This window comes from Micromonospora peucetia, assembly GCF_900091625.1.
Taxonomy (GTDB): Bacteria; Actinomycetota; Actinomycetes; order Mycobacteriales; family Micromonosporaceae; genus Micromonospora; species Micromonospora peucetia.
Genome location: NZ_FMIC01000002.1, coordinates 4,158,970 through 4,620,342 on the forward strand (window position 1 = coordinate 4,158,970; position 461,373 = coordinate 4,620,342).

Consider the following 461,373-nt stretch of genomic DNA (forward strand, 5'->3'; position numbering starts at 1 on the left):
AGCAGCGGCTTCTACCAGCTGGCCGACTTCTGGGGGATGTCGTGACGGCCGCCCCGGTCGTCGTCCCGGACCTCGGTGGCGCCGGGCTGGCCGTCGCCGGCCGTGAGCTGGTGGCGGCGATGCTGGACAACCCCGCCGGCACGGTCTCGCCCTCGGTCTACGAGACCGGTCGGCTGGTCAGCGACGCGCCCTGGCTGCCCGGGCACGCCGAGCGGCTGTGCCACCTGCTGGCCACCCAGCGCGCCGACGGCGGGTGGGGGGCGCCGGGCGGGTACGGCCTGGTGCCGACCCTGAGCGCGGTGGAGGCGCTGCTGAGCGCGCTACGCACCCCGGGACGCGCCGGCCCGCCGCAGGCGCACCGGGTGTCGGCGGCCGTGGACCGGGGCGTCGCGACGCTGCGGGACCGGCTGCTGGTCGCCGCCGAGCCCGTGCCGGACATGCCGGGCGTCGACCTGATCGTGCCCGCCCTGATCGACCGGATCGACGCGCTCCTCGTCGAGGGTGCTCCGTCGCCGGAATGGCACGGGCCCGCGTTGCCGATGCCGCCCGGCATGACCCGGCACCGGGCCGAGGCGGTCGGGCGGCTCCTCGCCTCGGGCGGGCCCGTACCGGAGAAACTATGGCACGCCTTCGAGGTGCTGGACCGGCGGGCAAGGACGCACCCGCGGGCCCGGCCGGTGTCCGGCGCCGTCGGCGCCTCGCCCGCCGCCACCGCGGCCTGGCTGGGCGATCCCGCCCGCCCGGGCGTGGACCGGGCGGTGCTGGGCTACCTGACAGAAGCCGTCGCGTCCGGCGGCGGGCCTGTGCCGTGCACGACGCCCATCGCCGTGTTCGAGCGGGCCTGGGTGCTCGGCAGCCTGGCCCGGGTCGGCGTGGCGGCGGGCGTACCCGTCGAGCTGACCGCCGGCCTGGCCGCCGCGCTCGGACCGACCGGCGCGGCCACCTCGCCCGGCCTCCCGACGGACGCCGACACCACCGCCGTAACCCTCTTCGCGCTGGCGCGGCTCGGCCGGCCGGTCGCCCCCGACAGCCTCCTGGCGTACGACACGGGCACGCACTTCTGCACCTGGCAGGGCGAGGACGGCGCATCGGTCACCACGAACGCCCACGTGCTGGAGGCGCTCGGCTGGCATGCCCGGCGCTCCCCGGGTCGCCCGCACGCCGACGTGGCGCGGCGGGTGGCCGGCTGGCTGGTCGACGGCCAGCTCGCCGACGGCAGCTGGACGGATCGCTGGCACGCCTCGCCGTACTACGCGACGGCCAGCGTAACGGCGAGCCTGGCCGAGTACGCACCGGGCGGCACCGGTGGGCGGCTCGACCGGGCCGTCGACTGGGTGCGGGACACCCAGCGTGCCGACGGCTCGTGGGGACTGTGGGCGGGCACGCCGGAGGAGACCGCGTACGCCCTGCAGGTGCTGCTCGGCACCGGCCGCCCGCCCCGGCCGGGCCTCGACGGCGTCGTGCGCCGGGCGCTCGCCTACCTCGACGAGCACCGCGACGAGGGGACCGGCGACGGTGTTCCACTGTGGCATGACAAGGATCTCTACCATCCGGTGCTCATCGTGCGGGCCGCCGTGCTCGCGGCACGGCACCTGACCCAGCTGAGCGGCCACCCAGGACGGTGAACGCTCGACTGTGTGCTCGTCCACCACGACCGGTCATGATCAGCACTGCTTGAGTGATCGTCGTGACACTGCTACCGTGCGCCGGGTCGGTCGAAGCGCCAAGCGGAAACCGCCGATCGGATGATTCAGACTCCCCGTCAGGGATGGTTTCAATGGGTTCCCGCAGTTCCAATCTGCGCCGAAAAGTCGTGGCTCTGCTCGCCTCACTAGTCGCGCTGTGGGCGTTCGCCGCGTGGGTGACCCTGCGGGAGGGCGTCAGTCTCCTCTGGGTGCAGGTGCTCGACACCCAGGTCGCCCAGCCGGGCGAGCAGCTGTTGCTGGAGTTGCAGGCGGAACGCCGGGCGACCGCGGCGTACCTGGGCGGTTCGGGCGCCGCCGAGCGGGAGCAGCTCGACGCGCAGTGGCGGCGGACCGAGGGCGTCGCCGACAACTTCCGTAATTCCGTCAGCAGTTGGCGGGTGGACCTGGCGGCCGAGGAGAGCCAGCGGCGGGTCGACACGGTCGTCGCCGGGTTGGACCGGCTCGCCGGAGTACGCGAGTCGATCCGCGACCGCCAGGTGGACCGCGCCGCCGCCACCCAGACGTACACCGAACTCATCGACTCGGTGCTGCGGATGTACGGGTCACTGGGCAACCTGGACGACGAGCGGTTCACGCAGGAGACCGCCGCGTTGATCCAGCTCGTCCGGATCCGCGAACTCATGTCCCAGGAGGACGCCCTCGTCACCGGAGCCCTGGCCGCGGGCCGGATGACGCCCGAGGAGACCGCGACCTTCGCCCGTGCCGCCGGTGCCCAGCGTTACCTGGACAGCCAGGTCCGCACCGACCTGTTCAGCGCCGACCGGGTCCGCTACGAGGCGCTGCTCGGCGGCGAGGCGTACACCGGGTTCCGGGCCCTGGAGGACCGCGTCGTCCTACAGGGACGTACGGGCGACGCGCCACCCGTGTCGGCGGCCGACTGGCGCGCGTCGGCCGACGTGGTGCTCGAGGAGCAGCAGAGCTTCATCATCGAGGCCGGTGACGCGCTCGTGGAGCGGGCCGTGCCGATCGCCGTCGGCGTCGTCCTGCGGCTGGTGCTGGCCGCCGGCCTGGGCCTGCTCGCCGTCATCGCCTCGATCGTCGTGTCGATCACCACCGCGCGGGCCCTGGTGCAGCAGTTGGAGCGGCTGCGCGAGGCCGCCATCCGGCTGGCCAACGAGCGACTGCCCGGCGTGGTCGAGCGGCTCGGCCACGGCGAGGAGGTCGACGTCGCCAAGGAGGCGCCTCCGCTGGAGTTCGGTGACGACGAGATCGGCCAGGTGGGCAAGGCGTTCAACGCCGTGCAGGAGACCGCGATCCGCACCGCCGTCGAGCAGGCCGACCTACGCCGCAACGTGCGCGAGGTCTTCCTCAGCCTGGCCCGGCGCACCCAGGCGCTGGTGCACCGCCAGCTCACCCTGCTCGACGCGATGGAGCGTCGCGAGCACGACGCCGAGGAGCTGGAGGACCTGTTCCGGGTCGACCACCTGGCCACCCGGATGCGGCGCAACGCGGAGAACCTGATCGTGCTCTCCGGCTCCACCCCGGGCCGCGCCTGGCGGCGCAACGTGCCGATGGTCGACGTCGTCCGGGGCGCGGTCGCCGAGGTCGAGGACTACACCCGGGTCAACGTGCTGCCCCTCGGCGCGGTTTCGCTCACCGGCCGCGCGGTCGGCGACGTCATCCACCTGCTCGCCGAGCTGATCGAGAACGGGCTGTCGTTCTCCCCGCCGCACACCTCGGTCGAGGTGCGCGGGCAGTTGGTGGCCAACGGCTTCGCCATCGAGATCGAGGACCGTGGCCTGGGCATGAGCGAGGAGGACCTGGCCGCCGCGAACCACCGGATCGTCGACCAGTCCGAGCTGAACCTGGCCAACGCGTCCCGACTCGGGCTCTACGTGGTGAGCCGGCTGACCGAGCGGCACGGCGTACGGGTGCAGCTCAAGGAGTCCGCGTACGGCGGCACCACGGCCGTCGTGCTGATCCCGGCCGAGCTGGTCACCGCCGAAGACGAGGACCCGAGCACCTCCGGCGGGTTCCCGGCCGGCCTGCCCGCCGGCCTCCCGGTGGCCGGCGCGTCCGGCCAGACGCCGCCCGCCGCCGAGCCGCCGCTCGCCACGGTGGCGTTGGCCGAGCCGCTGCCCGCGCCTCGCCTGCCGTCAGCTCCGGACTCCGTCGCCCCCGCCGAGGAGGACGCCCTGCCGACCCGGTCTCGCGGCCGGAGCCTGCCGACGCCCGCCCCCGCCCTCGACACGCGGCTGCCCACCCGACCCCGTGGCGGGTCCGAGCAGTACGCCCTGGACGGCCCGACCTTCCCGACCGGCCTGCCGGTGACCTCCCCCCGGTCCCTGCCGGCGGAGGCACCCGACGCGACGGACCTGTCCGCCGCGACGGGCGGGCAGATTGCCCGCCCCGACGAGGCGGACACGCCTGCCGGGGCGCCCGCCCCGCCGCAGACGGGCCCCGGGCCCACGGCGACCGGCGGTCCGGCGCCGACGGCCCGCGAGGTGACGGCGCGTACCGGCGCGGGTCTGCCGGTCCGGGTCCGGCAGGCCAGCATCGTGCCGGAGCTTCGCGACGACCCGGCGACCGCCGACGACAGCGACGGCGACGAGGACGTGGCGCGCCCGCCGGAGCAGGTGCGCCGGATGATGAGCTCCTACCAGACCGGCACCCGGCGCGGCCGTACGGACGCCGCCCGACTGCTCGGCGCAACGGGCGACAGCCGAACCGAGACCGGCGAGGGAACCGACGCCGGCGACGACCTGCAAGCGACCTGACCGGCACCGCCGCGGTGCGGGGATCCGCGCGGCGTGGCGGTCAGCAGAGACGAGCACGGCGACAACAGCCGGGGGAGAAGAGGACGACGAGTGGCGCAGAAGACGGCTTCGAGTGCCGACCTGACGTGGTTGCTGGATGATCTGGTCGGCCGGGTGAAGCAGGCCGACCACGCGGTCGCGCTCTCGACGGACGGCCTGTTGATGGCCGCCTCGCGAGGGCTCGGCCGGGACGACGCCGAGCACCTGGCTGCGATGGCGGCCGGCATCCAGAGCCTGGCCCGGGGTGCGGGCAAGCGCTTCGGCGGCGGGCAGGTGCAGCAGACCATCATCGAGATGCAGTCGTCGTTCCTGTTCGTCACGGCGGCCGGACGCAACGCCTGTCTCGCCGTCCTCGCCAGCGAGGATGCCGACGTCGGCCTGATCGCCTACGAGATGGCCATGCTGGTAACCCGCGTCGGCAAGTACGTCGCGTCGCCGTCCCGGACCGGCGAGCAGCAGACCGGCGAGAAGTAGGCGCGATGACGGTGCAGGGGGAGTCCTCGGAGCACCAGTGGGTCGACGACCATGCCGGCCCGGTCGTGCGTCCGTACGCGATGACGCGCGGCCGGGCCCGGCCGGTCACCGGCACGTTCGACCTGATCTCCCTGGTGACGGCGACCCGCGCGGAGGTGACCCCGGAGGTCGGGCTGGGCCCGGAGCACCTGGCGATCGTCGGGCTCTGCCAGCGGATCCAGTCCGTCGCCGAGATTGCCGCCCACCTGGACCTGCCGGTGGGCACCATCCGGGTCCTGCTCGGTGACCTGGCGGCCCGCAGCCTGGTACAGGTACGCGAGCCGTACACCACGGCCGGCCTTCCCGACAACAGCGTTTTCGAGGCGGTAATCAATGGACTACGGGCACTCTGAGCGGCCGGCGGGAGCAACGCCACTGCCCACCGCGATAAAGATCCTCGTCGCGGGCGGCTTCGGCGTGGGCAAGACCACCATGGTCGGTGCCGTCAGCGAGACGCGCCCGTTGCGCACCGAGGAGGTGTTGACCGAGTCCGGCGTCGGCATCGACGACCTGTCCGGGGTGGAGAGCAAGAAGACCACCACGGTGGCGATGGACTTCGGCCGCATCACCATCAGCGACGACCTGGTGCTCTATCTCTTCGGCACCCCGGGCCAGGACCGGTTCTGGTTCGTCTGGGACGAGCTGGCGCTCGGCGCGCTCGGCGCGGTGGTGCTGGCCGACACCAGGCGGCTGGCCGACTGCTTCCCCTCGATCGACTACTTCGAGGGCCGTGGCACGCCGTTCGTGGTGGCGGTCAACTGCTTCGAGGGGGCCCGGCAGTACCGGCTCGACGAGGTGCAGGCGGCGCTCAACCTCGACCCGGGGGTGCCGGTGCTGCTCTGCGACGCCCGGCAGCGGGAGTCGAGCAAGGAGGTGCTCATCACGCTGATGGAGCACGCCATGAAGACCCGGGAAGCCCGCCGCCGCGCCGCCGCCGCCGAGTAACCGGGGCCGGGCCACCGCGCCCCTGCCCTGAGCGAAGTGAAAGGAAGGGCTCCCGGTTAACGCTATGCGTTAACCGGGAGCCCTTCCATTCAGGGCGTCAGTTGGCGATCATGCGGCGCAGGACGTACTGCAGGATGCCGCCGTGCCGGTAGTAGTCCGCCTCGCCCGGGGTGTCGATCCGGACCACCGCGTCGAACTCGACGCCGGTGTCGGTGCTGACCTTGACCGTACGCGGGGTCTCGCCGTCGTTGAGCGCGGTCACCCCCGCGACGGAGAACGTCTCCGTGCCGGTGAGGCCGAGCGACTCGGCGGTCTCGCCGGCCGGGAACTGCAACGGGAGCACACCCATGCCGATCAGGTTCGAGCGGTGGATCCGCTCGTACGACTCGGCGATGACCGCCTTGACGCCGAGCAGCATGGTGCCCTTGGCCGCCCAGTCGCGCGACGAGCCGGAGCCGTACTCCTTGCCGGCCAGGACGACCAGCGGGACGCCCGCCTCCTGGTATGCCACCGAGGCGTCGTAGATCGAGGTCTGCTCGCCGGTCAGGTGGTTGAGCGTGAAGCCGCCCTCGACCCCCGGGACCAGCTGGTTGCGCAGCCGGATGTTGGCGAAGGTGCCCCGGATCATCACCTCGTGGTTGCCCCGGCGGGAGCCGTACGAGTTGAACTCGTGGCGCGGCACGCCGTGCTCGGCGAGGTACTTTCCGGCGGGCGAGTCGGCCTTGATGGAGCCGGCCGGCGAGATGTGGTCGGTGGTCACCGAGTCGCCCAGCTTGGCCAGCACCCGCGCCGGACCGATGTCGACGACCGCCTTCGGCTCCCGCTGCATGCCCTCGAAGTACGGGGGCTTGCGTACGTAGGTGGACTCGCCCGCCCAGGCGAAAGTGTCGCCGGTCGGGGTGGGCAGCGACTGCCAGCGCTGGTCACCGGCGAAGACGTCCGCGTACGCGGCGCTGAAGCCGGAGGCACCGAGCGCCGAGGCGATGACGTCCTGGATCTCGGCGGTGTTCGGCCAGATGTCCCGCAGGAAGACCGGGTTGCCCTCGCCGTCCTCACCGATCGGCTCGTTGGCCAGGTCGATGTCCATCGTGCCGGCCAGTGCGTACGCGACCACCAGCGGCGGGGACGCCAGGTAGTTCATCTTGACGTCCGGGTTGATCCGGCCCTCGAAGTTCCGGTTGCCGGAGAGCACGGAGACGACGGCGAGGTCGGCTTCGTTGACCGCGGCCGAGACCTCTTCCGGCAGCGGGCCGGAGTTGCCGATGCAGGTGGTGCAGCCGTAGCCCACCAGGTGGAAGCCGAGCTTCTCCAGGTAGGGCGTGAGGCCGGCCCGCTCGTAGTAGTCCATGACGACCTTGGAGCCCGGGGCCAGGGTGGTCTTCACCCACGGCTTGCGGGTCAGGCCCTTGTCGACGGCGTTGCGGGCCAGCAGGCCCGCGCCGATCATCACCTGCGGGTTGGAGGTGTTGGTGCAGGAGGTGATCGCCGCGATCACCACGGCGCCGTGGTCCAGCTCGTACTCGACGCCGTCGGCGCCGGTGACCCGGATCGGGTTGCTGGCCCGGCCTCCGGAGCCGACCGCAGCGGTCTCCAGGTCGCGCGGGGCGTCGGCCGGGTCGCTGACCCCGTTGGCCGGGGAGTCGCTGGCGGGGAAGGACTCGGCGCTGGCCTCGTCGGCGGGGCCCTGTACGCCGAACGGCGGGTTGGTGCGGACCCCGCCACGGGGGTCGGCGTCGCTGCCGGTCTCGTCGGCGGCCACGTAGTCGGTCAGCGCCGAGCGGAACAGCGTCTTGGCGTTGCCCAGCGGCACCCGGTCCTGCGGGCGCTTCGGGCCGGCCAGGGACGGCTCGATGGTGCCCAGGTCCAGCTCCAGGCGCTCCGAGTACTCCGGCTCCGCGGCCGGGTCGTGCCAGAGGCCCTGCTCCTTGGCGTACGCCTCGACGAGCGCGACCTGCGCGGCGTCCCGGCCGGTCAGCTCCAGGTAGCGGACGGTCTCGGCGTCGATCGGGAAGATCGCGACGGTGGAGCCGTACTCCGGGGACATGTTGCCGATGGTGGCCCGGTTGGCCAGCGGCACGGCGCTCACGCCCGGGCCGTAGAACTCGACGAACTTGCCGACCACGCCGTGCTTGCGCAGCATCTCGGTGATGGTGAGCACCAGGTCGGTGGCGGTGGTGCCGGCCGGCATCTCGCCGGAGAGCTTGAAGCCCACCACGCGCGGGATGAGCATGCTGACCGGCTGGCCCAGCATGGCGGCCTCGGCCTCGATGCCGCCGACGCCCCAGCCGAGCACGCCCAGGCCGTTGACCATCGTGGTGTGCGAGTCGGTGCCGACCACCGTGTCCGGGTACGCCTGGCCGTTGCGCTCCATGATCGTACGGGCCAGGTACTCGATGTTGACCTGGTGCACGATGCCGGTGCCCGGCGGGACGACCTTGAACTCGTTGAACGCGCTCTGGCCCCAGCGCAGGAACTGGTAGCGCTCCTTGTTGCGCTCGTACTCCAGCTCGACGTTGCGCTCGAAGGCGTCCTCGCGACCGAACAGGTCGGCGATGACGGAGTGGTCGATGACCAGCTCGGCCGGGGCGAGCGGGTTGACCTTGGTGGCGTCGCCGCCGAGGTCACGGACGGCCTCGCGCATGGTGGCCAGGTCGACCACGCAGGGCACGCCGGTGAAGTCCTGCATGAGCACCCGCGCCGGGGTGAACTGGATTTCCACGCTCGGGTCGGCGTCGGAATCCCAGCCGCCGAGCTGCCGGATGTGGTCGGCGGTGATGTTCGCGCCGTCCTCGGTCCGGAGCAGGTTCTCCAGGAGGATCTTCAGGCTGTAGGGGAGCCGTTCGTGGCCCTCCACCTTGCTGATCTTGAAAATCTCGTAGCTCGCGTCTCCGACGCGTAGCTGGGTCTTCGCACCGAAGGTGTCGAGGCTCGCCACGTCGTACTCCTTCACACCAGCGACCGTGAGTAGTCCTGAGCAGTCTTTCGCACCGGTCGGGGTGCCGCCGTGGTTAGGGGACACTTACCGCCGATTCTCGTCGTCAACAAAACCGTACGTCCGTCTTGCTAACTTCGCAACCTCGTGCCATCGTTCGGGACGAGGAGGTGCCACCATGATCCATCACGTCCAGCTCGCCTGCCCACGCGGCTCCGAGGAGGCGTCCCGGGCCTTCTACGTCGGGGTGCTCGGGATGACCGAGAAGCCCAAACCGCCCGTGCTCGCGGCCCGTGGTGGCTGCTGGTTCACCGGCCACGGCGCCGAGCTGCACCTGGGCGTGGAGGACGACTTCCGCCCCGCCCGCAAGGCCCACCCGGGACTGCTCCGGCCGGACCTGGACGCGCTCGCCACCCGGTTGGCCGCCATCGGATACCCGGTCACCTGGGGCGACGACGAACTGCCCGGGATGCGCCGCTTCCACTCGCAGGACGCACACGGCAACCGGCTGGAGTTCCTCGCCCCGATCGACTGACCCCCGCGACGCGGCACCAGCGGTATGGCTGTCCTCACGTGAGACTGCCGGAGACGACGAAAGGGCCGACCCCTTGTGGGGGTCGGCCCTCGTCGTCTGGTGGTTCGTCGGGGTCAGGAGGTGTAGCCGCGGGTGGCGATCCAGTCGGCGAGGTTGTCGACGTTCATCCGGTAGGAGGCCTGGTTGGGGTCGGCCGAGTCGGAGATCGTCACGGTGTTGCCGTTGTCGCGGTAGCCGACGACGCTGACGTAGTGGCCGCCTTCGAAGGAGTGGGTGGTGCCGTCGGTGTCGGTGGCGGTGCCGGCGATGTTGGCGACCACGGCGTGGCCCTCGTCGACGGCCTTGACGATGTCGGTGCGTAGGGTGTCGGTCTGCTTGTCGTCGGCCTTGGGCTCGCGGATCTCCACGGAGCGGTAGGCGTCCTTGCCGGTTTCCTTGTTCAGGACGGGGGTGATGTCGTTGATGGAGTTGGTGCCGGCTTCGGTGGTGCCCATGCGCTTGGCCATGGCGTCGACGTCGATGTTCTTGCCCTGCACGCTCAGGGCGTTGCGGGCGGCGGCGGGGCCGCAGTAGAAGAAGTTCGGCTGGGCCTCGTAGCGGACGTCGAGTTCCCGCTCGCTGTTCTTGCGGTCCTGGCTGACCGTCACGGGCTTGCCCTCGGTGGGGGTGGGGGCGGCGTGGGCGGCGGTGATGGGGCCGGCGATGGCGCCGCCGGTGAAGGCGAGCCCGGCGGCGGTCAGGGCGGTCTTGCGGAAGATGTCGGTACGCATGATGACAGCACCTTTCGATCGGGGGTACGGCACACGTTGGGGAGCGGTGTGTCGCGAAAGGGGGGGTGTCAGAAGGGATCGCTCCGGCGGCGGGGCCTGCTCGGGGCGTCGGGGTGTCTCAACGACCGGGCTCGGCAATCCATTCCGCCGGCCGGTCGGGCCACCGTGGCGCGGGGGTGACCTCGGCTGAGGGGCGCGTCCGGGGAGATGTAACGACGCGAACCCGGCCGGCATTCCGCCAGCACCCCGGCCACGCGAGCGGGCCGGGCCGAGGGGGTCACGCGCTCACGATGGCTACAACGCCCCGCGCCCCGGACCCATGCCCACCGCCGCGGTGACCCCCGCCACCGCAAATCCCCCCAAACCGAACACCCCCCTCACCCTCACCCTCGCCCTCACCCTCACCCCCGCGATCTTGCACTTCCCGCCCGGACAAAGCCGGCATATGCCGCAAATGGTGGGCACAAAGTGCAAGATCGCAGGGGCGAGGGGCGAGGGGCGAGGGGCGAGGGGCGAGGGGCGAGGGGCGAGGGGCGAGGGGCGAGGGGCGAGGGGCGAGGGGCGAGGGGCGAGGGGCGAGGGGCGAGGGGGGAGAGGCGAGGGGGGAGAGGGGGCGGCTGCGGGTGGGTGGAGGAGCGGTGCGGCTGCGAGCATGACGGGCATGGAGATCTGGAACAACCCGTCCTGCTCGAAGTGCGCCGCAGCCCGCTCCGCGCTCGACGAGGCCGGGGTGGGGTACGCGGTGCGGCCGTACCTGGACCGGCCGCCGAGCGCGGCCGAGTTGACCGAGGTGCTGCGCCGGCTCGACGCACGCCCCTGGGACGTCTGCCGGACGCAGGAGCCCGCTGCGGTAGCCCTGGGCATGGCCGGGTGGCCGAGGGATGAGGCGGCTGAGTCGCGCTGGGTCGAGGCGATGGTGACCGCCCCGGAGTTGATCCAGCGGCCCCTGCTGCTGCTCGACGACGGGGGCGCGCTCGTGGGGCGTACCGCCGGGGCGCTGGCGGAGGCGGTGCGCCGCAACGGCCCGACCTCCGGCACCGACGTGGAGGCCGGCACTGACGTGGAGGCCGGCGCGACGCCGGCCGGGTAGCGCGTTTCCGGACGGGTAAGGCGGGAATGCCCGGCTCGCAGGCGAACGGACCGTACGCCGGAGAGGAAGGGTCGGATGCCGCACCAGGACCTGTCCACCGCCACCCCGAAGCGGCTCACCCCCGTCGCCGGGGCACCCCTGTGGTGCGACGCGCGGGAGTTCGGACTGCGCGGGGACGGCGTGACGAACGACCAACCGGCGCTGGCGGCCCTGGTCGACCGCCTCGGCGAGGGCTACGCCGCCGACGGGCGGGCCCGGGTCATCCACTGCCCGCCGGGGATTTATTCGATCCGGGACGCCGGCACCGTCTGGCGCAGCGGCGTGTCGTTGATCGGCGCGGGACCGGGGGCGACCCGGTTCCTGCTCAGCAACGAGGGAAACCGGGCGGACCCGACGCCGCTGGCCTTCTGGACCACGGTGCAGCACGGCGCGAGCCGCGACCGGTACATCGCCGACTGCACCTTCGCGGACTTCGAGATCGACGGCTCCGGGGTGGCGATGGTCGAGTACAACTACCTCGCGAAGGGGCTCGGCCTCCAGTACGTCGTGCGCGGCGTGTTCCGCAACCTCTACATCCACCACACCGGGGCGACCGGCCTCGGCTGCGACTTCCTCCAGGACAGCCTGATCGACGGCGTGGTCGTGGTCGGGTGCGGCCGGCTGGACAACGGCGAGGAGATGGGCGGCGCCGGCATCGGCGTCGGCATCGGCGGATGGGGCGACGTGGAACGCCTCACCATCGCCAACTGCACGACGGTCGGCAACGGCACCAACGGGATCTTCCTCGAACTCCAGAAGGACTACTGGACGCCGCCGCGTGGCTACCGCATCATCGGCTGCCACAGCCAGGCGAACCGCTTCGGCATCTCCGACTGGGGCGCCGACGGCCTGATCGTCTCCGCCTGCACCCTGACCGGCAACCTGGATGCGGGCTTCGACGTCTCCGGCAACGGCACGGCGGGGGTGGCCGGCCGGGGCGGCATCATCAGCGACTGTGTCATCGACCGTAACGTCCGCGACGGGATCAGCATGGGCAACACGCCCGGCCCGTACACGGTCCGGGGGAACCGGATCAGCGCCAACGGGGCGCACGGCTACCACGAGCACGACCTGGGGCACGGCCACCGGGGCGCGGCGGCGGACGTGGTCATCGACGGCAACGAGTTCTGGGACAACGGTCTGGACGCGATCCGGATCGACCGGCCGATGACCGACGCGGTGGTGGTGAACAACCGGATCCGTAACAACGGCCGGCGGTGCGCCCCGGCCGCCACCGGCGGAGGCGAGTCGGTGCGCTACCACCACCGGTCCGTCACCGACCGGACGGCGCACTGGCCGCACGACGGACACCGGGGCAAGGTGGTGTGGGTCGGCTCACGGATGGCGGTGGTGGTGTCCAACACCGACACCGACCTGAGTCTCGCCGAGGTGCGGGCGGATTCCCCCACCGGCTGGAACGAGGACACGCCGCCGCCCGGTGCGTCGTACGAACTGCCCGCGGCTCCGCAGATCCGGGCCGGCATCACCGTCAACGCGCCGTTCGACTCGGCCACCGTGCGCGGCAACCGGATCTGGGACCACCGCGACGAGCAGACCCAGACCTACGGGCTCTGGATCACCCGGGCCGGCAGTTGCGTGTCCTGCCGGATCGAGGACAACGACCTCGCCGGCAACGCCGTCGGGGCGGTGCGGCTCGACACCCCGCCGGTCGGCGGGCGCTGGGACCGCAACCACCAGGACGTGGACTGACCCCGGCGGCGGTCAGCGTGCGTCGTCGGCGGGCGCCGTCGCCTCCGCGTGCCGGTCGCGCAGCCGGGCCCGGATCTCCTCCGGGGTGTACGCGCGGCGCCGCCGTTCCGCCCGGGCGATGACCACGCCCGACGCCGCGACGCCAGCGAGGCCGGCCAGCCCGAGCACCTTCCACCACCGCATCCGTTGCCGCATCGGCCTAGGGTAGACCCCCATGAGCATCAGCCTGGACGAGGCCGTGAACCTGACCCGTACCGGCGACGTGTGGGTGTTCCGAGGCCGTAGCGTGCCGGACCGGGCCATCCAGTTGACCACCAACAGCCCGGTCAACCACGTCGGCATGGCGGTCGTGCTGGACGACATGCCGCCCCTGATGTGGCACGCCGAGCTGGGCAGGTCGCTGCCCGACATGTGGACGGGCACCCACCAGCGCGGCGTGCAACTGCACGACCTGCGGGACGCCGTCTGCGTGTGGGCCAACCGGTACGGCCAGCGGGCCTGGCTGCGCCAGCTCGACCCGCCGGCCGACGCGGAGATGGAGAAGGCGGTGCTGCGTACCGTCGCCCGCCTCGACGGCACGCCGTTCCCGTCCACCGCGCAGCTCGCCTGGCGTTGGCTGCGGGGTCGGGTCCCGGCGGTGCGGGTGCCGACCCTGCGCGGCCGGGACCCGGAGCGCCCCGACACGCCCGCGCCGGACCACCCCGGGGCGCCCGCGTCCGATCGCGCCGGGGCGCGTGATCGTGCACTGGAGACGGCGTACTGCGCGGAGGTGGTCGCGGTGACCTACGAGGCGATGGGACTGCTTCCGGCCGGGCGGCGTCCCAACTGGTACGACCCGGGCCGGTTCTGGAGCGGCGACGACCTCGGCCTCGCGGGCGGCGCCCGGCTCGGGTCCGAGATCGAGGTGCACACCCCACCGCGCTGAGGTTTGGCCCGCCGCCCGCCCGGCAATTGCTGTCCCCGTGAGAGCCTCCACCGATCTCGACACGCTTACCGACTTCTTCGACCGGTACGGCGTGGCGCTGACCGCCGGCGACGTGCCCGCCATCGCCAGTTGTTACGCCCTGCCGGGGCTGGTGGTCGCCGACACGTACAGCTTCTCGTTCACCTCGCCGGCGGCGGTGGCGCTGTCCTTCGTGGGCGCGGCCCCCGACTACCAGGAGCGCGAGCTGGTCGCCGCGCACGCGGCCATCGAGGACGTGCAGCCGATGTCGGCGCTGCTGACCATGGTGGCCGTGCAGTGGGAGTTCCTGGACAGCCGGGGCCGGGCGGTCCCCGGCGAGCGCTACCGCTACCTGCTGCGGGCCACCGACGACGGCCCCGCCATCTGCACCGTCCTACGGACCGCCTGACCGGCCGGCAGGTCGCGACGTCCTCCGGCGGCGTCCGTTTGCCGTGATCCGCCGTTTCCGCCCACGTGAAGCGGCCCTACGGATGGTCGCGTCAGGTCGCCACCGACCGTTACGCTGCCCCCGACGACGGCGGGAGGAGGGGCATGCCCGGCACGCGCCGAACATCGATCAGGTCCTACGGCACGACCGCCATCGCGTCCTCACCGTGGATCGTGGTGTCCGTCGGCGTCGTCGTGATGGTGGTCCTGCTGGCCATCGCGCTCGGCACCTACCGGGGGCGCGGCCCCGCGTTCGACGCACAGCCCGGCCCGCCTCCGCCGACCGCCGCCCTGGCCGATCCGGCACCGTCGGCGACCAGCTCAGCCACGCGGTCGCCGCGGGCGATGCCCACGCCGTCCGGCCGCGCCACCGGCCGGCCCACCCCGCAGCGGCCGACGCCGGGCCGCAGCAGCCGCCCGCCGTCTCCGACCCCGAGCGGAAGCGGCGACGCACTGCTCGTCGAGCCGCCGCCGCCCTCGGCCGCGCCGTCCGTGAGCGGCCGGTACCGGGTGGTGGCGTCGTACGCCACCGGGTTCGTCGGGGAGGTGCTGGTCAGCAACGCGTCGTCGACCGGTCGGGGCTGGACGGCGCGGCTGACCTTCCCGGGCGGCCGGCTGGACAGCGCGTGGGTCGAGGGTGCGGCACAGGGGACGGCGCGGCGGATCGACGACGGCTTCACCTACCACAGCGGCCCCGACCTGCCCGGGGGCGCGTCGGCCGCGCTGCGGTTCTACGTCCAGGGCGCACAGAGCCGCCCGGCGTCCTGCACGGTCGACAACGGCGCCTGCCGCCTCTGAGTAGCTGCCATGGCGCTCACACTCCGTCCGCTCGCGCTCGACGACATTGACGCCGTGCACGACTGGGCGCGTCTGCCGGAGTCGTGCCGCTACCAGGCGTGGGGACCCAACACCTACGAGCAGACGCAGGCGTACGTGGGGGCCGCCGTGGTGGCGCCCCCGGATCGGCTGGTGTTCGGGATGCTCGTCGACGGCGACGTCGTGGGCAGCGCCGAGCTGAAGCTGCACGGCTGGAGCACCGCCGAGATCGCGTACGCGGTCCATCCACGGTGGTGGGGGCAGGGCGTAGCCACGGCTGCCTCGCGGGAGCTGTTGCGGCTGGGCTTCGGCGAGCACGGGCGCCATCGCATCTTCGCCACGTGTGACCCGCGCAACCTCGCCTCGGCGGCGGTGCTTCGCAAGATCGGTATGCGGTACGAGGGCCGGATGCGTGGCACCGCCTACATTCGCGACGGCTGGCGCGACTCGGATCTGTACGCCGTCCTCGCCGACGACTGAGCCCCGGGCACCTGTCCGAGGCGCACCACGAGCCCGGCAGTGTTCACCTTGTGCTGACACGGCGATTCCGGCGGTCGGAGGCGGACCGCTCGCTCCGGGCAGGGCGTCGCCTCGGAGGACCATCCTTGCAAGCCTGTTGTCGTGTTACGACTTTGTTTGCAAGGTATTGCAGAACGTTTCGGCAAGGGCTAGCGTGCGGGCCAGTCAGCGACCAGAGGAGGCCGTCGATGAATCCCCCGCCGATACCGCGCAAGGCCCTGCTCGCGCTCGTCTCCCTGCTCACCCTCACCCTCGTCGGCACCCCGATCGCCGTGCGCCAACTCGGCGCCGACACCCCAGACGACACCGGCCCGCTGGCCGCCACCGGCGCCGCCCAGTGGCGCACCGAGCCCTCGGTGCAGGCGCTGCTCGAAGCCGGAAGCCACCAGACCCGCGCCGAGCAGTTCTACTTCGTCCTGCCGGACCGGTTCGCCAACGGCGACCGGCGCAACGACACCGGCGGCCTCACCGGCGACCGGCTCTCCACCGGCCTCGACCCGACGGACAAGGGCTTCTACCACGGCGGGGACCTCAAGGGCGTCATGGACCGGCTCGACTACATCGAAGGGCTCGGCACCACGGCCATCTGGCTCGCCCCCATCTTCAAGAACCGTCCGGTGCAGGGCACCGGGGCCGACGTCTCGGCCGGCTACCACGGCTACTGGATCACCGACTTCACCCAGGTCGACCCGCACTTCGGCACCAACGAGGACCTGAAGCGGCTGGTCACGCTCGCCCACCGGCGCGGGATCAAGATCTACCTCGACGTCATCGTCAACCACACCGCCGACGTCATCAAGTACGCCGAGGACAAGTACACCTACGTGGACAAGACGACCGCGCCGTACACCGACGCGCAGGGGCGGCCCTTCGAGGACCGCAACCACGCCGACGGCACCCGGGACTTCCCGAAGGTGGACAACACGTCGTTCCCGTACACCCCGACGTTCGCGACCCCGGCCGACGCGAAGGTCAAGGTCCCGGCCTGGCTGAACGATCCGACCATGTACCACAACCGGGGCGACTCCACCTTCGCCGGGGAGAACAGCGAGTACGGCGACTTCTTCGGTCTCGACGACCTGTGGACCGAGCGTCCCGAGGTGGTGCGCGGCCTGACGAAGGTCTACTCCGACTGGGTGGCGTCCACCGGTGTCGACGGCTTCCGGCTGGACACCGTCAAGCACACCAACCTCGACTTCTGGCCGCAGTTCAGTCAGGGCATCGAACGCGCCGCCGAACGCGCCGGCAAGAAGGACTTCTTCATGTTCGGCGAGGTCTACAGCGCCGACCCGGAGATCACCTCGACCTACCTGCGGCGCGGCGGCCTGCCGGCCACCCTCGACTTCGCCTTCCAGGAGGCGGCCCGCGGCTACACCGCCGGAGACGGCTCCGCCAAGGCCCTCGCCGACGTGTACGCCCGCGACGACCTCTACCGCACCCGGGACACCGACGCCGGCCGGCTGCCCACCTTCCTCGGCAACCACGACATGGGCCGGATCGGCTCGTTCATCGCCGGCGGCGGCACCGACCCGGCCACCCACCTGCGCCGTGACCGGCTCGCCCACGAGCTGATGTTCCTCACCCGCGGCCAGCCGGTGGTCTATTCCGGCGACGAGCAGGGCTTCACCGGCCCGGGCGGCGACAAGGACGCCCGACAGGACATGTTCGCCTCCCGCACGCCGGACTACCTCGACGACGACCTGCTCGGCACCGACCGCACCCACGCCAGCGACCAGTTCGACCGCGCCCACCCGCTCTACCGGGCCATCGCCGAGCTGGGCGAGTTGCGCCAGGCACACCCGGCGCTGCGTGACGGCGTGCAGGTCAGCCGGTACGCCGCAGACGGTCCCGGCGTCTTCGCGTTCTCCCGGGTCGACCCGAAGCAGCGCACCGAGTACGTCGTCGCGGTGAACAACGCCGCGACCGCGCAGACTGTCACCGTGGACACCTGGTCGGCCGGTGCCACCTTCACCGGCGTGTACGGCGGATCGGCCGCCCCGGTCGCCGGCGTGGACGGCCGGCTCACCCTGACCGTGCCGCCGCTGTCGGCCGTGGTGCACCGCGCCGGCACGCCGATCGCGTCGCCCGACGCCGCGCCGCGGATCACGATCACCGCCCCGGCACCCGGCGAGCCCGTCGCCACGAAGGCCGCGGTCACCGCCCAGGTCACCGGCGATCCGTTGGCCACCGTCACCGTCGCCGCCCGGGTCGCCGGCGGCAGGTGGACGCTGCTCGGCAGCGCCGACCGGGCCCCGTACACGGTGCACCACGACCTGACCGGGCTGGCCGGCGGCACGAGGGTCGAGTACAAGGCCGTCGTCCGCGACGGAAAGGGCCGCACCGCGAGCACCCGGTCCACCGCGACCGTGGGCACCCCGGCGCAGTCCGCCTCCCGCGACTGGGCGGTGGTGCACTACCAGCGCCCGGCCGGCGGCTACGACGACTGGGGCCTCTACGCCTGGGGTGACATCGACCCCGCGTACGCCACCGAGTGGCCCGAGGGGCAGCCGTTCGCGGGCGAGGACTCCTACGGCCGGTTCGCCTGGGTGAAGCTCAAGCCGGGCGCGAAGTCGGTCGGCTTCCTGGTGGTCGACTCGAACGGGAACAAGGACGTCGGACAGGACCGGACGATCGACGTGACGAAGACCGGGGAGGTCTGGGTGAAGCAGGGCGACCCGGCGACCTACCCGAGCAGGCAGGCCGCCACCGGCGAACCCGACCCGCCGGTCGCCGACGACACCGTCGTCATCCACTACCGCCGGGCCGACGGCAACTACGACGGCTGGGGCCTGCACCTGTGGGACGGCGCCGCCAACCCGACGGACTGGGCCACCCCGCTCACCCCGGAGCGCGTCGACGCCTTCGGCGCGGTCTTCCGGGTGCCGCTCGCCGCCGGGGCCACCGGGCTGAGCTACATCATCCACGCAGGCGACGAGAAGGACCTGCCGACCGACCAGCGGCTCGACTTCGCCAGCGCCGGCCGTGAGGTGTGGCTGCTCGCCGGCACACCCGGACGGCTGCTGCCGTCCACCGCCTCCGGCGCCGCCCGGGATGTCGACATCACGAAGCAGAAGGCGCACTGGATCGACCGCTCCACCGTCGCCTGGCAGACCGGGCCCACCGACGGCAGGACGTACGCCCTCGTCGCCGCCCCGGCCGGAGGGGTCACCGTCGTCGACGGCGAGCTGGCCGGGACGTACAGCACGCTGCCGTTGGCCGCGCGACGCAACGGGCTCACCGAGGCCCAGCGCGCGGCCTTCCCGCACCTGTGGGCGCACCGCGGCTTCACGCTCGACCGGCGGGACCTGGCGAAGGTTCCCGCGGCCCTGCGCGGGCAGCTCCTGGTGACCGAGCGGGACGCCGAGGGCACCCTGCTCGCCGCGACCGGCGTGCAGATCCCCGGTGTGCTCGACGACGTCTACGCCCGGGCCACCGACGCGAGGCTCGGGCCGACCTTTGCAGGCCAGGTGCCGACGCTCGCGGTCTGGGCGCCGACGGCGCGGCAGGTGTCGCTCCAGCTCTTCGACTCGCCGACCGCGACGCCGAGGGCGGTGGCGATGCGCCGCGACGACCGCACCGGCGTCTGGTCGGTGCGCGGCGCCCGCGACTGGACCGGCAGGTACTACCGCTACCAGGTGCAGGCGTGGCAGCCGGCGACGCAGCAGGTGGTCACCGCCTCGGTGACCGACCCGTACTCGCTGGCCCTCGCGCCGGACTCCACGCACAGCCAGATCGTGGACCTGTCCGATCCGGCGCTCGCCCCGGCCGGGTGGACCAAGCTGCGCAAGCCGGCAGCGGTGCCGTCGACGAAGGTGCAGATCTCCGAGCTGTCCGTGCGGGACTTCTCGATCGCCGACACCACCGTGCCGGCCGAGCGGCGAGGCAGCTACCTCGCCTTCACCGACCCGGGCACCGCCGGCATGAGGCACCTGAAGGCGCTCGGCGACGCCGGGGTGACCCACCTGCACCTGCTGCCCGCGTTCGACTTCGCCACGATCCCCGAGCGCCGCGCCGACCAGCGGCAGCCCGCCTGCGACCTGGCCGCGCTGCCGCCGGACTCCGAGCAGCAGCAGAAGTGTGTCGCGGCCGTGGCCGACACCGACGGCTACAACTGGGGGTACGACCCGCTGCACTACACCGTGCCGGAGGGCGGCTACGCGGTCGACCCGGCCGGGGCGCGGCGCACCACCGAGTTTCGGCAGATGGTGGCCGGGGTCAACGGCGCCGGGCTGCGCGTGGTGATGGACGTCGTCTACAACCACACCTCGGCGGCGGGCGCCGATGAGAAGTCGGTGCTCGACCAGGTGGTGCCGGGCTACTACCACCGGTTGCTGGACGACGGTGCCGTCGCCAACTCGACCTGCTGCGCCAACACCGCCCCCGAGCACGCCATGATGGGCAAGCTGGTGGTGGACTCGCTGGTCACCTGGGCCCGCGCGTACAAGGTGGACGGCTTCCGGTTCGACCTGATGGGCCACCACCCGAAGGCGAACATCCTGGCCGTACGCGAGGCGCTCGACGAGCTGACCGTCGCCCGTGACGGCGTGGACGGGAAGAAGATCCTGCTCTACGGCGAGGGCTGGAACTTCGGCGAGGTCGCCGACGACGCCCGGTTCGTGCAGGCCACCCAGGCCAACATGGCCGGCACCGGGATCGGCACCTTCAACGACCGGCTGCGCGACGCGGTACGCGGTGGCGGTCCGTTCGACGCCAACCCCCGGGTGCAGGGCTTCGCCTCCGGTCTCTTCACCGACCCCAACGGTGATTCCGTGAACGGTTCCGCGGCCGAGCAGCGGGCCCGGCTGCTGCACCAGCACGACCTGATCAAGGTGGGGCTGACCGGCAACCTGCGCGGCTACCGGTTCACCGACTCGGCGGGCCGGCAGGTGACCGGCGCGCAGGTCGACTACAACGGCTCGCCCGCCGGCTACACCGCCGCGCCCGGGGAGGCGGTCACCTACGTCGACGCGCACGACAACGAGATCCTGTACGACGCGTTGGCGTACAAGCTGCCGCAGGACACCCCGGTGGCGGACCGGGCCCGGATGCAGGTGCTGGCGCTGGGCACGGTGATGATGGGGCAGGGCCCCGGATTCGTCACCACCGGCACCGAGCGGCTGAGGTCGAAGTCGCTGGACCGCAACTCGTACAACTCCGGCGACTGGTTCAACCAGATCCGCTGGGACTGCGCCCAGGGCAACGGCTTCGGCGCCGGCCTGCCGCCCGAGCAGGACAACCGGGACAAGTGGCCGTACGCCAAGCCGCTGCTGGCCGACCCGGCACTGGTCCCGGACTGCGCCGCGATCACCATGACGGACGCCCGGTACGCCGAGCTGCTGAAGATCCGGGCCTCCTCGCCGGTCTTCGGGTTGACCTCGGCAGAGCAGGTGCAGAGGCGGGTCGCCTTCCCGCTCTCCGGCACGGCGGAGACCCCCGGCGTGCTCACCATGACGCTGGACGGCCGAGGCCTCGACGGGCGGTGGAAGTCGGTGACGGTCGTCTTCAACGCCACTCCGGAGACGGCGCAGCAACGGCTGACCGGGCTGCGCGGGGCGGACGTGGCGCTGCACCCGGTGCTGCGGACCTCGGCCGACGAGACACTGCGGACGGCCTCCTTCAACCGGGCCAGCGGCACGTTCACCGTGCCGGCCCGCAGCGTGGCGGTCTTCGTGCAGCGGTAGCCCGCGACGTTCCTCACGGAGACCACGACGCGCCGATCGACGTGGACCGGCCCCCTTCCGCGATGTGCGGAAGGGGGCCGGTTCGGCGTTCGGCTCCGGTGCGGCCGGACGGGCCGCGCGTCACCCGAGGGTGATCAGCCGAAGCAGTTGGGCACCGGTGACGGGCTGCCCTTGCAGTTGGTCGGCTTGTTGCCCTTGATCGCGGACTTGTCGTCCACGTTGACCTTGCCGCCGTAGTTGAACACCCCGCCCGGCTTGAGGGTGGAGAAGTTGTTGGCGACCTTCGTGTCGTGCAGGTTGACCTTGCCGAACACGTTGAAGATGCCGCCGCCGATGCCGATCGGCCCGACGGCCCGGTTCCCGACGATCTCGCTGTCGCGGAATGTGACCGTGCTGAACAGGTTGAACACGCCGCCACCGAAGAAGCCGGCGACGTTCTCCTTGACCTCGGTCTTCTCCGCGGTGGTGGTGGCGCCGAAGGCCAGTGCCATACCGCCGCCGACGCCGACGGTGGTGTTCTTGGCGATCGTGACCTTGTACAGGTAGAGCTGGCTGTGCTTCGCCGCGGCGATGCCGCCGCCAGCGATCACCGCGTCGTTGTCGGTGATCTTGGAGTGCTTGATGGTGGTGTTGCCCTCGATGTCGAGCAGACCACCGCCGAAGCCGATCGTGTCGTTGCCGCTGATCTCGCTCTTCTCGATCCACATCGTGCCGCCGTCGACGTCACGGTGGTGGATGCCCGGGGCACCGTTGGAGATGCCGCCGCCGCCGATCCCGGCGTTGTTGTGCTTGATGTGGGACTCCTCGACCTTGAGCACCCCGGCGTTCAGGATGCCGCCGCCGAAGAAGAAGGCGGTGTTGTCGGCGACCGTGGTGTGGCGCAGGCTGGTCTTGCCGAAGTTGGCGATGCCGCCACCGTTGCCACCGGCCTGGTTCTCCACGATGTGGCTCTTCTCGATGTCGGCGGAGCCACCCGGCTGCACCAGGATGCCGGCGCCGTCGTTGGGCTTCGGCTCATCCAGGGCCCCGGCGTCGGTCTTGGCCGCCGCGGCCTCCGCCGCCGCCGCACCCTTCGGTTCGGCCTGGAGCAGCGGCAGGTACGGCTTGCCGGCCGTGGCCGCCGCAGTGGCCTCGACCGAGTTCGAGTAGCGCGACCACACCGCCTCGGCCGAGACGGTCTCCGTCATCTTCCGGTGGAGGGTCTGACCGTTCTTGATGGTCAGGCCCTTGAGGGTGAGATGGCCGCCGCCGGCGACGTTGAGGATCCGGAAGTGTTCGGCGGTGGCGTCCCGCACGATCTTGGTGTCGTGACCCTTGAGCGTGATCCGCTCCTTGATCACCGGCAGGCCGTTGCCGTAGTTGTCGGACCGGGTCAGCTTGTAGGTGCAGTCCTTGGCCAGATTCAGCTCGGCGCCGTGGTTGTTGTTGGCGAAGACGATTGCCTGGATCAGTTTGTCGGAGTCGCAGGGCACCTCCTTCCCGCGATCCTTGTGGTCCCGATTCTTGTCGTTCCGGTCCTTGTCGTTCCGGTCCCGGCCTTCTCTGTCCTCGCGGCCCTGTTCGCCCTCGCGGCCCTTGTCCTCGCGGTCCGCGCCCTGGTCGCCGTCCATGCTGACCTGGGCGGTGGCCCACTTCAGGCCGTCCGCGCCGACCGCGCCGGCGCCGGTGGCGACACCCACGGCGGCGAGGCTGACAACGCCGGTCAACCCAGCCACACCGCTGGCGAGCCAGAGCTTGCGGCGGCGCTTCGGCGCCGCCGGCCGCTCGGAGTCGTTGTTCGTTAGGTAGTTGGACATCGGAGCTCTCTGCCCTCTCCTCGTACCAGACAGGGTCGCAGCGCCACAGGCGAGCGTCCCCCGCTACAAATCGGTTGTAGCTCCCGAACCAGACAATATGAGAATCTTCCTCGCCTCGCGGCCATATGCGAAAGAACCCCGCATTCGGCGCGGGGCCCTCGTGCCCGGTGCGGACAGCCCGGCGCGGCCCATCCGCCGCACCGGTGGCGGTAGGTGAGTCGGCCGACTGCCGGGTGTAGTCGGCACAGATCGTGTGGATCGGCGAGGGAACGGCCATGAGGGCGGAGGGAGGTGAGAGGGCTCCTCCGTGGCCGGCGGTGCGGCCTGCGGAGGAGCCCTCTCTCTATGTGGTGTCGCTTTCGGGTGTTCAGCCGAAGCAGCGGTCGGGGATGACCGGACTGCCCTTACAGTTCGTCGGCCGGTTGTCGGTGACGGCGGACTTCCGGTCGATCAGAACGCCGTCGTTGTTGGTGAAGATGCCGCCCGGCGGCTGGGTGGCGACGTTGTGGGCCACCTTCGTGCTGATCAGCTTCGTCCGGCCGAAGTCGTTCACGATGCCGCCGCCCACCCCGGACTCGCCGACCGCCTGGTTCGCCAGGACCTCGCTGTCCCGCAGGGTGACGGTGCCCTCGTCGTTGAACAGTCCGCCGCCACCGGCACCTCCGGCGACGTTCTCCTTGATCACGCTGTGCTCGATCACGGCGTTGCTGCCCCCGCCGACGCCGATGCCGCCAGCCTCGTCGTCGGCGTAGTTCTTGGCGACCACGACCTTCTCCAGGGACAGCCTGCTGTCGCTGAAGGCGACCAGCCCGCCCGCGTCCGTGCCGGCGGTGTTGCCCGTGATCTCGCTCTGTGTGATCGTGGTGTCGCCCTGGTTGTCGAAGACGCCGCCGCCGATGAACGAGGTCCGGTTGTGGCTGATGGCGCTCTTCCACACCCATACGGTGCCACCGCCCACCGTCGTGCCGTTCGGAGTCGTGCCGTTGGCGATGCCGCCGCCGCCCAGCCGGGCGCTGTTCTTCGACACCTTGGATTCCTCGACCCGCAGCACTCCGACGTTGAAGATGCCACCGCCGAAGCCGTTGGCGCTGTTCTCCTCGACCGCGGTGTGGCGGATGTTGGTGGTGCCGAAGTTGGCGATGCCGCCGCCGTCCCGGCCGGCGTGGTTCTGCACGATCCTGCTGTGCTCGATGTCGGCGCGGCCGCCCTGCTGGACCAGGATGCCCGCCCCGTCGGCGCTGTCGGGCACGGCCGTCACGGTGCCGCCGGGCACGGCCGTCATGGTGCCGCCGGGCACGGCCGTCATGGTGCCGCCGGGCACGGCCGTCATGGTGCCGCCGGGCACGGCCGTCACGGTGGCACCGGACTGGGCCGTCGCGACGGCGCCGGAACGAGCCGACGGAGTGACCGACGTCCCGGACGTGGCGGCGGCTGGCGGCTTGGGCGCGGCCATGGCCGGCTTGCGGGCCGGTTCCGCCGTGGCCTCGGTCGGCTCGGGAAGCTCGAACGAGCGGACCGGTGCCGGGACCATCTTCAGGGCGACGGTCTGCCCACCCTTGACGGTCACGTCCTTCAGGGTCAGGTGACCGCTGCTGCCGACGTTCAGGATCCGGAAGCGCTCGGCCTCGGCCGCCCTGACGATCCTGGTGTCCTCGCCCTTGAGGACGATCGACTCCTTGATCACGGGCAGGCCGTTGCCGTGCTCGCTGCGCGTCAGCTCGTAGGTGCAGTGCTTGGCGAGCTTCAGCGTCGCGCCGTTGGTCTTGTTGGCGTCCGTGATCGCCTGGATGAGCTTGTCGGTGTCGCAGGGCACCTCCTTCACCCGGCTGTCGTGTTTCCGGTCGTCCTTGCCGCCGCCCCAGTCGCCACCGCTCCGGTCACCACCGGACCAGTCGTCGCCGGACCAGTCGTCCTCGCCCTTGCCGGCCTGGTCGCCGCCGGCCTCGTCGGCCTTGCCGGCGTCGCTGACGTTCTGCTTCGGGGCCGACGCCTGGGCGTCGGAGAGCCGGTCGGCAGCGCCGGACTTGTCGTCACGGGCGGCCAGGCCGCCCAGCGCCGCCAGTCCGACGACGCCGGTCAGCCCGGCCACGCCGGCGGCCACCCAGAGTTTGCGCCGCCCTCGCATCGGTGTGCCCTCGGGCGGGCCACCGTCAGGTCTCGTTACGTCATCGGACATCAGAGCCTTCCGCCCTTTCCTGCTCTCAAGGTGAACGCACCAGACAAGACGGTGCGACCAGCCACAAATCGGTTTGCAGCCTCTGTTGACCACCGTATGAGAAGGATCCTCGCGATGAGGACGTATCCGAGAAAGCTCCATATTTGCCTCACATCGGTCGTCCGTCCGCAGCCGGTCCACGCTGGGGATGAAGCCCACCTGAACAGCACAAATCCCGTCGGCTGCCGGGGAGGTCGACGGGGGTCCCGGCCCGGGGGCACCTTCAGGCGAGGCCCACCCCGCTCTGGCTGTCGGCGTCAGTGCCGTCGGATGGCAGGCCGTACGCGCGGAGCGGCGCCGCCGGGAAGGGCCGCGACCACGGCCCTTCCCGGCGACGCCGGAACTCGTTGCTGATCGCCGGCCAGTGCCGGCTGCTGCCTCGGATCAGCCGAAGCAGTTCGGGGCCGGGCGACCCTCGCAGTTGGTGGGCTTGTTTTCGATGATCACCGTCTCGTTGTCCACCGTGACCCGGTTGTTGTCGGAGGAGACCCCACCCGGGCCCAGAAGCGAGGAGTTCTGGGTGATCCGGGACTTGATCAGGGAAATCGTTCCGCCCTGGTTGTAGATCCCGCCAGCGACCCGCTGGTCCGCGGCAACCCGGTTCCGGTCGACCTCGCTGTTGAAGACGACCACCTGGCCGCTGTCGTTGGAGATACCACCGCCGTTGCCCCGGGCAACGTTGTCGTTGACCTTGCTGTTCGAGACCGACAGTCCGCTGAAGGTAGCGGCGAGGTTGGCGATGCCACCGCCGTCGCTGTTGGCAGTGTTGTCGCGGACCGTGCTGTCCTGCACGTACATCGTGCCCACGTTGCGGATGCCGCCGCCGCTTTCACCACTGCTGTTGTCGAACACCTCGCTTTGCTTGATGGTCATGACGACGTTGGGGTTGCCGCCACTCTGGACGCCGCCGCCCGAACCCTCGGCGTCGTTGTGCGCGATCCAGGTGTTGGTGACGACGGCGGAGCCGGCGTTCTCCAGCCCACCACCGGTGTCGCCGCTCTGGTTGTGGCTCACCCGGGAGTCCTCGACGGCGAGTTGGCCGATGTTGTAGATCCCTCCGCCGCTGCTCACGGCGGTGTTGTAGGTGACCTCACCCTCCCGGGCATCCTCGCTCTCGCCGTTTCCGCCCTTGTCCTGGCCGGGCTTGCTGGCGTCCTGGGCGACCGGCCCTCCGCTGCCGGCGGCCCCTGCCGTACCCCCGTCGGGAACGGTGGGCGCCGCGGTGTCGGCGGGGACCTGGGTGTCGGTGTCCGGGGCGGTGGGTGCCGCGGTGCCGATGGGAGCCTGGGTGTCGGTGTCCGGGGCGGTGGGTGCCGCGGTGCCGATCGGGGCCTGGGTGTCGGTGTCCGGGGCGGTGGGTGCGGCGGTGCCGGCATCGGTGCCGGGGTGGGTCTCGACGGCGCCGTCCGGGGCGGCGCCGTCGATACCGTCCGCGTCATCGGGGCCCCCGGCGGCCCGGTCGTCGTCCGCCAGGCCGAGCGGGCCCTTGTTCTGGCCGTCGTTCTCCGCGCTGGTGCCGGCTGTGGTGAGAATCCTGGTGGCGCCGAAGTTCGTGATGCCACCGCCGACGCTGCTGCTCTGGTTCCCGGTGATGCGGCTGTCATGGATCGTCGCCCGGCCGCCGGCCTGCACGAGAAGGCCGCCGCCGCCGAGATTGGTCTGGGCGAACCCACCCTTGACGGTGAGGTCGTGCAGCGTCAGGTCGCCGCCGGCGCCGACGCTGAAGATCCGGAAGGCAGCGGCGTTCGTGGCGCGGAGAATGGTGGCGCCCTCGCCCTGGATGGTGATCGGCCGCACGATCTCCGGCAGGCCGTTCCCGTTCCGGTTCAGCGTGAGCAGGTAGGTGCAGCCCTGGGCGAGCTTGAGCGTGCCCCCGTGGTCGGCATTCACCCGGTTGAGCGCGACGATCAGCTTGTCGGTGGCGCAGGGCACGTCCGTGACGTCCTGCTTCTTGTCGTCCAGCCCCTTTTTGTCTCCTTTTCCGTCCGCACCGGGGTCCGGGCCGCCCACGTTCGTGCCGGCCCCGGCCACGGCGCCGACCTGGTCGTCGGCGCCCAACGGCGTCTTCGCCTGGGCGGCCGCCTCGGTCAGGTGTCGGTCGGACAGGCGATCGAGGCTGCCCGCTGCGGATACGCCCGGCAGCGTCACCACGCCGCTGGCCGCCAGACCGACCGCCCCGGTCAGGCCGGCGACCCCGGTGGCGACCCACAGGACGGGCCGCTTCCGGCGACGGGCAGCCGGACGCTCCGTACCGGATTCTTCGAACTGTTTGGTGGACATATGCCCTCACCCACATCTCTCATGTCTGGCGGGCGCGTATCGCCACAGGAGGCGCATAGAGCCCTAAATCGGGTAGACAGGTTCGGTGCCAACCGTAAGTGAGCTGTCTTCGCGATGTTGATGAAAGTGAAAGATATGCGTTTTCGGGCGACATTCAGGGCGAAGCGCCACCTCGGCTCGGCTTGGCGATGACGTCGCCGGCCGGGCCTGGACGGCGAACAGCCCGGCCGGGACGTGGGTCGCGGCCGGGCTGCGGCGGGGTGCGGGGCGAGGTCAGCCGGGCAGACGCGGGCCCGCCTCGCGCTGCTCGGCCAGCCAGGTCTCCACCTCGTCGGCGGCACGCGGCAGCCCGGCGGAGAGGTTCACCGCGCCGGTCGCGGTGACCAGGATGTCGTCCTCGATGCGGATGCCGATGCCGCGCAGCTCCTCGGGGACCAGTTCGTCCTCGGGCTGGAAGTAGAGCCCGGGCTCGACGGTGAGCACGTGGCCCTCGCCCAGCGTGCCGTCCCGGTAGTTCTCCTTGCGGGCGTTCGCGCAGTCGTGCACGTCGAGGCCGAGCATGTGGCTGGTGCCGTGCAGCGTCCAGCGCCGGTAGACCGTCGACTGCCCGTCCATCGCCTCGTCGACGCTCACCGGCAGCAGACCCAGGTCGGACAGTGCCTGGGCGAGCACGCGCATCGAGCTCAGGTGGACCTCCCGGAACGCCACGCCGGGCCGGATGGCGTCGATGCCGGCCTGCTGTGCGGCGTACACCGCCTCGTAGACCTGGCGCTGAAGCGGGGTGAACCGGCCGTCGACCGGCAGCACCCGGGTGACATCGGCGGTGTACAGGTTGCGGTTCTCCACACCCATGTCCATCAGCAGCAGCTCGCCCGGACGGGTGGTGCCGTGGTTGTGCACCCAGTGCAGGATCGTGGCGTGCTCGCCCGCGCCGACGATCGAGCCGTAGCCGACGTCGTTTCCGTCGTGCCGGGCGCGCAACGCGAAGATCCCCTCCAGCAGGCGTTCCGAGACGCCGCGGTCCGCCGGCAGCGCCCGGGCCACGTCCTCGAACCCGCGGACGGTCGCGTCGACCGCGTCCTGGAGCTGGGCGATCTCCCACTCGTCCTTGACCAGCTTCAGCTCCGAGACGGCGATCGCCAGCTCCCGGTCGCGCGCCGGCCGGCCCTCGGCGCGGTCACCGTCGTACGGGCGCACGGCCGTGTCCACCCGCGCGTCGAAGCCGCGCAGCACCCGGGTACGCCCCGGCGCCAGGCCGGCGAGCGCCGCGTCCAGCTCGCTCAGGTCCGCCGTGGGCAGCTCCAGTTCGGTCGACTTCTCGGCCAACGTGTGCCGCCGGCCGACCCACAGCTCGCCGTTGCGGCTGCGGAAGAACTCGTCGGTCAGCCGGGACGACCGGGGCCGCATGTACAGCGTGGCGTCGTGACCCGACCCGTTCGGGCGCAGTACGAGCACGCTGTCCGGGTCGTGGTCGCCGGTCAGGTAGACGAAGTCGCTGCCCGGCCGGAAGGGGTGGTCGGTGTCGTTGGCGCGTACCTTCTCGCCGCCGGTCGGGACCACCAGGGTCTCGCCCGGGAAGGCCGCCGAGAGCGCGGCCCGCCGCTTGGCGTAGTTCGGCGCCTCCGGCCGCGGACCGACCGGCAGGGTGGTGTCCCGCCAACCCTGCCGCATGAACGCCAGGAACGCCTCGGGGAAGTCCGGGTCGTGCGACTCGGTGCCGTCCGCCGGCCTGCTCTCGGTGCGTCCCTCGGTCATGCCCTGCTCCCTCCGTGTCATTGCAGGTCAGACCGTACCGCGTGGGATCGGGGACCGGCCCGGCCGGGACCTCGGAGGGCGAGCCCAGCGGTGCCGCGACGCCCGGTCGGGCCGCGTGGAAAGATGGCAATCATGTGCGGACTCCTGGCCTTCTTCAGCGCGCGCGGTGACGCCGCCGCCCACCGCGACAACATCGCCGGGGCGTTGGAATGCCTGCACCACCGCGGACCGGACGAGACCGGTGTCGAGGTGGTCGGCGACGTCTCCGGCCGGTACGCGGACGGGGTGTTCGCGCACAAGCGGCTCGCGATCATCGACGTGGCCTCCAGCCAGGAGCCGTTGCCCTACGCGAACGGGCGCTACCTGCTCACCTTCAACGGGGAGATCTACAACTACATCGAGCTGCGCGAGGAGCTGACCCGGGACTTCGGCGCGCAGTTCGCCACGGCCGGTGACGGCGAGGTGATCGTCGCTGGCTACCACTACTGGGGCGAGCAGGTGCTCACCCGGCTGCGGGGCATGTTCGCCTTCGTCATCTGGGACCGGCAGGAGCGCCGCGCGTTCGGCGGCCGGGACTACTTCGGCATCAAGCCGCTGCACTACCTGGAGACCGCCGACGGCCTCTACCTCGCCTCGGAGAAGAAGGCACTGCTGCCCTTCGCGCACTCCAACTACCAGGGCGACGCCGGCATCGACACGGCCAACCTCAGCCACTACCTGACCCTGCAGTACGTGCCCGAGCCCGGCACCCTGCACAAGGGGATCAGCCGGATCGGCTCCGGGGAATATCTCACCTGGACCCCGGGCGGGCGGATCGACGTGCGCCGGTGGTACCGGCCGGTGTTCCGGCCCGCCCCGGTCGACGACGAGCAGCGGCTCTACCACGAGATCCGGGAGACGCTGCGGGAGAGCGTCCGGATGCACATGCGCTCCGACGTGCCGGTCGGCTCGTTCCTATCCAGCGGCATCGACTCGACCGCGGTGGTCGCCCTGGCCCGCGAGTTCAACCCGAACATCCTCACCTTCACCGTCGGCTACGACGTCCCCGGCTACTCCGAGATCGACGTCGCCCAGGACTCGGCCCGGCACCTCGACGTGACCATCATCCCGACCAAGATCGGGCCGTACGACATGATCGAGGCGCTGCCGAAGATCGTCTGGCACCTGGACGACCCGGTGGCCGACCCGGCCCTGGTGCCCCTCTACTTCGTGGCCAAGAAGGCCGCCGAGCACGTCACCGTGGTGCTCTCCGGTGAGGGCGCCGACGAGTTCTTCGGCGGCTACACCATCTACCGCGAGCCGCTGTCGTTGAGTTCCGTCAACGGGCTGCCGGGGGGCATGCAGAAGGGCCTGCGGGCGGTCTCCAAGGCGATCCCGCAGGGGGTCAAGGGCAAGAGCTTCCTGGAGCGCGGCACCACCCCGATCGAGCAGCGCTACTACGGCAACGCCCGGATGTTCACCGAGGAGGAGAAGCAGCACCTGCTGCGCCGCTACGACCCCTCGGTCCGCTACACCGACGTCACCGCGCCCATCTACGCCGAGTGCACCGAGCTCGACGACGTGACCAAGATGCAGTACGTCGACCTCTACACCTGGCTGCGTGGCGACATCCTGGTCAAGGCCGACCGGATCTCGATGGCCCACTCGCTGGAGGTGCGGGTGCCCTTCCTGGACCGGGCGGTCTTCGACGTGGCGTCGAGGATTCCGGTCGATTTGAAGCTCCCGCCCCGCTCCGAGGCCACCAAGTACGCGATGCGCCAGGCCCTCCAGGGCGTGGTGCCGCCGGCCATCGTCAACCGCAAGAAGCTCGGCTTCCCGACCCCCACCCGGGTCTGGCTGCGCGGCGAGATGTACGAGTGGGCCCGGCACGTGCTGTCCACCTCCGGCGCCGGTGACCTGCTCGACCTGTCGTACGCGATGCGGCTGCTGGAGGAGCACAAGCGGGAGGAGGCCGACCACTCCCGCAAGGTGTGGACGGTGCTGATCTTCTGCATCTGGCACGCCATCTTCGTCGCCAAGACCCTCGACCCGGGCATCCAGCGCAACCCGTCCGCCCTGCTCACCAAGCCGGTGGTCGGCTCCATGGTCCGCTGACCCCCACCCCGGCCGGGTCCCGGCCACCCGTGTCGATCAAGAGGTTTGCGCCACCGGAATCGCTCCCGGAGGACGCAAACCTCTTGATCGTTTCAGCGGGTCGGGGCCAGGCACGGGCCGGGTGGGCGGAGGGTGGGGGAGTGGTCAGCGGCCGGAGCAGGTGACCGTGGGCAGGGTGTTGGTGCCGTTGGTGGTGGCGACGAAGCCGAAGGTCGTGGTCCCCTCCGGGGCGAGTGTGCCGTTGTAGGCCGCGTTGGTCACGGTGACCGAGGAACCGGACCCGCCCAGCGTGCCGTTCCACAGGTTGTTGATGCTCTGCCCGCTGGGCCACGTCCAGTTGGCTGTCCAGCCCGACCACGTCGACGCGGTGTGATTCATGATCATGACCTCGCCCTGGAAGCCGCCGTTCCAGGCGCCGACCACCTTGTAGACCGCCATGCAGTCACCGCTGTGCGGTGGCGGGGTGGTCGGGTTCGGTGGCGGCGTGGTCGGGTTCGGCGGGGGAGTGGTCGGGTTCGGCGGCGGGGTCGTCGGGTTGGGCGTGGGCGGCGGCGTGCCACCCGGGCCGACCCCCGTCACCTCGCCGTTGCCGCCGTCGAAGGTGACGTCCGAGCAGCCGAAGAAGTTCTCCTGGCTGTCGGAGCGGACCCACCGCGAGTAGATGACGTGTCGGCCACTCTTGTTGGTGGGCAGGTTGCCGCTGAAGTAGTAGTGCCCGTCGTTGGTGCCGACCCCGCCGCGCTGCGGCGGGTTGGTCACCGTCAGGAACGGCTCCTCCAGGTCGCTCCAGGCCAGCGGCCGGTTCGGGCTCCAACTGTCCTTCGTGACATAGAAGTAGAAGGTGCCCGGGTGGTGGGCCCAGTTGCTGTAGCGGAACTCCATTCCGGCCCCGGCCGTCAGGTGGGTCAGCGGCCAGTCGGTGCGGGCCAGGTCGTAGCCGGCGTAGCCGGGATTGCCGCCGCTGCACAGCTTGCCGTCCGGGATGAACCCGACGGTCCGGCCGCCGGCGTCCGAGCGCAGCACGCTGAACCAGTTGTAGAGCGAGTTGGCTCCGCTCTGGGCCACGGCGGCGGAGCAGGCGGGGTTGTTCGGTTTGATCTCGCCGGTGCTGCTGAGGCCGTCCTTCCAACAGAGGAAGGTCCGGCTGCCGGGGGTCATCGCGGCGCCGTGCGCGGCGGCGGGGTCGGGCCCCGCCGTCAGGGCGACGGCACCCACGAGAAGGGTGGCGGCCGCGGTGAGCAACGCGGCCGTACGCGATCGGTGGGACACGGGTTCTCCTCACTCGCGGGACGTGGGCGCCCCGCGGGCAACGCGCGGGGCGGCAGCGCCGCCCGCCCCGCTGAGACGCGGAAACGACGGTCGTGGCGGACGTGCCCCGGCGTGGAAGGCCGGCGTACGTGCGCCGTCGGCGGTCCGACTCGCGGACCGGTGCCCCTCGCGTGGATGTGAACCCGGCGCCGGCGGCACGGCAGCCCCCGCGCCGCCCGGCAGTCGCCATCCCACCACGGGACGCCGACAGCGCGCAATAGCCGTTGCTCGATGTGTCAGTAGCGCTCGACGAGGTGCTCGCGGCCGGGCGGCGGCTCGTAGGGCTCCGGCCAGAACTCGGTGACCTCGCGGACGAGGCCGGCCTCGTCGAGGTCGAAGAAGCTGGTGGCCGAGAGCTGTGCGCCCTCGTAGGCGCAGGTTATCCAGGTGGCGGCGTGCCGGCCCGAGCCCACCGCCCGGGTCACCGTGAGGTGCCAGCCGTCGGGGTACTCCTGGTTGAACCGCAGCACCGCGGCGCGGCCGGTGATCCGCTCCCGGGTCTGGGGGAGGTGGTAGACCACGTTGTCGGCGAGCAGCCCGCCGAAGGCCTCCCAGTCCCTCGCCTCGCACGCCTGCCAGTAGGCCAATACGGTGGCTTCAGCGCTCGTCATGGCGCGTACTGTGCCAGCCTGGTACGACAAGATCGTTCGGCGCACGGTGTGGACGGAGGGGCCGGAGATGGGTTACGCGGTGGTGCTCGGCGAGGCACTGGTCGACCTGCTCGACACCGAGTGTGCCGGCGAGCCGGCCTACCGGCAGGCCGTCGGCGGCGGGCCGCTGAACGTGGCGGTCGCCGTCGCCCGGCTCGGCGGTGCGGTGCAGTTCGTCGGCTCACTCGGCGACGACGTCCTGGCCGGGCGGATCCGCGACTTCCTGACCGGGGCGGGCGTCGGCCTGGCCGGGGCGGTGACCGTCGCCGCCCCGACCGCGCTGGCGGTGGCCACCTTCGCCGGTCCCGAGCCCGACTTCCGGTTCTACGGCGAGCCGCCCTCCTACGGCCTGCTCGGTCCCGACGACCTGGACGTCGACCTGGTCGCGGGCGCCGGCGTCGTCTACTGCGGGTCGATCGTGCTGCTCCACCCGCCGGTGCTGGCCGCCGCGCGCCGGGCCTGGAGGCTCGCCCCCGGGCTGCGGGTCTTCGACCCGAACGTGCGCCCCCGGCTGCTCGACGGGCCAGCCGCGCTGGTCGGGCTGCGCGAGGTGGTGGCCGAGTTCGCCGCCGGCGCCCACCTCGTCAAGCTGAGTGCCGCCGACGCGAAGCTGCTCTATCCCGGCGAACCCGAGGAGGGCGTGGCCGCGTACCTGCGGGAACTCGGCGCCGGCACCGTGGTGGTCACCCTGGGCGCCGCCGGCGCGGTGGTCGCCGCCGCCGGTGCCGATCCGGTACGCGTACCCGCGCCGAAGGTCGACGCGGTGGACGCCACCGGCGCCGGTGACTCGGTGATGGGCGCGCTCATCGCGGACCTGCTGGTCGACGGTGAACCCGCCGCACCCGCCGGCTGGCACGAGCGGGTGGCGTTCGCGCTGCGGGTCGCCGGCCTGGTCTGCGAGTCGCCCGGCGGCGCGACCGCCATGCCCACCCGCGCCGAGGTCCTCGCCCGCTTCACCCCCTGACCCCTGCCTCCTTCCCCCTGACCCCCGCCCCTCCCTCCCGCCTCCCCCTTCGCCGCGATCTTGCACCTTGTGCCCACGACCTGGGGCATATGACGCTTTTGTGGGGGCGGAAACTGCAAGATCGGCGCGGCGGGGCGGGGCGCGGCGGGGCGCGGCGGGGCGCGGCGCGGCGGGTTTGGGGTGGGGTTGGTGGGGGCGGGAGGGTGCGGAAGGTGAGGGGGTGCCGTCAGGCGGTGTTGTCGAGCTCGGCGTAGCCGCGGCGGGCGGCGTGCAGGGCGGGGCGGGCGCCGAAGGGCGCCTCGGCGGCGACGCGCTCGGGCGGGGCGCCGCCGGTGTGCCCGGCGCGGATGAGCCAGGCCAGCTCGACGAGCTGGGCGTGCTGGGCGCGGACGAACGCGGCGTCCACCGGCTCGCCGTGCCCCGGCACGACCACGGTGCTCGGGGTGGTCATCCGGAGCAGCTCGGCCACCGTGTCGGGCCACTGCAACGGGTACGACTCCTCGAAGGCGGGCGGGCCGCTCTGCTCCACCAGGTCACCGGCGACCAGCACGTCGACGTCCGGTACGTGCACCACCAGGTCGCCGGCCGTGTGCCCGCGACCGGGGTGGCGCAGCACCACCCGCCGGCCGCCCACGTCGAGCGTGGTCTCGCCGTGCACGGTGTGCGTCGGTGCCAGCAGCACGGTCTCGGCCACCTCCCCGGCCAGCCCGGGATGCGTGTCGCGTATCTCCGCGTACGCCTCCCGGCGCAGCCGGTCCGGCTCGCGCATCGCCTCGGCGGTGACCTCGTGCGCGTACACCGGGCGGGGCGGGTCGGCGGCGAGGGTCGCGTTGCCGAAGCAGTGGTCGAAGTGGTGATGGGTGTTGACCACCGTCCAGGGGGCGGTGGTGACCGCCCGGGCGGCGGCGGCCAGCTCGGCGGCCTGCCCGGCGGTGGAGAGCGTGTCGACCAGCAGCGCGGCCCCGTCGCCGACGACGAGGGTGACGTTGACGTGCAGCAGCGGCTCGCGCAGCACGTGCACCCCGTCGGCGACCTGCACGAAGCGGGCGGTCACGACGACCGCGTGGCGCGTTCCACGAAGCGCTGCCGGTCGACCACTACCCGCTCCACCCGGCCGTCGGCGACCGTCTCGTCGCCGTCGCTGACGCTCACCTCGAAGTGCAGCCGCCGCCCCTCGACCGCGGTCAGCCGTGCCTGCGCCACCACCGTCCGCCCCACCGGGGTGGCTGCGCGATGGTCGAGCTCGACCCGGGTGCCGACGGTCGTCGACCCGCCGGGCAGCCGGGGAGCGGTGGCCGCCACCGTGGCCGCCTCGGCGAGGGCGAGCACCCGGGGCGTGCCGAGCACGGGCACGTCCCCGGAGCCCATTGCCTGAGCGGTGTCGGTGTCGGTGACGGTCAGCTCCACCCGGGCGCTCAGCCCCGGCGTCAGCGCGGACTCCGGCTGCTCCTGCATGAGGCAGAGCCTAGACGAGCCGGGCCGGAGCCGTCGGCCGTCGGCGCCGCCCGGGCGGGCGTCGCTCGCTCAGTCCGTGACGACGCAGAACTGGTTGCCGTCCGGGTCGGCCAGCACCACCCAGCCGCCGTCGTCGAACCGGCGTACCTGCGTGGCGCCGAGCGACCGGAGTCGGGCGATCTCGCCGGCCGGGTCGTCGGTGACCAGGTCCAGGTGCAGGCGGTTCTTGCCGGACGGGCGTTCGGGGACCAGTTGCACCGACAGGCCGACGCCGGCCTTGGTCGGGTCCTCGAGGTAGGTGCCGCTCTCGTCGGAGGAGGCGACCTGGTAGCCGGTCGCCGCCTGCCAGAAGGCGGTGGCGCGGGCGAGGTCGTTCGTGTCGATGCCGATGTTGCCGATGCGGATGCTCATGTGTCGATCCTTTCTCTAACCAACGTAGGCCGAACGCTAGTTAGATAACCGGCCATGGTCAATAGCCGGTCATAAGATGGGGCCATGGCATCCGATGCCGCCCGGCCGGACGACGACGCGGCGCCCGCGCCGCTCGACCGGATCGAGGCGTTCGTCAACACCCGCCGCGACGACGGCGACGACCTCGGCACACCCGCGCAGCTCGCCGGCTGGCTGCGTACCCGTGCTCTGGTCGCGGCCGGCACCACGGCCACCGCGGGGCAGCTGGAACGGGCCCGTGTCGTCCGTGAGGGGATCCGGGCGCTGATCGCGGAGAACAACGCCGAACCGGTGTCCAGCCCGAGGCCGGACGGCCTCGATCCGGCCGCCCGCCGCGTCCTGGCCGAGCTGAGCCGCGAGCTTCCGTTGGTGCTCGACGTCACGATCGATCCGCCCCGCCTCGTCCCCGCGACCCGGACGCCGGTCGACGCCGCGCTCGCCGGGCTGCTCGCCGTGGTCGCCGAGGCGGTGGCGGCGGGCACCTGGCACCGGCTCAAGGCGTGCCGCGAGCCGAGCTGCCGCTGGGCCTACTACGACCACTCCCGCAACCGCCGCCGCACCTGGTGTTCCATGGAGCTGTGCGGCAACCGGGCCAAGGCGCGTGCCGCCCATCACCGACGGACGGCGTCGCGCTCCTGAGGACACGGCGGGTGGTCGGCGTCGGTCGATGCCGTCCGCGCCGTTAACCTTGACCGCGATGTCTGTCGCGACCGACCCCCAGCCCCCCGCCCGGACCGAGCCGCCCGCCTCGCCCGACGGCGGGCGTCGTCGCGTGGTCGCCATGACGGTGTGGGGGGTCGCCTTCGTCGTCGGTTGGTTCGGCATCGGCCTGCCGACCGACCCGGCGTACGCGTTCCTCTGGATCTGGGCGGGGACGATCGCCTGGAACAGCAGCCGGCCGTGGCGCAGCCACCTGCGCTTCGCGCGGGACTGGGTGCCGGTGGTGCTGCTGCTCGCCGTCTACAACCTGTCCCGGGGCTTCGCCGACAACGGCGCCACCCCGCACGCGTACGAGCTGATCGTTGCCGACCGGGTGATGTTCGGCTGGTTGACGGGCGGGCAGGTGCCGACGACCTGGCTCCAGGAGCACCTCTACCGGCCCGAGGTGCACTGGTGGGACGTCGCGGTCAGCTGGGTCTACTTCTCGCACTTCGTGGTGGCGTTGGCCGCCGCGGCGGTGCTCTGGCTGCGGGACCGGGGGCGGTGGGCGGCCTTCATGCGCCGCTGGGGCTTCCTGTGCGCCAGTGGTCTGGTCACCTACTTCCTCTACCCGGCGGCCCCGCCCTGGTGGGCGGCGCAGAACGGGCTGCTGGAGGAGGTCGCCCGGATCTCCACGCGCGGGTGGAAGGCGTTCGGCATGCACGGCGCCGGCAACCTGCTCAACGCCGGGCAGATCGCCTCCAACCCGGTGGCCGCGATGCCCTCGCTGCACACCGCGTTCGCGCTGTTCGTGGTGCTGTTCTTCCTGCGGCAGACCCGCCGCCGCTGGTGGCCGCTGCTGCTGGCGTACCCGCTGGCGATGACGTTCACCCTGGTCTACTCGGGCGAGCACTACGTCATCGACGTGCTGGTCGGCTGGGCGTACGTCGGAATGGCCTTCCTGGTGGTCGGCCTGGCGGAACGCTGGTGGGCGGCCCGGAAGGCCCGCCGGGCCCCGTCGCGGCCCGACTCCGAACCGGTCGACCCCGAGCCGACCGACTCTGAGTCGACCGATCCGCCAGCCTCCGCCGAGCCGCCGTCGGTGCCGGCGGCCCGCTGACCGGTCCGGGCGGGGGTCAGCCCGCGCGGCGGGCGGCGTGCGCGCGGGCCGTCAGTTCCGCCGCCAGGGCCCACGCCTCGGCGAGGTCCCGGTCCCGGGCCGCCGCACCGGCGCCGCCGGCGGTGTCGGCGTGCACCGAGGCCAGCCGCAGCCGCCGCTGCGCCGGCCCCTGCACGACCCGCACGCTCTGGATCCGGGCGTACGGTACGAGCGTCAACTGCCGGGTGAGCAGGCCGGACCGGACGGCGAAGACCCGGACGTCGAGCCCGGCGCCGAGCACACCCCGGCTCAGCGGGTTGAGCCAACGGGCCCGCGTCGGCGGCGGGCTGAGCGGCAGCGCATCCAGCCGCACCCCGGGCAGCACCTCGGCGACGACGGCCTCACCGGTCGCCTGGTCGCCGACAGGGAGCAGACGATCCGGCCGGTTGCGTTCGTCGGCCTCGCCGCCGGAGTAGCCCGCCACCTCCAGCCGCAGCCGCAGCCAGCCCTTTACCCGCCACAGCAGCGGCCAGGTCACGCCGACGGTCTGCACCCGGTCCAGCGGCACGGTCTGCGCGCGGGTCTCCAGCAGCCCGTTGCGGATCCGCAACGTGCCCTCGTCCCGGGCGAGCCGGAAGTTCCAGTCGTCGAGCACCCGCCGCACCGGTTGCAGCAGCACGCCCGCCATGGCGGTGAGGGTGCTCGCCACCGCGATGAACGACCAGGAATCCTCGGAGAGGAACTGGGTCACCATGAACGCGACACCGAACGGGATCATGAACGCCTGCGGGGTCAACAGTTGACTCACCAGCAGGTCGTTGTTTCTGACGGTGTGCAGTGGCCGGCCGGGCGGCGGTGCCGGCAGACCCTCCGGGCCGGCGGGCATCCCGGCCGGTGCCGGCATGCCCGGGTCGGCCGCGACCCGCCCGGCGAGGGCGAGCAGCCGCCCGCGCAGCACGGTGGCCTCGGCGACGCTCAGGTACGCCAGCGGCGCCTCCGTCTTGCCCCCGCCCACCACCTCCAGTCGAAGCTCGGCCAGGCCGGTGAGCTGGGCGAGCAGCGGGCGGACCACCTCGACGGCCTGGAGTCGCTCCAGCGGGATCGCCCGGGTGCGCCGCCAGATGAGCCCCTCGTACACCCGCAGCTCGCGGCCCACCACGTGGTAACCGGTGTAGTACCAGCTCACCACGGCCAGCACGGTGGTGCCCAGGGCCAGCACCACCGCCATCAGGGCGAACCAGCCGAAGCCGACCCGCGACAGCGTCGACCAGGACAGGCCGGCGATCACCACGACCAGGGACTTGGCGCCGTGCAGGGCGGGGCTGAGCGGGTGCAGCCGCTGCCGCGGCTCGACGCCCTCCGACGACCCGGGAGACGCGGGCTCCGCCGGAGCCGGCCCGGGATGGTCCGTGCCCCGGGCGGCCGGGTCGCTCACAGGCCCTCCGCCCGGTCCTCGCCCAGCGCGGTGAGCCGGTCACGCAGCCGGGACGCCTCCGCCGGGCGCAGCCCCGGCACCCGGGCGTCGCTCGCCGCCGCGGCCGTGTGCAACTGCACGGTGGCCAGCTTGAACGCGCGCTCCAGCGGCCCCGCGCTGACGTCCACGAACTGCATCCGCGAGTACGGCACGATGGAGAGCCGCCGCACCAGCAGCCCGTGCCGGACCAGCAGGTCGTCCGCCCGCTCGGCGTAGCCCCAGGCCCGTACGGCGCGGACGATCGTGATGCCCCGCAGGACGCCCAGCAGCAGCACCACTCCGAGCGCTGCGCCGAGGAACCCGTTGCCGCTGAGCGCCCAGCCGACGCCCAGCCCGAGGGTGAAAACGACCAGCACCATCGCCAGGCGGATCAGCTCCACCCAGATCAGGTCGGACGAGATCGACTGCCAGCGGACGGTGTCCGGCCACGGCTCCAGGGGGCCCGCCGGCGGGAGGGGCGGCGCCGGCGGCGGGCCGGCGGACCCGTCACCGCTCACCGGGGGAATCCGTTGTGCGTGCTCACCCTTCGAGCGTAGGCGATCCGGCTGCCGGTACGACCTCCCGGAGGAAGCCGCGGGCGTCGAGGAAGTCCCCGAGGGTCGAGCGGTGCTCGGCGCACGCGAGCCAGGTCTTGCGCCGCTCGGCGTCGTGCAGCCGGGGATTGTTCCACCTCAGCGCCCAGCGGGCGGAGGCGCGACAGCCGCGCGACGAGCAGACCAGTGGATCGTCGGCGGGGAGGGGATTGCTCATCCGGGCCAGTCTAGGGCGGCGGCACCTGGAAGTTTGCGCGCCGGGCGGCCACGGGGGGAGCCGCCCGGCGACGGGGTGAATGGTACACGCGCCGGGTCGGCCCGTGTCCACCCGTGATCGGCGATTCCGCACCCGGGACGGCGTGGCGGGCCCCCCGATCCGGCTCCCGGGGACGGTGCGGCGAAAATCGGCTTCTCCCCACCTCGGCACTCAGCCGGGCATGCGAGTCTTGACACGCACCACGCCGCGCGACACCGACAACCGATCATGCTGTGGAGGACCGGTGGCCCAGCCGACCACGCCCGACGCCCCGACGCCGAACGGGACGGGCCCGGAGACACCCGAGCCGGTGACCACGCCGGCCGAGGACGCGACCCTGCTGGAGCGGGCGCTGTTCGAGATCAAACGGGTGATCGTCGGGCAGGACCGGATGGTGGAGCGGATGTTCGTAGCGCTGCTCGCCCGGGGGCACTGTCTGTTGGAGGGCGTGCCCGGGGTGGCGAAGACCCTCGCGGTGGAGACGCTCGCGAAGGTGGTCGGTGGCTCCTTCGCCCGGGTGCAGTTCACCCCCGATCTGGTGCCGGCCGACATCATGGGCACCCGCATCTACCGGCAGTCGAGCGAGAAGTTCGACGTCGAGCTGGGCCCGGTGTTCGTCAACTTCCTGCTCGCCGACGAGATCAACCGGGCCCCGGCCAAGGTGCAGTCGGCGTTGCTGGAGGTGATGAGCGAGCGGCAGGTCTCCATCGGCGGCGAGTCCCACCCGGTGCCCGACCCGTTCCTGGTGATGGCGACGCAGAACCCGATCGAGCAGGAGGGCGTCTATCCGCTGCCCGAGGCGCAGCGGGACCGTTTCCTGATGAAGATCGTCGTCGGCTACCCGACTGACGCCGAGGAGCGGGAGATCGTCTACCGGATGGGCGTCACCCCGCCGCGCCCGGCGCCGGTCTTCACCACCCCCGACCTGATCGCCCTGCAACGCAAGGCCGACCAGGTCTTCGTGCACAACGCCCTGGTCGACTACGCGGTCCGGCTGGTGCTGGCCACCCGCGCCCCCGCGGAGCACGGGATGCCGGACGTCGCCCAGCTCATCCAGTACGGCGCCAGCCCGCGCGCCTCGCTCGGCCTGGTCCGGGCCACCCGCGCGCTGGCGTTGCTGCGCGGTCGGGACTACGCCCTGCCGCAGGACGTGCAGGACATCGCGCCGGACATCCTGCGCCACCGGCTGGTGCTCAGCTACGACGCGCTCGCCGACGACGTGCCCGCCGACCACGTGGTGCACCGGGTGATGTCGACCATCCCGCTGCCCTCGGTCGCGCCCCGGCAGCAGGCCACCCCCACGCCGACCGCCGCGCCGCCGGGTGCCGGTTGGCCCGGGCAGCGCCCGTGACCCCATCCGCCCGTCGGCCCGCCGACGTCCCCTCCGACCGCACCGAAGCCGTCCTGTCGCGGCTGCAACTGATGGTCACCCGCAAACTCGACGGCCTGCTCCAGGGCGACTACGCCGGCCTGCTGCCGGGGCCCGGCAGCGAGGCGGGGGAGTCCCGGGAGTACCGCCCCGGCGACGACGTACGCCGGATGGACTGGCCGGTCACCGCCCGCACGACGATGCCGCACGTCCGGCGTACGGTGGCCGACCGGGAGCTGGAGACGTGGCTGGCGGTGGACCTCTCGGCGAGCCTCGACTTCGGCACCGGCCGCTGGCTGAAGCGCGACGTGGTGGTGGCCGCCGCGGCGGCGCTGGCCCACCTGACCGTCCGGGGCGGCAACCGGATCGGCGCGGTGATCGGCAGCGGCGGCGGCGTGAGCGCGCCGGCCCGCCGGTGGCGCACCGCGCCGCCGGTCGCCGGACCGGACGTCTACACCCGGCTGCCCGCGCGCTCCGGCCGTAAGGAGGCCCACGCGCTGTTGCGGGCGATCGCCGGCACCGAGATCCGCCCCGGGCGCAGCGACCTGGGCGCGCTGGTCGACATGCTCAACCGGCCGCCCCGGCGGCGCGGCGTGGCGGTGGTCATCTCCGACTTCCTCGCCCCGCCGGCCGGCTGGGCCCGGCCGCTGCGTAAGCTGCGCGTCCGGCACGACGTGGTGGCGATCGAGGTGGTCGATCCCCGGGAGCTGGAACTGCCCGACGTCGGGGTACTGCCGGTGGTCGACCCGGAGACCGGCGAGCTGCACGAGGTGCAGACCGCCGACCCGCGGCTGCGCCACCGCTATGCCGAGGCGGCGGCCGTCCAGCGGGCGGAGATCTCTGCGGCGCTGCGCGGCGCGGGCGCGGCCCACCTGCGGCTGCGTACGGACCGAGACTGGCTGCTCGACATGGTGCGTTTCGTGGCCGCGCAACGGCACGCCCGCACCAGGGGGACGACACGATGATCCGCTTTCTGCAACCGTGGTGGCTGCTGGCAGTGCTGCCGGTGCTGGCCCTCGCCGCGCTATACGTCTGGCGGCAGTTGCATCGCCGGGCGTACGCGATGCGGTTCACCAATGTGGACCTGCTGCGCAGTCTGGCGCCGAAGGGGCTGGGCTGGCGGCGGCACGTGCCGGCGACGGCGTTCCTGCTCTGCCTGCTGGTGCTGGCGACCGCGCTGGCCCGGCCGTCGGTCGACACCCGGGAGCCGCTGGAGCGGGCCACGGTGATGCTCGCCATCGACGTGTCGCTGTCCATGCAGGCCGACGACGTGGCGCCGAACCGGCTGGAGGCGGCGCAGGAGGCGGCGAAGCAGTTCGTCGGCGAGCTGCCGGAGAGCTACAACCTGGGGCTGGTCTCGTTCGCCAAGTCGGCGAACGTGCTGGTGCCGCCGGGCAAGGACCGCGACGCGGTGACCAGCGCGATCGACGGGCTGGTGCTGGCCGAGGCGACGGCGACCGGGGAGGCGGTCCTGACCTGCCTGGAGGCGATCCGGACGGTGCCGGCCGACGGCGCGGCGGGGATTCCGCCGGCCCGCATCGTGCTGCTCTCCGACGGGTACCGCACCTCGGGCCGGTCGGTGGAGGAGGCGGCCACGGCCGCGCAGGCGGCGAACGTGCCGGTCTCCACGATCGCCTTCGGCACCGACAACGGGCAGGTGGACATCGGCGGTCAACTGCAACGGGTGCCGGTGGACCGGCTGGCGCTGGCCGACCTGGCCGAAGCCACCGAGGGCTACTTCTACGAGGCGGCCTCGGTGTCCGAGTTGAAGCAGGTCTACCAGGACATGGGCAGCTCCATCGGGTTCCGCACGGAACCCCGCGAGATCACCCAGTGGTACGCGGGGGTGGCCCTGTTGCTGGCGCTCTGCGCCGGTGCCCTCAACCTGCTGTGGTCCTCGCGGATGCTCTGACGCGCGGGGACCGACCGCCGGCGGTCACTGCGGCGCCGGCGGTCACTGCGCGGCGCCGGCGGTCACTGCGCGCCCCGGCGGTCAGTGCGCGGCGCCGCCGGCGAGGACGAAGACGACGGCCACCCAGACGGCGGCGAGGGTGAAGCCCAGCGGGGCGACGTAGCGGCTCATGGACGGCTCCGGGTGGCGACTGGACGGTCCGCGGGTGCGGGGGCGGACCGCAGGGGGTGGATCAGGACGCGCACACGAAGTCGTGACCGGGCGGCTCCCGGCGCGGCGCGGTCACCTGGCGTGGGGCCGGTGACCGGGCGGAGGCGGGGAGCGGAGCTGGGTCAGCTCACCTGCTGAGTCGTGGCTCAGCGGGGCTGACGTTCGGCCCGGCCACGACTAGGAGGATCGCTATCTCGCACAGCGATCACCTCCTGCGGTCGGCGGGGCCCGGAGCGCGGACCGTACGGCCCGCAAACGCGGATCATCGTACACCTGGATGATCGCCGGGCGGCACTCGGCCGACCGGTCGGGTGAGCCGCTCCGGAGGGCCCACCGCCGGGCGGCTTACCAGGGGGATGACCCGGGCGGCGTTAGCGCTTACCTGCCGGTAACGCCTAGGCTCCGACCGACCGGGAGATCATCGAACTACAGGGGGAACCGTGGCCCGTACCGTCCTGGTGACCGGCGGCAACCGGGGGATCGGCCTGGCCATCGCGCAGGCCTTCGCCAAGCAGGGCGACCGGGTGGCGGTGACGCACCGCAGCGGCGAGCCTCCGGAGGGGCTGTTCGGGGTCCGCTGCGACGTGACCGACTCCGCGTCGGTCGACGCGGCGTTCACCGCGATCGAGGCCGAGCTGGGGCCGGTGGAGGTGCTCGTCGCCAACGCCGGGATCACCGACGACACGCTGCTGCTGCGGATGTCCGAGGAGCAGTTCACCAGCGTGCTGGACACCAACCTGACCGGCGCGTTCCGGTGCGCCAAGCGCGCCTCGGGGAAGATGCTGCGCGCGAAGTGGGGCCGCATGATCTTCATCTCCTCGGTGGTCGGCCTCTACGGCGGCCCCGGCCAGGTCAACTACGCGGCGAGCAAGGCCGGCCTGGTGGGCGTGGCCCGCTCGATCACCCGCGAGCTGGGCAGCCGCAACATCACGGCCAACGTGGTCGCGCCCGGCTACGTGGAGACCGACATGACCGCCGGCCTGCCCGAGGACCGCAGGATTGAATACCGCAAGGCCATCCCCGCCAACCGGTTCGCCCAGCCGGACGAGATCGCGGGCGTGGTCACCTGGCTGGCCGGTGACGCCGCCGGCTACGTCTCCGGCGCCGTCATCCCGGTCGACGGCGGCCTCGGCATGGGTCACTGACAACTCGACAGTTCACTGACAAGCGGTCACTGAGAACTACGGAGGAATCCTGCATGTCCGGACTGCTCGCCGGTAAGCGGCTGCTGGTCACCGGCGTCATCACCGACGCCTCGATCGCCTTCTCGGTGGCGAAGCTCGCCCAGGAGAACGGGGCGCAGGTCGTGCTCACCGGCTACGGCCGGCTCTCCCTGGTGGAACGGATCGCCCGGCGGCTGCCCGAGCCCGCCCCGGTCATCGAGCTGGACGTGACCGACGCCGACCACCTCGCCGGGCTCGCCGACCGGGTGCGCGAGCACGTCGACGGCCTGGACGGGGTGGTGCACTCGATCGGCTTCGCCCCGCAGAGCTGCCTCGGCGGCGGTTTTCTCGACGCCCCCTGGGAGGACGTGGCGACCGCGCTGCACGTCTCCACGTACTCCTACAAGTCTCTCGCGATGGCGGCGCTGCCGCTGATGTCCGCCGGCGGCGCGGTGGTCGGCCTGACCTTCGACGCCACGAAGGCCTGGCCCGTCTACGACTGGATGGGCGTGGCCAAGGCCGGGCTGGAGTCTGCCTCCCGCTACCTGGCGCTGCACCTCGGCAAGCAGGGCATCCGCAGCAACCTGGTCGCCGCCGGACCGCTGCGCACCATCGCCGCCAAGTCGATCCCGGGCTTCGACCAGTTCGAGCAGGCCTGGGCCGAGCGCGCGCCGCTGGGCTGGAGCCTGACCGACCAGGAGCCGGCCGCCCGGGCCTGCCTGGCGCTGCTGTCCGACTGGTTCCCGGCCACCACCGGTGAGATCGTCCACGTCGACGGCGGCTACCACGCCATCGGCGCCTGATAGGACGTCTGATTCACGCATTTTGCGTGTGATGTGGTTTTAGAGGTGGTGCATGAGCCAGCCGAGGGTGTGTTCGACGACCCATCGGCGTTTGACCGGCTTTCGTGTTCGAGGCCACCCCGTCCCTGGTCGGCGACGGGGAGTCAGGGCGTAGGCATGAGGCCGAAGGCGGCCAGCAGAGTTGGGATAGCCAGCAGGATCACGCCCAGCACCACGGGTGCCCCGAGCACGCCGAGGACGGCGACGCCTTTCCGAAGCCCGAAGCGCCGCGAGTAAGAGATCGCCAGGGCGCCGTAACCAATTGCAAGCACCAGGAAGAAGAGCACGTAACCGATTCCGGCGATGTCGATCTGGTCGGCGGTACCCGCCAGGCCCGAGACCATGCCGACCGCTTGCGCCACGCTGCCGACGGCGTACACGCCCAGCATCGCAAACGCTCCCCACAACAACACGCCCAGAAGCGCCGGAGAAAGAACCCTCGGGCGTTCGACGACCGACAACAGTGCCAAAGCCGCTCCCACCGTCTTCAGCCCGACGACAAGCCAGTTCATCACGGCGATCGCGGAAGCGTACTCGGTATAGGGGCCGTCGGCGAAGCGGTCGGTCATCTCGAAGACGACGTTGACGACCGCGAACCCGATGCAGCAAAGGGCCATCAGACGAGCTATCACGACGACACCGGTGCCGGGCTGTGCAGGGGCTAGGGGACGATCGCTGGCGAAAGCCGTGGAAGTCATGCCGCCACTCAACACGAATCCTGCAATCGACTCCTCCCTCCCGCGAGGGAGATCGACATCGCGGGTTAGCGCTGGAGGGGGAGTCTCGCGAACACGGCGGCTTCGAAAGCCCCTGATCGGACCAACCTCGCCAAGCGAGATCAGATGCCCTCTGCGGTGTGAGGAAGGGCCCCTGTCAACGCCTGCGGTATGGCAGGGGACCCCTTTCTGACCCCCGGGACCAGGGGGCCTTGCCCGGCAGGAAGGCGCGACCGGGAAGAATGGGGCCATGGCGTACGACGCGGTGGTCCTGGTGTCCTTCGGCGGGCCGGAGCGGCCCGAGGACGTGATGCCGTTCCTGCAGAACGTGACCCGGGGGCGGGGCGTGCCGCCGGAGCGGCTGGCGGAGGTCGTCGAGCACTACCAGCACTTCGGCGGCGTCTCCCCGATCAACCGGCAGTGCCGGGAGTTGCTCGCGGCGGTCCGGGACGACTTCGCCGCCAACGGCGTGGACCTGCCGGTCTACTGGGGTAACCGGAACTGGGACCCGATGCTCGCCGACACCGTGGCGCAGATGCGCGACGACGGGGTCACCCACGCTCTGGCATTCGTGACCAGTGCCTTCGGCGGCTACTCCTCCTGCCGGCAGTACCAGGAGGACATCGCCGCCGCCCGCGCGGCGGTCGGCCCGGACGCCCCGCTGATCGACAAGCTGCGCCAGTTCTGGGACCATCCCGGCTTCGTCGAGCCGCACGCCGACGCGGTGCGGACAGCGCTGCGCCGGCTCGACCCGGCGAAGCGGGACAGCACCCGGCTGGTGTTCACCGCGCACTCGGTGCCGAACTCGATGGCGGCCAGTGCCGGCCCGCACGGCGGCCGGTACGAGGCACAACTCGCCGAGGTCGCCCGGCTCGTCCACGCGGCTGCCGCCCCGGACCTGCCGTGGGACCTGGTCTGGCAGAGCCGCTCCGGCCCGCCGCAGGTGCCGTGGCTGGAGCCGGACGTCAACGACCACCTGCGTACGCTGGCCGAGGCCGGCACCACCGGCGTGCTGGTCAGCCCGATCGGGTTCGTCTCCGACCACCTCGAGGTGGTGTGGGACCTGGACACCGAGGCGCGCCAGACGGCCGGGCAGCTCGGCCTGGACTTCGTCCGGGCCGCCACCCCCGGCACCGATCCCCGGTTCGTGGCGATGGTCCGCGAGCTGGTCCGGGAGCGGACCGACCCGGACGGGGTCGACCTGCGCCGCCGCCTCGGCGAGCTGCCGATGTGGGACACCTGCCCCAGGGTGTGCTGCGTGCCGGCCCGCCGCCCCGAGCACCGGTGACCCGGCCTGACCGCCGCGCCGGTCACCAGGAGCCCGGCCTCCTGACCGCCGCGCCGGCCTCGCCGGCGACCCCGACACCCCTGGAACGAGTGACAATGCAGGATCGCAGGCCGGTGGAGAGCTGGCTGACCGACATGGACGGCGTGCTGGTGCACGAGGGCCAGCCCGTGCCTGGCGCGCCGGAGTTCGTCTCCCGGCTGCGCCTCTCCGGCAAGCCGTTCCTGGTGCTCACCAACAACTCGATCTACACGCCCCGCGACCTCACGGCACGGCTGAGCCGGATGGGCCTCGACGTGCCGGAGCAGGCGATCTGGTCGTCCGCGCTGGCCACCGCACAGTTCCTGGCCGACCAGCGGCCGGGCGGCACCGCGTACGTGATCGGGGAGGCCGGGCTGACCACGGCGCTGCACGCGGTCGGCTACGTGCTGACCGACTTCGCCCCGGACTACGTGGTGCTGGGGGAGACCCGCACCTACAGCTTCGAGGCGATCACCAAGGCGGTCCGGCTGATCAACGACGGCGCCCGGTTCATCTGCACGAACCCCGACGTGACCGGCCCGTCGGTGGAGGGCGCGCTGCCGGCCGCCGGCTCGGTCGCCGCGATGATCTCCAAGGCGACGGGCGTCGAGCCGTACTTCGTCGGCAAGCCCAACCCGATGATGATGCGTTCGGCGCTGAACACGATCAACGCGCACTCCGAGACGACCGCGATGATCGGCGACCGGATGGACACCGACATCCTGTGCGGGCTGGAGGCCGGTCTGGAGACGATCCTGGTGCTGACCGGGATCAGCAGCCGCACCGAGGCGGAGCGCTACCCGTACCGCCCGTCGCGGATCGTCAACTCGGTCGCCGACCTGGTCGACGAGATCTGATCCCGGGCCGCCCCGCGCTGACGTGGCAACGCCCGCCGATCGAGCCGTACCCGACGATCAGCACCCGGGCGTCAGCCAGCTCGGTCGACCAGCCCGGGGCCCAGCGGCCCTCGTCCCCCGCCCGGACGAAGTCCGGCAGCCGGCGCGCGGCGATGGCCCCGCGGCCTCATCCCTGGATCTCGTTCCTGTCGAAGCCGGTGAATGCCGCCATCGCTGTCGACGTTCGCCGACGGGCATACCCCGGCTATCGTTCCGGACGTGACGGAGGAGCGGCGTACCCTGGCGGCCGGTCGATACGTCCTGCGGACCGAGCCGGTCGGTAGCGGCGGCATGGGGGTCGTGTGGCGGGCTGAGGACACCCTGCTGGACCGCGAGGTTGCCGTGAAGGAGTTGCGACTGCCCGAAGGACTGAGCGAATCCGAACGCATGGCGCTGCGGGAACGCGCGATCATCGAGGCGCGGGCGGCCGGGCGGCTGAACCACCCCGGCATCGTGACCATCCACGATGTCCTGCTCGAGGATGGCCGCCCCTGGATCGTGATGGGCCTGGTCGACGGCGCATCACTGCACACCGTGGTGTGCGAGGACGGGCCACTGAGTCCACGGCGGACCGCGGAGATCGGCGAAGGGCTGCTCGCGGCCCTGAAGGTCGCTCATGACGCCGGCATCCTGCATCGTGACATCAAGCCGCAGAACGTCCTGTTGGACCGGGCTGGTCGCGCCGTACTCACGGACTTCGGAATCGCCGCGGTCGTCGGTGCCACCCGGGGGCTCACCGGGACCGGCTCGGTGATGGGCACGCTGGGCTATGTGCCGCCTGAGCGGCTGACCGGGCGGGGTGCCGAGCCGGCGTCCGATCTGTGGTCGCTTGGCGCGACGCTGTACTTCGCTGTCGAGGGCCGGTCCGCGTACGACACGGACGATCCGGCGGAACTGATCGCTGCCGTGCTGAGCCGTGACCCCGCACCGGCTGAACATGCCGGTCCGCTCAACCCGACGTTGCTCGGCCTGATGGCGCGACGCCCGGAGGAACGTCCGTCTGCCGAGGTGGCTGCGGAGCGCCTGCGGGAGGTCGCCGCCGGCGTCACGGCTGACGACCGGCCGACGGCTCGCCTCACCCCGCTGACCGCGAAGCTGAGCGAGTCGTTGCTGGCGGGAAAGAGCGATCCGCGTGCCCGGCGTGTTTCGCGGGCGCGGATTGTCGGCCTGAGCGGCATCGCCGTGGTCCTGTCGGCCGGCTTGTTGGCGACTGGCTACCTGCTCGCGCCGGACCGGACGCGCAACGGGGAGGCAGCCCTGGACGGGGGCCAAATGTCCGGCAGCCCGTCGGCCACGATGCCCGTATCCTCTTCCGGATCGCCGGCGGCCAAACGGTTCACGACATCGCCGAACGTGTGCCTGTATCTGACCGAGCACCCCGGGGCCATGGCGCCGTTGGTGCCCAAGGCCAAGCTGTGGGCGCTACACAAGTCCACGAGCAGCTGTTCGTGGGAACCCAGCCGAGATCCCGAGGGTGAGATCACCCGGCTCAGCGTGGAGGGTCCCATCCTCCCCGCGAATCTGGGGGGTTGCCCCACAGTGGGCGAGCGGCTTTCCGGCCTCGGCGACGAAGCCTATGTCTCTGAGGAGATAGACCTTGACGAGCACGGCTGGCACGAGCGCGAGGTGCGGGTCTACTTTCGCGTCAGCAATCTCGGGGTATGCGTGAAATACCGGAGAGCCTCCCGGACGTCGATGCCGTCCTCAGGCAAGGCCGAGATGACCGAATTCGCGCGCACACTGGATCAGTGGGCGCAGCAAACCCTCAGCGAACGCGGTGCCTGAGCGACCACAGACGATGGCGCGGATCCGGCGTCAGGGGCGTAGTGGGGCGTTGCAGGCGGCCACCAGGGCCTGCCGGCAGGCGGTGGTCAGCGGGCGCAACGCGGCGTCGCGCTGCTGGGCTTCGTAGTTGTTGATCGCGCCGCCCGGCGTGGCGTGCCCGGCCAGCGCGAGCACCCGGTCGAGCACGGCGGCCCGGGCGAAGAGCCGTCGGGCCCGTGGGTCGAACCCGGGCGGCAGGTCGGTGGCGCCGTCCGGTCGGCGCAGCGCCTCCAACGCGCCGGCCAGCTCCGGCCGCCACTGGGCGACGTCCAGCCTGGTCAGCGCGGCGGTGGTGTCGGCCAGGGCAGCCGCCAGCTCCGCCTCGGCCTCGGCCGCGCCGGGCAACGTGAGGGAGGCGGCCGGGGCGTCGGCCGGCAGCGGGTAGACCCGCCACAGCACCGTCTCGAAGGTGTCGCCGGAGCCGGACGTGTGGGTGCGCACCTGCGGGATCAGCCCGAGGCCCCCGGCGACGACCGCCTCACCGGCGACCAGCGCCGCGCCGGCGAAGTCGCCGCCCGGCCCGGGCAGCCCGCGCGGGTCACCGGGCGCGGGGAGCACCAGCCGGATCTCGTCGGGTGAGAGTTTCGCGAGGGTGGGCAGCGCCTGGGGCAGAGGGACGTCGGTCCAGGTGCCGGGCGCGTCGGCGACCAGGTGCTCCTCGTGGCCGGCGACGGCGTCGGCGACCTCGTCGAAGGGCACCAGCCCGGCGCGCCATGCGCGCACCCAGGCCACGAACCGGCTGGACCGACGCGGTGTGAGAGTGGCCGCGCCCGCTGCGGGGGTGGACATGCCGAAAGGGTACGTGGTCACCGCCGCCCCTGTCTCGACTGCCGCTCCGCCCGTCCGCCTCCCCGTCGATCATGCAATTGTGATGGGTGGATCGTCGATCTCTGCCCCTTTTGTGGGGCGGCACAACCCGCGCGGCGGCGTGGGGGCGAGGTCGGCGTGTCGGGTGCGGGGGCGGTGGTGGGGGGTTAGCTTGATCGGCATGGGGCGGCGGTATGCGGACGATGTGCTGGCGGGGGACTGGCGGCGGCGGAAGGTCACGCCCGAGGTGGACGCCGAGGCGGACCTCGTGGTCGAGGACGCCGACTCCGGCTTCTGCGGGGCGGTGGTCGGCTTCGAGGCCGGCGCGGTGGTGCTGGAGGACCGGCACGGACGCCGACGCAACTTCCCACTGCTGCCGGCGGCGTTCCTGCTCGACGGGCAGCCGGTGACGCTGCGCCGGCCGGCCCGCGCCCCGGTGCCGGCCGCCCGCCGGCGCACCGCATCCGGTTCGATCGCCGTCGACGGCGTACCCGCCCAGGTCGCCAAGGCCAGCCGGATCTGGGTGGAGGGCATCCACGACGCCGCCCTCGTCGAGCGGATCTGGGGCGACGACCTGCGCGTCGAGGGTGTGGTGGTGGAGCCGCTGGACGGCATCGACGCGCTCGACGCCGAGGTACGTGACTTCGCCCCCGGCCCCGGCCGCCGCCTCGGCGTGCTCGTCGACCACCTGGTCGCCGGCTCCAAGGAGAGCCGGATCGTCGCGAAGGTGACCTCCCCGCACGTGCTGGTCACCGGGCACCCGTACGTCGACGTGTGGCAGGCGGTGAAGCCGGCGGCGCTGGGCATCGCGGCGTGGCCGGTGGTGCCGCCGGGGCGGCCGTGGAAGGAGGGCGTCTGCGCCGCGCTCGGGGTCGCCGAGCCGGCGGACATGTGGCGGCACATCCTGTCCCGGGTCGACAGCTTCGCCGATGTGGAGACGCCGCTGATCAACGCGATGGAACGCCTGATCGACTTCGTCACCGAACCGGCCTGAGCGTCGTCGCGGTCCGTCGGATGGCCCCGCACGTCCGCCCTGCGTCCGGATCGCGGACGCAGGGGCCGGACGTGCGCGGTCAGGGCTCCTGGTCGGGGGTGCGGCTGAAGACGAAGGTGGCGATGTCGAGCGCCACCGCCCGCCCTGACCTGTCGCGCAGCACCGACAGGATTTCGCCGTTCTCCGGGCCGGAGCGACCACGCCAGCGGTCGGGGCCCTCCGGGGCGAACCGGCTCACCCGCTCGCCGCGTACGTGGGCGACCAACTCACCCGTGACCGCGTCCCAGGTGAGGTCGAGCGGCGCCCCCATCCACCACCAACGGCCGCCCACCTCGTCGACCTCGGTGGGCGGGGCGGTGGCGGCCGGCCGCCAGGGCCGCGGGAGGGCCGGCTCGGCGTCCAGCACGGTGGTGAGGGTCCGCAGCGCGAGCCCGCCGAGCCCGCCGGTCCGGAAGCCGTACGAGTTGGCGAACCCGATCACGCCGGTGCGGGAGGGGCGGTGCACCGCCAGGGCGGCCACGTAACCGGGCATCGAGCCGCCGTGCCCGACGTACACCCGCTCGCCCTGTCGGTAGAGTTCCAGCCCCAGGCCGTGCCCACCGGTCCACGAGTCGGGGTCGCTGATCGACACCGGGACGCACATCTCGGTCAGTGTGCCCGCCGCCAGCACCTCCGGCACTGGGTCGGCCAGGAAGGCGGCCCACCGGGCCAGGTCCTCGGCGGTCGACCAGAGCTGCCCGGCGGGGGCCATCGCCCCGGTGTCGGTACGCGGCTCCTCCCGCAGCGTGTCGTGCCAGGGGTGCACCACGTAGCCGCGGGCGAACGGCTCGGTCGCCGCGTACGTGGTGCGGCGCATCCCGAGCGGCTCCAGCACGCGTTGGCGCAGCAGGTCCGCCCAGGGCGTGCCGGTGATCCGCTCCAGCACCCCGCCGAGTAGCCCGTACGCCAGGTTGGAGTAGTGGTAGGCGCGGTGCGCCGGATAGGCGATCTTCTCGGCGCTGACCCCGGCCAGCAGGGTGGCCAGGTCGGCGCCCTCGGCGCGTTCCCACCACTGCCCGTCCGGCTCGCGCCGCAGGCCGCTCGCGTGGCCGAGCAGCTGCCGCAGGGTGAGCGTGCCCACGCCGGTGCCGGGCAGGTGCTTCTCCAGCGGGTCGTCCAGGGCCAGCCGCCCGGCGTCGCGTTCCTGCATGACCAGGGTGGCGGTCATCGTCTTGCTGATCGACCCGAGGCGGTACTGGAGGTCGGCGTCGGGGCGCGGGTGCTCGCCGGCGGTGGCGAGGTGCGTCAGCACGCCGTCCCGCACCACCCCGACCAGCAGCGACGGCGTACGGCCGGCGGACTGCGCCCCGGCGACGAGGGCATCGACCTGGCGGACGGTGTCGGGCAGCAGTGACACGGGCTCTCCTCGGGGGGATTCCGGCGCCGTAGAAGCGGGCGGACGGCGTGCCGCCGAGCTTACTGATCTTCGGGAGTGGGCTCCACGTGCTTTGACGTGTCACGATCGGGTGGTGGACGCCGTGCTGTGGATCGTGTTGGGTGTCGTTCTGACGGTCGCCGAGATCTTCACGACGACGCTGTTTCTGATCATGTTCGCGGTCGGGGCCCTGGCCGCCGCGGGAGCGGCGGCGCTCGGCGCCCCGGTCGAGGTGCAGGCGATCGTCTTCGCCGGGGTGTCGGCGTTGACGGTGCTGGGCGTACGCCCGACGCTGCGCAGACACCGCCGCTCCGCGCTCGAGAGCGGCGAGCAGCCCTTCGGTGTGGAGGCGATCGAGGGCAGCACGGCGCTGGTGCTGGAGCACATCGACGCCGGGCAGGGCATGGTGAAGATCGACGGTGAGTTGTGGCAGGCCCGCTCCTACGACGCGAGCCAGAGTTTCGCCCCCGGCGAACGGGTACAGGTGATCCAGGTGCGGGGCGCCACCGCCCTGGTGTGGCGGGACGACGTTTCCCCTTCCGGCGAGCTACCCGAAGCGAAAAGGTGAGTACATGGAACTTGTGATCCCGGTCCTGTTGATTGCCATCGCGCTGATCGGGGTGATCACCCTGGCCAAGGCGGTGCGGATCGTGCCGCAGCAGCGCCAGGACGTGATGGAGCGGCTCGGCAAGTACAAGCGCACCCTCAACCCGGGGCTGAACCTCCTGGTCCCGTTCGTCGACGCGGTGCGCACCAAGGTCGACATGCGTGAGCAGGTGGTCAGCTTCCCGCCGCAGCCGGTGATCACCTCCGACAACCTGGTCGTGTCGATCGACACGGTGCTCTACTTCAAGGTGGTCGACGCGGTCCGGGCCACGTACGAGATCTCGAACTTCCTCCAGGCCATCGAGCAGCTCACCGTCACCACGTTGCGTAACGTGATCGGTTCGCTCGACCTGGAGCGGGCGCTGACCAGCCGCGAGGAGATCAACCGGCACCTGTCGGGCGTGCTGGACGAGACCACCGGCCGCTGGGGCATCAAGGTGACCCGGGTGGAGATCAAGGCGATCGAGCCGCCGGCGAGCATCCGGGACTCGATGGAGAAGCAGATGCGCGCCGAGCGGGACCGCCGCGCGGCGATCCTCACCGCCGAGGGGCACAAGCAGTCGCAGATCCTCACCGCCGAGGGTGACAAGCAGTCCGCGGTGCTGCGCGCCGACGGTGACCGGCAGGCCCGGATCCTTGAGGCGGAGGGGCAGGCCAAGGCGATCCGGACGGTGTTCGACGCGATCCACCAGGCGAACCCGAGCCAGAAGGTGCTCGCCTACCAATACCTCCAGGCGCTGCCGCAGATCGCCAGCGGCTCGGCCAACAAGGTCTGGATCGTGCCGGCCGAGCTGACCAAGGCGCTGGAGGGCATGGGCGGCGCGCTCGGCGGGCTGAGCCGGATGGTCGGCGACGAGCCGGCGCCGGAGGCGGCCCGCAGCGCGATCGAGGTGGAGCGCGAGGCGGCCGAGGCCGCGCAGGCAGCGGCAGCCGCCGCCCAGCAGATCCACGACGAGGTACGCGTCGCCGAGGCGCAGGTCACCGGCGGCAAGCCGCAGGGCCTGCCGGCGCCGGAGCCGGTCTCCCCGGCGAGCCTGCTGAACGACCCGGCCGGCCAGCGCGAACGAGGCTGACCGGGCCCCGGGCGCCGATCCGCCCGGAAATGCGAGAAAGACTCATGGGGCGCTCCGGTGCCTGCCACCATCGGTCCTAGGACGGGCGGTGAGCAGGCATCGGGGCGCCCCGGCGCGTCCCGCACCGCTCTTCGACGAGCGAGGTGACGCATGAAGGATCCGGCGAAGCGGGTACGGTCCTCGGCCCCGGTGCCCGGCGCGCACGACCCCACCGGGCCACTGGGCAGCCGGCGTACCGGCGGGGGGTTCGGCGTACTGCCGTTCGTCGAGCCGACGCCGATAGTGCCGGCCACGAACGCCACCTGGGCCTGGTCGCTGCGGCGGCTCGCCCGGGGCGCGGTGTGGCTGCTCCCCACGTACGCCATCCTCTACGCCGTCGTGGCGATGGGCAGCGACGGCGGGGTGGGCAACGACCCGTACCCGGCCGACGGCCGGCCGCTCTACCTGGTGGGCTGGGTGGCGGCGGTGTGGCTCGGCCTGCTCGCCCTGCTGGCGCTGACCGGGCTGCTGGCGGCGACCCGCAGCCGCCGGGCGGCCGTCGCCGGCCTGCTCGTCTCCATCGCCGGCACGGTGCTCATGCTGCCCTTCGCGGGGCTGGCGGAGCAGACCCCGGTCTTCGGCACCACCGCCCGGACACTCGTGCTCGTCGGCGCCACCTGCTACAGCCTGGGCTGGCTGCTGACCGGCTGGTCGGTGGCCCGGTCCGGGGCGTTCAGCATCGGCGACGGGGCCATGCTGATGATCGCCGCTCCGCTGCTGGGCGTCGGCGGCGCGCTGATCGGCTCGTTGCAGACCTTCGGCGCGATCTTCGTGCTGATCGCCGGCATCGGCATCGGCTACCGCTCCGGACGCCTGGTGCCCCGCGACATCGCCCGCGACGCGGCGAGCGCGAGCCTCGCCGCCGCCCCGGCCGCTCCCGGCCCGAACGGCCCTCTGCCCACCTGACCCGCCGCGCCGCCGACCCGTCGCGCGGGGCGCGTCGGGTGCTGCCGGGACTGGTGGTGGCCGCGGGGCCGGTGGGATGGGAAGTAGCTGGTCACGGGCGGTGAAATTGCTGACAACAGGGCTGCGGGGGTGGTCGGTTGGCCCCTTACGTGGCAATCCTGGTGACCATGGCCCCACCCCGCCCGCCGCTGTCGCGGCTGTTCACCGTGCTGCTCGCCGGCGTGCTTGCCGGCCTCGTCCTGGCGGTCGCCGCGCTGCCGGGAAACCTGCTGCTCGGGTTCGCCGCCAAGACGGCGGTCGGGTCGTACGCCGCGCTGCCCGAGGCGCTGCGCACCCCGGTCACGCCGCAACGCTCCTACCTCTACGCCAACGACGGCAAAACGCTGATCACCACGTTCTACGACGTCAACCGCACCGACGTGCCGCTCGACGAGATCGCCCCGGTGATGCGGCAGGCGATCGTGGCGGCCGAGGACCGGCGCTTCTACGACCACGGTGGCGCCGACCTGCGCGGTCTGCTGCGGGCCGTGGTGTCGAACGCTTCCGGCGGGCAGCAGGGCGGCTCCACGCTGACCATGCAGTACGTCCGCAACGTGCTCAAGACCGACCCCGGCAGCACCGCCGAGGAGCGCGCCGCGGCCACCGAGCAGACCGTCGGGCGCAAAATCCAGGAGATCCGGTACGCCACGGCGCTGGAGCAGAGCCTGAGCAAGGACGAGATCCTCAACGGCTACCTGAACATCGCGTACTTCGGCTCCGGGGCGTACGGCATCGGGGCGGCCAGCCAGCGCTACTTCGCCAGGTCACCGGCGGAGCTGACCCTCGGCGAGGCGGCCCTGCTCGCCGGCCTGGTGCAGTCGCCGGAGGCGTACAGCCCGATCGACGGCGACGTGGACGCCGCCCTGGAGCGCCGTGGCTACGTGCTCGACTCGATGGTCGAGACCGGCGCGATCAGCGCCGAGGAGGCCGCGCGGGCCAGGGCCGAGAAGCTGACGCTGCGCCCCACCGCCCAGCCCAACGGCTGCACCGCCGTCGCCCAGGGGCACGACGACTGGGGTTTCTTCTGCGACTACCTGCGGCAGTGGTGGCTCGCGCAGCCGGAGTTCGGCGCCAGCGTCGACGAGCGTGAGCAGGCGCTGCGCCGTGGCGGCTACACCGTGGTGACCTCGCTGGACCCGCAGATCCAGGCCACCGCGCAGAAGCAGGCCACCAGCGTCTACTCCTACGGCAACAAGCGCGCCCTGCCGATCGCCGCCGTCGAGCCGGGCACCGGCCGGGTGCTGGCGATGGCGGTCAACCGGCACTACAGCCTCGACGCCAACCCGGACGGGCAGGCCAACCACCCCAACACCGTCAACCCGCTCATCTCCGGCGGCGGCAGCGTGGCCGGCTACCAGGCCGGCTCGACGTTCAAGCTCTTCACCATGCTCGCCGCGCTGGAGGCCGGCAAGCCGCTGTCCACCGGTTTCGACGCGCCCAGCCGGCTGCCCACCCGGTACGCCGCCGAGGGTGAGGGCAGCTGTGACGGCCGGTGGTGCCCGGCCAACGCCAACCCGGAGTGGATGGACGGCTACCGGATGATGTGGGACGGCTTCGGCCGCTCGGTGAACACCTACTTCGTCTGGCTGGCCGAGCAGGTCGGGCAGGAGAAGGTGGTCGAGATGGCCAAGCGCCTCGGCATCGCCTTCCGGGCCGACGCCGACGCCACCTTCGCCGAGAACGACGCCGCCAACTGGGGCTCGTTCACCCTGGGCGTGACCGCCACCACCCCGCTCGACCTGGCCAACGCGTACGCCACCGTGGCCGCCGAGGGGACGTACTGTGCGCCGCTGCCGGTGGTCTCGGTGACCGCGGCCGACGGCCAGCGGGTGCCGGTCGGCGATCCGTCCTGCCGGCGGGTGCTCGACGCCGACGTGGCCCGGGCCGCCACCGATGCGGCCCGCTGCCCGGTCGGCCAGCAGTCCACGCTCGCGCAGTGCAACGGGGGCACGGCCACCTCGGTGAACCGGATCCTCGACGGCCGGCCGGTGGCCGGCAAGACCGGTAGCTCGGAGAAGAACGCCACCGAGACCTTCGTCGGCTTCACCCCGCAGGTGGCGGTCGCCGGCATCGCCGCCAACCCGGACGACCCGACCGACTCGGTGGGCGCGGCGGTGCAGGCAAAGGTGATCGACGCGGTCGCCCGGGTCATCGGCACCGCCGTCGACGGTGAGCCGGAGAAGGCCTTCGCCGCCCCGAGCCGCGAGCTGGTCGGCGATCCGCGCCGCCCGGTGGAGCGCCCGCAGGTCGAACAGCGCCGCCCCTCCGAGGAACGGCGGCCCTCAGCCGAGCAGCGCTCGTCCGACCTGCGACGCTGGCTCGACCGTCGCGGCTGACGGCCGCGTCGCCCCCGCCCGGCGACCTCGCCGGCCGGGGGCGGCTCGTCGTCCTGCCGGGTCCCGGCCAGCGCGTCGCCGTCGTCAGGTCCGCTGTGCCGCCGCGTCCTGCGTTGCGTGCGGGTTCGCGGCGGCGGTGGCCAGGAGAGCCACGAAGTCCGCGCACCATGCCGCGACCGTCGCCTCGTCGAACAGGTCGGTGGAGTACTCCACGACTCCGCGCAGCCCGTCACCCACCGGTGTGATCACTGTCGTGTAGTCCCGGCGGGCACAGGCCAGCCCCTGGTCGGCGACCTCCGCGGTGACATCGGGGAGTCGCAGCGACGGAATGCGGGGGTTCCAGGCGAACAGGGTGCTGGCGACCGGGGGCGTCATCCCGGGACGCCAGCCCGGGTCGACGGCGGCGTACACCGCGGGCAGTGGCGCGGGCTGGTGCCGGATGGCGTCGAGGAACGCCGTGTGCGTGCGGTTCACCAGGTCGGCGAAGCAGGGCGCGTCGAGGGACGGCCGCAGCAGCATCGGGCTGGTGAACAGGCCGACGACGTTCTCGGTGTCCCGGCTGTCGCGGTGCGCGTACGGGCAGGCCAGGACGATGTCACGGACCCCGGTGAGGCGTGCCGCGAGGAGAGCGTACCCGCTGGCCAGGATCGGGAAGAGGCCCGTGCCGAGCTCGTCGGCGAGGCGGTGGAGCCGCCCGGTCACCGCGGCGGGAACGTCGAAGGCGTACTCGGCTCCCCGGCCGGAGATCGTCGCCGGCCGGGGGCGGTCCGTCGGGAGCGGCACCGACCGGGGTGCCCCGGCGAGGTGGTCGCGCCAGTACCGCAGGACCGCCTCCGGTACCTTCGTGCCCCGCTGGCGGCGGGCGTGGTCGGCGTACCGGATGGCCGCCACCTCCAGTACGGGCGTCCGCCCGGCCAGGGCGGCGCGGTAGCCCTCCTCGATCTCGCGCAGGAGTTGGGCCATCGACCAGCCGTCCCCGCAGAGGTGGTGGACGATCATGATGAGCACCCAGCGGTCGCCGGCCAGCGGCGCCAATCGGGCATGCAGCCAGGGACCGTCGGCAGGGAACGGTTCCCGGCCGGTTGCCACGCACCACGCCTCGACCTCGGCGGCGTCGACGTCGGCCGCGTCCAGGAGGTCCACCGGCAGGGGGAGCGTCCGGTGCGCGAGCACCTCCTGGACGACCGCGCCGTCGCGCTCCACCACCCGGGTCCGCAGGGCCTCGTGCCGGGCGACCACACCGTCGAGCGCGGCCCGCAGGGCGGGGACGTCGAGCCGGCCGGTCAGGGCGACGCGTACGGACATGTGCACGGCCGCCGGGTTGGGCGCCACCCGTTGGCGGTGCCACATCGTCTCCTGCTGGTACGTCGCCGGCGCGCGGTCCTCGACCGCCGGGCCGTCGCCGTCTGCTGGCTCTTCCGGCTGGTGTGGCACCTCGTCGGGCAGGCCCAGGTCCGCTGCGAGGCTCGCCGCCATCGCCCGGATTCCGGGTGCCCGCAGGATCCGGTGGACGCCGACCTCGCTGCCCAGCAGGTCGGTGAGCCGGTTCGCCAGCCGCACCGCGGCCAGCGAGTGGCCGCCCGAGGCGAAGAAGGGGACGTCCAGCGGCAGCCGGGGCACCCCCAGCTCGGCGCACCAGGCGTCGTGGAGCAACCGCTCGTTCTCGGTGCGGGCCTGCGGCCCGGTGGTGTCGACGGCCGGTGCCGGCAGGCGGGCTGTGTCGATCTTGCCGGTGTCGGTGGTCGGCAGCGCGTCCAGGGTGACCCATGCCCGGGGCACCAGGTATGCCGGCAGCAGCTCGACCAGGGCGCCGGTGAGGCGGGTGGCCCGGTCGGCGGGGGACTCCGTGTCGGTCTCCGGCACGACGTAGGCGGCCAGATACGGGTCGTCACCCCGGTCGTGTCGGGCGACCACCGTGGCCTGCCGTACCCCGGGCAGCAGTGCGAGGACGGTTCCGGCCTCACCCGGCTCCACCCGGTGCCCGGCGATCTTCACCTGGTCGTCGAGCCGGCCGAGGAACTCCAGCGTGCCGTCGCCGCGCAGCCGGACGCGGTCCCCGGTCCGGTACATCACCGCCCCCGGCGTCGGCGAGTACGGGTCGGGCACGAAGACCGCCGAGGTGTCCGCCGGTCGACCGAGGTAGCCGCGGGCGAGGCCGCCGCCGCCGACGTGCAGCTCGCCGGCCGCACCCGGCGGAACCGGCCGGCCCCGGGGATCCAGCAGGTAGACCCGCCGGTTGTCGACCGGCTCGCCGATGTCGATCGGTCCGGTGCCGTCGGGGGTGACCGGGCCGGCGGTGGTGACGATGGTGTTCTCGGTCGGGCCGTAGGCGTTCAGCACCCGCGCCGGGAATCCGGCCGGCGGCCGGCGGCGCAGCTGGCTGCCGCCCACCACCAGGGCCCGCAGCGTGCCGGCGGGCGGCGTGGGGAGGGCGAACACCAGCTCGGCGAGGGGCGTCGGCAGGAACGCGACGGTGATCCCCGACCGGGCCCACCAGTCGCGTAGTCGGGCCGGATCCGACCAGGCCTGCGACGGGACGAGGTGGATGGTCGCGCCGGCGGCGAGCGCCGGGTAGATCTCGGCGAGGTTCGCGTCGAAGCCCAGGCCGAGCCCGTGCGCGACGGCGTCGGCGCCGGTCAGCGCGAGGGCGCGGGCGTGCCAGGTCACCGTGTCGACGGCGGCTCGGTGCGGCACCGCGACGGCCTTGGGGGCGCCGGTCGATCCGGAGGTGTGGACGCACCAGGCCAGGTGCTCCGGGGCGGGTGCCGCCGCCGGGGCCGGCAGATGCGCCGGGGTCGGCTCCTCGACCAGCAGGCGTGGCACGCCCGTCGGGTGGTCGACGCCCGCCGTGGCGACCAACAGCCGGGCCCCGCTGTCGGCCAGCAGCGCGGCCACCCGGGCGGGCGGTAGCTCCGGGTCGAGCGGCAGGAACGCCGCGCCGGCCATCAGGACCCCGAGTTGCGCGGCGATCAGCTCCGGCCGGCGCGGTAGGCAGACCGCCACGATGTCGTCCGCTCCGATCCCGGCCGCGCGGATGCGGCGGGCGGTGGCGTCGGCCCGATCGTGCAGGTCGCGGTACGTCCAGCGGGTCTCGCCGGCCACCACCGCGACGGCCTGCGGCGTGCGGGCCGACTGCCGGGTGAACAGCTCGTGCAACCGGTCGTTCGACGGCGGGACCGACGCACCGCACCGCACGGTGGGTTCGTCGACCAGCCGCGACAGCGGTACGTGCGGGTCCCGGGTTACCTCGTCGAGCACCCGGTGCAGGCGATCGAGGATCCGGCGTACCGTCACCGGGTCGAAGACCTCGGTGCGGTACTCGACGTGGCAGGTGACGGTGTCGCCGTGCGTCAGGTGGACCATGAGGTCGACCGGCGCCTTGTCCAGGCCCACCCGCAGTGGCTCGGCGGTGACGCCGGGCAGGTCGAAGGCGAACGCCCCGCCGGTCTCGTACTCGATGGCGACGTCGAAGAGCGGGTGGCGTCCCGCCTCCCGGTCCGGTGCGAGCGCCCGGACGAGGGCGTCGAACGGCACGTCGGCGTGGTCGTAACCGTCCGCCGCGATGGACTGCACCCGGGCGAGCAGTTCGCCGAAGGTCGGGTCGCCGCTGAGGTCCAGGCGCAGCGGCAGGGTGTCGACGAAGAACCCGATCAGGTCCTGGGTCGCCTCGTCCCGCCCCGTCGACCCGGTGCCGACGATGAGGTCAGGTTGGCCGCTGTACTGGAACAGCACCACGCCGAACGCGCTCAGCAGGGTGGTGAACGGGGTGACCCGCCGGGCCCGGCTCAGCTGCTGGAGCCGGGCGGTCAGGTCGGCCGGGATCTCGTCGAAGACGCTGCGGCCGGTGGCCGCCGGCAGCGCCGGCCGGGTCAGGTCGGAGGGGAGCGACAGGGTGGGCGGCGGCGGGTCGAGCCGGGTCAGCCAGTAGCGCAGCGCCTTCTCCCCGGCGTCCTGGTGCTGCTCGTGCCGGGCCCGGGACAGCTCGGGGTAGGTGGTCGGCAGCGGGGGCAGGTGCGCCGGCGTGCCGGCGAGGCGGGCCCGGTAGCAGGCCGACACCTCCCGGGTGAGCACGGTGTACGACCCGCCGTCGGTCGACAGGTGGTGGAACGTCATGACCAGGACGTGGTGCGTGGCGGAGAAGCGCAGCAGCGTGAAGGCGAACACCGGCCCCGCGCCGAGGTCGAAGACCCGTCGGCTCTCCGCGGCCAGCACCTCCCGGACCATGTCGTCCTCGTCCTGGCCGGCGTGGTCGCGGACGGGCAGGCGCACCGGCGTCCGGGCCCGGACCACCTGGCACGGCTCGCCGTCGACCTCCCGGTAGACCGTGCGCAGGGGGGCGTGCCGGTCGACCACGTCGTGCAGCGCGCCCCGCAACGCGGGGACGTCCAGTGCTCCGCGTAGTCGGACCGCCACCGCGTCGGTGTAGGCGGGCGTGCCGGGGTGCAGTTGTTCGATCAGCCACAGCCGACGCTGGCCGGGCGACAGCGGCGCGATCTCGTCGGGCGTCGGCTGCTCGGCGGCCCCGGTGGCTGCCGGCGGCACCACCCGGGACGCCGGTTCCGTCGCCGGCCCAGCGGCCGGTGCGGTGGCGGCACGCAGCAGGGCCAACTGCTGCCCCATCAGGTCGAGCTGCCGGTGGATGATCTCGGCAAGCTCGCGTGGCACCGTGTCCGGGCGGACCGCCGGCTCGGCCGCCAGCGACCTTGCGACCGGCTGCTGCGGTGCTGCCGGCTCGGCCGGCCACGGTGAGCGGGCGGCCGCCGGCTCTGCCCGGCCCGGCGAGGCGGGCGCGGGCGCGTCGACGGACGGTGCGGACGTGCTCACCGCCTCGGCGAGCCGGCGCGGGGTGTCCAGGGCGGCGAAGAGCTCGCGGACGGGTACCCGGACCCCGAACGCCTTCTCGATCTCCCGGGACACGGTGATCAGGAGCAACGAGTCGGCGCCCAGGCCGAAGAATGTCTCGTCGGGGTCGACCTCGGCGACGGTCAGCCCGAGCTTGCTGGCGGCCAGGGCGCGGATCCGGTCGAGGACGTGAGTCGCCCCTGTGCCGGTGGTGGCGGGAACCGGGCGGACGCCGCCCGCGGGGCCCGCCCCGGTGCCGACGGGTGGGTCGATCCAGTAGGTCCGGTGCTGGAACGGATAGGTCGGCAGCGGCACCCGGTGCGCCCCGTCGCCGGCGACGGCCGCCCAGTCGACCGGTACGCCCGCGCAGTGCAGCTCCGCCAGCGCCCGCCACAGCCCGTCCGCCGGGCCGAGGTCGCGGCGCTGGGACGGCACCCAGGTCGCGCCCGGCTCGGCGTTGAGGAATGCCTCGTGGGCGGCACCGACCGGCGCGATCCGCTCGGCGGCGGTGCCGGCGATGCCGGTCAGCACGCCGTCCGCTCCCGCCTCGACGATCGTCCGGCAGCCCCGGGTGGCGAGGGTCCGCACAGCGGCGTGGTGGTCGACCGTCGCGCGGGCCTGGCGGCAGAGGTAGTCGGCGTCCGGCCGCCACCCGGGTTCGCGGACGCGCCCGTCGAGCGTGCTGACGAACGGCACCCGGATGGCCCGGAGGTCGACCTCGCCGACCAGCGCGCGGAACTCGGCCAGCATCGGCTCCACCGCCGCCGAGTGGAAGGCACGGCTGACGGGGAGCCGGCGGATCGGCACGCGGTGTCGCCCGGCTCTGGTGATGAGGGCGTCGATTTCGTCCGCCGGCCCGGCCACCACATGCTGGCCGGGGCCGTTCACCGCCGCGAGTTCCAGCCCCGACCCGGCGATCAGGTCGTCGACCACCGGCCGCCCGGCCAGCACCGCCACCATCGCGCCCGGCGCGACGCGGTCGCGCATGAGCCGGCCACGGTGCGCGGTCAGCCGTACCGCGTCGTCCAGCGACAGGGCGCCGGCGGTGATCAGCGCGGCGTACTCGCCGACGCTGTGTCCGAGCACGTAGTCCGGGGTCACCCCCCACGATCGCCAGAGTTCGGCCAGCGCCACGCCGGTCACGACGAGCGCCGGTTGCGCGACGTCGGTGGGCGCCGCGCTGGCGTCCGGCCGGTCCCGCAGCCGGGCGAGCAGGTCGTCGTCGAAGGCCAGGCGGTAAGCGGCCCCGGCCCGGTCGAGCACGTCGCGGACGACCGGGAACCGGTCCGCCAGGTCGAACACCACGGTACGCAGGTCACCCTGCCCCGGGAACGCCAGCGCGATCGGACCTGGGCCGGCCGTTGCGGCGTCCCCGACGAGCACGTCGGCTGCCGGGAGGCCGGCGGCGTACCGGTCGAGGGCCGAGGCCAGGGCGGTGCTGGAGCCGCCCAGCGCGACGAGGCGGTGGCGCAGTTGGCGCCGTCCCCGCCCGGTGGTGAGCACCAGGTCGGGCAGGCGCAGGTCCGGGTGGCGACGCAGGTGGTCGCGGTAGCGGACGGCGAGGTCGGCCAGCGCGGCGGGATCGGCCGCCGAGAGCGGCAGCAGGGCCGGCTTTCCGCCTTCGGGTCCCGCCCCGGCCGCCGGGACGGCACGGGCGGGCGGCTGTTCGACGATCAGGTGGGTGTTGGTGCCGCCGACGCCGAGCGCGCTGACCGCCGCCCGTCGCGGGGTAGCCCCCGGCCAGTCCACGGCGCTGGTGGTGATCGTGAACGGGCTGCCGTCGAGGTCCGCCGCCGGCCGGGTGAAGTTGATCTGTGGCGGGATCCGGCCGGTGCGTACGCTCAGCACCGCCCTGATCAGGCCAGCCATCCCCGCGCAGCTGTCCAGGTGGCCGATGTTCGCCTTCACCGAGCCGAGCAGGGGGCGCGCGGTGGCGTACGCCTCGGCGAGGGCGTGGTGCTCCACCGGGTCGCCGAGCGCGGTGCCCGTCCCGTGTGCCTCGACGAATCCGATGGACGCGGCCGGTACGGCGGCGTTACGCAGCGCCCGCCGGACCACGTCGACCTGGCCGGCGACGCCCGGGGCGGTGAAGCCGACCTTGCCGGCCCCGTCGTTGTTCACCGCCGAGCCGAGGATGACCGCGTGCACCGGGTCGCCGTCGGCGAGGGCACGGGCCAGCGGTTTGAGGACGACCGCCGCGACCCCGTTTCCGCCGACTGTGCCGTCGGCGTCGGCGTCGAACGGCCGGCAGCGGCCGTTCGCGGAGAGGATCGAGCCGGGGGTGTGGCGGTAGCCGGTGACCTGCGGTACGTGCACCGCGGCCGCGCCGGCGATCGCCACGTCGGCGTCACCGTCGAGTAGCGCGCGGACGGCCAGGTGGACGGCGACGAGCGAGGTGGAGCAGGCCGTCTGCACGTTGATCGCCGGACCGGTCAGCCCGAGCCGGTACGCGACCCGGGTGGCGAGGAAGTCGGGCTGGTTGCCCAGCGCCGACCCCATGACGGCGGCCGGGTCGGCCGACCCGGCGGCGTCGGTGAGGTTGTTGCGCAGGTAGGTGTGGTGGGAGTACAGGTTCATTCCGCTGCCGGCGAAGAGGCCGACCTGCTCCCCGTCGTGCTCCCCGGCGTATCCGGCGTCCTCCAGGGCGTGCTGGCAGACCTCCAGGAACAGCCGGTGCTGCGGGTCGAGCAGTTCGGCCTCGCGGGGGCTGATGCCGAAGAAGCCGGCGTCGAAGCCGGCGATGTCGTCGAGCACCCCGCTGGCCGCCACGAACTCCGGTGCCTCGACGGTCTCCCGGGGCACCCCGGCGGCGACCAGTTCGTCGCGGTCGAAGAACCGGATGCTCTCCACCCCGGCGAGCAGGTTCGCCCAGTACGCGTCGACGGTCACCGCGCCGGGGAACCGGGCGGCCATGCCGATCACCGCGATCCGGCGGTCCCGGTCGGCGCTGGGCCCGGTCGGCCGGTCGGTCGGGTCGGCCGTCGACCCGGTGAGGTGCCGGGTGAGCGCCTCCACGGTCGGGTGCGCGAAGAGGGCCGGCTGCGGAATTGGCCGGCCGAGGAACTGCTCCAGACGGGCCCGGATCTGGATGAGCCCGATGGATCCGACGCCGAGTTCGTGGAACGGCCGGGTGGGGTCGACCGGGCCGTCGAGGTGTTCGGCGACGGCGTCGAGCACGGCCGTCCGTACCGCTGGCCGGCCCGTCGGCGCGCGGTCCGTCGGCGTGCGGGCGGCCGACGGGTCGAGTTCGCCGGCCACGAACCGGTCCCGGAGCACCCTCCGCTGGATCTTCCCGCCCGAGGTACGGGGAAACTGGTCGGCCGGCACGGCCACCACGTGCGTCGGGGCGACCTGCCACCGCCGGCTGACCGCCGTGGTGACGGCCCGGGCGACCCGGTGCGGTGGCTGGTCGGGCTCCGGGGCGGGCACGTAGAAGACGACGAGGCACTCGCTGCCGGTGCGGGGGTCCGGTACGCCGCAGGCGGCGACGAGCCCGGCGGCCACCCCGTCCACCGCACCGGCGACCTGCTCGATGTCGTGGCAGGGCTGGTTGTGTCCGTTGAGGACGATGATGTCCTTCTCCCGGCCGGTGATGGCGATCCGTCCCTCCCACATGAAGGCCAGGTCGCCGGTGTCCAGCCAGCCGCCGTCGCCGAAGACGGCCCGGTCGGCCTCCGGGCCGCCGAGGTAGCCGGGGGTGATCCGGGCCGAACGGACCTGCAACCGCCCGATCCGACCCTCGGGCAGCAACCCGTCGTCGCCGTCGACGATGCGCAGGGTGGCTCCGGGGGCGGGCCGGCCGACCGAGATGAACTCCACACACCCGTCCGGGTCGCTGTCGTCGACGAACTCCAGGTCACCGGTGAGACTCGCGGTGCGGACACGGTGCAGGCAGGCGGGCAGGCCGCCGGGGGCGAACGTGATGGCGGTGGTGGTCTCCGCCATGCCCCAGGCGGGTGTCATCGCGCTCGCCGGGATTCCGGTGGCGTCGACGAACGCCTGGAAGGTCTCCGGCAGGCACTGTTCACCGCCGCTGAGCACGCACCGTACGGCAGCGAGGTCCCATCGACGCTCCGGCTCCCGGGCGACCGCGTCGGCGACCAGGCGCAGGCCGAAGTTCGGGGCCCACGTGTGGGTCACCCGGTGGTGTCGTACGAGCTCCAGCCAGCGCAGCGGGTCGGCGAGCACCCGTTCGGGGGCGACGTGCACGGAGCTCACCCCGAGGAAGACCCCGCCGACGTGGTAGAGCAGCAGGCCGGCGGAGTGGTCCAGCGGGAGCCAGTTGAGCAGGACGTCGCCCGTCCGGATGTCGAGCATCTCCCGGGCGCCGACGGCGTACTCGCAGAGCCCTCGGTGGGTCAACGGGATGATCTTCGGAGTGCCGGTGCTGCCGGACGAGAGTTGCAGCAGTGCCACGGTCTCCGGCGCGAGGCCCGCCAGTTCGTCGGGTGCGCCACCGTCGGCATGCCGACCCGGCCTGCTGCCCCCGTCGCCCGGTTCGACCCCGTCGGCCGGCTTGCCCCCGTCTCCTGGCCCGCCTTCGGCATCCGGTTCGGCCAGGTCGTTCACCGCGACGACCTGCCCGCCGAGCGGCAGGTGGCGCAGCCCGTCGACGTCGTCGGTCCCGGCGACGACGAGCGGGGCGTCGAGCGCCCGCCAGGCGTGCAGGAGGGCGGCCAGGGCGGGATCGTCCAGCTCGTACGACCTCGGAGCGGCGGTGGTCAGTGGCACGACACCGGCGAGGGCGCAGCCCCAGAACGCGGGCCAGAACTCCGCCCCCGAGCTGATCCGCAGGATGGCGTACGAGCCGTGTGCGAGGCCGCGGGCGGCCAACCCGGCGCGGACCGTCCGGGCCCGGGCGAGCAGCGCCGGGTAGTCGAGGAACTGGGTGCGCCCGTCGGCCGCCACGACGTGGATGCCGGCGTGCGGGAAGCGCACCGCCGCGCGCCGCAACGCCTCGCCCAGGGACCACGGATGGTCGGGGTCGGCGGGCAGGTCGCGGCCGTGGCTGATGGCGGGGCGACGGCCGGCCGGGTACGGAGGGGTCACTGGGTCACCTCGACTGGTCGAGCGGTGGGTCGGGGTTGTGGTGCGGCATACAGATGCCGGCGCGCCACCAGGAAGGCCAGCGCGGTGAGCAGGGCCAGCCCGTGGGCCGCGGCGACGACGGGGAACGGGTCGATCCGGTCCAGCAGCACCGCGCAGCCGACCATGCCGAGGCCGAAGCCGCCGTTCTGGGCCGCGCTGGCGAAGCCGAACAGGTGGGCCCGGCGGGACTCGTCGACGGCCTGGAGGCGGGTGGTGTAGCTGATCTCGGCGTAGCCGTCGGCGGCTCCCGCCACCAGGGTCACGACGATCAGCGCCCAGATGGGGGGCGCGGTGAACGCGAGGATGAAGCCGACCGACATCAGGCAGGTGGCGATGCCGAAGGCTCGCTCCGATCCGGTCGGGGCGCCCCGCTTCGCCCGGTGGGCGAACCAGCGGCCGGCGAGCAGGCTGCCCGCCGCCCAGGCGGTGGTGAAGGACGCCGCGAAGACCGCTGGCGAGTCGGGCCGGGCCAGGGTCGCGTACACCGGCAGACCGACGTTGTGTGAGGCGGAGCCGAGGGCGTCGGCGGAGCGTACGGCGATCATCGCCAGGACGACCGGGGTGACGCCGCGCAGCACGCCGAGGCGACGTGTGTTCGGCCCCGCGGCCGCGGTGTCGGTCGTGCTCCGCGGCTTGCCGCGCGGGGCCGGGGCCGGTACGGCGAGCAGCAGCAGGGCGGAGACGGTGAACGAGGCGGCGTCGATGAGGAACGCGGCGTGGTAGCCCACCTGGGCGACGAGCACCCCCGCGGAGGCGAAGCCGAGCAGCATCGCCACCGACCGGGCCGTGACGATCTGGGCGTTGGCCCGGGCCCGCCGGTCGGGGCCGACCAGTGCGGGCAGGCTCGACCGCAGCGCCACACCCCACAGCGTCTGCCCGGCCCCGAGCACCACCGCCAGCACGTAGAGCATCCGGGGCTGGGCCCCGGTCGGCAGGACGACCAGCAGGGCGAGGGCACCGGCCGACAGCAGGTCGCAGCCGATCATCAGCGGTCTGGCCGGGTACCGGGTGGCGAGGTGACCGGCGAGCGGTCCCATGACGAACCCGGCGGTCAGCCGGACGGCCATGAACAGGCCGGTCTGCAGGGCCGAACCGGTGAGGTGCAGGGCGAACAGTCCCAGGGCCACCAGATTGAGGAAGCTGCCGTACGTCGAGACGGCGTGGGCGGTGGCGATGAGACGCAGCGGGGCGGGGCGCCGACCTCCCGTCGGCAGCGACTTTGTCACGTTGGCTTTCCCCACTGTTCATGTTCGTGAATCACGAGCATGTCGGTCGCCATGACGAATCTCAATGCCTGATTTCGACCGGCGATCGGCGCCGTCCGATGCCGGGCAGCCCAGCCGGTCGGGGATCGGAGGTCAGCGGGCGAGGGCGGCCCGGACCACCCGGTCGAGTGCGGCGCCGACCTCGGAGGGTTCGCCGTCCACGTCGATGACGGTGAAAGTGCCGAACTCCGGCAGCCCTCGACAGCCGGCGTCCAGGGCTCGCAGGTGGGCCAGCTCCTCGGTGTCGATGCCCCGGGCCAGCACCCGCTGCCGCGCCCGTTCGGGCGAGACCGTCAGGAAGCAGACCAGACTCGGCTGCGGGAACCAGGACCAGCGGTCCATGACCGCCGTCCGGCCGGTCAGCCGGGTACACCCGTTGCGGAGGGCTGGCCCGCGCCGGTCAGCGCCGGCCGCGCCCCGACCGGAGGGTGGCGACCGCCGCGGGCAGGCCCCGTCGGACGATGCCCGCCCAGTCGGTGTCGCCGCGCAGCACCGCCGCGGCGGTCTTGCGGGCCTGCTCGGCGGTGAAGTGCGGCGGCAGCATCAGCTCGGCCGGGTCGACCAACGCGTTGACGACCACCGGCCGGTCCGCGTTCAGCGCCCGCTCCCAGACGCCCGGCACCTGGTCCGGCGCGTCGACCAGTTCGCCGTGCAGGCCCAGCACCTCCGCCCACCGGTGGTAGCCGATGTCGGGCAGTTGCTGGCTGTCCGGGAACATCGGCGTCCCCTCGCTGGAGCGCTGCTCCCAGCTGACGAAGGCGAGGTCCCGGTTGTTGAGCACGAGCACCACGAACCGGGGATCGGACCAGCTCCGCCAGTACTTGGCCACCGTGATCAGCTCGTTGACCCCGTTCATCTGCATCGCGCCGTCGCCGATCAGGGCTACCAGTGGACGATCCGGGTGGGCGAACTTGGCCGCCAGCGCGTACGGCATCGCGCCGCCCATCGAGAGCAGGGTGCCGGAGAGGCTGGCCAGCATGCCGGGGCGGACCTGGACATGCCGGGCGTACCAGGCGGTCGTGGTGCCGCAGTCGACCGCGAGCATCACGTCGTCGGGCAACCGGTCGCTGAGAGTGGCGAAGAGCAGTTGCGGGTTGACCGGGTCGGCTGCCTGGCCGGCCAGCTCCCGCTGCGTTCGGCGCCACGCGGTGGTGGCCTCGGCGATGGTCGCCCGCCACCGTGTCGGTCCCGGCCCCGGTCCCAGCTCGCGCAGCAGGGCCCGCAGGGTGGGGCCCGCGTCCCCGGTCAGGTTCACCTCGGTCGGGTACCGCAACCCCAACTGTGTGCCGTCCCGGTCGATCTGCACCGCCCGGGCCTGTCCCTCGGACGGATAGAACTCCGAGTACGGCATGTTGCTGCCCACGATCAGCAGCCGGTCGCACCCGTTCATCAGCTCCCAGCTGGGCCGGGTGCCGAGCAGGCCGATCGCGCCGGTCACCCACGGCTCACGGTGGTCGACGGCGGCGAACCCGAGCAGCGCGGTCGCCACTCCTGCGCCGAGCCGGTGGGCGATCTCGCGGACCTCGTCCTGCGCGCCGAGCGCGCCCTGCCCGACGAGCATGGCCACCCGCTCGCCGCCGGCCAGCACCTCGGCGGCCCGGCGCAGCTCCGCCTCCGGGGGCACCGTCGGGTCGCTGCTGGGCACGTCGCTGGTCTGGTAGTAGCCGTGCGCGTGCGGCGGTTCCGGCACGGCCGGCGCGTCCTGGATGTCGGAGGGCAGCACCAGCGCGGTGACGGTACGCCGGGCCAGCGCCGTGCGGCACGCCCGGTCGACCAGGTGGCGGACCTGGCTGGGATGGTCGAGCTGGGCCAGGAAGGCGGCGGCGACGTCCTTGTAGAGGGCGAGCAGGTCCACCTCCTGGTAGTAGCCGCCGCCCTCGGCGGTGAGCGCGGTGTGGCCGACCAGGGCGACCACCGGCTGGTGGTCCAGCTTGGCATCGTACAGGCCGTTGAGCAGGTGGATCGCGCCCGGACCGCTGGTCACCAGCGCGCAGCCGAGCGGCCCGCCGCCGTACTTGACGTGTGCCGAGGCGGCGAATCCGGCGGTCTCCTCGTGCCGGACCTGGACGAACTGCGCCCGTTCCCGGGTGCGTTGCAGCGCCGACGTCAGCCCGTTGATGCCGTCGCCGGGATAGCCGAAGTAGCGGCGGACGCCCCAACCGGCCAGCCGGTGCACGATGTGGTCCGCGACGGTGGCGTCGCGGGGCAGGGCGCCCAGGTCGACGCGTCGCCCGTCCGGGTGGTCGATCCTGGCCGACCCCGGCCTGCCCTCGGGGTGTGCGTTCACCTGGCTGTCCTTCCGTCGGTCGGCCACTCCGGCCACCATTCCCCTTCTTACTCGGACAAAACGCCGCGAGTCGTCCCGGCCGCTGCCGGCCCGGAGGCTGCTGTGGCACGTCCGGCAGAATCGGCGGGTGCCCATCCACCAGATCACCGACCCTGACGACGACCGGATCGCCGACTACCGCGCGCTGACCGACGTCGAGCTGCGTACCCGTTGGGAACCGCCGCACGGCCTGTTCATCGCCGAGGGGGAGCTGGTGCTGCGCCGGGCGCTGCGGGCCGGCTACCCGGCCCGGTCGTACCTGGTGGACGCCAAGCGGGTCGACCAGCTCGCCGACCTGGACACCGGCGACGCCCCCGTCTACGCCGCCAGCCAGGACGTGCTGCAACGGGCCACCGGATTCCACGTGCACCGGGGCGTGCTGGCGTCGTTCCGGCGCAAGCCGCTGCCGTCCGCCGCCGAGGTGCTGGCGGCTGCCCGGCGGGTGGTGATCATCGAGGACGTGAACAACCACACGAACCTGGGAGCCATCTTCCGGGCGGTGGCCGCGCTCGGCGTGGACGCCGTGCTGCTCTCACCGACCTGCGCCGACCCGCTCTACCGGCGCAGCGTACGGGTCAGCATGGGCGAGGTCTTCGCGATCCCGTACGCGAAGCTGGAGCCCTGGCCGGACGCGCTCGGCGACGTCCGCGCGGCCGGCTTCACGGTGCTGGCGATGACCCCGGCGCCGGACGCGGTGCCGATCCAGCGCCTGGCAGCCGGACAGCGGGCCCGCGCGGCCCTGCTCATGGGGGCCGAGGGTGCCGGCCTGACCCGGGTGGCGATGGACGCCAGCGACGTGCGGGTGGTGATCCCGATGCGCCGTGGCGTGGACTCGCTCAACGTCGCCGCCGCCACCGCCGTGGCCTGCTGGGAGCTGGGCCGTGACGACCCGGTCTAGGGCCTCGTCTTTGAACGTTGACCGGGTGACCCACGTAGCCCTGTGTGACCTTGTAGGGGAGGAGGATCGATGACCCCCGACGACGAGAGATTTCTCCGCCGCGCCGTGGAACTCGCCAGCCAGGCCGGGGCGTCCGGCGAACGGCCCTTCGGCTCGTTGCTGGTCGGTGCGGACGGCACCGTCCTGATCGAGGACCACAACACCGTGGTCTCCGACTTGGACATCACCGCCCATCCGGAACTGAAGCTGGCCCGCTGGGCCGCGCGGGAACTCACCCCCGACGTGGCCGCCGGAACCGCCATGTTCACCAGCTGCCAGCCCTGCCCGATGTGCGCGACCGCGATCAACCAGTCCGGCCTCGGCCGGGTGGTGTACGCCCTGTCCAGCGTGCAGTTCGAGGAGGTCAAGCCGGCCACCCCGCCGCTGCCCCCGGTGCGGTACGAGGGGCCGGCGCTGTTCGACGAGGCGCGCCAGCCGATCGACGACTACTACTAGTTCTCACGAGGGCTGAGGCGACGAGAGCGACAGTTTGATCATTGTCCTGGGCCAACTGCTGCAAGATGCCCTGCGCGATGGTCGCCGGCATCTCGGCGAGTGCCTGGGTCAGGCGTATCCGCGCCGCGGGGTCCGCAGTGTGTGCGGCGAGTTCGTCGACCAGTGCACTCATGATCCGGTCCGCGCACCCCGGGTCCAGTGACAACGCCCCCAGGACCTCCGCCGCCTCGACGTCGTTCGCGCCCTCGACCACCATGCCGACGAGTGTCGGCGCGGCTGCGGTCGCGCCTCGGGTGCCTAGTGCCAGAGCAGCGTGCCTGCGCACCGTCGTGTCCGAGTCCCCGAGTGCGTCCGCGAGCACTGCGGTCGCCTCGTCACCTGACATCTCGGCGATCGCCAGGACCGCGCGCCGCCGGATGTCGACGTTCTCCGAATACACGCCGGACGCCACGCTCGCCACACCGTCACCGCCCGCCCGCGCGAGGGCCCACCGCAGGGCGCCGGCGACGTTCGGATCGGATTCGGCAAGGATCGCCCCAGCCAGCAGTTCGGTGGGAACCGGCACGCCCTCGGCCGGGGCCAGGACGGTCTGCTGCCGGTCCGCGGCACTGGGCGAATTGAGCCCGTGCAGAAGCTCAACGATGCGCAGGACGTCCTCCCAGCCGGAGGGCGCCGAGGCATCGACCGTACGGAGTCGCTCAAGTAGCTCCTGCTCCCGCTTGAGTCGGTCTTCGGTCCGTCGAATGAGGTCCCCAACCAGTGCGGACGGCGCGAAGGCAGGATCCTCCAGAGCACGTCTGGCTTGGCGCAGCGACAATCCCAGGGACCGCAGGATTTCCACGTGGAAGATCCGGCGAATGTCATCGGCGGAGTACTCACGGTAGCCGCCCGTGGTGCGGCCTGTTGGTCGCACCAGCCCGAGGGAGTCGTAGTGCCTCAGCATTCGAGTACTCACCCCCGAGCGGCGTGCCACCTCACCGATCAGCACTCGATTCCCTCGACCCGTTCCGGGCCGAGCGCGACGATCCGCTTCGCCTCGTCGACGGCTGCGTCGAAACCGACATCCGGGTCCCGCAAGAGCAGCTCCGTGGCGCGAGCATGTGCACTCACCGTCGGGTTCGAACTCGCCATCCCCGCCTGCAGGGCCGGCCTGATCACATCTCCGAGTGCGACGAGTGCTCGGCTGAGACTCAGTTGCACACTTCGGTCACCGCGGCCGAGTTGTGAAGCCAGCTCCGCAGCCAGCCCGTCCTGTTCCCCGTCGGGCACGAGCACGACGGCAGCACGCCACGCGCTTCGCGCAACCTCGTCGTCGGCGTCGCGCAGCAACGACCGCGTGATCGCGGGATACGCACTCCTGTCGCCGATCTTGGACAGCGTATGCAACGCCTGGCTTCGGGCCTGAGCGCGCTCGGAAAGGAGCTCCGCGCGGACTCTGGGCACCGTGATCTCCGACGGGAGACGGGTCAACGCCCAGGTGAGCATGTCGCGGACGAAGAAGTCCGGCTCGATCGCACATCGCTCCATGAGCGCATCGACGAGGCCCGGATGGGCCTGCGTGCCAACCGCCAGGGCCGCCTGGAGCCGCGTCGACGGGGTTCCGGCGCTCAACGCGTCGAGCAGGCGCGTGTCCGGTGAATTCCTGTCTGTCGAGTTGACGGGGACCACCTCCTGCACCCAGTAGGCACCTTGTCACAGTGTCAATGTCAAGTGGGCATGATGCCTTCCGTGGTGCGGGATGCTCCGCGGATCCCGGTGTTGCTGATCATGTCTCGCACCCCCTACGTTTGCATGGCCATGCGGCCTGGTGCATAATCTTTCCCGTGTCCAAGGTTCTCACCTCCCTGCCCATCGGTGAACGTGTCGGCATCGCCTTCTCCGGCGGCCTCGACACCTCGGTCGCGGTCGCGTGGATGCGCGACAGGGGCGCCGTTCCCTGCGCCTACACCGCCGACATCGGCCAGTACGACGAGCCCGACATCGACTCGGTGCCCGGTCGCGCGCTCAGCTACGGTGCCGAGGTCGCCCGACTGGTCGACTGCCGCGCCGCCCTGGTCGAGGAGGGCCTGGCGGCGTTGACCTGCGGGGCGTTCCACATTCGCTCCGGCGGGCGGGCGTACTTCAACACCACCCCGCTGGGCCGGGCCGTGACCGGGACCCTGCTGGTGCGGGCGATGATCTCCGACGACGTCCAGATCTGGGGCGACGGCTCGACGTTCAAGGGCAACGACATCGAGCGGTTCTACCGGTACGGCCTGCTGGCCAACCCGCAGCTGCGGATCTACAAGCCGTGGCTCGACACCGACTTCGTCACCGAACTGGGTGGGCGTAAGGAGATGTCGGAGTGGCTGCTCGAACGCGGCCTGCCGTACCGGGACAGCACCGAGAAGGCATACTCCACCGACGCCAACATCTGGGGCGCCACGCACGAGGCGAAGACCCTCGAACACCTCGACACCGGCATCGAGACGGTCAACCCGATCATGGGAGTCCGGTTCTGGGACCCGTCGGTGGAGATCCCGACCGAGGACGTCACGATCGGCTTCGACCAGGGTCGCCCGGTGACGATCAACGGTAAGGAGTTCGGCAGCCCCGTCGACCTGGTGCTGGAGGCCAACGCCATCGGCGGCCGGCACGGCCTGGGCATGTCGGACCAGATCGAGAACCGGATCATCGAGGCCAAGAGCCGGGGCATCTACGAGGCCCCCGGCATGGCGCTGCTGCACACCGCGTACGAGCGGCTGGTCAACGCCATCCACAACGAGGACACCCTGGCGAACTACCACAGCGAGGGCCGCCGCCTCGGTCGGCTGATGTACGAGGGGCGCTGGCTGGACCCGCAGGCGCTGATGCTGCGCGAGTCGTTGCAACGCTGGGTCGGCACGGCGGTCACCGGCGAGGTGACGTTGCGGCTGCGCCGGGGCGAGGACTACTCGATCCTGGACACCACCGGTCCGGCGTTCAGCTACCACCCTGACAAGCTGTCGATGGAGCGTACCGAGGACTCGGCGTTCGGTCCGTCGGACCGGATCGGCCAGCTCACCATGCGTAACCTGGACATCGCCGACTCGCGGGCGAAGCTGGAGCAGTACGCCACCCTCGGCATGGTCGGCGGCGCGGCCCCGCAGCGGATGGTCGGCGCCGCGCAGGCCGCCTCGACCGGGCTGATCGGCGCGATGCCGCAGGGCGGCGCGGAAGCCATCGCCTCCCGGGGTGTCTCCTCCGTCGACGACGAGGCGCTCGACCGCGCCGCGATGGAGTTCGGCGTCGACTGAGCGCCGCCCGGCACGTGAGCGTCACATGGCCCGAGGACCCTTCGGCACGAAGGGCCCTCGGGCCACGTCGCTCAGGGATCCCCGGGCCGTTTGTCGCGTCCTATCCGACCTTGAGGGCCAGCTTCCCGACATAGTGATCATTCAGGGCGCGATGGGCATCCCCGACTCGCTCCAACGGGAAAGTCCGGGCGACGTGGACCTCGAAGGAGCTCGCCTCGATGATCGCGTTCAGCCGATCGGTGGCGGTGCGGCTTCGGTCCCCGTCATAGTGGGACACCGTCGCGCCCGGCGACGTTACCGGCGCGGGTAGAACACCGTTCGGCCAGGCGATCCGTCCCGACTTCTTTATCGCGCGCAGAGATCGTTCGGCAATCTCGCCTCCTACGGTGACCAGAGCCGCATCGAGCCCGCCCGGTGCGAACTCGAACGCCGCAGCCAACACGTCGTCTCTGCGACCGTCGACGGCATCGTCAGCGCCCAGCCGCCGGACCAGGGCGCCACCGTCGTCACCAGAGGCCACAGCCAACACCCGGATGCCGCTGTGCCGCGCCAACTGCACGGCCATGTGCCCGATACCCCCGCTGGCCCCGAAGACCATGAGCGTCTCGTCCGGCCGCAGGCCGAGCAGATCGAGACCACTCAGTGCGGTCAGGGCATCCCACGCCATCGCGCCGGCCTGTTCGGTCGGCACCCGGTCGGGCACGCGAGCCACGAACTCCGCCTCGACGACGCCGTATTCGGCGTAGAAGCCGCCACGCGGCACCGGCATCGTCGCAGCGTAGACCCGCTCGCCCACGTCGAACCGCGTGACGTTGCGTCCGACTTCGGCTACCGTGCCCGCCGCGTCCCAGCCGAGGACATAGGGGAAGGTCGAGGCGACACCGAAGACGCCGTCGTATCCCCCCTCCCGCTCGCCCGCGTCCCAGGACCCGACCCCTGCGAACTCCACCCGGATGAGGACGTCGTCGTCGCCGACCTGCGGGAGCGGTATCCGGCGCGACGAGAGTTCGTCGACTCCGCCGAACCGGTCAAGGACGACTGCGTTCATCTGCGGCACGATCGCGCCGCCCACTGTGCGCTCGACTCTGCTCTCCATCGGCCCCCCTCGTTTACTTGAGTGCATCAAGGATCAGTGGACCACAGTTATTTGAGCGAATCAACTAACTCCTCTAGGCTGGGGGACATGGCGCTGCCGAACGGACCCGTGACTCCCTCGTCCGAGGCCGAGGCCGCCTTGTTCGACCTGGTCGACGTGTACGACCGCGCCTACGAGGCGGCGGCAGCCGAGCTGTCGCTCAGCCCGGCGCAGGCATGTGTGCTCGGGCGACTCGATGAGCGACGGGGCATGGGCGCCTTGGCCGAGGAACTCGGCTGCGATGCCTCCAACATCACCCAGATCGTCGTGCGTCTCGAAGCACTCGGCCTCGTGACCCGAGAACCGAATCCCCGGGACCGCCGCGCACGACTCGTCGCGAGAACCTCCTATGGAGACGAGATCAACCACCGGTTCGCAGTAGCCTTCACCTTCGCCCGCACGGCGGTCGGACGACTCTCATCCGACGAACAGGACCAGTTGACGGCGCTGCTGCGCAAGGCGCTGGGCTGACACGTGCCTGCAGACGCAGTGCGTGTCACCTGACAGGAAATCCTCGAGGAGCGTCGGCATGGCGTCACGCTACTTCGACGCACGAGACGGCGATCAGCGTCGGCGACCTTCTTCAGGGTGAAGCCGGCCGTGGCCGACGTGATCACCCGCGCAGGCCACCCTCAGACGTTTTCAGGAGCGCTCGGCGGGAGGGGCCTCGGGCCGCGTCGGTCAGGCGCGCCTGGCGAGGTCGAGGAACGCCGTCCAGGCGGCCGGGGCGAAGGTGAGCGCGGGGCCCGCCGGGTCCTTGCTGTCGCGGACGGCGACGACGCCGGGCAGGTTGTCGGCGACCTCGACGCATTCGCCGCCGCTCGACCCGCTGCGGGTTGACTTGCGCCACGTGGCGTCACTGAGGTTCATGGTGGGCCTGCACTTCCTTCATCAGGTCGATGGACTGCCGGCGGGGAAGGGCCTCGGTGCGGACATTCTCCCACCTCGCCAGGAGGGCAGCCACCCCGTCCTCGTCGTCGACCACGGCCCCGCCGAGCTGGTGCTCCAGGTGCCCGACCCACCCGCCGTCGGCGGAGCGGGCCAGGGCGAACGGGCCCGACGACCCGATGTGCAGCCCGGTGGCCCTGGGGACGAGGTGGAGGTGGACGTGCGGCAGCTCGGCCAGCTCGATCAGCCGGCCGATCTGCGCCACCATGATCCCGCTCAAACCCTCAGCCGTCCGGCTCAGCACCGACTCGTCCAGGACCACGACGAGCTGCGGCGGGTTCTCCCTGCCCAGGACCTCCTGCCGGGCCAGCCGGGCGGCGAGTTTCCGCTCGACCTCGGCCTCGGAGAAGGTGTCGTTGAAGCGCAGCACGGCGCGGGCGTAGTTCTCCGTCTGCAACAGGCCGGGAATCAGGGCTGGGTTGAAGTACCGGAGTTGCCTGGCGGCGCGTTCGGCCTCCAGCCACGGCTTGAACCACGAGGGCTCCCGATCCCGCTCGGCGATCCGCAGCAGCGCCACGAGCAGGTCGCCGGACTTCAGCACCTCGTCCGCCCGGGTCAGGAACACCCGGTCGAGCGGGCGGGCACCGGTCTCCACGGCGGACACCATCGACGCCGAGTAGTGCACCATCCGACCGAACTCTTCCTGACTGAGGTTGGCGTTCATCCGCATCCGCCGGAGCTGGGTGCGAATCAGGTCAGCGGTCGGCTCCTCCACAGTTCCTCCACACAGGTCACCTGAGCTCCACTCGGGACTCCGGCTCGGCGTACCGCCAGCGAAGCGTGGCCACGACCGGCCCGGATGCCTTCCGACGGTAGTCGCGTGCTCACCACACTGTCACGCAGGCGGACCCGCCCGTCGCCGGAGAAGGTTCGGGCGGGTCCTGCCCCCGGGCCGCCCACCCCCGTGCGGCCCGTCCCTGCCGACGGAGGTCGACGTGCGCGTTCCCTGGTGCCAGTGCCCGACCACGCTGCTGCCGCTCCCGCCCAGACCCGCGCCGGCCACCCGCCGACTACAGCGGTTGCGTCAGGCCCCCGGTCACCTGGCCGGCTCGCCCGACTGGCGGTGCCGGAGGTGCGCGGAGCCCTGGCCCTGCCCGTCGCTGCGGGCGATGCCGAACCCCGCGTCGCAGGACCTGCTGCCGGTGATCTCGGCCCTCATCACCACCGCGATCCGCGATCTTCGGGGCCGCCCGGGCGGCCCCGACCCGCTCGACGTGGTACGCCGGTTCCTGTGGTGGCTGCCGTTGAGCCACGACGAGGCCCGCGCCATCGCCCTGCGGATGCGTTGATGGCATACCGGATGATTCCGCACCTGCCGATGCGCCCGCTCTGGCGGTGCCGCAACTGCGGGGCGGAGTGGCCCTGCCCGCCGGCCCGGCTCGGCCTGCTGGTGGAGTACCGGGACGACCGCACCGGCCTGCTGTTCTACCTGGGCGGGCTGATGGCCGAGGCCCGCGCCCAGCTCACCCAGCTCAACCCCGAGCGCTCCCTTGACCTGCATGAACGCTTTCTCAACTGGGCGCGGGCCCGAGACTGAGCGGCGCAGGCCCGAGACTGAGCGGCGGTCCGTGCGGAATTGACGTCACGGACGGTAGCGTGTCGCCCGTGTTCCCTACCGTCCGTGAGGTCCTCGCGCTGGACCCGGTCCGCCACGGTGCTCCGCGACTGGTTGCTGGGGACGCCGGCCTCGACCGTCCGGTGCGGTGGGTGCACGTGAGCGAGGTGCCCGACATCGCCCCCCTGCTCGGCGGTGGAGAACTGGTGCTCCTCACCGGCATCGGACTGCCCGCCGACGACGGCGGGCTGCGCGCGTTCATCGGTGACCTGGCGGACGTGGGGGTCTCCGGCCTGGTCGTCGAGCTGGGCCGCCGGTACGTCAGCGGGGTGCCCAGGGTGATGGCCGCCGCCGCCGAACGGCGCGGACTGCCCCTGGTCGAGCTGCGGCGGGCCACCCCGTTCGTCCGGATCACCGAGGCGGTGCACGCGCTGATCGTCGACGCCCAGCTGACCGAGTTGCGGGCGACGGAGGAGATTCACCAGCGCTTCACCGAGCTGTCGGTGGAAGGTGCCGGCCCCGGCGAGGTGGTCCGGCAGGCCGCCGAGCTTTCCGGCTGCCCGGTGGTGCTGGAGAACCTCTCCCGGCAGGTGCTCGCGTACGACCCGGCGGGGGAGAGTGCCGAGTTGCTGCTGGACTGCTGGGAGCAGCACTCCCGGCGGATCCGGCCGGCGGGGCGGACCGCGTACGACGGCGACAACGGTTGGCTGGTCACCACGGTCGGCGCCCGGGGACAGGACTGGGGCCGGTTGCTGCTGCGCTGGCCGGGCGGGGGTGGCCTGGCGGCCGGTCGACACGTGTTCGACCCGACCGAGGAGGGCGGTGTGCCGGTCGTGATCGCCGCGCCGCCCATGGCCCCGCCCAGCCGGCTGACCATCCTGGTCGAGCGGGCCGCCTCGACGCTGGCCCTGGGCCGGCTGATCCGGCGCGACGCCGAGGGCCTGGAGCGGCAGATCCACCGTACGCTGCTCACCGCCCTGCTCGACCACTCGCTGCCGGTGGACGAGGTCGCCCTACGGGCCCGGGCGCTCGGCGTGGTGCTGGACCGGCGGCACCTGGTCGGGGTGGTGGTCCGGCACCGCGCCGACGACCCGGCGGGGGAGGGCGGCCCGGCCACGGAGACGCCGCACCCGGCCGACCCGGGCGCGGGCGGTCCTCATACCGGCCCGGCACGGCTGCGTGATCTCGCCGAGGCGGTCGGGCAGGCGTTGCACGAGGCGAAGCTGACCGGCCTGTCCAGCCCCGTCGACGACCACGCCGTCGGCGTGCTGCTCGCCTTGCCGGAGCCGGCGGCCGAGGAGCGGGCGCTGGCCGCGTTCGCCACCGCGCTGCGTCGCACCCGCTTGGACACCCCTGTCCGCCCGGACGGCCATGCTCGCCCGGGTAGCCATGCTCGCCTGGACGGCTCCGTCCGCCCGGACGGCCATGCTCGCCCGGACAGCCCGGCCCGCCTGGGCGGCTCCGTTCGCCCGGACAGCCAGGACCGCCTGGGCGGCCCCGTCCGTGACGACGGACCGGCCCGGTCCAACGGGCGGACGAACGGCGTGGCCCGGCCGGCGGGCGGCGGACTACTCATCGCGGCCGGTTCGGGCGTGCCCGGCCTGCGGGAGGCACGCCGGTCGCTGATCGAGGCCCGGCAGATCGCCAACGCCGCCCGGCGGGACCGGCGGGACCTGCCGGTCTTCCGGTTACCGGACGTCGGGCTGGCGGGGCTGCTGCATCTGCTGCGCGACGAACCCCGGTTGCAGACCTTCGTCGAGCGGGAACTCGGCGCGCTGCTGACCTACGACGCGCAGCATCCCCGGGAGCAGTTGCTCGGCACCCTGCGGGCATATCTGGAACAGGGCCGGAACAAGTCAGCGGCGGCCGGAGCGGCGCACCTGTCCCGACCGGCGTTCTATGAGCGGCTGGCCCGGATCCGCCGCGTCCTGGACGTGGACCTCGACTCGGTGGAAGCCTGCCTCTCCCTTCACGTAGCCCTGCTAGCCCTCGACGCCATCCGAACCCCCTGAACCCCCGCCCACCACCCCGCCCCGGCTGCCCTGCCCTGTTGACCAAGAAGTTTGTGCGACGCCACCCCGGCGTGTCGTGACAAAACCTCTTGATCAACCGTGGCGGAGGGCGGGGGCGGGAGGGCGGGGGAGGGGGAGGGTCAGGTGGGGGTGGGCAGGGTTTTGGTGTAGGGCGGGGGGATGTGGTTGGGGCCGGCGGGGGTGAAGACGTCGGAGGTGGCGGCGGTTGACCAGGCCGTGTCGGGTACGGCGTCGACGAGGGTGCGGACGACCGGGGCGTCGCGCCACTGGTCCTGCTCGGCGAGCAGGCTCAACGCCACCACCGACTCCTCCACCTCGCCGACGCACTCGAACGGCTTGTGTCCGTCCACGCCCAGCAGCTCCCGGTAGCCGGGGATCTGCGACTCGTCGGCCAGCAGGTCGCCGCCGAAGATGCCCACCACCCGCTCACGCGGCATGAACGGCGCCATGGCCAGGAAGACGAACCGGCACTTCGGGCAGTTACGGCACCAACGCTCGCTGGCGTCGCGCAGCTTGAACGCGGCGTTGCAGCTCGTCACCACGTCGTCGTAGCGGTCGATCTCGGTGAAGAGGCGGGCGATGTGCAGCTCCGACAGCGAGCGCAACAGCGAGAAGTACGGCTCGGTGAGCCCGGCGTGCTCGGCCAGCGCCGCCCGCAGCAGCCCCTCCGCCTCCACGCCCTTGGACCACTGGTGGTTGATCTCGTGACCGTTCCAGAGCAGGTTCGGGTCCGACGCCGACCGCTCGTTGGACATCACCACCGGGCCTAGGCCGTGCAGCACCGCCGTCGCGACGGCGATCAGCGAGTTGATCGCGGTGACCGGGATGTGGCCGTTGAGCGCCCCGGCGGCGTTCAGCTCGAACAGCACCGGGTCGATCCGCCGCCGGGCGGCGAGCGGGGTCAGCCCGGACGCCTCGTTCACCGAGACGATCACGTGGTTCGGGTTGACCGAGAACGGCACCGGGTCGAAGCCCGCCCGGCGCAGCGCTTCCAGACTGACGATGGAGTCCTTGCCGCCGCCCACCGCCGAGAGCGGACGCCGGTCGGAGTTGTCGTACTCCCGGGGCGGGGAGACCTCGCCGGCCGGCACCTCGGGGCGCAGCTGGAGCACGTGCGGCAGCTGGTTGCGGTACGCGTACTCCGCGAGGCCCTTCGTGTAGACGGCGGTGACCAGTTCGGCGGCGGCCGTGCCCAGCGGTGCCGGCAGCACCAGGCGCGGCGGCGCGGCGGTCTTGTAGTAGCTGACCCCGGCGACCACGTGCAGCAGCTCCAGCACCCGGCCGAGGGTCGCCACGGTCTCGTCCGACGGCGGCGCGTCCGGCAGCGGGAGGGTGATCACCTCGGTGAATCGCTGCTCGCCGTCGGGACCGGTGAGGGCATAGTCGAACAGCACCTCCCCGGTGGAGAGGTCGATCGAGTAGGACGGGAAGGTGAAGGCGTCCATCCGCCGCAGCTGCTCATTGGGCACACGCCATACTAGGCCCTGGTTCGTCCGGCCGTGTCCGGCTGTGTCGGACGTGCCCTGCCCCGCCGTCGACATCCCTGAGGAGAGCCAGTGCGCCTGTCTGACCTGCGCGGACGTACCGTCGCCGTCTGGGGGGCCGGCCGGGAGGGCAGGGCCGCGGTGACCGCGATCGCCGCGCACGGCCCGGCCGACCTGGTCGCCGTCGACGACAGCGCCAACTTCCTCAGCCTGCCCTGGGAGGGGCCGCTGGCCGAGGCGGCGCCGCTGGTCACCGGCGAGGAGGGCTTCGCCCGGCTGGCCGCTGCCGACGTGGTGGTCCGCTCGCCCGGCGTGCCGCAGACCCACCCGTGGCTGGTGGAGCTGCGTCGGCGTGGCGTGACCGTCACCCAGGGCACCGCCCTTTGGATGGCCGACCACGCCGCCCGCACCGTCGGCGTCACCGGCAGCAAGGGCAAGAGCACCACCTCCAGCCTGATCAGCCACCTGCTCGCCGCCGTCGACCGGCCGAACGTCTTCGGCGGCAACATCGGCGTGCCGACGCTGGACCTGCCGGAGGCGGAGCTGTACGTGCTGGAGCTCTCCAGCTACCAGTGCAGCGACCTGACCGAGTCGCCCCGGGTCGCGGTGGTCACCGCGCTCTTCCCCGAGCACCTCGACGCGCACGGCGGCGAGCGGGAGTACTACCGGGACAAGCTCAACCTGCTGGCGCACGGGCCGCGCACCGTCGTGGTCAACGGCGCCGACCCGAGGCTCGCCCTCGAACTGGGCGACCGCGCTGCGGTACGCGCCGGCCTGCCGGACACCGCCCACGTGGCCGGCGGCGCAGATGGCACGCCCTGGTTCCACCTCGGTGACCGGCCGCTGTTCCCGCGCGCGGTGCTGCCGCTGGTGGGCCGGCACAACGAGGGCAACCTCTGCGTCGCCCTCGCGGTGCTCGACGCGCTCGGCGTCGACGTGGTGGCCCGCAGGGACACCCTGGCCGTGGCGGTCGCCGAGTTCCAGGGGCTGGCCCACCGGCTCACCGAGATCGCCGACCCGTCCGGCCTGACCTTCGTCGACGACACCCTGGCCACCAGCCCGTACGCGGCCATGCACGCCATCGACGCGTACGAGGGGCGGCCGTTGACGGTGATCGTCGGCGGCACCGACCGGGGCCTGGACTACGCGCCGCTGCGCGAGCACCTCGCGGAACGCGAGCTGACCGTGCTCGGCATCCCCGACAGCGGCCCCCGGATCGTCGAGGCGCTCGCCGGGCTGCCCAAGGTGCGTACCGAGGTCGTCGACGACCTGGTCGACGCCGTCCGGGTGGCCCGCGAGGTGACCCCGGCCGGCGGGGTGGTGCTGCTCTCCCCGGCCGCGCCCAGCTACGGGCGGTTCCGCAACTTCGAGCACCGCTCCGAGGTCTTCGCCCAGGCCGTCCGCGACACCGCAACCGGCTGACACCGGCTCAGCGACACCGCCGGCTGACGCCGGCTCAGCGGCGGGGCGGTCAGCCCAGCACCGCGTGCAGGGCGCGTATCGAGCGGATCGCGGAGCGGATCTCCTGGAGGTAGCGGCCCGGGGTGAGCGTCGGCTCGGGCAGCCCGGCCAGGTCGGGCAGGGCCGGGTCGACGCCGAGGGTCTCGATCGCGCAGCCGTACGGCACGGCGAGGGTGCGCAGCGCGTCGCAGTGCTGGAACGGCACGTAGATCGGCGCGGTCACCACCAGCACCGGATCGCCCGCGCGCAGCCGGACGTGTTCGGCCCAGAACCGTTGGGTGTCGGCGGTGTGCGCGCGGCGCCGCGCGGGGTCGCCGGACGGGGCGGCGAGCACCCGGACCGCCGGGCCGCCCACGGGCCGGTACGTGCGCGACGACCAGGAGTGGTGCGGGTGGTCGGCGTCGTGGCCGTCGTCCTCGGTCGGGGCGGCCACCCCGAACTCGCGCCGTACCGCCGCGTCCAGCGCCGCCACCTCGGTGTCGCAGGGCGGGACGCCGGCCGCGTCCAGGGCCCGGCCCTCCGCTTCGGACAGCGGGCGGAAGCTGCCCAGCACCGCCACCTCGCCGGTGATCCGGGTGCCGGAGCGCAGCAGGTGCGCGGCGTACGCGACCCGGCGTTGACAGGCGTGCGCCAATCCGCCGAGCACGACCAGATGGGCGTATCCGGGCTGGGCGGGCTCCGCCGGGCGGACCATGCCGAGCGCGGCGGCGGTGGCGAGCACCAGCGTCGCGGTGGCCGGGTCAAGGGCCGGTTCCCGGGCGTCGGGGCGTTCCCGGCCGCCCCGGAAGTCCCAGTGCCGGGCCGAGAAGTCGTCGAGCGCCGCCAGCACCGCGGCGAGGTCGCCGTCCGGCCAGTCGCCGCCGAAGCGACCGACCAGGGCACGCAGCGGCGCCGAGCCCACCCAGTCCCGTACGCCGGCCGTGATCTGCTCGGGGTCCGTGCCCACCGCGCCGGTCGGCAGCGCCACCTCACCGATCCGCACCGCCGGATCGTACCGGCGGCCGGCTGCCCGACGCGGCGGACCGGCCCGGCTCGTCCCGGAAACCGTGGCGACCGGGATTGACGCGCTGTCAGGCGGTCCCGGTCGCCGCGCTACACAGTGACCCTTGTCCCCGCCGCCGGGTGGTGGCAGCGTGCGGGTACCGCGAACGCCGCTGAGAGGGTGCGACGATGACCACCGACGATCTGCTGGCCCGGCACCGGGCCGTGCTTCCGTCCTGGATGCCGCTCTACTACGACGAGCCGATCGAGCTGGTCTCCGGTTCCGGTCGCCGGGTCACCGACGCCCGGGGGCGCACCTACCTCGACTTCTTCGGCGGGGTGCTGACCAACATGATCGGCTACGACGTTCCGGAGATCCGGGAGGCGGTCGAGCGGCAGCTGCGTACCGGCATCGTGCACAGCTCCACCCTCTACCTGATCCGGCAGCAGGTCGAGCTGGCCGAGAAGGTCGCCCGGCTCTCCGGCATCCCGGACGCGCGGGTCTTCTTCACCAACTCCGGCACGGAGGCGAACGAGGCGGCGCTGCTGGTCGCCACCAACCACCGCCGCTCGCACCAGATCCTCGCCGTGCGCAACAGCTACCACGGCCGGTCGTACGCGGCGATGGGCGTGACCGGCAACCGGAACTGGTCGGCCAGCGCGCTCAACCCGCTCCAGGTGGCCTGGCTGCACTCCGGCGAGCGGCTGCGCGGCCTGCTGGCCCGGCTGGGCGAGGCGGAGCGGGTCGAGGCGGCCGTGGAGGACCTGCGCGAGGTGCTCGCCACCCAGACCGCTGGCGACGTGGCCTGCCTGGTCGCCGAGCCGATCCAGGGGGTGGGCGGCTTCGTGCACCCGCCGGACGGGCTCTTCGCCGCCTGGAAGAAGGTCCTCGACGAGCACGGCATCCTGTTCGTCGCCGACGAGGTGCAGACCGGCTGGGGACGCACCGGCGAGCACTTCTGGGGTTACCAGGCGCACGGCGTCACCCCGGATCTGCTCACCTTCGCCAAGGGCATCGGCAACGGCTTCGCCCTGGCCGGTGTGGTCGGTCGCGCGGACGTGCTGGAGTCGGTGCCGGCGATCAGCTTCTCCACCTTCGGCGGCAACCCGGTCTCGACGGCCGCCGGCAACGCGGTGCTCGACTACCTGCTCGACCATGACCTCCAGGCCAACGCGGCCCGCACCGGCGCGATCCTCGCCGACGGGCTGCGCGCCGCCGTGGGCGGCCTCGACGCCGTAGCGGAGGTACGCGGCAAGGGCCTGATGCTCGGCGTCGAGTTCGTCCGCCCCGGCACCGTCGAGCCGGATCCGGCGCTGACCGCCCGGGTCTTCGAGGCGTGCCGGTCAGGCGGGCTGCTGACCGGCAAGGGCGGCCTGTACGGCAACGTGCTGCGGATGGGCCCGCCACTGACGTTGACCGAGGACGAGGCCCGCGAAGGGCTGGCCATCCTCGTCGAGGCCATCCGCTCCTGCGTGGCGGCCCAGGTGGCGGCGTGAGCGCGGGGGAGCAGGGCGTGGACGTGATCGGCCACTTCGTCGACGGCAAGCCGTTCAGCGGCTCGTCCGGGCGGCACGGGGACGTCTTCGACCCGGCGACCGGTCGGCGTACCGCCCGGGTGGAGCTGGCCTCGGCGGCGGACGTCGCGGTCGCGGTGGAGGCCGCCGGGCGCGCGGCCCGGCTCTGGCGGGACGCGTCGCTGGCCAGGCGGACGGCGGTGCTGTTCGCCTTCCGGGAGCTGGTGCACGCGCGGCGGGACCGGCTCGCCGCGGTGATCACCGCCGAGCACGGCAAGGTGCTCGCCGACGCCGCCGGTGAGGTGCAGCGTGGCCTGGAAGTCATCGAGTACGCCTGCGGCATCCCCTCGGCGCTGCGTGGCGGGTTCAGCGAGAACGTCTCGACCGAGGTCGACTCGTACAGCCTGCGGCAGCCGGTCGGCGTCGTCGCGGTGATCTCCCCGTTCAACTTCCCGGTGATGGTGCCGCTGTGGTTCCTTCCGATCGCGGTGGCCTGCGGCAACGCGGTGGTGCTCAAGCCGAGCGAGAAGGACCCGGGCGCGGCGCTGCTGCTGGCGCGGTGGTTCGCCGAGGCGGGCCTGCCCGACGGGGTGCTCAACGTGGTCAACGGCGACGCCGAGGCCGTCAACGCGCTGTTGGACCATCCGGGCGTGAAGGCGGTGTCGTTCGTCGGCTCCACCCCGGTCGCCCGCCACGTCCACCAGCGCGGCACCGCCGCCGGCAAACGGGTGCAGGCGTTGGGTGGGGCGAAGAACCACATGGTGGTGCTCCCCGACGCGGACCTGGACCTGGCCGCCGACGCGGCGGTCAACGCGGGGTTCGGCTCGGCGGGGGAGCGGTGCATGGCGATCTCGGCGCTGGTCGCGGTGGAGCCGGTCGCCGACGCCCTGGTCGCCCGGATCGCCGAGCGGCTGGGCCGGCTGCGCACCGGCGACGGCCGGCGCGGCTGCGACATGGGCCCACTGGTCACCGCCGGGCACGCCGCCCGGGTGCGGTCGTACGTCGAGGCGGGGGTGGCCGCCGGCGCGGTGCCGGTGGTGGACGGGCGCGACGTCGAGCCGGACGGCGACGCCGGCGGGTTCTGGCTGGGCCCGACGCTGTTCGACCACGTCACTCCGGACATGTCGATCTACACCGACGAGATATTCGGCCCGGTGCTCGGCGTCGTGCGGGTCGGCTCGTACGACGAGGCGGTGGAGTTGGTCAACGCCAACCCGTACGGCAACGGCACGGCGATCTTCACCAACGACGGCGGCGCGGCCCGGCGCTACCAGCACGAGGTGGAGGTCGGCATGGTCGGCGTCAACGTGCCGATCCCGGTGCCGATGGCGTACTACTCCTTCGGTGGCTGGAAGTCCTCGCTCTTCGGCGACCTGCACGCGCACGGCGAGGACGGGGTGCGCTTCTTCACCCGGGGCAAGGTGGTCACCAGCCGCTGGCTGGACCCCCGGCACGGCGGGGTCAACCTCGGCTTCCCCACCCAGACCTGAGCAGCCGCAGGGTGCCGGCCCCGGCCAGGTACGCCACCAGCGCCGACGCCGGTATTCCCAGCGGCTCGGGCGCCGACTTCGGCGTCTCGGCGTTCACCACCAGCGCGTACACCACGGCGGCGAAGCCGGCGGCGGTGAGCGCGGTACGCACGGTGGCCCGCCACCCGGGGCCGGCCGGCGCGCGGCCCGACGCCGCCGCGCCGGTGGGCGCCCCGGCGGTCCGTCGGGTGCTCCCGGCGGACCCGGTGCGGGCGGTGCGGGCCTCGACGGGGCCGAAGACGGCGACCAGGGCGGCCAGCACCACGGTCAGCATCAGCACCCACGGCACCCGCCAGGCCAGCCAGGCGGCCGACCCCACCGGCGGGGTCGGCAGCTTCCCGGCCGCGTCCAGTGCGCCCACCAGTAGGATCGCGGCGGTCAGGTGCCAGAGGAAGACGGTGAGCACGACCATGTTCACCGCGATCACCGCCTGCCAGGGGCGGGGGCGGCGCAGCCAGCACTCCGCCGGGCCGCGCAGCAGCAGGATCAGGCCGAACTGGGCGGTGGTCAGGGTCAGCAGGGCCAAACTGGGCGGGGCGGCGTTGTCCAGGCGTTCACCCGGCACGTTGAGCATGGCCACCGGATACGGTCCGACGGTGGTCAGCAGCACCGTCGCGGCCAGCCCGCCCAGCAGCGCCACCGCACCCGCGCGGCGGGACTGCGGCAGCCGGCGGGCCGGCGGCCCGCCGCGCGTGGCTGCGGGGCGGGGTGCGGGTGCGGCCGGCGGACCGGGGTGGGCGTCGTGACGCCCGGCGTCGGCGTCGCGCCAGGCGATGCCGAGCTGGTGCACGGCCAGCCAGCCGAAGACGTAGTTCGGCAGCGCCAGTTCGGCCGGGCCCAGCGCCCGTCCCACGTCGCCGGCGACGACCAGCGCGGCGAGAGCCAACGGGACGAGCAGGCCGAAGCGCCGGTGCAGGGCGTACATCACCGGGGTCAGCGGCACCACGATCAGGTAGGCGGCGAGGAACCAGAGCGGGATCGTGGCGAACCAGGCGACGGTACGCACCAGCGTCGCCTCGACGCCGGCCAGCGACCCGAGCGCGGCGCCGCCGGCGATCACCAGCAGCAGCGCGGTGGTGGGTCGCAGCAGCCGGGCGCCCCGGTCCAGCAGCCAGGCGGTGGCGTCGACGCCGGCGGCCCGGCGGGCGGTCAGCGAGGCGGCGTTGGCATACCCGCCGACCAGGAAGAAGACCGGCATGACCTGGGCCAGCCAGGTGAGCGGGTAGGCCCAGGGCAGGTCGGGCAGCGCCGAGCGTCCCGTGGGCCGGCCGGTGGCGTCCTCGCCGATCGCGGCGACCGCCCAGTGGCCGAGAACGACCATGCCGATGGCGAGCGCCCGGAGCAGATCGACGTAGCGTTGCCGACCAGCCGGGGTGCGCGCGGCGAGTTGCCGCAGGCGGCGCATGGCCCGAGGGTACGGCAGGCGTGGACTGGCCGGTGCTGATAACGGTTCGGTCCCCGGGGGTTGAAGTCCGCGCCCTCCTGCCGTAGAAATTCTTCAGCAACATGTTGCGAACTGAAGACAAATTCCCCCGCGCCTCGTGCGGCGGCCGCCACCCCCATCCGGCGCGACCGCCCGGACCGATCCGAGGAGAGACCATGAACAGGCGTGACATCCTGCGGCGCACCGCCGCCGCCGGCCTCCTGGCCACCCCTGCCGCCGGCCTGCTGGCCGGCTGCGCCACCGGTGGTGGCGACGACAAGGGCGACGCCGAGACCTACAAGGGCACCAAGAGCGAGCAGAACCCGCTCGGGGTCAAGGAGGACGCGCCCCTCGAGGTGGTGATCTTCAACGGCGGCTTCGGCGAGGAGTACGCGAAGGCCCACGAGGCCATGTACACCGAGAAGTACCCGAAGGCGAAGATCAACCACTCGGCGACGCAGGAGATCAGCAAGACCCTCCAGCCGCGCTTCGTCGACGGCACCCCGCCGGACGTGGTCAACAACTCCGGCGCCGGCCAGATCGACTTCAACGGCCTGGTGTCCCAGAACGCCCTCGCCGACCTGGGCGAGCTCCTCGCCGCCCCGAGCCTCGACATCCCGGGCAAGACCGTCAAGGACACCCTGCTGCCGGGCGCCGTCGAGGTCGGCTCGTACGACGGCAAGTTCCTGGTGATGAACTACACCTACACCGTCTACGGCATCTGGCACTCCACCAAGCTCTTCACCGAGCGCAAGTGGGAGTACGCCAAGACCTGGGACGAGCACATCGCGCTGTGCAAGCAGATCAAGGCCGCCGGCATCGCCCCCTGGACGTACGCGGGCGCGCACCCCCGCTACATGAGCTGGCCGGTGATCTCCACCGCGATCAAGTTCGGCGGCCCGTCGGTCGCCGCCGCGATCGACAACCTGGAGCCCAACGCCTGGAAGTCCGACGCGATGAAGACCGCGGCCGACGCCTGGCACCAGATCGTCAAGGACAAGTACATCCTCGAGGGCTCGCCCGGCCTCGACCACAAGCAGTCGCAGACCGCGTGGTGCCAGGGCAAGGCGGCCTTCATCTCCTGCGGTTCCTGGCTGGAGAGCGAGCAGAAGGACGTCACCCCGGCCGGGTTCAACATGACCATCCAGCCGACCCCGGGCCTGGGCAGCGGCGACAAGCTGCCGTTCGAGGCCGTCCGGGGCACCGCCGGCGAGCCGTTCATGGTCCCGGCCAAGGCCAAGAACGCCGCCGGTGGCCTGGAGTACTTCCGGCACATGCTCTCCAAGAAGGGCGCGCAGGACTTCACCAAGAAGGTCTCCAGCCTGACCGTGGTGGCCGGCGCCAGCGAGGGCGTCGAGCTGCCCTTCGGGCTTTCCACGGTGACGAAGGCGCTGGAGGCCTCCGGCAGCAACGGCTTCAACTGGGTTTACCCCAACTACTACCGCAAGCTGGAGCGCAACCTGATCGACGCCGCGTGCGGCGAGTTCTTCAGCGGGCGGATCAGCCCGGCGGAGTTCCTCGACCAGTGCCAGAAGGGCGCGGACTCGATCGCCCAGGACAGCTCGATCAAGAAGTACAAGCGGGCCGTCTGACATCCCGGCCGGTGGGGGCGGGGCAACCCGCTCCCACCGGGCCGCCGCGCAAGAGGTAGGACCTGATCGTGAGACATGGCAAGTACCCGCTGATCGTCACCTTCCTGGTGCCGCCGGTGCTGCTCTACGTCATCTTCGTCGTGTCGCCGTACCTGCAGGCGTTCCAGATCTCCACGACCGACTGGCTCGGCTACTCCGCCGACGCCAACTCCGTCGGGCTGGCGAACTTCAAGACGCTGTGGAAGGACGACTACGTCTGGAACGCGTTGAAGAACAACGCGATCCTGCTGGTGTTCGTGCCGGTGCTGACGATCGTGCTCGGCCTCTTCTTCGCCGCCATGCTCAACATGGGCGGTCGCAAGGGGCGGGCGGGGGTCAGCGGGGTGCGCGGCTCGTCGTTCTACCGCACGGTCTACTTCTTCCCGCAGGTGCTCTCCGTCGTGATCATCGCGCTGCTGTGGAAGGAGGTCTACCACCCGAACAAGGGGCTGCTCACCAGCGCCCTGAACAGCGTCGGCCTCGCCGCGCCCACCTGGCTCGGCGACCCGAAGACCGCCTTCTGGTGCGTCCTCGCCGTGATGATCTGGAGCAACGTCGGCTTCTACGTGGTGCTCTTCGGCGCGGCCATGTCGGCCATCCCGAAGGAGATCTACGAGGCCGTCATGCTCGACGGCGCCTCCCGGCTGGCCACGTTGTGGAAGGTGACCATCCCGCTGCTCTGGGACACCGTCCAGGTCGCCTGGGTCTACCTGGCCATCTTCGCGCTGGACGGGTTCATCCTGGTGCAGTTGATGACCAACGGCGGACCCAACTTCTCCACGGACGTCATCGGCGTGCGGATGTACGACACGGCGTTCGGCAGCGAGACCAAGTTCGGCTACGCCTCGGCGATCGGCGTGGTGATGTTCTTCCTGACCCTCACGGTGGCGGTGCTGGCGCTGCGGGCCAGCAAGCGAGACAGGATCGAGTACTCGTGACGACTCTGGACAAGCCCGCCCCCCGGGCGCTGCCCGCCGAGGCTCCCGGCCCCGCCGACCGCCCGGTACGCCGCGAACTCGGTGTCGCCAACGTGCTGTCGCACGGCTTCCTGCTGTTCTGGGGCGCGCTGACCGTACTGCCGCTGCTCTGGATGTTCATCAGCTCGTTCAAGAGCAACGCGGAGATCCTCTCCGACCCGTGGAGCCTGCCCAGCGCGCTGCGCTTCGACAACTGGTCGCGGGCCTGGAGCGGGGCGCACATCGGCCAGTACTTCCTCAACAGCCTGGTGGTGGTGGCCGGCTCGGTCACCCTGACGATGCTGATGGGCGCCACCGCCGCGTACGTCTTCGCCCGCTACGAGTTCCGCGGCAAGCAGTTCGTCTACTACCTGTTCGTCGGCGGGCTGATGTTCCCCGTCTTCCTCGCCCTGGTGCCGCTGTTCTTCGTGGTGCGCAACGCCGGCCTGTTCGGCACCTGGACCGGGCTGATCCTGGTCTACGCGGCCTACTCGCTGCCGTTCACGGTGTTCTTCCTGACCGCCTTCTTCCGCACCCTGCCCACCGCCGTGGCAGAGGCGGCCCTGGTTGACGGCTGCGGTCACTTCCGGCTCTTCTTCCAGGTGATGCTGCCGATGGCGCGTCCGGGACTGATCAGCGTCGCCATCTTCAACTTCCTCAGCCACTGGAACCAGTTCCTGCTGCCCCAGGTGCTCATGCAGGGCGACGAGTCCAAGTGGGTGCTCGCCCAGGGGCTCGCCGCGCTCTCGGTCAACCAGGGCTACGCCGGCGACTACGCACAACTCTTCGCCGGCCTCACCATCGCGGTTATCCCGGTGCTGCTGGTCTACATCCTCTTCCAGCGCCAGGTCCAGTCCGGCCTGACCGCCGGCCAGCTCAAGTAGTTCCGCCTGGTCCCGAGCGCCCGCCACCCCGTTCCGGTCACCGAGCCAGCTGATCGCTCCCGATCAGCTCGCTGCGCGAAGCCAGTGACGGCTCGTGTTGGCTCGTGTTGGCTCCTGCCAACTCATCTGCTGGCCGATCCCGATCAGCCCGTAGACCGATCCTGATCACTGCTTCCTCGGGCTTGGCGGCCCGGGGAAGCGGTGGGTGCCACTGGTGTACGTCGGACGCTGTCGAGCTGCCCCGTCTGTGGGACCGCGCCGCCGGGCCCGCCGTCTGCCCCGTGTTCGTGCGGCGTATGCCTCGTGTCTCATGCGGACGTCTGCGTCCGTCTGCCCCCGTGTTCGTGCGGACGTCTGCTTCCCGTCTGCCCCCGTGTTTCGTGCGGACGTCTGCTTCCCGTCTGTCGCCCGGGTGTTCCATTCCGGCGTGCGACCCGGAGTGGGTCCTGCCCACCTGGCGTTTGGCCCGACGGGTGGTCCCACGGACGGGGCAGCTCGACAGGGGCCGAGACCCGTTGCCGGGCCCGTCCTGAGGCTGGTGGCGTCCCGCGCGGTGCTTCGTAGGCTGGCGTCGGGGCAGCGCGAGCGTCATCGGGCAACGTGGCGTCATCGGGCAACGCGGCGTCGTCGGGCAGCGCGAGCGCGGTGCCACCGCCCAGGCCTTCGGCAGGCCGGCTTCGTCGCGCCTCGGCTCGCTGGGCCTTCGAGCGATCCGACAGGGGCCGGTCACCGGGCGCGGTCCGGCTGTCTGGCTGTCCGACTCGCCGGCCTTCGTCTGCCCGTACTCCCGGGGCGCCGCCGGACCCCGGCCCCGGATCCGGTTAGGGGGGTGGGGGGACCAGCAGGGTGTGCAGGGCCCGGGGATCCGCCACCTCGGGCAGCTCGCGGGCGGCGATCCAGGCCGCCGCGGCGGCGCCGTCGCCGGCCGAGTGGAGCGGCGCGTCCGGCCAGCGCCGGGCGACCTCGGCCCGAACCGCCGCGGCGAGCGGGGTGTCGCCGGTCAGCAGGCCGCCGCCGAGGACGATCGGGGAGGCGTCGCCGGCGGGGCGGATCCGTGCCGTGCTCTCCGCCAGATGTGCGGCGGCCTCGGCGATCAGCCCGCGGGCGACCGGCTCCCCGCCGACGGCGGCGGCGACCACCAGGGGCGCGAGCCGGGCCAACTCCACGGGGGGCCGCCGGGTCACCGCCTGGACCAGCGCGTCGACGGTGTCCCGGGGGCGGGCCGCCACCTCGGAGGAGCCGAGCAGTTCGGTGAGCACCCTGGTCGCCAGCGGGCCCGGCGTGTGGTCCCGGTCCAGGTCGGCCAGCAGCCGGCGGACCGCCTCGCGGCCCAGCCAGAAGCCCGAGCCCGCGTCGCCGAGCAGCCAGCCGTGACCGTCGGCGACCCGGTCCAGCCGTAGCTCGCGGACGCCGGCGGCGACCGCCCCGGTGCCGGCGATGAGAACCGTGCCCTCGGGGCTCGCGGTGCCCGAGGCGTACGCGACAAGTGCGTCGCCGTGCACCGTGTACGGGCAGCGCAGGCCGGCGTCGCGCCAGGCCCGGTCGAAGGCGTCCCGACCGGCCGGGTCGGCGAGCAGCCGGGGCGCCCCGGCCAGCCCGATGGTGCCAGCACGGACCCAGGCGGGATCGACGCCGGTGAGCGCCTCTCGCAGGGCGGCCAGGAGTTCGCCGGCGGCCCGCTCGGCTCCGTGGCTGGTGGGGTTGCCGCCGCCCGCCCGGCCGTCGCCCAACCGCCGCCCGTCCAGTGTCAGGGCGGTCGCCCGGGTGGACGTACCCCCGACGTCGAGACCGACCACGACGGTGTCGGACATCCGCACCCACCCCTTCGATCGACGCCGCGTTCATGCTGGTCGGCCCGGCGGCGGCGGGCAAGAGGCGGGCAGCTTCCGGGGCTGTGCGCCAGGTAACAGTTTGAAAACTTCGCCCACGGCCTTGACACGGAGGGGCCTTTAGTAAGAACTTTTACCACTAACAGTTAACACTCTTTTCGGAAAGGTGCCCCATGGTTGATCACGAGGTGGACACCTCCGCGGGGACCGCGGTGGTCGACGCCGGCGCGGTCGACCGACGGGGGGCGCTCGGAGTCGCCTCCGACGGTGTGCTGGCGCGGGTCCGGGCCGGCGCGGGCGAGCTGACGGGGGCGCTGCGCCGGGTCGCCGAGCACGTGCTCAGCGATCCTGAGGCCGCCGCACGGGCGACGATCGTGGAGCTGGCCGAGCGCAGCGGCACCTCTCCGGCGACGATCACCCGGTTCTGCCGGGCTATGGGTTTCGACGGCTACGCCGACCTGCGCCTGGGCATCGCCGCGGAGACCGGCCGGGCCCGCTCGGCGGGCTGGACCGTCGACATCGGCCGCGAGATCCAGCCGGGCGACCCCCTCTCCCGGGTGCTCGACCAGATCATGGCCGCCGACACCCGGGCCATGCACGACACCGCCGCACTGCTCGACCTCTCCGAGGTGGAACGGGCCGCCGTCGCCATCGCCGGGGCGTCCCGGGTGAACATCTTCGGCGCCAGTGGCAGCGCGCTGGTCGGCGAGGAGATGCAGTTCAGCCTGCACCGCATCGGGGTGGCGGCCTGGGCCTGGAACGACGTGCACGAGGGCCTCGCCAGCGCGGCCCTGCTGCGTCAGGGCGACGTGGCGCTCGGCATCTCGCACACCGGCCAGACCCGGGAGACCATCGAGATGCTCGCCGAGGCGGGCAGCCGGGGCGCGACCACCGTGGCGCTGACCGGGTTCCCGCGCTCGCCGCTGGCCGAGCTGGCCGACATCGTGCTGCTCACCGCCAGCCAGGCCACCACCTTCCGCCCCGACGCGCTGTCCGCCCGGCACCCACAGCTGGTCGTGCTCGACCTGCTCTACATCGCCGTCGCCCAGCGCACCCACGACCGCGCCCACGCGGCCTTCCGGCGTACCGCCCAGGCCGTCGACGGGCACAAGGCCGCGAAGGGGGCCGGCGCATGATCAGCGCCCAGGGGTACGCCGACGCCGTCCGTCCGGTGCTCGACCGGCTCGTTGACACCAGCGCCGACGGAATCGGCGCCGCCGCCGACCTGATCGCCGCCAGCCTGCGCGCCGGCGGGGTGCTCCAGGCGTTCGGCGCCGGCCACTCCGAGGCGTTCGCCGCGGAACTGGTCGCCCGGGCCGGCGGGCTGGTGCCCACCAACCGGCTCTCCCTGCACGACCTGGTGCTGCACGGCGACGCCCCGCGCGACGTGCTCGCCGACCCGAAGCTGGAACGCGACCCCGCCGTCGCCCACCAGCTCTACGCGCTGGCGGCCCCGCAGCCGTCGGACGTGTTCGTGGTGGCGTCCCAGTCCGGCATCAACGGCTCGGTGGTCGAGCTGGCGACGCTGGTCACCGGGCGCGGCCATCCGCTGATCGCGGTCACCTCGGTCGCGCACACCGCACGGGTCGCCCCTCGGCACCCGTCCGGCCGGCGCCTCGCAGACCTCGCCGACGTCGTGCTGGACAACGGCGCGCCGTACGGCGACGCACTGCTGCCGCTCGAGGGCGGCGGCGCGGTCTGTGCGGTCTCCTCGGTCACGGCGGCGCTGCTGGCGCAGCTGCTGACCGCCGAGGTCGTACGACGGTTCCACCAGGCCGGAGAGGTACCCCCTGTCTACCTCTCCGCCAACGTCCCCGGCGGGGACGAGCACAACCACGCCCTCGAGTCGCGGTACGCCGGGCGCCTCCGGCGGACCGCCTGACCCGAACACCACAAGGAGAGACGACGATGTCGAATACCCCCGACAACCCGGCCGACCTGAGCCGCCGGACCGTGCTGCGCCGGGCCGCCGCGGTGGGCCTGCTCGCCACTCCGGCCGTCGGCCTGCTGGGCGCCTGCGCGACCAGCGGCGGTGACAAGGAGAACGAGCAGGTCGCCGGCGGCACCAAGAGCGCCACCAACCCGCTCGGTGTCGCCGAGGACGCCCCGATCGAGGTGATCATCTTCAACGGTGGCTATGGCGAGAAGTACGCCACCGACGTGCACCAGCCGCTGTACAAGAAGGCGTTCCCGAAGGCCGAGGTCAAGCACCAGGCGACCCAGGCCGTGTCCACGGTGCTCCAGCCGCGGTTCGCCGCCGGCAACCCGCCGGAGTTCGTGAACAACTCCGGCGAGAAGCTGATGGACTTCGGTGCCCTGGTCGCCGACGGTCAGCTCCAGGATCTCACCGAGCTGTGGGACGCCCCGTCGGTCGACGACCCCGCCAAGAAGGTCCGCGACACCGTGGTGCCGGGCACCGTCGACACCGGGTCGTTCAACGGCAAGCCGTACGTCCTGTACTACGTCTCCACCGTCTTCGGCATCTGGTACTCCGGCAAGCTGTTCAAGGACAACGGCTGGGCGCCGGCGAAGAACTGGGGCGAGTTCACCGCCCTGCTCGACCAGATCAAGGCCAAGGGCATCACCCCGTACGGCTACGCCGGCGCGAACGCGGCCTACTACCAGTGGAACGTGATCCTCACCCAGGCCGCGAAGATCGGCGGCATGGACGTGCTGAAGAACATCGACAACCTGGAGGACGGCGCCTGGCAGCAGGACGCGGTCAAGCAGGCCGCCGAGGCGTGGGCCGAGATCGGCGCCAAGTACGTCGACAAGAGCTTCGAGGGGCTCAAGCACACCGACGTGCAGCTGCGGCAGAACCAGTACAAGCTGGCGTTCTACCCCAGTGGCGACTGGCTGGAGGGCGAGCAGAAGAAGGACACGCCGTCCGGCTTCGAATACCAGCTGATGCCGGTGCCGAGCCTGTCCGCCTCGGACAAGCTGCCGGGGACGGCGCTGCGGGCCACCGCCGGTGAGGGCTACTTCGTCTCGGCCAAGAGCAAGAACCCCAAGGGCGGCCTGGAGTACATGCGCCAGATGCTCTCGGTGGCCGGTGCGAAGGGCTTCACCGAGGTCGTGAAGGCCCCGACGGTGGTCACCGCCGGCTCGGAGGGCTTCGCCTTCCCGCCCGGTGTGGCCAGCTCGCAGAGCGCGCTCAAGGCCGCCGGCCAGGACGTGTTCAACCTGTACTTCGACGGCTGGTACAAGGAGCTCGACACGGAGGCCCGCACGGCCACCAACGAGCTGATGTTCGGCCGGATCAAGGCGGACGCCTTCGTGGAGCGCATCCAGAAGCGCGCTGACGCGATCAAGAAGGACAGCTCCATCACCAAGTTCAAGCGCTGATCGATCGGAGCGTAGGGGTCATGCGGCACGGCAAGTATCCGTTCGTGATCGGGTTCCTCTTCGTCCCGGTCACCCTGTACGTGGTCTTCGTCATCGCGCCGTACGCGCAGGCGTTCCAGATCTCGATGACCAACTGGCGGGGGCTCTCCGCCCCGCAGTGGGTGGGCTTCGACAACTTCCGGAGGTTGCTCGACGACGACAACTTCTGGAAGGCGGTCCAGCACCACGGCGTACTGCTGCTTGCCCTGCCGCTGATCACGATCGCCATCGCACTGCTCTTCTCGTTCCTGCTCAACGTGGGCGGCAAGAGCAGCGGCGGGCAGCGCCAGGGGGTCTGGGGGTCGAAGTTCTACCGGGTGGTGTTCTTCTTCCCCCAGGTCCTGGCGGTGGCCATCATCGCGGTGCTGTTCCAGACGGTCTACCGGCCCAACGAGTCCGGCCTGATCAACGGCGTGCTGATGAAGCTCGGCTTCGACCCGGTGCTCTTCCTGGTCCGGCCGAACCTGGCGCTCTGGTCGATCCTCGCGGTGCTGGTCTGGCAGGCGGTCGGCTTCTACGTGGTGCTCTTCTCGGCGGGCATGGCCTCCATTCCCGGTGAGATCTACGAGGCCGCCGAGATGGACGGTGCGACCCGGGTGACGCTCTTCTTCCGGGTCACGCTGCCGCTGCTCTGGGACACCCTCCAGGTCGCCTGGGTCTATCTGGGCATCGCCGCGTTCGACGCGTTCGCCATCGTCTCGGTGCTCTCGGTGGACGGCGGCGGCCCGGACGGGGCCACCACCGTGCTGGCCATGGAGATCTACCGGAACGCCTTCGTCTACTCGAAGTACGGCTACGCCTCGGCGATGGGCGTGGCGTTGTTCTTCCTCACCCTGACGTTCGCGGCGTTGACGCTGCGGCTGACCAAGCGGGAAAGCGTGGAGTACTGATGAACCCGCAGACGACGCAGCCGCCGACAGCGGCGGCGCTACCGCCGAAGACCGTGAAGCCGGGCGCCGCGGGTCGGCGTGGGGACGGGGGCCGACGTTCCGAGGTACGGCTGCTCGCCCGCCTCGGGCACGTGGCGCTCGCGGTCTGGGCGGTGATCGTGATCGTGCCGATCCTCTGGACCTTCCTCGCCTCGTTCAAGAACACCACGGAGATCTTCAGCAGCCCGTGGACGCTCCCGGCGGAACTGCGGTTCGAGAACTACGCCCGGGCGTGGAACAAGGCGAACGTCGGCCGCTACTTCCTCAACAGCGTGATCGTGGTGACGTGCAGCACGTTCGGCACCATGCTGTTCGGTTCGATGGCCGCGTACGTGCTGGCACGCTACAAGTTCTGGGGCAACCGGGCGGTCTACTACCTGTTCGTCTCGGGGCTGGCCTTCCCGGTCTTCCTCGCCCTGGTGCCGCTCTTCTTCGTGGTGAAGAACCTGGGGCTGCTGGACACCCACACCGGGCTGGTGCTGGTCTACATGGCCTACTCGCTGCCGTTCACGGTCTTCTTCCTGACCGCGTTCTTCAAGACGCTGCCGATGTCGGTCGCCGAGGCGGGGATGATCGACGGCTGCTCGCACACCCGGCTGTTCTTCCAGGTGATGCTGCCGATGGCCAAGCCGGGCCTGATCAGCGTCGGGATCTTCAACATCATCGGCCAGTGGGCGCAGTACCAGTTGCCGCTCGTACTGCTCTCCAACGCCAAGGACAAGTGGGTGCTCACCCAGGGCATCGCGGACATCTCGGTGAACGCCGGCTACGAGGCGGACTGGTCCGGCCTGTTCGCCGCCCTGACCATCGCCATCCTCCCGATGATCGTCGTGTACGCGATCTTCCAGCGCCAGATCCAGTCCGGCCTCACCTCCGGCGCGGTGAAGTGACCCGGTCGGGTCAGGGGTGCCAGGAGCGCCACAGGGCGGCGTACGGGCCGTCGGTCCGGAGGAGGTCGTCGTGACTGCCGAGCTCGGTGATCCGGCCCCCCTCCAGCACCGCCACCCGGTCGGCGTCGTGGGCGGTGTTGAGGCGGTGCGCGATCGCGATGACGGTCCGCCCGGTGAGCAGGGCGGCCAGGGCCCGCTCGGTGCGTCGGGCGGTGGTCGGATCGAGAGCGGCGGTGGCTTCGTCGAGGATCAGCGTGTGCGGGTCGGCGAGCACCAGCCGGGCCAGCGCGAGCTGCTGGGCCTCGGCGGCGCCGAGCTGGTGCGCCCCGTCACCGAGGAGGGTGTCGAGGCCGTCGGGCAGGCGGGCGTGCCAGTCGGCGCCGACCGTGGCCAGCGCCGCGCGCATCCGGTCGTCGGAGGCGTCCGGGGCGGCGAACGCGAGGTTGTCGTGTAGCGAGCCGATGAAGACGTGGTGCTCCTGGGTGACCAGGGCGATGCGCCGCCGGCGCTCGGCCGGGTCCAGGTCGGTCACCGGGCAGCCGCCGACGCTGACGACACCCTCCCGGGGCACGTCGATCCCGGCGAGCAGCCGGGCCAGGGTGGACTTCCCGGCCCCCGACGGCCCGACGAGCGCCAACCGCTCGCCGGGCCGCACCTGGAGGTCGATGCCGTGCAGCACGTCGGGTCCGCCGGCGTACGCGAACCGGGCTCCCTGGACGACCAGCCGCTCGTCCACCGGAGTGGCGGCCCGGCCGGGCGGCTCCGGCGGCACCTGGCCGACGCCGAGCACCCGGGCGAACGAGGCCAGGCCGCGCTGTGCCTGCTCCATCCACAGGAGAATCCGGTCCAGCGGGTCGATCGCCTGTTGCAGGTAGAGCGCGGCGGCGACCACCGCGCCGAGGGACACCTCACCCCGAGCGAGCAGGAGGCCGCCGACCAGCAGCAGCGCGGCGACGGGCAGCGGGTAGCTGGCTTCCACGACGCTGAAGAACACCGTGCGCAGCGCCAGGGTCCTCCGCCGGGCCGCCCAGACCCGGGCGATGCGCGCGGTGCCGTGCCCGATCCGTTCGTCGGCGAGCCGGAACGCCTCGACCGTACGGGCGCCCTCGGCGGTGCTCGTCAGCGCCTCGGTCAGCTCGGCGGCCTCCGCCCCCTCGGCGAGGTACGCCGGGCCGGCGCGCCGCAGGTACCACCGGGTCACCAGGGCGATCGTCGGCAGCCCGGCCAGCGCGGCGAGCCCGAGCAGCGGGTGCAGCAGGAAGACCGCCCCGAACAGCAGCGTCAGCTGCACCGAGGCGATGACGACGGTGGGCACCACGTCCCGGACGGTGGTGCCGACCGTCGACACGTCGACCGAGCTGCGGGTCGCCAGGTCTCCGGAGCCGGCCCGCTCGACGACGCCGACGGGCAGGTTCAGCGTCCGCTCGATGAACTCCTCGCGCAGCCGGGCCACGGCCCGCTCGCCGAAGCGGTGGCCGGCGTACTGCGCGTACCGCGACAGCAGCGTCTGGACCAGTACGGCCCCGCCGATCGCCAGGGCGAGCCGGTCGACGGTGGCGACGCCGGTCCCCGCGGACACCCGGTCGACGATGGTGCCGAGTAGCCACGGCGGGGCGAGCCCGGCGACCGTGGCGGTCGCGTGCAGCGCCAGCACGACTCCGACGGCACGCCGGTCCCGGGCGATCAGCCCGCGCGTCGCCCGACGTACGGCGGCCCGGTCGGCGATCGGCAGCCCGCTCACCGCAGCGCCTGCTCGGCGTCGGCGTCGGCGTCGCCCCGGGCCACGAGTCGCCGGTAACCGGGGTCCCGGTCGAGCAGGTCGGCGTGCGCGCCGGTAGCGGTGACCTGCCCCGCGACCAGGTACGCGACCCGGTCGGCCCGGCCCAGCAGCAGCGGCGAGGTGGTGAGCACGACGGTGGTCCGTCCGGCCCGCGCACGGCGCAGCCGCTCGGCGATCCGCGCCTCGGTGTGCGCGTCCACCGCCGAGGTCGGATCGAGGAGGATCAGCACCTCCGGCTCGGCGAGCAACGCCCGGGCGAGCCGGACCCGTTGCCGCTGGCCGCCGGAGAGGGAGCGGGCCCGGTTGTCCAGCGGGGTGTCGAGCCCGCGCGGCAGGGCGTCGACGACGTCCTCGGCTGACGCGGCGTGCAGGGCGGCGGCGATCCGCTCGTGGTCACCACCGTCGGGCCGGGCCCCGTGCAGCATTTCCCGTAGCGTCCCGGCGAACAGGTGGGCGTCGTGGTCGGCGACCAGGATGCGGGCCCGCACCTGTTCGAGTCCGACGCCGGTCAGCGGCACGCCGCCCCAGGTGGCGTCGCTGACGGTGTACCGGCCGAGCCGGTCGGCCAGCGCGAGGGCGTCAGCCGGGTCGGCGGCGGCCACCGCGGTGAGGCGGCCGGCCCGGACGGTCAGCCCGCTCGACGGGTCGTGCAGGTCGACGGGGCCGCCGGGGGCCGCGACGGGGGCGGCGGAACCCGCCGGCTGCCGGCTGCCGGGAACCGTCGCCGCGTCGGCGCGGGCCGGCGTTGCGCGCGGTCCGCCGACGTCGTCCGGCGTGACGGCGAGCAGGGCGACGATCCGGCGGGCCGCGACCCGGCCCCGGATCAGCTGGTGCCCGCCCTCCAGCAGGAACCAGACCGGCACGACGAGTGTCGCGACGTAGCCGTAGACGGCGACCAGCTCCCCGACGCTGATGTCGCCGGCGACCGCCATCCGGGCTGACAGCCACACCACCACCGCGAGGAACAGCCCGGGGACGGCCACCGTCGCCGCGTCGATCCAACTGTTCACGGATCCCACCCGGTATCCCTCGACGAGCAGGTCGCGGGAGCGGGCCGCGTACCGGCGGGCGAACAGGCCCCGGCCGCCCACCCCGGCGAGCACCCGCAACCCGGCCACGATGTCGCCCGACCGGGCGGTCAGCTCACCCTGCTGCTGCCGGTAGACCGACTCCGCCCGCTCCAGCCGGCCCAGCAGGGGAGCGACGGCCAGACCGACCGAGGGCACGCCCACCAGCGCGCAGAGCGCGAGCAGGGGCGAGATCGACCAGAGCACGACGGTGATCACGACGTACGCGACAACCGCGCCGACGCCGGGTCCGGTCACCGTCAGCACCTGCGCCGCCCGGTCGATGTCGGTGCCACCGACGGTGGCCACCTCGCCCGCGGCGGTCCGGCGGGGCAGTGCGGCGCCGACCCGGGACAGCTGGCGGAGCACCACGGCGGCCGAGCGGGCCTTCGCATCCTCCCGGATGAAGGTCATCGTGCGGTGCCGCATGATGCCCAGATAGGACAGCCCCATGCCGGCGACGACGATTGCCGCCACCCACAGGGCCAGGGCCCGGGTGTCGCCGGTACGCAGGCCGTCGTCCACGGCGCGGGAGATCAGGTACGGCCGGACCGACAGGCTGGTCATCCAGGCCGTGCCGAGCAGGCTTCCGCGCAGCACCCGCCACGGCTGGCAGCGGACCAGCCACCACAGATACCGCAACGGCCCCCGGATGTCCGGGGTCCCCGGCTCGGGATGGGGGATCCGTGGTGGCACCGGCTCACGCTACCGATCCGGGCACCGCGGCACCGCCCCGGCCTGCCGCCCGCCCGCCGACGGGTCGTCCCCGGCGGTCGCGGCCGACCGGTCCGACGAGGCACCAGGGCGGTTGGTGGGTGGAGTGTCGCAGGGACGAGGCAGAATCGCGTTCGTGCTGGTGGCGGTGGTGTCCGATGAGCGGGGCGGGGGAGTGCTGCAATCCCTCGACGCCGCCGGGCGTCCCGTCGGCCCGGCGCAGCCGGCCGCCGACCTGGCCGCCGCCGTCGCCGCGCGCGAGGCGGCGGACCGGCCGCGCTGGGTGTGGGCCTCCGGCACGTCGGTCTACCCCGCGCTGCTGCGCGCCGGGGCGCGGGTCGAGCGCTGCCACGACGTGGAGCTGACCGAGGCGCTGCTGCTCGGTCACGCCGGCCGCTGGGGCGAGCCCCGCTCGCTCGCCGCGGCCTGGGCCCGGCTCACCGGCGCCCCGGTGCCGGCCGACCCGCCGCCGCGTCCGGCCGCGCCGCCCGGCCACGGCCAGGGCGCGCTCTTCGACGCACTGCCCGGTCCGCCGGGCCCCGGCGTCGAGGCACTGACCCGGGTGTACGCCGACCAGCTCGCCCGGATCGCCGCGACCGGGCATCCCGGCCGGTTCCGGCTGCTGGTCGCCGCCGAGTCGGCCGGCGTGCTGATCGCGGTGGAGATGGGTGCGGCGGGGCTGCCCTGGCGGGCCGACGTGCACGACGAGGTCCTCGCCGAGCTGCTCGGCGAGCCGTCGCCGGTGGGTGGTCCGCCCCGCCGGCTGGCCGAGCTGGCCGCGCGGATCGCCGACGCGTTCGGCGTACGTCAGTTGCACGCCGACTCCCCGGCGGAGCTGTTGCGGGCGTTCGCCCGGGCCGGCGTTGAGCTGCCCAACACCCGGGCCTGGGTGCTGCGCGGGGTGGACCATCCGGCGGTGCCCCTGGTCCTGGAATACAAGGAGCTCTACCGGATCTGGACGGCGCACGGCTGGACCTGGCGCGACGCCTGGGTGCGGGACGGCCGGTTCCAGCCGGAGTACGTGCCGGGCGGGGTCGTCTCCGGTCGCTGGGCCACCCGGGGCGGCGGCGCGTTGCAGATCCCCAAGGTGATCCGGCGGGCGGTGGTGGCCGATCCGGGCTGGCGGTTGGTGGTCGCCGACGCCGGCCAGTTGGAGCCGAGAGTGCTCGCGGCGGTTTCCGGCGACGCCCGGCTCGCCGCCGCCGGTGGTGCCGGTGACCTCTACGCCGCCCTCGCCAAGGACGCCTTCGGTGGCGACCGGCCCCGGGCGAAGCTGGCACTGCTCGGTGCGATGTACGGCCAGACCGGTGGGATGGCGGTGCCGGCGCTGGCGGTGCTGCGGCGCAACTACCCGACGGCCTTCGGCTATGTGGAGGCGGCGGCCCGCACGGGCGAGGCCGGCGGGCTGGTGCGCTCCTGGCTGGGGCGCACCTGCCCGCCCGGCACGGCCGGGTTCGGCGACGCCGACGCCGATGTCCCCGACGGCGGCGGCGATCCGCAGTCGCCGCGCGCCCGGGCGGCCCGGTCCCGGGGGCGGTTCACCCGCAACTTCGTCATCCAGGCCACCGCCGCCGAGTGGGCCTCGACCCTGCTGGCGACGCTGCGCGGCCAGCTCGCCGGCACCGGTGCCGAGCTGGTCTTCTTCCAGCACGACGAGGTGATCGTGCACTGCCCGGCGGAGCGGGCCGGCGCGGTCTCCGACGTGGTCGCCCGGTGCGGCGAGCAGGCCGCCGCCCTGCTCTTCGGCGGCACCCCGGTGCGCTTCCCGCTGGACCTGTCCGTCGTCGACTGTTACGCCGACGCGACGTGACGGCGCCCCTCCGTCGGCCACCCGCCGCAACCGGGGCTCATGAATCAGGTCAGGAGATGCCGGATCCCGGGTTGGCGGCGTCCCACGTGTGCCGCGACTCGGCGATCACGTCCTTGTGCGCCAGCGACCAGTCGGCCAGCTGCCGGACCAGGTGGGTCAGGCTCCTGCCGCGCTCGGTCAGCTCGTAGGTCACGGTCACCGGGACGGTCGGGTACGCCGTGCGCAGCACCAGGCCGTCGCGTTCCAGGCGGCGCAGGGTCAGGGTGAGCATCCGCTGTGAGATGCCGTGGATGGCCCGTTGCAGTTCCCGGAACCGCCGGACGCCGGAGGAGAGTTCGACGATCGCGAGCACCGACCACTTGTCGCCGATGCGGTCGAGCACGTCGCGGATTCCGCAGTCCGGGTGCTCCGGCAGGCCGCAGGGTGCCAGCGCCTCGGTTACCGCCGTGTGCCCTGCTGACATCGAAGTGCCTCCTTGTGCCCGGTTCCGTGGTTCCCGACCATGAGGTTAGTTCCGATTCGGTACCACCGAAAGGCTAACCTCATGCTGCTGGTCACCGGTGCCTCCGGGCACCTGGGCTCCCTCATCCACGCCGGGCTGGCCGAGCGGGGCCTTGCCCCGCTCGCCGGCACCCGTACCCCCGGTCGCTTCGCCGACGCCGGGCGGACCATGGACTTCGACGACCCGGCGGGGCCGGATCTGACGGGCGTACGCGTGCTGGTGCTGGTCTCCGCCGGGTACGGCGAGGACGACGTGGTCCTGGCCCGCCACGACCGGGTCGTCTCGGCGGCGGAGCGGCACGGGGTGCAGCACGTGGTCTACACGAGCCTGGTCGGTGCCGGCGATCATCTGGCCTTCGCGCTCGCGCACCGGTGGACGGAGCGTCGGCTGCGGGAGAGCCGGCTGAGCTGGACGATCCTGCGCAACGGGCTCTACGCCGAGCTGTTCGGTCAACTGGCCGCCCCGGTCGGCGGCGCGGTCACGGCCCCGTTCGGCACGGGAGCGGTCGCTGCGGTGGCCCGGCAGGATCTGGCCGACGCCGCCGTGCGGGTGGCCGCCGACCCGGCCGCCCACCGCGACCGCACCTACGAGCTGACCGGGCCCGTCGCGTTCACGGCAGCCGGCCTCGCCGCCGAGTTGGGGGTGCCCTACCGCCCGGTGTCGCTGGGTGAGCGGCGTGCCGCGCTGGTGGGCCCTGGCCTGCTGCCCTTCCAGCCGGCCATGCTCATGTCGATCTACTCCGCCACGGCGGCGGGGTTCCTCGCGGAGACCCGCGACGACCTGGCGGGCCTGCTGTCACGTCCGCCCCGCGACCCGGTGCCGGTCGCGGTCGCCGCAGCCGGGGCGGGAGCCTGATCGTCCGCACAGCCTGGAACGGGCGATCGGGCGAGGTTCCGCGCCGGTAACAGTTGCACTATTTTCCCTTTTCGCCCCGCTACCCGGCCTGCCTTGTCCTCGTTGCTCCCGATGTCCGTACGACGGAGCGGGCCGGGCCCTCGCGCCACGGCCCGCTCCACGGTGGAGGGGGCCCAGCTGAACCGGATCGCAGGAATGATCATCGCCGCGGGCGGAGGGCGTCGCATCGGCGGCCCGGAGGCCCTGCTGCACCAGGGGGAGAAACCCCTGGTGGACCAGATGATCGACACGATGACCGAGGCGGGCTGTGAACGGATCGTGGTCGTGCTCGGCGCCGCGGCCGACCAGGTCCGTGAGACGGCAGACCTGAGCCGGGTCACGGTGGTGATCAACCGGGCGTGGGGGACGGGCGTCGGCTCGTCCATCCGGGCCGGCCTGGCCGCGCTCGACGACGAGGGCATCGAGGCGGTCGTGGTGGTGCCGGTCGACATGCCCGGCCTGACCGTCGCCGCCGTGCGTCGGGTGACCGCGCTGCCGTACCCGGACGTGCTGGTCTGCGCGACCTACGACGGGCTGCGCGGTTACCCGATGCTGTTCGGCCGCCGGCACTGGTCCGGCATCGCCACCCTGGCCAGCGCGGACGTCGGCGCCCGGCCCTACCTGCTGGCGCACAAGGACCAGATCGTCGACATCGCCTGCGACTCGGTGGCCGACGGCAGCCGGGTCGACACCCCGGAACTGATGGCGCTCTACGGGCTGACCGTCCCGCCCCAGCGTGTCGGCGCCTGAATCACCGGTGGTTGAACGCGGGTTGCTCGGAAACGTGACCCGGGGGCCGTCAGGGTGCCGCACGCCGTACGACGAGGCCCGGTGCGGGCGTGGGCCCGGACAGACTGACGGCCTGTTCGGCGGCGGCCAGGATGTCCGGCTTCTGGGCGATGATCGGGGGGCCGGGGCACTTGTCGTGCCCCCAGGCGGGGCCTCCCATGCTGTGGTGGCCGAGGCCCGTGCCCGACGGGTCGGCCGTCAGGGCGAGAGGGGCGCCGCATTCCTGGTGCACCTTGGCGAAGATCCGGCCGATGGCGGCGATCTGCTTGTCGGTCAGCCTCTCCCAGCCGGGATGGCTGGCGTGGTGCGCGCTGCCGACGCTGAACCCGGAGCACTCCACCGAGATCCAGTGCCCGTTACCGGCCTTCTGGGTCCAGGCCTTGTCCGCGGTGTCGACCATCTGCGCGATGTCACCGTCACGACTGACGATGAAGTGCGAGGAGTTTTCGGTGCTCGGGTCCCGCTGGTGGCTGATGGTGCCCTCATAGGTGCCGTCGGCGATGTGCACCACCAGGCCGCGAACCTCCACCATGCCGCCCGGGACCCGGTTGGCGGTGGGGCCGCGCCAGCTCGCAAGATCGGTCCAGAGCGCCATCGAATGCTCCTTTCGGCGGACGTCGCTGCACATGGCCGGCCGGTGGCTCGACAACCCGAACGTATCGTTGTCCCCACTCCCATTCCTGGCGATTCGGTCAACTGATCGTGTGCGCCTGGGGCAGGTCGCCGACGGCGGTCGGCCCAGACCGGTCATTCGCTCGGCCTGCACCTCGTCGGCAGCCATCTGGTCCAGCCCCTGCGCCCACGCCAGGCCTCTGTTCCGCTAGCGTCGGCGGGCGCGGCGTCCGCCGCCGTGGCACACCGCGGCGGGCCGCTGACGACGGGGGAGGTCCGCCGATGATCGGAACGTTGACCCGTCACGTCGCCGGGGCGGTCGCCGCCTGGCTGGTGTGCGTTGCCGAAGGACTGGTTGGCTACCTGGCGCTGTTCGCGTTCGCCCTGGGCACCCCCGAATCCGACCAGGGTGGGCCGCTGGCCGGCCCGCTCATGGTGCTGGGCGCCGCCCTGTTGGGCGCCGTCCTGGTGCCGCTGGTGGTGGCACCGGCGGTCGTGATCGGCGAGGCCGCCCTCGCTCGCCGTGGTGCGTTCGCCCGTACGCAGGCGGCCTGCGGGGTGGCCGCGCTGCTCGTCGGGCTGTACGTCGCCGGCATCGCGGCGGTCACTGGGGCGGCCGTTGCCGGCGCAGCGCTGGCCTGGTCGCTGGTGACGGCGGTCGTGATTTGCCCGGTGGTGGCCCACGCGGCCGTGGTGCGGGGGGCACGGGCGGCGACCGGGTGGCTCGCCCGCTGGAGCAGCCCCCGCTCGCCGGCCACGGTCGCTCCGTCCGCGTCCCCGGTGGACCATCCCGGCGGCTCTGAGGTCCCGTGACCACGTCCCGCCCGCCGACCGACCTGGTCCCCGTCGACGTGCCGGCCGAGCAGCTCACCCACAACACGCTCAACGGGGTGACCGGCGGCATCTGGCGTACCCGCCGGGACGGGCAGGCGGCCGTGCTGAAGCTGGTCACCCCGCCCGGCCGCCCCGGGCCGGCGCACTGGGCCGGCAGCGACGAGCCGGGGCACTGGAACTACTGGCGCCGCGAGGTCGAGGCGTACCGCAGCGGCCTGGCCACCGCCGCGTACGCCGACGCCGGGCTGGCCGCGCCGACGCCGCTGGCGGTCGACGACCGGCCGGACGGCTCGGTGGCGCTGTGGTTGGCCGAGGCGGCCGGCCGGCCGGGCGTCGCCTGCACGGCCGCCGACCTCGGTGAGGTGGCCGGCCGGCTCGGCGCCGCACACGCCCGCTGGCTCGGCGACCCCGAGGCGCGGGAGCTGCTGCCCGGCGGTCGTCCGCCGGACTGGCTGGCCCGCGACTGGCTGCGCGACTACACGCTCAGCCGGCCGGTGGTCGCGCCGGTGCCGTGGGAGCATCCGGTCGCCGTTGCCGCCTGGCCGCGCCCCCTGCGCGACACCCTGCGGGCGCTGTGGGACCGGCGGCACGAGGTGCTGGCGGCCACCGACCGGCTGCCCCGCACGCTCTGCCACCACGACTGCTGGCCGATGAACCTGGTCTTCGCCGGCAGCGGCCCGGTGCTGCTGGACTGGTCCGGCGTCGGCCCGGGGCCGGTCGGCGAGGACGCGGCCAACCTGGTGCTGGACACCTTTCTCGACGGGCTGGTCGACGTCGCGCTGCTCGACGAGGTGGCCGCCACCGTGGTCGACCGCTACGTCGAGGGGCTGCACGGCGCCGTCGCACCGGCGGCGATGGTCCGGGCGGTCCGGCTCACCGGGGCGGCCAAGTACTTCTGGCTGGCGCCGCTGATGCTCGGCCGGCTCGGCCGGTCGGCCATCAGCCAGACCTACGACGTCCGCGACGAGGCCGCGATGATGGCCGGCCGCCGACCGGTGCTGGAGCTGCTGGCCCGCTGGGCCGCCGAGGCACTGGACTGACCGGGCGAGCGGCGGGGAGCCGTCAGACGTCGATGTTGAAGCGTTGCAGCACCGACGGGGCGACCAGCCCGGCCGCCGCGAGCACCGAGATCGCGGTCAGTACGGCCCGGACGACCACCACCTCGGTCTTGCTGCCGGCCCGCAGGGCGATCTTGTTGGGCAGCCCGATCGGCGTCCACATCCGACGTTTGATCGGGATCGGCCAGAGGATCGGCACCCCGGCCCGGGTGATCATGTCGCCGAGGATGTGCACGAAGCAGCCGACCCCGACGGCGGTGCCGATCAACGGGTAGCCCCGGCCGCCGGGCAGGTTGACGAAGGTGTACCAGGCGGCGGCGGCCGACGCGAGGGTCACGATGACCCAGCCGGCCCGCTCCGCCCACTTGTCGAACAGGCCGCGCAGCGCCAGCCCGAACATGAAGAACAGGATGCCGATGACCGCCCACTTGCCGTACGCGGCGCAGAGCGTGGTGGTGCCCCAGCCGACCAGCAGGGTGAACGGGATGGTGTGGGTCAGGGTCCGGTGACCGTTGTTGCGGCGCGGGTCCTTGCTGAGCTTGGTCGCGTAGTAGACCCCGAGCGAGATCTTCTCCATCACCTCGGCGATGAAGAGCGAGAACACGCCGAAGGTGCGGGCGACGGTCGCCCCGCCCTGGTTGCGGGTCACCTTGCCGGACAGGTCAAGATCCGGGAAGAGCGCCCCACCGGCGCAGACCGCGGTGCCGACGGCGAGTTCCAGCGGCGACTGGTGGTAGTCGGCGAATTGTTGCAGCGCCCAGGACCCGGCCAGCCACACCGCCGCGCCGGACAGCGCGTGGGACGGTCCCATCATGTCGGCTCACCCTCCCCAGGGATCTTGAGCGCCAAAACTACGCCACTGTAGTTCGTCGTCGCGGCGCAGGGGCATCGCCCGGACGGTCCATCGGGGACGGTGGCGGGAAGGGGTGGGTGACTGTGCCGTTCCGGCAGGAATTATGCCGTGCCGGGCGGGGCCGGTCTGTCGGCGATCGGACGGCGGACCGCTCAGCAGGCGGCGCCGCCGACCGCGAGGAGATTCCCCTCGGGAATCGTGATCTTCTGCCGGGCCTCGCCGAGTCGGGCGGCGGCGCGGCGGGCCTGCGTCGGGCCGTGCTCCCGGCCGGCCGTCGCGTACGTGCCGGCGGTCCGGGCGGCGATGGTCGCCCAGCCGTACCGCTGGCCGACCACGGTCCGCGCCCGCCGGGCCACCCGCCTGGCGAAGACCTCGTCGCCGAGGAGTGAGTCGACCGCCTCGCCGAGGGCACCCGGGTCGCTGTGCGGGAAGGTCACCCCGGTCACGCCCGGCTCGACGATCTCGGCGAGGCCGCCGGTGCGGGCCACGGCCAGCGGAGCCCCGGCCGCCGCGGCCTCCAGGGCCACCATCCCGAACGGCTCGTAGAGGCTGGGCACCACGGTCGCGTCGGTGGCGCCGAGCAGCGCCGGGAGCCGCGTCGAGTCCAGGAAACCGGTGAAGCGTACGGTCTGCCCGAGCGCGAGTCGGCGGATCTGCTCCGCCAACTCGGCGCGGTAGGGGCCGTCGCCCGCGATCACCACCCGCAGCCCGGGGTGCCGGTCGCGCAGGTACGGCACCGCCTGCACCAGGTGCTGTACGCCCTTCTCGTAGACCAGCCGGCCGGCGTACCCGATGAGTGGGCCGTCGCCGGCGAACCGGGCCCGGGCGGCGGCGACCGCCCCCGGCCGGGCCCGCCAGGCCCGGTCGTCGACCCCGTTGGGCACCACGTCGATCTGCTCGGCCGGAACGCCGAAGAGTGTGGTGACCTGGTCGCGCATGTAGCCCGAGCAGGCGATCACCCGGGCGGAGGCGTTGCTCAGCCAGTGCTCGACGCCGTGGATGGTGCGGTTCATCTCCTCCGGCAGCCAGCCCTGGTGCCGGCCGGCCTCGGTGGCGTGGATGGTGGTCACCAGGGGCAGGTCGAGGTGCTCGGCGAGGGTCGCCGCGGTGTGTGCGACGAGCCAGTCGTGGGCGTGGATGACGTCGTAGCAGCCGGCCTCGGTGGCGCGTAGCGCGGCGCGGGTGAGGGTGTGGTTGAACGCCATGGTCCAGGCCAGCAGGGAGGAGGTGGCCAGTGGGAAGGTGACCGGGTCCTCGGCGGCGCGGACGATTCGGACGCCGTCGGCGTACTCCTCCAGGGGTGCGCCGTCGGTGTGTCGGGTGACGACGGTGACCTCGTGCCCGGCGGCGGCCAGGGCAACCGACAGGGCGTGCACGTGCCGGCCCAGGCCACCGACCAGGACCGGCGGGTACTCCCAGGAGAGCATCAGCACCCGCTGTCGCCGGGCGGGGTGGATGTCGATCACGTCGGCGTCAGGTGACATGCGGCCCCCTCGGAGTCGTCCCCGGTACGCGCCGACGGGCACCGGAGCCGGTGCCCGTCGCGGTCGCGACCGGATCGGGACCCATCCTGCTGGTGGCTGGCTAACCAGCGGAGACGCCGCCGTTGCGGTCGTGTAACGCGCTAACGGCTGTTCCTGCGGGCACGCAGCAGTTCGGCGACCGACCACGCCTGGAACGGGCACCCGGTCGCGGCGTGCGGAGCGAGACCGTCCGCCGTCTCGCTCACCGATCCCAGGCCGTACTCGGTCAGATGGGCCTCGATGCCGACGAAGAGGTCGTCGACCGGCAGGTTCGCCCGTCGGGCGGCGTCGGCGTACGGGCCGAGCAGCCACGGCCAGACGGTGCCCTGGTGGTAGGCGCCGTCCCGCTCGGCCGGACCGCCCCGGTGCCGCCCCACGAACTCGGGCGAGTCGGGGGAGAGGCTGCGCGGGCCCAGCGGGGTGAGCAGCCCGCCGGCGACCCGGCGCACGGTGGGCTCGTCCGGCGCCAGCGGGGCGTACGGCAGCGACCAGGCCAGCAGCTGGTTGGGGCGGAGCAACTCGTCGTCGTGGTGCGCGGCCCCACCCAGCGGGTACGCCGGGGCGGGCGTGTCCAGCACGTCGTGCAGCCAGCCCGTCGGGGCCGGGAACCGGTCCCGGAACGCGGCCACGGCCCGCTCGTGCAGCCGCCACAGGTCGCCCGCGTCCCGTCCCGCCAGCTCGGTCAGCTCGGCCAGGCCGGCCAGCCCGTTGACCCAGAGCGCGTTGACCTCCACCGGCTTGCCGGTACGCGGAGTGACCGGCACCCCGTACACCCGGGCGTCCATCCAGGTCAGCGCCGTGCCCGGGGTGCCGCCCTGGGTGAGCAGCCCGTCGGCCGGGTCCACGGCGATGCCGAACCGGGTGCCGGCCAGGTGCGCGTCGACCACCCCGTGCAGCGCCGGCAGCAGTTCGTCGCCGAGATCGGTGTCGCCGGTGACGGTGACGTGCCGGCTCACCGCGTGCAGGAACCACAGGGTCGCGTCGACCGTGTTGTATTCCACCCGGCCGGTGTCGGCGGTGTTGGCGAGCATCCCCTCCGACAGCGTCGCCGCGTACGCCCGCAGCAGTTCCCGGCCCTCGGCGGCCCGGTTCGTGCAGAGGAACAGCCCCTCGTAGGAGATCATCGTGTCCCGCGACCAGGCGCCGAACCACGGGTAGCCGGCCACCACGTCCGGCCCGGTGGCCGTGCCGACCACGAACGCGTCGGCGGCCAGCGTGAGGGTCGCCTCGACCGGGTCGGCCGGCTTCGCGGCGGCCACCACCCGCCGGTTGCGGGCCCGGCGCGTCGCGACCACCTCGGTCGCCGGGGGCGGCTCCTCGGCCAGCTCGCCGGCCCAGGCGAGCACCGACACCGTGTCGCCGGGGCGCTCCAGCCCACCCGAGAACCGGCCCGCGTACCAGAGGTCCTCGTCGGGGTTCAGGCCGCGCGCCGCCTCCTCCCGGTGGTGCGCGCCGCGCCACCACTGGCCCTCCGGGGTCCAGTCCGGCCCGGCGAGCCGGAACGCGCTCTCCACCACCGCCCCGCCCGGCACCGGCTCCACCCGGGGGGCCGGGCCGTCGGCGCGGCGCTCGCCGTGCGCGTCCCGCCAGGTGCAGACCGCCGCCAGGTCGAGGCGCACCGGCCCACCGGAGACCAGCCGGTGCACCACGGCCACGCACGGGCGGCCGTGCGTCATCGCCAGTTCCCGCTCGATCACCACGTCGCCGATCCGCCAGCGCCACCGGGGCAGGCCGTCGGTCAGGTCGAACCGCTCCAGCAGCTCGAAGCCGCGCGGGTCGACGTCGCCGGAGGACCACTCGTGCGCGCCGAGGCGCACCCGGGCGCCGGAGGGGAAGACCACGGCCGGGTCCAGGCCGACCAGTCCCACCCGGCGGGACGCCGGTGTCTCGCCGGCCACCACGAGCAGACCGTGGTAGCGGCGGGTGCGCAACCCGCTCACCGTGCCGGTGGCGTAACCACCGAGACCGTCGGTGACCAGCCACTCCCGGGCGGCACCGCCGGTCAGGTCGCCGCACACCTGCGGACCGAAACGAATGTCGATCAACTTTCCTCCACCGGCGGCGGGGTGTAACACGCCACGACGAGAATGGCTCCTGTGGTGAAGTCCTCCGGCGGCGTCGAAGATGTGCGAGTGATCACCGACGTGCCGCCCCCCGACGACTCCGCGCCCGACCCCGAACGGCTCCGGCTGGCTCAGGCCGACGCCGGGGAACAGGACTGGCGCGCATGGGGTCCCTATCTGTCCGAGCGGGCGTGGGGGACGGTCCGGGAGGACTACAGCGAGCACGGTACGGCCTGGGACTACTTCCCGCACGACCACGCGCGGTCCAGAGCGTACCGGTGGAGCGAGGACGGCATGGCGGGCGTCTGCGACGACCGGCAGACGTTCTGCTTCGCCCTCGCCCTGTGGAACGGGAAGGACCCGATCCTCAAGGAGCGGATGTTCGGCCTCGGCGGCGACGGCGGCAACCACGGCGAGGACGCCAAGGAATACTGGTTCTACGAGGACTCCACCCCCACCCACTCCTGGATGCGCTGGCGGTACCACTACCCGCAGGCCGCCTTCCCGTACGACGAACTGGTCGCGGTGAACGCGCTACGCGGTCGGGACGACACCGAGTACGAGCTGGTCGACACCGGCATCTTCGACGACGACCGGTACTGGGCGGTGACCGTCGACTACGCGAAGGCCACCCCGACCGACATGTGCGTCGTCGTCACCGTCGCCAACCGGGGCGACCAGGCGGCCACCCTGCACGTGCTGCCCACCCTCTGGTTCCGCAACACCTGGGCGTGGGGGCTGCCCGGCGGCGACCGGGTGCCCCGGCTGGTCGGCGAGGGTTCGCGGCTGGTCGGCGAGCACCGGGTGCTCGGCCAACTGCTGCTGGAGGGCGACGGCGAGCCGACGCCGCTGCTCTGCGACAACGACACCAACGCCGAGCGGCTCTGGGGGCTGCCCGGCCGGTCCCGCCACCCGAAGGACGGCATCAACGACCACGTGGTCGACGGGGCCGCGACCGTCAACCCGGCCCTGGAGGGCACCAAGGGCGCGCTGCACTACGTGTTGGACGTGCCGGCCGGGGCGCAGCGGCGGATCCGACTGCGGCTGACCCGTACCGCCCCGCCGCCCGGCGGTGCCCCGCCGCCGCCGGCGGAACTGGGTGACGGCTTCGACGCGGTGCTCTGGGCCCGCCGAGCGGAGGCGAACCGGTTCTTCGCCGGGGTCATCCCGGCCGCCGCGACCCCGGACGAGACCCTGGTCGCCCGGCAGGCCATCGCCGGGCTGATGTGGGGCAAGCAGTTCTACCACTTTGACGTCAAGCGCTGGCTGGAGGGCGATCCCGGCTCCCCGCCCCCGCCCTCCGGCCGCCGGCACGGGCGCAACAGCGCCTGGTGGCACATGACGAGCTTCGACGTGATCTCCATGCCGGACCCGTGGGAGTACCCCTGGTACGCGGCCTGGGACCTGGCCTTCCACTGCGTCAGCATCGCCCGGGTCGACCCCGGCTTCGCCAAGGAGCAACTGCTGCTCCTGCTCCGCGAGTGGTACCTGCACCCCAACGGCCAGATCCCGGCGTACGAGTGGGCGTTCGGCGACGTCAACCCGCCGGTGCACGCGTGGGCGGCGTTGAAGGTCTTCGAGATCGACGGCGGCCGGGACCACGACTTCCTGGCCCGGGTGATGCACAAGCTGCTGCTCAACTTCACCTGGTGGGTGAACCGCAAGGACACCGGCGGCAACAACGTCTTCGAGGGCGGCTTCCTCGGGCTGGACAACGTCGGCCCGTTCGACCGGTCGGCGGCGTTGCCGGTGGCCGGGGTGCTGGAGCAGTCCGACGGCACCGGCTGGATGGCCATGTACGCGCTGAACCTGCTCGATATCGCCGTCGTGCTGGCCGAGCACGACCGAACCTGGGTCGACACCGCCACCAAGTTCTTCGAGCACTTCACCTACATCGCCGCAGCCGCGTACGAACAGGGCCTGTGGGACGACGAGGACGCGTTCTTCTACGACGTGCTGCGGCTCGCCGACGGCACGAAGGTGCCGCTGAAGGTCCGTTCGGTCGTCGGCCTGCTGCCGTTGGCCGCGACCACCCGGCTCACCGCCCGCACCCTGCAACGGCTGCCCGAGCTGAACGCCCGACTGCGCTGGTTCCTGACCAACCGCCCGGAGTACGCCGAGGTGATCGGCGCCCGGCGGCTCGGGCCCGACGGCCGCCAGCACCGGCTGCTGTCCATGGTCGGCCCGGAGCAGCTCGTCCGGCTGCTCGCCCGGATGCTCGACACCGACGAGTTCCTCTCCGAGTACGGCCTGCGTACGCTGTCCCGGGCCCACCTCGACAAGCCGTTCTCGGTGACCCTCGGCGGTCAGGAGTTCAGCGTCGGCTACGAACCGGCCGAGTCGACCAGCGGCCTGTTCGGCGGCAACTCGAACTGGCGTGGCCCGATCTGGATGCCGACCAACTTCCTGCTGATCAGCGCGCTGCGCGACTACGCCGTCTTCTTCGGCGACGACCTCCAGGTGGAGTATCCGACCCGCTCCGGGGTGAAGCTGAGCCTCGACGAGATCGCCGACGACCTCTCCGCGCGGCTGATCTCGCTGTTCACCCGGGACGGCTGGGGCCGACGGCCGATCTACGGCGCCGCCCAGCTCTTCCAGACCCACCCGGACTGGCGTGACCTGATCTGCTTCCCCGAGTACTTCCACGGCGACAACGGCGCCGGGCTGGGGGCCTGGCACCAGACCGGCTGGACGGCGTTGGTCGCCGACCTGATCCTCACCCTGCGCCGGTAGCCGGTAGCCGGCGGCGGTAGCTGGCCGCCGACTGCCGAAGAGTCGTCAATCCGTCGCGAGGCTGTCACGGATGGTGATGCTCACTAGTGTCGACGGGGTGTCGCCAGCAGACGGAGCAGACGGCGTACCGGCTGAGCGGGAGCGGGTCGTCCTCGCCGCCCGGGAGTTGGCCGAGGCCGAGGGGTGGGCGGCGGCGACCCACCGCCGGCTGGCCGAGCGGACCGGCGTCGACATCGAGGCCCTCTACCGCCGCTTCCCGGACCCGGCCGCGCTCATGTCCGCCGTAGCGGTGCGTGGCTTCGCCGACCTGGCCGCCACGCTCGCCGCCGCCCGGGCCGCCGCCGCCCGGGCCTTCGCCGTCGGGGCCGACCGCGGCGCCTGGCCGGCCGTGGTGGCGGCCTACCTGGACTTCGCGTACGCCAGTCCCGAGGTCTACGACGCGATGCTCGCCCACACCTCGGACCTCACCCTGGGCCGCGACCCGGGTCCGGGGGCGCCCGGGGCCGCCTTCGCCGAGTTGCGCGCCGCCCTGGCACCGCTGGCCGCCGGCCGCGATGCCGACACCCTCGCCGAGGTCGGCTGGGCGCTGCTGCACGGCACGGTCATGCTGACCCGGGGCGGGCGCCTGCGCCCGGACAGGCAGGAACAGCGCGAGGAAATGATCATGTCCGGTGTGTTCGCCGGCCCGTGACCGTGCGGCCCGGCCCCCGTCGCTCCGTTGGCTGCCGGCGCCGTCGGTGCCCCGTTCGTAACCCGCTTGCCGGTCGGAATCTTGGACAGTTACCGTTCGCGCCGAACGGAAGCTGTCCAAGATCGTATTGGGTGCGCCTCCGCCAACCCGGCCCGAGTCGCACCATGGGAAGGGAGACATGGGGACGTGACGCGCCGACGCGACGGGCAGGTGCTCGTCTTCGACGCCGACGACACGCTCTGGGAGAACAACGTCCTCTTCGAGCGGGTGATCGACGACTTCCTGGAGTGGCTGGACCATCCGACCCTCGACCGGGCCGAGATCCGGACCATCCTGGACGACATCGAGCGGGCCAACGCGGTCGCGCACGGCTACGGCAGCAAGGTGTTCCTGCGCAGCCTGGGGGAGTGCCTGGAGCGGCTGCGGCAGCGGCCCGCCACCGTGGTGGAGCGGCGCGAGATCGAGGACCTGGCGGCGGCCCTGGTCGCCCACCAGGTGGAGTTGATGCCCGGGGTGGCCGAGGCGTTGGACGCCCTGGCCGGCCGGCACGAGCTGCTGCTGCTGACCAAGGGCGAGCGCGAGGAGCAGCAGCGCAAGCTCGACGCCTCCGGGCTGCTGCACCACTTCCGGGCCGCGCACATCGTTCGGGAGAAGGACGTCGACACCTACCGGTGGCTGACCCGGGAGCACGACGTCGACCCCACGGTCACCTGGATGATCGGCAACTCCCCGAAGTCCGACATCCGGCCCGCCCGGGCCGCCGGGCTGAACGCCGTGTTCATCCCCAACGACAACACCTGGGTGCTGGAACACGACGAGCTGGACCCGACCGACCCGGGCGTGCTGCGGCTGTCGGCCTTCCCCGAACTGCTGCGCCACTTCTGAGACGCAGCAGTTCGGCCCCCGTCCGGAACCGCCACACCGGCGGGCCGGTCAGCCCGGCTGGCGGTGCACCTGGAACGGGGCGAAGCTCTGCGCGACCGGCATCAGCTCGACGGTGTTGACATTGACGTGTGGCGGTTGCCTGGCGGCCCAGTGCACCGCCTCCGCGATGTCGTCGGCGGTGAGCGGCACCATGCCGTCGTACAGCCCGCCCGCCCGCTCGGCGTCGCCGCCGAACCGGACGACCGAGAACTCGGTGCCGCCGACCATGCCCGGCTCGACGCAGGTGACCCGTACGCCGGTGCCGTGCAGGTCGCTGCGAAGGTTCAGGCTGAACTGCCGGACGAAGGCCTTGGTGGCGCCGTACACGTTGCCGCCCGGGTAGGGGTACGTCGCGGCCGTGGAACCGATGTTGATGACGTGGCCGCGCCGTCGGGCGACCATGCCCGGCAGGATCGCGTGGGTGCAGTTCATCAGCCCCCGGCAGTTGGTGTCGAGCATCTGCTCCCAGTCGTCCAGGTCGGCCCGGTGCGCCGGTTCCATCCCGAGGGCGAGACCCGCGTTGTTGATCAGGATGTCGATTTCGGCGTGGGACGCGGGCAGTTCCTCGATGGCGGCGGCGACGGCGGCACGGTCTCGGACGTCGACCACGAGCGGGAGTACGTCCGGGCCGAGTGCGGCGAGCCGGTCGGCCCGCCGGGCGCAGGCGACGACCCGGGCGCCGTCGGCAGCGAAGCGCCGTGCGAAGGCGGCCCCGAAGCCGCTGCTGGCCCCGGTCACGAAGACGGTCGTCACCGCTGTCCCTCCACCGTCGTGACCTGCTGGAGCAGCCCTCCGAGCGCGGTGTTGAAGACCGCTTCCCGCTCCAGGTTGGGCATGTGACCGGCACCGTCGATCACGACCAGCGTCGCGCCCGGGACGCTCCCGGTGATGAGTTCGGCATCGCCGATCGGGGTGAACTCGTCGTCGCTGCCCACCACGACCAGGGTGGGCACCTCGACCCGGCGCAGCGTCTCGACGTAGTCGGGGCGCTCGGCACGTCCGCGCAGGGCGGCGGCGGCACCGACCGGCGAGGTCGTGTGCATCATGATGCTGACCTGCCGGGCGATCTCGGGCAGGGCCGAGATGTTCCGCGGCGCGAGCATCTTCGGCAGGACCTCTTCGGCGTAGCCGGCCATGCCCTCCCGGAGCAGCCGGTCGGCGAGCTCGTTGCGGAGCTTGCGCCCGAGATCGGTCTCCGCCGGCGCGGAGGTGTCGGCCAGCAGCACGCCGGAGATGCGCTCGGGGAACTGGCGCAGGCACTCCATCACGATCTGCCCGCCCATCGACAGTCCACCGAGGGCGAACCGGCGTACGCCGAGCCGGTCGGCCAGGCCGGCGACGTCCCGGGCGAACGTGTCGAGGGTGGTGCGACCCGGCACCACCGTGCTCTCGCCGTACCCACGAAGGTCCGCGGCGACGACCCGCCAGCCGGCGGCCACCGCGAAGTCGACCTGTGGACGCCACATGGAGCGGTTGAAGGGATGCCCGTGCACGAGGATCAGAGTCTCCCCGTTGCCGCTGTCGTCGTATCCGATGCTGACTTCGTTGACCTGCGTCGTGGCCATTGCCATTCCTTCCCAACCTGGTCTCGACAGGAAGGCTAAGCGGTGCAATAGTCGAGTGCAATAAAAACAATGTCCTCGGAGCAATTGGGAGCGGATCGTGGACGACTACCGGCGGATCGCCGAGAGCATCGCCGCCGACATCGCCGCCGGTCGGCTCGCCGCCGGACACCGCCTGCCGCCGCAGCGGACCTTCGCCCGCCAACGCGGCATCGCCAACTCGACCGCCGCCCGGGTCTATGCGGAGCTGGCCCGGCGCGGGCTGGTGACCGGGGAGGTCGGCCGGGGCACCTTCGTCCGGGCCGCCACTCCGCCCCTGGAACCCGCCCTCGCCGAACCCGGCGACGTCCGCGTCGACCTGGAGCTGAGCTTCTCGGTGCTGCCGCAACAGCCCGCACTGCTGGCCGGTTCCCTGGCCGGCCTGCTGCGGCCCGACACGCTGGCAACCGCGCTGCCCCCGGTCGGCGTCGCCGGGACGCCCGCGGTGCGGGAAGCCGTCGCCGGGCTTCTCAGCCGCCCCGACTGGGCCCCGGACCCACGGCAGATCCTGTTCACCGGCAACGGCCGCCAGGCGATCGCCGCCGCCATCGCCACCCTTGTCCCGGTAGGCGGGCGGCTCGGCGTCGAAGCGCTCACCTATCCCGTCGTCAAGGCCATCGCCGGCCGGCTCGGCGTCACCCTGGTCCCGCTGCCGATCGACCAGGACGGCTTGCTGCCCGAGGCCGTTGCCGAGGCACACCGCGCCGCCCCGCTCCGGGCCGTCTACCTCCAGCCGACCCTGCACAACCCACTCGGCACGACCATGCCGGCGCACCGCCGCGCCGCGCTCGCCGACCTGCTCGACCAACTCGGGGTGTACGTCATCGAGGACGCCGTCTGGTCGTTCCTCACCGACGCCCCGACACCGCTGGCCGCACTGGCGCCGTCCCGCACCATCCTCGTCGACAGCCTCTCGAAGCGGCTCGCCCCGGGCCTCACCGTCGGCTTCGCCGCCGCGCCACCACAGCTCACCGACCAGCTCGCGACCGCGATCCGGTCCGGCACCTGGACCGCCAACCGCTTCGCGCTGGACGCGGCCACGCGATGGCTCGTCGACGGGGCGGTCGCCACCATCACCGCCGGCAAGCGCCGGGACGCCCGTGCCCGGCAGGAACTGGCGCGGACCCGGTTGGCCGGTCAGCTGCTCCACTCCGATCCGGACGCCTATCACTGCTGGTGGGAGCTGCCGGAGCCATGGCGCGCCGAGACGTTCGTCGCGGCGGCGGCCCGCCGGGGCATCGCGGTCACCCCCGCCGCCGCGTTCACCGTCGGGACCAGCCACGCCCCCAACGCCGTACGGCTCGGGCTGGCCGCGCCGCCGCTGCCGACCCTGTCCGGGGCGCTCGACACGCTCGCGGCGCTGGCTCGTTCCAGCCCGGAGGACGCCGGGGTGGAATGACCCGCCGAGCAGCGACACCGGCGGAGATCGTCGCCTCGCGACGCCCCGACCTCGAACTTCAGCCACGATTCCGAACGGCAGGCTGCCGTAATAGGATCGGTCGATGGTGCGTTCCACGCCGATTGTCCCGCCAGCCACGCCGTTGACGGATGGCTCGGTCGTCGTGCGGCCACGGCGAGAGGACGATCTGGAGGCAATCGCCGACGCGAGCCGTGATTCCGAAACCCTGCGATGGCTCGATGACCCGCCGATGGATGCCGAGGCTCGGCGCACCGGAATGAGCCGCGTCGAAGAGGCATGGCGCAGCGGCCGTGCGGCTCCGTTGACGATCGCCGACGCCGTGACGGACCAAGCGGTCGGGATCATCAACCTGCAGTTCCGCGCCGAGGACGTGGCATCCGTCGCCTACAGCGTCTTCCCCGCCCACCGCGGCCAAGGAAACGCGCCACGAGCCGTGCTCCTTGTTGCTGACTGGGCGCTTGGCAACCTTGGGCTGACACAGCTCATCCTGGAGACGGACGCGGCGAACACGGCCTCGACAAGGGTCGCCGAGAAGTGCGGGTTCCAGGCGATCGGCACCAGGTCGGAGCCGCGCTCGGATGGCGTCGTGCGTACGACCATCACGTTCTCTCGGCCCTTGCCGACAACTCCGCCTGCGGCGAACGCAATAGCTGATCAACACACTCATCCACCGTTGTCCGGTCGCAACGATCCGTGACGGAGCGGTTGGGTGTTCGTGCTCGCGACCTGTTCCGGGGGGCCGACCCACCTCTGTAAACCATGCGATGCGGTAGCCGAGTCCGGTCATCTAGTATCGGCGAGACATGGGGGTTGGGTTGCATGTGGCCGTTCACGAAGCGACCAAAGGACCCGGTCCTGGACCCGTCCTATGGAGACCCGCACCGGAAGGCTCTGATCCGGGCGTTGGAAAAACGCCAGTGAAAGTTCGCCCGAGAACTGCTCAACATGGCGGCCGATCCGGACGAGATGGCCTTCCTGATGGAGGCGGTCGGTGGGGTCGACGGGATCCAGGACTGGATCGGCGATTGGATGGACGCCGAGCCTGAGTCGACTCTGCCCGTGCTGGTCGCTGGCTGTCACGCCGTGCGCTGGGCGTGGGAGGCGCGCGGCGGCAAGCGGGCGAAATACACCACTGCTGCCCAGTTCAAAAGTTTCCATGAGCGCTTGCACTACGCTTGTGGATTACGGCGAGGCGGTCTCGGACGTTTGGATCCGCTGCCGAGTTGGTGCGACCAGCGCCGTCGGCCCCGGCGTCTTCCGTAGTCACCCGCTGCTCCTCCGGCATGATGCGCCATTGCCACGGGCCCACATCGCCGAGGCGTCCAGTGTGCCGGAGCAGAACTTGCGTCGAGTGCCCCCGTTTTCCCGTCTTCTGCCGCTGCTGGGTCGTTGCGTCCGGAGCCAGCCGAGCCAGAATGCGTGAACTGAACTTCGCGGGTGGCCACCAGTTCACTTTCAGGCCCTGGGTGATGTCGTACGTGTGGAGCACGACCTCGGCGACGCCGAGCGCTGCGAACCCGCTGACGTCGCAGGACCCGAAGTGCCACGCCCGCGTATCCGGCCCTGCGGCCCGCAGCGCCGCGACGAGCAGTCCGCCGCATGCTTCGACGGCCGGCAACACGTCTGACACCGGCGCATCGTCGCGGATCACCAGATCCAACGGCAGGTATGCATCCTGTACCCCGCCCGCCACCTGAGCCGCGTACGCGAGCAGATCATGGCCGATGTGGACGAGCGTCTCTCGGCACGTCCAGGCGAGGGTGCCAGCGGCGACCGACCAGTCGTGGGCCGAAAGCGGTTCGAGGACCTCGCCCATCATTCGGACGGCACGCTCCAGATCCTGAGCTTCCATGCCGCGCATTCTGGCAGACCGGGCAGGCGCCCAGACCGCCAAGAAGAGCAGGGCTTTCTACATCCGGATCTGCCACCGAGCGGGTGCCACGGCATGCACTGGAGGAGTCGGCAGCGCCCCGGCGCGGGGATCGTGCGGTACGGCGGTTTTGGCCGCGTCCACATCGTCATGTTGCGGTGCACTGTCATGAAGATCAGTGGCCGGTGTCCTGGTGGCGGGTGTTGCGAGCGCGGACGGCAGCCTCCAACCGTAGGCCAGTACCGACGAGGACGAGCAGCCCAGCGAGGATGAATGGACGGTCGCTGGCGGTCCCGAGGGTCAGGACGGCGACGAGGAGTCCAACCGTGATGGCAGCGGTGCCGACGTTTCGTAGCGTGATGGTGACCAACACGCCGCTGAGTGTGCCAGACACTTGTTCGTTCGCCGTCCGGCGACAGCATCCGGATCTAGCCGAGATGAGTGCATGCAGCCGACGTGATGCTGGCGCGAGGACAACCGGGGCAGCCGTCCACCGATCGGTGTGGGACCATCACGCTGTGCCTGAGTTGATCGTACGGGACATGACGAGGAACGAGTTCGAAGAGTGGCGTGACCGTACGATCCGATCATTCGCGGATGGGCAGGTAACAGCCGGTAACTGGCCAGCGGACGAGGCCATCGAGTTGGCCACCAAGGCATTCGATGTCCTGTTGCCGGATGGCTTTGCGACTGTCGGAATGCTGTTCTTGAGGGCCGTGCTTCCCGACGGCGCATGTGTTGGCGTGTTGTGGCTGGCCTTGACGCACCCGCGTGGTGAGCCCGACTGCGCGTACATCTACGACATCGAAATCGATGAGGCGTACCGTGGAGCCGGCTACGGACGCGCGCTCCTAGCTGCGGCCGAGGACGCCGTGCGCTCCCGTGGCCTGGGCCGCCTAGAGCTCAACGTCTTCGGCGGCAACGCCCGCGCTATCCGGCTATATGAGACTTCCGGCTACCGCGTCGTGGCGCAACAGATGCGTAAATCGCTCAATTGACCAAGAGTCAGATTGTTTCCCGACGCCGATGCACTGATCTGCCGCTGATTGAGCGTCACAGGCCGTGACCGGTCCACGATGTGCTTCAGCTTCCGGTACTGCCGATGAGCGCGCACGAGTCCTTTGTGATAACCGCACTGGCCTCGATGGCGACGCTCGATGGTCCGGCCGGACGCCAACGCCGGGCTAGAGCACCCTATTCCTGGACGTACAGTTTTCCGATGTACGGGCTGCGATCAAGCCCGGGAACGTTGTCAAGTAACTGCTGCCGGCCGTACGAAAGAAATCCTGTCAGGGCTTCCAAGAGCTCGGGCCGGTCCACCTGGGCCAAGCAGTCCGGTTCGGGGTCCGCGAGCCGGATGCCATGGTCATCGCAACGGTACGGATCGATGGCAGCAACCTCGACGCGATCGCCAGCCACGGGGCGGAACTCGACGACATCGGCCGCCTCGGTGAAGGTCAGCGTGTACGCCCTATCCGCACGCAGCGCAGTGATCAGCCGTGTGACGCAGACGAGGAAGTCGAACAGCGAGACGCGGCGGCGAGGACCTATGACGGTACGCCTGCAACTTTCTGATGCTGTCGGCCCCGGACGTTACCGCGGCCAGTTCGGCCAGGGTCGATGACACATGGAACCCAGGTGGACGGATCTGCTGCGCGCAGGCTCGACGGCCACCGCGATGTGAGCGATCCGACCAGCCTTGTCGGCAGCGCGCTGGGCAAGAGCGTGCGGGCGCTGCCGGAGCCGGTGGCCGCCCAAGCCGAGGCGGTCCGTCGAGCCACCACCCCGGCACCGGACCCGCCGCCGCCCTGCCCAGCCGGGTCCTGGGCCTCTGCGACCACCCGTCGGGTGCCGGGTACCGACGGGTCCGGGTCGCTCAACCTGCAACCGCGTGTTGGTCAGGGTTCGATCGGGCGGACCCGGTCGCGGTACCGCTCCTGAAGGGCGGCATTACGCGCGTCGCCCCAGGCGAGATTCGCGGATGTGTGTACCGGTGGGTCGATGCCGCGTTCCAGCAGCCGGCGGCAGACCAGTTCGGTGAGTAGCTGCGCGATGAGCACCCCGGTGAACGACGAGACCGCCCCGATCCGAACTTCTGGGGTGATCTCCAGCGCCGCGTCCCCGGCCGGGGCAAGGTTGTCGATCACCACGTCAGCCAGGTCGGCGAGATGTGGTCCCTGGGTCGTACGGGCCCCGGCGGATCGGGTGTGTGCGACCGAGGTGACCGCGATGATCGGATGTTTCCGCTCACGGGCCAGCGTCGCCATCTCGACGATGGCGGCGTTGATGCCGGAGTTGGAGACGATCAGGAAGGGGTCCTGCGTGGCGGGCGCGGCGAGCGCGTAGATCCGTTCGGCCAGGCCGAACTCGCGCTCGTACGTCGGGTCGAGGATCGGTCCCGGGTCGGCGCCGCCGAACATCACGAGATCCTTGACCGCCAGCATGCTGACCGGGGCGAGCCCGCCGGCGCGCGCCGCGAGTTCGAGGGTGACGATCCGCGAGTGGCCGGTTCCGAATGCCTGTAGGACAGCACCGGCGGCGATGGCGTCGGCAACGAGCGTGGCCGCCGACTCGATGGCACCGAGTTGGGTGGCGAGGATCTGCTCGAGTGCGGTCCGGGCGATGTTGGCGTAGGCGGGTTCAGGCACTGTTCCTCCTGGAACGGTCACGGTCGCGGGCTGCCTCGACGGCGGCTTCGACGGCGGCTTCGACGAGGATCTCGCCGCTGCCGGCGCTGACCGGGCTGGCATAGGTTTCGTAGGAAGGTGGTGTGTCGTGGGTGGGTAGGTAGCCGAGGTAGCCGTTCGTGTAGCCGAGGACGACGATGTCGGAAACCTGGTCCGCCGCCGCGGAGCGGATCGCTTCGCCCAGTTCCAGGAACAACTCGCCGGGCACGCCGACGACGGTGACCCCGTCGAGGGCGACCGCCGCGACCTCGACCACATAGGGTTCGGTGCGCTGGCGGGCGGCCTGCTCCTGCGCGATCCGCAGCCCCTGTTGCAGGACCAGGCGAATCCGATCGTCTCCGACCTGCGGAGTCGGACAGACGGACGCGTCGAACTCCGCCGGCTGTTTCGGCCGTAGCCGGACGTTGCGCGAGACCGGTGGCCGTACCGGTGCCGCCGGGTTGTGGCCGGCATGTGGTGGCGGTTCCACGTGGCTGGCCACCCGGGCGCCGAGCCGGTCCACTTCCGGTCGCCCATGTCCCTGGCGGGTGTGCCGGGTACTGATGTCGCCGGCAGCGCCGGTGGCGACGACCACCCATCTGTCGGGTGCGGACAGCGCTCGGCGGATGCCACCACTCAGGTCCGCGCTCACCTGGTTGTTGTCGGCGGGCAGGACGGTCGGGTGGACCGGGGAGACCACTATCAGGCCGACCACGTCGGTACCTGCGGTGACCGCGATGGTGTCGACGGGAATGTCCATCGGTGGCGTGTCCGCGAGGTTGCGGCGACCCGCGAATCCGGGAACCAGGGTGCGGGAGGCGCCGATCCTGGCTGCCCGTTCGGACGCCATGGCGTGGCGTGCGGCCGCGAGTGACGCGGCCACCAGCCGGTCGCCGACGGGCCGTGGCGTGACCGTGCCGCCGGGGAAACAGCCCGCCTCGGGGCTCGCGTGCGTGTGCGTGGCGGCAACCCAGCAGGAGGACACACCGATGCCCCGCATGGCGGTCCGGATCCGATCGACGACGTCGACATTCACGCAGATCAGGTCCGCGACCACCAGCGCGAACCGGTGGCCGTCGTCGGCGAAGGTCACCACGTGGACCTCGAGCGGGTCGAGCACGCCCTGGACGCCCTGGGACCGGTCGATGTATCCACCCATGGGTTCTCCGGGCACGGCCGTGAAACGGGCCGTCCCGTGTCCGACCCTCACGCGTCTCCGCCCGGGTTCTGGTCCGCCAGCAGGCGGGCGTAGGGACCGGTGCCGCGCAGTAGCGTGGGGCCGCCCTCAAGCGGCTCGGCCCTGGGGCTGACCAGCGGCAGCCCTCTGGCGTCGAGTTCTGCGGACAGTGCCTGGTAGAGGGCGTTCCCCGGCGCCAGTAGCCGTCCGCTGTACGACACCCGGCGTTCCGCCCCGCTGAGGCGGAGTCGGTTGGTCGCCGCCTCCGCCGCGTCAGCGAGATCAGTCGCGGCTGTTGCGCAGATGCGGCTCGCCACCGGGTCGGCCTGGGCGGCCGCGTCGAGGACGTCGAGAGCGAAGGCCGCCGTGCGGGGGATCATGGCGGGGTCCCGGTAGTACCGCTGGAGCGCCGCCAGGTCGCTGCCCCCGAGCGCGGCGACAAGGCGGTCGGCCAGCGTGGTTCTCGGCCCGACCTGGTCGTACGACGCCGTCGCGGCGCGCATCCCGGCGAGCCCGATGGCGAACGCGCTGCCGCGGTCGCCGAGATATGGGCCCCACCCGTCGAGCCGGGCATAGTTTCCGTCGGCGTCCACCGCCAGAACTGTCGTCCCGGTTCCGGCGCACAGGACCACACCGGCACCGGCGAGGGCACCGGCGTGGGCGAGGACGCTGTCCTCCACGATCGCGGTGGGGCCGCCGAGGAGCCTCGTGATGGCGAGGGCGAGACGCCGACGCTCGGCGTGATCACCCGGTATGCCGGTCAGTCCGGCGAGCACCCCTGCCACCTGTGTGGGGAGGGAGATGGTGTCCGCGGCGCCACGGATGGAGTCCACGATCCGGGTGACGCCGTCCTCGTCGGGCCGGTAGACGAAGCCGGGCCCGACCCCGAGCTGACGACCCGCTGGAGTACTCAGCAGCATCCTGAGCTGTGATTTTCCGCCGTCGATGGTGATGGTGTCTGTCATCGTGACATCCCGGCGGTCAGGCCGGCGACGATCTGCTTGGTCGCCAGCGCGAACACCACGGCCAGCGGGACCAGAGCGATCACGAGCCCGGCGAACAGGGTGCCGCGATCGGCGGCGAACTCACCGAAGAACCGGGTCAGCCCGACGGGGACGGTGTACTTGTCGCCGCTACGCATCAGCACCAGCGGATAGAAGAAGTCGTTCCAGGTCGGCGCGAACTGGAAGACCGTGACCACCGCGAGTGCCGGACGCATCAGTGGCAGCACGATCGACACGAACAGGCGTCCCTCGTGCGCTCCGTCGAGCCTCGCGGCCTCCTCCAGCTCCCCGGGGAACCCCCGCATGAATCCCATGATCACGAAAACGGAGAACGGCACGCCGCTCGCCGCGTAGAGCAGCACCAGCCCGATCCGGCTGTCGATCAGCCCCATCGACTGGAACATGTAGAACACCGGCAGCAGGCCGAGCTTCGCGGGAATCATCAGGCCCGACAGGAAGAACGCCGCCAGCAGGGCGCGTCCCCGGAATCTCCACCTGGCCAGGGCGTAGGCGGCCAGCGCCGACACGCCGACACACAGCACCACCGAAGCGCACGTCACCACCAGGGAGTTGATCAGGTAGGTCGAGATCGACGCGGTCTCCCAGGCGCGGACGTAGTTGCTCACGTCGAGCGAACCGGGCAACCCGACCGGTGCGCGAAGGATCTCCGCGTTGGAACGGAACGAACCGATCAGCACCAGCAGCAGCGGGCCGAAGGCGATGCCGGCGTACGCCCACAGAACGACCTGGACAGCGATGCCGCGGCTGAGCGAACGCTGACGGGCGCCGTCCGGGCGCGAGGATCCGCTGGTGGTTTCCGGCGTCGTACGGGGGGTGGTCATCAGGGCGTTCATTTCAGGTGACCTCCCGGCGGCGCAGCGCCCGTTCCAGGACGACGGAGATCCCGAAGATGAGTACGAAGATCAGCATGGCCAACGCCGAGGACTCTCCGATCGCGTTGCTGCCGCCCTGGAAGGCGGTCCGGTAGTAGAGCAGGCCCAGCACGTCCATGGCGCCGCCGGGTCCGCCGTCGGATCCGCCGAGCGCATAGACGAGGTCGAAGATGTTGAAGCTCCCGATGAACGTCAGAACGGTGATCACCCCGACGGCCGGCATCAGGAGGGGGAACCGGACACTCCAGAAGGCCCTGGTGGCTGATGCGCCGTCGATGGCGGCGGCCTCCTCCAACTCGCGTGGGACACCGGCCAGGGCGGCGCCGAAGATGAGCATGGGCCCACCGATCCACTGCCAGGCGTTGACCAGGATCAGTACCGGCAGCGCGGTGTCCGGCTCACCGAGCCACGGGCGTGCCCACGAGTCCAGGCCGACAGCTCTGAGTACGTGATTGATCGGGCCGAAGGTGGGGCTCAGCAGGAGCGACCAGATGTAGCCGACGATCAGCGGGCTGATCAGGTAGGGGAGCGAGAAGAGGGTCTGGAACAACCGCTTTCCCCACGGGTTCCGATGGAGGAGGACGGCCAGGCCCAGCCCGATGGTGTTCTGGATCGCCATGGTGCCGACGAAGAAGAGCACGTTGTGCCCCAGCGCGGCGGTGATCTCATCGCTCAGCGGATAGCGGGTGAGGATCTCCCGGTAGTTGCCGATCCCGACGAAGCCCGCCTGGCGGGTGCCCTCCCAGCGGAACAGCCCGTAGTAGAAGGCGGTGAGCAGAGGCACCACGACGAACATGCCGTAGAGAACGAACGCCGGTAGGCAGAAGGCCGTGATCCACCCCGGTGAGGTCCGTCCTGCCTGGCGGCGACGCCGCCGGGCAGGACGGACATTCAGTTCTTGGGCCGGAACCACTGATCGACCCCTCGCTGGATGTGCCCGGCCGCGTCAGCGGCGTCACGTCGCCCGAGCAGATAGTCGGAGAAGGCCGCCGAGGCGAGGTCCCAGGCCGTGGGTGACCCACCGGAGAAGTACGCGTAGGTGACGTACGGGCTCGGGTTCTCCTGGTAGCCCCGCAGGGCCTGGGCCAGGAGCTTGTCCTCAGGCTGGACGTTGGGTACCGCGGAGATCTGGCGCAGTTCGGTGGAGTAGGCCCGGCCGAACTCCGCGGACGCCATCCACCGCACCAGGTCCAGCGCGGCCTCCCGCTTGGGGGACTTCGCCGAGACCCCGAACGAACCGTCGACGTAGCCGGGAACGAGCGTCTTGTCGACCGCCGCGCCGGGTGCGGGCGGCACGTTGAAGATGCCCATCTTCATGCCGGGGTTGGCCTTCTCGAACACGCCGAGCTCCCAGATCCCGCCCGGGAACATCGCGGCGCGGCCGGAGGTGAAGAGCGCCTGTGCGTCGGCGTAGCTCACCCCGGACGACTGCGGCGGCCAGTACTTGTTGGTGCCCTTCCACGCCTCGACCGACTTCACCCAGGGGGCGTCGGTGAACTTCGCCCCACCGGTGATCATCTTGTTGAGGTAGTCGGTGCCGCCGTACGTCGTGGCTCCGAAGATCTCGTGCTGGATCGGCAGCATCCAGGTGTCGGTGACCGTGCTGGCCAGCGGGATGACCTTGGCGCTGTTGAGCTTTTCGAACGCCGCGATCATGTCCGCCCAGGTGGTGGGGGCCGTGATGCCGTGATCGGCGAAGAGCTTCTCGTTGTAGATCACGTGCAGGGTCTGGAGTGCGAACGGCACTCCGTAGACCTTTCCGTCGCTCTCGCCCCGGGCGCCGTCGAGAACCGGTTTCGAGAAGCCGCCCAACTCCTTGATCTGGTCATCGAGGGGCACCAGACCGCTGGCGGCGACCAGTGGCTGAAGCAGGCCGTAGGAACGGAGCTGTGCCACGTCGGGGCCGCTGGCGTCGGTGAGCCCTGTCTTGAGGATCGTGTCGTATTCGGTGTTCTTGTAGGGGACGTATTCCACGGTGACACCGGGGTTGGCGTCCTCGTAGATCTGGAAGATCTTGTTGTATGCCGCGACATCCTCCTGCCGCCATCCCCAGACCTTCAGGTTGACGGCGTCGCCGCCCTTGTCACCGCTGTCGCCGCTGCCTGGTGCGCACGCGGCGAGGGTGACGGTGAGCAGCGCCGCTGCTCCCAACACACCGCACTTCCTGGGCATCCGTGTCTCCGATCGTCGTTGTCGACACCCCACCCGACCGGGTGAGAGCTCGACTGTAATACTGGTATAGACCGCTGGTCAACGGGTAGGCCGACCTCATCCGAGGTACGCGATGTGCCCGTACGATGACGTCAATCGCATAGAAAGGAGACGAACTCGTGCCGAGGACGCGACATGAGCCGAGCGACGGAGCGCTTGAGTCGGTACTGGCGGAGCAGAACCGCGGCAAGGGCAAGCACATCATCGACGTGCTCACCGCCTTGGTCCTGAACTCACGAGATGGTGCGCTGCTCCCGTCCGAGCGGGTCCTCGCCGAGCGGTTCGGAGTGGCTCGGATGACTGTCCGAGGCTCCATCGACGCGTTGGAGACGAAAGGGATGGTCCGGCGGGTCCCTGGACGTGGCACCTTCGTGCAGCATCCGACCCTGACCCATTCGGAGATATTCCGCTCCTTCAGCGAGGACATGCGAATGCGCGGTATGACGCCGGGCGCCAAGAGCTACCGGAGTCGCACCCGCCCGGCCACCCGCACCGTCGCCGCCAACCTCGGTATCGCTGCGGGCGAGCCGACCCACTACATCGAGCGGATCCGTACCGCCGACGAGATCCCGATGGCACTGGAGCGGACCAACCTCGCCGCGGCGCGATTCCCCACCCTGCTCGACGTGTTGGGGCGCGACGACTCGCTCTACGACATTCTGGGTCGCGCCTTCGGTGTACGACTTGAATCGGCACGGCAGACCGTCACCATCGCGCGGCTGACCGCCACCGAGGCGAAGCGGCTCGAAGTCGCCGAGGACAGCCCGGCGTTCCTGATCGAGCGCATCTCCGTCGACAACATGGGCAAGGTCGTGGAGTTCGGGCGGTCGCTCTACCGTGGGGATCGCTACGCCATCCAGATGCGCGTCAGCCCACCGACGCAGGGCGGCTGACGCGCATCCGGATGGTCTGGCTAGCCGATTCCGGCGAAGTAGTGCTCCTGGATCTCGTTCGCCGTCAGCGCGCGGTCATAGATCGCCGCCTCGTCGAGGTCGCCCTGCAGCCGCTGGGACGTGTCGTCTCCGCGGCCACCGAGCTTGACGCTGGCCGTACCGCTGCCCGGGGCCACCGTCGTCGCGACACTGTTGTCCGCGACGCCGTCGAGGTACACGGTCAGCCGCGATCCGTCGAACACGGCGGCGACGTGGTGCCACTTGTTCGGCGTCAGCTGGGTGCGACCGGACACGACGCCGTGTCCCTTACCCGGAGAGCCGAGCGACCACGCCTGCAGGACGCCGCTGCTCGCCCTCAACGCGTACCCGCTGTGCGCCGGCCCGGTGTAGCTCTCGATGATCGCCTGCCCGGGCGACGGAACGAGCGTGTCGAGCTTGACCCACGCTTCCACCGTGAACGGTCCGGTCAGGTTGGTACGCGGGGAGCGCGGCACGTCGATGTAGCCGTTTGAGAGGTCGGCCGCACCGTTACCGGCAAGCACGCCCCCGGCACCCGGCTCAGCACCCTGGTAGATTCCGTTCTGCCCGCTGGTGGAGCTGTCGACGGCAGTCCTGGATCCGGCCGCGTCGCCCAGCCTCCAGTAACCGGACGGGTTGGCCCTGTTCACGAACTCCGGATAGCTGCCCTCTCCCACGATGATCGTCAGCGGCAGGGTCACCGGCGCGACACCATCCTTGTGGAACGTCACTGTCACCTGGTGCCGGCCCTCGGTAGTGCCGGACGGAACGGTGACGGCAACCGGCACGCTCGCGACGATGGTCCGACCATCCGGTCGCGCGTTGAGAACCTGCGTCGCCGGGGTGACGGTCCAGCCGGCCGGGCCGCTGGCGGCGACACGTGCCGTCACCCGGCCCTCGTCGAACACCTCGAGAGCGACCTGGAACCGTTTGGTCGTCCCGGGTGCGATGATTCCGCCCGACGGTTCGAGCGAGACTCGACCGCGCAGCACGTCGGAGTAGTGCGGGACGATCTCGTAGACGCGCGGCGCGACGCTACCGGGAGTCCACTGGATCCGTACCGCGGTGGCCGCGAGATCCTTGGCCGGCACCTTGGTGAATCCGTCAGCGAGCTGACCGAGGTCCACCCAGGTGCCGTCGACGAGCGCCTGGATCATGCCGTCCGCGGGAGCGGTCGCGTCCTGCACCACGGTCACCGCCGACAGCTTGTGCGGCTTGGTGATCGGGACCATGACCGCGTCCCCGGCCTGCGGCACGCTGGCGGCGACGTAGACGGTGTCGTCGCGCCGGTCGGTCAGATTGGCCAACCGGGAACCCGATGCGGCAGCCGGTGTACCGGTGGGGGTCCCAAGGTCCCCGTACCAGCGGTCACCGATGTAGGCGTCACTCTGGGCCGCCGCGAAGCTCAGGAGCTCGTCGACCGGACCGGGGCTGATCTGGTGCCAGGTGCGGTCGAGGATGAGCCGGGCGCTTGCCTGGTCCCGTCGCGCCACCCAGCCGGCTTCGCTGGCGCCCGTGTCCTGGGCCTTGAGAACACGCAGGGCCGCCCGACCTGCCTGGCCGGTTACGCCGACCCGGTCCAGCCAGGGCGCGATCTGCTTGAGCAGAACCGGGTTGTCGAGCTTTGCCCGTAGCGCGGCGGGAAGCTCCTCGAGGCGGCGCAGCTCACGGTCGACCTGGTTGAGCTGGGCGGTCACGGGCCGGCCCGCCCGGTAGTCAGCCATGAGACGGTTGATGAGCGCCGCGAACTCCGGCCGGGTGGTGGCGTCCAGGACGCTGGCCCGGTTGTTCTCGGCGAAGAGCCTCAGCTCCTCGTACGCGTCACCGCCGAGAATCTGCAGAGTGTGGGTCCATGAACGTTCCGCGTCGTAGGCCACCGGGTTCCAGGAGTAGTCGGCCTGGGTGCCGAGGGCGATCTGCGAGGCATCCTGGTAACCGACGAGTTCGTTGAACGAGATGCCGATCGTCTTGTCCGCCATGCTGGCGTCGCGGTTCTTCAGCGGGCCCAGCAGCAGCCGGTTGGTGCTGTAGTCGTTGACCGGGTAGTTGTCCCAGAGCATGATCCGGTGCCGCGACCACACGTCCTGGGCAGCCTGGAGGTCCGCCTCGGTGATGCTCGGCGAGACCACTGCCGGTCCCGTCCAGTAGAGGTCGACCTCGGTGCTCAGCAACTCGTCGAAGCGCTCCGTGTACGGGGTCTTCGTCATGCCCCAGTACTCCGTCGGCACGGCCACCATGCGGTTGGCGCCGGGGTGCTTCTCGATGAACTCCTTCTGCACGAAGTTGGTGACCTCGGCCTGAGCCACCGCGAGCGGTGACCGGTCGCCACGGTAGGCGTCCCGGTCCTCCTGGCAGGCGAAGTTGCCCGACACGTCGTCCCAGGCGACGACGTAGCTCCGGACACCGATCTCCCACATCTGCTCGAAGCGTGCCAGCAGCTTGGCCCGATCGGTTTCGCGTACGTGACAGATCCCCTTACTGGGCGCCATCGGCGCCTCCGGCGAGATCCGGTAGACGAAGTCGACATGACGCGCCTTCGACAGGTCGACGATCTCCTTCAGCCGGGCCAGTTCCGCCGCCTCGTAGAGCGAGGCCCAGTCCGAACCGGTGCGCAGGTCGTCCGCCGGTCCGTAGAAGAACTGGTTCATCTTGTGCCGCGCCAGGAACTCGATCTGCGAGCGCCGGTCTTCCTGCGACCAGACCGGTCCGTAGAAGGACTCCATACCGCCACGGACCTGGTACCCCGGCCAGTCGCGGATCTGCACGCCGTTGACGGCTAGGTGGGAGCCCTTCGCTACGAGCAGTTGGCGGAGCGACTGGACCGCGTAGAAGGTGCCGGCGCCGTCCACGCCGGAGAGGACGATCCGTTCCCGGCCACGCTGGTCGCGACCAGCCGCCAGCACGTACCCCTCACGGGGCAGCGACTCCGGACCCGTGACCTTGAGGTCGCGTAGCGCATTGGTGCTCGCCGGCGTCTCGCCCGGTCCGCCCAGGATGATCATCGGCGAGCGGGTCGTCAGGTCACTGTCGCCCACGATCCGGGCCGTGACGCCGTGCGCGGACAGCAACTCCACGAGCGCTGTCCGTGCTGCCGGGTCGGCGGTCTCGCCCGCGACGACATCGATGTTCTTGGGTACCGACACGAAGCTCGGACGCGAGTCGATCTGCTGCGGCACCGGAAGGATTCGAGCCGCGTGGTTGGGAGCCGGTCGTTCGGCGTTGGCAGGCAGGGGAGTCAGCACGCCAACGGCAAGCGTGACCGATGCGGCGAATGTGACAACGCGGCGACAACCGCGAGATGAGCGTGAACGGAACACGCGACCTCCACTTTTGTTGGTCCAGGTGGGTGGCTGTTGCCGGGGTGCGCCGGCTCGGAGTGCGGTGGTGTGGGTGTCGGGGGCTGGTCGGCACAAGATCCGCCGGTCGGTCGGGTCAACGGGGAGCCGATCGGGCCGTCGGGGCCGGAGCCCGGGTCGAGCTCTGAGAAGTGGTCTATGCCAGTAACGAGAATCCATGCTGCTGCTGGTTGCGTCAAGACCTCATCGACCAGATGGAGGCTTTCGAGACCCAAACTCGATCGGCGCGGATCCCGAGCGTCGCCTGATTTCCGCTGTTCACAGGCGATATGAAGGGCTAGCCGGAGGGTGGTTCATACTGGTCTAGCCCTCATGCGTCCATCTGGCAGCTAGGTGCGGATACTCAGCACCGGACCGGTGCGACAGCTCAGGCACTCCCGGCTGGACACGCCGAGGATGCTGTCATGGCCGAGACGCTGCTTCGACACCCTGATCCGTCCCCCCTCGCGGCACTGAGTCTGACGGCCGGCGAACGCTGGCGCCGGGCACGTCTGACGATCTTCGGTCGGGTACTCGGGGCGGCGGTGCGGCTCGCCGGTCGGCATCCCACGTCGTGGCGGTGGTTGGCCAGGCGGCACCACCCGATGCTGGACCTGCTCGCGGCGGCGAACGCGCGTGCGGGGTGCGCGCTCGCCGCGCTGGACGTCCCGGCGTACCGCGCCTTTCTGCGTGCCCGGCCGGCCCGGGTCCGGCGTCGGCTGCGCGACTTCCCGGAGACCGACAAGGTGAGTTACGTCGTTCCCTTCGAGGCCGCGCGCCGCTGCCGGGGCGGACGACTACCGGCCCGGGGCGTGGTGGTCGACGAGTCGGCCGGCTCGTCGGGCCGGCCCTTCAACTGGCCGCGCGGCGAGCGGGAACTGCGCGCGGTGCACCGCGACATCGCCGGCTACAGCAGCCTGGTGTTTCCGATGCGTCGCCCGTTCGTCATCAACGCGTACTCGATGGGCGCCTGGGCGACCGGGACGACGACCGGCGCCGCGATGGCCCGCATCGCGGTGGTCAAGAACACCGGCCCGGACCTCGGCAAGATCGTCGACACGCTCCGCGAGTTCGGCCCGGACTTCGACTACCTGGTGACCGCGTACCCGCCGTTCCTGAAGCATCTGCGGGACCGGCTCGACGCCGATGGCTTCGACTGGTCGCGCCACCGCATCTTCGCCAGCTGCGGGGGAGAGGGGATGACCGAGGCGTTGCGCGGCTACCTGGAGGAGCGGTTCCTCAAGGTACGGTCGGCGTACGGCGCCTCGGACCTGTCCATCGGGATCGGCGCGGAGACCCGGTTCACGGTGTGGTTGCGGCGACGCCTGCGCAGTGATGCCGAGCTGCGGGCGGCGCTGCTCGGCGCCGACGAGCAGCGGTTGCCGATGGTGTTCCAGTACAACCCGTTGGCCAACTACCTGGAGACGAACGAGCGCCGGGAACTGCTCTGCACGATGACCGGCCCCGACGTCCTCCAGCCACGGCTGCGGTACAACGTCGGCGACGAGGCGCTGCTCGTCGGGTATCGGCGGATCCTCGACCTGGTCCGCGGCGACCCGGATCGCTGGGCCGAGTGTCGTACGGCGCTGGCGAGCGAACGGATGACCCTGCCGGTGCTGCTGCTGTTCGGCCGGCGCGACTCCACGGTGTCGTACCTGGGCGCCAATCTCTATCCACAGGACGTCGAGTACGGCCTCTACACCGGCAACCCGTACGCCGCCGAGATCAGCCGGTTCTGCCTGGCGCTGGCCGAGGACGCCACGCTGGAGACCCGGCCGGTGGTCCACCTCGAACTGCGCCGCCCGCTGCCCGAGCCGGATCGCGATGCTCTCGCCACGGCCTGCCGGACCGGAGTGCGCCAGCACCTCGCGGTGGTCTCCCGCGACTTCGCGCAGTCACTGACCGAGGACCCGACCGCCGGTGACCTCCGCGTCGAGCTGCACGAACCGGGCACCGGCCCGTTCGCCGGACAACAGAAGATCAAGAACATCTACCTGGTGGGCTGAGCGATGCGTACCCGTGACTTCTCCCAGGCCCCGGCACAGGCGCGGGCCGGGGCCATGTTCGTCGGCGCGACCCGCTACCGGGGGCCGCTGGCGATCCTGCGGCTCGTCCCGGCCTGGCTGCGGATGGTCCGTGACCTGCGCCGGATGTCCGGATACCGCTGGCACACGGTGTACTGGGAGTTTCCCTTCACCCTCGGCACGATCGCGTTCTTCGCCGACCGCGACGCCATGCTGCGGTTCGCCCGGTCCCGGCACCATCGACGGCTGATGACCTGGGTCACCGACGGCACCCGCAACGCGACCGCCGGCTACATCCGGCTCTTCACCGCCGAGCCCGACGGCTACTCCAACGGGCGGTGGCGAGCCGAGTCCACCGAGATGGCACACATCCCGACCTTCACCCCGCTGGGCTCGGAGACGGCCGGACCGGCGGTGCGACGGTGACCGGCCGGCGCGGTCTGGAGCGGGTCGTCGACCGGCGCGGCCTGCGGGAGTTCCTCGCGCTCACCGACCGGGTGTACGCCGACGAGCCGCGCTTCGTGCCGCCGTCGCGCCAACAGGTACGGCGGTGGTGGCGCGAAGGCGTGCCGATGTACCTGCTCCGGGACGGCGCGACCGGTGCGGTCGTGGGCCGGACCACCCTGCACACCGACGCCGCCCTCGACGCCAGGTTCGGTCGCCGGTGCCAGCTCTTCGGGCTCACCGAGTTCACCGACTCGGCGGCCCGACCGCTGTTCGAGGCGATCGTCACCGCCGCCCACGCCGCCGGCGACCGGGAGGTGCTCTTCGGCCCGGTCGCGTTGCTGCCCAACCAGTCCGGCGGGGTCATCACCTCCGGGTACGCCGACCGGGGCTTCATCGACAGCGCCTGGAACCCGCCGCGATACGTGACCGCGTACGAGTCGTACGGATTCCGCCGGCGGTTCGAGTCGGACACCTGGATCTGCCCGGTCTCGGCCGGCGAGGACGTCGATCTCGGCACCGACCCGGACGGCGCGGAGTTGGTGGTGCACCGGGGCGACGTCCACCGGCTCGCCGAGCAACTCGACCTGCTGCGTGAACTGCTGAACGCGTCCTTCGCCCAGCTCGGCTACTACACCGAGATCTCCGCCGCGCAGCTGCGTCGGCAGACCGACGGGCTCGCGTACCTGCTGGACGAGTCACTGCTGCTCTACCTGACCCGGGCCGGGCGGCCGGTGGGGTTCGTGCTGTGCGTACCGGACATCAGCGAGTTCGTGGTCCGGGTCCGGGGCAACCTCAACCTGGTCAACCAGCTCCGGCTGCTGGCGGTCCGACGCCGGTACCGGCGCGAGGCGGTGCTGATCGTCAAAGGTGTGCTGCCCGAGTGCCAGGGCCGCGGATACCAGCGGCTGCTCTCCGCCGCGTTGCGCCACAACCTGCACACCGGCGGGTACACGACGCTGCGCAGCACCTACGTCGGCCGAGATAATCCGGCCTCGGCCGCGCAGTACCGGGCGCTGGGCGGCCGGCCGCTGCACGGGTACACCTTCTACGAGAAGGCGCTGTAGATGGAACTCGCGGCGTTCCGCGCGCTGGAGCCGCTCTGCTGGCGGGCGCCGAGCGCGCACAACACCCAACCGTGGCGGCTCGACCACCAGAACGGGGTGGTCCGGGTGGGCTGGGAACAGGCGTACACGCTGCCGGCGGCTGATCCCTCCGGTCGGGATCTGCGGCTGTCCCTGGGAGCCTTCGTCGAGACCTGCCTGGTCGTCGCGGCCGACGCCGGACTCCGGCTGGAGTTCGTCGCGGACCACTGTGCCGAGGACCGCCGGGTGGGCTGGCTGCGGGCGTCCCCGCACCGATACGACACTCCGTTCGGCGCGGCGCAGGTGCGGGCCCGTCGCACCCACCGGGGCCGGTTCTCGGCCGGCCCGGACGCCGAGGTGACAGCGGCCGTCGACGCGCTAGCGCGGTCGTCAGGCGGGATGGTCCGGACCGTACCGGACGCCGGCCTGCTGGCCCGCCTGTTGAGGACCGCCGACCGACAGGTGTACGCGGATCCCGAGGTGGTCGGCGAGTTGCGGTCGTGGCTGCGGCTCACACCGGCGCATCCGGACTATCGCGCCGACGGGCTCACCGACCGTTGCCTGGGGCTGTCCCGGGGCGAGGCGACCGTCCTGCGGACGGCACTGGCGGCGTACCCGGTCCTGCGCCGGATGGGCCTGCCCCGGCTGCTCGCCGTGGCGTCCGGCAACCCGCTCGCGCTCGGCGGCGCCGTGATCGTCCTGGTCGGACCGCCCGGGTCGGACGACGCGACGCAGGTCGAGTTCGGTCGGGTGCTCGCTCGCATCTGGTTGACCCTGCACACGGCCGGGCTGGCGGCGCATCCGCTGAGCCAGCTCATCGACGCGCCCGCCACCCGTGCCGCCCTGGGCTCGTTGCTGGGCGTGGCGCCGGAGCGCCTGCTGCACGCCGCCCGGGTCGGCCGGCCGGTGAGTCCGGCGGAGCCCTCGGCGCGCCGGATCGGTGGCACCGGCTCGAACGGCCCGGGGCGCAGTGGTCGCCTCGACGGGAAATAGCGTCGACCCGTGGGGCCGCGTTACGTCGACATGCCGCTTTTCCACCTTGACATCAATCACGCCCGGTCGGCCCCGGTTCGTCCTTGTCCGGCTCGGAGCGGCGCGCCTAACCTGATCCGGCGCTCACGGCTCGTCGGGGTGAGTCGGGAGCGTGCCGAAGTCCGGTAGCCGGGCACCTGGAGCTGAGTGCAGGCGGCAGGCTCGCCGTGTTGAGCCCGGCGTGGGCGGCGTGCCATGCCCACGCGCTCATCCGGCACGGCCGTTACGACGCCGGACGGCTGGGGACAGGACCGGGGAGTTGCGGCCCCGGTCCTGACGCCCGGCCTCGGCGACCGGACAGGCCACCTGGAGCACCACAATTTGGCCCGCTACTTCCTGCACGAGTTAGCGCCACCGCCGGCTCCGTCGGCCCGTTGCCGGCGGCGGCTGGCCGCGTCGACCACTTGGGACGGCGCACGTGGGTCTTCGGCCGGCATTCCACCGGTCCGGTCCTCTACTCCTGCAGAGGCGATGCCGCTGCCGTAGTCGAACGATAGCTGTCGGTATATTAAGCGCTCCTAACTTCTACCCGTCGTATCGGCTCCTGACCGGAGGGTGACGGGTGAAGAGGAAACTCAGAGGGCCGCTGATCGCGGGCCTGGTGGTGGCGTTGGCCGCCACCGTGGGCGCGACGGAGGCCCTGTCCGAGCGGAAACCGGAGAATGCCGCTACCACGGCGCAGGACGACGGGCTGCTGCCCCGGCTCGGCGACGCCGCGAAGGGCCTGGTCGACGGCGGGTCGCGCCCGGCGAAGCCGGAGGTGGTCAGCGCCGGCCTGGCGGTGCAGGAGAAGGCGGCACCGGCGAAGGTCTGGCCACCGCAGAGGCGGGTCAGGGAACTCACCGGCAAGCGCACCGAAAACAGCCGGGTGTACCAGCTCTCCGACGGGCGGACCCAGGCGGAGATCTCCGCCGTGCCACTGCACTACCAGGACGCCAAGGGTCGCTACCAGCCGATCGACACCACGGTGCGTCCGACCAACGACAAGGGCTACGTACAGGGCAACCGGACGAACAGCTTCACCAGCCTCTTCGGCGACAGCACCGACGACCTGGTTCGCTTCGAGCGGGGCGGCCGCAGCATCGAGCTGGGGCTGCTCGGGGCGGCCAAGGGTGTCACCCCGAGGGTGTCCGGCTCGACGGTCACCTACCCCGGCCTGGCCGGCGGGGCGGACATCGTCTACGAGGTCACGGCGTCGGCGCTCAAGGAGAAGATCGTCCTGCGCCGGGCGCCGGTCGGGCCGGGGTCGTACACGTTCACGCTGGAGACCGCCGGCCTGACCGCACAGCAGCGCGAGGACGGGTCCATCGCGTTCGTACGTCCGACCTGTGTTGAGCCGGTGTTCGTGATGCCGGCGCCGTTCATGTACGACGACAAGGACGACAAGTCCTCGCCGCACGGCAAGGTGTGGAGCGACAAGGTCACCCAGAAGGTGACCCAGTCCGGCGGCACGTCGACCATCACCGTCAGCGCCGACGCCGGCTGGCTCGCCGACCAGGCGCGCGTCTACCCGGTGGTTATCGACCCGACCATCAAGATCCAGCCTGTTCCGGCCGACGGACAGGACGTGGCGATCTACTCGGGCAACCCGACCAAGAACTACAACGACACGTACCAGCTGAACGTCGGCACCGACGAGTCCCAGACGTGGCGGTCGCTGCTCAAGTTCGACGTGGCTAGCGCGATCCCGGCGAACACGACGATCGACGACGCCCAGCTTCAGCTCTACTACTCGCAAACTCACACGCAGTGGGCCTACGACGTGCCGATGGAGGCTCGGCGAATCACCACGGCGTGGGCCGAGGACGATGCGACCTGGGCGAACACGAACGGCGACATCGCCGGTCTCCCGGCCGGCAACGTCGTCACCGTGGACGACGGCGACGCCGGCACCTCGGCGGTGGGCACCTGGCCGTACTCGGCGAACCCCGACTTGGCGCCGAAGGCGGTCAACGCCGACTACCGGGCCAACAACGACGCCACCACCGGGGACACCCACACCTGGGTGCCGACCCTCACCGAGTCGGGCAACTACCGGGTCGACGTGCACTTTGTCGGCGCCTTCGACCGGGCGACGAACGCCCCCTACACGGTGCACTACAACGGCGGGTCGAAGACGTACCCGGTCAACCAGACGACCCCGGACAGCGCCGGGGGCTGGGTCACCCTCGGCACGCACCCGTTCGTGGCCGGCACCACCGGCAGGGTGGTGCTCGGCGACGTCGCGGGCAAGGCGGTCGTCGCCGACGCGGTCCGCTTCACCAAGGTCGGCGCGGTCAAGCAGTACGCCAAGTCGAGCGTGTGGAACTCCTTCCCGGTCCGCAATCTCGTGCAGGACTGGGTCAACAACACCCATCCCAACCACGGCTTCATGGTCAAGGCGCTCGACGAGTCGACCAAGAACCGCGGCGGACCGATCTACGAGGCGTCCGAGTACGCGTACGCCAACGACCGGCGGGACTTCAACCTGCCGAGGCTCGTCGTGACGTACGGGCGGCCGGGGGTGGCGGTCGACCCGCCGACCACGATCACCTCGACGGGGGCCGTGCTGGGCTGGCCGGCATACGTGGATCCGTCGACGACGACCACCGCCGACGACATTGTGGAATACCAGGTGCACCGTAGTGTGAACCAGAACTTCACGCCTTTGGCGGCGACGCTGGTCGCGCCGGTCTCCTCGGGTACCCGGACCTACCAGGACACCACGGCGGTGCCGACGGCGGCGGACAACACCGACCCGATGGCCCGGAAGTTCTACTACTACATGGTTGCGGTCAAGACCCAGGACGGGCAGCTGATCGCGGGCCCGACCCAGTCGGCCATGCTGCCGAAGGCGGGCCAGATCACCCGGATCTACCGCACCGGCGTCACCGACACCACCCTGTCGGCCACCCGGCCCACCGAGAACGTCGACGTCTACGACGGCGACCCGTACGTGGGTCCGGGCAACAACTCGACGGTCTACGGCGACAGCCGGGGTGTGGTGAGGTTCCCGACGCTGACCGGCGTCCCGGCCGACGCGCAGGTGGTCGGTGCCGAGCTGCGGATGTACAACACCTACCTCTACCCGGGCGACGACACCGACGAGTTCGTCGACGTCCACCGCCTGACCCGGCCGTTCGACGAGACCACCGCGAGCTGGACGAAGGCCAACGCCACCACCGCGTGGACCACGCCCGGCGGTGACTACGACACCACCTGGAAGGCTGGCTTCAACGGGTTCACCAACGACCCGGAGTGGGCGACGTGGGATGTCACCAGCCCGGTGAAGGGCTGGGTCAGCGCCCCGACGAGCAACAACGGGCTTCTGCTGCGTATGCGCGACGAGGTGAACCAGACCGCCCGCGCGATGCTGCTCTCCTCCGAGGGGCAGGAGCCACTGCTGCGCCCGACGCTGGAGGTCACCTACCTCGAGCAGACCGCCGAGTCCACCTACTACGCGGCCTCGACGCCGCAGGCGCTCACCCCGAACGCCACCTACGCCCTGCCGGTGACGGTGTCGAACCCGACCCTCGCGGCCTGGAACCCGACCGACTGGGAGCTGTCCTACGACTGGAAGCGAGCCGACGGTGTCACCGACGGCGCCGACACCAGCTACGAGTTGCGTACGGCGCTGCCCAAGAGCATTCCGGCCGGCGGCACGGTCGACGTCACCGCGCAGGTGAAGACGCCGCCGTCGTCGACGGAGGGCAACAAGCGCACCGACTACGTCCTCCAGTGGCAGCTGCGCAACAAGATCACCGGCAAGTGGCTTTCCGAGACCACGCCGATCAAGGCGTTGCCGCAGAACGTGGCGGTCGAGGAGCCGACCTCCGACCAGCTCGGTCTGGAGAAGTTCTACTCGTACGCGGGGAAGAACACCGGCGCCGGTGGCACCCTGATGAACAACCTGTACGCCGGCAACACCGTCTGGTCGTACAACGCGTTCAGCAACCCGTCGCGCGGCCTGTCGACCTTCGTCCGCCTGGCATACAACTCGCTGGACACCAGCGACACGGTCGCCGGTCACGGCTGGTCGTTGCAGGCGTCGTCGATGATGCGCCTCGGCACCCCGCTGGACTTCCACCCCAACCCGAACCCGACGAAGGTCACGCTGACCGACGGCGACGGCACCAGCCACCGGTTCACCTGGGACGCGGCCACCTCGGAGTGGAAGAGCCCCAAGGGCGTGCACCTCTACCTGCAGAAGCACAGCAGCGTGGACTGCAAGCCCAACACGCAGGAGCCGAAGGCGTGGCTGCTCACCAAGCCCGACCGGACGCGGTTCTTCTACGACTGCGAGGGCTTCCTGTCCAGCGTGGTGGAGAACAACGGCAACGAGATGCGCTTCGTCTACGAGGAGCGCAAATCCAACAACAAGCCGACCAAGTTCCTGCGGTACCTGACGGACGCGACCGGCCGACAGACGCTGACCATCGACTACTACGCCAAGGGCCAGGCGTTCGACTACATCAACGACACCACCTGGACCCGGCAGTCCGGCACCAACCTGACCAACCCGAAGATCATCGACCACGTCTCGCAGATCACCGACATCTCGGGGCGCAAGCTCACCTTCACGTACACCGACAAGGGGCTGCTGGGTGAGCTGATCGACGGCGCCGGCTCCAGCCAGCCGAAGACGTTCAAGTTCGCCTACGACATGACGCAGGGCAACAAGAACGTCAAGCTGGTCAAGGCCACCGACCCGCGCGGCAACGCCACCGAGCTGGCCTACCACTACCCGCAGGCCGGTGACGACCCGAAGTGGCACTGGCGGACCAAGTCCTACAAGGACCGCCTGACCCACCTGACCCAGTTCGGCTACGTCGATCCGGACGCCACCAACGACATCCGGACCACGGTCACCGACGCGGAGAACCACGCGACCGTCTACCTGATGGACGGCTACGGGCGGCCGAAGGAGACGACCAACGCCAAGAACCAGACCACGAAGCTCGGCTGGGACGACGACCACAACGTGATCCGGCTGGAGGAGGCCAACCAGGCCGTCTCCACCTGGGCGTACGACGCCAAGACCGGCTACCCGACCGAGATCAAGGATGCCGAGGCGGTCAGGAACGGCACGCCGGGCACTGTGTTGACCTACCAGCGCCAGCTCAACGGCCACGTCGCGGATCTCATCGGGAAGACCAGCCCGGAGGGACGCCAGCACACGTTCGGCTACGAGGCCGACGGTGACCTGGCCTGGGTGGTCGACCCGATGGGCAACACCACACCCGACCCGGAGGACTACAAGACGTCCTACACGTACGACGCGTGGGGCCAGATGCTGACGGCGACCGACGCCAACGGCAACGTCACGGTCAACAACAACTTCGACCCGAACGGCTACCCGAAGACCATCACCGACGCGAAGAACAAGTCGACCACGTTCGTCTACGACGTGCGCGGCAACGTCCTGAAGGTCACCGACGCCTACAGCAAGGACACCACCCAGACGTACGACACGTTCGGCCGTCCGCTGGAGAACCGGGTCCCGAAGGACCAGTCCGCCGGCGACCTCGTCGTCACCCCAGCTCCGAAGTACGACGAGAACGACAACGTCTACGAGTCGTACGCCCCGAACGGCGCCGTCAGCAAGGCGTCCTACGACCAGGCCGACCAGGTGACCTACACGCTGGCTCCGGTCGACGTCACGGGCGACCCGGAGCGGAAGACGTCGTTCACCTACGACAAGGTCGGCAACCTGGTGACCACCACCGAGCCGAAGGGCAACCTGACGCCGACAGTGGCGGGCGACTTCGTCACCACCAACGCCTACGACGAGATCTACCAGCTCACCAACGCCACCAACGCCGAGGGCCACCGGATCACCTACGAGTACGACATCGTCGGCAACGTCCACAAGGTGATCGACCCGGTGAAGAACGCCTCGGCCGCGACCGACGACTACACCACCCTCTACGAGTACGACTGGTCCCACCGGCTGACCAGGACCACGGACGCGCTGGGCAAGTTCACCACCAGCACGTACGACCGGGACGGCCTGGTCAAAGCCGCCACCGACCAGCTCGGCAACACGACCGAGGTCACCTTCGACCCACGGGGGATGCCCAGCCAGGTGAAGGCGCCGCACAAGAATGACGCCGGCACCATCACCTACCGCACCACGAAGTACGAGTACGACGAGGTCGGCAACCAGACCAGGACGATCAGCCCGCGGGGCGTGGCCACCACCGACGACCCGGACGACTTCGCCACGGTCACCGTCTACGACGAGCTGAACCGGGCGAAGGAAACCCGCACGGCGTACGACAAGGACGACGCCCGCTACAAGACGGCGGACGTCACCACCTACGAGTACGACTTCGTGGGCCGGCTGGCGAAGGCCAGCATGCCACCGTCGGCGGGTGAGACGGTCCGCAACGACACGACGTACACCTACTTCGACAACGGCCTGACGAAAACCAGCAGCGACCCGTGGGACATCGTCACGTCCTACGACTACGACAAGCTCGGCGCGCAGACCGGCCGAACGGTGACGTCGGCGGGCGGATCCTCGAACCGGACCATGACCTGGTCCTACTTCCCGGACGGCAAGCTGAAGTCCCGCACGGACGACGGCGTGCCGGTCGGCCGGAAGGTCGTGCTGGTCGACAACTCCGACTTCAACAACACCGCCACCACCGGCACCTGGACCGCGGCCACCTCGGCAACGAACAAGTACGGGCACAACTACGTCACCCGCCCGACGGGGACCGGCGCGAACACCTTCACCTGGCAGTTGAACGTCCCCCAGGCCGGCACGTACGAGGCGTTCGCCCGCTACCCGAACGTGACCGGCGCCGCCACCGACGCCAAGTTCACGGTCAAGCACGGCGGCGGCGACACGGTGAAGACGGTCAACCAGACCGCCGGCGCCGGCACCTGGGTGAGCCTCGGCTCGTACAGCTTCACCGAGGGCAACAGCCACAAGGTGTCGCTGTCCGACCAGGCCGGCGGCACGGTCGTCGCCGACGCGGTGAAGCTGGTCCGGAACAACACCGGCGAGGCCGACAACGAAAAGGTCGACTACGCCTACCGGTACGACCCCAACGGCAACCTCCAGACCATCACCGACGCGTCTCCCGGAGCCCGGGTCGACACCTACACGGTCGCCTACACCGGCCTGAACCAGGTGCAGACGGTCACCGAGAAGAAGTCGGGGACGGTCAGGAACAACACCACCTACACGTACAACGAGAACAGCGCACCGAAGACCACCACCCACGACAGCCAGTACGCCAGCTACGGCTACGACCCGCGCGACCTGGTGTCGACGGTGATCAACGGCAAGTCCGCCACGGACCCGGACAAGAAGACCACCACCTTCACGTACACCGACCGTGGCGAACTGCTGACGCAGGCCAAGGGCAACGGCAACACCGTCGACCACACCTACTACCTGGACGGGGCGCTGAAGTCCCAGGTCGAGAAGAAGCCCAACGGGACGTTGGTGTCGGAGCACACCTACACCTACGACCTGAACGGCAACCGCACCCGGGACGTCGCGAGAAAGATGAACGCCGACAACCACGCGGCGTACCTCGATACCACCAGCGCCTACACCTACGACCCGCGTGACCGCCTGTCCCAACTGGTCAAGACCGGTCACGGCGCCGACACCGAAACCTACGTGCACGACGCCAACAACAACGTCATCGACCAGACCATCAAGAACGCCACGACCACCTTCAACTACGACCGCAACCGCATGCTCACCGCCTCGACCGGCGGCGCGACCGCCTCGTACAACTACGACCCCTTCGGCCGGCTCGACACGGTCACGGCGGCCGGAACGGTCATCGAGCGGAACGTCTACGACGGCTTCGACCACGTCATCGAGAGCCGCAAGACGGCGAGCACGGGCACCTCGACGACGAAGTACACGTTCGACCCGCTGGACCGGACGACGACCAAGACGACGGATGTCGGTGGTACCAAGGAAAAGACCACGACGTTCAACTACCTCGGTCTCTCCGGCGAGGTCCTGAACGAGGAGGTGGCCGGTGAGGTCACCAAGTCGTACCAGTATTCGCCGTGGGGCCAGCGGCTCTCGCAGATCACCCACAAGGACGACGGCAGCGAAGAGGACGCCTACTACGGCTACAACCCGCACACCGACGTCGAGCAGTTGACCGACGAGACCGGCAACACGAAGGCCACCTACGGCTACACGGCCTACGGCAAGAACGACGACGCGCAGTTCACCGGCATCGATAAGCCCGACGCCGCGGATCCGACGAAGGAGCCGTACAACGCCTACCGCTTCAACTCGAAGCGTTGGGACCAGAACTCCGAGTCGTACGACATGGGCTTCCGGGACTACAGCCCAGGCCTCAACCGGTTCCTCTCCCGCGACAGCTACAACGGAGCCCTCGCCGACATGAACCTCGGTGCCGACCCGTGGACCGGGAACCGGTACGCCTTCGGTGGCGGCAATCCGATCAGTGCCATCGAGATGGACGGACACAGCTTCATCTCCGACATCGGCAGCGGAATCGTCAGCGGTGCCAAGGATTTCTTCGGTGGTGTCGTCGATGGTGCAAAGGGTCTTTGGGGCGATATCTCCGGCAGCTACGCCGAAGCGGGACAAGTGGTCGAGGACGCTTCAAACGGTGATTGGGGCAGCGCAACGAAGCGGGCAGGCGGCTTAGCTGTCGACACGTACACCAAGCCATACAAGATGCTGTGGGGAATGGTGTCCGACGTTGGCGCCACCTGGTGGGGTGGTGTGCAGGCCGCCGCAGAAGGAGACTTGGAGGGCTGGGCACGCGCCGGCACCAAGAACGGTCTAACGATGCTGTCGTTTGCCGGTCCTGCCAAGGGCGCCAAGATCTCGAAGTCCACTCGCGCCGATTCCGCATCGACACCGGCGCCGCCGCGAAGGGTGGTGGAAGGTGGCCGGGCCGATGGCGAGATAGTATTTTCGGGACACTCGAAGCATAAGCTGTCTAGCGGCAATGTAACGGTTCCGGAGGGAACTAAAGTTGCGGTTTATGCGCCGTACAGCAAAACGCTCGACGATGCTCAAGGGTTCGCTGTGGAAAGTGGAAGTCCGTGGATGAAGCCAGTGCGCACTTACAAATCCGGTGAATCGATGCCGAACTTCACGCTTCTGCCTCCGAGTGGCTTGCGGATTCGAGCAAATTCGGTGACGGTGCAGGGGCCCACCTTGCTCGGTGACCTGCTTAGACCGAACATGGGGACATGCCACTGGGCGGCCTGTAGCGTAACAGCGAGGTAGAATGTTGACGCCCGGGTCGAGGCATCGGCCCGGGCGTCAACGGGCGGCGGCTATTCGGGATTGTGTTCGGGGTGCTAATGGGTGAACGGGTAGAGTTAATACAGTGCTGGCTGAACGAGGCGTGGGCTCGTGTAAAGCGACTGGAAATCTTGCCGGGCGGCGAGGATTTCCCCCCGCTGAGTCGCCGGCAGTCGATAGCTGTCATTGATGTAGGTGACGACATCAATCGCGTCCGAAAGTGGACCACGGAAGGTGAATTTGCTGAAGATGTATGTCGGTGCCCTGGTGATCTAACCCTTGCGCTGTACGATGCGGGGAATCTTCTTATTGGCTCGGCCACGCTGCATCCGGGGAGAATTTCCTGGGAGCGGAATCGTTTTTGGAATGACTTACTCGCGTCGGAGGTTGAACTGCGGCTGTTCCTGTCTCGGTTCGGGGTTGACGGTGCCTCTAGGAGCTTGTTGGGTCACATGATTTCGGCTTTAAATCTGCATGAGGGTGCCGTGCAGTTTCGGCCGGCTGGTGATGTTGCATTAACGACAGCACGTAGGGTTCCTTCAGTGCTGGTCGAAGACCTACTGAAGTGGCCCGGCGACGAGGCGGCAAACTTGGATCGGGAATTGGTGCAAAGAATGACTGATCGACTGATTCAAGCGGAAGAGGATTCGACGAAGACTGTTCGGGAGTTATTAGCATGGCTTGGTACTGCAACCTGGCCAGCTGAGGCGATTGCTGGCGATGGGCAACTCGCTCGACGCATGCTGGAGAAACTTGATCCGGCCCTCATGACGCAAGTGCTTCCCGAGCTCACTGATCCATTCGAGCTCATGGGTGCTGTGGTTTGGGCGGCCTACCGCGAAGACGATGCCGCCAGTATGAGCGCGGTCGAGCCTGCGATTACCCAACTGCTGGTAGATTCGTAGTGGCTCGACCGGTCGAATCTGTAAGACTGTAACTGTCGCATGTGCCCATTAGTTGAAATGTGCGCAGGGATTAGTTGACGGCGTCTACACGTTGGTGAAAAACGGTGCATCCCCGTCATAATTGTGGCGGGGATGCACGCAGGTGCGGGAAGCAGGCCCTCGCGCAACACCAGATCTTGCATTATTGAGCAATGCGCGCATCGCCGGCGCCTGATGGCGCAATCTCTCGAATGGGAGGTGCCCTCTTGATCGGGCGTGATGGAACCTCCAACTCCTATCTTCAAGCTTAGAGTCGATGCGCCACTGAATGTCATTCATTGTGCGATTGAAATGTTCTCGCCTGCGTCGAAACTATGGCGTTTCGGTGGCTGTCGGCATCAGCATTTCCTGGGCGGTTGACTTGCTAATTGCCATGCAGATTTCGCGAATTCCGCTGTTGACGAGGATTCCCTCACAGTCGGGGTCCGTCGCGGCCATCTGAAGGAGAACTTCGCCGGCCACTCCTGCGTTGAATACTGGGCCAAAGGCACTTAGTGCCGCTTCGGGGTCGGCATATGCAAGAATGCGCGACCGTCCGTCGCCGTAAGTGGTCTTGCCCGCGCCTAGACTACCGTCGGCGGTGAAATTGCCGTGTGGCGTATCGGTGACCGTCCCAGTGGCCACGATCCCGATCGTGGAGCTCCGGAAAAGCTCGAGAAAGCGTTCATAACCTTCGAGGGTTTTGATCTCCGCGTACTCAGACATGATATCGGACAGCGGGGTCTCACTCATAGGGCGAACGATAGCCTGCCACCGCGTCTGCAACAAGCCGAGGTGCAGGCGTTGGCGGCCTTCGAAGTTAAACGTGTTCGCCGCTGGAGTCGACCCCGAACGTGAGAAGCTTGCAGCTTGTTGGTGATCAGCTGTGTCTCGAGACGGATGCTCACTACTTGCCGCCTTTCATCGCGGGTGGGCAGCATGGTTGGCGACCCAGTCGGCGTGCCGGCGGTAGCCGGCCACGCATGGCGGCAGTGACGACGATCGCCAGTCGGTGCCGGACGCCGCGGCGGGCTCGGAGATCCGGCAAGAGCGCCGCGGGCGGGCAGTCCAGGGGCGGGTTGCGGGCACGGCGGCAGCCGCTTTACCAGACACGAACGAGATCAGCGATGATGGCAGCGCGGGCATGACGTCATACCTGCCCTGCTACCAGCAGCAACGGCGCGTCTGCATCCAACTGATCAAGCCGGACCCCTCAAGGCTTTGCCAAGCCCTGCTGGCCGCCCGGCAGTTGGCCCGCGCCGTCGTCGCCCAGCCGGCAGGTGCCCGGTGGGAGCGCTTCTGGCCTCCATTCTGTTACACCGGCACGCCGGCTCATCGCATTGAAATGAGTCACTTGAAGATGCCCGGTTTCTGCCTTGTTACCCCGCCACGTTGCCCTTAGCCTGAGCGCGCGCTCAAGGTGCTACGGGGGAGCTGCGGTGAAACTACAAATCAGGCTTCTGGGCAGTGTGGAGCTCTGCGTCGACGACCAGGTCGTTACGCCCGGCGCGGCGAAGCGGCGGGCGGTCCTGGCAGGTCTGGCGTTGGAGGCCAACCATTCGGTCTCCCTGTCCAGGCTGGCCGACATGGTCTGGTCCGATGTGCCGCCCGCCTCGGCGGTGGCGAACCTGCGTTCCCACGCCGCCGCGCTGCGGCGGGTGCTGGGCGACCGGCTGGTCGCCCGCCCCAACGCGTACGCGCTGCGGCTCTCGTCGTACGAGCTGGACGTCACGGAGTTTCACCGGCTGGTGGGCGAGGGGCGGGCCCTCCTGCGTACGGCCGACCCGGCCAGTGCCGTCGGCACTCTCACCGCCGCGCTGGCGCACTGGCGTGGGGCGTCGGGCGACGGGCTGCCCTGGGGCACCGCGCTGGACAACCGGTGGGCGAGCCTCGACGAGCAGCGGCTCCAGGTCTTCGAGGAACTCGCCGACGCGCGGCTCGCCGCCGGTGAGCATGGCCACCTCCTGCCCGAGCTGCGCGGACACCTCGCCGCCCACCCGCTGCGCGAGCGCGCCTGGGCGCAGCTCATGCTGGCCCTCTACCGTTGCGGGGACGTCCCGGCGGCGCTCACCGTCTACCGGGACGCTCGGGCCACGCTCGAGGAGCAACTCGGCATCGAGCCGGGCGAGGAGTTGGTGGCCCTGCACCGCGCGATGCTCGACCGGTGCTCCGAGTTGGCGTACACCCCGCCGCCCGCACCGGTCACGACGGTGCCCGCGCCGGTTGCCCCGGCGCCCGGCGTTGCCGGGTCGGCATCGCCCATGGTCGACATCGCCGGGGGCGTCGGCTGGACGGTGCCCCGTGAGCTGCCGGCCGGCCTGGTCACGTTCATCGGTCGGGGTCGGGAGACCGGCGAGGTGGTCGCCGCCCTGCGCGGTACGGGCCCCACCACCGTGGTCGTCACCGGCGCATTCGGTACGGGAAAGACCGCCCTGGCGGTACGCGCCGCGCACGCCGTCGCCGCGGATTTTCCCGACGGGCAGGTCTTCGTCGAACTCGGCAATCGGGCCCCGGCGACTTCCGGCGAGGTGCTCGCCCGGGTGCTGCGCGCGATCGGGGTCGCCCCCGGCGACGTGCCCGCGAACACCGACGAGCGGGCCGGCTGGTTCCGGTCGCTGGTCGCCGGTCGACGACTGCTGCTGGTGGTCGACGGGGTCACCCGCGCCGCCCAGGTCCGCCCGCTGCTTCCGGCCGGGCCGGGCCCGGGCCTGGTCGTGGTCGGGCAGCGCCGGTTGGGCAGCCTGGACGGCGTACGACGGGTGACGCTGCGCCCGCTCGCCACCGCCGACGCACGTGACCTGCTGGCGGCGCTCGCCGGCCCGGAGCGGCTTGCCGGCGACCCGGTGGCCACCGGCGAGTTGTTGCGACTCTGCGCCGGGTCGGTCCTCGCGCTGCGGGTCGCCGGCACGCGCCTGGCGGCCCGTCCGGGGCAGTCGGTGGCTGCCCTGGTCGGTCAGTTCGCCGACGGGCGGGAACGGCTGGACCTGCTGGACTACGAGGACCTTTCGGTGCGGGCCAGTCTGGACACCGCCGTCGCCGCCGTCCGCGCCGACGACGAGGTGGCCGGGCGGCTCCTCGCCCTGCTCGGCGCGACGCCCGACGCAGTGCTCCAGCCGGAGCGGGTCGCCCGGCAGCTCGGGATCTCCGCCGCGCGGATGCGCCGCACTCTGGACGACCTGGCGGAGGCCCATCTGGTCAAGGCCCACCGCCCCGGGCCAGGGGGCCATCTGCTGCCGGCGCTGGTCCGGGAGTACGCCGCCGAGTTGGCGGCCGAGCGGACGGTCGTGGCGCCCCCGTTGACGGCCCGGCGGGTGGACCCGCTCGTCGCCTGACGAACCTCAGGAGACCTCGCGGCGTACGATCGCCACCGCCACCCGGCAGAACTCGTCCATGTCCGGGTTGAAGCCGGCGGCGATGTCGGGGTGCAGCCCCGAGCGGGTCTCGTCGAGCAGCAACTGGCAGACCTGCTCGACCGGCTCACCGGCGTAGCTGGCGCTGACCCGTTCCGTGGCGGCCTGCAACGCCGAGGTCAACTGGTCCTCCAGCGGGCCCCGCAGCTTCTGCTGCACGGGATCCAGCCCGCGCGGGTCCAGCGTGACATGTGGCTCCGACATCGGCGCTCCCTTCGTCGGCGTCCGCGGTACCCCACCGCGGCCCTCGGTCAAACCACGTTCGGTACGGCGGCCACCCGCACCTGGTAGGAGAAGTCCTCCGCCGGTTCCTCCACGTACGACAGCCGGCGGATCTGCCGGTCGTCGTCGTAGAGGGCGACGTCCACCAGGACGCCGAGGTGGGCCAGGCCGATGCTGGCCACCCGCTTCTTGTCCTGGAGCACCGCACACACCCCGCCCAGCAACGTGCTGGCGTCGGAGGTGCGGTGCCCCGGCGGGCAGCGCAGCACGAGGTCCACCTCGACCGGCCCGGACAGCGGGGTCCAGCCGGTGCGCTGGGCCGCCGCGCAGGCCGCCTGGAGCAGGGCGCGGACCCTCGTCGCCTGCCGGTGCCCGGCGGCGAAGATGGACAGCGCCTCGGTCCTGACCGGTGGCAGGCCGCTCACCTCGAACGTCAGGGCGAGAGCGCGGGTGTCCTGCACGACGGCACCTCCTCGTTGGGGACGATCCTGCCCAACCGGTCCGGCGGCGGAGGGAGGTTCCCGCGAGAACCCACCGATCGGGGCGGGCCCGTGGTCAGTGGCGGGCGCGCTTGATCTCGTGGAAGGCGGGCATCCGGATCAGGGGGAGCAGCGAGTCCCAGATCGTCAGGGCGTCGTCGGTGCCGGGGACCTCGGTCAGGATCGGGCCGTGGATGCCCCGCTCGGCGCCCGGGACCATGAGAACCGGCGCACCGATGTCCGGGCCGGCCGAGGCGTACGCCAGGGCGTGTGACTCGCGTACCGCCTCGTCCCAGCGGTCGTCGTCGAGTGCCGGCGCGACGGCACCCAGGCCCGCCGCCTCGACGGCCGCGTCCACGATCTTCGCCGACAGCGGATTGCCCACGTCGTGGCTGAGGGCGCCGACCTCGGCATAGAAGCGTGCGGCGTCGTCGTGGCGGGCCTCGGCGCGTAGCGCCTCCACCAGCCGCAGCGCCCGGCTGGAGGCAGTCATCGCGTCGGCGTACTCCGGCCGGACCCGCCCCGCGTTGAGGATGGCCAGGCTGAACGCCCGCCACTCGATGTGCAGGCCGCGAGCGTCGGCGACCGCGACCAGCCACCGGGAGGTGCGCCAGGTCCACGGGCAGGCCGGGTCGAGGAAGAAGGTGGCGTCCATCGTCCGAGCCTACGGGCGGCCGGGCCGACCCGCACGGCGGTGATCCGCGCCACACGGGGTGTTGTCGGCGCCGTCCCGGCAGCGTCAGGTTTCGCAACTTCGCAGGTCGGGCAGTGTTGGGGCCACGAACGTCCGGGGCGACGAAACCACTGGTCAGGCGCCCCGAGCGGCTCGCCGTGCGCCGGGGCGCGGAGCCTGCCCCCGGCCTTTGGCCGACCTGAGGGGAGGGGTGATGAGCGACCCCGACAAGGCCCGACACCGACGCCGGCCACGCGTACGCGCGGTGGCTGCCGCCGCGGCGCTGACGCTGGTGGCGCCGATGGCGGCGGCCTGCGGTTCCGGCGGCGACAGCGGTACGCCCACGATCAACCTGTACTACCCGCCGGAGCAGAACCTGCAGAAGGTCGTCGACGACTGCAACGCGCAGGCCCAGGGGCGCTACGAGATCGTCTACCGGGTGCTGCCGAGGCAGGCCGACGACCAGCGGGTGCAGCTGGTCCGCCGGCTGGCCGCGCAGGACAGCGGGATGGACGTCCTCGGCCTCGACGTCACCTGGACCCAGGAGTTCGCCAGCGCCGACTGGATCAGGGAGTGGACCGGACCGGACAAGGCCGAGGTCGAGCAGGGCACCCTCGCCGGCCCGCTGGAGACCGCCCGCTACGAGGAAAAGCTCTACGGTGCGCCGAAGAACACCAACGTCCAGCTGCTCTGGTACCGCAAGGACCTGGTGCCCCAGCCGCCGAAGACGTGGGACCAGATGATCTCCATGGCGCAGGAGCTGAAGCAGCAGGGCAAGCCGCACCAGGTGCTCACCATGGGCGCCCAGTACGAGGGCCTCGTCGTCCTCTACAACACCCTCGCCGAGAGCGCCGGGGGAAAGATCCTCAGCGACGACGGCAAACAGGCCGTGATGGACGCCGGCACCGTCCGGGCGCTGGAGCAGCTCCAGCGCTTCGCCACGTCGGGCGTGACGTCGCCGTCGTTCAGCAACGCCACCGAGGACCCGGTCCGGCTGGAGTTCCAGTCCGGCGACGGCGCGTTCCAGGTCAACTGGCCGTTCGTCTACCCGGCGATGCAGGAGGCCGACCCGGAGCTGGCCAAGCAGGTCGGCTGGGCCCGGATCCCGGGCGTCGACGAGAACACCCCGAGCAAGGTCACCATCGGCGGGGTCAACCTGGCGGTCAGCGCCCACTCGAAGCACCCCGAGGAGTCCTTCGAGGCGGCCCGGTGCATCCGCAACGAGAAGAACCAGAAGTTCTCCGCGATCAACGACGGCGTGCCGCCGACCATCGAGAAGGTCTACGCCGACCCGGAGATGGCCGAGGCGTACCCGATGCGGGACACCATCCTCGAAGAACTCAAGGACCCGGCGGTCCGGCCGCTGACCCCGGCGTACCAGAGCATCTCCACCGTCATGTCGGCGATCCTGTCGCCGCCGTCGGCGATCCGGCCCGAGCAGACCGCCGACGAACTGCGCGACGCCATCGCCGACGCCCTCGAATCGAAGGGGGTCCTGCCGTGAGCGTGAACGCCACGCCGGCGGGCGCCGACGCGACCGCCGAACAGACCGCCGCCCGGTCCGGCCGGGACGCCAGGGTGCCGGCCCAGCACGCCGACCGGGGCCGCAAGGCCCCGCTGAGTGAGAACAAGAAGGCCGAACGCCGGCTGGGCTGGCTGCTCTGCGCCCCCGCCGCGCTGGTCATGGTGCTGGTGACGGCGTACCCGATCATCTATTCGGTCTGGCTGTCGTTGCAGCGCTTCGACCTGCGCTTCCCCGACGAGCGTAAGTTCGTCGGGCTGGAGAACTACGTCACCGTCCTGACCAACGACTTCTGGTGGACGGCGTTCGGCGTCACCGTGCTGATCACGGTGGTCACCGTCGTCATCGAGCTGGCGCTCGGCATGGGACTGGCGCTGATCATGCACCGCACGCTGGTCGGCCGGGGCATCGTGCGGACCGCCGCGCTGATCCCGTACGGCATCGTCACGGTCGTCGCGGCGTTCTCCTGGCGGTACGCGTGGACGCCCGGCACCGGCTACCTGGCCAACCTGTTCAGCGACGGCGCGCCGCTCACCGAGCGGGCCAGCTCGCTGGCGATCATCATGCTGGCCGAGATCTGGAAGACCACGCCGTTCATGGCGCTGCTGCTGATGGCCGGCCTGGCCCTGGTGCCGGAGGACCTGCTGAAGGCCGCCTCCACCGACGGCGCCACCGCCTGGCAGCGGTTCACCAAGGTGATGCTGCCGGTGATGAAGCCGGCGATCCTGGTCGCGCTGCTGTTCCGCACCCTGGACGCGTTCCGGGTGTTCGACAACATCTTCGTGCTGACCGCGGGCGGCAACGAGACCTCTTCGGTGTCGATGCTCGCCTACAACAACCTGATCCGGGGTCTGAACCTCGGCATCGGATCGACGATGTCGGTGCTGATCTTCCTCACCGTGGCGATCATCGCCTTCGTCTTCGTGAAGCTGTTCGGTACCGCTGCTCCCGGCAGCGACGACGGGGAGAGGCGCTGAGATGGCTGACACCACCACCATCCGGGCCAAAGTGCGCTGGGGCCTGCTGGACGCCATCGTGGTCGTCTTCGCGCTGGTCCCGGTGCTCTGGATCATGTCGTTGTCGTTCAAGACGCCGGCGACCCTGACCGACGGGAAGTTCATTCCGCAGGAGTGGACGCTGGACAACTACCGCTCGATCTTCGCCACCGACCAGTTCGTCCGGGCCCTGGTCAACTCGATCGGCATCGCACTGATCGCCACCGTGATCGCCGTGGTGCTCGGCGCCATGGCCGCGTACGCGATCTCCCGGCTGGACTTCCCCGGCAAACGGCTGCTGGTCGGGGTCTCCCTGCTGATCGCGATGTTCCCGCAGGTGTCGCTGGTGTCGCCGCTGTTCGAGATCGAGCGGCAGCTCGGCCTCTTCGACACCTGGCCAGGTCTGATCCTGCCGTACATCACCTTCGCGCTGCCGCTGGCGATCTACACGCTGTCGGCGTTCTTCAAGCAGATCCCGTGGGACCTGGAGAAGGCGGCGAAGATGGACGGCGCGACCCAGGCCCAGGCGTTCCGGCGGGTCATCGCCCCGCTGGCCGCCCCGGGGCTGTTCACCACGGCGATCCTGGTCTTCATCTTCTGCTGGAACGACTTCCTCTTCGCCATCACGCTGACCTCCACCGAGCGGGCCCGCACGGTGCCGGTGGCGCTGTCGTTCTTCACCGGCGAGTCGCAGTTCGAGGACCCCACCGGGGCGATCTGCGCCGCCGCCGTGGTGATCACCATTCCGATCATCCTGTTCGTCCTCTTCTTCCAGCGCCGCATCGTGTCCGGCCTGACCTCCGGCGCAGTCAAGGGATAGGTGGTACTCATGGCTGACATCGTGCTCGACAAGGTGAGCAAGAAGTTCCCGGACGGGACCGTCGCGGTGGCCGACGTCGACCTGGAGATCGCCGACGGCGAGTTCGTCATCCTGGTCGGCCCGTCCGGCTGTGGGAAGTCCACCACCCTGAACATGATCGCGGGCCTGGAGGACATCAGCTCCGGCGAGCTGCGCATCGGCGGTGACCGGGTCAACGACAAGGCGCCCCGGGACCGGGACATCGCCATGGTGTTCCAGTCGTACGCCCTCTACCCGAACATGACCGTCCGGGAGAACATGGCGTTCCCGCTGCGGCTGGCCAAGCTGGACAAGGAGACGATCAACCAGAAGGTGGAGGAGGCGGCGAAGGTCCTGGAGCTGTCCGCGCTGCTGGACCGCAGGCCGGCCAACCTCTCCGGCGGCCAGCGCCAGCGGGTGGCGATGGGACGGGCGATCGTCCGGCAGCCCAAGGCGTTCCTGATGGACGAGCCGCTGTCCAACCTCGACGCCAAGCTGCGGGTGCAGATGCGCACCGTGGTGTCGCGCCTACAGAAGAAGCTCGGCACCACCACCGTCTACGTGACCCACGACCAGACCGAGGCGATGACCCTCGGCGACCGCGTGGTGATCATGCGGGGCGGCGCGGTGCAGCAGGTCGGCCCGCCGCAGGAGCTGTACGACCACCCGCGCAACCTCTTCGTCGCCGGGTTCATCGGCTCACCGTCGATGAACTTCCTGCACGCTGCGGTCGAGGACGGCCGGCTGCGTACGGCGCTGGGTGACGTGCCGATCGGCGAGCGGCTCCGGCGTGAGTTGGAGGGCGCCGACGCCCCGCGCGAGCTGATCGTCGGCATCCGTCCGGAGCACTTCGAGGACGCCGCGCTGATCGACGACGACACCCGCCGCCGGGGCCTGGAGTTCGAGGCGCCGGTCGACATCGTCGAGTCGATGGGCTCCGACAAGTATGTCTACTTCAGTGTCGAGGGGGAGCGGGCCAGCGCCGCCGAGTTGGAGGAGTTGGCGGCCGACGCGGGCGCCGACTTCAGCGGCGGCGGCACCAGCCTGGTGACCCGGCTGTCGGCCGAGTCTCCCGTCGAAGAGGGGCAGACCCGGCGGGTCTGGTTCAACCTGGAGAAGATCCACCTGTTCGACCCGTCCAACGGGCGCAACCTGACCCTGCACGAGGGACGGGCGGCCGGCGCGCTGGCCGACTGACGTACGACGACACGGGCGGGTGGGTCGACGCGACCCGCCCGCCGCCGTTTCAGCCGACCCGCTCGATCCGCAGCGGCAGGCCCAGGAAGCCGGCGTAGCGGCTCAGGGCGACCTCCACGCGGGCCCGGGTCCCCTCGTCGAGGGGCACCAGCGGGTGCACCGTGACCGTCACCCGGGTCTTGCCGACCGTCCGCTTCCAGGTGCCCACGACCCGCCCGTCGCGCACGATCGTGGCCTGGAAGACGCCGTTGCGGCCCGGCACGATCGCATCGGCGTGGGCGGGATCCAGCATCAGCGAGCGGTTCTTGAAGCCCAGCAGGTATTCGTCGAAGCCGGGCAGCACCAGCAGGTCGTCGTCGACCGGCTCTCGGGGGGCGTCCAACAGGGCGGCGTCGACGAGCGCCTCCTCCCCGTCGACGCGCACCACCGTCAGGGCGTCGCCGGCCGCCGCGAAGCCTCGGCGCGCGTCGGTGAGCGTCAGCCCCGTCCAGCCGGCGAACTCCCGGGCGGTGACGGGCCCGTGCCCGCGCACGTAGCGGCGGGCGAGGGTCGCCAGGGACTCGTCCCGCTCCGGCCGGTGCGGGTCGGGCGCCCACTCGTCGAGCAGGGCGAAGGTCTGCTCGGTGCCCACGTTCGGCGCGAGGCAGGTGACACCGCGCACGCTGGCGTACCAGAGCAGGTGGTAGCCGCGCTGGTCGCCGGTGTCGATGCCGGCCGCCGCCAGCGCGGCCAGGCACCGCGCCCGGGTGAGCCGGCCGCCGCCGGCCAGCGCGGCGCCGAGCACGTCGACCGCGCGGTCCGCGTCGGTCTCGGTCAGCCCGAGCTGCGTACGACGGGTCGCGGCGCTGGCCAGCGAGCGTACGCCGGTCAGCTCCAGCATCCAGCGGGCGTCGCGGGGCGGCACCAGGTGCACGGTGCCCCGCATCGGCCAGGTGCGCAGCGCCTCCCGGCGCTCCAGCCCGGCGTGCACGTCGGCGTGGCTGAGCGCGGGCAGTCGGGCGCCGAGGGACCACATGCCGCTGGCCAGGTCCTGTGCCTGCATGGCTCCGAACCACCCGACCACGTCGGCCACCCCGCCCGGACGGGCGGTGGGGTGCGGGCGGAGCAGCAGGCTGGTCATTCGTAGCGCGAGCGCCTCGCGCCCGGTCAGGTCCACGGGCATGGAGGCTCCTCCGGTCGGCTGGGGCCTCAGCCTAGGACCGGCCTCCGACATCGAGCTGCCGGGCTTCGCCCACAGCTCGACGAGAACCGGCAACTCCTACGCATGACGGCCGGCGCAGCGGGAAAGCGGGCCGCCAGGCAGCGGGAATGCGGGCCGTCAGCAGGCGCACCACTCGCGCGCCAGGAGGGAGCGACATGACCGCGTCCAACGAACCGACCCGGGGTGCCGGCGCGCCGACTCGTGCGGGCCGTGCCGGGCCCTCGGCGAAGACCAGCGCCGCTGCGGCATTCGCGCTGGTCTTCGGCGTGGCCGCGCTGATCAGCGTGCTGACGGTCATCCTGTCCTGGATCGGCCTGCTGCTCGGCGTCATCGGCGTGATCCTCGGCATCGTCGGGCTCAAGATGGCCCGCCGACCCGGGGTGACCGGTCGGGGCGTGGCGATCGGTGGCCTGGTGCTCAGCGCGCTGGCGGTGCTGATCGGGCTGGCCTTCGCCGCCGGGATCACCACCTTCCTCAACGACGAGGGCGCGGTGAACCGGATCCAGCAGAAGGTCGACGACCTGCGTGACCGGCTCGACTGACGGGCGGATCGACGGGGGTGTCGCTCCCGACCGCGCTTCGCCGGCGACGCTGCCGGCGGAGCGCGATCCCCCGTTCAGGTTGGCCGGTGCCGGGCGGCTGCCGGTCCGTCGGCACCGGTGGGACCAGCATCCCCGGCCGACGGTCGGCCGGCACCGGAACGCATCGAAACTTGCGGACATCTTGAGCTGCCGCTGGCCGGGCATTCCGCAGAGCCGTCGTCCGCGGCGGGCGGGTCCGGCGGCAACTCCCTGCGCGACCGTTTGCCGGCGCAAATGCCGGGTAGTCGCCGGAGCTGACCCGACATGAGGAGGGAAACATCCGATGGCTGCCCAGACCAAGGTCGCGGTGATCTACTACAGCGCCACCGGCATCACGTACCAGATGGCGCAGGCGGCGTGCGAAGCCGCCGGTGACGCGGGTGCCGAGGTACGGCTGCGCAAGGTGCACGAGCTGGCGCCGGACGAGGCGATCCGTTCCAACTCGGGCTGGCACGCGCACCACCTGGAGACCCAGGACGTCCCCGAGGCGGAGCTGGACGACCTGTCCTGGGCCGAAGTGGTGATCTTCGGGACCCCGACCCGGTACGGCGTGATGGCCGCCCAGCTCAAACAGTTCATGGACACCACCGGGCCGCTGTGGTCGCAGGGCGTGCTGGTGAACAAGGTCTATTCCGCGTTCTGCTCGACGGCCACCTCGCACGGCGGGCAGGAGGCCACCCTGCTGTCGATGTTCAACGTCTTCTACCACTGGGGCGGGGTCGTGGTGACGCCCGGCTACACCGACCCGAGCCAGTTCGTCGCCGGCAACCCCTACGGCGCCTCGCACACCAGCAACAACGGCGAAACGGCGCCGGACGCCATCGCGCTCGGCGCCTGCGCGTTGACCGCCCGGCGGGCGGTGCTGATCGGTACGGCGCTCAAGTCGGGCCTGTCCGGCTGAGTCGGCGGTACCGGCCGAGCCTGCGGCGGCTGGTCGGCGGTGCCGGTGGCGACCGGCGGTCCGGGCGGGGGCTCTCGGCCCGTCCGGACCGCCGGTCGCAGCACCCCTACCCCGCGATCGGGTCGACTATGCGGGCCCGACCGCCCCTGACAGCCTCCCGGCCGGCAGCAGCCCGCTCAGCAGGTCGGCGAGGACGGCCAGGCCGTCGGGGCTGAGCACCGACTCCGGGTGGAACTGCACCCCCGCGAACCCCCGCCCGCGCAGCGCGTGCACCGCGCCGTCCACCGCGTCCCGGGCCAGCTCCACCGGGCCGTACGGGGTGGCCAGCCGGTCGGCGTCGGCGCGCGCCGTGAAGGTGGAGTAGAAGCCGACCCGGCGGGCCCTGCCGAAGATGTCCACCTCCCGCTGGAGCCCCTGGTAGGGCGCGTCCCGGCGGTGCGGCGCCAGCCCGAGCAGACCGGCGAGCAACTGGTGGCCCAGGCAGACGGCCAGGGTCGGCCGGCCCTCGGCGAGCAGGTCGGCGAGCAGCCCGCGCATCGTGCGCATCTTCGGCTCGGTGGTGCTGCCCGGGTCACCAGGACCGGGGCCGACCACCACCAGGTCGTGGGCGTCCACCGGGCCGGCGGCGTGCCACGGCCGCAGCGTCACGGTCAGGCCGAGCGCGCCCAACTGGTGGGCCAGCATGCCGGTGAAGGTGTCCTCGCCGTCGACGATCAGCGCCCGTCGGCCGGCCAGCCCGGGCAGTCCGGCGGCGCCGGGGGACCGTTGGTCCAGCCAGAACCGGGCCAGCGGGGCGTTGCGCGCGGCCAGCGCGGCCCGGACCTGCGGGTCGTCGGCGAGGCGTACGACGGGATCCGGGCCGGCGGCGGGCGCCTGCGGGCCGAGGCCCAGCGCGGCGAGCACACCGGCCGCCTTGGCGTGCGTCTCGGCCACCTCGCCCTCGGCCGTCGAGTGCCGGACCAGGGTGGCGCCGACCGGCACCCGTAGCCCACCGGCGGGGGAGATCTCGGCGGTACGGATCAGGATCGGTGCGTCCAGGGTCTGCCGGCCGGCGTCGTCGCGCCCGAGCAGCGCCAGTACCCCGGCGTAGTAGCGCCGCCCGGTACGCTCGTGCCGGGCGATGACCCGGCAGGCGTTCTCCATCGGGCTGCCGGTGACGGTGGGCGCGAACATCGTCTCCCGCAGCACCTCCCGCACGTCCTTCGTGCCCCGGCCGGCGAGCAGGTACTCCGTGTGGGCCAGGTGGGACATCTCCTTGAGGTACGGCCCGACCACCTGACCGCCGTGCTCGGCGACCGTGGCCATCATCTTCAGCTCCTCGTCGAGCACCATGTACAGCTCCTCGACCTCCTTGGGGTCGGCGAGGAAGCGCAGCAGCGCGGCCCGGTCGGGGCCGGCGGCGGTGTGCCGGAACGTCCCGCTGATCGGGTTCATCGTGACCAGGCCGTCGTCGACGCTGACGTGCCGCTCCGGGCTGGCCCCGACCAGGATCCGGGTGCCGGTGTGCACCAGGAACGTCCAGTACGCCCCACGCTCGCCGAGCAGCAGCCGGCGTAGCGCGGCGAGCGCGGCGACCAGCGGCGGGCCCTGCACGGTGGCGCGCAGGGTCCGGTGGATGACGAAGTTGGCGCCCTCGCCGCGCCCGATCTCCTCGGCGAGCACCCGGCCCACGGTGGCGGCGTACTCGTCGTCGGTGACGTCGAAGCCGGCGTCGGCGGTGCGTACCGGCCCGTCGGGCAGCGCGGCGAGCGCCTCGGCCAGGTCGATCCGCTCGTGCCGGGCGATCTGGAGGAACTCCAGTGGGACGCCGTCGTCGACGCAGGCGAAGCCCCGCTCGGTGACCTGCCGGTAGGGCACCAGCGCCAGGGTCCGGGGGCCGGCAGCCCCGTCGGGCAGCGGGATGTCGGCGAGCCGGTCCGCCGCGCGTACCGTGCCGGTGAACAGCTCCAGGTGCGTGGCGCCCTCGCGTCGGACGAGCGCGAAGGGGCCGGGGTCGACGCCGCCGGCGATGGCGGCGAGCAGCTCGGTCAGGTGGGTCATCGGGGTCTCCTCGGGCCGGGCGGCGCCCGGCGGGGCGACCGGGAGGGCCGGGGAGAGACCGGCGGCCGCCTCGTCGGGCGGCCGCGTGGGGAGCTACGCGCGGGAGATGGCCGCCGGGTCGGCGGGCCACCAGCAGGACAGGTGCGCGAGCATGCGATCACCCTATGCGGTCCGCGCGCACCTCGGGAAGCCGATCGGGCGTACAACCCACCCGCTGGGACGCCGGGACCCGGCGTACCGGGTAACTTTTCCCGCGATGAACATTCTCGCGCTGGACCTGGGCACCTCCTCGGTACGCGGACTCGTGCTGGACGCGGACGCCCGCCCGCTGCCCGGTGCGCTGGCCCGGCGCAGGGTGAGCCTCGTCGTGCACGACGACGGCACCGGCACCCTGGACGGCCCCGGCTACCTGGCCTGCCTGGTTGAGTGCCTGGACGAGCTGGCCGCTGGCGGCCACCTGCGTGACGTGTCACTGGTGGCGACGTCCGCGCAGTGGCACTCCGTGGTTCCCGTCGGCGCCGACGGTGTGCCCCTCGGGCCGGTGCTGACCTGGCTGGACACCCGACCGGCGGCCCTCGCCGGGGCGAGCGGGCCGGCCGACCCGGCCGACTTCCACCGGCGCACCGGCACGTGGTGGCACCGCTGTTACTGGTCGGTCCGGCTGCCCTGGCTGCGGGAGCACACCGGTGGCCGGATCGCCCGGTTCGCCGGGCTGGCCGAGTACGTGTTGGGCGAGCTGCTCGACTCGGCACCCATGTCGATCTCCCAGGCCTCCGGCACGGGCCTGCTGGACCTGCGGACGCTGGACTGGGACGCCGAGGCCTGCGAGCTGGCCGGCAGCCGTGCCGGCGAGCTGCCCGAGCTGGCCCCGACGAGGTGGCGCGGCCGGCTGCGGCCGGCGTACGCGCGGCGCTGGCCGCAGCTCACCGACGCGCCGTGGGCGGGTCCGGTCGGCGACGGCGCGGCGTCGAACGTCGGCTCTGGCTGCGTCGAGCCGGACCGGGTCGCGGTGACGGTCGGCACGTCGGCGGCGGTCCGGCTGGTGCAGCGCGTCCCGGCGGGGGAGGCCATGCCGCTGCTGCCCGAAGCGCTCTGGCGCTACCGGGTCGACCACGACCACGTGGTGACCGGCGCCGCCTACTCCTCCGGCGGCAATCTCTTCGCCTGGGCCGACCGGGAGCTGCGGCTGCCCGAGGGTGCCGAGCTGGAGGCCGCCCTGGCCCGGGTGCCGCCCGACGGCGGCCGGCCGGTCAACGTCCGCTTCGGCGGCGACCGGCCGCCCGGCCTGGCCCCGGCGGGGTCGGGCGAACTGCGGGGCCTGAGCTTCGGCAGCACGGCGGTGGAGATGCTGGCCGGGCTGATGCGAGGGCTGTGCGACCTGGTCGCCGAGGACCTCGTCGGGCTGGAGTCCACCGTCGACAAGCCGGTCGAGGTGGTGCTCGGTGGGGGAGCGGTGGCCGCCTCGCGCTGGTGGCGTACGACGTTCGCCGCGGCGCTCGCGCCCCGGGCGGTGTGGTACGGACGCAACCCGGAGGTCGGGGCGAGCGGCGCGGCGCTGGTGGCGTCGGGCCGCGTGGGTGACGCCTCCCGGCTCGCGGCCATCGTCCGGACGGACGAACCCGACTCACCCTCCTGAGTCGCACCTCAGCCCGGACCGTTGACACAGCTTGCCGGCCTGATTGGATGGACTCCGCTCCCCGGCTCGCGGCGGACGCGAGGCACGCAGGAGGCAGGTGTGGGAGCAGGTCCGGAAGCGTCCGACGGCGTGGTGTCGCACCATCGCCGCCGGTTCGACGTCCGGGTCGTCCCGCACCGCCGCCGTTCCCCGTTCCGGTTGCGGGACTGGCGGATGCGCACCAAGCTCACCACGGTGCTGGTCATTCCGTCGGTCGCGTTCCTGGTGCTGGCCGGCGTGCAGACCCACACCCTGGTCGGTCGGACGACCGCGCTGGGCGACTTCGCCCAGCAGGTGGGCATCGGCCGGGAGATCGTCGCGGTGGTGCACCAGCTCCAGCAGGAACGTGACCGGGCCGCGGGCGAGCTGGGTGAGCTGCGCCGCGGCGGCGCGGGTGCCGACCGGGACGCGACGATCGTCGAGCTGAAGCCGATGCAGAGCGCCACCGACCAGGCACTGCGTGAACTGCGTCGGGCCGCCGAGCCGCTGGCCGACGCCGACGCGTCCTGGCGGGTCGCCTACTCCGAGGTGTTGGCGGCCTATGACCAGGTCATCTACATCCGGGCCGCGATCCCGCCGGCGGTGCTCGGCAGCGACACCATCCTCAGCAACTATCACCGGGCCGTCGACGCGTTGCTCCGCCTCCTGGCCGAGCCCTCGCCGGGCGAGAACCGGCCCGCCCTCAGCGACGCGGTGCTGCGCTACGTGCAGCTCGCCCGGGTCAAGGAGCTCTCCTCGCGGGTGCGGGCCCAGCTCTACGAGGCTGCCCGCACCGGCCGGTACGGCGTGGAGGACCGGGTGGTCCTGACCGACCTGCGCGCCCAGCAGCTCACCGCGTTGGGCGCGTTCCGGGTCGCCGCCACCGCCGAGCAGATCCGCCGCTACGACGAGACCTCGGTGGACCCGGCGTTCCTGGCTGCGGCCCGGCTGGAGGAGCAGAGCCTGCCGACCGGGGCCGCCACGCCGACCGTGCTGCCGGCTCCACAGTGGTGGGCGGCCGGCGAGCAGCGCCAGGAGTTGCTCCGCCGGGTCGAGGCGTCGGTGCTCGACGACGCCGTACGGCAGGCCGACGAGGTCAGTGCGACGCAGCTGCGGACCACGCTGCTGGTCGTCGGCAGCATCGTCACGGTACTCCTGGTCGGCCTGCTCATCTCCGTGCTCGTCGGCCGGTCCGTCGCCCGGTCGATGCGGCTGCTGCGCGGCCAGGCGCTGCGGATCGCCCAGCTGGAACTGCCGGACGCCCTCGACCGGCTGCGTACCGTGACCGGGGGCGTCCCCACGATCGAGGTCCCGCCGGCGGTGGTCCGTTCGCTCGACGAGATCGGCGAGCTGGCGGAGGCGTTCGTCGCGGTGCACCGCAGCGCGGTCAACGTCGCCGTCGAGCAGGCCACCACCCGGCGTAACGTCAATGCGATGTTCGTCAACCTGGCCCGGCGCAGCCAGGTGCTCGTGGAGCGCCAGCTGGAGCTGCTCGACGACCTGGAACGCGAGGAGAGCGACCCGGACCAGCTGGAGAACCTGTTCAAGCTCGACCACCTGGCCGCCCGGATGCGACGCAACGACGACAGCCTGCTGGTGCTGGCCGGCACCGAGGCGACCCGCCGGTGGAACCGACCGGTGGGGCTCGGCGCGATGCTGCTGGCCGCCAGCGCGGAGATCGAGCAGTACCAGCGGGTCCGGCCCGGATCGGTGGCCGACCTGCACGTCGTCGGCCACGCCGTGGGCGAGCTGGTCCACATTCTCGCGGAGCTGCTGGAGAACGCCACCTCCTTCTCCCGTCCGGACACGGTCGTGGCGGTCACCGCCCGGGCCGACGGCGCCGGGGCGGTCATCGAGATCACCGACCAGGGGCTCGGTATGAGCCCGACCGCCCTGGCGGAGGCGAACGCCGTGCTCGCCACCCCGCCCGCCGCCGACGTGGCGACGGTCGAGCGGATGGGCCTGTTCGTGGTCAGCCACCTGGCGGCCCGGCTCGGCGTCGAGGTGCGTCTGGACGGCGGCGAGGATGGTCTCGTCGCCCGGGTGCGGCTGCCCGGCGGCCTGCTGGCCCCGGCACCGGAGTGGGCGGCGCCGGTCCCGGCGCGGATGCTGACCGCCACGGCCGGCGCGGCCTGGGACGGCCTGCCGCCCGGCGAACTGCCGGTGGCGGGGCGACCGCCGGTCTGGGGCGGGGTGCGGCCGGCGGGCGAGCTGCCGGTGGCCGGGCGGCGGCCGGAGGACCCGCCCCGGCAGGCCCGGCCGGCCCCGGTCCGGGCCGAAGCCGTGCTTGCCCCGGCCAGCCGGCCGTCCGCGCCGGCCGGTGAGGGCTGGTGGTCCCGGCAGGGGCCGGTGCCCGGCCCGGTGCCGGAGACCTCACCCACCCCGCCGGCCGTGCCGGTCACCGGCGGAACCAACGAGCGTGGCCTGCCTGTCCGGGTGCCGATGGCGCAGCTCTCCGCCGTCAGCCGTCCCGTGCAGCCGGCGGTGCGCCACGATCCCGACCCGGAGGCGGTCGGGGGGATGTTGTCCCGGTTCTACAGCGGGGTACGGCGGGCAGAGGCCGAGGAAACCACCGAGATTTTCATGCCGCCGGGCGGCGTACGCAGCGAAGGGGGACAGCGATGACGACGTTGAGCCGGGAGGCCCGCGACCTGAGCTGGCTGGTCAGCGGGTTTGCGGAGCGGGTGCCGGGGGTGGTGCACGCGATCGTGGTCTCCTCCGACGGTCTGCTGGTCGCGATCTCCGACCACCTGCCCAGGGACAACGCCGACAAGCTCGCCGCGGTGACCTCGGGGCTGATGAGCATCACCGCGGGCGCGGCCCAGATGTTCGACGGGGACGTGGTCAAGCAGACGGTCGTCGAGATGGGGCGTGGCTACTTTCTGGTCATGCAGGTGCGCGACGGGTCCATCCTGGCCACCCTGGCCGGGGCGGACGCCGACATCGGCGTGGTCGGCTACGAGATGGCGCGGCTGGCGAAGCAGGCGGGGGAGATGCTGACCCCGGCGCTGCGGGCGGAGTTGCAGCAGGCCCTGCCGCGCTGACGGAGGACGTACGGTGGGACGCCGGGACCGCTGGGCCACGGCGTCCCACCGCCGGCGACGCACCGGCGTCCCCACGAGACAGCCGGTGTGTCACCGGCCGTTCACCAGGGCAGCGGCCCGGCCTCGTTGAAGTAGCCCCCGCTCGGCCCGTCGGCCGGCAGGGTCGCCAGCCGGATGGCGACCGACGCCCCCTGCTGCGGGGTGTAATCACCCTCGCCGCCGTTCATGTCCGTGGCGCAGTAGCCAGGGTCGGCCGCGTTGACCTTGATCGGTGTGTCCCGTAGCTCGTTGGCGTAGGAGACGGTCACCGCGTTCACCGCGCTCTTCGAGACGTTGTAGGCCACCATCGGCATCCGGGAGGTCGGCGACGTCGGGTCGGTGGCGGCCGTGAGCGAGCCCAGTTCGCTGGACAGGTTGACGATCCGTCCGGCCGGTGCCCCGCGCAGCAGCGGTAGCAGCGCGTTGGTCACCGCCACCACCCCTAGCACGTTCGTCTCGAAGGTGCGCCGCACCGCATCGAGCGGGGTGGCGCTCGGGGCGATCCCGAAGTCGAGCAGCACCGCGGCGTTGTTGACCAGCACGTCGAGCCGGCCGTACGCCTGCTCGATGGTCCGGGCCGTGGCAGCGACCGACTCCGCGTCGGTGACGTCGAGGCGCACCGTCGACACGTCGTACCCGGCGACGGCGAGCTTCTCGGCCGCCTCCCGGCCCCGCTGCGCCGACCGGGCGCCGATCAGCACCCGCATTCCTGCCGCGGCCAGTCCCCGCGCGATCTCGTAGCCGATTCCCCTGTTGGCCCCCGTGACGAGGGCGACCTGTGCGCTCATGCGGCCAATCCTGCACGTCGGGGCCCGGGCCCCAAAAGGCACCGTGGAACCAGGGATCACCGGTCCCTGGTTGGCCCGGACCGCCCGAGCCACGATGGGTGGATGGACCGTCCACTGCTCGCCGAGTTCCTGCGCAGCCGCCGCGCCCGGGTACGCCCGGAGGACGTCGGGCTGCCGCCTGGCGTACGGCGGCGTACTCCGGGCCTGCGCCGGGAGGAGGTCGCCCAGCTCGCCGGGATTTCGGTCGACTACTACAACCGGCTGGAGCAGGCTCGCGCACCCCGGCCGTCCCGGCAGGTGCTGGCCGCGTTGGGGCGTGCCCTGCTGCTGTACCCGACCGAGCGGTCGCACCTGTTCCGGCTGGCCGGCGAGGTGCCCGATCCGCCGGCCAGCCCGGACGACGTCGTGCCGCACGGGCTCCGGCATCTGCTCGACCGGCTCACCGACACGCCCGCCTACGTCATCGACGCCCGGTACGACCTGCTCGCCTGGAACTCGCTGGCGGTGGTCGTGCTGGGTGACCCGGACGACTGGGCGCCGGGCGAGCGCAACCTCGCCTGGCGGATGTTCCGGGGCCGGCCGGCCCCCGACGTCGACGAGGCCGGCGCGTGGGCCGTCGCCGCGCGGTGCGTGGCGGACCTGCGCGCGGCGTCCGGCCGCTACCCGGACGATGCGGCCCTGCGGCGGCTGCTGGCCGGGTTGCGCGCCGACAGCCCCGAGTTCGACCGCCGCTGGCGGGATCAACCGGTCTGCGTACGCGACGGATCGGACCGGATTCGCCTGACCCACCGGGCGGTGGGCGAGCTGACGCTGGACCGCGAGGCGCTGGAGTTGGCCGGGAGCGGGCAGCGGCTCGTCGTGCACACCGCCGCACCGGGCAGCCGGTCGGCCGAGGCGCTGCGGCTGCTGACCGTCATCGGAACGCAGTGGCGGCCGGCGCCGGCGAGCTGACCGACGCGCGGACGCCTGGCTCGCCGGGCCGGCGCTCAGATGCCGTTGGCGGCGATGACCTGGCGGTACCAGTGGGCGCTGCGCTTGAGCACGCGCCGCTGGGTCTGGTAGTCCACATAGACCAGACCCCAGCGCTCGTCGTACCCCGCGTCCCACTCGAAGTTGTCGAGCAGGGACCAGACGTGGTAACTCTCCAGCGGCACGCCGTCGGCCACGGCCCGGTGGACGGCGGCGAGGTGGTCGCGCAGGAAGGTGACCCGCCCGGCGTCGTCGACCGTGCCGTCGGCGTCGAGGGTGTCCGGGCTGGGCAGCCCGTTCTCGGTGACGGTCAGCGGGATCGGGCCGTAGTCGCGGGTCACCCGGGTGAGGATGTCGTACATCCCGTCGGGGTGGATCTGCTGCCAGGGGGCCTGCGAGGTGGGCCAGCGCCGGGTGGTCGTGCCGTCGGCGGTGAGGTAGTACGGCGTGTAGTACTGGACGGCGAGCAGGTCGACCGGCGCGGAGATGGTGGCCAGGTCGCCGTCGCGGACGCCGCGGGCCAGCCGGCTGTCCGGGCCGAGGTCGTCGAGCACGTCCTGGGGGTAACGGCCGGTGAGGATCGGGTCGAGGTAGAGGCGGTTCTCGTAGCCATCGTGGAGCCGGGCGGCCCGGGCCGCCTCGGGCGAGTCGTCGGCCGGGTAGCAGGGGTGCAGGTTGAGTGCCGGGCCGATCCGGCCGGCGCCGGTGGCGCGGTGCGCCGCCACGGCGAGCCCGTGGGCCAGGTGCAGGTGGTGGGCGACCAGGTACGCGGCGTCCGGGTCCTGGCGGCCCGGGGCGTGGTGTCCTTCGAGGTAGCCGTTCTGCACCACCGTCTTCGGCTCGTTGACGGTCAGCCAGACCGGCACCCGGTCGCCGAGCGCGCGGAAGACGATCTCGGCGTAGTCGGCGAACCGGTGGGCGACGTCGCGCGACTCCCAGCCGCCTTCGTCCTGAAGGGCCTGTGGCAGGTCCCAGTGGAACAGTGTCGCCATCGGCGCGATGCCCCGCTCGTGCAGCCCGTCGACAAGGCGGCGGTAGAAGTCGAGTCCGCGCTGGTTGGCCGCGCCGGTGCCGTCGGCCTGCACGCGGGGCCAGGAGATGGAGAACCGGTAGCTGGCCAGCCCGAGGTCGTGCATCAGGTCCAGGTCCTCGGCGTACCGGTGGTAGTGGTCGGCGGCGACGTCGCCGGTGTCGCCGTTGCGGGTGCGGCCCGGCGTACGGCTGAAGGTGTCCCAGACCGACTCGCCCCGGCCGTCCTCCTTGGCGGCGCCCTCGATCTGGTACGCCGAGGTGGCCGCCCCCCAGCCGAAGCCCGCGGGGAAGCGCAGCCCGCCCGCCGGCACCTCGTCGGTACGCGGCGCGGGGCCGGCGGACCCGTTCCCGCCGCCCGTGACGGCACCCGGTCCGGTGCCGGTGGTGGCGGCGGTGGCGGGCGGCGCGGCGCCGAGGGACGGGCGCGGGGTGGGCATCGACATCGGTTCTCCTCATGGTGTGCGTGGCCGCCGCCGGGCCGGGAGCGCTCCCAGCATAGGGCAGGAGCCGCCGGCCGGTCGCCTCCGCCCGGGTCGGGCCGGGCGGGGGCGAGCGGGGACGGCGGGAGGGGTGTGGCGTGCGCCCGTGGCGGCGGTGCGGGCGGCGGGGTGCGCGGTGACGCGCCGGAGCTCGGGTGGCCGACCGCAGGACGCCGGGACGCCGGGGCGTCGACCGGGCGGTGCGGGCGGACAGCGGACGAGGCCGGTCGGAACGGCGACACGGCCAGTCCCGTCGGCCTCTTTTCCCATCGTGGACGGCGGTTTAATGTGGGGACGGGGGAGGGCAACCCCCGTCCCCACCGTTGCTGCACACGCACGGGCGGAATTGGCGTCCTGTCGTGCGTGTCGCGCGGGAGCCGGGCCACGCGAGTGGCTGGCGGATCCACCTCCCTCCGTGTCGGCGGGATGGCTGACGGCGGCGTCCGGGCTGGCCCGCTGTCAGCCCTTGGGCTGACTCCCCGAGGTCCGTCGTCGACGGACCTCGGGGTGATCTTCTATTTGGACCTCCGTCGATGGAAGCGCTCCCATCGACCGATGTTGCGACTGTAACGCCCGTCACGACTTTGTGAAAGCCCCAAAACGAGATCGAAACATGTTGCTGCTCCGGTGCGCCGACGGCCATTGTGGGAGCGCTTCCATGCGTGGCACACTGTCGCCACCGCGACGCGGAGCCAGATCGCGCAAGCGTGGGTCGCCGAGGGCAGCCGGTGTCTCCGGTACGGCATCCGACGCAGACGGTGGAGTTGTCGCCCCACAGCGGGCGCCGTCCGCCGCACCCCGGCCTCGGGCCGGGGCGACCACCATCCCCGGGCGCCCGAATCCCCGTTCTCGGGAGGGGTGCCCCGCCGGGGCCTTCGTCCCCGGCCAGGTCCGAGGAGACACCGCGCACATGAGAAATCTGGCAAGACGTCGCCGCCTGGCGATGGTCGCCGCCACCGCGCTCGCCGTCGGCGGGGTGACCCTGCCGGCCGGCGCCGCGCAGGCCGCCCCCGCCTGCGACGTGGTCTACGCGACCAGCGACTGGAACAACGGCTTCACCGCCAACGTCACCATCAAGAACCTCGGTGACCCGATCAACGGCTGGACGTTGAAGTTCGCCTTCCCCGGCGACCAGCGGGTGACCCAGGGCTGGTCGGCCAGGTGGAGCCAGACCGGCAACCAGGTCACGGCCACCAGCGAGTCCTGGAACGGCGGCCTCGGCACGGGCGCCTCGACCAGCATCGGCTTCAACGGCTTGCACAGCGGCACCAACCCGAAGCCGACGTCCTTCTCGGTCAACGGCGTGACCTGCGGCGGTGCGCCGCAGCAGCCACCGACGGTCGGGCTGACCGTGCCGGCCGGCCCGTTCGAGGCCCCCGCCGACGTGCCGTTGAGCGCCACCGCCAGCGACCCGGACGGGACGATCAGCAAGGTCGAGTTCTACCGCAACGGCCTGCTGGTCAACACCGACACCACTGCCCCGTACGGCTACACGCTGGAGGACCTGCCCGCCGGCGCGTACACCGTGCAGGCCAAGGCGTACGACAACGCGAACCTGACCGCCACCGCGGAGAGGTCCTTCACCGTCACGGCGGCGTCCGGGCCGGTGCTGGTCGCCACCCCGTCGGCGGTGAGTGTGACCGAGGGCGGCAGCTCGACGGTCAACCTCAAGCTCAGCGCCGCGCCGACGGCCAACGTGCCGGTGACCCTCGCCCGCACCGGTGACACCGACATCACCGTCTCGCCGGCCTCGGTGACGCTGACCCCCGCCAATTGGAACACCGGGGTGAACGTGACCGTCGCGGCGGCGGAGGACGCCGACACGCTCGGCGGTACCGCCACCCTCACCGCCTCAGCCACCGGATACGCGCCGCTGGCGATCACCGCCACCGAGATCGACAACGACAACGGCGGCGGGGACAACACCTACGTCAAGCGGTTCCTCGACCAGTACGGCAAGATCAAGAACTCCGGCTACTTCAGCCCGGAGGGCGTGCCGTACCACTCCATCGAGACGCTGATCGTCGAGGCGCCCGACCACGGGCACGAGACCACCTCCGAGGCGTTCAGCTTCTGGCTCTGGCTGGAGGCCCAGTACGGGCGGGTGACCCAGAACTGGGCGCCGTTCAACAACTCCTGGACGGTGATGGAGAAATACATAATTCCGAGTCACGCCGACCAGCCGACGGCCGGCTCGGCGGGCACCGCGCAGTACGCGGCCGAGCACGACCTGCCCAGCCAGTACCCGTCGCAGCTGGAGCCGTCCGTGCCGGTCGGCCAGGACCCGCTCCGCTCGGAGCTGCAGAACACCTACGGCACCGGTGACATCTACGGCATGCACTGGCTGCTCGACGTGGACAACACCTACGGCTACGGTCGCTGCGGCGACGGCACCACCCGGCCGGCGTACATCAACACCTTCCAGCGGGGCACCCAGGAGTCGGTGTGGGAGACCGTGCCGCAGCCGTCCTGCGACACCTTCGCGCACGGCGGGCGCAACGGCTACCTCGACCTGTTCGTCAAGGAGGCGAACGCGCCGGCGAAGCAGTGGAAGTACACCAACGCCCCCGACGCCGACGCGCGCGCCGTGCAGGCCGCGTACTGGGCCCTGACCTGGGCCAAGGCGCAGGGCAGGGAGGCCGACGTGGCGGCCACCGTGGCCAAGGCCGCGAAGATGGGTGACTACCTGCGGTACGCCATGTTCGACAAGTACTTCAAGAAGATCGGCAACTGTGTCGGGGCGGCCACCTGCCCGGCCGGCACCGGCAAGGACTCGGCGCACTACCTGATGTCCTGGTACTACGCCTGGGGCGGCGCGTACGAGCCGAACCAGAACTGGTCGTGGCGGATCGGCTCCAGCCACAACCACTTCGGCTACCAGAACCCGTTCGCGGCCTGGGCGCTGACCAACGTCAACGAGCTCAAGCCGAAGTCGCCGACCGCGGTCACCGACTGGACCAAGAGCCTGGAGCGGCAGTTGGAGTTCTACACCTGGCTCCAGTCCGCCGAGGGTGGCATCGCCGGCGGCGCGACGAACAGCTGGGGTGGCAACTACGGCCAGCCCCCGGCCGGCACGTCGACCTTCTACGGCATGTACTACGACGTCGACCCGGTCTACAACGACCCGCCGTCGAACCAGTGGTTCGGCATGCAGGCGTGGTCGATGCAGCGCATCGCCGAGCTCTACCTGGAGACCGGCAACGCCAAGGCCAAGGCCCTGCTGGACAAGTGGGTGCCGTGGGCGGTCGCCAACACCACGCTGGGCACCAACTGGTCGATCCCGTCGGACATGAGGTGGACCGGCCAGCCGACCACCTGGAACCCGGCCAACCCGCAGCCCAACACCAACCTGCACGTCGAGGTCACGGTGAAGGGCCAGGACGTCGGCATCGCCGCCGCCTACGCCCGCACCCTGATCGCGTACGCGGCGAAGTCAGGCAACGCGGCGGCGAAGAACACCGCCAAGGGGCTGCTGGACGCCCTGCACGCGGCCAGTGACGCCCAGGGCGTCTCCACTGTGGAGAAGCGCGGCGACTACCGCCGCTTCGACGACGTCTACGACGCCGGCACCGGTCAGGGCCTCTACGTGCCGCCGGGCTGGACGGGGACGATGCCCAACGGTGACGCCATCGCCGCGGGCAAGAGCTTCGTCGACATCCGCTCCTTCTACAAGAACGACCCGGCCTGGCCGAAGGTCCAGGCGTACCTGGACGGCGGCCCCGAGCCGGAGTTCAAGTACCACCGGTTCTGGGCGCAGGCGGACGTCGCCATGGCGTACGCGGACTACGGCAAGCTCTTCCCCAACGGCTGAACCGGCTCCTCCGGGTGGGCGGCGCGGCCAGCTCACCCGGAGGCCAACCGGCCCACTCGCCACCCGGATACGCACCCGCCGCGAAAACGCCCGAAAAACCGGCCACCACGGGATCACGCGCGGGGCCGCGACGCTGTAACGTACGTCACCGGAGAGGCCGCTCCCCCCGTGGCGGCCTCTCCCTTACTTTCCCGCCGGCTCCGCCGCAGCCGGGGCCGGGACGACCGGGTGACGCAGCCCCGGATGACCCGCCGGCAGCGACCGGCGCACCACCACCCAGCTCACCGCGAGCACCGCCGCCACCAGCGGCCAGGACAGCGCGACCCGGGCCACCGTCAGCGCGACCACCTGACCGCCGAGCCACAGCGGCAGGAACACCGCCAGCCGCAGCACGTAGCTCACCGCCCAGACCCAACTGCCCCGGCCGTACGCGCGCAGCAGCGCCGGATCCCGCCGCCACCGGGTGCGCTGGCCGAGCACGACACCCACCACCACCCCGAGCAGCGGCCAGCGCACCACGATGCTGATCACCCAGGCCAGCGTGCTGGCCGCGTTGGACAGCAGTTGGAGGAGGAAGAAGTCCTCGGCGCGACCGGTGCGCAACGCGATCAGCGCGGCCACGCAGACGGCCAGCAGCCCGACCAGCACCGAGCGCGGCCGGTCGCCCCGGCGCAGCCGCCAGCCGGCCAGCGCGGCGCTGGCGACCACCGCGGCGCCCACGCCGCCCCACAGCGAGTGCCCGCCGAGCAGCCAACCGGCCGCGAACGCCACCGGTGGGAGGCTGGCGTCGACGGCGCCCCGCCGCCCGCCGAGCAGGTCCGCGAGCGTCTCCGGCTGGTCCGCCGGGGCCGCCCCACGCTCCGGTGTACGTGTCACCGCACCCTCCTCACATCCGCCACCAACCTAGCCGTCCGGGAATGGCAGGCCACCCGCCGACCGGGGTGCCGCTGCCGTTACGGTGTGCGGGTGCGAGCGACGGCGAGGGGTTGGACCGCGGTCTGGTTGGTCATCCTGGCGATCGTTCAGGCGGCGGCCTTCCTCGCGGTGTGGCGGGTCGCCGTGCACGTCGAGGTCGGCCAGTGGGTCGACACCGTCGCCCTGACCGGCAACCGGATCGGACAGGACCGCATCGACGGTCCGGTGGACCGGATCCTCAACGCCATGTCGGTCGTCTCGCTGCTGGCGGCGACCGCGGTGATCGGCTTCATCGCCCTGATCCGGGGCCGGATCGCCCTGGCCGTCACGGCCACCCTGCTGATCGCCGGCGCCAACGCCACCACCCAGCTGCTCAAGTACGGCCTGACCCGGCCCGACTTCGGCATCGACCCCGAACGGATCTACGCCGGCAACAGCCTGCCCAGCGGGCACGCCACGGTCGCCGCGTCGGTCGCGGTGGCCCTGGTGCTCGTCCTGCCGCGCACGGTACGGGTGTTCGGCGCGTTCCTCGGCGCCGGTTACGCCGCGATCGCCGGGGTGGCCACCCTCTCCGCCGGCTGGCATCGGCCCAGCGACGCGGTGGCCGCGTTCCTGGTGGTCGGGGTCTGGGCGGCGCTGGCCGGGCTGCTGCTGCTGATCACCCAGCGGGAACAGGCACAGGTGGAGTCGGCCGACGCACACCGGGTCGCCGCGACGGTGCTCGGCGTCGGCGGCGTGCTGGCGGTGGTGGCCTGCGGGTTCGCCCTCGCCTGGCTGGTCGACCTGCGGGGCACCCCGCCCGCCGAACTGGCCCGCCGGCCGCTGCTCGTCGGGTACGCCGGCAGCGCCGCCGGGATCGCCGGCACCATGGGCGTGGTGATGGCGCTGGTGCTCGCCGCCGTGCACCGGCTGGTGCCCCGGGTCAAGGGCTGACCCGCTCAACGGGAGTAGGTGCCCACCATCGTTCCGCTCGCGATGTCCCGCTCGGCGAGCAGGCGGTGCACCTCGTCCGCCCGTGGCGTGCCCGGCAGTTCCAACGGCCGGTCCAGCGCGTAGAGCCGGAAGAAGTACCGGTGCGGATCGTCGCCCTGGGGCGGGTGCGGGCCGCCCCACCCGGTGCTGCCGAAGTCGTTGGGCCACTCGCGGCCACCCAGCGGCACGCCGCCCTCCGGCGCCCCGGCCGCGCTCGGCGCGATCCCGGTGACCAGCCAGTGCAGGAACGGCGTCTTCCCGGCGTCCGGGTCCTCGACGAAGAGGACCAGTTCGGCCGCTGACTCCGGCACCTGCGCCCACTCCAGCGGCGGCGACACGTTGTCGCCCTCCCGGGCGAAGCGGCTCGGCAGCATGTCGTGGTCGTTGAACGCGGTGCTGCGCAGCATGATTCCGGCCATTCCTGGCGCTCCTCTCGTCGGCCCGGCGGCGGGTACCCGCCGGGCAGGCGCCGAAACGGCCACCGGGGTGGGGCACCGGTGTGAAAGGGTCTGGGCGGACGGGGAGAGGACCATGGAGAGCGTACGGACGGCGTTCCGGGACGAGTGCGAGCGCCTCGGCGAGGTGCTGCGCGGCGTGGACGAGGTGGATCTCGACCGCCCGACCGACTGCCGGCCGTGGACCGTACGCGAACTGCTGGCCCACGTGCGCAGTGGTGCGGGCCGGCTGGTCGACATGCTCGCCGCGCCGGCCCCGCCCCGCGCGGAGGTCGACGCCGCCGGCTACTTCGGCGCGGCGAAGTTCACCCCGTCCGTGGACGCCGCCCGCGTCGACAGCGGCCGGCGGGAGGCCCGGGAACTCGACGGGCCGGCCCTGGTGGCGGACTTCGACCGGGCCTGGCGGGCCGTCCTCGACGCCGTCGACGCCGCACCGCCGGGTCGGGTGGTACGCACCCGGCACGGTGACGCGATGGCGCTCGGCGAGTTCCTGCGTACCCGCGTGGTGGAGGTCGGCGTGCACGGCCTGGACCTGGCGGCGGCGCTGGACCGGCGGCCGTGGCTGACGCCCGCTGCGGCGGCGGTCGTCGCCGACCTGCTCACCGACGGGCGGGCCGTCCCGCCCGGGCTGGGCTGGGACCGGCTCACGCTGATCCGCAAGGCGACCGGCCGGGTCGGCCTCGACGACCGCGAGCGGGCGGTCGTCGACGCCGCCGGCTTCCGCTGGCTCTCCTTCGGCGGCTGACCGGGCAGGGCACTGAGCCGAGTGCGCGGGCCCGCGCCCGCCGCGTGCGGTTCGTGCCTGTCGCGCAGGACCCGGGCCCGGCCCGGCGAGTCTGTCAGGCGTCGGCGCCGAGCGGGTCGGCCGCCGGGCGCGGCGCGGGTACGTGTGGGGCGGTCCTGCGCAGGTGGTCCAGCACGACCGGGTCGATCCGGCCGGGCACCAGGCGCTCCTCCAGGTTCTCCAGACCGGCCCAGGAGAAGAGCGCCTCCTCCGGCCGGGCCGGGTCGACCGGGTGGCCGAGCGTGGCCAGCAGCGCGCCGACCTCGGCGGCGACCGCGCCCGTCAGGTCGAGCAGGGTGGCCGGGTCGGGCCGGCCGAAGAACAGGGTGTGCACCGCGAGCAGCCGTCCCAGCTCGGTCACCGGATCGGGGTGGTCGTCGACCCGCAGGTCGACCATGACGTCGCTGCTGTCGTACCCGCCGCCGCGCTCGACCACCAGCAGCCCGGCGCTCTGCCGGCCGCGCCGGTCGCCGCCGGCCCGGTCCCCGGCGCTTAGCGCGGCGACCAGCCGATCGGGAAACGGCAGCGCGGCCCCGCCCAGCCAGGCGTCTCGCATCGCGTCGATCACCTGCGGACCGGCCAGGATGTTGCCCTGCGCGGCCCAGCCGTCCCCGGCCTGGCCGCCGGCCCACGGGTGGCAGCTCGGCCCGGTCCAGGTCGCGCCCGCGCCGCTGGTGGCGACGACGCCGAGCTGGCGATGGTCGCGGTCCGGGTCGGCGGCGACCAGCCCGGCCACCACGTCGGCGGCAGCCACCCCGGTGCGCAGCAGCGTCAGCCCCTGCGGGCGGTAGGCGAGGTTGACGTGGGCCTGGGTGGCGAGCGCACCGATCTCGGCCTCGGCGGCCGGCACCAGGGCGCCGGCGGCCAGGAACCTGCTGGCCACGACGACGCCGTGGTGCCGACCGTCATCGGAGCGGGCGACGAGCGAGAAGGTCACGTCTGGAGACTAGCTCCAGCGGAACAGGAACGCGGCGACGGTCGCACCGACGACTGCGGTGATCGCCAGACCTGCCAGGTTCGATGCGTCGACCGAGGCCCCCGCCCAGGCGCTGGAGAGCGCCTCGACAGTGGCGCCGAACGGCAGCCACGAGGCGGCCCGGGCCACCGGTTCCGGTAGGGAAGCGGTGCCGCCGAACAACCCGCCGACGGCCCCGAGGGCGAAGAAGGCGACCAGGCCGATGGCGACCGCAGAATTCGGGGTGGGTGCTACCGAGGCGACGATCATGCCCAGCCCGTACATCGCGGCCACCGAGAGCCCGACCACGGCGAGCGCCATGCCGACGTCGGCCGGCGGACGTGCGCCGAAGCCGACGACAGCGACGGCGTACGCCAGCCCGATCCCCACCACCGCCTGCGCCAGGCTCACCACCATCTGGGCGACGAGCACCATCGCCGGCGACGCGGGGGTGACCGCGAGCCGGCGCAACACCCCGCTGCGGCGGTAGTAGGCCAGGAAGCTCGGCATGTTCACGATGCCGATCGTGGCGAGGACGATGGTGAAGACCAGCGGAAGGACGAAGAGGTCCAGCGCCGAGCGCCCACCGGCAACCTCCTGGTCACCGGCGGCAGCGGCATTCATGACCAGAATCAACAGCGGCAGGCCCAACGGTACGACCAGCCCGGCCGTGTCCCGCACGACCATCTTCGCCTCGCACCGGATCAGGGTCAGCCACGAGCCTGCCCCGGGCCGTCGTACGGTCACCTCGATCATGCGTTCTCCTCCGTGACGAGTTCCTTGCCGGTGAGGCGGACGAACGCCTCCTCCAGGTTCGCGGCGCCGGCCCGGGCGACCAGCCCGGCCGGGGTGTCCAGTGCGACGACTCGGCCGGCGTCGAGCAGCACGACCCGGTCGCAGAGCCGCTGGACCTCGTCCATCGCGTGGCTGACCAGCAGCACGGTCTCGTCGCGCAGCCCCTCGACACCCGCCCACATGCGTCTGCGGGCGCGGGGATCCAGCCCGGTGGTGAGTTCGTCGAGGATCACCACCTGCGGGCGGCCGACCAGGGCCAGAGCTATGGAGAGGCGCTGCTGCTGGCCACCGGAGAGCTTCTCGAATCGCGTCCTTCTCTGCGCACGCAGCTCGACCAGGTCGAGCAGTTCGTCGGCGGGCCGCGGGTCGGGATAGAAGCTGCGGTAGAGGCCGAGCAGCTCACCGACGGTCAGAGCCGCATGCAGCTCGGCCTGCTGCAACTGCACGCCGAGCAGCTGGCGTACGGCCGCGCGATCCCGGCGCGGGTCCCGGCCGAGCACCCGGACGCGTCCCCGGTCGGGGACCCGCAGGCCGGCGATCAGCTCGATCATCGTCGTCTTGCCGGCCCCGTTGACGCCCAGGACGCCCAGCACCTCACCGGGGGCCACCGTCAGGCTGACGTCGTCGACGGCGACGACGTCGCCATACCGTTTGTGCAGGTTCTCGACCTCGATGGCGGGTTGGCTCATGCCCCCATGCTGGGCGACACCACCCGTCCGCCGCCTGTGCCGGAGGTCAGCCTCGCCGGCCATGACTTTCGGCACCCGTGGCCCGCCGGCCGCGGTGGCTAGGGTGGCCTCATGCGGCGGCTGGGACTTGATGAGTGGTCCGGCGTGGTGATGCTCGTCGTGTGTGTGGGCGTCGGGTCGCCGGTGATGCTCGGCCTGGTCGAACCGGACATTCCGGCTCTGGTGTGGGTGGGGCTCTTCGTGGTCACCCTGGGCGCGGCGCTCGTCTCCGTGGTCGAGTGGGGACAAGCGGCCCAGCGGTGGGCGGCCTACGGCACGGCGGTGGTCGCCGGCTGGGGCGTGGTCGCGACCGCCCCCCGTGCCGGCATGCTGCCGATCCTGCTGGTGGTGATCGCCGCGCTCGGGCCGGAAACCGTCCGGCTGCCGGTCAACCTGCTGGTGATCGCGCTGAACACGGTCGTGATCGCCCTGACCGTCAGCCGGATCCACGACGACCCGGTCGAGCCGCTCGCCGCCGGGGTGTTCTACGGGCTCATCCAGATCGCGACGGCGTTCAGCGTGACCGCGATCCGACGCGAGCAGCAGCACCGTCGGGAGCTTGCCCAGGCACACGTCGAGCTGCGGGCGGCCAGCCTGCTGCTGGCCGGGTCCGCCCGCACGGCGGAACGGCTGCGCATCTCCCGCGAGCTGCACGATCTGCTCGGTCACCAGCTCACCATCCTCACCCTGGAGCTGGAGGCGGCCCGACACCGCGAGGGCGACCCGGCGCGGGAACATGTCGAACGGGCCGGCAGGGTGGCCCGTGAGGTGCTCGCCGACGTCCGCGGCACCGTCAGCGCGCTGCGCGCCGGGTCCGCCGCCGATCTCGCGGAGGCGCTGCGCGACGTCGGCCGCGACATCCCCGGACTCGACGTGACGGTCGAGGTGGGGGAGGACGTCGAGGCGAACGAGGAACAGACCGCGGCACTCGTCCGGGCCGTACAGGAGATCATCACCAACACGCTCCGGCACGCCGACGCGCGCGAGCTGGGAGTCACGATCGTCCGTGACGGTGACGTGATCCGACTGACCGCGGTCGACGACGGGCAGGGCGTCCGGGACGTGATCCCCGGCAACGGGCTGCGGGGCATCGCGGAGCGGTTCGCGCCACTCGGCGGGGAGATCGCGTACGACGGCAGCTCGGGCTTCCGGGTGACCGCCCGGATGCCGGCCCGGTGACCGGGGTGCTCCAGACGACCCGGGCAGCCGGAACGACCGGAGTGCCGGCGTGACCAGGGTCGTCGTGGTCGACGACCAGACGCTGGTCCGGCAGGGCATCCGCACCCTGCTCGACATGGCCGGCATCGAGGTGGTCGGCGAGGCGGACGACGGTGAGGCGGCCCTGGGCGTGATCGACGCGACCCGGCCCGACGTCGTCCTGCTCGACCTGCGGATGCCGCGTCGGGACGGCATCTGGGCCCTTCGACGGCTGCGCGAGCGCGAGGCGGACGTACCGGTGCTGGTGCTCACCACCTTCGACGACGACACCCTCGTCCTCGACGCCCTGCGCGCCGGAGCGCGGGGCTACCTGCTCAAGGACGTCACGCTGGAGCAGCTGACCCGGGCGGTCGAGACCCTTGCCGCGGGCGGAACGCTCATCGCCGTGTCGATCACCGATCGGCTCCTGCGCGCCATCCGTTCGGCGCCGTCCCCGATCGGGGTGAGCGCTCCGCCGTCGCAGGAACTCACCGAGCGGGAACTGGACGTGCTGCGGCTGGTCGCCGAGGGCTACACCAACCGGGAGATCGCCGGCCTGCTCTTCCTCGCGGAGGGGACGGTCAAGAACCACGTGTCGGCGATCCTCTTCAAGCTCGGCGCCCGGGACCGCACCAACGCGGTGCTGCGGGCGTTGCACGAGGGCGTCCTGCGATAGAGCCGACGCGAGTGGGATCCCCGACCGGATCTTGCTCTGCGGCCCGGCGAGCGGGCACCATCGACCGATGACGACGCGATGGGGCATGACGGTGCCGCTGGACGGCATCCCGCTCGCCGAGCACGCCGCGGTCTACGCGGCCCTCGACGCCGCCGGGTTCACCGACGTCTGGTCCTCCGAGGTCAACGGGGCCGACGCGTTCACCCCACTGGCGCTCGCCGCCGCCTGGCAACCCCGGCTGCGCCTGGGCACCGCGATCACGCCGGCCTTCACCCGGGGCCCGGGCCTGCTGGCGATGAGCGCGGCGGCACTCGCCGACGCCGCCCCCGGCCGGTTCGCGCTCGGCATCGGCGCGTCCTCACCGGTCGTCGTCCGCAACTGGAACGCGGTGCCGTTCGACGAACCGTTCCGGCGCACCCGCGACGTGCTGCGGTTCCTGCGCGCCGCGTTGTCCGGCGAGACCGTCGACGGCGAGTTCGACACCTTCGCCGTGCGCCGGTTCACCCTGGAGCGCAAGCCGGCCGTGCCACCGCCGGTGCTGCTCGCCGCGCTGCGCCCGGGGATGCTGCGGCTGGCCGGCGCCGAGGCCGACGGTGTCATCCTGAACTGGCTCGCCGCCGCCGACGTGCCACGGGCGCTCGCCGAGGTGGGCGAACGGCGCCCCGGCTTCGAGGTGGTCGCCCGGATCTTCGTCTGCCCCACCTCCGACGCCGGGTACGCCCGGTCCCTGGGCCGCAGGCTGATCACCAGCTATCTCACTGTCCCCGCGTACGCCGAGTTCCACCGCTGGCTGGGCCGGGATGAGGCGCTCGGTCCGATGTGGCGGGCCTGGGCCGCCGGGGACCGGCGCGGCGCGGGCGCGGCGGTGCCCGACGAGGTGGTCGACGCCCTGGTGCTGCACGGCTCGCCCGAACACTGCCGCGAGCAGGTCCGCCGCTACGCCGACGCCGGTGTGGACGTGCCGGTGCTGGCCCTGCTGCCCACCCCCGAAGCGGCCGGCGGCGGAGCGGCGGCGCTGGGCGAGACGGTCACGCGGCTGGGCGGGGGTGGGTCGCGGTGAACCTCACCGACCGGGTGGCAGTGATCACCGGTGGGGCCGGTGGCATCGGCTCGGCCCTGGCCCGCCGCTTTGCCGCCGAGGGTGCGGCCGTCGTGGTGGTGGCCGACCTCGACGCCGACGCGGCCCGCGCGGTGGCCGACGGCGTCGGCCCGGTCGCCCACGCCGTCAGGCTGGACGTGACCGACGAGGAGCAGGTCCGCGCGCTGGTCGCCGAGACCGAGCAGCGGTACGGCCGGATCGACCTGTTCTGCGCCAACGCGGGCGTCACCTCCGGCGGCGGGATGGAGGTCGACGACGCCGGCTGGGACCGGGCCTGGCGGGTGAACGTGCTCTCCCACGTATACGCGGCCCGGGCGGTGCTCCCGGCGATGCTGGCCCGGGGCAGCGGCTACCTGCTGCACACCTGCTCGGCGGCGGGTGTGCTGACCTCGGTCGGCGACGCCCCGTACGCCACCACCAAGCATGCGGCCGTCGGCTTCGCCGAGTGGCTCTCCGTCACCTACCGCGATCAGGGCGTCCGGATCAGCGCACTGTGCCCGCAGGGCGTGGACACGCCCATGCTGGCCGACGGGCTGGCCGCCGGGCATCTGGGCGCCCGCGTCGTGGCCGCCTCCGGCGCGGTGCTCACCGGGGACCAGGTCGCGGACGCGGTGGTCGCCGGCCTCGCCGAGGAGCGCTTCCTCATCCTGCCGCACCCCGAGGTCGCCGCCTACGCCCGCCGCCGAGCGGAGGACCCGGACGGCTGGCAGTCCGGCCTGCGCAAACTGGTCCGCCGCCTCCGGGCCTAGCCTCGCGCGCAGCCGCGGAGGGCAATCGGCTGGTACCGCTGCCCCACAACACCAGAGAGGATCGTGGCATGTCCAGCGACCGTCTCATGCGCATCCACAGCGCCGAGTTCCAGGCCATGTCCGAGAGGGTCCTGCGGGTCACCGAGCTCACCTCCCGCCTGAACGTCCTGCCCTTCGAGGACGAAGCGGGCAAGGCGGGACTGTTCGAACAGATCCTCGGCAAGCCGCTGCTGGCGAAAACCACGATCTATCCGCCCTTCTACACGGACCACGGCCTTCACCTGGACCTCGCTGAGCGCGTGTTCATCAACCAGAACTGCACGTTCCTGGACTACGCCGGCATCCGGCTCGGCGAGCGCGTGATGGTCGGACCAAAAGCCACGTTCATCACCGTCGGTCATCCGGTCGATCCCGAGGAGCGACGGGGGTGGCTGAGTGGCGCGCCCATCGATGTGGCAGAGAACGTGTGGATCGGCGCCGGCGCCACGATCCTGCCCGGCGTCAGCATCGGCCGTGATGCCGTGGTCGCCGCTGGCGCGGTCGTGGCCGAGGACGTTCCGCCGGCAAGTCTGGTGACCGGCGGCAAGGCAACCGTGCACCGACGGTGGTGACGACCTCTCCGAAGTCGCGCTGACAAGTCCATGCGTATTGCCAGCACACCTGGCCCTCGGGTGGGGAGCGGGTAGGTCGACCTGCGGAAATCGAACTGGTATGGCCTCTCTACGATCCCGATCATGACGTACCAGCCGATGCCTGTGCCCACCCCGAAACCCAACCGGACGCTCCGCACGGTCCTGATCGTCGTCGCCGCCGTGGTGGCGCTCTGCTGTCTGGGTGGCCTCGGTGGCGGATTCTGGCTCTACCGCACCTACGACAATGCGGCAGGGCCGGCTCGCGAGGCCACGGCGGCGTACCTGGACGACGTGCGAGCCGGCGACTACCAGGCCGCCTACGGGCGGCTGTGCGAGAGGGTACGCGAGGTCACCACGCCGGAGGAGTTCACCCGCGTCCAGTCCGCGCAGGAGAAGATCAGAAGCTACAAGTTCACCGGCACGAGTGTGTCCAACAACAACGGCCGGGTCCGTGGGAACGTCACCGTCAGGATCGTCAAGGAGACGGGTGCGGAGCTCACCCAGAGCGTTCCGCTCGTCAAGGAGAGCGGTGAGTGGCGCGTCTGCCAGTAGCCCGTCGCGGGGAGGCTCAGCGGGGCCAGCGGAGAGGGCCGGGGCGGACGGACCAGAGCAGCCGGCGCCAGCGGGGGCGGGCGGCGCGCAGCGCGGTGACATAGTCGCTCGCGGCAACAGCGGCCCGGTCGGCCTGTTCCGTCGTCTCGGTGCCGGGGGCGAAGGCGACGTGGTTGAGCAGTTCGGCCAGCTCGTCGACCCGGGCGGCGTCGCCGGCAGGGGCCTGGACCCGTGCCACGCCGGCCGGTTCGTGGGCTGTTACGGCGGGGCCACCCCTGTCACGGCCGGCGGTGCCGGCCCGCCAGGACGCCGCGTCGGCCAGGGCGCGGCGGGCGTGGACGGCGACCTCGGAGGCGGACTGGTCTCCGCCAACCGGGTGGCCGGCCAGCCGCAACGCGTCGGTGACCTCCCGCCAGGCACCGGCGATCCGCTGGCCGGGGTCGCCCCGCTCCAACCGCGCCCGGGTCAGCGCCCGGCGCATCGTCAGCAGCGTGAACAGCGCGGCCCCGACCAGCAGCAGGATGCCGCCCGCCCCGCCGCCGACCAGCAGCGCCGCCGACGGCCCACCGGAGCCGGCCGGCCCACCCGGCGCGGCCACCGGTTCCGGCGACGCGGTCGGCTCGACCGTCGGCTCCGGCACCTCCGACGGGGGCGGATCCTCCGGCGTCGGGCGGAAGTCCTCCTCCACCGGGCGCGGCTCCTCGTCAGGGCGGGGCAGCGGGTCGAACGGCACCCAGCCGAGCCCCTCGAAGAGCACCTCCGGCCAGGCGTACGCGTCGCCGGCCCGGACCGGACCGTCGCCGGCGGCGCGGAAACCGACCACCACCCGGGTCGGTAGTCCGGTCAGCCGGCCCAGCACGGCGAACGCCGCCGCGAACTGCTCCGAGGTGCCCCGCTGGCCACCCGCGTTGCGCGGACCGAAGAGGAAGAAGTTCAGGTTCGGGTACGCGTGCCCGCTCGGCGCGTCCGCGACGAGGCGGTAGTGCTCGGCGAGGAACTGCTCCACGGCGGCAGCCCGCGCGTACGGGGCGCCGTTGGACTCGGCGAGCTGGGCGGCGAGCCGGCGCAGCGGTTCGGGCACCCCGTCGGCGACCCGCAGCACCCGGGCCACCTCCTCGCCAGCCGGCACGTCCGCCGTACCGAGCAGGTTGCCGTCCGGCGTCTCCATCGCCGACGTCACGCTGTAACGCAGCCCCGGCGTCAGCCCTTCCGGCCGGATCAGCGTCCCGGTCGTCGGGTCGTACGCCACCCGGGCGCCGGTGACCTCACGTGGCGTGGCGACGGCGGGCAGCAGCCGGCCGCTCAGCCCGGCGACGGTGATTTCCTGCCGTACCGTCTCCACAGTGCTGTCCGGGGCCGGCGCCGTCGTGGGCAGGATCCGCCCCGCGTTGCGGTACGTCGCGCCGACCCGCCAGGTCACCCCGTCGTAGTCGCTGAGCACGGCCAGCCGGATCGGCACCGGCCGGACGGCGGTGCTCGGCCCGGAACCGGGGGCGCCCTCCGGGTCCGGGGCGGGCGCAGACCCGGGCGGGGCCGACCGTTCGGTGCGGACGTCGAGGAGTTGCTGTCCCGGGTTGAGCGCCCAACCGGAGATACGGATCAGCGGGTTCTCGTCCAGCGTCTCCACCTGCGGCGGCTCGACGTACCGCCGGGGGTCCACCGGCCGGCCGTCGACCTGGCCGGCGAGCAGCGGACCGAGCAGCGCGACCAGCCCGACCACCACCGCGAGACCGGCGGCGGAGGCGGCGGCGAGCCGGGCCCGGACGGCGGCGCGGACCGCCGGCGCCAGCCCGACGGCCGGATCGGCGCCGGCTCTGGCCGCGCCACCCGTCGGCACCGCCAGGCCGAGCGCCGCCACGGCCACGAAGGCCAGCGTCGGCCTGATCGCCGGATCGGCGTTCGGGCCGACCACGTAGAGCGCGGCGGCGTAGAGCAGCACCGGCGGCAGGTAGCCGAGCAGCACCCGGCCCGCCCGCAACGCCACCTCCGCCCCGGCGAGACCGGCCAGCCACGCGGCGACCAGCGGCACCAGCACCGTGTCGGGGGTCGGTTCCACCGGGATCATCGCCGTCAGCAGCCGGGGAATGCCGTTCGCGGCGGCGTCCGCGGTCACCTCGGCCAGGCCGCCGGGCAGCTCGGCCCGGGTCGCGGTGAGCCGCAACGACCAGGCCGTCCAGCCGGCCATCGCGAGCACCGAGACGGGCGCGACCAGCCACGAGGGCAACCGGCGGGCGGCCACACTGACCAGCACCGAGCCCACCGCCGCCCCGAGCACCAGCAGGGTCAGCAGCGGGCCTGCGTAGACCCGGCCCAGCACCGCGCCGGCCAGACCGATCATCGCGGCCAGCGCCAGCGGCACCGGGACCGCCCGCAACACCCGCACCAGCGGCCGCGCATTCACCACCTGCGCACCCCGTCCCACTCGGCGGCGAACGCGGCCCCGTCCGCGGCGTCGATCACCACCAGGCCGGCCGCGCCCGACGGCGCCGGCTCCGCCGCCCCGAAGACCCCCACCACCACCGACGGGTACGCGGCACGCAACGCGCCCACCACCCCCAGGTCGTCCCGGCCACCCGGCCCGGTGAGGAAGACCAGTGTGTCGCCGAGCCGCTCGCGCCGCAGCCGGCCGGTGGCGGGCTGAAGATCGCCCTCATCGGCGAGCCCCACCGCCGCGAGCCGGTCCAGCGGCCCCTGCCCCGCCGCGTCGCCGCCGGCCGCCGTGAGGTCGTCCGGCTCCGAGGCGACCAGCAGCAGCGTCACCGGCAGACCCTCCCGGTACGCGGCGACCAGCACCGAGGCGGCGGCCTCGCACGCCGACTCGAACGACTCGGCCACCCCGTCGAGGCGATCCGGGTGGGCGACCGCCCGGTTGTCCAGCAGCACCACCATCCGAGGCAGGCTGGTGTCCACGTTCTCCCGCACCATCAGCTCGCCCACCCGGGCGCTGGTACGCCAGTGCACCCGGCGCAACTCGTCACCGACCACGTACTCCCGCAGCGAGTCGAAGGTGATCGACCCGTGCGGCACCTTGTCCACCCGGCCGTCCAGGCTGCGCCCCGCGCCGGTGGGCACCGCGTTCAGCGGGTGCACGCGCGGGTGCACCCAGACCGGCACCGCACCCCCGTACGGGCGGGCCAACGCCACCAGGCCCAGCGGGTCGCGCCGGGTCACCCGCAGCGGCCCCACCGGCACCACCCCCCGGCGGGAGGTCGGCACGTCATAGCGGACCGTGGTGTCCCGACCCGGTCGCAGCCGCAGCAGCGGCACCGGGACCGACCGGTCCCCGCACCGGTCCTCGGCCACCAGGCTCGCCGCCCGCAGCCTCCCGGCGTTGCGCACCGTCAGGGTCATCGCGGCCGGCTCGCCCCGCGCCACCCGGTCCGGGTCGGCGCTGCGGGTCACCTCCAGGCGGGGCCGCCAGGCCGCGGTCAGCACGGCGTAGCCGACGGCGATCCCGGCCGCCGCCCCGAGCAGCGTCAACTCCGGGTACGCGAAGCGGAAGCCGGCGCCGAGCAGCACGACGGCGGCGACGAGCAGCCCGACACACCGGGCGGTGAGCGCGGACACCGGCGTCGCCGGTCAGCCCTGGACCGGGGCCGGCTGACCCGAGGGCAGCGGGACCGGCACCGAGGCGACCGCCTGGCGCAGCACCTCGGCGGCGGTCATCCCACGCACCTGCGCGTCGGGGGTGAGCAACAACCGGTGCGCGAAGACCGGCTCGACCAGGGTCTTCAGGTCCTCCGGCATGATCCAGCCCCGCCCGTCGACCAGCGCGTACGCGCACGCCGCGCGCGTCAGCGCGATCACGCCCCGGGGGCTGACCCCGACCCGCACCTGCGGGTGGTTACGGGTGGCCGTGGCCAGCCGCACCGCGTACGCGTAGAGCGGCTCGGCGATGTGCACCCGGCGGGCCATCGCGACCATCTCCCCGACGGTGGCCGTGTCGGTGACCGCGGTGAGCGCCTCGGGGGAGCGGACCGTCGCCCCGCGCAGCACCTCCACCTCGACGGCCTCGTCCGGGTAGCCGACGGAGAGCTTCACCAGGAACCGGTCGAGCTGGGCCTCGGGCAGCCGGTACGTGCCGTCCATCTCCACCGGGTTCTGGGTGGCCACCACCAGGAACGGCTGCGGCACCGGGTGCCGGACCCCGTCGACGGTGACGGTGCGTTCCTCCATCACCTCCAGCAGTGCCGACTGGGTCTTCGGCGACGCCCGGTTGATCTCGTCGGCGATGACGATGTTGGCGAACACCGGCCCCGGGTGGAACTCGAAGCCCCGGGTGGCCTGGTTGAAGATCGTCACCCCGGACACGTCGGAGGGGAGCAGGTCGGGGGTGAACTGGATGCGCCGCCACTCGCCCTTGACGGTGGCCGCGATGGCCCGGGCCAGGGTGGTCTTGCCGACCCCCGGCACGTCCTCCAGCAACACGTGCCCCTGGGCGAAGAGCGCGGTCAGCGCCAGCCGGACCACCTGCGGCTTGCCCAGCACCACCGCGTTGACGTTCTCGGCCAGCCGGGCGGCGAGGGCGGCGAAGCCCTGCACCTCCGGCTGGGTGAGCGGTTCCTGGGTGTTCACGCGGGTGGTGCTCCTTGCCTGGGGCGGGTCAGCAGGTGGGCAGGACCTTGATGTCGTCGCCGCCCTCCAGGTTGAGCCAGGCCCAGGGGATGTAGTTCTTCCCCTTGTAGTCGACCTGCACCCACCAGGTGCTGCGCTTCTCGTTGTTGTAGATGTAGGCGTAGACCTCTTCGCCCTGCTTCTTGCAGTTGGCCTTGAGCCGGGTGCCGTTCGCGACCCAGCCGGCCTGCTGGTCGTTGTCCTGCCGGGTTACCTCGAAGATCTCGTTGCCGTTGCGCTCGCCGGGGATCTCCCGGCTGCAGTAGCTGGCCTCCGCACCGGAGGAGCCGTTACGGCAGGTGGCGATCCCGTACAGGGCGGCGGTGGTCTGGGCGCGGGTGGCGGTGCCCTCGCCGGCGGCGTTGCTCGCCGTCACCGTGAACGTGTACGCCTTGCCCGGCGCCAGGCCCGTCATCGTGATGCTGGAGCAGTTGCCGGTCTTCGCCGGCTCACCGCTCGTGCTCAGCGAGCAGGTCGCCTTGCCGCCACCGGCGTCCACGGTGAACGTCACCGTCGCCGACGTGGCGCCCGCCGAGGAACCGGTCACGGTGATGCGGGGCTCGGCCACCGTACGCGCCGTGGTGCTGGCCTCCGGGCCGGGACCCGCCTCGTTGACCGCCTTCACCTTCACGGTGATGTTCTGACCGTTGCCCAAGCCGTCCACCGTGGCCCGGGTATCGGTCACCTCACTGCGGCGCCCACCCACGTCCACCAGGTACTTCGTCACCGGCCGGCCATTCGCCGCCGCCGGGGACCACTGCACCGCGACGGTGCCCGGCCGGTCGGCCACGGTGCTCGCCCGCAGCCCCGCCGGACGCTCCGGCGCCGCGTACGGCACGACGGTGTTGCTCACCGGCGAGTCCGCCGAGCCGGCACCCCGGTCGTTGACCGCCACCACCGTGAACGCGTACTGCGTGCCGTATTCCAGCTCGCCCGCCGGCACCACCAGTTCGGTCTTACGGGACTCGCCGGCCGGGGCGTTGGCGCCCGCCGAGGTGGCCGTGACGACGTACTTCGCGATCGTGTTGCCCTGCCCCTTCGCCGCCGGCCACTTCACCAGCACCGTGCCGTCCGGGCGCTCCTGGGCGGTGACGCCGGTCGGCGGGTCCGGCACCGCAGCCGTCGGCGTCACCGGGTTGCTGGTACGCGCGGGACCGTCGCCCTTCGCGTTGACCGCGTGCACCGAGAACCGGTACGTCTCGCCGTTGGTCAGGCCCTTGATCTCCACGGCCCGCTGGTTGGCGCCCACCTGCACCCGCTGGCCAGCGCCCTGCACCACGTACCGGATGATCTCCGCACCGTTGGCCGGGGCCGGCCGCCAGCTCACCCGGGCCTGCGCGTTGCCGGCGGCAGCGGTCACGCTGCGTGGCGCACCCGGCTTGCCCACCTTCGGCTTCTTCGGCGGGGGCGGCGGCGGGGGAGCCGGCGGCGGGTCGCCGCCGAGCACGTCGTTGGCGTACTTGTCGACCTCGCGGACCTGGTGCCGGTCGTCCACCACCCGGGCGGTCGCCGCGTCGGGAGCGTTGATGAACAGGTGGTTCTCCCGCACCTCCAGCTCCAGCGGCCCGGCGCCCCGCCCCCGGATCGTGTCGACGAGCTGGCCAGCGGCGTCGAAGGCGTAGACCGTGCCGGACGCCGCGTCGGCGCAGTAGTACCTGCCCGCCCACGCCACGGCCGGGCTGAGCTGGTCGCCCGCGCCCGGCACGGTGAAGGCCCGCACCGTGCCGCCGTCGTCGACCACGTGCACCCGCCGCTCGCCGGGCACCGTCACGGGCACGTCCGGCCCGCTGGTCCGCGCCGGCAGCGCACCCGGCGCCGTCATCGTCAACGGCGTGGACCGGACCTCGCCGCCCCGCACGGTGACCAGCGCCCCGGCGGTGCGGTCGAGCACCGCGACGCCGTCGTCCAGCGTGGAGACGACCAGCTCGTGGCTGGCCTCCGCGACGTCGTACGTCTCGACCTTCTTCGGGCTGAGGCCGGCCCCCGCGGGGGCGGCCGACGCGGGCGCCGAGGGCAGCGCCGCTGCGGTGATCGCCGAGACGGTGCCCTCGCTGGGCACCGCGATCCAGAGCCGCCCCTTACCGTCGAAGGACCCGCCGGTGATGCCCGGCGGGTAGCGCACCGGCTCGCCGACCGGGGTCAGCGACCGCGGGTCGAGCTGCCGGACGACGCCCTGCACGGCGTCGACGACGAACGCCGCGTCCTCGTGCAGGGCGACGCTGACACCGAGGCCCGGGGTCGTCCTGGTGGTCGCGGTGATCTGGAGGGTGGCCAGGTCCAGCGAGCTGACCTGACCGGTGTTCAGGTCCCGCAGGACCAGCAGCCGGTCGGTCTGGGTGACCTGCATCGGGTGCCGGCGGGCACCCGGGATCCCGACCCGGGTGTCGACCCGCGCGGTGATCCCGTTGACGCGGGCCATCTCGCTGCGCGCGGCACTCCACAGCCAGGAACTCGCGTCGTGGCTCGCCACCGCGTTGTCCGCCGCGCCCAGCCCGTGGATGGTGAGCCCCATGGCGGCCAGCAGCGCGGCCACCGTCGCGATGGTGACGACCCCGCCGCGCATCCGGCGGGGCCGGGGACGCGGGGGGCCGGTGCCGGCGTGCCCGGCGTCATCGATGGTGGCCACTACCGGCTGCCTCCCGTGTCATACCTGGCAGGTGGCGCGCCATGTCCGGCGACCCTCCCCTGAGCCGGGTGCCATCATATGGCCCGGTCGGAGGCGGGGGAACCCGCACCGTCCCGCTGTGGACACCGAGCGTGCGTGCCACGCCGCCGTGGCAGGTCAACTCGACGGCGTGTCGCCCTCCCGCTCCGTGCAGACCTGCCCGGACGTGGCGAACGAGTCCGTCGAGTAGACCGCGAGCACGGTGAAGCAGTAGTCCACCCGCGAGTTCAGCCCGTTGACCGTGTAGCTGGTCCGGCCCGGGTCCACCGTGGCCATCACACCCAGCGCCTGCCCGACCCGGCCGCCGGCCACCATGAACGGCACCCCGCCACCCGCCGGGTCCGTCCACTTGAGCGTGATCGTCGCCGAGTCGTCCTTCAGCGTCAGCCCGCCCGGCGGTGGGCCGGCGGCGGTGGTCGCCGACGGCGTGGCGGACGCAGGCGAGGCAGGTCCCGCCGCATCCCGGTTGAGCACCAACGCGCCCACGCCGACCAGCGCCGCGACGGCCAGGACAGCGACGGCCACCGCGACGATGACCACCGTCCGGTTCCGGCCGCCCTCCTCGGGCTCCGCCATCATCGGGTACGCCAGCGGTGGCGGGACCGGCGGCGCCTGCTGCTGGGCAGGGCGGCCGGCCGCTGTCCCGGCCCGGTAGGGCTGCGCCTTCATCGGGAACGTCTCGTCGATGTCGAGGTACGCCGGCGGCAGGTCGTCCGCCTGCTCCCGTTCCGGGTCTGCCGGCTGCGGCCTGGACTCCTCCAGTTCCGCCCGTTCCCGCTCCGCCCGCTCCAGTTCGTCCTCGACGTCAGCCGCGGCGTCGTCGGCAGCTGGGCCCGTCAACGCCTGCGGGGGCGCCGTGCTGCTCCACGGTGGCGCGGACATGCTCCACGGCGGTGCGCTGACCGGCGGGACCACGGGTGGCGCGCTGAACTGCTGCGGATGGCCGGGCGGTGCGCTGACCGGCGGCGGCATCACCGACGGAGCGGGCGGGACCGACGGCAGCGGAGGTGCCGGCGGCGAACTGACGCCCCGCGGGGGTGCGCTGACGGGCGGGCTGCTCGTCCAGTGCGCAGGTGGTGCGCTGACGGGCGTTGCCGGGTGAGGGCTCACCGGGTGTGGTGACGCGCTGAACGGCGGTGCGCTGACAGGCGGTGCCGGGGGCGCGCTGATCGGCGGGGTGGCGTGAGCCGGTGCCGGGTCCGTTGACGGGGCCTCGGGCGACCGCGCGGCACCGACTGGAGCGTCCGGTCCGGCAGGTGTGCCGGCGGCGCGGGCAATTTCCTCGGCGAGCAGCGGCTCGATCTGCTTGACCTGGATGGTCGGCTTGGCCCATCCGGGTGCCGGCCCCGCCGGGCGTTCCGGTGCCTCCGACCGTGGCGGCGCCGCCGCATCCGGTGAGGAAGAGTGCGGTGCCTCGGCTGCGGGCGACACCGCCCCCGCCGCTGCGGCGGGCGAGGGTACCTCGACGGCGGGCATCGGCGCGGCAGGCGTGCCAGTGGTCCGCGGCTCGGGCATGGCGGCGGGTGCGGCCGTATGCCGCCCGATCGGCGGGGCGGACGGTGCCGCACTCGCCGTCACGGCGGGCGGAGACGACACCGGGGCCTCCGAGGCCAGCGGGGCCCGCGATGGCGGGACCGTCCTCGGGTTCGGGACGACCGAAGCCACCCCCGCCGCCGGGGCGGGGCGCGGCGGGCTCTGCGGCGTCGGCGCGGACGGGCCCCGTGTCGCGGGCGGTTGGGTCGGCCCGGGTGGAGGCGCCCAGGGGGACTGCGGCGGCGTGGGCCCGGGTCGTTGCGACGGGACGACCGGTGGCGGCGGTATGGGCACCGCCGGGGTGTGTGGCGGCTGCGTCGGGGAAGCGGTCGAGGGCGGCACCACCGGAGGCAGGGGTACGGCGGCACGGGCCGGTCCCGGTGGCGTGGGCACGATCGGCGGTGGCGGAATCGTCGGCGGTGGCGGAATCCGCTGCGGCGGAGCGGTGTACGGAGTGGCCTGCCCCCGCCCGGGGGGATGTGGTGCTGGCGCCTGGGCGGCCTGCGGCGGGGCCGGCACGTGGGGCGGCACCGTCGGGGCCCACGTCTGGTGTGGCGGAACGGGCACCGCCGGCGGGGGCGGAATCTGGGCGGCCTGCTGCGGAGCCGGGTAGGGCTGCGGCGGTGCGGGCGGCACCTGCGGCGCGTGGCCGACCGGACGGGGCTGATACGGGGACGCCGCAACGGGCGGCGCCGGGGGAACGGGGGCGGCCCGCCCCACGCCGCGCACACCCGGGACGGGCGGAGGCGGCGGGATCGGCGGGATGCGTGGAGGCGCCGGTACGGCCGCCGGGCCACCGGCGACGTGCGGCGGCGTCGGCTGCGCGGCCGGTGGCTGCGGTGGGCCGACCGCGGCCGGCTCGTGTGGCCGCCAGGCGGTGGAGAGCACCGCCAGCGACATCGTCGGCTCGGAGAGTGCCGACATGTCGGGGCGCGCGACGGGCGGGACGGGCTGAGGGGCGGGAGCGGCGGCGCCGAGATACTGCCGGGCCGTGCGTACCGCCGGATGGTCGACACCGAGCACGGCGGGCCCGAGAGCGGCGACGCGGGTGTAGTTGCGGCGGGCCTCGTGCCGGTTGCCCAACTCGTCCGCCACCGCGGCCAACTCGAAGGAGAGCGCCAGCATCAGCGGATCGGAGGGTGGCCAGAGGCGTTCACCGGCGGCGAACGCCTCCTCCAGCACCCGGCGGGCGGCACCCGGGTCGTTCGCCTCCCTGTGCAGGCGGGCCAGCAGGTGCGCGCTGCTCAGCACATCCGGGTGGTCCTTGCCGTACGGAGGCCGGGCGGAGCCGACGGCGTCGGTGAGCAGTCGACGGGCGGAGGTGAGATCGCCCGCGGCGCGCAGGGCGAGGGCCCGGTGCTGCACGGCGGCCAGGGGAGAGGGATGGGACACGTGGCCATGCTGCCGCGTGAGGCCCGTCGAACGCTACCCAGGCTCACCGGTTGAGTGTGGCTCACACGGGTCTGGACACCCCTGCGACCTGCGTCGACCTACTGGCCGGAAGCTGATGTGCATGATCCACCCGGGGCGTGTACAGTAACTCCCCGTGCGGCCCACCGGGGCGGCCGACGGGTGGAAGGTCACCTCGGTCGACACGGTAGGCTGAACGAGTAGGTCCGGGTGGCGGAATGGCAGACGCGCTAGCTTGAGGTGCTAGTGCCCGTATAGGGCGTGGGGGTTCAAGTCCCCCCTCGGACACAATTTTGCAGCATCCCTGCTGTGTTTCACGTACTGGTGGTCGAGCGCGCTTGACCACGCCGATCTGATCTCAGTGACGCCTTCGGTGGCTCCCGCTTCGGGTGGGGGTTGTCGTCGTGGCTGATGCCGCTGTGGCTCCCGTGATCCCCCCGGTCATGCTGTCGAACCGGGGTCCGGAGGGCCGTCGACCTGACGAGCGACTTCGTCGACCCCCTCTCCCGTTGCCGGTGCTTCCGACGCCGCGGGTGGGCGCGATGGTCTACGGGCTGGCGGCCCTCGATGCCAGCGGTCGGATCGCCGACCGCGCGATCGTCCGCGCTCTCGGCTGGAGATCTGGCACTCGGCTGCACATCTACGAGGGCGCAGGTCTGATCGTCGTCCACGAGGACAGGCAGGGTGTCTTCACCGTTACGGGCCAAGGCCATCTCCTTCTGCCGGCGACGGTGCGGCACTGGTGTGGGCTGACGGCCGGTGATCGGGTGCTGCTGGCGGCCAACCCTGCTGACCGGCTGCTCGTGGTGCATCCTCCCGCTGCTTTGGACGCGGTGGTCGTTCAGCTTCACACTGCTGTTCTCGGCGGTGATCTGCCATGAGCGGGACTACGGCGGGTCGAGCCGAGTTGGATGCTGCCCGGTTGTTGCTGGCGCGGATGGGGATCTCACCGGCTGATCTTGTTGAGGCGGCGTTGGCGCGTCCGCCGGCGCCGACGTTCGCCGAGTACGTGCCGGTCGTGTCGGCGGCGGTGAGCGAAGGTACGCGTCGGGCGTATGGCTCGTACTGGAAGCGGGTGTTGGAGCACTGGGGGCAGCGGCGTCTTGACGAGCCGACGCCGTCGGAGATCGAGCAGTTGGCGGAGTACGTCAAGACGCATGTGGTGGCCCGGCGGAACGCCCGCGGCGGGCGTAGTGCGGCGGAGCATCTGATTGCGGCGTTGCGGTGTCTGTACAAGCGGGCGGTCGCTGATGGGTTCATCGCGGCGGCGGACAATCCTGCTTTGAAGGTGGCCAAGCTGCGGCGGTTGCCGAGTACCAGGCGGGCGGTGGCCGACACGAGGCTGGCGGAGATCAACGCCGTCGCGGCCAGCACGGGTGACGATCCGGCGTTGGACAGTTTGTTGTTGCGGCTGCACACGGAGACGGCGTGCCGCCGGGGTGGTGCGTTGGCGCTGCGCCCGGTGGATCTGGATTCGGATCAGTGCCTGATTCTGTTGCGGGAGAAGGGTGACACGGTGCGGTGGCAGCCGGTGTCACCGACGCTCATGATGCATCTGCAGCGGCATGCCGAGGAGCGCCATGCCACTGCCACGGGTCAGTTGTTGAGGTACCGCAGCGGGCTGCCGATCAGGTATCGGCGGTATGACCATCTGTGGGTTCGTATCGGCGAGCATCTGCCGTGGGTGTATGTGCAGCAGATCAGCACTCACTGGCTGCGGCATACGACGCTGACGTGGGTCGAGCGGAACTTCGGTTACGCCGTCGCCCGCGCCTACGCCGGACACTCCGAGGGCGGCGGCGACGCCGGCACCACCGCGACGTATGTCCGGGCGAGTCTTCAGGAGGTCGCCGCCGCGCTGGCCGCTCTCACCAACGAACCCCATCCCCTGGCGTGAGCTGACGCGACCGGCCAGGGTGGGCCCGGGCGACGCGTTCGGGCCCACCCTGGCCGGTTGCGTCGATCGGTGGGGCGGGGCTGCGTCATGCTTTTGAACAGCGGGTGCGGCGAGGTAGCCGGCCAGCGCGGCTGTGGACAGTCCGAGCACGTTCAGCCCTCCTCGGTGCCGTCGAGCAGCGCCCGCCGCAGGGCCAGACGGTGCACCCGGCGGATCTGCGCCTCGCGGTAGCGGTGCCGGTCCCCGTCGGTCTGGGGCAGCAGCGGTGGCACCGGACGCGGCTGGCCTTCGTCGTCGACGGCGAACCAGCGCGATGCCTGGGAGAAGACGGCGATTGTGTCGGGTGGATCTCCGGTGCCGCGCGCGGCCCGCTCCTCGCGGTCAAGGCCGCGTACCGGGTGGACGGCGATGCCTGCGAGTACGTCGAGGACCTAGTGCCGGATCATCTCGTGGTGGGCGCCGCGCTGGCCGAGCTCCCGGACGCGCAGCGCATCGCCAACCTATTCACCGGCGGTATGCGCTTTCCGGGTAGAGGAGGTCGCTGTGGTGCTCGGCTGTTCGCCGAAGAGGCCGACCTCGCGGAAGGTGGGCCAAGAGCACGGTTGCCAGGCGGCGTTGACCACCGCGAGACGGCCGAAGCTTCTCCTCCTGGCCTGCTACACGGTGTCAGGGCCGGTGTTCAAGTCGCAGCGGTGGACCAGAGAGTAGTGTCTAGATCACTTTCCCGGATTTCAGCGACACGCCGAGGTAGGCTGCACGACCGGAGGTTCGCTGCAAAACTAAGCTTGAGCGGAGTCCGGCCAGCCTGCCTGACCTGCGACTTAAGCTTTGGTCCTCATCCGCCCTACGAGGGATCGCAATGCGGCCTGGGTCAGGGGTTCGAGTCCCCTCGGCTCCACCTTGAAATTGCAGATCAAGGGCTTGCTCGTCGATCACCGCGAGCAAGCCCTTGAGGTCCTTGTCGACGCCGTTGACGAGCGGGCACGCCCGGCGGCGCGGGCGCCGCCGGGCGGTGGCCGGGTGCGGTCAGACGCCCCGGTCGCAGAAGATGTTGTCGACGTATCGCAGGCCGGTGATGACGTTGATGACGGGTACCCACTCCTGGACCGGGGTGGAGCCGTTGTCAGTCCGCGGCTTCCAGTTCACGTTGTCCAGGGTGATGCCGGTGCCCCAGAGCGAAAAGCTGTTCCCGGTGCTCATCGTGTAGAGCGGCGCGCCGGCGAACCCTGGCGCGCTGCGGACCGCCTGGCCGTCACCGGCCGCGACGACGACGACCTCGCAGATGCGCGGCGGCACCGCAGCCGACGCCGGGGCGGGGACCAGGGCGCTGGCCGCGACGGCCGCCGTCACGGCGGCAACACCGAACGACCGGTGGAGAAATGATCGATAGCCATCCATGAATGGATGCTATCGCGGGTCTGCGCGCCCCCGCTTGACCGGTCGCGCGTCTGACAGTCGGATAGCCAAGGCCAGCAGGCTCCAAGGTCAATTCCGCGACGACTGGGGCGGACTCTGTTGCGTTGTTGGATTGGTGGACATGGTGAGCTGCGGCAGGGGCGTTTAGTAGCGCAACGGCTCGCGGACGTAGCGCCAGCCGACGCCGATGCCGAAGCCGGGTCGCCGTTTACGCAGGTGGGCAGGGGCTGTCGGCAGGGATCGAGCCGACGCCAGTGAGGTCGCTGCTGCTTGCGGGTGGGTGCGAATCAGATCGACGAGGTGGTTCAGCGATCGCGGTACCAGTTGTCCAACCACCGGTGTTGCCCGCTCGCGGGACGGACGTCGACCCCAGGCCACGTTGTTACTGACCCATGCTCCTAGCACTAGCAGTCCCGCGCGCGAGCAGTCGATCCGTCAACTCAATGGTGGCCAGATACCACCAAAAGATCCAGTCCAGGAACACCAGATCATAGTCGGACTTCTGCCGCTCGTTCTCATGGCGGATGGCGAACTCGTTGGCGATGTGGAAGAGCGCGCCCTCGTCGCCGCGAAGCAACTCCGCCTTCAGTAACCTCCGGCGTCGTTCGAGAACGTGCGCGAGCGTGACGACCGCCGAGCGCTTGTCCTGGGTGGTGGCAGTACGGCCACGGAACAGCGCGATAGCGTGCTGGACCTGATCGCCTGCCTTGGGATCCGGAGAGCGAAGAGCGCGCTCGACCAAGACCCGGCGGTCGTTGTCGACCAGTTGCACCAAGCGGCCGGCGTCCTCGCCGTCCTCAGCAAGCCGTAGCGCGACGTTCGCGTCGGCGAGGATCTTGTTAACCCGCCACCGGTAGAGGTTCCTGGCCGGGGGCGACTGCGAAGACGCTGCAGTCCATCAGCCCGTCAAACAACGCGGCCCATCGCTGAACGTCTACTCTGTAGGCGGCAGCCACCGCTGCATCCTGTTTGGTCCACACAACCTCATGCTCGACGGTGGCTGCTCACTGTCGACGGACAAAACCACACCGTCACAGCAGGTCTGAACGGTTCGTTTGCTGACGTATTAGCACTATCCGGTTCCCAGGCCGAGCGGGTTTGCCATTTGTTGTAGCCGATCGTTGCTCGGCATCGACTCGCCAACAGGTCAACAGCGGTCGAGCGTCAGCGCCAACCGCACTAATTAGTTGGCGGATTCGGCGTGACCAGAACTACTGGTGGAAAAGACGCGACGCTGATCGCGCTCGCTCTCGGCTCTGGCCAACCGGCACCGCCAGTCCTCGCCGCTCGGGAGAATCCCGGCATGGTGTTGCATTTCGGTATTGTCACATCCGTCCACCATCGTCGTTACGTTCGCCCTTCGCCAAACGCCATGGTTTATCTCTCCGTGACGATCCGACTATCGTGAGTGAGAATTCCCGAAGAAAGAGAGGACCTCTCATGCCGTTGTCAGTGGCGGACCTCGCGGCGCCCGGAAACACACCGATCACGATCCTGTCGACGACCTTTCCGAACGTGTATCTGCGCATGGACGGCACCGGGGTGACGACCTGGAACGGGTCTGGCACTGGGATCGTCAACTGTCAATTTGGCGCGGGACCCTACGAGAAGTTCAAGGTTCTCCCGCAGGCCGACGGCTCGTTCGCCTTCGCGTCGGCGACCTTTTCGAACGTGTATCTGCGTATGGACGCCGCCGAGTTGCCGCAGATCCCCGGTGGGCCGGGCGGTGGGACCGTCAACTGCCAGGTCCACGTGGGTACCCACGAGACGTTCAAGCTTCTCCCGCAGGCAGGTGGCTCGTTCTCCTTCGAGTCGACGTTGTTTCCGAATTCGTTTCTGCGCCTGGTCGGCTTCGGGGTGACGGCCTCCACCAACGGTGGCGGTGGGGTAGTCAACTGCCAGTTTGGCGCCCCGGGTGGCGATCACGAAAAGTTCTTTCTCAACATGGCCGCCTAGCCACGGCCCCGTCAAGTCCCTGGAATACCTTGACTAAACGGCCCTGACCGGGCATGCCTGGTGTGGTGATGAGCGGATAGGGCTAATCCTTCAGCAGGAGAACCGTTCAGAACTCGGCGGCGAACGCCTCGAAACGGGCCTCCGCGGCCGCGACGGTGGGGGCGGTGTAGATCTCCCGCAACGCGGGGATGATCTTCTGCCAGTCCTTGCGGTTGGTGTAGCGCAGCGACGCCCGCACCAAATGGACGACGCACTGCTGGTGCACCGCCTGCGGCCAGACCTGCTCGATCGCGGTGGTCATGCCCTTGAGGCCGTCGGAGCAGACCATGAACGCGTCCTCGACGCCGCGGTTGCGGAGTTCGGTGAGGTAGCCGGCCCACTGCTTGGCGCCTTCGCCGCCGCTGCCGGCCCACATGCCCAGCACGTCACGTTCCCCGTCGAGGCTGATGCCGACCACGACGTAGACGGGCCGGTTCGCGACCTGCCCCTGGCGGATCTTCATCACCAGGGCGTCGATGAACACCACCGGATAGATCCGGTCCAGGGGCCGTTGCCGCCAGGCTTCCATCTCGTCCAGGACGCTGTCGGTGACCCGGCTGATCAACTCCCGGGACACCTCGGCGTCATACACGTCAGCCAGATGGGCGGAGATCTCCCCGGTCGTCAATCCTTTGGCATACAGCGACAGGATCGCCTCGTTGAACCCGTCCAACCTGCGGGCATGCTTCGGCACGATCCGCGGCGTGAACGACCCGACCCGATCCCGCGGAACCTGAATCCGCACCGGCCCCACCTCGGTCTGCACCGTCTTCGCCCCATGCCCGTTACGCACGTTGGCCCGCCGGCCGGTCGTCTCATCAACGCCGGCCTCGTCAAGATGGGCATCCAGTTCGGCGTCGAGCGCTGATTCCAGGACGGTCCGAGTGATCCCTGCGAGGAACCCACCAGGCCCGACCAGGGACACCCCGTCGGCCTTCGCCCGCTCGACCAACTGCTGAGCGAACTCCACCTCCACCGCCGTCGGCCGCGGAAGCTGAACAGCGTTCTTCTTGTCTGCCATGACATGGTCCTTCCCGGACAGGATCAACGTCCTGTCCAACGGACCACACCCGGGTCTGTGGATCTAAAGGCTCTGGCTCACTTTCGGTGGCGACATTCGGTAGTAGGCAGAGATGCCCCGGGATTGCCCTCATGTGCCTGAGCTGGCCAGCTTCGGGGAAGGAGCTGCAACTGCAGTTCGCCGAGTGGCTGGACACGCTCGCAGCCCCCTGACCTGCGATGTCATATTGCCGCAGCCGGAACTGCTTTCTGTCACCACCGAATGTGAGAAAGAGCCGAAAGTGAGACAGAGCCAGTTTTCTCAGGCGGAACCGACAGGCCGGATGCCAACCATTCCGTGGCGCACGGAGCGGGCCGCAAGATGTCGCGCGCCGACGCCCTGCGCCGGGGTCGGGCCAAGCACACGGTCGAGAAGCTGCGCCGCACGCCGGTGGGGTCGCTGGTGGTGTGCGGCGACCGCCACTGCTCTTCGAGGAGGCACCAACGGCCTACAAACGCATCGAGCAGGTGATCGCCGACCTTGTCGACCACGACCTGGCCACGCCCGTGGCCACCACGGTGCCCCTGGTCACCTACAAGACACCCGACCTCGGGTCGACACCTCGTCGGGATCGCAGGGACCACCGCCGCGAGCGAGGCCGGCCGTGAACACCCACCTGCTCCTGTCGGCCGGGCGCGGCCCGCAGGAGTGCGCCTGGGCGCTGGCCCGGTTGCTGCGCCGCCTGGAAGCCGACGCCACCCGGCAGAATCTGCGGACTGATCGGGTGCAGACCGTTCCCGGTGAGCGGCCCGGCACCTACCGATCGGTCCTGGTCCGGACCTCCGAAGCCGCCGCCGGGGCCTTCGCTGCCTCGTGGACCGGAACCCTGTGCTGGCAGGGCCCCAGCCCCTACCGGGCCAACACCGGCCGAAAGAACTGGTACGTCATCGCGCAACCGTGCCAGGTCGACACCACGCGTACGACCTTCGCGGAAGCGGATGTCGACATCGTCGCCTGCCGCACCGGCGGGCCCGGTGGTCAGCACCGGAACAAGGCCAGCACGGCGGTGCGGGCGACCCACCGCCCCTCGGGGATCGTCGTCGTGGTGGACACCGAGCGGCACTTCAGCCTCAATCGCCGCCTCGCCCTGCAACTGCTGCGACAACGCATCGAGCACGGCGACGAGGCGGCACGGCGCGCCGCCACCGCCGCCCGCCGGCAGATCCACGATGAGCTCGTACGCGGCAACCCCACCCGCGTCGAACGTCCGGGAACCGCGGAACAGGACCTGCCCGAACGGGCCGGGGTGGCGCCGGCCCGGGACTGAACGCGCGGAGCGGGCCACCCCGGACGACCGGGGTGGCCCGCTTTCACGCCGGTACGGTCAGAGGGTCAGGGTCCAGCTGTTGAGGTAGCCGGTGTCGATGCTCGCCGCGTCCTGGACCCGCAACCGCCAGGTCCCGTTCGCGGTCTCCGTGGAGAGGTTCACGGTGTAGGTCTGGTCGATGTTGTCGGTGCTGCTGCCGGAGCGGTTGTGCAGCACGTACGCGCTGCCGTCAGGTGCGACGAGGCTGACCACGAGGTCACCGATGTAGGTGTGCGCGATGTGCACCTCGACCTTGCTCGTCGTGGAGGGGGTCGCCGCGCAGCCGCTGATCACGATCGCGCTCTCCACCGTCGTGTTGTCGGGGATCGTCACGTCGGTCCCGTTCGTGCCGGAGCAGCCCGGCAGCCCGTTCACCGTCAGGTTCAGGGTGCTCGTGCGGGCGACCGAGGGGGAGGTACCGATCACGGTGATCGCGGAGGAACCGCTGCCGGCCGTGGCGGTGCTACTGACCGTGAGCGTGGTCGACCCACCGGCGGTGACCGACGGCGGGTTGAACGAGACGGTCACACCCGCCGGCAGCGGGCCGGTCGAGAAGGTCACCTGCTCGGCCGTGCCGCGGATGACCGCGGTGCTGACCGTGGTGGTGGCCGAGGCGCCCGGGTCGATCGTCAGCGACGCCGGGGCGACCGAGACGGAGAAGTCGTTGGCGGCACAGGATTCGGAGCCAACCACGTTCACCGCGGTCCAAGCGGCCATCACCGCCTTGTACTCGGTGCTGCAGAGGCCGTACAGGTCGGTGGCGGCCGACAGGGTGTGTAGCCGCGCGGTGTTCGTCGGCTGGGCGGTGTTCACGTAGCGGGTGTTCGAGACGAAGTACACGTCCAGGGCGCGGAACCAGATCTTCTCCGCCTTCGCCCGGCCGATCCCGGTCATCGGGGCAGCGGTGCCGCAGAGCGGCGAGGTGCCGTACGCGGTGGCGCCGGTGCCCTCGGCCAGGTTGAAGAAGAAGTGGTTGCCCACGCCCGAGGAGTAGTGCACGTCGATGCCGTTGGTGCCGGTCGACCAGCAGCCGTGCGACGAGCCGTCCAGCGTCGGGTTGTACATGTAGCGCAGCGGGGTGTTGTTGCCGTTGATGTTGATCTTCTCGCCGACCTGGTAGTCGCCCGGGTCGCTCGGCGCGTTGGCGTAGAACTCGACCATGTTGCCGAAGATGTCGCTGGTGGCCTCGTTGAGGCCACCGGACTCGCCGGAGTACACCAGGCCCGCGACGGCCTCGGTGACGCCGTGGCTCATCTCGTGGCCGGCCACGTCGAGGGAGACCAGCGGGCGGGAGTTGGCGGAGCCGTCGCCGTAGGTCATCTGGGCGCCGTCCCAGAAGGCGTTGACGTAGGCGTTGCCGTAGTGCACCCGGCTCGGCACGCCGGCGCCGTTGCCGAAGATGCCGTTGCGGCCGTGCACGTTCTTGAAGTAGTCGAACGTCATCGCGGCGCCGAAGTGGGCGTCGACGCCGGCGGACTGCCGGTTGGTGTTGGCGCCGGTGCCCCAGACGTTGTCGGCGTCGGTGAACGTGGTGCAGGTCGACGTGCCGTTGTTCATGTCACAGGTACGGCCGTTGCCGCGCACCGGGTCGATCATCTGGTACGTGCTGCCGGAGAGCGTGGTGTCGACGCTGACCGCGCCGGTGTAGATGCCCGTGCCGCTGCCGGTGACGGACTCGATCTCGTCGTACGAGCCGATCAGTGTGCCGGTCAGCGCGTCGGTGATGACGTGCAGCTTCGAGGGGGTCTGCCCGTCTGGCGCCCAGCCGGTCACCACGGTCTCCCAGGCGAGCCGCCCCGTCCCGCTGCTGGCGTCGACGAACAGCTCCGCCTCGCCGGTGGCGGTGACCTTGCCGGAGAACTCGGCGGTCGCCGCCTTCTGGGCCCGTCCGGCGCTGACCTTCGGGGTGGTGCCGAGGCTCAGCGGGGCAGTCAGGCCGACCGAGCTGCCGGCGAAGTCGCCGTCGGCCTCGGTGCGAATGACGAAGTCCCCGCCGTAGACGCGGAGCCCGTCGTACGTGCGGGTGTAGCGGACCACGCCGCCGCCGTTCGCGTCCCGCTTGCTGCTGTGGACGGCGTACCGGTCCTTCGCCGAGGCCTTGACGGTCCGGGCGTTCCCCTTCAGCGCCGCGTCGGCGGCGGTGACCAGCGCGGGGGCCGGCGTGGGTGGCGGGGCGGCGGACACACTCGTGGCGGTGACCACGAGACCGCTGCTGACCAGCGCGGTGATGCTGGCCAGCGCAAGGGCTGATCTCAAATCGACCTCCCAATCCGAGATGCTTACGCATCGATCGATGTCGAGATCGTCGTCCGTCGCGGGAGAGTCTGGGAAGAGGCATAGGCGCATCGGTCAATATCGAATTCCCCATGCTTTCGGTGGTATGGTCACCGAACTGCGTGAGGGTGGTGTGGACGGCCTGATGCTGGCGTGGTCCCGGTAGGTGTCCGCCCGAACGCCTGTAGCCACTCCGCTCGGCTCGCCCCGGGCGTCGGTTGTCGCTGGAGGTATCACGCGTCACTATGGCGCGGAGCTGCACAGCGTTGCAGAATCCTGGCTGTGGGTGACATCGGGCGGGTGCTGGGTGTTGTGGTGCGGGGCGAGCGGCGGGACGATCCGGTCGGGGCGGTGACCGAGGACGACGCGGCACGGCGGGCGGTGGCGTTACTGCGTGGTGACGATGGCGGTCCGATCGTCGTCGACCGAGGTCATCGCCTTCGTGGAGGGCGACCCGGGGGCGCTGACCAGCGACACCGTGATCCGGCACTTCGCGCAACGGCTGCCGGACACCATGGTGCCCAGCCGGGTGATGGTCATGCCGGCGTTCCCGTTGACCCCGAACGGCAAGCCGGACATGGCCCGGCTCTCGGACATCGCGAAGACCGCCACCGCAGCGCCGGCCTCTCCCGTCAAGGGAGCCGCCGCGCTGGTGGCCACGATCACGCAGGTCTGGAGCACGGTGCTGGCACGCGACCCGCAGGGCCGGAGGTCAACTTCTTCGACTGCGGCGGTGCGTCGGCCGGCATGCTGAAGGTGCAGACGGAGCTGTCCCGTCGGCTGTCGCGGGAGGTGGCGCTGCTGGACCTGTTCCGCTATCCGACGATCGCGGGCCTGGCGGCGGCGCTGGCCACCTGACCGGCTACTCGGTCCAGTTGGGCGCTGCCGTGACGACGGGAGCCAACGCCGTCGGAGTAGGGAAGTCGAGGATGTCGAGCAGATCGACGTCCCTCGCCAGATCCGTCCGGATGAGAGCCCGGATACGCACCGCTGTCAGTGACGTGCCACCGAAATCCACGAAATCGCTCTCCGCGCCGAGCGCGTCGTTCTTCAGCGCCGTCCGCCAGATGGTGACCAGTTGTGCAATGAATCGCCAGACATGGTTGCCTTTATCTCTTGCTTATCGTGCCAGTGGAACGGCGACGCTGGTCAGCCGCAGCAGTTCGGCACCTCGCGCGAGCTTCGCCTCGAGGCTTCCGCGACCGAGCACCAGATGCTGCGGCGCCGGCCTCGATCGCGAGCCGCAGCGGTTCGTAGACAACCAGGTTGAAGTACGAGTACGTGCCCGCAGTCCGTTCGGTGATATAACGCCCCACATCCGCTGCGGCATGGACGTCGGCACGCCAGTAAAGCTGCAGCGATTCCTCAAATGCGCCGAGGGCGGCGTCGATCAACAACGGGGCGGCCGGCGGAGCACCTTGCCCTGGCCCTGACTCAAGGGGGGAGGCAGCGGATGACCGCGCGGGTCTTGGCGGCACTGCTCTTCACCGAGCAGGACACGCTGACCGCGGGCGAGATCACCGAGTTGCTCATCATCAGCTCGGGTAGCGTCTCCACGGCGCTGAAGTCACTCACCTCGGTCGGACTGATCGAGAAGGTGCCCGCCCCTGGCAGCCGCCGGGAACACTTCCGCTTCCGCGAAGGCGCCTGGGCGACGCTGATGTCGGAGCAGAACCAGCTGGTGAGGGTGATGCGAGAGGCTGCTGAGCAGGGCATCGCGGCCACCGGCGAAGACAGCGTCGCTGGCCGCCGTCTCGGTGAGATGCGGGACTTCTACGACTACCTGTGGCGGGAACTGCCGGCCCTCATCGACCAGTGGAAGGCCCACGGATCAAAAGGCTAGGGGTTCGATTCCCTAGACGAGTAAGTCCTAACGACCCCTGGGGCTGCGGTATAGGCGAAGGGTGTTGAGGATTCGTTTGTGACGACAGACCTCAACACCCTTCTGACCGCACTGTACGTGAAGATCGACGACTGGCTTGGACGGCCGAACCGCCGCGAAGCGCTCCACGCCGACGTAGGCCGCTGACCTGCGGCGACAAGCCGCGACGGTTGACGGCCCGACCGGCCCGGACGCGTGGCCCGGGCCGGCCGCCCACCAGCCGCGCCTACTACGACCGCAAACGCGGCGAAGGCAAACGCCACAACGCCGCCCTCATCTGCCTCGCCCGCCGCCGCTGCGACGTCCTCCACGCCATGCTCCGCAACAAGATCCCCTACCAACCCCGCCCAACAACACCGATCACCGCTTGACCAAACCCATAGGGACACCCCCCGATGGCGAACCGTCTGACGACGTCCCACCCGCGGAGTCCGCAGCTCAGGTGCGGATGTTGGGCAGGTTGACCCCGCAGGTGCGTTCGATGAACTCCCCCGCGCGGCGTCCGCTCGCCTTCACCGCCGTGCCGTTCGGCACGGCCGCCTCCGCAGCGGACGCGGCGTCGTGCTCGTGCGCGGCCGTGCCGGCGTCGTGACCGGCCGCCTCCGGGCTCGATCCGGTCGGGCCGTGGTCGTGCGGGGTGGTGGGCTCGGGTCCCCCCAGTGCACCGGCGAGCCGCTCCAGGTCCGGGGTGAGCTCCCGTGGTGCGGAGCGGATCAGGGCGGCCATCGCCTCGACCCGCTGCTCACTGGTGAGCTCGCTCTGGTTGACCAGAGCGAAGGTCTGCGCCTCGGCGCAGAACTGGCTCCGGCCCGACCAGTCCGAGGGCAGATCCGGCCGAGACAGCCACCACCCGCCCAGCGCGGTGGCGGCCACCGCGACCACCGCCGCACCGGAGAACAGCAGACGACGATCAGACGTTGTCATTGATCGCGGTGATGTCATGGCTGTCGAAGTTCTTGGGCCAGATCTCGCTGCGCATACACGAGTTGTTGTCCGTGTCGGCGCTCTTCGAGCGGTGGCCCAGCGAGCCGGTGTGCCCGAGTTCGTGACAGCCGAGGCTCTGCCAGTAGCCCGTGGACTTGCCGCTCATCGTCCGGGTGTTGAATTTGACGTCGTACTGGTCGCACAGCCCGTTCCACCAGTTGGTGTCGGTGCAGGTCGTCTGCCCGTACCAAGAACTGGAGTACGACTTGTCGTAGACGTGGATGTCCCCGCCGCCGGTCGAGGTGTTGATCTGCGAGCGGTCGAGCTGAGCCCGGCCGTGCGAGACCGCCGCCTTGCCGGCGCTCGTCAGCGAGTTCGACTCCACCGCCTGTTCCTTGTTGTCCGGCTTGCCGCTGTTGGCCTTGCCGCCGTGCCCGGCCATGGCCGGTGGCGCCAACGCCACCACGGCGATCAGCGTGGTACCGAGGACGATCGTCGTGCGCTTCATTCCCCACTCTCCTCCGGAGGCTGCGGCAGCTCCGCGGTCGGCATCGACTCGGTCAGCGTGCCGGCGGCGACCTGCCCGCTCGCCGCGACGACCGTGTTGTTCAGGAACGAGGGCGCCATCGTGGTGATCGACGTGGCCAGCTCGTTCTCCGCGTTGCTGGGCCGCAGCGCGCCGTCGACCACCAGCGGCCGCCCGTCGGAGCTGGCCAGCTGGTAGGTGTAGGGGCTGCTGGTGCCGGCGGCGCGGCGCAGGAAGAAGTAGCCGGTGTCGCCCACCGCACTCCAGGCCACGTTGTTGGAGATGTAGCCGCGCCCCTCCTCGTCCCAGCCCTCCTCCTCGAGGGTGATGGACGGCGGGATGATCAGGTTCTTCGGGTTGTGCAGGACATCGTACTGGTTGATCGTCACCGTCCGCAGCCGGATGTCACCGCCAACCGCCGCCGGGTCCTCGTCGGCGCTGGCCAGCCGGCCGGGCTCCACCGAGGTGACCGTGCCGAAGACCACCAGGTGTGAGGTGGCGGTCATCTGCTCGACGGTCTGGAAGTCGTACATCTCCTTGCCGAAGGCAAGCGCCTCGGGCTGTGTGTCGTAGCGCACGCCGGGGTCGGCCCGGCCGACACCCACGGCCGCCACGAGCGCGGCCACCGCGACGGCCCCTGCCGCCGTCAGGCCCAGCCGGCGTAGGCCGGGACGCCTGAGTTTCTCCACTCGCCGTTCTCCCTTTTCGAGGTGAGGCGCGGCCGGTGCCGGCCGCGCGTCCCGACCGAACGGCCGAAGGGCCGCCAGATCAGGACGGGATACACGGTCCACACCCGTGGATGCAGGATGCTTGCAACCGGCTTGCAGCTCGTCCACTGCGGACCGTCATACTCGCCGGTGGGGAGGTGGCGGTGGAGTTCCGGGTGTTGGGCACGGTCGAGGTGTGGGCGCACGGCGTCCAGGTCGACCTCGGTGGGCGCCAGCCTCGCCTCGTTCTCGCGACGCTGCTGCTGGAGCCGGACCGGGTGGTGGCGGTGGATCGGCTGATCGACCTGGTCTGGGGTCCGGCGCCGCCGCGCAGCGCCCGGGGCACCGTGCAGGCACTGGTCTCCCGGCTGCGCACCGCGTTGCGGCAGGCGGGGGTGCCGGTGGAACTGATCGGCCGTGCGCCCGGCTACCTGCTCCGGGTCGACCCGCTGGCGGTTGACGCGCACCGGTTCACCGACATGGTCGCGCGGGCGCGGGCGGCCGGCGACGACGCCGTGGCCCTGTTCGACCAGGCGCTGGCGCTGTGGCGGGGGGAGCCGCTCGCCGACGTGGCCGACGAGGAGGTGCGGCACCGGCTCTGCGCCGGCCTGCGCGAGGCCCGCTGGACGGCGGTCGAGGATCGGGCCGACGTGCTGCTGCGGCGGGGGCGTTCCCGGCAGGTCGCCGACGAGTTGACCGACGCGGTGGCCCGGCAACCCGGACGCCAGCGGCTGGTCGGTCAGCTCATGCTGGCCCTGTACCGGGAGGGCGGCGCCGACCGGGCGCTGGCCACCTACCGGCAGGTACGCGATCGGCTCGCCGACGAACTCGGCCTCGACCCGGCCCCGGCGCTGCGCCGCCTCGAGGAGCGGATCCTGCGCGCCGACCCGACGCTGGGGCCGCCCGCCGACGTCGCCGGACCGGGCGGCGACGACCGCTCCGCGCTCGTCCGCCCCGCCGGGCTGCCGCACAGCAGCACGACCCTCACCGGACGGGACGCCGAGCTGGAACGGCTCGACGCCGGGTTGGCGGAGCCGGCCGGCCGTACCCGGATCTGGGTGATCAGCGGCACCGCCGGGGTGGGCAAGACCGCCCTGGCGCTGCACTGGGCCCACCGGGTCCGCGCGGAGTTCCCGAACGGGCAGCTCCACCTCGACCTGCGTGGCTTCGACGCCGACCGGGAGCCGATGCCGGTGGAGACGGCGCTGACCCACCTGCTGACCGCGCTCGGGGTCGACCCGAGGGCGGTGCCGGACGGGTTGGACGGCCGAACGGCGCTGCTCCGCTCGCTACTGGCCGGTCGGGACATGCTGCTGGTGCTGGACAACGCCCGCCACGCCGACCAGGTGCTGCCGCTCATCCCGTCCCGCGGCACCGTGCTCGTCACCAGCCGGCACCGCCTCGGTGACCTCGTGGTTCGCGCCGACGCCCGGCTGCTCCCGTTGGACGTACTCACCCCGGTGGCGTCGGTACGTCTCCTGGCGACGCTGCTGGGTGCGGCGGCCGTGCGGGCCGACCCGGCGGCGGTAGCGAAGCTGGCTCGGCTCTGCGGCCACCTGCCACTGGCCCTGCGCATCGCCGCGGCCAACGTGCAGTCGGCCGGCAGGGCGGACGTCGCCGGCCTGGTCCGCGAGCTGGCCGACGGGGACCGGCTGGCCGGGTTGACCGTCGACGGCGCCGAGGAGGGGGCGGTGACGAAGGCGTTCGCCCTGTCGTACCGGGTGTTGTCCGGGCCGCAGCGGGAACTGTTCCGCCGCCTCGGCCTGGTGCCCGGGGCGAGCATCACCGCCGGCCCGGCCGGCGCGGTCGCCGGCGTGCCGGTGCCCACCGCGACCCGGCGACTGCGGGCCCTGGCGGCGGCGCACCTGCTGGAGCGACACCCCGGCGAGCGCTACCGCTTCCACGACCTGCTGCGCCGGTACGCCGTGGACCGGCTCACCGCGGAGGACGACGAGGCGGCCCGCGGGGTGGCCCGGAGGCGGCTGTTCGACCACTACCTGGACACGGCCGACACTGCGGGCCGCCGGGTCATTCCGCATTTCGTGCGGCTGCCGCGGCCGGTGGCAGCGGACCCCTTCCCCGACACCGACGCCGCCCTGGCCTGGTTGGATGCCGAGTGGGCGAACCTTACGGCGGCGGTCGAAGAGGCCGCCCGGTGCGGTCCCCGCCGGTACGCCTGGCATCTCACCGACGCGCTGCGCGCCTACTTCCACCAGCGGGGTCGTCGGGAGGAGTGGCTGAACGCGGCGACGGTGGCGCTGGCCGCCGCCCAGACCGACGGTGACGCCCGCGCCCAGGCCGCGATGCACCAGAGCATCGCGCTCGTGCAGGTCAACAGCGGCCGGTACGAGGAGGCCCGCGAGCACCTGCTCGAAGGGCTGCGGTGCAGCGACGCGGACAGCTGGCAGGAGGGACGGGCCGGGATCCTGAACAACCTCAGCGCGGTGCACCAGCGGCTCGGCGACCCGCACGCGGCGATCGACTGCGCCCGCCTGTCGTTGGCGCTCAACCGCCGGTCGGGCAATGACGGCGGGGAGGCCATGTCCCTGGCCAACCTCGGGTTCTCGCATTGGCAGCTCGGCGCGTTCGCGGAGGCGGACGCCCACTTCCGGGCCGCACTGGAACGCGGGGAGCGGGCCGGGGCGCACTACAACGTGGCCGTGCTCCTGGTCGACCTGGCCAACGTGCACCGGGACCGGGGCGACCCGGACGGCGCGGATGATCTCTACGCCCGCGCGCTCGCCGCCAATCGGGAGCTCGGCTACCGGTACGGTGAGGCGACCGCCCTGGCCGGCCGTGCGGTGCTCTGGAGCGACACGGATCGCGCCGAGCTGGCCCGTGCCGACGCCGAGCGGGCGGTGACGCTGACCCGGGAGATCGGCGACGCGGGCACCGAGGCGTGGGCTGCCGACGCGCTGGGGCGGGTGCTGCTGGCGCTGGGACACCCGGGCGAGGCGGCCGAGCAGCACCGCCGGTCCCTCGAACTTGCCCGGCGTACCCGATTCTGCTGGTGCGAGGCGACGGCCCTGACCAGCCTCGCCGCCGCCGAGCTGGCCGGGGGCGACCCGGAGGCCGCCGGGCGACACGGGCGGGCGGCGTTGGGCCTGGCCACCCGCTCGGGCTATCGGCCGCTTGAGATTCGGGCGTCCTATCTCCTCGCCCGGCTCGCGGAGCGGTCCGCGGACACGGCCGAGGCAGCGCGGCTGGACGGCCAGGCGACGCGGCTGGCCCGGGAGACCGGGTACGCGCTGCCGGGTCGCCCGGCACCGCAGCCGCAGCGCTAGACAGAACACGACGACGTACCCGCAGTCCTGGCCGAGTTCCACCGGGTGCTACGGCCCGGCGGAACCATACTGCTCGGATTCCACGCCGGCCAGGGCAGCCGGCTCAAGACGGAGGGCTACGGCGGCCACCCGATGAACGTCTACGTACACCGCCGCTCGCCTGAGCGGATCGCGGCCTGGCTGCTTGCCGCCGGCTTCACCGTCGAGGCCGAGATGGTGCACCACCCCGCCCCGAACGTCGAGGGCGGGTTCGTCTTCGCGCACCGGTAGATGGTCGGAGCACGCAGATCCACCCGTCCCAAGTTTCCTGAACTCTGGTGCGCTCGCCCATACGCTCCAGGTACAGCAGCCTACGAAGCCCGACCCAACAACTCCGCCAGCATGATCACCATCGCCACGGTCGACAACATCGCCAAACGCCTCACCTCCGAAACCACCCCAACCTGGCGAGACGGCTAAACCCACATAGCTGTCGAAGTGCGTGCATTGGATGTCCTCGGAGAGGTCCCGATCGCGTGTCTGCATCCGATCACCGGCTGGCCGGACCCGAACTCGTCGGGCGCGCGGAGCTGCTGACCCGCATCCGCTTCGCTCTGGCCGACCGTGGTGGCGTCTTGCTGCTCGGCCCGGCAGGCATCGGCAAGAGGGTGCTGCTCCGCGCTCTCGGCGAGGACAGCAGAGTCGGCGGCGAAACGTTCTGCTCAGCAGCCCGACCGCCGCCGAGGTCACCCAAGCCGGTCCTGACGGTCGGCCGTCGCTGACCCGGTAGAGGCAGAAGGGGACGCCGGGCTCCACCGCCCGGCGTTTCCTTCGTCGTCAGCCTGCTTGCGGCACCCAGAGGAGAATCCAGCCCTCGTCCGAGGGCAGCCCGTCCGTAGTCCTGCTGCGGACGTACAGGAAGTACACGTCGGGGACCTCCGGTGTGATGGTCACCAAATGTGAGACAGGGTCGTTATTTGTGCAGTCCCGGACGCAGGGTTTCTGCCGGCGCTGCCGTCAGGGCTGCAAGGTGCGCGAGTTGGATGCGGGAGTGGATGCCGAGCTTCCGGTAGACACGGGTGAGGTGTGCTTCGACTGTCTTGACACTGATGGTGAGGGCGGTGGCGATGTCGCGGTTGCTCGCTCCGCTGGCGGCGAACTCGACGCAGCGCTGTTCGGCGGAGGTGAGGCGGGGGAGCGTACTGCCGTGCGCGGGGACGGGCTCCAGTTGGTGGAGGGTGCGGGTGGCGGCTTCGATCCAGGGGTGTGCCTGGTGCGTGCTGAAGAGGTCGGCGGCGCTCTGCGCCGCGGTGCGGGCGCTGGCGCGTCGGCGTCCGCGCCGTTCGGTTTGACTGAGGGCCAGCAGGGTTCGACCACGTTCGATGGGTAGGTGGCGGAGGCGGTCGGCTGCGGCGGCGAGGCGGTCGGCGGCCGCATCGTAGTTGCCCAGGGTGGCTTCCAGGAGTGCCTGGGAGCGGTCGAGCGCGGGGAGGACGCAGCTTCTACCTAGATCAGTCGCGGTGCGACGGGTGTCGGTCAGCAGCTTGCGGGCTTGGTCGAGGTAGCCGAGGGAGATGAGAGATTGGGCGAGGTCGGCGTGCCAGCGCAGGATGGACGGGTCGCGGACCTGCTGGTGCTTTTCAAGTGCACGGACCTCTTCCAGCGCCTCCAGGGCTTCTTTCGGACGCCCGGTGACCAGGAGAAGATGCCCGAGGACGAAGAGGTTTCGGGAGAGGAAGACCTTGTTGTCCTCTCGGCGGGAGGTGTCCGCCCCGCGGCGTGCGTGAGCGAGGGCGGAGTCGGTGCACGAGGCGGTGCCCTCGACTAGGGCGGAGGTGTAGCAGGCCGGTGCGGGGTCCAAGGCGGCTCTGTCGGTAAGCGACAGGGCGCGGCCGGCGTAGTTGAGGGCCAGTCCGCACCGTCCGGCGCGTATCTCAACTTCGGCGAGGCTGCGCAGGACATCCACGGTGCCTTCGGCGTCTCCGGTCCGCTCGGCTTCGACGAGCAGGGGCAGCAGTGCGCTGCGGGCTTCGTCCAGACGGTCGTCGAAGATGGCGTGCCGGGCGGAGAGCTGTTCCGGTCTGGCGTTGAGGGGGATGTGAGGGCTGCGTGGCAGGGACAGGGCGTGGCCGAGCGTGGTGTCGGCTTGGGGGCGGCCGAGGATGCGTTGGATGCGTGCCTGCATCGTGAGGGCCATGGCGGTGGTGGCTGTGTCGCCAGCGTTCCGGGCGAGACTGGCGGCCCGGGCGGCCTGGGCGCATGCCCGGTCGGGATCGCCGTTGACGTTGGCCCAGATCGCCTGGCGGACGAGGATCTGCGCGGTCAGGTCCGGATGTTCGGCCGCTTCGTGAAGTGCGTCGGCGAACAGCTTGTCGCCGTTGTACAGGTGCTGTCCGCCTGAGTCGATCAGGGTGATGAGGGCGTTGACGCGGTTGGCGGGGCTGCTGTCGTGGTTCAGGACGAGGCGGACGGCAGCCTGGCCGCGGGGCAGGTCGCCGTTGTGGGCGGCGTCGCGTACGGCGGTCAGCGCCCGTTCGGTGAGCAGGTCGGCGTCGGCTTCCGGGGTGCGTTCGGCGGCGAGCAGGGAGAGCTCGGCCGCTAGTGCGGGTTCTCCGCGCAGCCGGGCGCGGTCGGCGGCGCGGTCGGCGCAGTCGGCCGACTGCGGGTCGTTGGTGTCGGCCGCCAGCGTGGTGTGACGGTCGCGGCGGATGCTGTCGCGGCTGGCTTCGGCCAGGCGGGCGTGCAGGAGCCTGCGTGTGGCGACTGGCGGTCGGGCCGCGAGTTCGGCGCCGATCGCGGCGGCGGCGAACCGGATCTTCCCGTCGACCTGCCCGATGTTGATCAGTCCGGCTGCCTCGGCCTCGGCCAGGAGGTTTTCGGCGGGCGGGCCGGCGAGGCGGCTCAGCAGTTCGCGGTCGGGCCGGTCGTCGAGTGCGGCGACCGTCAACAGTTCCTGAACTTCGGCCGACACAGTGCCCAGCCATCCGTTCACCAGTCGGCGGGCGGCCGGCGGTAGGACCAGGTCGTCTACGAGACCCTGAGCGGCCGGCAGGTCGGTGGTGAGGCCGCAGGCCCCGGCGAATGCGAGGGCTAGGGCCGGGTTCCCTCCACTGCGGATGTGGGCCTGCGTGACCTGGTAGGGGGTTAGCCGGTACGGCGACAGCAGGGTCGCGACCTGATCGGGTGTCAGCGCCGGGATGCGGACCGCGCACGGGTCCTCGCCGCACCAGTGGCCTTCGCTCCCCGGGCGCCAGGTTCGCTCTGCGGCTATGACGGGAAGGTCGGGAGCCAGACGCAGTGCCCAACGCAAGACGGCCGCGCTGGCCGTATCCAGCCACTGGGCGTTGTCCACCACCAGTGTCAGAGGCGGGGTGTCCAGCAGCAGGGTGGCGGTCAACCGGCGCAGCCGTAGAGCGGTCCCGGCGGGATCGGCAGAGCCCGGCACTCCAACGGCCTTGTCGATCCCGGTCGCGAGTTCCCGCGCGGCCGGCAGCGGTTGGAGGGCCAGTGCGAGTTCGAGCAGCCCGGTGTAGGGGACCCGGGCGTCCTGCGGGCTTGGAGCCAGCTTTAGGACAGGCAAGCCCAGCTGCTGCCCGAGTACACCGGCCGCAGCGGTCTTGCCGATCCCGGGCGGACCGAACAGCACCACCCGACGGGCGCCGTGGACGACGCCCGGTACCACCGGCAGCATGGTGCCGGTGGCCCCCTGATGCGCATTCACTGCCGTTGCAGAATCTGGCACCGGGTCATAGTGCGCCCGACGGGCCTTCGCGCACCAGAGCAAGGGGTTGCCCTGATTTCGGCCAGCCTCCGCCGTTCCTAGTGTCATCGCCAAAGCCGAGCTGTCACCGGTTGCCGGAGATCCCATCAACACGGGCCCTGCTGCCACACCCCTCAACCCATCTCGGCGGGAGGATTGCGATGTATCGAAGAACTGCCGTGGCGGCCGCTGTCGCGGTTGCGCTTACCCTGGGCACCGTGACTGGGGTGGCCACCCAGTCGACCGCAGCCACCCCGCCCCCTACACCGACGGTGGCGCAGAGCCCGCTGTCGCTGGCGATCTCTGCAGCCGACCGCGCCGCCGACGGCGGTCACGACGCGCTGGCGAAAGGCCCCTTCGAGCAGTACGACCGTCGCATGGTGATCCCGTGGGTGGACGGCCTGTTCTCCATTGCCTACGAGCGCACCTACCGGGGCCTGCCGGTGGTCGGCGGCGACGCCGCCGTGCTCGCCGACGCCCGGGGCGCCATCCGGGCGATCTCGGCCGCCACCAAGACGAAGATCAACGTCTCCGTCGTGCCGACGGTCGCCGCCGACCGCGCCGAGCAGACCGCCAAGGGCCTGCTCACCAAGGTCGACCGGGTCGAGTCGCGCACCCTCGTGGTGCACGTCAAGGACAGCACCGCGCGACTCGCGTGGGAGGTCGTCGTCGCCGGGCGCACCGCCTCGGCGCCCAGCCACCTGCATGTCTTCGTGGACGCGCGCAACGGCCAGGTGCTGGCCAAGCAGGAGGACGCCGCGGCCGGTTCCGGCACCGGCAAGTGGAACGGGCCCAGCCCACTGTCGATCACCACGTCGCAGTCGGGCAGCACGTACTACCTGCGCGACACCACGCGCACCGGCCTGAACTGCCAGGACTACAGCACCAGCACCGTCTTCTCCGGCGCCGACGACAGCTGGGGCAACGGAGTGGGCACAAGCAAGGAGACCGGCTGCGTCGACGCACTGTACTCGGCGCAGAAGGAATGGGAGATGCTGTCGGCCTGGCTGGGCCGCAACGGGCACAACGGCAACGGCGGCAGCTGGCCGATCAAGGTCGGCCTGAACGAGCAGAACGCCTACTGGGACGGCTCGACGATCACGATCGGCAAGAACTCGACGGGCAACTGGATCTCCTCGATGGATGTGGTGGGTCACGAGTTCGGCCACGGCATGGACCAGAACACCCCCGGCGGCACCAGCTCCGAAGCCGGCCTCGGCGAAGCCACCGGCGACATCTTCGGCGCGCTGACCGAGGCATACGCCAACCAGTCCAGCGCCTACGACGAACCCGACTACCTGGTCGGTGAGGAAATCGACCTCGTCGGCGACGGCCCGATCCGCAACATGTACGACCCGTCGCTGGTCGGCGGCCACCCGAACTGTTACTCCTCGTCGATTCCCAACACCGAGGTACACGCGGCCGCAGGTCCGCTCAACCACTGGTTCTACCTGCTCGCCGAGGGCAGCGCGCCAGGCGGCGGCAAGCCGAACAGCCCCATCTGCTCGGGCGGCCCGTCGTCGGTCACCGGCGTGGGCATCCAGTCCGCCGGAAAGATCTTCTACGGCGGCATGCTGCTGAAGACCTCCGGCATGACCCACAAGAAGTACCGCACCGCGACCCTGACCGCCGCGAAGAACCTGGACTCCTCGTGCGTCCTGTTCAACCGGACCAAGGACGCGTGGAACGCGGTCGCGGTCCCGGCCCAGACCGGCGACCCGACCTGCACCGGTTCCAGCACCGACTTCTCCGTCTCGGTCAGCCCCACCTCGGGCAGCGTCAACGCGGGCTCCTCGGTCACCGCGACGGTCAACACCGCGACCGTCTCCGGCAGCGCGCAGACCGTGTCGCTGACCTCCTCGGGTGCCCCGTCGGGGGTCACCGTGTCGTTCAGCCCGACGTCGGTGACGTCGGGCAACAGCTCCACGATGACGGTGGCGACCACCTCCAGTGCGGCTGCGGGCACGTACACCATCACCGTGACCGGCACCGGTTCGGTCACCCACACCGCGCAGTACACGCTCACGGTCAACGGCGGCACCCCCGGTGGCACCGCGCCGGACATCGACGTCGCCAACGTGCAGGCGCACCTGACACAGCTCAGCACCATCGCCACCAACAACGGCGGCACCCGCCGCTCGACCGGCCAGGGCTACCTGCAGTCGGTGGCGTACGTCAAGGGCAAGCTGCAGGCCGCCGGCTTCACTGTCACCGAGCAGCCCTGCACCTCCGGCTGCACCAGCGGTGCAGGCCCGAACCTGATCGCCGAGTGGCCGGGCGGTAACGCGAGCGACGTCTATATGTTCGGCGCCCACCTGGACGGCGTCTCGGTCGGTCCGGGCATCAACGACAACGGCTCCGGCTCGGCGGCGCTGCTCGAGGTCGCCCTCGCGCTGGCCGCGCAGAACCCGACCATGCTGAACAAGGTCCGCTTTGGCTGGTGGACCGACGAGGAACAGGGCCTCAACGGCTCCAAGTTCTACGTCAACTCGCTGACCAGTACCCAGCGAACGGCGATCAAGGCCTACTACAACTTCGACATGATTGCGTCGAAGAACGGCGGCTACTTCATCAACAACATCACCTCGACCGCGTCGCAGCCGATGAAGGCGTACTGGGACTCCCTCAGCCTGCAGCCGGAGGAGAACGTCGAGGGCCAGGGCCGTTCCGACGACTACTCGTTCCAGAACGCGGGCATCCCGACCTCCGGTTACGCGATGGGCGCCAGCGCCACCAAGACGTCGGCCCAGGCGTCGAAGTGGGGCGGCACGGCCGGTCAGTCCTACGACTCCTGCTATCACTCCTCGTGCGACACCCTCAGCAACATTGACGCCACCGCGCTGAACCGGGCTGCCGACGGCATCGCCTACACGCTGTGGAACCGGGCGGTCGGCACCTCGACGCCGACCAACGACTTCTCGATCTCGGCCAGCCCCTCGTCGGGCACCGTGAACGCGGGGTCCAGCACCACGACCACCGTCGGGACCGTCACCACCTCGGGCAGCGCCCAGACGGTGACCCTGACCGCCAGCGGCGCCCCCACGGGCGTAACGGTCTCGTTCAGCCCGTCGTCGGTGACCTCCGGCAGCTCGTCGACCGCCACCATCGCGGTCGGCTCGTCGGTGGCCGGCGGCACCTACACCATCACCATCACCGGCACGGGGTCGGTGTCGCACAGCACCACGTACACGCTGACCGTGCCCGGCGGACCGGGCGGCTGTACCGCCGCCCAGCTGATCGTCAACGGAGGGTTCGAGAGGGGCACCTCGCCGTGGACCGGCTCCACCGGCGCGATCGGCACCTCTATCGGGCAGGTGCCGCGCAGCGGCACCCGGTACGCGTGGCTCGGCGGTTACGGCTACACCGCGACCGAGGCCATCAGCCAGACCGTCACCATCCCGTCGGGCTGCACCAGTGCGGTGCTGACCTACTGGCTGCACATCGACACGAACGAGTACGGGGCGCTCGCCTACGACGTGTTCACGATCAAGGCCAACGGCACCACCGTGGCGTCGCTGTCCAACATGAACGCTGCCACGGGCTACACGCAGCGCACCGTCAACCTCGGCGCGTACGCCGGCCAGACGGTCACGCTGACCTTCACCGGCACCGAGGACGCCTACCTGCAGACCAGCTTCGTGCTGGACGACGTGACCCTGCAGATCGGCTGAGTTCAACGGCAGGGTGGGGCGCTCGCCCCACCCTGCCGCAGGTCCTACGCCTGCGACTGCCGCAGCTCGACTGGCCAGAACCGGCGAGGGCCGAGGACATCCGCGCGGTCGCGCCGGCGGCACGCCGGGAGCTGGGCCTCGACGACGGACCGGTGCCGCACATGGTGCGGCTGCTGGAGGCACACGGGGTGATCGTGTTGTCCCTGCCGGACGCCTCCGAACGGGTCGACGCGTTCTCAGAGGCCGGTCCGGAGACGGGTCTGTGGATCTAACGGTGTTTCCGGCCTGACCCATCGGGCGTTGTGCCTGGTGAGGAGGGTTCCGTGATGACCGCGACACTGAACGACCAGACCGGACGGAAGAGGCAGCCGGAGCCGTCGGCGGAGGCGAAGGCCGCCGCCGAGTTGGTCCGGGCGGCGAAGGAACAAGGGCTGTCGCTGACCGGCCCGGACGGGCTGCTGAAGCAGTTGACCAAGACGGTCTTGGAGACCGCGTTGAACGAGGAGATGACCGAGCACCTCGGCTACGAGAAACATGACCAGGCCAACGCCGGGTCGTCGGGCAACATCCGTAACGGCACCAGGTCGAAGACGGTGTTGACCGACACGACCGGGCCGGTGCAGATCGATGTGCCGCGGGACCGGGCTGGCACGTTCGAGCCGCAGATCGTGCGGAAGCGGCAACGGCGCCTGTCGGGGGTCGACGAGGTCGTGTTGTCGCTGTATGCCAAAGGCCTCACGACCGGGGAGATCTCGGCCCACTTCGCGGAGATCTACGGGGCGTCGGTGTCGAAGGAGACGATCTCCCGGATCACCGACAAGGTGATCGAGGAGATGACCGACTGGTCGCATCGGCCCCTGGACGAGATTTATGCGGCGGTGTTCATCGACGCCATCGTGGTCAAGGTCCGCGACGGGCAGGTCGCGAACCGGCCCTTCTACGCCGCGATCGGGGTCACCCTCGACGGGGAGAAGGACATCCTCGGCCTGTGGGCCGGCACCGGTGGAGAGGGTGCGAAGTTCTGGATGAGCGTGCTGACCGACCTGCGTAACCGGGGCGTCAAGGACGTGTTCTTCCTCGTCTGCGACGGGTTGAAAGGGCTGCCCGAGGTCGTGACGAACGTGTGGCCGCAGACGGTGGTGCAGACCTGCATCATCCACCTGATCCGTAACACGTTCCGGCTGACGTCGCGCAGGTACTGGGATGAGTTGAAGCGGGACATCAAGCCGATCTACACCGCCGTCAACGCTGACGCGGCCAGAGCAGCGTTCGACGACCTGGCCGAGAAGTGGGGCGGGCGGTATCCGGCAGTGATCCGGTTGTGGGACAACGCGTGGGCGGAGTTCATCCCGTTCCTCGACTACGACCTGGAGATCCGCACCGTCATCTGCTCGACCAACGCGATCGAGTCGTTGAACGCCCGCTACCGGCGGGCCGTGAAGGCCCGCGGCCACTTCCCGAACGAGCTGGCCGCGTTGAAGTGTCTGTACCTGGTAACTAGGTCCCTGGACCCTACCGGAGCAGGACGAACCCGATGGACGATGCGCTGGAAACCCGCGTTGAACGCCTTCGCCATCACCTTCAGCGACCGCTTCCCAGCCGCTGAAACCTACTAACCAAGATCGCCGGAAACACCGTTGGCGAGACAGGCCCGGCTCGCTCAGCTCCATGGTTGTTATAGGATTACGGCATGAGTGCCCATGCTGAGCATGGACGCCGTGAATTTGTGTTTGAATCCCCCCTCGGACACGAACCATTACCCCACGGTGCGCGCTGAGATCCACTGCGGCGCGCACCGTTTGTGTTTCCGGCTGATAGGTGAGCCGGAGCCCGAGTTGCCGGTAGACCTCGGACTTGTCGGCAGTGTCGGCGACGCGGAGCACGGTGGTGATGTCGCCGAGCGCCGTCACCAGGCTCGTGATGTCTGCTCGGCTCATGCGGCGTGGGCTGTTGCCCGCCTTCGCGTGGAGGTCGGCTTCGGCGCGGGCGCGTTCGGTCTGGGTTTGGGTGATCCATTCGGTGACCACGGCCGGGTCGGCGCCAGCGTCGAGGGCTGCTCGGTAGCGCTCCAGCTTGGCGTCGCATTCGGTGATGATTGCCTGGGTTGCCCTGGCAAGATGGGGCGGATGATCCAGGGGTTGGGCGTCGGCCATCGCGGTGATCGTCTGTTCGATGCGGTGGGGTGTGAAGGCGGAGGCCAGCCAGGTGTCGAGCGGATCGGTGAGGGCGTCCTCGCGCAGGTACACGTTGCGGGGATGGTCGACCTGGTTGGCGAGGGCGTACTCCTGGGGGAAGCGGCAGCGGTAGTAGGCGTTGCCGTGGTTGTACTGGCCCTGCATGCGTCGGTCGCAGGCTGCGCAGTAGATCAGGCCGCGGAAGACGTACGGGTTGCGGGTGCGCTGCTTGACGTGTTGACCGCCGGTTCCCCGTCCGCGCCTTTGAAGGATTGTTTGGGCCTGTTCGAAGGTCGCGTCGTCGATGAGTGGTTCGTGGGTGATGTCCTTGGAGACCACCCACTTGTCTCGGGTGTTCCAGCGCATGATGCTGGTGTGGCCCATTGCTACGTCGTTGACGTCGAGTAGCACCTCGTCGGTGCGTTGCTTGTTCCATACTTGTCGCCCGGTGTAGCGGGGGTTGGTGAGGATGACGCGGACGGCGCTCTTGGACCAGGCGATGCCGCTGCGGTGGGGGTTGCGGGCGCGGTCGTGTGCTGACGGGCACGGTACGTGGTTGGCGGTGAGTCCTTCGGCGAGGCGAAGAGGCCGATGCCGGTGAGGAACTCGGCGAAGATCCGCCGGACGATCGGCGCGGTGTGGTCGTCGGGAGTGAGGCCCTTGAGGCGTTTGCCGTCGGCGGCCTTGGCGGGGTTGGGGTGGGGGCCGAGGTCGTGGAGGGTGTAGCCGTAGGGTGGGCGTCCGCCGAGGTAGCGGCCTTCGAGGAGGGTCTGAGCGGTCATGGCGGTACGGACGCGAAGCTTGATCCGGTTGCGTTCGCCCTTGCTCATGCCGCCGAAGACGGACATGACGAGTTCGTGTGCCTCGTTGTCGGGGTCGATGGGGCCGCCGATCTCGGGCACCCAGAGTTCGACGCCGTAGTGGGCGAACAGCGGCACAGTGAGGCCGAACTGGTTGCCGTAGAAGGCACGGTGGGGTTCGCCGACGACGACGGCGGAGTACCCGCGCCGTGGGTCGCGCAGCGCGGCGAGAAGGAGGCTGGCCTGGGTCCGGCGTTGCCATGGGAGGGAGCGGCTCTGGCCGATGTCGAAGTACTCGGTGACGATGCGTCCGCCGTGGGGCTGGATAAGTGCGGTCGCTCGCGTGAGCTGCCAGCTCCGGGACGATTCGGGGTCCTGGTTGTCCTCGGTCGAGACGCGGCCGTAGAAGGCGAAGGGTTTCGGTTGAGGGGCGGTCATCCGTTCTCCTCGGTGACGCGGTGCCGGCCCGGTCAGCTCGCCGGGATCGAGGCGGCCAGCAAGCTGGCACTCAAGTCCCTCGCCACCCGGTACCAGCAGCTCACGGCTGAGATCACCACGCTCGACGCCCAGATCGAGCAGCTCGCCCACCAGGCGGCGCCGCAGCTCATGGCGATCAAGGGCGTCGGAGCCGACACCGCCGGCGCGCTGCTGGCCGCAGCCGGCGACAACCCCGACCGGCTGCACAACGAGTCTGCGTTCGCGCACCTGTGCGGAGTCGCGCCGATCCCGGCCTCGTCCGGCAAGACCAACCGGTACCGGCTCAACCGCGGCGGCAACCGAGACGCCAACCGCGCCCTCTACGTCCTGGCCCTGGGCCGACTCAGCTACGACGGACGCACCCGCGCCTACGCGGCCCGGCGCACGGCCGAGGGCAAGAGCAAACGCGAGATCATCCGCTGCATCAAGCGTTACCTTGCCCGCGAGGTCTTCACAGCCCTCACCGCGGCTCACCGGCCGGCGCCGTGGCCGCAGCGACCAATTCGACAAGCGGCGTCAACAGCCGACCGATACCGAGTGGACCATGACCGGGTCGAAGTCGGAAACTTCAACGATGCCACCCACGCAGACAGCGCTGATCGTGCCCATACCGCAGGCGGAGCAGGCCGTAAGCCGATGGCGGGCGGTGCTCGACAGAGCCGCGAGCTGGGGCGTGCCGGCACACGTCACTGTTCTGTATCCGTTCCTGGCCCCGGAGGAGCTCGATGACGGGGGGCAGAGCACCATCGGCGATGTCGTTGCATCCATCCCCCCGTTCACGGCCGACTTCACGAGCGTGCGGTGGTTCGGCGACACCGTGGTCTGGCTGGCTCCCACTCCTGACGATCCGTTTCGTGCGCTGACCACCGCGGTATGGCGGCGCTTTCCTCAGGCGCCGCCGTACGAAGGGGTGCACACCGACGTCGTGCCGCACTTGACCATTGGCCATGACGCACCGAAACAGGCCTTGATCGAAGCAGCCGATGCGGTCGCCGGGTTCCTGCCGATCCGCGCAACCGTCGACACGGTCCGGCTCATCGCCGGGACGCCGGAACCCAACGGCTGGCACACCATCCGCGACTTCCCCATCGGCGGGTAGCCGCAGCAACCCGGACTTGACCATAGGAGCATCTCCAGCGCTGGCCAGGGGTGGCCCTGCGCGACTGCCAGAGCCGAGATCGTCATCCCGTTCGACCAGCGCTGGGCTTGTTTTGGTCCGGAAAGCTACCGGCAGGATTGCTGATGACGTGGAGTCAGGAGCTGCCAGCGTCGAGGAACTGTGCGAGCACCTCTGATGGTGCCGGCTCGACGGGCAGAGGTTTGGGCTCGGTGTGTTTGTCCGGGCCACAGCGGCTGAACGGCCCGTACTCGGCAGCCAGCGCGGCGAGGTGCGGGTCTAGGTGGTCGCGCCACCAGATGCTCGTTCCGGTCTGTGGGTCGCTGACCCGTAGCGTTTCCCAGGCTCGCCAGAGGGCGTACAGGCGGGAGATCGCCTCGGGGTGCGCCCACCAGCGGGGGCACCAGTTCACCCCGGAGGTTGGCCCGGAGGCGAGGCGCCGCTCGACGACGTGGGCGAGGTAGTCCCCGACGAACGCCTCGACGTTGCGGTAGACCGGCTCCGCCTCAGTGGGCTCGGTGGCCGGCGTCGCGGCCGGCGGCGCAGTGTCGCTCGGGTCGCCGGCGAGTTGGCCGAGCAGGGCACTGAGGTCGGCAACCGGGTCGCCGGCCGGTCCGGGCTGGGGCAGGGTCATGAGGTCGGCTCCGGCGGGGCGTCGGTGGTGAGGGCCCAGTCGGTGCGCTCGTGGGGATCCCAGCGGGCGATCGACACGCGGATCGCCGCCGCGTAGGGGCCGGTCTGCCAGGGGGCGGTGCGGGCGAGCGCGGGCGGGGCGCCGGAGGCGTAGACGACCATCCGGCCCCGGGGCAGGGCGTGCAGATCGGCGACGTCGAGGATGCGCTGGCGGCGGGTGGCGTGCGAGACCGACCGCTGGCCCCACCCGGATCCGCTGCTGCTCGTCGACCTGGTCGTGACGTCGTGCTCACCGATGAGCTTGGACAGTTCCTCCAGCCAGTCGGGGTCGGCGACGCCGCCGCCGTAGGTGCGGACGTTCGCCGCGGACCACAGCTTGCGCATGCCCTCGCGTCCCCACACGTCGACGCCCTGGGGGTAGGACTGGAGGATCGTGATGATGGGCAGGCCGTGGGAGCCGTAGAAGGAGTAGAGGGCCGGGAGCTGGCGTAGCCGGCAGATGTTCGCAGCCTCGTCGAGGACGCTCAGCAGCGGCGGATCCAGGCGCCGGCCGGGGCAGGTGCGGGCCCGCAGCTCGCCGGCACGCAGGACGGCGTCGGTGAGGGCGGCGACCAGCGGGGCGGGGGAGCCGGGTCCGCTCTGGGACAGCAGGTACAGCACGTCGGTGGAGGCGACGAAGGCGGCCGGGTCGAACTCGAGGACCCCGCCGCGCGTGGGTGGGGTGACCCAGGCGGTGACGGTCGGTTCGGTGAGGCACATGAGCATCTTCTGCGCGCCGGCGTAGATGCCGCCTCTCGTCTTGTCGGGCATGTTGACCACCCCGGCGACCGCGTCGGCGGGCAAGTCGTAGCCGTGCTCGCGCAGCAGCTCGGCCGGTTCGTCGTCGCGGGGGCTGACGGCCCACCGGCACGCGGCGAGGATGTCCCGGCCGGACACGGCAGCCGCGAGGAGCAGGTTCGCCACCAGCTCCTCGCTGGAGGAGTCGAAGAAAGCGTCGCGGCTGACGCCGGGCTCACGCTCAGCGGAGGCGAAGTGCTCGCCAAGGCGCCGGGCGTCGGTGATGGTGGCCACGGCACGCAGCGGGTTCCACCACATGCCCTGCTCGGGCCCGAGGATGTGCTGCGGGTCGAACGCCCACACCTGCCCTCGCGTGGCGCGGATGTCGCGGGTGGCGTCGACGATGTCGCCCTTGACGCTGGTGACCAGGGTCGGGCCGGGGGCGGCGACGATGGCGGGGATCGCCCGGCAGGTGGTCTTGCCGGTGCGCGGGCCCCAGATGTCGACGGCCATGTCCTCCCAGGACTGGCGCAGCGGCATTCCGCCGGCGACGGTGTGGGCGGCGCTCTACCTCGACTTCGACAACGTGTTCAGCGGCCTCTACAAGTTGGACCCGGACGTAGCAGTTCACTTCGCCGAGGATCCGGGGGGATGGCTGCACCGGTTGGCGACGACGGCGACGACGGATGGCACGCGGCGCTGGCTGGTCCTGCGCTGCTACCTCAACCCCGCGGGCTGGGTGTACCGCACAGACCTGGGCGAGGAGCAGCCACGGTTGTACTTCTCGAAGTTCCGGCCCTCGTTCGCCGACCGCGGCCATGTTCAACGCCGCCACGGGCAGCTCGGATGGGCCGGGGCGGGTGTACCGGCGGTGTGGCTGCCGTGACGAGGAGACGGGTAAGCAGTTCGGCGCTCGTTGCGAGCGTCTGGTGGACCTCAGCCACGGGCGCTGGTACTTCTCGTTGCAGACCGCCGCTGTTGACGGCGGTCGTGACCGGGTCCGTCGGGGCGGGTTCGCCACCTTGGGCGAGGCGGAACGGGCCTGCCTGGAGTTGACCGGGTTGCCGGGGCCGGAGGCGGTGGCGCGGACGTGGACGGTGCGGCGCTGGCTGCACTTCTGGTTGTCGGAGTTGAAGGCCGGTTGAGGCCCACGACGGTGCTCAACTACCGCAGCATCGTGGACAGGTACCTGATCCCGCACCTGGGCCGCTTCCGGTTGAGCAAGCTGCGCACGAGGACCGTTCAGCGGGCGATGGACGCGGTCTGCCGTCAGGTTGTGCGCGGTGGCCGGCTGATCTCACCGGGAAGCGTGAGCCGGATCCGCGCGGTGCTGCGCAGCGCGTTGTCGGAGGCGAGGCGGCAGGGCATCGTCGGTCACAACCCTGCCCGGAATCTGCGGCTGCCGAATGGGGCACGCCCGCATGCGGTGGTCTGGGACGACGAGCATGAGGCGGTGTGGCGGGAGACCGGCGTGCGTTCACGGGTCGCGGTGTGGGATCTGGACAATCTGACGCGGTTCCTGGAGGCGGTGCGCGACGATCCAACTCCACGACCAGCAGGTGTCGGTGGCACGCCAGGCCCGGACCCGGGAACGCAACCGGATCGCCCGTGACCTGCACGCCCCCCCTGGGCCACCGGCTCCCCCTGATCTCCCTGTACGCGGGCACCCTGAACTCGGCCACCGGAGCCCAGTGGGGCGAGAACGTGGCCCTCCTGAGATCCACGGCGGGTGACGCCATGGCCGACCTCCGGCAGATCCTCGGCGTGCTGCGGCAGGAGGAGGCCGGCGACGAGGTGGGTGTCGCCCAGCCGCTGGGCAATCTGACGCCCTGGTCTACTCGGCGCGGTCCGCCGACCGCTACCCCACTGGTAGATGATCGACCTCCACACCGGGCGCGACCACTCACAGCGCTGGCTTCTGGTACTGGTCAACGCGTGACCTCCTGATGTCGTACACCTGACGGGCCTGTCGCCGACAGGCCCGTCAGGTGCGATGGTCACGCACTCTTTTCACCAGAAGCCTTGGCTATCGATGCTCTTCTAGATAAAAAGATCATCGACCAAGGGCTGTTTCCGTGATCAGTCAGGGGCCCACAAGGCCCTCAGAGTTTCAGAATCGGCTAGACCGGGCGTACGTAGCCGGAGACGTAACGCTTGACGCCGTCGCGGGTGACATACATGGAGCTGGGCTTGCGCCAGCCGAACGCAGTCACCTTGTTGCTGACGTTGCCCTCGACGGTCATGATTTCGCGGCTGGAGCCAGAGCCACGTACGCCGACGACAATTCCGATGTGTCCGGAGTCGGCATAGTGGCCGTAGACGACGGCGTCGCCGATGGCCGGGGTGCCCGACAGACCCGTCCAGCGGCCGTTTTTGTTTGCCCAGGACTTCCAATAGGTGGCCCAGTGTCCCTGAGCGGTTCCGGAACCCTTCATGCTCGGCTTCTTGGTGGCTCCGCCGATGACCCAACAGTAGTTCACGAAGACGCCGCACCATTCGGCTGGCCGTACGATGTTGCCGTTGAGTTTGTAGCGGAGGGGGTAGTTGTTGTTTCCGGTCTCGACTGATCCGACTTCGCTTTCGGCCGTGTTGGAGATCAGGCGGCGGATGTTGTTTGCGTCGGCGAATGAGGGTGTTTCCAGCAGTAGCGGGGCAGTTAGGCCCGCTGCTGCCGCGAGCAGTAGCCTGCGTCGCGAGATATCGGTGTCGGTCATTGGGGGAGCGTATGACTCGGTCGGGGTTTTTGCAAGGAGGCTGCTGGTTGACTCGTAGGTACATAAATGCTGCATCGAAAAGGTGTAAAAGCGGTGCGGCTGCCGTCCCGCGGGCTCGGCAACTGGTACGTCGACTGCTCCGCCACTTACGCGTTCGGCGGGCCGAACGCGGGCACGACTAAGCGGTTCTTCGTCCAAGGGCAGCGATCGGTCCGGGGATTGGATCTGGGACTTCTTCGTCCACGCGCTGCGGTGGTACAGGCGATTACGTCCACGACGATCTCGACGAAGCATTGCTCGCATCCATCTGTCCGCTGCCCCCTCCGGGTTCATGTCGCCTGCCGACGCCGATGCGGCCCACCAGGGCTGCAGCCGATCATGCGCGTCCGCTGCTGATTACCTGTACCGGTTGTCCCTGGGCGAACGGTAGGCCCCGCCCGTGTTCCGAACAGATCCGAACCGTTCGAGACGGACCCGGCCAGCCAGGTCAGGCGAAGTGCTGTGGCTTCAGACAGGGTCGAGCAGGAAGATCTGACCGGAGGCGTTGGCATCGCAGGCGAGCTGGCGGACCGGTGCCCAGTCGTTGGTGGCGCTGTTGGCGACGCCGAGGCACATGTCACTGTGGACCGGCCGGATGCGGTACCCCAAGGCCGGGACGGTAACCGGTTCGAAGCGGAAGTCTTGCCCGCCGCCGGTGTCGCAGAAGCTGTCCGCGACGACCCCGTTGACGTCCCTGGTGGCCTGGTCGACGCCCATGCAGCCCGCTCCGAACCGCGGATGGTCGGTGCGGATACGGAATACCCGGTCGCCCTCGGTCGTGAGCGTCATGGAGGGCATCGCGGCGGCACAGGCAGTCTGGAATAGGTGACCGAGATCGGAGTCGGGACGTTCGGACACGCACAGACCGGTGTGCGCCAGCCGCAGCCGGTACGGTCCGGGGGCGGGCTCGGCAGGCTGCCATACCGAAGCATCGCCGTTTGCCGAAGTGCGCGGGTTCGGGACCTGATGCGAGTCGGGTGGACTGCCAACAGGCAGCAGTACCACCGCCGTTACGGTGGCGACCGCGGCACCGGCAACGAAGCCCAGGGCCGCAGGCGTGAGCCAACCACGTCGCGGTCGCCCACTCGCGACCCGGGTGCCAACCTGCGTCGGTTCCACCGGCGCATCGGCAGCCTCCGGATCGGTGGCGGAGCAAGCCGGCCTGGTTTCCTCGGCCAAGCCGTCAGACTCGGCGTACGCCATGGACGCGTCGCTGTCCCCCGCCTCGCTCACAGCGAGTCGACGTCGAGCGTCGAGCCATCGCGCCACCTCGTCCGGCCCGAGCCCGCAGGCCCGGATCAGCGCCGCGACCGCCTGCTCCCGCGGCAGGGTGGCGCGTCCCAGCATGGCGGCCAGTGTGCTGGCGGGCAGGACCTCGCCCGCGGTGTCGGCCCGGTCGGCGATCTCCCGGTAGGTCAAGCCCGACAGCGTCCGAAGCCGGCGTAGCTGAGCCACATACTCGCCCGGCGTTCGAGCTGTCTCAGGCTGCAGCTCGGTCGGCTGATTCGGCATCACACTCCCCTTTCGGCGCGCCGTTGTCGGCTCCGCCTGAAAACTGACCCCGTGGTTCCGGCTGAATCTAGGGCAGGCGACCCCGCCCGACCCTCAGCGGAGCCCTTGATCGGCATCGGCGGCACACCGCATCTCGTGTGGCGGCGAGGTGATCACGGAAGGGGTCACCCTGCCTGCCTCTACACCTCGTCGCGCAGCGGCGTCGCCTTGTTTCGCTCAGTGACCTGGTCGAGTTTCTGTTGTGCCGCCGCGTCCCCGCGCGTCTACCACCCTGGATGTTCTGACGAGGAAGGACCAATCCTTGACAAAGGTGATCAACTGGAAACGGCGGCGGCTCGGTGCGGTCGTCGAGGTCGGCGGGCCCGGCGGCCACGCCGGGCCCGCTCGTGTGCGGTAACCGAGTGCCCCTCGACGAGGGCCGCCCAGGCTGCTCCGTGGCTGTTCGAGTCCCTTCGGGCGCACCTTCTTGAGTAGGGGAGATAGCCGGCTGGCTATCTCCCCTGAGCCTATTTGCTGGCTGTCGGCCGGACCCAGGTGCTCCGGCTACCTCTCCGGGCGCTGTCCGAGCTTCGACACGACGGCCCGTTGCAGCACCGCGATCGTGCCCAGGACCGTCCCGGCCGGCCCGTCGGCGGTGTCCGCCATGAGATAACTGCGCTCACCGAGGTATTCATACGTCCGTTCATCGAAGATCCACTCCTCGCGCCGGTTCAGTTCGGTGTGCGCGACGGCTATCCCTCGCCGGTCGGCCGCGTCGGTGACTCCCCACGGACCACCTCGACCCCCGGAGTCTTCGCTGCGGCCCGGTAGAGCGCGGCGCTCGTCTGCGGCGGCACCAGAGACTCGCGCAGGATGTCGCCGATCGCGGTGAACGCCGCGCCCTCGCGGCTGTTGCCCCGGCCTCGCTCGTCCCGCTCCCGGTAAAGCTTCGCCAGCAGCTCGTCCGGATCGCTGGGCAGATCGACGACCTCCGCGTTCGGCGTCACGTCCGTGAGCATCGCCCGCTCCGGGATCACACCGATGATCGGCAACTCGACGAACGGCTGCCGGAGCAGGCCGTCACCTCGCTCGTACCGCGGGATCCAGATCTCCCGCTCGCGTACCGGTTGCAGCCGGGCCGGGCCGTCACCCAGCTCGGCGAACGCACCCCGGCTCTTGATGTAGACGTACTCGCCCTCGCCGGACGATGGTCCCGGCTTGTCGGCGGCCGCTGCGGCCATCTGGTTCAGGAACAGCGTCGCGCCACTGTGTTCCCCCTGCTCGACTGTCACGATCAGCGGCGCGCTGTCCGGCGCCCACGGCAGGGCGATCACCCCGGCCACGACCGCGGCGGCCAGCACGCCCACCGTAGGCGCGAGCACCAGCATCCGCCGTGGCCGCAGGACCGGCGGCCGGTGGGGCATCATTCGCTCGTGCATGGCGGCCGGTCCGCCGGCGTTCAGCGTGGCGTTCCGGCCGCAACTGCAGCGGGCACGCTCGAGGTCGTGATGAGCCGTTGGCGCGACATCGAGCGCTGCCTCATCGAGCTGCCGCCCTTTACCTACGCGGCTATCCGGACCAGGATGAGGCAGATCTCGCTGGCCTGACGCTGTCGCGAGCTGATCGTGTGGTGCTCCGGTGGTGCTCGGATGTTCGGCACCTCATCAGTACGGGCGCGACTGTTCCAGCATCGCAGCAGCTCCGCCGGCCACCGACTGCGGCGGGCTGTCGAGTGCAACGCCTGGACCAGCGGAAACGAAAAGCCCTCCGTGTGGACGGAGAGCCGCTGAACCGGTACGTTATTGGACTCTAAGCTTGGGATAGAGATGTTTTGCCCGGTTTCGACTACGGATCAGATGCTTCTGCGGGGCCCGTGGTTGCGGTGGGAGTGCGTGTAATGACTCTGGAATCCTGAGAGCGCTGTTCGCAAGTTGGCCGAGGACGCCGGCATGATCCGTAGATGGGTCCTCCGCACGGCCGACACCTGGCGCTTGCGGCTCCAGCCCACCCGCCCGCGCGGCGACATTAACAGCATGAGCGACCTCGTCGCTGACCGGCAGGCCTGAGCGCGGCGTGGGCGGGCCGAGCGGTGGCGGAAGGGGTTCGGTCATGCCTCGCCGCTTGGTCAGGTCAGTCTCGTGCCGCCCGGTTCGCCGCGTCCGTGGCCTGGGCCTGCGGTGCGCCGCCGGCCGGTGGTGTGGTGAGGCGGCTGATGCCGGGCGGAAACCGGCCAGTTTCTGGCGGAGTAGACCGTGCCGCTAACCGTCTCAGGTATGGCTCTTCAACGGCGCGGACCTGCAGTTGGGCTGAGGCCAGGGCCACGCGGTCGGCTTCACCGACCTGCACCCCGCCGAGGTCTGGTCGGTGGGGCCACTTCTCCAGATCCTGCGCTGCGCGATGTGTGGGCGACCCGTCCGACCACTGGTGGGCTTCTTGCGGCGGCCAACTGGATCCGGGCGCGACCTCCATGGTCAGCGGGTCTTCTTTGTCATGTCCTTTGTGGTGGGCCGGCCGTCTGCCGAACGGAACCGGCCGACGCCGACCCGAAGGCGAATCCCGCACCCGGTTAAACACCCGGCGCAGGCCGTCCGGCACCACCGGCACCACCTCGTCTCGACACAGCACCCGAGCCCACGAATCGATGCCGGCGTCGACGAGGCGATGTACCACCTCGCCCTCGGGCAGCGGCTTTGCCCCGCAGCCGGGGGTAGCGCGCCCACGGCGTGGATCTGTCAGGGACTCGACAGTCACGCCGGCCCCGGACGCACCCCGCGGGCGGCACCATCGATCGGATGCGCACTCGACACAGCATCATTGTCATCGCCATAGCCGCCCTCACCCTGGCCGGCTGCGGCGGCGATACCACTAGCAGCCCCACCGCCCCGGCAGCTCCGGCGTCCACCCCGAGCAGCCCTGCACCAGCGCCCGCCGCCCCCTTGGACGCGAAGACGGTCCTCGCGAAGCTCACCGCGGCGAAGGTCGGCGTCACCGCCGGGGCAGTGCAGGACGAAGACACCGACCCGAACAACCTTCTTGGTCGCCCGAACGGCTACCTGTCGCGGGCATCAGCCGATCTGCCTGGCGGCGACCTGGAATCGGAGAAGTACGGCATCGACCGGGGGCTGGTGATCGAGGTGTTCCCGGCAGCGGCTGACGTGGACCGGCGGTCGCAGTACATCCAGGAGTCGTTGAAGTCGCTGCCGATCCTCGGCACCGAGTACCACTACCGCGCCGACGGGGGCCGGGTGTTGGTGCGGGTGTCGGGGAAGGTGAAGCCGTCGCAGGCGAAGAAGATCGAGGCGGCCGTGGCTGGCCTCTGATCTGAGATCGGGACGCCCCGACTCGGTAGGGCGGGGCGTCCCGCGGCGTGTGGGTCAGTCGACGTGGTTGACGACCATCCGTGCCCGGAAGCTGTCCGCCTCGTCGCCGGCCACGTGCTGCACGTCCTCCACGTGACCGATCAGCACGTCGACCATGTCGCGGAGTCCAGCGACGGCGCCGTACCCGCCCAACTCGACTGGGTGCGGGCCATCGGCCTGCTTCGGGGCCTGCCAGATGTTGCCGATGTGTTCGTATAACATCCGCAGCGCCTGGAGGTGCCCCGCGCGCTGCTCCGGGCTCATCAGCGCGAGGAACCGAGTGTCGTGATCCTCGAACCGTTCGCCGATGTGCGTGGCCGCGTCTTGTAGCTCGTCGTCGGTCATCGGGTTCTCGTCGTAGTCGACACTCATCCGCCTGCCCTTTCCGGTCGTCGTGTATGGAGAGTGCGACCGACATCCGGACGTTTGGGGAGCGCGATCGATCTCTGACCGGCGAGAATTGGCCTGTGTCGAATTCTCGCGCGGCCTCGGCTCACCGGCTCGTCGTCGTCTGGCCGATGCTCCTGACCGCAGGGACGCTCGTGGGCTGCTGGTGGTGGCTACGCGGATACACGATCTTTCGTGATCCGGCCTGCAACTGGCGGCGATGGGCGGGCATCGTCGCGCGGGTGGCGGTACTCGCAGCCGCTTTCTGGGTGGCCAACCTGCCGGGCTCTGTGCGTTGGCTGGGTTTCGCCGTGATCATGCTTTGCGCGGCGCTGGGCTGGCTGGCGTTCCTGCGTCTCAGGGAGGAAGCTCGGCAGGAAGCCCTGCCACGTCAGGCCAGAGTCAGTACGTCATCGCCCCAGGCGAGCCCCGAGCTGGCGGAGCAGATGCGCCGTCTCGTTCTTCAACGCCGCATGAGTCGGCTCAGGTCATCGCTCTTCACTTCGACACCTTCCTGTTCGGCAGCCCGATCACTAGTGCGGTGACGATATACGCACGCCGGCTCTATCGCCCTTTGGGATGCTCATGCAAGACTGGCTCGCGATCATCGATGGCCTGCTCGCGCTATCTTTTCCCGGTAAGAACACGCGGGAGGGGCGCCAGGCCAGCGGACCCGGCTTCCACATGTATGTCCTGCAGGCCAGCCGGGATTTCTGGGATGACCGCAGCGAGGAGATCATCGAGGCAGCCCAGGCGGAAATCGGTACCGCTTTCAAAGCATTAGCGACCGCGCTAACGGCCCGCTGGGGCGAGCCTCAGACAATCAATCTCGAGTCTTATCTCTGGAGTGAGGACCAAGCGTCGGAGCCGATAAACCAGCTTTGTCAGCTCAGTGGTGAGATGTACGTCTGGCGACCGCCGGGTGCAAGTCGGTGGGTTGCACTCGCCGTCGGTCAGGGCGATCCGGAGTTGCCGATTGAGTTGCTCTCGGCGGTCGGTGAGCCGATCCATGGAGCTGATCAGCCACCTCCACACTTTGAGCAGGTCAAGCGGCCCTGACGCGGGAGAACGATCACCAAAAGTATTGTCGCCTACCTGACACGACCCGTGTTCGTGGTGGCGTCGTCGGCGACCATGCGCCCTTGAATGGTGCTCTACACCACGGCCCGATGCCCAATAGCGTCCTCGTCCCCGTCGGCCTGTACTGGATCATCGGCGCGACGATGGTGGTGAGCGCAGCCCTCAACGCCGCCGCCGACGGCTCGGACCGGTTGGCTGCGATTGTGTTCCTCGGAACCGTCGGTGCCGCATGTCTGGTGGCCGCTCTCGGTCTGAACGCCGTTGGGGCCCGGCCGTCGCCCAGGTGGTGGAACAGGCCCGGGCGGCGGGTCTGCAGCTCACCGGCGAGGGCGGGCTGCTTCAGTAGCTGACCAAGCGGGTTCTCGAGGCCGCTCTGGACGGTGAGATCACCGACCATCTGGGCTATGACAAGGGCGACCCAGCAGGGAACAACGGTCAGAAGGGTCTGCTGCACCGATAGGTGACAGTTTCGGTCACGCAGCCTGACTGGCTGGTGGGGTCATGATGGTCTCGTACTCGATAGGGGGCAACCGGGACAGGGATCGTTGGCGTCGGCGGCGGTGGTAGGTCCGTTCGACCCAGGTCACGATCGCGGTCCTCAGCTGCTGCCGGGTCGTCCAGGTTCGGCGGTCAAGGACGTTGTTCTGCAGCAGGCCGAAGAAGGATTCCATGGCGGCGTTGTCGCCGGCGGCGCCGACTCTGCCCATCGACCCGGTCATGTGGTGCTGGTTGAGGGCACGGACGAATTTCCGGCTTCGAAATTGGCTTGCGACCCGCGGTCGGTGTGCAGCACGCAGCCGGCTACGTCACCACGACGGGCTACGGCGTTGTGCAGGGCGTTGACGGCCAGCCTCGATTTCATGCGTGAGTCAATGGAGTAGCCGACGATCCGGTTGGACCACACGTCCTTGATCGCGCACAGGTAGAGCTTGCCCTCGCCGGTGCGGTGTTCGGTGATGTCGGCCAGCCACAACCGGTTCGGGCCGTGGGCGGTGAAGTCGCGGCGCACCAGATCGTCATGCACCGGTGGACCGACCTTGCCGCCCTTGCCCCGACGCTTCTTCTTGCTGAACGCGCTGAACCAGCCCATACCGGAGTAGATCTTCCAGGCGGTGCGCTCGACCATCGGCTGGCCGGCAGCGCGGGCCTCATCGGCCAGGAACCGATATCCGAACTCCGGGTCATCGCGGTGGGCGTCGAACAACGCGTCCGCCCGATACGCCTCAGCCAACTCGGCGTCGGTGACACGGCGGGCAAGCCACCGGTAGTAAGGCTGACGAGCGATCTTCAATACCCGGCACGTCACCGCCACGGGGATCCCGTCGGCGGCCAGCTCACTCACGAGCGGGTAGAGCCTTTTCCCGGCAGATGCGCCTGCGACAAGTACGCCGCAGCCCGACGCAGGACCTCGTTCTCCTGCTCCAACAACCGGATGCGCCTACGCGCCTCGCGCAGCTCCGCCGACTCGGTGCTGGCCGTCCCGGGGGTGGCGCCGGCGTCGATGTCGGCTTGGCGCAGCCACTTGAACAACGTCATCGGGTGCACCCCGAAGTCCTTGGCGATCTGCTCGACCGTCACTCCCGCCTCACGGTCGCGAGCGACACGCACGACGTCATCACGGAACTCTCGGGGGTAAGGCTTGAGCACAGCGACATCCTTCCAGCCCGCCCACAGGGCAAGCCATCTCAGATGTCACCTATCGGTGCAGCAGACCCACCAACGCGCCCCTGAGCACCCAGGGCATCGACGCCGGCAAGAAGATCGTCGGACGCAAACGCGGCATCCTCACCGACATCCTCGGCCTGCTCCTCGCGGTCGTCGTCACCACCGCCAGCACCAGCGACAACACCATCGGCATCGACCTGCTCGACCAGGCTAAAACCACTCATCCACGCCTGGCCAAGACCTGGGTCGACGCCGGCTTCAAGAACAAGGTCATCGAACACGGCGCCACCCTCGGCATCGACGTCGAGGTCGTCACCAAAGACGCCGCCGCCGGCGCGGCCCTGGTCGGCGCGCCGGCCGGCGCGGCCCCACAAGTCAGGGGATTCTCGGTGGTCAAACGACGGTGGGTCGTCGAACGCACCCTCGGCTGGCTCATGCACCACCGACGCCTGGCCCGCGACTACGAAGCCCTACCCGACAACTCCGCCACCATGGTCCGTATCGCCATGATCGACAACCTCACCAAACGCGTCACCGACGAAACCACCCCAACCCGGCGAGACACCTGAAGGCATCATCACTCGCAAAATACGTGAATCAGGCGCCCTCCAGCGGCGCCTGACGCCGTATCCCAGTATATGGGAGCCGGTGAGGCCCGTTTGGCGACCTTCGGCCAGGTGGCGGGTGTTGGCTGCGAGATGCGCAGAGTGAAAGGGGTTGTGCGAACAGTAACAACTCAGTCAAGATCGTTCGACGTCTATATAGGCCGATGGAGGTTTTGTGAACAGGTTGACAGCAGCGTTCAGGGCCACGGGGGAAGGCAGAGGCGCCAGGGTTGGTCGCATAGCACGGGTCGCCGCCATGCTCGCCGCACTGTTGGTCACCATTCCGCTAGCCGCCGGTCCTGCGGCGGCAGCGCCGACCCCGATCGTCGGGGGTGAGAACCAGAGCGACGCCGACGGCCTCGCCGCAGTACTAGTCAACGGCCAGTTCCAGTGCTCCGGGTCGATCGTCGACAACTACTGGGTGCTCACTGCCCGGCACTGCCTCTACAACGGCTCCACCCGGATCCCCGACGGCGACATCAGCGTCCGCGTGAAGAGCATCTGGTGGTACACGGGCGGGGGCGTGGTTAACGTCAGCACCTCCCGGGTGCGCACCAGCCACGACATCGCGATGCTCAAGCTCGACCGGTCGGCGAACGCCGAGCCGGTGCGGCTGCCCACCGCGACGACCACGGTGGGGGCCACCACCTACGCCTTCGGTTGGGGCCGGACCTGCTCGAACTGCGGGGTTGCCGAGGTGGTCCGCCGGGCGACCCAGAACGTGCTCGCCATCAACGGCAACACCGACTATTACGGCGGCCGGGCTGTCCGCACCGACGGCTTGAACGGCGACATGTGCTACGGCGACTCAGGTGGGCCGCTGTTCAAGCTCGTGGACGGCCTGCGGTACCAAGTGGGTGTTCTGTCGACGATCAACACCGGCTGCACCGGCGGCGCCTTCTGGGCGACCGTGCCGGACAGCCGGGACTGGATCCTGAACGTCATGGCGACCGTGTAACCGAGCGCGTGGAGTGGCGGACCGGCCGGATTCCGGCCGGTCCGCCGCCGTTAGTACTCCGGCCGCACCTGGTGGAGTTGGAGTCTTCGCTGGTAGTGGGCTGTTTTGGCGCGGTACTGGTGTCGGCGTCGCCATCGTGACCATCGATGGATGTGGTCGAAGGGTCGGATGATGGTGATCAGGTGTGCCAGGAGACGTCGGACCTCGCCGAGGGCGAGGGGTATGAGGCCGTCATCGGATTCGGCGCCCCCTTTTTTTTGCGTGGGCAGCGGTGACGGCGAGGTAGGCGTGGGCGCACAGAACGAGTGTTATGTGGCGGTACCAGGCGTCGTACCGACGGACCTGATACGTAGCGGTGTGGCCCTATCTGGCGTCGTCGTTGTTCTGATGGTTCAACGGAAGGTGGATCGGCTGAAGGGCGTCCCGATACGAAGTTACTCCCACCTGATGACTCTACGGCCGCATGCGCTACGACCGGGCCCGCAAGAACCTCGACCGGCACCGCAACTACATCCTCGCCGCGTACACGGCCTCCGGGGCATAGCCAGCGCTCACGGCTCTACCGACAGCAGTGCGCCGTGCCGGTTGCCGACGTTTGAAGCGATCACTGCATGGTGGTGGCTGGTGGGTGATCGAACGAGACCGGGCAGCGGAAGATGTACAGGGCATAACTGCGGCCGATGGAGACATCGGTCGGGTTGCGCGGGGCCTCCGCCGGATCTTCCACCGGCCGCCAACTGCCGCCCGACCCGTGCCACTCGCTGGAGTCGGCGGTGAACAGCAGCGTCATCGCGGTGCCGCACTTTGTGCAGTCCATCGGACGCGGGTCGGCCAGTCCCCAGTTCGCGAAGCCGCCCACCTTCCAGCCCGGCGCCAGTGACAGGTCGAACTGATAGTCGATTCCCTCATCGTCGTCGGATTCCTCTCCGGACTCCTCTTCCCAGACGGTGATCTGGGCGGCGAGTTCCTCGGGCAGCAGTTCGGCGTACTGGTACTCGCGGATCTGTTCCGGGTGCACGACGCAGGCAGTCGGCAGATAGGAGTCGTTGACGACGGGGGGTTCGGGAGCCGCGGCCAAGGGCCGGCTGACGTCGGCGCTTCGCCGCCAGTACAGCCGCACCCGCGGGTTGTGGCCCTCCTCGGAGTGGTCCAGCGGGCACCACAGCACCTGCAACAGATCGACGCCGTCCGGGCCGGCGAAGTCGGGAACGTCCCGGCGGTACATCTGCGCCACCGGGACCAGCGGGATCGGCTGGTTCACCATGCTGTGTGGCTCGGAGAAGTCGAGGCCCGGCAACTGCGCCCGCTCCTCGTCCGTCAGGGCGTAACGAGTGCCCGTCGCGTAGGCACGGGCCTGCGCCGCCGCGTAGATCTTCCGGCTGGCGCGGACCGTCGACGGCGTCCGGAGCCGGAACACGTAGTGGGCATCGCCATCTGTGCATACTGGCCAGGCCTCATCGGCCGGCCAGAGCAGCGGGCCACCGACCGAACTGTCGGCGGCCGTCGGCGTACCGGGCCTGGGATGCAGCCGCGTGGCTGTCGCCGAGTGCTTCCTCAACTCGGGGAACTGCTCCGTGATGTCCAGCGGCCGCGGGGGCGTGGTGCGAGTCATTGCCGCTGATCCTACGACCGGATACGACAAATCATGCGGTCCGTCGAGCCTCGACGATTGACCACTTGCAGGGTGGAGGATCATAGGAAGGTGACGTTTGCGGTGCATTACCTCGTGCCGGCGGCCGGTCTGCTGCCCGTGCCGGACGGCGACGATGTGCTGGTGTTCGACGCGACGATCGCCGTCGAGGCGGGGGAGCGCACCGTCGTGTTCTCCGTGTTCGCCGAGGGCGCCGGCCTGCGGATCGCCACCGACCTCGACCACACCGCGCTGCTGCGCCGCGAGCTGGCCGAGGTCGCCGCCGTCGCGGCGGTTGACGCTTGGGTGCTGGAGCGGGCGCCGGGCGCGATCCGGCTGCACGAGCTGCTGCTCGACGTGCTGCCGCCGCGGGCGGACGCCGAGCGCTGGTTGGTCGCGAGGGACCCGGCCGGCGACTACTGGCGAGCGTTGGGGCGGCCGCGGTGAGGCTGCGGTTCGGCAGCCGCGCGGTACAACGGCAGGCCTCGACCGAATGACCGGATCTGCCGTACCGAGCGCGTGGGCAGCCGGTGCACCCGTCGCCGTCGGTAGCCGAGTCTCGCTGGTACGGACGTTCGGCATTGCCGATGTGCGGACACGGGTCGCAAGCGACCTGTCATCGTCCTTCGATGGCGATCGACTTGCGCGTGGCGGACAACCGAGATGTGTCGTTCCTCGTCCAGGCGGATCTTCACGTCGACCGGCAGGAGCTCCACGGGGTCATCGAGGTCGGTCGAGTCACCGTTGCCGTGGAAGACACGTTCATCCAAGGAGCCCTTTCCATCCTGGTGGTGCTGGTCAGGAATGACATGCGAGCGAGGCAGGGCAGGGGGTGACATGAGGGGAGGCTTCGGTAGGACCTTGGCGGTTTCAACTGCCGCGGGCAACGTGCGCAGGCTTGCGCTGGAACCGCCGCCTGTGGCGCCGACATATGTCCAGGTTCGACAGGGCCGATGATTCCGCGCCGCGGAGCAGGGCAGAAGGCCCTCTCAGTTGGGCCGACCAGGGTTGTGCCGAGGTTCGGTTGTGCCGTGAACGTCCTACCGGGCTGGCGTCGCCGTTCTGCCGCGAGCGAATCCGCTTGTCTTGTTGCGGCGTGCTGCGGAGGATCGGTGGATGGATCTTCTCACCGCGGAACGGCAACTTCAAGCCGCCCAGCGCGCTGCCGACGTCGAGTCCCTCGACGCGCTACTGCACCCGCAGGTCGTGGGTGCCGGACCGGACGGCACGGTCTTTACGAAGGAAGACGACTTGGAGAGCTACCGCTCCGGTGCACTGCGAATCACCAGCCTGGTGGAGGAGTCGCTCGACGTCCAGGAAGACGGTCAGACTGGGGTGACTCGCATGGTCGCTGCGGTGGATGCCGTTCAGGGCGGTGCCGCTATGTCCGCACGGTTGCGCTACACCCGACTTTGGGTGCGTGAGGACGGCAACTGGCGGGTGTTGGCCGCCACCCTCGTCCCGGTCTAGTGAGCCTTTTCAACTGCCGTGTACCAGGTTCTCGAGGTGATGAAGGACGAGGATGGAGTGCACGAGCGCGGTTGACCTTACTTCTGCCAGTGGGACAGTTTCGGCCGGTAGCGGTGGCGCTTGAACGGTGTGCGGATGCTGCCGTGGGCGCGGGCTTGACCACCTCACCGCGCACGGCCTGATCCTGGAAATGCTCGCCGGACCCCTGCCCGGCCTCTACGACCCCACAGGCCCCGGCCGGATCCTGTTCGCGTTCTTCGCCGTGATGGCCGAGGGCAAGATGGATGAAGCAGGAACCGGTTGCCTGTCTGGTGGGCGTCGCCTGCCACGGCCGTCGGCGCCCACCAGGCAGAGAACGTTGTGCTACCGCGCTGCAGCCGTAGGGAGGACGCGCAGCCGGCTGACCGGTGAGGCGGCGAGCGCGATCACCACCGCTGCCGAGGCAATGGCCGCGGCTGCCAACGCGGGTCTGGCGCCGATGGCCCCGGCGAGAATGCCCGCGGTGAGTCCGCCGAGCGCTCCGCCGCCGAACAGCAGGGTTCGGAAGACTGCGGTCATCCGACCCATCATCGGCTGCGGGGTGAGCGTCTGACGAAGGCTGACGATGATGACGCCGGCCACGCCGAGTCCCAGGTAGGTGGTGAAGAAGGACAGGGTGAACATCGCCGTCATCACTGGACGGGGACCGGCGGCCGTGACGATCATCGCCGGGCCCAGCAGCAGGGCGGACTGGGCGATGAGGTAGACCCGGCCGATGGGGAACCGGTCTATCACCTTCCGGGAGATGACCGCCCCGAGCAGGCCTCCGATCGATGCCGTTGCGAAGATGCCGCCGAGTGTGGTCGAGCTCAGGTGCAGCTCCCGTGTGCCGTACAGCAGGAACATCGTCCAGACCGTGATCATCGAGAAGTTGCAGCAGAACCCGATGGCCGCCAGCCACCGCAGGATGCGGTCGTGCAGCACCCACCGCAGACCATCGCGTAACTCGGTTCCGAGGTGGCGGTCCTGCGCCGCCCGCGTCGATCGGGGTTCGGGGGTGCGGATCAGCAGGAGCGACACGACCGAGACCAGGAAGGAGCCGGCGTTGGCGATCAGTGCCATGGGTGCGGTCAGGATGCCGATCAGGACACCGGCGAGACCGGGCCCGGCCACGTCCGCCACGGACGAGCTGACGCCCATCTTGGCGCTGGCCTCGACGTAGTGCCTGGGGTCGCGGACAAGGGTGGGCACATAGGACATCCAGCTCACGTCGAAGAGTACGGAGGCGACGCCGATCGCGCTCGCGATGACCAGCAGTGCTGCCATGTTCAATGCGTGCGCCGAGTAGAGGATCGGCACCATCGCGAGCAGTGCCAGCCGGGTCAGGTTGGCGGCGAGCATCACGTTGCGTCGGCGGGCGCGGTCAACCCAGACTCCGAACACCAATGCCAGGCCGATGTACGGGGCCAGCTGTAGGAAGCGCAGGATTCCGACCTGCTCATCGGTCGCGCTGAAGGCGTGGATCGCCATCAGGGGTAGGGCGAGGTTGGTGACCTGCGTGCCGAGTAGCGACAGGGTCTCGCCGAGCCAGAACGTGAGGAAGTCGCGGTTGTGCCACAGGCTTGCCGACGGCGTGGCAGCTGGAGCCTGGCTGGTGGTGTCTACGGCCGCCATTTCTCCTACCTGCCGGCCGAAGGACTGGCGGCGAGTTCCGCGACCGCGCCGGCGACCGCGTCCACCTCGTCCTCGGTGTTGTAGTAGTGCGGTGACAGGCGCATGGCCCAGGTGATGTCCTTGTCGGCGAAGTCGAACTGGGCGAACTCCCGGTAACTGAGCGCCGAGTTGATCCGGCGGTGGTCCATGGCCTGTTTGAACGGTTTTGGTGACCATCCGGCGACGTCGAAGGTGACCAGTGCGGCGGGGCGTGGACCGCGGTCGAGCACGCGTACGCCGGGGATCTGGGCCAGCTGCTCGCGCAACCGGGTGGCCAGCTCGGGCGTGCGCCGGGAGATCGGCTCAATGCCGACCGCGAGGGCATAGCGGGTGGCGACGGCGCTGCCGATGACGGCGGCGTAGGGGAACTCCCAGTCCTCGAAGCGCGCGGCGGTGTCGACCGGCCGGTAGGTGTCCGGCCCGGTCCAACGGGCGCCGTACATGTCGATGAACAGCGGCTCGTACCCGGCCCGCAGGGCGCGGTCGCTGACGTAGAGAAAGCCGGTGCCGCGCGGCCCGCGCAGGAATTTTCGGCAGGTCGCGGTGAGGAAGTCGCAGCCGATCTCGTCAACGTTGATCGGGTACTGGCCGACTGACTGGCAGGCATCGACCAGATACATCAGGTCGAGCTCACGGCAGTGGTGGCCGATCTCCGCGACGGGCTGGACCAGACCGGAGTTGGTGGGGACATGTGTCGCAGCGACCAGCCGCGGCCGCCGCGCGCGCATGAGCGCGGCCATCGCGTCGACGTCCACGCCGCTGCCGTCGGGATGATCGGCGGCGTGCACGATCTCGATGCCGAACCGCTTGCGCAGTGACAGGAAGGCGATCTGGTTGGAGATGAAGTCGTTGCGGGTGGTGAGGATGACGTCGCCGGGCTCGAACGGGATGGATGACAGCGCCCGGGTGTAGGCGTCGGTGGCGCTGGCGGCGAACGCGATGTTGCCCGGTCCGGAACCGATCAGGTCCGCGACGGCGGCGTAGAAGTCGCCGACCTGGACAGCCCTGGCGTCGGAGGCCTCGTAGCCGCCGACGCGCGCCTCCAGGTCCAAGTGCTCGACCATCGCCCGGTGCACCGGGCGGGCCAGCAGACCGCAGCCGGCGTTGTTGAAGTGGATGACCGTCTCGCAGCCGGGAGTGTCTGCCCGTAGCGCCGGGACGTCGAGGAGCGGTTCTCCGATCGGCAGGAAAGCGCTATTGTTGTCTCTCATGTCAGAGAGTAGCACTATCGAGCGTCTCGTCACGAGCCTGCGGGCGGAGATCGCGCGCCTCACTCCTGGTGATCGGCTACCGAGCAGCCGCGACCTGGTACGCCGTCACGCGGCGAGCCCGGTGTCGGTCGCTCGTGCCGTCGCCGTGCTGGCGGCCGAAGGCGCCGTCGTGACCCGGCCGGGTAGCGGAACGTTTGTCGCCGCCCGAAGCTCCCGGGCGTTCGGGGCGCCTCCGGACACCTCTTGGCAAGCCGTGGCGCTCGCCGACCGCAGCATCGACGCCCACACCGTCACAGATCTGCTCCGCGCACCGCCTGCCGACGCGATCACGATGGCCGGCGGCTATCTGCACCGCTCGCTGCAGCCGACCAAGGCACTTGGCGACGCCCTTGCCCGGGCGGCGCGGCGGCCCGACGCGTGGGACCGGGCGCCGACGGCTGGGCTGGAGACGCTGCGGGCCCTGTTCGCGTCGTTCGCGGGCGGCGATGTCGACACTGACGACGTGCTCATCACCAGTGGCGGGCAGGACGGCCTTTCGATGGCGTTCCGCGCGATCGCCGCGCCGGGCAGCCCGATCCTGGTCGAATCGCCCACATACCAGGGCGCCCTTGCGGCCGCCCGCGCCGCAGGCCTGCGCCCGGTCCCTGTCCCTGTCGACGATGACGGTATCCGCCCGGACCTGCTCGCAGACGCGTTCGCCACCAGCGGCGCCCGGCTTCTGTACATCCAGCCGACCTTCCACAACCCGACCGGCGCAGTGCTTTCCGCGCAACGCCGCCCTCAGATCCTCGACGTCGCCCGTGCCGCCGGCGCATTCATCCTCGAAGACGACTTCGCCCGCCTGCTCGGCCACGGCGGCGCGGTGCCCCGTCCGCTGGTCGCCGACGACGCCGACGGCACCGTGGTCTACCTGACGTCACTGACCAAGCCCGCGTCACCGAGCCTACGGATCGGTGCCCTGATCGCCCGGGGCCCGGTGATGGCCCGGTTACGCGCCATCCGGCTCGTCGACGACTTCTTCATCTCACGCCCAATACAGGAAGCCGCCATCGAACTGCTCAGCGCCCCCGCCTGGGATCGCCACCTGCGCAGCCTGGCCACGGCGCTGCGCGAGCGCTGCACGGCACTCACCGCCGGCTTGGCCCGTCATACGCCTGAATGGACAGTCATGCGCATCCCCGCAGGCGGCCTGCACCTGTGGGTCCGCCTTCCCTCGAACGACCTTCATCACATAACCGACGCCGCGCAAACACACGGGGTGGCCGTCAGCCCCGGTAACGGCTACTTCGCAGCCGAACCACCCAGCGCGTACATGCGAGTGGGGTTCGCAGCCGCGGCGGATCTCGCCCAGCTGGCAGAGGGCGCCCGTCGGCTGGGCGAGGTAGCCCGCGGGAGATCGACGCGTCTAGCCAGCCGCTGAACCTCTATCCCTCAAGCTCTGGCCTCCACGCTACGAGGGGAAGGCCAGCCACTCCCTTCTCGGAGTCTTGGCCGTGGCGTTCGTGCGCGCCTCGGCCCTGATCCGCGTCAACCCGGCCTATAACCTCGACGGGCATCGATACTTTCTCTAGCATGGCTATTCCGCGACGAAAGCTGTGACCCCACGGCCATCAGGAGACTGTCATGTTCAGGCGTACCCTCGCGACGCTCGCTGCGGCCCTTCTCGGCCTGTCTGCTCTGGCGGCTCCCGCCGCGGCGGCCCCGGCAGCGGAGCCTTCCGCCCTCGCTGTCGGGTCCACACTGTCCGCACCTACCGGTTGCACCACCTCGATCGAATGGGTCGTCGAGGGAAACAGCTACTACCAGGGCCGCGGCAAGGTGACCTGCTCGACCGGGCGCTACAAGGTGAAGATCCAGTGCCGCAACGCTCAGACTGGCGTGGGCTACGTCGTCTACGGCACCGAGGTCGTCAACGCCCCGAGCACCGCCACCACCACGTGCTACAGCGGGAACGTCGCGGAGAAGGTGTATGCCGTGCAGGATCCGCCGGGCACCGGCGTCACCGGCTGCGCACCGTGGATGGAGTGGGTCCACGAGGGCAGTAGCCACTATTACGGTCGGGGCAGGGTCCAGTGTGACACCGGTAGCTACCGGGTGAAGATCCAGTGCCGCAACGCTCAGACTGGCGTGGGCTACGTCGTCTACGGCACCGAGGTCGTCAACGCCCCGAGCACCGCCACCACCACGTGCTACAGCGGGAACGTCGCGGAGCAGGTGTATGCCGTGCAGGATCCGCCGGGCACCGGCGTCACCGGCTGCGCACCGTGGATGGAGTGGGTCCACGAGGGCATCAAGCGCTACTACGGTCGGGGCAGTATCCAGTGTGACACCGGTAGCTACCGGGTGCAGATCCAGTGCCGCAACCTCCAGACCGGCGTAACTTACGTCGTCTACGGTGCCTACACGGTCTCCGCCCCGAACATCGCCACCACCACCTGCTACAGCGGGAACGTCGCCGAGGTCGTGGTGGCCGCGCCTTAAAAACCCTGCGCTGGTAAGGATGTCCGAGAAGCGCTGGCAGGATCTCCGGGTACGAGCTGACGACCCGGTTACGCCCGCACGCAGACCGAGTCCTGGGAGTGTGTCGATTTCGGCGCTGTCTCACATCGGTGGTGACATTACGTAGCGTCAGCATTGCCGACAGAGATGACGGGCGGTGCCCCGGTCTCAGCGGTGAGCCGGTTGACCGCGTGGCTGCCCGGGTCCGTACCGTCGCTGAGCCCTGCCGCCCAGGATCAGCTGACGATCCTGGCGCCGTTGGTCGCGGCCCGCTCCATCCCGTCGATGATCCAGGGCATGCCGCCGAATCCCTCGTCGGCGAGCACCTTGCCGATCATCAGTTCCGCACCCGGAGCGACACTCTTACGCGTTCCGCCGGTGCCGGCGACGGTGGCCGCCACGTGCGTGCCATGCCCGTGCCCATCGGTCAACGCCGACACACCCGGCACGGAGCTCTTCGACCTCACCACCTTGCCCTGTAGGGCCGGGTGGGCGGCGTCGAATCCGGTGTCCAGCATCGTGACCTTCACCCCGGTGTCGTCGCTCCGGCGGCCCAGGCCTCCGGAGCGACGATCAGCGGCACGCGGCCGAGGTCGCCTTTCGCCGCTGGCTCACCGCCCGAACGTGCCCGCAGCACGTGGGCTGACTTCCTGCGTACGCCCTGTTGGGCCTGTGGCGTCTTCGTGACGGTTGCCCTGGCGGGAGCGCGGCTGTACGTGCTCGCAGCAATCGAGCACGGTTTTTCCGGATGTCCATGTCCGACTCGTGAACTCTCGCACTAACCAACCTATCGCTTGTTTGGTAAACTCGGCGACATGCTGGCTCCCAGATCCGCGCCAGGGAGTCGCCTCGCTACGCAAGGAGACCTCACGATGAAGGTGCTCGTGGTCGGTGGAACCGGCATGATCGGGGCCCACACTGCCCGCTACCTGCGGGACCGGGGAGACGACGTCACCGTCGCCGCCCGAGGGGCGGTTGATGCGGACTCGCCCGTCGCCGACCTGCCCGTCCTCCGTGGGGACTACACCCGCCAGACCTTCACCCGGGAGGACCTGACCCCCTTCGACGCGGTCGTCTTCGCCGCGGGGCAGGACGTGCGCCATCTGCCCCGCGACGTCAACGAGACTCAGTTCTGGAAGGAGGCCCAGAGCGCGGGAGTGCCGGCCTTCGCCGCGCTCGCCAAGAGTGCGGGTGTCTCCCGCTTCGTCCAGGTCGGCAGCTACTACCACCACCTGCGACCCGCCCTGGCCGACTCCAGCGCCTACGTCGCCGCCCGCCGCGACGCCGACGAGGGAGCCCGGGCGCTGGCTGACGCCTCCTTCACGGTCTGCACCCTCAACCCGCCCTCGATCATCGGTGCCATCCCCGGCATCACGGCCAAGCGCTACCGCCGCATGGTGTCCTGGGCAGCCGGCAACGAGCCGCAGATACCCGACCACGCACCGGCTGGGGGCACGAACTACATGTCGGTCCGGTCCCTGGCCGAGGCGGTCGGCGGCGCGCTCGACCGTGGCACGGCGGGCGCGGCATACCTCGTCGGTGACGCCAACCTCACGTTCGCGCAGTTCTTCCAGCTGCTCGTCGACGCGGCCGGGGGCAACCGCACCATCGCCGAGCTCGACGAGCCGCACCCCTTCATGCCCGACTCGATGATCGTCCAGGGCCGCGGGAACGTCCTTGCCTACGAACCGGATCCGGCCGAGACCGCACTGCTCGGCTACACCCGCGGTGACTGCGAGCGCGCCGTCGCCGAGCTCGTCGAGGTCGTGCGCGCGGCGACCGCTCCCGCAGCGTGACCAGCCTCGACGCGGGCGACCTCACCGCGCTGCGCGTACTCTCCGAAACGTATGCCGCAGCCGCCGACGACCGTGACGCAGCCGCGGTCGGCGCGCTCTTCGTCCCGGACGGCGTCCTCGTCGTCCCCGAGCCGCCGGCTCACCTCGACCCCCACGTGTCCCACGTCGGCCGTCCCGCTGTCGTGGCCGCGCTCGGGGCACTCGCCGGCACCCTGGCGACGACCCACGTCGTGGCCGGGGCACGCTACCTGCCGACGTCGACCGGGGCCCGTGGCCGGGTCCGCGGCACGGCCCACCACCTGCTGCCCGGTCGCGAAGGGCCCTGGGACCTCGTCTGGTTCCTGCACTACGACGACGAGTACGCGCACACCGACGAAGGATGGGCCTTCACGCGTCGCGCGGTGACCATCAACTGGATCGAACGCCACCGTGTCTCCGTGACCAGGATCGACGAGGAAGGAACCGGCAGATGAGCGCCGCCCGCAGGCTCGAGGACCAGATCGCGGTCGTCACCGGCGGTGCCCTCGGGATCGGCGGCGGCATCTCCCGCCGCCTCGCCGCCGCGGGTGCCCACGTCGTCCTCGTCGACATCGACGGGGAGGCCGCCGTCGACACCGCCGCCGACATCCGTAGCGCCGGCGGCGAGGTCGAGGTCGTCATCGCCGACGTGCGCACCGCTGACGGTGTCGCCACCGCGGTCGCCGCCGCGTCGGCCCTCGACTCGGGGCGGGTCGACGTGCTCGTCAACAACGTCGGCGACTTCCGCCCGGCCTCCAAGACCTTCCTGCACTCGACCCCGCAGCAGTGGCAGGCGCTCTACGAGATCAACCTGTGGCACGTGCTCGCGATGACCCATGCGCTGCTGCCCGGCATGGTCGAGCGAGGCCGTGGTGCCATCGTCAACAACTCGACCGTCGAGGCCTTCCGGGGTATCCCGGCGTGCGCCCCGTACTCCGCCTACAACGCCGGGGTCAGCGCTTTCACCAGGAGCCTCTCCGTCGAGGTCGCCGGCTTCGGGGTGCGGGTCAACGCGATCGCGCCCGACCTCGCCGACACACCCCAGACGCCGGCCGCGGCGATGCTGCGCGGACGTGACCCGGAGCTCGTCCGCACGTGGATCCCCGTCGGGCGCTTCGGCGAGCCCGACGACTACGCCGCCGTCGTCGAGTTCCTCGCCAGTGACGACGCCCGCTTCGTCACCGGGCACACGATCCCCGTCGACGGAGGGACCCTGGCCGCCTCGGGCTGGTACGCGCGGGTCGACCGCAAGGGCTGGTCGAACATGCCCAACGAGGCCTGACTGCGGGCGCCGGGACCCACGCAGGGGTCCCGGCGCACCCGGCCGTTCTCAGTCGCGGCGGTCGAGGCCGAAGAGCTCGGCTGCCGCCGCGAGCTGGTCGAGGTATTCGGCCAGCTCGCGGTGCCGCACGACGAGGTTGACCACGGTGGCCCCCGCCTCGCCGAGCCGGCCGACGAGGTCGAGCGCGGCCTCCGGGTCGCCCTTCGGGTCGAGGCGGGCCGGAGGCGTGATGACGACGTCGAACCCCTCCGGCAGGTCGTGCTCGGCGAGCATCCGCGGCAGGGTCTGCAGGTCCGGACCGCGATAGGTCACCGGGGCTGGCGCCCACCCGTCGCCCAGGGTGACCGCGCGCCGGAGGGCACGCTTGCTGTGACCGCCGACCCAGATCGGGACCTTCTCCTGGACCGCGTGCGGGCTGATGACCTGCTCGGTGAAGTGGTAGTACTCCCCGTGGTAGGTCGCGAGCCGCACCGACAGCGACGCCCGCAGGGCCCGCAGGGCGTCGTCCGCCCGTGGTCCGCGGTCGGCGAACGGGCGTCCGAGCAGCGCGAACTCCTCCTCGAGGTTGCCGACGCCCACTCCGAGGACGACCCGCCCGCCGCTGAGGTGGTCGAGGGTGCCGTACCGCTTGGCCAGCTCGAGCGGATGGTGCAGCCCGAGCACGAGCACGTATGGCAGGAAGCGGATCCGCTCCGTGATCGCCGCGAGGTAGGAGAACGTCGCGACCGGGTCGTAGAAGCGTTCACCCCGGGCCAGCCCTTCTGGCACGCTGACATGCTCCGGGCAGGTGAAGAACTCGAACCTGAGCCGGTCGGCGGTCGTGAAGACCTCCCGCAACTCGGCGACCCCGGCTTCGGCCTCCCACGCGGGCCGGGGCCCGGAGTCGGCCAGAACGGGGGCGCTGAGGCCGATACGCACGGGCTCAGGCCTCGGAGTCGACGGCGCGGGCGAGAATGTCGCGGCCCTCGTCGGTGCCGTCGAGCTGGCGGTTCCAGCGGTGGGTCACCTTCCAGCCCTCGTCGGTGCGGGTGAACTCCCACCGGTTGGAGCCGGTGCGCCAGATCCGGTAGCCGTTCTCGTCGGGAGCGTTGAGCACGAGCTGCGAGTAGTTCGTCACGACGGCCCGGTCGCCGTCGACGACGATGTGCGGCAGGCCCATGAGGTGGGCGGCGCCGGAGTGGATCAGGGCCTGGTGCCGCTCGCCGATCACCATGCCGCGCAGCGCGTCCCGGCCGGTGAGCACGACCGGGTAGGTGTCGTACACGCCCTCCTCGGTCCACATCTGGGCGGTGACCTCGGCTGAGCCGCTGTCCACGGCGGGGCCGTAGCCGGCGACGATCTGCCACAGGGCGAGCTGGTCCTCGGCGGCGGCGAGGCGCCGTTCGGCCTGCTCGAGGCGCGCCTCGAGCAGGGCGAGCCGGTCGGGCTGCGAGTCGGTCATGGTGGGGTTCCTTTCCGATCGGGCCTCTCGGGCCGATCCGGGCCGGTGGCCGGTCAGGTCGTGGACGTGTTCGTCTCGAAGCGTTCCGGGGTGAGTTCGCGCAGCGCGGCCATCTGCTCGAGGTGGTGGGCCGCCGAGGTGGCCACGAGGCTCGCGTTGACCGCGGTCGCCCCGACCGCATCGGCCGTGTTCAGGCGTTCGCGGGAGCCGTCCGGGTCCCCGAGCGGGTCCAGCGGCGGGATCTGCAGCACGAGGTCGAAGTCGTCCGGACGCTCCACGGAGGTCCACAGGCGGGTCAACTCCTGCGGCCCGAGGCCGAACGGCGCCCACCCGGTGCCGTGCGCCACGGCGCGGCGCAGCGAGCGGCGGGTGCGTCCACCGAACCACAGCGGCACCGCTGTGCGCGGCGCGTGCGGTTCGACGACGAAGTCGGTGAACGTGAACCGGGGCCCCTCGTGGTGCGGCACGGCCCTGCCCCATGCGGCGCGCAGGGCCACGATCGCCTCGTCCGCGACCGCGCCGCGCTCAGCGAACTCGGCGCCGAGCAGGTCGAACTCCTCTTCGAGGCTGCCGACACCGACCCCGAGGATGACGCGCCCGCCGCTGAGCAGGTCGAGGGTGCCGTAGGTCTTGGCGAGGGCCAACGGGTGGTGGTAGCCGATGACGACGACGTTCGTCGCGAGCCGGACGCGGCGCGTCGCCGAGGCGAGGAACGACAGCGTGGCCACGGGGTCGAAGTACGTCGCGCCCCGCTCGACGGCGATCGGGGCGGGCACCGCGACGTGCTCGCTGCACGTCAGGTGGTGGTAGCCCAGGTCGTCGGCGGCGCGGGCGATGGCCAGCAGCGCGCCGCCGACGTCGGGGCCGGCCAGGACCTCCCGCTCCCAGGCGGCTGCGGTGCGCGGGTGCTGGACGACGACCGGGGTGAGCAGTCCGATGCGTGCGGTCACGACAGGGTCTCCGATCCGGCGCCGCTGCGCGGCGCGCTGGTGGTCTCGTCGCTGGGGTCGCCGGCCGCAGGCGGGTCGCAGGCCGCAGTACTCGTCGGGATTCTCCGGAGGCGTACGAGCAGCGCACCGAAGTCCTCGTCGTCGTCCGGGTCGAGCGGCAGCCCGAGCCCGAGTCCGTCGGCGAGCCCGCCGTAGGCCTGCTCGAGTACGTCCGGCAGCTCGGCATAGGTGCCGTGCGGGATGAGCGTGGCCAGGGTCTCGTCGTCGAGGGTGTCGGCGAGTCCCGCCCAGCGCCCGGAGGCGGCCATCTCGGCGAGCCGTTCGCCGACCCGGCCCAGGCCGAGCCGATCCAGGGTCGTGCGGTAGGCCGGGGTGGAGAAGAGGAACGCCAGCTCCTGGCGGGCGGAGTCGCGACTCGCGGCGAGTGCGGCCTGCGTCGGACCGGTGATCGACTTGGACACGACGACAACCCGCGGGATCCCGGCGCGTCCGGCCCGTTGGGCCCCGGCGCGGAGTGCGGGGAGCACGACCGTGCGCAGGTGACTCGGGTGCGAGTTCGTCGCGTGGGTGACAAAGCCGTCGGCGAGTTCGCCGGCCACCTCGCAGACGCGCCGGTTGACCCCGCCGGTGTAGAGCGCCGGGGCCGCGGTCGACAGCGGGCCGGGGTTGAAGTAGGGCTGGAGCCGGGTGAAGCGGTAGTGGCTGCCCTCGTGCTCCAGGGGCCCGCCCGTGGTGAACGCGGCGAAGATCGCCCGGATCGAGGCGAGGTAGTCGCGCAGGTTCTCGGCCGGCCGGTCCCACGGCACCGAGAAGCGGCCGACGATGTTGCCGCGTACCTGGGTGGCCAGACCGAGCTGGAAGCGACCCTCGGAGAACCGCGCGAGGTCCCATGCGGCGTATGCGGTCACCATCGGGCTGCGGGGGAAGGCCAACGTCATGCTGGTGCGTACGGTGATCCGGCTGGTGTGCTCGGCTGCGAGCAGGGCGACCGCCAACGAGTCGTGCGTCGTCTCGGGGACGTGGACGGTGTCGAAGCCGAGCCGTTCGATGCGCGCCACGACCGCGGGCACCTCGCGTAGCGCCGTCGTCGGCGGCAGCGTCGTGGCCAGCTCCATCGGGGTGACGGGTACCTGTGGTGCCGTCATGGGATGCGGCCAGCCAGGGCGGCGTCGACGACCTCGTCGCCACTGACGATCCGGGCGAGCTTCTCCAGCCGGGGCGCGCGGCGCAGGTGCGCCCCGCCCTCGACTGGCAGGCACGCGCCGGTGATCCACGAGGACTCGGGACCGCACAGGAAGCGGACCGCGGCGGCGATGTCCTCGGTGCGTCCGACTCGTGACAGGGGCTTCTCGGCGACGGTCGCGGCGGCCAGTTCGGGGTCGGCCAGCAGCAGGCCGGGGTTCTCCCCGTCGGTGGCCACGATGCCGGGGCGCACGACGTTGACCCGCACCGCGAGGTGGCCGAGCTCGTCGGCGGCGACCCGCACGAGCGCCTCGAGCGCGGCCTTGCTCACCGAGTACGACGGCATGAACGGGAAGGAGTGTCCGCCCGCGCTCGAGGAGGTGCACACGATCGAGCCCCCACCGTGCGCGGCCAGGGCCTGTCCGCCGTGCCGGATCGCGTGCAGCGCGGTCGTGACGTTGCGCCGGAAGTCGTGCTCGAGGGTTTCGGCGTCGAGGGCGAGCACGGGACGGAAGGTGCCGCCGCCGACCGTCGTGACGACGGCCGCCAACGGGGTCTCGTCGGCGACGCGTACCGCGGTGGCCACGTCCTGCTCGAGGGCGGAGTCGCCGACGCTGACCCGCACGGGCAGCGCCCCGGGAGCGGCTGCGGCGATCGTCACGGCCGCCGCCCGCAGCGTCGCCTCGGTGCGCCCCATGATCGTTACGGTGGCCCCGTCGGTGGCCAGCGCGGCGGCGATGGCGCGGCCGAATCCGCCGCCCCCGCCGATGACGAGCGCACCGCGGCCGGCGAGCGGACCGGGTGAGGTTCTGGTCGGGTCGGGACTCGTGCTCATGCCTGTTCCCTCGGGAGCCGTCGGAACTTCTCCCGCGTCGACGGGTCGTCCATGAGCACGAAGGTGCCCGTAGCCGTGACGCACGTCAGGTCCCCGACGCGCAGCTCGCCGGAGCTGCGCACCTTGCGCCCGTCGCGCCCGTCGTGCCGGGCCAGGATCGTGATCGTCGAGCCGATCGGGATGGCCGCGCGGAAGGAGATGTCGAGCCCGACGGTTACCGCGGCATATCCGGCGCGGGCGTTGGCGATGCCGAGGGCGTGGTCCATGAGCATGGCCGAGGTGCCGCCGTGTATGTGCCCCGGGGGTCCCTGGAAGGCCAGCCCCAGGGTGACCTCGCCGCGCAGTGATCCGTCAGGCTCGACCCAGAGACTCACCGGCGGCGACAGCGGGTTCTCGGTGCCGCCGGCGGGGTCGAAACGGCCCGGGCCAGGCTGGCGCCACATCGTCGCGATCCGCTCGGAAAGGTCTGGGGCGTGGGCGTCGATCCGGGCGGTGAGCACGTCGAGGTCGGCCACGATCCGGTCGGCGTCCGCGTCGATGGCCCCGCCCGCGCGGGCGATCGCGTCGACGAGCCGGCGGGTGGCTGAGGCGACGGCGTCGATGCCGGTGTCGCGGGGATGTGCCGTGGCGAGGGTGGCTTCCACCGGGCGGACTCCTTTGGCCGGTCAGGGCAACCAAGCGCTTGCTTGATCGCACCTTAGCGACCCGGCGGCGCCCTGGCAACGGTTGCGCCCTGGCGTCGTCCCCCCGTTGGTCGCGGGGGCGTTCGCCCGTTGACGCACCCGCATCCTGCCCTTACCGTTCCCAATCGAGCGCTTGGTTGGATCGCGGGGAGGCCTCACGCCGGCAGCCTCGGGGGACACCGGCGCCGGTCAGGTCCAGGCGCGTACCACGCCGCCGACGCCATCCATCACCCATCGTGACCATCGCGCCCTCACGGCCACTGCCGAACGGCCGCCGGCACCCAGCCGCCCCAGGCACCCGGGGCCCCGCCAGCGGCCCGGAGCCGCTCCCGGCTCGGACCGCAGGTCAGGAAAGGAGCACCGTGTCTCGCCTCCCGCACCACCGACGCCTCGCCGTCGCCGTCAGCCTGCTTGCCACCCTCGCCGTCGGAGCCTGCTCCGGCACCCCGACCAGTAACCCCGGCGCCACCGGTGCCGGCACAGGTGAGATCGACCCCAACGCCGTCCTGCGGGTCACGGCCTCGTCCCCGTTCCAGAACCTCGACCCGGCCCAGCCGGCCCCCGGCGGTTACCCCTACCTCACGCTGATCTACGACCGGCTCACCATGGTCGACTCCAGGGACGAGATCGTCCCCGGCCTGGCGGTCTCGTGGACCTACGCCAAGGACGGCTCCTACCTCGAGCTCGCCCTGCGCGACGACGTCACCTTCCACGACGGGACGCCCTTCGACGCCAACGCCGTCAAGGTCAACATCGAGCGCGGCCAGACGCTGCCGACGAGCACCATCAAGCAGGATCTCGCCGACATCACCGGCGTCACCGTCGTCGACGCGCGCACCGTGCGCCTCAACCTCAAGCCGGGCACCGGCGCGGTGCTCCCCTCGGCCCTGGCCACCGCCGCCGGCATGATGGTCTCGCCCAAGGCGATCGCCGACGGCGTCGACCTCAAGCGCGCCCCCGGCAAGGCCGGCTCGGGCCCGTACGTCGCCACCGAGTTCGTGCCCAACGAGAAGTACGTCCTCAAGCGCGCCGAAGGCACCTACTGGGACCCGAACGCCGGGCGCCTCGCCGGGATGGAGATCACCCGCGTCCCCGAGGGCGCCACCCGGCTCAACGGCGTCATCAGCGGTCAGACCGACCTCAGCTTCGTCTCCTCGGCCAACGAGGTCGTCCAGGCCCGCCAGTTCGGCGAGGCCGGCCAGCTCAAGGTGACCACCCGCCCGTTCCGCAACGTCCTCGGCATCCTGCTGCGCGCCAACATGGGCGACCTCAAGGACAAGCGGGTCCGTGAGGCCATCGCACGCTCGGTCGACCCGGCCGCCATCCGCGCGCTCTTCGCCGACACGTGCACGCCCACCCGCAGCATCTACCCGGGCAGCCCGTGGGAGGACCCGGCGGCGACCTACCCGTACGAGTTCGACCTGGCCAAGGCCAAGGCACTGATCGCCGAGGTCGGCGGGGCCAAGGTGTCGATCAGCTTCTCCGCCGGCACCAACACCGAGCAGCCCGCCACCGCCATCCAGGCCGCCATGTCCCAGGTCGGCATCGACGCGAAGCTCAATCCGACGCCGAACTCCGAGACCGAGGCCCGCTTCATCGCCGGCGACTTCGAGCTTGAGGTGTCCAACACCTTGAACCCGCGCCTCGACCCGGCGGGCACGGTGAGCAACTACCTCACCGGCAACTACAAGCTCGCCACCGACCCCGAGGCCATCGCCCCGATCGTGGCCAAGGCCGCCGACCCCCGCTCCAGCGTCGAGGAGCGCGCCAAGCAGTACCACCAGCTGTGGGAGCAGCTGTTCACCGAGGCGTGGTTCATTCCGGTCTGCAACCTCACCAACGCCACCGTCGCCTCCCCGAAGGTCGTCGGGGCCGAGCAGCTGCCGTGGACCAACCTCGGCCTGTTCGACCTGCGCACCGTCGCGATGACGAAGGGCTGAGTTTCAGGTCCCCACCCGTCGGCCGGCCGGTCGCCCACCGCGACCGGCCGGCCCGAAGAAAGGTAGCCAGAGCCAGTGACCCGCCCCACCGCAGCCACCCCCTCCTGCCCGCCCTGTCCCGCCTGCTCGACGAGCAGCCGGACCTCGCCCTCACCCTCGCCGGCACCCCGTTCACCGTGGCTGAGCTCGATGCCGCGTCGCGTCGCCTCGCCGGGTTCCTCGCCGACCGCGTCGCTCCCGGCGACCGCGTCGTCATCCTCGCCCGCAACGGCCGCCTGGCCCTGATCGCCTGGTGGGCGACGACGCTGTGCGGCGGTTTCGTCGTCCCGCTCAACACGAGCAACCGCGGCCCCGTACTGGCCCACCAGGTGCTCGACGCCGACCCGGTCGCGATGATTCTCGAGGACGAGTTCGTGCCCGTCCTGGACGACGCCCTCGTCGGCACAGGGCTACGGGCACCGGTTCTCGTCGGCGCCCCCGTGGCCGGCCGGCCCTCCTCGGGCTTGGTGCCCGCCTGGGCCACCGAGGTCATCGACTTCGACGCCGCCGTCGCCGAGGGCTCGGCGGTGACGACCACCCCGGACCTCGACGCGTATGCCACCAGCCACCTCATCTATACGGCCGGCACGACCGGACCGTCCAAGGCGTGCATGGTCAGCCACGGCTACGTGGCGAACATGGCCCGCCAGATGCACGAGAACCTCGGGCGCCACCCCGGTGACGTCCTGTGGTCGGCGATGCCGCTGTTCCACATGGCCGCCGTCGGGCACGTCATGGGTTCGCTCCAGCTCGGCTCGGCCATGGACGTCGCGCAGCGCTTCTCGGTCCGTGGCTTCTGGGACGAGATCCTGCGCTCCCGCGCGACGATGGCCGCGCTCATGGGCTCGATGCTGCCGATGATCGTCGGCGCCCCCGAGTCCGAAGCTGCCCGCAAGGCCTTCGGCCAGTTGCGCGTCGTGTCCGGCTCGCCGGTCACCGCCGACCTCGCTGCTCGCTGGACCGAGCGGTTCGGCGTCGAGCGGGTCGGCTCGGGTGCCTACGGCCTGACCGAGGCCGCCCTGATCACGCTCACCCCGCCGGGGGGCTACCGCGCCGGGGCCGCCGGCAAGATCAACGAGTCCTTCGAGGTGCGCATCGTCGACGAGCACGACAACCCGCTGCCCGTCGGCGCGGTCGGCGAGATCGTCGCCCGCCCCACCCGCCCGGCGATCATGTTCAACGGCTACTGGCGCCAGCCGGAGAGGACCCTGGAGGTCTTCCGGGGCCTGTGGTTCCACTGCGGTGACTACGGCCGGCTCGACGAGGACGGCTACCTCTACTTCGTCGACCGTGGAAAGGACTACCTGCGCCGCGGCGGCGAGAACATCTCCAGCTTCGAGATCGAGGGCATCGTCGCGACCCACCCGACCGTCGGCGAGGTCGCCGTCCACGCGGTTCCCTCCCCCCTGGCCGAGGACGACCTCAAGGTGACGGTCGTGCCCGCGCCCGGCGCGCAGATCGACCCCGCAGAGCTCTTCGAGTGGTTGCACCCGCGGATTCCGCGGTATGCCGTCCCCTCCCACATCGAGGTCCGCACCGAGTTGCCCAAGAACGCCGTCGGGCGGATCCTCAAGCGGGTCCTGCGCGAGGAGGGCGTGACCCCACAGACGTGGAGCACGGACCCCCGCGCCGTGACCGGCACCGCGGTCCGGGCCGGCGCCGGGGAGCAGGCATGAGCGACGCCCCGGGGACGGTCACCGACCAGCGGTCCGAGGGGCCGCTGGCCGGCCTGCGCCTTCTCGAGCTCGGTGGGCAGGGACCGGTGCCGTTCGCGACGATGATGCTCGCCGACCTCGGTGCGCAGGTCGTACGGGTCGACCCGCCCGGCGAGCCCGACCGGCGGGAGCGCGCGGAGGTCAACGCGATCGACCGCGGCCGTACGACCGTCACGCTCGACCTGAAGTCCGAGGCCGACCGGCTGCTCGTGCACCGGCTGCTCGCCGACGCGGACGTGCTGCTCGACCCGTTCCGTCCCGGGGTGCTCGAACGTCTCGGCCTGGACCCGGTCGAGCTCACCGAGCGGTACCCGCGCCTCGTCGTGGCGCGGATGACCGGCTGGGGCCAGGACGGCCCCCTCGCCGCGGCCGCCGGGCACGACCTCAACTACATCGCCGTCTCCGGGGTGCTCGACACGATCGGCCTGCCCGACGCCGGCCCCGTCGTGCCGCCGATGTACCTGGCCGACTTCGCCGGCGGCGGCATGGTGCTGGCCTTCGGCGTCCTGGCCGCCCTGCACGAGCGCGTCTCCTCCGGGCGTGGGCAGGTCGTGGACTCCTCGATGCTCGAGGGCAGCGGGCTGCTCACCGTCGTCATCCAATCGATGCTCGCGCGGGGCGCCTGGAACCTCACCCGTGGAACGAACTACCTCGACGGTGGGGCGCACTTCTACCGGGTGTACCGCACCGCCGACGACAAGTTCATGTCGGTCGCGGCCATCGAGGCGAAGTTCTACCGCACATTCCTGCACACCCTCGGCCTCGATCCGGAGGACGGGCCGGGGCAGTTCGACGAGTCGGGGTGGGCCGGCTGGGCCGGGCGGATCGCGCCGGTCTTCGCCGGACGCACCCGGCAGGAGTGGACCAGCGTCTTCGAGAGCGTCGACGCGTGCGTGCACCCGGTGCTGGACATCGCCGAGTCGGCCGAGCACCCGCAGGTGCGTGCCCGGGGCGCTGTCGTCGAGGTCGAGGGGGTCGCCCAGCCGGCCCCGGTGCCCCGCTTCTCGCGGACGCCCGCCGGCATCCCGCGGGCCCCGCGGCGCCGTGGTGAGGACACCGACCGGGTGCGCTCGGCGCTCGCCGAGGCCAGCCCGTGGGAAGCCCTGTCAAGGCCTTGACCTGCGTCACACCCCACCTTACGATCTCGACCAAGCGCTTGCTTGTTGCCGCTGATCCGCATTCGACGACGAACGAGACGGAGCGACGTCAATGACGACTCAGACCCCGGTAGCCCGAACCTCGGGGACCGCCGTCTTCGGCGACATCGTGCGCGGGCGCACGGGTGACGATCACCCGGGCCTCCTCTTCGAGGGCCGCACCATAACCTGGGGCCAGGTCGTGCAGGAAGCCGCCGACCGGGCCGCAGCCCTGGCCGACGTGCCCCGGCCCGCGGGCAGGCCGCTGCACCTGGGGGTGCTCCTGGAGAACACCCCCGACCACGTGTACTGGATCTGCGCGGCCGCGCTGGCCGGTGCCACCGTCGTCGGGATCAACCCGACCCGACGGGGCGCCGAGCTGGCCCACGACGTGCGGCACACCGACTGCGACCTGCTCATCACCGAGGACCGCCTCGCCGGCCTCATCGACGGGCTCGACCTGGGCATCCCCGCCGAGCAGGTGCGCAACATCGACTCCCCGGAGTACGCCGCCTGGCTGGCCCGGCGCGCCGGCGCGCCGGCGCCCGTCGACGAGGTGGACCCCGGTGCCGACCTGCTGCTCATGTTCTCCTCGGGCTCGACCGGGGCACCCAAGGCGGTCATCTGCTCGCATGGGCGCCTCGCCGCGGTCTCCGAGGCGCTGCTGGCCCGCACCGAGCTGACCCGCGACTCGGTCACTTACCTGTCGATGCCGCTGTTCCATGGCAACGCCGTCATGCTCAACCTCGGGCCCGCCATGGTCTGCGGCGCGACGATCTGCATGGTCCGCAAGTTCTCCGCGTCCGGCTTCGTGCGTGACGTGCACGAGCACGGCGTCACCTACTTCAACTACGTCGGCCGGGCCCTCGCCTACGTCCTGGCCCAGCCGGTCGACCCGCGCGACGCGACAAGCACGCTGCGCCGCGCCGTCGGCACCGAGGCCTCGGCCGCCGACATCGCCCGCTTCACCCAGCGCTTCGGCGCCGTCATCTCCGAGGGCTACGGCTCCAGCGAGGGCGTCATGCGGATCAACCGCACCCCCGAGACGCCCGACGAGGCGCTCGGCGTGGCCGTCGCCGGCGCCGAGATCAAGGTCATGAACGAGGCCACCGGGCTGGAGTGCCCGCCGGCCAGGCTCGACGGGACCGGGCGGCTCGTCAACGCCGAGGAGGCCATCGGCCAGCTCGTCGGAGTCGGCATGGCTGCCCGGTTCGAGGGCTATTACAAGAACCCCGAGGCCGCCGCCGAGCGGGTCCGCGGCGAGGACTTCTGGTCCGGGGACCTGGCCTACCGCGACGCCGACGGCTACTTCTACTTCGCCGGCCGCTCCTCGGACTGGATCCGCGTCGACAGCGAGAACTTCGCCGCCGGACCCGCCGAGCGGATCATCGAGCGCTGGGACCGGGTGGCGGTCGCCCCCGTCTTCGCCGTGCCCGACCCGCGCACCGGCGACCAGGTCATGTGCGCGCTCCAACTGCGTGGCGGCGCCAGCTTCGACCCCGAGGCGTTCACCGCCTTCCTCGACGAGCAGGCCGACCTCGGCACCAAGTGGCGGCCCCGCTTCGTGCGGATCGTCACCGAGATCCCCACCACCGGCAACAGCAAGGTCGCCAAGCAGGTCCTGCGCCGTGCCGCCTGGGTCACGACCGACCCCGTCTACGTCCGGGACGGCGCGTCCACCGCGTACCGCCCGCTCACCACGGCGGACGTCCAGGACCTCGAGAAGCAGTTCGCCGACAACGGACGCACCGCCCTCCTGCCGGCCGCCTGACCCGCCGGCCCGCCCCGCACACCGACTGGCGTCCCACGCCCCGAGAAGAGGACATCCATGTACCTGGAGTACACCCCAGAGCATCGAGAGCTGAGCCGGGAGCTGCGCGCCTACTTCGCGCGCCTGCTCACGCCTGAGGTCCGCGAGGCGCTCGGCGGCACCAACGAGGACCGTCCGGCCTACCGCGAGATCATCCGTCAGATCGGCAAGGACGGCCTGCTCGGGCTCGGTTGGCCCAAGGAGTTCGGCGGCCAGGGCCGCCCGGCGCTCGACCAGTACATCCTCTTCGACGAGATCAACCGCGCCCAGGCGCCGTTCCCCTTCGTCACCATCAACAACATCGGCCCGATGCTCATGCGCTACGGCACCGAGGAGCAGAAGCGCACCTACCTGCCGGGCATGCTCACCGGCGACGTCATCTTCGCCATCGGCTACAGCGAGCCGGGCTCCGGCACCGATCTCGCCTCGCTCGGCGCCAAGGCCGAGGCCACGCCCGAGGGGGGCTGGGTCATCAACGGCCAGAAGGTCTTCACCAGCGGCGTCAGCCAGGCCGACTTCGTCTGGATGGCCGTGCGCACCGACCCCGACGCCCCGAAGCACAAGGGGATCACCATCCTCATCGTGCCGACGTCGGACCCCGGCTTCAGCTGCACGCCGATCGCCACCAGCGGCATCACCCACACCAACGCCTCCTACTACGAGGACGTGCGCGTCGGCCCCGAGGCACTCGTCGGCGAGGTCAACGGCGGCTGGCGCCTCATCACCGGCCAGCTCGGTCACGAGCGAGTGGGCCTGGCCGCGATGGGCGGGCGCACCGAGCAGCTGTGGACCGACGTCGCCGCGTGGGCCGCCGAGCCCGACGCCGACGGGATCCGCGTCCTCGACAAGCCGTGGGTGCGTACGGAGCTGGCCCGCGACTACGCCGAGCTGACCGCGATGCGCCTGCTCAACTGGAAGATCGCCGTCGTCGAGGAGGGCCAGAACCCGGCTCCCGCCGCCGCGTCCGTCGCCAAGGTCTACGGCACGGAGACCCACGACCGGGTCTGCCGCAACCTCGTCTCCGTCGTCGGGCCCCGCGCGACCCGGCGACCCGGCGCACCGGACGCCGTCCTCGGCGGACAGCTCGAGGCCTACACCCGCGGCTCCTACATCAACACCTTCGGCGGCGGCACCAACGAGGTGCTGCGCGACATGATCGCGGTCGCCGGCCTCGGCATGCCGAGGAAGGGGCGGTCCGCATGAGCACCACGACGTGGACCCCGGCCCCCGACGCCACCGACGAGGAGGCCTTCCTCGCCCGCCTGCGTGAGTTCGTCGGCCTCGAGGCCACGCCCACCCGCTACGCTCAGGACGCCGTCAACCAGGCGATGATCCGCCACTTCGTCGAGGCGATGGGCGACGAGAACCCCGTCTACGTCGACGAGCAGGCCGCCCGTGACACCGGCCGTGAGGGCGTCGTCGCCCCGCCGCCGATGCTGTCCACCTGGCTCATGGTCGGCTACCGGGCCCACCTGGCCGCCGCCGCGGGCGCCGCGCCGGACACCCCCATGGCCCGGCTGCTCGCGATCCTCGCCGAGGCCGGCTTCGTCGGGGTCGTCGCGACCAACGACGAGCACGAGTACGTTCGCGAGCTGCGCCTGGGCGACGAGATCAAGATGGCGACGGTCATCGAGGACGTCTCCCCGCGCAAGACCACGGGTCTGGGCACCGGCCACTTCATCACGACGCTGCGCACCTACACCGACCAGGACGACGAGGTCGTGGCTCGCCAGCGCTTCCGCATCCTGCGCTTCGACCCGTCCGGCGCCAAGCCCGCGGCTCCGGCCGCCGGCGACCCGGCGCTGCGGCACAAACCGTTCATCCTGCGCGACAACGCCTTCTGGTTCGAGGCCGCCGCACAGCGTCGCCTCGTCATCCAGGCCTGCACCGACTGCGGCACGCTGCGCCACCCGCCCGGCCCGCTCTGCCCTTCCTGCCACTCGTACGCGTGGCACGAGGTCGAGGCGAGCGGACGGGGCACGGTGCACAGCTACGTCGTCAGCCACCACCCGAAGGCTCCCGGGTACGACTACCCGCTCACCGTCGTGCTCGTCGACCTCGAGGAGGGCACGCGCCTCGTCGCCGACTTCGTCGGGGACGCCGACGAGGTCGAGATCGGCATGCCCGTGCAGGTCGACTGGCTCGCCTACGACGAGAACCTCACCCTGCCGCGTTTCCGGGCCGCGACCTCCGCATCGGAGCCCACCGAAGAGGAGAAGAACTGATGGACTTCCAGCTCGCCGAGGACCAGGTCACGGTCAACGACCTGGCGCGCGACGTCTTCTCGCGCAACGGCGACCCGCAGCGCCTCTTCGACATCGAGGCCGGGCAGGACCGCTTCGACCGCGCCCTGCACCGCGACCTGGCCGAGTCCGGCATCCTCGGGCTGCTCGTGCCCGAGGAACACGGCGGCGCCGGGCTGGGCCTGTGGGAGGTCGCCGGGGTCTTCGTCGAGCAGGGCCGCACGCTGGGCACCGTCCCGCTGTGGGAGACCCTCGTCGGCGGCGTCCTGCCGTTGGTGCGCTACGGCGACGCCAGGCAGCAGGCCGAGTGGCTGCCCCGCGTCGCCGCCGGGGACGCGGTCCTCACCGTGGCCGTCGACGACCTGGCCGACGCCCGGCCGTACGGCGCCCGCGTCCGTGCGCGGTCCGGCACCGAGCCCGGCGGTGCGGCGGTCACCCTGAACGGCACCGCCGTCGGCGTTCGCTCAGCGCACCTCGCCGACGCGATCATCGTCCCGGCCACCGACGAGGAGGGCACGGTCGGGCTCTACCTCGTGCCGACCGCTGGCACCGGGGTGCGCCGCGACACCTTCGAGCGCACCGACCGCGGACTCGCCTCCGACGTGCACCTCGAGGGCGCCGCCGCGGAGCTGCTCGCCGAGGGCCCTGAGGAGGACCGGATCGACTGGCTGCTGCGCCAGGTCTGGATCGCCGTGGCCGCCCTGCAGAGCGGCATCAGCCAGGCCGCCGTGCGCCAGGCCGCCGACTACACCTCCGGCCGCGAGCAGTTCGGTGTGCCGATCGCGACCTTCCAGGCCGTCGCCCACCAGATCGCCAACTGCCACATCGACACCGAGGCGATGGAGGTCACCTACCTCAACGCGCTCTGGCGCGAGACGACGGCACGGCCGCCCCGCGCGGCCGTACACGTCGCGAAGTACTGGGCTGCCGAGGCGGGCGACCGTGTCGCGCGCACCGTGCAGCACGTGCACGGCGGCATGGGTGCCGACGTCACCTACCCGATCCACCGCTACATGCTCTGGACCACCCAGCTGGCCAACACCGCCGGCTCGGGGGCCTGGCAGCTGCAGCAGCTCGCGGACCTCGTCGACGCGGGGGAGCAGCTGTGAGCGGCACGCAGATCACCATCGAGCAGGTGAGCCTCGGCGACACGCTGCCGGAGCTCGAGATCCCGCTGACCCGGACCCTCATCGTCGCCGGCGCCCTCGCGACCCGCGACTACGAGGACGTGCACCACGACCCGGCCCAGGCCGAGCGTCGCGGCACCCCCGACACCTACATGAGCATCAACAACACCAACGGGCTCGTCGGCCGCTACGTCACCGACTGGGCCGGCCCCGCGGCGCGCATGGTGCGCCTGAGCACCCGCCTCGGGGTGCCGAACTTCCCGGATGACGTGATGCGGCTGACCGGAGAGGTCGTCGGCGTCGAGGAGGACACCGTGCGCGTCGCGGTGCGTGGCATGAACAGCAAGGGCGCGCACGCCGTCTCCGAGGTGACCGTGCGCCTGCCCCGCGGAACGGAGCAATGACGTGACGTCCAACTTCCTGTCGGGGCGCACCGCGATCGTCGGCATCGGCGCGACGGAGTTCTCCAAGAACTCCGGCCGCAGCGAGCTGCAGTTGGCCGGCGAGGCCGTCTCGGCCGCCCTGGCCGACGCGGGCCTGAGCCCCGCCGACGTCGACGGCATGACGACCTTCACCATGGAGACCAACCCGGAGAACATGGTCGCCCGCAGCCTGGGCATCCCCGAGCTGAAGTTCTTCTCCCGGATCCCCTACGGCGGTGGCGGCGCCTGTGCCCCCGTCCAGCAGGCCGCCATGGCAGTCGCGAGCGGCGTCGCCGACGTCGTCGTGGCCTACCGCGCCTTCAACGAACGCTCCGGCGTCCGCTTCGGGCAGGGGCCGCCTCCGGCGAAGACCCAGGCCACCTCGGACAACGAGTACCGCTCCTGGGTCAACCCGTACGGCCTGCTCACCCCGGCCCAGCACACCGCGATGTTCGCCCGTCGCTACATGCACGAGTACGGCGCGACCAGCGAGGACTACGGCCGGGTCGCCGTGCTCGCCCGCAAGCACGCCGCGAACAACCCCAAGGCGTGGTTCCACGGCAAGCCGCTCACCCTCGAGGAGCACCAGGCCTCCCGCTGGATCGCCGAGCCGCTGCACCTGTTCGACTGCTGCCAGGAGACCGACGGCGGCCAGGCGATGGTCATCGTCAGCGCCGAGCGCGCCAAGGACCTGCCCTCCACCCCGGCCTACATCGTCGGGGCGGCCCAGGGCATGGGGGCGGACCAGTACCAGATGGTCAGCTACTACCGCGAGGACCTGACCCGGATCCCCGAGGTCGAGCTCTGCGCCCGGCAGCTGTGGGCCCAGTCGGGCCTCGGACCCGCCGACATGGACGCGGCGATCCTCTACGACCACTTCACCCCGTACGTGCTCAACCAGCTCGAGGAGTACGGCTTCTGCGGTCGCGGTGAGGCCAAGGACTTCATCGCCGACGGCAACCTCGAGGTCACCGGCTCGCTGCCGACCAACACCCACGGTGGCCAGATCGGCGAGGCCTACCTGCACGGGACGAACGGCGTCGCGGAGGGCGTCCGCCTCGTCCGGGGGACCTCGACCAACCAGCCCGACGGCGTACGCAACGTCCTCGTGACGGCGGGCGTCGGGGTCCCGACCAGTGCACTGATCCTCTCCGCGGAAGGCTGAGACGCCGGGTGACCGAGCGTCCGGCGGTCACCACCCCACAGACCCTGAAGGCCGTCACAGCGACCCACCGATCCCGCCCGCAGCCGCCGGGCGGGACAACACCACCACCGATCGGCCGGAACGAATCGGCCCGTGTTTTTGGAAGGATGAAGATGGGCGTCAACAACAAGACCAGGGGACGCCTGGTCGCGCTGATCGCCATCGGGGCTCTCGCCGTGGCCGGCTGCAGCTCACCAGACAACTCCGGCACCACCGGCACCGGCCAGGGCGAGATCGACACCTCGGCCGTGCTCAAGTTCGCGTCGGCGGGTCCGCTGCGCGACCTCGACCCGGCCGTCCAGACGAGCTACGGCGCCTGGGGCTACCTGTTCCTCGTGTGGGACCGGCTGACCATGCTCGACAAGGACGACAAGATCGTCCCGGGCCTGGCCAAGGAGTGGAACTTCGTCGAGGACGGCAGCGTCCTCGAGCTCAAGCTGCGTGACGACGTGAAGTTCCACGACGGCACGCCGTTCGGCGCCGAGGCCGTCAAGGTCAACATCGAGCGCGGCAAGACCCTCGAAGGCTCGACCCTCAAGAGCGAGCTCGCCGACATCGAGTCGGTCGAGGTCGTCGACGCGACGACTGTGCGCCTCAAGCTGGTCAAGGGCAAGGGCGTCCAGCTGCCTGCGTCCTTCACCGGCACGGCCGGCATGATGGTCAGCCCGAAGGCCATCAAGGACGGCGTCGACATCAAGAACAAGCCCGGTACCGCCGGGTCCGGCCCGTACATCGCCACCGAGCTCGTGCCCCAGGAGAAGCTCGTCCTCAAGCGGGCCGACAGCTACTGGGACCCGAACGTCGGCCGCCTCGGCGGCATCGAGCTGCAGCGCGTGCCCGACGCCGCGGCCCGCCTCAACGGCCTGCAGAGCGGCCAGGTCGACCTGGCTCCGCTCAGCTCGGCCGGTGAGATCGCCACGGTCGAGAAGATCGTCACCCCGGGCAGCGGTCTGCAGCAGCACCAGGTGAAGTTCAAGAACGTCGTCGGCGTCTACATGCGCGCCACCAAGGGCGACGTCGCCAAGCCCGAGGTCCGCCAGGCGATCGCCCACGCGGTCGACCCGGGGGCGATCAGCGCGCTGTTCAGTGGCTACTGCACGCCGACGCGCCAGCTCGTCCCCGAGACGGACCCGAGCCGCATCCCGAACTACACCTACCCGTACGAGTTCAGTGTCGACAAGGCCAAGGCCCTGGTGCAGCAGGCCGGCGGCGCCAAGGTGTCCGTCACCTTCGCCGCGGGCACGAACGCCGAGCAGCCGGCCAACGTCGTGCAGGCGTCGCTGCGGGCCGTCGGCATCGACGCGTCGCTCAACCCCGTGCCCAACACCGAGAACGAGCCGCGCTTCATCGCCGGCGACTTCGAGCTGATGGTCGGCACGTCGTGGAGCCCGAAGGCCGACCCGGCGGCGACGGTGAACACCTACCTGCTGAACACCTACAAGCTCGCCGCGGACCCCTCGCTCATCGCGGCCAAGGCGGCCGAGGCCGCCAACCCCACGCTGCCGATGAGCCAGCGCGCCCCGCTGTACCACGACATCTGGAAGACGACGCTCGAGCAGGGCTGGTACGTGCCGCTGTGCAACCAGACCAACGCGAGCGTCGCGAAGGAGAACGTCGTCGGCGGCGACAACATCCCGATGTCGAACATCGGCATCTGGGACCTGCGCAACATCGCCGTCAAGAAGTGACCGGTCGCTCCTGACCACCCGGTGGTGCCGCCGCCGGACCCGCCCGTTGTGGCGGGGCTGGCGGCGACACGACACCGCCCGCGCCGGCACAGGCCGGGCGAGGCTCAGTCCCAGGCACCACGCTCAGAGTCGAGGTAGGACATGCTCCGCTACGCAGGCAGGCGGCTACTCGCGGCAATACCCCTGCTGTTCGTCGTCCCGCTGCTCGTCTTCGCCCTGATCGAGCTCGCCCCGGGGGACCCGGCTGTCATTCTCGCCGGTGACGAACCGACCCCGGAACGCGTCGAGGCGATCCGCGAGGAACTCAACCTCAACGATCCGGTCCTGCTGCGCTACATGATGTGGATCGGGGACGTCGTCCGCGGCGACCTCGGCACGTCCTTCCTCTCGGATCAGACCGTGACCGAGCTGCTGACGCGGCGGATGGCCACGACGCTGTCGCTGGTGCTCGTGGCGATGATCTTCGCCATCGTGCTCGGGGCCACCCTGGCGCTCGTGGCCACGCTGCGCTCCGGCGGCATCGTCGACCGGATCGTCAACGGGTTCGCCTCGATCTCGATCGCCATCCCGGGCTTCTGGTTCGGCCTCGTGCTCGCCTCGGTCTTCGCGGTGGGGCTGCAGATGTTCCCGGCGTTCGGCTACCAACCGCTGTCCGACGGTTTCTGGCCGTGGCTCTCGCACCTCATCCTGCCGGGCATCGCCCTCGGTCTGCTCCCCGCCGCCGAGGTGACCCTGCAACTGCGCTCGGCGCTCGGGCAGGTCATGAAGACCGACTACGTCCTCAACGCCGAGGCCAAGGGGCTGTCGCGCGCCAGCGTCGTGTTCAAGCACTCCCTGAAGAACGCGTGCATTCCCGTCATCACCGTTCTCGGCTTCCGCGTCGCGGAGGTCCTCGCCGGGTCGGTGACCATCGAGATGATCTACAACATGCCGGGCCTCGGGCGCACCGCCGTCGAGGCCGTGCAGGGGCGTGACGTCCCGGTGCTGCTCGGCTTCGTCCTGTTCAGCACGACGATCGTCGTGCTCGTCAACCTCATCGTCGACATCTCCTACGGCTACTTCAACCCGAAGGTGCGGTCATGAGCGCGAACCAGACCCCCACGTCTGCGGTGCCGGGGAACGACCCGCACGACGCCGGCGCGCCCGCGGGCGGCCTCGCCGAGACCGTCCTCACCGAGGTGCCCACGGCGGCCATCGGCACGGGTGGCCCGGAGCCGGCCGCCGCCCCCGGCATCCTCAAGAGCATCGTGCGTCGCCCCGCGACGATCGTGGCCGGCGTCTTCCTGCTCGTGCTGACCCTCATCGCGATCCTCGCCCCGGCCCTGGCGCCGTACGACCCCGACGTGCAGAACCTGCTGCAGCGGCTCAAGCCGCCGAGTGCCGAGCACTGGCTGGGGACCGACGACTACGGCCGGGACGTGCTGAGCCGGCTCATCTTCGGGGCGCGAGTCTCCCTGTGGGCGGCGCTGCAGGCTGCGGCCGTCGCGCTCGTGCTCGGCCTGCCCCTCGGCATGATCGCGGGCTACCGCAGCGGCTGGGTCGACACGATCCTCACCCGCCTCATGGACGCGCTCATGAGCGCTCCGTCGCTGGTGCTGGCCATCACCATCGTCGCGGTCCTCGGCGCCGGCATCACCAACGCGATGCTCGCCATCGGCCTGGTCATGGCCCCGCGCTTCTTCCGGGTGGCCCGCGCCGGCACGATGGACGTGCGGCACGAGACCTACATCGAGGCCTCGATCGCCCTGGGCTGCAGCACCCTGCGCACCGTGGTGCGGCACGTGCTACCCAACGTGCTGCCGCCGATCATCCTCGTCGCCTCGGTGTCGTTGGGCACCGCCGTCGCGGCCGAGGCGAGCCTGAGCTTCCTCGGGCTGGGCGTGCAGGCCCCCGCCGCCAGCTGGGGCTCGATGCTCTCGACGGCCTCCTCGAACATGCGCCTCGCGCCGTACCTCGTGTGGCCGCCCGGCGTGATGATCTTCCTCGCCGTCCTCGCCTTCACCTACCTCGGTGACGGCGTCCGTCGCGCCCTCGTGCGCACCCGGTCGGGCAATTGACCGGCCCGGCAACCACCAGGAGCTGACATGGCACGTGAAACGGCACCCGGCGGGACCGCCGGCACCAGGACCGGCGCCACCGACGAGGCGGCGGACCTGCTGCGCGTGGAGAACCTGAGCGTCGAGTTCCCCGCACCCTCGGGTGGGTGGCAGACGACCGTCCAGGACGTCTCGTTCTCGCTCAGGCCGGGGGAGTCGATGGCTCTCGTCGGCGAGTCCGGTTCGGGCAAGACGGTGACCTCGATCGCGGTGATGGGCCTGACCGGGGCGACCGGCGGGCGGATCGCCTCGGGCCGGATCGCCTTCGACGGCGTGGACCTCACCGCGGGCAGCCAGAAGCAGTGGCGGGACCTGCGTGGCCCGGGCATGGGCATGATCTTCCAGCAGCCGATCCGCAGCCTGAACCCGGCCTACACCGTCGGGGACCAGATCGCGGAGTCGGTACGCAAGCACCTGGGCATGAACCGCAGGCAGGCCCGGGCCCGCGCCGTCGAGATGCTCGAGATGGTGCAGATCCCGCGGGCGGCGCAGCGGGTCGACGAGTACCCGCACGCGTTCTCCGGCGGCATGTGCCAGCGCGTCATGATCGCGATGGTCATGGCGTGCAACCCGCGCCTGCTCATCGCCGACGAGCCGACGACGGCGCTCGACGTGACGGTGCAGGAGCGGATCCTCGAGCTGTTGCGCGACCTGCAGGAGCAGACCGGTGTGGCACTGCTGTTCGTCAGCCACGATCTCGCGGTGGTGGCCGAGCTGTGCCAGGAGGTCGTGGTCATGTACGCCGGCGAGGTGGCCGAGAACGCGCCCTCGGAAAAGATCTTCTTCAACCCGCGGCACCCCTACACCTCCGGCCTGCTCGGTTCGATCCCGAAGCCGGGCCTGAGCACCGACCGGCGGCTGCGCACGATTCCCGGCGGCATCCCCTCCCCGGGCGCCTGGCCGCACGGGTGCCGCTTCAGCAGCCGGTGCGAGTACGCCGAGCCGGGCCGGTGCGACGTGGCCCACCCGGGCCTGGTCCGTGTCGACGGCGCCGCCGGGCACCACGCGCGGTGCGTGCGCGCCGCGGAGCTCTCTCTGGATGGAGTGACGGTCTGATGAGCCTGCTCGAGGTCGAGGGCCTCACGAAGTCGTTCAGCTCCGGTCGGGACTGGCTCGGCCGGCGCACGAAGTGGTCGCACGCGGTCAAGGGGGTGAGTTTCACCCTGGAGCGCGGTGAGTGTCTCGCGGTCGTCGGTGAGTCCGGCGCGGGCAAGTCGACGGTCGGGCGCATGGTGCTGCGCCTCATCGAGCCGGACTCCGGGTCGGTGACCTTCGACGGGATCGACGTGCTGGCCACGAAGCCGAAGCAGATGCGCGAGCTGCGCCAGCGGATACAGATGATCTTCCAGGACCCGTACAGCTCGCTCGACCCGCGAATGACGATCAAGGACGCGGTCGCCGAGCCGTTCCTCGTGCACACCGGCAAGGACCGGGTCACGCGTGAGCGGGAGGCCGTCGAACTGCTCGACAAGGTCGGCATCGGCTCGCGTTACCTCGGGCGCTACCCGGCGGAGCTGTCCGGCGGGCAGTTGCAGCGGGTCGCGATCGCACGGGCGTTGACGATGAAGCCGAGCCTCATCGTGTGCGACGAGCCGGTCGCGGCGCTGGACGTGTCGGTGCGGGCGCAGGTGCTCAACCTGCTCCGGGACCTGCAGGAGGAGTTGGGCCTGGCGTACCTGTTCGTCTGCCACGACCTGGCTCTCGTCGAGGTCATCGCCGACCGGGTCATGGTGATGGCCTCCGGTGAGGTCGTGGAGACGGACACGACGGAGCAGATCTTCGCCAACCCGCAGCAGGAGTACACGAAGAAGCTGCTTGCGGCGATCCCCGTGCCGCTGCCGCGCGACAGTCAGGGCAATCGGCTCGTCGCGCCGGGAAAGGTGGGCTGAGCGGTGACTGTCCCGACGGGACCGACCCGGACGCAGCTGCTCGCGCGGTTCGCGACGACGCGCGACGAGGACATCCCCGAGTCGGTGCGCGACTACGGCAAGCTCGTCGTGCTCGACTCGCTCGTCTGTGGTCTGGCGGCGGTGCGGTTGCGGCGCAGCCGCATGGTCCAGCGGGTCGCCGCCCGGTTCGGCGGCCCGGCCGAGGCGACGGTGTTCGGGCTGGGGCAGCGGGTCGCGGCGATCAACGCCGCTCACGCCAACGCGGACATGATGAACGCGTTGGACGCGGACGACACCTTCTTCAACTCGGCGCACTTCGCGGTGTTCGGGGTCGCGGCCGGACTGGCCGAGGCCGAGCGGCTGCACGCCGACGGGGCGAGCCTGTTGCGCGCGAGCATCATCGCCTTCGAGATCAACGCGCGGCTGAACCTGTCGACCTCGCTGATGGCCTTCGAGGACGGGCAGTTCCGCTGGTCGCCGCTGTCGTCGCACGGGTACGCCTCGATGGGCACGGCTGCGGCGTGCGCCGTCGTCGGCGGCTGGGAGCCGGAGCGCCTGACCCACGCGCTCGGCCTGGTCGCCTGGCTGGCCCCGCCGGCGAAGAATTCCTACATGGCCGAGCGGCGCTCGTTCAACGCGTTCAAGTACGGCCCGTACGGCGCGATCGCGCACGCCGGGATGCTCGGCGCGGCGCTCGCCGAGGAGGGCTACACCGGCGACCTGGACGTGCTGGACCGCACCCCGGGCTTCATCGAGGCGATGGGCTTCCTCGGAGGTGAGCGGCACGAGCTGGTCGCCGGCCTGGGGTCGACGTGGTGGATCAGCGAGACGTCGCTCAAGCCGTACCCGACGTGCCGCTTCACCCACGCCGCGCTCGACGCGATCCGCGCGTTCCCGAGCACCCACGGGGTGCCGGTGTCGCAGATCGAGTCCATGGAGATCCGGCTGAGCCCGGCGGCCTACCGAACGTTGCAGTTCCGGGAGCCGGCCCCGCAGATCCCGGACACGCTCGTCGCGCCGCTGGACGGTGCCTTCAACATGCCGTACGCCGCGGCGCTGGCATTGCTCGGGCACGCCCCGGGGCCGCAGTGGTACGACCCGCAGCGGCTGGCCGACCCTGCGGTGTGGGACCTGGCGCGCCGGATCACGACGGCGCCAGACCCGGTGCTCGACGCCGAGTGGGAGGCCGACCTCAAGGAGCACCCGGGTGGTCAGATCCGCCGGACGCGGGGCGCGCTGACGATCCGGGCCGGTGGCCGGGAGTACGTCGTCGAGTCGGACTTCGCCCAGGGCGACCCGTGGGACTCCGCGACGCGGGCGGACTGGGACTTCGTGGTCGGCAAGCTGGCCACGTTCTGCGACGGGATCCTCGACGCGGGCTCGCAGGAGCAGCTCGTCGAGGTGGTCCGGGGCATCGAGGACGTCGCCGACGTCGCCGAGACGCTGTCACCGTTGCTGGCCCGCGCGCGATGAGCCGGGGAGACCGGATCGGTGCGGAGACGAGGTCGTTCGCCTCGTACGGCCGGTCGTGGCTGGTCATCATCCGTGGGCCGCGCGGGATGGCGTTCGACCGGTTCCTCGTGCGAAGGACCGGGTTCTCGCTCGTGTCGTTGCAGTACGCGCTGGCGGGCAGGTTCCCGTACAACCCCACGCTGCTGCTGACGACGGTGGGCCGACGGTCCGGGCAGCTGCGCGACGCGGCGTTGCCGTACGTGCCGCACGGGACGGACCTGGTGGTCGTCGGCTCCAAGGGGGGCGGCCCCACGGACCCGGCCTGGGTGGTCAATGCGCGTCACCACGAACTCTGCTGGATCGTCCTGCGGCGCAAGACGATCGCGGTGCGGGCGCGGGTGACCGACGGGGAGCGCGACCCGGAGCTGTTCGCGCACGTCGTGGCGCACAAGCCGAACGTGGGGCGCTACGCCGAACGGGCCGCGGGCTTCGGGCGGCAGATCCCGCTCGTCGTCCTGTCCGCCGTGTCGGGGGAGTCGCTCACCTAGCCTAGGTGGCTGGTCTTGTAGCGGTGCCGGGCTGCGGGATCGGTGGTTGGAGATCGCCCGATCCGAGGCGACCCTTCCGGGCGGTCCGCAGCGTCCCGTCGTCGCCTGATTTCAGGTCTTGAGCGGGGACGGTGGCCAGCAGGAGATCGTTTGAAACCTCAACGATCAGGTGACTGGTGCCTGGCACCATCCATGTATCAGGCACCGGGGCATCGGGCAACATGGCAGCCGCTGGTCGGAGTGCGCCGTCGGCGACTGGTGGCAGTACCGAGGTCCCGAATCCATTTCGCGACAGCAGGCATTCACTTCCATGGATGGAATGTGGCATAGTGACAGAACGGATTCGGGACGTCACCGAAGGTGTGCCGCCGCCTGTAGTGGGCTGGAACAGATCCCGCATCCGGATGTACGGCACCAGGAGCGGCAACCCGAGCTCGGCCTATCGATAGGCGCAGATAGCAGTAAGCCGTGACACCGCCCGTCCACCTGCGTTCGCGCCGGTGGGCAACGGGCTGCTGTCCGGACGGGGTCACGAACGGCCGTCGTGGTGTTCGGGCCGGACATCAAGGTGTCGACCCGCACGAACGAGGAGGTGAACATGCTCAAGACGATCGAGGCGATGGGCAGCGCCCTGCTGGGGCGTCTCGTCCCACGGCTGGAGGCGTCCGCCGCTTGTTGGGGCGCCTGCTGGCAGTGCAACAAGCTGTACGGCCACCAGGACGGGGTCTGCAACTGCAACGCCCCCTGCTGCTCCTGGCCGAGCAACGCGAACCGGTTCAGTTGCAACTGTCTCGACTGCCCCTGACCGACGGGGCCGATGAGGGACGAGCCGCGGTCCTGCTAGCCGCACGGTGAGTCAAGCCCCGGTCGGGGGCGTCGCGGCGGGTGGGTCAGGTACCTGGCACCCGCGCCCGCCGAACGACACCCGACGCTCCCGACCGGCGGCGACCCGCACGGGGGAGGAATTGGTGCAGTACCTCACGCTCGGGCTCCGCTGCCTGCTTGGGGCCGTCTTTCTCATCGCCGCGGTGAGCAAGGTCGCGGGCCGGGAGGCGTTCGCCTCGTTCGCGGTCTCCCTGCGCCGCATGCGGCTACTGCCGAACGGCCTGGTCCGACCGGTTGCGGCGCTTGTGGTCGGGGCGGAATTGACCGCTGGCGCGGCGCTGGCCTGGCCGACGGCGAACGGCGCACCGGGCTTCGCGCTGGCGGCGACCCTGCTGATCCTGTTCGCGGCCGGTATCGGGCGGGCGGTGCGCCTCGACATCCGCGAGCCCTGCCGGTGCTTCGGTCCGTCCGAGACCCCGCTCGGCCGGCCACACATCGTCCGCAACGCCGTGCTTGCAGCCGTCGCGTGCGTGGGCCTCTGGGGCGCGCAGCAACCCGCGCCGCTCCACGCCAGCGGCGTCATCGTCGCGGTGTCCCTCGGGTTGCTCGCCGCGGCGGCGACCCTGCTGCTCGATGACATCACCGAACTGCTCCGACCGCTGTGACGCCCGGAGTGCCTGCCCATCGACCTGACCCGAACGGAGTGTGAGATGGCGGTCCTGACTGCTGTCGTGCTTGTCTTCGCGGCGCTGTGCCTGGTGAACCTGCTGTTGACGTGGGCGATCGTCAAACGCCTGCGCGTACATACCGAGATGCTCAACGGCCTGAACGGATCCGCGTCGCTCGGCGTCGGGCAGGAGGTCACCGACTTCGCCGTGGCCACGGTCGACGGCGAACGGATCGATCGCGACTCGCTGGCCGGGAAGACGCTGGTCGGCTTCTTCACCCCGACCTGCGAGGCGTGCAAGGAGAAGCTGCCCAAGTTCGCCCAGTTCGCCCGGCGACACGGCCGGGACCGGACGATGGCCGTCGTCGTCGGCACCGCCGAGCGGGTGACCGCACAGGTTGCCACGCTGCGTGAGGTCGCCCGCGTGGTGGTGGAAGAACGGAACGACGGCCCGGTCTGCTCGGCGTTCCAGGTGATGGCGTTCCCGGCGGTGTTGTCGGTCGGACCCGACGACAACGGTCGAGTCGTGGTCATCGACGACCGGGTGAGGTTGGATCGACAGCCCGCATCGGCATGACCGAGCCGACCGACGCCGGTGGTGCCGCGGGCGACGCCACCACCGGCGCGGGCGGCCCTCGGCGTACGCCCCGCCGCCGGCTCCTGCCGCGCGCGTGGTGTGCCGTCCGGGAGATGTTCCTGGCCGGGGCGCTCGTCGGGCGGGCCGCGCCATGGACGTTGACCAGCTACGTGCTCCTGACGGTGACCGCTAGCCTCCTGCCGGTGGCGGCCGCCTGGCTCACGAAGCTCCTGATCGACGCACTGGTGGCGGGCCCCACCGCCGGTACGCTCCTACCGTTCGCCGCAGGGCTGACGGCGCTGGGCGTGGTCACCGGGACCCTGCCGCACGGCATGCGTTACCTGCACGCGGAGCTCGACCGGGCGGTCTCGGTGCTGGCGCAGGACCGGCTCTTCGGCGCGGTCGACCGGTTCCTCGGGCTGGCCCGGTTCGAGGATCCGCACTTCCTGGACCGGATGCGACTGGCGCAGCAGGCCGGTGGCACCATGCCGAGCCAGACCGTAGACGGCGCGCTCGGGGTCGGGCGCTCACTCCTGACGATCGTCGGCTTCTTCGGCTCCCTCTTGGTACTCAGTCCCCTGATCACCGTACTGGTGCTGCTGGCCGCGGCGCCGACGCTCGTCGCGCAGGTCGCGCTCTCGCGCCGACGGGCGCAGTCGCTGCTTACGACGGGTCCGACGGAACGGCGGGAGTTCTTCTACGCCGCGTTGCTCTCGACGATGGAGGCGGCGAAGGAGATCCGGCTCTTCGGCAGCGGCGCGCTCCTACGGCGCCGGATGCTGATCGACCGACGGATGATCAACCGTGTCCGACGGGGCCTGGACCGCCGCGAGATCCTCGTCCAGGCGTCACTCGGCCTGTTGGCCGCGCTGGTGTCCGGAGTCGGGCTGCTCTGGGCGGTCGACGCCGTCCGACAGGGGCGGCTCACCGTCGGTGACCTCACCGTCTTCGTCGCGGCGGTCGCCGCCGTGCAGGGCGCACTCGCGACCCTGGCCAGCGAGTTCGGGCGTACGCACTATGCCCTGCTGATGTTCCGGCACTACCTCGGGGTGATTACGGCCGAGCCGGACCTGCCGGTCGCCACGGCGCCGGCCGCACTTCCGTCGCTGCGGCAAGGGATCGAACTCCGGGATGTCTGGTTCCGGTACTCCGACGAGCATCCCTGGGTGCTGCGCGGCGTCGACCTGTGGCTTCCGGCCGGTAGGACCACTGCCCTGCTCGGGCTCAACGGTGCGGGGAAGTCCACGCTGATCAAGTTGCTCTGCCGCTTCTACGACCCGACGCGCGGGTCGATCCGGTGGGATGGGGTGGACATCCGCGAGGTCGACGTGACCGAGCTGCGGGGCCGGATGAGCGGCATCTTCCAGGACTACATGCACTACGAGATGACCGCTGGCGACAACATCCGGCTCGGTGATCCGGGGGCCGCCGGAGACGAGGCTCGCCTGCGAACGGCCGCCTCCGCCGCGGGCATCCATTCGCTCCTCAAGCGGCTGCCGCAGGGGTACGAGACCCTGTTGTCCAGGATGTTCTTCGCTGACTCCCCCGGCGAGGAGCCCACGTCCGGAACCGTGCTCTCCGGTGGGCAGTGGCAGCGGCTGGCGCTGGCCCGCGCGTTCTACCGGGAGCATCGCGAACTGGTGCTGCTCGACGAGCCCTCCGCCGGCCTCGACGCCGAGGCGGAGCACGACGTGTATGCCGCGCTGCGGCGCCGGTCGGACGGGCAGACGTGCGTCATCATCTCCCACCGGCTGGGTACCGCCCGGGCGGCCGACGTCATTGTCGTGCTGCGGCAGGGGCAGATCGTGGAGCAGGGCGGGCACGCCGACCTGCTGGCCAGCGGCGGCCAGTACGCACGGTTGTTCACCGCGCAGGCCGCGCAGTACCGGGAGGGGGACGAGGAGGACTCGACGATGAGCGGAGCGCGTGGATGAAGCCGGTGATCGTGCTGGCCGTGGCGATGGCGGTGGCCGCGGTGCTCTGCCACGCGGGGCTGTCCCGTAGGTTCGTCGTTGTTACGGTGCGCGGCGTCAGCATGGAACCGACGTACCACGACGGCGACCAGGTCCTGGTCCGACGCAACGTGCAGCCCACCGCCGGTCAGGTCGTGGTCTTCGAGCAGGGTACGGGCGACTGGCTCGCCGCAGACGCACCGGCCGCGGCGCTCACGTCCCCCCGCCGACACTGGATGATCAAGCGCGTCGCCGCCGTGCCCGGTGACGCGGTGCCACGCGCCCAGGTACTCGCGCTGCACGACGTGCCGGAGGACCGGGTCCCGGCGGGCCAGCTCGTGCTGCTCGGCGACAACGACCGGGCCGCGCTCGACTCCCGTCAGGTGGGGTACTTCGCGGCGGAGAGCCTGCTCGGCGTGGTGCTGTGGCGAATCTCGGCCCGGCGCCGCCCAGGGTAGTTCCATCCCCACAGCAGCCGCTCAGTTCGGAAACACCGCCGCTTCATGCGCCGCCGCTCTGACGGACCTACCGCCGATGCGGCACCGAGTCGGGCATCCGGGAGTCGAGCTCACCAACCAGGCCGGGTCATACCCACGCGGCAGGCGCTGTCGGTGGCCGGCTCTATGGTGCCGCCATGACGATCAGAGACGGTTGGATCTCGTTCGATCTCGGCAGGTTCCGCAGCCACGAGGTCGATTTCGCCACGTACAGCGGCAGCTCCCACACCGCGCTACCAGCGCTTCCCCTTGGGTATCCAGGTGGTCTGCACAGCTGGATGCGGGAGTTGGTGCCACTCGGTGAACGCGCTGCCGGTCCGCACGGCCCGGACACACTGACCAATGGCGCGCCCGTGTCCGGAAATCAGGCGGCCTTGCCGGAGCAGTTCGTCGCGTTCATGGCTGATCCGGTGCTGCGCGATTCGGTGCCGACCTGTACGTCGTGTTACTGGGCCTCCGATATTCCCTGGGCGCCGAGCCCCGTCCACCAAGGGGCGCAGCTGGTGCGGTTCCTCAACGACCAGCAGGGTTGTCTGTTCTGGTATCTGCACCTGCTGCCGGACGGCCGCCACGAGGTTCTGTGCGGTGCAGAGGCGTACGACCTGGGGGTGGTCCCCCAGGAGGAAGCGCATGAGGACCTGGTGCGGGTGGCCGACGACTTCGACCAGTTCATCGCCCGGTTCTGGATCGAAAACCTTGCCTGGTACGAGGTGGTGGGACAGAAGCGATCCGATGAGGATCTCTCCGAACCGGTCTGGGAGTACGTACGCCACTATGCGTCTGCGGAACCGTCGGCCGCTGGATGACCAGCAAACGGCGCGGTGGCAGCGCGGCTGGGCTGACACCACGCCCTCGTCCTCACCCTGCCGCTACCCACCAGCGCACACCCCGCTCTGGTCGATTTGGCGACGGGAATCCCAAGCCCGAGCCCGACGATCCCACTACCAGCGCAGACTCGGTCCCTACGCCAGCCGGAAGATCAAGTGATGTTGGAGTACTAGGAGCTCCTCTGCGGGCGTGGGGTCGTGGCGTGGGGTCGTGCCGGGCGGCTCAGCCGGTCGTGAGGACGATCCGCCCGACGAAGTCGGAGGCCTCCAGACGGTCGTGCGCGGCCGCGGCCTGCTCGAGCGGGTACGTGGCGGCGACCGTAGGGGCGGCGGCGACGGCCGAGAGGGTGAGGGCCTCGCGCAGCTGGCGGGCCACCGCCTCGGGCCCGGGCCGGCCGATGCCGCGCAGCGTCCAGCCCTTGACCATGAGCCGACCCAGGTGCAGGTGGGCGTGGCTGTCGGCGGTGACGCCGCAGGTGACCAGCCGCCCGCCGGGGGCGAGGACCTTGAGCACGTCGGACCACAGGGTGCCGCCGACCGACTCGACGATGACGTCGGCCTCGCCGCCGGGCAGGGCGGAACGCAGGGACTCGACGACGTCGGGGCGGTAGTGGTCCACGACGTCGAGGGCACCGAGGGCGCGTACGGCGTCAGCCTTCGCCGGGGCGCTGGTGCCGACGACGCGCGCACCCAGGTGGTGGGCGTACTGGACGGCGAAGGTGCCGACGGCGCCTGCGGCAGCGACGACGAGGACCCGGTCGCCGGGGCGCACCCCGGTGAGGTTGACGACCGCGTCGTAGGCGGTGCGTCCGGCGGTGGGCACCGCCGCGGCGTGGACGGCGTCGAGCGCGGCCGGCCGCGGGAAGCAGTGCGTGGCCGGGACGACGGCGAGCTCGGCGTGGGTGCCGGTGGTCAGCCCGACGACCGCGTCGCCGGGAGTGAATCCGGTGACGCCGGGACCGGTCCGCACGACGGTGCCGGCGACGTCCCGGCCGAGGATCGCCGGCCCGGTGACCGCCATCCCGTGGGTGCCGCGACGGATGTAGGTGTCGACCCGGTCCAGGCTCGCTGCCTGGACCCGCACGAGCACCTGACCGGGGCCGGGCGCCGGGGCCTCGAGCTGGCCGAGACGCAGGCTGTCGGGGGAGCCGGAGTCGAGGACGTAGCTGGCGAGCACGGGGTTCCTCTCAGGGCAGGGCGAGGGTGGCGGAGGCGATGACGTGGTCGCCGAGGCTGTTGGTGCCGAGGACGTCGACGGTGACGTGCGTTTCCCCGGTGGCCTCGGGCGCCGGCTTCAGGCCGGTGACGACACCGTCGAGGGTGAAGGTGTCGCCGGGGTGGTTCTGCGCGGCGAGGCGGGTGCGGAAGTCGACGACGCGAGCCTCCGGTCCGGCCCAGTCGGTGAGGTAGCAGTTGACCAGCGCGCTCGAGCCGAGGATGTTCATGTAGACGTCGCGGGCGCCTCGCTCGATGGCCGCGTCGCGGTCGAGGTGCACGTCGTTGAAGTCGAAGGTCGCGGTCGCCAGGGCCGCGATGGACAGCTGGGTGACGGGGATCGGCCAGGGGGCGAGGCGTTGCCCGGTGCTCACCTCGGCCCCGGTGCGGGTGCTCGTGCGGCGTTCGGGCCGCGGGGCGGTGAGTACCGGCAGGATCTGGCCGTCGCGGGTGCGTCGGTGGGCCACGACGACCGGCATGCCGTCGTGCACGAGGTCGGGGCGCAGGTCCACGACGTCTCCGCTGAGGCGGGTCCCGTCGGCGAGCTCGGCGCTGCCGACGAGGTAGGGGCGCTCGTCGAGGGGGGCGGCGGCGTAGCCGGGTTGCAGGTACGCGGTCAGGGTGCCGGTGGTGCCGGCGGGCGGCAGGTCGGTCGAAGCGGCACCGACCGGGCGCACCGGCCGAGTGAGGCGGTCCCCGGGCGTCGCCGGGACCTTGTCCCGGGTCGCCGGGTTCCAGCGGAGCATCCGCAGGACGACGCGTCCGACCGGCTCGCCCTCGAGGGTTCGGTAGTCGCTGACGAGGTCGACGAAGTGGCCCCGACCGAGGCGGGTGGACTTCTCCGGGGAGACCGCGCCGATGGAGGGGAACTGCTCGAGGTGGTCGCCGGGGCGCAGCGGGCGCACGTAGGTGTGCTCCGTCTGCACCGCGGCCACCGAGGTGAAGCCGCGCTCGGCGAGGACCTCGTTGACCCGGTCGAGGCTCTCGGCGTGGCGGTGGCTGCGCCGGTTGCCCGGCAGGGTCCACATGTTCAGCGAGGTCGCCGGGGCCACGATGCCGCCCCAGGCGGAGCGGGCGGCCCACTGCGGGTCCTGGTAGGCGGGGTTCTCGTCGCCGACGGCGTCGCACCAGATGCGGATGGCTGCTTCAGTGACCGCGTCCTTGGCCCGACGTGGCGGGTCGGTGAGGCCGATCAGGGCGTCGAGTCGGGCGCGGAAGTCCGCGTCGCTGGCGGTCATGGGACTCCTTTGCGGACACTTATGTCAACCAAGCGCTTGCTTGACGATAGTGCTGGTGCGGCCCTAGGGTCAAGGGTCAGCGTGCCCAACACCACCCGTGGAGAGGGCCGAGTTAACGATCCCTACGGATGTATCCGGGGGATTTTCCTCCGGGGTCAGGCCCTGGATTCCCAGCTCGGACCGCACCTGATCCATCGTCGCGGAAGAAGGCGATCAGATGTCTTACGTCGTCGGCACTGGCACGGTCGCGTTCGGCCGTGGCGAGGATCGTCCTCGCGGCGTTTCGGTCGCGGCATGCGGTATAGCCGCATGCCGCGCACTCGAAGGTACGGATACCCAGTCCGAGGCGAAGATTGGCTCTCTCGCCGCACTCGGAGCAGGTCATCGTGGTGTAGGCGGGTGGTACCAGCACCACCTTGCGGCCCGCCCGCGTACCACGCTCGATCAGTTCTTTCTTGCATGCGCCGATTGCCGCGTCGGCCGCTTTGCGGGCCATCGTGGTGCGGGCGAGGAATTTCGGTTTGAAGTCCTCAACCGCGATCAGCGCGTGGTGGTCAGTGACGTTCTTGGCCCAGACGCGGGCGTCGTGGGTGTTCTGTCGGGCGGCCTTCTTCGCGACCCGGGCGGCCTGCCGCTTCGCGGTCTGGTAGCCCTTCGACGGGGCGTGTCCCTTGGGGCGACGGCGGCGGGCCATCTTGCGCTGAGCCTTGGCCATCTCGGCGGCGCGCCGGCGGCGATGGCCGAGGTTCGGCAGGTCGAACGCCGGGTCGGTCGTGGCGGCGGTGGTCTTGACGCCCCAGTCGACGCCGATACCCGGCGAGTCCGACTCGGGTGCGGTGGTGATCTCACGGCGGACCACGAACGAGGCGTACCAGTGGCCGAGGGTGTCTTGGTAGACGCGCACGCTGGTCGGCTCGGACGGCAGTTCCCGCGACCAGACGACCGCAACGGTCACCTTGCCCGGCAGGCACAGCCGGCCGTCTTTGATCCGGAAGCCGCGGGTGGTGTACTCCAGGGTCGGCAGCGAGTCCTTGAGCCGCTTGACCTTCGGTCGGCCCCGGCCCTTGACCTTGAACGAGTGGTCCAGGGCGGCACCATAGGTGCGCAGTGTCTGCTGCTGTGCGACCTGCGATCCCTCGCGCAGCCAGGCATTACGGCTGCGCGCCTCGGTCAGCAGCTTCGACAGCTTCCCGAACGTCGGCTTGCGGCCGGTCTTCTGCTGGTGCACAGCTTCGTTCCACAACCACCGGCACCGGCCCCACTCGTCGAGCAGTGCGGCCCGCGCGATGCGGCCGGGCCGCAGGCGATAGGTGTAACGCACTGTCTCGTCCACGCCAAACACTATATACCACAAAGCTATATAGTCTCGGCGTGGACGAGGTCAGGTCGAACAACAACGTCGTGTACCGCTGCCACTACCACGTCGTCTGGTGCCCGAAGTACCGGCGCAAGGTCATCGACGGCAAGGTGGACGAGCGGCTCAAAGAGATCATCCGCGAGGTTTGCGCCGAGCGGAACGCACCGATCGAGGCGATCGAGACGATGCCCGACCACGTGCAACTGCTCGTGGTCGTGGACCCGCAGTACGGCATCCACCGCCTGGTCAAGCAGATCAAGGGTCGATCCTCCCGTCTGCTGCGCCAGGAGTTCCCGCACCTCAAGTCCCGGATGCCGACCCTGTGGACCAACTCGTACTTCGTCGCCACGACCGGCGGCGCCACTTTGGAGGTGGTCAAGAGGTATGTCGAGAACCAGCGCAACGTGTGACCAGACGCCCATCCGCCCTGGCGGCGAATGGGCTATCCCTGACCTGCTCCGCAGGAGTTCCGTTTCCTCCCCATGGCTAAAGCCGGGGGTTTCCACGGAAGACATTCGATGATCCCGAGCACCCCCGAGACCGCCACCCGCGCCTTCTTCTCCTTCCCGCAGGTGACCGACCCCGCCCGCCATCGCGCCTACAACGCGTGGCACCAGCTCGATCACCGCCCCGAGAACCTCGCCCTGCCCGGCGTCGTCCACGGCGACCGCTGGGTGCGCACCCCCGCGTGCGAGCGGCTCGGCAGCTACCCGGACCTCGCCCTCGCCGGCAGCCAGTACATGGCGATGTACTGGTTCGCCGAGCCGACCGCGGACTCGATCCTCGCGTGGAAGGACCTCGGCGACCGGGCGATCCACCAGGGCCGGCGTCCGGAGCTGGCCTGGACCGAACGGCCGATGACCCGGATGTTCCGCCCCGTCCAGGGCTACGTGGCCCCCCGGGCCCTCGTCACCCTCGCCGCGCTGCCGTTCCGGCCCAACCGCGGCGTACACGTGGAGGTGAGCCGGGTCGAGACCTCCCTGCACCCCGACGTGGCCGACCTGTCCCAGTTCGAGCACGAGACCCAGGTGCCCGACCTGCTCGCGCGCGACGGCGTTGCGGGCGTGTGGACCTTCCGCAGCGCCCCGAGCCGCAGCAACCCCGACGGACCGGTCGTGCGGATCCGTCTCACCTACCTCGAGGCCGATCCGGTCGAGTTCACGCGGGCCCTGGCCGTGGACCCGCTGCCGGCCCCGCCCGCAGCGCTCGCCAGCACGGCCACCCCGCTGCTCACCGGGCCCCTGGCCACCATCACTCCCTGGGAGTGGGACTGGTTCGACGAGCCCGTCGCCGCGGCGACGGAGAGCGTGGCGGGGGCATGAGCGAGGACACCGGCGTGACCGGCCTGCTCGGGCGCTACGGGCCCTGGGCCCTGGTCGTCGGCGGTTCCGAGGGGGTCGGCGCCGCGTTCGCCGAGCAGCTGGCCCGGGCCGGCCTCGGCGTCGTACTCGTCGCCCGCAAGCCCGAGGCCCTCGGGGAGGTGGCCGACCGGGTCCTGGCCCACGGGGCCCCGTGCCGCGTGCTCGCACTGGACCTGCTCGACGCGGACGCGACCGCCCGGATCGTCGAGGCCGTCGCCGACCTCGACCTCGGCCTGCTCGTCCTCAACGCTGGCGCGAACACCTACCGCAGCCGCTTCGTCGAGGCGGACCTCGCCCGGGTCCAGGCCGTCATCGATCTCAACGTCACCCGCCCGCTCGAGCTCTGCCGGGAGCTCGGTGCCCGGCTCGCCGCACGTGGGCGCGGCGGTATTCTCGTCGTCGGCTCCTCGGCCGGCTACCTCGGCCACGCCGACATCAGCATCTACGCCGCGGCCAAGGCCTTCGCCCGGATCTTCACCGAGGGCCTGTGGCTCGAGCTGGGGCAGGTCGGCGTCGACGTGCTGCACCTCGTGCTCGGGCTCACGGCCACCCCCGCCATGGAGCGAGCCGGCCTCGACCTGACCGGAGCGGCCGACCCGGCCGACGTCGCCGCACAGGGGCTGGCAGCCCTGGGTACCGGCCCGGTACACGTCGTGCGCCAGCAGGCCGAGGTCGCCGCGCGGCGCTCTGGCCTGGACCGGGCCGCCCTTGTCGCCGGTAACTACGGCGGGATGCACGCGATGCTGGGCGGACCGAGCCCCGGCCCGAGCTGACGGCGGCCCCCGAGCTCGACGACCCGCGCTGACGGCTGCCCGTGGGGCCCCACGGGCAGCGCTCACTGCGTGATGGTCCACCCGCCGTCGACGACGAGCAGCGCCCCGTTGACGTACGAGGCCAGCGGCGAGAGCAGGAAGAGGATCGGCCAGGCGATCTCGTCCGGCGTGGCCATCCGGTGGCTCGGCACCCGGGCCAGCACGGACTGCCCTGTCGGGGACCCGGCGAAGCCGCGCAGCCTGGCGGTGTTCACCATGCCGGGGGCGACCGCGTTGGCCCGCACCACGTCGGCCCGGTGCGCGGCCAGGTGTCGGGTGTAGCCGACGATCGCGGCCTTCGCTGCGCTGTACCAGTCCGAGGCGGTGCCCACGACGGTGCCGGCGACCGAGGCGGTGTTCACGAGGGTCGCCCCGGGCGGGGCGTGCTCGAGCCAGGCCCGGGTCACCGAGCGCACGCTGCCGACACACAGCTGCACGGCGCGGTCGAAGTCGAGCTCGGTCGCCGAGGACGGGCCGGCGTTGTTGACGAGGTGGCGCACCGGTCCGTACGCCGCGCGGGTCCCGTCGAGGGCCGCGCGCACGGCCGCCTCGTCCGAGACATCGACCACGTGAGGGTCGACCACCCCGCCTGCCGCGCGGATGGCGACGCTCACCGCCGTGAGGGCAGCGGCGTCGAGATCCCATGCCGACACGACGAGTCCCTGGGCGGCCGCAGCCGCCGCGGTCGCCGCTCCGATTCCGCTGCCGGCCCCGGTCACGACGACGACGTCGCCCGTGCGGAGGCCGAGTCGTGGCGCGGGGGCGTCGCCCCCCGGCATCCGGTCGCCCGCCTCGTGTGTAGAGGGCTGTGGGTCACTCAGAAGGGCGCTCAGGACCGCTGCCCGGGGCCGGTGAGCCGGATCCGGGCCCGGGCCGTCGGGCGGCCACGGGCGGCTGACCGGGTCGGACCCGTCGCGGGCTCCCCGCAGCGAGACCTCGGGGATCGGCCACTGTCCGGCGAGGTCGTCGACCCGCTGCCACTCCGAGACGGTGAGACGTTCCTGCACCCGCCACTCATCCGCGCGCCGGGTGACGAGGTCGACGTAGCGAAACCCGCTGACGATGTTGCCGTGCGGCGGCTCGGACGTGCTGCGCTGGAACGCGATGCCGTACGTCTCGGCTCGGGCCCGGTCCGGGTCGGCCGGGTCGAGCTCGACCAGGACGTTCGTCAGGTAGTGCATCGTCATGGTGCGCCGCGCCACGAGCGCGAAGACCACGTCCAGCGTCGTGTCCCGGTCGGCCACGGTCCCGCCGAGGGTGATCTGGGCGTCCGGGTGGAAGGCGCTCGCGGCGAGGTCCCGGTCCATCCGGTCGACCCCGCGCGCGTAGCGCAGCAGGGCCTGCTCGATGGCCCGCTCGGCGAGCAGCACGTCCAGTCCGACCGAGCTGGACGGGAAGGACTGGGGCTGGTCAGACACCGAAGCCTCCGTCGACGTCGAGCTTCTGCCCGGTGACGAAGTTGGCCCGGTCGCTGGCCAGGAAGCAGGCGGCTTCGGCGATGTCGAGGGCGGCACCGAAACGCCGCAGCGGGGTCGAGGACCGGGCGACGGCCAGGGCGCGTTCGTCGAGGTCTCCCGAGGAGATGAGCCGCTCGGCCATCCCGTCGGTGAGCATGCCCGGCCCGACGCAGTTGAACCGGATGCCGAAGCGGCCCTCCTCGTTGGCGAAGGCCCGCACGAGCGCCTCGACCGCCGCCTTCGGCGCGGCGGAGAGGCCGTCCCGGGCGGGGTAGCGCACCGTCGCCGCGGTCGTGATCGCCACGACGTTGCCGCGGCTCTCCCGCAGGGCCGGCAGGCAGGCTGAGACCAGCGTGAAGAAGGCGGTCGTGTCGTTGGCCACCTGCGTGGCGAACTGCCCGGGGCTCACCGTCGACAGGTGCCGCATGGGCACGTGCGGCCCGGCCGCGTGCACGATCGTGTGCAGGGGACCGTGGCTTGCGGTGAGTTCGGTCACGAGCGCGGCGGTGGCCTCGGCGTCGGTGAGGTCGAGGTGGTGCGCCGAGTGCGTGCCGGACGCGACGGGCGGCAGTACGTCGAGCACCTGTCGGGCCGCTTCGGCGTTGCTGCGGTAGGTGATCACCACCGCCGACCCCCGGCGGGCCAGCTCGAGGGCGACGACCCGGCCGATGCCGCCGCTGCCGCCGGTGACGAGCGCGACACCGGTGCGGTGGGCGAAGTCGGCGGGCACAGGCAGCGCCGACGTGGGTGTGGTCGGAGGGGACTGGTCGGTCACGACGAACTCCTGGAAGGGGGCGGTGGACAACGGGAGCGGCCGGTGGGGGCAGGAGGAGTCAGGAGGGGCCGGGGCGGTCACGTCGCGGGCAGGGGATCGCTGCCCCGGCGACGCAACCGCACGAGCACGGTGATCGCCGTCGCCAGGCACGCGGCGGCGAACAGCAGGAAGGCGGTCGCGGAACCGAACCACGTGCTCAGCCCGCCGAGCAGGAGGGCACCGAATGGCATACCGCCCCACCCGAGGAAGTAGAGGCTCATCGCCCGGCCGCGCTGCGCGTCGTCGACGACCCGCTGAACCACCGTCTGCAGGATCACCATGGCGCCGATGCTGAACGAGCCGCACAGCAGCGCCGCCCCCGCGAGCACGGGCACTGTCGTCGCCGCCCCGAGCAGTGCGGTGCTCACGGCGAGCAGGCCGAGGGTTACCGCGGCATGCCACACGGTGGCGACGCGCGCGGAGAGCCGGGCCACGACGAGGACCCCGAGTAACGAGCCCAGCCCGGTCAGGGCCACGAGAATGGGGAAGACCGTGTCCGGATGGTCCGAGGCCGAGGCTGCCCGGACGGCGAGCTGGCTGGTGAAGGCGCATCCGAAGAACGCGTTGACCCCGACGATGGCCAGGCACAGCGCGGCCGGGGGCCGCTCCCGGGCGTGCCGGATACCGGCGCGGACCTGCGCGGCCAGGCCCTCGCGCACCATCGGGGTGACCGGCGGGACGCGACGGGTGCGCACCGCGACCGCGGCTGCGGCCGCGGCGAGGCTGAGCGTCGCGTACATCACGAACGTGCCCAGCGGTCCCCAGGCCACGAGGACCAGCCCGGCGGCCGCGGGGCCGATCGAGCGGGCGAGGTTGAGCCCGGCGGCCTGGATCGGGACGGCGTTGCCGAGCGCCTCGGCCGGGACGGTGTTGGCCACAAGGGCCTGGGTCACCGGGGACAGGAAGCTGATCCCGGTGCCGGCGAGGAAGGCGAGCGCGAGCAGCACGGGCAGGTTGACGACTCTGGCCGCGACCGTCGCCGCGCAGACCCCGGCCAGGGCGCTGGTCGCCAGGAGCACGCCGATCTGCAGCCGCCGCCGGTCGAAGGCGTCGGCCAGCACCCCGGCAGGGATCGAGAAGAGCGTGAACGGCACGAGCAGGAAGAAGAAGAGTAGGCCCATCGTCGCCGGGGTGCCGTCGACCTCGGTGAGCACCGACTGGAAGGCGATGTTGCAGCCCCAGTAGCCGGCCTGGGACAGCACCAGGGTCAGGAGCACGAAGCGGAAGTCTCGAAATCGCAGGGACGAGAACATTGTCACGTAGTTCGCCGTCCTTCTATCGTTTTCGGCACCCTACCAAGCGCTTGCTTGCATCGCCAGCGTCGGATGTGGTTTTCTGGCCGTACCACGAGTGAAAGGGCGTGTCGTGAGCTTCTGCGTAGGACGAACGGTGATCGTGACCGGTGCTGGACAGGGGCTGGGCCGGGTGCACGCCCTCGAGTACGCCCGGCAGGGCGCCGACGTCGTCGTCAACGACATCGAGAGCAGCCGGGAGGCGGCACAGGCCGTCGTCGACGAGATCCGCGCTGCGGGTGGTCGCGCGGTCGTCAGCACCGGCGACGTCAGCGACTGGGCATACGGTGAGCGCCTCGTGCGCGAGACCGTCGAGACCTTCGGCGGGCTGCACACCCTCGTCAACAACGCCGGCGTCAACCGTGACCGGATGCTGGTCAACATGAGCGAGCAGGAGTGGGACCTCGTCCTGCGGGTCGACCTCAAGGGCCACTTCGTCCCGATGCGCCACGCCGCCGCCTACTGGCGGGACGAGGCCAAGGCCGGCCGCCAGGTCGCCGCGCGCGTCGTCAACACGTCCTCCGGCGCCGGGCTCATGGGCAGCGTCGGGCAGGGCAACTACGGCGCCGCCAAGGCCGGGATCGCCGCCCTGACCCAGATCGCGGCCGTCGAGTGGGCCCGCTACGGCATCGTCGTCAACGCGATCGCCCCCTCGGCCCGTACCCCGATGACCGAGGCCGTCTTCGCCGAGGCGATGGCCGCCCCCGAGGCGGGCTTCGACGCGATGGACCCGGCCAACGTCTCCCCCCTCGTGGTCTGGCTCGGATCCGACGCCGCGCAGGCCGTCACCGGAGCTGTCTTCGAGGTCGCTGGCGGTGAGGTCTCGCTCGCCGACGGCTGGCGCCACGGGCTGGCCGCCACCAAGGGCGAGCGGTGGGAGCTGGAAGAACTCACCGAGGCGATCGCCGACCTCATCGCCCGCTCCGAGCCGCCAACCCCTGTCTACGGTGCCTGACATGGGTGCGGACGCGGCGCAGGCCACCGGTGCACCGGTGAGCGACGAGCAGTTCCGGGCCGAGATCCGCGGCTGGCTCCACGAGGCCCTCACCGGGCCGTTCGCCGAGGCCGTCGGCACCGGCGGCGAGGGGCGCGAGCACGAGGCGCACGAGCTGCGCCGCGAGTGGGAGCGCCACCTGGGCCGGGCCGGTTGGATCGGCCTCAGCTGGCCCAGCGAGTACGGCGGTCGTCCCGCGACCCTGGCCCAGCAGGTCATCTACCACGAGGAGTACGCCCGCGCCGGCGCCCCCGGCCGGCTCGGGCACATGTCCGAGCAACTACTCGGCCCGACGCTGCTCGCATTCGGCACGCCGGAGCAGAAGGCGCGGTTCCTGCCCGGCATCACCAGCGGCGAGGACATCTGGTGCCAGGGCTACTCCGAGCCCGGTGCCGGCTCGGACCTCGCCGGGGTGCGCACCCGCGCCGAGCGCCGGGGCGACAGCTACGTCATCACCGGGCAGAAGGTGTGGACCTCGCTCGCGCACCTGGCCGACTGGTGCTTCGTGCTGTGCCGCACCGACCCTGACTCGACTCGTCATGCGGGCCTGTCCTACCTGCTCGTGCCGATGGACCAGCCCGGCATCACGGTGCGCCCGATCACCCAGCTGACCGGCACGAGCGAGTTCAACGAGGTCTTCTTCGACGGGGCCGTCGCCGCCGTCGAGCACCGCGTCGGCGCCGAGGGCGAGGGCTGGAAGGTCGCCATGGGCACCCTGGGCTTCGAGCGCGGCGTGTCCACCCTCGGCCAGCAGATCGGCTTCCGTCGGCGCCTCGACGCCGTCATCGCCCGGGCTCACGGGAACGGCGCCTGGCAGGAGCCGGCGCTGCGTGACCGCCTCGTCGAGGCCTACATCGGCCTCGAGGTGATGCGGCACTCAGCGGTGCGGCTGCTCGCGTCCGCCGGTGGGGGTCTGTCCGGCCTGGAGGCGTCGATCTCCAAGCTGCAGTGGGCCACGTGGAACCGCTCGCTCGGCGAGCTCGCGGTCGACGTCGAGGGGGCCGGGGCGCTGCTCACCGGGCCCGAGTACGAGCTGGACGATGCCCAGACCCACTTTCTCTTCAGCCGCGCCAACACGATCTACGGCGGCTCCAACGAGATCCAGCGCAACATCATCGCCGAGCGCCTGCTCGGCCTGCCCCGATGAGGTGAGGACGATGACCGAAGCGAGCGCCGGCCCCCAGCCTGTGGCCGAGACGTCGCGTCCCGAGGCGGCCGAGGAGCTGGCCCAGATCCGCGCCTCCGTCGTCGAGGTGCTCGACGAGCGGGCCGACCTGCGCCGTACCCACGAGCTCATGGTCGGGGCGCCGGGCCACGACCCGCAGCTGCACGAGCTGCTCACGGCCGAGCTGGGCCTGCTCGGCCTCGTCGTGCCGGAGCACCTCGGCGGGCTCGGCCTCGACGTGCCCGCCGCGACCGCCGTCATCGAGGAGCTCGGGGCCCGGCTCGTGCCCGGCGCGCTCGCGACGAGCCTCGCCGCGATCCTCGCCGCCCGCGCCCTCGGCCCGAGCGCCGAGCCCCTGTTGGCGCGCGTCGTTGCCGAGCAGTTGACCCTGGCCAGTGCCCTCGCCGAGGACGGCGCGGGCTGGGACCTCGAGCAGACCGCCACCCGGGCCACCGGCACCGGGGACGTGTGGGCGCTGACCGGGACCAAGACCCTCGTCGCCGGAGCCGAAGCCGCCCGGGTCGTCCTCGTCACCGGCCGGGACGGGGGCGGTGAGCTCGGCGTCTACGCCGTGGACCTGGCCGCCGACGGGGTGGACGTGCAGACGCACATGACGCTCGACCAGACCCGGCGGCTGAGCACGGTGCACCTCCGCGAGGCCGCCGCCACCCGGGTCGACGCCCCCGGCGGCGAGGGGGCCCGGGTGCTGCTCGACCACGTGCGCGCCATGCTCGCGCTGGAGTCGGCTGCCGCCGCCCGCGCCTGCCTCGACCTCACCGTCGAGTACCTCAAGATCCGCGAGCAGTTCGGCCGCCCGATCGGGTCGTTCCAGGCTCTCAAGCACCGCTGCGCCGACCTCGCCGTCGCGGTCGCCGGAGCGCGGGCCACGGTCGACCACCTCGTCACGACGCTGCACACCGGGGCCGCCACCCGCTCGCACGATGCGGCACTGGCCAAGCTCGTGTGCACCGACACGCTGATGACCGTCGCCGCCGAGGCGATCCAGCTGCACGGCGGCATCGGGTTCACCTTCGAGCACGACGCACACCTGTTCTTCAAGCGCGCCAAGTCGGCCCAGCTGCTGGCCGGTTCCCCGGCGACGGTTCGCGCCGAGGTGGCAGCGCTCGCCGGTCTCTGAGCCGGCTGCCGACATCAACGGCAGGCAACCGCGCACTACATAGGGGTCCGCACCGGTCGGTGTGGACCCCTATGTCGTACGTGCTCCGCGGGGCTCAGCCGAGCGGAGCGGTGCCGGGCGGCTGGGCGGCGAGGTGCCGCGACGGGATCTCACCGCCACCGGCGACGACGATCTCCGTGCCGGTGACGTAGCTGGACAGCGGCGAGGCGAGCAACAGGCAGGCTGCGGCGATGTCGGCCGGGGTGGCCATCCGCCGCATGGGGATCGTCCGGGCCACGCGGTCCTGTCCCGCCTCGTCGCCGTAGTAGAGGTGCGACAGCTCGGTCTGCACGAGACCCACCGTCACCTGGTTGACCCGCACGGCTGGCGCGAAGTCGAGCCCGAGGCACCGGGTCAGCATCGTCAGGCCCGCCTTGGCAGCGGCGTACGCGGCGGTGTCCGGGGCCGGGTTGGCCCCGGCGACCGAGCCGATGTTGATGATCGTCCCGCTGCCCTGACGCTGCATGACCTCGTTGGCCGGCTGGGCGACGTAGAACGGAGCGAGCAGGTTGAGCGTGACGATCGCCGAGACGAAGCGGGGGGAGACCGTCGCGGTGTCGGCGCTCGGCGCGCCACCGGCGTTGTTGACCAGGATGTCGAGCCGGCCGAACCGGTCCACCGCCGCGGCGACGAGGGCCTTGGCCTGCTCCGGGTCGCGTACGTCCGACTGGACGAAGACGGGCGTGCGTCCGTCGACCTCGGGCAGCCGCTCGGGCTCGTTGCGGCCACACACGAGCACCCGCGCCCCGGCCTTGAGGAAGGTGCGGGTGATCTCGGCGCCGATGCCACGGGTGCCTCCGGTGACGATGGCGACCTGGCCGGTCAGGTCGACACCCTCGGGCGTCGTGGACGTGGTGGGGGACTGGGTCATCAGAGCCTCTCGATGATCGTCACGTTGGCCTGGCCGCCGCCCTCACACATTGTCTGCAGGCCGTAGCGGCCGCCGGCGCGCTCGAGCTCGTGCAGCAGGGTGGTCATGAGCCGGGCGCCGGTGGCGCCGAGTGGGTGGCCCAGGGCGATCGCGCCGCCGTTGACGTTGACCCGCTCCGGGTCGGCCCCGGTCTCCTTGATCCAGGCGAGCACGACCGAGGCGAACGCCTCGTTGACCTCGAACAGGTCGATGTCCTCGATCGACAGCCCGGTGCGCTTGAGCGCGTGGGCGGTGGCCGGGATCGGGGCGGTGAGCATCCACACCGGGTCGTCGGCGCGCACCGACAGGTGGTGGATCCGGGCGCGCGGGGTCACCCCGTGCTCGGCCACGGCCCGCTCGCTCATGACGAGCAGGGCGGCCGCGCCGTCGCAGAGCTGGCTCGCCGCGGCGGCAGTGACCCGGCTGCCCGGGGTGAGCGGGTTGAGACCGGCCATCTTCTCCAGGCTCGTGTCGGCGCGCGGACAGGTGTCGGTGTCGACGTCGCCGACGGCGCGGATCTCGCGGGTGAAGCGGCCCTCGGCGATGGCCCGCAGGGCCCGCTCGTGGCTGCGTAGGGCGAAGCGCTCCATGTCCTCCCGGCTGATGTCCCACTTCTCGGCGATCATCTCGGCCGAGCGGAACTGCGAAATCTCCTCGTCGCCGTAGCGCTCGCGCCAGCCGGTGGATCCGGAGAAGGGGTCGTTGAAGCCGTACTGCTGACCGGTGAGCATCGCGGCCGAGATGGGGATGGCGCTCATGTTCTGCACGCCCCCGGCGACGACGACGTCGTTGACTCCGGCCATGACGGCCTGGGCTGCGAAGTGCACCGCCTGCTGGCTCGAGCCGCACTGCCGGTCCACGGTGACCCCGGGCACGTGCTGCGGGAGGCCGCCGGCGAGCCAGGCGGTGCGGGCGATGTCGCCGGCCTGTGGGCCGATGGTGTCGACGCAGCCGAACACGACGTCCTCGACGGCGTTGGGGTCGACCCCCGAGGAGCTCATGAGGCTGGTGAGCGCGGCGGCGCCCAGGTCAGCGGAGTGGATGCCCGCGAGCGCGCCACCGCGTCGCGTGACGGGGGTGCGGACGGCGTCCACGATGTATGCCTCTGCCACCGGGTTCCCTTCCTGCGGATGCCTCGCCGGTCGGTGCCGGACGTCGGATCGGTTGAGTCTGCGTGGCTCGCTGACGGTGTAGCCGGCGTCGCCATGGCTAGTCTAGCAAGCGCTTGGTTGGTAGTCTGTGATCCGTTCCAGACAAGTGACGGGCTCCGCGTGAGGAGATGTGCGTGAGTGACGTGTTGACCACGATCCCCGCCCTGCTGCGGCAGGCCGCGCAGGACGCTGCCGAGCTTGAGGCCCTCGTCGACGGTGACGTACGGATGACCTTCGCCGAGCTCGACGCGGCCGTCACCCGGTTCGCCCGGGCCGCAGTCGCGCACGGTCTCGAGCCGGGGGACCGTGTCGTCGTCTGGGCCCCGAACAGCGCCGACTGGGTCATCAGCGCCCTCGGCTTGCTGGCCGCCGGGGGCGTGCTCTGCCCCGTCAACACCCGCTTCCGTGGAGGGGAGGCGCGGTACGCCATCGCCAAGGTCCGGGCCACGATGGTCATCCTCGACGACACCTTCCTGAGCGCCGACTACCTGGCCGCGCTGCGCGGCGACGGGCCACCACCGACCATCGGGCACCCCGTGCCGCTGCTGCCCTCGGTGCACACCGTCGTCGACCTGTCCGCCGCCGCCGGCCGCGAGCAGGCCGGTGACGGCGTGTGGTCCCTGGCCGGCTTCACCGCGCTGGCCGACCAGGTCGACCCCGCCATCATCGACGGACGGATCGCAGCCCTCGACTCCGAGGGCATGGCCGACATCCTGTTCACCTCAGGCACCACTGGCTACCCCAAGGGTGCGATGGTCTCGCACGCCTCGAACCTGCGCGTCGACCTGGAGTGGGCCCGGCTCGTCGGGCTGCAGCGCGGCGACCGCTACCTCATGGTCAACCCGTTCTTCCACAGCTTCGGCTACCGGGCCGGCATCCTGGCCTGCCTACTCATGCGCGCCACGATCATCCCGGTCGCCGTGTTCGACGTCGAGACCGTGCTGCGTCTCGTCGAGCGGGAACGCGTCACCGTCTTCCCCGGCGCGCCCACCGTCTACACCTCCCTGCTCGAGCACCCCGCCTTCGGCGCCTACGACGTCAGCTCGGTACGCCTGGCCGTCACCGGGGCCACGGTCGTGCCGGTGCCGCTGCTGCACCGGATGCGCGAGGAACTCGGCTTCCGCGACGTCATCACCGCCTACGGCCTGACCGAGACGTGCGGCACCGCGACCGTGTGTCCGCCCGATGCCGACCTCGAGCGGATTTCGACCAGCTGCGGAAAGGCGATCCCGGGCACCGAGCTGCGGATCGCCGGTCTCGACGGACAGGCGCTGCCGGCCGGTGAGTCCGGCGAGGTCCTCGTGCGTGGTTACAACGTGATGCTGGGCTACTTCGAGGACCCGGTCGCCACCGCACAGGCCATCGACGAGGACGGCTGGCTGCACACTGGTGACGTCGGCTGGGTCGACGAGGACGGCTACCTGCGCATCACCGACCGGATCAAGGACGTCTACATGGTCGGGGGCTTCAACGTCTACCCCGCCGAGGTCGAGCGCGTGCTGTGCGAGCACCCCGCAGTCTCCGACGTCGCCGTCGTCGGGGTGCCCGACGCGCGGATGGGCGAGGTCGGCAGCGCCTTCGTGCAGATCGTTCCCGACTGGAGTGGGGACGAGTCGGTGCTCGTCAACGAACTCGAGGCGTGGTGCCGGGACCGGCTGGCCAACTTCAAGCGCCCCCGCAGCTTCAGCATCGTTCCGGCCCTGCCACGAACCCCGAGCGGAAAGATCCAGAAGTTCAAGCTCACCGAGTGAGCCCGGCGTTCGCGGGTCCCGCCCGGGGGCGCTGCCCCCCGAGGCGCTTGTGCGGGCGCACCGGACCGGTCTCCCGCGGCCCGCAGACCCGACACCCCCGACCAGACCTGACACCGACGGCACCGCCGTCACGGGCACCAGCCCAAAATCGGAGGACACCATGCAGGACGTAGTCATCGTCGCCGCGGCGCGCTCGCCGATCGGCCGGGCCTTCAAGGGGTCGTTGGCCTCGATGCGGGCCGACGACCTGGCCACCCAGATGGTCCAGGCGGCCCTGGCCCAGGTGCCGTCGCTCGACCCGACCCAGATCGACGACCTCATGCTCGGCTGCGCGCAGCCGGCCGGCGAGCAGGGCTGGGGCCTCGGGCGCGTCGTCGCCGTCGAGCTCGGGCTCGACCGGGTCCCCGGGACGACGGTGCAGCGGTACTGCGCCTCGAGCCTGCAGACGACCCGGATGGCGCTGCACGCCATCCGCGCCGGTGAGGCGGACGTGCTCGTCTCCGCCGGGGTCGAGGTCGTCTCGCACTTCGCCGCAGGCAAGTCCGACGGCATGCCGGACACGAAGAACCCGATCTTCGCGGCGGCGGGGGAGCGCACCGCCGCCCGCGCCCAGGGTGGAGCCGGCCCGTGGACCGACCCGCGCGACGCGGGTGAGCTGCCCGACGTCTACATCGCGATGGGCGAGACCGCCGAGAACGTCGCGAGCCACCGCGGTGTGAGCCGCGCCGCGCAGGACGAGTGGGCCGCCACGAGCCAGCAGCGGGCCCAGGCCGCGATCGAGTCGGGCTTCTTCGCCACCGACATCACGCCGGTGACCCTCGCCGACGGCACCGTCGTAGCCACCGACGACGGCCCCCGCGCCGGGGTGACCGTCGAGTCGCTTTCCGGCCTCAACCCGGTCTTCCGGCCCGACGGCACGGTGACCGCGGGCAACTGCTGCCCGCTCAACGACGGCGCGGCCGCCCTCGTCGTCATGTCCGGCCGCAAGGCCGCCGAGCTCGGCATCACGCCGCTGGCCCGGATCCTGTCCACGGGGGTCTCGGCGATCTCGCCGGAGATCATGGGTCTCGGCCCGGTCGAGGCCTCGAGGCAGGCCCTCGCGCTGGCCGGGCTCTCGATGGCCGACATTGATCTCGTCGAGCTCAACGAGGCGTTCGCCGCGCAGGTCATCCCCTCGATCTGGGACCTCAAGGTCGGTCCCGAGCGGGTCAACGTCCACGGCGGCGCGATCGCCCTGGGCCACCCGTTCGGCCAGACCGGAGCGCGGATGACGACGACGCTCATCAACGGGCTGCGGGCCCGGGACGGCCAGCTCGGTCTCGAGACGATGTGCACGGCCGGCGGCCAGGGCATGGCGATGGTCATCGAACGGCTCTCCTAGGGCCCCGCGCCCACCCCGCACAGGGCCCGGTCGCGAACGCGACCGGGCCCTGTGCGGAGGTGCCAAGGTGCGCGGGTCCGCGGCCGGGCGAGGGTCAGTGCCGGCGCAGCGCTGCCGCGAGCGTCGCAGCCCGGCCGGCGACGGCGGCCGACTGCTCGGCGAACGAGGCCGCGGTGCGGTCGCCACCGCTCATCGCACCCTGCGCGACCCTGGTGTGCACGCCCTCGACGATGCACGCGGTCTTCCACCAGTTGTAGGCGACGAAGTAGTCGATCCGGGCCAGATCGGTGCCGGTGGCGAGGCAGTACCGGGAGAGCAGCTCCTCCCGGGTCGAGAATCCGGGCAGGACCGTGGCCGGGTCGTGCAGCGCGCGGGCCTCGTCGTCGGCCTGCGCCCAGTAGACGAGCAGTTGGCCGACGTCGGCCAAGGGGTCTCCGACCGTGGTCAGCTCCCAGTCGAGCACGCCCTGCACCCGCCAGCGCGAGTCGAGCATGCAGTTGTCGAGGCGGAAGTCCCCGTGCACGATCCCCGAGCGGGACTGCTCGGGAGCCGCGGCCACGAGATGCTCGTGCGCGGTCTGCAGATCGGGCAGGTCGCGGATCCTGGTCCGGTGCCAGTTCTCGTTCCAGCGCCCGAGCTGGCGGGCGATGTAGTCACGGCGATGGGCCAGACCGCCGAGCCCGATGACCTCCGGCTCGAGCCCGTGCAGGGCCACGAGGGCGTCAACGATCGTGGGGCCGATGAGCGCGCGATCGGCCTCGGTGGTGAGCCGCTCGACGTCGGCGGGGCTGCGCAGGATCGTGCCGTCGAGGTGCTCGAGCACGACGAGAGGGGCGCCGGCCACCTCACCCGTCTCCTCGACGGCGAGCACTCGCGGCACCGGGAGGTGGCCATGCAGCCCGCGCAGGATCCGCGCCTCGCGTAGCACGTCGTGCGCGGTGGCCGGGTGGTCCCCGAGCGGTGGACGTCGCAGCACGACGACGTGTCCGGCCGCGTCGGTGGTCCGGTAGGTGAGGTTAGAGCGTCCCCCGGCGATGAGCTCGTGTCGCAGGTTCCCCTGCAGCTCGGGCACGGCGCGGCCGAGCCAGGCGTCGACCCCCGCCGGGAGCCCGGCGTGTCGGGTGGTGCCGATCGGGGCCGGACCGGTCCTGGCATGACCTGCTGCCGTCATGGGAGCGCCTCCTCGTCGTCGGGACGACCGTAGCAAGCGCTTGGTTAATTCGGCGTGTCGTGTCGTACGCCGGACGTGGACGCCCCTGGCGCGGACCGGCCGCGCTCAGTCGCGGGCGAGAATCCGTCGAGGTAGACCGAGACGAAGTCGGCGGCGAAGGCTGCCCTGGAGTACGACGGGGTCGGTTTGAACCAACGGACCGAGAGCCACAGCGAGTCACGCAGCATGCCGTGCAGCACGCGCACCGGGATGTCGTTGCGGAAGTCGCCCCTGGCAATGCCGGCCTCGAGTACCTGGATCCAGGCCCGCTGGATCACGGCGGCCGACTCGCGGATGTGCTCGTAGCCGTTGATCGTGGGCAGGTAGGTGCTCGAGTTCTGGTAGATCTCGGTCGCATGCGGGTGGGCCTCGATGTTGGCCAGCGAGCTCGTCACGAGCTCGCGTAGCTGGGCCGCCGGGCTCTCCTCGGACGCCAGCACCTTGGTGTAGCGGTAGGTCAGGTCGGTCAGGTAGTCCGAAATGATCGCGTTGACCATCTCGTCCTTGGACTTGAAGTGGTGGTAGAGGCTGCCCGAGAGGATGCCGACCGAGTCGGCGATCTCGCGGACGGTCGTGGCGCCGATCCCCTTGGTCGCGAACAGGTGCGCAGCGTTGTCGAGGATGACCGAGCGGCGGTCCTGGGTTGTCGACATCTGGGGTGCTCCCGGTTCCTCGAGCATGTTTGGTCAAGCGCTTGTTTATATCACTTCGGCACCTCCCGTGCTTGGTGGAGGTGGAGACCTCCCTTGACCGGTGAGGCTGCGCCGCCTATTATACGGCCAACCAAGCGCTCGTTCGGTTGCGAGAGGGGCTGCGCTCCGGACCCCGATCAGCCGAAAGGGGCTGCCCGTATGTCCGACCCGAGGACCGGTCCGATCCCCACCGTCCTGCCCGGCAGCGGCGGTCGTCCACCCGTCTCCAGGCCTGACGAGGGGGCCGGCCTGCTTGCCGGCCGCGTCGTCCTCGTCACCGGCGCCGCCAACGGGTTGGGGGCGGCATACGCGCGCGGCATCGCCGCGGCCGGGGCACACGTGGTCGCCGTCGACGTCGACGAGAAGGGACTCGAGCGGCTCAGCGGGCAGCTCGCCGCAGTTGGTGGGCGCGGCTCGAGCAGGGTCGCCGACGTCGCGGACTGGGCGACCGCGCACGACCTCGTGCGTGACTGTCTCGCAGAGCACGGCCAGCTCGACGGCCTCGTCAACAACGCTGGCGTCTTCGCCATGGCTCACGCCGGCACCGAGTCCGAGGCCATGGCGCGCCGGATGCTCGAGGTCAACGTGCTCGGCACCATCGCCTGGGGCAACGCCGCGATCGCGGCGATGCGCACCCAGGGCCACGGGGTTCTGGTCAACGTCACCTCAGGCGAGCAGATGGGCCGTGCCGAGACGGCCGTGTACGGGGCGACGAAGGCCGCGATCGCCACGCTCACCTACGCGTGGGCAGCCGAGCTCGCCGAGGCCGGGATCCGCGTCAACGCGATCTCCCCGAACGCGCAGACCCAGATGGCCGAGGTGCTCGAGCAGTTCCGCGGTGCCCCGAGCGGGCAGAACGCGGGGATCGCGCCCGAGGCCAACGTGCCGCTGCTGCTCTACCTGCTCTCAGACCTCAGCGTCGAGCTCACCGGTCAGGTGCTGCGCTCCAACGGTCCCGAGCTCATGCTGACGACCCACCCGGCGCTCGTCGACCCCGTGCTGCGGCACGCGGCGTGGACCCCGGAGCGGATCGCCGAGGCCGTCACGGCGCGGCTGCGGCCGTACCTGGCGCCCCTCGGGGTGCGCCGGGTGCGCATCGAATACCTCGACTGACCCGACGTCCGACACCCGAACGACCTCCGAACCGACAGGAGCCCGATGTCCGCCACGATCAACCCGCTCTGCGTCAGTGGCATGGCCGCGATGTCCTGGGCCCTGCCCGAGGAGGTCGCGATGTACCGGCGTACCGGCACCGACCTCGTCGGCCTGCAAGGCGGCAAGGTCGCCCCCTTCGGCGTGCCGGCCCTCGGCGACCTGCTCGCCGAGCACGACGTACGGCTCGGCTACCTCGTGCACAGCTTCACCGCCCATCCGGACGACGAGTCGGGCTGGGCACAGCAGGTCGCGGCGCTGCAGACCGGCGTCGTCAACGCCCGTACGCTCGGGGCCGACCTCGTCTACCTCACGTCGGGCCCCTCGGCACACCTGACGTGGGAGGAGGCGGCCGACCGGTTCGCCGAGCGGATCATGCCGGTCGTGGCCACCGCCCGTGAGCACGGGGTGCGCCTCGGCGTGGAGAACACCCTGCCGGTCAGGTGCGACCTCAGCTTCACGCACACCGCGCGGGACGCCCTCGCCCTGGCCGACCTCTGCGGCATCGGCATCTGCCTCGACCTCTACTGCTGCTGGCAGGAGCGCGGCCTGACCGACCTGGTCCGCGAGCGGGTCGCGCAGATCGAGATCCTGCAGGTGTCCGACTTCCGGGTCGGCACCTCGACCTTCCCGAACCGGTGGGTGCCCGGGGACGCCGACCTGCCGATGGCCGGCCTGCTGGGGAGCGTGCTGCGGGCTGGTTACACCGGCATCGTCGACGTCGAGTTGCTCGGCCCGGCCATCGAGGCCGAGGGCGCCGAGTCGGCGGTGACCCGCTCGATCACGTGGATGCGCGAGCAGGTCGCGGCGGCGTGCCCCTGAGCGCTCAGGGCACGTCCGCCCACCGCGGCGCGCGCTTGGCGACGAACGCGGCCGCGCCCTCGGCGGCATCCGGCCCGGCGAGCAGCTCGAGGGTCGCGAGTCGGTTGACCGCGGCGAAATCACGTTCGCGGGTGTCCAGGCTCAGGTGCATGAGCCGCTTGGTCGCCAGCACCGCCGCCGGAGAGTGGGTCGCGATCCGGGCGCCGAGCGCGAGCGCGCGCGGGAGGACCTCGTCGGCGGGGACCACGGCGTTGACCAGGCCCAGCTCGTGGGCCCGGGCCGCCGGAAGCGGCTCGGTCGTCAGTCCGAGCTCGAGGGCGACGGCGACCGGCAGGCGACGGGGCAGGTCGGTGCCGCCCTCGGAGGCGGCGATGCCGCGCCCCACCTCGGGCAGTGCGAAGTAGGCGTGCTCGGCCGCGACGACGAGGTCGCAGGCGAGGGCGAGCTCGAAGCCGCCGCCGACGGCGGGCCCGTTGACCGCGGCGATGACCGGCTTGCGGTAACCGCCGCGCAGCAGCGTCAGCGGACTGCGTGCCACGTCGACCAGGCGCCCCTCGGCTGCGGCACGCAGGTCCATCCCGGCGCTGAAGGACAGCTCTCCGGTGCCGGTCAGCACGACCGCGCGCACGCCCGGGTCCGCGTCGTACCCGAGCAGGGCGTCGGTCATCGCCAGGAGGGTGTCGGGGTCGAGGGCGTTACGCACCCGCGGCCTGTTGATCCTGATGACACCCACCGCGTCAACGCGTTCGCACACCACTGTGCCCATCGTCCCACCCTCCTGCGCATTAGGGTCTTGACCCTTTCCCGATGGCTGTTAGTCTACCAACCAAGCGCTTGCTACACGGTGGCCCGGCCACGGATGCCCGGCACGCGACTCGCTTTCGCACCGCTCGCCACCGCGCTCGAGTAGTGCCCCGAGACGGAACGATGAGGGACACATGGCCGACAAGACTCTGACAACCCGCGACGTCGTGTCGCGGCTCGAATCCGGGATGATCATCGGCATCGGGGGATGGGGCTCACGGCGCAAGCCCATGGCCCTCGTGCGCGAGATCCTGCGCTCCGACCTCAAGGACCTGACCATCGTCAGCTACGGCGGGCCGGACGTCGGCCTGCTCTGCGCCGCGGGCAAGGTCAAGAAGGTCGTCTTCGGTTTCGTCTCGCTCGACAGCATCGCCCTTGACCCGCACTTCCGCGCCGCGCGGCAGAAAGGCGCCGTCGAGGTCGCCGAGGTCGACGAGGGCATGCTCCAGTGGGGGCTGTACGCCGCCGGCATCCGCCTGCCCTTCCTGCCGACCCGCGCCGGGCTCGGGTCGGACGTCCTGAAGCACAATCCCGACCTCAAGCTCGTCCAGGACCCGTACGGCACCGAGCAGCTCGTGGCCATGCCGCCGCTGCGCCTCGACGCGGCCCTCGTGCACATGAACCGCGCCGACGCCCAGGGCAACGGCCAGTTCCTCGGACCCGACCCGTACTTCGACGACCTCTACTGCCTCGCCGCCGACAAGGCCTTCATGTCCTGCGAGCGGATCGTGCCCACGGCCGAGCTCAGCGCCGCCGGCCACTCGGCGACGATCAAGATCAACCGTCAGCTCGTCACCGGCGTCGTCGAGACCCCGAACGGCGCGCACTTCACCTCCTGCGCCCCCGACTACGAACGCGACGAGGCCTTCCAGCGTGAGTACGTCAAGGCCGCCGGTGACCCGCAGGCCTGGGCCAAGTTCGAGAAGCGATACCTGTCCGGTACGGAAGATGACTACCAGGCGGCCGTCGCCGCCCGAGCCGAGGAGGTCGCATGAGCAGCACCGTCACCGGGTCTGCGGACCAGCCCACGGGCAGCGCCATCACTGCCGACGCGCCGGTGACCCGCGCCGAGTACTGCGCGGTCGCCGTGGCGGACGCGTTCGCCGGCGACGGCGAGTTCATCGCCAGCGCCTTCGGCACGATCCCGGCCATCGGCGTCCGCCTCGCCCGGCTCACCGTCGCCCCCGATCTGCTGCTCACCGACGGTGAGGCCCACTTCGTCTCCGGCACCTGGCAGATTGGCGCGGACCCGCACGCCACCGAGGGCGTCGTCGTCGAGGGCTGGAGCCCGTTCCGCACGATCTTCGACCTCGTCTGGCACGGCAAGCGGCACGTCATGATGATCCCGGCCCAGATCGACGGGCACGGCAACACCAACATCTCGGCCATCGGCGACTACGCCCAGCCCAAGGTCCAGCTGCTCGGCGTGCGCGGCGCCCCCGGCAACAGCGTCTACCACCCGACCAGCTACTGGGTGCCCAACCACTCCACGCGCAGCTTCGTCCGGACCGTCGACATGGTCTCCGGCGTCGGCACCGACAGCGCCCGCGCCGCCGGCCCGGCCGCGAGCGCGTACCACGATCTGCGCCGTGTCGTCACCAACCTCGCGGTCCTCGACTTCGGCGGCCCCGACGGCGCGATGCGCCTGCTCAGCCTGCACCCCGGCGTCACGCTCGAGGAGTTCCGTGCAGCCACCGCCTGTGACGTGCACGTCGAGGGTGAGGTCCCGGCCACGCGCGCGCCGAGCGCCGAGGAGCTGCGCCTCATCCGCGAGGTCATCGACCCCCGCTCGCTGCGCGACCGCGAGATCCCCGCATGAGCCAGGCCCAGGGGCCGCACCCGAGGCTGCGTACCCGGGCGACCGACCTGTTCGGGGTGCGGTACCCGATCGTCCAGACCGGCATGGGCTACGTCTCCGACGTGCGTTTGACCACCGCGACGGCCAACGCCGGCGGGCTGGGCATCCTCGCGGCCGGCCTGCTGTCCTTCGACGAGCTCGTCGTGGCCATCGAACAGATCCAGGCTGGCACGGACGCGCCGTTCGGCGTCAACATCCGCGCCGACCAGCCCGACGTCGTCAAGCGCATCGACCTGCTCATCTCGGCCGGCGTCAAGGTCGCCTCCTTCGCGCTGGCCCCCAAGCAGGCGCTCCTCGCCAAGTGCAAGGACGCCGGCCTCGTCGTCGTCCCGTCGATCGGCGCGCGCCGCCACGCCGAGAAGGTCGCCGCGTGGGGCGCCGACGCCGTCATCGTGCAGGGCGGCGAGGGTGGCGGCCACACCGGCGGGGTGCCCACCAGCCTGCTGCTGCCCCAGGTCGTTGACGCCGTCGACATTCCGGTCATCGGCGCCGGTGGCTTCTTCGACGGCCGCGGCCTCGTCGCCGCGCTCGCCTACGGCGCCGAGGGCATCGCCATGGGCACCCGCTTCCTGCTCACCAGCGACTCGCCGGTCCAGCCGTCGGTCAAGGACGTCTACCTGTCCAAGACGGTCAACGACACCGTCCTGACCCTGCAGGTCGATGGCGTGCCGCAGCGCGTGCTGCGCGCCGGCACGATCGAGGAACTGGAGCGCACCTCCGCCGCCGGCAGACTGCTGCGGGCCGTGCGCAACGCCTTCGCCTTCCAGAAGCTGTCCAGCACGCCGTGGGGCGACATGGTCCGAGAGGGCCTGGCCATGCGCAAGGCTCACGACCTGACGTGGAGTCAGGTCGTCATGGCGGCCAACGCTCCGATGCTCTACCGGTCGGCCCTGCTCGAGGGCAGGACCGACGTCGGCGTCATGGCCACCGGCCAGGTCGTCGGACTCATCGACGACGTCCCGACCGTCGCCGAGCTCATCGACCGCATCATCGACGAGGCCACCCGGACCCTCGACCGACTCGGCGTGCCCGCGCCGGTCGCGTCGGCCCCGGCCGTGCACAAGGAGGACTAGTCATGGGAGCACTGCAGGGACGGGCCGTCGTCGTCACCGGTGCCGGCCGCGGCCTCGGCCGTGAGCACGCGCTGCTCGCCGCCGCCGAAGGTGCCTCGGTCGTCGTCGCCGACACCGGCGCCGCCGCCGACGGCACCGGCAGCGAACCCTCGGTCATCGAGGCCGTCGCCGCCGAGATCACGACCGCTGGCGGGCAGGCCGTGGCCAGCACCGCGGACGTCGCCACCACCGAGGGTGCCCGCGAGTTGCTCACGCTCGCCCGCGACACCTATGGGCGCGTCGACGGCCTCGTCAACAACGCCGGCATCCTGCGAGACCGGATGTTCGTGAACATGAGCGAAGACGACTGGGACGCGGTGATCCGTGGCCAACTGCGCTCGACGTTCGCGCCGTGCCGGGTGTTCGCCGACCACTGGCGCACCGAGTCCAAGGCCGGCAACCAGCCGGTCGCCTCGATCGTCAACGTCTCCTCGACCTCAGGCCTTATCGGCGCCGTCGGGCAGACGAACTACGGCGCGGGCAAGGCCGGCATCGCCGCCCTCACCGTCATCCTCGCCGAGGAGATCGGCCGCTACGGCGTACGCGTCAACGCGATCGTCCCGGTCGCGCGCACCCGGATGACCCAGGACCTGCCCGGCATCGGCGAGATGGTCGCTGCCCCGGCCGACCCCGCCGCGTTCGACGTCTACCACCCGGGCAACGTCTCCCCGCTCGTCGCCTGGCTGCTCACCGCCGACGCGCCGGTGACCGGCGAGGTGTACTACGCCAAGGGCGGCGAGATCCGTCGCTTCGCGCCGTGGAGCTACGACTGGACCGTCGACAAGGGTGCCCGCTGGAGCGTCGAGGACATCGCGAAGGAGATGGCCACCCGTGTCTGACACCGGTCACACCAACGCCACCGACTGGGCCGGCCCCGCCCACGGGCTGCTCTCCGGGCGCTCGGTGCTCGTCACCGCCGCGGCCGGCACCGGCATCGGCTTCTCGACGGCGCGCCGCGCCGCCGAGGAAGGCGCGCGTGTCGCCATCAGCGACCGTCACGAGCGCCGCCTCGCCGAGTCGGTCGACGAGCTTGAGCGTCTCACCGGGACCCGGCCGCTCGGGGTGCCCTGCGACGTCACCGACCAGGTCCAGCTCGACCACCTCATGGACACCGTCGCCGCCGAGTTCGGCGGCATCGACGTGCTCGTCAACAACGCCGGCCTCGGCGGCACCGCGGCCGTGCAGGACATGACCGACGACCAGTGGGACTCCGTCCTGTCGGTGACCCTGACCTCGACGTTCAAGGCGACCCGGTCGGTGCTGCGGCACATGATCCCGGCCGGCAAGGGGGTCATCGTCAACAACGCCTCCGTCATCGGCTGGCGCGCGCAGAAGGGACAGGCACACTACGCCGCGGCCAAGGCCGGCGTCATGGCGCTGACCCGGTGCTCGGCCCTCGACGTCGCCGAGCACGGCATCCGGGTCAACGCGGTGTCCCCGAGCATCGCCCTGCACGCCCACCTGGCCAAGGTGACCAGCGACGAACTGCTCGCCCAACTCTCGGCCCAGGAGGCCTTCGGCCGGGCCGCGACGCCGTGGGAGATCGCCAACGTCATCGTCTTTCTCGCCAGTGACTACTCGTCGTACATGACCGGCGAGGTTGTGTCCGTCTCGAGCCAGCACCCGTGACCACCCGCTGCGTGCCGGCGACCCGCGCTGGCACGCAGCGGACCGACGAAAGGAGCCCGTCGTGGCCAACCCCGACGCGCAGGGCGTCACCGGCGCCCCCTTCCGGCTCGACGTCGAGCGCGGCAAGATCCGCGAGTTCGCGCTGGCCACCGGAGCGGCCGACGCTGCCTACCTGCAGGAGGAGAACCCGGTCGTACAGCCGACGTTCCTCACGACGACCTTCTTCTGGCAGGGCGAGGACTCCAACCCGTGGTCCGCGGTCGAGCTCGACCAGCAGCGCGGCCTGCACGCCGAGCAGCAGTACACCTTCTTCGGTGAGCCGCCTCGCGCCGGGACCAGGCTCACCTGCCAGTCGCGCATCGGCGAGATCTACACCAAGGTGGGGCGCCGCGGCGGTGAGATGACCTTCGCCGTGATGTACACCGACTTCCGCGACGAGACCGGGCGTCTCGTCGCCCAGGCCAAGCTCACCGGTGTCGAGACGGCCCGCCCGCCGGGCACCGAGGCCGCGACGCAGGACGGAGCTCCCGCATGAGCGACACGACCGCCACCACCCAGCCCGGTACGACCGAGGTCAGCCTGCCCGTCCCGGCGACCCCGCCGGCACGCACCCACGGCCCGGTGACCCGCACCGACTTCGTCCGCTACCAGGGCGCTTCGGGTGACATGAACCCGATCCACCACGACGAGGTCTTCGCCAGGTCCGCCGGGTTCCCGAGCCCCTTTTCGGTGGGCATGTGGCAGGCCAGCCTGCTCGGCACCTACGCCACCGACTGGCTCGGCGGCCCCAACGTGCGTGACTTCCGCATCCGGTTCCTGGCCCAGGTGTGGCCTGGCGACACCCTCACGCTCGAAGCTGTTCCGCTGCGCACCTACGTGTTCGAGGGTGAGGACGGTCGTGAGGGTCGCGTCGACGTCGAGCTGACCTGCCGTCGTCAGACCGGTGATACGGCCGTCACGGTGTGGGCGACATTCGTGCTGCCCGGGGCCGCTCTCGACGCCGCCGTCGGGGGCGCGACACCCGGGACCAGCGAGCAGCCCGAGACCACCGAGGAGCAGGGATGACCCCCACGACCCACGCGTCCGTGACGACGACCACGCACCCCGACGGGATCGCCGAGATCGTCGTGGACAACCCGCCGGTCAACGCGCTGCCCGTGGCCGGCTGGTTCGCACTCGCCTCCGCCCTCGACGCCGCCGGCGCCGACGAATCGGTGCGGGTCGTCGTGCTGCGGGCCGAAGGCCGCGGCTTCAACGCCGGCGTCGACATCAAGGAGATGCAGCACACCGACGGCTTCACCGCGCTGCTCGGCGCCAACCGCGGCTGCTACGCCGCGTTCAAGGCCGTCTACGAGTGCCCCGTCCCGGTCGTCACCGCCGTCAACGGCTTCTGTCTCGGGGGCGGCATCGGCCTGGTCGGCAACTCCGACGTCATCGTCGCCTCCGACGACGCCACCTTCGGCCTGCCCGAGGTCGACCGCGGCGCGCTCGGTGCCGCGACCCACCTGTCCCGGATGGTGCCCCAGCACCGGATGCGTGCCATGGTCTACACCTCGGCCACGGCCACCGCCCAGGAGCTGCACGCGTACGGCTCGGTCCACAGCGTCGTACCTCGCGAGCAGCTGCGCGAGGCGGCGTTCGCCGTCGCGGCCCAGATCGCCGGGAAGGACCCCACCGTCATCCGGGCCGCGAAGGCCTCGCTCAACGGCATCGACCTGTGGGACGTCAACCGCAGCTACCGCTTCGAGCAGGGCTTCACCTTCGAGCTCAACCTCACCGGGGTCGCCGACCGGGTCCGCGACGAGTTCGCCGGCACCGACAAGGCGGCGCGCTCGGGCCGGGAGGGCTGAGCCGTGCGTTCGATGGTGGTCCGTGAGCTCGGGGGGCCCGAGGTGCTCACGCTCACGGACCGGCCGCAGCCGCAGCCCGGCCCTGGGCAGGTGCTCGTCGACGTCGTCGGCGCCGGGGTGAACTTTCCCGACGGGCTCATCGTCGCCGGCACCTACCAGACCAAGCCGGAGCTGCCGTTCGTGCCCGGCTGCGAGGTCGCCGGCACGGTCGCGGCGCTCGGCGACGGGGTGACCAGCCCGCCTGTCGGCACCCGCGTCATCGGCTTCTGTGGCATCGGCGGCTACGCCGCGCAGGTGCTCGTCGACGCCCGCATGGTCCACCCGTTGCCCGAGGGCGTCGACCTCGTCGAGGCCAGCACGATTCCCGTCGTCTACGGCACGTCCTACCACGGGCTCGTCGACCGGGCCGGCCTCGCCGCCGGCGAGACGCTGCTCGTGCTCGGCGCCTCCGGCGGCGTCGGCCTCACCGCCGTGCAGATCGGCAAGGCCCTCGGCGCGACCGTGATCGCGGCCGCCTCGAGCGAGGACAAGCGTGAGCTGTGCCTGGCGCACGGGGCCGACCACGCCATCGGCTACGACGACATGACGGCGACGGTGCGCGAGCTGACCGGTGGCGCCGGTGCCGACGTCGTCTACGACCCCGTCGGCGGCGCCGCCGCCACCGCGGCGCTGCGTGCCCTTTCGTGGGCCGGGAGGTTCCTCACCGTCGGCTACGCGGCGGGCGAGATCCCGCAGGTCAAGCTCAACCGGCTGCTGCTCACCGAGGGCGCGGTTCTGGGGGTCCTCTGGGGCGCCTGGGCCAAGCGCAACCCGGAGGCGAACGCCGCGAACATGACGACGTTGCTCGAGTGGATCGCCGCTGGTCGGCTGAGGCCACACGTCAGCGAGGTCTTCCCGCTGGAGGAGGCCGCCCGCGCGCTCGGCACGGTGATGAACCGTGGCGCTCTCGGCAAGATCGCCCTCCGGATGAAAGCAGGCAAGAAGTGAAGGTGGCTGACGCGACCGAGCTGACCCAGATGGACCTCGGCCCCGGCCCGCGCTCGATCGAGCTGCTCGCGACGTTGCGCACGTTCATGGCCGAGCACGTCTACCCCGCCGAGAAGGTGTACGCCGCCGAGCTCGGTGCTGCGGCCCGCGAGAACGGGGGAGTGTCCCACGTCCTGCCGCCGGTCGTCGAAGAGCTGAAGGCCACGGCGCGCAAGCTGGGTCTGTGGAACCTCTTCCTGCCTGACCTGTCGGGCCTCACCAATCTCGAGTACGCCTACCTGGCCGAGGAGACCGGACGCTCGCCCTACCTCGCCCCCGAGGCGCTCAACTGTGCCGCGCCGGACACGGGCAACATGGAGCTGCTGCACATGTTCGGCACGCCCGAGCAGAAGCGGCAGTGGCTCACACCGTTGCTCGAAGGCACGATGCGCTCCGGTTTCTCGATGACCGAGCCGGACGTGGCCTCCTCCGACGCACGCAACATCTCCACCTCGATCGTGCGCGACGGCGACGAGTACGTCATCAACGGACGGAAGTGGTGGACGACCGGCGCGGCGGACCCGCGCTGCGACATCCTCGTGCTGATGGGCAAGACGGACCCGGAGGCGGCCGTCTACCGGCAGCAGTCCATGGTTCTCGTGCCGGTCGACACCTCCGGGGTGACGATCGTGCGCTCGCTGCCGATCTTCGGCTACCACGACCAGCATGGCCATTGCGAGATCCGGTTCGACGACGTGCGGGTGCCGGTGACGAACCTGCTTGGCGCTGAGGGTGACGGCTTCGCGATCGCCCAGGCCCGCCTCGGCCCGGGACGCATCCACCACGCGATGCGCTGCCTCGGCATGGCCGAGCGGGGCCTCGAGCTCATGGTGCGCCGGACGATGGCCCGCGAGGCGTTCGGCGGCCCGCTCTCCGAGCAGGGCGTGGTGCGAAACTGGATCGCCGAGTCCCGCATGGAGATCGAGCAGGCCCGCCTGCTTGTGCTCAAGGCGGCATGGCTCATCGATCGGGTCGGGGCCCAGGGCGCCGCGACCGAGATCGCCGCGATCAAGGTCGTCGCGCCGAGGGTCGCCCGCAACGTGCTGGACCGTTCGATCCAGGCACACGGCGGCGGTGGGGTCACCGACGACTTCCCGATCGCCCGGATGTGGGCCAGCGCCCGGATCCTCGGCATCGCCGACGGCCCGGACGAGGTGCACCTGCGCACGGTGGCGCGCACGCAACTACGCCGCTACCGCGACACGGCGCCAACGGACGCCGCCGAGACGGGGCGGGGCTGAGATGGACCTGACCTGGTCGGCGCAGGACGAGCAGTTCCGTGCGGAGGCCCGCGACTGGCTCGCCGTGAACGTGCCGCGGCAGCCGCTGCCCTCTGGGGACACCGCGGAGGGCTTCGCCGCACACCTGGAGTGGGAGCGGGCGTTGCACGCGGACCGGTGGTCGGTCGTGTCGTGGCCCAAGGAGTACGGCGGCCGCGAGGCTTCGATATGGCAGTGGCTCATCTTCGAGGAGGAGTACTACCGGGCCGGTGCGCCGCAGCGGGTGACCCAGAACGGCATCTTCCTGCTGGCCCCGACAATCTTCGAGTTCGGCACGAAGGAGCAGCAGGACGTACTGCTGCCGCGGATGGCGGCGGCGCAGGACCTGTGGGCCCAGGGCTGGTCGGAGCCGGGCGCGGGCAGCGACCTGGCGGGGATCCGATCCCAGGCGGTGCGGGACGAGCAGGCCGGCGGGTGGCGCCTGAGCGGGCAGAAGACCTGGTCGACGCGGGGCGCGTTCTGCACCCACCTGTTCGGGTTGTTCCGCAGCGACCCGCAGGCCGAGCGGCATCGGGGACTGACGTACTTCCTTGTGCCGCTGGATACCCCGGGCGTGACGGTGCGCGGGTTCGACCGGCTCGACGGTGACGAGGGCTTTGCCGACGTGTTCTTCGAGGACGCGTTCGTACCGGACTCGGCGCTTCTTGGCGGCGTCGACCAGGGCTGGTCGGTCGCGATGTCGACGACCGGGTCGGAGCGGGGCCTGACGCTGCGCTCACCGGGGCGCTTCCTCAAGGCGGCCGACGCGCTCGTGGCGCTCGCGGGCGAGCGGGCCGGGGCGGCGACCGATCTGCTCCGCGACCGTGTGGCGCGCTCGTGGATGCAGGCGCACGCCTACCAGCAGTTCACGCTCGCGCAGGTCACCAACCTCGTCGAGGGCCGCCCGGTCGGTGCGCGTTCGAGCCTCAACAAGGTCTTCTGGTCCGAGTTGGACATCGCGTTGCACGAGACGGCGCTGGAACTGCTCGGTCCGGACGCGCTTGTCGACGGTCCCTGGACCCGCGGCTACCAGTTTTCGCTGTCGGGCCCGATCTATGCGGGCACCAACGAGATCCAGCGCAACATCATCGCCGAGCGCGTGCTCGGTCTGCCGAGGAGGTGACCAGGCGTGCGTTTCGCTCCGAGTGACGAACAGCGTGAGCTCGAGGCGGTCGTCCGTCAGGTGCTCACCGACCGGTGCCCGCCGGAGACGGTGCGCGCCGGAGCCGGGTCGGCGCAGGTGGCCTCGCTGGCCGAGAGCCTGGCCGGCCTCGGCGTGGCGGGGCTGCTCGTGGCCGAGGACGACGGAGGGCTGGGCCTGGACGAGAACCATCTCGTGTCGGTCTTCGAGCAGATCGGATATGCCGCGGCCCCGTTGCCGCTCACGGCGACCCTGGCGGTTGCTCCGGCGGTGCTTGCCTCGGGCGCCCCGGACCTGCTGGCGAGCCTTGTCGAGGGGTCTCTCACGGTCGGTGCCGACCCTGCGGTGACCGGGCGGGTCTCGTTCGGTTCCGGTGTCGACCTGGTGCTGAGCGGCGGCTTCGGCGGGACCGGGCGCATCGAGGTTCTCGACGTGTCCGAGGCGACGGCCTCGGCGTCGCCGTCGGTGGACTTCGCGCTGGACCTGACCGAGTACGCGGACGCGCGGCTCGTGGCGACCGTGGACGACCCGCAGGTGGTGAGGCTGGCATGGGAGCGGGGAGTGTTGGCGGCCTCGGCCGAGCTCATCGGGCTGTCCCGACGGATGCTCGACCTCGCGGTCGAGCACGTGCGCACCAGAGAGCAGTTCGGGGTGCCGGTCGGCAGCTTCCAAGCGGTCAAGCATCACCTCGCCACGGCGCTGCTGCAACTGGAGTTCGCCGCCCCGGTGGTGGCGACGGCCGGGTTCGAGCTGGCCGCGGGCGTCCCGGGCCGGCTGCGCTCACTGGCGACCGCCAAGGCGTTGGCGTCCGAGGCGGCGCACGTCGTGGGCCGGGCCGCTCTGCAGTGCCACGGCGCGATCGGGTACACGACCGAGTACGACCTGCAGCTGTTCCTCAAGCGGTCGTGGGCTCTGGAATCGTCGTGGGGCAGCTCCGCCTGGCATCGGGCTGCTCTGCTGGCGGACCTCGGTGTCGGCCTGACCGGCGCGCGTCCCGCGTCCTGACCGCTTGCCCGCAGGCACTCGATGGTGCCTCACCGGCGGCCCATGACCCTCACGACGTACACCCCCGGCGAGAAGGAGATGCAGATGAGCGAGACCAGCGGCGCGGCCCCGCACGACGCGGCGGTGGAGGTCGTCCGGTACGAGACGCGGGGGCCGGTGGCCGTCGTGACGATGAATCGGCCCGAGTACCGCAACGCGCAGAACTCCACGATGACCTATGCCCTCGACGACGCGTTCTACCGCGCAGCCGCCGACGACGAGGTGAAGGTCATCGTCCTGGCAGGTGCGGGGAAGCACTTCTCGGCCGGCCACGACATCGGCACGCCGGGTCGTGACATCGACTCGTCGTTCGACCGGCGTGCCGGCCTGTGGTGGGACCATGTCGGAAAGGCCGGGGTGGACAGCCGGTTCGCCCGCGAGTCCGAGGTCTACCTCGGGATGTGCCGCCGCTGGCGCGAGCTGCCCAAGCCGATGATCGCCATGGTGCAGGGAGCGTGTGTCGCCGGTGGCCTCATGCTCGCCTGGTCATGCGACCTGATCGTTGCTTCGGACGACGCGTTCTTCGCCGACCCGGTCGTGCGCATGGGGATCCCCGGGGTCGAGTACTTCGCCCACCCGTGGGTGCTGGGCCCGCGGTTCGCCAAGGAGTTCCTCTTCACCGGCGACCGGATGCCGGCGGCGCGCGCGGCCGAGCTCGGCATGGTCAACCGGGTCGTCGCCAGGGACGATCTCGAGGCGGAGGTCATGGGGCTCGCCACCCGGATCGCACAGATGCCGCGTCTGGGTCTTGCGCTGACCAAGAAGGCGGTCAACCAGGCCGAGGACCTCATGGGCCTGCGGGATGGGATGGATTCGGTGTTCGGGCTGCACCACGCGGCCCACGCGCACAACGCCGAGGTGGGCAGTGATCCCCTCGGTGGCCAGGACGCCCGGAGCATGCGTGACGCCGCGAGAAGGGGAGAGTGATCCTGCCGTACGCCACCGCGACGGCGGCCTTTCCCGTGAGGACTGGTTAGGAGCGCTGCCCCGGGCAGGCCGCCAAAATGCATGCCATCTTTGAAACGATCTCTAACTAGGAGAAGGGTCGTCGAAGCGCGATGAACATCGTCGTACTCGTCAAGCAGGTGCCTGATTCGGGCGCGGACCGCAGCCTGCGTAGTGACGACAACACTGTCGACCGCGGTTCGGCGAGCAACGTCATCAACGAGATGGATGAGTACGCCATCGAGGAGGCGTTGAAGATCAAGGAGGCGCACGGGGGTGAGGTGACCGTTCTGACGATGGGTCCGGAGCGGGCGACCGAGTCGATCCGTAAGGCGCTGTCCATGGGTCCGGACAAGGCCGTGCACGTGTTGGACGATGCCCTGCACGGGTCGTGTGCGGTGGCGACGTCGAAGGTGCTGGCTGCCGCGCTCGGTCAGCTCAACGCCGATCTGGTGTTGTGTGGCACGGAGTCGACCGACGGTCGGGTGCAGGTCATTCCGCACATGGTCGCCGAGCGGTTGGGTGTTGCGGCGTTGACCGGTGCCCGCAAGCTCACCGTCGACGGCTCGACGTTGACCGTCGAGCGGCAGACGGAGGAGGGCTACGAGGTGGTCACCGCTACCGCCCCTGCTGTGGTCTCCGTGTGGGACACCATCAACGAGCCGCGTTACCCGTCGTTCAAGGGCATCATGGCGGCGAAGAAGAAGCCGGTGCAGACGTTGTCCCTGGCTGACCTGGGTGTGGCTCCGGCCGAGGTGGGTTTCGAGGGCGCGACCAGCACCGTGCTGGAGCACACCAGGCGTCCGCCGCGTTCCGGTGGGGCGAAGGTCACCGATGAGGGCGATGGCGGCGTGAAGCTGGTCGAGTTCCTCGCTACCGAGAAGTTTGTGTGAGGGGTCTGGACATGTCTGAGGTTCTCGTCGTCGTCGAAGCTACTCGTGAGTTCGGCGTCAAGAAGGTCACCCTGGAGATGCTCACCCTCGCCCGTGAGTTGGGCGCCCCGAGTGCGGTTGTGCTCGGTGGTCCCGGCGCCGCCGAGGCGTTGAGCGCCAGGCTGGGTGAGTACGGTGCGGAGAAGATCTACGCGGCCGAGAGTGAGGAGATTGACGGCTATCTGGTGGCCCCGAAGGCGACTGTGCTGGCCGGGTTGGTCTCGCGGGTGCAGCCGGCCGCCGTGTTGTTGGCGTCGTCGCAGGAGGGCAAGGAGATCGCCGCCCGGCTGGCCGTCAAGTTGGACAACGGCATCCTGACTGACGTGGTCGGTCTGGGTGCCGATGGCATCGCCACCCAGGTGGCGTTTGCCGGTTCTGCGATCGTCAAGTCCAAGGTCAGCCGTGGTCTGCCGTTGGTGACTGTCCGGCCGAACTCGGTCAACCCGATCCCGGTGGCGGCCAGCCCGGTTGTTGAGCAGTTGACCGTCGCGGTCACGGACACCGACAAGTTGGCCAGGGTCGTCGAGCGGGTTGCCGAGCAGAAGGGTTCCCGTCCGGAGTTGACCGAGGCGGGTGTGGTCGTCTCGGGTGGTCGGGGTGTGGGTAACGCCGACAACTTCAAGCTGGTCGAGGAGTTGGCGGACCTGCTGGGCGGTGCGGTGGGCGCGTCGCGTGCTGCGGTGGACTCGGGTTACTACCCGCACCAGTTCCAGGTGGGTCAGACCGGTAAGACGGTGTCTCCGCAGCTCTATGTGGCGCTGGGTATTTCGGGTGCGATTCAGCACCGGGCCGGTATGCAGACCTCGAAGACCATCGTGGCGGTCAACAAGGACGGTGAGGCGCCGATCTTCGAGTTGGCCGACTTCGGTGTGGTGGGCGACCTGTTCAAGATCGTCCCGCAGGCCGCAGACGAGATCCGCAAGCGCAAGTGACACGGTAGTGTCGATCATGCATACGGGCGGAGGGTGGCGGAGAACGACGGATGGCAGGAGCAGTGGCAATACGGGGCGGCGGCGAGACGCGCTCGTTCCTGGCCGTCGACGAGCCGGCGCTGGGATCGGTCGACGCCACGGCTACCCGCCTGCTCGGCTCGTTCGACCCCTTCCTCCAAGCCAAGGACCGAGCGATGCTGGTGCCGGGCGCGGTCCAGGCCAGGGAGTTGTGGCCAGTGCTGGGTCGCCCCGGCGCCGTCCTGGCCGGCGGTGGGCTGGTCGACACCTGGCGTCCCCCCAAGTCCGGCAGGACGTTGAAAGTCGTTGTTGATCCGTGGCAGAAGCTGCCCGCGACCACGCGTAACGAAATCGTCGAACAAGCTGAACGCCTTGCCGCGTACCGCGCTGGTTCCCTCGCCGGCGTCGAGTTCACCACCCGGGGCCTCGTCATGCAGCCTTGAACGGGTGATCGGTGTTCGGTGCGGCGGTGGTGGACGTCCGAGTCGGCCTGCGGGTGGAAGGGTCGTACGACGCTGTCGAGCTGAGTCGTTTGCGACATCAGACGGTGTCCGAGCCACCGGGTGGGACCAGACGGCCCTGAATCGTCTGCGACATCAGCTCGACAGGCCCGGCGCGGAGAACCTCCGCCGGCCGGCACCGTGGCGGATCTCGGCGCTCATCGCGACTCCCGGATCCCGATCGGGGCATGCTGGTTACGCCAGAACAGTCGATTACCCGGTCAAACATTCAAAATCGAGGCACTAGCGAATGACATGCCCGGCAGAGTGCCGCAGCCTTCCGGAGTCGTGGTCGTTGACCCCGCGCGCTTTCTGCGAGGCCTTGCGGAGGGCCGGGGTGCGTTACGCGCTGGCTACGAGTCACCCGACACAGCGGCCGCCGGATCTGGCGACGGCAGGAGCGGACGTTGCCTCCGGCCTTGCGGCGCTACCTCGCGGCTGGGCCTGACCTGCTACTGGGCGGCGGACCACCTGTTCTCCGACGCGGCGGCCGGCATCTCCGGCCAGGTAGTGCCCGGGGGCCGGCGGAGTGGGTCAGTTCTTGGCCCGGTTGGTCAGGCCGTCCACGAAGAGCGAGGTGCAGTCCTCGGCGAGGCTGGAGATGGGGTGGTCGGCGCTGGGCTTGAACCACCGTACGGACAGCCACACCGCATCCCGCATCAGCCGGTAGAGGATCTTCGGGTCGACGTCGGCACGGAAGGTGCCCTCGGCGATGCCAGCCTCGATGACGGTGAGCCAGGCATTCTGCACCTGCCGGCCGGCGTTGCGGAGGTAGCCGAACCGGTCGAACTGCAACAGGTAGTTGACGTCGTTCTGGTAGATCTCCGTGGCGTGTGGGTGTTCCTCGACGACCTTCAGGGAGGCCACGACCAGGTCGTGCAGGCGTCGGCGGGCGTCGGTCTCCTGTGCCAGGACCTGCGCGTACCGGTGCTGGAGATCCTTGAGGAAGGAGGAGACGATCTCGTCGACCATCGACTCCTTCGAGTCAAAGTGGTGGTAGAGGCTGCCGGAGAGGATGCCGACGTCGTCGGCGATCTGTCGGACCGTGGTCGCGGCCACCCCCTTGCTCGCGAACAGGGTGGCGGCGCTGTCGAGGATCGCCTCGCGCCGTACTCCAGGCTCTCGCGCCATGTTTTCTCGCAGACAGACTCGACGGAACAGGGTCTTGGTCGTTGGCCGTCCGAAGGGGCTTCCCGCCGGACGGCCTCCGGAGTGTACCGGCGGCATCGATAGGTCGTGCTATTCCAGGATCCAGGATAGCGTAACCAATCAAGCGCTTGGTAAATTTACCGCGCACGGCCCCGGATATCGAGTTACCCTGATCCAGGCGGCCGCCTGCGGGCCGGCCGCGGACGGCCGGGTGCGCCGGCGGCGAGAAAGCGGCGATGGCTGACAAGCCGGTCGTCAGGCTGTCGTAACCAACGAGTCCGACACGGTCGGCGAGCGGGATGGCTCCGACAAGGCGCAATCCCCGTGGGGTATTGACCCATGTCGACCATCGGACGCCAGCATCCGTGCGAGGTCACGGGAGCCAACAACTGTGGTAGCTCCCGATGCGTATCTCCTCGACCAGTGCGGGTTCGATTGATGGGCGCCCGAGCCGGTGGGGATACGTCCAACGGCGGGCGGCCAACCGTAGATGCCGGTGGCATGGTCCCGGACCGGGACCATCGGGCCGTAGTTCGGGCTGTGTGGGCGGCGGGCACTGCGCTCGTCGGGAGTGGCCTGCGCGGACCGCGCGGCGAGCGCGTCCAGGGGGCCAGCGCCGTGACGCCGGCGACGGCGGCTGCCCCGCCGAGCAGGGCGGGGCGGTCCAGGCCGGACGGCGACGGGGGCGGGGTATCCGGTGGGGCCATGAGCGAGATGAGCCTTGGCCCGGGAGTAATCCCAGGCCAAGGCCGTTCGCTACCCCAGGTACGTGGTCACGTGCGTGGGCCTTCGGAGCGCCGTCGCAACGCGCTATTCGGCGGTGGAACTCTCCGCCGGATCCGGTGCTTCCGTCTTCGTCTCGGTCTCCCGGGCGGCCCCCGTCCCGGCGGAGGGCTCGACCGCCTCAGCGGTCCTCGGGCTGACCCAGGAGAACTCGATCTCGACCGAGAACTCGTCCGTTCCCTCCTGCTCGACCTCCAGCTCGCACCGCACCTGGTCAGCGACGGCGATCGTACCCGCAGCGCCGTAGAAGAGGTGCCCGGTGGTCTCCAGTTGGCCCGCCAATTGGCGGAGCCAGGCGGCCAGATCCGCCCGAGATACGGTCCGGGCGTCTTCGTAGATATCCATGCCGTCATGCTTTCATTCCGCTAGCGACGGGCCGAGTGAGGGGCGTCCCGATCGACCGGCGGCGGTGGAGAAGTGGCCGACCGGGTCGGCGAGCGGCGTCTGTGCTGTCTTGTCCGTTCGCAGCCCTCGCATCGGTCTCAACCGGCGTTTGAGCTGGCTGTGATCAGCCTCGATCGGATTGTTGGCGTACTGCTCGACGTGGTGCCACGTGGACGGGGATCAGCTCGTCGAACATGTTCGGGTAGACGGCGGCGGCGTCGGTGAGTCCCCGCATGCCTTCGCCGACCCCTTGGTCCGCCGCAGCACCGGCAAGATCCTTCGGCGCCCCTGACGTTGACATCAACAGGAAGCTTTGTTTACTGTTTCTCGGCGTCTCCATAGAGAGGATCGCCGATGCGTACGCTCGCCGCCACGGCCGCCGCGCTGACCGCCCTACTCACCGTGCTCGCCGGCACCACCGGCACCGCGGCCGCCGCCGGCCCCACCCCGCTGGCGCCGGCCGACCTGACCGGTTCGGTCGCCGCCACCGGCATCTTCCTGTCCTGGCGCCAGCCGGCGGGCGGCCCCGCGATCGCGTCGTTCCGCGTCTACGAGGGCGGCGCGGTCGTGCGGCGCACGGCGACGACGTCGGCCCCGATGCAGTACCTAGGCGTCAACACCACCCACACCTACACGGTGACCGCGGTCTCCTCCAACGGCGTGGAGTCGCCCCCGTCTGCGCCGTTCACGGGCACCACGTGGACGCCCGGCATGGCACCCCAGTGCGACGAGCCCGCGCCGCTCACCGTCTTCGACGTGACGTCCTCCGCTCTATCGGTGCGCTGGTCGGTGGGCCGGGCGTCGCCGCAGCTCGCTCTGACGGTCAACGGCCGTGACTACGGCATCGTGCCCGGCACGAGCCTGCGCGTCGGCGGCCTCACCCCCGACACCGCGTACACAATCGCCCTGCGCCGCGCCAACTGCGACCCGCGCACCGGACCGGTTGGCTACGCCACCACCCGCACGCTTCCCGGCGCGACGAATGCGACCGCCGCGCCGCGAAACCTCGCCACCACCGCCAGGACCGACCGCTCGGTCGGCCTGACCTGGCCGGCCCCGTCCGACGGCTCGTACGTCCACCAGTACGCGGTCTACGACGGCGCCTACCGGGTCGCCACGACCTGGACCCCGTCGGCGACGGTCACTGGCCTGTTCCACGGCACCGTGCACCGCTTCACCGTGGCGGCGCTGGACGTGGCCGGCAACGAGTCGGAACACAGCCCCGTCCTGTCCCTCTCGACCGCCGCCTGCCCGGTTCTCCCGCCGTCCCCGTCCAGGGTGACCGCCACCGCTGTCACCGCGTCGACCCTGCGCCTGGACTGGACCCTCGAGTCGACCGCCGGCTCCTACACGGTGCTGGACGGCGACAGCGTCGTCGCCACCGTCACCGACCCGGGCGCAGTGCTCACGGGCCTGGCGCCGGCCTCGCCACACAGCCTGCGCGTGGTCGGGTCGTTGCCCGGCTGCCCCGACACGCCCGCCTCGGCGCCGCTGACCGTGACCACGCTCCCGGGCCCCACCGACCGCCCGGTGGCTCCGCTCGGCTTCCGTGTGGCCCAGCCGACGGTCGTCAACACCTACGATGCCGACGTCCCGCTGTCCTGGACCCCGTTGCCCGGCCTGGCCTACCGCCTGTACGACGGCGCCACGGTGGTCGGCACGTACCCAGGCAACGCCGTGACCCTGCGCACCCGCGGCGCTGAACGCCACCAGTACCGGCTGACCGCGGTCAACGCGAACGGCGACGAGTCCCCGCCGACTGCCCCGGTCGACGTGATCACCCCGTTCCTGGTCGCCCCGTGATGTCGCGGCGCGGGCGGTCCTGACACGCGCGTCAAGGGTGCAGGGCGGTGACCGCATGGTGTGCGCACTGGTCGGCCTCGGCGCCGTAACGGTCTTGTAGCCGCATCCAGGAGTAGGTCGGCTCCTGCGGCCACCCTTCGGGGGAGTGCTCCCAAGACTCCTGTCGTCCGTAGGGAGTGAGATCGAGGAGGTCGAAGACGAGCATGAACGGCTCTTCGCCCCGAGCAAACGTCGACCACGAGTGGAATATGCGGTCGCGGCGTCGAATGAAGACGCTGATCGCCTGCCGTTCCTCACCGTCCTGTGTGGCACCGAAGTCGTCGTTGAAGGTCGTCCCTCCGGAAGACACCCACGGTAGTTTCCATCCCATCCGCGTTCGAAATGCCGTGAGCTTGTCGATCGGCGCACGGGACACGAGCGCGAACGATGTGCGTCGCGCCTGCAGGTGGCTGAGAGGGCCGATGTGATCGGCCATCATCGAACAGCCGTCACATCCTTCCTCCCAGTCTTCAGCGAACATGAAGTGCTGCACGATGAGCTGCGGCCGGTCTCCGAAGAGGTCGAGGAGACTCACCGGGCCATCGGCCCCTTCGAAGACGTAGGGGGTAGTGACTTCCACGACGGGCAGCCGCCGCCGCATGGCCGCGACGGAGTCCTTCATCCGAGTGAGCGCCTTCTCCTGTAGGAGAAGCACGCGCCGCGCTTCCGCCCACGCTTCGGCATCCACAACGGGAGGCAGGGGAAGGTCGATCTCTGTCATGTGACGCTCCATCCGTTGTCGGTACAACTTGTCATGGCGGTGTCGGCCCGCCAGGCTCGGCGGATCAGGGCCTGGTGCACGAACGCGATCGCGATCGCGCCAGCAGCACGACGAGATCGCGTCCGCCCGTGGTGTGCGTGTCGGACAGTAATCCGGCGCGGATCAGGTCTGCGGCCGGCCGGAACGGCAGGACGTCGTGCACGGCCTGAAACCAGGCGGGAAGCTGTCCCGCCGGGAAGGCCACCGGAGAGAAGAGCAACACCAGAACCTGGGTGACGAGCTGGGTCAGCAGCGGCGGCAGGGTCACCGCTATCGATCGCCGTGGCGGTCACCGCTGTCAGGGCAGAGGCCGTGAGCAGAAGCGGCCAATTACGTACGCCCTGTTCCAACGAAGCTCCAGTGAGGGAGGGTGCAGTGCCTCAGTGTGCCTTGGCGGCCAGCGACTCCTCGGCGGCTGGGCCCTCGGCTACCGGCGACGAGGTGGCTCGGGCGGCGGCGATCGCGGCCTGCCCGGACGGCACCATGATCGCCACGATCATCACGGCGATGGTGACCAGGCCAGCCACGATCAGCAGGGTCTGGACGCTGATCACGTCGGCCAGTGGGCCGAACACCACCATGCCGATCGGGGTGGCCAGGGCCATCACGATGCCGACGTAGCTGAACACCCGGCCGTGCTTCTCCGGCTCCACCGTCTCCTGGATCAAGGTCATGAAAGGGGTGGAGAACAGGGGAACCGCGAGCCCGAACAAGAACATGAAACCGTAGAAGACCCACAGGTTGGTGCTGAGGCCCATCGCCACGGTGAGGATCGCGAAGCTGAAGGTGGAAATCAGGATCAGTCCGATCCGGCTGCGCTTGGCCAGCCAGGTGGCGATCAACGCGCCGCCGAGCAGCATTCCTACGCTGAACGCGATCTCCAGTACGGCCAGCATCCACTTTTCGCTACCGAAGGTGCGGGCCACCATCAGCGGCGTGACGAACGACGGCGCGACGGTGAGCATGAAGATGATCGCGAAGACCAGCAGCAGCCAGCGGACGATCCGGTGGGTCCAGATGTACTGCATGCCCTCGACCAGGTCCTGTCGGTAGGTGGTCGTAGTCTCGGTCGCCCGATCCAGGGTGGGCACCGCGACCAGGGCCAGCAGCCCGATGCCGATCACGGCGGTGATCACGTCCAGGAAGAAGACCGGCACCACTCCGAAACCGGCGTAGATGGCGGCAGCCGCCGCCGGAGCCAGCAGGGCCATCGCGGAGCTGATGGTCTGGAACATGCCGTTGACCCGCATCAGCTGGTCGGCCGGCACGATCTGCGGAATGATCGCCTGTACCGTCGGTGTCTGCACCCCGGCCCCGAAGGAGCGGACCGCGACCGCCAGCAGGATCACCCACAGGTCAGTGATGCCGTTCAACATCAACAGGGCCAGGACCAGGGTCGCCACCGCGATGCCCGCATCGGCGATGATCGTCAGCGTCTTGCGGTTCATCCGGTCGGCCAGCACCCCGCCGAAGATCGACACGACACCCTGCGGGGCGAACGCGCAGACGGCGTAGAGCGCGATCGCCAGGCCGGACTTGGTCTCCAACGTGACATACCACATAACCACGTACTGGACGACCATTGAACCGAACAGCGACACGGTCTGGCCGGACAGGAAGAGCGCGACGTTACGTTTCCAGTGTGCGGGTGCCGGCGCGGGACTGGTCTCGGGCGCAAGGCTTGTCTCGGGCACGGTCTCCTCAATCAGGGAAATCGGTCAGCGGCGACAAAGATAACCGCAGGGTGTGACCCTGTTGGGGCACTGGCGAGCGGCCCAGCTCGGTCCGGGAGGCCGGTTCACTCGTACGTCGGTGAGCACTCGCCCGATCGACCCAAACCGGCAAACCGTCCGGGCGGAGCCAAGGTTACGCCTGGTCGGGGCAGCTGATTTCCGGCAGCGTGAAAGCTCCCGTGGCGTGTCCAGAACCATACCGGTGCCAGGGTGGCTGTGGCTCGCCATTTAACCGGGAGCGGCGTGGCCTGGAGCCCGTGCTTTTCGGTACGGGCACGGCCGGCAGGCTGACGGTCCGCTCAGTCCCATTCCCAGCGCAGCCCTATCACGCCCGGCATGACCCCGGTCCGCACGAAGTGCGTGTCGTGGTGCGGGCCGAGGGTCATCTCCTCGCACTCGTCGTCGGCGCCGGTGGCGGAGCGCCGGACGAACCGCCAGCAGCGCACCGGCAGGGCGTCCGGGTCGAACCGTACCTGCAGCACCGCCTGGTGGACCGGGAACCGGAACGCGCGGGAGTAACCGGTGCCGGGTACGCCGCTGGCGTCGGTGATGTGGTATCGGAGGATCTGCGTCTCGCCGACCCGCAGCATGCGGTCGAAGAGCAGTTCGGCGACGAGCAGACCGGCCTGAGGATCTCGGCGGATCCGGCCGAGCCGGCAGTTGTCCAGGGCGGTGAACGACACCAACCCGATATCGCAGCCGGGATCGCCCTGGTAGATGGTGACATGCCGGTCGGTGTCCTGGTGCGCCGCCAGCACCTGGACGTGCTCGTACCGGCGGCCGTCGCGGCCGGCGCCGATCATGATGCTGTCGAAGGAACTGAGGATGTGCAGCCGGCCGTCCGGCCCGTCCAGGTCGTCGAGCAGCGCGGCGAGCGGCCCGGGCGCGTCGACCACGTCGGCGTACCGTCGCGCCCCGGGCGGCAGCCCGGCCGCCGGCCCACGCGGTCGGGGCGGGCCGAGCAGCACGATCAGTGAGTTTGCCGGCAGACCGAGGATCTCCTCCAGGGCGGTCACCGCCCGCAGCGAGGCGGGCCGTTCCGGCCGCCGACGCCCGGACTGCCAGTAGCTGAGCGTGCCGAGGCTGACGTGTACGCCGAACTGGTCGAGTCGGTGCTGGATACGTTGCAGGGCCAGCCCGTGGGACTGGATCGCCGCGCGTAGCGCGACGTGGAAGGGACCGGACCGCAGTACGGCGGCCAGTTCGCGATCCATGGCGACTCCTGTGAACGTTCACAGACAAATACCTTGTCGGGCACCGAAGCGCAAGGCCATCGCGCAGCGACGTTCACCGCTGCGTCGAGCGGTGTTCACCGAGCTACGGGGCGTTCCCGCGACGTCGTTGTGTGGCGCGGTGAACGGCTGCATCGTCAATGCGTCCCGTCCCTCACCGCTCGAGGAGCAAACAGATGAAACGCTTCTCTTCCTCCCGAAGAACACGACGGCTGGCGGGCCGGTGGGCTTCGGTCTGTCTGGCCGCAGTCGTCTCGACGGCGGTCCTGCCCGGCGCCCCGATCTCCGCCGCCCCGATCCCGGCCGGGCCGGCCGCGGAGGAGAGGAGCCAGTCCTGGCAGGTCGCGGAGAGCCAGCTACAGCCGGCTGACGAGAGCCAACTGCGACAGGTGGTCGCCGCCCGCCTGGTGAACCAGCACGGCCAACGCGCGCTGGCGACCTATGGCCGCGCCGCCACCGACAGCGTCGCGACGATGGTCGAACCCAAGCGGTACGCGGCCAACCGCAACTGGGTGTTCGGCGGCGGCGTCATTCGGGTGCCGTCGGACGTCGAAGCCGCACCGGTGGCGCTGCTCTTCCTGGCACAGCGGGTCGGTGGCAGTTGGCAGGTGGCTCTGGAAGGCAGTCCCGAGTTCGCCGTCGCGGCCCGGCAGGCGCCGGTGCTGAGCCAGGCCGAGCGGGACCTGTTCGGCCGGACGTCGGTCGCCGCAGCCGGTACCGCCACCGGCCTGGCGCTGCCCTGGAAGCTCAACCAGGGCTGGGCTCACTGGGGTGTGCACGGCGACTCGGGGGAGTCGTACCCGTACAACTCGATTGACTTCTACGGCGGCGACGGGGACGTACGCGCGTCGCGGGCCGGGTACATGTACCGGTTCTGCACCAACGCCCGCTGGCCGTACGTCAAGGTCGTGCACGACAACGGCTACACCACGGGCTACTACCACATCAGCAACCAGACGACGAAGGGCGAGGGGGCGTACGTCGCGGCCGGCGAGTACCTCGGCCGGATCGACGTGCAGTTGCCCTGCGGCGGCCGGGCCAACGGGGACCACGTGCACTGGACCCTCTGGCGGGGCAACACGGCGGTCACCGTGGTCGGCAAGACGATCGGCGGCTGGACCTGGTATTCCGGCAACGCCGCGTACCAGGGCTACGCGGAGCGCAACGGGCAGAAGGTGTACCGCAACTACTGCTGTCCCATCGTGAACTACGGCCCGGGTGACAGCAGCTACCCGACCGGCGTGGTGGAGACCGGCACGTTCAGCAACATCAACGTCAGATCCGGTCCGGGCGCCAACTACTCCGTCGTCGGTTCGGTGAACGACGGCGACGTCATCGAGATCGCCTGCACCGCGACGGGTGACTACGTGACCGGCCCGTGGAACAACCGGACCAACCTGTGGAACCGGATGCCGTCCGGCGGATACATCAGTGACGCGTTCGTCGACACCGGGACCGACGATCCGGTCGCCGGTACCTGTTCCTGACCCGGTGTCGGGGGCGGCGACCCGTCCGGGCCGACCCCGGTCCGGCACGGCACCTACCGTCACCACCACACGACAGCCCCGACCGGTAGCACCACCGGAGGCGGCGCCGGACGCGGCGCCGCCTCCGGGCGTCGCGGCGCCGGCCCCACTCTGGCCGCCGCGGCAAGACCGCACTGCTCGACAGACGGGCCTGGCCCACCCGCGTCGCCGCCCACAGGGCACATCCCGATAGCCCGATGTGCTGGACAAATCGGTTTGGAGATCTGTCCGATCCGTTCGATCCGGCCAGGCGGAGCAGCCTCTGCACCGCCAGGACAAGTGCACCGATAAAGCGTCCGATTGCTACAGTCGCGCGTCATGGGCGGGAAAGCGTTACTCATCGGAGTGCGACGGTTCGCGGACCGGGCGGGCGCCGAGTCGGAGTCGCCACTGACGCTGGGAAATCGGGCGCCTCTTGGGTTCGTTGATGACGTGCAGACAAGGGTGCGTAAAGCACTGGACCGACTGGGCTTCCACGTCGATGTGAAGCTCGACCCGGACCGGAACCAGATGGGCGAATCCGTTCAAGATGCGTTGGATGACGACAGCGGAAACCTGGTTCTGCACGTCGTGTCCCATGGCGAGGTCGGCGCTGACGACACACGACTTGATGTCGTGCCCGCGTGCGGGCGCACGGGAATGGGCACGAACGTCGCTGAGTGGGTATCGTCCGGACAGCTTCGTGACCAACCTGTTCTGCTCTTGCTTGACCTGTGTCGGTCGGGTCGGATCGCGCGGCTGCCGTGGCTGCTCCAGCGCACCGGACAGACCACCACGACCTGGGTGATCGCGGCGGCTGGCCCGGATGAGGACGCCTTCGACGGACGATTCAGCTGGGCGGTGGCCGACGTGCTCGACCGGCTCGCCATCGACGGTCTGGGTGCCGACCCGAGCCTGCGGTATGTGCCGCTGGAACTGGTTTCTCGACGGATCGCGAAGCGGGTCGCAGCCCAAAACGGCTTGCCGCAGCGTGTCTACGCCACTCCGGTCGACCCGGCCCAGCCGGCAGTCGAGCTGCGGTTCTTCCTCAACCCTCGCTACGAGCCCGATCATGTTGTCAGCAAGGTGTTGGATCCATCGCTGCGGGAGTATCTCGACTACGCCTACTTCATGGAGCGGGCGGGCACGCATTTCACCGGACGGCACCGCGAACTGCGCCTGCTGTCGCTCTGGTTGGACGGTGCGGCGAGCGACAGGTCCATCGTCATCACGGGCAGTCCCGGTGCCGGCAAGTCAGCGCTGCTGGGCGTGCTCGTGTGCGCGGCGCACCCCACCCTTGCCAAGGAGGTGCCCGCTGTCCGCGTACGGCTGGACACCCGATCACGCCCGTCGCTCAACCCAAACCTCGCGACAGTGCACGCCCGTGGCCGCGACACACTCCAGTTCGTTCACTCCATCGCCGACCAACTTAATCTGACCGCGCCGCAGCCCGACGGCTTCGCAGACAACATCGGCGACTGGCTTGACGAGATAGACAACGCACTGTGGCAACTGGATTGCATCCCCGCCGCCATGCGACAGTCGTTGTCGCCAGGCTGGAACGCCGCCACGCTCGTCGAGGCCATTGCCGGGCTGTCCGAGCCGCCGACAATCGTGCTCGACGCGCTCGATGAGGCACTCGACCCGATCGCCGTGGTCAACGAGTTGCTGCTGCCGCTGCTGCACGCCCACCGGCCGACGGGCGAGCGGGCGTGTCGGCTCTTGGTCGCCACACGCCCGGACGCGAAGTTCGCCCGGCTGATCGCCCAGACGGATGTGCTCGATCTTGACGGCGTCGAGGCGGACGAGCTGGGCGCGGACTTGGAAAGCCACCTCATGAATCGGCTCGCCGACGCGCCCGGCTACCGCCCGCGATCGGCGCGGCTGGTACGGGAACGCCTCGCCCGGGTAGTCGCGGGCCGCCTGGCCAGCGCATCCCGCAACTGGGGTGCGTTCCTGCTCGCGGAGGTGTTCCTGCGATACCTCGAAGCGGTGCCCGTTCCGGCCGACACCGAACGTGCCTTCCAGCTTGGTTTGTCCATGCCGACCCGGTTGCCCGAGGTATTCGAACTCCACCTCGGTGCGCTCGGCCCGGATCGAACTCTGCGCTGGGCGCTGGCCGCGATCGCGTTCGGCAAGGGCGACGGCATGCCCGCCGAGTTGATCGCGACCCTGGTCGGCGTCGACGTCACCGACATCCTCGTACAGGGAGGACCGTACCTGCGCACCAGCGCCGACTCTGACGGAACAACGCTGTACCGGCTGTTTCACCACAGCCTCGGCGAGTATCTGCGATCACAGCACGACACCACGCGTCTCTACGAACGCATCGTCGCGGGCGTACACAGTTGGCGTACCGCACCGCCATACCTGCTGCGGCACGCGATTGAACACGCCGCCGACGCGAACCGGGTCGACGACCTGCTCGTGGACCCCGAGTTTCTGCTCATGGCGGACCCGGACGCTGTCGTTCGGTGCCTCGGGAAGGCCCGGTCTCCGGCGGCACGAGAGGCAGCGGTGGTCTACCGGACGTCGGCGAAGCGGCATCGCAAGGCGACGCCCGACGAACGTCGCGAGATTCTGGCAATCGACGCGCGCCGCGTCGGTAGCCACGCACTTGTACGGACGTTCGCGGGCACCGGTCTCCTGACCCGCTGGGCGACCGGTGCACTGGTGAATCCCGCACTACGGGATGACCTGCCCGGGTACATCTTGCCGGTGTCATCGGTCGACTGCCTGCGTATCGGAGACGAGATCATCGCGGTCACCTGGGGCAGCCGCACGGTCCGGCTGTGGAACCTCCGCCACGGCCGCGCGCGGCAGCCGGCGCGGATCACCCTCGACCATCGGTACAACGCGGTTGCCGCGTTCGTCGCGGACGGCCGGCCGGTGGTGGCCGCGCTGGACGTCGAGTCTGGGATCCAGATCTTTGACCTGATCACCGGAGAGCCGGGCGGCCGGACGCAGGCGCCGAGTGGCCTCTCGTACCATGCCGTCACGGCAGGTACGGTGGACGGCCATGCGGTCGTCGTCGCCGGCGGCTTCGAAGGGACAGTGGACGTCTGGCCAGTGTCATCGTTCGATGAGATGGGCGCCGAGTCGCACAAGATCGGCTTTCACAACGATACCGTCCGCTACGCGAACTCGTTCACCGCAGACGGAGCCACGGTCGTCGTCACCGGCGACGAAAGCGGGCAAATCAATGTGCGCGCCCTGTCCGGCCGCCCGATTGATGCCACCCTCGCCGGACACGACGGCGAGGTTCGCGGTGTCTCCGGCGTCCTGCACGGCGCCGACCTGTACGTCGTGAGCACGGGCGAGGACGGGACCGTCCGGATGTGGAAGCTCAAGTCCGACAGCCCTCGCAGCAAGATGCTAACCAGCGGCGACGTGCTCGCCGGACCAGTCGCCTGCGCGATCGTCGACGACCGGCCGATCGCGCTGGTCGGACGCGCCGACGACATCGAGCTGTGGGACCTACGCACCCGAAAGCGCGTCGGCGCCCCGCTGAACCACACCGACAGCGTCCGGGCGATCCAATGCGTCGACCTCGATGGTGCGCCGGTCGCGGTGAGCACGGCAACCAGCGGGACCGTGCGGGTATGGAACCTGGACGTGGCTGTGACGGACGGATCGGCTGTCCTGCCAGGCCATACCGAACCGTTCTACGCGGCGGCGTGCGCCGTCGTCGACGACCGGATCGTGATCGTCGCTGGCGGCGGCGAGGTGGACAGCCGGCAGGACGGCGTGGCCGTGTGGGAGCTCGCAAACGGAACAATGATCGGTGAACCGTTCGGCCGCAAGGTCGGCTGGGTGGCGGCGCTGGCGACGGTGCGTACCGGCGACACGACCGTCGCCGTGCTGGCGGGAGGAGAAACGAGCTCTCTGGAACTGTGGGACCTCGCGACCGCACAGACGTGCGGGAACCTACTGGAAGGACACGAAGGCTCTGTGCACGACGTCGCCGCTGCCAACGTCGGCGGCCGGCCACTGGTGATCTCCGGGGGGTCAGACGGTGTGCCCCGGGTGTGGGACCTGGCCGACGGCAGTTGCGTTACGCTGCCAACCACCGAGGCTGATGTTGCCATCGACAAAGTGGCCATCGGCGACGACGGCGGCGCCCCCTACGTCGTGACCTGGTCGGAGCGGGACAGCAGGCTCGTGGTGTGGGATGTCCTCGCCCGAGTCATGCGTTGCAGGGTCGAGCCAGGGTTCACGACGGGGCTGGTGGCCTGCGCGACCGTGACCGGTAGACCGGTGGTCGTCGCGGCCGGCGAAGGCGTCGGTGTCTTCGACGCACGGACCGGCGCGTGCCTTCGCGTCATGGCATCACCGCCGGGTCTATACGTGCGTGCCCTTTCGTGCGGCGTACGTGGGGGACGCGCAGTGGCGGTGACGGGCTGCTTCGACGAGGTCGTGCGGGTGTGGGACCTGCTGACCGGTGAGTGCCTCGATACACACGCGGTGCCCGACCGTGCCGATGCTGTGTTGCTCGCTCCGGACGGTGCGATCGTGGTGTGCTACGAACGGGAAATCGTCGTACTGGACCGTGGGGAGTGACCCGCACCATGCGTGTCGTGGGGGTGCACGGTGTCGGCAACCATCGTCCGTCCGTCACCTCGGCCCAGGCAGGCGAACAGCTGTCGGCGATCTGGAGCCGCGCGCTGGCGCGTGGATTTTCCCAGCCGGTGGACCTGACCGTCGCCTACTACGCCGACCACCTACAGCCGCGCGGTCGTCAGGGCGCGGACGATGACCTGCCGCCAGAGGCACGTGAACTGCTGGAAGCATGGTTGGAACAACTCGACGTGCCACCTGCCGTCACCCAAGGCAACGCCACCCGACCGGTTCGCCAGATCCTCGGGTGGATCGCTGAACGCCGCCAGCTCGCGCCCCGTCTCGTGGAGTTGTTCGTGACAACTTTCTTCCGCGAGGTCGCCCGCTACCTGCGGAGCGACGGCGTCCGGCAGACGAGCCGAGACACAGTGGCCGCGACGATCCGCACACACCAGCCATCGGTGGTGCTGGCGCACTCCCTGGGCAGCATCGTCACCTACGAAACCCTGTGGCACCACGGAGACCTGGAGGTGGACCTGCTCATCACGCTCGGCTCGCCGTTGGCCATGCCGCACGCGGTGTTCCCGCGGCTCGACCCTGCCCCAGTGGCTGGGCTCGGATCCCGCCCGCCAAACGTGAGGCGCTGGGTGAACATCGCCGACGTAGGTGATCTGGTCGCGATCCCCTCAGGTGGTATCCCCATGCGGTTCCTCGACGTAGCGGCCGACCATACAGCGGCGATCCACGCGTTCGACTTCCACATGGCGGCGAGTTACCTTGCCTGCCTGCCACTGGCGGCGGAGCTTTCGGCGCATCGCTGACAGGCGGAGCTCTTCGGTCGGCCACCCCGCCTTCCTGGCCGGACCCCCGGCTCGCGGCTTCCTCACGAGCCCAAGTCGGCGGGCTGCGCCCGCCGTTCATCACCTCGGGCGTGGTCGCGGTCGGGCTGCCGTTCACCACAATTTCCAGTCGCCGACGCGTCTCGCGGCGGAGGCGGGCGTCTCAGCCGGCGCGGCGCCGTAGCAGGTAGGTGTCCATGATCCAACCCTTGCGCTCCCGGGCCGCCTGGCGCTCGTGCACGATCCGCGGCGCGACCTCGGCCAGCGGCCCGGAGACGAGAATCTCGTCCGGCGTACCGAGATAGGCGCCCCAGAAGATGTCCAGCTCCTGATCGGTGTACCGGGTGAAGGCACAGTGCGCGTCCAGCATCACCACGATGTCGTCGACGTCGTGCGGCAGACCGGTGGCGATGCGTCGACCGGTGGTGACCAGGAAGGGGCGGCCCACCCGGTTCAGGCCGATCCGGTGTCGAGCGGCCAGCGTGGCGATGCTGCTGACACCGGGGATCACCCGGTGCTCGACGGCGACCGTCCCCCGGGAGCGGATCTCCTCGACGACGGCGATCGTGCTGTCGTAGAGCGCGGGGTCGCCCCACACCAGGAACGCCCCGCACCCGCCGTCGGCGAGTTGCTCGGCGATGGCGGACTCCAGCAGGTCGGCGCGTTCCCGCCGCCAGTCGTCCACGGCTGTCACGTATCCGTCGGCGGTGCGGTCGCGCTCGGGGTCCCGGACCTCCACCAGCCGGTGGTCGGCGCGGGCGAACCGGGCCAGCAGATCCTGCCGCAGCGCGATGAGATCGTGCTTCTCCGCGCCCTTGTCGAGCAGGAAGAACACGTCCGCCTGCCGCAGCGCGTCGGCGGCGGCGAGGGTGAGCTGGCCGGGGTCACCCGCTCCGATACCGATGATGAGGATGGTCCGCACGGGGAGTCAGTCTGCCTCACCTCCCGGACGCTTCGCAGTCCGGTCCCGCCGTGGGGAGTAGAGGTAACTGTCGGGAAAGGAGTCGGCGCCCAGCACCGCACCCACGATGATGACCGCGGTGCGGCGTACACCCGCCGCTTCCACCTGATCGGCGATGTCGGCCAGGACGCCGCGCAGCACGACCTCGTCGGCTCGGCTGGCGTTGGCGACCACCGCGACCGGGCAGTCCGCCCCGTAGTGCTCGGCCAACGTCGCCGCCAACTGCCGGGTTCGGGCCACCGCCAGGTGCAGCACCAGGGTGGCGCGGCTGCGTCCGAGCACCGCGAGATCCTCACCGGGAGGCATCGGTGTGGAGCGTGCCTGGGCCCGGGTGAGGATCACCGTCTGGCCGATCGTCGGTACGGTCAGCTCCCGGCCCAACGTCGCGGCGGCGGCGGCGTACGCGGGCACCCCGGGCACGATCTCGTACGGCACGCCTGCCGCGTCCAGCCGTCGGCTCTGTTCGGCGACGGCGCTGAACAAGGCCGGGTCACCGGAACAGAGCCGGGCGACATCGTGCCCGTCGGCGTGCGCGGCGATGAGCTCGGCGACGATCTCGTCCAGGGTGAGGTCGGCGGTGTCGACCCGTCGTGCGTCGTCCGGGCAGCAGTCGAGCAGTTCGGCGGGGACCAGGCTGCCGGCGTAGAGACAGACCTGTGCCCGGTTGAGGATGCGCTGTCCGCGTACGGTGATGAGATCTGCCGCGCCCGGGCCGGCACCGATGAAGTACACGGTCACGGCCGGGTCACCGCCCACTGCACCAGTGGCCGGGCTGGCTGCCAGCCGGTGAAGGCACCCAGCGGCGCCGCCCGGTCGACGGACAGCCGGGTCAGGTCACCACCGTGCCGGGCGGCCTGGTCGACGAGTTCCCGTTCGCCCTCCAGCGTGACGGCGTGGGCGACGAGCCGGCCACCGGGACGGAGCGCCCCCCACACGGCGGCGAAGAGGCCCGGGGCGGTCAGGCCACCACCGACGAACACCGCATCCGGTGCGGGCAGCCCGGCGAGGGCGTCCGGTGCGGCGCCGCGCACGATCCGCAGCTGCGGCACGCCGAGGCTGCGGGCGTTGCGGGCGATCCGGTCGGCGCGGTCGGGTCGGCCCTCGATCGCGAGCGCGGAGGTGGACGGGTCGGCGCGCAGCCATTCGATGCCGACGCTGCCACAGCCGGCGCCGACGTCCCACAGCAGTTCGCCGTGGGTCGGGGCCAGCCGGGACAGGGCCATCGCACGCGCCTCCCGTTTGGTCAGGGCGCCGTCGTGGTCGTACGCGTCGTCGGGCAGCCCGGGCATCGGCGACAGCACCCGGGTGTCGGGCGCCGCGACGACCCGGACCGCGACCACGTTGAGCGGATCGCCCGGCTCGGCGCTCCACTCCTGCGCGATGCCGCCGGTCCGTCGTTCGCTCGTCCCGCCGAGCGCGGCGAGGACGGTCAGCTCGCTGGGGCCGTACCCGGCTGCGGTGAGCGTCCGGGCCAGCTCGGCGGGGGTGTCCGCGCCGCTGCTGAGCACCAGCAGCAGCCGGCCGGGGGACAGGTCGCGTCGGATCCGGTCGAGGTCCCGGGCGACCGTGCTGTGCACGGTGACCTGCTCGACCGGCCAACCCAGGCGGGCGCAGGCCAGCACGATCGACGACGGGTGGCTCACCACCCGTACCCGGTCCGGGCCGAGCAGCCGGACCAGATGGCTGCCGATGCCGTACCACATGGGCTCGCCGCTGGCGAGCACGCAGATCCGTCGGCCGGCGTGGGTGTCCAGCAGGTCGGGCAGGGCGGGCAGCAACGGGCTCGGCCAGCGGACCCGTGGCGCCGACACATCCGCCGGTAGCAGGTCGAGCTGGCGGTCGCTGCCGAGGAGCACCTGGGCCGTCTCGACCGCCTGCCGGCCGGCCTCGCCGAGCCCTGGCCAACCGTCTGCGCCGATGCCGACCACGGTGACCGACCCTGCCGGTGTCGTGGGGTTCACGCGTCGGAACGCTAGTCGAGGTCCTTCGGGCTCTGCCATCGTGGGGCCGGCTGTGACATGATCTGTCGCGACGGCGCGGTGAGGAACACCGGTGGACGGCCCGAACGGGCCGGCGAATCCGGGGCGGTCCCGCCACTGTGACCGGTCCGGCACGTTCCGGCCCGGGAGCCAGACACTCACCCCGCCGTACCGAACCGTCCGGTGCTCGTTGCCCCGCGGCGGCGCGGTTGGTGACCGGTCGTGGGCGCGGACCCACGCGAGGTGAAAGGGTGACCGTGCGGTCATACCCGTTCTCCGCCGTCGTCGGCATGGACGACATGGCTCTGGCGCTCAGTCTCTGCGCCGTCTCTCCCGCGATCGGCGGGGTGCTCGTCCGCGGCGAGAAGGGCACCGCGAAGTCGACCACTGTGCGTGCCCTCGCCGAGCTGCTGCCCGCACTCGACGTGGTCGAGGATTGTCGGTTTTCCTGCGATCCGGCGGCGGTCGACCCGCGCTGCCCGGACGGCCCGCACCCGGAACCACGGGTGGCGCGAACCCGTCCCGCCCGGCTGGTCGAGCTGCCGGTCGGGGCCAGCGAGGACCGCGTGCTCGGCGCGTTGCACCTGGAACGCGCGTTGAACGAGGGCGTCAGCTCGTACGACCCGGGGCTGCTGGCCGCGGCCCATCGTGGGCTGCTCTACGTCGACGAGGTGAACCTGCTGCACGACCACCTGGTCGACGTGCTGCTGGACGCTGCGGCGATGGGCCGGGCCACGGTGGAGCGCGAAGGCGTGTCGGTCAGCCACGCGGCCCGGTTCGTCCTGGTCGGCACGATGAACCCGGAGGAGGGTGAGCTGCGGCCGCAGCTGCTCGACCGGTTCGGTCTCACGGTCGAGGTCGCCGCGAGCCGCGACCCGCAGGTGCGGGCCGAGGTGATGCGCCGCCGGCTGGCCTACGACGCCGATCCGGACGCCTTCGCCGCCCGGTACGCCGATGCCGATGCCGAGTTGGGCACCCGGGTGGTGCGGGCGCGGGCGCTGCTGCCGCAGGTCTGCCTCGACGACGACATGGTGACCCGGATCGCCGCTCTCTGCGCGGCGGCGGAGGTCGACGGGATGCGTGCGGATCTCGTCATCGCCCGGACGGCGATGGCACACGCCGCCTGGTGTGGACGCACCGACGTGCGGGTCACCGACGTCCGCGTCGCGTCGCGGCTCGCCCTGCCGCACCGTCGTCGCCGCAATCCCTTCGACCCGCCCCGGCAGGACCGCGACGAACTCGACCAGGCGCTGCGCGAGGCCGGGTTGGACGAACCGCCCCCCGGCGACGAGACAACCGCCGCCGGCCCACCTCCGCCGGAGGAGGGACAGCCCGGGCCCGCCGGGCCGCCCGGCCCCGATGGCCCAGACGGCCCTGACGGCCCTGACGGCCCAGGCGGGCCCGAGGGCCCGGACGGTCCCGGCGGCGGTGCGCCGGACCCCGGCCAGGAGGACCCCGAAACGGGACGACCGCACCACCGGCACTCGGCCACGGACCCGGCCGACGCGGGCCGGCCCGACGCGTCCCCGGTCCCCGCCGGGGTGCCCTTCCGAGCCCGCCTGCTGGCGGTGGGCGGCACGGGCGCCGGTGCCCCCGGGCGCCGTTCGGCCGCCCTGACCAGCATCGGGCGCACGATCGGCGCCGAGCGTCCCACCGGCCCCGGCCGCCCGCATCTGGTGGCCACCCTGCGTGCCGCAGCCCCCCACCAGCAGTCCCGGGGCCGCCGGGGCCCCGGCCTCCTGATCCGTGCCGCGGACGTCCGCATGCCGGTACGCCAGGGCCGGGAGAGCAACCTGGTCCTGTTCTGCGTGGACGCCTCCGGATCGATGGGGGCCCGGCAGCGCATCGGCGCGGTCAAGACGGCGGTGCTGTCCCTGCTGCTGGATGCCTACCAGCGACGGGACAAGGTCGGTCTGGTCACCTTCCGGGCCGCGGACGCCGAGGTGACCCTGCCGCCCACGTCGAGCGTGGACGTGGCCGCGGCCCGCCTGGCGGCCCTGCCGACCGGAGGCCGCACCCCGCTGGCCGAAGGGCTGCTCCGTGCCCGCGAGGTGCTGCGCATCGAGCGGATCCGCGACCCGCGACGCCGCCCCCTGCTGGTGGTGGTCACCGACGGGCGGGCCACCGCCGGGCCGGAGGCGGTGCCGCGGGCGATGTACGCCGCGGCGCTGCTCGGTGCCGACGGCACCCCGGCCGTCGTGGTCGACTGCGAGCAGGGCCGCGTCCGGATGGGCCTGGCCGGCGCGCTCGCCGGCGCGCTGGCGGCCGAACACATCCCCCTGGAGGGCGTCGCCGCCGACGCGCTCACCGAGGCGGTGCGGTCTCGCACCGCCACCCGACACGGAAGCCGAGCCGCCTGATGCCCCAGGGCCGACCCACCGACGTCCCGAAGGACGGTCTCACCACCCGGCAGCGCCGCAACCGGCCACTGCTGATCGTCCACACCGGGCAGATGAAGGGCAAGTCGACCGCCGCGTTCGGCATGGCCCTGCGCGGCTGGAACCAGGGCTGGTCGACCGCGGTGTTCCAGTTCGTCAAGAGCGCCAAGTGGACCGTCGGCGAGGAGAACGCCCTACGCACCCTCGGTCGGGTGCACGAGGAGACCGGCGAGGGCGGCCCGGTGTCGTGGCACAAGATGGGTGCGGGTTGGAGCTGGAGCCGCACCAAGGGCAGCGAGGAGGACCACGCGGCCCAGGCCGCGGAGGGCTGGGCGGAGATCAAGCGCCGCCTCGCCGACACCCGACACGACCTCTACGTCCTCGACGAGTTCACGTATCCGATGAAGTGGGGCTGGGTCGACGTGGACGACGTCGTGGCCACCCTGTTGTCCCGCTCCGGGCACCAACACGTCGTCATCACCGGCCGTGACGCCGACAGCCGGCTCGTCGAGGCGGCCGACCTCGTCGTCGAGATGACCAAGATCAAGCACCCGATGGACGCGGGCCAGAAGGGCCAGCGGGGGATCGAATGGTGACGGCGCTGCCGCGGGTGCTGATCGCCGCGCCGGCCTCCGGCCAGGGCAAGACCACGGTCGCCACCGGGCTGATGGCGGCCCTGCGCCGTCGTGGCCTGGCCGTCAGCGGGCACAAGGTCGGCCCCGACTACATCGACCCCGGCTACCACCAGCTGGCCACCGGCCGCCGGGGCCGCAACCTCGATCCCTTCCTCCAGGGCGAGCAGCGGGTCGTTCCGCTGCTGCTGCACGGCGCCGCCGCCGACGGTCCGGCCGACATCGCGGTCGTCGAGGGGGTGATGGGGCTGCTCGACGGGGCGGTCGGCCGGGCCGGCTTCGCCTCCACCGCGCACGTGGCGCGGCTGACCCGCACCCCGGTGCTCCTCGTCGTGGACGTCTCCGGCGCGTCCCGCAGCATCGCCGCGCTGGTGCACGGCTTCGCCACGTTCGACCCGCAACTCGTGATCGCCGGGGTCATCCTCAACAAGGTCGGCTCGGCCACACACGAGGCCGAGATCCGCGAGGCGGTCGCGGCGACCGGGGTGCCGGTGCTCGGCGCCCTGCCCCGGGACGCCGCCCTGGACACACCCAGCCGCCACCTCGGGCTGGTGCCGGCCGCCGAACGGGCGACCGCGGCCCGCCGGACCGTCGACGCCCTCGCCGCCCACGTCGCCGCCGGCATCGACCTCGAGGCGGTCCTCACCACGGCGCGGCGCGCGCCCGCCCTCCCCGGACCGGCCTGGGATCCGGCCGCCGAAGTCGGTGGCCGCACCGTCGACGCGACCATCGCGGTCGCGTCGGGCCCGGCGTTCACCTTCCGGTACGCGGAGACCGACGAGCTGCTCACCGCCGCCGGCGTACGCCTCGCCCCGTTCGATCCGCTGCACGCGCCCGAGCTTCCCGACGACACCGCCGCCCTCTACCTCGGCGGCGGTTTCCCCGAGGTGTACGCGGCCGGGCTGGCCGACAACCGCCCCCTGCGCCACGCCGTGGCGTCCGCCGTGCGGGCGGGCCTGCCGGTGGTGGCCGAGTGCGCCGGCCTGCTCTACCTGACCCGTGAGCTCGACGGTGCGCCGATGACCGGCGTGCTCGACGTCCGGGCCCGGATGACCGAACGGCTGACGCTCGGTTACCGGGAGGCCCGCGCGCTCGCCGACAGCGCGCTGACCGACGCCGGTGACCTCGTGACCGGGCACGAGTTCCACCGCACCCAGGTCGAACCGGGACCGGCGGCGACCGCAGCCTGGCGGTTCCGGCCCCGCCCGTCCGTGGCGCACGGCACCGCCACCGCCACGGTCGAGGGCTTCGTCGCCGGTTCCGGCGGCACGGTGCACGCCTCCTATCTGCACGTGCACTGGGCCGGGTACCCACACCTGGCCGCCCGGTTCGCCGCCGCCGCCCACCAGCACCGAACCGGCGTCGTGGTCCGTCCCGGCTCCGCAAAGCGGGGCGGTCCGCTGCCCGTCGGGGGAGCGCCGGTACCCGCCCAGCGACCGACTGCCACGCCCGGCCGGGGCCGGCCCGTGCCCGAGACCGGCACGGTGGTCCTGGTCGGCGCCGGCCCCGGAGATCCCGGCCTGGTCACCCGCCGCGGGCTGGACCGCCTGGCCGAGGCGGACGTCGTGGTGACCGACCGGCTGGTTCCCCACGAGCTGCTCCGTCAACTGCGGCCGGGGGTACGGGTCGTCGACGTGTCGAAGATTCCACGCGGCGCGTTCGTCCCGCAGGAACGCATCAACCAGATCCTCGTCGAGGAGGCACGTGCCGGCCACCGGGTGGTGCGGCTCAAGGGCGGCGACCCGTTCGTCTTCGGCCGGGGGATGGAGGAGGTCCAGGCGTGCCGCGCGGCCGGGTTGCCGGTCGAGGTGGTGCCCGGCATCTCCAGCGCCGTCGCCGTGCCGGAACTGGCCGGCGTGCCGGTGACCCACCGGGGGCTGACCCAGGGCTTCACGGTTGTCTCGGCCCACCTGCCGCCCGACGATCCCGGCAGCACCGTCGACTGGGCGGGGGTGGCCCGCGCGGGCACCACCGTCGTGCTGCTCATGGCGGTGCAGACCCTGCCGGCGGTCACCGCCGCGTTGGTCGCGCACGGCATGGACCCGGCGACCCCGGCGGCCAGCATCGAGAACGGTGCCACACCGACCCAGCGGGTGCTGCACGGACGCCTGGACGACATCGCCGACGTCGCAGCCGCCGAGCGGCTGTCCCCACCGGCGATCACGGTCATCGGTGAGGTGGCGGCCTTCGCCCGCACCGCTGCGCCGGCGCCCGACGTGACCGTCTGACCTGCTGCCCCGGGCCGGCCGGCCCGGGGCAGCAGGTCAGGTCAACCGGCGTCCTCCAGGTCGCCCTCGACGTCGAGATACGCCTGCCGCAGCGCGTCCATCAACGCCGGGTCGGGCTTCGCCCACAGCCCCCGGTCAGCGGCCTCGGTGAGCCGCTCGACGATCCCGCGCAGCGCCCACGGGTTCGACCGGCGCAGGAAGCGCTGGTTCTCCGCGTCGAGGACGTAGCTCTCGGCCAGCTGCTCGTACATCCAGTCGGTCACCACTCCGGCGGTGGCGTCGTAGCCGAACAGGTAGTCCACCGTCGCGGCCATCTCGAAGGCGCCCTTGTAGCCGTGCCGGCGCATCGCGGCCAGCCAGCGCGGGTTGACCACCCGGGCCCGGAACACCCGGGCGGTCTCCTCGGTCAGCGAGCGGGTCCGGGTGGCGTCCGGGGTGGTGCTGTCGCCGATGTAGGCGCGCGGGGCCTGCCCGGTCAGGGCCCGTACCGTGGCGATCATCCCGCCGTGGTACTGGAAGTAGTCGTCGGAGTCGGCGATGTCGTGCTCGCGGGTGTCGGTGTTCTTCGCCGCCACGGCGATGCGCCGGTACGCCGACTCCATGTCCTCACGCGCCGGCCGGCCGTCGAGGCCGCGGCCGTAGGCGAAGCCGCCCCAGACCGTGTACACCTCGGCCAGGTCGGCGTCGTCACGCCAGTTGCCGCTGTCGATCAGGGGCAGCAGTCCCGCCCCGTACGCCCCGGGTTTCGACCCGAAGATGCGGGTGGTGGCCCGTCGCTCGTCGCCGTGCCGGGCGGCGTCGATGCGGGCGTGCGCGGCGAGGTAGTTGTCCTCGTCCGGTTCGTCGAGCGCGGCCACCGCGCGGATCGCGTCGTCGAGCAGCAGCACCACGTGCGGGAACGCGTCGCGGAAGAAGCCGCTGATGCGCAACGTGACGTCGATGCGGGGCCGACCGAGATCAGCCAGTGGCACGATCTCGAATCCGGTGACCCGCCGCGACGCCGGGTCCCAGATCGGTTGGACGCCGATCAACGCCAGCACCTCGGCGATGTCGTCGCCGGCGGTACGCATCGCCGAGGTCCCCCACGCGGACAGGCCGACCGACCGCGGCCAGTCGCCGGTGTCGCGGCGGTAGCGCTCCAGCAACGACGTGGCCATCGCCTGCCCGGTCTCCCAGGCCAGCCGACTGGGCACAGCCTTCGGGTCGACGGTGTAGAAGTTCCGGCCGGTGGGCAGCACGTTGACCAGGCCGCGCAGTGGCGAGCCGCTCGGCCCGGGCGGCACGAACCCGCCGTCGAGGGCGTGCAGCACCGCGTCGAGCTCCGCGCAGGTGCCGGCCAGCCGGGGCGCGACCTCCGTCGCGGCGAAGGTGAGCACCCGGCGTACCGTCTCGGCGCGCGGGTCGGCGGCGTCGAGCACCTCCGCGCAGGCCCCGGCCACGGACTCGGGTGCCCAACCCTGCGCCTCCATCGCCTCCACCAGCCGCCGGGCTGTCGCCTCGATCCGGTCCACGTCCGTCGTCCGCTCCGTCGCGGCCTCGTCGAGGCCGAGCGCGGCGCGTAGCCCGGGAACCGCCCCGACCTGCCCGCCGAACACCTGCCGGGCACGGAGGATGGCCATGATCAGGTTGACCCGGGCTTCCCCGGTCGGGGCCTGCCCGAGCACGTGCAGGCCATCGCGGATCTGCGCGTCCTTGACCTCGCAGAGCCAACCGTCGACGTGCAGGATGAAGTCGTCGAACTCCGCGTCGTGGGGCCGCTGCTCCAGGCCCAGGTCGTGGTCGAGCCGGGCGGCCTGGATGAGCGTCCAGATCTGGGCGCGGATGGCCGGCAGCTTGGCCGGATCCATCGTGGCGATCGTGGAGTGCTCGTCGAGCAGTTGCTCCAACCGCGCGATGTCGCCGTAGCTCTCGGCTCGGGCCATCGGCGGAATCAGGTGGTCCACGATGGTCGCGTGCGCGCGTCGCTTGGCCTGCGCGCCCTCACCGGGGTCGTTGACCAGGAACGGATAGATCAGCGGCAGCTCGCCGAGGACGGCGTCCGGGCCGCATCCGGCGGACAGGCCGAGGTTCTTGCCGGGCAGCCACTCCAGCGAGCCGTGCTTGCCCAGATGCACCACCGCGTCGGCGCCGAACTCGTTGTCCAACCACCGGTATGCGGCCAGGTAGTGGTGCGTCGGCGGCAGGTCCGGGTCGTGGTAGATGGCCACCGGGTTCTCACCGAAGCCGCGTGGTGGCTGGATCATCAGCAGCACGTTGCCGGCGCGCAGGCCGGCGAGCACGATGTCACCGTCACCGCCGGCGGAACGGTCCACGAACAACTCGCCCGGGGGCGGCCCCCAGTGCTCCGTCATCGCGTCCCGCAGGTCGGCCGGGAGCGCCTCGAACCACTGGCGGTAGGTGGCCGCCGGCACCCGTACCGGATTGCCGGCCAGCTTCTCCTCGGTGAGCCACTCCGGGTCCTGACCGCCGGCTGCGATCAGGGCGTGGATGAGCCGGTCACCGTCGCCGTCGTCACCGTCCGGGCCGGGCACCAGGCCGGGCAGCACGTCGGAACCGTCGACCGGGCCGACGTCGTAGCCGCGCTCGCGCAGCGCCCGAAGCAGCCGTACGGCGCTGGCCGGGGTGTCCAACCCGACGGCGTTGCCGACCCGGGCGTGCTTGGTGGGGTACGCCGACAGCACCACGGCGATGCGCCGCTGCGCGGGGGGCACGTGTCGCAGCCGGGCATGGCGTACGGCGATGCCGGCCACCCGGCGGGCCCGTTCCGGGTCCGCGACGTAGTGCGGCAGCCCGTCGGCGTCGACCTCCTTGAACGAGAACGGCACGGTGATCAGCCGGCCGTCGAACTCCGGCACGGCCACCTGGCTGGCGGCGTCCAACGGGCTGAGCCCGTCGTCGCTGCCGGCCCAGGTGGCCCGGTCCTGGGTGAGCGCCAGCGCCTGTAGGACCGGCACGTCCAGCGCGGCCAGCGCACCCACGTCCCAGGCGTCGTCGTCACCTCCGGCGGACGCCTCGGCGGGCCGGGTGCCGCCAGCGGCGAGCACCGTGACCAGCAGCGCGTCGGCCTGGCCGAGGGTCGCCAACAGGCCCGGATCGGGGGTGCGCAGGCTGGCGCAGAACACCGGCAACGGCACCCCGCCGGCGTCCTCGACCGCCGCGCACAGCGCCTCCACGAAGGCTGTGTTGCCGCTGAGCTGGTGCGCCCGGTAGTAGAGGATCCCCACCGTCGGGCCGCTGGCCGCCGACGTGGGGCGTGGCGACACGCCCCAGCTGGGCTGCTCGGCCGGCGGTGCGAAGCCCTGCCCGGTGAGCAGCAGCGTGTCGCTGAGGAAGGCGTGCAGCTCGCGCAGGTTGTCCGGCCCGCCCTGGGCCAGGTAGGCGTGCGCCTGCGCGGCGATGCCCTGCGTCACCGTGGAGCGGGCCATCAGGTCGGCGTCCGGCAGCTGCTCGCCGCCCAGGGCGACCACCGGCGGGTCACCCGCGAGAAGTTGGTCCAGCCCCCACTGCCACATCCGGTACCCGCCGAGAATCCGCACCACGACCACGTCCACGCCGTCGAGCAGCGCGGTCAGCGCGTCCGGATCTTCGCCCAGCCGGGCCGGATTGGCCAGCCGGTACGCGACGCCGCTGGCGCGCGCACTGAGCAGATCGGTGTCCGATGTGGACAACAGCAGGATCGAACGGTCGCCTTCGGCCACGTTGACTCCTCCCCGGGTCCGCGCCCGTGGTCGTCGGTCGCGGCCGACCGGAGTGTCTGGCTTCCGGACGACGCTGGGCGTCGACCGGTGACAGTGGCGGGACCGCCCCGGACTCGCACCGGGTTCCTCCACGCCGACCGCGTGATGCTCGTCTCGGCGCGAATCCGCGCCGAGAGACCGACTCTACGATGACCGGGTGCCCGTTGTCTCCTCCCCGTCCGACCGTTCCCTGGGCGACCGCTGCCCGGGAGCGCTGCGGGCCCACCAGGCGGCCGACGGCTTGCTGGTGCGCGTGCGCCTGCCGGGGGGCCGGCTCACCGCCCAGCAGCTGAGCCAGCTGGCCGCCCTCGCCCGGAGCGACGGCGGCGGCACGCTGGAGCTGACCTCCCGGGGCAACGTGCAGCTGCGCGGCATTCCCGGCAGCGCCGCAGTCGACCGGGTCGCCGCCGCCCTGACCGGGGCGGGGCTGCTTCCCAGCACCACTCACGAGCGGGTCCGCAACATCGCCGCCTCCCCGCTCAGCGGCCTGGACCAGGCCGGGCACGCCGACGTACGCCCCCTCGTGGCGGCCCTCGACGCCGCCCTGTGCGGGGCCGGTGACCTCGCCGGGCTCAGCGGGCGGTTCCTGTTCGCGCTCGATGACAGCCGGGGCGACGTCACCGGGCTCGGCGCCGACCTGTGCTGGACGGCCGGTACCGGCGCGCTGCTGGTCGCCGGTCACGACGTCGGCCTGCGGGTGGCGGCGGACGCGGTCGTCGACGCGCTGATCGCCGCAGCCCGCGCCTTTCTGGCTCTCTGCGGCGGTCGCCGCGACGTATGGCGGATCGCCGACCTGCCCGGGGCGTCCCCGGCGGTCATCGCGGCGTTGAACGGCCCGCACGCCACCGCAGCCGATCCGCCGCACGGTGACCCACCCGCTGTCGGCCCGCACCCGGCGGGCTTCGTGGTCGCCGCCGCGCCGCTGGGCCGGCTCACCACCGGACAGGCCGACACGATCGCCGCGTTGGCGTCCGCCGGCGCCGCCGACCAGACCTGCGTGGTGACCCCGTGGCGCACCGTCGTGCTCGCCGGTCCGGCCCCGACGACCGCGTCCCGACTGGCCGAGGTCGGCCTGGTCGTCGACCCGGCCTCCCCGTGGGTGGGGGTGACCGCCTGTGCCGGGCGACCGGGCTGTGCCAGCGCCCTGAGCGACGTCCACGCCGACGCCGCCGCCGCGCTCGCCGCCGCCGGTCCACAACCGGCCGGCGCCCTGCCGCTGCACTTCGCGGGTTGCGAGCGATGCTGCGGGCGCCCGGCCGCGCCGGCTGCCCTCGCGGTCGCGGTCGGCGACGGCTACCGTGTCGTCGGCCCACACGAGCCGCATCGGGGCCCGCTGGCCGAGCGGGTGGCAGAGGCACGGAGACCACGATGAGCTACGAGTACGTCCGCGACGGCGGGGAGATCTACCGCCGTTCGTTCGCCACCATCCGGCGCGAGGCCGACCTGTCCCGGTTCCATCCTGACCTGTCCCGGGTGGTGGTCCGGATGATCCACGCCTGCGGCATGGTCGATCTGGTCGACGACGTGGCGGCCCATCCGGACGTGGTCGCCGCCGGCTACGCGGCGCTGCGTGCCGGTGCGCCGATCCTGTGTGACGCGGCCATGGTCGCCGCCGGCATCACCCGCAGCCGGCTGCCCGCCGACAACGAGGTGCTCTGCACACTGCGCGACCCGGCGGTGCCGGAACTGGCCCGGCAACTGGGCACCACCCGCAGCGCCGCCGCGATGCAGCTGTGGCGGGACCGGCTCGACGGGGCCGTGGTGGCCGTCGGCAATGCTCCCACGGCGCTGTTCCGGCTGCTCGAGATGATCGACGAGGGCGTCGGCCGACCGGCGGCGATCGTGGGGGTGCCCGTCGGGTTCATCGGAGCGGCCGAGTCGAAGCAGGCCCTGGCCACACACCGGGCAGGAATCCCGTATCTGGTGGTGCACGGGCGTCGGGGTGGCAGCGCCGTCACCGCGGCGGCCGTGAACGGCATCGCGAACGAGGTGGAGTGACGATGGTGCAGCCCGGCACGCTCTACGGCGTCGGCGTCGGCCCCGGCGACCCCGAGTTGCTGACCGTCAAGGCCGCCCGGCTCATCGCCGAGGCCGACGTGATCGCCTACTACTCGGCCCGCCACGGTCGCAGCATCGCCCGCTCCATCGTGGTCGGGCTGCTGCGCGAGCACCACGTCCACGAGCCGCTGGTGTATCCGGTCACCACCGAGGGCACCGACGACCCGGCGGGCTACGAGGGCGTCATCCGGCAGTTCTACGACGACAGCGCCGAACGGCTCGCCGTGCACCTCGCCGCCGGCCGCGACGTGGTGGTCCTCTGCGCCGGCGACCCGATGTTCTACGGCTCCTACATGTACCTGCACGAACGCCTCGCCCACCGATTCCCCGCCCAGGTGGTGCCCGGCGTCACGTCGGTAAGCGCCGCGTCGGCAGTGCTGGGCCGGCCGCTGGTCGAACGGGACGAGGTGCTGACCATTCTTCCGGGCACGCTGCCCGCCGAGGAGCTTGCCCGGCGGCTCGCCGACACCGACGCCGCCGCCGTGCTCAAGCTGGGACGCACCTTCGACAACGTCCGCGCCGCCCTCGCCGACGCCGGCCGGCTGCCGGAGACGTGGTACGTCGAACGCGCCACCGCCGAGCGGGGCCGGCACGCACCGCTGGCGGAGGTCACCGCCGACGAGGTGCCGTACTTCTCCCTGGCGCTGCTGCCCAGCCCGACCAGTGCCGCCACGCGGGACGACCGGCCGGCCCCGGCGCCGTCGTCCGGAGACGGGGAGGTCGTGGTGGTGGGCCTCGGACCGGCCGGGCCCCGCTGGCTCACCCCCGAGGTCGCCCGGGCACTGCGCGATGCCGAACACCTGGTCGGCTACGGTCCGTACGTGGACCGGGTACCGGTGCGCCCCGGCCAGTCGCGGCACGTCTCCGGCAACCAGGTGGAGACCGACCGGGCCGCCCACGCCCTGGAACTGGCGCGCGGCGGAGCCCGGGTAGTTGTCGTCTCGTCCGGTGACCCCGGCGTGTTCGCCATGGCCAGCGCCGTCTACGAGGTGGCCACGGCGCACCCGCGGTTCGCCGATGTCTCGGTGCGCGTGCTGCCCGGTCTCACGGCCGCGCAGGCCGCTGCGAGCCGGATCGGCGCCCCGCTGGGCCACGACTTCGCCGTCATGTCCCTGTCCGACCGGCTCAAGCCGTGGCCGGTCATCGAGACCCGGCTCGCGGCGGTGGCCGCCGCCGACCTGGTCCTCGCCCTGTACAACCCGGCCTCGGCCAGCCGACGCTGGCAGGTCGGTGCGGCCCGGGACGTCCTGCTGCGCCACCGCGACCCGAAGACGCCGGTCGTGGTCGCCCGCGACGTCGGCCGGCCCGGCGAGACGATCACCGTGACGACGCTCGCCGACCTCGACCCGGAGTCGGTGGACATGCGTTGCCTGCTCATCGTCGGCTCGTCCACCACGCAGGTCAGCACCAGGGGTGACGGCTCGACGGTGGTGTGGACGCCCCGCACCTACCCGGGCTGAGCAGCCGGTAGGCCAGCCAGCCAGCCAGCGGCCTCGTCGGCGGTGTGGACCACCGCGGGAAGCACTGGCGGCTTCGGCCGGTCGATCATCAGCACCGGCAGATCCAGTCGCCGTGCTGCGACGAGCTTGGCCTCGGTCAGTGGCCCGCCGCTGTCCTTGGTCACCACCACGTCGATGTCGTGGGCGCGCATCAGTTCCAGCTCACCCTCCACCGTGTAGGGCCCTCGGCTGCGCAACAGCCGTACGTGTGGCGGGATCGGCTCCACCGGTGCGTCGACGACCCTGGCGAGGATCCGGACGCCGGTCAGCGGCAGGAACGCGGCGAGGCTCTGCCGGCCGGTGGTGAGCAGCACCCGCCGGCCCAGCGTGGGCAGCGCCCGGACGGCCGCGTCCACGTCCGCCACCCGGTACCAGCGGTCACCCGGCTGCGCCGTCCAGCCTGGCCGTTCGAGCCGGACATGCGGCACACCGGCGGCGCGGGCGGCCTCGATCGCGGCGACACGCATCCGTGCCGCGTACGGATGGGTGGCATCGACGACCGCGTCGATCCGCTGCGCGCTCAGCCAGCGGGCCAGGCCCGCCGCGCCACCGAATCCGCCGATCCGCACCTCGCCCACGGGCAGGCGGGGATCGGCCACCCGTCCGGCCAGCGAGGACACCACCACGGTGCCCGGCACTTCGACGAGCAGGGCGGCGAGGGCGCGCGCTTCCGCCGTGCCGCCGAGGACGAGCACCCGCCGTGTGGCCCCGCTCATCCGGCCCCTCCCACCGCGTCGAGCAGGGCGGCCAGCTCGGTGGCAGAGCGTGGCCGGGCACCGTCCAGGCCCGGCAACCGATCCAGCAACCGGTGCACCAGGGGTGCCCAGGCGGGGGCCAGTTGGGCTCCGGCGAGTAGCGCGGCGTCGGCGAGGGCCTCGGCGACGGGCATCGTCCGTGCGCCGCCACCGGACACGACCACGACCGTGTCCGCCCAGCGGAAGGCCAGGTTCACGTCGTGGGTGGACATCATCACCGTGGTGCCGGTCGTCTGCATATCGTCCAGGGTGTGCAGCAGTGCCTCCACTCCCGCCGGGTCCAGGCCTGCGGTCGGTTCGTCCAGGATCAGCAGCTGCGGCCGCAGCGCGACCGCTCCGGCGATCGCGACCCGCTTGCGCTGCCCGTACGAGAGCAGGTGGGGCGGCCGCTCGGCGAGCGCGTTGATGCCCAGGGCGGTGAGCGCCTCGTCGCACCGCTGCCGCACCTGCGTGTCGGACAGTCCGAGGTTCAGCGGCCCGAACGACACGTCCTGCCGGACGCTGGCGGAGAACAACTGGTCGTCCGGGTCCTGCAGAACCAGCTGGACCCGCTGGCGTAGCGCGAGCAGCCCCGCCCGGGTACGCCGCACCGGCTTGCCGGCCACCTCGACGTGCCCGACCTGTGGGGCTAGCGCTCCGACCGCCAGCCGGAACAGGGTCGTCTTTCCCCCGCCGTTTGGCCCGAGCACGGCGAGTCGCCGTCCGGTCTCGACATCGACCGTGACGTCGGTCAGTACCGGCCGTGCCGGTTCGTACGCGAATTCCACCCCGGACAGCCGCAGCAGGACGTCGGTCACGAAGGTCCCCGCAGTCTGAGCGAGGCGACGACGACAGCGGCCAGCAGCGCCAGGGTCGCTGCCACGAAGCCGGGGGAGACGCGCCGCGGTTCGACCTGCACGGCAAGCGAACCGACGTAGCCCCGCAGGGCCAGCCCCTCCTCCAGCCGGCGGGCGCGGGCGAAGGCCCGGACGAACACGGCGGCTGCCTGCCCCGCCAGTGACCGGTACGCCGTGCGCCAGGACCGGTAGCCAAGCCGCGCGGCCTGCGCCTCCCGCACCGTACGCAGACTGTCGACGAGCAGGAAGATCATCCGGTACGTCACGCCGGCGACCTCCGTGACCGCCGCCGGCACCCCGAGCCGACGCAGCCGTGGGATCACGTCGGACAGCGGGGTCGTGGCGCTGAACAACAGCAGGCACAGCAGCGCGGCCAGCGCCCGGCCGGTAGCGGTCAGCGCCTCCCCGGCACCGTTCGGATTCCAGCTCACCCCGCCCGACGGCTGCACCGCGACCAGCAGCGGCACCGCGGAGGTGGTGACGAACAGCACCGGCACCCGGGCCGCTCGGAGCAGCACCACCGCCGACACCCGGGCGGGACCCAGCAGCAGCGCCGCGGCCGTACCGCCCGACAGCACGGCACCCGGCCAGGTCGGCAGCGCCACCGCGCAGGCGAGCAGCCCGAAAGCGAGGAACGCCTTCTCGCCGGGATGCCGTAGCCGCCACCGCCCGTTGTGCGCGGTCACGTCAAGGGCGAACACTAGCCGACGGACGTGTCGGTATCGGCCGGCCGCTGCCGGGCGCGGGTGCGAGCCACCCCGAAGTAGTAGCCCAGGAAGCCCGCGCCCAACGCCGCCTGCAACGCGAACAGGCCGGACTCGATCTCGCCGGACGGCGGCTCGTAGATCGAGGAGAACCAGGGCTCGTGGTCCGGGTGGTCCTCGATGATGGTCTGCTCGGCGAGCGCGTCGGCGCCGATGAAGGGCTCCTCGGCGGAGTCGCCGAGCCCCAGCACCAGTGGCGCGATCGCCAGCGCGACGACCGCCAGCAGCAGGAGCAGGTTGATCCGGGTGAAACGCTTCATGCCGGCACCTCCACCGTCTTCGGTCGCAGGACTCCGAGGCGCCGCAGCTCGTCACCGCTGATCCGGGCCAGCAGACGGATCACCAGCACCGACAGCAGCCCTTCGCTGATCGCCAGCGGAATTTGGGTGACGGCGAAGATGCCGCCGAATTTCGCGACCGCACCGAGCAGGCCTGTGGCCGGGTCGGGGAAGGCCAGGGCCAGCTGTACGGAGGTGACGCAGTAGGTCGCGAGGTTACCGAGCCCGGCGGCGAGGAAGATGCCCACCTCGAGGCTGCCGCCCAGCCGCCGAGCCAGGACGAAGACGGCGTAGGCGACCCATGGCCCCACGATCGCCATGGAGAAGATGTTGGCTCCCAGCGTGGTCAGACCGCCATGGGCGAGCAGCACCGCCTGGAAGAGCAGGACGATCCCGCCCAGCACGCTCATTACCGGTGGGCGGAACAACGCCGCCCCCAGACCGGTCCCGGTGGGGTGGGAACAGGAGCCGGTCACCGACGGAATCTTCAACGCCGACAGCGCGAAGGTGAAGGCTCCGGCAGCGCCCAGCAGCAGCTTCGACTCTGGATCGCGTCGGACCTGGCGGACCAGCGCCCGGCTGCCATGGACGACGAACGGCGCGGACACCGCGAACCACGCGGCGGCCTGCACCGGGGGGAGATACCCCTCGGCAATGTGCATCGAAGACCTTCCTCTCCAACACCTCGTGGACGAGATCACTGTCAAGGTCGGTCTCCTGGCTCCCGGATCGACGCTCCCTCCGGCCTTCCCAGGCGTGAGCCCAGTGGCATAGTCGGAGGTCGCTCCCCGGTCACAGTGGCGAGGGCCGCACCGGTATCACACCGGATTCCCGTACACCTTGACGGCGAGAGGCTATCCAGCCCCGACACCGGGGGGCAAGCCTGGATCTGGCCGGGCGTTCGTGATCGCGCCGGGAAGGGCAGCTCAGCGGGCGGATCTCCGCTCCGGCGAGACCAAGAAACGTGAACCGTCAGACATGGCGCACCTGCTCAGGCCTCAGCCTCACGTTCCGTGTCCGGACACGAACGCTTTCGCCGACACGAGATCTGTCGGCGGCGACGATGAGTGTGCAGGGCTCCAGACACACTAACGCGAGCCATCTCCACATATCCAAGGATCTCGATTACGCTCTGATCCGTCCCGGAGTGATCCACAATGGAGGTGTCTCATGAGGAAGATGACCGTCCGTCGCAAGAGTTCGCTGCGCCTGCTGTCCGGGGCCCGTCGGCTCTGGATCGAGTGGTGCTGGTAGCAGCCGACACGGCGGGCGCTCCCGGGCGCCCGCCCCTGCGGCGATCGGCCCGGCCATGACCGACGAGCCGGGCGGCTACGACTGCCACCGCGATCACGGGCCGTACGCCGGAGTCGCGGCCTTCCTTGGCCGAATCGCCGCCGACCGCCCCCGCCTGGCGTCCCGCCACAGGATCGAGCTGCACGCCATCGCTCCCCGCCTGGACAGCACGGCACGACCGGCCGCCGAGGAGGAGCCGATCCGGTTCCATCCGGCCCGACGCACCGCCTACCTGGCCTACGGTGCGGCCGAGTTCGTGGCGGTCTGGGCAGACCGGCTCCGTCGCCCGGTCACGGTGCGGTTCACGCACGTCGGAAGCGCCGACGAAACCACCCGCGAGCTACTGGACGCGCTGACGCGCCGACTCGGCCCGTCTCCCGTGAGCCTCGACCTGCACGACAGCGGCCCCCGCCGGGCGGCAACGGCCGCCCCGACACTGGAGACGATGCGCACGGCCCTGGGCGACAGTCTGGCCCGCGGCTTCTATCATCACGCGGCCCGAACCGCCCGACGCGGGCGCGCCGCGGTGACTCCGGACGGCGACCTGCGGCACTGGTGGGCGTTTACCACCGGCCTGGCCACCGCCCTGGCGGCGCTGGACCGCCCCACCGAAGCCCTCGACCTCTACCACGAAGCCCGCGCCGTCACCGACAACCCCAAGATCGCCATGTCGGCCGCGTACGCCACCGCCATGCTGTACGCCCGGCACCTGCCGGCCGCCGACCAGGACCCGGCGCAGGCGCGGCACTGGCTGGAGAAGGCGCTTCACCTCGCCGCCGGGCTGGACGACCCGCGGCAGCGGGTGCTGTCCACCGTCTTCTACGAGCAGGGCCTGGCCCTGCTGGACAGCAGGGAGGGCGATCCCGCCTCCGCGCTCCGGCTGATCGACGACGGGCTGGCCCGGCTGGCCGCGGTGCTCGCCCCCGGCGAGCGCCCGCAGGACCTGGCCCGGCTATGCCACAACCGGGCGCAGGTGCATCTCGCCCTGGGCGATCCGGCGCAGGCCCTGACGGACCTCGACACCGTGATCGCCCAGGACCCCGACAACTGCGAGTACTACGTGGACCGGGCCGCCCTGCATCGGGCGGCGGGGCGGCCACGGGCCGCGATCAGGGACTACGACACCGCGATCCGCCTGGGACCACACCTGCCGGAGGCGTACTACAACCGGGCCATGCTCCAACAGGAGAGGGGCCGTGCCGAGCGGACGCGTGACGATCTGGAACGTGTGCTGACAATCGACCCCCGGCACCTCGACGCCCGGATCGCCCTGGTCAACCTGCACGTTCGACGCAACGCGTTCGATCAGGCCGAGACGGACGCGCGGGCCGGGCTGGTGCTGGCCCCGCAGGAGCCCGCGCTGCTGTGCACCCTCGGGCTGATCCGCTCGGAGCGCGGCAGCCTCGCCGAAGCCGACCGCCTGTTCAGCCAGGCGCTGGCCGGGGATCCGGAGCTGGTCGAAGCTTGGACGAACCGTGCCGCGATCCGGTTCGAACGCGGTGACGTGCCCGCCGCCCTGGCCGACCTGGACCAGGCGGTCGCGCTGTCGGCAGCACCTGTGCCCCGCTACAACCGCGGCACGGCGCTGACGCGGCTCGGACGGTGGGAAGAAGCCGCCCGCGACTTCACCCACGCGCTCACCCAACCCGATGTGGACCGGTCGCTGCGCCGCGACCTACGTGTGGAACTGGCCCGCTGCCGTCGCGCCATGTCCCGGTGATCGCCGGCCAGGGTGGTGTCGGCGCCGTTGTTGGCAGCCATCCAGTCCATCTGGCAAGACTTGCCCCTTTCGGTCTGTGGAATCGAACGACCGTCCAAGAGCGGTAGCTCCACCGGGCCTACCGTTCAGGTGGGCTGGGAAACTGCCGACCCGACCCGTATCGACTCGCCGGCCGCCAGTAGGAGCACGAGGGCGATCACGTAGGCCGCGACGTGGTTGGGGAGAATCCGAGCTGTAGCCGCCGAGTTCTTCCAGATTGCCCAGTTCGTCGTCCACAAAGTGCCAACGCGGACCCCGTTACGTTATATGGACCGACTTGCGCGGTCGCCGCGGCGGGAGCACCAGGTAGACCGACCGGGAGCAAGCATTCTCGAAGAGGACGCTGTGTGCTCGATTATGCAAACATCGCAATATGGTTGCCCGGAGAAAGGGCAAGCCGGACGGTCCGCGCATACGGCGGTTCGGTGAGATTTCTCGTCGGTGGATTAACTAAGGAGTGAGGGTATGGCTGGTTCCGACACCAATCCAGTCGCCACACTGGTCGACTCATTCGTCGCCGCGCCTTCAGGCGAATTAGAGGAGGCATACCAGCGGCTCGTCGCTGCGCTGTGGCGGCCCGGCGATTCGACCGAGCTCGCACTGCCCGCGGTACCACATCTTGTGGCGTGCCTGGACCAGGTGGACGAACTGCGGCAGGGGCATCTTTCGATCCTCCTCGGGCTGCTCGCCGAGGCAGAGAATCCGGCCGCAGGCGGCAAGTTGAAGTCGGCGGTCCGCGCCGGGCTCGACCGCTATCTCGAACTGTGGCGGCGTGCCCCGAAAGGGCTGGGTCTCTCACATGGCCTGCAGTATCTCGTCGCGCATTTTCCCGACGACAGGCACCGCGTCCTCGCGGTGGCCGACGAACTCGGCCTCGAATTCGACGACCGGGCGCGGCTGGATCGTGCCCTGCTCCCGTTCGACCCCAACGACCCGGAGCCGGACATCGGCCGCGTGTTCCCCTATCCGGCGGCCTGGGAGATGGAGGAGTCCGAGCGTGCGCACGACCGAGCGCACATCAAGACGCTGAATGCCGAGCAGATCGAGGCGCAATGGCATAAGGACACCTCCTCCGTGCTGGCATTCACCGGCGCGAAGGCGTACTGGGCGGTGCTGAATGGCGCGCCGACGCCGATCGAGCCCGACTCGCTCGCGCCACGCTACCCGGATCCGCCGGAAGCGGATATCGAGATCTTTCGCAGGCACGAGGCGGTATTCCGCTGTCCGCAATGCGGCGGCGGTCTGGCGTTCGAGTCCGGGTTCGCCCGCTGCGCCGGCTGCGCCGAGAAATATCCGATCATGCAGGGGATGCTCTACTTCACCGCACCGGACGGCGACGCGGGTCTCCAGTCCCAGCTTCTGAAGATCCCCACCATGTCCCATTTCATCGAGGCGAAGGCCCGGCCCAATTTCAAGCGGCTGTGCGGCTTCACCTGGGACGGGCCGGTGTCGGCCGACTTCGAGGCGAAGCGCATCGCCGAGCTCGTACGGCCGGCGGAGGGGCCGGTGCTCGACCTCTGCGCCGGACCGGGCGGGTTCACGATGGCCCTCGCTCAGGCCGTCGGGCATCAGAGAGTGATCGCGCTGGACATGCTGCCGACGATGCTTGCGTCGATGCGGGACCGGTTGCCGGAGGTGCCCGCGGTCGTGACGAATGCGCGGAACCTTCCGTTCGGCGACGACACACTGGGTGCGGTGATGTGCTGGAACGGGCCGCACGCGATGCTCTACGAGGACACCGCCCCGGTGTTCGCCGAGATCGCCCGGTGCCTGAAACCCGGAGGCACGTTCACGACCTACAGCTTTCGCAACTCCGAGGACCCGATCTATCGGCACTTCGTCGCTTCGATTCACCTCCCGCAGGCCGAGCACGGTCTTGAAATGTACGACCTCGACGAATTCAAGGGATGGCTGGAGCAGGCCGGGCTCGTTGTGCGCGAAGAGTCGTCCATCGGCCTGGCATTTTTCATCAACGCGGAAAAGCGTGCGCCAGGAGAGCGGGCATGAAGAGCGAGACGACCGCCGGGTTGAAGATCAGATTGGTGCAGCAGGGCGCTTGGGACATGCCGGTCGACTCGATGCCGCTCGCCGTCGGCTATCTGAAGGCGGTGATCGACGCCGACGTCGACCTCACCGGAGAGGTCGAGGCGGAGATCTCCAACTTCCGCGGCGGCGCGCAGTTGCAGGACATGGCCAAGGAACTGCTGAGCGGTGAAATCCCCGACGTGCTGGCGTTCTCCGTGCTCGGTTGGAACTACCGTAGCTTCGGAGCCCTGGCCGAGACGTTCAAGCAGGTCAATAAGCGCGGACTGGTGGTTTTCGGCGGAAACCATGTTGCCTACCAGTCCGAACGGGTTTTCCGTGAATTCCCGTGGGTCGACGTCGTGGTCAACGGCGAGGGCGAACACACCTTCCACGAGCTGGTGACCCACATACTCGAGAATCGGGAATTCGACCCGGTGCACGTACTGGGAATCTCCTACCGGCGCCCAGACGGCACGCACCACACCACGCCCGATCGCGACCGGATCGAAAACCTGGACGTGGTGCCGTCCCCCTTCCTGACCGGCGCCATCCCGATGGCCGACGCCACCGGGAACTTCCGCTACGACGTAGCGCTGATGGAGACCAACCGCGGTTGTCCGTACAAGTGCTCGTTCTGCTACTGGGGCGGCGCGATCGGCCAGAAGATGCGGTCCTTCTCCACCGAGCGGCTCGCCGCCGAGCTGGATATGTTCGGCTTTTACAAGGCTCCGTCGCTCGTGCTCTGCGACTCCAACTTCGGGTTGCTCGAGGCGGACGAGGAGTTTGTCGAGCTAGTGATCAAGACCAAGGAGAAGTACGGCTATCCCCAGGCGTTGATCACCAGCTGGGCGAAGAACAAGTCGCCGCGGTTCTACAAGATCGTGCGGGAACTCAAACAGCACGGCCTGCACGGCCTGTTCACGCTGGCGCTGCAGACTCTGGACGACGCGGCGCTGACCGACATGCTCCGCAAGAACATGAAGGTCAACCAGTGGGAGAGCATGGCCGACTGGCTCCATGAAGAGGGCCTGGAATGCTACGGCGAGCTGATCTGGGGAGCGCCGGGGGAGACCGTGGAGTCGTTCCTTCGCGGCTACGACAGGCTCGCCAAGAAGGTCTCCCGGATCGCGGTTTACCCGATGCTGGTGCTCCCCAACACCGCGTACGCGGAGAACCGGGAGATGCACGGGTTCGTCACGATCCGCGGCGAGGACGATGACTTCGAGTACGTGCTGGCCAACCGGACCTCCACCCTGTCGGAGAACATGGATATGCAGCGGTTCGTGTTCTGGGCCCGGGTGCTCGGGGAGCAGCAGTTCCTGCGGCACGTCTGGCGGCCGCTGTTCGACGTGCTCGAGATGACCCAGTCTCAGGTCATCCAGGGTCTCAAGGCGTACATCGAGCGGTCCGACGACCCGGCCGCCGTCGCGTTTCGTGCGAAGCTGCCGCTGCTCGCGGAGTCGCCGGCCATCGCCGAGGCGCTCCGGGACCTGCACAGCCAGCCGGAGCTGCGCGAGCTGGTCCGGCGGTGGTGGCTCGAGGAGATCGTGCCCACGTTCCCCGAGCGGTGGCAGGAGTTCGCAAAGGCGCTGTACGAGTTCGAGGGCTGGTCGCGGCAGGTCTATGTGGAGCCGGGCGGGGAACTGCCTCCGGGCTGGCACGACGCCGACAAGGACGGCGTTCACTGGTACGAGAGTGATTTGGTGTCATTCCGCTACGACGTGCAGGCGGCGCTGGAGAACTGGCCAGGGACGCTGGAATCTGGGCCCTCGGAGGAGCCCACCACCTTCGTGTTCTCGGCCCGCCCGGGCTACTACGAGAACCTGGACAACTACGAGACCGCCTCATTCCATCTGGCGACTCCCAGCCGGGTTCCTCGCTGAGCCCTGGCCGTGATCCGCGGCCGCCGTTCGGGTCGGTGGTGAGCCGACCCGAACGTGGGCCACCCGGGCAGGAAGTCGAACGGGACGGCCACGGGGCTCGCGCCCCGGACGGCGGGTCACCGAGCGATCGGGGCGCCGTCGGCGGCGTTCCGCACGCTGATCGCTCCCGACGGGCAGGATTCGGCGGCTTCGAGCACGGCGTCGTCGGGGTCGATCTCCTCGGCGACCGGCTGCGATACGCCGGTGTCGAGACAGAAGCGGTCTCCGCGATCGATTCGCACCCCACCGCGACCGTCCTCCCACCGCCGGTGCTGGCCGGGCCCGAGTCGCAGGTGTTCTTCACGGCGGCGATCGAGACAGAGACCATCGCCAGAGAGGGCGCGGACGGTTCTTAAGCCCGTTACGCAAAATGGGATGGCACGGGAATCACGTCCATGCCGGACGGTACTGGATGTGGGTGTGGAGCCATCGCTAGTGCCTTGACCACAAACGTTCGCGGTCTTGCTTGGCCCACGACACCGAGCATTGCCGGTACGCTGAACCATCATGATCGACCCGCGGCCGACTCCACAGCCCCTCCCTGCCGAGCGTGTGCTGGAACTTGCCGCGCCGATGCTTGCCGAGGTGGGTGGCGAGTGGCGGCTGACCGACGGGCCGATGCTGCGGTCGGGATCGTTGGGCGTTCGGGTTCTTCCGGCGGACAGCGACGATTACCGTCACCTGGACCTGGAAATCCTGCTGAATGTGGACCGGCCTGACGTGCCAACGGTCGCCGACTGCACGCTTGGCCTCGCGGCCGATCCGGTCGAGGCGGCCCGTCAGGCGATCCAGGCGTGGATTGAGACCTGCCTGGTGACGGTCCTGGAAATGATCGAGCAGCGAGGGCGACTGGCGAACCACTTCAGGTCCGGCGACCAGGGCGGGTTCGCCGGCTGGCATGCGATCGTTGGCAGTGCGACCGGATGGTCCGCCGACGGATCGCAGGGCAAGCAGGAGTGGCTCGCCGAGGCGATGCCGTGGTCGACCCTGGCGCCGGTGATCGCGGCCGGGCTCGACCGCCCATACCTCAATGGCGTTCGTATGCTGGTCGGCCAGGGTGGTGCCTTCACCGACTGTGAGGTCCGGATCAACGGCCGGCGGCACGAACCGTCCGCTGCGGCGCTCGCAGCCCTGGACTGGCCACGCACCGACCGTTTCGGCCTGGCACGCACCTTCGTCCTCCTGGTCGGCCCTGACTAGTGCCCCGATAACCTGGTATTCCGGCAAGCACCGTGACTTCGGCGCGAACGTACGAGCAATCATGCGACCGGACGGGCTGCCGGTCTGGACCTCGTCGGCGCTGCCCGGGCACCTACACGACACCTGCTGCGCCCGCGAGCTCGGGGCGACCGCCGCGCTGAACTGGTCCGCCGCCGAGCTGGACCTACCGGCACTGGCCGACTTCGGCCACGAAAACACCGGTCACGGCATCAAGGTTCCGGTCAAGCAGCCTGCTGACGGCAGCCGACTCGCGCCTGACAACCGTGCCTACAACCGGCTGTTGCGCGGCCTGCGCGGGCAGGGCGACGCGGCTTCGCCATCCTGATCGGACGCTGTAGAACGCTACGGCACACCACCGCCGGCCCGCGGTGGATCGGCGACATCGTCGCCGCCGCGCTGCACCTGAGCCGTTTCGGATACAAGTATCTACCGCAAGGTCGCTGAGATCAGCTCACTGGCCGAATGTGGAGCGTAGGTTCGCGTTGATCAGTTCGTTGAGCCGCTTGCGTAGGTGCCCCAGCAGCGACGGGTCGGGCAAGGGCTCGGCGGCCAACAGCGTCCAGCGCAACCGCGTGCCTTGTGCACCGCCGGGCACCAGGTCGAAACGCACCTGAGCGTCGGGTCGCCTGGGCCATAGTGACGACCACACGACCAGGCGCGGGTGCTCCGCGTGCAGGATCTGCGGAGTTCGCTCGTCGTCGAGCAGCCGCAGCCAGGGACGCGCCGGGTCGCGGTCAGGCTCGGTGAGCGCCTCGAAGACGATGCCCGGTGGGGGTGGCTGGCTACGTGTGCGGCTGCCGACTTCGAGCATGCCTCAGAGTATGGGCGAACAGCTCATCGTGATGAAGGGCGCCTGATCAGGAAGCGTGGCAGCGTGTCGCCGCTCCAGCTGGAACGAAGCTCCCGGTAGGACAGCAGTCGACCAAGAACGACCGCCCAGTACGGGAGCTTCGTTGCTGACCTATCCTGCCAGCGTTCCGCTGTCCACGCGCAGCCTGACCCGCCTGACCGAGCTGATCCGTGACCGGCGCCGCACGCTGGGCGGGCGCTGGCGCAGGCTGCCCGCGCAGCGGCAGGTGCTGATGGCCCTGGCAGATCTGCGTAACGGCGACACCCTCACCCGCCTCGCGGCCGGCTTCGAAGTGTCGGTCGCCACCGGGTGGCGGTACCTGCGCGAAGCCGTCGACCTGCTCGCCGCCTGCGCAGACGACTCCACCGCCGCGATGCGTCGAGCCGCTCGCCTGGCGTAGGCCATCCTCGATGTCCTCCTCCCCAGACGGTGACCGTCCCGGCGGGTCAGTTCAGGGGCTTGCGGACGGTGATGATCGCGTAGCCGACCTGGCCCGCCGCCTGTATGAAGTAGGACTCCATCGCCTGTCGGTGTTCGTCGACCCTGGCCTCGCCGAACCGGCCGACCAGCTCGTCGCGCCGCGTATCCAGGGCCTGCAGGTACCTGGACCCCATCCCGACCACCCGCGGCCCACACTGGAGGTACTCCACCAGCTCGAACCCGGCCTCTCGCAACGGGTCCAGCCACTCGGGCACCGACAGCAGCCAGTTCGCCCCGGAACTGGCGGCGAACTGGCCGGCGGCCACGACGCTGAGCCCTTCCCGGGTGGGCTCGGTCAAGGCCAGCCGGCCGCCAGGGCGCAGCACCCGGTGCAGGCCGCTGAGCGCATGCCCGAGATCGCTGACATAGACGAGGGACTCCATCGCCACCATTGCGTCGAAGCTGCCGTCCGGGAAGTCCAGCGAACTGAAGTTGACAGACCGGAACGTGACCTGGTCGGTCAGGCCGGCCGCCTGGGCACGGGCATGCGCCTCGGCCACCTGATGGACGCTGAAATTGACGCCGGTGACCTGCACCCCGTATTCGGTGGCGAGCTGGATCGCCGGGGCGCCGAGGCCGCAACCGACGTCGAGGACCCGCTCGCCCTTGCGTAGCCGCAGCGAATCCGCCACTTTGCGGGTCAGTCGCTGCGACGCCTCGATCATCGGAATCTGGTCCTCGTCGTCGTACCAGTAGGCCTGATGGCACTGGCCGTCGTTGAACGCATCCTGCATGGCGAAGAACTCGTCGAACATCGCGGCTGGTGACCTCTGCGTGCCTGGCGGCGTTGACCAGGGCTTCGCTGCTTCGGTCTCGTTCATCTCCGGCGTCTCGCCAGTGGTTGTCGCGCTCTCCATGGCTCCTCTTCCTCACGCGGTGGGACCGGGCCCACCGAGGCCCTCGCTCCATGGTTCGCGGTGGTGGTGGTGGCACGCACCTTCGTTGTTGCGCCGGTCGGACCAGCGCCCGGCACTTCTTCAGACCATCCCAGACGAGCGACAGGTGACGATGAGGTTGCTCCACAGCTGGGTGGCGGCGGCACCGGCTTCGTTCTGTCAGTTCACGGCGAACCGGCGCGGTCCAGCCCGGCCGGGCCGCTCACCGAGGCAGTCGGCGTTGTAATCGTCAAGCTGTCGCTGCGCCTGCGATGAGGCTTCGGCGAATCGCCGGTCCGGGTCAGCGCCGCAGGCCAGCACGTCGTCCATCGCCTGGGTGACCACGTCATGCAGCCCGGCGAGGTCACCCAGCAGGGCTCCCCTGGCCGCGTACGAGCCGTCGGAGGCGTCGAGCTGATCGAGCGCCGCCCGGTGCTGGGGGCTGGCTTCGAACCAGCCCTCGCTGTCGAGGAGATCGACGCTCGACCGGGTGACCGGCATGAACCGGGTAGTCTTGTGCCGCCTGGCGGCGTGTTCGGCCGAGAGCAGGTACTGCATGAACGCCAGCGCCCCGTCCCGGGTCGCCTCATCGAGGCCATCGCTGAGCCACAGCGCGTCGCCGCCGACGACGTTCCCGGCGTAGGGGACCTCACCATTGTGGGGCATCCGGCTGGCCGTGACTTCGAACCCGCTCTGCCGGCCGGCGTCGACCATCCGGTCGGCCTCCACCGACGTACTCAGGACGAAGGCCACCCGCTGCTCGGCGAAGGCCCGATAGTTCCGTTCCCAGGCGTCGCCGGTGCGGTCACCGATCGCGCGCACCCCGGAATAGTGGTAGTACCCGCTGCGATGGAGCTGCTGCCACCAGTGGACGAACGCGAGCATCTCCTCAGAGTCCAGCTGGACCTGCTGGGCGCGAACGGTCCGGCCGTTGTCCGGGTCGGCCAGCACGGCCCCCTGCTGCGCCACCGCCTGTTGGAAGATCCAACCGGCGTTCGGCCAGGTCACCCCGGGGCCGGCGACGCCAGTCCGACCGGCCAGCTTCCGGCACGCCGCGGTCAGCTCCGACCATGTCCGCGGGACCTCCCGTACACCGGACTTCGAGAGCAGGGAATTGTTGGTGTAAAGGAGGGTGGTCGAGGTCAAGTGTGGGAGGGCGAACAGCTCGTCACCGGAGGTGTAGTACGCGCGGGCGGCGGGCACCAGGTCGTCGATCACGACCGGGTGGCCGAGGATCTCGGTGCGCCCACCGATCGCCCGCTGCACCGGCATGAACAGCGGTTCGCCAGCATGGGTGCGCATGTCGCGAGCGAGCTGGGTGGAGGTGAAGAGGTACGACACAATGGCGGGCCGGTGACCGCGCTGGGCCGCCCGGTGCACCTCCTCGGGCAGCGACTCGTAGGAAGAACACTCGACTATCTCGATCCGGTAGCCGGGGTGCTCCCGTTCGAAGGCCCTGGCGAGCTCACGTACCTCGGTTAAGAACAGCGGCACCGCCGGATAGCTCGGTATCCATACCTCCACCACCCGGTCCGACTGATCTGCCGCTGTCCCCATCCGACACTCTCCTCTCCTCTGCGCTGTCGCCGGTCCTAGGATCGCCCGGGCCGCCGCGATCCGGCATCTTCCCGGATGCGCTTCGGTCCCGGATGCGCATCGGCGTGGCGGTGGGCACAGCCGAAGAAGCACCGTCCGGCCAAAAGGGCCCACCATGTAACCCATCACCGGCACCCGCCGTACGGGCGGTTCCTCTGTGAATGGGCGCCGGCGACGGACGATCGGCTGGCGGCGGTGAGGGCGCGCGGCGACCCGGAAGACGTGTTCCGGCGCAACCACAACGGCCCACCAGCACCCGGTTGACGGCGAGCGGTGGCTGGGCCACCCGGTATGCTGCGGTACAGATCGGCACCATCGTGTCGGTCCAGGCGGCCGTAACCATGCCGGGGAGGGTCCGTGCGCACGCACGCCGGGGCGGACTCGCGGATTGTGGAGGTGCTGCGAGAGGCAGCGCCACAGGTGCTCGCGACCATCGTCAGCCGTTACAGGCAGTTCGAGGCCTGTGAGGACGCCGTGCAGGAGGCCCTGCTCGCGGCCACCATACAGTGGCCCGACCAGGGGATTCCGGACAATCCACGGGCCTGGCTCACCACGGTGGCGACGCGTCGGCTCGCCGACCAGTGGCACAGCGACCAGGCGCGACGGCGGCGCGAGGCCACCGTGGTGGCGCTCGGCACGCCTACTGAGCTGGAGGCTCCCGGCCCGGACGAGGGCCCTCCGGATCGGGACGACACACTGATGCTGCTGTTCCTGTGCTGCCACCCCGACCTGTCCCCGTCCTCGCAGATGGCACTCACCCTGCGCGCCTTCGGCGGTCTGAGCACCGCCGAGATCGCCCGTGCGTTACTCACGCCGGAGTCGACTGTTGCCCAGCGGATCAGCCGGGCCAAGCAGCGGATCAGGTCCGTCGGCATCCAGTACCCGCTGTCGGGCGAGATGTACACCAGCCGGCTCCGGGTGGTGCTGCACATGCTCTATCTGATCTTCAACGAGGGGTACGCCAGCACCTCAGGGCCGGACCTGTTGCGCAGCGAGCTGACCCGGGAGGCGATCCGGTTGACCCGGACGGTGTACGGGTTGCTGCCAGACGACGGTGAGGTCGCCGGGTTACTGGCGCTGATGCTGCTCACCGAAGCCCGCAGTCAGGCCCGGACCGCCCCGGACGGCACCCTCATTCCGCTCACCGAGCAAGACCGCAGTCGCTGGAGCCAGCACGTCATCCATGAGGGCATAGCGCTCATCACACGCGCGCTGGCCTCTGGCGGGCCGGTCGGCCAGTACCAGTTGCAAGCTGCGATCGCCGCCGTCCACGCGGAGGCGGCACGGCCGCAGGACACCGACTGGCGCCAGATCTCGGCGCTGTACGAGCTACTCGAGAAGACCGCACCCAACCCCATGATCACACTTAGCCGAGCCGTGGCGGTGGCGATGGTCCGCGGTCCAGAGGAAGGGCTGGCGCTGCTGGCGCCGCTCGACAGGGACAAGCGGATGCGTGATCACCACCGCTTCCATGCGGTGCGCGGGCACCTGCTGGAGATGGCCGGAGACCTCAACGCAGCCCGGCACTGCTACCAGGTGGCTGCGCGGCGCACCAACAGCGTGCCCGAGCAGCGCTACCTGGCCGGCCGCAGTGCCGGGCTCGGCGGATCGACGTCTCGGTAGCAGTACTGATCCGCCCGGCCTCCCGTTACCTCGGAGGCGACGCGCCCGGTTGATGGCCCGCACCCGGTGAGTCGTCGATCCGGCGACGCCGGGGGCGGGCCCTGCTGCTACCGGGTCGACGCTGGCTGCGCACCCGATCCGGCCTCGTCCGCGGGTTCCGCGGGTTCTGCGGCGTCCGATCCATCGGCACCGTCACCGCGGAACGTGACGATGATGACCACGATCAGGGCCACCAGGAACACCGCAGAGATCGCGGCCACGACGTTCAGCCCACTGGTGAACGCGTCGCGCGCCAGCGCGATCAGCCCCGGATCGCCGCCGACCGTGGCGGCGCCGATCGTTTCCCGAGCGCTGTCGGCCAACTCCGGGGGGTAGGCGCCAAGGTCCGCGTCGGCCATCTGGCCGCGGTAGACGGCGGCCCCGGCGCTGCCCAGCAGTGCCAGACCCAGCGATGTCCCGAAGAGGTTGCTGGTCTCGGACATCGACGCCGCGGCGCCGGCCCGCTCCGGCGGAGCGGAGCCGACCATGATCCCGGTGCCGAGCGCGAACAGCGGCCCGATGCCGAAAGCCACCACGGCGATCGACGCCACCACCCCGATCAGCCAGCCGCTGGTCCCCGCTTGGGTAAGCACCAGCAACGCAATCGCGGAGCCGGTCAATCCCAGGATGATCACGGATCGAGGTTGCAGGCCGCGCACCAGCACCGGCGCGAGCAGGGTGCCCGCCGCGATACCCAGGCCGGTGAACGCCATCCAGAGCCCCGACTCGCCGGGCGAACGGCCGGCGACGCTCTGGATGTACTGGGCGGTGAACAGGCTGGTCCCCGCGAACGCGCCGGAGCCGATGAGCATCGCGGGCAGTACCACCCGGATCTTCCGCTGGCGGAGGAGCCGCAGGTCCAGTAGGGGGTTGGGCAGGCGGAGTTGCCGGCGGACGAAGAGGTATGTGATAGCCAGGCCGGCCACGATGGCGCCCACCGCCACCGGTAGGTTGCCGTCGCTGGTGGCGAGGTTCTTGATGCCGTAGATGATCGGCAGGATGGCTGCCAGCGACAGCGCCACGCTCGCCAGGTCGATCCGACCGACCGCCTCCGGGTTGCGGTACTCCGGCAGCAGCAGCGGCCCGGCGACCAGGAGCACCGCCATCACCGGCACCGCCAGTAGGAACACCGAACCCCACCACCAGTAGTTCAGCATGACCCCACCGATCACCGGTCCGGTCGCGCCGCCAGCGAACATGCAGGTCGCCCACACGGAGATTGCGACGCCGCGCTGCCGAGCATCCCGGAACATGTTGCTGATCAGCGCCAGGGTCGACGGCGACATGGTGGCCGCCGCGACACCCAACAGGGCGCGGGCGGCGATCAGCATCTCCGGGCTGGTCGAGTACGCCGAGATGGCCGATGCGACAGTGAACCCGCCCGCGCCGACCAGCAGCAGCCGGCGGCGGCCGATCCGGTCTCCCAACGTCCCCATCGTAATCAGGACGCCGGCGAGCAGGAACAGGTAGATATCGATGATCCAGAGCTGCTGACTGCTGGTGGCCCCAAGATCAGCGCTCAGATGCGGCAACGCCAGAAAGAGAACACCGCTGTCAAAGGCCACCAGTAGGGTGGCGACGCCCAGAACGGCCAGGCCGAGCCACTCTCGGCGCCCGGCGCGTTGGTTCGGCGCGGCTGAAGTCGCGTTTTGCATTCAAGTCTTCCTCTCGCACGGGCCTCAGTGGGATGAGGCACTGCATCCGTAGATTGGTCGGAGCCGGACCGGCATCTTCGACATGACCGGGGCGCGAAAGGTCGCGAAGCGTCCGCGATGCGCGTTGCCCGTGTGCTGTGGCGCACGTAAAATTCGCACGCACTGTCCGGTATGTGGACTGCACCGGGAATCCGAGAAGGAGACCAGATTGAAGTACATGCTGCTCATCTACAACGACCCTGCCGCTATGGAGCGCCTTCCCCAGGCCGAGCAGGACAAGCTCATGGCGGATGTCGGCGGACTCATGGAGGAGCTCAATGCCAAGCACGAGCTGGTTGGCGGCGACGCCCTGGCGGATGCTTCGCAGACCCGGACAGTACGAGTCGTCGACGGGTCGGTGGCGACGACCGACGGTCCGTTCGTGGAGGTGAAGGAACACCTGGCGGGCTACATCATAGTCGATGTGTCGAGCTTGGAGCGGGCGATCGAGATAGCCTCGCGATGGCCGGACGCCCGCTTCGGCGCGATGGAGGTACGCCCGGTAGTCAACACGATTACCCCCGACGAGTAGGTGGGCGTCGACGTCGCCGGGATCCGACCGGCGGCGGACCCGTACCGATCGGCGAGTTCGGGCCGGACCGACCCGCTCAACGATGGGCTCTCGCCACGTTCGTAGGCACCACGCAGACCGAGCTCGGTTGACAACGATTGGGCGAGCGCGATGACCCCGGCCTTGAACATCCGGTAGGCACCGAATGCCGACCGGGACTTGCCCTCTGCGGCGGCGGTGCCCAGGCCGGGCACCGCCGCCACAGGCGGTCAGCCCGCCGGCGCCTCGTGAGCGGGCTGGTAGTGCAGGATGGCCACTCGTGAGTCGACCGTCCGGGCGTCGACCAGCCGAAGGTTGACGCGCTGCTCCAACTCGCGGAACAGTGGTCTGCCGCCGCCGAGCACGACCGGATGTACGCCGATGTGGTATTCGTCGATCAGGCCCAGCGCGGTCAGTGCGGCCGGCAGCCCGGAACCGCCGGTGAGCAGCATGTCCTTGCCGGGTTGCCGCTTGAGTGCGGCCACCTCCTCGGCCAGGTTGTCGGCGATCACCCGGGTGTTCCAGTCGGCCTTCTCCAGGGTGCGGGAGAAGACGATCTTCGGGGTCTCGCGCCAGATCGGCGCGAACTTCAGGTCGTGCTCATTGTCCGACGTCGACTCCGCGTTTGGCCAGTAGCCGGCCATCAGCTCCCACACACCTCGACCGAACAGGAAGGTGTCGGCCCGTTCGTGCAGGCGGTCGCTGTACTCACCAAGCTGTGGGCCGAGCTGCGCCCAGTCGAATTCCCCGTTCGGCCCGTCGATATATCCGTCTACCGACGCCATCACCCACTGGATGATCTTCCGCATTGGCGTCATCCCTCCTCTGCTGTAGCTGACCCATCCGGGGACCAGACACCGCCATTGCGGGCACTGCGGATGGTCCCCTCATGTAACTCGGAGCCACCCGGTTTTTCTCGACATCCAGCAGGTGTAGTCACCTGATCGGGGGTCACCGTCTCCGTACCCGCCCGCCGGTGGGTGCGGCATGGCAGCCGCACCCACCGAGCTGATCGCGGTCGCCGTGGCGTTCGAGTACCTGAACCGGATGGTGAACATCTTCCTGGTCGAGTCGCCGATCCCGGACACCATGCCCGCCTTCCTGCGCGGGGCTGGCCTCGCTGTCGCACTGTGCGGGCGCCATGACCGGCGTGGCCGCGGTGGCCAGTTATGACACGGGCGCGCCGGGCGGCCCGTGGGTGGGGTCCGCCCGGCGCGTAGGGCCGCGTTCGACGCGATCAGTGGTGGTACTCGCCGCCGTTGACGTCGAGGCACTGCCCGGTGATGGCACGGGCCAGGTCGGAGGCCAGGAACAGCACCGCGTTGGCCACCTCCTCGGCTTCCGGCAGCCGGCGCAGGTCCAGGTTGGCCGCGGTCTCCTCGTAGACCTGTGCGGTGGTCACGCCACGCTCGTTCGCCAGGTAGTCATAGTATTCCCGCAGCGGGGCGGCCCAGATGCTGCCCGGTACCACGACGTTGACCCGGACACCCCGAGGGCCCAGCTCGGTGGCGAGCGTCTGGGCCAGTGCGATCAGCGCACTCTTGGTCATCTTGTACGCGCCGAAGCCGGGCCGGGACAGCCGGGCCGCCACCGAGCTGACCATGACCATCGAGCCACCGGTCGCGGCCAGGTGGTCGGCCATGAGTTGGGTCAGCCGCAGCGCGCCGAACACGTCGGTGTCCATCTCCGCGTGCACGGCGGCCGGGTCGAGCTCGACCAGCGGAACGATCGGGGGTACCGCGAACGCGTTGTTCACCAGAACGTCCACCCGACCGAAGACGTCCATTGTGGTTTTCACGAGGCGGCCCGCCGCGGCCGGGTCGGTGATGTCCGTCGGTACCACGACCGCCTTGCGGCCGGCCTGCTCCACCTCCGCGGCGACCTCGTCCAGGACGGCGTTGCTCCGGGCGGCGAGCACCACGTCGGCTCCGGCACGGGCCGAACCCACCGCGACCGCGCGGCCGAGACCGGGCCCCACCCCGGAAACCACCACAACCTTGTCCTGCAGCATCAGCAACTCCTCGGCTCGTCTGCTACCGGCTCGCGCCTCCGTGCGGCGCCTCGGCGACCCGACCCATCGTGCACCGCCGGCGCGCCCGGCACGTCTTTCACGTTGCGCGACAGCGGTGGCGGCGCCCGGCCCGCGCAGCCGGCACGCTGGAAGATGCGGCCGGTACCGACGGGTGTGAATCTTTGGTGGACCCGCCTTGGGAGGACGTCATGATCGACGAACAGACGCACGGGCCGCCGGTGGACGCCGCCACCACCGTCACACCCGCTGACGCCCGGTACCCGGGCCTGGTGGAGGGATTCAACCACCGGTTCACCGGCCGGCCCGAGTACGTCCGGCTGGCGGGTACCACCGCACACGTCGTGGAGGCGCTCAACGAGGCCGTCTCCACCGGCCGGCGGATCGCGGTGCGCAGCGGCGGCCACTGCTTCGAGGACTTCTCCGCCTCGCCCGACATCGCGGTGCTGCTGGACCTGTCGCCGATGACCGGCGTGCGGTACGACCCCCGGATGCGCGCGGTCGAAGTGGAGGCCGGTGCCACGCTCGGCCGGGTCTACCCGGCGCTGTACGACGCCTGGGGCGTGACGATCCCGGCCGGCACCTGCTTCGAGGTGGGCATGGGCGGTCACGTGACCGGTGGCGGGTACGGCCACCTGTCCCGCCGGTACGGGTTGGTCGTCGACCACCTGTACGCGGTGGAGGTGGTGGTGGTCAACCCGGCCGGCCGGGCCGAGGTGCTGGTGGCCACACGCGAGCCGGACGACCCTCACCGGGACCTGTGGTGGGCGATGACCGGCGGCGGTGGCGGCAACTTCGGTGTGGTGACACGGTTCTGGCTGCGCAGCCCGGACGCGGACGGCGTCGACCCGTCCCGGCTGCTGCCCCGGGCGCCGGAGCGCATCCGGCGCCGCGACGTGGTGTGGTCGTGGGACGGGATGAGCGAGGCCGCCCTCGCCCGGCTGGTCGGGAACTACTGCGGTTGGCTGGAGCACAACAGCGCGGTGGGGACGCCGGCCACGAAGCTGTGGAGCAACCTCATCGTGTCGCACCGCTCGGCCGGTGTTGTCTCAATGACGGCCGTGGTGGACGACGCGGTACCGGACGCGGAGAAGCTGCTGGAGGGCCAACTCCAGGCGATCGTCGACGGCACCGGCCTGGCGACGTCGACCGACACCCAGGAAGTGGTGCCCTGGATGGCCTCCTGGATGCCGTCCTACAGTTGGCCCAGCGATCCGCAGGGGCGGCACAAGCACAAGGCGGGGTACCTGCGGCGGTGCCCCACCGACAACCAGCTCGCCACGATCGCCCGGTACCTCGGCGACGCGGGGTACACCAACCCGATGGCGTGCGTGGTGCTTACCGCGTTCGGCGGCCAGGTCAACGCGGTGGGCTCGGACGCCACCGCCAGCGCGCAGCGCGACAGCGTCATCAAGGCGACCTACAGCGGGGGCGGTTGGCAGTCGCCGGACGACGACGAGCGGAACATCGACTGGGTCCGCCGGCTCTACCGGGACGTGTACGCCGACACCGGCGGGGTGCCGGTGCCCGGTGCGGTCAGCGACGGGTCGTACATCAGCTACCCCGACGTGGACCTGGCCGACCCGGCGTGGAACACCTCCGGTGTCGCCTGGCACACGCTGTACTACAAAGGCAACTACCCGCGCCTGCAACGGGTGAAGCAGCGGTACGACCCACGCGACGTGTTCCGGCACCGGCTGTCGGTCCGGCCGCCAGCCTGACTGCCGCGTGGGGACACAAGGGTCCGGGAGAGCCCGCGGTGTGCTCTCCCGGACCGTCGTTCTCCGGGGCTGGCGGTTCAGGAGTACAGCGTGTTGGGTTCCGGGCCGCAGGCGATCCGGCCGTGCGCTGTAGGGCCTGAACAGCGAGTTTGAACGCTTCTGCCATCCCGTTGTCGTACGAGTCGTCGACCGAGCAGACCGACGCGAACGCGCCGGCCTCGGCCAGCCGTAGAGCGAGGTGGCCACCTGCCAGCCGGGTGTCCGATCGGCCAGCCCTTGGTGACTCTGGGCGTTTCGGCGTCTGCTTCTTTCGCCCTGTACGGGCTGGCATGCCCCGTGGCACTCGCTACGCCAGCTGCGGTCCGCCAGCTGATCACGCGGCTATCGGCAGCTGGCCCGGTTGTTGCGCTCATCCCGAAATCCCCTGTGCGGGGCGGGTGGGTGGTCAGCCGGCTCACCGCGCGCAGGACCGGCCTGACCTGCGCCCGGCCGGGCGCGGGGCGACCGTCGGACTCCGGCCGCGTCCCACCATGCGGGCGGTACCGCGGTACGCCCGGCCGGGGATGTCGAGATCCGGGTCCAGGCTCCGACCGTTGAGTAGGTGCGCACCCGGGCCGGTCCGGGTGCACGAACGAGAGGGTGATTCATGCGGGACAGGACGGCAGTGCCGACAGATGAGCTCGCGGACCGGGTGTCGCGGCTGCGTACCGAGGTCACCGGCCAGGTGATCACGCGGGACGACGCGGACTACGAACGGGCCCGTAGGGTGTTCAACGGAAACGTCGACCGGTGGCCGGCCGTAATCGTCCGCGCGGCCGACGCCGCCGACGTGGCCCGCGTCATCGGGTTCGGCCGGGAGACCGGCTTGCCGCTCGCGGTGCGCAGCGGCGGGCACAGCACGTACGGCGTCTGGGACGACGGACTGGTGCTCGACCTGTCCGCGCTGTCCGCGCTGGACATCGACGTGGCTGGGCGGACCGCCTGGGCCGGGCCGGGGATGACCGCGGTGGAGTTCACCAAGGCCACCGCCGAGCACGGACTGGCGCTCGGGTTCGGCGACACCGGCTCGGTGGGCCTGGGCGGGCTGACCGTCGGCGGCGGCGTGGGATACCTGGTGCGCCGGTACGGGCTGACCATCGACAACCTGCTCGCGGCCGACGTGGTCACCGCCGACGGCGAACTGGTGCGCGCGGATGCGGACAACCACCCCGACCTGTTCTGGGCGATCCGGGGCGGCGGCGGCAACTTCGGCGTGGTCACCCGGCTTCAGTACCGGCTGGACCCGGTCCGGAACGTATACGGCGGCATGTTGGTCCTGCCCGCCACCGCGGAAGTGATCGCTTCCTTTGTGGAGGCGGCCAAAGCCGCTCCGGACGAGCTGTCCACCATCGCGAACGTCATGCCGTCGCCGCCGATGCCGTTCGTGCCGGAGCAGTTCCACGGCGAGCCGGTAATCATGGCGGAGCTGGTGTACTGCGGCGACGACATCGAGGCGGGGAAGCGGGCCGTGGCGCCGTTCCGGGAGCTGATCACGCCGTTGGCCGACATGGTGAAGGCGATGCCGCTGGCGGACATCTACGGGCCGGAGGATCCCGACCGCCGCCCGATCACGTTTGCCCGCAGCCTGTTCATCGACGACTTCGACCTGGCCGCGGCCGAGCAGGTGCTGGACTTCCTGGGTAAGGCGACCGCGGCGTGGCCGGCGGCGCAGCTGCGGGTACTGGGCGGGGCGATGGCACGGGTGCCGGTGGACGCGACCGCGTTCGCGCACCGCAACCGCGAGATTATGGTCGTTGCCGCGGCGGTGTACGACGACGTCGCCGAGACTCCGGTGCACTGGCAGTGGGCCACCGAGTTCACCGAGGCGATGCGGCAGGGCGAGGGCGGTGCGTACGCCAACTTCCTGTACATGGACGGCGAGGAGCGCGTCCACGAGGCGTACCCGGAGGCGACGTACCGGCGGCTGGCCGACATCAAGCGTCGGTACGACCCGGACAACCTGTTCCGGTTGAACGCCAATATCCCGCCCAGCCAGTAGGCGTACGCGGGCGGGCGTGATGCCGCACTTTGAAAGATGAGCATCACGGCGGGGAGTGCGAGAGTCGAATCGCATTGTGGATCGACGCAACCACGACCCGAGGAACCGCCATGACACATAGCGTGGAGAGATCTCACGTCGAACTCACCGAGCCGCCCGCAACCGCTGTCGCGCAACAGACGCCGACCACCGCCCCTGATCGACCGGGGTCGTGGTGGCGGCAGCGGTACTTCTGGTTGGTGCTTCTCCTCGGCCTTGTGGTATTCAATCTTATCTATGCACTGCCGAGGTATCTGAGCCTCGATCCGAGTCAGTCGCGCAGCGGACTCGACCCGTCGGTACCCGCGCAATTCGGGCTCCTCGTGGCACATGTGGTCACCGGGAACGTGGCGATGGTGACGGTCCTGTTGCAGCTGTGGTCGTGGCTGCGCCGCAAGCACCCGCGGGTGCACCGGGCCAGCGGGCGGGTCTACATCCTGGCCGGCGCGCTGCCCGCGGCCGGCCTGGGCCTGTTCGCGCTCATCCCGCTGCGGCCGAACCATGCCGGCAGCGTCGGGCTGGGCGTCATGGGTGTGCTGTGGATCGTCACCACCCTGGTCGGGTGGCAGATGGCCCGTCGGCACCGGTACGCCGAGCACCGGCGCTGGATGGTCTACAGCTTCGCGCTGGCACTGGGTACCAGCTGGGGTCGCATCATCGTGGTCGTCCTCACCGTGTTCCCGGGCCTGCCCGTGAACTTCGGCGTGCTGGTGGAGGTCAACAACTGGCTCGGCTGGATGGTGAACCTGTTGATCGCGCACCTGTGGATCGAGAGTCGGGCCAGTCGGTCGAGCAAGGCCGGTGGCGAGGTCGTCACGTACGCCTCGCCGGTGCGCTGACACGCATCAGACGGCCCGGTGGGGTTGCCGGAAGGTGACCCCACCGGGCCGTTTCGTGCGCACAGGTGGTACCGGTTGCGCCGGACCCGCTCGATACGCTCGCCGGCTGGACCGAACTGGGTCCCGCGGTCGCTGGATGACCTGCTCCACCGCGCGCCAGGCGAACTCGGCGGCCTGCCGGCAGATCATCGCGAGCGGAACCGGCAATGGCACAGCCGGCGGCGCCGGAGCCGGTGGTGTACCCGGACACGGCCGCGCGCAGCGCCTGGAACTCGGCCGCCGCCGGGGGACCGTTGTCGAGCAGCACCGTCATCACGAACGTCGCGCCACGCGCGCAGCACCGACCGAACCTGGTCGACCGGATAGTCGCTCGTAGGCCGGGTCGCCGGCCAGCACGATGGTGCCGGAGACATCCCGGCGCACGTCGCTTCCTGCGGTGCGTAACGCCGCGTCAGCGCAGCCGGGAGGAGCCGGGGACGATGTCGTCCCGGAAGAGCCCGTCCGGATCGACCCGCAGCCGTACCCGGTCGACCGCGTCGACCACGTCCGGATCCAGGTGCGCCTGTGGCTGGCTGACGCTCTCCACCAAGGTGGGCGTGGTACGCCCGGTGTCCCACGGTGCGAGCGCGGCACGCACCACGGCGGAGTGCTTCTCGATGGCGGCGGCGCCGTCCGGGCCGTCCGGGACGGCCGTGCCGAGGTAGGCGTAGGCCGCGTCCAGGTGCCGGAACGCGCCGCCGGTGTCGGCCGGGACGGCGAACGCGCCGCCGAGGTGGCGCAGTTCGGCGCTGATCAGCGGGGATCCCGAGCCGGGCCCGGTCACGTCCAGGAAGGTGGCCGCGCCACGGTCGCCCAGGTCGCCGAAGAGCATGTGGTCGCCCACCATCGGTCCCGGCTCGTTCGGAGCCAACTGGGCGTGTGCCACCTCGCCGGGCGAACACAACTGCCACGTGTCCAGCAGCGGTTCGCCGATCGTCCTCAGCGGGCTCAACAGGCTTTGCGCCTGCTGCCAGGCCAGCCGCGGATCCAACTCGGTACCCAGGATCGTGCCGGCGACACCGATCATGGTGCCGGCCTTGAGACTGTCCGGTACCACCGGTGCGTCCGGCAGGTTGAGCACCTGGAGCGAGGTGGTCGCCTCCGGCGGTGCGCCGGCCGTCCACGCGCGCCACCGATCCATCACCTCGGCGGCCCGGGTACCCGACCAGTAGGTCGCGCCGGTGGTCACCCGGCGGGCCGGGAACAGAGCGATCTCGATCGCCGTCACCACACCGAACCCACCGCCGCCGCCGCGTACCGCCCAGAACAGGTCGGGGTCTTCGGCCAGGTCCACCCGGCGCAGCTCGTCGTCGGCGGTGACCAGCTCCACCGCCCGCACGCTGTTGACCGCCAGGCCCACCTTCCGGCCGTAGACGCTGATCCCGCCACGCAGCGAGTAGCCCACCACACCCACGCCCGCCGACGTGCCGTGCGGCGCCGCCAGCCCGTACGCGGCGGCGGCGTCGACCACCTCGGCCCACCGGGTGCCGGCCGGCACCCGGGCCAGCCTGCGCTGCGGGTCCACCCGTACCCCGCCGTCGAGTTGTGTCCTGATGAGCACCGCGTCGCCCATGGCACGGGCGGCGCCGGCGCCATGGCCGGTGCTGTGCACGCGGACCGCCAGCCGCTCGGTGCGGGCGAAGCGCATCGCGGCCCGGACGTCCTGGACGGTGTGCGCGGTCACGGCCGCCACCGGATGCGCCGGCGCGTGCAGGTTGAACACCTGCGTCGCGGCGTCGTAGTCCGGGTCTCCGGCCACCGCGATGCCCGCTCTCCGTCCACCGGTCACGGTCATGGCAGAACCTCCCAACGGCTCGTCGACTCGGGTGCCGTTCCAATGTCACACGCGACCGGGCGGCGCGGATCTTCTGGAATGCGCTGTGTCCGGGGCTCCGGTCAACATCGCGGGCGACCTGGACGGGGTGGCGCTGCGCGCCTCGTGGCGGAAGGTACGCGTCGGCAGAGGTGCTGCGCACCGGCTTCGGTACCGGACCTGGCCACGGTCGACGAGGAGTGGGTAGCCCGGCGTGCAGGGACCGGACAGGGGCGCGGCCGTGACCGGCGGCGCCCCTGTCCGGCTGTGCGGGTTACTTGATGGCCAGCGGGTTGATCGGGGAGGCGACCGCCCGGCTGATCTTCAGCGGCGGCGCCACGAAGAGGAAGTCCCACACCCCGTCGTGCGCGCAGTCGGCGGCCAACTCCTCGAAGTCCAGCATCTCGCCCAGCGGTACGCCCATGTCGCGCAGCAGAATCATGTGGACGTTGAGGAACACGTCCGGGTTCTCGCCGGGCAGTACCTCGATCGCCCAGTTGTCCGAGCAGACCGCCGCGACGTCCCGCTCCCGCAGCCAGGCGCAGCAGTCCTGGCCGAGGCCGGGCTCGCCGGCCATGAACGCGGCCGGGTCCCGCTCGGTCAGGAACTTGCGCCGCCAGCCGGTGCGGAACAGCAGGATGTCGCCCGGCCCCACACCCACCCCGCCCTGCCGGCGGGCCGCCTCGTCCAGGTCGTCGGGCGTGATGACGGTACCGGCCGGCAGCCAGTCCACTCCGTGCAGCGCGGCCACGTCCAGCAGCACGCCGCGCCCGGCGATCCCCTTGGCCTGCTTGTCGATGGCGCACCGCGCGGCACCCTTCACCGACACGTCCCGGGCCGGGAAGCCGTTGTACATCTGGTCGTCGTAGTACACGTGCGCCAGCGAGTCCCACTGCGACGCGCACTGCAGCGGCATGAAGATGTAGTCGTCGGCGTACCGGAACCCGCCGGGGAACAGCTGTTGGTCGCCGGTCTCGGACATCAGGTGGATCGGGTTGATGCGGTGCGTGCCGGGCTGCGGCCCGTCGCGGTCGAACGGGATGCCGAGGTCGAACACCGCGCCCTTGCGGACCAGCCCGGCCGCGGCCACCAGAGCCTGTGGGGTGATGAGGTTGGCGGTGCCGCGTTCGTCCTCGGCGCCCCAGCGGCCCCAGTTGCGCAGCCGCTCGCCGGTCGCCCGGAAGTCTTCCACTCTGGTGTGCTGCCCGGTCATACAGGCTCCCTCCGGCCTCAGTGGTCAGTCCTTCAGGAGCCGCGCGAACGCTCGCAAATCCGCCGCGAACAGGTCCGGCTCCTCCATCGCGGCGAAGTGGCCGCCGCGGTCGAACTCGGCCCAGTGCACGATGGTGGGCAGGTCCCGACTGGCGAGGTGGCGCACCGGTACGAACGGCGCGTGCGGGTACACCGCGACGCCCATGGGCTGGCTGATGGGCTGGTACCGGACCGTGGTCGCCGTGATGGGCAGCTGCGCTACGGCCTCGTAGTAGAACTGGGCCGAGGGTCCTGCGGTCGCGGTGAGCCAGAAGATGCTCGCGATGGTGAGGAGGCGGTCCCGGCTGACCGCGTCCTCGGGTACCCGCGGCGCGTCCGCCCAGTCCTTGAACTTCTCCACGATCCAGGCCAGTTGGCCGACCGGGGAGTCGGTCAGCGCGTAGGAGACCGTGTGCGGGCGGGTCGCCATCAGTTTCATGGAACCGGCCAGCACGCTCCGGAAGCGTTCCGACCGGTCCAGCCGTGCCTGGTCGGTCTCGCTGATCTCGGCCGCCTCCTCGGGCTCACCGCTGAGCGTGGTGACCAGCGTGTTGAGGTGCAGGCCGGCGACGTGCTCGTGGTCGACCAGGGCCAGGGTGTAGGAGACGAGGGAGCCGAAGTCACCGCCCTGTGCCACGTACCGTTCGTAGCCGAGCTGCCGCATCAGCTCCGCCCACGCGTTCGCCACCCGCATGCCGTTCCAGCCGGGCTGCCCGTTGGTGCTGGAGAAGCCGAACCCGGGAATGGACGGGATCACCAGATGGAACGCCTCGGCCGGGTCGCCGCCGTGCGCCCTCGGATCGGTCAGCGGGCCGATGATGTCGAGGAACTCGACCACCGAGCCGGGCCACCCGTGGGTGATCAGGAGCGGCAGCGCGTCAGGCTCCGGCGAACGCACGTGCAGGAAGTGCACGTCCGCGCCGTCGATGTCCGCGATGAACTGGGGGTACCTGTTGAGCTCAGCCTCGGCCGCGCGCCAGTCGTACCGGGTGTGCCAGTACCCGACCAGCTCGCGCAGGTAGTCCACAGGTACTCCGCGGTCCCATCCGGCCTCCGGCAGTTGCTCCGGCCACCGCACGCCCGCCAGCCGACGCGCCAGGTCGTCCAGGGCGGACTGCGAGATGTCCACACGGAACGGTCGCATGCTGTGTTCCCATCTGTCTGGCGGCGGTATCCCGCGTAGTACGGATGAGGCCAATATGCCGCCCGTACCGGCGGGGTCGCATCTCTGATGTTGCGGCCTGACCGGGACCGGCCTGACCGGCCTGACCGGGACTGGGATCACGGCGCAGGGCCCTGAGCGGTTCAGCGGGGCCGGGCAGCGGGTACCGGCGCCCGGCGCAGCCGCAGGTGTACCACCGCGGGGGAGGCGACGAACTCCACACAGTCGTAGCCGGACAGACCGCCACCGGGTGAGCCGCCGGCGAACAGCCGCTCCCCGTCACCCAGCAGCACCGGTACCAGCGCCAGGTGCAGTTCGTCGATCAGCCCCGCGCGCAGGTACTGCCGGATGGTGTGCACGCCGCCGCCGATCCGGATGGCCCGCTCGCCGGCGGCCTCCCGGGCGAGCTCCAGGGCCGCGTGGATGCCGTCCTGGACGAAGTGGAAGGTGGTACCTCCGGCCAGCCGCAGCGGCGGCCGGGCGTGGTTGGTGAGGACGAAGACCGGGTGGTGGAACGGCGGGTCCTGGCCCCACCATCCGTTCCACGGGTCCGCCGGCCACGGGCCACGGGACGGCCCGAACATGTTGCGGCCCATGATGGTGGCGCCCAAGCCGTCCTCGCCGGCCTGGAAGAACCGGTTGTCCAGGCCGTCCTCGCCGTCGTCGTGGCCGATCAGGGCCTGGCCGCCCCTGGCCGCGAACAGCCAGTCGTGCAGCAGTTGCCCGCCGACGCCGAGCGGGTTGTCGAGGCTCTGCCGGGGCCCGGCGCCGTACCCGTCGAGGGAGACCGAGAAGTTGTTGACCCGTACCCGGGACATCACGACAGGTGCGCGAACTGGCCCGGGCGGCGGCCCGGACCGGCCGGTCCCCGGAACGCCTGGGCCTGGTCCAGCCAGCGGTCCGCCTCGGCGCCGGTGGCGGTCAGCGCGAGGTCGGCGCGGTGCCGGTCCATCATGCCGGCCGCGGCCAGCACGGCCGGTGGCAGCGGGCGCACGAGCCACGGCACGAGCTGGTCCGGGGGTACGGCCGCCAGCGCCTTCTCCTCCGTGGCGCGCTCCTGGCGCCAGGGCGTGAGCAGTACCTCGGGCGGGTCGGCCGGGAACGGTGCCATCGCGGCGCGGACCGCGTCACCGTCGACGGTGAGGTCCCGGATCGGGTCGGGTTGATTCGTCATTGTGCGTCCTCCCTGTGCGCCCCGGCGTGGCCGCGCGATAATCGCGCGGCACGATTTCGGCCCGGTCCACCGGCGCCACCGGGATGGCCGCGACCGAGTCGAGCATGCCGGTGCGGGGTTGGCCCGTCTTCTCCGGTTGTGCCGACCTCCGATGTCCGGTTCCGTGGGTTACGGACTGGCTTGATCTTTAACTTGTGCGGCGTGGCCTCGGACTATTCAAGTTCTTCGTTTTCTGGGCTGTCGCCTTTCGCCTTTGTGCTGGTGACGGGCAGAGCGCTCGCCAGGCGGGCCACGGAGGGATCGAAGGACGCCGTGGCCCGGCCCGGGCCGGCGATCGCCACCGCGGCTGTCGCGTCGGCGCCGGGGCGAGACCGGCGCCGGTGGTACGGCGATCTGTCCCGTTCAGGAGGACTGAGTCCGCACCGTGGAAGACGCCCGCGGCGGCGGCCGCTGGACACCATGGGAGTGACCTGCACCGATCCGCCCTCACAGGAGGCAGTCGTGGACGACGATCCGCTGTTCGCCATCGATCCGGCCGGCACCGACATCCACGACGAGGCGGCCCGGCTCCGGGCCCACGGGCCGATCACCCGGGTGCTGCTGCCCGGCGGAGTCGCGGCCTGGGCGGTGACCGGCTACCACGCCGCCCGGCAGGTCCTGGCGGACGAGCGGTTCGCCAGGAACGCCCGGCAGCACTGGCCGGCATACGTCGACGGCACCCTCAGCCCGGACTTCCCGCTGATCGCCTGGGCCCGGATGGACAATATGTCCACTGCGGATGGTGAGCCGCACGCCCGTCAACGCCGGCTCGTCGCCGGCGCGTTCAGCCCGCAGCGGATCGCCGTGCTGCGGCCGCGGGTCGAGCGGGTCGTGAGGCGTGCGCTGGACGAGCTGGCCGGGCATGCGGCCGAGCGGCCGGGCGAGCCGGTCGACCTCAAGGTGGGGTACGCGCACCGGGTGGCGTCGCGGGTGATCGGCGAGCTGCTCGGCGTGCCCGAGGGCGACCCGGACGGCATCCTGGACCGCGCCGGGTACATCGAGTCGACCCCGCAGAAAGCGGCCGCGGAGTACGCCCTGCTGCGGAGCAAGATCGAGGCTCTGGTCGCGGCGAAGCGCCGCCAGCCGGGGGAGGACCTGATCAGCGACCTGATCGCCGCCCAGCCGAGCGGGTGCCCGGTGACCGGGACGGGCGCCGGGTCCGATGCCGAGCTGGTCGGCCTGGCGCAGCTGATGCTCAACACCGGCGCCGAGCCGGCCAGGAACCTCATCACGAACACCGTGCTGGCGCTGCTCACCCGGCCCGGCCAGCGCGCCCTGGCGGCGAGCGGCGAGGTGGAGTGGGACGACGTGGTGGAGGAGACGCTGCGCACCGACGCGTCGGTCGCGTACCTGCCGTTCCGGTTCGCGACGGAGGACGTCACGATCGCCGGCGTGACCATCTCCCGGGGCGACCCGGTGCTGGTCGGCTACGCCGCGACCGGCCGAGACCCGGAGCTGCACGGCGCCGCCGCGGGGGAGTTCGACGCCCGGCGCGCGGACAAGCGGCACGTGGCGTTCGGCCACGGCGTGCACCGGTGCGTCGGCCCGGCGCTGACCCGGATGGAGGTGCGCATCGCGGTGGAGGCGCTGTTCACGCGCTTTCCCGGGCTGCGGCTGGCGGTGGAGCCGAAGGAACTGACCGGGCAGGGCACGTTCGTCATGAACGGCCGCCTCGCGCTGCCGGTCCACCTCTGAACGCCGGGGCCGGGGCGGGCGCACGCCCCGCCGCCGGCCGTTTCAGCGGCGCGCCGCTACTGGCAGGGCGATTGCGTAGTCGATCAGCGGTGTCTCTGAGCTGGGGTTGCCCGGACAGGTTGGCCGGCGCCGAGATGTTCACGGTGCTGGCTGACCGCTCAGGCGGGCGGCGCCGGGCGGTCCGATGCCGGTCAGGTCCATCAGTCGGCTTCCGGTGCTGTTGACCAGGTCGGTGAGCTCCTGTTTCGTGGTTTTGATCTTCTTGTCGATGACGACGGTTCGCCGTTCAGCTCGGAGGCCAGCCGGCGGCGGGTCTTGCCGATGACGTCACGCGGGCGCACGTGCCCAGCAGGGACGCGGGCCTGCTGGGCGGACAGATCCGCTTTCGCGCCACCGGGCACCAGTTCGAGTAGCAGGTGGTGCAACCGGGAGAGCACGTCGGTACGGGCGTGGCCGAGCTGGTCACGGCGGTCGACCAGCAGCCGTAACGCGACTGTGGTGTCGTCGGTGACGACCTGCCGCAGACCTTCGGTGCGCAGGGCGACCACGGCGACCCTGCGGGCGTCGACCGGGTCGGTCTTGCGGCCCTGGCCGGTGGCGAACACGTGGGCCCGGGCGGACAGCTTCACGGGAACGTCCACGACGGTCTCGCCGTCAGCGACCAGGCCCTCGACCAAGCCTGGCCGGGCTGCGGTCGTACCACCAGTCAATAGGTAGCCGCGAAGCGCGATCGGGACCTTCACGATCGATCTCGGCAGCTTCGCGAGGGTCTCCGCAAGCGCGGCCCAGAATCGTCGCAGTGTTCCGCGCATTTCCTGGCGGCGTCATAGTGCTCGCGGAGAAGCCCGTCGGCCGGACCGGCATCACCCTATTGGCGTCGAACAGTGGCCGCCCGCCGGAGCGCCAGGCTGAACGGCTGTGGCCGGCCGGCCTCGGACAGCAGAACGAGATTTGCCGCCATCGAATGCTGTCGAGTGACCCCCTTCTGCGTCGATCCACTTTGGGATAGCCTCATCGCTTCCCACTAGAGATTGGAGCACGGGGTGTCCTTCCTGAACAGAAGAAAGCTGCTCGCGCTCGGCGCCGGAACGGTTGCCGCAGCAACTGCCGGCACCAGCGCACAAGCCGCGCCATCCGAAGTGGACGCGAGTAGAGCACCATCTCCGAGCCGCCTCGCGGACAGTCTTCCCGGATCGTTCACCAGCAGTTATGTGCAGACCAACGGCGTTCGCCTGCACTATGTCGCCGGTGGCAGCGGGGCACCCGTGATTCTGCTGCACGGCTGGCCGCAGACGTGGTGGGAGTATCGGAAGGTCATGCCCGATCTCGCCACGAAGTATCGTGTTATCGCGGTGGATCTGCGCGGCGGCGGCGAATCCAGCAAGCCGCAGTCCGGATACGACAAGAAAACAATGGCGGCCGACATCGCGGGTCTGATCACCGCTCTCGGCTACACCAAGGCGCACGTTGTCGGCCACGACATCGGGGCCATGGTCGCATACAGCCTCACGGTGAACAAGCCGCAGGCCGTCGACAAGCTCGTGATGCTGGATGTTGCCCACCCCAACAGCGGATATTACGACTTCCGCATGCTGCCCGCGCCGGGCGCGCCGTTCCACCCGTGGTGGTTCGCCTTCAATCAGGTGGACATCTTGCCCGAGCGGCTCGTCGCCGGCCGCTCCCGCTTCCTGGTCGACTGGATGTTCGACTATCTGCTGGTCAACCACGCTGCCATCAGCAGTTTCGACCGCGCCATCTTCGCCCAGGCGTACGCAACGTCGGACGCGATCCGCGGCGGCAACGGCTGGTACAAGGCGTTCGGGCAGGACATCATCGACAACGGCACGTACGGGCAGATCGCCACGCCGACCCTGGGCCTGGCCTGCCCGGCGTTCTACCCCGGCCTGGCCGCGACCCTCAGCACGCAGGCGACCAACCTCCAGCTGGCGCAGATCGCCGACACCGGCCACTACTTCGTCGACGAACAGCCGGCGGCCGTCGTCCAGCAGCTGAAGGCCTTCCTCGGCTGACCTACGGGAACGGGAGCCCGCGTCTGTCGCGCGGGCTCCCGTGTGACGTGGACTGGTCGCAGGCGGCGAGGACGTGCCGGGCCGTGGTGTCGGCGGTGCGGGGGCCGCACAGTGTCTTGCCGTCCACCGCGGTTGCCCGCCGCGCTGGCGACGGCGCGGTCGCCGATCGTACGGCGAGCCAGGCGCCGACCGCCTGGGTGAGCTGATCCGGGTCCAGGGCCGGCAGGAGCCTGCGGATCATCGTCTCCGACGGACGTCGGTCCGGGGCGATGCCCAACGCCAGCGCGGTCGCGGCTGGTACGTCGGCGACCCACTCGGCGATCGCGGTGTAGGGGCGGTATCCGGCCGCCACGGCGCACACCGCCGCAGTCACCACGACCACCAAAGGGCGCCGCACGCCGCGGCGGGCACGGGGAGCCGGCAGGTCGGCCAGCGCCGCGGCCAGCCCGGCAGAGGTTTCGGGCGCCGCGACAGCCGGTGCGCAGGACAAGGACGCGTCCACGACTTTGCCGGGCCCTGCCCAAAGGAGACAGGCACCCGACGAAACGTCGATCGGTGGCCGGGGTGACCTCGGGTCGCTACGCTATCGTAGCCACTCGCCGGCTGAGGGTGAATACCATTCGGCACCGCATGGAATGTGCCCGTTGGTAACCGCGAAGAAACGGTACTTCATGCGCTGACAACGGATATGAGCGCCGTTTGCAAATGGTGCGGAAATACTGCGAACGATTTTCGTGGTAATCCTTGTTGACGCTGCCCCCAGGCAGCGCGATGGGCTACTCGGTGAAGTGCCAGCGCGACACCATCGCAGAGCGCGCGGGTGCCGACGCCGGCTGCGCGGTGAGGCGCATTGCCCCGACTGCGGCGCAGACAACGAGGGTCCGCGACAGCCGGCGTGGAAGCACGGCGGGCAACAGGTCTCCCTCGCGAGGGGTGCGGCAAATCGGGGTATCGGCATCGTCGATGCGTCACATACCTGATGCCCGGCGTCGCCGGAGAGCGACCCATCGCGATCACGTACCGGACCATGACGTGCGCCGGTGGCAGCCGAACCCGTTTGCTCGGTCAACCGGTCCCATGGCCGTGACCCGGCCTCCACTGCCGACGACAGCTCACCGTGCGGTCCTCGGCAGAAGCCTTATCTGAACGGCATCGCGTCAAGGCCCGGGAGGCGTTACGGCAATGATTCGACGTGGTGTGAAGCCCGTTCTCAGGCACTTCTGGAATGGATGGTCGATCGACGCCGGGCAGGCAGCAGTAATAGTTTGTACCCATCTATAGCGTTACCGTCAGCAGCGGGTGGCCGGTCCCGCTGGCAGCGGCGAGCATCGATATCTACTCCTAACTTCATGTGTGCGCTGAGTGCTTGCTTGCATGCGGAGGGTCTTGCCCGCCTCCAGGAGGTCCGCTAATCTGTCTCCGGGTCAAGGGCTTTACAAGCATCGATGGAGACGGTGTTCAGGGACAATTTCGGCGACCATTCCCTGTCGTGGTCGAGCTGATCAGAGTTGTTGTTGTCTCTAATTGTTTCGCCATTCCTTAGTCGTCGAACCGTCGTCGGGGGTTTTCATGGAGGACGTTGCCGAACGGGCCGTACTGCGGGCGATCGAAGCGATGCGTGAGCGGCTGGGCGACGCGCTGACCATCGACGACCTGGCCCGCGCGGCGATGTTCAGCAAGTTTCATTTCACGCGGATCTTCCAGCGCTCCACCGGCGTCTCGCCCGGTCGTTTCCTGTCGGCGTTGCGCCTGCAGCGGGCCAAGCATCTGTTGGTTTCCACGTCGATGAACGTCGCGGACATCAGTGTGCAGGTCGGATACAACAGCGTCGGCACGTTCAGTTCGCGCTTCAGCCGCAGCGTCGGCATGCCGCCGACGGCGTACCGGCGCCGCGCCGGGTACGCGGCCGCCATCCAGGCCGCTGCCGACAGTCCGAGCTGCCGGTCGAACGCCCGGCTGTCCTGCCGGCTGCGCCTGCCCGAGCCGGACGAGACGGTGATCTTCGTGGGCATGTTCGCCCACCAGATCCCGGAAGGGCGACCGGTGCGCTGCGCGGTGCTGGAAGAACCCGGCCGGGTCACGTTCGACTCGGTGCCGGTCGGCACCTGGTATCTGCTCGCGCAGTCGATCTCACTGGACGGGGCCGGGGCCTGCGCTTGGACGGACATCGCCGACCGGCCCGTGTCGGTCGCCGCCTACGGCCCCTTCACGGTACGGGCCGACTCCGAGATCGTTGCGGACCTGGAGCTGCGGCCGACCCGGGATCTGGACCCACCGGTGTTGCTTGCGCTGCTGGACGTGCGCAAGTACGCGATGGAGCGGCTCGGCGAGGCGCGAAAGGCCACGCGGACGGAATTCGAGCGCATCGCCGCCGTCGCCTGATCGGCGGTCGGACGCTTCCACGACTTTGCCGGAGCCCCGGGGGCGTGGGTGCAGAGGGTGGAGGTGGACGGACGGCTATGTCCTGAGTGGAATCCCTCCTCGTGAGCGGTGAGCGGCGGCAATCACGAAGATGCGCGGCCCCCGAGCGGTGATGAGAATCGAGACGCGGCCACGCAGCAGTGCAGTGACCATCCGTTCGCAACACGAATAGGGAGCGCAAATGACGACGGTCGGAATCGATGTCGGCGTCGAGCTCGACGGCGAGACGCTCGGCCTCCCAGACCTGCGCCGCGTCGCCGAGGACCACGCCCCGGTCGCGCTCAGCACGCGGGTGCTGCAACGCGCAGCCGTGAGCCGGGACCAGTTCGAGGAGACCGTGCGGCAGAACATCCCGGTCTACGGGGTGACCACCGGCTACGGCGAGATGATCTACATGCTCGTCGACACGGCCAAGGAGACCGAGCTGCAGACCAACCTGGTGCGCAGCCACAGCGCCGGCGTCGGCCCGCTGTTGAGCGAGCCCGAGGCGCGGGCCATGGTCACCGCGAGGCTGAACGCCCTCGCCAAAGGGCACTCGGCCGTACGGCCCGCTGTGCTCGAACGTATCGCGCTCTATCTCAACGAGGGCCTCACGCCGGCCGTACCGGAGATCGGTTCGCTGGGCGCCAGCGGCGACCTCGCTCCGCTCGCACACGTGGCGAGCTCGCTGATCGGCGAGGGCTACCTGCTGCGCGACGGGGTGAAGACGCCGACCGGCCCGGTGCTGCGTTCGCTGGGCATCGAGCCGCTGCGGCTGCGCTTCAAGGAGGGCCTGGCGCTGATCAACGGCACTTCGGCGATGACCGGCGTCGGCTCCCTGGTGGCCGAGTACGCCCTGGCGCAGGCGCGGCACGCGGAGATCGCCGCCGCGCTGGTCATCGAGGTGCTGCAGGGCTCGATGAGCCCGTTCCAGCCGGAGGGCCACGAAGCCCGCCCGCACGCCGGCCAGATCGCCAGCGCCGCCAACATGCGCGCGCTGATGAACGGCAGCAGGCTGACCGTCGAGCACGCGGATCTCCGCCGGCAGGTGGCCGCCAGCAAGAAGAACGACAACGGCAACGGCTCGGTGTTCCGCTCCGACGTCTTCCTGCAGAAGGCGTACTCGCTGCGCTGCGTGCCGCAGGTGATCGGCGCGGTCCGGGACACCCTCGGGCACGCCAGGCTCAAGCTCGAGATCGAGCTCAACTCGGCCAACGACAACCCGCTGTTCTTCACCGACCGGGAGATCTTCCACGGCGCGAACTTCCACGGCCAACCGATCGCGTTCGTGATGGACTTCATGACGATCGCGCTCACCCAGCTCGGGGTGCTGTCCGAACGGCGCAGCAATCGCCTGCTCAGCAAGCACCTGAGCTACGGACTGCCGGAGTTCCTGATCAAGGGCGAGCCGGGGTTGCACAGCGGCTTCGCCGGCGCGCAGTACCCGGCCACCGCGCTGATCGCGGAGAACCGGACGATCGGGCCGGCCAGCATTCACAGCGTGCCGTCCAACGGCGACAACCAGGACGTCGTCAGCATGGGCCTGATCGCCGCCCGCAACGCGCGCCGTGTGCTGCGGAACAACAACATCATCCTGGCTCTCGAGTTCCTCGCCGGCGCGCAGGCGGTGGACGTCTCCGGGCGCCTCGATCGGCTGAGCCCGGCCGGCCGGGTCACCTACGACACCATCCGGTCGCTGGTGCCGACCCTCGAGGACGACCGCTACATGGCGGACGACCTCGAGCTGGTCGCCGCCGAACTCGAACGCGGCACTCTGATCGATGCCCTCCACAACGCCGGCGTTCGCCTTCACTGAGGAGAGATCTCACATGACCACGACTTCGGAAACGCAGCAGGCAACCGCGGCGCTCTCGCTGCAGCAGCAGTTCCTCTGCATCTTTGCCCAGGGCTTCGAAGCCGGGCCGTTCGGGCCGCACTACACGGAGGTCTTCGGGTGGCGGGTCCGCGGCCGCGTCGACGTGCAGGCCATGCGCCTGGCGTTGGCCGATGTGGTCGAGCGGCACGAGGCGCTGCGTACCGTGGTGCACCTGGAGAACGGCGGCGCGCAGAGCGTGCTGCCCGCCGTACAGCCGGAGCTGCTCTTGGTCGACCTGGACGAGCCGCCGGGCGCGGACCGGGACCGGCGCGCCGAGCAGCTCATGATCGAGGCGGAGACCCGGCCGTTCCCGGTCGACCAGGTCCCGTTGCTGCGGGCTGTTCTCGGCCGCTTCGACGAGCAGGACTCCGTACTGGTTCTGTGCGCCCACCACAGCGCCGCCGACGTCTGGTCGATCCAGGTGATCCTGCGGGACCTGGCGGAGTCCTACACGGCTCGCGCGGCCGGGAACGAGCCGCAGCTGCCCGAGGTGACCCAGTACCGGGACTACGTCGTCGCGCAGCAGGAGGAGGCCGCCGGGCCGACGGTGGCCGCTTCGCGGGCGTACTGGCGCGAAACGCTGCGCGGCGCCAAGATCATGGTGGCGCCGGTGCACCGCACCGGGCAGACCCCTGCGACGAGCTATCACCGCTTCACCACCGACGCGCACCTGAGCACGGAGGTGTCCCGGCTGGCCAAGGCGACGCGCAGCTCGCCGTTCATGGTGCTGCTCGCCGCGTTCACCGTCTTCGTGAACCGTCGTACCCAGGCGACCGACATCGTGGTGCCCACCTTCGGGCCGGGCCGCCAGCACCGCTTCCAGTCCACGGTCGGATCGTTCTTCAACTTCGTCCCGCTGCGGGTGGATCTGGACGGCTGCCGGACCTTCCGCGATGTCGTCGCCCGCACCAGGACGGCCTGCATCGGCGCCTTCTCGCACGAGCTGCCGCTGCTGCACGTGCTCGCCGAGGCGCCGGAGCTGATGTCCTCGGTCGGCCCCGACGCGGTACCGACCCTGTTCCAGGCCGTCCAGCCGCCCTACCTGATGCAGGGCAACCGGATCGGCGACCTCGAGTACACGGCGATCTGGCGGCGGGTCATCCAACAGCCGGTCGGCTCCGACACTCCGGACGGCATGATCTGGTCGATGCACCTCAGCAACACCGAAGTGGTCGGCGGGCTCAGCTTCAGCCGCCACCTGTTCGAACGGGCCGGGGTCGAGGAGCAGGTGGCCGGGTTCCTCGGCGTGATCGGCGAGATGGTGGCCGACCCGGACTCGGCGATCTGAGGTCCGACGCCATGACCGTCACTGAGAGCGCTGTGCGGGGCGCGGCCATGCCATCCGAGCCCGACGTCACCCCGGCCGTGCTGATCGAGCGGGCCAAGGCCATGGTGCCCGCCCTGGTGGCGCGCCAGCACGAGACCGAGCAGCGAACCTACTACGCCGAGGACACCCATCGGGCGTTCCGGGACGCGGGCTTCTACCGCATCACGGTGCCCAAGCGGTACGGCGGCTACGAGTTCGGCTTCGACACGTTCCTGCAGATCGCGATGATCCTGTGCCGTGCCTGCCCGTCCACGGGCTGGATGTACTGCCTGGGGGCGGCGCACTCGCTCTTCGCCGGCAGCATGTTCGGGGAGAAGGCGCAGGCCGAGATCTTCAGCGGCGGCGACTTCATCGCGCCGCTCGTCAACGCCCCCTACGGGACAGCCAGGCGCGCCGAGGACGGTGGCTGGATTCTGGACGGCGTGTGGAGGTACTGCTCCGGCGCGCCGTACGCGACCCACCTGATCGGCAACACCGTGATCGCCGGGGACGACGCGAACCCGCCACGCCGGCTGCTGTTCATCGCGCCCCGCGATCAATGGGAGATGCTCGACGACTGGGGCGGGCAGCTGGGCCTCAGGGGCAGCGGGTCGCACAGCATCCGGATCTCCGGCGGGCACATCCCCGATCACTTCGGCATCGAGGTCAATTTCGAGGAGATCTCGGTGACCGACGGCACCCCGGGGCGCGAGCTGCACGAGCACCCGCAGTACGGGGGTGCACCGGCGAGCTCGATGGCTCTGGAGGGCGCGCACATCGCGGTCGGCATGTGCCAGGGCGCGCTCGACGCGTACACGGAGCTGATGTTCTCCCGCACCACGATCCTGCCGCCGTTCCTGCCCAGGGCCGAGGATCCCGACTATCAGCTCTGGTACGGGCGGGCCAGCGGCATGATCGACGCCGCCGAGACGCTCGTCCTCGCGGCGTCGCGGCGCTGGCACGAGCTGTCCGAGCAGCCGGTCGGGGCGTTCACCCCCGAGGAAGACCTGCGGATCGCGGTCACCTGTCGAGAGGCCACTGAGCTGGCCTGGCGGGCCGTCGACGAGATTCTCCAGCCAACCGCCGGCAGCCCGGCCGTACGTGAAGGAACACGCCTCGAACGGGTCTGGCGCGACCTTTCCACCGGGCGTACGCACGCCAGCTCCGCCGTGCTGCTCACCACCGTGGCCAACCGTGGGTACGCCCAGCTGAGGCTACAGAGCGCACGTCGTTGACCTGCACCAGACGTGTAGTCCCGAACCCGGTCAGTGGTCGTAGGCGACCACTGACCGGGTGATCAGCGTTCGGGTTGCCGGCCCTGTCGGGCGCGTCGTCGGCCGGGCAGGACCGCGCGGCCAGGGCGGCCCGCGCCAGCTGACCTCTGGTCGGTGCCGGGGCTTCATCGGAACTTTCATGCGCCGCCGGCGGTCGCATCTCCGCGCTTGCTTCGGCCCTTCCGCAGGGCGGGGGGAGATGGCAGCTCAGGAGATGCGTCGCAGTTGCCACGACTGCGAAAGTCGAAGTCGATGGCGTCGAGACTCGAGGAGGGTCAATGGAAACATTCACCACGCTGCCGCGAACCGAGCTGGTGCGCCGCGCGGCTGAGCTCGGCCCGCTGCTGCGGGCCGAGGCACAACAGTCTGAGCAGGAGCGGCGCCTCACCGCCGGGACGATCGACGCCCTCGCCGGCTCGGGTCTGTTGCGGATGCGGGTGCCGCGTCGTTTCGGTGGTTTCGAGTCGGATATGCGGACTGTTACCGAGGTGTTGGCGGAGTTGGCGCGTGGTGATGGTTCCGCGGCGTGGACTGCGTCGGTGTGGTTGATCAGTAGTTGGATGGTTGGTTTGTTTCCGGCTTCGGTGCGTGAGGAGGTGTTCGCGGATCCGGATGTGCGGATCAGCGGCATTCTGAGCCCAACTGCGATGGCGGTGCCGGTCGAGGGCGGCTATCAGCTCAACGGTAAGTGGTCGTTCAATACGGGCTGTTTGCAGAGTGCCTGGAATGTCAACGCCGCGGTCCGGCCCACCCCTGACGGGCAGTTCGAGCCGGTGATGGTGTTGATCCCGATGAAGGATCTGCAGATCGTCGATGACTGGCACACCACCGGGATGTGTGGTTCGGGCAGTGTTTCCACGATCGCCGAAAATGTGTTCGTGCCGGAGGATCGACTTTTGCCGATGGGCCCGGTGATCGGTGGGGTCCATCCGTTGCAGCAGGATCCGTCGGCGTTGATGTGGCGTGCTCCGTTCATGCCGATTGCCTGTGCGACGGTGGGTGCGGTGGCTTTCGGGTTGGCCGAGGCGGCCCGGGATGCGTTCATGACGAGGTTGCCGGGCCGGAAGATCACGTACACCGATTATGAGGAGCAGAGCGCGGCACCGTTGACGCACCTGCAGGTGGCTGGCGCGACGGTTCGGGTGGATGAGGCTGGTTTCCATATCCGCCGCGTAGCTGAGCTGATCGACGCCAGGGCGGCCTCGGGGGAGGCGTGGACGATGGAGGAACGGGCCCGGGCGCGTCTGCACCTGGGCGCGGTGTGTTTGCGGGCGAAGGAGGCCGCTGATCTGTTGGCTGGTGCGAGCGGTGGCACGTCGTTGCAGCTCGATGTGCCGATCCAGCGGATCGAGCGGGACATCAAGGCGCTGAATCTGCACGCGATCATGCACCCCGACACGAACTTCGAACTGTACGGGCGAATGGCCTGCGGGCTCGCCCCCAACACCCAATACCTCTGAACTCCTGTGAGGAGCAGCGTCATGACCACTCAGCAGCAGCCGGCCACCGCGGACGTCGCCCAGCGGGTCGCCGCCGTCTGGACCGACGTTCTGGGTCCGGGCTCCGACCGGCCCGGCGCCACGTTCTTCGAGCTCAACGGACAGTCCATCGCCGCCGTGCAGATCGCCGCGGCGGTCGAGGAGCAACTGGGCGTCACGCTCGACATCGGCGACCTGTTCGAGGATCCGGATCTGGAGACCCTCACCCGGGACATCCTGGCCCGTACGAAGGGGTGAGTGGGATGGCCGAACTGACCCACGTCGCCCCGGCCACGTCGCTCGACGACGTCGTCGAGATCCTGGAACGCGACGGAGCGGTGATCGTCGAGGACTTCGTCGACGCCGAGACGCTCGCCGGGCTCCGGGCGGACCTCGGGCCCGGCCTCGAGGCGGCCGGCTACAGCGAGAGCGGCTACGACGGGCAGAAGACCAAGCGGCTGTCCAGCCTGTTCCAGCGGTCGCCGCGCCACATGACCAGCGTGGTCCTCCAGCCGCAGTTTCTCGGTGCGGCCCGGCGCCTGCTGCAGCAGCCCACGCACATGTGGATCGGCAAGGTCCGGATGGAGGTGACTCCGAGCATCCAGGTCAGCTTCACCCAGGCGATCAGAATCGATCCCGGCCAGGGCCGGCAGCCGTTGCACCGCGACGACGCGATGCATCTGTGGCGGCATCCGGGACCACCGTGCCGGCTGCAGCTGATGTTGGCCATGACCGACTTCACCAGCGCCAACGGCGCGACCCTGGTCATCCCCGGCAGTCACCACTGGGACGACGAGCGGGCCCCGGCATACGCCGAGACGGTCCCGGCCGTCATGCCCGCCGGTTCCGCGCTGCTCTGGCCGGGCGGCGTCTACCACGGGGGCGGAGCCAACACCACGGACTCGCCGCGGCACAGCCTCTCCGTCGCGTTCGACCTGGGCAACCTGCGGCAGGAGGAGAACCAGTACCTCGCCGTCCCCCGGGAGACCGTGCTGACGCTGCCGGAGGAGGTGCAGCGGCTGCTCGGCTGGGACCGCTGCCCGCCCGGCCTCGGCCAGGTCGAGACGCAGGACCCGCACCTGCTGCTGGAACAGACACTGGAGGAGCTCGCCGTCCGGCCACGAGGTGCGAATCCGTTGATGTAGTGCGCGACCTGGTCGGTCCCGGAAGCAGCCGGTGCGCTCTGCGACAGCAGGCGTACCGGCTGCGTCGTTCCCGCCGTGCGTATTCACGTGCTCGCCGAATACCGCCAGGGCAAGCGAGAAGTTGCGGCACCCGGCCCGCCGGTGATGGCATCGATGCGCATCCAGGTGTCCTGCCATCACACCGAATCGGGAGCTTCAAGACAGCGCCGGCGTCGGCTCAAGGCACTCGACGCGGCCGGCGTCAGCCTGCACTGACAAGGAGGGATCCCATGACGGTGAGTCAGGAAGCCGACCGCGTCCTGAGCGGCACGCGGACCGCGTATCGCACCTGCCCGCTCTGTGAGGCCGTGTGCGGACTGCGCCTGACCCTGGACGGCGATCGCGTCACCTCGGTGACCGGCGACCCGGACGACCCGTTCTCCCGGGGCTACATGTGCCCGAAGGGCGCCAGCCTGGGCCGGCTCGACGAGGACCCGGACCGGCTCACGGGTCCGATGGTGCGCGACGGCGAGTCCTGGCGCCCGGCCGGCTGGGACGAGGCGTTCGCGATCGTGGCGCGCGGCCTGGAGGGGGTGATCGCCGCGCACGGGCGGGAGGCGCTGGCGTTCTTCTACGGCAACCCGACGTTCCACACCATGGCCGGCGTCCTCTACCGGGGACCGCTGGCCATGGCGCTGGGCACCCGCAACGTGTTCTCGGCGAGCACCATCGACCAGATGCCCAAGCACGTGGCGTCCGGGCTGATGACCGGCGACCCCTGGGCGGTGGCGGTGCCCGACCTCGACCGCACCGACCACCTGCTCATCATCGGCGCCAACCCGGCGGTGTCCAACGGCTCGCTCTGCGCCGCGCCGGACTTCGTCGGACGGATGCGGCGGATCCGTGAGCGCGGCGGCCGGATCGTGGTGATCGACCCGCGGCGCACGCGGACCGCCGAACTGGCTGACGAGCACGTCTTCGTCCGGCCGGGCAGTGACCCGGCGCTGCTGTTCGCGATGGTGCACACGCTGCTGGCCGAGGACCGGGTCACGATCCGCGTGCCGGTCGCCGGGCTGGACCGGCTGCGGGAGCTGGCCGAGCCGTTCACCCCGGAGGCGGTCGCGCCGTTCTGCGGTGTCGAGCCGGCGACGATCCGGCGGCTCGCCCGTGAGCTGGCCTCGGCGCGGACCGCGGCCGTCTACGCCCGGATCGGCACCTGCACCGCGGAGTTCGGCACGCTCGCGCAGTGGCTGGTCGACGTGCTCAACGTGCTGGCCGGCAACTTCGACCGGGCCGGCGGGGTGATGTACGCCAAGCCGGCCACCGCCGAGGTGCACAAGAGCCCCGAGCCGTACGTCGGTGGCCGCTGGACCAGCCGGGTGAAGGGCTTCCCCGAGACACTCGGCGAGTTCCCGGCGGCGACGATGGTGGACGAGATCGCCGAGCCCGGCCCCGGCCAGATCAAGGCACTGGTCATCGTGGCCGGCAACCCAGTTCTGTCCACTCCGGACGGTGGCCGCCTCGACGAAGCGTTGGCAGGCCTCGATTTCATGGTGGCGGTCGACCCTTACCTGAACGAGACCACTCGTCACGCCGACGTGATCCTGCCGCCGCCGCGCATCCTGCAGATGCCGCATTACGACTTCCTCATCTCCACCATCCAGGTACGCAACTACTCGCGCTACTCGCCGGCGGTGCTGCCGTTGGAGCCCGGGCAGCGCAGCGAGGCCGAGATCATGGAGCGGCTCACGCTGATCGCGATGGGGGCGGGCCCCGAGGCGGATCCGTCCGGGCTGCCGTCGCAGATGCTGTCGATGTTCCCGGGCCTGGAGCCGGACCAGCTCGACGGCGACGACGGCCCGGATCGGCTGCTCGACGCGATGCTGCGTTTCGGCCCGTACGGGCTGAGCCTTGCCCAGCTGCGCGAACACCCGAACGGCCTCGACCTGGGCCCGCTCGAACCGCGGCTGCCGGAGATTCTGAAGACCCCGTCCGGCCTGGTCGAGCTGGCCCCGGAACCGCTCGCCGAGGACACCGGCCGGCTGCGTGCCGCGATGAGTCGGCCGCCCGCTCCGATGGTCCTGATCGGGCGCCGCCACCTGCGCTCGAACAACAGTTGGATGCACAACGTGCCCCGGCTGATCGGCGGCACGAACCGGTGCACGCTGCAGATCCATCCGGCCGACGTGGAGCGGCTGGGGCTCGGCGACCGGGCGCGGATCAGCTCCGCCTCCGGCGACCTGGTGGTCGAGCTGGAACCGACCGATACGATCATGCCGGGAGTGGTCAGCCTGCCGCACGGCTGGGGCCACCGTCGTACCGGGCAGAAGGTGGCTGCCGGTGATGCCGGGGTGAATGTAAATGAATTGACCGGCGGCGTCGTGGACGTGCCATCCGGAAACGCGGTGTTCAATGGCGTTCCGGTGGCTGTTGAACCGCACAATTGAGCACGCTCGAAGAACTGGAACGGCGGCTGGGGCGGCCCGGTGATCCGGGCCCGCGCCGGCCGCCCGGCCACGGTGACCTTCCGTAACGCGCCTCGGTGATGGTCAGCGACGCGGACATGAGGCCGATTCTGCGGTTCGACGTGGGCTTTCACGGCCGTCGGCACCAGCAAGGTGCCGCCGAGGCTGCGCGCGCGTCCCTCGCTGCCTCTCTGGCCCAGAGGGAGATCGTGCCCTGAACCGGCCGGTTGCCGGGGGCGTGCGTCGCTGAGCATCGGAGGAGATGCTGTGCCGGTCGCACCGGTGTGAGGCTGTCGGCATGACCGACATTTCGACCGTGGTCGATCCGGGTACCACGCCACCCACACCCCTTTCCGTCCCGGCCGAGCCGACCGAACGAGCCCGGGCCCTGACGCCCGGGGTCGTCGCCCGGCAGCGTGAGATCGGGAGCATGATGGTCCCGCGCCGGTATACCGGGCCGCGCGTCGGCGGAGCGAAGCGGTGACCCGCCCGCTGACCGGCGAGGAGTACGTCGAGAGCCTGCGCGACGACCGTGCGGTGTTTCTCAACGGTGAGCGGGTCAAGGACGTCACCACCCACCCGGCTTTCCGCAACCCGGTGCGGATGACCGCCCGGCTCTACGACGCGCTGCACGATCCGGCCAACCGCGAGGTGCTGACCGCGCCCACCGACACCGGCTCGGGCGGCTTCACGCATCCGTTCTATCGCACCCCGCACACGGTCGAGGACATGGTCGCCGATCAGCGGGCGATCGCGGCCTGGGCGCGGATGAGCTACGGCTGGATGGGCCGCAGCCCCGATTACAAGGCGTCGTTCCTCGGTACGCTCGGGGCCAACGCCGACTTCTACGCGCCGTACAGCGACAACGCCGAGCGTTGGTACCGCGAGTCGCAGGAGAAGGTCCTCTTCTGGAACCACGCGATCGTGCACCCGCCGGTGGACCGCAACCGGGCGCCGGACGAGGTGGCCGACGTCTACATCCGGGTCGAACGGGAGACGGACGCGGGGCTGATCGTCAGCGGCGCCAAGGTGGTCGCCACCGGATCGGCGCTGAGCCACTACAACTTCATCGCGCACTTCGGCCTGCCGATCCGCAAGAAGGAGTTCGCGCTGATCGCCACCGTGCCGATGGGCGCCGCCGGCGTGAAGCTGATCTGCCGCCCGTCGTACAGCGCGACCGCGGCCGCCGTCGGCACGCCGTTCGACTACCCGCTGTCGTCCCGGCTCGACGAGAACGACACCATCCTGGTGCTGGACAAGGTGCTGGTGCCGTGGGAGAACGTGTTCGTCTACGGCAACCTCGGCAAGGTGCAGATGTTCGCCAGCCAGTCCGGTTTCGCCGAGCGGTTCACCTTCCACGGCTGCACCCGGCTCGCGGTCAAGCTGGAGTTCCTCGCCGGCCTGCTGGCCAAGGCCCTGGAGCTGACCGGGACCAAGGACTTCCGCGGGGTGCAGAGCCGGCTCGGCGAGGTGCTCGCGTGGCGCAATCTGTTCTGGGGGCTCTCCGACGCCGCCGCCCGCAACCCCGTGCAGTGGAAGAACGGCGCGCTGCTGCCCAACCCGCAGTACGGCATGGCGTACCGCTGGTTCATGCAGATCGGCTACCCGCGGGTCAAGGAGATCATCCAGCAGGACGTGGCCAGCGGGCTCATCTACGTGAACTCCAGTGCCGAGGACTTCCACAACCCGGAGATCCGGCCGTACCTCGATCGGTATCTGCGCGGGTCGGACGGCTCCGACGCCGAGCAGCGGGTCAAGGTGATGAAGCTGCTCTGGGACGCGACCGGCACCGAGTTCGGCGGCCGGCACGAGCTGTACGAACGCAACTATGCCGGCAACCACGAGAACACCCGCGTCGAGCTGCTGCACGCGCAGACCGCGTCCGGGCTGCTCGACGGCTACAAGGCGTTCGCCGAGCAGTGCCTTGCCGAGTACGACCTGGACGGCTGGACGGCCCCCGACCTGTGGGCCCCGGAACGCTGAAGCCCCGCCGTCACCCGAAGGCATCGGCACGCCGGCCCCGTCGTGGACGAACGGCGCGTCGAAGAACCTCGCATCGTGCTCTCTTGCGCCAACGGGCACGCGCGGAGCAGACCCGAATCCAGATCGGACGGAGACTCACGCCATGACTGCGGAGGTGGTACACCGTCTCATCCGGCAGCGCGCCCCCGAGGGAGTCGCTCTCCGGTGGGAATCCGAGGAATTCACTCTGCGGGACCTGCGCGTACGTGCGGCTCGGATCGCCGGCGCGCTCGTCGGTCTGGCCCGTCGCCCGGTCGCCGTACGGGTGCCACCCGGCCCGGACCGCTACGCGGCGCTGCTCGGCGTGCTGAGTGCCGGCGCCCACGTGGTCTGGTTCGGCACCGGGGCGGCCGGCGAGCGCGGCCGGATGATCCTGGACGACGTGCGCCCGGCCACCGTGCTCACCGCCGGCGCCCCGGACGACCTCGTCACCTGGTACGCCGCGCACACCGGCATCACACCCGTGGACGTGACGGACCTGCCCGAGGCGTCCACGCCGGATCCGGACGTACGGCCGGACGACTGGGCCTACCTCGCGCACACGTCCGGGTCCACCGGACGGCCCAAGGGCGTGCCGCAGACCCACGCGGCGCTGGCCCAGTTCAGCCTCTGGTTCGCCTCGGCCTTCGGGCTCGCCCCGGGCGTACGGGTGGCGCAGTGGGTGCACCCCGAGCATGATCCGGCGATCTGCGAGACGTTTGCCGCCCTGGTGTCCGGGGCGACGCTGTGTCCCGTACCGGAGAAGGCCCGCGTTCACCCCAGCCGGATGCTCGACTGGCTCGGCGCCGAACGCGTCGACGTGTTCCAGACCGTGCCGAGCTTCGCGCGTGAGCTGGCCCGGGCGAGCGGCCCGCGACCGTTGCCGCTGCGACGGCTGGTGTTGATGGGCGAGGCGGTCCCGCCCGATCTCGTGGCAGCACTGCACAGCACGTCCCCGGAGATCGAGCTGTACAACCTCTACGGCCCCACCGAGACGGTGGCGGCGACCTGGCACCACATCCCGCGGGGCGGGCCCCGGGTGGTCCCGATCGGCCGGGCCATCCCCGGGCGCGAGGTGCTGTTGCTCGACGACGCGGACACTGAGGCGGACGAGGGGGAGATGGTGGTGCTGAGCCGGTACGTCACTCCGGGCTATCTGGGTAGCGGGCGCGACCATCCCGCGTTCCGTCCGGTCGCCGGGCGTGGTCCCGGTCCGTGGTACCGCACCGGGGATCTGGGCCGGCGGCGGCCGGACGGGCTGCTGGAGTTCCGCGGCCGCCGCGACCAGCAGGTGAAGATCCAGGGCCACCGGATCGAGCTCGCCGAGATCGAGGCCGTGCTCGGCGCGCACCCGTCGGTGGCCGAGTGCGCCGTGCTGGCCGTTCCCACCGACGACGGCATCGTCACGTCGCTGGTGGCCTACGTGGTGTCGCACGAGGACGACCCGCCGCAGAAGCAGTGGCGGGCGCACGTGCGGCAGCGGTTCGGCGACGTGCTGCTGCCACTGCGGTTCCGGATCGTGCCGTACGCGCTGCCGCGCACCGCGACCGGCAAGGTCGACGGTCGGCGGCTGAGGGGTGTCTGAGAGGTTGCCCGGCGGCATCGAGGAGGAGGATCGAACAACGTGCCCCCGCCGACGGCGGGGGCACGTTTTCGCGTCACCACAGTGAACAACCGAAAAAGCGACCGGGCCCGCCGTGCGGGGGGATGCACGATGGACCCGGTCGAGACCGGCGAGGCTCAGCTCGACCGGGTGAGGGCCGGCTGACGCGGCCGGCCGGCGGAGGATGTCCGGGCGAAAGCGCCACGCAGCACACGCCACAGCGTCGCGGGACGCATCAGCGCCTGCGGGGTGTCGACCATGCCCGCGGCCCGCAGGTACGCCGTGGTGACCTTCGGGTCCCGGGTCGCCGCCACCTGCACGAGCCGCAGATAGCGCTGCACCATGCGCATCTTGAGGGAACGGTGGCCGGGCACGTCCGGGAAGATCAGGTCGACCGTCGTGGTCATCTCCCACGGTGCGTCGATGCAGTCGCGAGCCAGGTCCCGGAAGTACGCTGCCGGGTCGGGCTCGCCGTGCGGGCTCAGGTGCCGGCGGAGCGTCAGAGCGGCCACCGCGGCCACCGTCATGCCCTGGGCGTACACCGGGTTGAAGCTGGTGACCGCGTCGCCGGTGACCAGCAGGCCGGCCGGCAACCGGGTCATCCGCTCGTACCGCCGGCGCAGCGTGACCGGGTAGTGGAAGGGAACGGGCTCGTCGATCGGGCGGGCCGATTTCAGGGCGTCGGCGATGTCCGGGATGGCCAGCGATCGGATGAAGTCGTAGAAGCCCTCCTGGTCGGTCGGCGGGTGGTCGCCGAGCAGCCCGTACGTGGTGAGCTCCACCTTGCCGTGGTCGGTCTGGGTGAAGATCGCGCCGCGTGGTGAGGCGGGGAACGCCACCGGGATGATGGCCAGGTCGCCGTGCCACGGGTCGTCGTCCAGCTCGTAGTGCTGCGTCACGTACCCAAGGTCGATCTTGATGCGATCCTCGGGAACCCGCTCGTAGCCGAACCGCTCCAGCATTGCCGGGGTCCGCGAGCCGCGCCCGGTGGCGTCGACGACCACGTCGGCCTCGATCAGCACGTCCCGGTCGTTGTCCAGGTCGCGCAGCCGGGCGCCGGTGATCCGAGAGCGGTCCGGCGAGGCTTCCAGCCCGGCGATGTCGTGGCGCTCGACGAACCGCACGCGGGGCAGCTGCTCGACGCGCTCCCGGAGGTGGCGTTCCATCAGCGGCGCCGTGGCCGGCACCGCGATGTAGCCGATGTCCTCGCGGACCAGCGGCCGGCCGTTGAAGTACCAGCGGCACGAGCCGGCATAGTCGCCGGTCGGGCAGCCGTCGGCGATGAGCCCGTCGATGAAGCCGGGGAACAGCTCCTCAGTCACCTGCAGGCCGCGGACGTGCATGGCGTTGATGTGCTTGCCCTGTGGGCGGCCGCGGCGCGGTCCGTGCTCACCGACCAGCTTGTCCCGATCTACGATCAGGACCTCGTCGTACTGCTCGGTCAGTACTCGCGCGGCGAACAGGCCGGCGTAACTGCCGCCGAGCACCAGCGCCCGGCGTGGCTTTTTCCCCATCGGTGGGTCCACCCTCTCTCTGTGCTACTCGGCTGCGGCTGCCGTTGTTGGAATGAGCGTGGCAGTCAGGCGGCCCGGCTCACATCTCCCGGCATGCCCTCATGCTCAGCCAGAAGTTCCCCCACGTTTTCCCATGGTCTTTCGCGCCGCCGTTCGGGGTCATCTCCGGGCTTGCGACACGACGCTGCGCACGCTTGGAGACGTTGTGCGGGCAGGACTCTGGGCACGATGGAGGCACGTTCGCCGTAACCGTCGAGAAAAGAGAGAGCCGATGACTTCGACTACCGCCTCCGCCGAAGTGGACCGCTCCGAGCAGGCCGCCGTCGCCGCGGTTTCGGTGCGCATGGTCAACGCGTGGCGCGAGCACGACGCCAACGCCTTCGCCGGGTTGTTCGCCGAGGACGGGACGCTGATCCTGCCCGGCGTCTTCGTTCAGGGACGCGACGCCATCAGGCAGTTCATGGCGAACGCGTACGCCGGCCCGTACCGCGGGACGACGGTCACCGGGACGCCGATCACGATCCGGCCGCTCGGCCCGGGCGCCGTGGCGCTGCTGACCGAGGGCGGCGTGATCGCCGCAGGCGCCGAGGAGTTGGCGCCGGAAAACGCGATCCGGGCGTCGTGGATCCTGGTCAAGGAGAACGACAACTGGGTGCTCGCGGTCTACCAGAACTGTCCGCGCGACCGTTCCTGAATTCCCTGTCGGTAAACCGGACTCGCCGCCGGTGGTCCTCCACCGGCGGCGTATTCGCCTGCGCTCTGGTGCCTCGTCTTTGAACGTTGATCGGGTAATTCACTGGTTCTGGCGCGACCAGCGTGCCCGACCGAGATCTCATTCGCGATGAGTTCCCATATCTGCCATGGTGCCGGCCGATGGAGGGTCCACCCGCCGGACGCTGTCGAGCTGATGTCGCAAACGATTCAGGGCCGACCGGTCCCACAGCGACCCGTTGAGGTCCTTGGCCACCTGGATGCCCGTTGGTGAACCAGGCGCAGGCACCGACGAGCAGCACTGCGGTGGCGAGCGCCGAAGCGCATGCGGGGGAGCGCCACGAGGGCGTAGCGGTAACGCGCGAGAGCCGATGGCGCCCGTACACCTTCGCTGATCACCATGCTCGGCCTTCTCGGCCTGTAGAACCTCGAAACCTGCGGGACCAACATCGGCGACCTCGGCGAGGAACACGGACACCGCGTCCTGGCCGGCCGCCGAGGAAGTGGGCGTAGTCGCGCCGTAGCGCTGCGGCATGGCGGACGCCGGCGGCGCGGCGGCGGTTGGGGTTGTGAATGCACGCCGATGCGATGGGCCAAATAGGGGTACCTCCGGGCATCGATGTACTGCTATTAATCTTCCACGGTCTTTGGACGATGGAGGGGTAGATGACTAGAACCCGGATGCTGACCCTGCTCGCAGGTGTTCTCTCCGCGATGCTTGTGGCACTTGGGCTGGCCAACCCGGCTCAGGCCGCCGCCGGCCACCACTACGTGGCGCTCGGCGACTCGTACGCCTCGGGTGTCGGCGCCGGCAGCTACACCTCGGAGAGCGGCAACTGCAAGCGCAGCACCAAGGCGTTCTCCGCCCTCTGGGCGGCGGCCAACGCGCCGGCCTCCTACAAGTCGGTGGCCTGCGGGGGCGCGAAGACGACTGACGTGATCAACACGCAGGTCGCCGCGCTCAGCTCGCAGACCACCCTGGTCAGCATCACCATCGGCGGCAACGACGCCGGGTTCGGCAACATCATGTCCACCTGTGCCCTCAAGGGCTCCAGTGCCTGCATCGCCGCGGTGGACGCCGCCCAGGCGCAGGCCCGGGCCAACCTCCCCGGCCTGCTCGACCGGGCCTACGCCGCGATCCGCAACAAGGCCCCTAACGCCAAGGTCGTGGTGCTGAGCTACCCGGTCTTCTACCAACTCGGCACGGTCTGCGTCGGGATCGGTGAGGCGGCCCGCGCGAAGGTCAACGAGGGCATCAACCTGGCCGACAGCCTGATCGCCGCCGCCGCGGCCCGCGCCGGGTTCACCTTCGCCGACGTGCGCAGCATCTTCGTAGGGCACCAGATCTGCAGCGGCAACAAGTGGATCCACTCGGTGGACATCCTGAACCTGTCGAACTCGTACCACCCCATGGCGACCGGGCAGTCCAACGGCTACCTTCCGGTGTTCACCAAGGCGGTCGGCCAGGCCGCCACCGCCAAGAAGGCCAGCGCCAAGGCGTAGCCCGCGCGCAGACAACTCGGTATGCGTCCGGCCCACCCAGTCCGCAACGGCTGCGGAAGTCCCGGCAGGAAGCCGACGCCAGGTCGCGAGGCTGGGTGGCCGCCCGGAACAGGGCGGCCACCCAGCCAGCCGGCGTGGGTCACCGGGCGGGTGGTCGTCGGCGGCGCGGGGCGCCCCTTGCCGAGATCCATTCGCGAGCGTAAGAAGAACACCACGCTCCACCCACCACCGTCGACCCCTGTGTCGATGCACAGCCCAGTGTCCAAGGAGATGCGCGTGACCACACCCAGACGGCTCCGCCTTGCCGTGTCCGTGCTGGTGACCGCAGGTGCCGTCCTGCTCGGCGCGGCCGCCGCCGCGGCACCGCCCGCGACTCCCGCACCGGCCGGGCACCAGGGCTGTGACCCGATCGACCCGACTGCCTGCCTGCTGCCGTTCCCGAACGACTACTTCACCGTGCCGGATCGGACCAGCCCGACCGGCAAGCGGGTGCGGATCACGGCCTCGGCGATGCCCGCCAACGCGCAGGGAACCCCGATCGACCCGACGGAATGGAACCGGCAGGACGGGTTCAGTCCCGGCTCGCCGATCCTGGTGCGCGTGCCCGGCCTCGACGCCGCGGCGACCGGGATCGCGCCGGTCACCGACATCGGCCGCTCGCTGGCACCGGATGCGCCGATCGTGCTGCTCGACGCCCGGACCGGCAAGCGCACGCCGTACTGGGCCGAGTTGGACGCGCACGCGGCCGGTCAGCCGGATCGGCAACTGCTGATCATCCGGCCGGCGGTGGCGCTGACCGAGGGCACCCGGTACGTCGTCGGCCTGCGCGGCATGCGCGACGGCAACGAGGCGCTGATCCCGGCGCCGAAGGGGTTCACGGCGTACGTGACCGGTGCCGGCCTCGGCCACCGGGACCGTCGCGTCCCGCAGATGAAGCGGATCCTCGCCGACCTGACCAGGGCCGGCGTCAAGCGGCACAGCCTCTACCTGGCCTGGGACTTCACCGTGGCCAGCCGGCACGGTCTGACCGGGCGGATGCTGGCGATCCGGGACGGCGCGTTCGCCGCCCTCCGCCGGGCCGCACCGTCGTTCACCGTCACCAAGGTGACCGACTATCCACCGGCGCAGGATCCGCTGATCGCCCGGCAGGTGACCGGCACCATCGGCGTACCGTCCTATCTGACCGGCGACGGTGGGCCCGGCTCCCGGCTGCACTACGGGCCGGCCGGCGGCGGCGGGACGCCACCGACACCGAACTCCCTGCCCACGCCGTCCGGCGCGACGGTGGCGGCGGACTTCATCTGCAACATCCCGCGCAGTGCCTCCGCCGCGAAACCGGCACACCTCTCGCTCTACGGCCACGGCCTGCTCGGCAGGCCGACCGAGATCAACGCCGGCAACGTCAAGACGATGTCGAACACGTACGACTTCACCTTCTGTGCGACCAGCTGGATCGGCATGGCCGCCGCCGACGTCCCCTACGTGGCCGGCGCCTTCACCGATCTCAGCGGCTTCCCCGCGGTGGCCGACCGGGTTCAGCAGAGCTTCCTGAACTTCCTCTTCCTGGGCCGGGCGATGATCCACCCAGGCGGGTTCGCCGCCCACCCGGCGTTCCGGGACGCCACCGCCCGGCCGCTGATCAACGTGGCCGGCGGGCTGCACTACGACGGCAACAGCCAGGGCGGCATCAACGGCGGCGCGCTCACCGCCATCGCCCAGGACTGGACCCGGTCGGTGCTCGGCGTGCCGGCGATGAACTACTCCACGCTGCTGCAACGCAGCGTGTCCTTCACCCCGTTCCAGACGATCATGGACGGCTACTACCCGGACAAGGTCGACCAGCAGCTGATTCTCGCGCTGCTGCAGATGTTGTGGGACCGGTCCGAGGCCAACGGGTACGCCCAGCACATGACCGACCGGCCGTTGCCGGGCACCCCGGCGCACCAGGTGCTGATGCACGTGGCCTTCGGCGACCAGCAGGTCTCTCCCGCCGCGGCGGAGGTCCAGGCGCGCACCATCGGCGCCCGCCTGCACACCCCCGCGCTCGCCGACGGCTGGTCACCGGACGTGCGGCCGTACTGGGGCATCGCGCCGATTCGCAGGTACCCGTACACCGGCTCGGCGATCGTGATCTGGAACAGCGGTGCGGCGTACGCGCCACCGCCGACCAACCTCGCCCCGGTCGGGCCGGAGTACGGCGACGACTCGCACGAGTTCCCGCGCGCCCAGGCCGGAGCCCAGAAACAGAAGGCGGTGTTCCTACTCACCGGCAAAGTCATCGATGTCTGCGGGCGGAAGTCCTGCCCATGACGCGGTAGCCGGTCGCGCCGCGAGACGAGCGTCTTGTCCGTCGACCCTGGTCCCGCTGCGCTGTCCTCAGACCAGGAGACGCTCCCGCATCCTCGCGCCCAGATTGATCGCACCTACCGCCCGAGGGCCGGTCGGATCGTGCACGTCGAAGGTGTTGTTGCGGCGCATCAGCTCACGGACCGAAGGCGGCAGCCGGGGCGGGTCCTCCATGGCTGCGAGGACCTGCCCGGCGCTTGAGATCAGTCGATCCACCAGGGCTGCGGCGTCGGTGTCTATCCGCACCCGGCCGTACTCCCAGCCGGCGGTGGTGAGATCGAGCACCTCGAACACTCGGGTCACGAGCGGGTTCGGGTCGGCCACCCGGTCGAGCCGGGGCGCCTGGCTGCCGACCACCGTGACAGCGGCGGCCACCTGCGCGTACGGGTGGAAGCCGCACGGCAGCGTGAACAGTGGCCACCGCAGGGCCTGGCCGGCCTCCGCCCACAGCGGCCGGTAGTTCCGGCGGTTCACCAGGAGCCGGCGGCCGGTCCGGCGGTGTATCTCGTGGGCCTGGGCCTGTAGGTCCGCGTGGGCCTCGTCGGCGACCTGGCTCACGATCCGGGCCGCCGCCACCAAGCCGTCGTCGCCGTTCAGCATCGCGGTGACCGCCTCGACCTGCTCGGAAAACCGGATCTGCGCGTGGGCGCCATACCGGTGCTGGACGTCCCGTAGCAGCGCCTGCTGCCGTTCCGCATCGAGCTGGACCCGCCCGCCGCCCAGTAACCGCCGGAGCCAACGCATTTCGCCTCGTTTCAGCAGAGCCGTCCCGGACCGCGGCAATGCTAGTGCGTCAGACCTTCCTCGTACGGATGGGGTGGCTGAGCGACCTCTGACCTTGATGGCGGTGCACGCCAGCCGGACGTGACATCACGCTGAAAGGCGGCGACCACCTGGCTGTCGCGATCGGGCAACGCCTATGCGCCGTCCGACGCCAGCCGACCTACTCGCCGGCTTCCTCGCCCAGACCGGGCGTGACCGGAAACTGCCATGACATCAGACAAACGTCGGCCTTTCAACGTCTGTAGCATCGCTGCGACGACGAGGGGGCGCCGAGTGAACGACATGATCCCGACCCTGCCCGATCTGGGGCTGGAGTTCCTCCCTCTCGACCCCGGTGATCCCGATGTGGTGGGCGACATCCGGCTGCTCGGGCGGATAGGCGAAGGCGGCATGGGGCGGGTCTACCTTGGCGTAACCCAGGCCGGCCGGGCTGTGGCGGTAAAGGTCGTCAAGGATCCCTACTCGACCGATCCCTCCTTCCGCGCCCGCTTCGCGCGCGAGGCCGCGATTGCCAGTCGGGTTGGCGGCGTCTTCACCGCCCCCGTGGTGAGCCACGACGCCGAGGCCGTCCGCCCGTGGCTGGCGACCGCCTTCGTGCCGGGCCCCAATCTCGCCGTCGCCGTCGCGCGCCACGGAACACTGCCGCTGCACGGCGTGTGGCGACTCGCCGCCGGGGTGGCCGAGGCCCTCAAGGCCATCCATGCCGCCGGCATCGTCCACCGCGACCTGAAGCCCGGCAACGTGCTGCTCGCCGCCGACGGACCCCGCGTCATCGACTTCGGCATCTCCCGGGCCGACGGCGAACGCGACCTCACCCAGACCGGCGTACGGATGGGCACCCCGTCCTACATGGCACCGGAACAACTGCGTGGGGAGCGATCCACCCCCGCCACGGACGTCTTCGCCCTCGGCTCGGTCGTCGCCTTCACCGCCACCGGGAAGGCTCCCTTCCGCGCCAGCAGCGACGCGGAGCTCGTCTACCGCGTCACGCAGGGCGAACCGACTCTCGACGGCATCACAGATCCGGGGCTGCGGGAGCTGGTCAGCCGGTGCCTGGCGAAGGAGCCGCAGCTGCGCCCGACGCCGCAGGACGTCATCGCCGCCTACACCGACCGCAGCGCGGCAGCCGCCGGGCAGGGCTGGCTGCCCGAAGGCCTTGAGGAGACCCTCACCCAGGCCGAGAACGCCTCGACCATCCCTGCTGGATCGTCCGGCGTCACACTGGCTTCGACCGCCATGCTGACCGCCACCGACTCGATCGGCCCAGATCGACCTACGACCGTCCCTGACAGACGAGACACCGTTGCCGAGCCCGTCGCCGGGAAGCTGACAAAGCTACCGGATCTGACGACCCATGCCATGTCGCCGGCCGACACCCGGCGCCGGAAATGGCGTCGACCGGCTGTCGCCGGGGTGATCGGCGTGCTCATGGCGATACTGGCCGGGACCTATCTCGCCAATGGCGACGCGACATCCCGTGAGCCTTCGCCCGGCAGCTTTCCGGCCGGCAGCTCTCCGACCGATGCTGCCGTCGGGGCCACGTCCTCCCCGACTGCCGCCGGGGCCTCCCGCCCTTCCAAGGTTCCCGGCGCTACCACGACCGGCGCATCCGATGGCGGCCCAGACGCGGCTCCCAGCCCTCCGTCCGGTCCGGCGCCGACCAGGACCGGCCCCGGCACCCCGGTGCCGACCAAGGCTGATCCGGGCACCCCGGTGTTGCCCTCGGGACCGTTCAACCCCGACAACATGGTGATCGTGAGTTCCGACGGCACCGTGCTCAGCACCAACGGCACGAACGACGGCTCGAAAGTGGTGACCACCGCCTGGCGGAAACTTCCCGGTCAGAGCTGGAAACTCGAGTCGGCCGGCAAGGTCATGGTCGTGAAGGCCTCGCCGTCCAAACAGCTCACCATCGGCCATGACGGGCTCGGCGTGCTGTCGCCGGCCAGCAGCGGAAATGTTTTCGGGTGGGTCTACGACTCGGTGAAACTTCAGCTGCACAACGGGAACTCGGGCGGGTGTCTGACCTCCCACGGCCCCGGTCGGCAAGTCACCTATGGCCTGTGCGACAGCAGCCAGAACCAGCGTTGGCGAATAGTGTCGTGATGGTGGCGCACGTCGGCATCGGCGAGCGGTAGGCCAGGGGCCCACCATCGTGCCGCCGGCCGTGCGGAATATGGGGGCCGTTCCCCGTACCGGTCGCCGGGCTGCGGTGACATTCTCCTTGCCGTCCGTCGGCGACGAGTTTCCTGGAGTGGTGTGTATGGGCGAGCAGATTCGTGTGCAGGTCATCGCCGTCGACCCCGCGGTACGGGTCGGTGTCGACGACATGGTGCGGGTGTGTCCGGAACTGACCGTGGTGGTCGACCGGCCGGACGTGGTGCTGATGGTGACCGACGAGGTCAGCGACGCGGTGCTGGTCCTGTTGCGCTCGCTGTCCCGCGCCGGCCGGCGGGTGCTGCTGGTGGCCGACACGTTGCGGGAGTCGGACGTGGCCGAGGCCGTGGAGGGGGGTGCCGGCGGGCTGCTGCGCCGCTGCGAGGTGCGCCCGGACCGGCTGCGCCCGGCGATCCGGGCGACGGCTGACGGCAGCTTCACCGTGTCGTCGGACCTGTTGGGGGATCTGTTGACCCGGGCCGGCGACCGGGCACCGGAACGGCCGGCGGCACGGCAGCTCACCAAGCGGGAACGGGCGGTGCTGCTCATGCTCGCCGACGGGCACGAGACCGAGGAGATCGCCCGCTCGCTGGCCTACTCGGTCCGTACCGTGACCGGAATCGTGCACACGATCACCCACCGGTGGCAGGTGCGCAACCGGGCGCACGCCGTGGCGTGCGCCCTGCGCGAAGGGCTGATCTGAGTCAGATCAGCCCGTGCCGGATGGCGTACGCGGTCGCGTGGACCCGGTTGGAGACCTGCAACCGGGCCATCAGGTCGTAGATCATGTTCTTCACGCTGTGTGGTGAGCAGTGCAGCTCCCGCGCGATCCCCGCGTTGTCGTACCCCTCGGCGACGAGTTCGAGCACCCGCAGTTGCCGGGCGGTGAGTACGGGCTTCGACATGATCGCCTCCTGGCCGGGTGGGCGTGGTGTGACCTACCAGCCCAGGCTAGGAACGGATTGCCGCCTCCTCATCGGGCCGCTGCACCCAGATTGCCGGCCGACGCCCCCGCATTTCTCACCCCGGAATCCATGACCCACTGCCGGGCCAACCGCCCGACCGCCTGTTCGGGATGGTGCACCGCCGAGGTGAGGATTCCGGTGAAGCTGTCGGCGAACGAATCCGCCCGGTCGGCGGTGAACAGTTCGCTCTGATATTGCAGCCACCCGGTCAGCCGGGTCCCTTCCTCCCGCACGGTGAGCAGCAGGTCGAAGGGGGAACCGCCCTGGCCGTGCCGGAACGGCTCGGCGGTGACCCCGGGGAGCCGGAGCCGACCGGTCAGGTCACCGAGAAGTTGGAAGGCGACCTGGGCCACCGGGTTACGGCTCAGGTCGCGCTTCGGACGCAGCGCCGTCACCAGCCGGTCGAACGGGACTCCCTGGTGCCGGTACCCGGCCAGCGCCACGTTCCGCACCTGGAACAGCAGGTCGGTGAAGGCCACCTCGGACGGACAGGGCACCCGCAGGGCGAGAGTGTTGACGAACATCCCGATCCCGTTCTCGGCCTCCTCCGTGCCGCGATTTCCGGTGAACGTGCCGATCACCAGGTCGTCGCGGCCGGCGAGCTGTCCGATCAGTACGGTGAACGCGGTGAGCAGGACCATGAACGGGGTCGAGCCGGTGGTGCGGGCCAGGGCCCGCACCGCGGCGGTGGTCTCCGCCGGCAGACCGAACCGGACGGTGGCCCCGGTCTGCCGCAGCCGCGTCGGTCGGGGCAGGTCGGTCGGGAGGTCCAGGGTGGGCGGCGCACCGGCGAGGTGGCGACTCCAGTAGTCCAGGTCGGCCGGGCCGGTCGGCGGGAGGAGGGCCGGCGGCAGCGGGTCGACGGCCCCCGCCTGGCCCTGCCGACGCCGCGTGTACGCCTGGCAGAGGTCGCGCCACAGCACGTCCATCGACCAGTCGTCCGCGATGATGTGGTGGATGGCGGCGGCCAGGACGTGTTCCTCGGGGGCCAGCCGCAGCAGGGCGACCCGTAGCAGCGGCCCCTCGGCGAGCGGGAACGGCACGGCGGCGAGCCGTTCGACGGCCATCTGCGCCTCGGTGAGGTCGGCCACGGTGCGCACCTCGATCGGCACCCGGGCGTCCGGCCCGATCTCCGCGTACGGCACACCGCGCCGGGCCTGGAAGGTGGTCCTCAGGGCCGGGTGCCGGCGTACCGTGTCCGCCAGGGCGGCGCGCAGCGCGTCGACGTCGACCGGTCCGCGCAGCCGGTAGGACTCGGCCATCGTGTAGGTGGTCGACCCCGGATCGAGCTGGTCGGCGAACCAGATCCGGTGCTGGGCGGCGCTGAGTGACCCGCCGGCCGGCCGGTCGGCGCCGACGTCCGGTGCACCCGGCGGCGGGGTCCCGCCGGCTGCGGCGCCCTCGCCGGTCGCCGGGCAACCCCCGGTGCCGGACGTGACGAGTCCGGCCACGGTGCCGGTGAGCATGTCGGCGGGGGAGAGCGACCAGCCCCACAGGCGGCGGACGCGGGAGCAGACCCGGGTGGCCGCCAGCGAGTCGCCGCCCAGCTCGACGAAGGTGTCGTGCACCCCGACCGGCCCGGTGCCGAGCAACTCGGCCCAGATGCCGGCGAGCCGGCGCTCGTCGTCGGTACGCGGGTCGACCTGCTCTGCGCCGGCGATCCGGTGCCCATCGGGCACGGGCAGGGCCGCCCGGTCCAGTTTGCCGCTCGGGCTTACCGGCAACGCCGGTATGGCCACGAACACCGACGGGACCAGGTAACCGGGCAGCCGTTCGGCGAGGTGGGCCCGGAGTACCCGGACGCCCGGGGCGGTGCTGGCCACCACGTACCCGACGAGCTGCTCGGCGTGCACGGCCGTGGCGGCGGCCTGCACCCCAGGCACGGTACGCAGCGCGGCGTCGATCTCGCCGAGCTCGACCCGATGGCCCCGGATCTTGACCTGGTGGTCGATCCGACCCAGGTAGTCCAACGCCCCGTCGGGCAGCCGCCGGGCCAGATCCCCGGTGCGGTACATCCGGGAGCCGGGCGGGCCGAACGGGTCGGGAACGAACCTCTCGGCGGTCAGCCCCGGCCGGTCGAGGTAGCCTCGGGCGAGCTGCACCCCGGCCAGGCAGAGTTCGCCGACCTCCGCCGGCTCACCGCGGTCGTCCAGGATGTGGGTGCGGGTGTTCGCCACCGCGTGGCCGATGCTGACCGGCTCACCGGGCCGGCAGCGCGATCCGGTCACCTCCACCGCCGCCTCGGTCGGGCCGTAGAGGTTGAGCAGCTCGCAACCGATGAGTTCGTCGGCTTCGGTGACCAGGTCCGGGGCGAGCTCCTCGCCGCTGCAGACGATCCGGCGCAGGGTGGGGAAGCGGGCGCCGGTATCGCGAACCTCGGCGAGGAACGCCCGCAGCATCGACGGTACGAAGTGGATGCCGGTGATCCCGTACCGGTGGATCGTGTCGATCAGGTAGGCCGGGTCGCGGTGACCACCCGGGCGGGCCATCACCAGGCGCGCACCGGCGGCCAGGGTGCCGAAGATCTCCGGCACCGAGACGTCGAAGCTGTACGGGGTCTTCTGGAGCACCCGGTCGGCGGGACCCAGCGGATGCGCGTCCAGCCCCCAGCGGACCCGGTTGACGATTCCCCGGTGCGGGATCACCACGCCCTTGGGCCGACCGGTGGACCCGGAGGTGTAGATGACGTACGCCGGGTGTTCCGCGTCGACGGTGACCTGTGGTGCCCGGGCGGACCAACCGGTGGTTTCCCGGCGCACCGACACGGCGCTGACGGTCCCGTCCAGCTCGGCGAGAAACGGTAGATCCGGGTCGGTCACCACGATGTCCAGCTCCGCGTCGGTGACCAGGAAGGCGATCCGCTGGGCCGGATACTCCGGGTCCAGCGGCACGTAGGCGGCCCCGGCGGTGAGGATGCCGAGCAGGGCCACCACCAGGTCGCCGCCCCGGTGCAGGTACACGCCGACCCGGGACTCCGGGCCGATGCCCCGGGAGACCAGCAGGTTGGCGAGCTGGTCGGCCCGCCCCACCAGTTCGGCGTAGCTGAGCTGTTCCCCCTCGGCGACCACCGCCACCGCGTCCGGGGTGCGCGCCGCCTGCCCGTGCACCAGATCGTGCAGGGCCGGCTGTCCCGGATATCTCCTGGCCGTGTCGTTCCACGGTGCGATGCTCGGCTCAGTCGGCATCCAGGTCCTCCGGTGCGATGGTCAGGAAGTCCGGCAGCCAGATGCCGATGCCGTCGCGTTGCGCGGTCCGCCGCACCAGCTCGGCCACGGCGAGGTCGAGCACGCCCAGGCCGAACGGCGAGTAGACGGTGACCCCTTCCGGGTCGTGCCGCCAGCCGCCCCCGCCCAGGATCTCGCCGATGTCGGCGGCGATGAAGTCCCGGTTGCCGGTCTCCTGCTCCGCCAGGTGCAGCGAGGTGGCCGCCCGGCAGACGTGGTCGGCGTCGTCGACCACGTTGACCGCGGCGAGGATGTCCGCCGGGAAGATGTCCCGGAGCGACAGGTGCAGCACGAGTGCCCCCGGCCGGCAGCGCGCCAGCCCCAGGTGCGGTACGCCCGCCGTCGTGGCCAGGCAGACCAGCGGGTGGGCGCCGAGCGCCTCCTCGACGCCGCCGGCGACGCTCACCTTCAGGTCCCACCGTGCGCAGCGCCGGGCGAATGCGGCGGCCCGCCCGGCGTCCAGGTCGAAGACGGTCACCTCGGCCAGACCGGGCAGTGCCGTGCGGAGGAATCGCAGCACCTCGAAGTTGATCACGCCGCAGCCGACCAGGGAGACCCCGCCGGCCGGCGGGGCGAGGGCCCTGGCGGCCAGGGCGGCGCTGGCGGCCGTCCGCCGGGCCGAGATCGTGGAACCCTCGACCAGTGCGACCGGGTGACCGTCCGCCATCGAGTTCACGACGATCGCGGCGGAGGCGCGGGCCAGCCCGCGGTCGAGGTTGCCGGGGAACGACGAGATCCACTTCATGCCGGCGACCGGGGTGTCGTCGCCCAGGTAGGCGGGCAGTCCGATGATCCGGTTGCGGGCGTCCTCCGGGAACCGCAGGAACACCGAGTGCGGCAGCACGGTACGCCCCTGCGCGTGCAGGACGTAGGCGCGGCGGACCGCGTCCAGGACGTTGTCCTCCTGGTCGGACAGGATCTGCCGGACCTCGCCGGCGGAGACGATCAACATGGCGCCCCGTCCATGGTCCGTTCCCTCCACAGGTGGGTGACGTCGCCGAAGTGCGTGGTCACCCAGTCGTCGTCGTAGATCGTGTTCAGGTAGCGCTCACCTCGGTCCGGGAAGATCAGCGCGCAGGTCGCACCGGCCGGAATCAGGTCGCGTAGCTGCTCCACGGCGGCCACCACCGCGCCGGACGAACCACCGGCGAGGACGGCCTCCCGGCGGGCCAGCCGGCGGCAGCCGGCCACGCAGTCCAGGTCGCTGACGTGCACCACCTTGTCGGCCAGGCCGTCCCGGTAGAGCTTCGGCCGTACCGCCGCGCCGTGGCCCGGGATGAGCCGCTTGCGCGGGGTGTGGTCACCGAAGATCGCGCTGCCCGCGGCGTCCACCGCGACCATGGTGAGCGCCAGCTCGTGCCGGCGCGCGTAGTCGGCACAGCCGCGCAGCGTGCCGCAGGAACTGGTCGCGCAGAACAGGAAGTCCAGCGGGGTGGGCACCCCCTCGACGATCTCCCGCATGGTCGTCTCGTGGGCGAGCGGGTTCAGCGGGTTGGCGTACTGGTCCGGCCACCAGGCGTTCGGGATGGTCGCGACCAGCTCCTGGACCCGGCGGATCCGCTGCGGCAGGTACTCGCCCGTGGCCGGGTCGGTGCGGGTCACCACCTCCACCTCGGCGTCGAACGCGCGCATGACCGCGATGTTCTGCGCGTTCGTCCGGGGGTCCACCACACAGATGAACCGGATTCCGAAGTAGCGGCACACCTGGGCCAGCCCGATGCCCAGGTTGCCCGAACTGGACTCGACCACCACCGACCGGCCGGGTCGCAGTTCCCCGGCCCGGAGCCGGCCGATCAGCATGCCCAACGCCGAGCGGTCCTTGATGCTGCCGCCCGGGTTGTGCGCCTCCAACTTCGCCCACAGGGTGAACGGGGCGTCCGGCATGAGCTTGTCCAGCCGGACCAGTGGGGAGCCGCCGATCGTGTTCAGCACCCCGCCGACGTCGGTCTCACCGGCCCGCATGTTCGCTCCCGCTACGGGGAGCCGCAGCGGATCGCAGGGTGCGACCGGGAACGGTCGCGGTGCCGGGGATCGCCTCGGCCGGGTCGTCGGTGGTGCCGAGCATCCGGTTGGCCTCGTCCACCATCACCACCCGGGGCGAGTACCCCTTGGCCTCCGGGTCGGCCATCGCCGCGTAGCTGATGATGATGACCAGGTCGCCGGGGTGGATCAGCCGGGCCGCGGCCCCGTTGATCCCGATGACCCCGCTGCCGCGCTCCCCGGCGATGGCGTACGTCTCCAGGCGGGCACCGTTGTTGATGTCCACCACGTGCACCTGTTCGCCGGCGATCAGGTCGGCGGCGTCCATCAGATCCTCGTCGATGGTCAGCGAGCCGACGTAGTGCAGGTCGGCCTGGGTGACCACCGCGCGGTGGATCTTCGATTTGAGTATGGTGCGCAACACCTTCAGCTCCTCCTTGGATGCTCAATCGGCAGAAAGCGCGCTCGACGTACCGAGCGGCTCAGCGTCGCCAGGGCGGCGAGCAGGACCATCCAGACGGCCATCGACCACGCGGCGCGGGTCGGCCCGAGCGACTCCAGCAGGTAGCCCCCGGCCAGGGAACCGAGCGCGACCGCGCCGTTGGCCAGCAGGCTGACCGCGCTGAGCACCCGGCCCTGGATATGGTCGGGGGTGAGGGCCATCTGGTACCCGGCGACCGCCACGTTCCAGATCGGCCCCACGAACCACATCAGGGCGTACGCGGCACCGATCAGGTAGCGGTCGTCGGTGACCGCGATGACGCAGGTCATCAGTGCCCACACCCAGTTCGCGGCGACGACGATCGTGCGCATCGGGAACCGTCCGGCACACCAGGTCGCCACCAGCGAACCGAGCACCCCGCTGGTGCCGGCCACACCGAGCAGCACGCCGATGGCCGCCGGGGCCGCTCCGGCGGACTCGAACGCCACGATGATGATCAGGAACAGGACGCGGAACAGCAGGTTGCTGCCGGCGACCAGCAGGGTGGCCGTCCGCAGGAACGGCTGCCCCCACAACCAACGCAGCCCCTGGGTGAGTTCGGCGGCCATCCTCCCGGTCGCGGGTCCGGCGACGGTAGCGCTGCCCGGTGCGGCCTGGAGGTCGCGGCGGATGAACAGCAACGTCAGCAGGGACACCAGGTACGAGACCGTGTCCAGCACGAACGGCCAGATCCGCCCCAAGCCGAACAGCACGCCGCCGAGCGGGGTACCGGCCATCACCGCGGCCCGCTCGCGGGCCTCGTTGCGGGACAGCGCGGTGGTCACCTGACTCGGGTGCACCAGGTTCGGGATCGCGGCGCCGGCCGCCAGCTCGTACCCGACCGACAACGTCCCCTCGACGAGACCGACGGCCAGCACGTGCCACAGGTGCAGCTCGTCGACGGCGATCGCCGCCACGATGCTGCCCACCCCCAGCGCCCGCAGTACGTCGCACCAGATCATCACCCGCCTGCGGTCCCACCGGTCCACCAGCGCCCCGGCCGGCAGCTGGAACAGCAGCGTCGGCAGCAGCGACACGAAACCGGCCAGCCCGGCGGCGCCCGGCGAGCCGGTCAGCGCCAGCACCAGCAGCGGGTACGCCACCAGCGACGCGGTCGAGCCGAGCATGGAGGCCGCCGACCCACTCCACAGCAGCAGGAAGTCCCGGTTGCGGTGCAGCGGCGGAATCTGCGTCCCGACGACCGGATCGTCGACCCGGCTCACCGGTCACCACCGGTCCGGCGGTGACCAGCGGGGCCCCCACGCGGGGTCACCGGGCACCCCGGCGGGCGGCGATCTCGGCCAGCCGGTTGCGGGCGGTCAGCCCGGGGACCGCCGGCCGGTCGTCCAGCTTCGGGTAGCCGGGCAGCGCCCCGACCAGCCGGGCAACGGTGGGGTGGTCGAACAGGGCCCGGACCGGCACGTCGACGCGGAGCAGGGTACGCAGCCGGACCGTGACCCGGGTGGCCAGCAGCGAGTGCCCGCCAACCTGGAAGAAGTTCTCGTGCACCCCCACCTCGTCGGTGCCGAGCACCTCGCCCCACACCTGCGCGACCGTCCGCTCGTCGGCGGTCCGCGGCGCCACCCGCACGGGTTCCCTCCGTCCGCCGGCACCGGGCTGCGGCACCGGCAGGGCGTTCCGGTCGACCTTGCCGGTCGGGGTGAGCGGAAAGGCATCCAGCGGTACGTAGGCGGCCGGGCACATGTGGTCCGGCAGGGTACGGAGCAGGAACTCGCGGAGCTGCTCACCGGTCGGTACCGGGTGCCGCTCCCCGCCGACCAGGTACGCGACCAGCTCCTGCTCCCCGCCGAACCGCTGCGGGTGCACCACGGCGGCCCGGACGTGGTCGTGGGCCAGCAGCGCCGCCTCGATCTCGGCCGGTTCGATCCGGTGCCCCCGGATCTTCACCTGATGGTCGACCCGGCCGAGGATCTCCAGGTGCCCGTCGGCATGCCAGCGGGCCAGGTCACCGGTGCGGTACATGCGGGCACCCGGCACCGCGGCGTGCGGGTCGGGAACGAACTTCTCCGCGGTGAGCGCGGGCCGGGCGCGGTAGCCCCAGGCCACCCCGTCCCCGCCGATGTGGATCTCACCGGGGACGCCGACCGGCACCGGCTCCAGCCGCTCGTCCAGGAGGTAGAGCCCGGCGTTCGGGGCCATGCCGAAGTCGACGGGCCGGCCGTTCGGAGCCAACCGGCTCGTGGTGGACCAGACCGTGGTCTCGGTCGGCCCGTAGATGTCCCACACGGTGGCCCCGGTCGAGGCGAGCCGGACCGCCAGTTCGGTCGGCAGCTTCTCACCGCCGCAGAGGACGGTCGCACCGGCCGGTGCGGACCAGCCGGAGTCCAGCAGCATCCGGTACGTCACCGGAGTGGCCTGGAGTATCGCCGGTCCGGCGGCGTGGATCAGCTCGGCCATTCGCTGCGGGTCCCGGGTCTGCTCCGCGTCGGCCAGCACCACCCGGCCGCCGACCAGCAGCGGCAGGTACAGCTCCAGCACCGAGGGGTCGAACGACACGGTGGTCAGACCGACCACGGTGGCCCCCGCCGGCAGGCCCGGCCGGTGCCGCATCGCGGCGAGGAAGTTGCTCAGCCCCCGGTGGCTGATCATCACCCCCTTCGGGGTGCCGGTCGAACCCGAGGTGTAGATGACGTATGCCAGGTCGTCGACGGTCGGCCGTCCGGCCAGCCGCTGTGCCGGACGGGCGGCGATCGTCGCGTGCTCGGCGTCCAGCAGCACCGTCCGAACTCCGGCGGTGTCCAGCCGTCCGGCCAGCGCGGTCTCGGTCACCATCACCTGCGCACCGGCGTCGGCCAGCATGAAGGCGGTCCGCTGTGCCGGGTGGTCAGGGTCCAGCGGCAGGTACGCGCCCCCGGTGGCCAGCACCGCGAGGAACGCCACGACCAGGTCCGCGCTCCGGTTCAGGTGCACTCCGACCAGCGCCCCCGGCCCGACGCCCAGCTCCCGCAGGTGGCGGGCGAGGCGGTTGGTCCGGCGGTCCAGCTCGGCGTAGCTGAGCACGTCGTCGCCGCAGACCACCGCGTCCGCGTCCGGGGTGGCCGCGGCCTGCCGGGCGACCAGTTCGGGCAGCGTCTGATCCGGGACCGACAGTGGTCCGCCGGCGCCGAGGTCGAGCAGGATGTGCCGGTCGGCCTCCGGCAGGCCGCACCGGCGCGGGTCACCCGCCGGGTCGGCGACCATCGCCTCCAACACCCGCCGGCAGGTCCGGGCGATCAGGTCCAGGTAGCCGTCGGAGATCCGGTCGGTGCCGGCCTCGATGATCAGCTGACCGGGCTCGCTGGACACCGAGAGGCCGAACTCGTTCGGGGTGGTGTCGGTGATCGCCGACCGGTCGATGCCGTCCAGGTCGAGCACGTGCATGTCGGTGTAGTTGAAGAAGACGTCCACCAGCGGCTTCTGGTTGCCCCACTCGCGTTGCATCGCCGGCAGCGGATAGTGCCGGTGCGGCCAGAGCGCGACCTCCCCGGCGAAGACCAGGCGGGCCTGCTCGGCCCAGCTCGGTGCGGTCAGCTCCACCGCGAACGGCACGGTGTTGAGGAACATCCCCCGCACCTGGTCGCCGTCGGTCAGCTCGGGCCGCCCGTTGCAGACCAGCCCGCTGTGGAAGCGCCGTTGCCCGGTCACGATGCCCAGCGCGGTCAGGTGCGCGGTGAACAGCAGGCTCTTCAGCGGTACGTCCGCCGTCCGGGCCAACTCCCGCAGGCCCGGCATCAGGTCGGCGAAGGGCAACCGCACCGCCCGGTACCGGGCATCCTCACCCGCCCATGCCGCCGGGATGCTGAGCCGCTCATGGGTCAGTACCCGGGACGCCCAGAACTCCCGGTCCACCCCGGCGGCCACCGCCCGCCGCTCGAGCGCCACCGCGTCGGCGAACCGGACGGCCGGAATCGGGGCGGGCTGCGGATCCTGCCCGTCCCGGATCCGGCGGTAGTACGCCAGCAGCTCCGGGACCAGCGAGTTCTGGCTCCAGCCGTCCAGGATGGCGTGGCTGTAGCTGACCAGCAGCCGCCAGCGGTCGTCGGCCAACTGGTAGGCGTGCAGCCGCAGCAGTGACGGCGTACCCAGGTCGAACCGGTCCCGCCGCTCCTCGGCGACCAGCCGGGCCACCGTGGTCTCCTGCTCGGCGACCGGTACGCCCCGCAGGTCGGTGTGGCCGACCCGGATCCCGGCGCTCGGGTGGATCAGCTGGAGCGGCTCGTGGTACCCGGTCAGGTCGATCGAGGCCCGCAGGATCTCGTGCCGGACGGCGAGCGACTGGGCTGCGGCGTGCAGGGCGGGCAGCGAGAACGCGTCGCCCTCGATCGGGTAGCAGAGACTGTTCAGGTAGAGGTCGCCGGTCGGATCGGCGAGCATCTCGTACGCCATGCCGGCCTGCACCATCGACAGCGGGTACGCGTCGACGACGCCCTCGGGCAGGCGGGCCCGGTCCTCCGCGCAGATCAGCGCGAACCGGTCCACCAGGCGGGTGGCCTCGGCCGGCAGCCCGCACTCCCGGGCGTCGACGGCCTCGGCGAGTTCGGCGACCGTCCGGTATCGGAAGAGGTCTGTGACGGTGAGGTCGAGCCCCTGGTCGCGGAGGTTTCCGACGACCCGGATGGCCCGGATGCTGTCGCCGCCGATGTCGAAGAAGCGGTCGTGGATGCTGATCGGTCGGCCGTGCCCGGTGAGGGCGTGGGTGTAGGCGGTGGCGATGAGGTGCTGGGTGGGGGTGTGGGGCGGGGTGTGGTCGGCGGTCCGCGCGGCGTGGGTGTGGGGTGGGGGGAGCGCGGTTCGGTCGATCTTCCCGTTGCTGGTGAGGGGGAGTTCGGTGAGTGTGGTCCAGTGGGTGGGGACCATGTACTCGGGTAGCTGCGTGCGCAGGTGGGTGCGCAGGGTGCCGGCGTCGACGGGGTGGCCGTCGGCGGCGATGAGGTAGGCGGCGAGTTGCTGGTCGTCGCCGGGTCCGTGGGGTTGGACGACGGCGGCCTGGACGGTGTGGTGGCTGGCGAGGGTGGTTTCGATCTCGCCCAGTTCGATCCGGTTGCCGCGGATCTTGACCTGGTGGTCGAGGCGGCCGAGGTACTCGATGCTGCCGTCCGGGCGCCAGCGGGCCTGGTCGCCGGTGCGGTAGGCGCGTTGGCCGTGGTCGACGGGGGTGAAGCGTTCGGCGGTGAGAGCGGGGCGGCGGTGGTAGCCGCGGGCGAGCTGGACGCCGGTGAGGAGGAGTTCTCCGGGGACGCCGACGGGGACCGGGTTGTTCCAGGGGTCGTGGATGTGGGCGCCGGTGTTGGCGATGGGAGTGCCGATGGTGACGCTCTGGTGGGGGTGGACGCGGGTGGCGGTGACGTCGACGGCGGCCTCGGTGGGTCCGTAGAGGTTGTGCAGCTCGACGTCGAGGTGGGTGTGCACGGTGGTGGCGAGGTCGTCGGGGAGGGCTTCGCCGGAGCAGACGACGCGTCGGAGGTACGGGAGCGTGGTGCGGGTGGTGGTGAGGTAGGTGGTGAAGGCGCGCAGCATCGAGGGGACGAAGTGGATCGTGGTGATGTGCCGCCGGTTGATGGTCTCGGCGAGGTAGGTGGGGTCGCGGTGCCCGTCGGGGCGGGCCATGACGAGGGTGGCGCCGGCGGTCAGCGGCCAGAAGAACTCCCAGACGCTGACGTCGAAGGTGTGCGGGGTCTTCTGCAGGATCCGGTCGGTGCGGTCGAGGCGGTAGGCGTCCTGCATCCAGCGGAGCCGGTTGACGATGGCGCGGTGGTCGATGAGGACGCCCTTGGGGCGGCCGGTGGAGCCCGAGGTGTAGATCAGGTATGCGGGGTTACGGTCGTCGGTGGTGACGTCGGGGCGCCCGGTGGGTTCGTCGGCGAGGGTGGGGTCGTCGAGGTGGACCCGTGGGCCGGGGTGCCAGTCGTGCTGGTCGGGGGTGTCGACCAGGGTGACGGGGTTGCCGGTGTCGGTGAGCATCCAGCGGAGCCGGTCGACCGGGTGGGTGGGGTCGAGTGGGAGGTAGGCGGCGCCGGTCTTGAGTACGGCGACGAGGGCCACGGCGAGGGCGACGCGGCGTTGCGCGCTGACGGCGACGATCCGCTCGGGGCCGGCGCCGAGGGCGATCAGCCGGTGGGCGAGTTGGTTGGCGCGGGCGTCGAGTTGGGCGTAGGTCAGCTCGTGGTGGTCGTCGATCACGGCGACCGCGTCGGGAGTGCGGTCCGCCTGTGCCTCGATCAGCTGGTGCAGCAGGGTGTGGTGGGGGTGGTCGACGGCGGTGTCGTTCCAGGCCGTGAGTTGGGCCGTTTCGGTGTCGGTGAGCATGGGCAGCCGGGTGACCGGGGTGTCCGGGTCGGTGACGACCGCGGTCAACAACCGCTGGTAGTGCCCGGCCAACCGCTCGACGGTCGCGCCGTCGAACAACGCCGTCGCGTACTCGACCACCGTGGAGAAGGACCCGTCCGCCTCCTCGGTCATCTGCATGGTCAGATCGAACTTGGCGGTGTGCCAGAGCGTCGGGACCTGCCGCGCGTGCAGCCCCGCCCCGGCGAAGTCGGCCGCCGTGGCGTTCTGCATCACGAACATGGTCTGGAACAGCGGGTTGCGGGACAGGTCCCGCTCCGGGGACAACGCGTCCACGATCCGTTCGAACGGCACGTCCTGGTGGGACTGCGCGTCCAGCACCGCCTCCCGGACCCGGGCCAGCACCTCGACGAAGGTCGGCTCGCCGGACAGGTCGGTCCGCAGCACCAACGTGTTGACGAAGTACCCGATCAGGTCCTGGACCTCGGGGCGGGTACGCCCGGCGACCGGGGTGCCCACCGCGATGTCGGTCTGCCCGGTGTGCCGGGCCAGCAGGATCTGGAACACGGCCAGCAGCACCATGAACGGGGTCGCCCGGTGCTGCCGCCCGATCGAGGCGAGGGTGCGACCGAGGTCGGCCGGCACGGTGAACGGCAGCGTCGCGCCCCGGGGGTCCTGCACCGGCGGGCGGGGCCGGTCGGTCGGCAGCACCAGCGGCACGAGACCGGCCAGCCGGTCGCGCCAGTGGTCGAGCTGCCCGGTCAGGCCGGCCGCCCGGTCCCGCTGCCGCACCGCGAAGTCCGCGTACTGGATCGGCAGCGGGGTGAGCGGGGTCGGCTCGCCGGCGACCAGTGCCGGGTAGAGCGCGCCGAGCTCCCGGGCCAGTACGCCGACCGACCAGCCGTCGAACGCGATGTGGTGGGCGACCAGCACCAGGACGTGCTCGTCCTCGGCGAGCCGGACCAGCCGGACCCGCAGCGGTGCGTCCCGACCCAGGTCGAACGGAGTGTTCGCCTCGTCTCGGATCAGCGAGTCCAACCGGTCCCGCCGCTTCGACGGGACGCACCCGGTCAGGTCGACGACGGGCAGCTCGACCGGCTCGGCCGGGCCGACCACCTGACACGGCTGGCCGTCCACGACCTGGTAGCGGGTCCGCAGCACCTCGTGCCGGCGGACCACCTCCCGCCAGGCGACGCGTAGCGCCACCGGGTTCAGCGGGCCGGTCAACCGCCAGCTGAACGGCACGACGTACTCCGCGCCGCCGGGCCGGATCTGGTCGAGTAGCCACACCCCCTGCTGCGGATAGGACAGCGGCAGCGGACCGGCCGGCCGTTGCGGCGGGCTCGGGGTGAGCGACCGGTCCGGGGCCCGTCCGGCCAGCAGCGCCTCCGTCAGCGCCCGACGGCGTACGTCGGTCGAGGTCGCGTCCTCGGGAATCTTCACTTCCTGCCCACCTGCGCCAACATCGTCTCCAGTTCGGACTCGGACATCCCGGCCACCCGTTCCTCGACGGCCCGTTGGAGCACCGTCGCCAGCTCTGCCACGGTCGGTGCCTCGAAGACCGCACTGACCGGCAGGTCGACCGGGAACCGTTCGTGCAGCAACGCGATGACCTGGGTGGCCAGCAGGGAGTGACCGCCGAGGTCGAAGAAGTCGTCGTGTATCCCGCAGCGGTCGACGCCCAGCACCTCGGTCCACACCTCGGCAACGGCCTGTTCGGTGGGGGTACGCGGTGCCATCGCCGCTCCGTCGGTCACCGACCCGGCCGGGGCGGGCTGCGGCAACCGCCGCCGGTCGATCTTTCCGCTGCCGGTCAGGGGAAGGTCGTCGAGGGTCACCCAGCTCTGCGGGACCATGTGCTCCGGGACCTGCTCGGCCAGGTACGCGCGAACCGCCCGGTGGTCGGCCGGCTCCGGGCCGGCCGGCAGCAGGTATCCGACGAGCTGCGGGCCGCCGACTGCGCCGTGGCGCACGTCCACCACGGCGGCGCGGACGGCGGGGTGCTGGCCGAGTACCGACTCGATCTCGCCCAGTTCGATCCGGAAGCCCCTGATCTTCACCTGGTGGTCCCGCCGGCCCAGGTACTCGATGCTGCCGTCCGGCCGGTACCGGGCCTGGTCGCCGGTGCGGTACATACGTTGTCCGGGCCGGTCGGCGAACGGGTCGGGGACGAAGCTGGTCGCGGTCAGGCCCGGCCGGCCGAGGTAGCCCCGGGCAAGCTGGATGCCGGCGAGCAGCAGTTCCCCGGGCTCACCGACCGACACCGGCCGCAGCTCGCCGTCCACGACGTACGTGCGGGTGTTGGCCGCCGGCCGGCCGATGGTCACCGCCTCGCCGGGTAGGCAGCGGGCGCTGGTCACCTCGACCGTCGCCTCGGTCGGTCCGTACAGGTTGAACACCTCGCAGTCGAGCCGATCGTGCGCCGCGGCCACCAAATCCGCGGGGAGCGCCTCGCCGCTGCACAGCACCTGCCGGATCGACGGCAGACTGGTCCGGCCGGGGGGCAGCACCTCCAGGAAGGCGCGCAGCATCGACGGCACGAACCGGATCGAGGTGACCTGCCGTTCGGCCACCGCCCGGGCCAGGTACGCCGGATCGCGGTGCCCGCCCGGACGGGCCATCACCAGGGTCGCCCCGGTGGTCAGCGGGGAGAAGAGCTCACACACCGAGACGTCGAAGCCGAACGGCGTCTTCTGGAACACCACGCCGCTCTCGGCACCCCGGGCGTCCGGCATCCAGCGCACCCGGTTGACGATCGACCGGTGCTCCACGACCACGCCCTTCGGGCGGCCGGTGGAGCCGGAGGTGTAGATGACGTAGGCGGCGTTGGCCGGACCGACGACCGGCTCCAGGTCGCCGTCCGGCAGCCCCCGGTGGTCGTCGTCGACCCGGATCGGGGTGCCGGTGGCGGCGGCCAGGGGCTCGTGGTCGACCCCCGGGCCGGTGAGGACGGTCGTCGCCTTCGAGTCGGTGAGCAGGTAGCGGATCCGGTCCGCCGGCTGGTCCGGGTCCACCGGCAGGTAGGCGCCGCCCGCCTTGAGCACCCCCAGCAGCGCCACCACCAGGTCGACCCCCCGGTGCAGGCACACTCCCACCACCGACTCCGCACCCACCCCGGCCGCCCGCAGCCGGTGGGCGAGCCGGTTGGCCTCGCGGTCCAGTTCGGCGTAGCGGACGGTCCGCTCGTCGGACACCACGGCGATCGCGTCCGGGGTACGCCGTACCTGCTCCTCGACCAGCTCGTGCAGGCACGGGTCGGTCGGGTACCCGACCTCGGTGTCGTTCCACTGTGTCGGGACCCGGTGCCCGTCGGGCGCGGTCAGCTTCGCCATGGCGGTCACGACTACCGGCCCGCCGCCTGCTCCATACGCCGGCGCAGGCTGAGCGGGCGCATGTCGGTCCACACCTCGTCGATCCGCTTCAAGCACTCCTCGCGGGTGCCCTCGGTGCCCTCCGCGCGCCACCCCAGCGGCAACTCCCGGTCACCCAGCCAGATCGAGTACTGCTCCTCGTCGTTCACCACGACCCGGTACGCGCGCTCATCGGTGTTCTCGTCGGACATGCCGGCTCCTCCTTCGGAAAGGGCAGCCGTGTCGTACGACACGACACTGGCCGCACTGCCGGTCAAACCCTGCCGGGACGCCGATCGCCGGACGTAGAGAAGAACCGGCAGAAAAACGCGTACGAGCCTTGCCGGGGATTCTCTTTCTGACCTGTGCCCCAGCGGAGAGGCTGAGCCGTGCCGCGTGACCGGCAGCCCAGAGGCCGACAGGAGAAGCGATGAGTACGCCCCGGATGACGGTGCCGCCGCTGCCGCGCGGTCCGGCCGAGAAACCGCTTCCGTTCGTCCTTACCGCCGGTACGCCGGGGGAACCGATCGGCGGGCTGCTGGCCGCCGGCCGGGCCACGATCCGGGCCCGGTTGCGTGAGCACGGGGCCGTCCTGCTGCGCGGGTTCGACATCGGCGGGGTGGACGGCTTCGAGGGGGTGGTCCGGGTGCTCTCCGGGGAGCCGTTGGGCTACGCCGAGCGTTCGTCGCCCCGCAGCACCATCCAGGGGCGGGTCTACACCTCGACGGACTTTCCGTCGGCCGAGGAGATATTCCTGCACAACGAGAACTCCTACCAGGCCGACTGGCCCATGGCGTTGTACTTCTACTGCCTGCGGACGCCGGCCACCATGGGTGCCACCCCGCTCGCCGACACCCGCCTGGTGCGCCAGTCCATCGACCCGGCGGTGCGTGCCGAGTTCATCGCCCGGGGCTGGCTGGTGGTGCGTAACTTCCACGAGGGCTTCGGCGTGCCCTGGCAGCAGGCGTTCAACACCGACGACCGGGACGAGGTGTCGCGCTACTGCGCCCGTAGCGGCATCGAGGTGGAGTGGACCGGCTCGGGGCTGTGCACCCGTGCCCGACGCGATGCCGTGCACCGGCACCCGGGGACCGGTGAGCTGCTCTGGTTCAACCACGTGACCTTCTTCCACGTGACCACGCTGGCCGAGGAGGTCTGCGCCGGGCTGCGGGAACTGTTCGACGAGACCGAGCTGCCCACCAACACCTACTACGGCGACGGCGGGCGGATCCCGGACGACGTGGTGGCGCACCTGCGGGACTGCTACCGCAGGGCCCAGCGGCGCTTCGACTGGCAGCGCGACGACGTCCTGGTGGTGGACAACATGCTCGCCGCGCATGCCCGGGAAGCGTTCACCGGCGACCGGAGGATCGCCGTGGCGATGGCCGAGCCGTACAGCGCGGCGCTCGCGGCGGCCGGTACCGCCCCGGGCTGACCATCGTCGGTGTGCCGAAGTGCCCCTTGCACACCGAACCGACGGGCAGCCATTGCGCACGCATTCCGGCGCGGCGGCAGCGTCGCCCGACCGGCAACGGCAACTCCCCACGGCATCGCAGCGATGCCCGGCCCGGACACGGAGGCGAAGATTCATGGCAGACGGCGACAGCCGGTACGTCGGCACCGGCGGGGCGGTGCTGTCCGATCACGAGGACGGCTACGCCGTGTCGTCGGCGCAGGAGCAGCTCTGGTTCGTCGACCAACTGCGCTCCGGTGCCAGCGAGTATCTCCTGCACCAGGCGGTACGGGTGCGCGGCCCACTCGACACCACGGCGTTGGGGGCCGCGCTGACCGGGATCAGCGCGCGGCACGAGATCCTGCGGACCCGGTACGACACGGTGGACGGACGTGCCGTGCAGGTGATCGCCCCGCCCGGCCCGGTCGACATCGACCTCGTCGACCTGGGTGACCCGCCGGCCGGCGACCGGGACAGCCGCCTCGACGAGGTGCTGGACGCGGCCCTCGACGTCCCGCTCGACCTGCGCAAGGACCCACCGCTACGGACCCGGCTGATCCGCTGCGCGGCGGACGACCACGTCCTGCTGTTCGTGGTGCATCACATCGCCTTCGACGGCTGGTCCTGGGGCGTCCTCGCCAGGGAACTGCACGCTCTCTACGAGGCGTTCGTCACCGGTCGGCCCAGCCCGCTGCCGCCGCTGCCCGTCCAGTACGCGGACTTCGCCGCCTGGCAGCGCGAGAACTGGCTGTCCGGGCCGCACGTCGACGCCCAGGTCGGCTACTGGCGGGAGCGGCTGTCCGGGCTCGGCCCGCTGGACCTGCCGACCGACCGGCCCCGGCCCGCGCACTGGCAGGCCGCCGGCGACGGCCTCACCTTCACCGTGCCGGCGGACCTGGCGACCGCCCTGACCCGACTCGGCGCGGACCGGGGCGCCACCCCGTTCATGGTCTTCCTCGCCGCCTTCCAGCTCCTGCTCGGCCGGTACGCCGGTCAGACCGACGTGGCGGTCGGGGTGTCGGTGGCCGGGCGGCACGAGGTCGAGCTGGAGGACCTGATCGGCCTCTTCGTCAACACCGTCGTGCTCCGGGCCGACCTGGCCGGCCCGGCGTCCTTCCACGACCTGCTCGACCAGGTCCGGACGACCACCCTGGACGCCTACGACAACCAGCAGGTGCCGTTCGCCCGGATCGTCGCCGAGCTGGCCCCGGAGCGGGACCTGTCCCGCAACCCGCTGTTCCAGGTCGGGTTCGGGTTGCACGACGCCGACCGGACCCCCATCGCCCTGCCCGGCCTGCCCGTCACCGAGCAGTTCACCTCGTGGAACTCGTCCGCGTTCGACCTCTCCCTGCAACTCGTGGGGCAACCGGACGGCTCGTACCACGGGGAGGTGGTCTTCCCCACCGCGCTGTTCGACGGCGCCCGGGTGCACCGGATGGTCGCCAACTACCTGCAGCTGCTGACCGTCGTCGTCGCCACCCGCCAGGTCCCCCTGGACGAGCTGGACCTGCTGGCCCCCCGGGAACGCCGGGAAGTGCTCAGCGAGTGGAGCCAGGGCGCCGACCGGGCCGTGGGCCCGGGGCTGCCGGAGCTCTTCCTCGCCCAGGCGGCGGCGTCTCCCGAAGCGACCGCGCTGATCGCCGACGACGGCACCGAGGTCGGCTACGCCGAGCTGGCCGCACGCGCCCGGAGGCTCGCCGCCCACCTGCACACCGTCGGGGTTCGCGCCGGCACTCCGGTCGGGGTCGCGGTGCACCGTGGACCGGACCTGGTGACCGCGCTGCTCGGGGTGCTGCTCGCCGGTGGCGTCCATGTGCCCCTCGCCCCCGACCAGCCGGTCGGTCGGCTGGAGTTCATGGCGGCTGACGCCGGGGTGTCGGTGCTGGTCACCGAATCGGCCCTGCGGGGCCTGCTGTCGGCCGGTGACGCCCCGGTGGTGCTCGTTGACACCGGCCACGACACCGGGGCCGGTCGCGGCGACGGCACCGGAGCGGTGTCGCTGCCGGCCACCGACCCCGACGCTGCCGCCTACGTCATGTACACCTCCGGATCGACCGGCCGGCCCAAGGGGGTCGTCGTCACCCACGCCGGTATCCGTAACCGGGTGCTGTGGTCGGTCGAGCAGTACCGGCTCACCGCCGCCGACCGGGTGCTCCAGAAGACCGCCCTCGGCTTCGACGCCTCCATGTGGGAGTTCCTGGCCCCACTGGTCAGCGGCGGCACGGTCGTGCTGGCCGCCCCGGACGCCCACCGCGATCCGGGCGCGATGCTGCGGGCGGTGCGGGCGCACGACGTCACGGTGCTGCAACTGGTGCCGTCCGTGCTGCGGGTGCTGCTGCACGAATCCGACCTGTCCGGGTGTGCCGCGCTGCGGCTGGTCTGCTCCGCGGGGGAACCCCTGCCGGCGGCGCTCTGCGCGCAGCTTCGCGCCCTGCTGGCCGTGGAGATCTGGAACACCTACGGCCCCACCGAGTGCGCGATCGACGCGACCGCCTGGCGCTACCGTGGTGACGAGGGAACCGGGACCGTCCCGATCGGCGGGCCGCTGCCTGGCTGCACCGTCCTGGTTCTCGACGCCGGCGACCGGCCGGTGCCGGTCGGGGTGGCCGGCCAGCTCTGCCTCGGCGGGGTCGGCCTGGCGCGTGGTTACCGGGGTCGACCCGCCCTGACCGGGGAGAAGTTCACCCCCAACCCGTACGGCGGCACGCCGGGGGAGCGCCTGTACCGCACCGGCGACCTGGCCCGGTGGCGCGACGACGGCAGCCTGGAGTACCTGGGCCGGCTCGACAACCAGGTCAAGCTGCACGGGGTACGCATCGAGCCGGGTGAGGTCGAGGCGGCCCTGCGGCGGCACCCGACCGTCGAGGCGGCGGTGGTGACGCTGTACCGCCCGCCGTCCGGCGACGCCGAGCTGGTCGCGTACGTGGTTCCCGCCGCCGGTGCCCGGATCGATCCGGACGGACTGCGGGACGCGCTCGCCGACCGGCTGCCCGCCGCGCTGGTCCCGTCCACCGTGATCAGCCTGGACACCCTTCCGCTGACCGCGAACGGCAAGCTGGACCGGACGGCCCTGCCGGCGCCCGACGGCCCCCGCCCCGGCGCCGACCGGAGGTACCTGCCGCCGGCCACCGACACCGAGCGGACCATTGCCGGGATCTGGGCCGGTCTGCTCGGCGTCGAGCGGGTCGCCCGGGACGACAACTTCTTCACCCTCGGCGGCCATTCCATGCTCGCCATCCGGGGTGTGCTCCGGGTACGCCGGGCACTCGACGTGGAGCTGACCGTCGGGCAGCTCTTCACCGCCCCCACCGTCGCCGAGCTCGCCGCCCTGGTCGACGAGGCCCGCCCGGGCGCCGACGAGCCGGCAGGCGCGGCGATCCGACCGGTGGCGCGGGACGGGAGCCTGCCGCTCTCCCTCGGCCAGCGCCGGCTGTGGTTCCTGGACCAGCTCGAACCGGGCAGCCTCGAATACCTGATCCCGATCTCGATGCGGCTGACCGGCCCGTTCGACGTGGCGGTGTTCCGGCGGGCGGTGGACGAGGTGCTCAACCGGCACGAGATCCTGCGGACCCGCTACCACTCGGTCGGCGGCGAGCCGGTGCAGGTGGTCGACCCGCCGGGACCGGTCAGGTGGGAGCTGATCGACCTCAGCGGCGCACTGGACGTCGTCGACGGTGCCGAGGCGCTGCTGCGGGTCGCGGCCAGCCGGCCCTTCGACCTGGCCACCGAACGCCCGATCCGGGCCCAGGTGATCCGGGTCGCCGCCGACGAGCACCTGGTCGCGCTGACCATGCACCACATCGCGTTCGACGTCTGGTCGATGGACATCCTCCTGCGCGAACTCGACACCCTCTACCGCAGGTACGCGCGGGGCGGCGCGGCCACCGTACTGCCCGACCTGCCCGTGCAGTACGCGGACTTCGCGGCCTGGGAGACGGCCCGCCAGGACAGCCCCGAACTGGACGCCCAGCTCGCCTACTGGTCCCGACAGCTGGCCGGGTCGACCCCGCTGGAGCTGCCCACCGACCGGCCCCGCCCGGCGCTGCGGGACCCGGCCGGTGACAACGTCGTCGTCGAGGTGCCGACTGATGTCGGGCGGGCGCTGGCCGAGCTGGGCAACCGGGAGGGCGCCACTCTGTTCATGGTGTTGCTGGCGGCCTTCCAGGTCATGCTCGGCCGGTACGCCGGGCAGCACGACGTGGCCGTCGGCACCCCCGTCGCCGGTCGGACCCGACAGGAGACCGAGGACCTGCTCGGCTTCTTCGTCAACAACCTGGTGATGCGCACCGAACTGGTCGACGACCAGCCCTTCCCGGTCCTGCTCGACCAGGTGCGCCGCACCGTGACGGACGCGTTCGGCAACCAGGACGTCGCCTTCGAGCGGCTGGTCGACGCGCTGCGGCCGGACCGGGACCTGTCCCGCAATCCGCTGTTCCAGGTGATGTTCGAACTGCAACACCTGGAACGGATGACCGCGACCCTCGGCCCGACCACCATCGAGCACGTCGACAGCGCGTACCCGGTGGCCAAGTTCGACCTCACCCTCTCCGTGGAGCAGCACCGGGACGGCCGGCTGCGCTGCGGGTTCGAGTACGCCACCGCGCTGTGGGACCGCCGCACCATCGAACGGATGGCCGGGCACTACCTGCACCTGCTCGCCCAGGTGGCGACCGCCCCGGGAACCGCCCTGCGCGACCTGACCCTGCCCACCGACGCGGAGCGGGCGTACCTGATCGGGCCGTGGGCCGGCGAACCGGTCGAGCCGGTCAGTTCCGGCGAGCCGGCCGGACCGTTGACCGCCGCCGGACCCGCCGGTACCGGCGTGGTGGAGCTGTTCGGCCGGCGGGTCCGGCGGCACCCGGACGTCGTGGCGGTGGAGTTCGACGGCCGGCGGCTGACCTTCGCCGAGCTGGACACCCGGGCCAATCGGCTCGCCCACCATCTGCGCGGACTCGGGGTACGCCCGGAGGTCCCGGTCGCGGTCTGCCTGGAACGCGGCCTGGAGGTGGTGGTCACGCTGCTCGCGGTGCTCAAGGCAGGTGGGGTGTACCTACCGGTCGACCCGGACCATCCCACCGAGCGGCTGCGTTTCATGCTCGCCGACGCCGGGGCTGCGGTGGCGGTCACCGTGGAGCGCTTCGCCGACCGGGTCGCCGCCGAAGGGGTGGCCGTGGTCGCCGTGGACACCGACCGGGCGGTGATCGCCGGTCGGGACGGTACCGCGCCGGACCCGTCGACCGGGTCGGACGATCTCGCCTACGTCATCTACACCTCGGGCTCCACGGGGTGGCCCAAGGGCGTGATGATCCCGCACGGTGCGTACGCCCACCACTGCGGCGTCATCGCCCGGGCGTACGACATCGACCCCGGCGACCGGGTGGTGCTGCTCTCCGCGCTCACCTTCGACGTGGCGATGGACGGCATGATGGCCACCCTGCTGGCCGGGGCGACCCTGGTGGTCAGCGACCCGCTCTTCTGGAGCCCGGCCGAGCTGCCGGACCGGCTCGAACAGCACCGGGTCACCCACATGGAGATCACCCCCGCCTACTACCGGGAGGTGATGGACGCCCTGCCGGCCGGTGACGACCGGCTGCGGCACCTGAAGCTGATGAACGTCGGCAGCGACGTGGTCACCGTCGCCGACGCCCGGCGTTGGGCGGCCACCGGACTGCCCGGCCGGTTCCTGGTCAACTACGGCCCGACCGAGGCGACCGTCACCTGCCTGCTGCACCCGGTCACCGGCGACCCGCCCGGAGAGCGGATCGAGGCGGCCCTGCCGATCGGCCGCCCGGTCCCCGGCACCCGGGCCCACGTGGCCGACGAACACCTGAACCTGGTGCCGGTCGGGGTGCCCGGTGAACTCCTGCTCGGCGGGGTGCGGCTGGCCCGGGGATACCTGAACCGGCCCGGACTGACCGCCGACCGGTTCGTGCCCGACCCGTTCGGCGACGGCCCCGGCGGCCGGCTCTACCGCACCGGCGACCTGGTCCGGTACCGGCCGGACGGGACGATCGAGTTCCTCGGCCGGATCGACCAGCAGGTCAAGATCCGGGGGTTCCGGATCGAACTCGGCGAGATCGAGTCGGCGCTGGCCGAGCACCCGGCGATCCGCGCGGTCGCGGTGCTGGCCCGGGAGACCCAGCCGGGGGAGAAGGGCCTGGTCGCCTACCTGGTCTGCCGGGACGGCACCCCGCCGGCGGTCGGTGAACTCCGGGCCCACCTGCGGGACCGGCTGCCGGACCACATGGTTCCGGCCCAGTGGATGGTGCTGGACGCACTGCCGCTGACCAGCAGCAAGAAGGTCGACCGCCGGGCCCTGCCCGCCCCGACACCCGTCCGCGCCGACCTCAGCCGAGCGTACGAGGCACCCCGTACCCCGTTGGAGGAGGCCGTGGCCGGCGTCTGGGCCACCGTGCTGGAGGTCGACCGGGTCGGCATCCACGACGACTTCTTCGACCTCGGCGGGCACTCGCTGCTCGCCACCCGGGTGCTCGCGCACCTGCGGCAGGGCTTCGACCTCGACCTGCCGCTGCGCCTGCTGTTCGAGCAGACGACCGTAACCGACCTCGCCGGCGCGGTGCACACGGCCATCGAGAACGAGATCGCACAGCTTTCCGACGCCGAGGTGGCGGAACTGCTGATGGAGGGAAACCTGTGACCGCCAGCCACACCCCGAGCGCGCCCCTACGACAGGAACTGCTGGATCGGCGCCTGCGTGGTGCCGGTCGGTCCCGCCGCGCCGACACCGTCACCCCGGCGCCCCGGACCGGTCCGCTACCGCTCTCCTTCGGGCAGCACCGGCTCTGGGTGCTCGACCAGTTGCAGCCCGGCGGCACCGGGTACCTGATGTCCGTCGGCCTACGGCTGCGCGGCCCGCTGCACTCCGACGCGCTGTGCCGGGCGTTGACCGAACTGGTTGCCCGGCACGAGATCCTGCGGACCCGGTACGTGGTGGTCGACGGCGAGCCGGCACAGGTCGTCGACCCGCCCACTCCGGTCGAGGTGGCGGTGACCGACCTCGGCCACACCGCCCAGGAGACGGCCCGGCAGCGCCTCACCGAGCTGCTCGGCACGCCGGACCCGGTCGACCTGACCACCGGTCCGGCGTTGCGGGCCCGGCTGGTCCGGCTCGTCGAGGACGAGCACGCCCTGGTGCTGACCATGCACCACATCTCCTCCGACGGCTGGTCGGAGGGGATCATCCTCCGCGAACTGGCCGCCCTGTACGGCGCATTCGTCGCCGACCGGCCCTCCCCGCTCGCCCCGCTGCCGATCCAGTACGCGGACTTCGCCCTCTGGCAGCGGACCCGGCTCGCCGGAGACCGGCTGGACCGGCAGGTCGACCACTGGCGGGACCGGCTGACCGGGCTGATGCCGTTGGAACTGCCGACCGACCGGCCCCGGCCGCCGGTCTGGCACCCGGACGGCGGGCTGGTCACCTTCACGGTGTCGGCCGCCGTCGCCGGTCGGCTCCGTGAACTGGGCCGGGCGTCGAACGCCACCCCGTTCATGGTGCTGCTGGCCGCGTTCCAGATCCTGCTGGCCCGCTACACCGGGCAGACCGACCTCGCGGTGGGCACCCCGGCCGCCGGCCGGGACCGGTTGGAGGTGCACGGCCTGGTCGGACTCTTCCTCAACACGTTGGTGCTGCGGACCGACCTGTCCGGCGAGCCGACCTTCGTCGAGGTGCTGGCCCGGGTCCGGGAGGCGGTGCTGGACGCGCAGTCCCACCAGGACGTGCCGTTCGAACGGATCGTGGACGCGTTGTCCCCGGAACGGGACCTGTCCCGCAACCCGCTGTTCCAGACCATGTTCCTCTTCCAGGAGGGCGGGTCGACCGGCTTCGACGCGGGCGGCCTGGTGGGGGAGGAGCTGTCCGCCGGCCCGGCCACCGCGAAGTTCGACCTGACGCTCGGGCTGGTCGAGGAGGCCGACGGCTCCCTCTCCGGCGGAGTGGACTTCCCGACGGCGTTGTTCGACACCGCGACCGTGCGGCGGTTGGCCGGGCACTACCAGCGGTTGTTGACCGCGGTCGTCACCGACCCGGACACCCCGGTCACCCGGCTGCCCATGCTCACCGACACCGAAACGGCCCAACTCACGGCCTGGAACGACACCGCCGTCGACCACCCCCACCACACCCTGACCGAGCTGCTGGACGCGCAGGCGGCCCGTACGCCCGACGCGGTCGCGCTGCGCTTCGGCGGCGAGGAGCTGTCGTACCGCCGATTGCACGCCGAGGCCGGCGTCCTGGCGCGGCGGCTGCGCCAAGCCGGAGTCGGACCGGAGTCCGTCGTGGCCGTCTGCCTGCCCCGCGGCCTGGACCTGGTGCGGGCGCTGGTGGCGATCCTCAAGGCCGGTGCCGCCTATCTGCCGCTGGACCCGGACCTCCCGGCGCGACGCCGCGCCTTCATGGTGCGCGACTCCGGCACCCACCTGGTGATCACCGAGGACTTCATGTCCGCCGAAGAGCACGCGTCTCCCACCGGCGATCCACCACCGTCCGAACCGATCACGCCCGGGCACGCCGCCTATCTCATCTACACGTCCGGGTCGACCGGGCGGCCGAAGGGCGCCCTGGTCGAGCATCGCGCGATCGTCAACCGCCTGCTGTGGATGCAGGACGCCTACCGGCTCGACGCCTCGGACCGGGTGTTGCAGAAGACGCCGGTCGGGTTCGACGTGTCGGTGTGGGAGCTCTTCTGGCCGCTGGTCACCGGGGCGACGCTGGTCCTCGCCCGCCCCGGTGGGCACCGCGACCCGGCTTACCTGGCCGACCTGATCAGGACGGAGAGGATCACCACCATCCACTTCGTACCGTCGATGCTGCGGGCCTTCCTGGCCGAGCCCGTCGGAGCGCTGCCGTCCCTGCGGCGGCTGATCTGCAGTGGCGAGGCGCTCCCGCCCGAACTGGTGACCCGGATGCACGAGCGGATCGGATGCGAACTGCACAACCTGTACGGCCCGACGGAGACCGCGGTCGACGTCACCGCGGTGCGGTGCGACCCCGGTGAGCCGGTCACCATCGGCCGCCCGATCGCCAACACCACCGCCCACATCGTCGACGCCGACCTTCAGCCCGCCCCGGTCGGGGTACCCGGCGAGCTGCTGATCGGTGGCGTGCAGCTCGCCCGGGGCTACCTCGGCCGGGCCGCGCTGACCGCCGAACGGTTCGTCCCCGACCCGTTCGCCGCCGTGCCGGGGCGACGCCTGTACCGCACCGGTGACCTGGCCCGCTACCGTCCCTGCGGCAGCATCGAGTACCTCGGCCGGATCGATCACCAGGTGAAGATCCGTGGACAGCGCGTCGAGTTCGGTGAGGTCGAGGCCGTGCTGCACGAGGCCCCCGGCGTCACCGCGGCGGCGGTGGCCGTCCATGACGAGCAGCTGGTCGGCTACCTCGTCGGGCCGGAGACCGTCGAGGGGGTGCGTGCGTACCTGCTCGACCGCCTGCCGGACGCGATGGTCCCGGCGCGCTGGACGATCCTGCCTACCCTGCCGCTGACCGCCAGCGGCAAGGTGGACCGCCGCGCCCTGCCGGCACCTGACTTGGTACCGGGCGGGGTGACCGACGGCTACGTCGCCCCGCGCGACGAGCTCGAGGAGCGGATAGCCGACGCGTTCGGCGTGGCGCTCGGCATCGACACGGTCGGTGTGACGGACAGCTTCTTCCTGCTCGGCGGCGACTCGATGCGGGCGATCCGGATGGTGGGGCTGCTGCGCGCGGCCGGCCTCGCGGTGTCGGTCCAGGACCTGTTCACGCACCAGAGCGTGGCCGACCTGGCGGGCGTGGTCGTCCGGACCGGGCCGGACGGGGAGACGGAGCCGACCGTCGGCCGGTTCGCGCTGGTGAGCGACGCGGACCGCAGCCGGCTGCCGGACGGGCTGGTCGATGCCTATCCGATCACCCAGAACCAGGCGGGCATGCTGTTCGAGATGCTGTCCGGTGGCGACCGGCCGGTCTACCGCAACGTCTCCTGCTACCGGATCAGCGACCGGCTGCCGTTCTCGCTGGACGCGCTGCGGGAAGCTGGCCGGCTGCTCACCGACCGGCAGGAGATCCTGCGTACGTCGTTCGACCTGTCCGGCTATTCCGAGCTGATGCAACTCGTCCACGCGTCGGTCGACCTGTCGATCGGCTACGACGACCTGCGTGGGCTGCTGCCCGACAACCAGGAGGAGGTGGTACGCGCGCACCTGCGGGCCGAGCGTCTCCGGCCGTTCGACGTCACCACGGCGCCGCTGCTGCGCTATCACGTGCACCAGCTCAGCGACTCCGAATGGCGGCTGACCCACTCGGAGAGCCACGCGATCCTCGACGGCTGGAGCCACACCTCCACGGTGGCGATGCTGATCTCGTCGTACCGGACGCTGCGCCGGGGCGAGCGGCCCGCCCTGCCGCCACCGCCGGCGGTGCGGTTCGCCGACTTCGTCGCCCGCGAGCGTGAGTCGCTCGTCTCGGTGACGGACCGTGGCTTCTGGGCGGCGACCATCGCCGGGTCGGACCGGCTCGAGCTGCCGCCGGAGTGGGGCATCGAGTCGGATGCTCCGGCGACCGTCATCGAGGTGCCGTGGGCCGATCTGCGTCCCGCACTGCGCCGGCTCTCCGCTGCCGCCGGCACCTCGCTGAAGAGCGTGCTGCACGCCGCACACCTCAAGGTGATGAGCATCGTCACCGGCCGGCAGCGGTTCTTCAGCGGCCTGCTGTGCAACGGCCGGCCCGAGCGGCTGCGCGGCGACGAGGTGTTCGGCATGTACCTCAACACCGTGCCGTTCGCCGCCGACACCTCCGCTCCTACCTGGCGCGCTCTGGTCCAGGCCGTCTTCGCCGGCGAAGCGCGCCTCTGGCCGCACCGCCGCTACCCGCTGCCGTCCATGCAACGGCAGTGGGGCAACGGCACGCCCCTGCTGCGGGTCGGCTTCTCGTACCTGGACTTCCACGTGCTCGACGGCCCCGCCGAATCGGTCGAGATGGTCGACGACTTCAGCCCGAGCAGCGTCGGGCTGGACGTCTGGACCTTCCCGGGAGTCCTGCGGCTGGGCGCCCGGCCCGCCGACATCGACCGGCAGTACCTCGAACTGCTGGCCCGGACCTACCGGCACGTGCTGGAGGCGATGGCCGCCGATCCGGACGGCGACCCGGACGTCGGCCTGAGCGCCGCCGACCGGGCCTGGGCGGTCGAGGCGTACCAGCCCGTCGAGCGGTTTGCGGCGGCGCCCTTCGTCCACGACCTCGTCGCCCAGCGCGCGACCGCCGCGCCCGCCGCGGTGGCGGTGCGGCACGGCGACGGCACGCTCACCTACGGGGAACTGGACGACCGGTCCGACCGTCTCGCCGCGCGCCTGGGAGAGCTGGGCGTCCGGGCCGACACGATCGTCGGCATCCACCTGCCCCGCGGGATCGACCTCATCGTCGCGATGCTGGCCGTCCTCAAGGCCGGCGGGGCATACCTGCCGCTCGATCCGGCCTATCCCGCCGAGCGGGTCGGCGACATGATCCGCGACGCGGCGCCCGTGGTCGTGCTGACCGACGGCGACCGGGCCCCGAGGCTGCCGTGCACGACCGCGACGGTGCTGGTCGCCGACCTCGCGAACGGTCGACCCCGGGTGGCCTACCCGCCAGCGGTACGGCTCAGCGGGGACAACCTCGCCTACGTCATCTACACGTCGGGCTCCACCGGCCGGCCCAAGGGCGTCGCGGTCACCCACCGCAGCGTGCTCAACTTCTGCCACGCCCAGCGGCGGATCCTGGACGCGCACGCCGGGGACGAGGTACTGCAGTTCGCCTCGCCGAGCTTCGACGCGTCGGTCTGGGAGATCCTCCTGGCCCTCGCCAACGGCGCGGCGCTGGTGCTGCCCCCGCCGGACGCCGACCCCGGTGACCTTCGCCGCCACGCGGCCGAACTCACCCACATGACCCTGCCGCCGCCGCTGCTGGACCGCCTCGACCCGGCCGACTTCCCGCGGCTGCGGGTGCTGACCACCGGTGGCGAGGCGTGCACGGCCGACCAGGCGGCGCGGTGGGCCGACCGGGTTCGCGTCCTGCACGCCTACGGACCCACCGAGACCACCGTCGTCGCCACCATCGCGGAGCTGCGGGCCACGGACACGGCACCGCCGCCGATCGGGCTTCCGCTGGACAACGTACGTGCCTACGTCGTCGACGACGAACTGCGACTGCTGCCCCCCGGCGTACGCGGGGAACTGGTGCTCGGCGGGGCGGGCGTGGTGCGCGGCTACCTCAACCGGCCGGAACTCACCGCCGAACGGTTCGTGCCGGACCCGTACGCGTCCCGACCGGGTGAGCGCATGTACCGCACCGGCGACGTGGTCTCCCGTGACCCCGACGGCACCCTGCACTTCCACGGGCGACGCGATCACCAGGTCAAGGTCCGCGGGTTCCGGATCGAACTCGGCGAGATCGAGAACGCCCTCGCCGCCCACCCGGCGGTGGCCGCCGCGGTGGTCGCCGTACACCGGGCCGGCAGCCCGGACGCCTCGCTCGTCGCCTACACCCGCCCCGCGAACGGGACCGTGGCGTCCGCGTCCGCGCTGCGCGACCACCTGCGGGAGCGGTTGCCGCAGCACCTCGTCCCGCACCACTACCTCTGCGTGGACGACTTCCCGTACACGCGCAACGGCAAGGTCGACCGGACCGCCCTTCCGGCGCCGGACGGCTCGCGGCCGGTGACCGACGTCGAGTACGTCGCGCCGCGCTCGGACATCGAAGAGCACATCGCCACCGCCTGGAGCGAGGCGCTCGGCATCGAGCGGATCGGTGTGCACGACGACTTCTTCGCGCTCGGCGGTCACTCGCTGGCGATGATGCGGCTGACCGCGACGCTGCGCAGCCGGCACGGCTACCAGCTGACGTTCGGCTCGTTCGTCGAACACCGCACCGTCGCCGGGCTGGCCGCGACACTTGAGGACCCGGCGGCGGCGCCAGCCGGCGCGATGATGTGGCTGCGGCGCGGCGGCGACGGCCGGCCTCCGCTCTTCTGCGTGCACCCCGGCGGCGGCAGCGCCCACTGGTACCTGCGCCTGGCTCCGCACCTGCACCCGGACCAGCCGGTGGCGGCGTTCGAATGGCCGGGTCCGCATCCGGCGGGCACGCCCACCACGGCGCAGATGGCGGAGCGCTACGACGACGAACTCCGCCGGGCCCAGCCGCACGGACCGTACCGGCTGTTCAGCTGGTGCGGTGGCAGTGGCATCGCCAGCGAGATGGCCCACCGGCTGGTCGAGGACGGACACGAGGTGACGCTGATCCTGCTCGATCCGGGCCTGGACATCCACACCCGCGCCGACGCCTGGAACGAGCTCGGCCTGATCCGCCGCCTCGAACTGCTGCTCCACGAGGTGGACACCGGTGGCGACGAGGCCGACACGCCGGAACGCCGCCGGGAGATCCTCGACCTGCTCGAACACCTCGTCGACGACGTCGACGAGGAGGCCGGCATCGCGCTGCCCGAGCACGGCGTGGGGGACTCCTGGCCACGGACCGTCCGGATCTGGCGCGAGGTCATGGAGGTGGACGTCGAGTACCGGCACCGGCCCTGGCCGGGACGGCTGGAACTGATCGTCAGCGACGAGCTCGCCGACGGCCAGCACGAGGTCACGTCCGGCCAGAGCTACCCGGACTACCTGGCGCGCTGGGAGGAGCTCTGCGCCGGCGGCGTACGGGTGCACCGGGTGCCCGGTGACCACTTCAGCGTCATCAAGCCGCCGCTCGTCACCGAGCTCGCCCGCGTCGTCACCGACGTGCTCGACGCGAACTGACCGCTGTCACGGATGCCGGCCGCGCCTGCTCGGGCGGCCGGACGAAAGGAGGAACTGGATGAGTACCCGCACGAGCCCGGAAACGCTCAAGGTAGCGATCGTGGGCACGGGCAACATCGGGACGGACCTGCTGTTGAAGGTCGGGGCGTCCCCCCTGCTGGAGTGCGTCCTGTTCGCCGGGCGCCGCGCCGGATCCCCCGGGATCCAGCTGGCCGAGCGTCACGGGGTGCCCACCAGCGTGGCCGGGATCGACGCGGTCACCGCCCGCGCCGAGCACATCGACCTGGTCTTCGACGCGACCTCGGCCGACGACGCGACCCGCCACTGGTCGGTCGTCGCGCCCACCGGGCTGCCGTTCGTCGACCTCACGCCGGCGCACCTCGGGAAGTTCTGCGTACCGGCGCTCAACCTGGCCGACTGCCTCGACGAGCAGTACCTCAGCATGGTCACCTGCGGGGGACAGGCGGCGGTCCCGATGGCCCACTGCATGGCGGAGGCCGCGGACGGGATCGACTACCTGGAGATCGTCTCGGCCAGCGCCTCGGCCACCGTCGGCCCCGCGTCCCGGGCCAACCTGGACGAGTACGTGCACACCACCGAGCAGGCGACCATCGAGTTCTGCGGCGTGCGGCGCACCAAGACCGTGCTGGTGATCAACCCCGCCGACCCCGGCATCGTCATGCGCAACTCCATCGCGGTGACGGCCGCCGAACGAATCGACCTGGACGCCCTACGCGCGTCCGTCGGCATGATGGAGAAGCTGATCAGGTCGTACGTCCCCGGCTATCGCGTCGTCGTCCCGCCGGTGGCCGCCGGAGACCGGGTCACGATCATCGTGGAGGTCGAGGGCCGGGGCGACTGGTTCCCGCGCTACGCCGGCAATCTCGACATCATCACGTGCGCCGCCCTCGCGGTCGGCGAGGCCCGGGCAGAACGGCGGCGGTCATGAGCGGCGCACCGAAACTCAGCATCTGCGACACGACCCTGCGCGACGGCAACCACGCGGTCGCCCACCAACTCGGCCGCGCGGACATCAGCGCCTACGCGCGGGCGGCCGAGGCAGCTGGTGTGGACGTTGTCGAGGTCGGCCACGGCAACGGACTCGGTGCCTCGTCCATCCAGGTCGGCATGGCCGCGCTCAGCGACGCCGAGATGCTGCGGACCGCCAAGGCCGAGCTGCGTACCGCCCGGCTCGGCGTGCTGTCCATTCCCGGGTTCGCCAGTGTCGAGCGCGACCTCAGGCCGGCGCTGGACTGCGGCGTGGACGAGGTCCGGGTCGGCGCGCACTGCACCGAGGCGGACGTCACCCGGCAGCAGGTCACGATGCTGCGGGCGATGGGCGTCGCCGTCAAGGGGATGCTGTTGATGAGCCACATGGCCTCTGCGGCGAAGCTGGTGGAACAGGCCCGGCTCATGCAGAGCTACGGTGCCGAGGCGGTCATTCTGATGGACTCCGCCGGCGCGTACACGCCGGAGAAGGTCCGCGAGAAGGTCGGCGAACTCGTCGAGAACCTCGACATCGCGGTCGGTTTCCACGCGCACAACAACCTCGGTATGTCGGTCGTCAACAGCATGGCGGCGATCGAGGCCGGGGCCACCATCGTCGACGTCACGGCGCGTGGCTTCGGAGCGGGCGCGGGTAACGCGCCGATCGAGCTCGTCGCGGCCAACCTGCATGTCGGGCAGATCGAGACCGGCGTCCAGCTCTTCGGCGCGTTGGACGCGGCCGACGTGGCACAGGAGCGGTTCGTCAAGCACGTACCCACCAACGACAGCGTCACCATCGCCAGCGGGATCGCCGGGGTGTTCTCCGGGTTCGCCGCGCCGGTGCGGCGGGCGAGCGCCCGCTTCGGCGTCGACCCCCGCAAGATCCTGCTGGAGCTGGGCAACCGGCGGGTGGTGGCCGGCCAGGAAGACACCATCATCGAGGTCGCCATGTCGCTGGCCGCCGAGCAGCAGGCATCGAGCCGGGTGTGAGCGGGTCGTCAGGGTTCGCATCAAATGATGTAGGAGGAGCAATGCAACGCCATTCCTCGCTCGACGACGCGGCCGACCTGGCCGCGGTCGCCGCGCTGCTGCAGATCGGCGCGGAGATCGGAGTGGACCGACTGCTGGACTCGGGCGACACGTTCAGCTCCGCCGAGCTGGCCAGGATCGCCGATCTCCCGCAGGCCGGCGTGGACGACTACCTCGCCGCGCTGGTCGCCGCCGGACTGGTGGTCGGCACGGAGGCCCCGGACCGGTTCCAGGCAGCCTCGGACTACCCGGACCGGCGGTACGCGGCCGGATATCTGTCCTGGGCGATGAGCGCGAACGGCCCGTTCCTCGTCAACGCCCGGGAGTTCCTGGCCGACCGCGACGCGGCCGCCCGGGTCCACCGGCGCAACGGGCGCCGGGTGGCGGTCAGCTCCCGGTGGATCGGCGAGCGGGCGTTCTATCCGCCGATCGTCGACCGGGTCGTCTCGGCCGGTGCCTCGCATGTGGCCGACCTCGGCGCCGGCGCTGGCGGGTTGCTCGTCAGGCTCCTGGGGCAGGACCCGGCGCGTACCGGCGTGGCGCTCGACAGCAGCGGCGCCGCGTGTGCCGCGGCGCGGGAGGCCGCCGCCGCCGCGGGGGTGGACGACCGGCTCCAGGTCGTCGAGCGTACTGTCCAGTCGCTTGCGGACGACCCCGGGCCGGTCGAGGGTGCGAACGCCGTGCTGGCGTGTTTCGTCATGCACGACATCGTGGCGGACGCGTCGGTGGCCAAGGCCGTCCTGGGCGCCTGCCGCGACGCGCTTGCTCCCGGCGGCTTCATGGCGGTCGCCGACGCCGTCTCCTACGCGCCCGATCCCGTGGAGCGAAGGTTCAGCGCGCTGTTCACCTACCTGCACGCCAGCTTCATGAGCGTGACTCTCCCGTCCGAGCGGCATTGGCTGGACACGTTCCAGGCCGCGGGCTTCTCCAAGACCGAGTGCGTGCCGCTCGGCGTGCCCGGCGGCCGGCTCTTCGTGGCGGTCAGGTAGTGGCCACCAGGCTGTCCCTGCACCGCGAGCTCGCGGGCGAGCTCCGGACGGCGGCGCGGACCCTTCGTGCCGTGCCGCCGGTCTCGGTCCGGCATCCGGAGCTCGACCTGGCAGACGCCTACGCCATCCAGAGCGAGCTACGCGAGATGGATCTGGCGGCCGGCGCGGTCCTGGCCGGGCTCAAGATCGGTGCGACCAGCGAGGCGATCCAGTCGATGTTCGGCATCGACCATCCCGACTTCGGTTACCTGACCGACCAGATGGTGCTCCACGACGGTGCCGACCTCGACCTGAGCCGGTTCATCGCGCCGAAGGTCGAGGGCGAGATCGCGTTCCGGTTCGCGGCGGACCTCGCCGGCCCGGCCGTGACCGCGCATGACGTGCTGGCCGCCACCGCGGAGATCCTGCCGGCGCTGGAGGTGCTCGACAGCCGGATCCAGGACTGGCGGATCGGCCTGGTGGACACCGTCGCCGACAACGCTTCGTCGGCGTTGGCCGTGGTCGGCGCCGGCATGCCGCCCGACACCACGGACCTGGCCGGCGCGCGGATGGAGTTGCGTAGCCGCCACGTCGTGCAGGAGGGGCGAGGCTCGGCCGTGATGGGGCATCCGGCCGAGTCCGTGGCCTGTCTGGTCCGCATCCTGTCCGGGTTCGGCACCGGGATCAGGGCCGGGCAGCTCGTGCTCTCCGGTTCCTGGGCGGCGGCCGTGGACCTTGTGCCGGGTGACACCGTGCGGGCCTCCTTCGGCGCCCTGGGCGCGGTGTCGCTGACCACCCGCGGCTGACGTGGTCCGGGGCCCCTCGGGGCCCCGACACCAGCGGCGGTACCAGTCGGGGAGCACGCACCTGACGACCTGTTTCGACGACGAGACGACTACGACCGAGGAGACCCGGACCGATGACCATGCTGGTGGACGAGACGGTACCCCCGCACAAGGCGGCCTACGACTTCTCCCTCTTCGAGGCGATGGAGTCGGAGGTGCGTTACTACTGCCGCAAGTTTCCGGTGGTGTTCGACCGGGCCCAGGGCGCCGAGCTCTACGCCGAGGACGGTCGGATGTTCACCGACTTCTTCTGCGGCGCAGGCACCCTGAACTACGGCCACAACCATCCCTACCTCAAGCGTCGTATCACGGAGTACCTCGCCAGGGACGGCGTGATGCACGGCCTGGACATGTACACCGTGGCGAAGCGGACCTTCCTGAGCCGGCTCCGGGAGCAGGTGCTGGCCCCGCGAGGGCTGGACCACAAGGTGCAGTTCTGCGGGCCGACCGGCACCGACGCGGTGGAGGCGGCGCTGAAGGTGGCCCGTCGGGCCACGGAACGGCGTGGCGTCGTCTCCTTCACCGGGGCCTACCACGGCATGTCCCGCGGGTCGCTGGCGGTCAGCGGTGGCCGCCGGGCCCGCGCCGCCGGGCAGGTGGGCACGGCGGATGTGACGTTCGTGCCGTACGAGGACGGTCCGGCGGGACCGTTCGACTCGATCGGATACCTGGAGCGGATGCTGTCCGACCCGTCGTCGGGGATGGACATCCCGGCCGCGGTGATCGTCGAACCGTTGCAGATGGAGGGCGGGGTGTACCCGGCCTCGGCCGACTGGCTGCGCCGGCTGCGCGGGGTGACCACCCGGTACGGCGTTCTGCTCATCTTCGACGAGATCCAGTCCGGCTGCGGACGGACCGGCACGTTCTTCTGTTTCGAACATGCCGGCGTGGTGCCGGACATCATCACCGTCTCCAAGGCGATCGGCGGGTACGGGCTGCCGTTGTCGATGGTGCTGTTCCGACCGGACCTTGACGTCTGGTCGCCGGGGGAACACACGGGCACCTTCCGGGGCAACCAGCTCGCCTTCGTCGCCGGTGCCGCCGCCTGCGAGCTCTGGGGCCAGGACGGATTCCGGACCACCGCCGCCGTCGGCGCCCGGCGTCTGGAGCGCTTCGGCGCGGAACTGCGCGACAGCGATCCGGCGCTCGCCGTGCGGGGTCTGGGCATGGTTCTCGGCATCGATCTGCGGGCGGCTGGGGGCGCCGAGCGGGCCGATCGGATTCAGCGGCACTGCTTCGAGACCGGGCTGATCGTCGAACTCTGCGGACGCGACGACGAAGTGATCAAGGTGATGCCGCCGCTCACCATCGACCTCGCCCGGCTGGAGCGGGGCCTCACCGTACTGCACCGGGCCATCCAGGCCAGCTGACGCCTCCCGCCACCTGCCGCCGCGACCGATCCTGGAGGGTCCCGATGGACCGTCGTCCCCGCCGTCACCTGCTGTCGATCCAGGACCTCAGCGACACCGACCTGCGGCATCTGGTGGCTCGCAGCGCCGATCATGCCGCCGGTCGGGTCCGCCCCGCCGACCAGTTGCGCGGTCTGGTCACCGCGGTCTACTTCCGCCGCACCTCGACCCGGACCCGCACCGCCTTCTCCAGCGGCGCTCTGCGGCTCGGCTCGCATCTGATCAGCTACGGCCCGGGGGATCTGCAACTGAACACCGGTGAGACGGTCGAGGACACCACCCGGGTGCTGTCCGGGATGGTCGACCTGTTCGTCGCCCGGACCGCCGACCCGGTCGCCGAGTTGCGGGCCTTCGCCGAGCAGGACCGGATGGGGGTGATCAACGCGATGAGCGCCGAGGAGCACCCCACGCAGGCGCTGGCCGACCTGAGCACCATGACCCAGCGGTTCGGCCGGGTCGACGGGCTGCGGGTGCTCTACGTGGGGGAGGGCAACAACACCGCCGCCGCGCTCGCGCTCGCCCTCAGCCGGTTCACCGAAACCCGGCTGTACCTGCGCACGCCGCCCGGGTACGGGTTGGACCTGGACCTCCTCACCGCCGCTCAGGTGGCCGCCGAGCGGACCGGCTCGACGGTCGCCGAGGCGCACCACATGACGGACCTGCCGGAGGTCGACGTCGTCTACGCCACCCGCTGGCAGACCACCGGCACCGCCAAGCCGGATCCGGACTGGCGGCGGGTCTTCGCGCCGTTCCAGGTCGACGGGGCGGTCCTGGCGGCGAGCCCGCAGGCGGTGTTCATGCACGACCTGCCGGCGCACCGGGGTGAGGAGGTCACCGCCGGGGTGCTGGACGGTCCCCGCAGCATCGCCTTCGAGCAGGCCCAGCACAAGATGTTCAGCGCCCAGGCCGCGCTGGAGTGGTGCGCCGGGTGAGCCCGGAGGCCGGTCGCTCCGGCGCCGCCCAAATATGGGTACCGGTTACCCATGTGACCCCTCCAGGACACCGGCACGATACCGGCGTGGACAGATCGGGGACGCGGGATACGGCAGCGGTGAGTGGTGCGGGCAGCGCTTGGTGGGCGCCCGGCCGCACCCTCGCCGAACGGGTACGGGCAGCCGACCACGGCGGGCCGGTCGCCGCTGACCCCGTGTCGGAGCACGCCATGCGGCGGCTGCGGGACTGGCGCTCGGCGTACGAGCTGGGGGCGACGGGTCAGTTCGCGAACCGCCTGGCGGCCCTGGGGATCACCGAGCGGCAGTTCCTGGCCCTCCTCGACCGACCGCCGGCGGCGCTGGCGAACGGGTCGGGCGCGCCCGGGTGGGCCGAGTTCACCGAACGGGCGCTCGGCATCGCCCCCGACGGAGCCCGCCACCTGCCCCCGGACACGCCGTGGTCCGACGCGTTCGCCGGCGTGCTGGCGCCGTTCGTCACGGCCGCCTGCGCCGACCTGCGGCAGCGGGTGCGTACTCCCGGGATGTCCGTGGTGGCCGACCTCGACGCGGTGTACGCCGGGTTCGCCGACGCGCTCCGCGTCAGGCTGGTCGCGATGGCGTCGCGTACCTTCGTCCTGGAACTCAACGTCGCCCGGGCCGCCGGCCGGCTGGCGGGCCCCACGCCCGAGCACCGGTTCGCCGCCTTCGTGGCAGACCTCGCCCAGCGCGAGCGGCTGACCCGGGTGATGACGGACTACCCCGTGCTGGCGCGGCTTCTGGCGACCGCCTGCCGGCACGCCGTCGAGGCGACAGCCGAGCTGCTCGACCGGTTCGTCGCGGATCGGGCGGAGATTCTCGGCCGGTTGCTCGACGGCCGCGATCCGGGACCGCTGGCCGGATTCGACGTGGCGGGGGACTCACACGGGCACGGGCGGGCGGTGGCGATCCTGCGCTTCGCCTCCGGTGCCCGGGTGATCTACCGGCCGCGCTCGGTTGCTGTCCACGTGCACTTCAACGAGGTCCTGGACTGGCTGAACGGGTTGCTGCCCGAGCTGGAGCTGCGCACGTTGACCGTGCTCGCCCGCGATGGCTACGGGTGGATCGAGGCTGTCGACCGTGTCGCCTGCGCCGACGTGGGCCAGGTGGGCGCGTTCTACCGCCGGCAGGGGGTGCTGCTCGCGCTGCTGTATCTGCTGGGCATGACGGACATCCACCACGAGAACCTGATCGCCTGCGCCGACCAGCCCGTCCTCGTCGATGTCGAGACGCTGATGCACCCCGATCTCCCCGTACCGACCGCCGCGCCCGATCCCGCCGCCCGGGCGCTGCGGACGTCGGTGTACCGCACCGCCCTGCTGCCCCAGCCGCTCATCGGCGAACGCGGTCTGTTGGACATCTCCGGCCTGGGTGGCGACCCCGGCGCGCAACAGCTCCGAGAGACCGTCGCGTGGGCTGCGGCCGGCACCGACACGATGCACCTGGTGCGTCGTTCCGCGCCCGTGCGGGCCGCCGAGAACCGCCCGACGCTGGACGGCGTCCCGGCCGATGCCGCCGAGTACACGGCCGAGCTGCTCGCCGGATTCCGGGCCGCGTACCGCGCCATCGCCCGGCGAGCCGGCGATCTGATCGGCCCGGACGGCCTGCTCCGGCGGTTCGCCGCCGACGAGTTGCGGGTCATCGTCCGGTCGACGCGGACCTACACCGTGCTGCTGAGCGAGTCCACTCATCCCGACGTGCTGCGCGACGCGCTCGACCGTGATCAGATCTTCGACCTGCTCTGGGCGGCCTCGGTGGACGACCCGGTGCGTAACCGTCTGGTGTCCCGCGAGATCGAGCAGCTCTGGGCCGGCGACGTCCCCCTGTTCACCTGCTGTCCGGACGACCGCGACCTGACCGGTGGTGACGGCGTCGGGTTCGTCGACGTGCTCGACGAACCGGTACTGGCAACCGCGCAGCGCAAGATCGCCAGCATGGGCGTGATCGACCAACGCGACCAGGAGTGGATCGTCCAGGCCGCGCTCGCCGGCCGGCTCGGTGGGGCACGCCACGAGTGCGCCGAGCCGGTATCGGTCCGGTGGGAGGCGACGGCACCGGACCCGGGCAGGCTGCTCACAGTGGCCTGCGGTATCGCCGACAAGATCATCGCGGACGCCTACGACGACGGCGTGTTCGCCAACTGGCTCGGGCTCGAGCCGGTGGACGGCGGGCACAGCACGATCATGCCGCTGGGCGCGGGGCTGGGAAACGGATACCCGGGCACGGCCCTCTTCCTGGCCGAACTGGCCCGGCTCACGGACGTCGACCGCTACGCCGAGGCCGCTGGCCGGGCGGTGCGCCAGCTGCCCGTGTTGCTCACCGCGCTGGACGCTCGGCCGCACCTGGCGAGCACGATCGGCAGCGGTGGCTTCACCGGCCTCGGGGGGATCGCCTACACGGCGGCCCGGCTCGCCGACCTGCTTCAGGACGACGCGCTCGGCGACTCGGTCGAGAGGGCGGTTCGCCTCGCGGCGATCGCCGCCACCACGGAGACCAACCTGGGCGTGCTGGACGGGCTTGCCGGTTGCCTTGCCGCGATGCTCGCCGTCAGCGACCTGACCGGTCTGCCGCTGGCGGCCGCGACGGCCCGAGACTGTGCCCAGCGGCTGCTCGCGGCCGGCTCCTCGCTGCCCGCGCAGCCCGGCTTCGCCACCGGTACGGCCGGGATCGGCTGGGCCCTGCTGCGATTCGCGCAGGTGGGAGGCGACGAGCGGCACGCCGAGGCCGGCAGCGCGATGTTGGCCCGTGCCGCCACCGGCCCGATCCCGGGCCCGTCGACGCACTCCTGGTGCCACGGCGTCCCGGGAATCGCGGTCGCCATCGCCGACCAGCGCCGGTTGCTGGCGGACCCCGCACTGGCGGCCTTCGTGGACCGCGCGGCGACCGCCGTGTCGCAAACCGGACTGGTCAGCGACCACAGCCTCTGCCACGGGGAGATGGGCAGGCAGGAGATGTTGTCGGTCGCCGCCGCGCGCGGTCGCCGGGCTGCGGTGAGCGTTCGGTTCGACCAGGCCGGACAACTGGTCGCGGCGCTGGACCAGGCCGGCCCGAGGTGCGGTGCCGCCGGCGACGTGAGTGTCGCCGGCCTGCTGGACGGCCTGGCCGGGATCGGCCACGGACTGCTCCGTATCGGCTTCGCCGATCATGTGCCCTCGGCACTGCTGCTGCATGCCGAGCCGACGACATCCGGACGCGGTGTCGAGAACTAGAAGGGGGAAGATATGCGGGACGACTTGACTGTTTCTCACCCGGCGGGATCGGCCGAGGAGCACGAGTCAGCCGACACGCACCCGGCGGGCGAGATAAAGCTCAGTTTCCTGGGGCACATCGGGAGGCGGACAGGCATCCTGACCGGCCTGATGATCGCCGCGCCCGCCATCGCGGCCATCATCGACACCGGTGGCACCGGCGGTCACTCGTCGGCGTAGGCCCGGGAGCGGCACCTTCCCGTGTCGCTTCATCGACAGCGGGCGCCCCGCGTCGGACACGGCAACGCGGGTGCCGCTCGCGTTAGCCTGCGGGCATGCGCTTCTCCTCGCCGGTGGTGATCGGACGTGATTCCGAACTCCGCGTCGTCAACGCTCGACTGACGACCACTCGGGCCTCGTCCGGCGGCACGCTCTTCCTGATCGGCGAGGCCGGGATCGGCAAGACCCGACTGGCGGAGCACTGCGCCCGCGCGGCGGCGGGGGCCGGCATGGAGCTGCTACGGGGCCGTAGCAGCTCCACCGGCCCCATCGTCCCGTTCCGCCCGCTGACCGAGGCGATCTTCTCGCTGTCCCGTACGGGCCGGCTGCCGGACAACACGGAGCTGGCACCCTATCGACCGGCCCTCGCCCGGCTCATCCCGGAATGGCGGGATCCCGCGGTGCCGGAACGGGTGGCCTCGATCGTCGAACTGGCCGAGGCCGTACTGCGGCTCGTCACCGCCGTGGCTGGCAGCCGGGGCTGCGTTCTCATCCTCGAAGACATCCACGACGCCGACGCCGAGACCCACGCTGTCGTGGAGTACCTTGTCGACAACCTCGCCGACCTGCCCATCCTGATGGTGGCCACCATGCGGCCGGGCAGCGGCCCCGCGACCGATCTGGCCTGGGCCGCGGCTGTGCGTCGGTCCGCGACCGTCGTCGAACTCCACCCCCTGTCCGACCAGGAGGTGCACGAACTCGCCTCCGCCTGCCTCGACACCGATGCCCTGCCCGTCGAACTGACCGACCGGCTGGTGCGTGACAGCGAAGGCAACCCGTTCGTCGCCGAGGAACTTCTCAACAGCATGATCGGCGCACGCGCACTGGTCCGCGACGGTGACGGCTGGCGGTTCACCGACGACCCGGCCATCGCGTTGCCGAACACCGTCACGCTCAGCGTGACACGCCGGTTGGCCGGCCTCGATCCGCAGGCGCGAACACTGCTCCACACCGCCGCCGTGCTGGGCCGTCGTTTCCCGGTGGCTGCGGTCCGGGCGGCGACCGGCCTCGAGGAGCGGGCGATGCTGAGCCATCTGAGGTCCGGGGTGGACGTCGAAGTCATCATGCCCGACCGGTCGACGCCCGACTGGTACTCCTTCCGCCACGCGTTGACCGCCGACGCGATCCTGGCCACGCTCACCCCGGCCGAACGGTCCGCGCTGGCGAAGCGCGCCGCCGACGCGCTGGAGGCGGCGTACGCCGGGTTACCCGGACACTGGTGCCAGCTCGCGGCCGAGCTCAGGCAGACCGCCGGTGACAACCGCGCCGCGGGCCTGTTGTTCGCGGAGGCGGGCCGGCGGGCACTCGGCGACGGCGCGACCACGTCGGCCGTCACCCTGCTCGACCGCGCGTACCAGATGATGTCCGACCCACCTGACCCCGACGCCCGCGCTGGCATCCTCGAATCGCTGCTCAACGCCCTGGCCGAAGCCGGCCACGCGGACCGGGCGTTCGCTCTGGTCGACGACGCGACCTGGGCGAACGCCGTGACCCTCGGCGTCGAGCAGCACGTCAGCCTCCGAACCCGGCTCGCCTGGGTCGCGGTCGTGACCGGACGGTGGTCCGACGGCGCGTCCCAGGTACGCATCGCCCGGGCGATCCTCGGCAGCAGTCCGCCGCCGGGGCCGGCGGCCCAGGTGGACGTGGTCGAGGCACATTTGATCTTCGGCGACGGCCACGGCTGCGGCCGGACCACGCAGGCCGAGCAGCTCGTGCTCCAGGCCCTGGCGGTGGCTGAGCTGGCGCCGATGGCGGAGACGGCGTGTCAGGCACTGCAACTCCTGGCCATGATCGCCCGAGGCCGGAGCTTCGACGAGGCGGAGTCCTACCTGACCAGGATGCTGATGATGGCGGAGGAACACCGCCTGCCCCTGTGGCGCATCAACGCGCTGTTCCGGCTCGGGGTCAACCAGAGTATGCGGACCGGCGAGCAGACGCTGCTGCGCCAGGCGGAGCAGGCCGCGCAGGTGTCCGGCGCCATCATGCTCAGGCACAGTATCGAGGGCGTGTACGCGATCCGTGCCGTGATGCAGGGCGACTACCCGACAGGTGACGAGCTCGCCGCCCGTTGCGCCGCGGCGACCGCCCGGCTGCGCAACATCGACGACCAGCAGTTCGCCCTGGTCACGGCCGCCGCCTCCGCCGCCCACCGTGGACAACGGCGACTGATGGAGCTCAGGCTCGAGGAGTTCCGGGCGGCCGGTGGGGGAGAGTCCGGGCACGTCCCCCTCGCCTACGGCTTCTGCGAAGCGGTCTGCGCGCTGCTGGAGGAGGACCGGCCGGCGGCGATCCGGGCCCTCGACCTGGCCCGGGCGTGGGAGGACGACCACCCGAACACCTACTACATGACGGGTCGCTTCGGGCTGAGGCCGCTCCTCGACGCGCTGGCCGGGTCCATGGACCGCACCGGCATGGAGGCGGTGGCGTTGGCCCCGGCAGCGACCCTGCGCTGGAACCGGCAGTTCCTGCACCTGGCGAAGGCGGTGGTGCACGGGCGCGCGGGGCAGGGTGAGCGGGCCACCGCGGAGGTCGCGCTGGCCCTGGACGCCGCGGCGCCGTACCGCATGACCTTTCACCTGGGGCTGCGGCTGGTCGCCGAGGCCGCGCTCGCCGACGGGTGGGGTGAGCCCGTTTCCTGGCTGCGGGCAGCGGAGGACCACTTCCACAACGTCGACGCGCCGGTGATCGCCGGCGCGTGCCGGGGCCTGCTTCGTCAGGCCGGCGCATCGCTCGGGCAACGGCGCTCCGGTCACGACCGCATCCCGACCCGACTGCGCGCCGTCGGGGTGACCGTTCGCGAGCACGAGGTGCTGGTGCTGCTCGCGAAGGGCCACGACAACCAGGACCTGGCCACGCTGCTGCACCTCTCGCCGCGTACGGTCGAAAAGCACGTCGCCAGCCTGCTGCTCAAGACCGGGCACGCGAACCGGAGGGCGCTGCGCGACAGCGTGGACGATCTGCTGCGGACCGACAGCCGCTCCGGAAGCCGCCGGTGAACAACGTTGACCGCTGATTGCGCATCGTTCGCACCGGCACCCCCGAGGCGTCGCAGTCCTCGAAGCTTCCCTCACCCGGCCGTAGGAACTCCCGCGGCGCCGAACCACTTGGCCAGCTCGACCTCGAGCGTCTGCTGGTCCTCGCCCACCCACGCGACGTGCCCGTCCGGCCGAAGCAGCACCGCCGGCACGTCCAGCTCTTCGCTGATGTCGGCGACGTGGTCGACCCGGTCGGCCCAGCCGTCCACCGAAAGCTGCCCCGTCTGGTCGAGCAGCAGCCCGTTGCCGGTGCGCATCAGCTCGAAGAGGCGCCCAGGCTTCAGCTGGACGTCGCGCAGCCGCCGCCCGAGCAGGGCATGGCCCTCACCGAAGTCGTACCGGATGCTGATCGCCGTGATCTTCTCGATCAGGAACCGGTTGACGTCGTTGAAGTCCATCAGCTGCGCGAGCAACCGCCGAACCGCCTGCGGCCCGGGCTCGTTGGTCGTCAGCTGCATCTGTGCGCGGGTGTTGTCCAGCACGTCGGCGGCCACCGGATGCCGCTCGGGCTCGTAGCTGTCCAGCAGGTCGTCCGGCGCCCAGCCGTTGAGGGCCGCCGCCAGCTTCCAACCCAGGTTGAACGAGTCCTGAATCCCGAGATTGAGCCCCTGCCCACCCATCGGCGGGTGGACGTGCGCGGCGTCCCCGGCCAGAAACACCCGTCCGACCCGGTAGCGCTCGGCCTGGCGGGTCGCGTCGCCGAAGCGCGACAGCCAGCGGGGGGAGTGCACGCCGAAGTCGGTGCCGGCGTACCTGCGCAGCTGTTGCTTGAACTCCTCGAACGTCGGCGGCACCGAACGGTCCTCGACCACGCCCTCCGCCGGCACGACCGCCCGGAACACCCCCGGCTTGCCCGACGGCCCGATCCCGAACCGCTTCTCGGTCCTGCGCACCTCGGTCATCACTTCGGTGATGTCGTCCGGGGACGCCGTCACCTCCATCTCGCCCAGCAGCGTGTCGATTTTCGACGGCTCGCCGGGGAATCCGACCCCGAGCAGTTTCCGAACCGTGCTGCGCCCACCGTCGCAGCCGACAACAAACCGTGCCCGCAACGGCGTTGCAGTCCCATTTCCGAGGTAGACGATCACGCCGTCGTCGTCCTGTTCCAGCCCGACCACCGCACAGCCGCGCCGAATCTCGGCTCCGACTTCGGCCGCGTGTTCGGCGAGCAGCCGGTCGGTGAGCGTCTGCGGAATGCCGAGTACGTATCCGTGGGCGGTGTCCAGCCCGATCGGAGCGGGCTTTTCGATGCCCGCGAAGAATCCCCGGATCGGGTACTGCTTGCCGTTCTCGAGGAACCGCTCCAACAGCCCCCGCTGATCCATCACCTCGATACTGCGCACGTGCAGCCCGAGTGACCGCACGAACGGCGGCAGCTCGGCCTCCTTCTCCAGCACGAGCACGTTGACGCCCCGCAGACGCAATTCGCTCGCCAGCATCATGCCGGTCGGCCCGCCGCCGACGATGATCACATCGAACATGCATTCCCCCATGGTGTGCCAATTCTTGGGCTCGGCCGACGATTGTGCGCCACGACCGGGGTCTTGCGGCAAGCCCGGGGGTGCGGTATATGTTGACAGTGGCAAGGAGTTCTTCTCCTTGCCTTTGTCGTTTCGCCAGCGCGCGCAGCCGAGCCCACAGTTCGACCGGGCGAATTTCACCAACGAGTCGCCCGGCCGCCGGTGGAACGCTGGTGCTATGCGGTGGGGAGGACCGGCAAGGGCTCGGACACGTTGAGCCGCAGGGCGGCTGCGACGGCGCCCAGGGCACCGCCCTCGTCGCCGAACTGGGCCGTCACGACGTCCAGGGGACGTGGGTGACGGGGGATCGCCAACTGGCCGATCGCCGCCCGCACCGGTTCGAGCACCGTTTCGCCGGCACGGGCCAGGGTGCCACCGATGGCCACCTTGCCCGGGTCCAACTGCACCACCATCCCGGACAGGACCCGGCCGAGCAGCGTGGCGGCGTGCCGCACCACGCCCTCGACGGCCGGCTCTCCGGCGCGTGCTCGGGTCACCAGGTCGGACGGGTCCGCGACGGTCACGCCACGGCGGGCGCACCGCTCGATGAGGGCCGACGGGCGGATCAGCAGTTCGAGGCAGCCACGGCCACCGCACGGGCAGGGGTCGCCGTCGGGCTCGACGCTGACATGGCCGATCTCGCCGGCGGCCCCGTGCGCACCGCGGGCGAGCCGGCCGTCGACGATGAGCCCGCCGCCCACGCCGTCACTCCACCGGACGTAGATGGCGTCCCGCACGTCACGGGTCGCGCCCCAGGTGCCTTCGGCCAGTGCGGCCAGCCGTGAGTTGTTGTCGGTGACGACGGCGACGCCGTACCGGTCCTGGATGCGCGCGCCTACCTGCTTCGCGGCCACCGAAGGGCTGCCGCCGGCCGGACCACCCCGGCTGGCCACCAAACCGGGCAGGCCGAGGCCGATCGCCTCCAGCGCGCGCAAATCGATGTCGTGCTCGTGCACGAGGTCGTCGATCAGCTTGATCGCGGCGTTGGCGCGCCGGATCGGACCGGCGGTCAGCGTGACCGCGCGGCTGCCGCGGGCCAGGATGTCGTGACTCAGGGTGGCGACGATGACGGTGATCGTCGCCCGGCCGAGGTCGATGCCGATGATCCGGCCGGCAGAGGGGTTGAGGCTGACGGTGGTGGACGGCCGTCCCCGGCCCCGGTGGCCGGAGAGCGCCGGTTCGCGTTCGACCACCACACCGCGGGCGATGAGGTCGCCGATGATGTCGAACAGCGTGGTGCGCGACAGCCCGGTCAGCCGGATCAGCTCGGCCCGGCTGAGCGGGCCGGCGCTGCGGAGCTGGGCCAGCAGGGCCTCGGTGTGCGCGAGCCGCACGCGTTGCATGGCATCCGGGCGTTCGATCACCGCACCATCATGACCGATCCCCGCTTTCCGCCCGCCGTTGCGGCACAACGTACGGCGGCCGGCGCCGTCACCGGACGAGGTGACGGCGCCGGCCGGCGGTCAGGCGGCGCGAACGGTGACGGTCAGCGGTGCCTCGACCGGGGCCAGCCCGGCCGAGCGCACCGACAGCGTCCCGGTGTACGTTCCCGGCGTGCCGAACGTGCGCCGGGACAGCACGGTGAACGCGCTGTTGACCCGCATCGCCGGGATGCTCGGCTCGCGCGTGGCGGTCGGCGTCAGCGCCTCCACTTGCCCGTCACTCCAGGTGACCGTGGCGGTCAGGTCGGCGGTGCTGACCCCGGGGGCGGTGACCGTCCAGGCGGCGCCGGCCGGTGCGCCGACGGCCACGGTGACCGATCGGCCGATCGCCTGCCTACGCCAGGCCACGTCGGTGGTGGGGAAGAAGTTGACGCCCTGGACCGTCAACCGGCCCCCGGCCACCGACAGGCGCGTGGTGAAGTCGGCGTAGTCGCGTTGTGCCTGCGGCGTCCATCCCACCTCGGCGGTGGCGATCAGGCGCGGAAGGCTGTAGTACTGCGCCTGGCCGAGGCGGCGGATGAACTCGCCCCAGAGCGCCGATTCGACACCGAGCACGCTGGTCTCGGCGATGTTCGGGATGAAGGTGCCCGGGTCCCAGTTGTAGTGCCGGTCCAGCCCGCACGGTCCGCCGCAGGCCCAGGTGCCGCCGAGCGGCTGGCGGGAGTCCTGCTTCTGCGGCACGTACGTGTGGGGGGGGCGGGGGAGAGGACGACCTTGGCGCCGCGCCTGGTCACCGCGTTGGCGACCGCGGTGCGGTCGCCGTTCCAGTACTGCACCACGGCCTTGTCCTGTGGCAGCGCCGTGCCGGCGTACTCGTTCCAGCCGACCACGGTCTTGCCGAGTGAGGCGACCGTCGCGTTGAAGGAGTCGACCATCGTGGTGTAGTTCGCGCGGCTGGTGACATGGGCCTCGTCGCCGCCGATGTGCAGGTAGGGGCCGGGGGTCATGGCGGCGATCTGGGTCAGGACCTGGGTGACGAACTCGTACGTCGCCGGGCTGGCGGCGTCGAGCGTGGAGTAGCCGACGTTGCCGGTGCCGTTGGCCGGGGCGGTCTGCGCTCCGGTCGCCGGCTTCGGCGCGGCACCGGCCGTGTTCAACTGGGGGATGGCGTGCAGCGCCGCGTTGGTGTGCCCCGGAATGTCGATCTCCGGCACGACCGTCATGCCGTTCAGGCCGGCGTAGCGCACGATCTCGGCGTAGTCGGCCTTGGTGTAGAAGCCGGTGACGCCCAGCTCGGTGCCCATCAGTTGGCCGTTGTCGTTGTAGGTCATGGCGGTGCGTCCGCTGACCGAGGTGAGCAGGCCGTAGTCGATGCCCGCCGGGTTGCTCGCCGGGTTGTCGACGGCGATCCGCCAGCCCTGGTCGTCGGTCAGGTGCAGGTGCAGGCGATTGATCTTGTACTGTGCCGCAGCGTCGATGTACGCCTTGACCTCGTGCACCGGGTAGAAGCTGCGGGCGACGTCGAGCATCATCCCGCGGTGGGCGAAGCGTGGATGGTCGGAGATGGTCACCGCCGGCACCGTCCACGGGGCGTCGACGACGGTGTCGGACTCCACCCACTGGGGGAGGAGCTGCCGCAACGTCTGCACCCCGTTGAGTGCCCCGTTCGGCGTGTCGGCGCTGATCTGGATCTTCGCGGTGGTGACGACCAGCCGGTACCCCTCGGCGGCCTGTCCGGCGGGTCCCTTGCCGGCGCCGACCTCGACGACGATGGGCGCGGGTGCGGAGCTGCGGGTGACCACCGGCAGCCCGTACCCGGTGGCCGGGCGGAGGAGGCCGGCGAGGTAGGTCGCGGGCGCGGTCGCCTGTGGCCCGACCGCGACGACGGGCGTGTTCCGGTTCAGGGTGTACGGCGTGCCGCCGGTCTCCGACATCGACACCGGTCTGGGCAGCAGGCCCCGCGAGGGCGCGGGGGCCGGCATCGTGGTGTTCCAGATCTCGAACTCGGAGATCGAGTAGCCGTAACCCGCCCACCGCTGGTGTCCCTGCATCCGCACGTGGGACACCGGTTGGGACGAGTTCACCGCGATGACGTCGGTCCGGGGGCAGGTGTCGCGCTGGACGCGGGCGACGTCGGTCCAGGTGGTGCCGTTGGCGGAGGTCTGCAGGGTGAAGTCACGGGCGCACGCGTTGGGCCAGCTGAGCACGACGTGGTCGACCGTGGCGGCGGTCGCCAGCCGCACCTGCACCCAGTTGTCGTCCTGGTACTTCGACGACCATCGGGTGCCGCGGTCACCGTCGTTGACCTGCGCGGCGACGAAGTCGGCCCGGTCGAGTTCGACGCTCGACGCGGTGGCGGCGCCGGTCCGGGCCAGGTTCACCGGCGCGGTTGCGGCGGCGGCCGGGGCCGCGGAGGTGGCGGGTGCGACGAACGTCGCGGCGATCAGCACGGCGAGGTGCGCCGCGATCGACCGGCGTCTCGATCCGGGGACGGGGCGGGAGCGCGGAATCGGCATGGGACTCCTTCGTCCGTCGCCCGGATCGCCGGGCGACTGGGTGGCTCGGTACGCCGGCAGTCTGGCCGCACCCCTCTAATTCCGTCAATGGGTTGCACATTAATTCGCCGGGCGGTGCGCGTGGGCCGGCGTCGTTCCCCGTGCGGAGCCTCGTAGGCTGTCGGCGCCCCGGAGCTCACGCTTTGTGAGCGCGGGGAAGGCGGCTGGGCAAGGGCGGCTGGCTCGGCAATTTAGTCCGAAGGGTTGACATGATTAGCCGCGTACCGAAAGATTCCCTTACCTTGAGCGCCGCCTGCCGGGAAGGGGAGGCGCCCACATCCGAGTTGGGCTACGGAGGGCCACCGTGCCGATAGACGTTCAACCACCCCGGACCCGCGGGCCGGACACCACCCGCGCGGCGTCGCCGCCGCGTCGCGCCGTACCGCTGCCGGTGTGGAACCTGCTCGCCGTCGTGCTCGGCCTCGGCATCTGGACCGTGCTCGCCCGGGTCGGAGTGTCGGGCCTTCCCGGGCCGCAGGCGGTCGCCGTCCGCGCCGGTGAACTCGCGATGGACGGCACCCTGCTCGACGACAGCCTCGCCAGCCTGCGCCGGGTGCTCATCGGATTCGCGCTCGGCAGCGCCCTCGCGGTGCCGGTCGGCTTCCTCATGGGCTGGTACCGGACGGCCCGGGGCCTGATCGAGCCCTACGTGCAGTTCTTCCGCACGATCCCGCCGCTGGCCGTCATCCCGCTGGCCATCCTGCTGATGGGCATCGGGGAGACCCCGAAGATCTTCGTCATCTTCCTGGCCGCGTTCCTGTCCTGCGTCGTGTCGACGTTCCAGGGCGTGGTGAGCGTCGACGCCACCATGATCAACGCTGCCCGGGTGCTCGGGGCCAACGACGCCGTGGTGTTCCGCCGGGTCGTGGTCCCCGCCTCCACCCCGTTCATCCTGGTCGGCATGCGCGTCGGCCTCGGCGCGGCGTGGGCGACCCTGGTGGCGGCCGAGCTGATCGCCGCGCAGGAAGGCCTCGGCTACCGGATGCAGCAGTCGCAGATCTACTACGACCTGCCGAGCATCTTCGTCGGCCTGATCACCATCGGCGTGCTCGGCCTGATCATGGACCGGCTGCTGCTCGCCGCGGAGAAGCGCCTCACCGGATGGCAGGAACGCCGATGACCGAGAAGATCTCCTTCCGCTCCGTCAGCCGCACCTTCGACGTGGGCGGGCAACCGTTCCACGCGCTGCGGGACGTCGACCTGGACATCGCCGACCGCGAGTTCGTCACCGTGGTCGGACCGTCCGGGTGCGGCAAGTCGACCCTGATGAACATCGCGGCCGGCCTCGTCGAACCCACCGGCGGTGAGGTGCTCGTCGACTCGCGGCCGGTAAACGGGCCCAGCCCGGAACGCGGCGTCATCTTCCAGCAGTACGCGCTCTTCCCCTGGCTGACCGTGCGTCAGAACGTCGAGTTCGGTCTCCGGATCGCCAAGGTCGGGCGGGCCGAGCGGCGACGCCGGGCGCAGCACTTCATCGACCTGGTGGGCCTCACCGACTTCGCGGACGCGCTGCCCCGGATGCTCTCCGGCGGGATGCGGCAGCGCTGCGCGATCGCCCGCGCCTACGCCGTCGACCCCGGCATCCTGCTCATGGACGAACCCTTCGGCGCCCTCGACGCCCTCACCCGGGTGCAGTTGCAGGATCAACTGCTGGCCACCTGGGGCTCCGAGCGCCGCACCGTCATGTTCATCACCCACGACGTCGACGAGGCGGTCTACCTCGCCAACCGGGTCGTCGTGATGGCGGCCAGGCCAGGCCGGGTGTACGAGGTCATCGACGTGGACCTGCCGTACCCGCGTACCGAAGCCGTCCGCCTCTCGCCGGAATTCTCCCAGATCCGCAATCGGGTCTGGCGCGCCGTCTACCACCAGACCTCTCCGGAAGGTGCATCGCTATGAGCCCTCTGTCCCGTCGTGCCGTCCTGGCCGGCCTCGTCGGCCTCGGCACCGCCGCCGCCCTCACCGCCTGCGGCGACGACGAGCAGTCCGCAGCCGGCGGCTCCGGCGGTGGCGAACCGGTGAAGCTGGGCTACATCGCCGACTTCACCGGTGCGAGCCTGATGGCGATCGCCCAGGAGAAGAAGCTGTGGGCCCAGCACGGCCTGAAGCCGGACCTGAAGGTCTTCACCAACGGACCCCTCCAGGTGCAGGCGCTCGGCGCCGGCGACCTCGACTTCGGCTACCTGGGCCCGGGTGCGATGTGGCTGCCGGCCTCCGGCAAGGCCCGAGTCATCGCCGTCAACTCGCTGGGGTTCGCCGACCGGGTCATCGCCCAGCCGGGTATCACCTC

At 71.2% G+C, this 461,373-nt stretch carries 363 protein-coding genes, 1 tRNA gene, 15 pseudogenes and 2 riboswitches (2 of these 381 cut by a window edge); of the genes and pseudogenes, 226 read left to right on the forward strand and 153 right to left on the reverse strand.

Going from position 1 to position 461,373, the window contains the following annotated elements; all coding sequences use genetic code 11:
- From GA0070608_RS19390 to GA0070608_RS19415, 6 genes are all read left to right on the forward strand, one after another.
- Window positions 1-45 carry the final stretch of a terpene synthase family protein gene (locus GA0070608_RS19390; RefSeq protein ID WP_245715837.1) on the forward strand. Its footprint begins 903 nt before the window's first position, so only the last 45 of its 948 coding nucleotides appear in the window; the start codon falls outside the window, past its left edge; its stop codon occupies window positions 43-45.
- Window positions 42-1,625, forward strand: a complete 1,584-nt coding sequence (locus tag GA0070608_RS19395) for a prenyltransferase/squalene oxidase repeat-containing protein (RefSeq protein WP_245715838.1) — start codon at window positions 42-44, stop codon at window positions 1,623-1,625. Before GA0070608_RS19390 ends, GA0070608_RS19395 begins: the two co-directional genes overlap by 4 nt.
- 152 nt (window positions 1,626-1,777) lie before the next feature.
- Window positions 1,778-4,423 (forward strand): sensor histidine kinase, encoded by a 2,646-nt coding sequence (locus GA0070608_RS19400; protein ID WP_091629995.1) that lies wholly within the window; start codon window positions 1,778-1,780, stop codon window positions 4,421-4,423.
- A gap of 90 nt (window positions 4,424-4,513) precedes the next feature.
- Complete coding sequence (locus GA0070608_RS19405; protein ID WP_091629996.1) at window positions 4,514-4,936, forward strand: roadblock/LC7 domain-containing protein; 423 nt, start codon at window positions 4,514-4,516, stop codon at window positions 4,934-4,936.
- A 5-nt stretch (window positions 4,937-4,941) separates the two neighbouring features.
- A complete protein-coding gene (locus GA0070608_RS19410; RefSeq protein ID WP_091629997.1) occupies window positions 4,942-5,328 on the forward strand; it encodes a DUF742 domain-containing protein in 387 nt (128 codons plus the stop codon).
- Window positions 5,309-5,920 carry a GTP-binding protein gene (locus tag GA0070608_RS19415; RefSeq protein ID WP_091629998.1) on the forward strand — a complete coding sequence of 204 codons (612 nt, stop codon included), beginning with the start codon at window positions 5,309-5,311 and terminating at the stop codon, window positions 5,918-5,920. The genes GA0070608_RS19410 and GA0070608_RS19415 overlap by 20 nt, the downstream gene beginning before the upstream one ends.
- Before the next feature lie 97 nt (window positions 5,921-6,017).
- Here GA0070608_RS19415 and GA0070608_RS19420 read toward each other — a convergent pair whose 3' ends face one another.
- The gene (locus GA0070608_RS19420) at window positions 6,018-8,870 is read right to left on the reverse strand and encodes an aconitate hydratase (protein ID WP_091629999.1); all 2,853 of its coding nucleotides are present in this window, start codon (window positions 8,868-8,870) and stop codon (window positions 6,018-6,020) included.
- 160 nt (window positions 8,871-9,030) lie between these two features.
- Between GA0070608_RS19420 and GA0070608_RS19425 the strand changes: the two genes are divergently transcribed.
- Window positions 9,031-9,387 (forward strand): VOC family protein, encoded by a 357-nt coding sequence (locus GA0070608_RS19425; RefSeq protein WP_091630000.1) that lies wholly within the window; start codon window positions 9,031-9,033, stop codon window positions 9,385-9,387.
- Between the two features lie 113 nt (window positions 9,388-9,500).
- Here GA0070608_RS19425 and GA0070608_RS19430 read toward each other — a convergent pair whose 3' ends face one another.
- Window positions 9,501-10,157, reverse strand: coding sequence for a C39 family peptidase (locus GA0070608_RS19430; RefSeq protein ID WP_091630001.1), 657 nt, complete (start codon window positions 10,155-10,157; stop codon window positions 9,501-9,503).
- A gap of 661 nt (window positions 10,158-10,818) precedes the next feature.
- On the opposite strand from GA0070608_RS19430, the gene GA0070608_RS19435 reads away from it, so the two are divergent.
- Complete coding sequence (locus GA0070608_RS19435) at window positions 10,819-11,247, forward strand: ArsC/Spx/MgsR family protein (RefSeq protein ID WP_091630002.1); 429 nt, start codon at window positions 10,819-10,821, stop codon at window positions 11,245-11,247.
- Between the two features lie 75 nt (window positions 11,248-11,322).
- Complete coding sequence (locus GA0070608_RS19440; RefSeq protein WP_091630003.1) at window positions 11,323-12,996, forward strand: right-handed parallel beta-helix repeat-containing protein; 1,674 nt, start codon at window positions 11,323-11,325, stop codon at window positions 12,994-12,996.
- Between the two features lie 12 nt (window positions 12,997-13,008).
- Here the strand turns inward: GA0070608_RS19440 and GA0070608_RS19445 are convergent, their stop codons facing one another.
- Complete coding sequence (locus GA0070608_RS19445) at window positions 13,009-13,191, reverse strand: hypothetical protein (RefSeq protein ID WP_091630004.1); 183 nt, start codon at window positions 13,189-13,191, stop codon at window positions 13,009-13,011.
- 19 nt (window positions 13,192-13,210) lie between these two features.
- On the opposite strand from GA0070608_RS19445, the gene GA0070608_RS19450 reads away from it, so the two are divergent.
- The 5 genes from GA0070608_RS19450 to pulA all read left to right on the forward strand — a co-directional run bounded on the left by GA0070608_RS19450 (window position 13,211) and on the right by pulA (window position 21,402).
- Window positions 13,211-13,921 (forward strand): hypothetical protein, encoded by a 711-nt coding sequence (locus GA0070608_RS19450; RefSeq protein ID WP_091630005.1) that lies wholly within the window; start codon window positions 13,211-13,213, stop codon window positions 13,919-13,921.
- A 37-nt stretch (window positions 13,922-13,958) separates the two neighbouring features.
- The gene (locus GA0070608_RS19455) at window positions 13,959-14,348 is read left to right on the forward strand and encodes a hypothetical protein (protein ID WP_091630006.1); all 390 of its coding nucleotides are present in this window, start codon (window positions 13,959-13,961) and stop codon (window positions 14,346-14,348) included.
- 143 nt (window positions 14,349-14,491) lie between these two features.
- Window positions 14,492-15,184, forward strand: coding sequence for a cellulose binding domain-containing protein (locus GA0070608_RS19460; protein ID WP_091630007.1), 693 nt, complete (start codon window positions 14,492-14,494; stop codon window positions 15,182-15,184).
- 9 nt (window positions 15,185-15,193) lie between these two features.
- A complete protein-coding gene (locus tag GA0070608_RS19465; protein WP_091630008.1) occupies window positions 15,194-15,682 on the forward strand; it encodes a GNAT family N-acetyltransferase in 489 nt (162 codons plus the stop codon).
- A 227-nt stretch (window positions 15,683-15,909) separates the two neighbouring features.
- Window positions 15,910-21,402, forward strand: coding sequence for a pullulanase-type alpha-1,6-glucosidase (pulA, locus tag GA0070608_RS19470; protein ID WP_091630009.1), 5,493 nt, complete (start codon window positions 15,910-15,912; stop codon window positions 21,400-21,402).
- 134 nt (window positions 21,403-21,536) lie between these two features.
- Here the strand turns inward: pulA and GA0070608_RS19475 are convergent, their stop codons facing one another.
- The 4 genes from GA0070608_RS19475 to GA0070608_RS19490 all read right to left on the reverse strand — a co-directional run bounded on the left by GA0070608_RS19475 (window position 21,537) and on the right by GA0070608_RS19490 (window position 29,448).
- Window positions 21,537-23,198, reverse strand: a complete 1,662-nt coding sequence (locus tag GA0070608_RS19475) for a right-handed parallel beta-helix repeat-containing protein (protein ID WP_091630010.1) — start codon at window positions 23,196-23,198, stop codon at window positions 21,537-21,539.
- Between the two features lie 367 nt (window positions 23,199-23,565).
- Window positions 23,566-25,374, reverse strand: coding sequence for a right-handed parallel beta-helix repeat-containing protein (locus GA0070608_RS19480; protein WP_141719496.1), 1,809 nt, complete (start codon window positions 25,372-25,374; stop codon window positions 23,566-23,568).
- A gap of 423 nt (window positions 25,375-25,797) precedes the next feature.
- On the reverse strand, window positions 25,798-27,693 hold the full coding sequence (locus GA0070608_RS19485) for a RodZ family helix-turn-helix domain-containing protein (protein WP_091630012.1): 1,896 nt from the start codon (window positions 27,691-27,693) through the stop codon (window positions 25,798-25,800).
- A gap of 273 nt (window positions 27,694-27,966) precedes the next feature.
- Entirely contained in the window at window positions 27,967-29,448 is a 1,482-nt protein-coding gene (locus tag GA0070608_RS19490; RefSeq protein ID WP_091630013.1) for an aminopeptidase P family protein, read from the reverse strand.
- A gap of 132 nt (window positions 29,449-29,580) precedes the next feature.
- On the opposite strand from GA0070608_RS19490, the gene asnB reads away from it, so the two are divergent.
- On the forward strand, window positions 29,581-31,542 hold the full coding sequence (asnB, locus tag GA0070608_RS19495) for an asparagine synthase (glutamine-hydrolyzing) (RefSeq protein ID WP_091630014.1): 1,962 nt from the start codon (window positions 29,581-29,583) through the stop codon (window positions 31,540-31,542).
- A gap of 144 nt (window positions 31,543-31,686) precedes the next feature.
- Here the strand turns inward: asnB and GA0070608_RS19500 are convergent, their stop codons facing one another.
- The gene (locus tag GA0070608_RS19500) at window positions 31,687-32,811 is read right to left on the reverse strand and encodes a lytic polysaccharide monooxygenase (RefSeq protein WP_091630015.1); all 1,125 of its coding nucleotides are present in this window, start codon (window positions 32,809-32,811) and stop codon (window positions 31,687-31,689) included.
- A 275-nt stretch (window positions 32,812-33,086) separates the two neighbouring features.
- Window positions 33,087-33,461 (reverse strand): nuclear transport factor 2 family protein, encoded by a 375-nt coding sequence (locus tag GA0070608_RS19505; RefSeq protein ID WP_091630016.1) that lies wholly within the window; start codon window positions 33,459-33,461, stop codon window positions 33,087-33,089.
- A gap of 67 nt (window positions 33,462-33,528) precedes the next feature.
- On the opposite strand from GA0070608_RS19505, the gene GA0070608_RS19510 reads away from it, so the two are divergent.
- Window positions 33,529-34,464 carry a PfkB family carbohydrate kinase gene (locus tag GA0070608_RS19510; protein WP_091630017.1) on the forward strand — a complete coding sequence of 312 codons (936 nt, stop codon included), beginning with the start codon at window positions 33,529-33,531 and terminating at the stop codon, window positions 34,462-34,464.
- Between the two features lie 226 nt (window positions 34,465-34,690).
- On the opposite strand, the gene GA0070608_RS19515 is transcribed toward GA0070608_RS19510, so the two are convergent.
- From GA0070608_RS19515 to GA0070608_RS19525, 3 genes are all read right to left on the reverse strand, one after another.
- Window positions 34,691-35,518 carry an MBL fold metallo-hydrolase gene (locus GA0070608_RS19515; RefSeq protein ID WP_091630018.1) on the reverse strand — a complete coding sequence of 276 codons (828 nt, stop codon included), beginning with the start codon at window positions 35,516-35,518 and terminating at the stop codon, window positions 34,691-34,693.
- Complete coding sequence (locus GA0070608_RS19520; RefSeq protein WP_091630019.1) at window positions 35,515-35,919, reverse strand: thioesterase family protein; 405 nt, start codon at window positions 35,917-35,919, stop codon at window positions 35,515-35,517. Before GA0070608_RS19520 ends, GA0070608_RS19515 begins: the two co-directional genes overlap by 4 nt.
- Before the next feature lie 69 nt (window positions 35,920-35,988).
- The gene (locus GA0070608_RS19525; RefSeq protein WP_091630020.1) at window positions 35,989-36,330 is read right to left on the reverse strand and encodes a VOC family protein; all 342 of its coding nucleotides are present in this window, start codon (window positions 36,328-36,330) and stop codon (window positions 35,989-35,991) included.
- Between the two features lie 84 nt (window positions 36,331-36,414).
- On the opposite strand from GA0070608_RS19525, the gene GA0070608_RS33520 reads away from it, so the two are divergent.
- Complete coding sequence (locus tag GA0070608_RS33520) at window positions 36,415-37,008, forward strand: CGNR zinc finger domain-containing protein (RefSeq protein WP_091630021.1); 594 nt, start codon at window positions 36,415-36,417, stop codon at window positions 37,006-37,008.
- Window positions 37,009-37,066: 58 nt separating this feature from the next.
- Complete coding sequence (locus GA0070608_RS19535; protein WP_091630022.1) at window positions 37,067-38,128, forward strand: phosphatase PAP2 family protein; 1,062 nt, start codon at window positions 37,067-37,069, stop codon at window positions 38,126-38,128.
- Between the two features lie 16 nt (window positions 38,129-38,144).
- On the opposite strand, the gene GA0070608_RS19540 is transcribed toward GA0070608_RS19535, so the two are convergent.
- The 3 genes from GA0070608_RS19540 to GA0070608_RS19550 are packed head-to-tail and all read right to left on the reverse strand — an operon-like array spanning window position 38,145 to window position 40,331.
- Entirely contained in the window at window positions 38,145-39,542 is a 1,398-nt protein-coding gene (locus GA0070608_RS19540; protein WP_091630023.1) for a PH domain-containing protein, read from the reverse strand.
- Window positions 39,539-40,078, reverse strand: coding sequence for a PH domain-containing protein (locus tag GA0070608_RS19545; protein ID WP_091630024.1), 540 nt, complete (start codon window positions 40,076-40,078; stop codon window positions 39,539-39,541). The genes GA0070608_RS19540 and GA0070608_RS19545 overlap by 4 nt, the downstream gene beginning before the upstream one ends.
- Window positions 40,079-40,100: 22 nt before the next feature.
- Window positions 40,101-40,331 carry a hypothetical protein gene (locus tag GA0070608_RS19550; protein WP_091630025.1) on the reverse strand — a complete coding sequence of 77 codons (231 nt, stop codon included), beginning with the start codon at window positions 40,329-40,331 and terminating at the stop codon, window positions 40,101-40,103.
- Between the two features lie 283 nt (window positions 40,332-40,614).
- Between GA0070608_RS19550 and GA0070608_RS19555 the strand changes: the two genes are divergently transcribed.
- The 5 genes from GA0070608_RS19555 to fabI all read left to right on the forward strand — a co-directional run bounded on the left by GA0070608_RS19555 (window position 40,615) and on the right by fabI (window position 45,827).
- Window positions 40,615-41,721 carry an AAA family ATPase gene (locus GA0070608_RS19555; protein ID WP_091630026.1) on the forward strand — a complete coding sequence of 369 codons (1,107 nt, stop codon included), beginning with the start codon at window positions 40,615-40,617 and terminating at the stop codon, window positions 41,719-41,721.
- Window positions 41,700-42,704 carry a DUF58 domain-containing protein gene (locus GA0070608_RS19560; RefSeq protein WP_091630027.1) on the forward strand — a complete coding sequence of 335 codons (1,005 nt, stop codon included), beginning with the start codon at window positions 41,700-41,702 and terminating at the stop codon, window positions 42,702-42,704. The genes GA0070608_RS19555 and GA0070608_RS19560 overlap by 22 nt, the downstream gene beginning before the upstream one ends.
- Window positions 42,701-43,651 (forward strand): VWA domain-containing protein, encoded by a 951-nt coding sequence (locus GA0070608_RS19565; RefSeq protein WP_091630028.1) that lies wholly within the window; start codon window positions 42,701-42,703, stop codon window positions 43,649-43,651. The genes GA0070608_RS19560 and GA0070608_RS19565 overlap by 4 nt, the downstream gene beginning before the upstream one ends.
- A gap of 650 nt (window positions 43,652-44,301) precedes the next feature.
- Entirely contained in the window at window positions 44,302-45,006 is a 705-nt protein-coding gene (gene fabG / locus GA0070608_RS19570; protein ID WP_091630029.1) for a 3-oxoacyl-ACP reductase FabG, read from the forward strand.
- A gap of 53 nt (window positions 45,007-45,059) precedes the next feature.
- Window positions 45,060-45,827, forward strand: coding sequence for an enoyl-ACP reductase FabI (fabI, locus tag GA0070608_RS19575; protein WP_091630030.1), 768 nt, complete (start codon window positions 45,060-45,062; stop codon window positions 45,825-45,827).
- A gap of 143 nt (window positions 45,828-45,970) precedes the next feature.
- Here fabI and GA0070608_RS19580 read toward each other — a convergent pair whose 3' ends face one another.
- Window positions 45,971-46,564: a DUF3995 domain-containing protein gene (locus GA0070608_RS19580; protein ID WP_141719497.1), complete on the reverse strand. Its 594-nt coding sequence runs from the start codon at window positions 46,562-46,564 to the stop codon at window positions 45,971-45,973.
- Between the two features lie 268 nt (window positions 46,565-46,832).
- On the opposite strand from GA0070608_RS19580, the gene GA0070608_RS19585 reads away from it, so the two are divergent.
- The 3 genes from GA0070608_RS19585 to GA0070608_RS19595 all read left to right on the forward strand — a co-directional run bounded on the left by GA0070608_RS19585 (window position 46,833) and on the right by GA0070608_RS19595 (window position 50,569).
- The gene (locus GA0070608_RS19585; RefSeq protein ID WP_091630032.1) at window positions 46,833-47,870 is read left to right on the forward strand and encodes a ferrochelatase; all 1,038 of its coding nucleotides are present in this window, start codon (window positions 46,833-46,835) and stop codon (window positions 47,868-47,870) included.
- On the forward strand, window positions 47,813-48,745 hold the full coding sequence (locus tag GA0070608_RS19590) for an HAD-IIA family hydrolase (RefSeq protein WP_176733763.1): 933 nt from the start codon (window positions 47,813-47,815) through the stop codon (window positions 48,743-48,745). The genes GA0070608_RS19585 and GA0070608_RS19590 overlap by 58 nt, the downstream gene beginning before the upstream one ends.
- Before the next feature lie 258 nt (window positions 48,746-49,003).
- Entirely contained in the window at window positions 49,004-50,569 is a 1,566-nt protein-coding gene (locus GA0070608_RS19595) for a serine/threonine-protein kinase (RefSeq protein ID WP_176733764.1), read from the forward strand.
- A 30-nt stretch (window positions 50,570-50,599) separates the two neighbouring features.
- On the opposite strand, the gene GA0070608_RS19600 is transcribed toward GA0070608_RS19595, so the two are convergent.
- Complete coding sequence (locus GA0070608_RS19600) at window positions 50,600-51,397, reverse strand: hypothetical protein (protein WP_091630034.1); 798 nt, start codon at window positions 51,395-51,397, stop codon at window positions 50,600-50,602.
- Between the two features lie 199 nt (window positions 51,398-51,596).
- Here GA0070608_RS19600 and GA0070608_RS19605 point away from each other — a divergent pair, with 199 nt between their 5' ends.
- Complete coding sequence (locus GA0070608_RS19605) at window positions 51,597-52,409, forward strand: DUF3097 domain-containing protein (protein WP_091630035.1); 813 nt, start codon at window positions 51,597-51,599, stop codon at window positions 52,407-52,409.
- 79 nt (window positions 52,410-52,488) lie between these two features.
- Here the strand turns inward: GA0070608_RS19605 and GA0070608_RS19610 are convergent, their stop codons facing one another.
- The gene (locus tag GA0070608_RS19610) at window positions 52,489-53,805 is read right to left on the reverse strand and encodes a serine hydrolase domain-containing protein (RefSeq protein WP_091630036.1); all 1,317 of its coding nucleotides are present in this window, start codon (window positions 53,803-53,805) and stop codon (window positions 52,489-52,491) included.
- A 112-nt stretch (window positions 53,806-53,917) separates the two neighbouring features.
- Here GA0070608_RS19610 and GA0070608_RS19615 point away from each other — a divergent pair, with 112 nt between their 5' ends.
- The 4 genes from GA0070608_RS19615 to GA0070608_RS19630 all read left to right on the forward strand — a co-directional run bounded on the left by GA0070608_RS19615 (window position 53,918) and on the right by GA0070608_RS19630 (window position 58,822).
- A complete protein-coding gene (locus tag GA0070608_RS19615; protein WP_091630037.1) occupies window positions 53,918-54,391 on the forward strand; it encodes an NfeD family protein in 474 nt (157 codons plus the stop codon).
- A 4-nt stretch (window positions 54,392-54,395) separates the two neighbouring features.
- Window positions 54,396-55,502 carry an SPFH domain-containing protein gene (locus tag GA0070608_RS19620; protein ID WP_091630038.1) on the forward strand — a complete coding sequence of 369 codons (1,107 nt, stop codon included), beginning with the start codon at window positions 54,396-54,398 and terminating at the stop codon, window positions 55,500-55,502.
- Window positions 55,503-55,652: 150 nt separating this feature from the next.
- The gene (locus tag GA0070608_RS19625) at window positions 55,653-56,447 is read left to right on the forward strand and encodes a hypothetical protein (RefSeq protein WP_091630039.1); all 795 of its coding nucleotides are present in this window, start codon (window positions 55,653-55,655) and stop codon (window positions 56,445-56,447) included.
- A 167-nt stretch (window positions 56,448-56,614) separates the two neighbouring features.
- Window positions 56,615-58,822 carry a transglycosylase domain-containing protein gene (locus GA0070608_RS19630; RefSeq protein ID WP_091635544.1) on the forward strand — a complete coding sequence of 736 codons (2,208 nt, stop codon included), beginning with the start codon at window positions 56,615-56,617 and terminating at the stop codon, window positions 58,820-58,822.
- 84 nt (window positions 58,823-58,906) lie between these two features.
- Here the strand turns inward: GA0070608_RS19630 and GA0070608_RS19635 are convergent, their stop codons facing one another.
- The 4 genes from GA0070608_RS19635 to GA0070608_RS19650 form a co-directional block, all read right to left on the reverse strand.
- Entirely contained in the window at window positions 58,907-68,713 is a 9,807-nt protein-coding gene (locus tag GA0070608_RS19635) for a non-ribosomal peptide synthetase/type I polyketide synthase (RefSeq protein WP_176733765.1), read from the reverse strand.
- Window positions 68,710-69,978, reverse strand: a complete 1,269-nt coding sequence (locus GA0070608_RS19640) for an MFS transporter (RefSeq protein ID WP_176733766.1) — start codon at window positions 69,976-69,978, stop codon at window positions 68,710-68,712. Before GA0070608_RS19640 ends, GA0070608_RS19635 begins: the two co-directional genes overlap by 4 nt.
- 132 nt (window positions 69,979-70,110) lie before the next feature.
- Window positions 70,111-70,359, reverse strand: coding sequence for a hypothetical protein (locus tag GA0070608_RS19645; RefSeq protein WP_091630042.1), 249 nt, complete (start codon window positions 70,357-70,359; stop codon window positions 70,111-70,113).
- 58 nt (window positions 70,360-70,417) lie between these two features.
- Window positions 70,418-72,265: a thiamine pyrophosphate-requiring protein gene (locus GA0070608_RS19650; protein ID WP_176733986.1), complete on the reverse strand. Its 1,848-nt coding sequence runs from the start codon at window positions 72,263-72,265 to the stop codon at window positions 70,418-70,420.
- Between GA0070608_RS19650 and GA0070608_RS19655 the strand changes: the two genes are divergently transcribed.
- On the forward strand, window positions 72,195-73,241 hold the full coding sequence (locus GA0070608_RS19655; RefSeq protein ID WP_411970719.1) for a TrmH family RNA methyltransferase: 1,047 nt from the start codon (window positions 72,195-72,197) through the stop codon (window positions 73,239-73,241). The genes GA0070608_RS19650 and GA0070608_RS19655 overlap by 71 nt on opposite strands.
- A 69-nt stretch (window positions 73,242-73,310) precedes the next feature.
- Window positions 73,311-73,736, forward strand: a complete 426-nt coding sequence (locus GA0070608_RS19660; RefSeq protein ID WP_091630043.1) for a nucleoside deaminase — start codon at window positions 73,311-73,313, stop codon at window positions 73,734-73,736.
- A 10-nt stretch (window positions 73,737-73,746) separates the two neighbouring features.
- On the opposite strand, the pseudogene GA0070608_RS19665 reads toward GA0070608_RS19660, so the two are convergent.
- Both GA0070608_RS19665 and GA0070608_RS19670 read right to left on the reverse strand, forming a co-directional pair.
- A pseudogene (locus tag GA0070608_RS19665) lies at window positions 73,747-74,724 on the reverse strand (MerR family transcriptional regulator); the annotation flags it as partial.
- Complete coding sequence (locus tag GA0070608_RS19670; RefSeq protein WP_218107651.1) at window positions 74,718-75,404, reverse strand: HEAT repeat domain-containing protein; 687 nt, start codon at window positions 75,402-75,404, stop codon at window positions 74,718-74,720. The gene GA0070608_RS19670 and the pseudogene GA0070608_RS19665, both read right to left, overlap by 7 nt.
- Window positions 75,405-75,559: 155 nt before the next feature.
- On the opposite strand from GA0070608_RS19670, the gene argG reads away from it, so the two are divergent.
- Complete coding sequence (argG, locus tag GA0070608_RS19675; protein WP_091630046.1) at window positions 75,560-77,011, forward strand: argininosuccinate synthase; 1,452 nt, start codon at window positions 75,560-75,562, stop codon at window positions 77,009-77,011.
- A gap of 100 nt (window positions 77,012-77,111) precedes the next feature.
- Here the strand turns inward: argG and GA0070608_RS19680 are convergent, their stop codons facing one another.
- Window positions 77,112-78,107 (reverse strand): quinone oxidoreductase family protein, encoded by a 996-nt coding sequence (locus tag GA0070608_RS19680; RefSeq protein WP_091630047.1) that lies wholly within the window; start codon window positions 78,105-78,107, stop codon window positions 77,112-77,114.
- Window positions 78,108-78,194: 87 nt separating this feature from the next.
- Between GA0070608_RS19680 and GA0070608_RS19685 the strand changes: the two genes are divergently transcribed.
- A complete protein-coding gene (locus tag GA0070608_RS19685) occupies window positions 78,195-78,617 on the forward strand; it encodes a MarR family winged helix-turn-helix transcriptional regulator (protein ID WP_091630048.1) in 423 nt (140 codons plus the stop codon).
- A gap of 210 nt (window positions 78,618-78,827) precedes the next feature.
- Here GA0070608_RS19685 and GA0070608_RS19690 read toward each other — a convergent pair whose 3' ends face one another.
- Window positions 78,828-79,016: a DUF397 domain-containing protein gene (locus tag GA0070608_RS19690; RefSeq protein WP_091630049.1), complete on the reverse strand. Its 189-nt coding sequence runs from the start codon at window positions 79,014-79,016 to the stop codon at window positions 78,828-78,830.
- Window positions 79,003-79,809 carry a helix-turn-helix domain-containing protein gene (locus GA0070608_RS19695; protein ID WP_342672632.1) on the reverse strand — a complete coding sequence of 269 codons (807 nt, stop codon included), beginning with the start codon at window positions 79,807-79,809 and terminating at the stop codon, window positions 79,003-79,005. Before GA0070608_RS19695 ends, GA0070608_RS19690 begins: the two co-directional genes overlap by 14 nt.
- 220 nt (window positions 79,810-80,029) lie before the next feature.
- Between GA0070608_RS19695 and GA0070608_RS19700 the strand changes: the two genes are divergently transcribed.
- The 3 genes from GA0070608_RS19700 to GA0070608_RS19710 all read left to right on the forward strand — a co-directional run bounded on the left by GA0070608_RS19700 (window position 80,030) and on the right by GA0070608_RS19710 (window position 82,661).
- Window positions 80,030-80,383, forward strand: a complete 354-nt coding sequence (locus tag GA0070608_RS19700; RefSeq protein ID WP_245715839.1) for a hypothetical protein — start codon at window positions 80,030-80,032, stop codon at window positions 80,381-80,383.
- Window positions 80,383-80,631 (forward strand): flavin reductase, encoded by a 249-nt coding sequence (locus GA0070608_RS19705; RefSeq protein ID WP_091630051.1) that lies wholly within the window; start codon window positions 80,383-80,385, stop codon window positions 80,629-80,631. Before GA0070608_RS19700 ends, GA0070608_RS19705 begins: the two co-directional genes overlap by 1 nt.
- A gap of 68 nt (window positions 80,632-80,699) precedes the next feature.
- A complete protein-coding gene (locus tag GA0070608_RS19710) occupies window positions 80,700-82,661 on the forward strand; it encodes a PucR family transcriptional regulator (protein ID WP_091630052.1) in 1,962 nt (653 codons plus the stop codon).
- A 140-nt stretch (window positions 82,662-82,801) separates the two neighbouring features.
- On the opposite strand, the gene GA0070608_RS19715 is transcribed toward GA0070608_RS19710, so the two are convergent.
- Entirely contained in the window at window positions 82,802-84,151 is a 1,350-nt protein-coding gene (locus tag GA0070608_RS19715) for a MurL-like N-terminal domain-containing (RefSeq protein ID WP_091630053.1), read from the reverse strand.
- A gap of 87 nt (window positions 84,152-84,238) precedes the next feature.
- Between GA0070608_RS19715 and murD the strand changes: the two genes are divergently transcribed.
- Window positions 84,239-85,588, forward strand: coding sequence for a UDP-N-acetylmuramoyl-L-alanine--D-glutamate ligase (murD, locus tag GA0070608_RS19720; protein WP_091630054.1), 1,350 nt, complete (start codon window positions 84,239-84,241; stop codon window positions 85,586-85,588).
- 49 nt (window positions 85,589-85,637) lie between these two features.
- Here the strand turns inward: murD and GA0070608_RS19725 are convergent, their stop codons facing one another.
- A complete protein-coding gene (locus GA0070608_RS19725) occupies window positions 85,638-86,609 on the reverse strand; it encodes a hypothetical protein (RefSeq protein WP_245715840.1) in 972 nt (323 codons plus the stop codon).
- 188 nt (window positions 86,610-86,797) lie between these two features.
- Between GA0070608_RS19725 and GA0070608_RS19730 the strand changes: the two genes are divergently transcribed.
- Window positions 86,798-88,105, forward strand: coding sequence for an aspartate aminotransferase family protein (locus GA0070608_RS19730; protein WP_091630055.1), 1,308 nt, complete (start codon window positions 86,798-86,800; stop codon window positions 88,103-88,105).
- A gap of 17 nt (window positions 88,106-88,122) precedes the next feature.
- A complete protein-coding gene (locus GA0070608_RS19735; RefSeq protein WP_091635561.1) occupies window positions 88,123-89,613 on the forward strand; it encodes a CoA-acylating methylmalonate-semialdehyde dehydrogenase in 1,491 nt (496 codons plus the stop codon).
- On the opposite strand, the gene GA0070608_RS19740 is transcribed toward GA0070608_RS19735, so the two are convergent.
- A complete protein-coding gene (locus tag GA0070608_RS19740; RefSeq protein WP_091630056.1) occupies window positions 89,585-91,057 on the reverse strand; it encodes an acyltransferase family protein in 1,473 nt (490 codons plus the stop codon). The two genes, GA0070608_RS19735 and GA0070608_RS19740, sit on opposite strands and share 29 nt — an antisense overlap.
- Window positions 91,058-91,251: 194 nt before the next feature.
- Here GA0070608_RS19740 and ngcE (GA0070608_RS19745) point away from each other — a divergent pair, with 194 nt between their 5' ends.
- From ngcE (GA0070608_RS19745) to GA0070608_RS19755, 3 genes are all read left to right on the forward strand, one after another.
- A complete protein-coding gene (gene ngcE / locus GA0070608_RS19745; RefSeq protein ID WP_091630057.1) occupies window positions 91,252-92,667 on the forward strand; it encodes an N-acetylglucosamine/diacetylchitobiose ABC transporter substrate-binding protein in 1,416 nt (471 codons plus the stop codon).
- A gap of 68 nt (window positions 92,668-92,735) precedes the next feature.
- Complete coding sequence (locus tag GA0070608_RS19750) at window positions 92,736-93,644, forward strand: carbohydrate ABC transporter permease (protein ID WP_091630058.1); 909 nt, start codon at window positions 92,736-92,738, stop codon at window positions 93,642-93,644.
- On the forward strand, window positions 93,641-94,546 hold the full coding sequence (locus GA0070608_RS19755) for a carbohydrate ABC transporter permease (protein WP_091630059.1): 906 nt from the start codon (window positions 93,641-93,643) through the stop codon (window positions 94,544-94,546). Before GA0070608_RS19750 ends, GA0070608_RS19755 begins: the two co-directional genes overlap by 4 nt.
- 821 nt (window positions 94,547-95,367) lie before the next feature.
- Here the strand turns inward: GA0070608_RS19755 and GA0070608_RS19760 are convergent.
- The gene (locus GA0070608_RS19760; protein ID WP_091630060.1) at window positions 95,368-96,357 is read right to left on the reverse strand and encodes an N-acetylglucosamine kinase; all 990 of its coding nucleotides are present in this window, start codon (window positions 96,355-96,357) and stop codon (window positions 95,368-95,370) included.
- Between the two features lie 191 nt (window positions 96,358-96,548).
- On the opposite strand from GA0070608_RS19760, the gene GA0070608_RS19765 reads away from it, so the two are divergent.
- From GA0070608_RS19765 to GA0070608_RS19785, 5 genes are read left to right on the forward strand one after another with little or no spacing between them, the layout of a single operon-like run.
- Window positions 96,549-97,511: a MurR/RpiR family transcriptional regulator gene (locus GA0070608_RS19765; RefSeq protein ID WP_091630061.1), complete on the forward strand. Its 963-nt coding sequence runs from the start codon at window positions 96,549-96,551 to the stop codon at window positions 97,509-97,511.
- Complete coding sequence (locus tag GA0070608_RS19770; RefSeq protein WP_091630062.1) at window positions 97,508-98,257, forward strand: SIS domain-containing protein; 750 nt, start codon at window positions 97,508-97,510, stop codon at window positions 98,255-98,257. Before GA0070608_RS19765 ends, GA0070608_RS19770 begins: the two co-directional genes overlap by 4 nt.
- A 26-nt stretch (window positions 98,258-98,283) precedes the next feature.
- Window positions 98,284-99,720, forward strand: coding sequence for an N-acetylglucosamine/diacetylchitobiose ABC transporter substrate-binding protein (gene ngcE / locus GA0070608_RS19775; RefSeq protein ID WP_091630063.1), 1,437 nt, complete (start codon window positions 98,284-98,286; stop codon window positions 99,718-99,720).
- A gap of 20 nt (window positions 99,721-99,740) precedes the next feature.
- Window positions 99,741-100,649, forward strand: a complete 909-nt coding sequence (locus GA0070608_RS19780) for a carbohydrate ABC transporter permease (RefSeq protein ID WP_091630064.1) — start codon at window positions 99,741-99,743, stop codon at window positions 100,647-100,649.
- Window positions 100,649-101,578 (forward strand): carbohydrate ABC transporter permease, encoded by a 930-nt coding sequence (locus tag GA0070608_RS19785; RefSeq protein ID WP_091630065.1) that lies wholly within the window; start codon window positions 100,649-100,651, stop codon window positions 101,576-101,578. Before GA0070608_RS19780 ends, GA0070608_RS19785 begins: the two co-directional genes overlap by 1 nt.
- Before the next feature lie 10 nt (window positions 101,579-101,588).
- Here the strand turns inward: GA0070608_RS19785 and GA0070608_RS19790 are convergent, their stop codons facing one another.
- The gene (locus tag GA0070608_RS19790; RefSeq protein ID WP_091630066.1) at window positions 101,589-103,319 is read right to left on the reverse strand and encodes an ABC transporter ATP-binding protein; all 1,731 of its coding nucleotides are present in this window, start codon (window positions 103,317-103,319) and stop codon (window positions 101,589-101,591) included.
- Window positions 103,316-105,025 carry an ABC transporter transmembrane domain-containing protein gene (locus GA0070608_RS19795; protein WP_218107653.1) on the reverse strand — a complete coding sequence of 570 codons (1,710 nt, stop codon included), beginning with the start codon at window positions 105,023-105,025 and terminating at the stop codon, window positions 103,316-103,318. The genes GA0070608_RS19790 and GA0070608_RS19795 overlap by 4 nt, the downstream gene beginning before the upstream one ends.
- Before the next feature lie 220 nt (window positions 105,026-105,245).
- On the opposite strand from GA0070608_RS19795, the gene GA0070608_RS19800 reads away from it, so the two are divergent.
- Entirely contained in the window at window positions 105,246-106,949 is a 1,704-nt protein-coding gene (locus GA0070608_RS19800) for a bifunctional 3'-5' exonuclease/DNA polymerase (RefSeq protein ID WP_091635565.1), read from the forward strand.
- A gap of 49 nt (window positions 106,950-106,998) precedes the next feature.
- On the opposite strand, the gene GA0070608_RS19805 is transcribed toward GA0070608_RS19800, so the two are convergent.
- A complete protein-coding gene (locus GA0070608_RS19805) occupies window positions 106,999-107,412 on the reverse strand; it encodes a winged helix-turn-helix transcriptional regulator (RefSeq protein ID WP_091630068.1) in 414 nt (137 codons plus the stop codon).
- Window positions 107,413-107,493: 81 nt separating this feature from the next.
- On the opposite strand from GA0070608_RS19805, the gene GA0070608_RS19810 reads away from it, so the two are divergent.
- Together GA0070608_RS19810 and GA0070608_RS19815 are read left to right on the forward strand one after the other, a co-directional pair.
- On the forward strand, window positions 107,494-108,306 hold the full coding sequence (locus GA0070608_RS19810; protein WP_091630069.1) for an NAD(P)H-binding protein: 813 nt from the start codon (window positions 107,494-107,496) through the stop codon (window positions 108,304-108,306).
- 195 nt (window positions 108,307-108,501) lie between these two features.
- Entirely contained in the window at window positions 108,502-109,095 is a 594-nt protein-coding gene (locus GA0070608_RS19815) for a nucleotidyltransferase family protein (protein ID WP_091630070.1), read from the forward strand.
- Window positions 109,096-109,144: 49 nt separating this feature from the next.
- Here the strand turns inward: GA0070608_RS19815 and GA0070608_RS19820 are convergent, their stop codons facing one another.
- On the reverse strand, window positions 109,145-109,729 hold the full coding sequence (locus GA0070608_RS19820; protein WP_176733767.1) for an N-acetylmuramoyl-L-alanine amidase: 585 nt from the start codon (window positions 109,727-109,729) through the stop codon (window positions 109,145-109,147).
- A gap of 299 nt (window positions 109,730-110,028) precedes the next feature.
- Between GA0070608_RS19820 and GA0070608_RS19825 the strand changes: the two genes are divergently transcribed.
- Window positions 110,029-110,559, forward strand: a complete 531-nt coding sequence (locus GA0070608_RS19825) for a hypothetical protein (RefSeq protein WP_091630072.1) — start codon at window positions 110,029-110,031, stop codon at window positions 110,557-110,559.
- Window positions 110,556-111,620, forward strand: a complete 1,065-nt coding sequence (locus tag GA0070608_RS19830; RefSeq protein ID WP_091630073.1) for an aminoglycoside phosphotransferase family protein — start codon at window positions 110,556-110,558, stop codon at window positions 111,618-111,620. Before GA0070608_RS19825 ends, GA0070608_RS19830 begins: the two co-directional genes overlap by 4 nt.
- A gap of 22 nt (window positions 111,621-111,642) precedes the next feature.
- On the opposite strand, the gene GA0070608_RS19835 is transcribed toward GA0070608_RS19830, so the two are convergent.
- From GA0070608_RS19835 to GA0070608_RS19845, 3 genes are all read right to left on the reverse strand, one after another.
- The gene (locus tag GA0070608_RS19835) at window positions 111,643-112,452 is read right to left on the reverse strand and encodes a metal-dependent hydrolase (protein WP_091630074.1); all 810 of its coding nucleotides are present in this window, start codon (window positions 112,450-112,452) and stop codon (window positions 111,643-111,645) included.
- 191 nt (window positions 112,453-112,643) lie between these two features.
- Window positions 112,644-113,975: a glycosyltransferase family 4 protein gene (locus GA0070608_RS19840; protein WP_091630075.1), complete on the reverse strand. Its 1,332-nt coding sequence runs from the start codon at window positions 113,973-113,975 to the stop codon at window positions 112,644-112,646.
- A 140-nt stretch (window positions 113,976-114,115) separates the two neighbouring features.
- On the reverse strand, window positions 114,116-116,059 hold the full coding sequence (locus GA0070608_RS19845; protein WP_091630076.1) for an amylo-alpha-1,6-glucosidase: 1,944 nt from the start codon (window positions 116,057-116,059) through the stop codon (window positions 114,116-114,118).
- A 42-nt stretch (window positions 116,060-116,101) separates the two neighbouring features.
- Between GA0070608_RS19845 and GA0070608_RS19850 the strand changes: the two genes are divergently transcribed.
- The 3 genes from GA0070608_RS19850 to GA0070608_RS19860 all read left to right on the forward strand — a co-directional run bounded on the left by GA0070608_RS19850 (window position 116,102) and on the right by GA0070608_RS19860 (window position 120,386).
- Window positions 116,102-118,810, forward strand: coding sequence for an MGH1-like glycoside hydrolase domain-containing protein (locus tag GA0070608_RS19850; protein ID WP_091630077.1), 2,709 nt, complete (start codon window positions 116,102-116,104; stop codon window positions 118,808-118,810).
- 97 nt (window positions 118,811-118,907) lie between these two features.
- A complete protein-coding gene (locus GA0070608_RS19855; protein ID WP_245715841.1) occupies window positions 118,908-119,501 on the forward strand; it encodes a TetR/AcrR family transcriptional regulator in 594 nt (197 codons plus the stop codon).
- 210 nt (window positions 119,502-119,711) lie between these two features.
- A complete protein-coding gene (locus GA0070608_RS19860) occupies window positions 119,712-120,386 on the forward strand; it encodes an HAD family hydrolase (RefSeq protein WP_176733988.1) in 675 nt (224 codons plus the stop codon).
- A gap of 48 nt (window positions 120,387-120,434) precedes the next feature.
- On the opposite strand, the gene GA0070608_RS19865 is transcribed toward GA0070608_RS19860, so the two are convergent.
- Together GA0070608_RS19865 and GA0070608_RS19870 are read right to left on the reverse strand one after the other, a co-directional pair.
- Window positions 120,435-121,178 (reverse strand): SDR family NAD(P)-dependent oxidoreductase, encoded by a 744-nt coding sequence (locus GA0070608_RS19865; RefSeq protein ID WP_091630079.1) that lies wholly within the window; start codon window positions 121,176-121,178, stop codon window positions 120,435-120,437.
- The gene (locus tag GA0070608_RS19870) at window positions 121,175-121,990 is read right to left on the reverse strand and encodes an alpha/beta fold hydrolase (RefSeq protein ID WP_091630080.1); all 816 of its coding nucleotides are present in this window, start codon (window positions 121,988-121,990) and stop codon (window positions 121,175-121,177) included. Before GA0070608_RS19870 ends, GA0070608_RS19865 begins: the two co-directional genes overlap by 4 nt.
- 97 nt (window positions 121,991-122,087) lie before the next feature.
- Here GA0070608_RS19870 and GA0070608_RS19875 point away from each other — a divergent pair, with 97 nt between their 5' ends.
- Both GA0070608_RS19875 and GA0070608_RS19880 read left to right on the forward strand, forming a co-directional pair.
- The gene (locus GA0070608_RS19875) at window positions 122,088-123,425 is read left to right on the forward strand and encodes an aminotransferase-like domain-containing protein (protein WP_091630081.1); all 1,338 of its coding nucleotides are present in this window, start codon (window positions 122,088-122,090) and stop codon (window positions 123,423-123,425) included.
- Between the two features lie 103 nt (window positions 123,426-123,528).
- Entirely contained in the window at window positions 123,529-124,143 is a 615-nt protein-coding gene (locus GA0070608_RS19880) for a GNAT family N-acetyltransferase (RefSeq protein ID WP_091630082.1), read from the forward strand.
- 447 nt (window positions 124,144-124,590) lie between these two features.
- On the opposite strand, the gene GA0070608_RS32115 is transcribed toward GA0070608_RS19880, so the two are convergent.
- Both GA0070608_RS32115 and GA0070608_RS19890 read right to left on the reverse strand, forming a co-directional pair.
- Complete coding sequence (locus tag GA0070608_RS32115) at window positions 124,591-125,298, reverse strand: maleylpyruvate isomerase N-terminal domain-containing protein (protein WP_141719498.1); 708 nt, start codon at window positions 125,296-125,298, stop codon at window positions 124,591-124,593.
- A 193-nt stretch (window positions 125,299-125,491) separates the two neighbouring features.
- Entirely contained in the window at window positions 125,492-125,689 is a 198-nt protein-coding gene (locus GA0070608_RS19890; protein ID WP_091630083.1) for a hypothetical protein, read from the reverse strand.
- Window positions 125,690-125,834: 145 nt separating this feature from the next.
- Between GA0070608_RS19890 and GA0070608_RS19895 the strand changes: the two genes are divergently transcribed.
- Window positions 125,835-126,314, forward strand: a complete 480-nt coding sequence (locus tag GA0070608_RS19895; protein WP_091635571.1) for a GNAT family N-acetyltransferase — start codon at window positions 125,835-125,837, stop codon at window positions 126,312-126,314.
- Between the two features lie 364 nt (window positions 126,315-126,678).
- Window positions 126,679-126,891, forward strand: a complete 213-nt coding sequence (locus GA0070608_RS32120) for a hypothetical protein (RefSeq protein ID WP_141719499.1) — start codon at window positions 126,679-126,681, stop codon at window positions 126,889-126,891.
- Between the two features lie 323 nt (window positions 126,892-127,214).
- On the opposite strand, the gene GA0070608_RS19910 is transcribed toward GA0070608_RS32120, so the two are convergent.
- The 6 genes from GA0070608_RS19910 to GA0070608_RS19935 form a co-directional block, all read right to left on the reverse strand.
- A complete protein-coding gene (locus GA0070608_RS19910; RefSeq protein WP_218107529.1) occupies window positions 127,215-127,964 on the reverse strand; it encodes a sugar isomerase domain-containing protein in 750 nt (249 codons plus the stop codon).
- On the reverse strand, window positions 127,957-129,141 hold the full coding sequence (locus GA0070608_RS19915) for a hypothetical protein (protein WP_091630087.1): 1,185 nt from the start codon (window positions 129,139-129,141) through the stop codon (window positions 127,957-127,959). Before GA0070608_RS19915 ends, GA0070608_RS19910 begins: the two co-directional genes overlap by 8 nt.
- 47 nt (window positions 129,142-129,188) lie before the next feature.
- Window positions 129,189-130,124, reverse strand: a complete 936-nt coding sequence (locus GA0070608_RS19920; RefSeq protein WP_091630088.1) for a BadF/BadG/BcrA/BcrD ATPase family protein — start codon at window positions 130,122-130,124, stop codon at window positions 129,189-129,191.
- On the reverse strand, window positions 130,121-131,017 hold the full coding sequence (locus GA0070608_RS19925; protein ID WP_091630089.1) for a carbohydrate ABC transporter permease: 897 nt from the start codon (window positions 131,015-131,017) through the stop codon (window positions 130,121-130,123). The genes GA0070608_RS19920 and GA0070608_RS19925 overlap by 4 nt, the downstream gene beginning before the upstream one ends.
- Window position 131,018: 1 nt before the next feature.
- Complete coding sequence (locus GA0070608_RS19930; protein ID WP_245715842.1) at window positions 131,019-131,840, reverse strand: carbohydrate ABC transporter permease; 822 nt, start codon at window positions 131,838-131,840, stop codon at window positions 131,019-131,021.
- Between the two features lie 107 nt (window positions 131,841-131,947).
- Complete coding sequence (locus GA0070608_RS19935; RefSeq protein ID WP_176733768.1) at window positions 131,948-133,210, reverse strand: ABC transporter substrate-binding protein; 1,263 nt, start codon at window positions 133,208-133,210, stop codon at window positions 131,948-131,950.
- A gap of 176 nt (window positions 133,211-133,386) precedes the next feature.
- Between GA0070608_RS19935 and GA0070608_RS19940 the strand changes: the two genes are divergently transcribed.
- Window positions 133,387-134,160 (forward strand): GntR family transcriptional regulator, encoded by a 774-nt coding sequence (locus tag GA0070608_RS19940; protein ID WP_091630092.1) that lies wholly within the window; start codon window positions 133,387-133,389, stop codon window positions 134,158-134,160.
- Between the two features lie 20 nt (window positions 134,161-134,180).
- Here the strand turns inward: GA0070608_RS19940 and GA0070608_RS19945 are convergent, their stop codons facing one another.
- Complete coding sequence (locus GA0070608_RS19945) at window positions 134,181-137,354, reverse strand: beta-N-acetylglucosaminidase domain-containing protein (protein WP_176733769.1); 3,174 nt, start codon at window positions 137,352-137,354, stop codon at window positions 134,181-134,183.
- Window positions 137,355-137,938: 584 nt separating this feature from the next.
- Here GA0070608_RS19945 and GA0070608_RS19950 point away from each other — a divergent pair.
- From GA0070608_RS19950 to GA0070608_RS33055, 6 genes are all read left to right on the forward strand, one after another.
- The gene (locus GA0070608_RS19950) at window positions 137,939-139,519 is read left to right on the forward strand and encodes a phenylacetate--CoA ligase family protein (RefSeq protein WP_091630094.1); all 1,581 of its coding nucleotides are present in this window, start codon (window positions 137,939-137,941) and stop codon (window positions 139,517-139,519) included.
- A 3-nt stretch (window positions 139,520-139,522) separates the two neighbouring features.
- The gene (locus GA0070608_RS19955) at window positions 139,523-139,963 is read left to right on the forward strand and encodes a DUF4188 domain-containing protein (protein WP_091630095.1); all 441 of its coding nucleotides are present in this window, start codon (window positions 139,523-139,525) and stop codon (window positions 139,961-139,963) included.
- Window positions 139,960-141,048, forward strand: coding sequence for a GNAT family N-acetyltransferase (locus GA0070608_RS19960; RefSeq protein WP_091630096.1), 1,089 nt, complete (start codon window positions 139,960-139,962; stop codon window positions 141,046-141,048). The genes GA0070608_RS19955 and GA0070608_RS19960 overlap by 4 nt, the downstream gene beginning before the upstream one ends.
- The gene (locus tag GA0070608_RS19965) at window positions 141,049-142,059 is read left to right on the forward strand and encodes a nitroreductase (RefSeq protein WP_091630097.1); all 1,011 of its coding nucleotides are present in this window, start codon (window positions 141,049-141,051) and stop codon (window positions 142,057-142,059) included.
- Between the two features lie 601 nt (window positions 142,060-142,660).
- Window positions 142,661-151,327, forward strand: a complete 8,667-nt coding sequence (locus GA0070608_RS19970) for a golvesin C-terminal-like domain-containing protein (RefSeq protein ID WP_141719500.1) — start codon at window positions 142,661-142,663, stop codon at window positions 151,325-151,327.
- A 77-nt stretch (window positions 151,328-151,404) separates the two neighbouring features.
- Window positions 151,405-152,250, forward strand: a complete 846-nt coding sequence (locus GA0070608_RS33055; protein ID WP_141719501.1) for a hypothetical protein — start codon at window positions 151,405-151,407, stop codon at window positions 152,248-152,250.
- A gap of 351 nt (window positions 152,251-152,601) precedes the next feature.
- Here GA0070608_RS33055 and GA0070608_RS19975 read toward each other — a convergent pair whose 3' ends face one another.
- Window positions 152,602-153,021: a hypothetical protein gene (locus tag GA0070608_RS19975; RefSeq protein ID WP_218107530.1), complete on the reverse strand. Its 420-nt coding sequence runs from the start codon at window positions 153,019-153,021 to the stop codon at window positions 152,602-152,604.
- Window positions 153,022-153,707: 686 nt separating this feature from the next.
- Here GA0070608_RS19975 and GA0070608_RS19980 point away from each other — a divergent pair.
- Complete coding sequence (locus GA0070608_RS19980; RefSeq protein ID WP_091630099.1) at window positions 153,708-155,600, forward strand: AfsR/SARP family transcriptional regulator; 1,893 nt, start codon at window positions 153,708-153,710, stop codon at window positions 155,598-155,600.
- 6 nt (window positions 155,601-155,606) lie between these two features.
- Here GA0070608_RS19980 and GA0070608_RS19985 read toward each other — a convergent pair whose 3' ends face one another.
- The 3 genes from GA0070608_RS19985 to GA0070608_RS19995 form a co-directional block, all read right to left on the reverse strand.
- A complete protein-coding gene (locus GA0070608_RS19985) occupies window positions 155,607-155,882 on the reverse strand; it encodes a hypothetical protein (protein ID WP_091630100.1) in 276 nt (91 codons plus the stop codon).
- Window positions 155,883-155,929: 47 nt separating this feature from the next.
- Complete coding sequence (locus tag GA0070608_RS19990; RefSeq protein ID WP_091630101.1) at window positions 155,930-156,361, reverse strand: RusA family crossover junction endodeoxyribonuclease; 432 nt, start codon at window positions 156,359-156,361, stop codon at window positions 155,930-155,932.
- Between the two features lie 94 nt (window positions 156,362-156,455).
- On the reverse strand, window positions 156,456-157,034 hold the full coding sequence (locus tag GA0070608_RS19995) for a mycothiol-dependent nitroreductase Rv2466c family protein (protein WP_091630102.1): 579 nt from the start codon (window positions 157,032-157,034) through the stop codon (window positions 156,456-156,458).
- A gap of 232 nt (window positions 157,035-157,266) precedes the next feature.
- Between GA0070608_RS19995 and GA0070608_RS20000 the strand changes: the two genes are divergently transcribed.
- The 4 genes from GA0070608_RS20000 to GA0070608_RS20015 are packed head-to-tail and all read left to right on the forward strand — an operon-like array spanning window position 157,267 to window position 161,604.
- Complete coding sequence (locus GA0070608_RS20000; RefSeq protein WP_091630103.1) at window positions 157,267-158,556, forward strand: ABC transporter substrate-binding protein; 1,290 nt, start codon at window positions 157,267-157,269, stop codon at window positions 158,554-158,556.
- Window positions 158,553-159,551: a carbohydrate ABC transporter permease gene (locus GA0070608_RS20005; protein ID WP_091630104.1), complete on the forward strand. Its 999-nt coding sequence runs from the start codon at window positions 158,553-158,555 to the stop codon at window positions 159,549-159,551. Before GA0070608_RS20000 ends, GA0070608_RS20005 begins: the two co-directional genes overlap by 4 nt.
- Window position 159,552: 1 nt before the next feature.
- Entirely contained in the window at window positions 159,553-160,389 is an 837-nt protein-coding gene (locus tag GA0070608_RS20010; protein ID WP_091630105.1) for a carbohydrate ABC transporter permease, read from the forward strand.
- A gap of 9 nt (window positions 160,390-160,398) precedes the next feature.
- Entirely contained in the window at window positions 160,399-161,604 is a 1,206-nt protein-coding gene (locus tag GA0070608_RS20015; protein WP_091630106.1) for an ABC transporter ATP-binding protein, read from the forward strand.
- 49 nt (window positions 161,605-161,653) lie between these two features.
- Here GA0070608_RS20015 and GA0070608_RS20020 read toward each other — a convergent pair whose 3' ends face one another.
- Window positions 161,654-162,766, reverse strand: a complete 1,113-nt coding sequence (locus GA0070608_RS20020) for a winged helix DNA-binding domain-containing protein (RefSeq protein WP_245715843.1) — start codon at window positions 162,764-162,766, stop codon at window positions 161,654-161,656.
- Window positions 162,767-162,960: 194 nt separating this feature from the next.
- Here GA0070608_RS20020 and GA0070608_RS20025 point away from each other — a divergent pair, with 194 nt between their 5' ends.
- Together GA0070608_RS20025 and wrbA are read left to right on the forward strand one after the other, a co-directional pair.
- Complete coding sequence (locus tag GA0070608_RS20025) at window positions 162,961-163,347, forward strand: DUF4190 domain-containing protein (RefSeq protein ID WP_091630107.1); 387 nt, start codon at window positions 162,961-162,963, stop codon at window positions 163,345-163,347.
- A gap of 322 nt (window positions 163,348-163,669) precedes the next feature.
- Window positions 163,670-164,287 (forward strand): NAD(P)H:quinone oxidoreductase, encoded by a 618-nt coding sequence (wrbA, locus tag GA0070608_RS20030; RefSeq protein WP_091630108.1) that lies wholly within the window; start codon window positions 163,670-163,672, stop codon window positions 164,285-164,287.
- 126 nt (window positions 164,288-164,413) lie between these two features.
- On the opposite strand, the gene GA0070608_RS20035 is transcribed toward wrbA, so the two are convergent.
- Window positions 164,414-166,327: an anthranilate synthase family protein gene (locus GA0070608_RS20035; protein ID WP_091630109.1), complete on the reverse strand. Its 1,914-nt coding sequence runs from the start codon at window positions 166,325-166,327 to the stop codon at window positions 164,414-164,416.
- 256 nt (window positions 166,328-166,583) lie between these two features.
- Between GA0070608_RS20035 and GA0070608_RS20040 the strand changes: the two genes are divergently transcribed.
- The 3 genes from GA0070608_RS20040 (at window position 166,584) to GA0070608_RS20050 (ending at window position 171,025) form a co-directional block, all read left to right on the forward strand.
- Window positions 166,584-167,963, forward strand: a complete 1,380-nt coding sequence (locus GA0070608_RS20040; protein WP_091630110.1) for an FGGY family carbohydrate kinase — start codon at window positions 166,584-166,586, stop codon at window positions 167,961-167,963.
- A 99-nt stretch (window positions 167,964-168,062) separates the two neighbouring features.
- On the forward strand, window positions 168,063-170,606 hold the full coding sequence (locus GA0070608_RS20045) for a sensor histidine kinase (protein ID WP_091630111.1): 2,544 nt from the start codon (window positions 168,063-168,065) through the stop codon (window positions 170,604-170,606).
- Complete coding sequence (locus GA0070608_RS20050; RefSeq protein WP_091630112.1) at window positions 170,603-171,025, forward strand: roadblock/LC7 domain-containing protein; 423 nt, start codon at window positions 170,603-170,605, stop codon at window positions 171,023-171,025. Before GA0070608_RS20045 ends, GA0070608_RS20050 begins: the two co-directional genes overlap by 4 nt.
- Before the next feature lie 101 nt (window positions 171,026-171,126).
- Here GA0070608_RS20050 and GA0070608_RS20055 read toward each other — a convergent pair whose 3' ends face one another.
- The gene (locus GA0070608_RS20055; RefSeq protein WP_091630113.1) at window positions 171,127-171,852 is read right to left on the reverse strand and encodes an SDR family oxidoreductase; all 726 of its coding nucleotides are present in this window, start codon (window positions 171,850-171,852) and stop codon (window positions 171,127-171,129) included.
- 102 nt (window positions 171,853-171,954) lie between these two features.
- Here GA0070608_RS20055 and GA0070608_RS20060 point away from each other — a divergent pair, with 102 nt between their 5' ends.
- Entirely contained in the window at window positions 171,955-172,803 is an 849-nt protein-coding gene (locus GA0070608_RS20060; protein ID WP_091630114.1) for a helix-turn-helix transcriptional regulator, read from the forward strand.
- Window positions 172,804-172,838: 35 nt separating this feature from the next.
- On the opposite strand, the gene GA0070608_RS20065 is transcribed toward GA0070608_RS20060, so the two are convergent.
- Window positions 172,839-174,296: a GH1 family beta-glucosidase gene (locus tag GA0070608_RS20065; RefSeq protein ID WP_245715844.1), complete on the reverse strand. Its 1,458-nt coding sequence runs from the start codon at window positions 174,294-174,296 to the stop codon at window positions 172,839-172,841.
- A gap of 955 nt (window positions 174,297-175,251) precedes the next feature.
- Between GA0070608_RS20065 and GA0070608_RS20070 the strand changes: the two genes are divergently transcribed.
- The gene (locus GA0070608_RS20070) at window positions 175,252-178,143 is read left to right on the forward strand and encodes a glycoside hydrolase family 48 protein (RefSeq protein ID WP_176733990.1); all 2,892 of its coding nucleotides are present in this window, start codon (window positions 175,252-175,254) and stop codon (window positions 178,141-178,143) included.
- A gap of 183 nt (window positions 178,144-178,326) precedes the next feature.
- Here GA0070608_RS20070 and GA0070608_RS20075 read toward each other — a convergent pair whose 3' ends face one another.
- Window positions 178,327-179,019 (reverse strand): DUF3159 domain-containing protein, encoded by a 693-nt coding sequence (locus GA0070608_RS20075; protein ID WP_091630116.1) that lies wholly within the window; start codon window positions 179,017-179,019, stop codon window positions 178,327-178,329.
- A gap of 84 nt (window positions 179,020-179,103) precedes the next feature.
- Between GA0070608_RS20075 and GA0070608_RS20080 the strand changes: the two genes are divergently transcribed.
- Complete coding sequence (locus GA0070608_RS20080) at window positions 179,104-179,991, forward strand: phosphatase PAP2 family protein (protein ID WP_091630117.1); 888 nt, start codon at window positions 179,104-179,106, stop codon at window positions 179,989-179,991.
- A gap of 5 nt (window positions 179,992-179,996) precedes the next feature.
- Here the strand turns inward: GA0070608_RS20080 and GA0070608_RS20085 are convergent, their stop codons facing one another.
- A complete protein-coding gene (locus tag GA0070608_RS20085) occupies window positions 179,997-180,449 on the reverse strand; it encodes a YbhB/YbcL family Raf kinase inhibitor-like protein (protein ID WP_091630118.1) in 453 nt (150 codons plus the stop codon).
- A 112-nt stretch (window positions 180,450-180,561) separates the two neighbouring features.
- On the opposite strand from GA0070608_RS20085, the gene GA0070608_RS20090 reads away from it, so the two are divergent.
- Window positions 180,562-181,230: a maleylpyruvate isomerase N-terminal domain-containing protein gene (locus GA0070608_RS20090; RefSeq protein WP_091630119.1), complete on the forward strand. Its 669-nt coding sequence runs from the start codon at window positions 180,562-180,564 to the stop codon at window positions 181,228-181,230.
- Window positions 181,231-181,324: 94 nt separating this feature from the next.
- Here the strand turns inward: GA0070608_RS20090 and GA0070608_RS20095 are convergent, their stop codons facing one another.
- Genes GA0070608_RS20095 through GA0070608_RS20105 form a run of 3 tightly spaced genes read right to left on the reverse strand, consistent with a single transcriptional unit; the run spans window position 181,325 to window position 183,708 of the window.
- The gene (locus tag GA0070608_RS20095; RefSeq protein ID WP_091630120.1) at window positions 181,325-182,206 is read right to left on the reverse strand and encodes a DUF1028 domain-containing protein; all 882 of its coding nucleotides are present in this window, start codon (window positions 182,204-182,206) and stop codon (window positions 181,325-181,327) included.
- Window positions 182,207-182,215: 9 nt separating this feature from the next.
- A complete protein-coding gene (locus GA0070608_RS20100) occupies window positions 182,216-182,980 on the reverse strand; it encodes an ABC transporter permease (RefSeq protein WP_091630121.1) in 765 nt (254 codons plus the stop codon).
- Complete coding sequence (locus tag GA0070608_RS20105) at window positions 182,977-183,708, reverse strand: ABC transporter ATP-binding protein (RefSeq protein WP_091630122.1); 732 nt, start codon at window positions 183,706-183,708, stop codon at window positions 182,977-182,979. The genes GA0070608_RS20100 and GA0070608_RS20105 overlap by 4 nt, the downstream gene beginning before the upstream one ends.
- A gap of 111 nt (window positions 183,709-183,819) precedes the next feature.
- Between GA0070608_RS20105 and GA0070608_RS20110 the strand changes: the two genes are divergently transcribed.
- From GA0070608_RS20110 to GA0070608_RS20135, 6 genes are all read left to right on the forward strand, one after another.
- Window positions 183,820-184,926: a sensor histidine kinase gene (locus GA0070608_RS20110; RefSeq protein ID WP_218107531.1), complete on the forward strand. Its 1,107-nt coding sequence runs from the start codon at window positions 183,820-183,822 to the stop codon at window positions 184,924-184,926.
- A gap of 49 nt (window positions 184,927-184,975) precedes the next feature.
- On the forward strand, window positions 184,976-185,620 hold the full coding sequence (locus tag GA0070608_RS20115) for a response regulator (protein WP_091630123.1): 645 nt from the start codon (window positions 184,976-184,978) through the stop codon (window positions 185,618-185,620).
- 85 nt (window positions 185,621-185,705) lie between these two features.
- Window positions 185,706-186,680: an LLM class F420-dependent oxidoreductase gene (locus tag GA0070608_RS20120; protein ID WP_091630124.1), complete on the forward strand. Its 975-nt coding sequence runs from the start codon at window positions 185,706-185,708 to the stop codon at window positions 186,678-186,680.
- Window positions 186,677-187,468, forward strand: a complete 792-nt coding sequence (locus tag GA0070608_RS20125; protein ID WP_091630125.1) for an SDR family oxidoreductase — start codon at window positions 186,677-186,679, stop codon at window positions 187,466-187,468. Before GA0070608_RS20120 ends, GA0070608_RS20125 begins: the two co-directional genes overlap by 4 nt.
- Window positions 187,469-187,536: 68 nt before the next feature.
- Entirely contained in the window at window positions 187,537-188,079 is a 543-nt protein-coding gene (locus tag GA0070608_RS20130) for a DapH/DapD/GlmU-related protein (protein ID WP_091630126.1), read from the forward strand.
- 123 nt (window positions 188,080-188,202) lie between these two features.
- On the forward strand, window positions 188,203-188,652 hold the full coding sequence (locus GA0070608_RS20135; RefSeq protein ID WP_091630127.1) for an Rv0361 family membrane protein: 450 nt from the start codon (window positions 188,203-188,205) through the stop codon (window positions 188,650-188,652).
- Between the two features lie 16 nt (window positions 188,653-188,668).
- On the opposite strand, the gene GA0070608_RS20140 is transcribed toward GA0070608_RS20135, so the two are convergent.
- The 5 genes from GA0070608_RS20140 to GA0070608_RS33525 form a co-directional block, all read right to left on the reverse strand.
- Window positions 188,669-191,056: a transglutaminaseTgpA domain-containing protein gene (locus tag GA0070608_RS20140; protein WP_245715845.1), complete on the reverse strand. Its 2,388-nt coding sequence runs from the start codon at window positions 191,054-191,056 to the stop codon at window positions 188,669-188,671.
- Window positions 191,050-192,219, reverse strand: a complete 1,170-nt coding sequence (locus tag GA0070608_RS20145; RefSeq protein ID WP_091630128.1) for a DUF58 domain-containing protein — start codon at window positions 192,217-192,219, stop codon at window positions 191,050-191,052. The genes GA0070608_RS20140 and GA0070608_RS20145 overlap by 7 nt, the downstream gene beginning before the upstream one ends.
- 12 nt (window positions 192,220-192,231) lie before the next feature.
- Complete coding sequence (locus GA0070608_RS20150) at window positions 192,232-193,227, reverse strand: AAA family ATPase (protein WP_091630129.1); 996 nt, start codon at window positions 193,225-193,227, stop codon at window positions 192,232-192,234.
- Between the two features lie 28 nt (window positions 193,228-193,255).
- Complete coding sequence (locus GA0070608_RS20155) at window positions 193,256-195,892, reverse strand: fibronectin type III domain-containing protein (protein ID WP_425413237.1); 2,637 nt, start codon at window positions 195,890-195,892, stop codon at window positions 193,256-193,258.
- Between the two features lie 156 nt (window positions 195,893-196,048).
- On the reverse strand, window positions 196,049-198,856 hold the full coding sequence (locus tag GA0070608_RS33525; RefSeq protein ID WP_245715846.1) for a tetratricopeptide repeat protein: 2,808 nt from the start codon (window positions 198,854-198,856) through the stop codon (window positions 196,049-196,051).
- A gap of 222 nt (window positions 198,857-199,078) precedes the next feature.
- Here GA0070608_RS33525 and GA0070608_RS20170 point away from each other — a divergent pair.
- From GA0070608_RS20170 to GA0070608_RS20180, 3 genes are all read left to right on the forward strand, one after another.
- A tRNA-Leu gene (locus GA0070608_RS20170) sits at window positions 199,079-199,162 on the forward strand.
- A 254-nt stretch (window positions 199,163-199,416) separates the two neighbouring features.
- Window positions 199,417-199,755 (forward strand): hypothetical protein, encoded by a 339-nt coding sequence (locus GA0070608_RS20175; RefSeq protein WP_091635602.1) that lies wholly within the window; start codon window positions 199,417-199,419, stop codon window positions 199,753-199,755.
- Window positions 199,752-200,771, forward strand: coding sequence for a tyrosine-type recombinase/integrase (locus GA0070608_RS20180; protein WP_091630130.1), 1,020 nt, complete (start codon window positions 199,752-199,754; stop codon window positions 200,769-200,771). The genes GA0070608_RS20175 and GA0070608_RS20180 overlap by 4 nt, the downstream gene beginning before the upstream one ends.
- A 152-nt stretch (window positions 200,772-200,923) precedes the next feature.
- On the opposite strand, the pseudogene GA0070608_RS20185 reads toward GA0070608_RS20180, so the two are convergent.
- The 3 genes and pseudogenes from GA0070608_RS20185 to GA0070608_RS20195 form a co-directional block, all read right to left on the reverse strand.
- Window positions 200,924-201,070 (reverse strand): annotated as a pseudogene (locus GA0070608_RS20185) (acyl-CoA thioesterase); the annotation flags it as partial.
- Between the two features lie 727 nt (window positions 201,071-201,797).
- Window positions 201,798-202,169, reverse strand: a complete 372-nt coding sequence (locus GA0070608_RS20190; RefSeq protein WP_141719502.1) for a hypothetical protein — start codon at window positions 202,167-202,169, stop codon at window positions 201,798-201,800.
- A 400-nt stretch (window positions 202,170-202,569) separates the two neighbouring features.
- Window positions 202,570-202,959, reverse strand: coding sequence for a hypothetical protein (locus tag GA0070608_RS20195; RefSeq protein ID WP_091630132.1), 390 nt, complete (start codon window positions 202,957-202,959; stop codon window positions 202,570-202,572).
- Window positions 202,960-203,627: 668 nt separating this feature from the next.
- Here GA0070608_RS20195 and GA0070608_RS20200 point away from each other — a divergent pair.
- A complete protein-coding gene (locus GA0070608_RS20200) occupies window positions 203,628-204,143 on the forward strand; it encodes a fascin domain-containing protein (protein WP_091630133.1) in 516 nt (171 codons plus the stop codon).
- A gap of 106 nt (window positions 204,144-204,249) precedes the next feature.
- Here the strand turns inward: GA0070608_RS20200 and GA0070608_RS20205 are convergent, their stop codons facing one another.
- Window positions 204,250-205,203 (reverse strand): IS256 family transposase, encoded by a 954-nt coding sequence (locus tag GA0070608_RS20205; protein WP_245715847.1) that lies wholly within the window; start codon window positions 205,201-205,203, stop codon window positions 204,250-204,252.
- Window positions 205,204-205,527: 324 nt separating this feature from the next.
- Between GA0070608_RS20205 and GA0070608_RS20210 the strand changes: the two are divergent.
- Window positions 205,528-205,850: pseudogene (locus GA0070608_RS20210) on the forward strand (RtcB family protein); the annotation flags it as partial.
- Window positions 205,847-206,509: a peptide chain release factor H gene (prfH, locus tag GA0070608_RS20215; RefSeq protein WP_091630134.1), complete on the forward strand. Its 663-nt coding sequence runs from the start codon at window positions 205,847-205,849 to the stop codon at window positions 206,507-206,509. The pseudogene GA0070608_RS20210 and the gene prfH, both read left to right, overlap by 4 nt.
- Before the next feature lie 57 nt (window positions 206,510-206,566).
- Here the strand turns inward: prfH and GA0070608_RS20220 are convergent, their stop codons facing one another.
- Window positions 206,567-208,804, reverse strand: a complete 2,238-nt coding sequence (locus tag GA0070608_RS20220) for a M4 family metallopeptidase (RefSeq protein ID WP_245715848.1) — start codon at window positions 208,802-208,804, stop codon at window positions 206,567-206,569.
- A 421-nt stretch (window positions 208,805-209,225) separates the two neighbouring features.
- Here GA0070608_RS20220 and GA0070608_RS32140 point away from each other — a divergent pair, with 421 nt between their 5' ends.
- Together GA0070608_RS32140 and GA0070608_RS32145 are read left to right on the forward strand one after the other, a co-directional pair.
- Window positions 209,226-209,576: a hypothetical protein gene (locus tag GA0070608_RS32140; RefSeq protein WP_141719503.1), complete on the forward strand. Its 351-nt coding sequence runs from the start codon at window positions 209,226-209,228 to the stop codon at window positions 209,574-209,576.
- Entirely contained in the window at window positions 209,570-209,680 is a 111-nt protein-coding gene (locus GA0070608_RS32145; RefSeq protein WP_141719622.1) for a hypothetical protein, read from the forward strand. The genes GA0070608_RS32140 and GA0070608_RS32145 overlap by 7 nt, the downstream gene beginning before the upstream one ends.
- A 4-nt stretch (window positions 209,681-209,684) precedes the next feature.
- Here the strand turns inward: GA0070608_RS32145 and GA0070608_RS34335 are convergent, their stop codons facing one another.
- Window positions 209,685-209,909, reverse strand: a complete 225-nt coding sequence (locus GA0070608_RS34335; protein ID WP_091630137.1) for an acyl carrier protein — start codon at window positions 209,907-209,909, stop codon at window positions 209,685-209,687.
- Window positions 209,910-210,275: 366 nt separating this feature from the next.
- Between GA0070608_RS34335 and GA0070608_RS20235 the strand changes: the two genes are divergently transcribed.
- Window positions 210,276-210,665, forward strand: coding sequence for a GbsR/MarR family transcriptional regulator (locus GA0070608_RS20235; protein WP_245715849.1), 390 nt, complete (start codon window positions 210,276-210,278; stop codon window positions 210,663-210,665).
- A 251-nt stretch (window positions 210,666-210,916) separates the two neighbouring features.
- A pseudogene (locus GA0070608_RS20240) lies at window positions 210,917-211,075 on the forward strand (IS110 family transposase); the annotation flags it as partial.
- 67 nt (window positions 211,076-211,142) lie between these two features.
- Here the strand turns inward: GA0070608_RS20240 and GA0070608_RS20245 are convergent.
- From GA0070608_RS20245 to GA0070608_RS20255, 3 genes are read right to left on the reverse strand one after another with little or no spacing between them, the layout of a single operon-like run.
- Entirely contained in the window at window positions 211,143-211,628 is a 486-nt protein-coding gene (locus tag GA0070608_RS20245) for a hypothetical protein (protein ID WP_141719504.1), read from the reverse strand.
- On the reverse strand, window positions 211,615-212,136 hold the full coding sequence (locus GA0070608_RS20250; protein WP_091630141.1) for a hypothetical protein: 522 nt from the start codon (window positions 212,134-212,136) through the stop codon (window positions 211,615-211,617). Before GA0070608_RS20250 ends, GA0070608_RS20245 begins: the two co-directional genes overlap by 14 nt.
- Window positions 212,133-212,843, reverse strand: a complete 711-nt coding sequence (locus GA0070608_RS20255; protein WP_091630142.1) for a hypothetical protein — start codon at window positions 212,841-212,843, stop codon at window positions 212,133-212,135. Before GA0070608_RS20255 ends, GA0070608_RS20250 begins: the two co-directional genes overlap by 4 nt.
- Window positions 212,844-213,025: 182 nt before the next feature.
- On the opposite strand from GA0070608_RS20255, the gene GA0070608_RS20260 reads away from it, so the two are divergent.
- The 3 genes from GA0070608_RS20260 (at window position 213,026) to GA0070608_RS20270 (ending at window position 216,906) form a co-directional block, all read left to right on the forward strand.
- Complete coding sequence (locus GA0070608_RS20260; RefSeq protein WP_091635606.1) at window positions 213,026-216,145, forward strand: AfsR/SARP family transcriptional regulator; 3,120 nt, start codon at window positions 213,026-213,028, stop codon at window positions 216,143-216,145.
- Between the two features lie 132 nt (window positions 216,146-216,277).
- Window positions 216,278-216,415 carry a hypothetical protein gene (locus tag GA0070608_RS34340; RefSeq protein ID WP_393159672.1) on the forward strand — a complete coding sequence of 46 codons (138 nt, stop codon included), beginning with the start codon at window positions 216,278-216,280 and terminating at the stop codon, window positions 216,413-216,415.
- 245 nt (window positions 216,416-216,660) lie between these two features.
- A complete protein-coding gene (locus GA0070608_RS20270; protein ID WP_091630143.1) occupies window positions 216,661-216,906 on the forward strand; it encodes a P-loop NTPase family protein in 246 nt (81 codons plus the stop codon).
- 191 nt (window positions 216,907-217,097) lie between these two features.
- Here the strand turns inward: GA0070608_RS20270 and GA0070608_RS20275 are convergent, their stop codons facing one another.
- Window positions 217,098-219,953, reverse strand: coding sequence for a helix-turn-helix transcriptional regulator (locus GA0070608_RS20275; protein WP_218107532.1), 2,856 nt, complete (start codon window positions 219,951-219,953; stop codon window positions 217,098-217,100).
- 92 nt (window positions 219,954-220,045) lie between these two features.
- On the opposite strand from GA0070608_RS20275, the gene GA0070608_RS20280 reads away from it, so the two are divergent.
- Together GA0070608_RS20280 and GA0070608_RS20285 are read left to right on the forward strand one after the other, a co-directional pair.
- Complete coding sequence (locus GA0070608_RS20280; protein ID WP_091630144.1) at window positions 220,046-223,555, forward strand: M28 family peptidase; 3,510 nt, start codon at window positions 220,046-220,048, stop codon at window positions 223,553-223,555.
- 326 nt (window positions 223,556-223,881) lie between these two features.
- On the forward strand, window positions 223,882-225,171 hold the full coding sequence (locus GA0070608_RS20285) for an IS256 family transposase (protein WP_091630145.1): 1,290 nt from the start codon (window positions 223,882-223,884) through the stop codon (window positions 225,169-225,171).
- Between the two features lie 666 nt (window positions 225,172-225,837).
- Here the strand turns inward: GA0070608_RS20285 and GA0070608_RS33060 are convergent.
- A pseudogene (locus GA0070608_RS33060) lies at window positions 225,838-226,635 on the reverse strand (recombinase family protein); the annotation flags it as partial.
- Window positions 226,563-226,967, reverse strand: a pseudogene (locus GA0070608_RS33530) (recombinase family protein); the annotation flags it as partial. The pseudogenes GA0070608_RS33530 and GA0070608_RS33060, both read right to left, overlap by 73 nt.
- A 168-nt stretch (window positions 226,968-227,135) precedes the next feature.
- Between GA0070608_RS33530 and GA0070608_RS33535 the strand changes: the two are divergent.
- Window positions 227,136-227,318: pseudogene (locus GA0070608_RS33535) on the forward strand (transposase); the annotation flags it as partial.
- 232 nt (window positions 227,319-227,550) lie between these two features.
- On the forward strand, window positions 227,551-228,105 hold the full coding sequence (locus tag GA0070608_RS20300) for a 2'-5' RNA ligase family protein (protein WP_245715850.1): 555 nt from the start codon (window positions 227,551-227,553) through the stop codon (window positions 228,103-228,105).
- Between the two features lie 154 nt (window positions 228,106-228,259).
- Here the strand turns inward: GA0070608_RS20300 and GA0070608_RS20305 are convergent, their stop codons facing one another.
- A complete protein-coding gene (locus tag GA0070608_RS20305; RefSeq protein WP_091630147.1) occupies window positions 228,260-228,757 on the reverse strand; it encodes a DUF4913 domain-containing protein in 498 nt (165 codons plus the stop codon).
- Entirely contained in the window at window positions 228,754-230,046 is a 1,293-nt protein-coding gene (locus GA0070608_RS20310) for a type IV secretory system conjugative DNA transfer family protein (RefSeq protein WP_245715851.1), read from the reverse strand. The genes GA0070608_RS20305 and GA0070608_RS20310 overlap by 4 nt, the downstream gene beginning before the upstream one ends.
- On the opposite strand from GA0070608_RS20310, the gene GA0070608_RS20315 reads away from it, so the two are divergent.
- Genes GA0070608_RS20315 through GA0070608_RS20325 form a run of 3 tightly spaced genes read left to right on the forward strand, consistent with a single transcriptional unit; the run spans window position 230,045 to window position 231,145 of the window.
- Window positions 230,045-230,419 carry a hypothetical protein gene (locus tag GA0070608_RS20315; RefSeq protein ID WP_218107533.1) on the forward strand — a complete coding sequence of 125 codons (375 nt, stop codon included), beginning with the start codon at window positions 230,045-230,047 and terminating at the stop codon, window positions 230,417-230,419. The two genes, GA0070608_RS20310 and GA0070608_RS20315, sit on opposite strands and share 2 nt — an antisense overlap.
- A 43-nt stretch (window positions 230,420-230,462) precedes the next feature.
- Window positions 230,463-230,678: an Arm DNA-binding domain-containing protein gene (locus tag GA0070608_RS20320; protein ID WP_141719505.1), complete on the forward strand. Its 216-nt coding sequence runs from the start codon at window positions 230,463-230,465 to the stop codon at window positions 230,676-230,678.
- 11 nt (window positions 230,679-230,689) lie between these two features.
- A complete protein-coding gene (locus GA0070608_RS20325; RefSeq protein WP_176733771.1) occupies window positions 230,690-231,145 on the forward strand; it encodes a hypothetical protein in 456 nt (151 codons plus the stop codon).
- A 508-nt stretch (window positions 231,146-231,653) separates the two neighbouring features.
- On the opposite strand, the gene GA0070608_RS32730 is transcribed toward GA0070608_RS20325, so the two are convergent.
- From GA0070608_RS32730 to GA0070608_RS20340, 3 genes are all read right to left on the reverse strand, one after another.
- Complete coding sequence (locus tag GA0070608_RS32730; RefSeq protein WP_176733772.1) at window positions 231,654-232,247, reverse strand: CHAP domain-containing protein; 594 nt, start codon at window positions 232,245-232,247, stop codon at window positions 231,654-231,656.
- 507 nt (window positions 232,248-232,754) lie between these two features.
- Window positions 232,755-233,798, reverse strand: coding sequence for a helix-turn-helix domain-containing protein (locus tag GA0070608_RS20335; protein ID WP_141719507.1), 1,044 nt, complete (start codon window positions 233,796-233,798; stop codon window positions 232,755-232,757).
- Between the two features lie 731 nt (window positions 233,799-234,529).
- Entirely contained in the window at window positions 234,530-235,216 is a 687-nt protein-coding gene (locus GA0070608_RS20340) for a CU044_5270 family protein (RefSeq protein WP_245715852.1), read from the reverse strand.
- Between the two features lie 1,353 nt (window positions 235,217-236,569).
- Here GA0070608_RS20340 and GA0070608_RS20345 point away from each other — a divergent pair.
- Window positions 236,570-237,097, forward strand: a complete 528-nt coding sequence (locus GA0070608_RS20345) for a hypothetical protein (RefSeq protein WP_141719508.1) — start codon at window positions 236,570-236,572, stop codon at window positions 237,095-237,097.
- Between the two features lie 54 nt (window positions 237,098-237,151).
- On the opposite strand, the gene GA0070608_RS20350 is transcribed toward GA0070608_RS20345, so the two are convergent.
- Complete coding sequence (locus GA0070608_RS20350; RefSeq protein ID WP_091630153.1) at window positions 237,152-237,508, reverse strand: hypothetical protein; 357 nt, start codon at window positions 237,506-237,508, stop codon at window positions 237,152-237,154.
- 26 nt (window positions 237,509-237,534) lie between these two features.
- Here GA0070608_RS20350 and GA0070608_RS32165 point away from each other — a divergent pair, with 26 nt between their 5' ends.
- Complete coding sequence (locus GA0070608_RS32165; protein WP_141719509.1) at window positions 237,535-238,068, forward strand: hypothetical protein; 534 nt, start codon at window positions 237,535-237,537, stop codon at window positions 238,066-238,068.
- Window positions 238,069-238,102: 34 nt separating this feature from the next.
- Window positions 238,103-238,582 carry a hypothetical protein gene (locus tag GA0070608_RS20355; RefSeq protein WP_091630154.1) on the forward strand — a complete coding sequence of 160 codons (480 nt, stop codon included), beginning with the start codon at window positions 238,103-238,105 and terminating at the stop codon, window positions 238,580-238,582.
- A gap of 494 nt (window positions 238,583-239,076) precedes the next feature.
- On the opposite strand, the pseudogene GA0070608_RS20365 reads toward GA0070608_RS20355, so the two are convergent.
- Window positions 239,077-240,250: pseudogene (locus tag GA0070608_RS20365) on the reverse strand (IS3 family transposase).
- 20 nt (window positions 240,251-240,270) lie between these two features.
- On the opposite strand from GA0070608_RS20365, the pseudogene GA0070608_RS20370 reads away from it, so the two are divergent.
- From GA0070608_RS20370 to GA0070608_RS33990, 3 genes and pseudogenes are all read left to right on the forward strand, one after another.
- A pseudogene (locus GA0070608_RS20370) lies at window positions 240,271-240,837 on the forward strand (transposase); the annotation flags it as partial.
- A gap of 292 nt (window positions 240,838-241,129) precedes the next feature.
- Window positions 241,130-241,831 (forward strand): S1 family peptidase, encoded by a 702-nt coding sequence (locus GA0070608_RS20375; RefSeq protein ID WP_091630155.1) that lies wholly within the window; start codon window positions 241,130-241,132, stop codon window positions 241,829-241,831.
- 146 nt (window positions 241,832-241,977) lie between these two features.
- Window positions 241,978-242,106 (forward strand): hypothetical protein, encoded by a 129-nt coding sequence (locus tag GA0070608_RS33990; protein WP_281186136.1) that lies wholly within the window; start codon window positions 241,978-241,980, stop codon window positions 242,104-242,106.
- A 329-nt stretch (window positions 242,107-242,435) separates the two neighbouring features.
- On the opposite strand, the gene GA0070608_RS20385 is transcribed toward GA0070608_RS33990, so the two are convergent.
- On the reverse strand, window positions 242,436-243,473 hold the full coding sequence (locus GA0070608_RS20385) for a hypothetical protein (protein ID WP_218107534.1): 1,038 nt from the start codon (window positions 243,471-243,473) through the stop codon (window positions 242,436-242,438).
- Between the two features lie 60 nt (window positions 243,474-243,533).
- On the opposite strand from GA0070608_RS20385, the gene GA0070608_RS20390 reads away from it, so the two are divergent.
- The 3 genes from GA0070608_RS20390 to GA0070608_RS20400 all read left to right on the forward strand — a co-directional run bounded on the left by GA0070608_RS20390 (window position 243,534) and on the right by GA0070608_RS20400 (window position 244,931).
- A complete protein-coding gene (locus GA0070608_RS20390; protein WP_141719510.1) occupies window positions 243,534-243,908 on the forward strand; it encodes a hypothetical protein in 375 nt (124 codons plus the stop codon).
- 182 nt (window positions 243,909-244,090) lie between these two features.
- A complete protein-coding gene (locus GA0070608_RS20395) occupies window positions 244,091-244,297 on the forward strand; it encodes a hypothetical protein (protein WP_176733774.1) in 207 nt (68 codons plus the stop codon).
- 280 nt (window positions 244,298-244,577) lie between these two features.
- A complete protein-coding gene (locus GA0070608_RS20400; RefSeq protein ID WP_091630158.1) occupies window positions 244,578-244,931 on the forward strand; it encodes a nuclear transport factor 2 family protein in 354 nt (117 codons plus the stop codon).
- A gap of 363 nt (window positions 244,932-245,294) precedes the next feature.
- Here the strand turns inward: GA0070608_RS20400 and GA0070608_RS20405 are convergent, their stop codons facing one another.
- Entirely contained in the window at window positions 245,295-246,584 is a 1,290-nt protein-coding gene (locus tag GA0070608_RS20405) for an MFS transporter (protein ID WP_091630159.1), read from the reverse strand.
- Window positions 246,585-246,589: 5 nt separating this feature from the next.
- Window positions 246,590-247,834, reverse strand: coding sequence for an aminotransferase class V-fold PLP-dependent enzyme (locus GA0070608_RS20410; protein ID WP_091630160.1), 1,245 nt, complete (start codon window positions 247,832-247,834; stop codon window positions 246,590-246,592).
- Here GA0070608_RS20410 and GA0070608_RS20415 point away from each other — a divergent pair.
- On the forward strand, window positions 247,833-249,254 hold the full coding sequence (locus tag GA0070608_RS20415; RefSeq protein ID WP_091630161.1) for an aminotransferase-like domain-containing protein: 1,422 nt from the start codon (window positions 247,833-247,835) through the stop codon (window positions 249,252-249,254). The two genes, GA0070608_RS20410 and GA0070608_RS20415, sit on opposite strands and share 2 nt — an antisense overlap.
- 203 nt (window positions 249,255-249,457) lie before the next feature.
- Window positions 249,458-250,315: a hypothetical protein gene (locus GA0070608_RS20420; protein ID WP_091630162.1), complete on the forward strand. Its 858-nt coding sequence runs from the start codon at window positions 249,458-249,460 to the stop codon at window positions 250,313-250,315.
- Between the two features lie 254 nt (window positions 250,316-250,569).
- Here the strand turns inward: GA0070608_RS20420 and GA0070608_RS20425 are convergent, their stop codons facing one another.
- Window positions 250,570-250,863 carry a S8 family serine peptidase gene (locus GA0070608_RS20425; RefSeq protein WP_425413238.1) on the reverse strand — a complete coding sequence of 98 codons (294 nt, stop codon included), beginning with the start codon at window positions 250,861-250,863 and terminating at the stop codon, window positions 250,570-250,572.
- 342 nt (window positions 250,864-251,205) lie between these two features.
- Between GA0070608_RS20425 and GA0070608_RS20430 the strand changes: the two genes are divergently transcribed.
- From GA0070608_RS20430 to GA0070608_RS20440, 3 genes are read left to right on the forward strand one after another with little or no spacing between them, the layout of a single operon-like run.
- Window positions 251,206-252,129 carry an NAD-dependent epimerase/dehydratase family protein gene (locus tag GA0070608_RS20430; RefSeq protein ID WP_091630163.1) on the forward strand — a complete coding sequence of 308 codons (924 nt, stop codon included), beginning with the start codon at window positions 251,206-251,208 and terminating at the stop codon, window positions 252,127-252,129.
- Window positions 252,126-252,602: a nuclear transport factor 2 family protein gene (locus tag GA0070608_RS20435; RefSeq protein ID WP_091630164.1), complete on the forward strand. Its 477-nt coding sequence runs from the start codon at window positions 252,126-252,128 to the stop codon at window positions 252,600-252,602. Before GA0070608_RS20430 ends, GA0070608_RS20435 begins: the two co-directional genes overlap by 4 nt.
- A complete protein-coding gene (locus tag GA0070608_RS20440; RefSeq protein WP_091630165.1) occupies window positions 252,599-253,429 on the forward strand; it encodes an SDR family NAD(P)-dependent oxidoreductase in 831 nt (276 codons plus the stop codon). The genes GA0070608_RS20435 and GA0070608_RS20440 overlap by 4 nt, the downstream gene beginning before the upstream one ends.
- Before the next feature lie 48 nt (window positions 253,430-253,477).
- On the opposite strand, the gene GA0070608_RS20445 is transcribed toward GA0070608_RS20440, so the two are convergent.
- Genes GA0070608_RS20445 through GA0070608_RS20470 form a run of 6 tightly spaced genes read right to left on the reverse strand, consistent with a single transcriptional unit; the run spans window position 253,478 to window position 258,481 of the window.
- The gene (locus GA0070608_RS20445) at window positions 253,478-254,347 is read right to left on the reverse strand and encodes a TIGR03619 family F420-dependent LLM class oxidoreductase (RefSeq protein WP_091630166.1); all 870 of its coding nucleotides are present in this window, start codon (window positions 254,345-254,347) and stop codon (window positions 253,478-253,480) included.
- Between the two features lie 4 nt (window positions 254,348-254,351).
- The gene (locus GA0070608_RS20450; RefSeq protein ID WP_091630167.1) at window positions 254,352-254,870 is read right to left on the reverse strand and encodes a nuclear transport factor 2 family protein; all 519 of its coding nucleotides are present in this window, start codon (window positions 254,868-254,870) and stop codon (window positions 254,352-254,354) included.
- 53 nt (window positions 254,871-254,923) lie between these two features.
- Window positions 254,924-255,820 carry an LLM class F420-dependent oxidoreductase gene (locus GA0070608_RS20455; RefSeq protein ID WP_091630168.1) on the reverse strand — a complete coding sequence of 299 codons (897 nt, stop codon included), beginning with the start codon at window positions 255,818-255,820 and terminating at the stop codon, window positions 254,924-254,926.
- On the reverse strand, window positions 255,817-256,965 hold the full coding sequence (locus GA0070608_RS20460; RefSeq protein ID WP_218107535.1) for a TIGR03617 family F420-dependent LLM class oxidoreductase: 1,149 nt from the start codon (window positions 256,963-256,965) through the stop codon (window positions 255,817-255,819). The genes GA0070608_RS20455 and GA0070608_RS20460 overlap by 4 nt, the downstream gene beginning before the upstream one ends.
- On the reverse strand, window positions 256,962-257,837 hold the full coding sequence (locus GA0070608_RS20465) for an SDR family NAD(P)-dependent oxidoreductase (RefSeq protein WP_091630170.1): 876 nt from the start codon (window positions 257,835-257,837) through the stop codon (window positions 256,962-256,964). The genes GA0070608_RS20460 and GA0070608_RS20465 overlap by 4 nt, the downstream gene beginning before the upstream one ends.
- Window positions 257,834-258,481: a PaaI family thioesterase gene (locus GA0070608_RS20470; protein ID WP_091630171.1), complete on the reverse strand. Its 648-nt coding sequence runs from the start codon at window positions 258,479-258,481 to the stop codon at window positions 257,834-257,836. Before GA0070608_RS20470 ends, GA0070608_RS20465 begins: the two co-directional genes overlap by 4 nt.
- A 401-nt stretch (window positions 258,482-258,882) precedes the next feature.
- Here GA0070608_RS20470 and GA0070608_RS20475 point away from each other — a divergent pair, with 401 nt between their 5' ends.
- The 22 genes from GA0070608_RS20475 to GA0070608_RS20580 all read left to right on the forward strand — a co-directional run bounded on the left by GA0070608_RS20475 (window position 258,883) and on the right by GA0070608_RS20580 (window position 283,153).
- On the forward strand, window positions 258,883-260,460 hold the full coding sequence (locus GA0070608_RS20475) for an ABC transporter substrate-binding protein (RefSeq protein WP_091630172.1): 1,578 nt from the start codon (window positions 258,883-258,885) through the stop codon (window positions 260,458-260,460).
- A complete protein-coding gene (locus GA0070608_RS20480; RefSeq protein WP_281186137.1) occupies window positions 260,406-262,175 on the forward strand; it encodes an AMP-binding protein in 1,770 nt (589 codons plus the stop codon). Before GA0070608_RS20475 ends, GA0070608_RS20480 begins: the two co-directional genes overlap by 55 nt.
- A complete protein-coding gene (locus GA0070608_RS20485; RefSeq protein WP_091635615.1) occupies window positions 262,172-263,332 on the forward strand; it encodes a CaiB/BaiF CoA transferase family protein in 1,161 nt (386 codons plus the stop codon). The genes GA0070608_RS20480 and GA0070608_RS20485 overlap by 4 nt, the downstream gene beginning before the upstream one ends.
- A 91-nt stretch (window positions 263,333-263,423) precedes the next feature.
- Window positions 263,424-265,121, forward strand: coding sequence for an AMP-binding protein (locus tag GA0070608_RS20490; protein WP_091630174.1), 1,698 nt, complete (start codon window positions 263,424-263,426; stop codon window positions 265,119-265,121).
- Between the two features lie 57 nt (window positions 265,122-265,178).
- Window positions 265,179-266,363 (forward strand): acyl-CoA dehydrogenase family protein, encoded by a 1,185-nt coding sequence (locus tag GA0070608_RS20495; RefSeq protein ID WP_091630175.1) that lies wholly within the window; start codon window positions 265,179-265,181, stop codon window positions 266,361-266,363.
- On the forward strand, window positions 266,360-267,385 hold the full coding sequence (locus GA0070608_RS20500; protein WP_091630176.1) for a bifunctional MaoC family dehydratase N-terminal/OB-fold nucleic acid binding domain-containing protein: 1,026 nt from the start codon (window positions 266,360-266,362) through the stop codon (window positions 267,383-267,385). Before GA0070608_RS20495 ends, GA0070608_RS20500 begins: the two co-directional genes overlap by 4 nt.
- Window positions 267,385-268,512: an acyl-CoA dehydrogenase family protein gene (locus GA0070608_RS20505; protein WP_091630177.1), complete on the forward strand. Its 1,128-nt coding sequence runs from the start codon at window positions 267,385-267,387 to the stop codon at window positions 268,510-268,512. The genes GA0070608_RS20500 and GA0070608_RS20505 overlap by 1 nt, the downstream gene beginning before the upstream one ends.
- The gene (locus tag GA0070608_RS20510; RefSeq protein WP_218107536.1) at window positions 268,509-268,934 is read left to right on the forward strand and encodes a hotdog family protein; all 426 of its coding nucleotides are present in this window, start codon (window positions 268,509-268,511) and stop codon (window positions 268,932-268,934) included. The genes GA0070608_RS20505 and GA0070608_RS20510 overlap by 4 nt, the downstream gene beginning before the upstream one ends.
- A gap of 1 nt (window position 268,935) precedes the next feature.
- On the forward strand, window positions 268,936-270,117 hold the full coding sequence (locus GA0070608_RS20515) for a lipid-transfer protein (protein ID WP_091630178.1): 1,182 nt from the start codon (window positions 268,936-268,938) through the stop codon (window positions 270,115-270,117).
- A gap of 152 nt (window positions 270,118-270,269) precedes the next feature.
- Entirely contained in the window at window positions 270,270-271,844 is a 1,575-nt protein-coding gene (locus GA0070608_RS20520; RefSeq protein WP_091630179.1) for an ABC transporter substrate-binding protein, read from the forward strand.
- 141 nt (window positions 271,845-271,985) lie between these two features.
- Window positions 271,986-272,927, forward strand: a complete 942-nt coding sequence (locus GA0070608_RS20525) for an ABC transporter permease (protein WP_091630180.1) — start codon at window positions 271,986-271,988, stop codon at window positions 272,925-272,927.
- The gene (locus GA0070608_RS20530) at window positions 272,924-273,901 is read left to right on the forward strand and encodes an ABC transporter permease (protein WP_091630181.1); all 978 of its coding nucleotides are present in this window, start codon (window positions 272,924-272,926) and stop codon (window positions 273,899-273,901) included. The genes GA0070608_RS20525 and GA0070608_RS20530 overlap by 4 nt, the downstream gene beginning before the upstream one ends.
- Window positions 273,902-273,928: 27 nt before the next feature.
- Entirely contained in the window at window positions 273,929-274,996 is a 1,068-nt protein-coding gene (locus GA0070608_RS20535) for an ABC transporter ATP-binding protein (RefSeq protein ID WP_091630182.1), read from the forward strand.
- Window positions 274,996-275,829 carry an ATP-binding cassette domain-containing protein gene (locus GA0070608_RS20540; RefSeq protein ID WP_091630183.1) on the forward strand — a complete coding sequence of 278 codons (834 nt, stop codon included), beginning with the start codon at window positions 274,996-274,998 and terminating at the stop codon, window positions 275,827-275,829. The genes GA0070608_RS20535 and GA0070608_RS20540 overlap by 1 nt, the downstream gene beginning before the upstream one ends.
- A gap of 3 nt (window positions 275,830-275,832) precedes the next feature.
- On the forward strand, window positions 275,833-277,302 hold the full coding sequence (locus GA0070608_RS20545; RefSeq protein ID WP_091630184.1) for an MmgE/PrpD family protein: 1,470 nt from the start codon (window positions 275,833-275,835) through the stop codon (window positions 277,300-277,302).
- Window positions 277,299-277,829 (forward strand): nitroreductase/quinone reductase family protein, encoded by a 531-nt coding sequence (locus GA0070608_RS20550; protein ID WP_141719512.1) that lies wholly within the window; start codon window positions 277,299-277,301, stop codon window positions 277,827-277,829. The genes GA0070608_RS20545 and GA0070608_RS20550 overlap by 4 nt, the downstream gene beginning before the upstream one ends.
- Window positions 277,830-278,373: 544 nt before the next feature.
- Window positions 278,374-278,634, forward strand: a complete 261-nt coding sequence (locus GA0070608_RS20555; RefSeq protein WP_091630185.1) for a hypothetical protein — start codon at window positions 278,374-278,376, stop codon at window positions 278,632-278,634.
- 163 nt (window positions 278,635-278,797) lie between these two features.
- A complete protein-coding gene (locus tag GA0070608_RS20560) occupies window positions 278,798-279,319 on the forward strand; it encodes a MauE/DoxX family redox-associated membrane protein (RefSeq protein WP_176733776.1) in 522 nt (173 codons plus the stop codon).
- 45 nt (window positions 279,320-279,364) lie between these two features.
- A complete protein-coding gene (locus GA0070608_RS20565) occupies window positions 279,365-279,898 on the forward strand; it encodes a TlpA family protein disulfide reductase (protein WP_091630187.1) in 534 nt (177 codons plus the stop codon).
- Window positions 279,895-281,832 (forward strand): ABC transporter ATP-binding protein, encoded by a 1,938-nt coding sequence (locus tag GA0070608_RS20570; RefSeq protein WP_245715854.1) that lies wholly within the window; start codon window positions 279,895-279,897, stop codon window positions 281,830-281,832. The genes GA0070608_RS20565 and GA0070608_RS20570 overlap by 4 nt, the downstream gene beginning before the upstream one ends.
- Window positions 281,829-282,308, forward strand: a complete 480-nt coding sequence (locus tag GA0070608_RS20575; RefSeq protein ID WP_218107537.1) for a S26 family signal peptidase — start codon at window positions 281,829-281,831, stop codon at window positions 282,306-282,308. The genes GA0070608_RS20570 and GA0070608_RS20575 overlap by 4 nt, the downstream gene beginning before the upstream one ends.
- Window positions 282,309-282,484: 176 nt before the next feature.
- The gene (locus GA0070608_RS20580; protein WP_091630188.1) at window positions 282,485-283,153 is read left to right on the forward strand and encodes a hypothetical protein; all 669 of its coding nucleotides are present in this window, start codon (window positions 282,485-282,487) and stop codon (window positions 283,151-283,153) included.
- A 244-nt stretch (window positions 283,154-283,397) separates the two neighbouring features.
- Here the strand turns inward: GA0070608_RS20580 and GA0070608_RS20585 are convergent, their stop codons facing one another.
- From GA0070608_RS20585 to GA0070608_RS20595, 3 genes are all read right to left on the reverse strand, one after another.
- Complete coding sequence (locus GA0070608_RS20585; RefSeq protein WP_091630189.1) at window positions 283,398-284,351, reverse strand: quinone oxidoreductase family protein; 954 nt, start codon at window positions 284,349-284,351, stop codon at window positions 283,398-283,400.
- Between the two features lie 10 nt (window positions 284,352-284,361).
- The gene (locus GA0070608_RS20590; RefSeq protein WP_091630190.1) at window positions 284,362-285,627 is read right to left on the reverse strand and encodes an FAS1-like dehydratase domain-containing protein; all 1,266 of its coding nucleotides are present in this window, start codon (window positions 285,625-285,627) and stop codon (window positions 284,362-284,364) included.
- Window positions 285,628-285,739: 112 nt separating this feature from the next.
- Window positions 285,740-286,960 carry an RNA-guided endonuclease InsQ/TnpB family protein gene (locus GA0070608_RS20595; protein ID WP_218107538.1) on the reverse strand — a complete coding sequence of 407 codons (1,221 nt, stop codon included), beginning with the start codon at window positions 286,958-286,960 and terminating at the stop codon, window positions 285,740-285,742.
- A 38-nt stretch (window positions 286,961-286,998) separates the two neighbouring features.
- Here GA0070608_RS20595 and tnpA point away from each other — a divergent pair, with 38 nt between their 5' ends.
- The 3 genes from tnpA (at window position 286,999) to GA0070608_RS20610 (ending at window position 289,118) form a co-directional block, all read left to right on the forward strand.
- Window positions 286,999-287,394 (forward strand): IS200/IS605 family transposase, encoded by a 396-nt coding sequence (gene tnpA / locus GA0070608_RS20600; RefSeq protein WP_091630191.1) that lies wholly within the window; start codon window positions 286,999-287,001, stop codon window positions 287,392-287,394.
- A 108-nt stretch (window positions 287,395-287,502) separates the two neighbouring features.
- Window positions 287,503-288,306, forward strand: a complete 804-nt coding sequence (locus tag GA0070608_RS20605) for a hypothetical protein (RefSeq protein ID WP_091630192.1) — start codon at window positions 287,503-287,505, stop codon at window positions 288,304-288,306.
- Window positions 288,303-289,118, forward strand: coding sequence for an SDR family NAD(P)-dependent oxidoreductase (locus GA0070608_RS20610; RefSeq protein ID WP_091630193.1), 816 nt, complete (start codon window positions 288,303-288,305; stop codon window positions 289,116-289,118). The genes GA0070608_RS20605 and GA0070608_RS20610 overlap by 4 nt, the downstream gene beginning before the upstream one ends.
- A 62-nt stretch (window positions 289,119-289,180) precedes the next feature.
- Here the strand turns inward: GA0070608_RS20610 and GA0070608_RS20615 are convergent, their stop codons facing one another.
- The 3 genes from GA0070608_RS20615 to GA0070608_RS20625 all read right to left on the reverse strand — a co-directional run bounded on the left by GA0070608_RS20615 (window position 289,181) and on the right by GA0070608_RS20625 (window position 292,681).
- Entirely contained in the window at window positions 289,181-290,575 is a 1,395-nt protein-coding gene (locus GA0070608_RS20615) for an SDR family oxidoreductase (protein ID WP_176733778.1), read from the reverse strand.
- A complete protein-coding gene (locus tag GA0070608_RS20620) occupies window positions 290,568-291,389 on the reverse strand; it encodes an SDR family NAD(P)-dependent oxidoreductase (protein ID WP_218107539.1) in 822 nt (273 codons plus the stop codon). Before GA0070608_RS20620 ends, GA0070608_RS20615 begins: the two co-directional genes overlap by 8 nt.
- 77 nt (window positions 291,390-291,466) lie before the next feature.
- Window positions 291,467-292,681, reverse strand: coding sequence for an MFS transporter (locus GA0070608_RS20625; RefSeq protein WP_091630195.1), 1,215 nt, complete (start codon window positions 292,679-292,681; stop codon window positions 291,467-291,469).
- Window positions 292,682-292,793: 112 nt separating this feature from the next.
- Here GA0070608_RS20625 and GA0070608_RS20630 point away from each other — a divergent pair, with 112 nt between their 5' ends.
- From GA0070608_RS20630 to GA0070608_RS20640, 3 genes are read left to right on the forward strand one after another with little or no spacing between them, the layout of a single operon-like run.
- Window positions 292,794-293,675, forward strand: coding sequence for an SDR family oxidoreductase (locus GA0070608_RS20630; protein WP_091630196.1), 882 nt, complete (start codon window positions 292,794-292,796; stop codon window positions 293,673-293,675).
- A gap of 37 nt (window positions 293,676-293,712) precedes the next feature.
- The gene (locus GA0070608_RS20635) at window positions 293,713-294,861 is read left to right on the forward strand and encodes an acyl-CoA dehydrogenase family protein (RefSeq protein WP_218107658.1); all 1,149 of its coding nucleotides are present in this window, start codon (window positions 293,713-293,715) and stop codon (window positions 294,859-294,861) included.
- 10 nt (window positions 294,862-294,871) lie between these two features.
- A complete protein-coding gene (locus tag GA0070608_RS20640) occupies window positions 294,872-296,017 on the forward strand; it encodes an acyl-CoA dehydrogenase family protein (RefSeq protein WP_176733779.1) in 1,146 nt (381 codons plus the stop codon).
- A gap of 94 nt (window positions 296,018-296,111) precedes the next feature.
- Here GA0070608_RS20640 and GA0070608_RS20645 read toward each other — a convergent pair whose 3' ends face one another.
- Both GA0070608_RS20645 and GA0070608_RS20650 read right to left on the reverse strand, forming a co-directional pair.
- Complete coding sequence (locus GA0070608_RS20645) at window positions 296,112-296,927, reverse strand: SDR family oxidoreductase (protein ID WP_091630199.1); 816 nt, start codon at window positions 296,925-296,927, stop codon at window positions 296,112-296,114.
- Window positions 296,927-298,078 carry an acetyl-CoA C-acetyltransferase gene (locus tag GA0070608_RS20650; protein WP_091630200.1) on the reverse strand — a complete coding sequence of 384 codons (1,152 nt, stop codon included), beginning with the start codon at window positions 298,076-298,078 and terminating at the stop codon, window positions 296,927-296,929. Before GA0070608_RS20650 ends, GA0070608_RS20645 begins: the two co-directional genes overlap by 1 nt.
- A 173-nt stretch (window positions 298,079-298,251) precedes the next feature.
- Between GA0070608_RS20650 and GA0070608_RS20655 the strand changes: the two genes are divergently transcribed.
- Both GA0070608_RS20655 and GA0070608_RS20660 read left to right on the forward strand, forming a co-directional pair.
- Window positions 298,252-299,868 (forward strand): AMP-binding protein, encoded by a 1,617-nt coding sequence (locus GA0070608_RS20655; protein WP_425413239.1) that lies wholly within the window; start codon window positions 298,252-298,254, stop codon window positions 299,866-299,868.
- A gap of 160 nt (window positions 299,869-300,028) precedes the next feature.
- Window positions 300,029-301,249 (forward strand): acetyl-CoA C-acetyltransferase, encoded by a 1,221-nt coding sequence (locus tag GA0070608_RS20660; protein ID WP_091630202.1) that lies wholly within the window; start codon window positions 300,029-300,031, stop codon window positions 301,247-301,249.
- 94 nt (window positions 301,250-301,343) lie between these two features.
- Here GA0070608_RS20660 and GA0070608_RS20665 read toward each other — a convergent pair whose 3' ends face one another.
- Both GA0070608_RS20665 and GA0070608_RS20670 read right to left on the reverse strand, forming a co-directional pair.
- Window positions 301,344-302,420 carry a phosphotransferase family protein gene (locus GA0070608_RS20665; protein WP_091630203.1) on the reverse strand — a complete coding sequence of 359 codons (1,077 nt, stop codon included), beginning with the start codon at window positions 302,418-302,420 and terminating at the stop codon, window positions 301,344-301,346.
- Between the two features lie 44 nt (window positions 302,421-302,464).
- Window positions 302,465-303,112, reverse strand: a complete 648-nt coding sequence (locus tag GA0070608_RS20670; RefSeq protein ID WP_176733780.1) for a TetR/AcrR family transcriptional regulator — start codon at window positions 303,110-303,112, stop codon at window positions 302,465-302,467.
- Window positions 303,113-303,310: 198 nt separating this feature from the next.
- Between GA0070608_RS20670 and GA0070608_RS20675 the strand changes: the two genes are divergently transcribed.
- On the forward strand, window positions 303,311-304,264 hold the full coding sequence (locus GA0070608_RS20675) for an SDR family NAD(P)-dependent oxidoreductase (protein WP_091630205.1): 954 nt from the start codon (window positions 303,311-303,313) through the stop codon (window positions 304,262-304,264).
- A 45-nt stretch (window positions 304,265-304,309) separates the two neighbouring features.
- Entirely contained in the window at window positions 304,310-305,125 is an 816-nt protein-coding gene (locus GA0070608_RS20680) for a sugar phosphate isomerase/epimerase family protein (protein ID WP_091630206.1), read from the forward strand.
- A gap of 4 nt (window positions 305,126-305,129) precedes the next feature.
- Here GA0070608_RS20680 and GA0070608_RS20685 read toward each other — a convergent pair whose 3' ends face one another.
- The gene (locus GA0070608_RS20685; protein WP_091630207.1) at window positions 305,130-305,891 is read right to left on the reverse strand and encodes an enoyl-CoA hydratase/isomerase family protein; all 762 of its coding nucleotides are present in this window, start codon (window positions 305,889-305,891) and stop codon (window positions 305,130-305,132) included.
- A gap of 172 nt (window positions 305,892-306,063) precedes the next feature.
- Between GA0070608_RS20685 and GA0070608_RS20690 the strand changes: the two genes are divergently transcribed.
- From GA0070608_RS20690 to GA0070608_RS20765, 16 genes and pseudogenes are all read left to right on the forward strand, one after another.
- Complete coding sequence (locus GA0070608_RS20690; protein ID WP_091630208.1) at window positions 306,064-306,924, forward strand: CoA transferase subunit A; 861 nt, start codon at window positions 306,064-306,066, stop codon at window positions 306,922-306,924.
- A complete protein-coding gene (locus GA0070608_RS20695) occupies window positions 306,921-307,748 on the forward strand; it encodes a CoA-transferase subunit beta (RefSeq protein ID WP_245715856.1) in 828 nt (275 codons plus the stop codon). The genes GA0070608_RS20690 and GA0070608_RS20695 overlap by 4 nt, the downstream gene beginning before the upstream one ends.
- Window positions 307,745-308,860 carry an NAD(P)H-dependent flavin oxidoreductase gene (locus GA0070608_RS20700; protein ID WP_091630209.1) on the forward strand — a complete coding sequence of 372 codons (1,116 nt, stop codon included), beginning with the start codon at window positions 307,745-307,747 and terminating at the stop codon, window positions 308,858-308,860. The genes GA0070608_RS20695 and GA0070608_RS20700 overlap by 4 nt, the downstream gene beginning before the upstream one ends.
- 2 nt (window positions 308,861-308,862) lie before the next feature.
- The gene (locus tag GA0070608_RS20705) at window positions 308,863-309,738 is read left to right on the forward strand and encodes an SDR family NAD(P)-dependent oxidoreductase (RefSeq protein WP_091630210.1); all 876 of its coding nucleotides are present in this window, start codon (window positions 308,863-308,865) and stop codon (window positions 309,736-309,738) included.
- Window positions 309,735-310,528 (forward strand): annotated as a pseudogene (locus tag GA0070608_RS20710) (SDR family oxidoreductase). The gene GA0070608_RS20705 and the pseudogene GA0070608_RS20710 overlap by 4 nt, the downstream one beginning before the upstream one ends.
- Window positions 310,529-310,589: 61 nt before the next feature.
- Complete coding sequence (locus tag GA0070608_RS20715; protein ID WP_091630212.1) at window positions 310,590-311,063, forward strand: FAS1-like dehydratase domain-containing protein; 474 nt, start codon at window positions 310,590-310,592, stop codon at window positions 311,061-311,063.
- Entirely contained in the window at window positions 311,060-311,593 is a 534-nt protein-coding gene (locus tag GA0070608_RS20720; RefSeq protein WP_091630213.1) for a MaoC/PaaZ C-terminal domain-containing protein, read from the forward strand. Before GA0070608_RS20715 ends, GA0070608_RS20720 begins: the two co-directional genes overlap by 4 nt.
- Window positions 311,590-312,378, forward strand: coding sequence for an enoyl-CoA hydratase family protein (locus GA0070608_RS20725; protein ID WP_091630214.1), 789 nt, complete (start codon window positions 311,590-311,592; stop codon window positions 312,376-312,378). Before GA0070608_RS20720 ends, GA0070608_RS20725 begins: the two co-directional genes overlap by 4 nt.
- A 42-nt stretch (window positions 312,379-312,420) precedes the next feature.
- Complete coding sequence (locus GA0070608_RS20730) at window positions 312,421-313,365, forward strand: NADPH:quinone oxidoreductase family protein (RefSeq protein WP_218107540.1); 945 nt, start codon at window positions 312,421-312,423, stop codon at window positions 313,363-313,365.
- A 29-nt stretch (window positions 313,366-313,394) separates the two neighbouring features.
- A complete protein-coding gene (locus GA0070608_RS20735; protein WP_091635651.1) occupies window positions 313,395-314,645 on the forward strand; it encodes an acyl-CoA dehydrogenase family protein in 1,251 nt (416 codons plus the stop codon).
- Between the two features lies 1 nt (window position 314,646).
- Entirely contained in the window at window positions 314,647-315,786 is a 1,140-nt protein-coding gene (locus tag GA0070608_RS20740; protein WP_091630215.1) for an acyl-CoA dehydrogenase family protein, read from the forward strand.
- A gap of 6 nt (window positions 315,787-315,792) precedes the next feature.
- Window positions 315,793-316,809, forward strand: coding sequence for an acyl-CoA dehydrogenase family protein (locus GA0070608_RS20745; protein ID WP_091630216.1), 1,017 nt, complete (start codon window positions 315,793-315,795; stop codon window positions 316,807-316,809).
- 84 nt (window positions 316,810-316,893) lie between these two features.
- Window positions 316,894-317,775 (forward strand): enoyl-CoA hydratase, encoded by an 882-nt coding sequence (locus GA0070608_RS20750; RefSeq protein WP_091635654.1) that lies wholly within the window; start codon window positions 316,894-316,896, stop codon window positions 317,773-317,775.
- A gap of 131 nt (window positions 317,776-317,906) precedes the next feature.
- Window positions 317,907-318,686 (forward strand): electron transfer flavoprotein subunit beta/FixA family protein, encoded by a 780-nt coding sequence (locus tag GA0070608_RS20755; RefSeq protein ID WP_091630217.1) that lies wholly within the window; start codon window positions 317,907-317,909, stop codon window positions 318,684-318,686.
- A gap of 11 nt (window positions 318,687-318,697) precedes the next feature.
- A complete protein-coding gene (locus GA0070608_RS20760) occupies window positions 318,698-319,657 on the forward strand; it encodes an electron transfer flavoprotein subunit alpha/FixB family protein (RefSeq protein WP_091630218.1) in 960 nt (319 codons plus the stop codon).
- Between the two features lie 50 nt (window positions 319,658-319,707).
- Window positions 319,708-320,118 carry a DNA glycosylase AlkZ-like family protein gene (locus tag GA0070608_RS20765; RefSeq protein ID WP_091630219.1) on the forward strand — a complete coding sequence of 137 codons (411 nt, stop codon included), beginning with the start codon at window positions 319,708-319,710 and terminating at the stop codon, window positions 320,116-320,118.
- Window positions 320,119-320,709: 591 nt separating this feature from the next.
- Here GA0070608_RS20765 and GA0070608_RS20770 read toward each other — a convergent pair.
- The 3 genes and pseudogenes from GA0070608_RS20770 to GA0070608_RS34345 form a co-directional block, all read right to left on the reverse strand.
- On the reverse strand, window positions 320,710-321,306 hold the full coding sequence (locus GA0070608_RS20770; protein ID WP_091630220.1) for a TetR/AcrR family transcriptional regulator: 597 nt from the start codon (window positions 321,304-321,306) through the stop codon (window positions 320,710-320,712).
- An 828-nt stretch (window positions 321,307-322,134) separates the two neighbouring features.
- Window positions 322,135-322,452 carry an amphi-Trp domain-containing protein gene (locus GA0070608_RS20775; protein WP_091630221.1) on the reverse strand — a complete coding sequence of 106 codons (318 nt, stop codon included), beginning with the start codon at window positions 322,450-322,452 and terminating at the stop codon, window positions 322,135-322,137.
- Window positions 322,453-322,464: 12 nt separating this feature from the next.
- Window positions 322,465-322,650, reverse strand: a pseudogene (locus GA0070608_RS34345) (DDE-type integrase/transposase/recombinase); the annotation flags it as partial.
- Window positions 322,651-322,845: 195 nt separating this feature from the next.
- Here GA0070608_RS34345 and GA0070608_RS20785 point away from each other — a divergent pair.
- The gene (locus GA0070608_RS20785; protein WP_091630223.1) at window positions 322,846-324,294 is read left to right on the forward strand and encodes a fibronectin type III domain-containing protein; all 1,449 of its coding nucleotides are present in this window, start codon (window positions 322,846-322,848) and stop codon (window positions 324,292-324,294) included.
- 31 nt (window positions 324,295-324,325) lie between these two features.
- Here GA0070608_RS20785 and GA0070608_RS20790 read toward each other — a convergent pair whose 3' ends face one another.
- From GA0070608_RS20790 to GA0070608_RS20805, 4 genes are all read right to left on the reverse strand, one after another.
- Window positions 324,326-325,054, reverse strand: coding sequence for a DUF899 domain-containing protein (locus GA0070608_RS20790; RefSeq protein ID WP_091630224.1), 729 nt, complete (start codon window positions 325,052-325,054; stop codon window positions 324,326-324,328).
- Between the two features lie 64 nt (window positions 325,055-325,118).
- The gene (locus GA0070608_RS20795; protein WP_091630225.1) at window positions 325,119-325,361 is read right to left on the reverse strand and encodes an ABC-2 transporter permease; all 243 of its coding nucleotides are present in this window, start codon (window positions 325,359-325,361) and stop codon (window positions 325,119-325,121) included.
- Between the two features lie 112 nt (window positions 325,362-325,473).
- On the reverse strand, window positions 325,474-326,787 hold the full coding sequence (locus tag GA0070608_RS20800) for an MFS transporter (protein ID WP_218107541.1): 1,314 nt from the start codon (window positions 326,785-326,787) through the stop codon (window positions 325,474-325,476).
- Between the two features lie 338 nt (window positions 326,788-327,125).
- On the reverse strand, window positions 327,126-328,040 hold the full coding sequence (locus GA0070608_RS20805) for a hypothetical protein (protein ID WP_091630226.1): 915 nt from the start codon (window positions 328,038-328,040) through the stop codon (window positions 327,126-327,128).
- 194 nt (window positions 328,041-328,234) lie between these two features.
- Here GA0070608_RS20805 and GA0070608_RS20810 point away from each other — a divergent pair, with 194 nt between their 5' ends.
- The 3 genes from GA0070608_RS20810 to GA0070608_RS32735 all read left to right on the forward strand — a co-directional run bounded on the left by GA0070608_RS20810 (window position 328,235) and on the right by GA0070608_RS32735 (window position 334,941).
- A complete protein-coding gene (locus GA0070608_RS20810) occupies window positions 328,235-329,545 on the forward strand; it encodes a peptidoglycan DD-metalloendopeptidase family protein (RefSeq protein ID WP_091630227.1) in 1,311 nt (436 codons plus the stop codon).
- 357 nt (window positions 329,546-329,902) lie between these two features.
- Window positions 329,903-334,123 (forward strand): caspase family protein, encoded by a 4,221-nt coding sequence (locus tag GA0070608_RS20820; RefSeq protein ID WP_141719514.1) that lies wholly within the window; start codon window positions 329,903-329,905, stop codon window positions 334,121-334,123.
- 17 nt (window positions 334,124-334,140) lie between these two features.
- The gene (locus tag GA0070608_RS32735) at window positions 334,141-334,941 is read left to right on the forward strand and encodes a serine peptidase (protein WP_176733781.1); all 801 of its coding nucleotides are present in this window, start codon (window positions 334,141-334,143) and stop codon (window positions 334,939-334,941) included.
- Window positions 334,942-335,122: 181 nt separating this feature from the next.
- Here GA0070608_RS32735 and cobF read toward each other — a convergent pair whose 3' ends face one another.
- The 3 genes from cobF to cbiE are packed head-to-tail and all read right to left on the reverse strand — an operon-like array spanning window position 335,123 to window position 337,881.
- Window positions 335,123-335,881: a precorrin-6A synthase (deacetylating) gene (gene cobF / locus GA0070608_RS20830; protein WP_091630230.1), complete on the reverse strand. Its 759-nt coding sequence runs from the start codon at window positions 335,879-335,881 to the stop codon at window positions 335,123-335,125.
- A 6-nt stretch (window positions 335,882-335,887) separates the two neighbouring features.
- A complete protein-coding gene (gene cobM / locus GA0070608_RS20835; RefSeq protein WP_091635661.1) occupies window positions 335,888-336,658 on the reverse strand; it encodes a precorrin-4 C(11)-methyltransferase in 771 nt (256 codons plus the stop codon).
- Window positions 336,655-337,881 carry a precorrin-6y C5,15-methyltransferase (decarboxylating) subunit CbiE gene (cbiE, locus tag GA0070608_RS20840; protein ID WP_245715857.1) on the reverse strand — a complete coding sequence of 409 codons (1,227 nt, stop codon included), beginning with the start codon at window positions 337,879-337,881 and terminating at the stop codon, window positions 336,655-336,657. Before cbiE ends, cobM begins: the two co-directional genes overlap by 4 nt.
- A 308-nt stretch (window positions 337,882-338,189) precedes the next feature.
- Here cbiE and GA0070608_RS20845 point away from each other — a divergent pair, with 308 nt between their 5' ends.
- The 4 genes and pseudogenes from GA0070608_RS20845 (at window position 338,190) to cobA (ending at window position 343,137) form a co-directional block, all read left to right on the forward strand.
- A complete protein-coding gene (locus GA0070608_RS20845; RefSeq protein ID WP_091635665.1) occupies window positions 338,190-340,259 on the forward strand; it encodes a magnesium chelatase subunit D family protein in 2,070 nt (689 codons plus the stop codon).
- A complete protein-coding gene (cobO, locus tag GA0070608_RS20850; RefSeq protein WP_091630232.1) occupies window positions 340,259-340,873 on the forward strand; it encodes a cob(I)yrinic acid a,c-diamide adenosyltransferase in 615 nt (204 codons plus the stop codon). Before GA0070608_RS20845 ends, cobO begins: the two co-directional genes overlap by 1 nt.
- Window positions 340,867-342,252, forward strand: a pseudogene (locus GA0070608_RS34350) (cobyrinic acid a,c-diamide synthase CobB); the annotation flags it as partial. The gene cobO and the pseudogene GA0070608_RS34350, both read left to right, overlap by 7 nt.
- 141 nt (window positions 342,253-342,393) lie before the next feature.
- Window positions 342,394-343,137, forward strand: a complete 744-nt coding sequence (gene cobA, locus GA0070608_RS34355; RefSeq protein ID WP_425413254.1) for a uroporphyrinogen-III C-methyltransferase — start codon at window positions 342,394-342,396, stop codon at window positions 343,135-343,137.
- Window positions 343,138-343,178: 41 nt separating this feature from the next.
- Here cobA and cobN read toward each other — a convergent pair whose 3' ends face one another.
- Complete coding sequence (gene cobN / locus GA0070608_RS20860; protein ID WP_245715858.1) at window positions 343,179-346,835, reverse strand: cobaltochelatase subunit CobN; 3,657 nt, start codon at window positions 346,833-346,835, stop codon at window positions 343,179-343,181.
- A gap of 50 nt (window positions 346,836-346,885) precedes the next feature.
- Window positions 346,886-346,964, reverse strand: a riboswitch (cobalamin riboswitch).
- 67 nt (window positions 346,965-347,031) lie between these two features.
- Here cobN and GA0070608_RS20865 point away from each other — a divergent pair.
- From GA0070608_RS20865 to GA0070608_RS20875, 3 genes are read left to right on the forward strand one after another with little or no spacing between them, the layout of a single operon-like run.
- Window positions 347,032-348,246, forward strand: coding sequence for a hypothetical protein (locus GA0070608_RS20865; RefSeq protein ID WP_091630233.1), 1,215 nt, complete (start codon window positions 347,032-347,034; stop codon window positions 348,244-348,246).
- Entirely contained in the window at window positions 348,243-348,872 is a 630-nt protein-coding gene (locus GA0070608_RS20870) for a precorrin-8X methylmutase (RefSeq protein ID WP_091630234.1), read from the forward strand. Before GA0070608_RS20865 ends, GA0070608_RS20870 begins: the two co-directional genes overlap by 4 nt.
- A gap of 2 nt (window positions 348,873-348,874) precedes the next feature.
- The gene (locus tag GA0070608_RS20875; RefSeq protein WP_091630235.1) at window positions 348,875-350,392 is read left to right on the forward strand and encodes a precorrin-2 C(20)-methyltransferase; all 1,518 of its coding nucleotides are present in this window, start codon (window positions 348,875-348,877) and stop codon (window positions 350,390-350,392) included.
- On the opposite strand, the gene GA0070608_RS20880 is transcribed toward GA0070608_RS20875, so the two are convergent.
- The 5 genes from GA0070608_RS20880 to GA0070608_RS20900 are packed head-to-tail and all read right to left on the reverse strand — an operon-like array spanning window position 350,380 to window position 353,726.
- On the reverse strand, window positions 350,380-351,147 hold the full coding sequence (locus GA0070608_RS20880; RefSeq protein ID WP_091630236.1) for a cobalt-precorrin-6A reductase: 768 nt from the start codon (window positions 351,145-351,147) through the stop codon (window positions 350,380-350,382). The two genes, GA0070608_RS20875 and GA0070608_RS20880, sit on opposite strands and share 13 nt — an antisense overlap.
- Complete coding sequence (locus GA0070608_RS20885; RefSeq protein ID WP_091630237.1) at window positions 351,144-351,983, reverse strand: energy-coupling factor ABC transporter ATP-binding protein; 840 nt, start codon at window positions 351,981-351,983, stop codon at window positions 351,144-351,146. Before GA0070608_RS20885 ends, GA0070608_RS20880 begins: the two co-directional genes overlap by 4 nt.
- Window positions 351,980-352,723 (reverse strand): cobalt ECF transporter T component CbiQ, encoded by a 744-nt coding sequence (gene cbiQ / locus GA0070608_RS20890; RefSeq protein WP_091630238.1) that lies wholly within the window; start codon window positions 352,721-352,723, stop codon window positions 351,980-351,982. The genes GA0070608_RS20885 and cbiQ overlap by 4 nt, the downstream gene beginning before the upstream one ends.
- Window positions 352,723-353,046 (reverse strand): energy-coupling factor ABC transporter substrate-binding protein, encoded by a 324-nt coding sequence (locus tag GA0070608_RS20895; protein WP_091630239.1) that lies wholly within the window; start codon window positions 353,044-353,046, stop codon window positions 352,723-352,725. Before GA0070608_RS20895 ends, cbiQ begins: the two co-directional genes overlap by 1 nt.
- Window positions 353,043-353,726, reverse strand: coding sequence for an energy-coupling factor ABC transporter permease (locus GA0070608_RS20900; protein ID WP_091630240.1), 684 nt, complete (start codon window positions 353,724-353,726; stop codon window positions 353,043-353,045). Before GA0070608_RS20900 ends, GA0070608_RS20895 begins: the two co-directional genes overlap by 4 nt.
- Before the next feature lie 28 nt (window positions 353,727-353,754).
- A riboswitch (cobalamin riboswitch) is annotated at window positions 353,755-353,922 on the reverse strand.
- Between the two features lie 451 nt (window positions 353,923-354,373).
- On the opposite strand from GA0070608_RS20900, the gene GA0070608_RS20905 reads away from it, so the two are divergent.
- The 3 genes from GA0070608_RS20905 (at window position 354,374) to GA0070608_RS20915 (ending at window position 360,024) form a co-directional block, all read left to right on the forward strand.
- Entirely contained in the window at window positions 354,374-356,077 is a 1,704-nt protein-coding gene (locus tag GA0070608_RS20905; RefSeq protein WP_091630241.1) for a tetratricopeptide repeat protein, read from the forward strand.
- Between the two features lie 504 nt (window positions 356,078-356,581).
- Window positions 356,582-358,123, forward strand: a complete 1,542-nt coding sequence (locus GA0070608_RS20910) for a class I SAM-dependent methyltransferase (RefSeq protein ID WP_091630242.1) — start codon at window positions 356,582-356,584, stop codon at window positions 358,121-358,123.
- Window positions 358,120-360,024 carry a KedN5 family methylcobalamin-dependent radical SAM C-methyltransferase gene (locus GA0070608_RS20915; protein WP_141719515.1) on the forward strand — a complete coding sequence of 635 codons (1,905 nt, stop codon included), beginning with the start codon at window positions 358,120-358,122 and terminating at the stop codon, window positions 360,022-360,024. The genes GA0070608_RS20910 and GA0070608_RS20915 overlap by 4 nt, the downstream gene beginning before the upstream one ends.
- A gap of 116 nt (window positions 360,025-360,140) precedes the next feature.
- On the opposite strand, the gene GA0070608_RS32745 is transcribed toward GA0070608_RS20915, so the two are convergent.
- Entirely contained in the window at window positions 360,141-360,305 is a 165-nt protein-coding gene (locus GA0070608_RS32745; RefSeq protein WP_176733783.1) for a hypothetical protein, read from the reverse strand.
- Window positions 360,306-360,570: 265 nt separating this feature from the next.
- On the opposite strand from GA0070608_RS32745, the gene GA0070608_RS20925 reads away from it, so the two are divergent.
- Both GA0070608_RS20925 and GA0070608_RS33550 read left to right on the forward strand, forming a co-directional pair.
- Entirely contained in the window at window positions 360,571-361,263 is a 693-nt protein-coding gene (locus GA0070608_RS20925; protein WP_141719516.1) for a DUF6348 family protein, read from the forward strand.
- A 61-nt stretch (window positions 361,264-361,324) separates the two neighbouring features.
- Window positions 361,325-361,609, forward strand: coding sequence for a transposase family protein (locus GA0070608_RS33550; RefSeq protein ID WP_245715860.1), 285 nt, complete (start codon window positions 361,325-361,327; stop codon window positions 361,607-361,609).
- Window positions 361,610-361,735: 126 nt separating this feature from the next.
- Here the strand turns inward: GA0070608_RS33550 and GA0070608_RS20935 are convergent, their stop codons facing one another.
- Window positions 361,736-362,095: a hypothetical protein gene (locus GA0070608_RS20935; protein ID WP_091630245.1), complete on the reverse strand. Its 360-nt coding sequence runs from the start codon at window positions 362,093-362,095 to the stop codon at window positions 361,736-361,738.
- A gap of 142 nt (window positions 362,096-362,237) precedes the next feature.
- Between GA0070608_RS20935 and GA0070608_RS20940 the strand changes: the two are divergent.
- Window positions 362,238-362,531 (forward strand): annotated as a pseudogene (locus GA0070608_RS20940) (helix-turn-helix domain-containing protein); the annotation flags it as partial.
- Between the two features lie 49 nt (window positions 362,532-362,580).
- On the opposite strand, the gene GA0070608_RS20945 reads toward GA0070608_RS20940, so the two are convergent.
- Both GA0070608_RS20945 and GA0070608_RS20950 read right to left on the reverse strand, forming a co-directional pair.
- Window positions 362,581-363,471, reverse strand: a complete 891-nt coding sequence (locus GA0070608_RS20945) for an SAM-dependent methyltransferase (RefSeq protein WP_091630247.1) — start codon at window positions 363,469-363,471, stop codon at window positions 362,581-362,583.
- 198 nt (window positions 363,472-363,669) lie between these two features.
- A complete protein-coding gene (locus GA0070608_RS20950) occupies window positions 363,670-365,046 on the reverse strand; it encodes an extracellular solute-binding protein (RefSeq protein ID WP_091630248.1) in 1,377 nt (458 codons plus the stop codon).
- A 429-nt stretch (window positions 365,047-365,475) separates the two neighbouring features.
- On the opposite strand from GA0070608_RS20950, the gene GA0070608_RS20955 reads away from it, so the two are divergent.
- Window positions 365,476-366,708 (forward strand): RNA polymerase sigma factor, encoded by a 1,233-nt coding sequence (locus GA0070608_RS20955; RefSeq protein ID WP_091635675.1) that lies wholly within the window; start codon window positions 365,476-365,478, stop codon window positions 366,706-366,708.
- A gap of 107 nt (window positions 366,709-366,815) precedes the next feature.
- On the opposite strand, the gene GA0070608_RS20960 is transcribed toward GA0070608_RS20955, so the two are convergent.
- On the reverse strand, window positions 366,816-368,402 hold the full coding sequence (locus tag GA0070608_RS20960) for an MFS transporter (protein ID WP_091630249.1): 1,587 nt from the start codon (window positions 368,400-368,402) through the stop codon (window positions 366,816-366,818).
- 217 nt (window positions 368,403-368,619) lie between these two features.
- Here GA0070608_RS20960 and GA0070608_RS20965 point away from each other — a divergent pair, with 217 nt between their 5' ends.
- Window positions 368,620-368,973 carry a YciI family protein gene (locus GA0070608_RS20965; protein WP_176733991.1) on the forward strand — a complete coding sequence of 118 codons (354 nt, stop codon included), beginning with the start codon at window positions 368,620-368,622 and terminating at the stop codon, window positions 368,971-368,973.
- A gap of 248 nt (window positions 368,974-369,221) precedes the next feature.
- Here GA0070608_RS20965 and GA0070608_RS20970 read toward each other — a convergent pair whose 3' ends face one another.
- Window positions 369,222-369,800, reverse strand: coding sequence for a dihydrofolate reductase family protein (locus tag GA0070608_RS20970; protein WP_091630251.1), 579 nt, complete (start codon window positions 369,798-369,800; stop codon window positions 369,222-369,224).
- Between the two features lie 178 nt (window positions 369,801-369,978).
- Here GA0070608_RS20970 and GA0070608_RS20975 point away from each other — a divergent pair, with 178 nt between their 5' ends.
- Window positions 369,979-370,164 (forward strand): hypothetical protein, encoded by a 186-nt coding sequence (locus GA0070608_RS20975; RefSeq protein ID WP_091630252.1) that lies wholly within the window; start codon window positions 369,979-369,981, stop codon window positions 370,162-370,164.
- Window positions 370,165-370,228: 64 nt separating this feature from the next.
- Here the strand turns inward: GA0070608_RS20975 and GA0070608_RS20980 are convergent, their stop codons facing one another.
- Window positions 370,229-371,005, reverse strand: coding sequence for an SDR family oxidoreductase (locus tag GA0070608_RS20980; protein ID WP_218107661.1), 777 nt, complete (start codon window positions 371,003-371,005; stop codon window positions 370,229-370,231).
- A gap of 206 nt (window positions 371,006-371,211) precedes the next feature.
- Between GA0070608_RS20980 and GA0070608_RS20985 the strand changes: the two genes are divergently transcribed.
- From GA0070608_RS20985 to GA0070608_RS33995, 3 genes are all read left to right on the forward strand, one after another.
- Window positions 371,212-372,741, forward strand: a complete 1,530-nt coding sequence (locus GA0070608_RS20985; RefSeq protein WP_091630254.1) for an FAD-binding oxidoreductase — start codon at window positions 371,212-371,214, stop codon at window positions 372,739-372,741.
- A 664-nt stretch (window positions 372,742-373,405) separates the two neighbouring features.
- The gene (locus GA0070608_RS20990; protein WP_245715861.1) at window positions 373,406-374,779 is read left to right on the forward strand and encodes an FAD-binding oxidoreductase; all 1,374 of its coding nucleotides are present in this window, start codon (window positions 373,406-373,408) and stop codon (window positions 374,777-374,779) included.
- A gap of 110 nt (window positions 374,780-374,889) precedes the next feature.
- Entirely contained in the window at window positions 374,890-375,657 is a 768-nt protein-coding gene (locus GA0070608_RS33995) for a DUF2306 domain-containing protein (protein WP_091630256.1), read from the forward strand.
- Window positions 375,658-376,108: 451 nt separating this feature from the next.
- On the opposite strand, the gene GA0070608_RS21000 is transcribed toward GA0070608_RS33995, so the two are convergent.
- The 5 genes and pseudogenes from GA0070608_RS21000 to GA0070608_RS21020 form a co-directional block, all read right to left on the reverse strand.
- Window positions 376,109-377,491 carry an FAD-binding oxidoreductase gene (locus GA0070608_RS21000; RefSeq protein ID WP_091630257.1) on the reverse strand — a complete coding sequence of 461 codons (1,383 nt, stop codon included), beginning with the start codon at window positions 377,489-377,491 and terminating at the stop codon, window positions 376,109-376,111.
- A 292-nt stretch (window positions 377,492-377,783) separates the two neighbouring features.
- Window positions 377,784-378,722, reverse strand: a complete 939-nt coding sequence (locus GA0070608_RS21005) for a cyclase family protein (RefSeq protein ID WP_091630258.1) — start codon at window positions 378,720-378,722, stop codon at window positions 377,784-377,786.
- A gap of 24 nt (window positions 378,723-378,746) precedes the next feature.
- A complete protein-coding gene (locus GA0070608_RS21010) occupies window positions 378,747-379,904 on the reverse strand; it encodes an epoxide hydrolase family protein (RefSeq protein ID WP_091630259.1) in 1,158 nt (385 codons plus the stop codon).
- Window positions 379,905-380,065: 161 nt separating this feature from the next.
- Window positions 380,066-380,740: a dihydrofolate reductase family protein gene (locus GA0070608_RS21015; protein ID WP_091630260.1), complete on the reverse strand. Its 675-nt coding sequence runs from the start codon at window positions 380,738-380,740 to the stop codon at window positions 380,066-380,068.
- Window positions 380,740-381,045 (reverse strand): annotated as a pseudogene (locus GA0070608_RS21020) (hypothetical protein); the annotation flags it as partial. The pseudogene GA0070608_RS21020 and the gene GA0070608_RS21015, both read right to left, overlap by 1 nt.
- Window positions 381,046-381,597: 552 nt before the next feature.
- Between GA0070608_RS21020 and GA0070608_RS21025 the strand changes: the two are divergent.
- Window positions 381,598-382,830: a cytochrome P450 family protein gene (locus tag GA0070608_RS21025; RefSeq protein WP_091630261.1), complete on the forward strand. Its 1,233-nt coding sequence runs from the start codon at window positions 381,598-381,600 to the stop codon at window positions 382,828-382,830.
- A gap of 200 nt (window positions 382,831-383,030) precedes the next feature.
- On the opposite strand, the gene GA0070608_RS21030 is transcribed toward GA0070608_RS21025, so the two are convergent.
- On the reverse strand, window positions 383,031-383,471 hold the full coding sequence (locus GA0070608_RS21030) for an IS110 family transposase (RefSeq protein WP_245715863.1): 441 nt from the start codon (window positions 383,469-383,471) through the stop codon (window positions 383,031-383,033).
- A gap of 402 nt (window positions 383,472-383,873) precedes the next feature.
- Here GA0070608_RS21030 and GA0070608_RS21035 point away from each other — a divergent pair, with 402 nt between their 5' ends.
- Window positions 383,874-384,860, forward strand: a complete 987-nt coding sequence (locus GA0070608_RS21035) for an alpha/beta fold hydrolase (RefSeq protein WP_245715864.1) — start codon at window positions 383,874-383,876, stop codon at window positions 384,858-384,860.
- Window position 384,861: 1 nt separating this feature from the next.
- On the opposite strand, the gene GA0070608_RS21040 is transcribed toward GA0070608_RS21035, so the two are convergent.
- Window positions 384,862-385,362, reverse strand: coding sequence for a transposase family protein (locus GA0070608_RS21040; protein WP_342672636.1), 501 nt, complete (start codon window positions 385,360-385,362; stop codon window positions 384,862-384,864).
- Between the two features lie 1,067 nt (window positions 385,363-386,429).
- Here GA0070608_RS21040 and GA0070608_RS21045 point away from each other — a divergent pair.
- From GA0070608_RS21045 to GA0070608_RS21090, 11 genes are all read left to right on the forward strand, one after another.
- Window positions 386,430-387,242 (forward strand): helix-turn-helix domain-containing protein, encoded by an 813-nt coding sequence (locus GA0070608_RS21045; RefSeq protein WP_091630264.1) that lies wholly within the window; start codon window positions 386,430-386,432, stop codon window positions 387,240-387,242.
- A 220-nt stretch (window positions 387,243-387,462) separates the two neighbouring features.
- On the forward strand, window positions 387,463-389,076 hold the full coding sequence (cmdF, locus tag GA0070608_RS21050; protein WP_091630265.1) for a tyrosine 2,3-aminomutase: 1,614 nt from the start codon (window positions 387,463-387,465) through the stop codon (window positions 389,074-389,076).
- 13 nt (window positions 389,077-389,089) lie between these two features.
- Window positions 389,090-390,424, forward strand: coding sequence for a condensation domain-containing protein (locus tag GA0070608_RS21055; protein WP_091630266.1), 1,335 nt, complete (start codon window positions 389,090-389,092; stop codon window positions 390,422-390,424).
- Window positions 390,425-390,435: 11 nt separating this feature from the next.
- Complete coding sequence (locus GA0070608_RS21060) at window positions 390,436-391,677, forward strand: acyl-CoA dehydrogenase family protein (RefSeq protein WP_091630267.1); 1,242 nt, start codon at window positions 390,436-390,438, stop codon at window positions 391,675-391,677.
- Window positions 391,678-391,994: 317 nt separating this feature from the next.
- A complete protein-coding gene (locus tag GA0070608_RS21065; protein WP_091630268.1) occupies window positions 391,995-393,176 on the forward strand; it encodes an acyl-CoA dehydrogenase family protein in 1,182 nt (393 codons plus the stop codon).
- Window positions 393,177-393,197: 21 nt separating this feature from the next.
- Window positions 393,198-393,452 (forward strand): phosphopantetheine-binding protein, encoded by a 255-nt coding sequence (locus GA0070608_RS21070; protein WP_091630269.1) that lies wholly within the window; start codon window positions 393,198-393,200, stop codon window positions 393,450-393,452.
- Between the two features lie 5 nt (window positions 393,453-393,457).
- A complete protein-coding gene (locus GA0070608_RS21075; RefSeq protein ID WP_091630270.1) occupies window positions 393,458-394,339 on the forward strand; it encodes a phytanoyl-CoA dioxygenase family protein in 882 nt (293 codons plus the stop codon).
- A gap of 75 nt (window positions 394,340-394,414) precedes the next feature.
- The gene (locus GA0070608_RS32195) at window positions 394,415-394,594 is read left to right on the forward strand and encodes a hypothetical protein (protein ID WP_141719518.1); all 180 of its coding nucleotides are present in this window, start codon (window positions 394,415-394,417) and stop codon (window positions 394,592-394,594) included.
- 14 nt (window positions 394,595-394,608) lie between these two features.
- Window positions 394,609-396,765 carry a molybdopterin oxidoreductase family protein gene (locus GA0070608_RS21080; protein ID WP_091630271.1) on the forward strand — a complete coding sequence of 719 codons (2,157 nt, stop codon included), beginning with the start codon at window positions 394,609-394,611 and terminating at the stop codon, window positions 396,763-396,765.
- Between the two features lie 498 nt (window positions 396,766-397,263).
- Window positions 397,264-398,766 carry a 4-hydroxyphenylacetate 3-hydroxylase family protein gene (locus tag GA0070608_RS21085; protein ID WP_091630272.1) on the forward strand — a complete coding sequence of 501 codons (1,503 nt, stop codon included), beginning with the start codon at window positions 397,264-397,266 and terminating at the stop codon, window positions 398,764-398,766.
- Between the two features lie 142 nt (window positions 398,767-398,908).
- Window positions 398,909-400,369, forward strand: coding sequence for an amino acid adenylation domain-containing protein (locus GA0070608_RS21090; protein WP_091630273.1), 1,461 nt, complete (start codon window positions 398,909-398,911; stop codon window positions 400,367-400,369).
- Between the two features lie 155 nt (window positions 400,370-400,524).
- Here the strand turns inward: GA0070608_RS21090 and GA0070608_RS21095 are convergent, their stop codons facing one another.
- Window positions 400,525-401,901, reverse strand: coding sequence for an FAD-dependent monooxygenase family protein (locus tag GA0070608_RS21095; protein ID WP_141719519.1), 1,377 nt, complete (start codon window positions 401,899-401,901; stop codon window positions 400,525-400,527).
- A 271-nt stretch (window positions 401,902-402,172) separates the two neighbouring features.
- Here GA0070608_RS21095 and GA0070608_RS21100 point away from each other — a divergent pair, with 271 nt between their 5' ends.
- From GA0070608_RS21100 to GA0070608_RS21110, 3 genes are all read left to right on the forward strand, one after another.
- Window positions 402,173-402,595 (forward strand): SgcJ/EcaC family oxidoreductase, encoded by a 423-nt coding sequence (locus tag GA0070608_RS21100; RefSeq protein ID WP_091630274.1) that lies wholly within the window; start codon window positions 402,173-402,175, stop codon window positions 402,593-402,595.
- Window positions 402,596-403,278: 683 nt separating this feature from the next.
- Window positions 403,279-404,115 (forward strand): SGNH/GDSL hydrolase family protein, encoded by an 837-nt coding sequence (locus GA0070608_RS21105; protein WP_091630275.1) that lies wholly within the window; start codon window positions 403,279-403,281, stop codon window positions 404,113-404,115.
- A 270-nt stretch (window positions 404,116-404,385) separates the two neighbouring features.
- The gene (locus GA0070608_RS21110; protein ID WP_425413240.1) at window positions 404,386-406,425 is read left to right on the forward strand and encodes a hypothetical protein; all 2,040 of its coding nucleotides are present in this window, start codon (window positions 404,386-404,388) and stop codon (window positions 406,423-406,425) included.
- Between the two features lie 66 nt (window positions 406,426-406,491).
- Here the strand turns inward: GA0070608_RS21110 and GA0070608_RS21115 are convergent, their stop codons facing one another.
- A complete protein-coding gene (locus GA0070608_RS21115; RefSeq protein WP_091630276.1) occupies window positions 406,492-407,205 on the reverse strand; it encodes a hypothetical protein in 714 nt (237 codons plus the stop codon).
- 321 nt (window positions 407,206-407,526) lie between these two features.
- Here GA0070608_RS21115 and GA0070608_RS21120 point away from each other — a divergent pair, with 321 nt between their 5' ends.
- Both GA0070608_RS21120 and GA0070608_RS21125 read left to right on the forward strand, forming a co-directional pair.
- Window positions 407,527-409,350: a serine/threonine protein kinase gene (locus GA0070608_RS21120; RefSeq protein ID WP_245716128.1), complete on the forward strand. Its 1,824-nt coding sequence runs from the start codon at window positions 407,527-407,529 to the stop codon at window positions 409,348-409,350.
- Between the two features lie 157 nt (window positions 409,351-409,507).
- Complete coding sequence (locus GA0070608_RS21125; protein WP_091630278.1) at window positions 409,508-410,104, forward strand: response regulator transcription factor; 597 nt, start codon at window positions 409,508-409,510, stop codon at window positions 410,102-410,104.
- A 1-nt stretch (window position 410,105) separates the two neighbouring features.
- On the opposite strand, the gene GA0070608_RS21130 is transcribed toward GA0070608_RS21125, so the two are convergent.
- The 10 genes and pseudogenes from GA0070608_RS21130 to GA0070608_RS21170 all read right to left on the reverse strand — a co-directional run bounded on the left by GA0070608_RS21130 (window position 410,106) and on the right by GA0070608_RS21170 (window position 425,898).
- Entirely contained in the window at window positions 410,106-410,306 is a 201-nt protein-coding gene (locus GA0070608_RS21130) for a response regulator transcription factor (protein WP_091630279.1), read from the reverse strand.
- Between the two features lie 68 nt (window positions 410,307-410,374).
- Window positions 410,375-413,551 carry a non-ribosomal peptide synthetase gene (locus GA0070608_RS21135; RefSeq protein ID WP_091630280.1) on the reverse strand — a complete coding sequence of 1,059 codons (3,177 nt, stop codon included), beginning with the start codon at window positions 413,549-413,551 and terminating at the stop codon, window positions 410,375-410,377.
- Entirely contained in the window at window positions 413,541-414,542 is a 1,002-nt protein-coding gene (sbnB, locus tag GA0070608_RS21140; RefSeq protein WP_091630281.1) for a 2,3-diaminopropionate biosynthesis protein SbnB, read from the reverse strand. Before sbnB ends, GA0070608_RS21135 begins: the two co-directional genes overlap by 11 nt.
- On the reverse strand, window positions 414,536-415,552 hold the full coding sequence (gene sbnA / locus GA0070608_RS21145; protein WP_091630282.1) for a 2,3-diaminopropionate biosynthesis protein SbnA: 1,017 nt from the start codon (window positions 415,550-415,552) through the stop codon (window positions 414,536-414,538). The genes sbnB and sbnA overlap by 7 nt, the downstream gene beginning before the upstream one ends.
- On the reverse strand, window positions 415,539-415,994 hold the full coding sequence (gene panD / locus GA0070608_RS21150; protein ID WP_091630283.1) for an aspartate 1-decarboxylase: 456 nt from the start codon (window positions 415,992-415,994) through the stop codon (window positions 415,539-415,541). The genes sbnA and panD overlap by 14 nt, the downstream gene beginning before the upstream one ends.
- Window positions 415,995-415,996: 2 nt before the next feature.
- Window positions 415,997-417,274, reverse strand: a complete 1,278-nt coding sequence (locus GA0070608_RS21155) for an MFS transporter (RefSeq protein WP_091630284.1) — start codon at window positions 417,272-417,274, stop codon at window positions 415,997-415,999.
- 46 nt (window positions 417,275-417,320) lie between these two features.
- Window positions 417,321-423,779, reverse strand: a complete 6,459-nt coding sequence (locus GA0070608_RS21160; protein WP_091630285.1) for a non-ribosomal peptide synthetase — start codon at window positions 423,777-423,779, stop codon at window positions 417,321-417,323.
- On the reverse strand, window positions 423,776-424,075 hold the full coding sequence (locus tag GA0070608_RS34360) for a phosphopantetheine-binding protein (protein ID WP_425413255.1): 300 nt from the start codon (window positions 424,073-424,075) through the stop codon (window positions 423,776-423,778). Before GA0070608_RS34360 ends, GA0070608_RS21160 begins: the two co-directional genes overlap by 4 nt.
- A gap of 6 nt (window positions 424,076-424,081) precedes the next feature.
- Window positions 424,082-425,659 (reverse strand): annotated as a pseudogene (locus tag GA0070608_RS21165) (non-ribosomal peptide synthetase); the annotation flags it as partial.
- A 20-nt stretch (window positions 425,660-425,679) separates the two neighbouring features.
- Complete coding sequence (locus GA0070608_RS21170) at window positions 425,680-425,898, reverse strand: MbtH family protein (protein ID WP_091630286.1); 219 nt, start codon at window positions 425,896-425,898, stop codon at window positions 425,680-425,682.
- 218 nt (window positions 425,899-426,116) lie between these two features.
- On the opposite strand from GA0070608_RS21170, the gene GA0070608_RS21175 reads away from it, so the two are divergent.
- From GA0070608_RS21175 to GA0070608_RS21230, 12 genes are all read left to right on the forward strand, one after another.
- Window positions 426,117-427,121, forward strand: coding sequence for a TauD/TfdA family dioxygenase (locus tag GA0070608_RS21175; protein WP_091630287.1), 1,005 nt, complete (start codon window positions 426,117-426,119; stop codon window positions 427,119-427,121).
- Between the two features lie 199 nt (window positions 427,122-427,320).
- The gene (locus GA0070608_RS21180) at window positions 427,321-433,797 is read left to right on the forward strand and encodes a non-ribosomal peptide synthetase (RefSeq protein WP_091635687.1); all 6,477 of its coding nucleotides are present in this window, start codon (window positions 427,321-427,323) and stop codon (window positions 433,795-433,797) included.
- A complete protein-coding gene (locus GA0070608_RS21185) occupies window positions 433,794-440,918 on the forward strand; it encodes an amino acid adenylation domain-containing protein (protein WP_091630288.1) in 7,125 nt (2,374 codons plus the stop codon). Before GA0070608_RS21180 ends, GA0070608_RS21185 begins: the two co-directional genes overlap by 4 nt.
- Before the next feature lie 58 nt (window positions 440,919-440,976).
- The gene (locus GA0070608_RS21190) at window positions 440,977-441,867 is read left to right on the forward strand and encodes an acetaldehyde dehydrogenase (acetylating) (protein WP_091630289.1); all 891 of its coding nucleotides are present in this window, start codon (window positions 440,977-440,979) and stop codon (window positions 441,865-441,867) included.
- Complete coding sequence (gene dmpG, locus GA0070608_RS21195; RefSeq protein ID WP_091630290.1) at window positions 441,864-442,895, forward strand: 4-hydroxy-2-oxovalerate aldolase; 1,032 nt, start codon at window positions 441,864-441,866, stop codon at window positions 442,893-442,895. Before GA0070608_RS21190 ends, dmpG begins: the two co-directional genes overlap by 4 nt.
- Window positions 442,896-442,936: 41 nt before the next feature.
- A complete protein-coding gene (locus GA0070608_RS21200) occupies window positions 442,937-443,923 on the forward strand; it encodes a methyltransferase (RefSeq protein ID WP_091630291.1) in 987 nt (328 codons plus the stop codon).
- Window positions 443,923-444,708, forward strand: a complete 786-nt coding sequence (locus GA0070608_RS21205) for a 2-keto-4-pentenoate hydratase (RefSeq protein ID WP_091630292.1) — start codon at window positions 443,923-443,925, stop codon at window positions 444,706-444,708. Before GA0070608_RS21200 ends, GA0070608_RS21205 begins: the two co-directional genes overlap by 1 nt.
- A 113-nt stretch (window positions 444,709-444,821) precedes the next feature.
- On the forward strand, window positions 444,822-446,117 hold the full coding sequence (locus tag GA0070608_RS21210; protein ID WP_091630293.1) for an aspartate aminotransferase family protein: 1,296 nt from the start codon (window positions 444,822-444,824) through the stop codon (window positions 446,115-446,117).
- Between the two features lie 44 nt (window positions 446,118-446,161).
- Window positions 446,162-447,088 (forward strand): ornithine carbamoyltransferase, encoded by a 927-nt coding sequence (locus tag GA0070608_RS21215; RefSeq protein ID WP_091630294.1) that lies wholly within the window; start codon window positions 446,162-446,164, stop codon window positions 447,086-447,088.
- Window positions 447,089-447,174: 86 nt separating this feature from the next.
- Entirely contained in the window at window positions 447,175-450,333 is a 3,159-nt protein-coding gene (locus tag GA0070608_RS21220) for a type 2 lanthipeptide synthetase LanM family protein (protein ID WP_141719521.1), read from the forward strand.
- 12 nt (window positions 450,334-450,345) lie between these two features.
- On the forward strand, window positions 450,346-450,552 hold the full coding sequence (locus GA0070608_RS21225) for a hypothetical protein (protein WP_091630296.1): 207 nt from the start codon (window positions 450,346-450,348) through the stop codon (window positions 450,550-450,552).
- 95 nt (window positions 450,553-450,647) lie between these two features.
- On the forward strand, window positions 450,648-453,587 hold the full coding sequence (locus GA0070608_RS21230; protein ID WP_091630297.1) for a helix-turn-helix transcriptional regulator: 2,940 nt from the start codon (window positions 450,648-450,650) through the stop codon (window positions 453,585-453,587).
- Between the two features lie 71 nt (window positions 453,588-453,658).
- Here the strand turns inward: GA0070608_RS21230 and rox are convergent, their stop codons facing one another.
- The 4 genes from rox to GA0070608_RS21245 all read right to left on the reverse strand — a co-directional run bounded on the left by rox (window position 453,659) and on the right by GA0070608_RS21245 (window position 459,044).
- Window positions 453,659-455,107, reverse strand: coding sequence for a rifampin monooxygenase (gene rox / locus GA0070608_RS21235; protein WP_091630298.1), 1,449 nt, complete (start codon window positions 455,105-455,107; stop codon window positions 453,659-453,661).
- A 215-nt stretch (window positions 455,108-455,322) separates the two neighbouring features.
- The gene (locus GA0070608_RS21240) at window positions 455,323-456,510 is read right to left on the reverse strand and encodes an ROK family transcriptional regulator (RefSeq protein WP_218107543.1); all 1,188 of its coding nucleotides are present in this window, start codon (window positions 456,508-456,510) and stop codon (window positions 455,323-455,325) included.
- Window positions 456,511-456,609: 99 nt separating this feature from the next.
- Complete coding sequence (locus GA0070608_RS34000; RefSeq protein ID WP_218107703.1) at window positions 456,610-457,143, reverse strand: family 20 glycosylhydrolase; 534 nt, start codon at window positions 457,141-457,143, stop codon at window positions 456,610-456,612.
- The gene (locus tag GA0070608_RS21245; protein ID WP_218107544.1) at window positions 457,062-459,044 is read right to left on the reverse strand and encodes a family 20 glycosylhydrolase; all 1,983 of its coding nucleotides are present in this window, start codon (window positions 459,042-459,044) and stop codon (window positions 457,062-457,064) included. Before GA0070608_RS21245 ends, GA0070608_RS34000 begins: the two co-directional genes overlap by 82 nt.
- A 343-nt stretch (window positions 459,045-459,387) precedes the next feature.
- On the opposite strand from GA0070608_RS21245, the gene GA0070608_RS21250 reads away from it, so the two are divergent.
- The 3 genes in view from GA0070608_RS21250 to GA0070608_RS21260 are tightly spaced (each overlapping or abutting the next) and all read left to right on the forward strand, a layout consistent with a single transcriptional unit that may run on beyond the window.
- The gene (locus tag GA0070608_RS21250) at window positions 459,388-460,203 is read left to right on the forward strand and encodes an ABC transporter permease (protein WP_218107545.1); all 816 of its coding nucleotides are present in this window, start codon (window positions 459,388-459,390) and stop codon (window positions 460,201-460,203) included.
- Window positions 460,200-460,982, forward strand: a complete 783-nt coding sequence (locus tag GA0070608_RS21255; RefSeq protein ID WP_091630299.1) for an ABC transporter ATP-binding protein — start codon at window positions 460,200-460,202, stop codon at window positions 460,980-460,982. The genes GA0070608_RS21250 and GA0070608_RS21255 overlap by 4 nt, the downstream gene beginning before the upstream one ends.
- Window positions 460,979-461,373 carry the 5' end (the start) of an aliphatic sulfonate ABC transporter substrate-binding protein gene (locus GA0070608_RS21260; RefSeq protein WP_091630300.1) on the forward strand. The gene runs 610 nt beyond the window's last position, so only the first 395 of its 1,005 coding nucleotides appear in the window; the start codon lies at window positions 460,979-460,981; its stop codon lies off the right edge, out of view. Before GA0070608_RS21255 ends, GA0070608_RS21260 begins: the two co-directional genes overlap by 4 nt.

Coding starts and splice junctions, on each gene's coding strand:
- GA0070608_RS19955 (WP_091630095.1), top strand. CDS start 139,523: ATGCGTACCCGTGACTTCTCCCAGGCCCCGGCACAGGCGCGGGCCGGG.
- GA0070608_RS19505 (WP_091630016.1), bottom strand. CDS start 33,461: ATGACGAGCGCTGAAGCCACCGTATTGGCCTACTGGCAGGCGTGCGAG.
- GA0070608_RS21100 (WP_091630274.1), top strand. CDS start 402,173: ATGACTTCGACTACCGCCTCCGCCGAAGTGGACCGCTCCGAGCAGGCC.
- ngcE (WP_091630063.1), top strand. CDS start 98,284: ATGTCGAATACCCCCGACAACCCGGCCGACCTGAGCCGCCGGACCGTG.
- GA0070608_RS19605 (WP_091630035.1), top strand. CDS start 51,597: ATGGGGCGGCGGTATGCGGACGATGTGCTGGCGGGGGACTGGCGGCGG.
- fabI (WP_091630030.1), top strand. CDS start 45,060: ATGTCCGGACTGCTCGCCGGTAAGCGGCTGCTGGTCACCGGCGTCATC.
- GA0070608_RS19600 (WP_091630034.1), bottom strand. CDS start 51,397: ATGTCCACCCCCGCAGCGGGCGCGGCCACTCTCACACCGCGTCGGTCC.
- GA0070608_RS19680 (WP_091630047.1), bottom strand. CDS start 78,107: ATGGAGAGCAGAGTCGAGCGCACAGTGGGCGGCGCGATCGTGCCGCAG.
- GA0070608_RS20055 (WP_091630113.1), bottom strand. CDS start 171,852: ATGAGCGCACAGGTCGCCCTCGTCACGGGGGCCAACAGGGGAATCGGC.
- GA0070608_RS21010 (WP_091630259.1), bottom strand. CDS start 379,904: ATGCGACCGTTCCGTGTGGACATCTCGCAGTCCGCCCTGGACGACCTG.
- GA0070608_RS19915 (WP_091630087.1), bottom strand. CDS start 129,141: ATGGGTGGATACATCGACCGGTCCCAGGGCGTCCAGGGCGTGCTCGAC.
- GA0070608_RS19430 (WP_091630001.1), bottom strand. CDS start 10,157: ATGCGTACCGACATCTTCCGCAAGACCGCCCTGACCGCCGCCGGGCTC.
- GA0070608_RS20200 (WP_091630133.1), top strand. CDS start 203,628: ATGCCGTTGTCAGTGGCGGACCTCGCGGCGCCCGGAAACACACCGATC.
- GA0070608_RS32120 (WP_141719499.1), top strand. CDS start 126,679: ATGGTCATCGCAACGGTACGGATCGATGGCAGCAACCTCGACGCGATC.
- GA0070608_RS21070 (WP_091630269.1), top strand. CDS start 393,198: ATGACCACTCAGCAGCAGCCGGCCACCGCGGACGTCGCCCAGCGGGTC.
- GA0070608_RS20400 (WP_091630158.1), top strand. CDS start 244,578: ATGGATCTTCTCACCGCGGAACGGCAACTTCAAGCCGCCCAGCGCGCT.
- GA0070608_RS19655 (WP_411970719.1), top strand. CDS start 72,195: ATGTGGTCCGCGACGGTGGCGTCGCGGGGCAGGGCGCCCAGGTCGACG.
- GA0070608_RS20625 (WP_091630195.1), bottom strand. CDS start 292,681: ATGTTCTCGTCCCTGCGATTTCGAGACTTCCGCTTCGTGCTCCTGACC.
- GA0070608_RS19760 (WP_091630060.1), bottom strand. CDS start 96,357: ATGTCCGACACCGTCGTGGTCGGTCTCGACGTCGGGGGTACGTCCACC.
- GA0070608_RS20355 (WP_091630154.1), top strand. CDS start 238,103: ATGCTCATGCAAGACTGGCTCGCGATCATCGATGGCCTGCTCGCGCTA.
- cmdF (WP_091630265.1), top strand. CDS start 387,463: ATGACGACGGTCGGAATCGATGTCGGCGTCGAGCTCGACGGCGAGACG.
- GA0070608_RS19850 (WP_091630077.1), top strand. CDS start 116,102: ATGGCTCCTGTGGTGAAGTCCTCCGGCGGCGTCGAAGATGTGCGAGTG.
- GA0070608_RS19465 (WP_091630008.1), top strand. CDS start 15,194: ATGGCGCTCACACTCCGTCCGCTCGCGCTCGACGACATTGACGCCGTG.
- GA0070608_RS19520 (WP_091630019.1), bottom strand. CDS start 35,919: ATGCAGGAGCAGCCGGAGTCCGCGCTGACGCCGGGGCTGAGCGCCCGG.
- GA0070608_RS20020 (WP_245715843.1), bottom strand. CDS start 162,766: ATGCCCGTGGACCTGACCGGGCGCGAGGCGCTCGCGCTACGAATGACC.
- GA0070608_RS21215 (WP_091630294.1), top strand. CDS start 446,162: ATGGACCGTCGTCCCCGCCGTCACCTGCTGTCGATCCAGGACCTCAGC.
- GA0070608_RS20520 (WP_091630179.1), top strand. CDS start 270,270: ATGGGCGTCAACAACAAGACCAGGGGACGCCTGGTCGCGCTGATCGCC.
- GA0070608_RS20960 (WP_091630249.1), bottom strand. CDS start 368,402: ATGCAAAACGCGACTTCAGCCGCGCCGAACCAACGCGCCGGGCGCCGA.
- GA0070608_RS21200 (WP_091630291.1), top strand. CDS start 442,937: ATGCAACGCCATTCCTCGCTCGACGACGCGGCCGACCTGGCCGCGGTC.
- GA0070608_RS20945 (WP_091630247.1), bottom strand. CDS start 363,471: ATGGAGAGCGCGACAACCACTGGCGAGACGCCGGAGATGAACGAGACC.
- GA0070608_RS20375 (WP_091630155.1), top strand. CDS start 241,130: ATGCTCGCCGCACTGTTGGTCACCATTCCGCTAGCCGCCGGTCCTGCG.
- GA0070608_RS20790 (WP_091630224.1), bottom strand. CDS start 325,054: ATGACAGAGATCGACCTTCCCCTGCCTCCCGTTGTGGATGCCGAAGCG.
- GA0070608_RS20900 (WP_091630240.1), bottom strand. CDS start 353,726: ATGCACATTGCCGAGGGGTATCTCCCCCCGGTGCAGGCCGCCGCGTGG.
- GA0070608_RS19925 (WP_091630089.1), bottom strand. CDS start 131,017: ATGAACGCCCTGATGACCACCCCCCGTACGACGCCGGAAACCACCAGC.
- rox (WP_091630298.1), bottom strand. CDS start 455,107: ATGTTCGATGTGATCATCGTCGGCGGCGGGCCGACCGGCATGATGCTG.
- GA0070608_RS19870 (WP_091630080.1), bottom strand. CDS start 121,990: ATGGCCACGACGCAGGTCAACGAAGTCAGCATCGGATACGACGACAGC.
- GA0070608_RS20120 (WP_091630124.1), top strand. CDS start 185,706: ATGACGGTGCCGCTGGACGGCATCCCGCTCGCCGAGCACGCCGCGGTC.
- GA0070608_RS20880 (WP_091630236.1), bottom strand. CDS start 351,147: ATGAGCGGGGCCACACGGCGGGTGCTCGTCCTCGGCGGCACGGCGGAA.
- GA0070608_RS19535 (WP_091630022.1), top strand. CDS start 37,067: ATGTCTGTCGCGACCGACCCCCAGCCCCCCGCCCGGACCGAGCCGCCC.
- GA0070608_RS19995 (WP_091630102.1), bottom strand. CDS start 157,034: ATGGACGCCACCTTCTTCCTCGACCCGGCCTGCCCGTGGACCTGGCGC.
- GA0070608_RS20640 (WP_176733779.1), top strand. CDS start 294,872: ATGACCGAAGCGAGCGCCGGCCCCCAGCCTGTGGCCGAGACGTCGCGT.
- GA0070608_RS20765 (WP_091630219.1), top strand. CDS start 319,708: ATGGCAGGAGCAGTGGCAATACGGGGCGGCGGCGAGACGCGCTCGTTC.
- GA0070608_RS19825 (WP_091630072.1), top strand. CDS start 110,029: ATGATCGGAACGTTGACCCGTCACGTCGCCGGGGCGGTCGCCGCCTGG.
- GA0070608_RS20540 (WP_091630183.1), top strand. CDS start 274,996: ATGAGCCTGCTCGAGGTCGAGGGCCTCACGAAGTCGTTCAGCTCCGGT.
- GA0070608_RS20805 (WP_091630226.1), bottom strand. CDS start 328,040: ATGGATCGCGAACTGGCCGCCGTACTGCGGTCCGGTCCCTTCCACGTC.
- GA0070608_RS19445 (WP_091630004.1), bottom strand. CDS start 13,191: ATGCGGCAACGGATGCGGTGGTGGAAGGTGCTCGGGCTGGCCGGCCTC.
- GA0070608_RS19475 (WP_091630010.1), bottom strand. CDS start 23,198: ATGTCCAACTACCTAACGAACAACGACTCCGAGCGGCCGGCGGCGCCG.
- GA0070608_RS32730 (WP_176733772.1), bottom strand. CDS start 232,247: ATGACCGACACCGATATCTCGCGACGCAGGCTACTGCTCGCGGCAGCA.
- GA0070608_RS19645 (WP_091630042.1), bottom strand. CDS start 70,359: ATGGACCGCTGGTCCTGGTTCCCGCAGCCGAGTCTGGTCTGCTTCCTG.
- GA0070608_RS20670 (WP_176733780.1), bottom strand. CDS start 303,112: ATGTCGACAACCCAGGACCGCCGCTCGGTCATCCTCGACAACGCTGCG.
- GA0070608_RS20000 (WP_091630103.1), top strand. CDS start 157,267: ATGAGCGACCCCGACAAGGCCCGACACCGACGCCGGCCACGCGTACGC.
- GA0070608_RS21255 (WP_091630299.1), top strand. CDS start 460,200: ATGACCGAGAAGATCTCCTTCCGCTCCGTCAGCCGCACCTTCGACGTG.
- GA0070608_RS20335 (WP_141719507.1), bottom strand. CDS start 233,798: ATGCCGAATCAGCCGACCGAGCTGCAGCCTGAGACAGCTCGAACGCCG.
- GA0070608_RS20180 (WP_091630130.1), top strand. CDS start 199,752: ATGAGCGGGACTACGGCGGGTCGAGCCGAGTTGGATGCTGCCCGGTTG.
- pulA (WP_091630009.1), top strand. CDS start 15,910: ATGAATCCCCCGCCGATACCGCGCAAGGCCCTGCTCGCGCTCGTCTCC.
- GA0070608_RS20905 (WP_091630241.1), top strand. CDS start 354,374: ATGACCGACGAGCCGGGCGGCTACGACTGCCACCGCGATCACGGGCCG.
- GA0070608_RS20965 (WP_176733991.1), top strand. CDS start 368,620: ATGCTGCTCATCTACAACGACCCTGCCGCTATGGAGCGCCTTCCCCAG.
- GA0070608_RS20550 (WP_141719512.1), top strand. CDS start 277,299: ATGAGCCGGGGAGACCGGATCGGTGCGGAGACGAGGTCGTTCGCCTCG.
- GA0070608_RS19580 (WP_141719497.1), bottom strand. CDS start 46,564: ATGACTTCCACGGCTTTCGCCAGCGATCGTCCCCTAGCCCCTGCACAG.
- GA0070608_RS19425 (WP_091630000.1), top strand. CDS start 9,031: ATGATCCATCACGTCCAGCTCGCCTGCCCACGCGGCTCCGAGGAGGCG.
- GA0070608_RS19585 (WP_091630032.1), top strand. CDS start 46,833: ATGGCGTACGACGCGGTGGTCCTGGTGTCCTTCGGCGGGCCGGAGCGG.
- GA0070608_RS19785 (WP_091630065.1), top strand. CDS start 100,649: ATGAACCCGCAGACGACGCAGCCGCCGACAGCGGCGGCGCTACCGCCG.
- GA0070608_RS19480 (WP_141719496.1), bottom strand. CDS start 25,374: ATGTCCGATGACGTAACGAGACCTGACGGTGGCCCGCCCGAGGGCACA.
- GA0070608_RS21230 (WP_091630297.1), top strand. CDS start 450,648: ATGCGCTTCTCCTCGCCGGTGGTGATCGGACGTGATTCCGAACTCCGC.
- GA0070608_RS21080 (WP_091630271.1), top strand. CDS start 394,609: ATGACGGTGAGTCAGGAAGCCGACCGCGTCCTGAGCGGCACGCGGACC.
- GA0070608_RS20420 (WP_091630162.1), top strand. CDS start 249,458: ATGTTCAGGCGTACCCTCGCGACGCTCGCTGCGGCCCTTCTCGGCCTG.
- GA0070608_RS20760 (WP_091630218.1), top strand. CDS start 318,698: ATGTCTGAGGTTCTCGTCGTCGTCGAAGCTACTCGTGAGTTCGGCGTC.
- GA0070608_RS20345 (WP_141719508.1), top strand. CDS start 236,570: ATGCGCACTCGACACAGCATCATTGTCATCGCCATAGCCGCCCTCACC.
- GA0070608_RS20490 (WP_091630174.1), top strand. CDS start 263,424: ATGACGACTCAGACCCCGGTAGCCCGAACCTCGGGGACCGCCGTCTTC.
- GA0070608_RS19765 (WP_091630061.1), top strand. CDS start 96,549: ATGGTTGATCACGAGGTGGACACCTCCGCGGGGACCGCGGTGGTCGAC.
- GA0070608_RS20665 (WP_091630203.1), bottom strand. CDS start 302,420: ATGACGGCAGCAGGTCATGCCAGGACCGGTCCGGCCCCGATCGGCACC.
- GA0070608_RS19625 (WP_091630039.1), top strand. CDS start 55,653: ATGAAGGATCCGGCGAAGCGGGTACGGTCCTCGGCCCCGGTGCCCGGC.
- GA0070608_RS19815 (WP_091630070.1), top strand. CDS start 108,502: ATGATCATCGCCGCGGGCGGAGGGCGTCGCATCGGCGGCCCGGAGGCC.
- GA0070608_RS20410 (WP_091630160.1), bottom strand. CDS start 247,834: ATGAGAGACAACAATAGCGCTTTCCTGCCGATCGGAGAACCGCTCCTC.
- GA0070608_RS20605 (WP_091630192.1), top strand. CDS start 287,503: ATGATCCCGAGCACCCCCGAGACCGCCACCCGCGCCTTCTTCTCCTTC.
- GA0070608_RS19880 (WP_091630082.1), top strand. CDS start 123,529: ATGGTGCGTTCCACGCCGATTGTCCCGCCAGCCACGCCGTTGACGGAT.
- GA0070608_RS19730 (WP_091630055.1), top strand. CDS start 86,798: ATGACCACCGACGATCTGCTGGCCCGGCACCGGGCCGTGCTTCCGTCC.
- GA0070608_RS19550 (WP_091630025.1), bottom strand. CDS start 40,331: ATGAGCAATCCCCTCCCCGCCGACGATCCACTGGTCTGCTCGTCGCGC.
- GA0070608_RS20505 (WP_091630177.1), top strand. CDS start 267,385: ATGGACTTCCAGCTCGCCGAGGACCAGGTCACGGTCAACGACCTGGCG.
- GA0070608_RS19780 (WP_091630064.1), top strand. CDS start 99,741: ATGCGGCACGGCAAGTATCCGTTCGTGATCGGGTTCCTCTTCGTCCCG.
- GA0070608_RS20050 (WP_091630112.1), top strand. CDS start 170,603: ATGACGACGTTGAGCCGGGAGGCCCGCGACCTGAGCTGGCTGGTCAGC.
- GA0070608_RS20190 (WP_141719502.1), bottom strand. CDS start 202,169: ATGGATGGCTATCGATCATTTCTCCACCGGTCGTTCGGTGTTGCCGCC.
- GA0070608_RS20875 (WP_091630235.1), top strand. CDS start 348,875: ATGGTGCAGCCCGGCACGCTCTACGGCGTCGGCGTCGGCCCCGGCGAC.
- GA0070608_RS21175 (WP_091630287.1), top strand. CDS start 426,117: ATGAGTACGCCCCGGATGACGGTGCCGCCGCTGCCGCGCGGTCCGGCC.
- GA0070608_RS20775 (WP_091630221.1), bottom strand. CDS start 322,452: ATGGATATCTACGAAGACGCCCGGACCGTATCTCGGGCGGATCTGGCC.
- GA0070608_RS20570 (WP_245715854.1), top strand. CDS start 279,895: ATGACCGAGCCGACCGACGCCGGTGGTGCCGCGGGCGACGCCACCACC.
- GA0070608_RS19770 (WP_091630062.1), top strand. CDS start 97,508: ATGATCAGCGCCCAGGGGTACGCCGACGCCGTCCGTCCGGTGCTCGAC.
- GA0070608_RS21125 (WP_091630278.1), top strand. CDS start 409,508: ATGGGCGAGCAGATTCGTGTGCAGGTCATCGCCGTCGACCCCGCGGTA.
- GA0070608_RS19620 (WP_091630038.1), top strand. CDS start 54,396: ATGGAACTTGTGATCCCGGTCCTGTTGATTGCCATCGCGCTGATCGGG.
- GA0070608_RS21060 (WP_091630267.1), top strand. CDS start 390,436: ATGACCGTCACTGAGAGCGCTGTGCGGGGCGCGGCCATGCCATCCGAG.
- GA0070608_RS19400 (WP_091629995.1), top strand. CDS start 1,778: ATGGGTTCCCGCAGTTCCAATCTGCGCCGAAAAGTCGTGGCTCTGCTC.
- GA0070608_RS20985 (WP_091630254.1), top strand. CDS start 371,212: ATGATCGACGAACAGACGCACGGGCCGCCGGTGGACGCCGCCACCACC.
- GA0070608_RS20770 (WP_091630220.1), bottom strand. CDS start 321,306: ATGGCGCGAGAGCCTGGAGTACGGCGCGAGGCGATCCTCGACAGCGCC.
- GA0070608_RS20535 (WP_091630182.1), top strand. CDS start 273,929: ATGGCACGTGAAACGGCACCCGGCGGGACCGCCGGCACCAGGACCGGC.
- GA0070608_RS19660 (WP_091630043.1), top strand. CDS start 73,311: ATGACCCCCGACGACGAGAGATTTCTCCGCCGCGCCGTGGAACTCGCC.
- GA0070608_RS20525 (WP_091630180.1), top strand. CDS start 271,986: ATGCTCCGCTACGCAGGCAGGCGGCTACTCGCGGCAATACCCCTGCTG.
- GA0070608_RS20820 (WP_141719514.1), top strand. CDS start 329,903: ATGGGCGGGAAAGCGTTACTCATCGGAGTGCGACGGTTCGCGGACCGG.
- GA0070608_RS20015 (WP_091630106.1), top strand. CDS start 160,399: ATGGCTGACATCGTGCTCGACAAGGTGAGCAAGAAGTTCCCGGACGGG.
- GA0070608_RS20245 (WP_141719504.1), bottom strand. CDS start 211,628: ATGACAACGTCTGATCGTCGTCTGCTGTTCTCCGGTGCGGCGGTGGTC.
- GA0070608_RS20750 (WP_091635654.1), top strand. CDS start 316,894: ATGAGCGAGACCAGCGGCGCGGCCCCGCACGACGCGGCGGTGGAGGTC.
- GA0070608_RS20285 (WP_091630145.1), top strand. CDS start 223,882: ATGACCGCGACACTGAACGACCAGACCGGACGGAAGAGGCAGCCGGAG.
- GA0070608_RS20440 (WP_091630165.1), top strand. CDS start 252,599: ATGAGCGCCGCCCGCAGGCTCGAGGACCAGATCGCGGTCGTCACCGGC.
- GA0070608_RS20040 (WP_091630110.1), top strand. CDS start 166,584: ATGAACATTCTCGCGCTGGACCTGGGCACCTCCTCGGTACGCGGACTC.
- GA0070608_RS19805 (WP_091630068.1), bottom strand. CDS start 107,412: ATGTCAGCAGGGCACACGGCGGTAACCGAGGCGCTGGCACCCTGCGGC.
- GA0070608_RS20250 (WP_091630141.1), bottom strand. CDS start 212,136: ATGAAGCGCACGACGATCGTCCTCGGTACCACGCTGATCGCCGTGGTG.
- GA0070608_RS19450 (WP_091630005.1), top strand. CDS start 13,211: ATGAGCATCAGCCTGGACGAGGCCGTGAACCTGACCCGTACCGGCGAC.
- GA0070608_RS21120 (WP_245716128.1), top strand. CDS start 407,527: ATGATCCCGACCCTGCCCGATCTGGGGCTGGAGTTCCTCCCTCTCGAC.
- GA0070608_RS19460 (WP_091630007.1), top strand. CDS start 14,492: ATGCCCGGCACGCGCCGAACATCGATCAGGTCCTACGGCACGACCGCC.
- GA0070608_RS20975 (WP_091630252.1), top strand. CDS start 369,979: ATGGCAGCCGCACCCACCGAGCTGATCGCGGTCGCCGTGGCGTTCGAG.
- GA0070608_RS19705 (WP_091630051.1), top strand. CDS start 80,383: ATGGCATACCGGATGATTCCGCACCTGCCGATGCGCCCGCTCTGGCGG.
- GA0070608_RS20660 (WP_091630202.1), top strand. CDS start 300,029: ATGCAGGACGTAGTCATCGTCGCCGCGGCGCGCTCGCCGATCGGCCGG.
- GA0070608_RS20450 (WP_091630167.1), bottom strand. CDS start 254,870: ATGACCGACTCGCAGCCCGACCGGCTCGCCCTGCTCGAGGCGCGCCTC.
- GA0070608_RS19490 (WP_091630013.1), bottom strand. CDS start 29,448: ATGACCGAGGGACGCACCGAGAGCAGGCCGGCGGACGGCACCGAGTCG.
- GA0070608_RS33995 (WP_091630256.1), top strand. CDS start 374,890: ATGACACATAGCGTGGAGAGATCTCACGTCGAACTCACCGAGCCGCCC.
- GA0070608_RS19410 (WP_091629997.1), top strand. CDS start 4,942: ATGACGGTGCAGGGGGAGTCCTCGGAGCACCAGTGGGTCGACGACCAT.
- GA0070608_RS19985 (WP_091630100.1), bottom strand. CDS start 155,882: ATGTCGGAGCCACATGTCACGCTGGACCCGCGCGGGCTGGATCCCGTG.
- GA0070608_RS20315 (WP_218107533.1), top strand. CDS start 230,045: ATGTCCTCCCAGGACTGGCGCAGCGGCATTCCGCCGGCGACGGTGTGG.
- GA0070608_RS20575 (WP_218107537.1), top strand. CDS start 281,829: ATGAAGCCGGTGATCGTGCTGGCCGTGGCGATGGCGGTGGCCGCGGTG.
- GA0070608_RS21055 (WP_091630266.1), top strand. CDS start 389,090: ATGACCACGACTTCGGAAACGCAGCAGGCAACCGCGGCGCTCTCGCTG.
- GA0070608_RS20060 (WP_091630114.1), top strand. CDS start 171,955: ATGGACCGTCCACTGCTCGCCGAGTTCCTGCGCAGCCGCCGCGCCCGG.
- GA0070608_RS20350 (WP_091630153.1), bottom strand. CDS start 237,508: ATGAGTGTCGACTACGACGAGAACCCGATGACCGACGACGAGCTACAA.
- GA0070608_RS19975 (WP_218107530.1), bottom strand. CDS start 153,021: ATGAGTGAGACCCCGCTGTCCGATATCATGTCTGAGTACGCGGAGATC.
- GA0070608_RS21000 (WP_091630257.1), bottom strand. CDS start 377,491: ATGACCGTGACCGGTGGACGGAGAGCGGGCATCGCGGTGGCCGGAGAC.
- GA0070608_RS20205 (WP_245715847.1), bottom strand. CDS start 205,203: ATGGCAGACAAGAAGAACGCTGTTCAGCTTCCGCGGCCGACGGCGGTG.
- GA0070608_RS19510 (WP_091630017.1), top strand. CDS start 33,529: ATGGGTTACGCGGTGGTGCTCGGCGAGGCACTGGTCGACCTGCTCGAC.
- GA0070608_RS32165 (WP_141719509.1), top strand. CDS start 237,535: ATGGAGAGTGCGACCGACATCCGGACGTTTGGGGAGCGCGATCGATCT.
- GA0070608_RS20785 (WP_091630223.1), top strand. CDS start 322,846: ATGCGTACGCTCGCCGCCACGGCCGCCGCGCTGACCGCCCTACTCACC.
- GA0070608_RS19810 (WP_091630069.1), top strand. CDS start 107,494: ATGCTGCTGGTCACCGGTGCCTCCGGGCACCTGGGCTCCCTCATCCAC.
- GA0070608_RS19435 (WP_091630002.1), top strand. CDS start 10,819: ATGGAGATCTGGAACAACCCGTCCTGCTCGAAGTGCGCCGCAGCCCGC.
- GA0070608_RS21105 (WP_091630275.1), top strand. CDS start 403,279: ATGACTAGAACCCGGATGCTGACCCTGCTCGCAGGTGTTCTCTCCGCG.
- GA0070608_RS21015 (WP_091630260.1), bottom strand. CDS start 380,740: ATGTCCCGGGTACGGGTCAACAACTTCTCGGTCTCCCTCGACGGGTAC.
- GA0070608_RS20680 (WP_091630206.1), top strand. CDS start 304,310: ATGTCCGCCACGATCAACCCGCTCTGCGTCAGTGGCATGGCCGCGATG.
- GA0070608_RS20705 (WP_091630210.1), top strand. CDS start 308,863: ATGGGAGCACTGCAGGGACGGGCCGTCGTCGTCACCGGTGCCGGCCGC.
- GA0070608_RS20300 (WP_245715850.1), top strand. CDS start 227,551: ATGACCGGGTCGAAGTCGGAAACTTCAACGATGCCACCCACGCAGACA.
- GA0070608_RS20130 (WP_091630126.1), top strand. CDS start 187,537: ATGTCCAGCGACCGTCTCATGCGCATCCACAGCGCCGAGTTCCAGGCC.
- GA0070608_RS32140 (WP_141719503.1), top strand. CDS start 209,226: ATGGCGGTCCGATCGTCGTCGACCGAGGTCATCGCCTTCGTGGAGGGC.
- GA0070608_RS19485 (WP_091630012.1), bottom strand. CDS start 27,693: ATGTCCACCAAACAGTTCGAAGAATCCGGTACGGAGCGTCCGGCTGCC.
- GA0070608_RS20100 (WP_091630121.1), bottom strand. CDS start 182,980: ATGATCGAGGTGACCGTACGACGGCCCGGGGCAGGCTCGTGGCTGACC.
- GA0070608_RS20915 (WP_141719515.1), top strand. CDS start 358,120: ATGAAGAGCGAGACGACCGCCGGGTTGAAGATCAGATTGGTGCAGCAG.
- sbnB (WP_091630281.1), bottom strand. CDS start 414,542: ATGTTGATCGTCTCCGCCGGCGAGGTCCGGCAGATCCTGTCCGACCAG.
- GA0070608_RS21110 (WP_425413240.1), top strand. CDS start 404,386: ATGCGCGTGACCACACCCAGACGGCTCCGCCTTGCCGTGTCCGTGCTG.
- GA0070608_RS20235 (WP_245715849.1), top strand. CDS start 210,276: ATGACCGCGCGGGTCTTGGCGGCACTGCTCTTCACCGAGCAGGACACG.
- GA0070608_RS19840 (WP_091630075.1), bottom strand. CDS start 113,975: ATGTCACCTGACGCCGACGTGATCGACATCCACCCCGCCCGGCGACAG.
- GA0070608_RS21135 (WP_091630280.1), bottom strand. CDS start 413,551: ATGCCGACTGAGCCGAGCATCGCACCGTGGAACGACACGGCCAGGAGA.
- GA0070608_RS20110 (WP_218107531.1), top strand. CDS start 183,820: ATGCGGCGGCTGGGACTTGATGAGTGGTCCGGCGTGGTGATGCTCGTC.
- cobO (WP_091630232.1), top strand. CDS start 340,259: ATGCCCCAGGGCCGACCCACCGACGTCCCGAAGGACGGTCTCACCACC.
- GA0070608_RS21190 (WP_091630289.1), top strand. CDS start 440,977: ATGAGTACCCGCACGAGCCCGGAAACGCTCAAGGTAGCGATCGTGGGC.
- GA0070608_RS20275 (WP_218107532.1), bottom strand. CDS start 219,953: ATGACACTAGGAACGGCGGAGGCTGGCCGAAATCAGGGCAACCCCTTG.
- GA0070608_RS20810 (WP_091630227.1), top strand. CDS start 328,235: ATGAAACGCTTCTCTTCCTCCCGAAGAACACGACGGCTGGCGGGCCGG.
- GA0070608_RS19415 (WP_091629998.1), top strand. CDS start 5,309: ATGGACTACGGGCACTCTGAGCGGCCGGCGGGAGCAACGCCACTGCCC.
- GA0070608_RS20565 (WP_091630187.1), top strand. CDS start 279,365: ATGGCGGTCCTGACTGCTGTCGTGCTTGTCTTCGCGGCGCTGTGCCTG.
- GA0070608_RS34340 (WP_393159672.1), top strand. CDS start 216,278: ATGAACGTCTACGTACACCGCCGCTCGCCTGAGCGGATCGCGGCCTGG.
- GA0070608_RS20010 (WP_091630105.1), top strand. CDS start 159,553: ATGGCTGACACCACCACCATCCGGGCCAAAGTGCGCTGGGGCCTGCTG.
- GA0070608_RS20405 (WP_091630159.1), bottom strand. CDS start 246,584: ATGGCGGCCGTAGACACCACCAGCCAGGCTCCAGCTGCCACGCCGTCG.
- GA0070608_RS21045 (WP_091630264.1), top strand. CDS start 386,430: ATGGAGGACGTTGCCGAACGGGCCGTACTGCGGGCGATCGAAGCGATG.
- GA0070608_RS20685 (WP_091630207.1), bottom strand. CDS start 305,891: ATGGGCACAGTGGTGTGCGAACGCGTTGACGCGGTGGGTGTCATCAGG.
- GA0070608_RS21225 (WP_091630296.1), top strand. CDS start 450,346: ATGCGGGACGACTTGACTGTTTCTCACCCGGCGGGATCGGCCGAGGAG.
- GA0070608_RS20910 (WP_091630242.1), top strand. CDS start 356,582: ATGGCTGGTTCCGACACCAATCCAGTCGCCACACTGGTCGACTCATTC.
- GA0070608_RS21075 (WP_091630270.1), top strand. CDS start 393,458: ATGGCCGAACTGACCCACGTCGCCCCGGCCACGTCGCTCGACGACGTC.
- GA0070608_RS20695 (WP_245715856.1), top strand. CDS start 306,921: ATGAGCAGCACCGTCACCGGGTCTGCGGACCAGCCCACGGGCAGCGCC.
- wrbA (WP_091630108.1), top strand. CDS start 163,670: ATGGCTGCCCAGACCAAGGTCGCGGTGATCTACTACAGCGCCACCGGC.
- GA0070608_RS19965 (WP_091630097.1), top strand. CDS start 141,049: ATGGAACTCGCGGCGTTCCGCGCGCTGGAGCCGCTCTGCTGGCGGGCG.
- GA0070608_RS33055 (WP_141719501.1), top strand. CDS start 151,405: ATGGGTGAACGGGTAGAGTTAATACAGTGCTGGCTGAACGAGGCGTGG.
- GA0070608_RS20970 (WP_091630251.1), bottom strand. CDS start 369,800: ATGCGGAAGATCATCCAGTGGGTGATGGCGTCGGTAGACGGATATATC.
- GA0070608_RS32115 (WP_141719498.1), bottom strand. CDS start 125,298: ATGGAAGCTCAGGATCTGGAGCGTGCCGTCCGAATGATGGGCGAGGTC.
- GA0070608_RS19950 (WP_091630094.1), top strand. CDS start 137,939: ATGGCCGAGACGCTGCTTCGACACCCTGATCCGTCCCCCCTCGCGGCA.
- GA0070608_RS20035 (WP_091630109.1), bottom strand. CDS start 166,327: ATGACCCACCTGACCGAGCTGCTCGCCGCCATCGCCGGCGGCGTCGAC.
- GA0070608_RS20305 (WP_091630147.1), bottom strand. CDS start 228,757: ATGACCCTGCCCCAGCCCGGACCGGCCGGCGACCCGGTTGCCGACCTC.
- GA0070608_RS19820 (WP_176733767.1), bottom strand. CDS start 109,729: ATGGCGCTCTGGACCGATCTTGCGAGCTGGCGCGGCCCCACCGCCAAC.
- GA0070608_RS20280 (WP_091630144.1), top strand. CDS start 220,046: ATGTATCGAAGAACTGCCGTGGCGGCCGCTGTCGCGGTTGCGCTTACC.
- GA0070608_RS21005 (WP_091630258.1), bottom strand. CDS start 378,722: ATGACCGGGCAGCACACCAGAGTGGAAGACTTCCGGGCGACCGGCGAG.
- GA0070608_RS21090 (WP_091630273.1), top strand. CDS start 398,909: ATGACTGCGGAGGTGGTACACCGTCTCATCCGGCAGCGCGCCCCCGAG.
- GA0070608_RS20090 (WP_091630119.1), top strand. CDS start 180,562: ATGGAGAGCGTACGGACGGCGTTCCGGGACGAGTGCGAGCGCCTCGGC.
- sbnA (WP_091630282.1), bottom strand. CDS start 415,552: ATGCGGGCCGGTGAGACCGACGTCGGCGGGGTGCTGAACACGATCGGC.
- GA0070608_RS20735 (WP_091635651.1), top strand. CDS start 313,395: ATGGACCTCGGCCCCGGCCCGCGCTCGATCGAGCTGCTCGCGACGTTG.
- GA0070608_RS20925 (WP_141719516.1), top strand. CDS start 360,571: ATGATCGACCCGCGGCCGACTCCACAGCCCCTCCCTGCCGAGCGTGTG.
- GA0070608_RS19920 (WP_091630088.1), bottom strand. CDS start 130,124: ATGACAGACACCATCACCATCGACGGCGGAAAATCACAGCTCAGGATG.
- dmpG (WP_091630290.1), top strand. CDS start 441,864: ATGAGCGGCGCACCGAAACTCAGCATCTGCGACACGACCCTGCGCGAC.
- GA0070608_RS33520 (WP_091630021.1), top strand. CDS start 36,415: ATGGCATCCGATGCCGCCCGGCCGGACGACGACGCGGCGCCCGCGCCG.
- GA0070608_RS20395 (WP_176733774.1), top strand. CDS start 244,091: ATGGCGATCGACTTGCGCGTGGCGGACAACCGAGATGTGTCGTTCCTC.
- GA0070608_RS19685 (WP_091630048.1), top strand. CDS start 78,195: ATGGCGCTGCCGAACGGACCCGTGACTCCCTCGTCCGAGGCCGAGGCC.
- ngcE (WP_091630057.1), top strand. CDS start 91,252: ATGAACAGGCGTGACATCCTGCGGCGCACCGCCGCCGCCGGCCTCCTG.
- GA0070608_RS21065 (WP_091630268.1), top strand. CDS start 391,995: ATGGAAACATTCACCACGCTGCCGCGAACCGAGCTGGTGCGCCGCGCG.
- GA0070608_RS20025 (WP_091630107.1), top strand. CDS start 162,961: ATGACCGCGTCCAACGAACCGACCCGGGGTGCCGGCGCGCCGACTCGT.
- GA0070608_RS20500 (WP_091630176.1), top strand. CDS start 266,360: ATGAGCACCACGACGTGGACCCCGGCCCCCGACGCCACCGACGAGGAG.
- GA0070608_RS20895 (WP_091630239.1), bottom strand. CDS start 353,046: ATGAAGCGTTTCACCCGGATCAACCTGCTCCTGCTGCTGGCGGTCGTC.
- GA0070608_RS20935 (WP_091630245.1), bottom strand. CDS start 362,095: ATGCTCGAAGTCGGCAGCCGCACACGTAGCCAGCCACCCCCACCGGGC.
- GA0070608_RS20690 (WP_091630208.1), top strand. CDS start 306,064: ATGGCCGACAAGACTCTGACAACCCGCGACGTCGTGTCGCGGCTCGAA.
- GA0070608_RS34360 (WP_425413255.1), bottom strand. CDS start 424,075: ATGGCACCGCGTACCCCCACCGAACAGGCCGTTGCCGAGGTGTGGACC.
- GA0070608_RS20740 (WP_091630215.1), top strand. CDS start 314,647: ATGGACCTGACCTGGTCGGCGCAGGACGAGCAGTTCCGTGCGGAGGCC.
- GA0070608_RS20460 (WP_218107535.1), bottom strand. CDS start 256,965: ATGACGGCACCACAGGTACCCGTCACCCCGATGGAGCTGGCCACGACG.
- GA0070608_RS20465 (WP_091630170.1), bottom strand. CDS start 257,837: ATGAGCACGAGTCCCGACCCGACCAGAACCTCACCCGGTCCGCTCGCC.
- GA0070608_RS19690 (WP_091630049.1), bottom strand. CDS start 79,016: ATGAACCTCAGTGACGCCACGTGGCGCAAGTCAACCCGCAGCGGGTCG.
- GA0070608_RS20845 (WP_091635665.1), top strand. CDS start 338,190: ATGGACGACATGGCTCTGGCGCTCAGTCTCTGCGCCGTCTCTCCCGCG.
- GA0070608_RS19565 (WP_091630028.1), top strand. CDS start 42,701: ATGATCCGCTTTCTGCAACCGTGGTGGCTGCTGGCAGTGCTGCCGGTG.
- GA0070608_RS19525 (WP_091630020.1), bottom strand. CDS start 36,330: ATGAGCATCCGCATCGGCAACATCGGCATCGACACGAACGACCTCGCC.
- GA0070608_RS21245 (WP_218107544.1), bottom strand. CDS start 459,044: ATGCCGATTCCGCGCTCCCGCCCCGTCCCCGGATCGAGACGCCGGTCG.
- GA0070608_RS21115 (WP_091630276.1), bottom strand. CDS start 407,205: ATGCGTTGGCTCCGGCGGTTACTGGGCGGCGGGCGGGTCCAGCTCGAT.
- GA0070608_RS21130 (WP_091630279.1), bottom strand. CDS start 410,306: ATGTCGAAGCCCGTACTCACCGCCCGGCAACTGCGGGTGCTCGAACTC.
- GA0070608_RS19740 (WP_091630056.1), bottom strand. CDS start 91,057: ATGCGCCGCCTGCGGCAACTCGCCGCGCGCACCCCGGCTGGTCGGCAA.
- GA0070608_RS20870 (WP_091630234.1), top strand. CDS start 348,243: ATGAGCTACGAGTACGTCCGCGACGGCGGGGAGATCTACCGCCGTTCG.
- GA0070608_RS20105 (WP_091630122.1), bottom strand. CDS start 183,708: ATGAGCCAACCCGCCATCGAGGTCGAGAACCTGCACAAACGGTATGGC.
- GA0070608_RS32145 (WP_141719622.1), top strand. CDS start 209,570: ATGCTGAAGGTGCAGACGGAGCTGTCCCGTCGGCTGTCGCGGGAGGTG.
- GA0070608_RS20415 (WP_091630161.1), top strand. CDS start 247,833: ATGTCAGAGAGTAGCACTATCGAGCGTCTCGTCACGAGCCTGCGGGCG.
- GA0070608_RS21095 (WP_141719519.1), bottom strand. CDS start 401,901: ATGGGGAAAAAGCCACGCCGGGCGCTGGTGCTCGGCGGCAGTTACGCC.
- GA0070608_RS33550 (WP_245715860.1), top strand. CDS start 361,325: ATGCGACCGGACGGGCTGCCGGTCTGGACCTCGTCGGCGCTGCCCGGG.
- GA0070608_RS20530 (WP_091630181.1), top strand. CDS start 272,924: ATGAGCGCGAACCAGACCCCCACGTCTGCGGTGCCGGGGAACGACCCG.
- GA0070608_RS20495 (WP_091630175.1), top strand. CDS start 265,179: ATGTACCTGGAGTACACCCCAGAGCATCGAGAGCTGAGCCGGGAGCTG.
- GA0070608_RS20175 (WP_091635602.1), top strand. CDS start 199,417: ATGGTCTACGGGCTGGCGGCCCTCGATGCCAGCGGTCGGATCGCCGAC.
- GA0070608_RS19440 (WP_091630003.1), top strand. CDS start 11,323: ATGCCGCACCAGGACCTGTCCACCGCCACCCCGAAGCGGCTCACCCCC.
- GA0070608_RS20700 (WP_091630209.1), top strand. CDS start 307,745: ATGAGCCAGGCCCAGGGGCCGCACCCGAGGCTGCGTACCCGGGCGACC.
- GA0070608_RS33990 (WP_281186136.1), top strand. CDS start 241,978: ATGGATGTGGTCGAAGGGTCGGATGATGGTGATCAGGTGTGCCAGGAG.
- GA0070608_RS20720 (WP_091630213.1), top strand. CDS start 311,060: ATGAGCGACACGACCGCCACCACCCAGCCCGGTACGACCGAGGTCAGC.
- GA0070608_RS20580 (WP_091630188.1), top strand. CDS start 282,485: ATGACGATCAGAGACGGTTGGATCTCGTTCGATCTCGGCAGGTTCCGC.
- GA0070608_RS21210 (WP_091630293.1), top strand. CDS start 444,822: ATGACCATGCTGGTGGACGAGACGGTACCCCCGCACAAGGCGGCCTAC.
- GA0070608_RS20065 (WP_245715844.1), bottom strand. CDS start 174,296: ATGTCGATGCCCACCCCGCGCCCGTCCCTCGGCGCCGCGCCGCCCGCC.
- GA0070608_RS20430 (WP_091630163.1), top strand. CDS start 251,206: ATGAAGGTGCTCGTGGTCGGTGGAACCGGCATGATCGGGGCCCACACT.
- GA0070608_RS20590 (WP_091630190.1), bottom strand. CDS start 285,627: ATGACCGCCAGCGACGCGGACTTCCGCGCCCGACTCGACGCCCTGATC.
- GA0070608_RS20610 (WP_091630193.1), top strand. CDS start 288,303: ATGAGCGAGGACACCGGCGTGACCGGCCTGCTCGGGCGCTACGGGCCC.
- GA0070608_RS20645 (WP_091630199.1), bottom strand. CDS start 296,927: ATGACCCAGTCCCCCACCACGTCCACGACGCCCGAGGGTGTCGACCTG.
- GA0070608_RS20755 (WP_091630217.1), top strand. CDS start 317,907: ATGAACATCGTCGTACTCGTCAAGCAGGTGCCTGATTCGGGCGCGGAC.
- GA0070608_RS20135 (WP_091630127.1), top strand. CDS start 188,203: ATGACGTACCAGCCGATGCCTGTGCCCACCCCGAAACCCAACCGGACG.
- GA0070608_RS20485 (WP_091635615.1), top strand. CDS start 262,172: ATGAGCGACGCCCCGGGGACGGTCACCGACCAGCGGTCCGAGGGGCCG.
- asnB (WP_091630014.1), top strand. CDS start 29,581: ATGTGCGGACTCCTGGCCTTCTTCAGCGCGCGCGGTGACGCCGCCGCC.
- GA0070608_RS20310 (WP_245715851.1), bottom strand. CDS start 230,046: ATGGCCGTCGACATCTGGGGCCCGCGCACCGGCAAGACCACCTGCCGG.
- GA0070608_RS20340 (WP_245715852.1), bottom strand. CDS start 235,216: ATGCACGAGCGAATGATGCCCCACCGGCCGCCGGTCCTGCGGCCACGG.
- GA0070608_RS19630 (WP_091635544.1), top strand. CDS start 56,615: ATGGCCCCACCCCGCCCGCCGCTGTCGCGGCTGTTCACCGTGCTGCTC.
- GA0070608_RS20725 (WP_091630214.1), top strand. CDS start 311,590: ATGACCCCCACGACCCACGCGTCCGTGACGACGACCACGCACCCCGAC.
- GA0070608_RS20675 (WP_091630205.1), top strand. CDS start 303,311: ATGTCCGACCCGAGGACCGGTCCGATCCCCACCGTCCTGCCCGGCAGC.
- GA0070608_RS21170 (WP_091630286.1), bottom strand. CDS start 425,898: ATGTCCGACGAGAACACCGATGAGCGCGCGTACCGGGTCGTGGTGAAC.
- GA0070608_RS19835 (WP_091630074.1), bottom strand. CDS start 112,452: ATGATGGGACCGTCCCACGCGCTGTCCGGCGCGGCGGTGTGGCTGGCC.
- GA0070608_RS20085 (WP_091630118.1), bottom strand. CDS start 180,449: ATGGCCGGAATCATGCTGCGCAGCACCGCGTTCAACGACCACGACATG.
- GA0070608_RS20950 (WP_091630248.1), bottom strand. CDS start 365,046: ATGGGGACAGCGGCAGATCAGTCGGACCGGGTGGTGGAGGTATGGATA.